A 461373-nucleotide genomic window follows, 5' to 3' on the forward strand; every position below is an offset into this window, starting at 1 on the left:
ATACCTCAGCGTCGCGGCGACGACGTGGTGGTCGACCGCGACGAGGGCATCCGCCCCGGCGTCACCGCGGAGTCGCTGGCCACCTTGGCCCCGGCGTTCGCCCCGGACGGCACCATCACGGCCGGCTCGTCGAGCCCCATCTCCGACGGCGCGGCGGCAGTGGTGGTGACCAGCCGACGGGTGGCCGACGAGCGCGGGCTGAGCGTGCTGGCCGAGATCGGCGCGTACGGGCAGGTCGCCGGTCCGGACTCGTCGCTGCAGCTGCAGCCGGCCCGCGCCATCGAGGTGGCCTGTCGCAAGCAGGGCCTGGCGCCGACGGAGCTGGACCTGATCGAGATCAACGAGGCCTTCGCCGCCGTCGGCGTCGCCAGCGCCCGGGCGCTGGGCCTGACCGCGGACCAGGCGGACGCGAAGGTGAACGTGAACGGCGGCGCGATCGCGCTCGGCCACCCGATCGGGGCCTCCGGCGCCCGGTTGGTGCTGCACCTGGCGCTGGAGCTTGGCCGGGCCGGTGGCGGGACCGGCGTGGCGGCGCTGTGCGGGGGCGGCGGTCAGGGCGACGCCTTGGTCCTGACGGTCCCGGTGCGGGGCTGAGCCGCCGGTGGCCTTCGACGACCTGGACACGCTGCTGGCCGCGGTCCGCCGTGGCGACCCGCGGGCGGTGGGCCGGCTGATCTCGCTGGTGGAGAACGCCGCCCCGGTGCTGCGGTCGGTGATGCGCGAGCTCGCCCCCGACACCGGTCGGGCGCGGGTGGTGGGGCTGACCGGGTCGCCCGGGGTTGGCAAGTCCACGACGACGTCGGCCCTGGTGCACGCGCTGCGCCACCGCGGTGACCGGGTGGGCGTGCTCGCCGTGGATCCCTCCTCGCCCTTCACCGGTGGTGCGCTGCTCGGCGACCGGGTGCGGATGCAGGAGCATGCCCTGGACCGCGAGGTGTTCATCCGATCGATGGCCACCCGCGGTCACCTCGGCGGGCTCGCCGTCGCCGCCCCCCAGGCCATCCGGGTGTTCGACGCGGCCGGCTGCGACACGGTGCTGGTCGAGACCGTCGGGGTCGGCCAGTCCGAGGTGGAGATCACCGCCACCGCCGATACCACCGTGGTGCTGCTGGCGCCCGGGATGGGCGACGGGGTCCAGGCGGCCAAGGCCGGCATCCTCGAGATCGGTGACGTGTTCGTGGTCAACAAGAGTGACCGGGACGGGGCGCCGGCGCTGGTGCGCGACCTGCGCACCATGATCGGGATGGCCGACCGGGCGCCGGGGGAGTGGAAGCCGCGGATCGTCACCACGGTGGCCTCGCGCAACGAGGGCATCGATGACCTGGTCGCCGCGGTGGCGGCCCATCAGGACGCGACCCGGGCCGACGGAAGCTGGCAGCGGCGGCGGTTGGCCCGGGCCCGCGACGAGGTGACAGCCCTGGCCCTGGCGATGATCAGGTCGCGCTTCACGCTGACCGGCCGGGCCGGGCTGGAGGCGCTCGCCGAGGCCGTCCGCGACGGGCGTACCGATCCCTTCACGGCCGCTGACCAGGTCGCCGGGCAGGTCTGAGGCGACTGCGGCGTGGCACCACCGCCGGCCGCCTCGGGTGCTGTATACAAGGGGCGTTCTGCATCCGCAGAAGAGTCAAGTCTGGTGAGGTCCGACATGAAACTGGTCAAGAAGATCCTGCTGGTGTTGGTGGTGACCTTCGCGGCCTTCTATCTCGTCACCCGCCCGGAGGCCGCAGCGACTGCCGTGCGTGGCGCCTTCGACGCCGTGGGCGGCGCCTTCGAGTCGATCGTCACCTTCTTCACCACCCTCGCGGGCTAGGTCGGTGTTCAGCGGTCTCAGCCGGGTGGTCGACCCTCACGTCGACAAGTACCTGCTGCTGGCCGACGGTGAGCAGATCGTCGACGAGGTACGCCGGCACTGGATGGCCATCGCCGGACCGGTGCTGCGGTTGGTGCTGGCCGTGGTCATTTTCGTCGCCGCGTTGTTCCTGGATGCCCGGCTCGCCTGGGTGCCGATCGTTCTCGCGCTCGGGATCGCTCTGCAGGCCTGCTGGCGGATCCTGGGCCAACACATGGACCGGTTCGTGATCACGAACATGCGGGTCTTTCGGGTCCACGGCATCCTGTCCCAGAACCGGGCCACCATGCCGATGTCGAGGATCCTCGACATCACTGTCGAGAAACCCCTGCTGGGAAGGCTCTTCGGCTACGGCCACCTCGTCTTCGAGTCCGCCGCCCAGGATCAGGGCCTGCGCGACATCCGCTACGTCGGGCGCCCGGACGCCCGCGACACGGTGATCCAGACGGTGATCCAACGGGCGGGCCTGCGCGCCAGCATGCACGGCACGGTGGAAAATGGACCACCGTGACTGATCGCGTGCCCGACAGAACGAGCGAACCACGGTCCGAACCGGGCGCTGCGGTGCGGATCCCGAAGGGCGACGTCGGTCGGGGACGACACCGGCTGCCGTTCGACCCGATCGAGGAAGCGTCGCGGCTGTGGTCCGAGCGCTGGGGTGAGACCCCGCGGATGCGCGCCGTCACGTCACTGATGCGGGTGCACCAGCTGGTCCTGACCGAGCTCGACGAGCGGCTTCGGCCGCTGAACCTGACGTTCGCCCGCTACGAGGTGCTGGTGCTGCTGGCGTTCTCCCGCCGCGGTGCGCTGCCGCTCGGCAAGATCGGGGAGCGACTCCAGGTGCACGCCACCTCGGTCACCCCGCTGGTCAAGCGGCTGGAGAGTGCCGAGCTGATCAAGCGATCGCCGCATCCCGAGGATGGGCGGGCGGTGCTCGCCTCGATCACGCCCAAGGGCCGGGCGGTGATGGAGCAGGCCACCGAGATCATCCTCGACGCCCAGTTCGCCCTCGGCTCGCTGACCGAAGAGCAGTGCGACGCACTGACGCAGGTCCTGGTCGCCCCGCGCGAGGCGGCCGGGGACTTCTGACGTGCGGGTCCTCGCCGTCGCCGACTCGGACTCCTATCTGAAGTGGAGCGCAGCGACGCTCGCCGCGCTGCCCGCGGACTGGCACCGTGAGCTCGTCGTGGTGGACAACCCGATCGCGCCGTCGCCGGCTCAGGTCCGGGCCGCCACCAGCCAGGAGGTGGTGAGGCTTCCCGCCAGCGCGCTGGCGGCACGGCTGCGCGCCAGCCGGCCCGAGGTCGTGCTGCTCGGCTGCACCGGGCCGGTGGTACGAGCCCTCAGCGGTCTGCCGGCACTGCGCCGCGGAAGCACCGCGGCCGGGCGGCGGCCGGTGCTGGTCACCGGTCTGCCGGGGATGAGCATCCCGGCCACGGCGCGGGCTGTGCAGCTGCGGGCCGGGTGCGACCTCGTCATTGTCCACAGCCATCGCGAGCAGCGGGACTTCGCCGCCCTGGCCCAGACTCTGGCGCCGTCGCTGTCGGTGGGGCTGGCCCGGCTGCCCTTCCTGGCCCGAGCGGGCGACGGTGTCCCCTTCGGGCTGGGCGACGGTGTCCCCTTCGAGCTGGGCGCCGGTGGCGACGACGTGGTCTTCGCGGCCCAGGCGAAGGTCCCGGCGACGGCGGCGGAGCGGGAGGCGGTGCTGCTGGCGTTGGCCCAGCTGCAGCGGCCGCTGACCGCGGTGGTCAAGGTCCGCGCCGGCCGGGGTGAGCAGCAGACCCACCGCGAGGAGCACCCGTACCCGGAGCTCTGGCAGCGTCTGGTCGGCGAAGGCCGGGTGGCGGCAGCGGACGTCCGGTTTGCCGACGGGCCCATGGCCACCGCCCTGGCCTCGGCCCGAGCGCTGGTCACGGTCTCCTCGACCGCGGCGCTGGAGGCGCTGGCCGCCGGGCTCGAGGTGTGCGTGCTGTCCGACTTCGGTGTCTCGCCGGAGCTGCTCAACGAGGTGTTCGCCGACTCGGGCTGCCTCGGCACCTTGGCCGAGGTGCGCGCCGGGGAGTTTCGGCGTCCGGACCCGGACTGGCTGCGGGAGAACTACTTCCACCCCGACTCCGAGGCCGACTGGCTGCGGCAGCTGGAGACCCTGCTCGAACGCCGTGCGGCCGGTGCGCTGCCGACCCCGCCACGGCCGGCGGTGGGTTCGCCGGGGTCGGCACTGCGGCGCCGACTCAGACTGGCGCTGCCCCGACCGGTGTGGGCTCGGCTGCAGCAGGGCCGGGACCTGACGCGGCGGCTGCGACCGGTGCCTCGCCGGCCCCCGTCCGGGCGCTGACCACCAGATCGCACAGCTCCCGTACGGCGCCACGACCGCCGGCTCGGCCCAGCACCAGCCGCGCGGCCGTGCGGACCTCGGGGTGGGCGTCGGCCACGGCCACCGGCCAGCCGACCACCGCCATCGGGGCGAGGTCGTTGACGTCGTTGCCGAGATAGGCCACCCGGTCGGCGTCCAACCCATGGTCGGTCAGCCACCGGCGCAGGGCAGCGGCCTTGTCGTCCACGCCCTGCAGCACCTCGACCCCCAGCTTGGCCGCCCGGACAGCCACGACCGGGTTGCGCTCCTTGGACACGATGAGCAGCGGTACGCCGGTGGCGCGCAGCCGAGCGACCCCGAGCCCGTCGCTGCGACTGACCCGAACCGATTCCCGGCCCGTCTCATCGACGTAGGCGGTGTCGGTGGTGTGGACGCCGTCGAAGTCGGTGACCACGGCATCCACGTCCCCCAGCGCGGCGGCCGGGCGGGGCGGGCCCACGATGGTGGCGAGCGCGTCGGCCAGCAGCAGCTCGGGCGTCGAGTCGATCTCCACCGCCGTCAGCTCGGCGACCGGAACCACGCCGGTACGCCCGAAGAAGCGGTGCCGGTGCTGACGGAACCCGGCCGCGTCCATCACATAGAACGCGCCCGTCTCGCGGAAGTCCGGTCGTCGATCCTGGCGACGCGGCCGGAAGGCGGCGTCGTGATTCTGGCCCCGGACGGCTCCGCTGCCCGGTTCGGTGTGGTGGTCGAGATCGCGCCAGAGGAACTCATAGGTCGCCAGCCCAGAGAAAGCGGTGTCGACGGTGCCGGCCCGGACCAGAGCGACACCGGCGTCGAGGTCGCAGGGGTCGATGAACGGGCTGGTGCACTGGACGAGGACCAGCACCGCGGGGCGCACCCCGGCCTCAGCCAGCACGTCGAGGCCGTGCAGCAGGGCGGACTCGGAGGTGGCCACGTCGCCGGCCAGAGCGGCCGGGCGGATGATCACCCGGGCCCCCGCCGCCCGGACCGAATCCGCGATCGCGTCGTCGTCGGTGGAGACGTAGACCGCATCGATCTGGTCCGCGGCCAGGCAGGCCGCCACCGCGCGCCCGACCAGAGTGACACCGCCGACCCGGCGCAGGTTCTTGCCCGGGATGCCCTTGGACCCGCCGCGCGCCGGGATGATCGCCACGGTCCGAATCGGGGGTGTCGCTGTCATGGCGGAAACGTACGGCGCGCACCTGTCGACGAGGTGAACTCCAGATGTACCCCGGCCGATGACGAGTGGGCGTCTGGGTGGGAGGACGACTCGCATCGCTGCTGAGGCAGAGGCTCAGGTGATGCGTCGCGCTCACGCCGCGGTCATCCGACTGGCCGGAAAGCCGCCTACTGCAGCGGCGGAAACGCGGGTTGGCTGGGGTTGCGGAACCCGGTCGCGGGCCCTAACGTTCCGAGCACCATCGGCGACCAGGGCAACGGGCGGTGGCGGCCAGTCCACTCGACGGAGAGACCATGAGCACTGTGACCACATCCGCTCCCGGGACGTTCCAGGGGTCCAGTCGGCAGAGCCCCGCGCGGCCCACCGTGAGCGCCGCCGCCCGGTGGCAGCCGCTGGGGCTGGACGCGGCGGCGATCACCGGCGGGTTCTGGGCCCCGCGGCTGCAGGCCAACGCCACCGGGGCGATCCGGTCCGGGCTCGAGCGGTTGGAGGCGGCCGGGAACCTGCAGAACTTCCGGATCGCCGCCGGGTCCGCGGACGGCGACGCGATCGGTCCGATCTTCGCCGACTCCGATGTCTACAAGTGGCTGGAGGCCGTCGCCTGGGAGTACGCCCGCAACCCCGACCCGGAGCTGGCGCGCATGCAGTCCGAGGTCACGGCCCTGGTGGCGGCAGCGCAGCAGGACGACGGTTATCTCGACTCCGTGGTGACCATCCGCTACGGCCGCGACGGACGCTACCGGGATCTGGACTGGAGCCACGAGCACTACTGTGCGGGGCACCTGATCCAGGCCGCGGTGGCGCAGTCGCGCTGCACCGGTGACCGGGCGCTGCTGGAGGTGGCGATCCGGGTCGCCGACCATCTGGTGGCCACCTTCGGCGAGGACAAGCACCACGACGTGGACGGCCACCCCGTGATCGAGATGGCCTTGGTGGAGCTCTTCCGAGAGACCGGGACGAAGGCCTACCTGGAGCTGGCCCGCTATTTCGTCGAGGCGCGTGGTCATGGCCTGATCGCCCGGCATGGCAAGGCACCGACCTACTTCTCCGACCGGGTTCCGGTGCGGGCGGCGACCACGGTCGAGGGCCACGCTGTCCGGGCCGTCTATCTCGGGGCGGGGGCCGCTGACCTCGCCACCGAGACCGGCGACACTGAGCTGCTGGCGGCGTTGGCCGGGCAGTTCCGGCAGATGTGGGCGACCAAGACCTACCTCACCGGCGGGCTGGGCTCGCGCTGGGAGGGCGAGGCGTTCGGCGACCCGTACGAGCTGGCCTCGGATCGGGCCTACGCCGAGACCTGCGCCGCCATCGGCGGCATCCAGTGGGCCTGGCGGATGCTGCTCGCGACCGGTGACTCCTGCTACGCCGACGCCGTCGAGCGGATGCTCTACAACGGCTTCCTCGCCGGGGTGTCCCTGGCCGGCACGGAGTACTTCTACGTCAACACGCTGCAGGTGCGCCACGGCGCGCACGCCGACGAGCACCGGACGCCGGTGGGCGGACGGCTCGGCTGGTTCGACTGCGCCTGCTGCCCGCCCAACATCATGCGGACCTTCGCCAGCCTGGCCGGCTATCTCGCCTCGTCCGACGAGAACGGTCTGCAGATCCACCAGTACGCCACCGGCACCTTGGACGGCGGGGGCTTTGAGGTGGAGGTCAGCACCGACTATCCGTGGGACGGCCGGGTGGCGATCACCATCGGGGCGGCGCCGTCGGTCTCGGCCACGCTGTCGCTACGGGTGCCGGCCTGGGCCGGCGGCGCCACCGTGGCGGTGAACGGGGACGTCCGGCCGGCCGCCCCGGGCTACCTGGTCCTGGACCGGTCGTGGACGGCCGGGGACCAGGTCGTGTTGGAGCTGCCGCTGGCGGTGCGGGTGGTGCAGGCTGACCCGCGGATCGATGACCTGCGCTCCTCGGTGGCGCTGGAACGTGGCCCGTTGGTCTACGCCTTCGAGCAGGTCGACCAGGCGGTGGATGTGGTCCTCGACGACGCCGAGCTGGTGCCGGCCGGGATCACTGCACGGCACCGCCCCGAGCTGCTCGGCGGGGTCACCGCGCTGGCCGCCACCGGTCGGCGCGGTGGAGGTCATCTCGACGACGGGTGGCCGTACCGGGAGTATCGAGGTGGCGACGTCGCGGCGGACCCGGGCGGCGCACTCGCCCTGACGGCGGTGCCGTACTACGCCTGGGCCAACCGTGAGCTGGGGGCGATGCGGGTGTGGCTCCCGGTGGCGAAGGACTGAGCTCGACCGAGGGCCCCGCTGCTCAGCCGGCCGGGTAGTTTGGGCAGTCCGAACGTAGCTCGCCCGGACGCGCAGCTCATAGTGGAGGTTCGCCATGACGTCCAGCCCCTCGACCGGTCGGCAGCGCTGGGCGGCCGCGTTCGCCGCGGCCCAGGCTCGCGGCCAGGTCCGCGACGCCGACTTCACCACCCTGTCCGGGGCGGAGGTCGACCCCGTCTACGGCCCCGAGGAGGCCGACGCCGACCCGCGGATGGAGCGGATCGGGTGGCCGGGTGAGTTCCCCTTCACCCGAGGGCTGCACGCCAGCGGCTATCGGGGGCGTGCCTGGACCATCCGTCAGTTCGCCGGCTTCGGCAACGCCGAGCAGACCAACGAGCGCTACCGGATGATCCTGGCCGCCGGGGGTGGCGGCCTCAGTGTCGCCTTCGACATGCCCACCCTGATGGGCCGCGACTCCGACGACCCGGTCAGCCTCGGCGAGGTCGGGCACTGCGGTGTGGCGATCGACTCGGCCGCCGACATGGAGCGGCTGTTCGCCGGCATCCCGCTGGACGGCGTCACCACCTCGATGACCATCTCCGGCCCCGCCGTGCCGGTGTTCTGCATGTATCTGGTCGCGGCCGAACGACAAGGCGTCGACATCGCCACCCTGAACGGCACCCTGCAGACCGACATCTTCAAGGAGTACATCGCCCAGAAGGAGTGGCTGTTCGCTCCGGAGCCGCATCTGCGGCTGATCGGCGACCTGATGGAGTACTGCAGTCGCACCATCGCGGCCTACAAGCCGCTCAGCGTCTCGGGCTATCACATCCGTGAGGCCGGCTCCACGGCCGCGCAGGAGCTGGCCTTCACCCTGGCCGACGGCTTCGGCTACGTCGAGCTGGGGCTCTCCCGCGGTCTCGACGTCGATGTCTTCGCGCCCGGACTGAGCTTCTTCTTCGACGCCCACCTCGACTTCTTCGAGGAGATCGCCAAGTTCCGCGCCGCGCGGCGGATCTGGGCCCGCTGGCTACGGGACCGGTACGGCGCCACCACCGCCAAGGCGCAGGGCCTGCGGTTCCACACCCAGACCGCCGGAGTCTCGCTCACCGCCCAGCAGCCGTACAACAACGTGGTCCGCACCGCCGTGGAGGCGTTGTCGGCGGTGCTGGGCGGGACCAGCTCGCTGCACACCAACGCCTTGGACGAGACGCTGGCCCTGCCCACCGCGGAGTCGGCCGAGGTCGCACTGCGGACCCAGCAGGTGATCGCCGAGGAGACCGGCGTGCTCAACGTCGCCGACCCGCTCGGCGGCTCCTGGTATGTCGAGGCACTGACCGACCGGTTGGAGGCCGAGGCGGAGGCGATCTTCGCCCGGATCCTGGCGATGGGAGGCGGCGAGGAACGCGACCACCCGATCGGTCCGATGACCTCAGGGCTGCTGCACGGCATCGAGACCGGTTGGTTCACCGGGGAGATCGCGGAGGCGGCGTTCCAATACCAGACGCAGCTGGAGAAGGGTGACAAGCGCGTCGTGGGGGTGAACTGCCACACCGCCACGGTGACCGGCGAGCTGCAGATCCTGCGGGTCGGGCACGAGGTGGAGACTGAGCAGGTCGCCGCCCTGACCGCCCGCCGTGCGGCGCGCGACGACGCGGAGGTACGCCGACGGCTGGCGGCGATGGTCGAGGTCGCGCGGGGCACCGGCAACCTGGTCGAACCGATGCTGGCTGCGGTCCGCGCCGAGGCGACGCTGGGCGAGATCTGCGACGCGCTCCGCGCCGAGTGGGGTGGCTACACCGAGCTCGCGCGCTTCTGAGCGCCGCCGGCACCCCGCGCGGCCTCTCCTCGACCGAGAGCGACGCGGTACGCCCCTACGATGTTCGCCATGACGTCGCCGCTCCAGCTCGCTCAGCACGTCGTGGTGATCGGGGCCGACACGACCGCAGTGCGGTTGGTCGAGGAGCTGGAGCGCGCCGGCGAGGAGCTGGTGGTGATCGCCGACGCCAGCACCGACGCCGATGTGGTGGCCGACCTGCGGCTGCTCGGGGCGGAGGTCATCCTCTCCGGCTCGGTCCGTGAGGCCGACCTGGTGCGGGCCGGGGTGGCCGAGGCGAAGGCCGCGGTGATCGTCGGGGACAACGATGTCCGTGCGGTCCGGGTGGCACTCGCGGTCGAGGAGCTCAACCCGCAGCTTCGGCTGGTGATCGAGATGGCCAACCCCCAGCTGGGCGAGAAGCTCGGCCCGTTGCTGGGGGAGTGCACCGTGTTGTCCTCGGCCGAGCTGGCCGCCCCCGCGTTCGTCGCCGCGGCGCTGGCCACCCCGGACACCGCCGCGTTCGAGATCGGCGGCCGGTTGGTCGCGGCCGGCCCACGGGACCGGATCGGCGGCCAGCGGCTGGCGGTGCTGGCCGACAGTGCCCTGTCAGGCATCGACGCCGTCCTGCCTTCCGGCGACGGTGACATCGTGCTCGGCACCGAGATCACCGGGTCATCGCGTACCACGGTGCGCCAGTCGGGCATGTTCGGCGCCGTGACCCACCTCTTCGACCGTCGGCTCCGGCTCGTGCTGACCGGACTGATCGCGTTGATCGTCCTCAGCACCTTGTATTTCCACCTCGACGGCTCTGACTGGCTGACAGCGCTCTACCGCGCGCTGACCGCCTCGACCGATACCGGCCTGGACGTCGAGAACCTGTCGATGCGGTTCCGGTTCGGCGCCGTCGTCATCCAGCTGTTCGGGCTGGTGCTCTCCTCGGGTATCACCGCGGTGATCGTCGACGCCTTGATCAGTGCCCGGCTCGCCGCCCTCACCGGCGGTGTCCGGGGCCGGCCACGCAACCATGTCGTGGTCTGTGGCCTGGGCCGGATCGGTACGTCGGTGGCCGCCCGGCTGAAGGCCCGCGGGCTGGCGGTGGTGGCGGTGGAACGTGATGAGCACGCGGTCGGGGTGCTGCGGGCGCGGCGGCTGAAGATCCCGGTGGTGATCGGTGAGGCGAGCGACGCGGCGGCCCAGGAGGCCGCCGGGATCGGCCGCGCCGCGGCCGTGCTCGCGGTCACCGACGACGAGGCCGTCAACCTCGAGATCGGTCTGGTGGCCAAGCACGCGAACCCGGATGTCCGGGTGGTCGCCCGGCTCTTCGACCATGACCTGGCCAGCCGCGTCGAGCGACGTCTCGGGTTGGGGGCCACCCGCAGCGTCTCGATGTTGGCCGCACCGGCGTTCGCCGCCGCCGCGCTGGGGCGCCGCAAGGAGATCATCTTCCCGATCGGGCGCCGGGTGGTGCTCTTCACCGAGATCACCATCCAGCCCGGTTCGGGGGCGCCCGGCAAGCGGATCCACGAGCTGGAGCAGGCGGGGACGAGCCGGATTCTGGCGGTCAGCCCGCAGGGCGGCGACCAGTGGGACTGGCAGTGGGGCGAGCGGCCGGTGGCAGTGGGGGACAGGTTGGCGCTGGTCGCGACCCGGTCCGGGCTGGCCCGGCTGCTGCTGGCCACCAAGCATCCACCGAGCCGCAGCTGAGCGGTTCCGCCGCGGACCGCGGGGACCGCGCGGGATGGTGCCGGGCTTCAGTGACGCGGGTCGGCCAGTGGCCAGCCGCCACTGGCCAGCCGCGTCCGCACCCGGTGAACATCCTCCTGGCGGGGGAGCTCATCGGTGGTCTGGGTGATCAGCACGCCGATGTCCACGTCGTCGATCGGGAACCGGGCGTCGGCGGCGAGCCGAACAGCGATCGCGGTCACCTCGGCCGCGGTCAGGCGCCGGCGCAGGACGACCCTCAGCGCTACGTCCTCGGGCTCGGGGGTGGTGGCGGGGTAGCCGGAGCGCAGCCAGCCGATGATCCTGGTCAGCAGGTGGGGTCTCGGCACGAACGCTCCTAGGAGTCCTTCGGGTCCTCGGCCTGGCCGAGCGGCCACCCCCCGGCGGCGAGCCGGGCGGAGACCCGCGCGATGTCGTCGGGGGATGGGGCGTCCGACAGTACGTGGGCGATCAGCGCCTCGATCTCGTCGGCGGTGATCGGGTCCACCGGCCGGGACGGGTCGGCGGCGGCGATGGCGAGCTGGTCGTCGGTGAGGCGGGAGGCCACCGACCGTACCTGCTCGTCGGTGAGGCGGCGCTTGAGCAGCGCGACCAGCGCGAACCGGTCCTGGCGCGGCACACCGAGTGGATAGCCGGCTTCCAACCAGCCCAGCACCCGCCCGATCACCCCGGGGCTCTCTGCGGTGGTGGCCATCAGCCGAACAGCTGCTTGCCGAAGACGATGACCACGATGCCGAACAGCACGGCGGCGGCGATCACCGTGAAGCACACGGCGGCACCGGCGATCCCGAGAGGGCTCGGCCGGCTGGTAGCTCCGCCGTTGTCGCCGCCGGCCAGTACCAGACGACCGGCGGAGAGCGACCGCAGGCCGAGGGCGAACAGGGCCGGCAGGCCGGCGCCGAGCAGCAGGCCCACGGCGACGACCTGCCAGAGGGATTCCAGCGATGTGAGGAGGGTGTCCATGTCAGTCCTCTCAGACGGGGCTGTGGGTGGCGGGGACGGTGGCGGACGGGGCGGCCGGCACCAGGGAGCCGTCCCACTCGGCGTTGACGTTGGTGGAGTTGACCGGCTGCTTGCGGGAGTGGCGCAACATCGCCAGCGAGACGGCCAGCAGAACGGCGAACACGACGGCGACGCCGATGCCACCGCCGATCAGGTCGACGGTGAACCAGCAGGCCGCGCCGACCAGGGCCGCAGCGGGCAGCGTGGTCAGCCACGCGACGGCCATCCGGCCGGCGACGCCCCAACGCACCGTGGCGCCCTTGCGGCCCACCCCGGAGCCGAGGATGGAGCCGGTGGCGACGTGGGTGGTGGACAACGCCATGCCGAGGTGGCTGGAGGACAAGATGATGGCGGCGGACGACGCCTCGGCGGCCATCCCCTGGGGTGAGCTGATCTCGACCAGGCCCTTGCCCAGGGTGCGGATCACCCGCCATCCGCCGAGATAGGTGCCGGCGGCGATCGCGATGGCGCAGGCGGCCTTGACCCAGAACGGGATGGCCGCCAGATCGGTCCAGCTGCCATAGGCGATCAGGGCCAGGGTGATGACGCCCATGGTCTTCTGGGCGTCGTTGGTGCCGTGCGCCAGCGACACCAGTGACGCCGAGCCGATCTGGCCCCAGCGGAAGCCCTTCTCGCGGCGTGCCTCGGGCACCCCGGCCGCGATCCGAAAGATCAGCCCGGTGCCGGTCGCGGCGACCAGTCCGGCGACCACCGGCGCGGCGACGGCCGGGACGATGATCGAGGAGACGACCCCGTCCCACTTCACCCCACTCGTCCCCAGGGCGGCGATGGCCGATCCGATCAGTCCGCCGAACAGGGCGTGTGAGGACGACGACGGCAACCCGAGCAACCAGGTCATCAGGTTCCACAAGATGCCGCCGACCAGACCGGCGAAGACGATGGTGAGGATCGGGGTGCCCATCAGGTCGGCGATCGGGGCGCCGTCGGAACCTTGGATGTTGACCACCTTGTTGCTGACGGTGAGCGCTACCTCGATGGAGAGGAAGGCGCCGACCAGGTTCAGCACGGCGGACAGGGCGACGGCGGCCTTCGGCTTCAGCGCTCCGGTGGCGATCGAGGTGGCCATGGCGTTCGCGGTGTCGTGGAAGCCGTTGGTGAAGTCGAACGCGAGCGCGGTGACGACGACGATCGCGAGGATGAAGAAGGCTTCGGTCACGCTCTCATCGTGACGGCGTGGCGCCGGCCGGTGGAACCAGAAAGCGGGTTCTCCGACGATGGTTCATCGAGTGTTCATCTGAGCACTCCCGACTGGTTACGTCGGCACCGTCGGCACTACATCCTCAGCCCAGATGCCCTACCCGCCGAGGGTCGCCGCGACCACCGAGCGTGCCTCGTCCTGCACCGACGCCAGGTGCTCGGGGCCCCGGAACGACTCGGCGTAGATCTTGTACACGTCCTCGGTCCCCGACGGGCGGGCGGCGAACCAGGCCGACTCGGTGCAGACCTTGAGACCTCCGATGGCGGCGTCGTTGCCCGGCGCCCGGGTGAGCACGGCGGTGATCTTCTCCCCGGCCAGTTCGGTGGCGGTCACCGCCGAGGCGTCGAGCTTGGCCAGCTTCGCTTTCTGCGCGCGGTCGGCTGGGGCATCGACGCGGGCGTACGCCGGCGCGCCGTGCTCCGCGGTCAGCGCGGCGTAGAGCTGGCTCGGCGACGAGCCGGTGACGGCCTGGATCTCACTGGCCAGCAGCGCCAGCAGGATGCCGTCCTTGTCGGTTGTCCAGGTGCTCCCGTCCAGGGCCAGGAACGACGCACCGGCGGACTCCTCGCCGCCGAAACCGAGGCTGCCCGAGCGGAGGCCGTCGACGAACCACTTGAAGCCCACCGGCACCTCGACGAGGCGGCGGCCCAGACCCTCGGCGACCCGGTCGATCATCGAGGAGGAGACCAGGGTCTTGCCGATCCCGGCGCTCGAGTTCCAGCCGTCGCGGTGGGCGTAGAGATACTGGATCGCGACCGCCAGATAGGCGTTCGGGTTGAGCAGGCCGGCGTCGGGGGTGACGATGCCGTGCCGGTCCGCGTCGGCGTCGTTGCCGGTGGAGATGTCGTACGCGTCGCGGTTGGCGATCAGGCTGGCCATGGCGTTCGGCGAGGAGCAGTCCATCCGGATCTTGCCGTCGGTGTCCAAGGTCATGAAGGCCCAGCGCGGGTCCACCGTGGCGTTCACCACCGTCAGGTCCAGCCCGAGGTGCTCGGCCAGATAGCCCCAGTACTGCACGCTGGCCCCGCCGAGCGGGTCGGCGCCGATCCGGACTCCTGCCTCCCGTACCGCGTCCAGGTTCAGGGCGAGGGCGAGATCGTCGCAGTAGCGGCCCCGGTAGTCGAACCGGTGCAGGTCGGCACTCACTGCCGCGAACTGCGAGCGACGGATCGCCGACGGGTCGGCCAGCAGCTCGTTGGCGCGGGCGGCGATGACGCGAGTGGCGTCACTGTCGGCCGGCCCGCCGTGCGGTGGGTTGTATTTGAAGCCGCCGTCGCGGGGCGGGTTGTGTGAGGGGGTGACCACGATGCCGTCCGCGAGCCGACCCGCGGCAGCCGTGGCGTTGTGCACCACGATCGCGCGCGACACCGCCGGGGTAGGCGTGTACTCGTCGTCGTTCTCGGCGCAGACCGTCACCCCGTTGGCCGCCAGCACCTCGATCGCGGTGGTCCAGGCCGGGCCGGAGAGGGCGTGGGTGTCCTTGCCGATGAACAGCGGACCGGTGATCCCCTGCGACGTCCGATACTCCACGATCGCCTGCGTGGTGGCGGCGATGTGGGCGTCGTTGAAGGCGGTGTCCAGGCTCGATCCCCGGTGCCCCGACGTGCCGAAGACGACCTGCTGGTCGGGGTTGGCGGGGTCCGGCCGGAGGTCGTAGTAGGCGCCGATCACGGCATCGACGTCGATGAGGTCTTCGGGGAGGGCCGGCTGGCCGGCGCGGGGGTGAGCCATGCAGCCATTCTGCCCATATCCGCGCCGCCGCAGATCGGCCGGGGCGGGAATGTCCCTGAGTTGGTTCGGCCAGCACCGCTTTGACAGGATGGGGGCATGAGCGCCTCCAGCTTCAACCGTCCCGGAGCCATCGACCTCTCCCAGCTCGCCGCGCGCGCGCAGCGGCCCGCCGCTCCGGCGTCGGGTGGCCACAGCCCGGCCGGCGGGGGGACCGGCGCCGGGGCGTACGTGGTCGAAGTCACCGAACAGACCTTCGACGCCGAGGTGATGCGGCCCTCGGTGCAGTACCCGATCGTGGTCGAGTTCTACTCCCCGCGGGTCTCCACCGGACAGCAGCTGTCCGACGCGCTGGCCGCGCTGGCGGACGAGGCCGCCGGCAAGTTCGTGGTGGCCCGCCTCGACGTGGACGCCTCCCCGCAGATCGCCTCGGCGCTGGGTCTCCAGGCCGTGCCCACGGTGGTCGGGGTCATCGGCGGCCAGCTCGCACCGCTGTTCCAGGGTGTGCTGCCGGTCGAGCAGGTCCGCGCCTATCTCGACGAGCTGGTCAAGGCAGCGGTTGCGAACGGCATCGTTGGTCGGGCGGAGCCGGTCGGCGGCGCGGTCGAGGCGCCGGCCGACGACGTGCCGGACCCCCGCTTCGCCGAGGCCGACGCGGCTCTGGAGCGGGGCGACTTCGCCGCCGCCCGGGACGAGTTCGACAAGCTGTTGCAGGCCAACCCGGCGGACGCCGAGGCGCTGGCCGGCAAGGCGCAGGCCGGGCTGCTGGCGCGGACGGCCAACCTGGACACCACCGTCGTGCTGGCCGCGGCGGCCCGTCCGGACGCCGAGCTGCAGACCCACCTCGACGCCGCCGACGTCGAGGTTGTCCTCGGCCAGCCGGAGGCCGCCTTCGCCCGTCTGGTCGGACTGATCCGCACCCACTACGGCGAGGAGCGCGACCTGCTGCGGGTACGCCTGCTGGAGCTGTTCGAGACGCTCGGCAACACCGACGAGCGGGTGCTCAAGGCGCGGCGTGACCTGATGACCGCCCTGTTCTGACGGTCATCAGGTTCTGACGGTCATCAGGCCCGCGGGTCAGGACCCCGACCGCGGCCGGGAGGCCTTCTTGGCCCCGGCCTTGCCCGCTGACGTGGGCTTCTTGCGGCGACCCGCTGTCGTCGTGGCGGCGTGCGGTCCGGTCGGCACCTCGACGTCGGCGGCGACGTCGCCCGCTGGGCCAGCCTCGGCGGCGGGTGCCTTCGTGGCGGCCGCCCGGGACCGCGGCGACGCTGACTTGGCAGCCGCCTTGACCCCGGCCGCCGCCTTCGCCGGCTCGGGCTGCTCCTCGGTGACCGTCGGCTCCAGCAGCAGCCAGACCGCGCCCATCGGCGGGATGGCCACGGTGGCCGACGCCGGATAACCATGGGAGGGGACCGCGGTGGCCTCGACCTGGCCGAGGTTGCCGACGGTGCCGGAGCCGTCGTAGCTGGCTGCGTCGGTGTTGAGGATCTCCGTCCAGACGCCCTCGGCGGGCAGCCCGATCCGGTAGTCCGGGCGAGGCACGGCGGAGAAGTTCGCCAGGCAGGCGATCATCTGTCCCTCACCGTCATAGCGCAGGAACGAGAAGACGTTGCCGCCCTGGTCGTCGGCGTCGATCCAGGAGAACCCGGCCGGGTCGGTGTCCAGCTTGTACAGCGCCGGATGTGCGGTGTAGATGGCGTTCAGGTCCTTGACCAGCCGCTGCACGCCCCGGTGGCCCCAGTCCGCGGACTGCTCCCAGTCGAGGCTGCGGGACTCGGAGAACTCGCGCTGCTGACCGAACTCGGTGCCCATGAAGAGCAGCTGCTTGCCGGGGTGGGACCACATGAACGCGTAGAACGCCCGCATGGTGGCGAACTTGCGCCACTCGTCCTGCGGCACCCGTTCGAACATCGATCCCTTGCCGTGCACCACCTCGTCATGGCTGATCGGCAAGATGTAGTTCTCCGAATACGCGTACGCCATCGCGAACGTCATCTCGTGGTGGTGGTGCTGGCGGTGCAGCGGCTCGCGGCCGTAGTAGCGCAGCGAGTCGTTCATCCAGCCCATGTTCCACTTGAAGCCGAAGCCCAGGCCGCCTTGGTCGACCGGCTTGGTGACCCCGGGCCACGACGTCGACTCCTCGGCGATCATCATCGTCCCGGGCGCCCGCTGGTAGTTGTGCTTGTTGACCTGCTGCAGCAGCGCGACGGCGTCGAGGTTCTCCCGCCCGCCGAACCGGTTCGGGATCCACTGGCCCTCCTCGCGGGAATAGTCCAGATAGAGCATCGAGGCGACGCCGTCGACCCGCAGACCGTCGATGTGATACTCGCTCAGCCAGTAGTACGCGTTGGAGGCGAGGAAGCTCTTCACCTCGTTGCGGCCGAAGTTGAAGATGTAGGAGCCCCAGTCGGGATGCCAGCCGAGCCGGGGGTCCTCGTGCTCGTACAGGGCGGTCCCGTCGAACCGCTGCAGCGCCCAGGGGTCGGTGGCGAAGTGGCCGGGGACCCAGTCGACGATGACGCCGATCCCTGCCTGGTGCAGCCGGTCGACCAGCGCGCGGAACTCGTCGGGGGAGCCGAACTTCGACATCGGGGCGTAGTAGCCGGTGACGTGGTAGCCCCACGACCCCTCGTACGGATGCTGGGCGACGGGCATGAACTCGACATGGGTGTAGCCCTGCCAGCTGACGTACTCGACCAGCTGGTCGGCCAGCTCGAGGTAGGTCAGGCCCTGGCGCCACGACCCGATGTGCACCTCGTAGATGCTCATCGGCTCGGCGTACTGCCGCTTCTCACCGCGGTACCACATCCACTGGTCGTCGCCCCAGGTGTAGGTGCTGTCGAAGACGATCGACGCCGTGTGCGGTGAGGCTTCGGTGAAGCGCGCCATCGGGTCGGCTTTGGTCCGCCACACCCCGTCCGCGCCACAGACCTCGAACTTGTAGAGCGCGCCGGTGCCGACCCCCTCGACGAACAGGGCCCACACCCCCGAGCCCGGGACCAGGTGCATCTGCGACTGCTCGCCGTTCCACCAGTTGAAGTCGCCGACCAGACGTACGGCTCGGGCGTTGGGGGCCCAGACGGTGAACCGGGTGCCGGCCACCGGGCCGCGCTCGTCGTCCTCCACCGTGATGGGCTGTGCGCCTAGTCGGCGCCAGCACTCGGTGTCGTGTCCCTGGTGGAATCCGGACAGCTCTGATCCGGTGATTCCGCCGGTGGGGTCGTAGGCCATGTTCTGCTCCTCAGGACCGGGCGTCGGTGGACGCGGGGATGGTGCGGGCGTCGGTGGACGCGGGGATGATGCGGGCGTCGGTGGACGCGGGGGGAGTGCGGGCGTCGGTGGACGCGGGGGGAGTGCGGGCGTCGGTGGACGCGGGGATGATGCGCGCGTCGGTGGACGCGGGGGGAGAGCCGGCCAAGGCAGCGACCGCGGCCAACGGGATGCCCACCCAGTCGGGCCGGTTGCGCACCTCGTAGACGACCTCGTAGACCGCCTTGTCGGCTTCATAGGCGTGCAGCACCGCGAGCTCGTCGTCGGTCAGCGCTCGGCCGCGGTAGCCGCTCAGGAACGCCTGCCGGCAGCGCGCGCTCCAGGCGGCGCTGGTTGGCCCGGGCACGCTGGCGGCGGCGTAGTCGAAGGACCGCAGCATGCCGGCCAGGTCGCGCCAGACGCTGTCAGGCTCGGCCCGTTCAGCCAGGGTCTTCACCGGCTCGCCTTCGAAGTCGATGATCTTCCAGCCGCTCGGGGTACGCAGCGTCTGGCCCAGATGGAAGTCGCCGTGCACCCGCTGGGTGGCGAGCTCGGTGGCGGCCAGCCGGTCGAAGTGGGCGCGCAGACCGGGCACGTACGGCTGCAGCGCCGGCGCGATCGCCACCGCCGCGTCGAGTCGCTTGGTCATCACCGCAGCGGTGGCGGCACCCGAGATCGTCGTCGTCGCGAAGCTGCGCCGCAGTGCTTCGTGGATCTCGGCCAGCGCGACGCCGAGCAGCCGGGCGTCGTCGGCGAACGACGCCGTCTCCGGCTGCCGCAGCGAGTCCAGGGCCAGCCCCCAGCCGTCCTCCGCGTCGGCCAGCTTGGCCACCACCATGGCTAGGTCGGCCGAGACCGGCTCGCCGTGGCCACCGGCCGAGCGCCAGGTGGCCTCCGCCCAGCCGAAGAGGCGGGCGACGTCGCCGACGCCGTTGCGGCTCAGGGCGTCGTGGACCTCGATGTCGAGGTTGTGGCCCAGCTCGAGCCGGCGGAAGGCCTTGAGCATGGCGACGTCGCCGAACATCACCGAGGTGTTGCTCTGCTGCCCGGTGAACACCGTGGGCGTCAGGTCAGGGGTGAGCCCGGTGGCGTCGGTGACCCGGAAGGACACCGTGGCGGTCGGGCTGGTGACGGTGCGGCCCTCGATCAGGCAGGTCAGGATGACCCGGCAGGCCTCGCCATCCTGCAGGGCGTCGTAGGCCACCACCGCGCCGAGCTCGGGGTCGTCGAACCGGCCGATCTCGGCGTGCGCCAGCTCCGGGCGCGGCGCCGGTCGGTAGGCCACTGCCAGCTGGTACAGCTCGGTGGCGGAGTCCGACTCGGCGTCGCCGCCGGAGTAGGCCACTTCGACCACCTCGAAGCGGACCGCGGGCCAGCTGGCGGGCTCGGTCAGCCACGGCAGCGGTGTGACCGAGCGCAGGCTCGGCAGCCGGCCCTTGCCCGCGAACCAGCGAGCAGAGCTGAGGTGGTCCAGCAGCTGGGCCGCCGGGGACGAGGTGTCAGTCATGGGGCTCCTTCGACCGGCGGCCGGACGTACCTGCCGGTCGGTGTGGTCGGGCGTGCCGGCGCCGAGACGCCGGATGGCCTGGTTGGTTCGGACGGCTCGAGCGCCGGTGCCCGCGCGCCGGTGACCCGGGGCGCACGGTTCGCCGTCACTACTGCCCGGTCTCGGCCACGCTGGGCCTCGGCGTCGACGTGTTCACCGCGCCCGGCCGGACCAGGGTCAAGATGTGGGCCGGGTCGTCCACCGTCAGCTGGACGAAGGGCCGCTGGCCCCACCGCCAGGTCTGTCCGGTGATCTCGTCGTGCACCAGGAAGACCTCGTCGGCCCGGAGACCGAGCGCCGCCATGTCCAGCATCAGCTCCGACTCGACGACCTGGTGCGGGTCGAGGCTGGTCACCACGATCACCACGTCGTCGCCCTCGCGCTTGGAGTAGGCGAGCACGTCGGGGTGCGGGGCGTGGTGGAAGTGCAGGTCCCGCAGCTGCTGCAGGGCGGGGTGGTCGCGCCGTACCCGGTTCAGCAGGCCGATCAGCAGGTTGAGGTTCTCCCCGCTCTCCTCGGCGGCCTTCCAGTCGCGGGGGCGGTACTGGAACTTCTCGGAGTCGAGATACTCCTCGGCGCCCGGGCGGATGGCGGCGTTCTCGAACAGCTCGAAGCCCGAGTAGACGCCCCAGACCGGGGACAAGGTGGCGGCCAGGACAGCGCGGATGGTGAAGGCCGTGCGGCCGCCCGTCTGCAGGAAGGTCGGCAGGATATCGGGGGTGTTGACGAAGAAGTTCGGCCGGATGAAGGCGTCGGTCTCGGTGGTGAGCTCCGTCATGTATTCGACGATCTCCCACTTCTCGTTACGCCAGGTGAAATAGCTGTACGACTGCTGGTAGCCCACCTTGCCGAGCATGTGCATCATCGCCGGCCGGGTGAACGCCTCGGCCAGGAAGATCACGTCCGGGTCGGTCTTGCGGACCTCGCCGAGGATCCAGGCCCAGAAGTCCACCGGCTTGGTGTGTGGGTTGTCGACCCGGAAGATCCGGACGCCGTGTGACATCCAGAACCGGAGCAGCCGCAGCGACTCGGCGTAGATGCCGTCGCGGTCCTCGTCGAAGTAGATGGGGTAGATGTCCTGATACTTCTTCGGCGGGTTCTCGGCGTAGGCGATGGACCCGTCGGCGCGCTTGGCGAACCATTCCGGGTGGTCGGTGACCCACGGGTGGTCGGGGGAGGCCTGCAGGGCGAAGTCCAGGGCCACCTCCATGCCGAGCTCGCGGGCGCGGGCGACGAAGGCATCGAAGGAGTCGAAGTCGCCGAGGTCGGGGTGGATGGCGTCGTGACCGCCCTCGGCCGCTCCGATCGCCCAGGGCGAGCCGGGGTCGGCCGGGCCCGGCTGGAGCGTGTTGTTGGGACCCTTGCGAAACGATCGGCCGATCGGGTGGATGGGCGGCAGATAGATCACGTCGAAGCCCATCGCGGCGGCCGCCTCGAGCCGCTCATGGGAGGAGTCGAAGGTGCCCGACGTCCAGGTGCCGGTGGCCTCGTCGAACTCGGCGCCCTGGGAGCGGGGGAAGAACTCGTACCAGGACGAGAACAGGGCCCGCTTCCGGTCGCAGAACAGCGGGTAGTCCGGGCTCGGCGAGACCAGCTCGCGCGGGCCGTACTGTTCCATCGCGGTGCGGACGTCGTCGCCGAGGACGACCTCGAGCCGGTCCTCCACCTGCTGCGCGGACGACAGCTCGCGGCCGGCAGCGCTGAGCAGGGCAGCGGTGGTGGTGTCACCGGCCTTGGTGGCGGCCGCGGCGGCCCGCTCGAACAGGGCCTTGCCCTCCCGACAGACCAGAGCGACGTCGATGCCGGCCGGGATCTTGATCTCCGCGGTGTGCACCCAGGTGGCCCACGGGTCGCTCCACCCCTGGACCCGGAAGGTCCAGGGGCCCTCGACGTCGAGGCGGACCATCGCCTGCCACCGGTCGAAGCCGGCCGGGGTGGTCGGCGCCATCGCCACCAGGTGCTCGGCCCCGCTGGGATCGGTCAGCACGACGGAGGCGTTGACCGCGTCGTGCCCCTCGCGGAACACCGTGGCGGTGATCGGGATGGACTCACCGACGGTGGCCTTGGCGGCGTACGCGCCGCCGTGGATCACCGGCGACACGTCGGTCACGGGGATGCGGAGGATCGGCGCGCCGGGGGAATTCGGCGCGGGAGTCCTGAGGCGGGGGGTTCCTGCGGAGGTGGCCGTCACACCGCACAACCTATCGGGCGTGACCGGCACCCGGCACCCGGCCGCCGCCGCGGTTGAGATGTCGACCCGCAGGGTAAGAACCCCCGGTTCGGGAGTGGCTGTGCCCCGGCTCCGGGCTCTCTGGGCGGGTCCGCCGCCTGCGGCGGTGCCGAGCCTGCAATCTGACCGCTAAGGTCAATGGGTGCGCGCCATCCGTCGATTCAATGTCCGTCCCGTCCTCCCTGCAGCCTTGAAGCCCTTGGGTGACCTGTCGCTCAACCTTCGCTGGTCGTGGCACCACGACACCCAGGAGCTCTTCGCGTCGGTGGACCCCGTGCTGTGGGCCGAGACCGGGCACGACCCGGTCAAGCTGCTGGCCGAGGTGTCGGTCGATCGGCTGGAGGCGCTGGCCAAGGACCGCAAGTTCGTCCGCGCCGTCACCCTGATCCACGCCGATCTGCAGGAATACCTCGCCGGCGACCACTGGTACCAGGGCTACGCCGCGGACACCCCCGACGCCCCGGCGGCGATCGGCTACTTCTCCCCGGAGTTCGGGATCACCGAGGTGCTGCCGCAGTATTCGGGCGGCCTGGGAATCCTTGCTGGTGACCACCTCAAGGCAGCCAGCGACCTCGGCGTGCCCATCATCGGCGTCGGCCTGCTCTATCGCCAGGGCTACTTCAAGCAGTCGCTGAACGCGGCCGGCTGGCAGCAGGAGCGCTATCCGCTGCTGGACCCCAACGAGCTGCCGCTGACCTTGCTGCAGGACGACAACGGCCCGGTCCGGATCGAGCTGCCGCTGGCCGGTCGTACGCTGCACGCCCAGGTCTGGGTGGCGTCTGTCGGCCGGGTGCCACTGCTGCTGATGGACTCCGACGTGGAGGCGAACGCCGGTGCGGAGCGCGAGACCACCGACCGGCTGTACGGCGGCGGCATCGACCATCGGCTGGCCCAGGAGGTGCTGCTGGGCATCGGTGGCGTCCGGGCGATCCGGGAGTACTGCCGGATCACCGGCGCGGCGGCGCCCGAGGTCTTCCACACCAACGAGGGTCACGCCGGCTTCCTCGGCCTGGAGCGGATCCGTGAGTTCATGGAGGGCGGCCTGGACTTCGACACCGCCCTGGAGCGGTGCCGCGCCGGCACCGTCTTCACCACCCACACCCCGGTTCCCGCCGGCATCGACCGCTTCCCGCGTGAGCTGATCATCGACCAGTTCGGCTCCTTCGGCGCGCTGCCGCTGGACCGGGTGCTGGCCCTGGGGGCGGAGGACTACGAGGGCGGCGACCACGGCAAGTTCAACATGGCCGTGATGGGGTTCCGCCTCGGCCAGCGGGCCAACGGAGTGTCGCTGCTGCACGGTGAGGTGTCGCGGGAGATGTTCCACGGGCTGTGGAGCTCGTTCGACACCTCCGAGGTGCCGATCACCTCGATCACCAACGGCGTCCACCACCAGACCTGGGTCCACCACGAGCTGTTGGCTCTGCTGGAGAGCTCGGCGAGCAAGGACTCCGTTCTCGATGGCTACGACTGGTCAGGTCTGGCCAAGGTCGACTCCAAGACCATCTGGTCGCTGAAGCGCAGCATGCGTACCGACCTGATCGCAATGACCCGGGAACGGCTCGCCGAGAGCTCGGCCCACCGCGGCCTGGCCGGGGAGTGGGTGTCCGGGGTGCTGGACCCCGACGTGATCACCTTCGGGTTCGCTCGTCGCGTGCCGTCGTACAAGCGGCTCACCCTGATGTTGCGCGACCCCGAGCGGCTCAAGGCCCTGCTGACCAACCCGGAGCGGCCGATCCAGATCGTCATCGCCGGCAAGTCGCATCCGGCCGACGAGGGCGGCAAGGCGCTGATCCAGCAGATGGTGCAGTTCGCCGACGCGGCGGATGTCCGCGAGCGGATCGTCTTCCTGCCCGACTACGACATCTCGATGGCCAAGCCGCTGTACCCGGGCTGCGATGTCTGGATGAACAACCCGCTGCGCCCGTACGAGGCCTGTGGCACCTCCGGCATGAAGGCCGCGCTGAACGGCGCGGCGAACCTGTCCATCCGCGACGGCTGGTGGGATGAGTGGTTCGACCCGGCCTTCGGCTGGGAGATCCCCTCGGCGGAGGGCGTGGACGACCCCGACCGACGCGACGAGCTCGAGGCGCGGGCGCTCTACGACATCATCGAGAACGAGATCGTCCCCCGCTTCTACGAGGTGGACAGCCACGGCCTGCCGGAGCGCTGGATCCAGATGATCCGCGACACCGTGGCCGGTCTCGGCCCCAAGGTGCTGGCGTCGCGGATGGTGCGCGACTACGTCACCACGCTCTACACCCCGGCGGCGGGCTCGTCCCACCAGATCGAGCGGGAGCCGCAGGCCGCGGTGGCGCTGGCCGCCTGGAAGCGCCGGGTGCGTGCCGGCTGGCCGGGTGTCGTCGTCGACCATGTCGAGAGCCTCGCTGGTGAGTCGATCGAGGTCGGCACCCAGATCCACGTCAGCGTTCTGGTGCGGCTGGGTGAGCTCTCGCCGGACGACGTGGAGGTCCAGCTGGTCACCGGTCGGGTCGATGCCAACGACGCGCTGCGGGACACGATCGTGACGCCGTTCGAGAACGGCACCGATGCGGGCAACGGTCTGCGGCGCTACGAAGGCATGGTGGAGGCTCGTCGCTCGGGCGCCATCGGCTATACCGTCCGGGTCGTCCCGCACCACCCGGAACTGGTCAGCGTGGCGGAGATGGGCCTGTCCACCGTCCCGGCGGAGATGGCGGTGCCGCCGTCGGCGGCGCAGCACTGATCCACGCAGCATTCAGTGCAATCTGCACTGATGGCCCGCTGCACTGATGGCCCGCTGCACTGATGGCCCGCAGCACTGATGGCCCGCTGCACTGAGTGCAGCGGGCGAGTCAGTCGGTGAGCTCTGTCACGACCGCGGCCACGGCTCGTGCGGCCTCCGGCGCCAGCCGGGGCATCGACACGAAGCCGTGCACCGCGTCGGGATAGCGCACCAACCGGGTAGGCACCCCCGCCGACTCCAGGGCTGCGGCGTAGCGGACGGCGTCGTCGCGCAGTGGATCCCGGCCGGCCGCGATCACCAGCGCCGGCGCGACTCCGGTCAGGTCGGGGTGGAACAGCGGACTGACCCGCGGGTCGTCGGCGCGTAGTCCGTCGGGGTGGTCGTGCGGCAGATACTGCCGCCCGTACCAGTCCAGGATCGGTCGGCTCAGCACGGGCGCGTCGGCCAGCTCGGTGACCGACGGCGAGGACAGGGTCAGGTCCGTGGCGGGGTAGAACAGCACCTGGTGCCGCAACGGGGGCACGCTCGGGTCCGCCCGGCACCGGTCGCGGTGCGCCAGCGCCACCAGTGCTGCCAGGTTGCCGCCGGCGCTGGCCCCCATCACGCTGACCTGCCGCGGATCGGCGCCGAGCTCGGCGGCGTGCTCGATCAGCCAGCGAGTCGACTCCTGGCAGTCGGTGGCGGCCGCCGGGGCCAGATGCGGTGGCGCCAGCCGGTAGGTGACCGAGGCGACCACGGAGCCGGTCCGGACCGCGACCTGGCTGCAGAGCCAGTCGGTCTGGACCAGGTTGCCGAAGACGAAGCCGCCGCCGTGGAAGTTCACCACCATCGGCCGTGGACCGCTCGCCGCCGTACGCGGGCGATAGAGCCGCAACCGGACCACGGTGTTCGACAGCGCCAGCGTGCGGTCCTCGATCGCCACGTCGCGGGTCGGGGGGCCCATCACCCAGCGCCCGAGCCGTACGGGTCGGGGCTCGGCCCGGGCCCGCTCCAGGTAGCGCTGCGGCGGCGGGTCCGGATGCGGCATCCGCCGCGCCAGGGCGATGAACAGTCGCAGCCGACGGTTCAGCCCGACCGTGGCGGACGACGAGACGGCGCGGCGGAAGCGGCGGGCCACGCTCAGCCGACCTGCAGGACGACCACGGTGCGGCCGGGCAGCTGCAGCCCGCTCCCCGCGAGCAGCGGTGAGTCGGGCAGCTCGCCCGGCTCGCCGGTGTGCGCCACCACCCGGTAGGACGTGGCCCACGGGCCGTCGGGCAGCTCCACCTGGATCGGCTCGGCACCGGCGTGGAACCAGACCAGGAACGCCTCCTCGTGGTCGCGCTCGGGCCGGTCGTCGGCGACGTACATGCCGAGCGTGCGACGGTTGGGGTCCTGCCACTCGGCGGGCTGCATCTCGCCGCGTCCGCCACCGAACCAGGCGAGGTTGCGCCGGCCGGTCGGTTCCTGGTCAGCGCCGAGGATCGGCTCGCCGTGCCGGAAGCTCCTCGGCCGCAGCACCGGATGGGCAGCCCGCAGGTGGAGCAGCTGCTTGGTCAGCGCAGTCAGCCCGCCCCAGGCCTGCTGGGTGTCCCAGTGCACCCAGGAGATGGGGGAGTCCTGGCAGTAGGCGTTGTTGTTGCCCTGCTGCGTACGCCCCAGCTCGTCGCCCGCGGTGATCATCGGCACGCCACTGGCCAACAGCAGGGTCGCCATCAGGTTCTTGGTCTGCCGACGCCGCAGAGCGTTAACGGCTTGGTCGTCGGACTCGCCCTCCCAGCCACAGTTCCAGGACCGGTTGTCGTCGGAGCCGTCGCGGTTGGATTCGCCGTTGGCGCCGTTGTGCTTGACGTCGTAGGTGACCAGGTCGCGCAGGGTGAACCCGTCGTGAGCCGTGACGAAGTTGATGCTCGTCGACACCGGACGGTCCGCCTGGCCGAACAGGTCAGGTGAGCCGGCCAGCCGGGGTGCGAGCTCTGAGACCGGGCCGTTGCCGCGCCAGAAGTCGCGGGCGAAGTTGCGGAACCTGTCGTTCCACTCACTCCAGCCGGGCCCGAACGAGCCGACCTGATAACCGTACGGGCCGAGGTCCCACGGCTCGGCGATGATCTTGACCCGGCTCAGCACCGGGTCCTCGCGAAGCGCGACCTTGAACGGATGATCATGGACGACGTGGTGCTGCGAGTCGCGCACCAGGGCGGTGACCAGGTCGAAGCGGAACCCGTCCACGCCCATCTCGGTGACCCAGTAGCGCAGCGAGTCCAACACCATCCGCAGTACGCCGGGCTGGGAGGTGTCGACCGAGTTGCCGCAGCCGGTGACGTCGAAGTCGGTTCGCTGGTCGGCGGTGAGCCGGTAGTAGCCGCGGTGGTCGATCCCGCGGAAGGCCAGGGTCGGGCCTTCGTGACCGCCTTCGCCGGTGTGGTTGTAGACCACGTCCAAGATCACCTCGATGCCGGCCGCATGCAGCGCGGACACCATCTGCTTGAACTCGCGGACCTGCTCGCCCATCGTCCCCTCCGAGCAGTACGCGGCGTGCGGGGCGAAGAAGCCGAGGGAGTTGTAGCCCCAGTAGTTGCTCAGCCCGCGGCTGATCAGGAACGGCTCGGAGACGAAGTGGTGGATCGGCAGCAGCTCCACCGCTGTCACGCCGAGCTCGACCAGGTGCGCGATGACGGCCGGGTAGGCGAGGCCGGCGTACGTCCCGCGCAGGTGCTCGGGCACCAACGGATGCAGCCGGGTGTAGCCCTTGACATGCATCTCATAGATGACCGACGACTCCATCGGAGTCGGCTCCGCGATCGGCTCCGGGGGTGGCGAGTCAGCGACCACCACGCTCAGCGGCACGGCGGCGAACGAGTCGGTGGTGTCGGGGATGTAGTCGGACTCGGCGACGTGGTCGAGAATCGGCCCGGAGTAGTCGACCCCGCCGGTGATGGCGCGCGCATACGGGTCCAGCAGCAGCTTGGCCGGATTGAACCGGGCGCCGGCGTCGGGGTCCCACTCGCCGTGGACCCGGAAGCCGTAGCGCTGCTCCGGCCCGACACCGGCGACGTGCACGGTCCAGACTCCGTCGGCACCGCGGTGCAGGTCGTGGTTGGTCTGGCTGCGGTCGGCGGCGACCAGGGCGAGCTCGACCCGGGTGGCCCGAGGAGCCCAGAGGCCGAACGAGGTCCCCCCGTCGTGGACGTGCGCGCCGAGGACGCGAGAGTCGGTCGGGGCGGGAGGCGGGGTGGTGATGGTCATCTCAGGCTTTCAGTCGGGCGGCGCGGCGGTCGGTGGTGCGGTCGAGCGGGTGGATCCTTCCTGCCGGCCCGGGGCGTGAGATCGTCCCCGTCGTTGTCGTGCGAACACGGCATATCGCCCCATTGTGCCCGCTGCGACCGGCCACACCGCGGTTCGACATGACCAGCGAGGCCCGGACCTGTTCCGCGGAGCCGGGATCGACCCCGGGCCGGCCCGCCGAGCGGGGCTAGAGTCGCGCCATGACGAAACCGAACGCGGACGAGGTCGTCCGGCTGGAGGTCGCGGCCGGGGTCGCCACCGTGCGGATCGACCGTCCCAAGATGAACGCGCTGAACGCCGAGATCCAGCGACGGATCGGTTCGCTGGCCCTGGAGTGCGGCGACCGGGACGACATCGCCGCGGTGGTGCTGACCGGGGGAGACCGGGTGTTCGCCGCCGGAGCCGACATCAAGGAGATGGCGGAGCTGAGCCATGCCGACATGGTGGCCCACAGCCGTACTCTGCAGGCCGCGTTCACCGCGGTGGCCCGGATCCCCAAGCCGGTGGTGGCCGCCATCAATGGCTATGCCCTCGGTGGCGGCTGCGAGCTGGCGCTGTGTGCCGACCTGCGGATCGCCGCCGACGACGCGACGCTGGGTCAACCCGAGATCAAGCTCGGCATCATCCCCGGCGCCGGTGGCACCCAGCGGCTGACCCGGTTGGTCGGGCCGAGCCGCGCCAAGGACCTGATCATGACCGGCCGGTTCGTCTCGGCGGCCGAGGCGCTGGCCATCGGGCTGGTCGACCGGGTGGTCCCCGCCGACGAGGTCCTCCCCACCGCGATGGCCTGGGCCCGGCAGTTCGTCGGCGGGCCGGCGCTGGCGCTGCGGGCGGCCAAGGAATGCGTCGACCGGGGCGGATCGGTCGATCTGGACACCGGTCTGGAGATCGAGCGACAGCAGTTCGCCGCGCTGTTCGCGACCGACGACCGGCGGATCGGGATGGCCTCGTTCGTGGAGCGCGGTCCCGGTCAGGCCGAGTTCACGGGACACTAGGGACGGCTGCGCCGGTGCTGACGGTGCGATAAGTTACCGACGAGTAATATCGAGGTCGGACCAACGAGGGTGACCTGTCCGGTCGCCCGCGAGAGGATGCGGGAGCCATGAAGATCGTCGTGCTCGTCAAGTACGTACCCGACGCCACCGGCGAGCGGGGGTTCGCCGCCGATCACACCGTGGACCGGGGCGCCGTCGACGGCCTGCTGTCCGAGCTGGACGAGTACGCCATCGAGCAGGCGCTGCGGATCGCCGACGACGGCGACGACGTCGAGGTGGTCGCGCTCACGCTCGGCCCGGACGACGCGGCCGACGCCATCAAGCGGACCCTGCAGATGGGCGCTCATGCGGGCATCCACGTCCTCGACGACGCGGTCCACGGCTCGGACGCGCTCGGCACCAGCACCATCCTGGCCGCGGCCATCACCCGGGCCGCACCGGATCTGGTGGTCTGCGGGATGGCGTCGACCGACGCCGCGATGGGCGTGCTGCCCGCCATGCTGGCCGAGCGGCTGGGCTGGCCGGCGCTCACCTTCGGGTCATCGGTCGAGCTCGACGGCGCCACCGTGCGGATCCGTCGCGACGGCGACCTGGCCAGCCAGGTGGTCGAAGCCCAGCTGCCCGCCGTCGTCAGCGTCACCGACCAGTCGGGCGAGGCGCGCTATCCGTCGATGAAGGGGATCCTGGCGGCGAAGAAGAAGCCGGTCGACCAGTGGAGCCTCGCCGACCTCGGCGTGGACCCGGCCGGTGTCGGCCTCGCCGCCGCCTGGACCACGGTGCTCGACACCACCCCCCGTCCACCCAAGCAGGCAGGTCGCGTGGTCCCCGATGAGGACGGCTCCGGTGCCGCCGCACTGGTCGACTTCCTGTCCGCCGGCAAGTACGTCTAGGAGAACCGTCATGACTGAAGTTGTCGTCCTGGTCGAACAGCTCGACGGCGTGGTCGCCAAGCCCACGCTCGAGCTCCTCACCCTGGCTCGCCGCATCGGCGACCCGGTCGCCGTGGTCCTCGGACCTGGGGCGGAGGCCGCCGCCGCCACGCTCGGGGACTACGGCGCCGTCCGGGTGCTGTCCGCGGTGGACCCCGCTTTCGACGAGTTCCTCGTCGCTCCCAAGGTGGACGCCCTGGCCCAGGTCGTGGCCTCGGTGTCCCCGGCGGCCGTGCTGGTCACCTCGACGCTGGAGAGCAAGGAGATCGCCGCCCGGCTCGCGGTCCGGCTCGGTTCGGGCCTCATCACCGACGCCACCGACGTGCACGCCGACGGCTCCACCGTCCAGACCGTCTTCGCCGGCAGCTACAGCGTGCACGCCGCGGTGGTCACCGGGGTCAGCGTCATCACCGTCAAGCCGAACGCCGTGGCCCCGGAGAAGGCGCCGGCCGCGGCCGCCGTCGAAGAGCTCGCCGTCACGGTCGCCGACAGCTCGCGGACCGCCCGGATCGTTCGCAGCGAGCCCAAGAGGGCCAGCGGCCGGCCGGCCCTGACCGAGGCGGCGATCGTGGTCTCCGGCGGGCGCGGTACCGGCGGCAGCTTCGAGCCGGTGGAGGCGTTGGCCGACGCCCTCGGCGCCGCCGTCGGTGCGTCCCGGGCCGCGGTGGACTCCGGCTGGTATCCGCACAGCTATCAGGTGGGCCAGACCGGCAAGACCGTGTCGCCCCAGCTCTACGTCGCCGCCGGCATCTCCGGTGCGATCCAGCACCGGGCGGGGATGCAGACGTCAAAGGCGATCGTGGCCGTCAACAAGGACCCGGAGGCGCCGATCTTCGCGCTCGCCGATCTCGGCGTCGTGGGTGACCTGCACACCGTGCTGCCCGCCGTGGCGGCCGAGATCGCGGCGCGCAAGGGCTGACGGGGCAGAGAATGGCGCTATGACCCGTACCTATCTCGACCACGCCGCGACCACCCCGATGGTGCCGGCGGCCATCGAAGCGGTGACTCGCGAGCTGACCCGGGTCGGCAACGCCTCGTCGCAGCACGGGTCGGGCCGGGCGGCGCGTCGGGTGGTGGAGGAGTCCCGGGAGGAGATCGCGGCCTGTCTGGGTGCCCGTCCGGGGGAGGTGGTGTTCACCGGCGGTGGCACCGAGGCCGACAACCAGGCGATCAAGGGCGCGTTCTGGACCTCTCGGGCCGCCGATCCACGACGGCGCGGGGTGGCCATCAGCACGGTCGAGCACCACGCCGTGCTGGACACCGTCAGTTGGCTGCAGCGCAGCGAGGACGCCGTCGTGCACCGATGGGAGGTGGACACCACGGGCCGGGTCCGGCTCGACCGGGCGCCCGAGCCCGAGCCGGGCACCCTCGCCCTCGCCTCGGTGATGTGGGCCAACAACGAGGTCGGGACCATCCAGCCGGTCGCCGAGATCGCTGCCTGGGCCCGGGCGCAGGGGGCGCTCAGCCACTCCGACGCCGTCCAGGCCGTCGGGCACGTGCCGGTGGACTTCGCCGCGAGCGGGCTGGATCTGCTGTCCTGCACCGCACACAAGCTCGGCGGACCGTACGGGATCGGCGCGCTGCTGGCCCGGCGGGAGGCACCCCTGACCCCCCTGCTGCACGGCGGTGGGCAGGAGCGCGACCTCCGCTCCGGCACCCTGGCCGTGGCCAACGTCGCTGGGTTCGCCGCCGCGGTGCGCACCGCCGTGGCCGAGCTGGACCGCGAGGCGACCCGGGTGCGTGGCCTGCGGCAGCGACTGGTGAGCGGCGTCCTCGCCGCGGTGCCGGACGTACGACTGCACGGCCCGGCGGATGAGGCGGCGACGCTGCCCGGGGTCGTCAACCTCGAGCTGAGCGGGGTCGAGGCTGACAACGTGTTGATGCTGCTCGACGCCGCCGGCATCGACTGCTCCACCGGCTCGGCCTGCTCGGCCGGGGTGTCCCAGGCCAGCCATGTGCTCGAGGCGATGGGCCTCTCGTTCGCCGCCGCCCGCAGCTGCCTGCGGTTCTCCCTCGGTCACACCAGCACCGACGAGGACGTCCAGCGGCTGCTGGCCGCACTGCCCGAGGCCGTGTCGCGGGCCCGGCTGGCCGGCGTCGGCGGCTGACGCTCCGCTCCGGCCGTGGTGCGGGCGTTCGTCGGCGAATACGGTCTCCAGCGCGCGGCGTGGGAAACTGGTCTGCGGTGCCGCGGATCGACCGAGCGCCGACCGCGCACGTCCAGCGCGTACGCAAGGAGGGTGACCATGAGGGTGCTAGCTGCCATGTCTGGCGGAGTCGACTCGGCGGTGGCCGCGGCGCGGGCCGTGGACGCCGGCCACGACGTGACCGGGGTGCACCTGGCCCTGTCCAAGAACCCGCAGTCCTTCCGTAGCGGCGCCCGTGGCTGTTGCTCCAAGGAGGACGCCCACGACGCCCGGCGGGCCGCCGACGTGCTGGGCATCCCGTTCTACGTCTGGGACCTGTCCGACCGGTTCGCCGCGGACGTGGTGGACGACTTCGTCGCCGAGTACGCGGCCGGACGTACGCCGAACCCCTGCCTGCGCTGCAACGAGAAGATCAAGTTCTCAGCGGTCCTCGACCGGGGCATCGCGCTCGGCTTCGACGCGGTCTGCACCGGCCACTACGCCCGCCTGGTCCGCACCGACTCCGGCGTCACCCTGCACCGGGCGGTCGACGCCGACAAGGACCAGTCCTACGTCCTCGGCGTGCTCGACGGCGACCAGCTGGCGCGGTCGTACTTCCCGCTTGGCGGCTCGCCCAAGTCCGAGGTCCGGGCCGAGGCCGAGCGTCGCGGTCTGGCGGTGGCCGATAAGCCGGACAGCCACGACATCTGCTTCATCCCCGACGGGGACACGGCCGGCTTTCTGGCTGGACGGCTCGGCGAGCGCCCCGGCGACATCGTCGACGCCGACGGCACCAAGGTCGGCGAGCACTCGGGCTCGCATCAGTTCACCATCGGCCAGCGCCGTGGACTGCGGCTCGGCGTTCCCGCCGGGGACGGGCGGCCGCGGTACGTGCTGGACATCTCCCCGGTGAACAACACCGTCACCGTGGGACCGTCCGAGGCGCTCGCCGTCCGCCGGATCGAGGCACTGCGGCCGACCTGGACGGTGTCGCCACCGCCCGGCCCGTGGCGCGGCCTGGTCCAGGTCCGGGCCCACGGCGAGCCGATGCCGGCCACGGTGCACGCCGGCTCCGACACGGTGGTGGTCGAGCTGGAGACCGCGGCCACCGGCATCGCCCCCGGGCAGGCGGTGGTGGTCTACGACGGCGACCGGGTCCTGGGCAGTGCGACGATCGCGTCGTCCGCCGCATGAGCGCCGAGCTGGCGCCGGTCCGCTCCAGCGGGATCGGCTCCTGGCCGGGCGACGACCTGGCCGATGCGCTGAAGATCGCCTTCGCCGAATGCCCCGAGCTGCCGTACCTGCCCGAGCTGCCGGCTCGCGGTGCCGCCGCCCAGATGATCGGCCGGACCACCGCGGTGCTGTCCGGCCTCGCCGTCGACCTCCAACCCGCCGGCTGGCGACTGACCGACGCCTCGGGACGTGACCACCGGGCCGCCCGGGCCCTGCTGCGTCAGGACCTCGACGTGCTGGAGGAGCTGGCCCAGGGCTACGCGGGACTGTTCAAGGTGTCGTTCACCGGTCCCTGGACGCTGGCGGCGAGCATGGAGCGCCCGCGCGGCGACCGGGTGCTGGCCGATCACGGCGCCCGCCGCGAGCTCGCTCAGAGCCTCTCTGAAGGCCTCGTCGACCTGGTGACCGAGCTCGGCCGTCGGCTCCCCGACCTCCGGCTGGTGGTGCAGCTGGACGAGCCGCTGCTGCCCTCGGTGCTGGTCGGCGGCATCCGTACGGCCAGTGGCTTCTCCCGCCACCGCTCGGTCTCCGGTCCTGCGATCGGCGACAGTGTCCAAGCGCTGGTCGACCAGCTCGGCGACGTACCGCTGGTGATCCACTGCTGTGCCGCCGGGTTCCCGATCCGGCTGCTGGCCCGCTCCGGCGTCCGCGGGCTGGCCGTCGACGTCGACGCGCTTTCCAGCGGGGACTGGGACGCGATCGGTGAGGCGATGGAGCAAGGACTCTGGCTGGGGGCCGGGGCGTTGCCCACCAGCGGCGACCCGCTATCGCCCGACGACGTGGCGCGGCGGGTGCTCGGCCCGGTCCGCGATCTCGGACTGGACCCCGAGATCGCCTCCCAGATGGTGCTGACACCGGCCTGCGGGCTGGCCGGGTCCGAGACCGCAGCAGCAGTGCGGGCGCTGCGAACGGTGCGTACCGCGGCCGGCATCGTCAGCGAACAGCTCGCGGACTGAGCCCGTCCGTGGTCCCCGCCCGGGTGGCCGGTCCGTGGTCCCCGCCCGGGTGGCCGGTCCGTGGTCCCCGCCCGGGTGGCCGGGCGGCGGCTCTGCGGCGACGAGATCTTGTCGGTGGTGCTCGATAGTGTGAGCAGGTGACCGAGCAGAACGAAGATCTGTCGAGTGCCGGGGATCTGTCGAGTGCCGGGGACCTGCCACTGGCCCCGCCCGGAGTGGAGCTGGCCGAGCCCGACGAGACAACCAAGGAGCGGCACGCAGCACTGGCCGACGAGCTCAACCAGCACCGCTGGCGCTATCACGTGCTGGATGCCCCGACCATCTCCGACGGCGAGTACGACGCCCTGATCCGGACCCTGACCGAGATCGAGGACCAATACCCCTCGCTGCGGACTCCCGACTCGCCGACCCAGCAGGTGGGCGGGGCACCGTCGACCACCTTCGCCGCGGTCGAGCATCTGCAGCGGCTGATGAGCCTGGACAACGCGTTCAGCCGAGACGAGCTGGAGAGGTGGGCCCAGCGGGCGGTCCGCGAGCTGGGTGCCGCCCAGATCGAGCGCTCCGGCTTTCTGTGTGAGCTCAAGGTCGACGGCCTGGCCATCGACCTGGTCTATGAGTCGGGCCGGTTGGTCCGCGCAGCCACCCGCGGCGACGGACGGGTGGGGGAGGACGTCACCGCCAACATCCGCACCATCGAAGCCATCCCCGACCGGCTGAGCGGCGACGATCTGCCCACCCTGCTCGAGGTCCGCGGCGAGGTCTACTTCGCGGTGGAGGAGTTCCGGGCGCTGAACGAGTCGCTGGTGGCCGACGGCAAGGCGCCGTTCGCCAACCCGCGCAACGCCGCCGCAGGGTCGCTGCGGCAGAAAGACCCGCGGGTCACTGCGTCGCGCCGGCTGGGCTTCGTCAGCCACGGTGTCGGCGTCGTGGAGGGATACGCCGCCGACCGGCTGTCCGAGCTCTACGTCGCGCTCGAGGCCTGGGGGATCCCGGTCAGCCCGCACCGCACGGTGGTCCCCGACCTGGACGGGGTCTGGACCTACATCGAGCACTTCCGCGAGCACCGGCACTCCGTCGTGCACGAGATCGACGGAGTCGTGGTCAAGCTCGATCAGCGGCAGGTGCAGGACCAGCTCGGCTCCACCTCCCGCGCGCCCCGCTGGGCGATCGCCTTCAAATACCCGCCGGAGGAGGTCACCACCAAGCTGCTGGACATCCAGGTCAACGTCGGCAGGACCGGACGGGTGACGCCGTTCGGGGTGATGGATCCGGTGCTGGTCGCCGGATCGACCGTCGGGATGGCCACGCTGCACAACGCCAGCGAGGTGGTCCGCAAGGGCGTCCTGATTGGCGACACGGTGGTGCTGCGCAAGGCGGGCGACGTGATCCCCGAGATCGTCGGCCCGGTCGTCGACCTGCGGACCGGCGATGAGCGGGCGTTCGTGATGCCGACCAGCTGCCCGGCCTGCGGCACCCCACTGCGGCCGGAGAAGGAGGGCGACGCAGACATCCGCTGCCCCAACCAGCGGTCCTGCCCCGCGCAGCTGCGGGAGCGGCTGTTCCACCTGGCCAGCCGGCAGGCGCTCGACATCGAGGTGCTCGGTGAGTCCGCGGCCCAGGCGATCATCGCGGCCGGGCTGATCGAGGACGAGGGCGACCTGTTCTCGCTGACCGAGGAGCAGCTGCGCAGCACAGCCTTCTTCACCACCAAGAGCGGGACGCTGTCGGCCAACGGCCGCAAGCTGCTGACCAACCTGGAGGAGGCCAAGACCCGCCCGCTGGCCAAGTTCTTGGTGGCGCTGTCCATCCGGCATGTCGGCAAGGGCGTCGCACCGGACCTCGCCGCCGCCTTCGGCGACATCGACAAGCTGGCCGGCGCCTCGGTCGAGGAGCTCGCTGAGGTGGAGGGGGTCGGACAGACCCTGGCCGAGGCGATCTCTGACCACTTCGCCGAACCGTGGCGGGCCGAGATCGTACGCAAGTGGCAGGCGGCCGGCTGCGTGATGCGCGACGAACCGACCGAGACCCGCGACCCCACACTGGCCGGGCTCGCCATCGTGGTGACCGGCTCACTGCCCGGCTTCACCCGCGACTCCGCGGCGGAGGCGATCACCAGCCGCGGCGGCAAGGTGGCCGGCTCGGTGTCGAAGAAGACCTCGTTCGTGGTGGTGGGGGAGTCCCCGGGCTCGAAGTACGACAAGGCCGTTGAGCTGAAGGTACCGATCCTCGACGCCGACGGCTTTGCCGCGCTGCTGGACGAGGGTCCCGACGCCGCCACTGCGTTGGCCACGGTCGGCGGCGGCACCGAGGCTGGCTGAGGTCCGCACGGTCGCCGGGGATTTCTCGAGGACGCGGGCGCCTCTCTCAGTCGTCTGACGACAGCGATTCGATGGGCGTGATGGTGGGGAGATAGACCAGCGCGTCGAAGCTGACGGGCATGGCCGGCAGCTCGACGTAGTGCTTGGCGTCCTCGGCGGGGTGATAGACACCCGAGATGAGCCTGGTGGACCAGGAGCGTTGCAACTGGTCCGTGATCGCTGCTGGCAGCGGCGTGCGCAGGTCGATGGTGAGCGCACTGCGCCGGTCAGCGAACTGTCCCTCGATGGAGTCGGCCCGTGCGGTCGGGATGGTGGCTCCCGGGATTCGGCCGTGACCGAAGGTGATGTGGACGGCCAGGTAACGACTCCCCAGGGCGCTTCTCAGGTGAGCCCCGAGCATGGGGCCGGGGTGCGCCGCAACGTGGGCACTGCCCTCCCACAACACGATGCGGTCCCCGGTGCGGCGGTGGTGGTTCAGCAGCCGGTCGGCCGCGGCGCGCTCTTCGTGGGCCGGGTCGTGGCCGACGCCGATCGCGTTGGCGTGGAAGTCGACGACGGTGTCGAGGAGGTCCACCGCGGTGTCCCGCTCGGCGCTGGGATGGAGGTCCGCCGCGATGGCGCGAGCGGACCGTGCCAGTTCGACGAACGGCGTGCCTGGGTGGGTGCCACGTGCACGCAGGACGTGCTCACCGCTGCGGTGGGCGACCCGGATGACATCGAGCTTTGCTTGGACCTGTGCGGTCGCGCGTGCATCGAGACCGGCGAGCAGGTCGATGATGCGGTCGTAGTCGGCCGACAGGACCCGCGAGCCGGCGGCGCCGATGATGCGGACCGCCGCTCCGGTTCGGCTGCGGTTGTGCTCGCGCAGCCGGACGAGCACGTCCCGCAGCTCTGCGACCTGCCACGGCCCCCACGCTTGGGCGAGCGCCTGGTCCACATCGATGTCCTCGCCGTTGACGAATCGGTCATAGCGGTCGGCGACGCGCGGATTGTCCAGCAGGGCGATCGTGGTGAACCCCTGTTGGAGGAGCAGCCAGGTGGTGTCGGCGACGACCCCGAACGTCTCATGTGCCGCGCGCGTGCCCACGCCCAAGCCGACGATCACCGCGTTCCGCGCGGCGGCGGCGATCACCTCGGGCCGTACGCCGCCAGGCTGGCTGGCGAACCAGGCGGCGAGGGGACGAGCAGAGGGCGGATCGGTGACTGGTTGACGGGTCATGCCACCAGGCTCAGCCTTCAACCTAAGGTGAAGTCAAGGCCAGCGGTCACGTTCCCGGGCGGCCCTCAGCGCCGAGTGCGGCGCCCAGCTCGCAGAGCTTGGTGCCCGTGCCGAGCGCGTCCAGGCGTGTCTTGAGGCCGGCGACCCGCTGCTCGGCCTCAGCCACGATCTGACGGGCTATCGGACCCCAGTCCTGTGGTCCCGGGTCCGCGGGCAGCGCCGAGAACAGCGCGGCGATCTCGCGTACGGTCAGCCCGACCCGCTGGGCGAGCTTGGCGACCTGGATCCGGCAGACCGCGGACTCGTCGAAACGGCGCTGGTTGCCCGAGGTGCGCACCGCGGTGATGACGCCGTGCTTCTCATAGAACCGGACAGCCGACGGTGCGACGCCGCTCTGGGCGGCGACCTGGCTGACGGTGGCTGCGGCCACGGCTGGGCCGGCGGAATGCGAGATGGTCGCTGTCATGTCTGCCTACGGTAGTGAAGGAATCTGCTTGACCTCAACATATGTTCAACCCGCAGCCTGCTGTGTATGAGCACATCGACATCCCATTCCACGCACCCAGCCACCACCGCCGAGGCTCCGACCAGACGGGTCGCGGTCGTCACCGCCAGCGTCCGGGAACCACGATTGGGACCGACGATCGCGAACTGGGTCATCGCAACCTTGAGCCAGGTCGATGTCGGCGCTACCGGTGGGATCGAGGTTGACCTCATCGACCTGGCGGAGGTCACGCTGCCCGACGACAGCCAGCTGTATCCCGGGGGCGGGCCGAAGAGCGAGGTCGCCGGCCGGATCGAGGCCGCCGAGGCGTTCGTCTTCGTCACCCCCGAGTACAACCACTCCTATCCGGCCTCGCTCAAGCGCCTCCTCGACTGGCACTACGCCGAGTGGATGTTCAAGCCGGCCACCATCGTGGCGTACGGCGGCCAGGGCGGACATGCGGCCATCGAGCATCTCCGCGGTGTGCTGGCCGAGCTCAACATGGTCACCACTCGGCGCACCGTCGGCCTAGCCGCGCCGTGGGAGAACCCAGGCCGCGCAACCGACGAACGGGTGACCGGCCGGCTGGTCGGCGCGCTGGCCGAGCTGGTCTGGTGGGCCGATGTCCTCACCGGGGCGCGCACCACCCGGCCGTTCCTGAACTGAGGGACCTGCCGGCACGCCGCCAGGGCATCCGGCCCGCTGCCCTGGCCGGTCAGCGATGTACCCGCTGGCATCGATCGCGCTGCCGTGTTGGCCTGCACAGCGCAGCTCTGCAGTGTCAGGGAGACCGCGGGAAGAGTGGATCCCGGCTCCGTCAGCGCAACGATGCTCAGGCCGGTGACGGCGTGGGAGTCTCCCTCACTGCCGCATCGTCGACGTTGTCAGGTGCCGTCGGAGCTTTGAGAAAGATGATAAAGGCGGTGACGAGGATGGAGGCGATCAACGCAAATCCCGGCTTGAACCATTCCAAGGTCGCAAACGGGCCGCCAAGAGCGGCAATGTAGACCAGAAATGCTGCACCGGACAGGCAGATCTGGCGCCACGACTCGACGGCCCAGAATCTCCGGAGAAAGACGACCAGGAACACTACGGCCAGCGCCAACGAGATCCACAGGGCGGCGGCGAGGCCGTCGCCGGCGAAGACAGTGGCGGCCGCAGGCTCCAGCGCCGCGTACAGGGCGAACGCTTCGGCGGGGAAATACTTCAGCAGCTTTTCCTGCGGTTTGGGCTGGGCGACGACAGTCCCGTCAGCTCCGCGCATCCGCTCCGCATACACATTGCGATCCATGCCGGTTTCCCCCTGTTTCGGCGATGCTCTCTCGCCTGACCATGACATCGCTGCCGTTGCTGGGTCGCCGGCCTCACAAAGCGACACCAAATTGCAATCTGGCGGGACGTCGTGCTGGTGCTACCCGCAACATGGCGAGTCCGCCGACCGTGGTCCTGGTCCGGCTAGAGTTGCCGGGTGCCGAAGATCTTCAGCAACCTCAACCTCAACGGGTCCACACCGCCGCGGGTGCAGCCCGTGCTCGGCGACTGGGGCCCGGAGCTGGTGCCGACCACCCGGTCGAAGAAGCGGATGCGGATCTGGGTCTCGCTGGCGCTGCTGGGCGCCATGCTGGCCGTGTTCGGCGTCGGCTGGTACATCTACTACCTGATGACCGGCAGCTGGGGCTTCGGCATCGGCGAGTGACCGCCCGCCGCGTAGCCACCCCTTGAGTGCTCACCCGCTGGGGTCAGGACAGCAGACCGATGCCGTCGGCCACCAGCAGGAACCGCAGCACCCGCCCTCCCAGCACAACCAGGGTGAACCACAGCACCCGCATCTGGGTCGCGCCGGCGAGCAACGCGACGGCATACAACGGGGGCAGCCCGATGACGGCGGCCAGGAAGACGATCGGCAGCCCCCAGCGCTTGGTCCCCACCAGCTGCAGCAGCGTACGGGCCAGGTTGCGGAACCACTGCCGGAACGGGCCGACCGTCCGGCTGCGGGCTGCCTGGCGGTGCCGTCGGACGAACTCGAACTCCTTGCCACCGCGGACGCTGTAGAACAGCAGCAGCTTGCCGACGGTCTGGCCGACCCCCACGCCCACGGCGACCGCCGTCGATCCAGCCACGGCCGAGACCTGGGACGCGATCACGTACGCCTCGGCGTTGGCGATGGGGATGACGGCGGAGAGAACGCCGAAACCGACCGAGGTAAGCAGGGCGACGACGTCCTGCCACGTCCATGCGGCGCTCACGCCGTCGAAGGTACCGGACCGCCTGAACCGTCAGGGGACCAGTGCCGCCAGGTGGTGCAACCGGGCGATCTCGGAGTCGAGGAACGGCGGGCCGCCGAGCCGGCCGATGACGATGCCCCGCTGACGGCTCAACGGGGTGACCACGACGGTGGACTCACCCCAGCCCGGGATCCATCCCGACTCCAGATCGACCCGGTGCACCACCTCATACGGCGCGAACCGCTTGATCAGGTCGACGTCGAGATCCGGGGCGTGCGAGGTGCCGGAGCTCATCCGGGCGGCGTCGACCACGGTGAGGTCCAACAGGGCCGCCCAGTGTGAGCGGAACACGACCGGGCAGAGCGACACCAGCGTCTCGGCGGCATGGTCGGGGTCGCTGGTCATCCGCTCCAGCGCCTCGAGGTCGGACTGCAGCCCACCGCCCTCCGGGTAGCGAGAGATCCACTCGACCCGGACCCCCTCGAGGTTGTGACAGGCGGTCACGATGGTCTCCGGCAGCTGACCTTGGGGGAGGTCGACGATGAAGTCGTCCACCACGATGTCGTCGCCCTTCTGGACGATCTCGACAGCGTTGATGTCGGCGCCGACCCGGCCCAGCGCGGTCGCCACCGCGCCCAGCGAGCCGGGCCGGTCTGGGAGAACCACGCGCATCAAGAACACGCGTCCATCCTGACCCATTCGCATTACCTTCGTGTTTCGACAGCCGGTATTGGGACAGGTGGTCCCGGTGCCGCAGCGGATAGGTTGCCGGTGTGCCTGCCTTCGAACCTTTCCGCGCCATCCGGTACGCCGCCACCGACCTGGACCCACTTGTCGCCCCGCCGTACGACGTCCTCTCCGACGCCGACGTGAGTGCGCTGCAGGCCCGCTCGCCGCACAACATCACCCACCTGGACGTCCCTGCAGGCGAGGAGGACCGGTACGCCCGGGCCGCCGCCCTGCTCACCCGGTGGATCGAGGACGGCGTCCTGGTCCGCGACCCGGAGCCGTCCTTCACCATCTATCGGATGCGGTTCCGCGACGACGCCGGCGTGCCGCGCGACATCGCCGGGGTGCTCGGGGGTCTGGAGGTGGTCGACGAGGGCGCGGGCGGTGTGCTGCCGCACGAGCGGACGACGCCGAAGGCCTCCACCGACCGCCTGGACCTCACCCGCGCCACGGCGGCCAACCTGTCACCGGTCTGGGGGCTGTCGCTGGCATCGGGGCTGACCGCCCTGCTGGCCGCCGAGGGCGAGCTGGTCGGGCGGGTCGTGGTGGACGGCGTCGAGCACCGGGTCGAGCGGGTCAGTGACCCGGACCGGATCGAGGCCATCCGCGCCCAGGTCGGCTCCGACGATGTGCTGATCGCGGACGGGCACCACCGCTACGGCATCAGCCGCACCTACCGCGACGAGGTGCGCCGGCTCAGCGGCCGCACCGACACCGCGGCGGAGCAGACCCTGACTTTCGTCAACGAGCTGGTCGCCGACCAGCTCAGCGTCGCCGCCATCCACCGCCTGGTCGCCGGGCTGGGCCTCGACGACCTGCGGCAGCTGCTGGCGACGAGGTTCGAGTTGGTGCAGACCGACCGGCCCACGGCGAACACGCTGGCCGCGATGGAGGCCGAGGGCTACCTGGTGCTGGTCGGCCCGGACGCCAGCTGGCGGCTGGTGCCCCGTGACGGTGCGTTCGACGGGGTCCGGTCGCTGGACGGCGCCTGGCTGGAGGCCACGCTGGCCGGCTCCGCCGCGACGGTGACCTATCAGCACGGCCTGGACGAGGTGCTCGCGGCCGTGGCTGCCGGACGGTGCACAGCAGCGGTGCTGATCCGACCGGTCAGCTTGGCCGAGATCGAGCGGACCGCCCGCGAGGGTCTGCTGATGCCACCCAAGTCGACGTTCTTCACCCCGAAGCTGCGGACCGGCTTCGTGGTCCGCCCGATCGACGGCTGAGGGGCGCCGACCGGCGCCACTAGGATGAGGCCGACAAGCGTTGCCGCAGAACAGAAAGTTGGAACATCGTGCCACTGAGTCCCCATGACGTCGCCGACCTGGCCAGACTGGCCCGGATCGAGCTCACGGCCGAGGAGCTGGAGCACCTGGCGCCGCAGCTGGACGTCATCTTGGAGTCCGTCGCCCACGTCGCCGACGTGGCCGCCGACGACATCCCGCCGACGTCGCACGCGCTGCCGCTGACCAATGTCTTCCGCCCCGACGTGGTGCAGCCGTCGCTGCCCCGCGAGGACGTCCTGGCCGGCGCCCCGGCCTCGGACCTCGACCGGTTCCGCGTCCCGCGGATCCTCGGTGACGGCTGATGAGCGCCGTGCTGCGGTCCACCGCCGTCGACCTGGCCGGTCGGATCGCCACCGGCGAGCTGACCTCGGTCGAGGTCACCCAGGCGCATCTGGACCAGATCGACGCGGTTGACGAGACGGTGCACGCCTTTCTGCATGTCGACGGGGACCGGGCGCTCGCCTCGGCGGCCGCCATCGACGCCCGGATCGCCGCGGGCGAGAAGCTCGGCCCGCTGGCCGGCGTCCCGCTGGCGCTGAAGGACGTCCTGACCTACACCGGCGCCCCCACCACCTGCGGATCGAAGATCCTGCAGGGGTGGTACCCGCCGTACAACGCCACGGTGACCCAGCGGCTGCTCGACGCCGACCTGGTGATCCTGGGCAAGACCAACCTGGACGAGTTCGCGATGGGATCGTCGACGGAGAACTCCGCCTACGGCCCGACCCGCAACCCGTGGGACACCAGCCGGATCCCCGGCGGCTCCGGCGGTGGCTCCGCCGCGGCACTGGCCGCCTTCGAGGCGCCGCTGGCCATCGGCACCGACACCGGCGGCTCGATCCGCCAGCCCGCCGCCGTCACCGGCACGGTCGGCGTCAAGCCGACCTACGGCGGCACCTCCCGCTACGGCCTGGTCGCCCTGGCCTCCAGCCTCGACCAGCCGGGCCCGTGCGCCCGCACGGTGCTCGACGCCGCCCTGCTGCATCAGGTCATCGCCGGCCACGACCCCCGCGACTCCACCTCGATCGACGCCCCGGTGCCCGACATCGTCGGCGCCGCGCGCTCCGGCGACGTGTCGGGGATGCGGATCGGGGTGGTCACCGAGCTCGGCGGCGAGGGGTACGCCCCCGGGGTGCAGCAGCGTTTCGACGAGTCCGTCGCCCTGCTGGCGTCGCTGGGGGCCGAGATCGTCGAGGTCTCGTGTCCGCACTTCGTCTATGCGCTGCCGGCCTACTACCTGATCCTGCCGAGCGAGGCCTCGTCCAACCTGGCCAAGTTCGACGCCATGCGGTTCGGCCTGCGGGTCGGTGACGACGGCACGCTCAGCGCCGAGCAGGTGATGGGGCTGACCCGCGAGGCCGGCTTCGGCGCCGAGGTGAAGCGCCGCATCATCATCGGCACCTACGCCTTGTCCAGTGGCTACTACGACGCCTACTACGGGCAGGCGCAGAAGGTTCGGACCCTGATCACCCGCGACTTCGACGCCGCCTTCGAGCAGGTCGACGTGCTCGTCTCCCCGTCCACGCCGATCACGGCGTTCCCGCTGGGGGAGCGGGTCGACGACCCGATGGCGATGTACATGAACGACCTGTGCACCATCCCGTCCAACCTGGCCGGCAACGCCAGCGCGTCGTTCCCGGTCGGACTGGCGCCCGAGGACGGACTGCCCGTCGGTCTGCAGGTGATGGCCCCGCCGCTGGCCGACGACCGGCTCTACCGGGTCGGTGCGGCGCTCGAGCGGGCGCTGGAGTCGAGCTGGGGCGGGTCGCTGCTGGACCAGATCCCCGAGCTCACCCGAGTTCCGACGCAACCGCAGGAGGTGGCCCGATGAGCGAGGCCGTGCTGACGTACGACCAGACGCTGGAGGCTTTCGACCCGGTTCTGGGTCTGGAGGTGCACGTCGAGCTGAACTCGGCGTCGAAGATGTTCTGTGGCTGCTCCACCGAGTTCGGCGCGGAGCCGAACACGCAGACCTGCCCGGTGTGCCTCGGGCTGCCCGGCGCGCTGCCGGTGGTGAACGCCAAGGCGATCGAGTCGGCCATCCGGATCGGGCTGGCGCTGAACTGCTCGATCGCACCGTGGTCACGGTTCGCGCGGAAGAACTACTTCTATCCCGACATGCCGAAGAACTACCAGATCTCCCAGTACGACGAGCCGATCGCCTTCGACGGCTGGACCGACGTGGAGGTCGACGGCGAGACGTACCGGGTCGAGATCGAGCGCGCCCACATGGAGGAGGACACCGGCAAGTCGCTGCACGTCGGCGGCGCCACCGGCCGGATCCACGGGGCGGACTACTCGCTGCTGGACTACAACCGTTCCGGCGTACCGCTGATCGAGATCGTCACCAAGCCGATCGAGGGCACCGGCGCCAAGGCGCCGCAGGTCGCCCGGGCCTACGTCCAGCTGCTGCGTGACCTGCTGCGGGCGCTGGGCGTCTCCGACGTACGGATGGAGCAGGGCTCGCTGCGCTGCGACGCCAACGTCTCGCTCCGGCCGCACGGTCAGGAGAAGTTCGGCACCCGGACCGAGACCAAGAACGTCAACTCGCTGCGCAGCGTGGAGCGGGCCATCCGCTACGAGATGACCCGGCACGCGGCAGTGCTCAGCTCCGGCGGCACCATCAAGCAGGAGACCCGGCACTGGCAGGAGGACTCCGGCACCACGACGTCGGGCCGGAGCAAGGAGGAGGCGGAGGACTACCGCTATTTCCCCGAGCCCGACCTGGTGCCGGTGGCGCCGAGCGCGGAGTGGATCGAGGAGCTGCGGGCCACCCTGCCGGAGCCGCCGGTGCAGCGGATGAAGCGGCTGGTGGCCGACTGGGGCTACTCCGAGCTGGAGATGCGCGACGTCATCAGCGCCGGCGCGGTGGACGTCATCGAGGCCACCGTGGCCGCCGGTGCCTCACCGCAGAGCGCTCGCAAGTGGTGGCTGACCGAGCTCGCCCGGCGGGCCAACGAGATCGGTGTCGACCTCGAGGACACCGGCGTCACCCCGGCCCAGGTGGCCGAGATCCAGGCGCTGGTCGAGACCGGCACGATCAACGACAAGCTCGCCCGCCAGGTGTTCGACGGCGTGATCGCCGGCGAGGGCACCCCGGCCGAGGTGATCGAGGCCCGCGGGCTGGCGGTGGTGTCCGACGACGGCGCCCTCGGGTCGGCCGTGGACGCCGCGATCGCCGCCAACCCGGACGTGGCGGCGAAGATCCGCGACGGCAAGGTGCAGGCCGCCGGTGCCTTGATCGGTGTGGTGATGAAGGAGCTCCGCGGCAAGGGCGATGCGGGTCGCATCCGCGAGCTCATCGTGGAGCGGTTGTCCTGACCCGTCGGGGTGGTCGGCTCGCGGTCCACCGCGAGCCGACCACCCCGGCTGGCTCAGTGCTGTCCGGGCGGACCGTTCGGGTCGTGGCTCGAGCCACGGATGCTGCGGACCAGCAGCAGCACGCCGACCAGGAACACGATCGCCCCGATGACGAACCAGGTCGGGTCGCCGGTCATGAACGAGCCCGGGAGCAGGTTCAGACCCTGACCGATCCAGGTGCCGCCGATGAGCAGGGCGACCAGGCCGAGGCCGGCCAGCAGGGGGTTGCGGAAGGGTCCGAGTCTCATCGGGTCACTCTCATCAGGCGGTCGTCGCCGGGGCGCGGGTCGCCACGGCTGTCGGTGTTGGAGGTGGTCAGCAGCAGGCTGTCGCCGTCGGCGGCGACTCCCACGGAGCGCAGCCTGCCGTATGCACCCGCGAACCAGCGGCGCGGCTCGCCGGCCGAGGTCCCCGTCACCGGAATCTCCCACAGACACTCGCCCCGTAGCGCGGCGAGGAACAGCGACCCGCGCCAGAAGGCCAGACCGGACGGCGATGCGTCCGAGGTCGCCCAGACCACAGCGGGGTTGGTCATGCCGGACTGCCGGCCGGCCCCCTCGACGTCGGGCCAGCCGTAGTTGGCGCCGGCCGTGATGAGGTTCAGCTCGTCGAATCGCTGGTCGCCGAACTCGCTGGCCCACAGCCGACCGGCCCGGTCGAAGGCCATCCCCTGCACGTTGCGGTGGCCATAGCTGTAGACCTCGTTGCCGAACGGGTTGTCGGGCACCGGCGCGCCGGCCAGCGTCAGGCGCAAGATCTTGCCGGCCAGCGAGTCGGTGTCCTGGGCCAGCGACTCGTCGCCGACCTCACCCGTGCCGACGTAGAGGTGTCCGTCCGGGCCGAGCACCATCCGGCCGCCGTTGTGGCGGCCGCCGCTGGGGATGCCGTCCAGCAGCACCTCCGGCTCACCGAGCGTGCTGCCGTCCCAGCTCAGCCGGGCGATCTGGTTGTCGTCGGCGGTGCTGAAGTACACCAGCACAGCCGACTCGTCGGGGGTGGCCAGGATTCCGAGCAGGCCACCCTCACCCCGCGGCTCGGCGTCGGCGATCCGGGTCAGCTCGGTGGTGCGGCCGCCGGCCACGTGCTTGACCAGCGCCGTGTCGCGCTCGCAGACCAGCACGGCACCGTTGCGGAGCGGGGCCAACCCCCACGGGCTGGTCAGCCCGGTCACCACGTCCGCGGCTCGCAGCTCGCCGCTGGGCGACGCGGTGGCCGGAGTCGACGTCCCTCCTGCGGTGATGGTGTCATCGGGGGGTACGGGCGGCTGCGAAGGTCCGGCGGCGGGGTCGCTGCTGCAGGCAGCGGCCGTACCGGCGAGAAGGGCTCCGACCCCCGCCTTCAGGAAACGGCGGCGAGGCAGGGTCATGGCCACAGTCTTCCTGGCGCCGCCAAGCGGCGGGGCGACTGCGCTACATCCGCAGGTCGGTGGTGCTGAGCAGGTCGACAGCCTCCGGCTCACCGACGATGGTGACCGAGGCCACCGAGGTACGCCCGTGGGCGAACAGCATCAGCTCGCTCGGACGACCCACCAGGGTGACGATCGACGGCCCGCCGACGACGCGGATCGACTCCGGGCCGGCCGGCTCCCCGTCCGGTCCGGGCGCGTCGCCCAGCGCCAGGTCGGAGCGCTCCAGCACCACACCCACCTGGGCGTGGCGGAAGAAGGCGCGGCCGAGCAGCTTGAGCCGGCGCCACATCCACTCCTCGGTGTCGGCACCGAGCTCGCGTGGCGAGAGCGGCGGGTCCTGTGCCCGGCGGACGTCCTCGTGGTGGACGAAGAACTCGGTGGTGTTCGCCGGCTCGTCGACGCCGGGGAAGGCGAACACCGAGAACCGCGCCGGCCCGGTGCGGATCTTCTCCACCAGGTCGGGGAACGGCCAGCGCTGTTTCACCTCGGCCATCCGCCGCTCGGTCAGGCCGGCCAGCGGCTTGGCCAGGATGCCCGGGGCACCCAGCGGGTCGGTCTCTCGGATCCACAGATGCGCGGCCAGGTCGTGCGCCGACCACGGCTGGCACAGGGTGGGCGCCTCGGGTCCGACCTGGTCGAGCAGCTCACACAGGTCGGCACGCTCCGACTTCGCGAAGGTCACAACCGCAGATACTAGGACACCCGAGCGATCAGGGACTGATCCGGTCGCCCGCGGGCAGTGGTGTCGGGGAGAATGGGCCCCGTGAGTGAGCACCTGCAACCCGACCCATCCCGCGACGACCAGCTCGACCCCGCCGTCGCGGCACTGCTGAAGCGTGACCCCGCCGGCCTGGTGCCGGCCGTGGTGCAGGAGGAGGACAGCGGCGAGGTGCTGATGCTCGGCTGGATGGACGATGTCGCGCTGCACCGCACCCTGACCACCGGTCGCTCCACCTTCTTCTCCCGCAGCCGCAACGAATACTGGGTGAAGGGCGAGACCAGCGGTCACCGCCAGTGGGTCCGCGAGGTCCGTCTCGACTGCGACGGCGACACGATCCTGGTCAAGGTGCGCCAGGAGGGTCCGGCCTGCCACACCGGCGACCGGACCTGTTTCGACGCCCGGCAGCTGGCGGCCGTGGTGAGCGACCCACTCGCCACCTCGTCGGGGGCGAACCGATGAGCGTCAGCCCGAGCCTCGAAGAGTTCCGCACCCAGGCCGTCGACCGGCGGGTCATCGCCGTCCACCGACGGGTGCTGGCCGATGCCGAGACCGCCGTCGGGCTGTATCGCAAGCTGACCGCCAACCGGCCCGGCACCTATCTGCTCGAGTCCGCAGAGCAGGGCGTCTGGTCCCGGTACTCCTTCATCGGGGTCCACGCCACCGCCGTGCTGACCGAGGTCGACGGGGAAGCGACCTGGACCGGTCGGGCGCCGGTCGGCCTGCCCACCGGGGGCGACCCACTGGCCGCCGTACGCGAGACGCTGCGGTTGCTGCACACGCCGCGCGCCGACGGGCTGCCGCCGTTCACCTCCGGCCTGGTGGGCTACCTCGGCTACGACGCGGTACGCCGACTGGAGCTGCTCCCGGACAGCAACCCCAAGGACCTGCCGATCCCCGAGCTGGCCTTCATGCTGGCCTCCGACCTCGCTGTCCTCGATCACCACACCGGTGAGGTGTGGCTGGTGGCGAACGCGATGAACTTCGACGCCACCGACGACCGGGTGGACGAGGCGTACGCCGACGCGGTGGCGCGGGTCGACGCGATGGTCAAGGCGATGGCCCAGCCGACGCCGTCCGCGGTGGTCGCGGTGGCGTCCGACCCGGAGCTGCCGATCCGCCGGCAGCGCACCCCGGAGGAGTTCCAGGGGGCGGTCCGGGCCGCGGTCGAGGAGATCAAGGCCGGTGAGGCGTTCCAGGTGGTGGTCAGCCAGCGGTTCGAGGTGGACACCACCGCCGACGCCCTCGACGTCTACCGGGTGCTCCGGCTGACCAACCCGAGCCCTTACATGTATCTGCTCCGGCTGGACGGTTTCGACATCGTCGGGTCCAGCCCGGAGGCGCTGGTGACCGTCAAGGGCGACACCGCCGTGACGCACCCGATCGCAGGCTCGAAGCCGCGCGGGGCCACCCCGGCCGAGGACGCGGCGCTGGAGAGCGAGCTGCTGGCCGACCCCAAGGAGCGGGCCGAGCACGTGATGCTGGTCGACCTCGGCCGCAACGACCTGGGTCGGGTGTGTCAGCCCGGCACGGTGGAGGTGGTCGAGTTCATGAACGTCCGCCGCTACAGCCACATCATGCACCTGGAGTCGACGGTGACCGGCACCGTGCGGCCGGACCGTACCGCCCTCGACGTCGTGTTGGCCGCGTTCCCCGCCGGCACCCTGTCGGGCGCGCCGAAGGTGCGGGCGATGGAGATCATCGACGGCCTCGAGGTGTCGCGTCGTGGCCTCTACGGCGGCGTGGTCGGCTATCTCGACTTCGCCGGCGACGCCGACGCAGCGATCGCGATCCGGACCGCGCTGCTGCACGACGGGACCGCCTACGTCCAGGCGGGCGGCGGCATCGTGGCCGACTCGGACCCGCCGACCGAGGACCAGGAGAGCCGCAACAAGGCGGCCGCCGTGGTGCGGGCCATCTCGGTGGCCCAGTCCTTCCGGCGGCTGGACGAGCCGGAGCCGGAGCCCGGCGCCCTGCTCGCCGCGGCGCTGCTGTCCGATGACGCCGCCGTGGACGTATGAGGTCTCGGCTGTTGGCCCTGGCGGGACTGTTCGCCGCCGGCCTGCTGGGCGTCGTCGCCTCGTCCCAGCCGTGGTGGCGGGCCAGTGGCGAGGGCACCGACGTGAGCTTCACCGGCACCGACACCAGCGGCGGTCTGAGCCAGGCGCTGGTGCTGGTGCTGCTGGCCGGCGCCGTGCTGGTGCTGGCGCTGCGGGCCCGCGGCAGGCAGATCATCGGGGTGCTGCTGGCTGCGGCGGGGGTCGGCATGGTCATCACCGCAGTGGTGCGGCCGCAGCCCAGCGCTGCCACCGTGCGCAGTCGGCTGCGCGAGGTGAGCCTGGTCGACCAGTTCGGGCTGACCTCGACCGGGTGGCCCTGGGCGTACGGGGCCGCGGGCCTGATCGCCGTGCTGGCCGCCGGCCTGCTGGTGGTCCGCGCACCGACCTGGCCGCAGCGCGCCGACCGGTTCGCCCGGTCGGGCACCGCCTCGGACACCGTGGACACCTCCGATCCGGCAGCGGTCTGGAAGGCGATGGACGCCGGCGTCGACCCGACTGTCGACAGTCCCGCTGCGGGGGCCGATGTGCACTCCCGGCCCGCACCGGACAGAATGGACACCGTCGACGAGCAGCAGGATCCGCCGAGAGAGTGAATGAGGGGCAATGACAGGCAGCACCGCAGGCAGCAACGTCAAGAACGTGCACCACGGTCGGACGCCGGCAGCGTGGGCCGGAACGATGATTGCGCTGGTCGCCTTCATCCTCGGCGGCATCGCCGTCGTCGCCCAGTTCTGGCTCCTGTTCTGGATCGCGTGCGGCTTGGTCGTGGTCGCCCTCATCGTCGCCCGAGTGCTGCAGGTGCTCGGCTATGGCGCTGACTGAGGACTGAACCCATGGGAGCACTGGAAGACATCCTCGCGGGAGTGCGAGAGGACCTGGCCCAGCGCCAGGGCACCGTCAGCCTGGACCGGCTCAAGGAGCGGGTCCAGCACATCGACGCCGCGCTCGACCCGATGCCCGTCTTCCGGGGCCCTGGTGTCGCTGTCATCGCCGAGGTGAAGCGGTCCAGCCCCAGCAGGGGAGCGCTGGCCGACATCGCCGATCCGGCCGCCCTGGCGCGCGACTACGAGGCCGGTGGCGCTGCCGCCATCTCGGTGCTGACCGAGGAGCGCCGGTTCGGTGGCTCGCTGGACGATCTGGTCCGGGTACGGCTGGCCGTCTCCGTTCCGGTGCTGCGCAAGGACTTCATCGTCTCGGCGTACCAGCTGTTCGAGGCCCGGGCCGCCGGTGCTGATCTGGTGCTGCTGATCGTCGCGGCGCTCACCGACCAGGAGCTGGCGCTGCTGATCGATCGGGCCGAGTCGATCGGACTCACCCCGTTGGTCGAGGTGCACACCGCCGACGAGATTAGCCGCGCCGTCGATGCCGGTGCCCGCATCATCGGGGTCAACGCCCGCAACCTGAAGACCCTCGAGGTCGACCCGACCACGTTCGCCCGGCTCGCGCCACTGATCCCCGACGGGATCGTCCGGATCGCGGAGTCAGGTGTGCGTGGCCCGCATGACGTGATCGAGCTGGCCCGCTGCGGTGCCGACGTAGTCTTGGTCGGCGAGGCTCTCGTCACGGGTCGGGACCCACGGGCCGGGGTCGCCGACCTCGTCGCAGCGGGGGCCCACCCGGCTGTGCACAAGTCCTGACCACCCGCGCCCGGGCCGTGCGGCCGGCGCGCCGACCAGCACCCATCACCGCAGTCCCGTCACCGCAGTTCAGTCACCGCAGTCCAGGCAAAGGAAGCTGACGTGTCGATCCACCCTCCGGCCCACCTGCCGGATGCCTCCGGTCACTTCGACCAGTTCGGAGGCAAGTTCGTCCCGGAGGCTCTCTACGCTGCCCTGAACCAGCTCGAGGAGGCGTTCCGCTCCGCGCTCGCCGACCCGCTGTTCGCCGCGGAGCTGTCGGACCTGCTGACGAACTACACGGGGCGGCCGACCCCGATCACCGAGGCGCGCCGGTTCGCCGAGCACGCCGGCGGCGCGCGGATCCTGCTCAAGCGCGAGGACCTCAACCACACCGGCTCGCACAAGATCAACAACGTGCTCGGCCAGGCGCTGCTGACCAAGAAGATGGGCAAGACGCGGGTCATCGCCGAGACCGGCGCCGGACAGCACGGCGTGGCCACGGCCACCGCCGCGGCACTGTTCGGGCTCGACTGCACCGTCTACATGGGCCGGGTCGACACGGAGCGGCAGGCGCTCAACGTGGCCCGGATGCGACTGCTCGGTGCCGAGGTGATCGCGGTGGAGTCCGGCACCCAGACGCTCAAGGACGCCATGAACGACGCCATGCGGGACTGGGTGGCCTCGGTCGACACCACTCACTACCTGATCGGCACCGTGGCCGGACCGCACCCGTTCCCGATGCTGGTCCGTGAGTTCCAGCGGGTCATCAGCACCGAGGCCCGGCAGCAGGTCCTGGACCGCTACGGTCGACTGCCGGACGCGGTCGCGGCCTGCGTCGGTGGCGGGTCCAACGCGCTGGGCATCTTCGCCGACTTCATCCCCGACACCGACGTGGCCCTGTATGGCTTCGAGGCCGGTGGCGACGGGGTCGAGACCGGCCGGCACGCGGCGACCATCTCCCAGGGTGAGGTCGGGGTGCTGCACGGAATGCGGACCTTCGTGCTGCAGGACGAGGACGGTCAGACCCGCGAGTCGCACTCCATCTCGGCCGGACTGGACTATCCCGGCGTCGGCCCCGAGCACTCCTGGCTCGCCGCAACCGGGCGGGCCAGCTATGAGCCGATCACCGACACCGAGGCGATGGACGCATTCGCGCTGCTGTCGCGATCCGAGGGCATCGTGCCGGCGATCGAGTCGGCGCACGCGCTGGCCGGCGCGCTGAAGCTGGGGCAGCGACTCGCGCCGGTGAACGGCGAGCCACCGCTGATCCTGGTCAGTCTGTCGGGCCGGGGGGACAAGGACGTCGATACCGCCATTCACTGGTTCGACATCGACACCTCCGGCGTACCGAGCGCGGCCGGGGTGCCGATCGCCACCGACCCCGACGACGTGGCGGCCCGCAGCGAGGGCACCGGATCGGCGGGTCAGGTATGAGCGCCCGTCCCACCGGCATGGACCGGGGCATCAGCGGCACCGTGCTCGCCGACATCACTGCCGGCGGCCGCGGGGCGCTGGTCGGCTACCTGCCCGTCGGATATCCCGACGTGCCGACGTCGATCGATGCCTTCCGGGCGCTGACCGGCGGCGACGACTCGCCCGGCGTGGACCTGGTCGAGGTGGGCATGCCCTACAGCGACCCGGTGATGGACGGCACCACCGTCCAACGCGCCGGCACCCGTGCGCTGCAGCGCGGCGTCCGGACTCGGGACGTCTTCACCGCCGTCGAGGCGGTGGCCGCGACCGGCACCACCGCGGTGGTGATGACCTACTGGAACCTGGTCGAGCGGTACGGGGTGGACGCTTTCGCCCGCGACCTCGCCGCGGCCGGGGGAGCAGGCATCATCACCCCCGACCTGACGCCGGACGAGGCGGGCGACTGGTTCGCGGCCTCCGACGCGCACGGGCTGGACCGGATCTTCCTGGTCTCCCCGTCGTCGTCCGATGACCGGTTGGTCAGCACCGTGGCCGCCTGCCGTGGCTGGGTCTACGCCACCGCCGTGATGGGCGTCACCGGCGCCCGCGCGGACAGCTCCTCGCTCGCCCCGACCCTGGTCCAACGGGTCCGCGAGGCCGACCCCGACGCCATGGTCGGTGTCGGACTCGGCGTCTCCAACGGCACCCAGGCAGGCGAGGTGGCCTCCTTCGCGGACGCCGTCATCGTCGGATCGGCCCTGGTCAACACCTTGATCGCGGCCGACGACGCCGGCACCCCGAACGACCTTCGCGGGCTGCGGACCTTGGTGGCCGATCTGGCCGCCGGCGTACGACGGATGCCCAGACCGGGAACTTCGGCCGAGCCCGCGGGGTTGATCGAGGCGTGATCTTGCCCCGACTGCTGATGCTGCGACTGGCGGCGGTCGGGTTGGCTTTGCTGCTGACGTCCGGCTGCACCGCCGGCGCTGACACCCGACGAAACGCAGTGGTCCGCCAGTCGGCGGACCCGAGCGGCTATCGCGGCGCTTTCCTGCCGGAACCGTACGCGCTGCCGGAAGCCACCCTGACCGACACCGCGGGTCGTTCCTTCAACCTGCGCACGTCGCCGTCGAAACCGGTGACGCTGCTCTTCTTCGGCTACACCCACTGCCCCGACGTCTGCATCGCGGTCCTCTCCGACGTGGCCCTGGCCCTCAACCGGATGGAACCGGCGCTGCGCGACCGGATCCAGGTGGTCTTCGTCACCACTGACCCTGCGCGCGATGACCCGGCCACCATCCGCGACTACCTCGACCGCTTCGACCCCACCTTTCTCGGCCTGACCGGCGAGCTCGCCACCATCAAGAAGGTGGCCGGCCAGGTCGGGGTGGAGATCGACGGTCGCAGGCAGCTGCCGAGCGGCGGCTACGAGGTGGGTCACGGCGCCCAGGTGATCGGGTTCGACCGCGACCGCGGCGTCGTCTTGTGGACCCAGTCCACGGCCATCGGTGACCTGATGCACGACTTCACCTTGTTGGTGGAGCGGTCGCGATGAGCACTCCGCAGAGCGATCGACCCGGTCGGGTGCCGGTGCCGCTGCGCTGGGTGTCGACCTTGGCGCGGTTCGTGCTGGCCGGGGTCTTCCTCGCCGCCGGCGGGCTCAAGGTCGTGGATCTGGAGTCGTCGGTCCAGTCGGTGCGCGCCTACGAGCTGGTCCCGCCCGGCCTGGCCCACGTGATCGGGACCGTGCTGCCCTTCCTCGAGCTGCTGCTCGGGGTGCTCCTGGTCTCGGGGCTGGCCACCCGGGCGGTGGCCACGGCGTCGGCGGGTCTGCTGTTGGTGTTCGCCGGTGCGGCGACGTCGGCGGCGGTCCGTGGTCTGAACGTCGACTGCGGCTGCTTCGGCGGCGGCGGGACGGTGGCGGCGGGTCATGGCGCCTACAGTGGCGAGATCACCCGAGACCTGGGTCTGCTGGCCATCGCGGTGTGGTTGGTCTGGCGCCCGCGGAGCCGACTGAGCCTGAGTCGGACCGATCTCGAGATCGAGCTTGAAGAGACACTGCCGCTGGTCGAGGAGAAGACCCCCGACCAGGTCGAGGCACCGAGCGAACAGCTGGTCGGAGAGAGTGAGAACAGCAGATGAGCAGCAGCAAGGGGTCTCCCCGCGCGGGGGCCAAGAAGAGCACCGGCGGCGCCTTGGGCAATGCCCGGCAGCGGGCCCAGGCCGAGGCCGAGCTGGCGGCCCGCCGCCGCAAGGAGCGCCGCATCCTGGTCGCGGCCGCGCTCGCACTGGTGCTGGTCGTGGTCGGCGGTGGTCTCGGCTACCGCTGGTATCGCGCCAGCCAGGATCCGGTCGCCGCGCCGGCGCGGAGCGACGTCTCCAGCCCGCAGCCGCTGACCGACGGCAAGCCGATCATCCTGGGCGCCGCCGGTGCGCCCGTGACGGTGACGCTGTACGAGGACTTCCACTGCTCGCACTGCGTCGAGTTCGAGGAGCAGTTCGGTCCCACCCTGTCCGCGGCGCAGGAGGCCGGTCAGGTCAAGATCGCGCTGTATCCGCTGTCCTTCATCGACGAAGGGTCGGTGGCGGCCGCGAACGCGATGGCCTGCGCGACCGAGGCCGGCTTCGGACAGGCCTACTACGCCGGTCTGTTCGCCAACTCAGACCTGCCGTGGAGTGACAGCCAGCTGACCTCACTGGCCGAGCGGGTCGCCGGCTCCGTCCCCGCATCCTTCGACAGCTGCGTCACCGAGCGGCAGAAGCTGAGCTGGGTGACCTCGATCAGCGCAGCGGCCGAGGCCAACGGCGTGACCGGCACCCCGACGATGTTGCTCGACGGCGAACCCGTCGACATCGCCACGCTGACCCCCGATTCCCTCGCGACGCTGATCAGCTCCGCCGCGACCAAGTAGGGTCGGGCCGGTGATCGAACCCCTGACCGGGATCGCGTTGTCGATTCCCAGCCCCAGCACCGGCGTCTGGACCGTCTTCGGCTTCCCCATCCGGGCGTACGCCTTGTGCATCATCGCCGGCATCGTGGTCGCGATGGTCCTCAGCACCCGGCGCTGGCGGGCCCGCGGCGGCACCCCCGACGGGCTGGAGAGCGTGCTGGTGGTCGCCATCCCCTGCGGCATCATCGGGGCCCGGATCTATCACGTGGTCACCGACTACGAGCTCTACTTCGGGCCCGGCCGGGACCCGCTGGATGCCCTCAAGATCTGGAACGGCGGACTGGGGATCTGGGGGGCGGTCGCCTTCGGGGCGCTCGGCGGCTATCTGGTGGCCCGCCGGCGCAACATCCGCTTCGCTGCGCTGCTGGACGCGGTGGCTCCCGGTCTGCTCATCGCCCAGGCGATCGGGCGGCTCGGGAACTGGTTCAACCAGGAGCTGTTCGGTCGCCCGACCACGGTGCCCTGGGCGCTGGAGATCGACCCGGCCCACCGGCCAGACGGTTTCGAGCAGTTCGCCACCTTCCATCCGACCTTCCTGTACGAGATGCTCTGGAACCTGGCCATGGCCGCTGTGCTGATCTGGGCCGACCGCCGCTTCCGGCTGGGCCACGGCAAGGTGTTCGCTCTCTATGTGGTGCTCTACACCGCCGGCCGGTTCTGGATCGAGGCCCTGCGGATCGACACGGTCAACGAGATCGGCGGGATCCGGCTCAACAACTACACGGCCGCGATCGTCTTCGTCGCTGCGCTGGCCTATTTGCTCTGGCTGATCCGCAACCGGCCCGGTCGCGAGACGGTGGTCGAGGGTGACGCCCCGGCCGCCGTCGAAGGGGCGGCGGCGACCGGATCGGCCGCCGCTGACCAGGACGCCACCCGGCCGGCGGTCGTCGGCGAACCGACGTCTGAGGTCGGCACCGCTGCAGGCCCGGCCGACGAGACCGACCCGCGAGAAAGTACCTGACCGGGGCCGGCGCCGACGGCGCCCGGATGGCGAGATTTCGTGTCCGGACTACAAGACGTGATGGGTTAGCATCAACCATCCACCATGGGCCAAAGTTGTCCCCCGGTGCGCCGATGCCGCTTTCTAACGCTTCACAACCTGTGGCCAGATACACCGAGTCTTGCCACCGGCTTCGACGACGGGAGTCCTATCCATGACAGTTGCGCATGCCCCAGGGCAGATCCCAGCAGCCCGGGCTTCACGTGAGCTCGCCGCGGCTGAAGGACTGTACGACCCGGCATCCGAGCACGACGCCTGCGGTGTGGCCTTTGTGGCGACCCTGACCGGCGAGCCGAGCCACACCATCGTCGAGCAGGGCCTCGAGGCACTCCGAAACCTCGACCACCGCGGCGCGACCGGCGCCGATACCGCCACCGGTGACGGCGCCGGCATCTTGCTGCAGGTGCCCGACACGTTCCTCCGGGCGCACTGCGACTTCGAGCTGCCGCGCGCCGGCACGTACGCCGTCGGCACCGCGTTCTTGCCGGTGGATCCCGCGCGAGCCGCTCAGGCCAAGGCCGACGTCGAGCGGATCGCTGGCGAGGAGAAGCTGAAGGTGCTCGGCTGGCGGGTCGTCCCCGCGGTCGGCACCAGCCTCAGCGACGTCTCCCGCGCCGCCATGCCGCGGTTCGAGCAGCTGGTCGTCTCCGCCGCCGGAGCGCCGGTGGCCGGGCTGGCCCTGGAGCGGCTGGCGTACGGCCTGCGCCGGCGTGCCGAGCGCGAGGCCGGGGTGTACTTCCCGTCGCTGTCGTGTCGCACCCTGGTCTACAAGGGCATGCTGACCACCCTCCAGCTGGAGGAGGTGTTCCCCGAGCTGCATGACGAGCGGATGGCCAGCGCCATGGTCGTGGTCCACTCCCGGTTCTCCACCAACACCTTCCCGGCCTGGGAGCTGGCGCACCCGTACCGGATGATCGCCCACAACGGCGAGATCAACACCGTCAAGGGCAACCGCAATTGGATGCGGGCCCGTGAGGCGCTGCTGGCCAGCGACGTCATCCCCGGCGACCTGGAGCGGCTGTTCCCGATCTGCACCCCGGACTCGTCGGACTCCGCCTCGTTCGACGAGGTGGTGGAGCTGCTGCATCTGGCCGGTCGTTCGCTGCCGCACGCGATGCTGATGATGATCCCCGAGGCGTGGGAGAACAACCCCACGATGGACCAGAAGCGGCGCGACTTCTACGCGTTCCACTCCTGCCTGATGGAGCCCTGGGACGGCCCCGCCTCCGTGGTGTTCACCGACGGCACCCAGATCGGCGCCGTCCTCGACCGCAACGGCCTGCGCCCCGGTCGCTACTGGGTCACCGACGACGGCCTGGTCGTGCTCGCCTCCGAGTCCGGCGTGCTGGACATCCCCGCGGCGAAGATCGTCAGCAAGGGCCGCCTGCAGCCGGGCAAGATGTTCCTGGTCGACCTGGCCGAGCACCGGATCATCTCCGACGAGGAGGTGAAGGACGGCCTGGCCAACGCGGCACCGTACGGCGAGTGGCTGCTCGGCGGCCGGCTGCTGCTGTCCGACCTGCCCGAGCGCGAGCACATCGTGCACAGCCACGCCTCGGTCACCCGCCGTCAGCAGGTCTTCGGCTACACCGAGGAGGACCTGCGCCTGATCGTGGCCCCGATGACCCGGTCCGGCACGGAGCCGATCGGCTCGATGGGAACCGACACCCCGATCGCGGCGCTGAGCACCAAGCCGCGGATGCTGTTCGACTACTTCAGCCAGCTGTTCGCCCAGGTCACCAACCCGCCGCTGGACGCCATCCGCGAGGAGCTCGTCACCTCGCTCTACAACACCATCGGCCCGGAGTGGAACCTGCTGGACCCCGGTCCGGCCTCCTGTCGCCGGGTGGTGCTGCCGTTCCCGGTGCTCGACAACGACGCGCTGACCAAGATCCGCCACATCAACCGCGACGGGGACCTGCCCGGATATGCCACCCACGTGGCCCGCGGGCTCTACGACGTGCACGGCGGCGCCGCGGCGCTGGCGAAGAAGCTCGACGACCTGTGTGCCGAGGTGTCGGCGGCGATCGAGGACGGCGCCCGGACGATCATCTTGTCCGACCGGCACTCCAACGCCGAGCTGGCCCCGATCCCGTCGCTGCTGCTCACGGCCGCCATCCACCACCACCTGGTCCGGCAGAAGACCCGGACCCAGGTCGGCCTGGTGGTCGAGGCCGGCGACGTCCGTGAGGTGCACCACGTGGCCCTGCTGATCGGCTTCGGTGCCGCGGCGGTGAACCCGTACCTGGTGATCGAGTCGGCCGAGGACCTGGCCCGGCACGAGGTCTACACCACCGTCGAGCCGGAGACGGCCGTCTACAACGTGGTCAAGGCGCTCGGCAAGGGCGTGCTCAAGGTGATGAGCAAGATGGGCGTCTCCACGGTCGCCTCCTACACCGGTGCGCAGATCTTCGAAGCGCTCGGTCTGTCGCGGGAGGTGGTGGACAAGTACTTCACCGGCACCACCTCCAAGCTCGGTGGCGTCGGCCTGGCCGAGATCGCCGAGGAGGTCCGGCTGCGCCACCTCACCGCGTACCCGGCCGACGGCATCCCGCTGGCGCACCGCCGACTCGAGGTGGGCGGGGAATACCAGTGGCGGCGTGAGGGTGAGCCGCACCTGTTCGACCCCGAGACGGTGTTCCGGCTGCAGCACTCCACCCGGGCCGGCCGCTACGACATCTTCAAGCAGTACACCGCGCACATCGACAACGCCTCCGAGCGGCTGATGACGCTGCGTGGCCTGCTGAAGTTCGCCTCCGACCGGCCCTCGATCCCGATCGAGGAGGTGGAGCCCGTCTCGGAGATCGTCAAGCGGTTCTCCACCGGGGCGATGAGCTACGGCTCGATCAGCCTGGAGGCCCACCAGACCCTGGCCATCGCGATGAACCGACTGGGCGGCAAGTCCAACACCGGTGAGGGCGGAGAGGACGCGGACCGGCTGTACGACCCGGAGCGGCGCAGCGCCATCAAGCAGGTGGCCTCTGGCCGGTTCGGTGTCACGTCGGACTACCTCACCAACGCCTCGGACATCCAGATCAAAATGGCCCAGGGCGCCAAGCCCGGCGAGGGCGGGCAGCTACCCGGCCAGAAGGTCTACCCGTGGGTGGCCAAGACCCGTCACTCCACCCCCGGCGTCGGGCTGATCTCGCCACCGCCGCACCACGACATCTATTCGATCGAGGACCTCAAGCAGCTCATCCATGACCTGAAGTGCGCCAACCCGTCAGCCCGGGTGCACGTCAAGCTGGTGGCCGAGGTCGGCGTCGGTACGGTGGCGGCCGGCGTCTCCAAGGCCAAGGCCGACGTGGTGCTCATCTCCGGTCACGACGGCGGCACCGGTGCGGCGCCGCTCACCTCGCTCAAGCACGCCGGTGGCCCGTGGGAGCTCGGCCTGGCCGAGACCCAGCAGACCCTGCTCATCAACGGCCTGCGGGACCGGATCGTGGTGCAGGTCGACGGCCAGCTCAAGACCGGCCGGGACGTCGTCATCGGTGCGCTGCTGGGCGCCGAGGAGTACGGCTTCGCCACCGCTCCGCTGGTGGTCAGCGGCTGCATCATGATGCGCGTCTGCCATCTCGACACCTGCCCGGTGGGCGTGGCGACCCAGAACGAGGAGCTGCGGGCGCAGTTCTCCGGCAAGCCCGAGTTCGTGGTGAACTTCTTCGAGTACATCGCCGAGGAGGTTCGGGAGTATCTGGCCGAGCTGGGCTTCCGGACGCTCGACGAGGCCATCGGCCGGGTCGACGTGCTGGACATCCGTCAGGCGACCGACCACTGGAAGGCCCACGGCCTCGACCTGCGGCCGATCCTGCACATGCCCGAGCTGCCCGAAGGTGCCGCCCGGCACCAGCGGACCGGTCAGGACCACGGCCTGGCGCAGGCGCTGGACCAGGAGCTGATCCGGATCTGCCAGCCCGCGCTGACCTCGGGCGAGGCCGTTCGGGCCTCGATCCCGATCCGCAACGTCAACCGGACGGTCGGCACCATCTTGGGTCACGAGGTGACCAAGGCGACCGCCGGCAAGGGTCTGCCCGACGGCACCATCGATCTCACCTTCACCGGCTCAGCCGGTCAGAGCTTCGGTGCGTTCCTGCCGGCCGGCATCACCTTGCGGCTGGAGGGCGACAGCAACGACTATGTCGCCAAGGGCCTGTCGGGCGGTCGGATCGTCGTCCGCCCGGACCGTGACGCCGCCTTCGCGGCCGAGGAGCACATCATCGCCGGCAACGTCATCGGCTACGGCGCGACGTCGGGTGAGATCTTCATCCGCGGCCAGGTCGGCGAACGGTTCTGCGTCCGCAACTCCGGCGCCACCGCGGTGGTCGAGGGACTGGGCGACCACGGGCTGGAGTACATGACCGGCGGGGTGGCCGTGGTGCTGGGCCAGACCGGGCGCAACGTCGCCGCCGGCATGTCCGGCGGGATTGGGTACTTCCTCGATCTCGACGAGACCAAGCTGAACGTCGAGCTGGTGGACGCGTTGGCCCTGACCGCCGACGATCTGGCCACCGTGCGTCAGCTCGTCGTCCGGCACGGCGAGGAGACCGACTCCGCGGTCGCGGCAGCTCTGCTGTCCGACTGGGACCGGGCCGCCTCGCGGTTCACCAAGGTGCTGCCGCGCGACTACGCCCGGGTGATGGCCGCCCGCGCCGAGGCGGCCGCCGAGGGTCTGGACGAGGCCACCACGACGTTCAAGATGATGGAGGCCGCGCGTGGCTGACGCCTGCCGCACCGTCCATCGCGCACTTTCGAGCAGAAATCAGGGATACCGACATGGCTGACCCCCGTGGCTTCATCACGACCCCGCGCAAGGTGGCCGAGCGTCGCCCCGTCCAGGAGCGCATCCATGACTGGAAAGAGGTGTACCCCGGCTCGCCCGGACGGGCACTGCTGCCGATCATCTCCGAGCAGGCCGGACGCTGCATGGACTGCGGCATCCCGTTCTGTCACACCGGCTGCCCGCTGGGCAACCTGATCCCGGAGTGGAACGACCTGGTCTGGCGCGACGACTGGGAGGACGCGCTGGAGCGGCTGCACGCGACCAACAACTTCCCCGAGTTCACCGGCCGGCTGTGCCCCGCCCCGTGCGAGACCGCCTGCGTGGTCGGCATCAACCGGGACCCGGTGACGATCAAGAACGTCGAGGTCTCGATCATCGACCGCGCCTGGGACGAGCGTCGGGTCAAGCCGCAGCCGCCCGAGTGGCACACCGGCAAGACGGTCGCCGTGGTCGGCTCCGGTCCCTCCGGGCTGGCCGTCGCCCAGCAGCTGACCCGGGCCGGCCACACCGTGGCCGTGTTCGAGCGGGCCGAGGAGCCGGGCGGTCTGCTGCGCTTCGGCATCCCCGAGTTCAAGATGGAGAAGGCGGTCCTGGACCGCCGGATCCGGCAGATGAAGGACGAGGGCACCAACTTCCGCACCGGCGTCAATGTCGGGGTGGACGTCACCGGTGATCAGCTCAAGGAGCGCTACGACGCAGTCGTGCTGGCGATCGGCTCGACCGTGGCCCGCGACCTGCCGGTGCCCGGACGTGAGCTGACCGGCATCTACCAGGCGATGGAGTTCCTGCCCCAGGCCAACCGGGCGGCACGGGGGATCGAGGTCCCCAACCAGGTGACAGCCGAGGGCAAGCACGTGGTCATCATCGGTGGCGGCGACACCGGGGCCGACTGCCTCGGCACCTCCATCCGCCAGCAGGCCGCCTCGATCACCCAGCTGGAGATCATGCCCACCCCGCCGGAGCAGCGTCCGGTCCACCAGCCGTGGCCGACGTATCCGATGACCTACAAGGTCTCCTCGGCGCACGAGGAGGGCGGTGACCGGGTGTACTCGGTGTCGACCTCGGAGTTCGCCGGCGACGAGAACGGCCACGTGACGGCGCTGAAGCTGTCGGAGGTCGTCTTCGAGCAGGGCAAGCTGAACCCGGTGTCGGGCACCGACCGCGAGATCCCCGCCGACCTGGTGCTGCTGGCGATGGGCTTCACCGGCCCGCAGCGCGACGGCGTGGTTGACCAGCTGGGTGTGGCATTGGACGAGCGCGGCAACATCGCCCGGGACAACGACTACGCCACCGACGTCCCCGGCGTGTTCGTCTGCGGTGACGCCGGCCGTGGCCAGTCGCTGATCGTCTGGGCCATCGCCGAGGGGCGGGCCTGCGCGGCCGGGGTGGACAAGTTCCTCTCCGGTTCGACCAAGCTGCCCAAGCCGATCCCCCCGACGGCCCGGCAGATGATGGTCTGATCCGGTCCTGACGCTCCGGCGGAGCGCGCGGGCGCCCGCCGTGGGCTAGCGCCCGCGGGGGATCGGTCGGTCGTGGCCTACCCTTGCCGAAGGGCCGGTGGCGAGGACCGGTCGGGGGAATGTCAGTGGCGCGTCGGACCATGGGATCGGCGGTCCGGGGAACTAATCTGGACGCTTGCTGACTTCCCCGCAGCACACGAGTCCTCGAGGTGTGGCAGCAGTGGTTCGACGGTTTCGGAGGTAGTGGGGCGCATGGCGGGAAGCACACCGGCAAAGGGTGGGAAGGACTCGTTCGTCCACCTGCACGTCCACTCGGAGTATTCGATGCTGGACGGCGCGGCGCGGGTCAGCGACCTGTTCAAGGGCGCCGAGCAGATGGAGATGCCGGCCCTGGCCGTCACCGACCACGGCAACCTCTTCGGCGCCTACGAGTTCTACAAGCAGTCCAAGGGCACCTCGGTCAAGCCCATCATCGGACTCGAGGCGTACGTCACGCCGAAGACCCACCGCTCCGAGCGCAAGCGCGTCCGGTGGGGCGACGGCGGCGGCGACGACGTGTCCGGCGGCGGAGCGTTCACCCACATGACCCTGCTCTCGGAGACCACCGAGGGCATGCACAACCTGTTCCGGCTCGGCTCGCGGGCTTCGCTGGAGGGATATTTCTACAAGCCGCGGATGGACCGGGAGCTGCTCGCCGAATATTCCAAGGGCCTGATCGCCACCACCGGCTGCCCCTCCGGTGAGGTGCAGACGTATCTGCGGCTGGGCAAGTACGACGAGGCGGTCAAGAGCGCCGCGGAGTTCAAGGACCTGTTCGGCGCCGACAACTACTACGTCGAGCTGATGGACCACGGGCTGTCGATCGAGACCCGGGTCCGCTCGGACCTGCTGCGGCTGGCCAAGGACCTGAACCTGCCGCTGGTCGCCACCAACGACCTGCACTACGCGCACAAGGAGGACGCCTCCAGCCACGAGGTGCTGCTGTGCGTCCAGTCCGGGTCCACCATGGCCGACGCCAACCGGTTCAAGTTCGACGGTGACACCTACTACCTGAAGTCGCCGGCCGAGATGCGGATGCTGTTCAGCGAGCTGCCGGAGGCCTGCGACAACACCTTGGCCATCGCCGAGCGCTGCGACATCGAGTTCACCGAAGGCATCGGCACCTACATGCCCCGCTATCCCTGCCCGCCGGGGGAGAACGAGGAGTCCTGGTTCGTCAAGGAGGTCGAGCGCGGTCTGCAGCAGCGCTATCCGCGCGGCATCCCGGACGCGGCCCGGCAGCGGGCGCAGTTCGAGACCGAGGTCATCATCTCAATGGGCTTCTCGGGCTACTTCCTGGTGGTCGCCGACTTCATCACCTGGGCCAAGGAGCACGGCATCCGGGTGGGTCCGGGCCGCGGGTCGGGCGCCGGCTCGATCGCCGCGTACGCCATGCGGATCACCGACCTGGACCCGCTGGAGCACGGTCTGCTGTTCGAGCGGTTCCTCAACCCCGACCGCGTCTCGATGCCCGACTTCGACATCGACTTCGACGAGCGTCGCCGCGGTGAGGTGATCCGCTACGTCTCCGACAAGTACGGCGACGACCGGGTGTCGATGATCGTCACCTACGGCACCATCAAGGCCAAGCAGGCGGTCAAGGACGCCTCCCGTGTCCTCGGCTACCCGTTCGCGGTCGGCGAGCGGCTGACCAAGGCCATGCCGCCGCCGGTGATGGGCAAGGACGTCCCGCTGACCAAGCTGTTCGACCCCAGCCACGACCGTTACAACGAGGGTGGCGAGTTCCGCACCCTCTACGACTCCGACACCGACATCAAGACCGTGGTCGACACGGCCATCGGCCTGGAAGGGCTGAAGCGGCAGTGGGGCGTCCACGCCGCCGGCGTGATCATGTCGTCCGCGCCGCTGATCGACATCATCCCGATCATGCGCCGCGAGCAGGACGGCGCCATCATCACCCAGTTCGACTATCCGACGTGTGAGTCGCTCGGGTTGATCAAGATGGACTTCCTCGGGCTGCGCAACCTGACGGTGCTGGATGACGCGGTGTCCAACATCGCCCTCAACCGCGGCACCACGATGGTGCTGGAGGACCTGACCCTGGACGACCCGCTGACCTATCAGCTGCTGGCTCGCGGTGACACCCTGGGTGTGTTCCAGCTCGACGGCGGACCGATGCGCTCCCTGCTGCGCAGCATGCGCCCGGACAGCTTCGCCGACATCTCCGCCGTCCTCGCGCTCTATCGCCCCGGCCCGATGGGTGCGGACTCGCACAACAAGTACGCACGTCGCAAGACCGGCCGCGAGGAGGTCGTGGCGATCCACCCCGAGCTGGCCGAGCCGCTGGACGAGATCCTCGGCGAGACGTACGGGCTGATCGTCTATCAGGAGCAGGTGATGGCGATCGCGCAGAAGGTCGCCGGCTACTCACTCGGCCAGGCCGACCTGCTGCGGCGCGCGATGGGCAAGAAGAAGAAGTCCGAGCTGGACAAGCAGTTCGCGAACTTCTCCAACGGCATGGCCGAGCGGGGATACTCCGCCGCGGCGATCCAGACCCTGTGGGACATCCTGCTGCCGTTCTCCGACTACGCGTTCAACAAGTCCCACACCGCCGCCTACGGGCTGGTGTCGTACTGGACGGCATACCTCAAGGCCAACTATCCGGCCGAGTTCATGGCGGCCCTGCTCACCTCGGTGCAGGACGACAAGGACAAGATCGCGATCTACCTGGCCGAGTGCCGCCGGATGGGCATCAAGGTGCTGCCGCCGGACGTCAACGAGTCGGAGGCGAACTTCACCCCGGTCGGCACCGACATCCGGTTCGGTCTGACCGCCATCCGCAACGTCGGCGCCAACGTGGTGGACGGGATCGTGGCCGCCCGCACCGAGCACGGCAAGGCGGCGAGCTTCCACGCCTTCCTCGACCAGGTGCCGCTGGTGGTCTGCAACAAGCGGGTGATCGAGTCGCTGATCAAGGCCGGCGCCTTCGAGTCGATGGGCCATACCCGCCGGGCGCTGATGACGGTCTATGAGAACGCCGTCGACGGGGTGCTGGACCTCAAGCGGAACGAGGCCCACGGCCAGTCCGACCTGTTCGGCGACAGTGCCGACAACGACCCGGTGCTGACCGGCTCCGTGCCTCAGATCGACGACTGGGACAAGCGCACCAAGCTCGCGTTCGAGCGCGAGATGCTGGGCCTCTACGTCAGCGACCACCCGCTGCAGGGCCTGGAGCACATCCTCAGCACCGAGCGCGACATCAGCATCGGCGAGCTGATCTCCGACGACGGCCCGCGGGACGGCATGGTGACCATTGCCGGCATGATCACCGCGGTCACCCGCAAGACGACCAAGCGGGGCGACATCTGGGCCGTCATCACGGTGGAGGACCTCGAGGCGTCGGTGGAGGTGCTGCTCTTCCCCAAGGCCTACGACCTGGTCTCGACCGTGCTGGCCGAGGACACCGTGGTGCGGGTCAAGGGTCGGATCAAGGCCGACGACGACTCGGTGGCTCTCATCGGGCAGGAGCTGACGGTGCCCGACATCACTGATGCCCCCAGCGGTCCGGTGGTGATCTCGCTGCCGACGGTGCGGTGCACCCCGCCGGTGGTGCAGCAGCTGCGGCAGGTGCTCAGCGCCTATCCCGGGATGACGGAGGTGCGGCTGCGGCTCCAGTCGTCGGGGAAGACCACGGTGATGAAGCTGGACCAAGGGCTGCGGGTCACCCCGTCGGGGCCGCTGATGGCCGATCTCAAGGCGCTGCTCGGGCCTTCGTGTCTGGCGTCCTGAGCGGCGAGGAGGACGCTCGGCGGCTCTCCACCCGAGACGCCGGGCTGCGGATCCTCGCCTTCGTCGGGCTCGCCCTGGGGGTGGGCGCGGTCGCCGGCGTCGCGTGGTGGCTGACGGTCGACCTGTCGACCTACACGGTGGCCGCCGACGGCGGGGCGTCGACCAGCGAGCGCGGTCTGGCCGGCTTCATCGCCGGTGACGCCTGGTTCGTGGTGATCGGGCTGGTCAGCGGTCTGCTGCTGGGCTGGCTGGCGTGGTGGCGGCTGCGCGACCTCGGCTGGCCGCTGGTGCTGATCGCCGTCGGCGCGGCCACCGCCGGCGGCCTGATCTGCTGGCTGGTCGGCTATCAGCTGGGACCCGGCCCGTTCGAGCCGCGACTGGCCAACGCCAAGGCCGGTGAGATCGTGCCGATCACGCTCACCCTGCGGGCGACCGCGTCGCTGATCTGCTGGCCGTTCGCTGCCACCATCCCGCTGCTGTTCGCCTCGTCCCTGACGCCGGACGACGAGGAGCCGCGTCCGCTGTTCGGTCGGCGCGGCGCCGCCGGCTGATCGGATCAGGACTGACGGCGAACGTCCTCGGGTGAGCGGTCCGGGCGCCACCCGCGCCAGGACGGATGCCAGAGCCGGTCGGTACCGCTCCAGCCCGACATCTCCACCTCGCCGACCAGCAGCGGCTCCACCCAGTGCACACCGCGGGCGTCCTCCCGCGGCACGTCGTAGGCCGGGCAGTCGGGCCGCTCCAGCTCGCTGAGCACGGTCCAGGCCTGGTCCAGCGCGGCATCGGAGAAGCCGGTGCCGACCCGGCCCACGTAGCGGATCCCGTCGTCGTCGGGGATGCCGACGGCCAGCGCACCGATCGCACCGTCGCGTCGACCGCGTCCCGGAGTCCAGCCCAGCACCACCACCTCTTGGTGCACGGTGTGCTTGAGCTTCAGCCAGGTGCCCGCCCGCCGCCCGGGCAGGTAGATCGACGAGCGGCGCTTGGCCACCACTCCCTCCAGCCCCATGGCCTCGCTGGTGTCCACCGCCGACGCCAGGTCGCCGTCGAAGGCCGGCGGCACCTGGATCCGCTGTCCGGCACCGTCCGGGAGGGTGGCCGCGAGCCGGGCCCGCCGCTGCGTGTAGGGCTCCTTGACCAGCGAGCGGCCGTCGAGCTGCAGCAGGTCGAAGGCCACCAGCTGGACCGGGGTGGCCCGCCGGGCCCGCGCGATGTCGGCCGGCTTGGTCAGGTTGATGCGGTTCTGCAGCAGGGCGAAGCTCGGTCGGCCCTCCGCGTCGAGGGCGACGATCTCGCCGTCCAGGATCGCCGACCCCACCGGCAGCGAGCCGCAGACCTCGGCGATCTCGGGATACATCGCCGTCACGTCGTGGCCCTTGCGGCTGAACAGCGTGGCGCGGCCCTCGCCGACGCAGGCGATCACCCGGACGCCGTCCCACTTCATCTCGAACACCCAGTCGTCGGCGTCGGCGAAGGCCGGGTCGTCGGGGGTGCTCAGGGTGGCCAGCATCGGGTCCACCGGCTCCGGCATCGGCAGTCGCTTCCCGGTGTCGGTCGCCCCGGTCTCGGTCGGGCCGGTGTCGAGCTCCATCAGGTGGATCAGCCACTGGTTGTCCGGGCGGCCACGGCCACCGGTGTGGATCAGCGCGTACTTGCGCGGACCGCCCAGGCCGCCGTCGGGCCGGCCGGTCAGGGTCGCGATCACCTCCTTGCCGTCGCGCCATTTCTCCAGCTCGAAGGTGCCGGCATCCCAGATCGTCACCTGGCCGCCGCCGTACTCACCGGCCGGGATGCTGCCCTCGAAGCTGCCGTACTCGAGCGGATGGTCCTCGGTCTGGACGGCGAGGTGGTTCTTCTTCGGGTCGGTCGGCACCCCCTTCGGCAGCGCCCAGCTGACCAGCACTCCGTCGTGCTCGAGCCGGAAATCCCAGTGCAGCCGGCGGGCGTGGTGTTCCTGGATGACGAACGACTGTCCCTGCCGGTCGACCGGTGTGGTGCTGGGCACCGGCTCAGGGGTGATCGCGGCGTCCCGCTTGCCGCGGTAGGTGGTCAGCCGGTCCGCCGCCGCAGGCCGGCTCGAGTCGAGCAGCACGGCCAGCGGGTCGCCGAGGGAGTCCAGCCGCTCCAGCACCTCCGGGTATTCCAGCTGCCGCAGATCCGGGTCGTCGATCTCCTCCCAGGTCCGCGGGGCGGCGACGGTCGGGCGGTGCCGGCCACGCAGCGAGTACGGCGCGACGGTGGTCTTGGCTGCGTTGTTCTGGCTCCAGTCCACGAACACCTTGCCGTCGCGGAGCGACTTCTTCATCGCGCTCACCACCAGGTCGGGGTTGGCCTGTTCCAGTGTCCTGGCGATCTCGCGGGCCAGGTCGCTGACCCCGGCGGAGTCCTGGCTGCCGTCCAGGGTGGCGTAGAGATGGATGCCCTTGCTGCCGCTGGTCACCGGCACCGCCTCGAGACCGAGTGCGGCCAGCAGCTCGCGTGACTGACGGGCCACCTCGGCGCACTCGACCAGCCCTACGCCGGGGCCAGGGTCGAGGTCGAGGACCAGCCGGTCGGGGTTCTGCGGGGTGCCGTCGGGTCCGAACGTCCACTGCGGCACGTGGATCTCGAGCGAGGCCAGCTGTGCCATCAGCGTCAGGGTGGCCAGATCGGCGATCACCGGATATTCGCTGACCCGGTCGCTGTGGGTGATGGGGTGCCGCTCGACCCAGTCCGGCGTACCGGAGTCGAGGTTCTTGGTGAAGAACACCATCGGATCGGTACTGCCGTCGCCGACACCGTTGGGCCAGCGCTTGCGGGTGGCCGGGCGGTGCGCGAGGTACGGCAGCATGGTGTCGGCCACCTGGGTGTAGTAGAGCAGCACCTCGCCCTTGGTGGTGCCCGTCTCCGGATACATCACCTTGTCCAGGTTGGTCAGCTTGAGCGGGCGGGAGTCGATCACCACGCTCTGCGTCTGCGATGCCCGTGCCATGACCACATCATGGCCGACCCGGCCGGGGACGCTGGCGTCAGTGTCCGATCGTCGCCACCACCGCGTCGGTGACCCCGACCAGGTCGACGGGCGCCAGCTCCATCTGCAGACCACGCTTGCCGGCCGAGACGAACACCGTCGGATGCTCCAGCGCCGTGGCGTCCACCACAGTGGCCAGCCGGGTCCGCTGGCCGACGGGGGAGATGCCTCCCACCACGTAGCCGCTGCTGCGCGCGGCCACGGCGGGGTCGGCCATCGCCGCCTTCTTGGCCCCGACCGCGGCAGCGAGCGCCTTGAGGTCGAGCTGGCACGCCACCGGCACCACGGCCACCACCAGCTGTCCCGCGGCGTCGGCGACCAAGGTCTTGAACAGCCGGGTCGGGTCCACGCCGAGTGCGGTGGCCGCCTCGTCGCCGTACGCCGTCGTCTCCGCGTGATGCTCGTACGGGTGCAGCGTGTAGCCGACGCCGGCCCGGTCCAGCGCGACGGTCGCAGGCGTACCGCCTGCCTTCTTCTGGGTCACCTGGGCACCTCCTCGGCGCGACGCTAGCCGATCTTGCCCTCCAGCGGGCAGCGAGATCGGCGACGATACCCGCGACGGCGCATTCCGCTCTAGCGTGGGTGCCGTGGACCGTCCGTCGAGCTCAGGAGCAACGAGCATGCAACCACCCGTCGAGAGCTCAACCGTCAGCCGGGCGGCCGCCTCGGCCCACTCCTGCCTCGTCATCGGTCTAGCCGCGCTGCTGGTCATCAACCCCGGAGGTCGCCGGCGGCACCACGCGGGCTACCGCGACTTCCTGGCCGGCTATCACGCCGTCGACGCGGTGATGTCCCGGGTGGCGCCGCCGCTATTCCTCTCCACCGTCGCCGCCGGCCTACTGGCCGCCGCGACATCGGTACGGCGTGACCGCCGCGGAGCTGCCTTGCGGCTGACGGCGGCCGGTCTCACCGCCGCCGCGGTGCGGGTCACCGTGACGGTCAACGAGCCGGTCAACCGACGGATGCGGAGCTGGAGTGCGGACGCGGAAGCGGGCGGCTGGCGGGATGACCGGACCCGCTGGGAGCAGGGCCACCGGGTTCGCACCGGGCTGTTGCTGGCTGCCGCGCTGGCCACCGTGGCCGCCCACCGATCGGTCGACCGCTGATGAGGAGAATCAGGTGAGCAGGCGTAGCAGGGCGGTCACCGCGATGGCGACCACGAACACGACGAGAAGACCGCGACGCAGCAGCAGGGCGACCACGCCGGCCGCGACGCCGGCCAGGGTCCGCCAGTCGAGCGCGTACCGACCGCCGCCGTCCGCCAGCTCGACCACCACCAACGCAGCGAGCATGGCCACCGGCAGATAGTGGGCGACCCGCTGCACCCGCGGCCGGGCCAGCACCGACTCGGGCAGTGAGAACCCCGCGAGCTTGAGGAGATAGCTGCCCACCGCACTGACCAGCAGTGCCATCCAGAGTGCGCTCATGACGACGCCGCCGACTTCTCGGCCGGCGCCAACCCGGCCACCACGGCCACGGCCGCGGCAGCGATCACCGGTACGCCCGCCGGCACCAGCGGGATCAGGACCAGGGCCACCACCGCACCGGCGAGCGCCACCCAGCGCGCCCGGGCGGCGCGCAGGGCCGGCCACAGCAACGCCAGGAACACCGCCGGGGCGGCCGCATCGAGACCGAGAGCGGCCGGGTCGACGGCCCGGCCGAGGAGAGCCCCGGACAGGCTGCCCAGCTGCCACAGGCCGAAGAGGATGCCGCCGGTGGCCCAGAACGCATAGCGACGGGCCTGCGCCGACTCCTGGCCGAGCGCCATGGCCGTCGTCTCGTCGATCACGAAGTGCGCGGTGACCAGCCGACGCCACCCGGTCGGGCGGATCGTCCCTGACAGCGCCACCCCGTAGAAGGCGTTGCGGACCCCGAGCAGCAGCGCCGCCGGCACCGCGGCCCAGGGCGAACCGCCCGCCACGGTGGCCACCCCGACGAAGGCGAACTGGGAGGCGCCGGAGAACAGCACCAGGCTGAGCACCATGGTCTGGGCCACGCTGAGGCCGGCGCCGACCGAGACCGCGCCGAAGGAGGCCCCGAAGGCGCCGGCGTAGAGGCCGATGCCGATCGCGGCGCGCAGCACCGGCCTGCGCCACGGGGTCAGGGTCATCGCAGCACCGCCACCAGCTGGACCAGCAGCGGGGCGACCAGCAGCGCCGGCAGCAGGTTGCCCACCGGCACGGCGCGGATCTGCAGCAGCCGCAGGCCGACCCCGATCAGCATCAGCCCACCCGTGGCGGTGATGGCGGCCAGGTGGGCGTCGGGCATCGAGCTCCCGATCAGCACCCCGACCAGCGTCAGACTGCCCTGGATCAGAGCCACCGCCAACACCGAGGCCATCACCCCGACCCCGAGGGAGGCGGCGAAGGCGATGGCGGCGAAACCGTCCAGGGTCGACTTCACGATCAGCTGCGAGGAGCCCAACCCGAGGCCGTCGGCGAGCGAGCCGAGAATGGTCAGCGGCCCGACGCAGAAGACCAGCGACGCGCTGACGAAGCCTTCGATGAACCGCTCGCGGGCCGGTTCGTCCGCCATCGGCCCGGCATCGATGTCAGTCACCGGCCGCCGCCCGCGACCCCGTAGCCGGTCGCGCAGCCGACCGCCGAACCGCTCCAGCCGAGCCTCGATGTCGAGCAGTGATCCGACGATGCCGCCGAGGAGCAGCGCCCCCAGGACGATCAGCACCCCGGCGTCCGCGCCGACCCGCTCGCCCAGCGCGGCAGCGGTGACCTCCATCGCCGACAGGGCGCCGATCAGCAGGGTCACCAGGCCGAGCGCGTCGGTCACCGTGTCCCGGGTCCGGGCCGGTAGCCGTGACCCCAGCAGCAGCCCGATCGCGGAGCCGACGAGCACCGTGGCGATGTTGACGACGGTGCCGAAACCGGGGAACACAGGCAGCTCGCTTTCGCTCGACCGTACGGTCGAGGGGGATTCTCCCACGGCCGTCGAGTCGGCGCCCGATGAGATATTCGTGCTGGTCGGTGACCGGCCTCCGTAGAATCGCTGCGTGCTCCCGACAATAGACATCCGTGGCCGCCGCGCCGCGGGCGAGCGGCTGGACTATGCAGCCATCGTCCCGCGGGCCGCCTTCGACGTGGACGCCGCGGTCGAGGTCGTTCGGCCGATCTGCGACGACGTCGCCGCCCGGGGCGAGGCCGCCCTGGCGCATTATTCACAGAAGTTCGACCACGTGGTCCCCGAGCACGTCCGGGTCCCGGCCGAGGCGCTCCAGCAGGCCCTCAGCGAGCTGGATCCCGAGATCCGGGCCGCGTTCGAGGAGTCCATCCGCCGGCGCCGGCTGGTCAGCGAGGCCGAGCTGGGGGAACGCGCGGTCGACGTCGAGGTCGCACCCGGCGCCGTGGTGAGCCAGCGGATGATCCCGGTCAACCGGGTCGGGCTCTACGTCCCCGGAGGGCTGGCCCCGCTGTCGTCCAGTGTGATCATGAATGTGCTGCCCGCCCAGGTGGCCGGTGTCGGTTCCATCGCGGTCGCCTCGCCGCCGCAGCGCGAGTTCGGCGGGCTGCCGCACCCGAGCATCCTGGCGGTCTGCGCGCTGCTCGGGGTGGAGGAGGTGTACGCCGTCGGCGGCGCTCAGGCCATCGCGATGTTCGCCTACGGGGTGCCCGGCCTGTGCCGCAAGGTCGACCTGGTGACCGGCCCCGGCAACATCTATGTCGTCGCTGCCAAGCGGCTGCTCAAGGGCAAGGTCAACATCGACGCCGAGGCCGGTACCACCGAGATCATGATCCTGGCCGACGGCACCGCCAACCCGCGCCACGTCGCCGCCGACCTCATCTCCCAGGCCGAGCACGATCCGGCGGCCGCGGCCGTGCTGGTCACCGCCGACCGGCCGCTGGTCGAGGCGGTGCAGACCGAGCTGGCCCGTCAGGTGGAGCTGACCAAGCACGGCGAGCGGATCCGGACCGCGCTGTCCGGCGAGCAGTCGGGTGTGGTGCTGGTCGACGACCTCGAGCAGGGCCTGGCCGTCGCGGACGCGTACGCCGCCGAGCACCTCGAGATCCACACCGCCGACGCCGCCGCGGTGGCTGCCCGGGTCACCAACGCCGGGGCCATCTTCGTCGGCACCTGGTCGCCGGTCTCGCTCGGCGACTACTGCGCCGGCAGCACCCACGTGCTGCCCACCGCCGGGTGCGCCTGCCACTCGTCCGGGCTCAACGTGAAGAGCTTCCTCAAGGCCGTGCACGTGATCGACTACTCCGAGGCCGGGTTGGCGGCGGTGGCGCGCCACGTCGAGGTGTTCGCCGACGCGGAGGACCTGCCGGCCCACGGGGCTGCCGTGACGGCGCGGTTCGACCGATGACCGCTTCGCCGACGCTGGCTGAGCTGCCGCTGCGCCCTGAGCTGGTCGGCGAGCAGCCGTACGGCGCGCCGCAGCTCGACGTGCCGTTCTGCCTCAACGTCAACGAGAACCCGTATCCACCCAGCGAGCAGGTGGTGGCCGAGATCGCCGCCGCGGTGAGCCACGCCGCGCGCAGCCTGAACCGCTACCCCGAGCGTGACGCCGTGGGGCTGCGGGCGGACCTCGCTGCCTACCTGGGCCACGGGCTCACCGCCGACCAGGTGTGGGCGGCCAACGGCAGCAACGAGGTGATGATGCACGTGCTGCAGGCCTTCGGTGGCCCGGGTCGTTCGGTGCTGTCCTTCACCCCGACCTACTCGATGTATCCCGAGTACGCCCGCGACACCCACACCAGCTGGCTGACCCATCCCCGCCGCCCCGACTTCACCATCGACGCCGAGTCCGCGGTGGCGGCCGTCGTCGAGAAGCGCCCCGACGTGGTGCTGATCACCAGCCCGAACAACCCGACAGGGACGGCCGTCGACCTGACGGTGCTGGCCCAGCTGTGCGACGCGGCCCCGGGCGTCGTCGTGGTGGACGAGGCCTACGGCGAGTTCGCGCGGTCCGGCACGCCGAGTGCCTTGGAGCTGCTGCCCCGGTATCCACGGCTGGCGGTCAGCCGGACGATGTCCAAGGCCTTCGCCTTCGCCGGTGGCCGGGTCGGCTATCTGGCTGCCGCGCCGGCGTTCGTCGACGCGCTGCGGATCGTCCGGCTGCCGTACCACCTGTCTGCGGTCACCCAAGCCGTCGCCCGGGTGGCGCTGGCCCACGCCGACGAGATGCTCGCCCATGTGGACGCCCTGCGACTGGCCCGCGACGACCTGGCCGGTTGGTTGGTGGCCGCCGGGCTGGAGGTGGCGGAGTCGGACGCCAACTTCATCCTCTTCGGGCGGTTCGACGACCGCCACGCGGTCTGGCAGGCTCTGCTGGACCGCGGCGTGCTGATCCGGGAGACCGGTCCGCACGGCTGGCTGCGGGTGTCGGTGGGAACACCGACCGAGATGGATGCGTTCAAGCAGGCGATGTCTGAGGTGCTGGCTCTGCCCGCAGCCGGACGTCCCACCGCCGTACCGAGATGAAGGACCATGCCGTGACCGAGTCCAGCCCCCAGCCTGCTCCGCGCACCGCCCGGATCGAGCGCACCACCTCGGAGTCGACGGTGACCGTCGCGCTCAACCTCGACGGGACCGGCCAGGCCAAGATCGTCACCGGCGTCGGCTTCTACGACCACATGCTGACCGCGCTGACCAAGCACGCCCTGTTCGACCTCGAGGTGAGCAGCGTCGGTGACATCCACATCGATGCACACCACACGGTCGAGGACACCGCCATCGTGATCGGCCAGGCTCTCCGCGCCGCGCTCGGGGACAAGCGCGGCATCCGCCGCTTCGGCGACGCGCTGGTGCCGCTGGACGAGGCACTCGCGCAGGCGGTCGTCGACGTCTCCGGCCGGCCGTACTGCGTCCATAGCGGTGAGCCCGCCGGGCAGGAGTACGCACTGATCGGCGGCGGCAACGTCGGCGTGCCCTACATCGGTTCCCTGACCCGGCACGTGATGGAGACGTTGGCCTTCCACGCCCACCTGTGTCTGCACCTGACGGTGATCGCCGGCCGCGACCCGCACCACGTGGTCGAGGCGCAGTTCAAGGCGCTCGCCCGCGCGCTTCGCGACGCGGTCGCCCTGGACCCCCGTGTCGACGGGATCCCCAGCACCAAAGGCGCCCTCTGATGGGCGGCGCCGCACGCGTTCCGACGGTGGTGGTGCTGGACTACGGCTCCGGCAACCTGCATTCGGCCGAGCGGGCGGTGGCCCGCACCGGGGTCGACGTCCAGGTGACCAGCGACCCGGCGGCGGCCCTGGCCGCGGACGGGCTGGTGGTGCCCGGGGTCGGTGCTTTCGCCGCCTGCATGGAGGGCTTCGCCGCGGTCGGCGGCCGGGCGGTGGTGGCCGAGCGGATCGCCGCCGGCCGGCCGGTGCTGGCGATCTGCGTCGGTCACCAGGTGATGTTCGAGACCGGGGTGGAGCACGGCATCGAGGCGCCCGGCGTCGGCGTCTGGCCCGGTCGGGTGGAGCAGCTGGAGTCCGACCGGCTGCCGCACATGGGCTGGAACACGGTGCAACCTCCGAGCGACTCCGCGCTGTTCGCCGGGATCGCCGACCAGCGGTTCTATTTCGTGCACTCCTACGGCGTCCGCGAGCTGACCGCGGCACCGGGGCGGCGCATCACCTGGGCCGAGCACGGCGGCGACCGGTTCGTCGCTGCGGTCGAGGAGGGACCGATCTGGTCCACCCAGTTCCACCCGGAGAAGTCCGGCGACGCGGGGGCCGCCCTGCTGCGGAACTGGGTCGCTATCTTGTGACCCATGCCTGAGCACCCCACCTTCTCCACTGTCGTCTTCGACCTGGGTGGGGTGGTGCTCAGCTGGGACCCGCGGCGGGCGTACGAATCGGTGATGCACGCCGACCAGATCGACGAGTTCATGGCCCGGATCGACTTCGGGACCTGGAACCGTGCCCACGACGCCGGCACCCCCTTCGACCAGGGCGAGGCCCAGCTGATCGCCCGGTTCCCGGACGAGACCGACGCCATCCGGGCGTACCGGCGCCACTTCGTGCACACCCTGACCGGGATGGTGCCCGGCACCGGTGCGGTCATCGCCGAGCTGCAGCAACGCGGGGTCGGTCTGCTGGCGCTGACCAACTGGTCGGCGGAGACCTTCCCGGTCGCCCAGGCCGAGTTCGGCCTGCTGGGCCGGTTCGCCGACATTCTCGTCTCCGGGGCCGAGCAGCTGGCCAAGCCGGACCCGGCCATCTTCGCGCTGCTGTGTGAGCGGCACGGGCTGCAGCCCGAGGAGTGCGTGTTCATCGACGATTCGCTCCCGAACGTGGCCGCGGCGTCACAGCTCGGCCTGACCGGCATCCATTTCACCGACGCGTCCTCGCTCCGGGTCCGGCTGGTCGAGCTGGGGCTGCTGGGGGAGCGCGGACCGCTGGGCCGCCCGGTCTTCCACCTCACCGAGGCCGCCACCTGGGCCGAGGCCAACGAGCAGGGGACGTACGTCTGGTCGACCCGGGGCGCCACCCAACGGGCCGAGGGGTACGTCCATCTGTCCTTCGCCGAGCAGCTGGCCGGGGTCGCCGACTTCGTGTACGCCGACCTCGACCCGTCACAGCTGGTCGTGCTCGAGCTGGACCCGGACGCGGATGGGCTGCCCGTGGTGGTGGAGGACCTCGGCGCCGGCCAGGCGTACCCGCACCTGTTCGCCGAGCTGGCCCTGACCGCCGTGCGGACCGTGCATCCCTGGCCGCTGCCTGAGCGAGCCGGCTGACGACCGGCTGTCGAGCAGCCGACCGGCGGCGTTCATCTGCCGGTCGGTGGCTGGTCACCTGCCGCGGCTACCGTTCCGGGCTCCGGCAGCAGAAGAGGTGGCATGAGGCAGGTCCTGTTCGTCGCGGCGTTCGACTCACAGCTGAAGTGGTGTGCGGGGATCCGGACCGAGCTCGAGGCCCGTGGATCGGTCGCTCGGGTGGTCGTACCCGACGTCCGCTCGGCGCTGTCAGCGGCCCAGATCTCGGCCGCCGGCTTCGACCAGGTGGACCACGCCAGCTGGTCGCAGACCCTGGACGCCGCCCTGGCCAGCGACGTGGTGGTCTGCGCGCTGTCCGGCCCTGGCACCCGCGCGCTGCTGTTCGACCTGGCTGCCCGGCGACGCGCGGCGGAGGCGGCCGGGCGCCGCACGGTCTCCCCGGTGGTGGTCACGGGCTGGGTCGGCATCATCATCGAGAAGGCCACCGCCGGCTATCTGGACCGCTGTGGCTCGGACCTGGTGGCGGTGAACTCGCGCAGCGACCTCGACCACTTCGCCACCGTGGCCGGCCGCCTGGTGCTGCCGGCCGACAACCTGGTGCTGACCGGGCTGCCGTTCCTGTCGCCCGAGCCCGCCGCCGTACGCACCGGCCCGATCCGGACCGTGCTCTTCGCCGACCAGCCCACGGTCCCGTCGTCGGCCCGGGAGCGGCGCTACCTCTACCTCCAGCTGATCGAGTACGCCCGCGCGCATCCCGACCGGACGGTGCTGCTGAAGCCACGCCACCGGGTCGGTGAGCACACCTTCCACCGGATGCGGCACCATCCGGCCGAGCTGCTGTCCGACGTTGAGCTGCCGGACAACCTGCGCGTCGACTACACCCCGATCAGTCAGATCCTGCCCACCGTCGACCTGCTGCTGACGATGTCGTCGACCGCCTGCCTGGAGGCGATCGATGCCGGCTGCCGGGTCGGGCTGATCCTTGACCTCGGGGTGCACGAGCGGTTCGGCAACCACGTGTTCCTCGACAGCGGCCTGCTGCGCACCTTCGGCCAGATCGGCGCCGACGAGCTGGGCGAACCGGCACCGGCCTGGCGGGACAGCTGGTTCCTACACCACACCCGGACCGCGCCGCAGGTCATCGCCGACCGGGTCGAGCAGCTGCTCGACACTGGCGAGCGGCCGTCGCGCGCCGTCGAAGACTCCGAGTACTACCGCGGCGCCGCGGAGTTCCACCGCGCCACCGCCGGCAGCCAGGGTCCGCGCCGCGCCGCCGCCCGCGGCTGGCGCGGCCGCGTCGACCGGCTCGGTCCCTGGAAGGGATCGATGGTCCACGTCTCGGCCGCCCTTCTCCCACCCGCGATCAACCGGCCGCTGCGGACTGCGGCTCGAAAGGCAGGCCTGCTGTGACTGCGAACGCCGCTGTGATCAACACCTACGGCGATATCCCCGGTTGGTTCTGGTGGATCGACCGGCGCATGTTCGAGACCGCGCTGGAGTCGCAGGCCGGTCGACCGCCCGGTGCACTGGTGGAGCTGGGGACCTACCTGGGCAAGAGCGCGGTGATCATCGGCAACCACCTGGCCGAGGGGGAGCGGTTCGTGGCCCTCGACCTGTTCGGTCGCGAGGACCTGTTGACCGACACCGCCGACGCGCGCGCCAACCGCTCGGAGAACCACAAGTCCTATCGGACGCTGTCGCGGCAGCAGTTCGAGGCCAACTACCTGGCGTTGCACCCGCAGCTGCCGCAGATCGTGGAGGCGCCCAGTGCCGACATCGTCAACCATGTCGCGCCGGGGGAGGCACGCTTCGTGCACATCGACGCCTCACACCTCTACAGCGCCGTACGGGTCGACGCCGCGAACGCCAAGCTGCTGCTGCGTCCCGGCGGGATGGTGGTCTTCGATGACTGGCGGGCCGAGCACACCCCCGGCGTCTCGGCCGCGGTGTGGGAGGCGGTCTTTCGCTCTGGTCTGATCCCGGTGGCACTGACGGCCCGCAAGTTCTACGGCGTCTACTCCGCTCCGGAGCCGTACCGGGACGCATTCGCCCGACTGGTGGACGGCGACTCCCGGATCTGGGCGCAGGAGCAGCAGATCGTCGGGGTCCCGGTGCTGCGCATCGGCCACCACGAGAAGAAGTCGGCCCCAGCCCCGGCACCGCCGGTTTCGGCACCGCAGCGCGTCATCGCGTCCCCGACGCGGCGGCTGGCCCGGACGCTGGCACGCGACGTCGCTCCGCCCGCACTGACCCGCCTGGTCGTCGCCCGTCGCCGCAGCTCCAGGCGTGCTCAGGACTGAGCGGACCGGGCTGCCGCGCTGCGGAGCACCTGCACCGCAACGGCCGGCAGCCGACGCACCACGGCCCGGCGCAGCCGGTGGCGCAGGATGGTGCGACGGCCGGCGACCGGCTTGGCCGGGAACCGACCGGGCAGGTCCAGCCGGGTCAGCCGCTTGCGCTTGAAGTAGCGGCGCAGCGGGTCGTAGTGGTCGATCAGCAGCCGCTCGGCGTCGTCGCGCAGCTCGGGGTAGCTGCCTGGCTGCATGCAGTAGGAGACGGCACGGACCAGCCGGTTCAGCTCGATCGCCGACATCTCCGCCTGGGCTCGGCCGTCGGGGACGACCGCGTCGATGACGGTGACCGGGATGCGGTTGCTGTTCTCGTACGGCGCGAGCCGTTCCAGCAGCAGCTCGGTGCCGACCCGCAGCGTCGGCAGGTCGTAGCAGGCCCGCGCCGTCACCAGGGCGGTGGAGAAGCAGCCGAGGACAACCTCGACGTCGAGCCGGTCGAACAGCGTCTCGGCCAGCACGGCGTCGGTGCTGATCACCAGCTCGACGCCGATGCGGGCGGCCTCGGTGATCATGGCCTCGGCCAGGTGGCGGCCGGCGGAGGGGTGCGGCTTGAACACCACCCGCCGACTGCCGTGGGCCACCGCCGCGCACAGCAGCTGCCGGTGCAGCTCCTCTTCCTCCACCTCGGTCAGGATCCCGAGGGCCGACAGATACTGCCCGAGCAGCAGCGCCACCGGTCGGTCGGTCGGCGTGGTCAGGTCGGCGTTCGCCGACAGCTGGTCCAGCACCGAGCGGAACGCGGCGGTGCCGATGATGACCTGCTCGGTCTGCCACTCGCTCAGCAGCACGGGTCGGAGCCCCGGCACCAGGTCGAGGTGCAGCAGCCGTTCCACCCGGGTCCCCACCAGGGTGGGCAGCGGGCTGCGGGTCGGTCCGTAGCTCATCAGCCCGTCGGCGTAGACGTCGACCGCCGCGTCGCCGAAGATCTGTGTCAGGGCGGCGGCCGGGCGCACGTGGATGCTCTCCACCACCAGCCGCACCGGCCCGTCCGGCAGCTGCCACAGAGAACGGAAGTGCCGTTCCCACAACGGGAGGTCGACCCCCCGGGGCATCCACTCCGACGGATGCTGCGGGGCGACGGCATCGTTGTAGGACAGCACCCGGTCGAACGACTTCACCAGCACCTCGAAGCCTCTCATCGCCGACATCGGCCTCGCGGTCTCGGGGTTGGCGCTGTTGTTGCTGATCACCAGGATCCGCAGGCCGGCGTCGGGGAACCGTCCGTCGTCGAGCGCCGCCACCACGGTGGCGAGACCGTACACGGTGGAGGCGACGAAGACCTGGGTCTCGGGGGCGGCCGTCGGTGCGGTGGTCCGCCCAGCGCTCATCGCTCCGCTCCGATCAGGTCACGGATCCGCGCCTGCCGGTCGGCGTCCATGCTCGACAGCACCGGCACCAGCGCGTCGGCAGGTAGCCGACGCAGGGCGTCGCGGCACAGCACCGTCAGCTGGGCGGCCAGGGTTGCGTCATAGCTGAAGCCGGTCAGCGTCCGCGCCGACTCCTCGGCTCGCTCCGTCCGGCTCAGGTGATGACAGATGATCGCGCAGTACGCCCGCAGCGCCTTCGGCATCAGCCGCTCCGCCTCCGGGTCGGCGGCGACGTCGGCGATGATCTGGTCGAAAGCGCGGAGAAAGTCGAACTGGCGGGCGGTCGACTGCTGGGTCAGCGAACCGGCCACCTCACGGCGGTAGAACAGCCCATGCAGGCCGACGACGGCGAAGCTGTCGGCTCGCAGGTGCAGCCGCCAGATCCACGGCCGGTCCTCGCAGGTGCGCAGCTGGGGATCGAAGTGCAGCAGTCCGCGGTCGGCCAGCCCTCGGGTGTAGATGCCGGCCCAGGCATGCGGGGCGTCCACCGAGGTGGGCCGGTGGATGGGCAGGATCGAGTCGCGCGGACTGCATACCCGGCCACGGGGTCCGTGCGGGATGCGGTGCACGGCGCGACGACGACCCCGGACCTGGACGTGGTCGGTGCGCACCATCTGACAGCCCAACCGCTCGATCTCGCCCAGCAGCCGGGGGTAGTAATCGGGAGCGACGAAGTCGTCGCCGTCGAGGAAGGTGAGATAGGCAGTGTCGGTCTGGTCGATCCCGACGTTGCGGGTCGCGGCGAGACCGGCGTTGACCGCGTTGTGGATGACCCGGCTCCGGGGGATGGACGCTGCCCCCTGTTCGAGCAGCTCGCCGGTGGCGTCGGTGGAGCAGTCGTCGATGAAGACGAACTCCACGTCCGGGTGCGCGGCAGCCCGCAGGCTGGCCAAGGTCTCGGGTACCAGTGGGGCAAGGTCGAAGAACGGCACGATCACCGACAGTTTCGTCACCCGCCGCAACCTAGGGCGCCGGTTGCCTGAGTCGGTGATCACCGAACGACCAGCAGGTGAACAGTCGACGACCCGCGCACCAACGCGGTCGACGCCGCTGCGACCAGCGCCACATCGGCACGACTTTGCGGGAATCTGTTCGCCTGGCGTTCAGGTGTCGCTGGGGCGCTGGCCATGTCGGCTGCCTAGTTTTCGATCATGACCCAACCATTGTTCTCCGGTCCGACGCGGGCCATCGGCAACACCATCGTCGGTGCAGGTCAGCCGGTGTACATCACCGGCGAGATCGGCATCAACCACAACGGCGAACTGGCCAACGCCTTCGCCCTGATCGACCAGGCGGCCGCGGCCGGCTGTGACGCAGTCAAGTTCCAAAAGCGCACCCCCGAGATCTGCACGCCGCGCGACCAGTGGGACATCGAGCGGGACACCCCGTGGGGTCGGATGACCTACATCGACTATCGGCACCGGGTCGAGTTCGACCACGACGACTACCGCCAGATCGACGAGTATGCCCGGTCGCGCAAGATCGACTGGTTCGCCTCCCCGTGGGACACCGAGGCGGTGGACTTCCTGGAGGAGTTCGAGGTGCCCGCCCACAAGGTCGCGTCGGCCTCGTTGACCGACGACGACCTGCTGCGTCGGCTTCGGGCCACCGGCAAGACGATCATCTTGTCCACCGGCATGTCGACGCCGAAGCAGATCCGGCACGCGGTCGAGGTGCTCGGCAGCGACAACATCGTCATCTGCCACGCGACCAGCACCTATCCGGCCGCGCCGCAGGAGCTCAACCTGCGGATGATCCACACCCTGCAGTCGGAGTTCCCGAACGTACCGATCGGCTACTCCGGCCACGAGACCGGGCTGCAGACCACGCTCGCCGCCGTCGCCCTCGGCGCTGCCTTCGTCGAGCGGCACATCACCTTGGACCGGGCCATGTGGGGCTCCGACCAGGCCGCCTCGGTCGAGCCGACAGGTCTGCAGCGGCTGGTACGCGACATCCGGATCATCTCGGAGTCACTCGGCGACGGGGTCAAGAGGGTCTACGACGGCGAGCTCGCCGCCATGAAGAAGCTGCGTCGGGTGCCCGGCGTCGTGGCTGCGGCGGAGGCGGCGGCCGCGGACCTGGTCAGCGCCTGAGATGAGCCGCGCCGTCGCGTTGGTGGAGAGCCCCGCCCAGCTGCTGAACGTGGCGGAGTGGGCCCACGCCACCGCGACGGCGCCCGACCAGGTGAGCATCGTGGTGCTCGCCCCCCGGCTGGAGATGACTCGGCTGCAGCTGCGCCGGATGGCCGAGCTCGCCCGCCGGTCGGGGTTCGTCGTGGACTGGCATGAACCCCGTCTCGGCGGTGCGGCGACGGCGCGGACCGTACGCTCGCTGGCCGGGGTGCTGGGTGACGCCGAGCGGCTGGTGATCGGCGACCCCTTCTCCGGGGTGATGCAGGTGGTGCTCAGCATTCGCCGGCCACGCGAGGTGGTGATCGTGGACGACGGCTCGGCCACCTTGGAGTTCGCCCGGCAGTGGGCGTCCGGGGAGCACCTCATCCGCTGGCACCATCGCCGCGCCCCTGCCCAGCGCCGCCAGATCGTCGACGTCGCCCGCGGCCGGTTGGCGTACTCGGTGCGCCGCCGGATGGCACCGGAGACCGGCTGCCGGCTCAGCCTGTTCACCTGCCTGCCGGTCGAGCTCGACCGGGTGCCGGTGATCCGCAACGAGTTCGCCTGGGTCCGGTCACAGCACCCAGCGCCGCTCGTCAAGACCGGCGGGGACCTGATCGGTACGTCCCTGGTGGAGACCGGGGTGGTCGACGCCGAGCGCTATCTGCGCGGAGTGGGCCGGCTGGCCCAGGCCCACGGGCTGGACCGCTATCTGGCCCACCGCAAGGAGGACCCGGCCAAGCTGGCCCGAATCGCGACGCTGGGCCTGACGGTGGTCCGCCCCGAGCTGCCGCTCGAGCTGCTGGCCCGCCGGGGACCGGTCGGAGCCACGGTGGTCAGCTTTCCCTCCACCGTGGTGCACACGCTGCCGCTGGTGCTGCGCGGCTGCGGCGTGCGGGTGCTGGTCTGCGACGTCGAACGGAGCTGGTTCACCCCGGCCGCGGCGGTCGCCAACAGCACCTTCCTCGCCAGCGTGACGCGGACCGCCCGCAGCCAGTACGGCCTGACCACGGTGGCCTGCTGACCCCATCGACGGTGTCCCGCAGCCTGGCTCCGCGTCGTTTCGGGCGTGCCGCCAACTCGGATAGGGTCATCGCGTGCATTCCTTGGTCTTGCTCCCCGCTGTGGACGTCGCCGACGGTCAGGCCGTCCAGCTCGTCCAGGGCAAGGCGGGCTCGGAGAAGAAGTTCGGTGACCCCGGCGCGGCCGCGCGTCGCTGGCAGCAGGCCGGGGCGGAATGGATCCACCTGGTCGACCTGGACGCAGCTTTCGGCCGAGGCAACAATGCCGCGGTGATCGCTGAGGTGACCGCCGCGATGGACCTCAAGGTGGAGCTGTCCGGCGGCATCCGCGATGACGCCAGCCTGGAGCGGGCGCTCGCCACCGGGTGCGCCCGGGTCAACATCGGCACCGCCGCACTGGAGAACCCGCAGTGGTGCGCCGAGGTGATCGCCACCTATGGCGATCGGATCGCCATCGGCCTGGATGTGAAGGGCGACAAGCTCGCGGCCCGCGGCTGGACCCGCGAGGGCGGCGACCTGTTCGAGACCCTCGACCGGTTGGACCGCGCCGGCTGCGCCCGCTTCGTCGTCACCGACGTCGCCTCGGACGGGATGCTGTCCGGACCCAATACCGAGCTGCTGCGCGCCGTCTGCGCGCGAACCGACAAGCCGGTCGTGGCCAGCGGCGGGATCTCCACCCTGGACGACATCGCCGCCCTGGCCCGAATGGTGCCCGAGGGGGTCGAGGGCGCGATCATCGGCACGGCCCTCTACGTCGGCAGCTTCACCATCGCCGACGCGCTGGCGACCGCCCGCGGGACTGGCGCAGGAGCCCGATGAGCGCGCCCCCGGCCGAGGCGTTTCGCCGCAGCGGACCAGCCGCAGCGAGCGGGGCGAGCGCGAGCACGCGGCCGCGACTGGACGGGCGGCTCCGCGACCTGCTGGCGGGCAAGAAGATCGTCCTGACCGGTGTCACCGGGTTCATCGGCGAGCAGCTGCTGTGGAAGATCCTGGTCGAGCTGCCCGACACCACGCCGGCGGTGCTGGTCCGGCGCAAGGGCTCGGCCGGCGCCCGTGACCGGGTCGTCGCGCTGGTGAAGAAGAAGATCTTCGCCGACCTCCGCGACGCCGCCGGTGGCGCGGAGGCGCTGGTCGACACGCGGATCCAGGTGATCGAGGGCGACCTCCCCAACGTGCCCGAACTGCCGCGGGACCTGGACGTGGTGGTGCACTGCGCCGGCGACGTGTCGTTCGACCCGCCGATCGACCAGGCGTTCACCACCAACGTGGTCGGCACCCAGGCGCTGATGACCCGGATGATCGAGGCCTGCTCCGACGCCGACGCCACCTTGGTCAAGATCCCGCACTACGTCCACATCTCGACGGCCTACACCGCCGGCCGCCGACGTGGCGCCATCCCGGAGGCCGCGCACGTCCACAGCATCGACTACGACGCGGAGACCGCGGCCGGTCTCGGCATGCGCGAGCTGATCGAAGCTGAGTCGCGGACCTCCGAGCAGCTGGCCGCGCTGCGCAAGGAGGCCGAGCGCGAGCACCGCGCCGCGGGCTTCTTGACCACCGCGGCCGACACCGAGCGACGCCGCAAGGAGTGGGTCCGGGCCAAGCTGGTCGAGGCGGGCACCGAGCGCGCCCGGTCGCTGGGCTGGACCGACGTCTACACCTTCACCAAGGCCCTCGGGGAGCGGGTGGTGGCCGATCTCGGTGCGCCGCTCCGGGTCTCCGTCGTGCGCCCCGCCATCGTCGAGTCCTCCTGGCTGCATCCGTACCCGGGGTGGATCGAGGGCTTCAAGATGGCCGAACCGCTGATCCTGGCGTACGGCCGTGGCGACCTGCCCGAGTTCCCCGCCTCGCCGGACGCGGTGGTCGACATCGTGCCGTGCGACCACGTGGTCAACGCCATCGTCGCGGTCTGTGCCACCGAGCCGGCCATCGGGGAGGCGGAGTACTACCACGTCTCCTCCGGCGCCCGGAACCCGCTGACCTTCCAGCAGATCTACGGCCACATCCGCAACTATTTCACCGCCCACCCGTTCGAAGGCGGTTCGCGTGGGGTGGCGTCGCTGCCGCAGTGGCAGTTCCCCGGCGCGACGTCGGTGGAGCGGCTGCTCTCGACCTCGGAGCGGGCCCACGGTCTGGCTGAGCGGGTCCTGACCAAGGCTCCCCGGAGCAACCGGACCCGAAAGCTCGCCCGCGACCTGGACCGCACCCGCGGGCGGCTGGACTTCCTGCGCCGCTATCTGTCGCTCTACAACGAGTACGCCCAGTCCGAGCTGCACTTCGTCGACGACAACACGCTGGCGCTGACGAAGTCGCTGCACCCCGACGACCAGCCGGTGTTCGCCTTCGACACCGCCGTGTTCGACTGGACCGAATACATCGAACAGGTGCACTGCCCGTCGATCACCGCACCGGTCCGCCGGCTCGACGCGATCCGGCGCAAGCGCGGTTCACGGCCCAGCACCATGAAGGACCTGTCCCGCGACACCGCCGGCAGCCAGGCGGTGGCTGTGTTCGACTTGGACGGGACCATCATGTCGACCAACGTCATCGAGCAGTACCTGTGGGCGCGGTTGCCTGAGCTGTCGCCGGCTCGGCAGGCGGAGGAGATGGGGCAGGTGCTGCGGCGGCTGCCCGCCTATATCCGGGCCGAGCGACGCGACCGGGGTACGTTCCTGCGCGCTGTCTACCGCCGCTACGCCGGCGCCGATCTGGCCGCGCTGGAGGAGTCGATCGACACCACGCTGGCTCCGCACGTGCTCAGCCGGCTGTCGCCGGAGGCGATCCGCCGGGTCCGGGAACACCGGGCGGCCGGCCACACCACCGTCTTGATCACCGGGGCGGTGCGGCCGCTGACCCGGCCACTGCGGCCGCTGTTCGACGTCATCGTGGCCGCCGATCTGGCCACCGATGCCGACGGCCGGTGCACCGGCTTCCTCACCGGACCGCCGCTGGTGGGGGAGTCCCGAGCCGCCTGGCTGCAGCACTACGCCACGGTGAACGGGCACGACCTGAGCCGCAGCTTCGCCTACGCCGACTCCCATTCCGACCTGCCGATGCTGTCCACCGTCGGCAACGCGGTGGCGGTCAGTCCCGACGTCCCTCTGATGCGGGCGGCCGGCAACAACCAGTGGTCGGTGGTCGAGTGGAAGATCCGCCCCAGCAACCCGCGCTGGGTGCTGCCCCGATGAGCGCCCCCCGTACCCCCGCGAGTTTTCCGGTCGCGCTGTCCGCGACCGCACCGACAGGAGATCGCTAGATGGCCCGCCCCGGTTTCGTGCTCGAGGTCGATGACCGCACCCCGCCGCTGGTGGTGCAGGAGGGCGCCGGCTTCCGGCTGGAGCGCTTCCCGCTCGGTACATCGGTGGTCTACCCGCCCGACCCGCTGCCTGCGGTGCCGGACCTGACCGAGTGCATCGAGAGTGCCCTGGACGCCCCCGCGGGCTCGGAGCCGCTGGCAGCCCGGCTGCACGCCGGGATGGCGCTCACCATCGCGTTCGACGATCTCGGCACCCCCAACCCCCGGATGCGTCGCCCGGACGTGCGCGGTCGGATCCTCGAGGCGGTGCTGGCCAGGGCGGCCGCAGCCGGGGTGGACGATGTGGCCCTGATCAACGCCAACGGACTCCAGCGACGCAGCACCGACGCCGAGCTGCAGCACGTCCTCGGCGAGCGGGTGTACCGCTCGTTCCACGCCGACGGCCTGTTGACCAACCATGACGCCGACGACGTCGACCAGCTGATCGAGGTCGGCTCCACCGACGCCGGCCCGGTCGCATTGAACGCCCGGGCTGCGACCAGCGACCTGCTGGTCTTCGTCCGGGTCGCCACCCGCGACTCCGGTAACGGTGCGGTCGCCGTGGCGGCCGGACTGGGCTCGGTCGGCACCGTGGGCCAGCTGCGCGGACTCGGCGCGAGCAGCGCCGCGGCCGACGCGGTGGCTGCGTTGGTCGCCGATGCCGTACCGATCTTCTGCGTCGAGGCCGTCCTCAACTCCGCGGTATTCGGCTCGGAGTCGGTCTTCGGCACCGGGCTGGAGTTCCTCGGCAAGCGGGAGTGGGAATGGAGCCTGCGGGACCGCGCGCTCGCCAGCGGCCTGCGCCGGGCGATCGACGCCACCCCCGCCAAGACCCGGCAGCGGATGGTTGACCGGATCGCGGGCAACTATTCCGTGACCCAGGTCAGCGCCGGCGAGCCCGCAGCCGTGGCTGAGGCCACCCGGGCGGGCATCCGCGCTCAGCAGCTGGTCGAGATCGAGGGCCAGGTCGACGTGGGGATCATCGGGGTCGGCCAGTCCGACCCGTACACCGTCGACTCGGTCACCAACCCGATCATCGCGGCCTGGTCGGGGCTGCACGCCGCCTTCGGCGCGCACACCGGCCGTCCGCTGGTCCGCGAGGGCGGCGCCCTGGTGCTCTATCACCCGATGGCGGCGGACTTCTCCCCGCTGCATCACCCCTCGTACGTTGACTTCTTCGCCGAGGCGCTGACCGCGGGCACCGACCCGGCGGTGCTGCAGGCCGAGTTCGAGGCCAAGTTCGCCGAGGACCCGTGGTACAGCCACCTTTACCGCACCAGCGTCGCGTTCCACGGGGTGCACCCGTTCCACCTGTGGTACGAGCTCTCCGCCGCCCGGCAGCACTGCAGCGACATCGTCTGGGTCGGTGCCGACCGCGCCACGGTGGCCCGGCTCGGCTTCCGTGCAGCCTCAACGCTGGCCGACGCCTTGGAGATCGTGTCCTCCACCGTTGGCCGGTCGCCACGGGTCAGCCTGCTGCACTCCCCGGCCCACACCATCGTGGACGTGCGGTGACAGCTCTGGTCCGGCCGGTGGGGACGGCCGTGCGGCCGCTCCCGGTCGGGATCGCCCTGCTGCCGCTGCTGCGCCGGCTGCTGACGGTGGAGGTGCACGGCGCCGAGGACCTTCTCGCCCACTCCGGTGCCGCCATCGTGGTGGCCAACCACAGTTCCACCCTGGACGCGGCACTCCTGCTCACCGGCCTGCCGGCGAGCCTGCGCCGCCGCGCCGTGCTGGCCGTCGGGGACGACGAGCTGGTGCAGAGCTGGTGGCCGGGTCGCGCGTCGGCCCTGGCCTACCGGACCGTGCCGCTGGCTGACGACGCGGCGATCGAGGCCCGGCTGTCCGACGGTGCCGTAGTGATCGCGTTCGGTGGGCCCCGGTCCCACGACGGCACCGCCGGCGTCTCGGCCGACCGAGCCGCCGCCCTGGCCGCGCGCTGCGGGGTGCCGCTGGTGCCGGTCGGCATCCGCGGCGGGTTCGCCGCGATGGCACCGGGACGTACCCGCCCACGGGCCGGCCGGCCGCGGGTGAGCGTCCGCTTCGGAGCGCCGCTGCAGCCGGGCACCGGTGGGGTGGCCGAGCTGACCGAGGCGTTGCAGTCGGCGGTGCGCCGGCTGCTGCTCGAGGATGCGACCACCTGGTGGGCCGCCCAACGCGCCGGGTCGCCCGACTCGGGCCCGACCGGAGCCAGCTGGCGCCGGATCTGGGCCGAGACCGAGACGCCGACGTCCGGCGGCCGGGCATCGACGACCCGCATCTGGCGAGGCTGAGCCGCCGTGCTCGCGCCCCCCGCCGATCCCGTTGGTCTGGTCTGGCGATCGGCCGGCACCGACGACCTGGCGACCCTGAGCGGGCTGCTCACGGTGCTGGAGGCTCACGACAGCCTGACCGAGCGGCACAGCCTCGATGAGCTGCAGGAGACGTTCGTCGACGTGGACGCCGACCCCAAGCGCAACCTGATCCTCGGCTTCACCCCCGACGGTGCCCGGCTGGTGGCGTACGCCTGGAACCACCCGACCAGCTCCGACGTCGACCCCCGCCGGGTGTTCGCCACCGGCGGCGTGCATCCCCAGTGGCGGCGGCGCGGCATCGGTCGAGCGCTGCTGACCTGGCAGCTCGACCACGCCCGCGCCTGGTACGCCGCCACCCGCCGGCCGCACTTCGGCGGGCTGCGGGTGGTGGTCTTCGTGGCCGACACGCTGAGCGGGCACCGTCGCCTCTACTCCCAGCTCGGGCTGGAGCCGATGCGCTGGTACGCCGACATGGCCTACCGGTTCACCGGTCCGCTGCCCCCGGTCGAGACCCCGCCCGGGATCCGGCTGGTGCCGTTCGAGCAGCAGTACTCCGAGGCGGTACGGGAGGCCCACAACGAGGCGTTCGCCGACCACTGGGGCTCCCAGCCGGTGAGCGCGCTGTCCTGGGCGGAGCAGCTGGCCCGGTCGGCCAGCCGGCCGCAGTGGTCCTGGCTGGCGCTCGACGCCGAGACCGCCGAGGTCGCCGGCTACGCCCTCAGCTCCGCCTACGAGCAGGACTGGGAGGCGCAGGGCTTCTCCGAGGGCTGGACCGACCGCCTGGGCGTACGCCGGGCCTGGCGCGGGCGCGGTGTCGCCCGCGCGCTGCTGACCGCGACGATGCACTCCTTCGCCGACGCCGGGCTGGCCGCGGCCGGCCTCGGCGTCGACTCCGACAACCCCAGTGGGGCCTTCCAGCTCTACGAGCGCCTGGGCTACGTCGCCACGGATACCGCCGTGATGTACGCCCGCACCGAGCAGTTCGAGACGAAAGGCTAAAATTCTCCTCATGTCGGGACATTCCAAGTGGGCGACGACCAAGCACAAGAAGGCCGTGGTCGATGCGCGGCGGGCCAAGTCGTTCGCCAAGCTGATCAAGAACATCGAGGTTGCGGCACGGATGGGTGGCGCTGACGTCAGCGGCAACCCGACCCTCTACGACGCGATCCAGAAGGCCAAGAAGACCTCGGTCCCCAACGACAACATCGACCGCGCGGTCAAGCGTGGCGCCGGCCTCGAGGCCGGCGGCGCCGACTACGAGACGCTGATGTACGAGGGCTACGGCCCGTCCGGGGTCGCGCTGATGGTCGAGTGCCTGACCGACAACCGCAACCGCTCGGCGTCTGATGTCCGGGTGGCGATGAGCCGCAACGGCGGCACCATGGCCGACGCCGGCAGCGTGTCCTATTTGTTCGGCCGCAAGGGCGTCGTCGTGGTGGAGAAGCAGCAGGAGGGTCGCTCGGTCACCGAGGACGACCTGCTCGAAGTGACCCTCGAGGCCGGCGCGGAGGACGTTCACGACCTCGGTGAGGCGTTCGAGGTCATCTCCGACCCCAACGACCTGGTCGGTGTCCGCAGTGCCATCCAGCAGGCCGGGATGGACTACGACTCCGCCGAGGTGTCGTTCGTGCCATCGGTGACCGTCGAGGTCGACGCGGAGACCGCCGGCAAGGTGATGCGGCTGATCGAGGCGCTGGAGGACAGCGACGACGTACAGAGTGTCTACGCCAACTTCGACGCCCCCGATGAGGCCCTGCAGGACGCCTGACCTCGCCCGGCGAGTCGCTCCATCCGTCACCGCCCGCACTGGGTAGGGTTCCGAACGTCTGTTCGATGTCGGAGGTGTGGCGATGCGTGTGCTGGGGATCGACCCCGGCCTGACCCGGTGCGGGTTGGGCGTGGTCGACGGTACGCCCGGACGCCCACCGACGCTGGTCGCCGTCGGCGTGGCACGGACACCGGCCGACCTCGACATCGCCCGCCGACTGGTCCAGATCGAGCAGGCGGTGGAGGAGTGGGTGAGCGAGCACCGTCCCGACGCGGTTGCCGTCGAGCGGGTCTTCGCCCAGCACAACGTGCAGACCGTGATGGGCACCGCGCAGGCCGCCGGGGTGGCGATGTTGGTCGCCGCGCGTCGTGGCATCCCGGTCGCCCTGCACACCCCGAGCGAGGTCAAGGCGGCCGTCACCGGCTCCGGCCGGGCGGACAAGACCCAGGTCGCGGTCATGATCACCCGGATTCTGCGGCTGGCCGAGGCGCCCCGACCCGCCGACGCCGCCGACGCGCTGGCCCTGGCGATCTGCCACGTCTGGCGCGGCGGCGCCACCGCCCGGATCGACACCGCGCTGCAGCTGGCGGCCGCCCAGTCCGCACGGCAGAAGGCGGCCTACGCCGACAAGGTCAGCCAGGCCCGTTCGATCGGCCAGCCGACCCGGCTGCCCCCCGTACCGAGAGGAACCAACCAGTGATCGCCTCGCTGTCCGGCACCGTCCGCCAGCTCGGCGCCACCTCGGCCGTGATCGAGCTCGGCGGGCTCGGCGTGCTCGCCCAGTGCGGACCCAACACCACGGCCACCCTGCGGGTGGGCCAGCCGGCCACCCTGCAGACCTCGCTCGTGGTCCGCGAGGACTCCCTCACGCTGTACGGCTTCGCCACCACCGACGAGCGGGAGTTCTTCGAGCTGCTGCTGACCGCGACCGGGGTGGGACCCAAGCTCGCCCAGGCAGCGCTGGCGGTGCTGACCCCCGACGAGCTCCGCTCGGCCATCGTGACCGAGAACCTCCTCCAGCTGTGCAAGGTCCCCGGGATCGGGCGCAAGGGTGCGCAGCGGATCGTCATCGAGCTCAAGGACAAGGTCAACACGATCGGTCTCAGCGCCGTGCCCACGCCGCAGGCGCCCAGCTCGCCGGTGTGGCGCGACCAGGTCAGCCAGGGGCTGCAGGGCCTCGGCTGGTCGGCCCGTGACGCCGACGCCGCCTGCACCGAGGTGGAGCCGCTGGTCGCCGCGGATCCTGACATCGCGCTGTCGCTGCTGATGCGCGCCGCGCTGCAGAGCCTGGCCCGCACGTGAGTGGCGCCTCGGACCTGGTGGACCCCGACAGCGACCCCGAGGAGCGGGCCGCCGAGTCGGCTCTGCGGCCGACCACGCTGGCCGAGTTCGAGGGCCAGCCCCGGGTCAGCGACCAGCTCGGGCTGGTGCTGGAGGCTGCCCGGCACCGCAGTGCCGTGGCCGACCACGTGCTGCTGTCGGGTCCTCCCGGGCTCGGCAAGACGACCCTGGCCATGATCATCGCCGCCGAGATGGCGGCGCCGCTGCGGATCAGCAGCGGACCTGCCATCCAGCACGCCGGGGATCTGGCCGCCATCTTGTCCGGGCTGGTGGAGGGCGAGGTGTTCTTCCTCGACGAGATCCACCGGATGTCGCGGCCGGCCGAGGAGATGCTCTATCTGGCGATGGAGGACTTCCGGGTCGACGTGGTGGTCGGCAAGGGCCCCGGCGCGACCGCCATCCCGCTGGAGATCCCGCGCTTCACCCTGGTCGGGGCCACCACCCGGGCCGGGCTGCTGCCGGGCCCGCTGCGGGACCGGTTCGGGTTCACCGCCCAGCTCGACTTCTATGGCACCGATGCGCTCGAGCACATCGTCGACCGGTCCGCGGCGCTGCTCGGGGTGCAGATCGACCAGGCCGCCACGATGGAGATCGCTCGCCGTGCCCGCGGCACACCCCGGATCGCCAACCGGCTGCTGCGCCGGGTCCGTGACTTCGCCCAGGTCCGCTCCGACGGGACGATCAACCGCGACATCGCCCGGGCCGCGCTGGAGCTCTACGAGGTCGACGAGCTCGGGCTGGACCGGCTGGACCGGGCGGTGCTGACCGCGATGTGCCGCCGGTTCGCCGGTGGGCCGGTGGGTCTGTCGACTCTCGCGATCTCTGTCGGTGAGGAGCGGGAGACGGTGGAGGAGGTGGCCGAGCCGTTCCTCGTCCGACAGGGCTTCCTGATGCGTACCCAGCGGGGCCGGGTGGCGACACCCGCGGCCTGGCAGCACCTCGGGCTGACCCCACCGAAGGGTGCCGCCGGACACGACACCTCACCCGACCTGTTCGGGTGAATCGGCGAATTCTCAGGCTGACTGGGTAGAGTACGCCGGTCGGGGTTTCTCGACGCCGTCCGACGTGCACCGCGTACGTCCACCACACTGGATGCTGGAGTCATGGGTTCTTCGCCGTTTTCGTCCTTGATCTTGATCGCGCTGATGATCGTCGCGTTCTACTTCCTCATCCTGCGTCCACAGAAGAAGCGTCAGCAGGCCCAGCTGGCCACCCTGCGGTCGTTGACCGCCGGCACCCGGGTCCTGCTCGGCAGCGGGATCATCGGCACCATCGTGGCCATCGGCGAGAAGCAGGCCGTCCTCGAGGTGTCGCCCGGGGTCGAGTTCACGGTGCTGAAGCAGGCCATCGTGCGCCCGGTGAGCGAAGCCGACGAGGAGACCGCCTGGTCGAGTGATGACGACGACGACCTGGTCGAGGACGAGTCGCTCACCACGGGACCTCTCACTACGGAACCCCTGAGCACCGATCCGACCAGCACCGATCCGACCAGCACCGATCCGACCAGCACCGAGCAGGGCGGCTCGAGCCCGTACCAGAAGCCCCGCGATATCGACGGGCCGGGCACCGGATCGTCGAGCACGTCGCCGTCGAACAAGGAATAACAGCTCGTGGCAGCACAGAGCGGCCGTCCCGGTCGCACGATCGTCATCTTCCTCCTCGCCGTGGTGGCGATGTTCGTCACCATGGCGGCCACCAGCACCTGGACTCCCAAGCTGGGCCTCGACCTCCGCGGCGGCACGACCATCACGTTGACCGCTGCCAACAGCACCGGCGCCGGCACCGTCGACCGCGCCAGCCTGGAGCAGGCCCGCATCATCATCCAGAGCCGGGTCGACAGCCTCGGCGTGGGGGAGTCGGAGGTCACCACCTCCGGTGACGACCAGATCGTCGTCAGCGTGCCCAACGTGCAGCAGGACGAGCTGGTCCGCCTCGTCGGTCAGACCGCTGTGCTGCGCTTCCGGGCCGTATACGCGGCCGAGCCGGTGATGCCGCCGGTGACGGCGCCGAGTGACCAGCCGACCGGCGACCCGAACGCGACACCGTCCAGCCAGCCGGGAGAGACGGCCCAGCCCGCAGAGACGGCCCAGCCGGCAGAGACTGCCCAGCCCGGCGCGACGCCGACCGGCGACGGCCGGCCGGCGCCGCAGCTGCCGACCGCACCGCCGGCGCCGAAGACCCCGCGCCCCACCACCGTGGGCGAGGGCACTCCTCCCTCCGAAGCCATCAACTGGCAGCCCAGCGAGAACGACACCGCCGAGTTCGCCGAGTTCACCTGTGACGCCACCGAGGCGATGGTCGATGTCGCTGATCAGCCGTTGTTCACCTGTAGCCAGGACCAGACCGAGAAGCTGCTGCTGGGCCCCACCCTGATCGAGGGCAGCCAGCTGACGACCGCGTCGGCCGGCGTGCCGCAGAACAACGTCGCGTGGGTGGTCAACCTGGAGTTCAACTCCGAGGGCGCCGCGGCGTTCGCCACCGCCACCGGAGCGCTGGCACAGCGGGCCGACCCGCAGAACCGGTTCGCCATCGTCCTCGACGGCGAGTCGATCTCCGCACCCTCGGTCAGCAGCGCCATCACCGGCGGCCAGGCTGAGATCTCCGGCAGCTTCAACCAGAAGAGCGCCACCGAGCTCGCCAACGTCTTGAAGTACGGCGCGCTGCCGCTGGCCTTCGAGGTCTCCGAGGTGGCCAACGTGTCGGCGACCCTCGGCGGCGAGCAGCTCGACGCCGGGATCGTGGCCGGCATCATCGGTCTCGCCCTCGTGGTCGCGTACTGCTTCTTCTACTACCGCGGTCTCGGCATCGTGGTCACCGCCTCGCTGGCCGTGGCCGGCGCCATCACCTACGCCGCCATGGTGCTGCTCGGCACCTCGGTCGGGTTCGCGCTCAACCTGCCAGGTATCGCCGGGGCGATCGTGGCCATCGGCGTGACCGCCGACAGCTTCATCATCTACTTCGAGCGGATCCGGGACGAGGTCCGCGAGGGTCGAAGCCTGCGGACCGCGGTGGAGACGGGCTGGCGGCGTGCCCGCCAGACGGTGCTGATCGCCGACGCGGTGTCGATGCTGTCGGCCATTATCTTGTTCATCTTGGCCATCGGCTCAGTTCGGGGCTTCGCGTTCACTTTGGGGCTGACCACGGTGATCGACGTGTTGGTGGTGTTCTGGTTCACCAAGCCGCTGATGTCACTCCTGGCCCGCACCAAGTTCTTCGGTCAGGGGCACAAGCTCTCCGGGCTGGACCCCGCCCACCTCGGTGTCGCCGCCCTGCCCGGCGCCCGGCGGCGCCGTACCCCCGTTCGCACCGACGTCTCCACGAAGGAGGCCTGATGTCGAAGCTCAGCAACATCGGTCACCGGCTCTACACCGGTGACGTCTCCTACGACTTCATCGGTCGCCGGCGGCTGTTCTATATCATCTCGGCCGCGCTGATCGCTCTCTCCGTGGCCGCCCTGCTGATCCGCGGGCTCACCTTCGGAATCGAGTTCAAGGGTGGGGCCGACTTCAAGGCCACGACGCCCGTCGCTGTCAGCTCGCAGACGGTGGACGACATGCGGGTCGCCCTGGAGCGCTCCGGCGTGCCGGACCTGGGTGAGTCGACGATCAACACCATCGGCTCCAACCAGGTGCGGGTCCAGACCCGGACCCTGGACCCGACGACCGAGGTGCCGCTGGTGCGGACCGCGATCGCCGAGGAGCTGGGGGTCAACAGCGACCAGGTCGCGTACAGCCTGATCGGCGCCTCGTGGGGTGGTCAGATCACCGAGAAGGCCCTGCTCGCACTGGCGGTGTTCCTGGTCTTGGTGACCTTGGTCATCTGGGCGTACTTCCGCAACGGGAAGATGTCCGCCGCGGCCCTGGTCGCGCTCGGGCACGACCTCATCCTCACCATCGGCATCTACGCCCTGGTGGGGTTCACGGTCACCCCCGCCACCCTGATCGGCGTGCTGACCATCCTCGGCTACTCGCTGTACGACACCGTGGTGGTGTTCGACAAGGTCCGCGAGAACGTCCGCGACATCAACTCGAGCACGACACGGACCTACGCCGAGGCCGCCAACCTGGCCGTGAACCAGGTGCTGGTCCGCTCCATCAACACCACCATCATCGGCGTGCTCCCGGTGGCGGCACTGCTGTTCGCCGGCGCCGTCATCCTCGGCGAGGGCCCGCTGAAGGACCTCGCCCTAGCGCTGTTCGTCGGCATGATCGCCGGGGCCTACTCCTCGGTCTTCATCGCCACGCCGCTGCTGGTCCAGCTCAAGGAGCGGGAGCCGGAGACGAGGAAGCACACCGCCCGGGTGCTCAGCCGGCGGGCCAAGCTCAATGCCAAGTCGGGTGGCGCCACCGCCCTCGACCTGGCCACCCCGGGTCGGTCCGCCCCCAAGGCGGCGGCCGTAGCCGGCGCGTCCACGACCGCAGTCGCGGTGCTGGACGACGCGGACAACGACGACGCGCAGACCCTGGAGCCGACCGACACCGCGGTCGGGGCCACCTCGCCGGCGACACCCAGGATCACGGTGTCCTCGGTCCCGGCCGGCTCAGCCGCCCCGCCGGTGGTGAGCACTGTCAAGCCGTTGGTGGACGGGGCGGCCAAGCGACCGCAGCCGCAGAACAAGCCACGCAGTCAGCGGAAGAGATAGCGCGGATGGACGAGCACGGGCTTGCGGCGTTCATCCGGGACATTCCGGACTTCCCCCAGCCGGGGATCGTGTTCAAAGACATCACCCCGCTGATCGGCTCGCCGGTCGGGCTGCGCGGTGCGGTCGACGCGATGGTCGCGCTGTCGCCGATCGACGTCGACGTGGTGGTGGGGCTGGAGGCACGGGGCTTCATCTTCGCCGCGCCGGTGGCGGTGGCCCTGGGCGCCGGGTTCGTGCCCGTCCGCAAGCCCGGCAAGCTGCCCGGGCCGACACTGGAGCAGACCTACGTCTTGGAGTACGGCACCGAGACGGTGGCCGTGCACACCGACGCCATCCGCCCCGGGGCCCGGGTGCTCATCGTCGACGACGTCCTGGCCACCGGTGGCACGGTCCGGGCGACGGCGATGCTGCTCGCCCGGATGGACGTCGAGCTGGTCGGGGTGACGGTGCTGATGGACATCGCCTCCCTCGGTGGCCGCCGGCTGCTGGCCGAGGACGGCATCGAGGTCAGCGCCGTCTTGACCGATGAGGCGGAATGAGCGAGGTTCGATCCGCTCGGAGCCGCCGGACCACCCCTGCCTGGACCAACCAGGCGCTGGTCTCCCTGCCGGCACGCTCCACCTCGCCGGCCCGTGAGCTCGGCCGCCGGGCGCTGATCGCGCTCGGCCTGCTGGTGGTCATCGTCTCCCTGGTCTACTTCGACCGGGACGCGTACACCGACAACTACGACGGCTCGGTCAACCTCATCGACGCGATCTACTACGCGACGGTGACCATCACCACCACCGGCTACGGTGACATCACCCCGATCATGCCGCACTCGAGAATCCTCAACGCGATCGTGGTGACGCCGCTGCGGATCATGTTCTTGGTGCTGTTGGTCGGAACCACGCTGGAGGTGCTGGCCAATGAAGGCCGGCGGATGCTCCGCGACGGACGTTGGAGGAAGCAGATGCGCAATCACGTCGTCATCGTCGGCTACGGCACCAAGGGCAAGAGCGCGGTCGAGACGCTCCGCCGCAACGGCTGTAACCCGGCCCAGATCGTCGTCATCGACTCCCGGCCGACCTCCGTGGGCGACGCCAACCTGCGAGGGCTGGCCGCCATCCAGGGTGACGCGACCAACCGCGACATCCTTCGCCGGGCCGAGATCATCAAGGCCCGGGAGGTGATCATTACCTTGGACCGGGACGACTCGGCCATCCTGGTCACCCTGACGGTCCGCCAGCTGAACCCGAGTGCCCACGTCGTCGTCTCCGTCCGGGAGGACGTGAACTCGTCGCTGATGCGCCAGTCCGGGGCCAACGCGGTCATCACCTCGTCCGAGGCGGTCGGCCGGCTGCTCGGCCTGTCGGCGGTCAGCCCCAACCTCGGCACCGTGATCGAGGATCTGCTGTCGTCGCGGGAGGGTCTGGAGATCGGGGAGCGGCAGATCACCCGCGATGAGGTCGGGCTCTCCCCGGACGAGGTACACGGCGAACGAGTGGTGGCTGTGGTCCGCAACAAGACCCTGCGCAGGTTCTATGACCCCACCGTCGCCCGGCTGGAGACCGGCGACCAGGTGGTCGTCGTGCGGCAGGCCGACGAAACCTGAGCCTGGGGCGTGGTCCTACACTGGATCTCTCAGCACAGTGAGGGAGTGGATTGAACGAGCCGGGCACCGCAGTCGACCCGAAGCCGAGCGCCTCCGACTCGGCCGGGGAGAGTGACACCAGTACGGCACCGTCGGTGCCGGAGTCTGGTGCGCCCGGGCGCGGAACCGCGGCCGCCAGTGCGCCTCCCAGCCAGAAGACCCCGACGACCCCGGCCCGGCGCAGTGCAACGACGTCGGACGCCCCGCCGGCGACGCCGCGGCGTACTCGCGGGATGCCGGTGACGGCACCGGAGGGCGACCCGGAACCGTCCAGCAGCGTCGTGCCGGTACGGCTGGCGACCGGACCGGAGCAGCCGCGGGTCCGGATGCGCCAGCGGCTGGCCCGGCTGGGCACCACCCGGCCGCAGAGCCCGGTGCTGGACCCGCTCTTCAAGGTGATCCGGGCCAGCCATCCGAAGGCCGACCTGGCGCTGATCGAGCGGGCGTACCGGACGGCGGAGCGCGCCCATGCCGGTCAGCTGCGCAAGAGCGGTGACGCCTACATCACCCACCCGCTGGCCGTCACCACCATCTTGGCCGAGCTGGGCATGACCGAGGCGACGCTGTGTGCGGCGCTGCTGCACGACACCGTCGAGGACACGTCGTACACGCTGGCCGAGCTGAGCCGTGACTTCGGTGAGGAGGTCGCGCTCCTGGTCGACGGCTGCACCAAGCTGGACAAGGTCAAGTACGGCGACTCGGCGAAGTCGGAGACCATCCGCAAGATGGTCGTCGCCATGTCCCGCGACATCCGGGTGCTGGTGATCAAGCTCGCCGACCGGCTGCACAACATGCGCACCCTGCACTATCTGCGCCCCGACAAGCAGTCCCGGATCGCGTCGGAGACGCTGGAGATCTTCGCCCCGCTGGCGCACCGGTTGGGCATGAATGCGATCAAGTGGGAGCTCGAGGACCTGGCCTTCGCCACCTTGCACCCCAAGGTCTATGACGAGATCGTCCGTCTCGTCGCCGAGGCGGCGCCACGCCGCGACGAGTTCCTGACCACGGTGATCGACCAGGTCCAGGCCGACCTGAAGGCGGCCAAGATCCGGGCCACCGTCACCGGGCGACCGAAGCACTATTACTCGATCTATCAGAAGATGGTCGTCCGCGGCCGTGACTTCCAAGACATCTACGACCTGGTGGGGCTGCGGATCCTGGTCGACAGCCCGCGCGACTGCTACGCCGCGCTCGGAGTGATGCACGTCCGCTGGAACCCGCTGCCGGGCCGGTTCAAGGACTACATCGCGATGCCGAAGTTCAACATGTATCAGTCGTTGCACACGACGGTGCTGGGGCCGCAGGGCAAGCCGGTGGAGTTGCAGCTGCGGACCGACGAGATGCACCGTCGAGCCGAGTACGGTGTGGCGGCGCACTGGAAATACAAGGAGGGCAAGGGTGGCCCGCCCGCGCCGTTGAAGGGCGGCGACGGCGGCGACCTGATCTGGGTCCGGCAGCTCCTCGACTGGCAGCGGGAGACCGCCGACCCCGGCGAGTTCCTCGACTCGCTGCGGTTCGAGATCAATTCGACCGAGGTGTACGCCTTCACCCCCAAGGGTGACGTGATGTCGCTGCCCCAGGGCGCGACGCCGATCGACTTCGCCTACGCCATCCACACCGAGGTCGGCAACAAGACCATCGGGGCCCGGGTCAACGGGCGGCTGGTGCCGTTGGAGTCGGTGCTCGTCAACGGCGACGTGGTGGAGATCTTCACCTCCAAGGCCGAGGGCGCGGGACCGAGCCGCGACTGGCTGTCGTTCGTGGCCAGCCCGCGGGCCCGGAACAAGATCCGCCACCACTTCACCCGGGAACGGCGCGAGGAGTCGATTGAGTCCGGCAAGGAGACGCTGGCCCGGCAGATGCGCAAGGCCGGTCTGCCGCTGCAGCGGCTGCTGACCTTGGAGCACCTGACCGCGGTGGCTGGCTTCTTCAAGCTGCCCGACGTGTCGTCGCTGTACGCCGCGGTCGGCGAGGGGACTGTCGGGGCCCAGGCGGTGGTCAGCCGGCTGATCAGCGTCGAGGGCGGTGACGACGCAGCGGCCGACGAGACCAACGAGGACCGGGTCGTCACCGGTCGCCGACGGCGCTCCAACAGCGGGGCCAGCGAGTCCGGGATCCAGGTGATCGGCGCCAGTGACCTGTGGGTCAAGCTGGCCAAGTGCTGCACCCCAGTGCCGGGTGACGACATCTTGGGCTTCGTCACCCGCGGCGCGGGCGTGTCGGTGCACCGTACCGACTGCATCAACGCGGCGAACCTGCGGGAGAGCCCGGAGCGGCTGGTCGACGTCGGCTGGGCCCCGACGGCCAAGAGCTCGTATCTGGTCGCGGTGCAGGTCGAGGCGCTGGACCGCAACCGGCTGCTGTCCGACATCACCCGGGCGCTGTCCGATCAGCATGTCAACATCTTGTCGGCGGCACTGACCACGACGAAGGACCGGATCTGCAAGGTGCGGTTCACCTTCGAGACGGCGGACCCGACCCATCTGGACCACGTGCTCAAGGCGGTCCGGCAGGTACCCGCCGTCTTCGACGTCTACCGCATCAGCCAGTAGGCGCGCCGCGGCGTCAGCCGCTGAAGTCGTCGCCGCGGCGTCAGCCGCTGAAGTCGTCGATGGCGCGGCGGGCCTGTTCCAGCCACTCCCGGTAGGTGTTCGCGGAGTCGGTGGCCTCCTTGGCACGACGGGCGTCGCCTCGGGCCTCCGCCTTGGTCGCCTTGTCCTCGAACTGGGCGATCTGTGCCTCGAGCTTGGCGGCGGTGTCCTCGGCCCGGGCGCGGGCTTCAGGGTTGGTGCGGCGCCAGCGGTCGTCCTCGGCTTCCTTGATCGCGGACTCGATCGCGTGCAGCCGGCCCTCCAGCGGGCGGACCGAGTCGCGGGGGACCTTGCCGATCGCGCTCCACCGCTCCAGCAGGTCGCGGTAGGCGGCCTTGGCCTGGTCGAGATCGGTGACCGGCAGGATCTTCTCGCCCTCGACCAGCAGTGCCTCCTTGGCCTCGGCGTTGACCCGCAGCTCGCTGTCCTGCTCCTCGAAGGCGGCCTGCTTGGCCGCGAAGAAGGTGTCCTGGGCTCCCCGGAACCGCTTCCACAGCGCGTCGTCGATGCCGCGGGGCGCCGGACCGGCCGCCTTCCACTGGGTCATCAGGTCGCGGTAGGTGCCAGTGGTCGGGCCCCATTCCGTCGAGTTCGCCAGCGCCTCGGCCTCGGTGGCCAGCCGTTCCTTGATCACCCGGGCGGACTCGCGCTGCTCGGACTGCTGGGCGAACTGCGCCTTGCGCCGCCGGGTGTAGGTGGTGCGGGCGCTGGAGAAGCGGTGCCAGAGCTCGTCGTCCGTGGCCCGGTCCAGCCGGGGCAGGGTCTTCCACTGCTCCAGCAGCGCGCGGAAGCGGTTGACGCCGCCGCGCCAGTCGTTACCGGCGGCGAGCCGCTCCGCCTCCACCACGAACTTCTCCTTGGCGGCGCGCGTCTCCTCGCTCTGCTTGGCCCGTTCGGCGCGGCGGACCGCCCGCTGCTCGGCCAGCACCGGCCCCAGCGCGTCGAGCCGGCCCAGCAGTGAGCCGAGATCGCCCACGGCGTTGGCGTCGGTGATCGCGGCGCGGACCGTCTTGATGGCGGACGCGGCGTCATCGGGGGAGAGGGCGCCCGAACGTACCCGGGTCTCGAGGAGTGACACCTCGAGCTCGAGCGCCTCGAACCGTCGGACGAAGAACCCCAGGGCTTCCTCGGGCGCGACATCGGGGACCTGGCCCACGCTCCTCTCGCCGTCGGCGGTGCGTACGTAGACGGTGCCGTCCTCGTCGACCCGCCCGAATCCGGCCGGACCTGCGTGTTCACTCATGGGTCAATCCTGCCCGATAGTGTCTAGCCCGTGTTGATCGCCTCGTTTCCAGCCGGTCCCTGGCAGACCAACTGCTACCTGGTGTCCACCGGGCCGGGTGCCGAGTGCGTGGTGATCGACCCCGGCATGGACGCGGTCGCCCCGATTCTGGAGGTGGTCCGCGAGCAGCGCCTCAAGCCGGTGGCGGTGCTGCTCAGCCATGGCCACCTGGACCACATGTTCTCCGTGCTGCCGGTGTGCGCCGACCACCAGGCCCCCTGCTGGATCCACCCGGACGACCGAGGGCTGCTGACCGACCCGCTTCGGGCGATGAGCCCCGACACGACAGCCATGCTCGCCTCACTGACCGGGGGAAGCCCGCAGTTCCGCGAGCCCGACGAGGTGCACGAGCTGGTCGACGGTGCGGCGGTGGAGGTAGCGGGGCTGTCGTTCGACGCGATCCACGCGCCGGGCCACACACCGGGCTCGGTGATGTTCCGCAGCGACTACCGGCCGGACGATGAGATCGACTCGGTGGTGTTCTCCGGTGATGTCTTGTTCGCCGGCGGGATCGGCAGAACTGATTTGCCAGGGGGTGACCACGCCGACATGCTGAGGAGTCTGCGGACCAAGGTGCTGCCGCTGCCCGACTCCGCGGTGGTGCTGCCCGGACACGGGCCGCAGACCACCATCGCCCGGGAACGGGCCACCAATCCGTACCTGACGAACTCGTACCTCTCCAGGAGCACCTCGTGAGCCGCCCGCTGCCCCGCCCGAAGGCCCTGTCGGGCTTCCCCGAGTACACCCCCGAGGGGAGGATCGTCGAGCAGTTCGTGCTGGACCGGCTGCGGGAGACGTTCGAGCTGCACGGATTCGCCTCGATCGAGACCCGCGCGGTGGAGCCGATGGAGCGGCTCGCCAAGCAGGGCGAGATCGACAAGGAGATCTACGTCGCCCGCCGACTGCACGCCGAGCCCGGTGCGCCGGACGATCTCGGGCTGCACTTCGACCTGACCGTCCCGTTCGCCCGGTATGTGCTGGAGAACGCGCACGCACTCCAGTTCCCCTTCCGGCGGTATCAGATCCAGAAGGTGTGGCGCGGTGAGCGGCCGCAGGAAGGGCGCTATCGGGAGTTCACCCAAGCCGATATCGACATTGTCGACGCCGGCTCGCTGGCGAGCCACCACGATGTCGAGCTGCCGCTGGTCACCCTGGGGGCGCTCGAGCGGCTGCACGTCGACCTCGGGCTGCCGCCGGTGCTGATGCGGGTCAGCAACCGCAAGCTGGCGCAGGGCTTCTACACCGGTCTGGGCATCACCGATACCGCCGCAGTGCTGCGGATCGTCGACAAGCTGGACAAGATCGGACCGGCCAAGGTGTCGGAGCTGTTGATCAGCGACGCCGGTCTGACGGGTGCCGAGGCCAATGCCTGTGTGGCTCTGGCCCAGATCTCGGCTGCCGACGAGTCGTTCGTCGACCAGGTGCGCCGACTGGGTGTGGCGAGTGCGGAGCTGGACGAAGGTCTCGAGCTGCTCGCCGACGTGGTCCGGACCGCGGCGCGACACGTCCCCGGTCGGCTCATCGCCGACCTGAAGATCGCCCGCGGGCTCGACTACTACACCGGCACGGTCTATGAGACCGAGCTGCGCGGGTTCGAGTCGTGGGGATCGATCTCGTCGGGCGGGCGATACGACTCGCTCGCCTCCGACGGCCGCACCACCTACCCCGGAGTGGGACTGTCGATCGGGGTGACCAGGCTGCTTGCACCGTTGCTCGGCCGCGGCTATCTCGGCGCTTCGCGCCCGGTGCCCACCACGGTGCTGGTCGCGGTGGACAACGAGGAGTCGCGGGCAGCCGCGATCGGCGTGGCCGAGCAGCTCCGGGCGCGCGGTATTGCCACCGAGGTGGCTCCCCGCGCCGACAAGTTCGGTCGCCAGATCCGCTATGCCGACCGGCGCAGCATCCCCTACGTCTGGTTCTCCAGCGGCGAGGTCAAGGACATCCGTACCGGCGACCAGGTGCCGGCGGACCCGACCACCTGGCAACCGCCGGCCGCCGACCTCCGCCCGACGGTGGTCGGGCACTGGGACGACCGAAGCTGATCCGGCCGATCAGCTGGTCGGCCGATCAGGCGGCGGTGGTCGCCGGCGCGGCCCGGGCTGGTCGGCGTTGCAGGGCGGTGGCGGTGTGCCAGATGCGGTCGGTGAAGGCGTTGTTGCCCAGGGCTTGGGTGCCTTGGTTGGTGACCAGGTACACCCAGCCGTGTGGTGATCGCCATAAGTACTCACCGGGGACGGGTTGTCGGAGTCGCCAGCGGCCGTGGGTCTTGAGGCGGTGGTGTCGTCGGTCGAGGGGTCCGAGGTTGGTCAGGCTGGTCTGTTGGGGTGGGCCTGGGTTGGCGTAGGGGATGGTGTGGTCGAGGTCCATGGTGCGGCTGAGGCTGGTGCTGTAGGGGAAGGCGTCGGCGGGGTTGCGGAGTCGGAGGGCTTCGCGGTGGCGGTGCGGGATCTCGTATGCGTCCACCGGTGCCGGGTTAGGGTCGATCACCGGGTGGACGGTGATCGTGTTCGGGGTGTCGCGGAGAAACCGGAGAATCTGGTCGACGGTGACCGGACCATCACCCTCGATCCGACCGACCAAGCCAGTGGGGTCGGACAGCGCTTCGTGGCTGAGGTGAATGTAGAGCGTGGTCTGCGGTCGAGCCTTCACCGGATCCACCACCGGTCCGTCGAACCGCACCGACTGATGCGTGTCTGCCTGGTCCGGGTCATCTGTCGACGGCTCAGTCTGATCGCACGGGTCGCCCTGGTGGGCTTGCAGCATTGCCAGCGCGGTCGCCGGCTGCCCGAGGATCCCGATCGCCCTCGACCGTCGGACTCCGACCGGGCCGGTATCGCCTTCTAGTTCAAGGATCTCCGCGATCCGATTCACCATCGCGACGAACCAAACCACATCACCAGCATTGGCCCGGGCCACCAGCACTTTCAACCCACCCACCTCGGTCCGGCCGACCCGGACGAACCGCTCCGCCTCCCACAACCGGGCCCGTGCCTCCGCACCCACCGGATCCGCGCTCATCACCGCCGCCTGCAGCAGATTCTCAAACCGTGCCCAGGAGATCGCCCCGATCGGACCAGCCACCATGGCGTCCACGATCGCGGCTGCGTCGGCTGTCAGGTGGAGGGTGAGTTGTGCGACTTTGCGGGCTTTCCACCCGCGGACCTCCCCGGCGAGGACTCGTGCCCAGAGCCGGGGGAAGCGGTGCCGCAGGTCCAGTGCATCGGCCATCTGCGCCGACGCCGCACCGGTGGTGGTCTCCTGCAATGTCCCCAGTTCGCCGGCGGCGTACTCCGACACCAGCGGTGTCCCATCGCCACCGAGCTGACGGAACCGTTCCTGCCACGGCGGCGGATCGACCACCACAGCAGCCGGGTCCGGGCCGTGCAGGTCAGCCCAGTGCGCGGCGACCACCAGCAGTCGCGTCTCGGCTAAGACCACCGTCCGGTGCAGCTCAGCCACGCACACTGCGGCAGCCGACGTGTCTGCCGGCAACTCCATCCGTAAATCGAACATACGTACAATTTATGACCCGCCACTGACAGTTTCACCGCACCGTCCACAGCCTCCGCATGGCTCAGCGGGAGCCCGCGAAACGACTGGTCAGCGCGGCGATATGGTGTGGGCGACCGTGTCGATGCAGGAGGATCTCGTGACGGAAGCACCGACCAGCACGCGCGGCGGCCATACCGTGCTGGCCTCGGCGGACAGCGAGGCGTACGCGACCCTGCGTCGTCACCCGTCGACGCGCAGCGAGCGGTACGCCATGGGCAAGGAGCTCCGCCACCGGGTTCCGCGCCGAAGCCTGGCGGACTGGACTCCGTCGCCGGATCGGCCCGATCCGGTCGAGATGGTGCGCGAGTCACACGAGGGGCGGCTGGAGTCGCTCATTCCCATCCGGGTGGCCCGGATGGTCTCCTCGCCCTACGGGTTCCTCCGCGGCACAGCCATCGTGATGGCCAACGACGTGGCCTCGCTGCCGTCGACCGGCATCACCCCGGTGATCTGCGGCGATGCCCACCTCGGCAACTTCGGCTTCTACGCCTCGCCCGAGGGCGAGCTGGTGATCGACCTCAACGACTTCGACGAGGCACACCCGGGCAGCTGGGAGTGGGATCTGCGCCGGCTGGTCGCCAGCATCTGGGTCGCCGGACGCCAGAACGGCTCCACCGAGCAGCAGTGTGAGGCCGCAGTCGCCTCCTGCGTCGCGGCGTATCGGGCCGAGGTGCAGTTCCTGGCCGAGCAGCCGCTGCTGATGCGTTCCTACAACCGGCTCGACGTCGGCAGGCTGCACGAGACCGCCACCGAGAAGTCACTCCGCGATGAGATCGAGCGGTCGGCGAAGCGGGCCAGGGCGCGAACGAGCGATCGCGCCCTGCCGCGGTTCACCCACGAGCACGAGGGCCGCCGACAGATCGTCGCTGAGCCGCCGCTGATCACCCGGGTGAGCCCACAGGAGGGCGAGGCCATCAGCGCCGCGCTCGACGACTATCTGACCACCCTGGCGCCACACTGGCGCCGCGCTCTCGGTGGCTACACCCTGGTCGACATCGCGAACAAGGTCGTCGGCGTCGGGAGCGTCGGGCTGCGCGCGCACGTAGCTCTGCTGGAGGGCAGCAGCCCTGACGATGTGGTCTTTCTGCAGCTCAAGCAGGCCCGCCGGTCGGTGCTCGCCCGCCACGTCCACGGCGAGTCGGCCTGGCACGCGCACCAGGGTCAGCGGGTGGTCGAATACCAGCAGGCTCTGCAGACGGTGAGCGACCCGCTGCTGGGGTGGACCAGTGTCGACGGCCGCGACTTCTACGTCCGCCAGTTCCGCAACATGAAGGGCACCATCCCGCTGGACTCCATCGACCCTCCGGCGCTGACCGACTACGCCGGCATCGTCGGGCACCTCCTGGCGAAGGGTCACGCCCGGACCAGCGGCGCCTCCATGATCGCGGGGTACGCCGGTTCGTCCGACAAGCTCGACCAGGCGATGTGCCGGTTCGCCAACGCGTACGCCGACCAGACGGAGGCCGATCACGCGGAGCTGGTCAGGGCGGTCCGCAACGGGCTGCTGCCGGTCGCCGATGGCGCGCTGGACAAGCTCGGCTCTGCTTTCCGGCCCTGAGCCTCAGCTGGACTCGGTTTCGTGCGATCGCCAGACCAGCAGAAGGCCGACGGCGACCACCGCGGCCAGGCCGAGAACGCCGAGCCCGCCGAACAGCAGCACCCGGCTCAGTGCCTCGTCGACCCGGGTCGCCCGGTCGACCTGGGCCGATGAGCCCGGGAGTGGGGGATGTCCTCGGCCCAGCAGCACCGGGGCCTGCGCGGGCGGCAGGTTGCCGCTGCAGATCGTGGTGGTGAGTACGGGGGCTGCTCCGCGTGCCGTTTCGCTGGACTCCCGGGCGAACACGACCATCCGGTCGCCCACGGCCGCAGAGATGCCGCAGGATCCCCCGTCGGACGGCGTGCGCACCTCCTGCTCGGCATACACCGTTCCCTTGAAGACCTGCTCCGTCGCGAAGGTGACGTCGCGGCCCCGGCCAGAGATATGGCGCCGGCCGCTGTCCTCGACCACGCCCAGGAAGATCGCATCGGCGGCCTCCAGCGACTCCTGCAACGAGGAGGATCCACAGCTACAGGCGTACGCGGGACGCTGACCGATCCCGCTCAGCAGGCCGATCAGCGCGAGAGCCAGCAGCCAGGCGCCGGTCGCATGCAGGCGGCGGGGATCGCGGCGGACGGCCGGCTGCGGGGATAGGTGGGCCATGAGTCAGTCTTACCGCCAGCACCGAGCACCACAAGAGCCATCGCCCGGCGGCCGGCAAACCGGATCGCTGTCGGTGGCCGGGCCCCGTAGGATCAGGAGTCGCTGTCGGCGCCGTGCCGAGAGCAGCTGTCGTTGGAGGAACTGCACGTGATTCGCACCCATGGTGCCGGCACACTTCGTGTCGAGCACGCTGGAACCACCGTCACCCTGGCCGGCTGGGTCGCCCGCCGCCGCGATCACGGGGGTGTGGCCTTCCTCGATCTCCGCGACGCCTCCGGCGTGGTGCAGGTGGTGGTGCGAGACGAGATGCTGGCCGCCTCGGGCGCCCACGACCTGCGAAACGAGTACTGCATCGCCATCACCGGCGAGGTCGCCGCCCGGCCCGAAGGCAACGCCAACCCCGACCTGCCCACCGGTGAGGTCGAGGTCGTCACCTCATCGCTGGAGGTGCTCAGCACCGCCGCCGCGCTGCCCTTCCAGATCGACGAGCGCGTCACCGTCGGCGAAGAGGCTCGGCTGCGCTACCGCTACCTCGACCTGCGTCGCCCTGCGCAGGGTGCCGCCATCCGGCTGCGCAGCAAGGTAAACCAGGCCGCCCGGGGCGTCCTGGCTGAGCGGGACTTCGTCGAGATCGAGACCCCGACGCTGACCCGGTCCACCCCCGAGGGTGCTCGTGACTTCCTGGTGCCGGCGCGGCTCCGCCCCGGCTCCTGGTATGCGCTGCCGCAGAGCCCACAGCTGTTCAAGCAGCTGCTGATGGTGGCCGGGATGGAGCGCTACTACCAGATCGCGCGCTGCTACCGCGACGAGGACTTCCGCGCCGACCGGCAGCCCGAGTTCACCCAGCTCGACGTCGAGATGAGCTTCGTCGACCAGGACGACGTGATCGAGCTCGGCGAGGCCATCCTGGTCGCCCTGTGGAAGCTGATCGGGCACGAGATCACCACCCCGATCCCGCGGATGACCTACGCCGAGGCGATGAACCGGTACGGCACCGACAAGCCCGACCTGCGTTTCGGCAACGAGATCGCCGAGGTCACCGACTACTTCGCCGAGACCCCGTTCCGGGTGTTCCAGGCCGAGTACGTCGGCGCCGTGATCATGCCCGGCGGAGCCTCCCAGCCGCGCAAGCAGCTCGACGCCTGGCAGGAGTTCGCCAAGCAGCGCGGTCACAAGGGACTGGCGTACGTCTTGGTGGGCGAGGACGGCGAGCTCGGCGGTCCGGTGGCCAAGAACCTGTCCGAGGCGGAGCGGGCGGGTCTCGCCGCCCGGGTCGGCGCTGCGCCCGGTGACTGCGTCTTCTTCGCCGCAGGCGCCCGGTCGAGTGCGCAGGCGCTGCTCGGTGCGGCCCGGTTGGAGATCGGCCGCAAGGTCGGGCTGATCGATGAGTCCGCCTGGGCCTTCGTCTGGGTGGTCGACGCCCCGCTGTTCGAGCCGGCCAGCCAGGCGGTGGCCAGTGGGGACGTGGCTGTCGGCGGCGGCGCCTGGACCGCGGTGCACCACGCCTTCACCTCGCCCAAGCCGGAGTCGCTGGACACCTTCGACACCGACCCGGGATCCGCCCTGGCCTACGCCTACGACATCGTCTGCAACGGCAACGAGATCGGCGGCGGCTCGATCCGGATCCACTCCCGCGACGTGCAGGAGCGCGTCTTCGCGATCATGGGTCTGAGCAAGGAGGAGGCGGCCGAGAAGTTCGGCTTCCTGCTGGACGCCTTCAACTACGGCCCGCCGCCGCACGGCGGGATCGCCTTCGGGTGGGACCGGATCTGCGCGCTGCTGTCGGGGATGGACTCCATCCGCGAGGTGATCGCGTTCCCGAAGTCCGGCGGTGGGGTGGACCCGCTGACCGACGCCCCGGCGCCGATCACGCCGCAGCAGCGCAAGGAAGCTGGGGTGGACGCTCGCCCCGCTGCCGATACCCCTTCGGAGGCGTAGGCCGGGGTTGTCGAGTCCGCGGTGAGGGAGGGCGGGCCAGGTCCCGCCCTCCTCAGTCGCTGCGCTCCTTCGGAATGCCCGACCGAGCCCTGACCTGGCCCGCCCACCCTCACCGCTCGTGCCCTCGTACGGCTCGGCTCGGCTTGCGCCGTCGCGCGGATGGCGGCGGGCGTCTGGGCGAGGGCTAGGGTGAACCGGGCGTACGGGCGATTGATCACGGGCAGGTGGGACGGGTATGAGCGAGGACCTCTTCGGCAACGCGGTGGGGGGCGGGGCCGGCTCGCCGACCGGCGGCGGGAGCCTCGGGGACGCGGACCGGGCCGGCCTGCCGTTGGCGGTACGGATGCGGCCGCGGACGCTGGACGAGATCGTCGGCCAGCAGCACCTGCTGGCGCCCGGATCCCCGCTGCGTCGACTGGCCACGGGTGAGGCGATGTCGGTCTTCCTCTGGGGGCCGCCCGGCGTCGGCAAGACGACCATCGCGTCGGTGGTCTCGCGCCAGACCGATCGCCGCTTCGTCGAGATCTCCGCGGTCACCGCCGGCGTCAAGGACGTCCGCGCGGTGCTCGACCAGGCCCGCAGCGAGCTGCGCCAGGGCAGACAGACCGTGCTGTTCGTCGACGAGGTGCACCGGTTCTCCAAGGCTCAGCAGGACGTGCTGTTGCCGGCGGTCGAGAACCGGCTGGTCACCTTGATCGCGGCCACCACCGAGAATCCCAGCTTCTCGGTCATCTCCCCGCTGCTGTCGCGTTCGTTGCTGCTCACCCTCAAGCCGCTGACCGACGAGGACATCTCCGGGCTGCTGACCCGGGCGCTGGCGGAGGACCGGGGCGTCCGCACCACCGGCAGCGCGACCCTGCCGGCGGGGGAGACGTTCACGCTCACCGACGAGGCTCGCTCCACCCTGCTCCGGATGGCCGGGGGCGACGCCCGACGGGCTCTGACTTATCTGGAGGAGTCCGCCGCCGGGGCCGAGGCGGTCGGCACCACGGTGATCGACACCGACACCGTCGAGCGGGCGGTGGACCGGGCCGCGGTGCGCTACGACCGCGACGGCGACCAGCACTACGACGTGATCAGCGCCTTCATCAAGTCCATCCGCGGCTCCGACGTCCAGGCCGCGCTGCACTACCTCGCGCGGATGCTGGAGGCCGGTGAGGACCCCCGCTTCATCGCCCGCCGGCTGGTGATCTTGGCGTCGGAGGACATCGGGCTGGCCGACCCGACCGCCCTCACCACCGCCGTCGCAGCAGCCGACGCCGTCGCCTTCATCGGGATGCCCGAGGGGCGGATCAACCTGGCCCAGGCGGTCATCGCCTTGGCCGTCGCGCCGAAGTCCAACGCCGTGGTGATGGCCGTGGACGCTGCCCTTGCCGACGTCCGCGCCGGCAAGATCGGCCTGGTCCCGCCGCCGCTGCGCGACGCCCACTACCCGGGCGCCAAGGCGTACGGGCACGGATCGGGCTACGTCTACGCCCACGACGCGCCCCACGGCATCGCCGCCCAGCAGTATCTGCCCGACGAGCTCACCGGCGCCGTGTACTACCGACCGGTGGCCCGGGGCGCCGAGGCTGCGATCGCGGACCGGTTGGCGCGGATCGAGGAGATCCTCGCGTCGGCTCCGTCCGGCGCATCGGCGAAGCCGAAGCGCGGACAGTCGCGGTAAGGTCATCTCTGCACCTGACGCTGCCCGCACGGCAGCGCTAGACAACGAACGTGAGGAACCCATATGTCCGTAGGGGAGATCGCCGGCCTGATCGCCGCCATCGCCTTCGTCGCCCTGGTGGCCCTGACCGCGGTCCCGCTGCTGAAGCTCGGCCGCGTGCTCGAAGAGGTCCGCCTGGCAGTCCGCGACATCGGACACGAGTCTGTCCCGATCCTGACCGAACTGCGCGGCACCGTGTCCGCGACCAACAACGAGCTCGAGAAGCTCAGCCTCGTCACCGAGGACGTGGCCACGGTGAGCAAGAACGCCACCGTGGTGAGCGAGAACGCCGCCCAGCTCACCACCTTGTTCAGCGCGACGCTGGGCGGTCCGCTGGTCAAGACGGCCGCCGTCAGCTACGGCATCCGCAAGGCGTTCAAGGGCGGCGACACCGACAAGACGCCGGCCCGCGCCCGCAGCAGCAAGCTCCCCGGCCGCCGGAAGAAGTGAAGATGAAGCGACTTTTCTGGTTCAGCGTCGGTGCCGGCGTCGCGGTGTATGCCGCGGTCAAGGTGCGTGGCTATCTGCAGCAGGCAACTCCCCAGGCCCTCGGCCACCGGGTGGCCGACGGCGCCGCCGGCGTGGGCGAGCGTGCCCGCGACTTCGTCGACCGCGCCCGAGCCGCCACGGCCGAGCGTGAAGCCGAACTTCGGGACACGCTCGGCCTGACGGACTGACTCGTCGCCTCTCACCTCCAAAGGACTCACTCTCATGAAAACCGCCGAGATCCGGCGCCGCTTCCTGGACTTCTTCGCCTCGCGCGGCCACCAGGTGGTGCCTTCTGCACCCTTGCTCTACAACGACCCCACCCTGCTGTTCGTCAATGCCGGCATGGTCCCGTTCAAGCCGTACTTCACCGGCGCCGAGACGGCTCCGTACGACCGGGCCACCAGCGTGCAGAAGTGTGTGCGCACCCTCGACATCGAGGAGGTCGGCAAGACCACCCGGCACGGCACCTTCTTCCAGATGAACGGCAACTTCTCCTTCGGTGACTACTTCAAGGCCGAGGCGATCACCTACGCCTGGGAGCTGATCACCACCTCGCAGCAGGCCGGCGGCCTCGGCTTCGACCCGGACAAGGTGTGGGTCACCGTGCTGCATTCCGACGACGAGGCGGCCGCGCTGTGGGCCGACATCGCCGGACTGCCCCAGGAGCGGATCCAGCGCCGCGGCCTGTTGGACAACTACTGGAACATGGGCGTCCCCGGACCGGGCGGACCCTGCAGCGAGATCTACATCGACCGCGGCCCCGAGTACGGCCCCGACGGCGGCCCAGTGGTGGACGAGGACCGCTTCTTGGAGATCTGGAACCTGGTCTTCATGTCCGAGGAGCTGTCGGTCGTCCGGGCGAAGGACGACTTCGACGTGATGCGGCCGCTGCCGCGCAAGAACATCGACACCGGGATGGGCCTGGAACGGGTGGCCTACCTGCTGCAAGGCGTCGACAACCTCTACGAGATCGACGAGGTCTATCCCGTCATCGACCGGGCAGCCGAGCTGGCCGGAAAGCGTTACGGCGCCGACCACGGCGACGACGTCCGGCTCCGGGTGGTGGCCGACCACGTCCGCTCCTCGCTGATGCTGATCGGTGACGGGGTCACCCCCGGCAACGAGGCGCGCGGTTACGTGCTGCGCCGGCTGCTGCGCCGCAGCATCCGGTCGATGCGGCTGCTCGGCGTCGACGAGCCGGTGCTCGGCGAGCTGCTGCCGATCAGCCGGGACCAGATGAAGCAGTCCTATCCCGAGGTCGAGCGCGACTGGGACCGGATCAGCGACATCGCCTACGGCGAGGAGGAGGCGTTTCGGCGTACCCTCACCGCCGGCACCCAGATCTTCGACCTGGCTGTCTCCGACGCCAAGTCCCACGCCCAGACCAGGCTGCCGGGCGATCGTGCCTTCCAGCTGCACGACACCTACGGCTTCCCGATCGACCTGACGCTGGAGATGGCGGCCGAGCAGGGTCTCGAGGTCGACGAGGCGGGATTCCGGGCGCTGATGAACGAGCAGCGGACCCGGGCCAAGGCGGACGCGAAGTCCAAGAAGGGCAGCGGGATCGCGACCGAGATCTACGCCCAGCTGCGGAGCAAGGGTGAGACCCCGTTCACGGGCTTCGAGACGCTGACCGGGGAGAGCGCTGTGCGTGGCATCGTCGTCGACGGCGAGCTGCGCGAGGTCGCCCGGCCCGGCACCGAGGTCGAGCTGGTGCTGGAGGAGACCCCGTTCTATCCCGAGTCGGGCGGCCAGGCCGGTGACCACGGGACGATCACCGTCGACGGCGTCGAGCTCACCGTCCATGACGTGCAGCGGCCGGTCAAAGGGCTGGTGGTGCACAAGGTCACCGTGGGCGAAGGCGAGCTGCGGGTCGGCCAGGGCGCGACCGCCGTGGTCGACCGGGAGTGGCGGCTGGGCGCCTGCCAGGCACACTCGGCCACCCACGTCATCCACGAGGCGCTGCACGAGATCCTCAGCCCGACGGCGTTGCAGGCCGGCTCGTTCAACCGGCCCGGCTATCTGCGGCTCGACTTCTCCTGGAACCACCCGGTGAGTGAGCAGCAGCGCAGCCAGATCGAGGAGCTGTCGAACACCGCGATCCGCGCCGACTACGGCGTCAGCGCCAGCCTGATGCCGCTCGCCGAGGCCCGGTCGATCGGCGCCATGGCGCTGTTCGGCGAGGTCTACGGCGACATCGTCCGGGTCGTCGACATGGGCGACGGCTGGTCGCGTGAGCTGTGTGCCGGCACCCACGTGGCGCAGTCCTCGCAGGTGGGTCTGATGGCGGTGACCAGCGAGTCGTCTGTCGGCTCCGGCCTGCGGCGGATCGAGGCCCACGTCGGGATGGAGGCGTTCCAGCACCTGGCCCGCGAGCGGTCGCTGGTGATGGGGCTGGCGGACACCCTGAAGGTGCAGCCCGACCAGCTCACCGACCGGGTGGCGAAGATGGTCAGCCAGCTCAAGGATGCCGAGCGCGAGATCGCAGCGCTGCGGAGCAAGAACCTGCTCACCACCATCGACCCGATCCTGGCCAAGTCGCACGACATGTGGGGCGTGGCCTACATCGCCCACCATGCCGACGGGGTCTCGGCCGGGGATCTGCGCACGCTCGCGATGGAGATCCGCAACCGGGTGGCCGACACCGCCGCCGTGATCTGCCTGATCGGCGGTACGGCGGAGAAGCCTGCCGTGGTGGTGGCCACGACCGAGGGCGCGCGGAACCGCGGCCTCAAGGCCGGCGAGCTGGTCACCGTGGCCAGTCAGACGCTGGGTGGTCGCGGCGGCGGCAAGGACGACCTGGCCCAGGGCGGCGGCTCGGATGCGAGCCAGATCCCGGCGGCGTTGACGGCCGTCGAGTACGCCATCGGGCATCGGGTCCTGTCCTGAGCGCACTGCGCCCGGGCGTACGGCTGGCGCTCGACTGGGGCGACGCCCGGATCGGCGTGGCCAAGTGCGACGCCTCCGGGACGCTCGCCTTCCCGTTGACCACGGTGCGGGCCGGCGACGCCGAGCTGGCGGATCTCGCCGCCGTGGTCGCGGCGGAGGAACCGCTCGAGGTCGTCGTCGGTCTGCCTCGCTCGCTCTCGGGCGGCGAAGGGCCGGCCGCGGTCAAGGTCCGGGCCCGCGCCGTGGCACTGGCCGGGCTGCTCGGGACGGGCGTACCGGTGCGGTTGGTGGACGAGCGGCTGACCACGGTCACGGCGTCGCGACGGCTGTCGGAGAGCGGAAAACGGGTCAAGCAGCAGCGCAGCGTCATCGACGCCGCGGCGGCGGTGGCCATCTTGGAGCACGCGCTGGACGTCGAACGATCCCGGGGCGCTGCACCCGGGGAGTTAGTATCGGCACCGACAGACGACCACTGAGCGGGAGAGACACGCTGTGACATCGATGCTCGACCCGGACGTTCAGCCGAGCCCGGCTCGCGAGATCGTCCACCGGGGCAAGGGCTGCCTGGCGGTGCTGGTGGCGTTCGCGGTGCTGGTCGTGGGCGGCTATCTGGTCTACGACCGTGGCTCCGCCCTGCTGGCCGGCTTCGGTGAGCCGGACGACTACGAGGGCGCCGGCAAGGGGCAGATCACCGTCACCATCCCCGACGGCGCCTCGCTCAGCGACATCGGCTCGGTGCTGGTGGACAACGACGTCATCAAGTCGACCGACGCCTGGGACGAGGCGCTGCGCCAGGAGGAGCGGGCCACGTCGATCCAGTCAGGTCGTTATCTGATGAAGACGCAGCTGCCGGCCATCGAGGCGCTGCGGGTGCTGATCAACCCCGGCGACTCCCGCGTGCGGGCTCAGTTCACGGTGCTCGAAGGGCTTCGGCTCAGCGCCCAGGTCGACGCCCTGGTCAAGGGGACGAAGATCAAGAAGGCCGACTTCGACAAGGCGCTGGACAACCCGAAGGCGCTCGGGCTGCCGGCGTATGCGAAGAACAAGCCCGAGGGCTTCCTCTTTCCCGACACCTACGAGCTGACAGCGGACGCCAACGCCGCGTCGGTGCTGAAGGCGATGGTCAGCGGCTACAAGAAGGTGGCCGACGACATCGAGCTGGAGGACCGGGCCAAGGCGCTGGGCTACAGCCCCTACGAGGTGCTGATCGTGGCCAGCATCATCGAGCGCGAGGTGAACGACCCGAAGTATCGGGCCAAGGTCGCGCGGGTGCTCTACAACCGGCTGGACAAGGGCCAGAAGCTTGAGCTCGACTCCACCGTCATCTACGCCAAGAACCTGAAGACGACGACCACCACGCCACAGGACCGCAAGAGCAACTCGAAATACAACACCTACAAGTTCGAGGGTCTGCCGCCCGGTCCGATCTCTGCCCCCGGCAAGGCGGCGCTGGAGGCGGCGGCCAACCCGGACCCAGGCAAGTGGCGCTACTTCGTGACCGTCAACTTCGACACCGGCGAGACGAAGTTCGCCGAGAGCTTCAGTGACCATGAGAAGAACGTCGCCGAGTTCCAGAAGTGGTGTCAGGCCAACAAGGGTCGCTGCACATGAGCGCCACCGCGGACACCCGGCAGGTGAGCGCCGCACCTCTGCCGCGGCCACCGCTTCGGGGTCCGTCCGCGGCCCAGCGCCGATGCGCCGTCCTCGGCTCGCCGATCGAGCACTCGCTGTCGCCGGCGCTGCACCGGGCGGCGTACGCCCAGCTCGGTCTGCAGCTGTGGACCTACGACCGCTACGAGGTCGGCGAAGACGAGCTGGCCGGGTTCGTCGCCGGCCTGGATGCCAGCTGGCGCGGGCTCAGTCTCACCATGCCGCTGAAGGTGGCGGCACTCGGGCTCGGTGAGGTGGATGAGCTCGCCGCGCTGGTCGGTGCCGCCAACACGGTCATCCTCGACCACGACGGACGCCGCGTCTACAACACCGACGTCGGCGGGCTGGTGGACGCAGTCACCGGCACGGGGGCCGACGAGGTACGCACGGTGACGGTCCTCGGGGCCGGGGCCACGGCGCGCTCCAGCTTGGTGTCTGCGGCACGGCTGGGTGCCGAGACGGTCACCGTGGTGGCCCGTACGCCGGCCAAGGCCGAGCGGCTGACTCCGCTGGCCGATGCCCTCGGGGTGCGGCTGCACGTCCTCGGCTGGGACGCCGAGCTGCCCGCCGCTGACCTGGTCGTGTCGACGGTGACCGCCGGTGCCGCCGATGACCGCGCCGCCGAGATCGCCGCCAGCGCCGCTGTCGTGTTCGACGCGATCTACGACCCGTGGCCGACGCCGCTGGCCGTCGCCGCGCAGGCTGCCGGGCGCACCGTGCTGAGTGGGCTCGACCTGCTGGTCGCCCAGGCGGTGCTGCAGGTTGAGCTGATGACGGGGGAGCGGGTGGAGCCGGACGTGCTGATGCGTGCGGGCCGCCAGGCCCTGGAGTCCTAGCAGCCGGCTGGCCCTGGAGTCCTAGCAGCCGGAAGGCGAGCAGTCGGCCCGAGGCGGCGTGACAGACTGACGCCCATGCTCAGATGGCTCACGGCCGGTGAATCCCACGGTCCCGCGTTGGTCGCGACACTCGAAGGTCTCCCGGCGCACGTCCACGTCACCAGCGATGACATCGCCGACGCGCTCGCCCGTCGACGCCTCGGCTTCGGCCGGGGCGCACGGATGAAGTTCGAGGCCGATGCGGTCACCATCCTCGGCGGCGTCCGTCACGGCGAGACCCAGGGCGGTCCGGTGGCGATCCAGATCGGTAACACCGAGTGGCCCAAGTGGGAGACGGTGATGTCGGCCGACCCGGTGGACCCTGCGCTGCTCGAGGGTCGGGCCCGTAACGCCCCGCTGACCCGTCCGCGGCCCGGCCACGCCGACCTGGCCGGCATGCAGAAGTATGACTTCGACGAGGCGCGGCCGATCTTGGAACGCGCCAGCGCCCGCGAGACCGCCGCCCGGGTGGCACTAGGGCGGGTGGCGAGCGCCTTCCTCGAGCAGGCGTTCGGGGTCACCCTGCTGAGCCACGTGGTCGAGCTGGGCACCGCCCGTGCTCCGTACGGGTCGATGCCGCGGATCGCGGACCTGCCGCAGATCGACGACGACCCGGTCCGCTGCTTCGACCCGACCGCCAGCGCCGCCATGGTGGCCGAGGTGGAGTCCGCCCAGGCCGACGGCGACACCCTCGGCGGTGTGGTCGAGGTCGTGGTCTGGGGACTGCCGCCGGGGCTGGGCTCGCACGCCCACTGGGACCGACGACTCGACGCGCAGCTGGCCGGCGCGCTGATGGGCATCCAGGCGATCAAGGGCGTCGAGGTCGGCGACGGCTTCGAGCTCGCCCGGACCCGCGGCAGCGCGGCCCACGACGAGATCCTGCCGGGGCCCGACGGCATCGCCCGGGCCAGCCACCGCGCCGGTGGTACCGAGGGTGGCATGAGTACCGGTGAGGTGCTGCGGGTCCGTGCCGCGATGAAGCCGATCGCGACTGTGCCCCGCGCCCTGCGCACCGTCGACACGGCGACCGGCGAGGCGGCGGTGGCCCATCACCAGCGCTCCGACGTCTGCGCCGTCCCGGCCGCCGGCGTGGTCGCGGAGGCGATGGTCGCCCTGGTGTTGGCCAACGCCGCCCTGGAGAAGTTCGGTGGCGACTCGGTGGCCGAGTCGCGGCGCAACTATCAGTCCTATCTGGCCTCGGTCGCCGAACGCGGCCTCCAGGTCCACCCCGCATGAGCGCCGACCTGGTCCTGGTCGGCGCCCCCGGTTCGGGCAAGTCCACCGTCGGTCAGCGGTTGGCCGAACGTCTGGGATTGGCCTACCACGACGTGGACGCGCAGATCGAGCAGCAGGCGGGCAAGCCGGTGGGGGAGATCTTCGCCGACGACGGCGAACCCGCCTTCCGCGCGCTGGAGGTGGCGACCACGGTAGAGCTGCTGGAGGCGCCCGGGGTGCTGTCATTGGGCGGCGGTGCGGTGATGTCGCCGGCGATCCGCGACGCCCTGGCCGGGCACCGGGTGGTCTGGCTGCAGGTCTCGGTCGGCCAGGCGGTCAAGCGGGTCGGCATGAACGAGGCCCGGCCGCTGCTGCTGGGCAACGTCCGTGGTCAGCTCATCCGGCTGCTGGCCGAGCGGACGCCGCTCTACGCCGCCGTGGCCACCCAGACCGTCGCCACCGACGAGCTGACCCCAGACCAGGTGGTCGACGCGATCCTCGCCGGGTCGAACGGATGACCGCCGAGATCACCCGGATCCAGGTGAGCGCCGAGCAGGCCTACCCGGTGGTGGTCGGCCACGGAGTGCTGGACCAGCTGCCCGACCTCTGCGGCCCTGACGTACAACGGGTCGCGGTGATCCATCCGCCGACCCTGGTCGGGTTGGCTGAGCGGGTGGTGCTGCTGCTGCGAACCGCCGGTCTGGAGCCGGTACGGATCGACGTACCCGACGCGGAGGCCGCCAAGACCGTCGAGGTGGCCGCCCGCTGCTGGGCCGTACTGGGCGCCGCCGGGTTCACCCGCTCCGACCTGGTCATCGGTCTGGGCGGCGGTTCGACCACCGACCTGGCCGGGTTCGTGGCGGCCACCTGGCTCCGCGGCGTCGCGCTGATCACCGTACCGACCAGCGTGCTGGCCATGGTCGACGCCGCCGTCGGCGGCAAGACCGGCATCAACACCGCCGACGGCAAGAACCTGGTCGGCTGCTTCTATGAGCCGCGTGCCGTCTTGTGCGACCTGGACGTGCTGGCCTCACTGCCGGCGGCGGACCTGACCGCCGGCCTGGCCGAGGTGATCAAGTGCGGCTTCATCGCCGACCCGCAGATCCTGACCCTGGTCGAGGCCGACCCAGCCGGGGTGCACAACCCGGCCGGGTCGGTGCTCCGGGAGCTGATCGAGCGGTCCATCCAGGTCAAGGCGAGCGTCGTCTCGGCCGACCTGCGCGAGTCCACCTCAGTGGGCCGGTCGGTGGGCCGAGAGCTGCTCAACTACGGGCACACCCTCGGTCACGCCATCGAGCGACGTGAGCAGTACCGCTGGCGGCACGGGGAGGCGATCAGCGTCGGCATGGTGTTCGTGGCCGAGCTGGCCCGGCGGACCGGTCACCTGGACGCCGAGCTGGCCGCCCGACACGCCACGGTGCTGTCCTCGGTCGGGCTGCCGACCAGCTATCGCGGCGACGTCTTCGACGAGCTGCTGGCGACCATGGCGCTGGACAAGAAGACCCGTGGCTCCCGGCTGCGCTTCGTCGTCCTCGACGGTCTGGCCCAGGCATCGATCCTCGAGGGCCCGGACGTCGCGGACCTGCAGGCGGCGTACGCCCAGATCAGCCGCTAAACTGGACCGCTGCCTGACTTTGGGCGACGACGAGTGAAGTGCAGAGAGGGTTTGCCGCGTGGCATCGACGAATGATCTGAAGAACGGGATGGTCCTAGACCTCGACGGGCAGCTGTGGTCGGTGGTCTGGTTCCAGCACCACAAGCCCGGCAAGGGCAACGCGGTGGTTCGCACCAAGCTCAAGAACGTGCTGTCGGGCAAGGTGGTCGACAAGACCTTCAACTCCGACACCAAGGTCGACACGGCCAACGTGGACCGGCGCGATATGCAGTACCTCTATCACGACGGCTCCGGGTTCGTCTTCATGGACACCTCGACCTACGACCAGGTGACCATCAGCGACGAGACCGTGGGGGAGGCGAAGAACTACCTGCTCGAGGAGCAGATCGCCACCGTCGCGATCCACGAGGGCAACCCGCTCTACATCGACCTGCCCGCATCGGTGGAGCTGGTGATCACCTACACCGAACCCGGCCTGCAGGGTGACCGGAGCACCGGCGGCACCAAGCCCGCCACCTTGGAGACCGGGCTGCAGATCCAGGTCCCGTTGTTCATCGTCAACGGCGAGAAGGTCAAGGTTGACACCCGTACCGGCGACTACCTCGGCCGCATCGGGAGCTGAGTCGACGCGTGTCTGCCCGCAGCAAGGCCCGCAAGCGTGCCCTCGACATCTTGTTCGAGGCAGACCTGCGGGGGACCGACCCGGTGGCGACCCTCGAGGTCCGCTCGGCCGACGCCGATCCACCGGTCCGTGACTACACCACCACCCTGGTCGAGGGCGTCAGTGCCCACCGCGACGAGATCGACACCCGGATCGCCGCGGCCGCGGCTCTGGGCTGGAGCCTGGAGCGGATGCCACGGGTGGACCGTAATGCGGTCCGGATCGCGGTGTTCGAGATCGACCACCTCGACCTGCCCGACGCGATCGCCGCGTCCGAGGCGGTCGCGCTGGTCTCCGACCTGTCCACCGACGACTCGCCAGGCTTCGTCAACGGGTTGCTGGGCGCGATCATCCAGACCAAGGACCGCAGCCGGCAGCCCGACGCTGAGGCATCCCGCCACGCCACCTAATAATCCGGACCGAGGACGGCCCCGGCCGACGCAGCAACTGCGTCGGACCGGGGCCGTCGTCGTTTGGCGCCGTCGTCAAGTCGGGGATGGCGGCGCGAGGAGGACCTCAGCGCCCACTGCGAGCAGTCTCGTCCCGCAGCTGTTGCTCGGTCGCGCGCAGCACATGGATGCGCTGCTCGAGCTCGGCGACCTGTTCATCGGCGTCGGTGAGCAGCCGCTCCGCCTCGGCCTTGGCCAGCCGGATCACCTTGTCCGCGGTCTGCTGACTGTTGAGCAGCAGCCCGTACTCGTCGGACCGCAGAGCGTCGTCGCCACTGACGTCAGCTGGACCCAACGAGGCGCCGGACTCCTCAGCCAGCTGGTGCTTGATCTGGTCCAGTCGGGCGTGGAACTCTGCCGTCGCCTGGTCCACCTCGCGTCCGACGTCGTCCAGGAGCGTGGTCACCGATCGCCGGGAGTCCGCGGCCTGCAGCCACGCCGAGTCGAAGCCGTCGGGCTCGGGCGAACCCTCGTTCATGCCTGCGTCAACGGGTGCGGCGTCGACGGGTGTAGCAGCAATGGGTGCGGCGGCCGTCAGACCGACGGTGGTCCGCAGCGGAACCTCCTTGATGAACAGCACCGCGAGCAGCGCCACAGCGGCGCAGATGGCGCTGACGAGGAAGATCTGTCCGGTCGCGTCACCGTAGGACGCGCGGACGATGTGCAGCACCGGGGCCGGCAGGACGTTGATGTCGAGGCTGCTGGTGTCGGTCTGTCCGCCGCCGCCCGCTCCCAGCTGGGACAGCCCGGCGGCGATCTTGTCCTGGACCGAGTTGGCCAGCACCGCGCCGAGGACCGAGACGCCGACGGCGCCGCCCAGACTGCGGAAGAAGGCCACCGTCGCGGAGGTGGAGCCGATGTCTCGGACGTCGACGGTGTTCTGCACCGCCAGCACCAGGTTCTGCATCATCGCGCCGAGGCCCAGGCCCATCAGCGCCATCGCGATGCCCATCTGCCACAGCGGGGTGTCATGGTCCACGGTGGCGAGACCGGCGAGGCCGATGACCAGCAGGACGGCTCCGGCGACCAGGAAGTTCTTCCACCGACCGGTCTTGCTGATGATCTGGCCCACCCCGGTCGAGGAGATCAGCATGGCGATCATCAGCGGGATGGTCATCAGACCGGCACGGGTGGGGCTGTAGCCACGGGCGAGCTGGTAGTACTGCCCGAGAAAGGTGGTGCCGGCGAACATGGCCACGCCCACCGCGACGCTGGCCAGGATGACCAGGACCGCCGTGCGGTTGTTGAGCACCCGCAGCGGGACCAGCGGCTCGCGGACCTTGAGCTCGACCACGACGGCCAGGATGATCAGCACCGCGGAGCTGCCCAGGTAGGCGGCCGTCTGCCAGGAGATCCAGGCGAAGTCGTCGCCGGCGAAGGTCACCCAGAGCAGCGGCAGGCTGGCACCGGCAGAGATCAGCAGGGCGCCGAGGTAGTCGATCTTGGGTGTCCGTCGCTCGGTGGCGATCTTCAGCGTGGCCTGCAGGATGAACATCGAGATGACGGCCAGCGGGATGCAGACGAAGAAGGTCCAGCGCCAGCCCAGCGGGCTGTCGACGATGACCCCTCCGAGCAGCGGTCCGGAGACGGTGCTGACGGCCATCACCGCGCCCATGTAGCCGGAGTAGCGACCCCGCTCGCGGGGAGCGATGATGGTGCCCATGATGGACTGCACCAGAGCGGTCAGCCCACCCATTCCGAGGCCCTGGACGACACGGCAGCCGATCAGGAACGGCACGCTGTGGGAGAACCCGGCGCCGATCGAGCCGACCACGAACACCACGATGGCCAGCTGGACGAGCAGCTTCTTGCTGAACAGGTCCGACAGCTTGCCCCAGATCGGCGTCGTGACCGTGGTGGCCAGCAGCGACGCGGTGATCACCCAGGTGTACTGACGCTGGGTGCCCTGCAGCTGGCCGATGATCGTGGGCAGCGCGGTGGCGACGATGGTGGACGAAAGCATGGCGGTGAACAGAGCGGCCAGCAGACCGGTCATCACCTCGAGGATCTGGCGGTGACTCATGTCACCGGGTGTAGCGATGGCCGCGCCTGCCGGGCGGGTCAAGGTGGACGTGCTCATGAGAGTGCCTTTGCTGAGAAGAACGGAGGTCTGATCGGGCGACGGGGCGTGGTGCGGCTCAGCCCGACCGCAGCTCGTCGTCGAGCAGTCGAGCGGGGGGAGCGGACCCATCGAGGCGGTTCCCGATGGCCTGCTCGAGCTTGCGCATCAGACGGGCCAGCTCGGATACCTCGGCGGGGTCCCAGCCGAGGAGGACGTCGGCGAACCGGTCCTGGATGCGGCGCTGTCGCTCGGCCAGCTCCTGGCGACCGAGGTCGGTCAGGCCAAGACGCCAGGCGCGGGCGTCGTCGGGGTCGTGGCGTCGTTCGAGCAGGCCGGCCTGCTCCAGGGCCACGACGGCCCGGGAGACGACGGACGGTGCGATCTGCAGCGTGTAGGCCAGGTCGCTGCCGCGGGCGTCGCCGACGGCCAACCGGCGCAGGATGCCCAGCGGAGTGCCGGTGATCCCGAGCTTGTCGCTCTCCCGGTGCCCGACGGCTCGGGCCGTGCGGATGAGATCCACCATGGAGTTCAGCACCTCGGACGCGGCTGTCGTCTCCGCGTCCGCGTTCGCTGCCGGGTCCGGCGTCGTGCCTGGCTCGGCGGTCTGGGTGGCCATGCCTGCTCCTTTGATTGTGTTACGCAACTATAGAGAGAACCGCTTACATAGGGCAACTATTCCAGCCGGCGGCGGATCGGCGGACAGGGCGCTCGGGCTGGTAATCTCCTACAGATTTCCCAACCTTTAAGACCTGTCCTGTGAGGCAGGAAAGGACGGTCATGCCCGGAACCACGAACACCATCACCACCACCACCACACCTGCGGTCGACGACGGGGGAGCTCCCCCCACGGTGCCCGCCCTGCTCGTCCTCGAGGACGGGCGTACGTTCACCGGCCGCTCGTTCGGCGCCCACGGCGAGACCTTCGGCGAGGCGGTCTTCGCGACCGCGATGTCGGGGTACCAGGAGACGCTGACCGATCCCAGCTATCACCGCCAGATCGTGGTGGCCACGGCACCGCACATCGGCAACACCGGCTGGAACGACGAGGACGACGAGTCGTCGCGGATCTGGGTGGCCGGCTACGTCGTCCGCGACGCGGCCCGGACCCCGTCCAACTGGCGCTCGCGCCGCACCCTCGACGCCGAGCTGCGGGCGCAGGGCATCGTCGGCATGAGCGACGTCGACACCCGCGCCCTGACCCGGCACCTGCGCGACCGCGGTGCCATGCGGGTCGGCATCTCCACCGTCGAGACCGACCCCCAGGCGCTGCTGCGCAAAGTGCTGGACACCCCGTCGATGACCGGGGCGCACCTGGCCGACGAGGTCAGCACCGCCACCACCTACGTCGTCCCGGCGGTGGGCGAGCGGAAGTTCACCGTCGCCGCCGTCGACCTCGGCATCAAGACCCGGACCCCGTACCGGCTGGCTGAGCGGGGGATCGAGGTGCACGTGGTCCCCTCGACGGCGACCTTCGCCGACCTCGAGGCGATCCAGCCCGACGGGGTGTTCTTCTCCAACGGCCCCGGCGACCCTGAGGCCGCGGCCGGGCCGGTTGCGCTGCTGCGCGAGGTTCTCGCCGCAGGCATCCCGTACTTCGGCATCTGCTTCGGCAACCAGCTGTTCGGCCGGGCGCTGGGCTTCGGGACCTACAAGCTCGGCTACGGTCACCGCGGCATCAACCAGCCGGTGATGGATCTGGGCACCCGCAAGGTGGAGATCACCGCCCACAACCACGGGTTCGCCGTCGACGCTCCGCTCGACCGACCGACCGAGACCCCGTACGGGATCGCCGAGGTCAGCCATCTCTGCCTCAACGACTCCGTCGTCGAGGGGCTCAAGCTCAGCGACGCCGACGGACGGCTGCTGTCCTTCTCGGTCCAGTACCACCCGGAGGCGGCGGCAGGCCCGCACGACGCCAGCTATCTGTTCGACCGCTTCGTTCAGGTGCTGACCGACAGAGCCCAGACCCCGACCAGCCCAGCACCGACCAGCCCAGCCCCGACCAGCCCAGAGGGAACCGTCTGATGCCCCGCCGCGACGACATCAAGTCCATCCTGGTGATCGGTTCCGGTCCGATCGTGATCGGCCAGGCCAGCGAGTTCGACTATTCCGGCACCCAGGCCTGCCGGGTGCTGAAGGAGGAGGGCTACCGGGTCATCCTGGTGAACTCCAACCCGGCGACGATCATGACCGACCCGGAGTTCGCGCACGCCACCTACATCGAGCCGATCACCCCCGAGTTCGTCGAACAGGTCATCGCGCTGGAGCGCCCCGACGCCCTGCTCGCCACCTTGGGCGGACAGACAGCGCTGAACGCCGCGGTGGCGCTGGACGAGGCCGGCGTGCTGGCGAAGTACGACGTCGAGCTGATCGGCGCCTCGATCGAGGCGATTCAGCGGGGCGAGAACCGCGAGCAGTTCAAGGCCATCGTGGAAGGACTCGAGGGCATCGAGGGCGGCCGGGCCGAAGTGGCCCGCAGCGTCACCTGCCACACGATGGACGAGGTGCTGGCCGCCGCCGACGAGCTCGGCTACCCGCTGGTCGTTCGCCCCAGCTTCACCATGGGCGGCGTCGGTTCCGGGTTCGCCCACACCGAGTCCGACCTGCGCCGGATCGCCGGCGCGGGCCTGTCGGCCAGCCCGACCACCGAGGTGCTGATCGAGGAGTCGATCCTGGGGTGGAAGGAATACGAGCTGGAGGTGATGCGGGACCGCGCCGACAACGTGGTCATCATCTGCTCGATCGAGAACCTCGACCCGATGGGGGTGCACACCGGCGACTCGATCACGGTGGCGCCGGCTCTGACGCTGACCGACCGCGAGTACCAGCGGATGCGCGACGTGGCGATCGGGGTGATCCGGGCCGTCGGCGTGGACACCGGCGGCTGCAACATCCAGTTCGCCGTCGAGCCGTCGACCGGCCGGATGATCGTGATCGAGATGAACCCGCGGGTCTCGCGGTCCAGCGCGCTGGCCTCCAAGGCGACCGGCTTCCCGATCGCGAAGATCGCCGCCAAGGTGGCCATCGGCTACACCCTGGACGAGATCCCCAACGACATCACCGAGCAGACGCCGGCCAGCTTCGAGCCGACGCTGGACTACATCGTGGTGAAGGTGCCGCGGTTCGCCTTCGAGAAGTTCCCCTCCGCCGACTCCACGCTGACCACCCACATGAAGAGCGTCGGCGAGGCGATGGCCATCGGCCGCAACTTCACCGAGGCACTCGGCAAGGCTCTGCGCAGCCTGGAGGACCCGCGGGCGCCGTTCGACTACACCTCCCCGATCACCCAGTCCGTCGAGGAGCTGCTCGAGCTGGCCAGCCGGCCGCACGACGGTCGGCTCGGCGTCGCCTTCACCGCCATGCGGGCCGGCGCGACCCCGGAGCAGGTGCATGCGGCGACCAAGATCGACCCATGGTTTCTCGACCAGCTGAGCCTGCTGCTGGAGATCGCCGACGAGGTCGCCAAAGCGGCCGACCTGACGCCGGAGGTGCTGCGGAAGGCGAAGCGGCACGGCTTCTCCGACGCCCAGATCGCTGCGCTGCGGGACATGCCGGAGGCAGTGGTCCGCGGGGTCCGCTGGGCGCTCGGCATCCGCCCGGTCTACAAGACGGTGGACACCTGCGCGGCGGAGTTCGCGGCGCGGACGCCGTACCACTACAGCTCCTACGACCTCGAGACCGAGGTGCAGCCACGGGAGCGGCCTGCGGTGCTGATCCTGGGCAGCGGCCCGAACCGGATCGGCCAGGGGATCGAGTTCGACTATTCGTGCGTACACGCCTCGATGGCGCTGTCGGCCGCGCCGGACAACGACGGCGCCGGCTACGAGACCATCATGGTCAACTGCAACCCCGAGACCGTCTCCACCGACTACGACACCTCCGACCGGCTCTACTTCGAGCCGCTCACCTTGGAGGACGTGCTCGAGGTGGTGCACACCGAGACACTGGCCGGTCCGATCGCCGGGGTGATCGTGCAGCTCGGCGGGCAGACGCCACTGCGACTGGCCCAAGGGCTCAAGGACGCCGGGGTGCCGATCGTGGGCACCAGCCCGGAGGCCATCCACCTGGCCGAGGAACGCGGCGCCTTCGGCGACGTGCTGGCCGCGGCCGGTCTGCCGGCACCCAAGCACGGGATGGCCCGCTCGTTCGACGAGGCGAAGCGGATCGCCGACGAGATCGGCTACCCGGTGCTGGTTCGGCCGTCCTACGTGCTCGGCGGGCGGGGGATGGAGATCGTCTACGACGAGCCCAGCCTGAGCTCCTACATCGAGCGGGCGACCGAGGTCTCGCCGGAGCACCCGGTGCTGGTCGACCGGTTCCTCGACGACGCGATCGAGATCGACGTCGACGCGCTCTACGACGGCACCGACCTCTATCTCGGTGGCGTGATGGAGCACATCGAGGAGGCCGGCGTGCACTCCGGCGACTCGGCCTGCGCCCTGCCGCCGATCACCTTGGGGGCGGAGGTGATCGACCGGATCCGCGTCTCGACCGAGGCGATCGCCAACGGTGTGGGCGTCCGCGGGCTGCTCAACATCCAGTTCGCGCTGGCCGGAGACACCTTGTACGTCTTGGAGGCCAACCCGCGGGCCTCGCGGACCGTGCCGTTCGTCTCCAAGGCGACAGCGACCCCGCTGGCCAAGGCGGCGGCACGGATCAGTCTCGGCACGTCGATCGCACAGCTGCGGACCGAGGGTCTGCTGCACGCCGAGGGCGACGGCACCTCGGAGGTCTCGGGGGCACCGATCGCTGTCAAGGAGGCGGTGATGCCCTTCAACCGGTTCCGCACCGTCGAGGGCATCTCCGTCGACATCATCCTCGGGCCGGAGATGAAGTCCACCGGTGAGGTGATGGGGCTGGACCGGGACTTCGGCACCGCCTTCGCCAAGAGTCAGGTCGCCGGCTTCGGCCCGCTGCCGACCACCGGCACCGTCTTCGTCTCGGTGGCGAACCGGGACAAGCGCAGCGTCATCTTCCCGGTCAAGCGGCTCGCCGACCTCGGCTTCCAGCTGGTGGCGACCGCCGGCACGGCGTCAATGCTGCGCCGGCACGGGGTCGAGGTGACCACGGTCCGCAAGTTCAGCCAGGGCACCGGCCCGGACGGGGAGAAGACGGTCGTGCAGGCCATCCTGGACGGGGAGGTCGACTTGATCTTCAACACCCCGCACGGGCTCAGTGCCGACGGCCGGCCGCGCTACGACGGCTACGAGATCCGCACGGCTGCGGTGCTGCGCAACGTCCCGTGCATCACGACCGTGCAGGGTCTAGCCGCGGCGGTCCAGGGCATCGAGGCGATCCGCGCCGGCAGCATCGGGGTCCGCTCGCTGCAGTCGTGGCACGGCAACTCGTGGCACTGAGCGGTCCAGCTCCGGTCTCGCCGCCAGCACCGCGACGTACCCGACGCGAGGTCGTCCTCGACACCGGGTACGCCGCAGTGCTGCGGCCGGTGCTGTTCCGTGCCTTCGGCGGCGACGCCGAGCGGGTGCATGAGCAGACACTGCGGGCGGTGGCGGCCCTGGGCAGCTCCCGGGCGGCGCTCCGGCTGGCCGCGGCGATCTGCGGCCGGGCGCAGCGACCGACCCGGCTGGCCGGGATCGACTTTCCCGGACTGGTCGGGCTGGCCGCCGGACTGGACAAGAACGGCGTCGGCGTCCGCGCCTGGTCCGCGCTCGGCTTCGGCCACGCCGAGCTCGGCACGGTCACCGCGTCGGCCCAGCCCGGCAACGACCGGCCGCGGCTGTTCCGGCTGCCCGCCAGCCGGGCGGTGATCAACCGGATGGGGTTCAACAACGCCGGCGCCGCCGCGCTGGCCGACCGGCTGGCCGCCGCCGGCGTGGCGCGCGGCAACAACCGGGTCGGGATGCCGGTCGGGGTCTCGCTCGGCAAGACCAAGACCACCCCGCTGGCCGAGGCCACCGCCGACTACCTGACCTCGCTCGAGCTGCTCGCCCCGTACGCCGACTACCTGGCCGTCAACGTCTCCAGCCCCAACACCCCCGGGCTGAGGTCGCTGCAGGATCAGGACACCCTGCGCGACCTGGTCGGCGCCCTGGTCGCCCGTAGCCAGGACCTGGCCCCGGGCGGCACCGGTGTCCCTGTGTTCGTCAAGATCGCGCCGGACCTGACCGAGGGGGCGCTCGAAGAGGTCCTCGACGTGTGCACCGGGGCCGGCGCGGCCGGGTTGATCGCCACCAACACCACCCTGGCCCGCGACGGGCTGGCCGCACCGGACCGGCCACTCGCCGCCGAAGCCGGCGGGCTGTCCGGCGCGCCGCTGACCCGCCGCGCCCGAGAGGTGGTGGCCTTCCTGCGGGCGCGGACCGCGCTCCCGCTGATCGGCGTCGGCGGCATCTTGAGCGCCGACGACGCGCAAGCCATGCTCGACGCCGGTGCCGATCTGCTGCAGGTGTACACCGGCTATGTGTTCGGCGGACCGGCACTCGTGTCCGCCATCAACCAGCTGCCGCTCACGGCGGCGGGAGGAGAACGATGACCACCACCTACGGCCGCCGGCTGGCCGCCGCCGTCGCCGCCCGCGGACCGCTGTGCGTCGGGATCGACCCGCACCCGCCGCTGCTCACCGCCTGGGGCCTGAGCCCGGACGCCGCCGGGGCGGAGCGCTTCGCCCGCACCGTGGTCGAGGCGCTGGGGGAGTCGGTCGCGGTGTTCAAGCCGCAGTCGGCCTTCTTCGAGGCGCACGGGTCGGCCGGGGTCGCGGTGCTGGAACGCGTCCTGGCCGACATCGCCGCCACGGGCGCGCTGAGCCTGCTGGACATCAAGCGCGGCGACATCGGCTCCACCATGGATGCCTACGCGGCCGCGTACCTGAGCGACGGCTCGCCGCTGGCCGCCGATGCGGTGACGCTCAGCCCGTACCTCGGGTTCGGCTCGCTGACCGGTGCGATCGAGCTCGCCGGCTCCTCGGGCCGCGGCGTCTACGTGCTGGCCCTGACCAGCAACCCGGAGGCGGCGCGGCTGCAGCAGGCCCGTACCGGGTCCGGGGCGACCGTCGGCCAAGACATCGTCGACCAGGCGGCCGCGGTCAACGCCACGGTAGACGGTCCGGGACACGTGGGCGTTGTGGTGGGCGCCACCATCGGGCGTACCGGCACCGACTTCTCCGCCCTGGACGGGTCCATCCTGGCGCCCGGGATCGGCGCCCAGGGCGGTCGGGCCGAGGATCTGGTCACGGTCTTCGGCGCCGCGGTGCCCGCCGTCCTGGCGTCGGTCAGCCGCGAGGTGCTGTCCGCCGGTCCCGACCCCGCAGCGCTGTGGGCGGCGGCCCAGCGGCTGTCCGGCGAGATGGAAGCCGTCCTCCGGTTGGGGTAAGTTCTCTCCATCCCGACCCCACGACCACCGAGGACGAGCTTTCGTGACCATTCCGCCGCTGAGCGACGAGCAGCGTTCCCAGGCTCGCTCCGCGGCCACCGAAGCCCGCCGCCGCCGTGCCGAGGTCAAGCAGGCCCTGCGGGTCGGTGACCGGAGCCTGGCGGAGGTGCTGGAACTGGCCGAGACCGACGACGTGATCGCCCACGCCAAGGTGGCCGACGTGCTCAAGTCCCTGCCCCGGGTGGGCTCGGTCCGTGCCGCCAAGGTGATGGAGCGTCTCGACATCGCCGCCAACCGGCGGCTGCGCGGTCTGGGCCGGCACCAGAGCGCCGCCCTGGTGGCCGAGTTCGGCGCCAAGACCTCCCGCCGCGGTGAGTCGTGACCGCCGACCAGCCGGCGGAGGAGCGGGTCGATCCCGTACCCCGTACGCCACGGCTGACGGTGCTGTCCGGACCCACCGCGGTCGGCAAGGGCACCGTGGTCAACCGGCTGCGGGCCGAGCACCCCGAGGTGTACGTCTCTGTCTCCGCCACCACCCGGCCCGCCCGACCCGGCGAGATCGACGGGGTGCACTACCTGTTCGTCTCCGACGCCGAGTTCGACGAGCTGATCGAACGCGGTGACCTGCTCGAGTGGGCGGTGGTGCACGGCGCCGCCCGGTACGGGACCCCCAAGGCCAGCGTGTACGCCGCCCTGGCCGCCGGACGGGAGGCCCTGTTGGAGATCGACCTGAACGGCGCCCGTCAGGTGCGGCGCAGCTGTCCCGACGCCCGGTTCGTCTTCCTCGCCCCGCCGTCCTGGGACGAGCTGGTGCGCCGGCTCACCGGCCGGGGGACCGAGACACCTGAGCAGCGGGAGCGCCGGTTGCAGACCGCCCGGGACGAGATCGACGCCATGGCCGAGTTCGACCACGTCATCGTGAACGGCGAAATAGGTCAAGCCGTCGAAGACTTGGTAGTGTTGCTGGGTCTGTAGTCCTGCAGGCCGTTCGCGGCCTGCCCCCGCAATCCCAAAGGTTGACCTTGTCCGGAAATCCTGTTGTTGCCGAGGGGATCACCAATCCCCCGATCGACGAGCTGCTCACCAAGTCCGACTCCAAATACAAGCTGGTCCTCTTCGCGGCCAAGCGTGCCCGCCAGATCAATGCCTACTACTCGCAGCTGGGCGAGGGCCTCCTCGACAACGTGGGCCCGCTGGTGGAGACCTCCGTTCAGGAGAAGCCGCTGTCCATCGCGCTGCGCGAGGTGAACGCCGGAGTCCTGACCTGCACCGACATCGACCCCGACGCCCCCGAGGGCGACACCGCGGGCGAGGCCGAGACCTCGTTCGACGACCCGGCCTGACCCAGGCCACGATGAGCCGCATCGTCGTCGGTGTGGCCGGCGGGATCGCTGCCTACAAGGCGTGCGAGCTGGTCCGCCGGCTCACCGGTGCAGGCCACGACGTCACGGTCGTGCCGACCGAGGCCGCTCTGCAGTTCGTCGGTGCCACCACCTGGGCCGCCCTGTCGGGCCGTCCCGTCGCCACCCAGGTGTTCTCCGACGTCCATGAGGTGCCGCACGTGCGGCTCGGCCAGGAGGCCGACCTGGTGATCGTCGCGCCGGCCACCGCGGACCTGCTGGCCCGTGCCGCCGGGGGACGGGCCGACGACCTGCTCACCAACGTGCTGCTGACCGCCCACGGACCCGTGGTGTTGGCCCCGGCCATGCACACCGAGATGTGGGCCCATCCAGCCACCCGGGCCAACGTGGCGCTGCTCCGGTCCCGCGGCACGATGGTGCTCGACCCGGCGTCCGGTCGGCTCACCGGGCCCGACTCCGGCCCCGGTCGGTTGCCCGAAGCCGTCGAGCTCGCCGCCGTGGCCGAGGCGGTGCTGGCCGACCCGTCGATCGTCGACCGGGCCGCCGGGCAGGATCTGGCCGGCCTTCGGGTCGCGATCTCCGCCGGCGGCACCCGTGAGCACCTGGACCCGGTGCGGTTCCTCGGCAACGCCTCGTCCGGCCGGATGGGCTGGGCGCTGGCCCGCTCCGCCGCCCAGCGCGGGGCCGAGGTGCATCTGGTCGCCGCCTCCGTCGACCTTCTCCCACCGGCCGGAGTTGCTGTCGAATCCGTCGTCTCCACCGCCGAGCTGGGGCTGGCCATGGCCCGGGCCGCGAAGGACGCCGACGTCGTCGTGATGGCTGCCGCGCCCGCAGACTTCACCCCACGGCGGGCCAGCCACACCAAGCTCAAGAAGACCGGCGACGACGGCCTGTCGTTGGAGCTGCAGCAGACCCCCGACGTGCTCGCCGGGCTGGTCGCCGCCCGGACCGACCCCGCCCAGGTGCTGGTCGGCTTCGCGGCCGAGACCGCCGGCGACCAGGACGCCCTGGTGCGGCTGGGCCGGGCCAAGCTCGACCGCAAGGGTTGCGACCTGCTGGTGCTCAACGACGTCAGCGACGGGGCGGTGTTCGGCAGCCCGGACAATGAGATCACCGTGTTGAGCGCCGACCAGGCGGTCGGCCCGCTGGCCGGCAGCAAGGACACGCTGGCCCATCTCATCTGGGATCGCGCCCTCTCGCTGCGTCTCGGCCGGTAACCTACCTCCCTGTCCGGCTCTTCGGCGCCGCCCACCGAATCTCAGGAGACTATTCATGCCAGGACGACTGTTCACGTCGGAGTCGGTGACCGAAGGTCACCCCGACAAGATCGCCGACCAGATCAGCGACTCAGTGCTGGATGCGCTGCTGACCGAGGACCCCCAGAGCCGGGTGGCCGTCGAGACGCTGGTGACCACCGGCCTGGTCGTCGTGGCGGGCGAGGTGACGACCGAGGCATACGCGGAGATCCCCAAGATCGTTCGGCAGCGGATCCTCGACATCGGCTACGACTCGTCCACCAAGGGCTTCGACGGCGCCTCCTGCGGCGTGCAGGTCGCCATCGGTCAGCAGTCGCCCGATATCGCCCAGGGCGTCGACACCGCCTTCGAACAGCGCACCGGTGAGTCGCACGACGCCCTTGACCTGCAGGGCGCCGGCGACCAGGGCTTGATGTTCGGCTACGCCTGCAGCGAGACCGACTCGTTGATGCCGCTGCCGATCGACCTGGCGCACCGGCTGGCCGAGCAGCTGTCGGCCTCCCGCAAGAACGGGGAGATGGCCTACCTGCGTCCGGACGGCAAGACCCAGGTCACCATCGAGTACGACGGCGACCGGCCGGTGCGCCTCGACACCGTCGTCATCTCCAGCCAGCACGCCGCCGACATCGACCTGGACGCGCTGCTCACCCCGGACGTCCGCAAGCACGTCGTCGAGCCGGTCCTCGAGCGCTATGACATCGACAGCTCCGACTTCCGGCTGCTGGTCAACCCGACAGGTCGCTTCGAGATCGGCGGCCCGATGGGCGACGCCGGCCTGACCGGTCGCAAGATCATCGTCGACACGTACGGCGGCATGGCCCGCCACGGCGGCGGCGCCTTCTCCGGCAAGGACCCGTCCAAGGTCGACCGCTCCGCCGCGTACGCGATGCGCTGGGTGGCCAAGAACGTGGTGGCGGCCGGCCTGGCCACCCGGTGCGAGGTGCAGGTCGCGTACGCCATCGGCAAGGCGCACCCGGTCGGCTTCTACGTCGAGACCTTCGGCACCGAGACCGTGCCGGTCGACCAGATCCAGGCGGCCGTGCTGGCCACCTTCGACCTGCGGCCGGCGGCGATCATCGCCGACCTCGACCTGAAGCGGCCGATCTACGCCCAGACCGCGGCATACGGCCACTTCGGGCGTGAGCTGCCCGGACTCACCTGGGAGTCGACCAACCGTGCCGACGCCCTGGCCGCGGCCGTCCGCGGCTGATCTCCGCCGAACCTCCGCCGAACCCCGGTCCGCTCAGCGGGCCGGGGTTCGGCGCGTCCTGAGCATCAGCCGCGCGCGGCGGGCCCGGCGGATGACACCGCGCACCGAGCGGGCCACTGCGGTGCCCACCAGCAGGCCGAGGGCGATGGCGCAGATCACGGCGAAGACGTCGAAGACCACGACGACGGCCTGGCTCGGCTCGAGAGCGAGCTGGGTCACCCCGAGGAGCCCGAGGCTGCCGGGCACCAACAGCCAGAACGCGGGCAGGAAGATCACCAGCCGGGGGATGGCCGGCCGGAAAGCCTCGACCGTGGTGGAGCCGAGGCTGGCGGCGATGGCGCCCAGGAAGCTGCCCAGTGCCGCTCCGCCGAGCTGCTGGCCGAGGAACTGGGCTGCGAACGCGACCACCAGCACCAGACTGATCCACGGCAGCAACCGAGTCGGGGCACTCTCCATCACGCACACCCCCAGGCTGATCAGGGCCAGGCCGAGCGGCGCCGCCCACCAGCCGAGGTCGGAGACCCGCAGGTTGGCCAGCGTCGCCGCCGGGGTGCCCAGCAACTCCGCCGCCGCCACCAGCCCGAGGGAGAAGAGCAGCAGCTGCACGGCGCCGAAGATGAGCCGGGACGAGCCGGCCACCATCGCCCCCGCGGCCAGCTCCGACATCCCGGTCACCATCAGCGCTCCGGGCAGCAGCACCGCCAACGGCGGCAGCACCGTCCGCAGCGGGCCTTCGAGCAGCCCCGCATCGGCGGCAGCGAAGACCAGACAGGCGACCGCGAACGCCGCCAACGTCGGCAGCAGGGTAGCCAGCAGCTGGTGGCGCTGGGCGACCCGGCCGAGGACGGCCACGATCACCGCGCAACCGGCGGCCGCGACGACGTTCGCGGCACCCGGCTGCAGGATCAGCGCGATCCCGACCGCCACCGCGACCCCGCCGAGCTGGATCAGCCAGCTCGGATAGCGCGGCGGACGGGCCCGCAGGCCGAGGAGCTGCTCGCGAGCCTCGTCGGCGGTGACCGCGTCCATCAGCAGCGCCCAGCGGATCCGACGTACCTCCGCTGCCTGGTCCAGCCGTAGTGATCCGTTGACCGACTCGAAGGTGGCCGGGGTGCCGCTGGCGAGGCTGAGCATCACGCCGGTCGGGGCGGCGGCGATCTGCACGTCCGGATAGCCGAGGTGCGCGCTGACCCTGGTGAGCTCCTCCTCGACCTCGTGCACCGGCTGGCCGGTGGCCACCATGGCAGTCCCGAGGAAGGCCAGCAGCGTCCGGGTTCCGGCGGCGGACGGCGGTTCGACCGGGTCGCCGAGAGCTGACATGGCGCACACTCTGCCAGCCGCGGCGGCTGCCGCGCATCTCGCCGGGGCTGCGGCCAGGGCTGTCCACAGCACGGTGGGGAGTGTCAGTGTCGGCGTCCTATCATCTGGTGTGCCCGAGACCCCGCCGGTGGAGCTGCCGATCGCCCGGGTGGCTGTCGACGTGTCCCTCAGCCATCTGGACCGGCCGTTCGACTACGCCGTCCCGGCTGCCCTCGACGCCGAGGCGGTTCCCGGTGCGCGGGTCCGGGTCCGCTTCGCCGGCAAGCTCCGCGACGGCTTCGTGCTCGAGCGGCTGGCGGCCAGCAAGCACAGTGGCCGGCTGGCGGAGCTGGCCAAGGTGATCTCGGCCGAGCCGGTGCTGACGCCGGCGGTGGCCAGGTTGGTGCGGTCGGTGGCCGACCACTACGCGGGCACCTTCGCCGACGTGATGCGGCTGGCCGTTCCGCCCCGGCACGCCGCCACCGAGAAGTCGGCGGCCGCCAAGCTCGCGCTGCGACAGGCCGCGGAGGCCGAGGCGGGGTCGCCGACCGCGCCCGCCGCGCTGCTGCCCGAGCTCGGACCGGCGGAGCCGGACGGGCCCTGGGCGGCGTACCCGACCGGGCCGGCGCTGCTGACCGCCCTTCGTGCGGGGCGCAGCCCACGGGCCGCCTGGCAGCTGGTGCCCGGCGCCGGCGCGAGTGGCGACTGGGCCCTGGGCTTCGCGCTGGCCGCCCGGGCCACCGTCGAGTCCGGTCGCGGCGCGGTGGCGGTCGTGCCCGACATGCGTGACCTGGACCGGCTGAAGACCGCCTGTGCCGCGGTCCTCGGACCGCGCTCGTTCGGCGTCCTGAGCGCCGACCTCGGACCGGCGGCCCGCTACCGGGCCTTCCTCTCGGTGCTGCACGCCGACGTCCGGGTCGTCATCGGGACCCGGGCCGCCGCGTTCGCGCCGGTGAGCGATCTCGGTTTGGTGGCGCTGTGGGACGACGGCGACGACCTGTTGTCGGAGCCGCGGGCGCCGTACCCGCACGCGCGCGACGTGCTCGCCCTGCGGGTGGCCCAGGCAGGTGCCGGCGCGGTCTACGCCGGCTACGGGCGGACCGCCGAGCTGCAGCAGTGGGTCGACCGGGGCTGGCTGACCGAGCTGGCCGCTGACCGACCCCGGCTGCGGCACGCCGCTCCCCGGGTCAAGGTGACCGCCGACTCCGACCGGGCGCTGGAGCGCGACCCGATCGCCCGGGCGGCGCGGGTGCCGCGCGAGGTGTTCGAGGTGATCCGCGCGGCGCTGCCGCAGGGGCCGGTGCTGATCCAGGTGCCACGCGCCGGCTATCTGGTGTCGCTGGTCTGCCAGACCTGCCGCGAGCCAGCCCGCTGTCGGCACTGCGGCGGCCCGACTCGATCCGAGCGCGCAGCGCAGGGCCAAGCGTCGACGGTCAGCTGCAGCTGGTGCGGACGCCTCCAGGTCGACTGGGCCTGCGCCGTGTGCGGTGGCCGGTCGCTGCGCGCGCCCGTCGTCGGCGCGTCCCGGACGGCAGAGGAGTTCGGCCGGTCCTTCCCGAACACGCCGGTGCGGCGGTCGATGGCGGGCGCGGTGCTCACCGGGGTCCCCGCGGATCCGGCCCTGGTCGTCGCCACTCCGGGAGCCGAGCCGCCAGCCGAGGGCGGGTACGCCGCAGCGGTGCTGCTCGACACGGCGCTGCTGCTGCTGCGCCCCGACCTGCGCGCCGCGGAGGAGGCACTGCGGCGCTGGCTGAACGTGGTGGCCCTGGTCCGCGGCGGCGCCGACGGCGGATCGGTGATCGCCGTGGGGGACAGCACCGGACGATCACTGCAGGCGCTGGTGCGCCTGGACCCGGCCGGCTACGCGGCCAGGGAACTGGCGGAGCGGGCCGAGGCCCACTTCCCGCCGGCGGTCAAGATGGTGCTGGTGGAGGGCCGCAGCGAGGCGCTGGCGGAGTTCACCGCGCTGGCCGAGCTGCCCGACCCGACAGACGTCCTCGGACCTGTGGAGATCGGGCTGCAACCCGGCGGTGAGGTGATGCTGCACCGCCTGACCCTGCGTACGCCACTGGCGTCCGGTGGCCGGCTGGTCAAGGCGGTCAAGGACGTGACAGCGATCCGCAGCGCGAAGAAGAGCGAGGGCGCTCTCCGGGTCCGGGTCGACCCGGTCGCCGTCGGCTGACCGCTGCGTACCCGATCGGGCCGGGTCGGTGGGGCCGTAGACTCCTGCGGTGCGACTTGTCTTTGCCGGTACGCCCGAAGTGGCGCTGCCCTCCCTGAACGCCCTGCTGGACTCCGACCACGAGGTGGTCGCCGTGGTCACCCGCCCGGATGCCCCGAGCGGTCGTGGCCGCAGCCTGCGACCGAGTCCGGTCGGTGCCCGCGCCGCCGAGCTCGGGCTGGAGGTGCTCAAGCCCGCTCGCCCGCGCGAGGAGGACTTCATCGCCCGGCTGCGCGAGCTGGCACCTGACTGCTGTCCGGTGGTGGCCTACGGCGCCCTGCTGCCGCAGCAGGTACTCGACATCCCCACCCACGGCTGGGTCAATCTGCACTTCTCGCTGCTGCCCGCCTGGCGCGGCGCCGCACCGGTCCAGCACGCGGTGCTGGCCGGCGACCGGGTCACCGGGGCCAGCACCTTCCAGCTGGTCGCTGCGATGGACGCCGGTCCGGTCTTCGCCACCGTCACCGACACCATCGGTCCCACCGACACCTCCGGTGACCTCCTCGGCCGGCTCGCGCAGTCGGGCGCCACCCTGCTGCGCGACACCATGGACGGCATCGCCCGCGGCGATCTGCACCCGGTGCCGCAGCCGGAGACGGGGATCACCTTCGCCCCCAAGATCACCGTAGAGGACGCCCGGATCGACTGGTCCGCGCCGGCGGAGGTGGTCGACCGGCGGATCCGCGGCTGCGCACCGGCGCCGGGAGCCTGGACGATGTTCCGCGGTGAACGGTTCAAGATCAACAGCGCGACCGCCGTCGACCAGCAGCTGGCGCCTGGCGTCTTTGAGGTGACCAAGCGCTCGGTCCGGGTCGGCACCGGCAGCACCGCGCTGGAGCTCGGCCAGGTCCAGGCCCAGGGCAAGAAGCCGATGGCGGCCGCCGACTGGGCCCGTGGCATCTCCTTCGCGCCCGGCGACTCCTTCGATCCCGCATGAGCGGGCCACGCCCGGGTGCCGCCGCCGGCCCGGCGAAGGTGCCGGCCGACCGAGCCCGCCGGGTCGCCTTCGACGCGCTGCGGGCGGTCCACGCCGACCAGGCGTACGCGAACCTGGTGCTGTCCGATCTCCTCAGCGCCCGCCGGATCACCGGCCGGGACGCGGCGTTCGCCACCGAGCTGCTGGCCGGCACCTGTCGGATGCAGGGGACGTACGACCAGATCCTGGCCACGGCGGCCGGACGCAAGCTGTCCAGTCTCCAGCCGGCCGTGGTGGACGTGCTGCGGCTCGGCGTCCACCAGCTGCTGGGCATGCGGGTACCGACCCACGCCGCGGTGGGCGCCACCGTGGACCTGGCCACCGCCGCGATCGGGCGCCGGGTCAGCGGTCTGACCAACGCCGTGCTGCGCAAGGTGGCCGCCGACGACTACGACGGCTGGGTGGAGCGTCTCAGTGCGGGCCTCGACCGGCTCGACCAGCTGGCCCTGCGCCACGCCCATCCTCGCTGGATCGTGGCGGCGTACGCCGACCTGCTGCCCGACGACGAGCTGGACGCGGCCCTGGCCGCCAACAACGTCAGTCCGGTCACCACGCTGGTGGTCCGCCCGGGCCTGGCCGAGGTCGGCGAGCTCCGCGACCTGGGCGCCGGACCGGGGCGGTGGTCACCGTTCGCGGCGACCTGGGAGGGCAACCCCGGCGACCTGGCGGCGATCCGCACCGGTACGGCCGGCGTGCAGGACGAGGGGTCACAGCTGGCCGCCTGGGGTCTGACCAGAGCCGAGGCCGCGCCCGGACGCTGGCTCGACCTGTGCGCCGGACCCGGTGGCAAGTCGGCCCTGCTGGCCGGTCTGGCCGGCGACGAGGGAAGCCGGGTGGTGGCGTCGGAGATCAGTCCGCACCGCGCCCGGCTGGTCGCCGAGGCGGTCCGGCGCTACCCCGACGACCAGGTGGCGGTGGTGATCGCGGACGGCACCCGGCCCGCCTGGCCGGCTGGCAGCTTCGTCCGTGCCCTGGTCGACGTCCCCTGCACCGGGCTGGGCGCGCTGCGTCGCCGGCCGGAGTCGCGCTGGCGGCGCGAGACCGACGCGGTCGAGCAGCTGCACGCCCTTCAGCTGGCCCTGTTGCGCGCTGCCGTCGACGCGGTGGCGCCGGGTGGGGTGGTGGCCTACGTGACGTGCTCCCCGCACCGACACGAGACCGTCGACGTGGTGGAGACCGTGCTCGCCGAACGCGGTGACCTCGAGGTGCTCGACGCCGCGACGGTGATCACCGACGCCGCCGGACTGACCGACGCCACGGTGGGGCCGTACCTGCAGCTGTGGCCGCACCGGCACGGCACCGACGCCATGTTCGCCGCCTATCTGCGGCGCCGTGGCAGCGGTCCGACCGGCTAGAGTCGGTCCGTGGGAATCCAGATCATGCCGAGCCTGCTCTCGGCCGACTTCGCCAACCTGCAGGCCGCGATCGAGTCAGTGCCGAGCGCCGACGCGCTGCACGTGGACGTGATGGACAACCACTTCGTGCCCAACCTGACGCTCGGTCTGCCGGTGGTGGAGTCGCTCCGCGCCGCCACGCCGGCCATGCTGGACATCCACCTGATGATCACCGAGCCGGACCGCTGGGCGCCGGCCTACGCCGAGGCGGGGGCGGAGTCGGTCACCTTCCACGTCGAGGCCGCCGCGGCGCCGGTCCGGCTGGCCCGTGAGCTGCGAGGCCGTGGCGCCCGCGCCGGGATGGCGCTGAAGCCGGCCACCCCGATCGAGCCGTACGCTGACCTGCTGCCCGAGCTCGACATGGTCTTGGTGATGACCGTCGAACCGGGCTTCGGTGGCCAGAGCTTCTTGGATCTCACCCTGGCCAAGATCACCCGAACCCGCGCCCTGCTGGCCCGCCACGGCGGCGACATCTGGCTCCAGGTCGACGGTGGCGTGTCGGAGCAGACCATCGAACGGTGCGTCGAGGCCGGCGCGGACGCCTTCGTGGCAGGGTCGGCCGTGTTCGGGGCGGACGACCCGGACGCCATGGTTCGGCGGCTGCGCGAGCTGGCCGAGTCGTCCTCGACCGCCTCGGGCTAGCCCTCGTTGCGTCGGCGCAGATAGCGCTCGAACTCGGCCGCGATGGCGTCGCCGCTGGCCTCTGGCAGGTCGGTGGCGTCCTGCTGCTGTTCCAGCGCGGCGACATACTCGGCCACCTCGGCGTCCTCGGCCGCAAGCTCGTCGACGCCGCGTTCCCAGGCCCGCGCCAGCTCCGGCAGGTCGCCCAGCTCGAGTGGTGCGTCGACCAGGTCCTCGATCCGCGACAGCAGGGCCAGGGTCGCCTTGGGGCACGGCGGGTGTGACACATAGTGGGGGACCGCCGCCCACACCGAGATGGCCTTCATCCCCGCCCGGGTCAGCGACTCCGCCAGCACCCCGACGATGCCGGTCGGGCCCTCGTACGTCGACGGCTCCAGCCCGAACTCGGCCGCGATCCCCTCATCCCGGCTGCTGACCGAGATCGGGACCGGCCGGGTGTGCGGGGTATCGGCCAGCAGCGCGCCGAGGACCACCACCCGCTCGGCCTTGGCCGACACCAGGGCGGAGGTGAGCAGAGCGCAGAACGGGCGCCAGCGCATGTTCGGCTCCACGCCCTGGACCAGCACCAGGTCGCGGCCGTTGGGCAGCTTCGCGGTCCGGACGTCGGTGCTCGGCCAGGTCAGCGACCCGGTGCCGTCCTCGTCCAGGCTGACCACAGGGCGGTTCACCTGGAAGTCGTAGAAGTCGTCGGGGTCGAGCGAGAACGCCAGCTCGGCGTCGTACTGCTCACTCAGGTGCTCGACCGCGGCCGAGGCCGCCGACCCGGCGTCGTTCCAGCCGGAGAAAGCGACCACGACCACCGGGTCCTGCAGCCCGCGAAGGCCGGGGTTCGCCCGCGATCCAGACTCGTCCGCACTGCTCATGCGATCAACATTAGTCACCGTTGCGCGTAACGACGACGGATGACCAGCAGCGCGACCGACGAGATGATGGCGACCCCCACCAGATAGAAGCTGGGCGACAGCAGCGTGCCGCTGCGGCTGATCAGCCAGGTCAAGATGATCGGCGCGAAGCCACCGAAGATGGTGACCCCCAGGTTGTAGGAGATCGACAGCCCGGTGGTGCGGATCGCTGTCGGGTACATGCCGCTCAGCAGACCCGGCAGCGGCCCGAAGTACAGCGCCATCAAGATGCCGAGGACGATCTGGACCAGGGTCAGCATCAGCACGGTCGGAGTGGCCAGCAGCACCAAGAACAGCGGGACCGCGGCGACCAGGGTGACCAGGGCCGCCGTCCGCATGATCTTCAGCGGACCGATGTGGTCCGCCAGCCGGCCGACGAAGGGCACCCCGATCAGGCTCACCAGGCCGCTGATGATGCCGCCGAGGAAGCCGGCATAGCGGGGCAGCTCGAGGTTGGTGACCGCGAAGGTCGGCATGTAGAGGATCAGATAGACCAGCAGCGAGGCCAGTCCGACCGCACCGGCCGCGGAGAGCACCCGACCCCCGTGGTTCACCACCGTCTCCCGCAGCGGCGACTCGGAGTGCTCGGCGGCCTCGAACTCCGGCGTCTCGGACATCCGCAGCCGGATGTAGAGCCCGACCGGCCCGATCAGCAGACCGAAGAAGAACGGCACCCGCCAGCCCCACGAGCTCAGCTGCTCAGCAGTCAGGGTGACGTTCAGCACGAAGCCGAACGACGACGCCAAGAACATGGCAGCACCTTGGGTGGCGACCTGCCAGGAGGCGTAGAACGCCTTCCGGTTCGGGGCGTTCTCGACCAGGAAGGTCGTCGCGGTGCCGAACTCGCCGCCGGCGGAGAAGCCCTGCACCAGCCGGGAGGCCAAGATCACCAGACCGGCGGCCGGGCCGATCATGGCAGCGGTCGGTGCCAGGGCCATGATCGCGGTGCCCACCGTCATCAAGGCGATGGTCAAGGTGAGCGCCTTCTTGCGACCTGCCCGGTCGGCGTACGTCCCCAGCACGACCGCCCCGAGCGGGCGGATGAGATAGGACGTGGCGAAGGTGCCGAAGGTGAACAGCAGGCCGGTCACGCCCTCGGCGTCAGGGAAGAACAGCTTGCTGATCACCACCGCGAAGGAGGCGTAGACGATCACGTCGAACCATTCCAAGGCGTTGCCCAGGGAGGACGCGATCACCGCCTTGCGGGCGGTGCGCTGCTGTTCGGGGGTGAAGACCAGGGTCTGGCTCACGTCGTGCTCTCCTCGGCTGGGTGCGGTCGGGCTCAGGTGGTGCGAAGGCGGTCGATCAACTGGTCGACGAAGGCCTCGCAGGCTTCGATCTGGTCGAGCGCGATGTACTCGTCGGCCGCGTGCGCCTGGGCGATGTCGCCGGGTCCGCAGACGACGGCGTCGATGCCCGCCGCCGAGAACTGACCCGCCTCGGTGCCATAGGTGACCTTGTCGGTCGAGGCAATACCCCCTAGCGCCGTTGCCAATCCATACGCCGGTCCGTCGGGGCTGCTGTCCAGGCTCGGCACCTGGGCCAAGACGTTCACCGCGACCCGCGCCTCGGCGTGCTCGGCCTGCATCTGCGCCTCCAGCTCGCGTGCGTGAGCGGTGATCTCGTCGATCACCGCCGCCGGGTCGTCGGCACCGACGGTACGGAACTCCGCCAGGATCCGGCACCGCTCGGGCACGGTGTTGCTGGCGATGCCGCCGTCTGCGATGTTCACCCCGGCGGTCGTCCACGGCACGACATAGGCGTTGTCGAACGGTCCGTCGGCACGGCGGGCGTCGGCCAGCTTCCGGATGGCGGTGATGGCCTTGGCCGCGTACTCGACGGCGTTGACGCCGTCGGGAGTCAGCGACGAGTGCGCCGCTTTGCCGGTGAAGACCAGCTCCACCAGGTTGCTCGACTTGTGGCCGACGATGACCCGCATGCTGGTCGGCTCGCCGACCACGCAGGTGGTCGGCGGCTCGGCCCGGTCGCCGAGGGCCGCGGCGATCCTGGCCCCACCGAAGCAGCCGATCTCCTCGTCGTAGGAGAACGCGAGATGGACCGGCTCGGACAGCGACGCTGCCGCCAGCTCGGGCAGTCGGTGCATGATCACTCCGATGAACGACTTCATGTCCGCGGTGCCACGACCGTAGAGGCGGCCGTCGCGGACCACCGGGGTGAAGGGGTCGCTGGTCCAGGTCTGACCGTCCACCGGCACCACGTCGGTGTGGCCGGAGAGCACCACGCCGCCGCCGGTCGACCCGTCCGCCGCCGGCAGGGTGAGCAGCAGGTTCGCCTTGGTGTGGTCGTCGTTGGGGATCCGCTCGGGCGACAGGCCGAGGCGGTCCATCTCCGCCTCCAGCACCGCGATCAGCTCGAGGTTGGAGTTGCGGCTGGTGGTGTCGATCGACACCAGTCTGGTGATCCAGGGCAGGGAGGCCGGGGTGGAGGGTGTCTCGGTCGTCATCGCGCCAGTCTTTCGCATCGGTGCTGGGGCGCAGCGGTGGGTGGTGCGAACGATTCTTCGATCGCCGTACGGCTCTGGAAGAATGGGCGGGTCATGAGCGAATCAACCCTGCCGTCCACGTCCACCCTCGCCGCCGTCCTGTGGGACTTCGACGGCACACTCGCCGATACCGAGCCGCTCTGGGTCGCCGCGGAGTATGAGCTGGTGCACAGTCTGGGCGGGCAGTGGGACGACGAGCACGCCGAGCAGCTGGTCGGCAACGCGCTGATCGACTCCGGCGCCTACATCTTGAAGGTGATCGGCCGCGAGGACCTCTCCCCGGAGTGGGTCGTGGAGCAGCTGGTGAGCCGGGTGGTGACCTCGCTCAAGGCGAACCCGATCCCGTGGCGGCCCGGAGCGCTGGAGCTGCTGGCGGCGCTGAATGAGGCCGGCGTCCCGTGCGGCCTGGTGTCGGCCTCGTATCGGGTGCTGCTGGACGCCGTCTTGTCCCAGCTGCCCGCGGGCAGCTTCACCGTGACGGTGGCGGGCGACGAGGTCAGCCGCGGCAAGCCGCACCCCGAGCCCTACCAGAAGGCCTGCGAGCTGCTCGGCGTCCAGGCCAGCAGCTGCGTGGTGTTCGAGGACTCCGACACCGGCGCTGCCTCGGGCAACGCCGCCGGGGCACTGGTGGTGGCGATCCCGAACCTGGTGCACGTCCCGCCGGCCCCGCGCCGGGTGCATGTCGCGTCCATGACCGAGCTGGATCCGGCGGCACTGCGCCGGCTGCTCGATGAGTCCGATGCGCACTAGCCGGGTCGCGGCGCTGCTGCTGGCACTGCTCACCGCGACCGGCTGCAGCCTGTCTCAGAACAACCCGACACCGACCCCGGGCAGCACCGGCTCGCCACGGCCGTTCACGGTGATGTCCACCGACGCCATCCGGGTGACCGACCCGGCCGCCATGGTCGATGCCGGCTCCGCGGTGCTGGCCGAGAGCGCCTTCCAGCGGCTGATGACCGCCGAGCCCGGTGCCGACGTACTGAAGCCCGACGCTGCGCGGGACTGCCTGTTCACCGCCGCCGCCGTCTACACCTGCACGCTGAACGAGAACCTGGCTTTCCACAACGGTCACCCGCTCACGGCCAGCGACGTCAAGTTCAGCATCGAGCGAGCCGCCCGTCTCGATGTCGCCGGGTCGTCGGCCTCGCTGCTGTCGTCGCTCCGCCGGATCGAGACCCCGGACCCGCTCACGATCCGGTTCGTGCTCAGTCGGGTGGACACCCAGTTCGGCTGGGCGCTGGCCTCACCAGCCGCCTCGCTGGTCGACGAGGAGGCCTACAGCACCGACGACGTGCAGGATCCGGCTGCTCCGATCGTCGGCTCCGGCCCGTTCTCGGTCACCTCCTACGACGAGAAGACCCTGGTGCTCGCCCGCTATACGGCGTACCGCGGGCGCACCCCGGCGCAGCTGGACACCCTCCGTTACCGCACCGCGCCGGACTCCGCCACGATCGAGACGGCGATGGCCAAGGGCGAGGTCGACGTTGTCTGGCGCGGCCTCAGTGCGGCTGCCGTGACCCGTTATCGCCAGCAGGCCGCGACCAACCCCGAGGCCCGGACCGGCGACGGCTTCGTCCTGCGCCAGCTGCCCGGCCTGCGGGTCCACCAGCTGATCTGGAACCCCGGCTCGCGCCGGCGCGCGGACACCGCCCTGCGCAAGGCGATCGCCACGGCGCTGCAGTCCGACCGGACCTCCGACTCGGTGGTGCCCAGTGGCGTCCCGGGCCATCTGACAACGTTCCCCGCCGGCGGACAGGCGAAGCCGAAGATCTCCTGGCCGAACCGGATCCCTTTGACCCTGAGCTATGACTCCACCATGCCGGACGGACGTGATCTGGCCAGCCAGCTCCGCAGCCGACTCGAGGACACCGGCGGGATGAGTGTCCGGCTGCGTCCCGACGACCCCGGGGCCGACCTGCAGCTGGTCGACCGCAAGGCCTGGACCTCGACGGCGCTGGCCTGGTTGCAGCCCTATCTGGACGCGCCGCTGGGCGCCTCGGCCCGCACCGTGGCGGCCACGTCGACGCAGTATCGGGCGACCACCACCGACGCCGAGGCACTACAGTTGCTCGGCACGCTGCAGACGCAGGCCGCCGCGGACGCGACGGTGCTGCCGGTCAGTCAGGGCGACGAGTATCTGTTCGCCCGGACCGGCGTCGACGTCGCGGACACCTCCTGGGCACCAGGCTGGCAACTCGGACTGTATGGGATCACGAATGGCTGACACGACCGCGTCTTCCGACGGAGGCGCCGCGACCACCGAGCGCACCGACCCGGACGGAGCCGAGTTCTCCGGGGTCCGGCTCGGTCCGCTACGCGCCGGCGAGCGGGTGACGCTCAGCGACCCGAAGGGCCGCAAGCACTCCATCCTGCTGGCCGAGGGTGCCCAGTTCCACACCTCCAAGGGCGGGATCCGCCACGACGACCTGATCGGCGGGCCCGAGGGCGTGGTGGTCCGCTCGGTCGGCGGCGTCGACTACCTGGCCCTGCGCCCGCTGATGGCCGACTTCACTGTCGCGATGCCCCGCGGCGCCCAGGTGATCTATCCCAAGGACGCCGCCCAGATCGTGATGGGCGCCGACATCTTCCCCGGAGCCCGGGTGGTCGAGGCCGGTGTCGGGTCCGGCGCGTTGAGCTGTGCGCTGCTGCGGGCGATCGGTCCGACCGGCCGGCTGCGGTCGTACGAGCGTCGCCCCGACTTCGCCGAGATCGCCGCGCGCAACGTGGAGAACTTCCTCGGCCGGCCCCACCCGGGGTGGCAGGTCCGCGTCGGCGACCTGGTCGAGGAGCTCGACGACGAGCCGGTGGACCGCGTCGTGCTCGACATGCTCGCGCCGTGGGAGTGCGTGGACGCGGTCGGCGCGGTCCTGGTGCCCGGGGGAGTGCTGTGTGCCTACGTGGCCACCACCACCCAGCTGAGCAAGACGATGGAGACGATCCGGGCGCACACCGGCTTCACCGAACCGGAGGCCAGCGAGACCATGTTGCGTGGCTGGCACGCCGAGGGTCTGGCCGTCCGTCCCAAGCACGCCATGGTCGGCCACACCGGTTTCCTCATCACCACCCGGCGGCTGGCCCCAGGCGTGAGCGCACCGCTGCCCAAGCGCCGACCGGCCCCCGGCGCGTATGGCGAGGATTACACCGGCCCCCGTCGCTGACCCGGGTAGGGTTTCGTCAGGAGGTGCGACATGACGACACCGTACCCAGATCGACGCCCCGACGAAGAGCGCGAACGCCTGATAGCGCAGATCGGCACGCTCAGCGACGAGATCACCCGCCTGCGGGACCGGCTCGCCTCCCATCCACATGACCTGAGCCTGCTGGAGCGGCGGCTGACCGACGCCCGGACCGAGGCCCGTGCGCTGGGCTCCAACAACGAACGCCTCGCTGCCACGTTGCGCGAGGCACGCGACCAGATCATCACCCTCAAGGCCGAGGTGGACCGGCTGGCCCAGCCGCCGGCGAGCTTCGGGGTGTTCCTGGGTCCAGGGGAGGAGCACACGGCCGACATCTTCACCGCCGGCCGCAAGATGCGGGTCAGTGTCAGCCCGGACGTGGACCTCGACGAGCTGACCCCGGGCCGCGAGGTGATGGTCAACGAGGCCCTCAACGTGGTCAAGGCGATGGAGATCGACGACGTCGGCGAGGTCGTGCTCCTCAAAGAGGTGATGGAGGACCGGACCCGCGCGCTGGTCGTCGGCCACGGCGACGAGGAGAGCGTGGTCCGGTTGGCTGAAGGTCTGCGGGCCGAGCACCTGCGCTCGGGGGACTCGCTGCTGATCGACCGGCGAGTGCACTTCGCCTATGAGCGGGTGCCCAAGCTGGACGTCGAGGAGCTGGTGCTGGAGGAGGTGCCCGACATCGACTATTCGGTGATCGGTGGCCTCGGGTCCCAGATCGAGGCCATCCGCGACGCCGTCGAGCTGCCGTTCCTGCACCGTGACCTGTTCGCCGAGCACGAGCTGAAGGCGCCCAAGGGCATCCTGCTGTACGGGCCGCCGGGTTGTGGCAAGACCCTGATCGCGAAGGCGGTGGCCAACTCACTGGCCAAGAAGGTCACCGAGCGCACCGGGCAGGAAGGCCGCAGCTTCTTCCTCAACATCAAAGGCCCTGAGCTGCTCAACAAGTATGTCGGCGAGACCGAGCGGCACATTCGGCTGGTCTTCCAGCGCGCCCGGGACAAGGCGTCCGACGGAATGCCGGTGATCGTCTTCTTCGACGAGATGGACTCACTGTTCCGCACCCGCGGGTCGGGGGTGTCCTCCGACGTCGAGAACACCATCGTGCCGCAGCTGCTGAGTGAGATCGACGGCGTCGAAGGCCTCGACAACGTGATCATCATCGGCGCGTCCAACCGTGAGGACATGATCGACCCCGCGATCCTGCGACCGGGTCGTCTCGATGTCAAGATCAAGATCGAGCGGCCCGACGCTGAGGCGGCACGGGAGATCTTCAGCAAATACCTGCGTCCCACGCTTCCCTTGCATGCTGAGGATCTGGCGGAGTTCGGCAATGACCGAGCGGCCACCGTTCAGGCCATGATCGACCGGACGGTTGAGCGGATGTACGAAGACTCCGAGGAGAACCAGTTCCTCGAGGTGACGTACGCCGGCGGCGACAAGGAAGTCTTGTATTTCAAGGACTTCAACTCTGGCGCGATGATCCAGAACATCGTCGACCGGGCCAAGAAGATGGCGATCAAGGACCTGCTGGACACCGGTGCCAAGGGACTGCGGATCGGTCACCTGCTGCAGGCGTGCCTGGACGAGTTCGCCGAGAACGAGGATCTGCCCAACACCACCAACCCCGACGACTGGGCCAAGATCTCGGGCAAGAAGGGGGAGCGGATCGTCTTCATCCGGACCCTCATCTCCTCCAACAAGGGGACCCAGCCCGGCCGCTCGATCGACACCGTGACCAATACGGGCCAGTACCTCTAGGTCCGCCGCGCCCGGACCAGGGCGTACGCCCCGCGCCAGCCCAGCAGCAACACCGCCAGGGTCACGGTGGCGACGATCACGAACGCGGTCTGGGCGGTGTCCCCGCTGGCCAGCCGCAGGGCCACGCCGCCGATCACCGCAGCCGGCCACACGACCAGCCCGGTCCGCAACGACGTAGGGCGCCGCCAGCCCCGGGCGGCCACGAGTCCCGCCAGATAGCCGGCCAGGAACGGCCACGCGGTGTCCGCCACGCCCAGGGGGTCCAGCGACTCGTCGTGACTGGAGCGACCGATGGCGGCGAAGGCCAGCACGCACACGAGGTCGATCCCGATCACTGCTGAGCGTTTCATCGGGTCAGCCTACGTCGAGGCGGCCACTACGCTGGACGCATGGTGGACGTTGCGGTGATGGGCATCGAGACCGAGTACGGCATCAGCGCGCTCGGCGGCCCGGCCGACCCTCAGCTGCACCCGATGCAGCTGTCCAACCACGTGGTCAAGGCGTACGGCTTCTCCGCGGCCGGACAGCCGGCGGGCTGGGACTACGAGACCGAGACCCCGCTGCGTGACATCCGCGGCTACGAGCTGAGCCGCGCGCAGGCGCACCCGGACCAGCTGACCGACTCCGACCTGGGGATGGCCAACGTCATCCTCACCAACGGCGCCCGGCTCTACGTCGACCACGCGCATCCGGAGTATTCGGGGCCGGAGGTGACCTCGGCGATGGACGCGGTGCGCTATGACAAGGCCGGCGACGTCGTGATGGCCATCGCCGCGCAGCGCGCCAGCGCCTCACTCGGCCGATCGGTGCGGCTGTACAAGAACAACACCGACGGCAAGGGTTCCTCCTACGGCACCCACGAGAACTACCTGCTCAACCGCGCGACCCCGTTCGACCGGGTCGTCACCCAGTTCACCGGCTTCCTGGTCTCCCGTCAGGTGCTCACCGGCGCCGGCCGGGTCGGTCTGGGACAGTCCAGCCAGGACGCCGGCTTCCAGATCAGCCAGCGGGCGGACTTCTTCGAGGCTGAGGTCGGCCTGGAGACCACGCTGAACCGGCCGATCATCAACACCCGCGACGAGCCGCACGCCGACGCCACCCGGCACCGGCGGCTGCACGTGATCACCGGCGATGCGAACCTGTCGGAGATCTCGACCTACTTGAAAGTGGGTACGGCGGCCTGGGTGCTGCGGGTGATCGAGGCCGGCACGCTCGGCACCGACCTGCGGCTGGCGCTGCCGGTGACCACGTTGCGAGCGATCAGCCACGACCCCACCTGTCGCGCCACCGTGCGGCTGGTCGACGGGCGGGAGATGACCGCAGTGGACCTGCAGGAGATCTATCTCGACGCCTGCCGGTCCTATTTCGACACCGTCGCCGCAGACCTGTCCGAGACCGCCCGGTTCGAGGCCAAGGATCTGTTCACCCGCTGGCAGGACTGCCTGGACGCGCTGCGACGTGACCCGTTGGAGCTCGCTGACCAGCTGGACTGGGTGGCCAAGCTGAAGCTGATGCAGTCCTACCGCGACCGCGACGCACTGAGCTGGGACGACCCGAAGCTCGCCCTGATCGATCTCCAGTACGCCGACGTCGACCCGCGCCGGAGTCTGTACGCCGCGCTGGTGGCCAAGCAGAAGATGCAGACCCTGATCGCCCCGGACGAGGTGGAGCGGGCGCGGGTCCAGCCGCCGGAGGACACCCGGGCGTACTTCCGCGGCCGGATGATGGACAAGTTCGGCGCCTCGGTCGTCGCCGCGTCGTGGGACTCGGTCATCTTCGACGTACCCGGCCGGTCGGCGCTGCAACGGATCCCGCTGCTAGACCCACTGCGTGGTACCCGCGAGCAGGTGGGAGCCATGGTGGACTCCTGCCGCGACGTGACCGAGCTGTTCGCGGCCCTCGGGCGCTGAACCGTCGCCGGCTCCTACTAGGCTTGGCGCACGAGAACTGAGGAGCATCATGGCTGAGTCAGAACAGAGTTCACGCAAGACGCGGCGCACCGAGTCCGAGTCGGAGGTCGAGGAGCTGCCTGCCACCGACACCGCGCATAAGGCCGAGCTCGACTCCGACGTCGACTCGTTGCTCGACGAGATCGACGACGTGCTCGAGGTCAATGCCGAGGAGTTCGTCCGGTCCTTCGTCCAAAAGGGTGGCCAGTGACCGACCGCAGCTTTGTCCCAGGCCTGCCCGCTGAGTTCCTGCGGACCGGCTCATCCTCCTTCACCGAGTTCGCTCAGTCGGTGGCGCCCAACGTGCTGCCCACGGCGCGCAGCGGCGGCGCGGGCGCGGGTGACCTCGCCCCGCACGGCACCACCATCGTGGCCGCGGCCTTCCCGGGCGGGGTGGTGATGGCAGGGGACCGACGCGCCACCATGGGCAACCTGATCGCCCAGCGCGACATCGAGAAGGTCTTCCCGGCCGACGAGTTCTCCATGGTCGGCATCGCCGGGTCGGCCGGCATCGCCGTCGAGATGGTCGGCCTCTTCCAGGTCGAGCTCGAGCACTACGAGAAGCTCGAGGGGGCGCCGCTGTCGTTGGTCGGCAAGGCCAACCGGCTGGCGACCATGATCAGGCAGAACCTGCCGCTGGCCATGCAGGGGCTGGTGGTGGTGCCGCTGTTCGCGGGTTGGGACCAGGCCAGTGAGGCTGGCCGGATCTTCTCCTACGACGCCACCGGCGGCCGCTACGAGGAGCACGCCTTCTTCTCCGTCGGCTCCGGGTCGATCTTCGCCCGCGGCTCGCTGAAGAAGCTCTACCGGCCGGATCTGGACGCGGCCGGCGCCACGATGGCCGTCCTGCAGTCGCTCTACGACGCCGCCGACGACGACTCCGCCACCGGTGGACCGGATCTGGCCCGGCGGATCTTCCCGGTGGTGATGATCGCGGGCCCGCACGGGGTGGAGCGGGTCACCGACGAGGAGGTGGCCGCGATGGTCACCCGCCTGGTCGAAGCCCGAATGGAGCGTCCCGACGGACCAGGAGCACCCCTGACATGAGCATGCCGTTCTACGTCGCGCCCGAGCAGCAGATGAAGGACCGCGCCGACTTCGCCCGCAAGGGCATCGCGCGCGGCCGCTCGGTCGTCGTCCTGCACTACGCCGATGGGATCCTGTTCGTCGCCGAGAACCGGTCCCAGGCCCTGCACAAGGTGAGCGAGATCTACGACCGGATCGGCTTCGCCGCCGTCGGGCGCTACAACGAGTTCGAGAACCTGCGGACGGCCGGCATCCGCTACGCCGACCTGCGCGGCTACAGCTATGACCGGACCGACGTCACCGCCCGCGGATTGGCGAACGCGTACGCCCAGCTGTTGGGCACCATCTTCTCCTCCGGCTCGGACAAGCCGTATGAGGTGGAGGTCGTGGTTGCCGAACTCGGCACCGAACCGGCCCTGGACCAGATCTACCGGCTGACCTATGACGGCTCGGTGGGCGATGAGGAGGACTTCGCCGTGATGGGCGGGTCGGCCGAGGTCGTGGCCGACACGGTACGCGCCGGCTTCCGCCGCGACCTCGGCCTGGCCGAGGCCATTCGGCTGGCGGTGGACGCGCTCAGTGCGGACGGCGGACCGAATGCCGAACGCCGGGTGATCGAGGTGACCTCGCTCGAGGTAGCCATCCTCGACCGCTCCCGCGCCCTGCCGCGCAAGTTCCGCCGGATCAGCGGGGAACGGCTCGCCGACCTGCTGGCGCCGTCGCAGGCGCCGGCGGAGCCGGCCGCGAAGACCGCCACCGCGGACGGCTCCCTGGGCACCACCCCGGTCGACGGCCCGGCGGGCGAAGCGCCGCAGTGACCGGCTCGCCCGCTGCCGGGCTGAGCCGGGGCACATCGCCGCGCCAGGTCGTGGTCATTGGCGCCGGCCTGGTCGGGGCGTCCGTGGGCTGCGCCCTGAGCCGCCACGGCGATTTGGTGCACCTGAAGGACCTCCGCCGCAGCCATGCCCGGGTGGCGGCCGAGCTCGGGGCGGGCACCCTGGACGAGCCCGATCCCGCCGCGATCGACCTGGTGGTTGCCGCGGTCCCCCCGCGTGCACTGCCGGACGTCATCCGCGGCGCCCTGGCGGACTACCCCCAGGCCACGGTGACCGACGTCGGGTCGGTCAAGGCCGGGGTGCTCGCGGCGTTGTGGGACACCACCCCCGGGCTCGATCGCTATGTCGGATCGCACCCGATGGCGGGCTCCCAGCACTCCGGGCCGCTGACCGCGCGCGCTGACCTCTTCGACGAACGGACCTGGGTGATCACCCCGCACCGCCGTTCGGCGGCCGCGTCGGTGCTGCGGGTGCACGAGCTGGCGTCGGCCTGCGGCGCCCGTGCGGTGCAGATGGACGTCGACGACCACGACGCCGCGGTGGCGCGGGTCTCGCACCTGCCACACCTGATGTCGGTGCTGATGGCCGGCCACCTGACAGCAGTGCCGGAGGAGGACCTGGCACTGGCCGGCCAGGGCCTGCGGGACGTCACCCGGATCGCCGCCGGAGACCCCGGCTTGTGGGAACAGATCCTCGGCGCCAACTCCGCCGCGGTGCTGACCGAGCTCAGGCAGGTCCGTGACGACCTCGACCACCTGGTCGAGGCCATCGAGCAGCCAGGTGCTCCAGCGCTGCGGCAGCAGCTGACGCGCGGGGTCGACGGGACGAGTCGGATCCCTGGCAAACACGGCGCCCGCGCGGTGCGCTACGAGCAGGTGGTGGTGGCCATCCCGGACGCGCCGGGGGCGCTCGGTCGGCTCTTCGCCCAGGTGGGCGAGGCCGGGGTCAACGTGGAAGACATCGCCATCGAGCACGATCAGGTGCGCCAGGTCGGCTATCTGTCGCTGTCGGTGGCACCCGATCAGGCGGCCGGACTGGTCGCCACGATGACCGAGCACGGGTGGCAGGTCCAGCCCTGAGCTGCACGCCCGGCGGTGACCCGCTGATCTCCCGGTACCCTTGCCAGCGTGTCAACGCCAGTGCAGCAACATTCCGACCGGGTCGTCATCGCCATCGACGGACCGAGTGGTTCGGGCAAGTCGAGCACCTCGCGGGGGGTGGCGAGCCGACTGGGAGTCGCGTTCTTGGACACCGGCGCGATGTATCGAGCCGCCACCTGGCTGGCGATGACCTCCGGCGTCGACCTTGACGACGCCACCGCCGTGGCCGAGCTGATCCGTGCCGCGACGTTCGACATCAGCCTGGACCCGACGGCCCCGACGATCGCCATCAACGGCACCGACGTCAGCCAGGCCATCCGCGCGCCGGAGGTGTCCGCCGCGGTAAGCATGGTGGCCACCAATCTCGACGTACGAGCAGAGCTCGTCGCTCGTCAGCGCGCCTACATCGCCGAGTCCGAGCACGGCATCGTGGCCGAAGGACGCGACATCACCACCGTGGTCGCCCCCGACGCACACATCCGGGTGCTGCTGGTGGCAGACCCGGCCGCCCGGGTCGCACGCCGTCAGGCCGAGCTCGGCGGCACGGTCGACGAGGCAGCGGTCACCGACCAGGTCATTCGCCGCGACCGCGACGATGCCACCGTCGCCCAGTTCGAGGCCGCCGCGCCGGGCGTGACGGTCGTCGACTCCACCCATCTGAGCCTGGAACAGGTCATCGACGCGATCTGCGAGCTGGTCACCGTGGGCGCACGGCAGTGACGGGCCGGGCCGCTGGTCGTCGCGCCGACGACCGACGGACTACCCTGGCCCGAGCCCCCAAGTACCACACCGAGCCCGTCCAACGATCGGCTCGACCGCGAAACATCAAGATCGTCGAGGAACTTCATGACTGAGTCTGCTAGCGCGGAGACGCCGATCCGGCCCGTCCTCGCCGTCGTGGGGCGACCCAACGTGGGCAAGTCCACGTTGGTCAACCGCATCATCGGCCGCCGAGAGGCAGTCGTCCAGGACGTGCCCGGGGTGACCCGCGACCGCGTGTCCTATGACGCTCACTGGAACGGCCGCGAGTTCGTTGTGGTCGACACCGGAGGTTGGGCCCCGGACGCCAAGGGGATGGCCGCCCAGATCGCGGAACAGGCCGAGCTGGCCATCGCCGCCGCCGACGCGGTGCTCTTCGTGGTCGACGCCACCGTCGGCACGTTGGACGTGGACGAGGCTGTGGTGCAGGTGCTGCGACGCAGCAAGAAGCCTGTCGTCCTGGCCGCCAACAAGGTGGATGACCAGCGGACCGAGGCCGAGGCTGCCACCATGTGGAACCTCGGGCTGGGCGAGCCGTACGCCGTCTCTGCGCTGCACGGGCGCGGCAGCGGTGACTTGCTTGACGCGATCATGGCCAAGCTGCCGGAGGCTCCACGGGAGCGCTTCGTCGAGGAGCGCGGGCCGCGTCGGGTCGCCATCGTCGGAAAGCCCAACGTCGGCAAGTCGAGCCTGCTGAACAAGCTTGCGCACCAGCAGCGCGTGGTGGTGGACAACGTCGCCGGCACGACGGTGGACCCGGTGGACGAGATCGTCGAGGTGGACGGCAAGCTCTACACCTTCATCGATACCGCCGGGATCCGTCGCCGGATCAAGGAGGCGTCGGGACATGAGTACTACGCCAGCCTGCGTACCCACGGCGCGATCGAACGGGCCGAGGTGTGCGTAGTGGTGATCGACGCCAGCGAGCCGGTGACCGAGCAGGACCTGCGGATCATGACCTCGGTGGAGGAGGCAGGTCGTGCGTTGCTGATCGCCTTCAACAAGTGGGACCTGACCGACGAGGAGCGGCGCCGCTATCTGGACCGCGAGATCGAGCGCGACCTGGTCCAGTTCGAGTGGGCCGGCAAGGTCAACATCTCCGCCGCCACCGGTCGGCACGTCGACCGTCTCGGGCCGGCCATCGAAGAGGCGCTCGCGGGCTGGGAGACGCGCATCTCCACGGGCAAGCTGAACGCCTTCCTCGGCCGGATCGTGGCCGCGCACCCGCACCCGGTGCGCGGTGGCAAGCAGCCGCGGATCCTGTTCGGCACCCAGGCCCAGACCGCGCCGCCGACCTTCGTGCTCTTCACCTCCGGCCAGATCGAGGCGGGCTACATCCGCTTCGTCGAGCGCCGGCTGCGGGAGGAGTTCGGCTTCATCGGTACGCCGGTGCACGTCGAGGTGCGGGCCCGGGAGAAGCGCAAGAACCGCTGACGACCCGAGCCCGGGCGACACACCGGCGTGGCCGAAGGTGAGGTTCGGGCTCGCTTCTAGTACAGTTTCCCCTCGTGGCCGAACCCGTAAGGGCTGAGGTTAACGGGCTGTAGCGCAGCTTGGTAGCGCACCTGACTGGGGGTCAGGGGGTCGCAGGTTCAAATCCTGTCAGCCCGACCGAAACGCCCTGGTGAGAGGCAACTTTCACCAGGGCTTAGTCGTTCTTGGATGTGGTCACTGGCTGGTCCACCTGCTGAATCTGCTCGAGCCTTCTGCTGACGATGGAGCAGTCGTGTCCAGACAAAGAGGTGCGACGTGTTCACCTTGCCCCGAAGGGGGCGGCCATCTTCACGTACAGCGAGCGAGCGGCATGTCCTCGACTTTGGACCAGACGTAACAGGGCAGCCTCAGTGATCAGAAGATCCCAGCCCTCTCGCGCGGTGAGGCGTTGATCGGTCGAGACCAGCGCCGTTCTGGATGGAAGAACATCCATCCGAGGGATGGGGTGTCGGCGGCGACAAGGCAGAATCCGACGCTGCCGCGCTGCCGCCGCCGACATCACTATCGAGCGCTCCGCCAATAGACGATCTTCTTCGGGCATCTGAGCCGCCCGGTCCGATGGCGGACCGCCGGGAAAGGCGGCCTCAGGCGGGAACGCGATCCAGGAAACCGAGGACTGTAGCGATGCGGCCTGTCTCGTCCGTCACGAGGACATCGAATCCGATGATGGCGGGTGGCTCGCCCGCGGGACCGAGACCCCACTGGAATCGTGTCTGCGAATGGTGGCTGTCGGCTGTCCCGACGTGGGTGAAAACGAATCCAGGGAACTGGGCGTGCACAGCGTCGATGACGGAGCTAATGCCGTCGTGGCCCCGAACCGATGCCATCGGGTCGACGTAGGTGGCGTCACTGGCCCAGTGCTGAGCGAGCGAGGCCTTCCGCACGTTGGCGTCGGACGTGTTCCAGGTGTCGAGGTAGGCGTCGACGAGATCGGTCATGAAGATTCTCCTTCGTAGAGGGGTGGAACTGACGGCTACAGTCGACCCGAGCGAGGTCATGTTGTCGATGACGTCGGAGGTAATGTCCTCATGCACCTGCTAGCTACGCTCAGACCATGATCTTCGCGAATGAGCCGCCGCCCGCAGTGGGAGCCCTGATTCGCACCTGGCGTCAGCGCCGGCGGCTCACCCAGATGCAACTCGCCACAACCACGGAGATCTCGACGAGACATCTGAGCTTCGTCGAGACCGGAAGATCGACGCCCACACCCCAGATGATCGACCGAATTGCCAACTCGCTCGAGGTCCCGCTACGCGAAACGGAATGCACTGTTCATCTCGGCCGGGTACGCGCCGCAGTACGCTCAGCACGACCTGAGATCGCCGGAGCTACACGCCATCGCGGATGCCTTCCGAACCCTGCTCGATGCCCATCTGCCCCACCCCGCCCTGGTGCTCGACCGGTGGTGGGATGTCGTGGATCGGAACACCGCCACCGACCTCCTGCTCGCGGGTTGCGCCGCCGAACTGCTTGAGCCGCCGGTTAATGTGATCCGGCTGTCTCTGCACCCCGACGGCCTGGCTCGACGCATCCAAAACCTGAGCCAGTGGCGCTCCTTCCTCCTCGGACAGGTGCGGCATCGCTACGAACGGACCGCCGACTCACGCCTGGGTGAGCTGCTCACAGAGGCCAGGGCGTACCCCGGCGGTCAGGGGCCCGCGGCAGTGTCCAACGAGGTTGTGGTTCCGCTGCGACTGCTGGTGGGCGATACGGAGCTCCCGTTCTTCAGCATCGCGGCGTCGGTGATCTCTGCGGTCGACGTCACGGTTGACGAGCTGCACATCGAGGCCTTATACCCCGCGGACGCCGCCACTATGACCGCCCTCCAGCGGCTGTCAGTCCAGCACAGGCGCGGTCAGGTCACTGCGTGACAGCGGAGCGCTGACCAGTCCTGGCATTCGGTCCGCCAGTCGTCGCCGAACGGCCCACACAGACTCCGCGAGACATGCCGCGCCTGTCCAAGCCAGTCCGGGCAGGCAAGGAGACCAGTTAGCGTCTCAATTCGGCTGACCTGACCGCAGCTTTCGATGCGGAGCGGGTGTGTCTCTCCGCAGAGGCCCCCGACGAGAGTCGATCCGCGAGAACAGCCCTTGCCTCCGTAGGCCGAGTGGCCTACTCTCAGTCTATGCGACCTGACACTAGACCGATCGGTCGACGAAGGAACCCGATCATCGAGGCGGCTCGCCGCGACCAGATCATCGAAGCCGCGATCCAGGTCGTGGGAAGGATGGGCTACGCGCAGACATCACTGGCCCGGATCGCCGAGCAGGCCGTCATCTCCAAGAGCGTGATCTCGTACCACTTCACGAGCAAGGAAGAGCTCCTGGAACAGGTCGTGACGCAGATCTACGGCAACATCTGGGAATTCGTCGAACCACGGCTTGTCGCCGAGAACACGGCCGAGGGCAAGGTGAAAGCCTTCATCTCCTCACAGCTTGAGTATCTGCGGGACCACCGGGCGCAGCTGCTGGCCGTTGGCAGCATCGTGACCAACCATCGCAACGACGATGGCAGTCTGCACTTCGAGGCCGAGTCGAACGACACGGTGGTCGCGATGCTCGCCGACATCCTGCGCCAGGGGCAACGTAACGGGGAGTTCCGGGAGTTCGATGCCAAGGTGATGGCGATCAGCATCAACCAGAGTCTGGACGGAGCCCTCGCGCAGTTCGCCAAAGATCCCGCAGAGGACCTCGACGTCTATGCGGGCGAACTCGTCACCTTGTTCGCACTCGCCACCTCACGCGGTGTTGAGCGGCCATGAGTCTCAGTCGCCGCGGCGTCAACTACGACGTGGGCACCAACTACCTGTCCGGTGGACGCCTGTCACGGCAGGTCTGGCGCGACGACTTGGTGATCACGGAGATTCAGGCGATCCGTCGTGAGCTGCATGCCAACGCCATCGGCATCTTCGGCACTCCCGTCGATCGCCTCGTGCAGGCCGCCGAGGTGGCATTGGACGAGGATCTCGAAGTTTGGTTGCAACCGCGGCTCGTCGATGGCAGCCGCGAGCAGACCTTGGATCAGCTGGCCACGATGGCGGAAGCCGCCGAGGTCTTGCGCCGGCGGCATCCAGGAGTGGTGCTCAATCTTGGGTGCGAGTTCACCATCTTCATGGCGGGCCTCGTTCCAGGAACCACCCATGCCGAACGAGCCGCCCACCTGGCATCGCCGCTGTCGTGGCCGATGGTTCCGCGTTACAACCGTCGGCTGAACGCCTTCCTGGAGGACGCAGTGGGCACGGCCCGCGCCCGCTTCGCCGGCCAGATCACCTACAGCGCCGGGCTGTGGGAGCGGGTGCGCTGGCAGCGATTCGACGTCGTGGGCCTGGACTACTACCGGTTGCGATACAACCGAGCCCGCTATGTGCAGAATCTGCGCCGATTCCAGCGATGGGGCAAGCCGGTGATGATCACCGAGTTCGGGTCCGGCAGCTATCGAGGCGCGGCGGAGAAGGGGCCGACGAGCCACGATGTCATCGATATGAGCAGCGGGGTGCCCCGTTTGAACGGAGACTATGTCCGCGACGAGCAGGTGCAAGCCGATCAGCTGTCTGAGCTGCTTGACATCTACCAAGCCGAGGGTGTGTACGGGGCGTTCGTGTTCGAGTTCATCGAGCCCTACAACCCGCACTCGTCCGATCCGCGCAGCGACGTCGACATGGCCGGGTACGGCATCGTCACCGTCCTGCCCGGAGATGACGAACGCCCGTACCGATGGAAGCCCAAGGCTGCGTTCCACCTGATCGCGAACCGCTACTCCCAGAATTCCATCGACTGATGTCCGAGCCGGCACCGCCGTCGAGCGGTGCCGGCGCAAGAAGCAGCGCCGATCTGCGGCGGGCCGTGGCATCGGATGTTCCCCCACTGCCTGCTGCTCGGTCGGCTAGGCCGACGCGAGCAGCAGGAGGGGCACCGTTTGCGTTACGCGACGGCGGTTCCTTCGAGTTCGACCATCTGGCTGGGGATCGCAAGACGGGTCACCCCGAGCATCGTGGTCGTGGGCGCGACCCCGGCCGCTCCCAGCCGTCCGGCGAGGACTCCGTAGTGCGGGAACAGCGTGTCCACATCGGTGGTGTAGACGTTGAGGCGGACGAGGTTCGCCAGCGACATGCCGGCCTCAGCGAGCACGGCTTCGAGATTGTCCAGGGCCAGCGCGAACTGGGCCGCGATGTCCCCGTTGTGCTCGGGCCGGCCGTCGGGGCTCATGGCGGTCTGCCCCGAGATGTAGAGGGTCCGGGTCTGCCCGGAGACGACCTCGCCCTGGTTGAAGCCCAGTTCCTGCGACCACATCACCGGGTTGACTGCTGTTCGTTCCATTTGCGACTCCAATCGTTGCGACTGCGAACACCCGGCGGCTGGGTAGCCGTCGTCTCTGACGCCCGCGCACCCAGCCTTCCAATGAATCACGACACCTTGTGTCATGTTTTCAGTAAAGTTGAACTATGCGCGCCGATCGGTTGGTCTCGCTGGTGCTGCTGCTGCGCCAGCGAGGTCGGATGAGCGCAGACGAGCTGGCCGGTGAGCTGGAGGTGTCCGCGCGCACGGTGCTGCGCGACATCGAGGCCCTGTCCACGGCTGGCGTCCCGGTGTATGCGAACCGCGGCCGACACGGTGGGTTCACCCTGCTTCCCGGTTTCCGCACCGAGCTGACCGGCCTGAACCATGACGAAGCGCTCGCACTGCTGACGGCCGGGTCAGGACGCGGTGAGAAGGCCTTCGGGCTCAGCGCACCGCTCGCGTCCGCGATGCGCAAGGTGGTCGATGCGCTGCCCGAAGGCCACCGAGCGAACTTGGACGATGCCGCCCGGCGGTTCCTGGTCGAGCCGGAGACCGATCTGCTCTCACGGCGACTGGTCACCGAGGACCTAGCGGAAGGTGTGATGAACGAGGTCCGCCATGCAGTGCTCACCGGACACAAGCTGCGCTTCGACTACGCAACCGCCGACAAGAAGCCTCGCTCCTACACCGTCGATCCGATCGGTCTGGTTACTGTCCGCGACCGGACCTACCTGCTAGCCGTCTCGTCCGGAGAAGACCGCACCTACAGGCTGTCGCGGATGCTGACAGCCGAAATGCTTCCAGAGCCGGCGCAGCGTCCCGCTCAGGTCGACCTCGACCGCATCTGGGCCGAGCGCAGCGCTCAATTCCTCTCCGAGAACCACATTTCGGTGCTCGTCAGGGTCGCACCGTCAAGACGAGAAGAATTGTTGAACATCGCGCGCGCCGTCCGCACCGAGGAAACAGAAGCAGACGGGTGGGTCCGACTCGACGTGACATTCGAGGACCTGCGACACGCGGTCTGGGCGATCTGGCAACTCGATACCGCCGCCGAAGTCCTAGCTCCGATCTCGTTGCGCGCCGCTCTTCGCGAGCGCGCGAAGAGACTCGCCGCCCGGTATGAGGTTCCCGAGGTTGATCACGTGGATCGTCCACCTGATCCCGGTCGGTGGTAGGCGCCGTGTCTGAGTCCGACTCGAACTCTCGGTTGTACCTATCTGTGTGGGGGTGATGGCGAAGCGTCTTGCGGCGCCGTCACCTCCTGCGACGGCCGAGGTGATGACAGGGTTTCGCCCCGCCTGCGGCGAGGTTCGCTATCGTGACTTGCAATGTGATCGCCACGTCAGGTGTGATCGTCAATCCTCCGCGCCGATGTGATTCCGCCGAGTGAGTAGGGAGACCGCGATGGTCGAGCCGACACTGGCCGATGTGATGAGCGAACTGGCCGCGCTGGAGGAGCCGAGGGTGCGTGAGGTCAACCAGGCGCACGGTGATGATCATGGTGTGAACCTGACCAAGCTCCGCGCCGTCGCGAAAAGGCTGAAGACCCAGCACAACCTCGCGCATCAGCTGTGGGAAACAGATGACTCGGCCGCACGACTCCTGGCGATCTTGGTCTGCCGTCCCAAGGAGTTCGAGGCCGAGCAGCTGGACACGATGCTGAGGCAGGCGCGTACCCCCAAGGTGCACGGCTGGCTGGTCAACTATGTCGTTCAGAAAAGTCCGCACTGCGAAGAGCTGCGGTTGGCCTGGTTCGTCGATCCCGATCCCGTGGTGGCGAGCGCCGGGTGGGCGTTGACGACCGAGCGGGTGGTGAAGAAATCCGCGGGTCTCGATCTGTCTGGTCTGCTCGATCTCGTTGAAGCGGAGATGAAGGATGCCCCGGATCGCCTGCAGTGGGCCATGAACGAATGCCTTAGCCAGATCGGGATCGAGCACGCCGAACATCGCGGCCGGGCGATCGACATCGGCGAGCGACTGGAGGTCCTCAAGGATTACCCGACGCCCGCCAACTGCACGTCGCCTTTCGCCCCCATCTGGATCAGCGAAATCGTGCGTCGACGTGAGGCGGAGGACCGGGTCAGTCCGCGGTGATGGCGGCTAGCTCGGCCGCCAGAGATTCGGTCAGGGCCCCGAGGGAAAGCTTCCCCGCTCCGTACAGACCCCAGCTGGGAAGGAAAGCAGGCCGAGGATGGAGGAGACATTGAGGATGTGTCCGCTCCGGTCCTTTCCGAGCTCCGGCCGCGCGCTGCGCATGAAACAGTGAGCTGGCCGACTTCCCTGGGGACGCCCCGCTGGGTTCGCTCAGGAATGCTTCGAACAGGTCCAGGGCGTCACAGCGCAGGCGCCGAACAGTTGGCCGGTGAGCGCGACGACGAGGGTCGCGACCGTATGGCCCCTAGATACCACGACGACAGGGCTACCAATGGCAGAATCGAGCCCTGCCCGATCGATACCAGCACGCTGGGGTCGTAGCCAGGGATGGCGAAGACCGCCAGCGGACCCGTCTCCGGCGCGGCATGCACGGGCAAGACCCTACGGCTCATCCTCCCTACGAGGAGCAGCACCCGTGTCCGGCTCCGCAGCGGACAGCTGGGGGTTGCGCGTCAGGAACGCCCTGACTGCGCGGGAGACCCAGTTGTTGCGGCCGGTGCGCAGGTGCACCAGAGCGAAGACGGCTGCAAGGGCAGCGCCGAGCGTGTCGACGAGGAGGTCCTGCATGGTGTCGATGTAGGAGCGGCCCGCCTCCAGGTCGAATGAGGCGATGAGTGAGTCGGCCGCCCACTCGGCGAACTCCCAGAAGACGCCGCACGTCACACTGACGGTGAACCCGAACAGGGCGACGAACCAGGGGTGGTCGCGCGCCTCCTGCACGTCGGCGCGGCTCAGGGCGAACAGCAGGACGAACCCCACAATGGCCAAGCACACGCCGCTGGCAGTGTGGAGCACCAGGTCCCACCACCAGAACCGGCCGTACCAGCCGGCGGTCGAGCCTAGGAGCAGGGCGCCGGTGGCGAAGGCGGTGAGGACCAGCTGCCAACCGGGCGGGACGGCCACGCCCAGACGGCGCAGCGCCCAGGGCAGCAGCGTGATGGCGGCAGCCCCAGCGATCGACACTCCGGCGTCCCACTCGCGGCGCATCAAGGCCACGCCCAGGGCGCCGCCGAGGACGACCTGCAGCACCACCGTTACCCGCCCCGCGGCGGTCCTACGGTCGGCCGCGAACTGCGCGCGGCGTTGCTCGTCAGGCATAGCTCGCCCTCCTCGCGATCTGCGACCCACCCATCATGCGGCATGGGCCGAGCGGCTGGAGGACGGGTCGCCGCCCGCGCCCCGCTGCTCGCGGTCGGCCATGACCGTGTTGAGCGCTGGCGGGGCGACGAGTCGAAGAGCGCGCGGTGACCGGTGCCGCGGTTACCAGCTCGGCGGCCGGACTGGTCAGCGTCACGAACGCCGGCGCACCGGGACCGACGTGGAGATGAGCACCAGGATGGCTGTGGATGAGCGGGGAAAGTGTCAGTGGTAGGTCCTAAATTGTACGTATGTTCGATTCGGGGATCGAGTTACCAGCCGACACGGCCGCTGTCGCGGCCTGTGTGGCTGAGCTGCACCGGCTGGTCGTGATGGCGGAGACGCGCTTGTTGGTGGTGGCCGCCCATTGGGCTGACCTGCACGGACCCGATCCGGATGGTGAGGTTGATGGCGGGCCGTTGGGTGAGCGGTTTCGGCAGCTGGGTGGGGATGGGACACCGTTGGTGTCGGAGTACGCCGCCGGTGAGCTGGGGGCGTTGCAGGAGACGACCACCGGTGCCGCGTCGGCGCAGATGGCGGATGCGTTGGACCTGCGGCACCGGTTCCCGCGGCTGTGGGCGCGGGTCCTCGCCGGTGAGGTGCGCGGGTGGAAGGCGCGTAAGGTCGCCCAACACACCCGCCACCTCTCTGCCGAAGCAGCGGCGATCGTGGACGCGATGGTGTGCGGTCCAATCGGGGCGATCTCGTGGGCGCGGTTTGAGAATCTGCTGCAGGCGGCGGTGATGAGCGCCGACCCAGTCGGTGCGGAAGCACGGGCCCGATTGTGGGAAGCGGAACGGTTCGTCCGGGCCGGTCGGACCGAAGTCGGCGGACTTAAAGTGCTGGTCGCCCGGGCCAACGCTGGTGATGTGGTCTGGTTCGTGGCGATGGTCAACCGGATCGCGGAGATTCTGAAGCTGGAAGGCGATACCGGTCCGATCGGAGTCCGCAGATCGAAAGCGATCGGGATCCTGGGGCAGCCGGCGACGGCGTTGGCGATGTTGCAGGCCCACCAAGGCGACCCGTGTGAACAGGTCGAGCCCGCCTGTGACGACCCGGCTCAGACGGACACGCATCAGTCGGTGCGGTTCGACGGACCGACCGGGTTGGATCCGGGGAAGGCGCGGCCGCAGACCACCCTGTATGTGCATCTCAGTCAGGAAGCGTTGACTGCCGATGGCCCTACTGATCTGGTCGGTCGGATCGAGGGCGATGGGCCGGTCACCGTGGACCAGCTCCGCCGGTTCCTCCGTGACACCCCGAACACCATCACCGTGCGGCCGGTGGTTGATCCGGATCCGGCGCCGGTGGATGCGTACGAGATTCCCCACCGCCACCGCGAAGCACTCCGCTTGCGCAACCCCGCCGACGTCTTCCCATACAGCACCAGCCTGAGCCGAAGCATGGATGTGGACCACACGATTCCCTACGCCAACAACGGCCCGGCCGGGCAGACGAGCCTCGAGAACCTCGGCCCATTGGACCGGCGGCATCACCGGTTGAAGACCCACGGCCGGTGGAGGCTGCGACAACCCGTGCCCGGTCACTACCTGTGGCGCTCACCCCACGGCTGGCTCTATCTGGTCACCAGCCAAGGCACCCACGCCCTCGGCAACAATGCCTTCACCGAACGCATCTGGCACACCGCCACCGCCATGCACCGCCAGTCCGCGCGAGCACCGGCGGCGAGCGCAGCATGACCGGGCGGCGGCCAAGATCAACCCATCGTTTTCGACCCGTCGAGGGACTCCCGGATGATATCCGCGTGGCCGGCGTGCTGCGACGTCTCCGCGATGAGATGAAGGAGCGTCCGGCGGACCGACCAACGGGCACCAGGCTCGAACCACGGCGCGGACGGCAGCGCATGGGATACGTCGAGGTCGACGGTGGCAACGAGCGCATCAGTGTCGGCTGCGGTCGCGGCATAACGGTCAAGGAGCAGGTCGAGCGTCTCTCCGGGGAGCATCTGGAACTGCAGGGCGTACGCGGCGTAGTCAGGTTCGCCGTTGTCCGATGCGGCGCCGTCGACGATGAACGCTGCCCACTCCCGCTCGGTGGCCGTGACGTGCTTGATCAATCCACCGAGGCACAGCTCGCTGGCCGTGGTGCGGAGCGCTGCTTGCTCGTCAGTGAGGCCCTGCACGGTCTGGCGCAGGAACTGGCGATGCTGAGTCAGTGTCTCGGCGAGGTCGGCGCGCTCGCCGGTGAGCTGTTGGGTCGGGCTGGTCTCGGTGGTCATGGCGATCCTCTCGGTCTGCGGATCGGGTCCGCGTCGGTGGTGATCACCAACCTAGAAACTGATGCGGACACTTTCTGTCCGCAATGTGCAGCAATATTGAGACATGGCCAACACCAGCTCACGAACTCTGAGTTTGCTGTCGCTGCTACAGACCCATCGACACTGGTCCGGGCAGGACTTGGCGGCGCGGATGGAGGTGTCTGTTCGCACCGTCCGGCGCGACATCGACCGGCTCCGCGAGCTCGGCTACCCGGTCGAGGCGGCACCAGGGGTGGACGGTGGATATCAGCTGGCTCCCGGCGCTGTACTGCCGCCGCTGGTGGTCGACGACGACGAGGCGATCGCTTTGGCTGTTGGCATGTACGCCGCCACGTCGGGTGACGTCGCAGGTGTGGAGGAGGCCGCGGTGCGCGCCCTCACCAAGGTGGTCCAGGTCATGCCACCCCGGCTTCGCCGCCGAGTGGAGGCACTCCGAGCGGCAACGACTCCGCTCACCTTGACCCCCGGGCCGACGGTGGATTCGGACGTGCTGATCACGCTGGCCCAGGCATGTCGTGACGCCGAGCGGTTGGAGTTTGCGTATCCCGCCCGCGGCGACGAATCATCCGAGCAGCGGGTGATCGAACAGCGACTGGTCGAACCCCATCGGCTGGTCTCGACCGGCCGCCGGTGGTATCTGGTCGCTTACGACCTCCGCCGCCACGACTGGCGCAGCTTCCGAGTGGACCGGGCAACCGAGCCCCGCCACACCGGAGACCGCTTCGCGCCTCGGCCGCTGCCGGCCAGCGACGCCGCGGAGTTCGTCCAGGCCGGCATCCGCGCGGCTCGTGCCGGCTATGAGATCGAGGTCGTGATGGAGGCGCCGGCGACCGTGGTGGAACAGCAGATCGGGCGGTGGTGCGTCGCCGAGCCGATGGGGGAGGAGCGCTGCCTGATACGGATGACCACAGACGCGTTCGAGTGGCCCCTGATGGCCATCGGGGCGGTCGGGGCCGACTTCGAGGTGTTGTCGCCACCGGAGTTGGTTGACCAGGTGCGGGCCTGGGGTGACCGATTCACCCGGGCAGTCAGCCGACCGGCAGGTGCCGATGCTGCGACCGTATTCCGGGGCGAAGTGTCACGACCGTCGTGATGCATCACAACAAAGCATGGTCTGTGTCTAAAGACCCACAGGATGCACTGTTGGTGTTAGCGTGACGATCCGAGACCCGGCTCCGGAGGTCGTCCCCTCTCGGTCGTGACCGCTCAGGCCGCGCTCACCGCACGGAAGGGACGCACCCACATGCACCCCATCAAGTACAGGTTGACTTGACGACCGGACGCAGCGCGCTCGCTCACGCCCGTCTCGGAGCCAAGGTGCACCGACATCGACCAAGCCAGATGAGTGACCGGGCAGATGGGTGACCGGGCAGATGAGTGAGCAGGCCACGGTGACCACCCGCGGGAACATTGCGGGCTGGATGGTCGGATTCGGTTCATCGCTGCTGGCCGACCAGATGTTCTTCCTGGCCCTGACATGGGCAGCGATCCAGGTCGGATCCGCAACCGAGGTGGGTCTGGTGATCGCCGCGGCATCCATCCCGCGGCTGGCGATCTTGGTTGTGGGTGGGGCGGTAGCCGACCGGGCCAACCCGAAACGCGTCGTCGTCGGTACGGATGCCGGCCGCGCGGCGGTCGTGCTCGCGGCCGCAGCGATCGTGTTGGCCACCACGATGCCGACCTGGCAGCTGATCTGCGTGGCGCTGGTCGTCGGGGCACTCGACGGGCTCTTCCTGCCCGCCATCGGTGCGCTCCCGGTGCGGCTCGCGGCTCCGCACCTGATGGGTCGCTTGGCCGCGCTTCGCACGGTGACCCAACGCATCGTGCTGCTGGCCGGCGGCCCGCTCGCCGGAGTCCTGATTGCCTGGGCAGGACCCGGCGCGGCCTTCGCTGCTTCCGCAGCGCTGTTCGCTGTGTCCTCGGCCTGCCTCGCCCGGGTGCGGCTGACGACTCCATCCGCACCACCGACGAGAACGGATCCGGGAGGCGAGCAGCCGGCGCGACGGTTCGCTGCTGAGGTGGTGCACGGCCTGGCCGTGGTCGTGAAGAACCCGGCGCTGCTCTGGCTGCTCGTTCTCACCGGTGCGCTCAACCTGGGGTTCTCGGGCCCCGTCACCATCGGGATCCCGCTGTTGGCATCCGCCCAAGGCTGGGGAGCCGCCGGGGCCGGGGCTCTGCTGGGCGCGTTCGGCGGTGGCGCCGCGATCACCGGCTTTGGCCTGGTGTTCGTCAAGTGGATACCGCGCGCAGGCTGGGTCAGCCTCGGAGCCGTGCTGGCGATGGGGACCGCCCTGGTCGGCATGGCCTTCGTCCACACCTTCGAGGTTGTAGCCGGTTGCGCGGTGGTTCTCGGGCTCGGCTCGGGCGTTTTCGGCACCACCGTGCACGCACTGCTGCTGACCACAACTCGACCACACGAGCTCGGACGCGTCATGGGGCTCTTGTCGATCACCCTGGAAGGCGTTGTGCCCATCAGCCTGGCACTGACCGGGGTGATGGCGGAGACCCTGACCCCTCGCAGCGGCTTCCTCGCCGGCGGTGCGGTGATCGTGGTGGCCGTCGCTCTGGTGGCGACACGGGCCAGTGTTCGGTCACTGGAGCTGGCCCGCCCGGGGGCCGATCCAGTCAGGCTCAGCGAGGAAGCGGAGCGCGAACCAGAAGCCGTCGCACCCGAGGCGGCCATCGCAGGATCAGCGTCACGTTGTGGTGCTTCGTCGCATACAGCGAGAGTCCGCCGACACGGCGACGAGCCTTCAGCGCGTCGAGTTGCTCGCTCCCTGGCGTCACCGGCAGTCGCGCGCTCGCCAAGGTGGCGCCGTCGGCGCGGGCCTCGATCAGGAGGTCCCACCGCACCGGACCGCTGAGGTCAGCGTCCGCGTGGTCGGACCGGCCAGCCGGCCGCAGTGCGCGACAGAGCCGGATGGCTCCGACGTCGAACACGGCCGTCGCGCTGCTCCCGCCCGACTGCTCGACCCGCAGCTCACCGCGGTGCGGCGCCCGCGCGCGAGCCAGCAGCTGAAGCCCGGGGGCCGGGGTGTCCGCACCGGTGGCCACCTCGATGCGTACCCGCTCGACGCCCAGCCGCACCGACGCCAGCGACACCCTCAGGCCGGGGTCGTCGCGTACTGTCCGCCGCGCGGCACCGAGCTTTCGGTTCAGCCGGTCCCCGAGGTCCCACAGGAGCACGCCGCTCGAGCGCTCATACGGGTCCGCACGTCGAAGTCGGCGCCGTGCCTCGACGATGTCGGCCGCGGTGCCATCGCGGGCGAGGAGCAGCATCATCCGGGCCCGGTCTTCCGCCTCGGACAGGTGCCACTCGGTCAGGTGCGGCAGCACCTGTTCCCGCAGCGTGGCCAGGAACGCCTCCTGGGTGGCGGGGTCAGCCTCGACGAACGCGTGGCCGAAGGCGGTGGACAGGGTCCAGAGCAGCACGCGTTTGAGCAGGAACTCGCGCCGTGGTCCCGGCTCGGTGTTGGCGACCACGAGCGCGGTCATCCTGGTCACCGTCTGCTCCTTGTTCAGCAGGCTCTGTGGCCGCCGGGACAGGTTCTGACCGTCGTCGCGGGTACGCCGGAAGTAGTACTCGTAGTCGCCGAGCTGGGACACCTTTCCCGCCGCGAACAGGCAGGTGCCGATGAAGACCTGGTCCTCGCCCTGGACCATGTCCTCGGGGAACTGCACGCCGAGCCGGTTCACCAGGCTACGACGGATCAGCTTCTGCGGGCTCAGCGACGACCACACCCGGTCCTTGACCAGGTCGGCGTCCAGCGCCGTCCGTCGATTCGGACGGTGATGGGTCGGCCGACCCACCCGGGCGGTACGGCCGACCACCACATCCGACTGCTCGGTGTCGGCCACCTGGACCAGGCGGCGCAGTGCATCCTCAGCCAGGTAGTCGTCCGCGTCGTGGAAGAACAGATAGCGACCGGTGGCGAGCGCGATCCCGCGGTTGCGCCCAACACTGGGCTTGCCGGAGTTGTCCTGGCGCAGGATCCTCAGTTGCGGCCACGACCGGGCCCGTTCGGCGAGCGTGGCCTGCGTCTCGTCGGTGGACCCGTCGTCGACGACGATGACCTCGATCTCATCGGCCGGCAGGGTCTGGGCCTGCAGATGATCGAGCGCGATGGCCAGCAAACCGGCGCTGTTGTAGGTCGGGATGATCACCGACACCGCCGGCGCCTGCGGGTCCATCCGTCGCCCTCAGCCGTTGGCGAGCGCCGCTGGCCCGTCCTCGCGTCGGATGTCGATGATGTGCCCGGTCTGTCCCGACAACAGGACGTCCAGCGACTGGCGGGCGACCTCGGTCGACTCCAGCAGCGTTCCCGCGGGCTCGTCCCCGAAGGCCTTGGTCCGCATCGGCGTCCCGGTCCGCTCGGGGTTCACGCAGTTCACCCGGACACCGTCGGCCGCCCACTCGTCAGCCAGCGCCTGGGTGAGATTCACCACTGCGGCCTTCGCCGAGGAGTAGAGCGAATACCCGGACCGGCCCCGGGTGTAGCTGCTCGAGGTGAACAGCAGCAGCGAGCCCTCGGTGGCGCTGAGGTGCTCGTAGAACTCCTGGGCGATGAACACCGGAGCCAGATAGTTCACCTCGGTGGCCATGAAGATGGTCTCCTCGCTGGTCTCGGCCAGCCCTCCGCGCGGCAGCACACCGGCGGTGTTGACCACGAAGTCGACCCGGCCCGACTCGGCCAGCACGGTTCTGGCCGCGGCGGCCACATCCTCCCGCCGCTCCACGTGAGTGTTCGTGGCGGAGCGCGAGAAGATCCAGACGCGCGCGCCGTACGAGCGGGCGAGCTCGGCGATGTCGCCACCGATCCCGTACGAGCCTCCGAAGACGACCATCGTCTTGCCGTCGAGCAGCGCCCGGTAGTCGTCGTCGGACAGCGGCGCCGGCCGGTCCGCCGAGGTCAGCTGGAACAGCTTGTCGGCGATGTAGACGTCGATCGGCTCGGTGACCTTCATATTGCGCTCGTGACCGGGCACCACGGCGATCGGGACCTCGGGCAGATAGCGCAGCACCACGGTGCAGTCGTCAGTGGCGGTGAAGTCGGGGTCGAGGGCGGCATTGGCGTACGCCTGGCGGATGGTCGAGAGCCGGAACGACTGCGGGGTCTGGCCGCGCCGCAGCAGGTGCCGGGGGAGTACATCGGCCATCGTCTCGGACTCGCCGTCGACCTGGATGACCGTGTCCGCCGACGCGATGGCGGTGTCCACCGCCCGGTGGGTGCGCAACGCCTCGACGTTCGCCGAGATGATCGTCTGCGACACCAGCGGCCGAACGGCGTCGTGCAGCAGTACGTTGCAGTCCTCGTCGCCGAGCGCCGCGAGCGCCGCAGCGGTGGTGTCGTTGCGGGTACCGGCCCCCTCGAGGATCTGGGTGACCTTGTCGTAGCCGCCGGTACGGACGATGGACCGTACCTCGTCGAGATAGCCCGGTGTCATCATCACGATGATCTCGTCGATGACCGGTGACTGCTGCATCACTGCGATGGTGTGCTCGATGATGGGTTTGCCGGCGATCTTGATCAGCTGCTTGGGGATGCTCAGCCCCACGCGGGTGCCGGTGCCACCGGCGAGGATGACTGCAATGTTGCGCTGGTGTTTCACTGGAAGCACTCTAGCGGCACCAGATGTGCCAACCGCGAAGCGGCGCGACGCGGCGCGTTGGCGTTAGCGATAGCCTCACGTCCAGCCCTTACCGTGCCCGCCGAAAGGATGTCCGTGACCCCGACCTCAGACCGACCTGGAGCCGATACCGCGTCGGAAGAGTATGCACGGCGGCTGCAGGCGAAGCAGCAGGTCCTGTGGAAGCGCGTCCTGAACGTGCAGGCGCCGTACCAGTGGAACCTGCGTCGCCAGCACCTCGGGCGAACCCTCGACGTCGGCTGCGGCATCGGGCGTAATCTCCAGACGCTGGGACACGGCTCGGTCGGAGTCGACCACAACGCCGCGGCAGTACAGGTTGCGCGAGAGCGTGGCGTTACCGCGCTGACAGTGGCGGAGTGGGAGACGAGCGAGCTGCGGGTCGCGGAGGCCTTCGACTCGATCCTGCTCGCCCATGTCATCGAGCATATGAATGCCGACGAGGCGCGGGCGCTGCTGCGGATGTATCTGCCGTACCTGAAGCCGGGCGGCGTTGTCTTCTTCGTCTGTCCTCAAGAGCGCGGCTACGCCAGCGACCCCACCCACGTCCGGTTCACCACAGGTGAGGACCTGGCCGTCCTCTCCCGCGAAGTCGGCCTGACGCCGGCCACGTGGTTCAGCTTCCCGTTCCCGCGCCGGTTCGGCCGGGCCTTCATCTACAACGAGTTCTGCCTACGTGCGGTCAAGCCTCACTGAGTCGGCGCGCTGCTGCGGTTTGATCCGGTCCCCGAGATAGAGGTAGACCAGCCTGCGCTGAGCGGCACGCAGGGTGGCCATCGCATCACCGCGACGGACATCAGTCCTGGAGAGCAGCCCGGGCACCATGGCGGCCAGCTCGGAGTGCAGCGCAGCGGCAGAGGCGGCCTGTTCTCGAACCAGCTGGAGGCTCCACTGGCTGGAACTGAGCCGGAAGGCGGCCAGCGGCCCGTCGGTGGCCACCAGGTCACCGTGCAACAGCGCCCGGCAGTACGTGGCCTGGTCGATCATGTAGCCGGGGTTGCCGTGCCAGCCGCCAATATCGGTCAGCACCGAGCGGCGGAACAAGACGCAGCACGGCTCACCGAAAATGTTGGCTCCCGCCAGCACCGAGCGCCGCAGCACCGCGGTGCCCGAGACCCTCCCGCGGATGCCGCGAAGGCCGAGATTGGGAATCACCGTTGCGCCGTCGGCGTCGACGATGTCGCGCGGCGATGCCACCATCACCGCACCCGGACCTGCCGTGTCGAGTGCCCTGACCTGTCGCTCGAGCGCCTGTGGCCGAAGCAGGTCGTCACCGCAGACGAGCTTCACGAGGTCCCCTACCGCCTCGTCGGTGACGCGGTTCCAGTTCGCCTCGGCGCCGCCGCCCGGGGGCGTACGCAACAGTCGAACGCGCGGATCTCGTCGATAGGGCTGTAGCAGCTCCCAGGTGCCGTCGGTCGAGGAGTGGTCCGACACCACCAGCTCGAAGTCGACGAAACTCTGGGCGAGAATTGAGTCGAGGGCTTGCTCGATGTAGGCCGCGTTATTGAACGAGGGCACAACAACCGATACCCGGGGACCGCTCACGAGCGAGCTCCGGCCGCGCGACGCCGGAAGGAGAACGCGCGATGACCGATGTAGGTGGTGACGATCGAGATGCAGGTGGCCAGCACCTGGGACACGATCACGCCGAGGCCGATCACCTCGACGAAGAAGGGCAGTAGCACCGCATTGGCAGCCAGGGCCGCAAGGTTCACCAGTTCGAAGCGCCCCAAGTCGAGGAAGAAGTGTCCCCGCACCCGGAAGACGAGGTAGCGGTGCAGGAGGAAGGCGGACAGCACCGAAGTCACATGGGCGCAGACCAAGGTGACCATGTAGCCCGCGATCGGACCCACCAGGGCATGGAACAACAGAAACCATCCCAGCCCGACGAGGGTGTTGACCGCTCCAACCAGCACGAAAGCCACCCGCTGGTCGCGGATGACGCGCAACAGTGGTCCGGCCGGTTGCGCCGGGGCCGCGAGGGGCTCACTGATGACCACAAAATTCTCTTCCGACGATCGGGACCTGCTTCGAACAGAGGACGACCTGCTCGCCTACGCGGCAGCTACTTTGCCGTGACTATAGTTGGCGCCCTGCCGAACGACGGGACGCTCGCTGGCGACGCCGTCTCCAGAGGTCTCGTGGCCAGTTCTCACCATCAGCGTCGCCGGGCTAGGCGATCACTCACCACACGGCGCCCATGGCTGAGCACGCGGCGTCCGGCAGACCGGGCCGACGACAGCGCCCAGCGCGCCCGGACGCGCCCGTCGACGTGCACCGTCTGCTGCAGTACGACGGGCATCGGTCGGCTGGGCTTCCCGCCGGTGCGGGTCGGGCCCGGAACGGTCAACTCGACCCGATAGTCGCCAGACGGTGCTCGCAACCGGCCCCGGTCGAGAGAGGCGGTCCACACCGTACTGGCGTCGGACTGCGGCTTGAGGGAGCCGTGAAGAGGGCGACCGCCGTCGGTCGGGGCCAGCGTCAGCCGGCCATGGCGCGGCCCGTTGCTCCAGCAGACGTCCAGATCGACGGCGACACCGTGCCGGGAGAACTCCACGCTCGAAGCCTCCAGCCTCTCCTGCAGCCAATGCCGGCGGGCCGCCACGTTGAGGCTCAGGTTGCCGAGCGAGGTGTCGTAGAGCCGGTCGATGCGCCCGCTTGCATCCAAGATCAGAGGTGCGTCGGTGATCTCCTCGGCACGGACGCTGCCCAACCGTCGGTTCCGGGTCAGACCCAGCGCCTCCAGTCGGACGAAGAAGTCATGGAGGCCGTCCCGCAACGGTTGGCCACCGGCAGCGCGCATCGGGTCCACCGTCGCCGTCCCGGAGAAGTGGATCTCGCCGTGGCCACCGACCTCCACGACGCTGCCCTGGAGACGGCCAGGCAGGAACCACTCATCGAGCAGCTCACGGTGCCTGATAACGATGTCGCCGGACATGTCGGCAGCCGCCTCGACGGTGCGGTCAGCGTCGGACACCCCGTCGCCGGTCACCGAGCGTGGAAGCATCCAGCTGCCATCGGCGCCCGGCGCCAAGGCCAGTGGCTGGTCCCCGTCCATGATCACGGCCTCGACGGTGATCTCAGCAGCCGTTGCGCGCACCACCCGCAGCCCTGTCAGTCGTACATTCGGCCGCAGCTGGTCGATCCGTGCCGCCTGCGCGGCGATCTGCTCGATCGTCCCGCTGCGGACGAGCGCCGCCCGGATCCGCGAAGCAACCTTGATCCCCGCGTCGACGTCTGGGCTGAAGCGCTCCGTCATCAACGTTCGGACCTCGTGCAGCAGCGAGTCAAGATAGTCGCGCGGGGCGTCCATCAGGTGTGAGCCGCCCAGCCGGCCCAGCATCTCGGTGCGGAGGAAACGGCGGTAGAACTCGTTCCTGACCTCGCCCGGGGCGGTGTACGCATCGACCACGTCGAGCACCTCGCGGAGGTTGGCGTAGTAGCCCGCGGGTTCGATCCTCTTGGAGCCGGCGTTGCCGCCGTCGGGACGGCGGAGATAGCGGTAACAGACATAGTCGGCGACGATGGAGGCCGACTGCGCCGCGAAATAGGCCTTGGTCATGAAGAGTTGGTCCTCGAGCCGCCGCGGACCCTCGGGATAGCGGATGCCTTGCTCACGCAAGAACTCCGTCCGCAGCATCTTGTGCGGTGTGAGGCTGTTCATCAGCTGAGCGGAGAAGACATCACACTTGGGACGCTGCTCGCGGTAGAGATTGTGGTGCACGCCTCGGAAGTCGCTGATCACCTTGCCGAGCACCACGTCCGCCCCGTTGGCCGACCCGAGGTCGTACATCCGCTGCAAGGCCTCGGGCTCGAGCTGATCATCTTGGTCGACGAACATCACGTACTCGCCCTGCGCCGCGTCGGTGCCGACGTTGCGGGGCTTGCCGGGCCAGCCCGAGTTCGGAATGGAGATCACTGTGACCTGTGGGTGCTCCGCCTCCAACCGGCGGAGCCGGGCCAGCGAGTCATCAGTGGAACCGTCGTCGACGAAGATCAGTTCCAGCTCGCTGGCCGGCATCGTCTGCCCCACCAGGGAGTTCAGGCAGGGCTCGATGTACTGGCCCGGGTTGTAGACCGGGACGATGACGCTTACTTTGGCGGCCAAGAAACTACCTCTCCGACGACGTGTGGGGTACGAGGCTAGCCTGGATCTGCCTCACCGCTGGCTATAGTGCATCCTGACCACCGTCGTGTTCGCCCCGGCGGCGCGCCGCAACAGCACAGAGAAAGACTCACCACCTGATGCCTCGCCACCCCGCCGTCGTCCGACTCAGACGCCTGGCAGGGCGAGGGTTCAGAAGGATCGCGCGCGTGGCGAGCGGCGGCCGTACGCCGTCGGTGCCGCAGAAGTCACCAGCGCCGCAGGTCAGCGTGGTCGTGGTCGCCCAATCGACGAATCGATTCCTCCCTGAGTGCCTGGATTCGGTTCTGGCACAGCAGGTCCGTCGGCTCGAGGTGATCGTGGTCGACACGACCACGACCGCGGAGCAGACTGCCGCGGTCCGCGAGGCGGCCGCTCGCGACCCACGGGTACGGGTGGTGCCTGCTGCCGGGCATGGCCTCGGATCGGCGCGGCGTATCGGCGGCCGGGATGCCCGAGGTCGGTTCGTGACTTTCGTGGACGCCGACGACACGCTGCCGCTGGCGGCCTACGCGACGATGACGCGCATGCTGCAGCGCAGCGGTTCCGATTTCGTGGTCGGCGCCGTCCAACGGGTGCGCAATGGTCGGGGCACCAGGCCGGCCTGGGTGAACGCAGTGCACGACTTCGACCGCACCGCGATCACCCTGGACGAGTTTCCCGCGGCCATGCAGGATCTGATGTTGGTCAACCGTATGTTCCGGCGAACGTTCTGGGTCGACACCGTGTTGGCCGATATCGCGCCGGAGGATTTCGACGACCAGCTGGCCGCCATCACGGCCTACACCCGGGCGCGGGCCTTCGACGTGCTGAAGAGCGCCACCTATCACCAGCAGCAACGCACCGATGCGGGCACGTTGATCCGCAGACGCTACGACTACGCGGCGCTGGACCAGCGGGTCCGGGTGCTGGAGTCGGTCTGGGAGGTGTTGCGCGAGGATGCCAACCCGGAGGTGTCGGGTGCTTGGGTCGGTGGCGTGCTGGAAACAGAGCTGGCGGAGTATCTCGAACATGCGGCCCACGGAGACGCCGCCTATCGGGAGCGGCTTCAGCATGCGTGTGAGTTCTTCTTCGCCGTGGCGCCGCCGAGTGCGTGGCCGCACGTGCGCGTCGACCGGCGACTGCGGGTGTTCTTGGGTTCTGAGGCCCGATGGTCAGAACTCGAGCGGCTGATCGAGTTCTTCCGTCTCAACGGCGCCATCCCGACCACGACAGTCGTGAACGGACGCGTCAGAGCGGCCCTGCCTGAGGCGTCGGGGGTCACCGGGACCGTGCCCGACCTCTGCCTGGAGCTGGCTGACAGCCAGACCGCCTTGTCCGGCGCGGTACGGACCGCCTACTGGTCCAGCGATGACCGCCCCGGCGAGCTGGTGGTGGAGGGATGGGTCTTCATCCGTGGCGTGGACCTCGCCGACGAGACCCCGGCGGTCGAGCTGGCGCTGGTGGACGCGGAGTCAGGGGAGCGGATCGCGGCACCGATCGAGCTCCGTATCGACCCTGGTGCGAACCGCTGGGCGAACCAACTGAACCAGGATTTCGACAGGTCCGGCTTCGTCACCCGGATCGACGTCGATGCTCTCCCAGGGCCGGCGGCGTCGGCGGGATCGCGCCGCTGGGTGCTGGAGTTCCGGGTGACCAGCCAGGGAGTCGAGCGGATCGGCCCGCTGCGATCGCCGGTGCGCGACGGCGTCGCGCTGCGGATGCGGGCTCGCGACCTGCGGTCGGGCGACGACCTCATCCGCGTGGTGCCAGTCCTGGACCCGGCTCGAGGGTTCCTGGTGCACCTGCGCCGCGACCAATTGCGGGCGGAGGAACTGACCGCCGATGGCCGTGGCGGCCTGGCCGGCAGGATCCGGGTGCTGCACCCGCTACCGGCTCCGGTGGTGGCCATCCGCGCCACCAGCGACGATGACCGGATCGACGCCGCCCTGCAGGAGCTGTCGGACGGGACGTACTCGTTCGCGCTTGATCTGCCCCTCGGCCCGATCGCCCGGGAATGGAGCATCCGGGTGCTGGACGATTCCGGTGCGAAGCATCGCTTGTCCTGGCCGGACGAGCTATCGGCCGGAGTCCAGGTCGGCGGCGGGCCGGACAGTGCGGCGTGGGTACGCTCACCCCGCGGCTTCTGCAACGCCACCACCAGCCACAGCTTCGTCCACACCACCGCCGTCCACGTCGACGACGGCGGAATCGCGGTGGAGGTGGAAGCGGTGGGGCTGAGCGCAGCCGATCTGCAGCGCGCCGTGCTGGTCGGGCCAACGGTACGGGTGCCGGTCGACGAGGTCACCATGCTCACCCGACCAGACATGTCGATCCCGGTCGCCGAATACTGGCGCCTCGAGTTCCCCGCCTCAGCGTCTCGGTGGGGCGGGCCGTCGCTGCCGTTGCCGGCGGGATCTTACGTCGTCGAGCTCCCCGCCGCCGACGCGGCAGAGGACCGGTTGGTGTGTGGGGTCACCGAGGCATTCCTGGAACAGGGCCCCATCGAGGGACTGACCGGCTGGCATGGCTGGACGGCAGCCCGGGTTCCGGCCACCAACCGGTTCAGCCTGAGCCTCCGGGCGCCACTGGCCGACGACGAACGCAGCCGTTACGCCCGGGGCCAACTTGCCACCTGGTATCAGACCTCCGACTTCACTCCGCGCGACATGGTGCTTTTCCAGTGCTATCGCGGCGAGTTCGCGACCGACAGCCAACTGGCCATCCATCAGGAGCTTCGCCGACGGGAGGCCCCGCTGGAGCTGGTCTGGGCGGTTTCAGACCGATCCGTCGTGCTGCCCGAGGGGGCGGATCCGGTCCTGATCGGCTCACGAGAGTGGTACCAGGCGGTCGGGTCGGCCCGATACCTCTGTCAGAACATCGACTTCGACAGGTTCTTCCGGAAGCGGCCGTACCAGCGCTATCTGCAGACGTTCCATGGGTACCCGTTCAAGTCGATGGGCATCTCCTTGTGGCGGGCACAGGGCAAGTCGGATCTGATCATCGATGCCGAGTGCGAGCGCCGCACCACGGCCTGGGACTCGATCCTGGTGCCGGCCCAGTTCTGTGAGCCGATGTATCGGCAGGAGTACCGCTACGACGGTGAGGTGCTCGTTACCGGCTATCCCCGTGACGACGATCTTGTGGTTGACGACCCTGAGGTCTCCCGGAACGCCATCCTTGCGCGGCTGGGGGTGCCGGCCGATAAGCGGGTCGTGCTCTACGCACCCACCTGGCGCGATACCGGCGCAACCGGGGCCTTCAAGGCGAAGCTGTTCGACGCGCTGGACCTCGATGATCTGACCACCCGACTCGGCGAGGACTTCGTGATCCTGGTCCGTGGGCACAACTACAACCTCCGCGCGGGGGAGAAGGTGTCGTCGGCAACCGTCGTGGACGTCACCTCGTACCCCGAGATCAACGACCTCATCCTCGCCTCGGACGTCGCCGTGCTCGATTACTCCTCGCTGCGATTCGACTGGTTGATCACCGGGAAACCCGTGCTGTTCTTCGTGCCTGACCTGGCCGACTATCTCAGCGCCCGCACCGCCTTGTTCGAGTACGCACCGACGGCGCCCGGTCCGATGCTCGACACGACCAGCGAGGTGGCGGCGGCGCTGCTCGATCTCGACCGGGTGTCCGCATCGTTCGCGCCAGCACGAGCGCAGTTCAACCAGACGTTCCACGGGCTGCACGACGGCCACGCATCGGCGCGGGTGGTGGATGCGTTCTTCGGTCCCGACCAAGGCCCTAGGCTGACGTCGCACAACTAGACCACGACCAGCGGATATGACGAGAGGGCACGATGGCCAGGGCGGACGCGGCTGCGTCGGAAGGGACCGGGGCGGCACAGGACCAGGTCGAGACAGCGGCACGCCGCACGGCGCTGGTCGGCTCGGAGGCGCTGTTGGACGCCGGCCTGGCCGTGCTCGGCTTCACCGCCATCTGGGCGGCGCTCACCTCCGAGCTGCTCCTTGCGCTGGTGACGGTGCTCCTCACAGCTCTCGGCGTCGGGCTGGTGGCCCACACCAGACTGCGGGACAGCACCGGGTTGCTTCCGTGGCTGAACCAGCTGCCCGCCGTCCGCGTGCTGCTGGGAGTCGCCACCGCCGTCGCCTTCGCCGGCGTCGCCAGCGATGCGGACCTGGTCCCCGTGGCGCTCGCCCTGCTGCTGTCCGTGGCTGCGGTGGCGTTCGAACCACACCTGGCGCGGATGGTGCGGGCGCGGACGTCGTACGTGGCGAACCTGCCCGGTGTCACCGCCGCCCCCGGACTTCCCAATCTCCGACCGGTCATCTTCTTCGGCGGTCTGGCCGTCAGCGCAGCCGGGTCGACGATGGCGCTGCTGGGGCTGTCGGCGTGGTGGTGGCTGCTCCTGGTCGCCGCGGGTGCGATACCCGTCGGGCTGCTGACGCTGGCGGCCCGCCGGCGCGTGGTGGCGGGAATCCAGCTGGAGGCCGGGATCGCTTCGGCGGTCGCCGACTACGCCCCACAGTTCATCATCTATACCGCTCGCCCTGACGACGCGTCCTACCAGGTCAGCATGTGGCTGCCGTACCTTGAGCGAGCCGGTCGCCGGTTCATCGTGGTGACCCGCGACGGGCTGCCGGCCGAGGCGCTGGCCGCGATCACCGACGCCCCGGTGATCGAACGCCGGCGGGTGGCCGACCTGGACAGTGTGGTCCCGCCGTCGGCCCGAGCCGCGTTCTACGTCAACGCCTCCTCCGGCAACGGCGCCTTCGTCCGCTTCCCGCAGCTGACCCACGTCTACCTGGGACACGGCGACTCCGACAAGCCGCCGTCGTACAACCCGACGCACGCCATGTTCGACCGAATCTGGGCAGCCGGTCCCGCCGCGACCCGACGTTACGCGGCGCACGGCGTGTCGATCGACCCGGAGAAGTTCGATGTGGTCGGCCGCCCCCAGGTCGAGGACGTACGCCCGGCCGCGCGCCGGCTGGCCGACACCCCCGAGCCGGTCGTGCTCTACGCCCCGACCTGGCGCGGGCACGTCGAGGAGACTCTGCTCCACTCGTTGCCGGTGGGGGAGCAGATCGTCGCCGCGCTGTTGCGCCGCAACGCCACGGTCATCTTCCGCCCGCACCCCTTCAGCTATGAGTTCGACGCCGACCGCGAGTCCATCCGGCGGATCCAGCGGCTGCTGGCCGACGACGCCCGGGCCACCGGTCGAGCGCACTGGTGGGGCGACGCGGCCGAGAAGGACAACGGCATCCTCGAGTGCATCAACGCCTCGGACGCGATGGTCTCCGACGTCTCCAGCGTCGTCTCGGACTACCTCTTCTCGGCCAAGCCGTTCGCCATGGTGGCCGTCTCCACCGGCGTGGAGGACTTCGCCGAGGCGTATCCGATCGCCCGGGCCGCGTATGTGTTGGCCGGCGACCTGACCAACCTCGACCCGATGCTCGACGACCTGCTCGGGCAAGACTCCCTGGCCGAGCAGCGCAGGTCGGTCAAGGCGGACTACCTCGGCGACTTCCCGGCCGACGGGTACGCCGACGTCTTCGTCGGCGCGGTGCAGGCACTCGTCGACCGGCCGCACCCGCTGGGGGCCCAGACCACCGAGGAGACCGAGGAGTCGACCGGCCCCAGCACCCTGGCCTCCATGCGCCGCCGGCTGGCGGCGCTGGGCCGCGATGTCGCCGTGAACGGCACCGCTGCGCTGACCGCAGTTCTGGCCGTTGTCGGCGCCCCGCCCCTGTACCCGACCATCGGCGCGCTGCTCTGTCTGGCTGTGATCATCTACGCCCGCCGCCGCACGCTGGCGCTGAGCCGCCGCTGGTCGGCGCTGCTCGGCGGCAACGACGTGGCGCGGGTGCTGCTGGTGGCGGCGCTCGGTGTGGTGGCGGCCCGAGGCGAGCCGTCGGCGGCTTCGGTGGTCGCGGCGTCCGTCGCTCTGCTGCTCATCGCCGTCGTGATGGAGCGCACCGTGCGAGCGACGCTCGGTCGTCAGGGCCTGGAAGCGTTCGGGCTGCCGGGAGTTCGGACGACCGTCACCACCCCGATGCCGTGGGGAACGACCTCGATCATCAGCTGGGGCGTCATCGCTGCCGCCTGGCTGGTCACTGTCACCGGCGCCGATCTGAGGTTGCTGCTGGTTGCGGCGGCGCTGCAGCTGGCGGCCGTCGCAGTAACGCTGGCTTTCGGGCTGGTGCGGGTGCACCGCTCCGTCACCGCGGAACGAGAGCTGCGCCACACCCTCACCGCGTACGCGCCGAAGTTTGCGGTCTACTTCGCCTCCGACATCGGAGCCGCGTACCAGATCGGGATGTGGCTGCCCTATCTGAAGCGGATCGGCGAACCCTTCATCATCGTCACCCGGACGGTGCCGATGCTGCGCCAGCTGGAGAAGGTGGTCGATGTGCCGGTCGTCCACCGGCCCACCCTGCGCAGCCTGGAGGACGTGGTGGTCGACTCACTCACCACCGCGTTCTACGTCAACAACGCGGTCCGCAACACCCACTTCGTCGAACGCCGCCAGCTGACCCACGTCTGGCTGAACCACGGCGACTCGGAGAAGCCCGCCTGCTACAACCCGGTGCACGCCATCTATGACCTCATCTTCGCCGCCGGCCAGGCCGGGGTCGACCGCTATGCCCGGCACGGGGTGCGGATTCCGCCTGATAAGTTCCGGATCGTCGGCCGGCCGCAGGTGGACCAGATCCTGCCCGCCACCGCCCCGATCTCGACCGTCGACGCCCCGACGGTGCTGTACGCCCCCACCTGGCGTGGCCCGTTCGCCGATTCCCGGGTGTACTCCCTGCCGGTCGGTGCGCAGATCGTCGAAGCCCTGCTGGGCCGGGGCGCGCGAGTCATCTTCCGGGCGCACCCGTTCAACTACCGCTTCCCCGATGCCACGGCCCTGATCGAGGAGATCGGCGCGCTGTTGGCCGCTGACCGGGCCGCGACCGGGCGCGAGCACCTGTGGGGCGAGGCAGCGGAGAAGGACCTCACGGTGGAGGAGTGCTTCAACGCCTCCGACGCCATGGTGTCCGACGTGTCGGCCGTCGTCTCGGACTATCTGCAGGCCGACAAGCCGTTCTCGATCGTGGCGGTGGGGCGCACGCCCGAGCAACTGGTCGAGGAGGCCCCGGCCGCCCGGGCGGCGTACGTGCTGCGCGACGACGTGGCCAACCTGGACGCGGTGCTGGACGAGCTGCTCCGAGCCGACTCCTTGGCCACCGTCCGGCGGCAGACGCGCGCGTACTACCTCGGGGACTTTCCCGCCGAGCATTACGCCGACGGGTTCGTGCAGGCGGCCCGGACCGTGATCAGCACCCCGCCGGTGCTGGCCGCGGAAGAGGTCACCAGTGACTGACGGGCTGCGCCGCGTTCTCGCACCGTTGCTTCCCCAGCTGCCCCTGGCAGTCGCCGTCGCCCTGCTTCTCGCGCTCGGCAGCCGTTTCGACGCCACCGCCACCGCGGTGGTCGCTGTGGTCGCGGGCGGCGTGGTGCTGGCGCTGCCGCTGGTCGAGCGGGTCGCCGGGAACGCGCCGCTGCGTGCTGTGCAGCTGCCCGATTATCGCGAGCCGGTCAGGCCGCCGCGGCCGGGCGTAGCGCGGGCCGGCACCGGCATCTTCCTGATCGCGCTCGCGGTGGCGGTCTGGGGCGAGCAGGGCTGGATCACCGCCGTGCTGTTGGCGCTCGGCTCCGCGGGGCTGCTAGCGGTGCTCGCTCTCAGCGTGGTGATGATCCGGGGGCGCGCCGCCGACCGACGGCGGATCCGCTCGGCCCTTGAGGCGTACGCGCCGAGGTTCGTCCTCTACACGGGTCGCCGCAACGATGCGACCTACCAGCTGACCATGTGGCTGCCGCTGCTGGAACGGCTGGGGCTGCCGTACCTGATCGTGGTGCGGGACCGCGACGCGATCCCGATGGTGGCCAAGGTGACTCCCGCTCCGGTGGTCTGCTGCCCGACGGCCGCCGATCTCGACTGCGTCGTGGTGAAGTCCCTCGGTGCGGCCTTCTACGTCAACATGGTGGCGGAGAACGCCAACTTCGTGCTCTATCGCAGCATGACCCACATCTACCTCGGTCACGGCGACTCCGACAAAGAGCTGTCCGGCCACCCGGCGCACGCCATGTTCGACAAGATCTTCATCGCGGGCCCTGCCGCTGCCGAGCGCTACGCCCGCAACGGGGTGGAGATTCCCGACGACAAGCTGGTGGTCGTCGGTCGGCCACAGCTGAGCGGGGCCCGAACGGCTCAGCAGCCGGTCGCGGACCGCCGGCCGCCCCGGGTCCTGCTCGCCCCGACCTGGCGCGGCTACAACGCCAGAACCTCGCTGAGCTCGCTGTCGGACCTGCACGTCGTCGTCACTGCGCTGATCGCCCGGGGTGCTGAGGTGGTGCTCCGTCCACATCCGTTCAGCTGGCTCGGCCGCGGTGAGCGGGCCGCCATCGCGGCGATCGACGCGCAGTTGCGGGCTGACCGGTCCGCGACCGGTCGCCGACATGTGCTTGCCGCCGAGCAGCGACAGCTCGGGGTTGCCGAGGTGTTCAACCTCAGCGACGCGATGATCACCGACATCGGCAGCGTGCTGGTCGACTACTTCGTCACCGGCAAGCCGTATGCGGTGGTGCTCCCGCGGGGCGCGCAGCGCTCGACCGCGGTGGACAGCTATCCGACCGTCGCCGCCGCGTACCTGCTGGAGGTCGCTGAGCTGCGCGGCACGGTGGACACAGCGGCGGTGGACGGGCTGCTGACCGACCTGCTGGTCACCGATCCGATGGCGGCGGTGCGCCCCGAGGTGACACGGCGTTACCTCGGGCCGGCTCCCAGCGACGACCAGGCGTTCTTGGACACGGTCCGTGGCCTGATCACGGGGCGAAACCCAACCGTTCATTGAGGATCGCCACGATCGGGTCGCTGCCCAGCGCCCGGCCGTCCACACTGCTGACGGCCACCGCTCCACTGAGGGCGGAGGTCCAGAAGACGGCCCGGGCGGTGTGCAGCCGGGACGCCTCCAGCGGCTCGATCCGATAGCGGACCTGGTGGCGGTCGAAGTGGTCGAGCACCGCCCGCCGGGTGACTCCCGGCAGCACGTCGTCGGTCAGCGGCGGGGTGCACCAGACCTGATCGGGATCGAGGCAGAACAGGTTGCCGCGGGAGGTCTCCGCCACCGCCCCACTCTCCTCGAGGAAGTACGGCAGGCCGCCCACCGCATCCCGTTCGGCCGCGGTCAGGGTCGTGCGGTCGCGCCACTTGTGTCGCCAGCTCTGCGCCGGCCGGTGGCCCCGGACCAGCGCGGAGCTGCTCATCCTCGCGGGGAGGTCACGCGCAGCCACCTCCACGGCGACGCTGTGGCCGGCTCGGCGACCGGTGATCCGCAGCGCGCGACGCCCGCTCGCCGGTGGCGGCGACTCGGCGAGCACCTGCCGGACGCGGGCGGTGACGTCCGTCGGCAGCCCCGCGCCGTAGAGCTCACGACACGACAGATCCAACCGGGCCAGGTGTTCGGCCAGCCGGAGCGGCACGTCGCCGCGGACCAACACCGATTCGAACACCCCGCCGGCGACAGGGGCGGCGATCGCCGGGCTGAGCGGCCAGAGGCCATCGGCGAACGCCGACTTGGCCGCGGCGACCAGCGGGGCAGCCTTATGCAGGCATTCGCGCCACTCCAGCATCGGGACACTGTCAGCGGTGATCCCGCCGCCGACCCCGAGCTCGATGGTGTCCCCGTCCACCTCGAAGCTACGGATGACGACATTGAACTGGGCCCGCCCGGTGGGGGTGACGAAGCCGGCCGCCCCGGTGTACGTTCGCCGCGGTGACCGCTCCAGGGCGGCGATGGCCCCGACCGCCGACGACTTCGGCGCGCCGGTGACTGACCCTGGCGGGAAGGTGGCGCGCAGCAGCTCGGCGGTGGAGGTGCCCGCTCGCAGGCGACCCGACACGTTGGACACCAGGTGCCACACACCCGGGTGCGGCTCGAGTCCGAGCAGCTCGTCGACGACCACGGTGCCGGGGACGCTCACCCGCGACAGGTCGTTGCGCATCAGGTCGACGATCATGATGTTCTCGGCGGCGTCCTTGGCCGAGGCCCGCAGGGCGGGGGAGTCCAGCTCGTCTCGGGCCCGAGCTGCCGTGCCCTTGATCGGAGCCGTGTCGACCCGGTCGCCGTCGCGACGCAGGAACAGCTCAGGGCTGAAGCTGACCAGCACCTCGCGGTCGGTGGTCACCAGCGCCCCTCGCATCGGCTGCAGCTGTTCGGCCATGTCGGCAAACATCGCCGCCGCGCTCCCGGTCATGGACGCGACCAGTCGGGTGCAGAGGTTGACCTGATAGAACCGGCCGGCATGGATCGCACCCACCGCCCGTTCGATCGCGGCGAGGTGCTCGACCCGCGCCCGGGCGGGCGCCACCTCGGTGCGAAACACGCCGACCCGCCACCGGCTGCACTCCGGCTCATCATTCTGATCGGCGGCATCAATGATCAACTTCCGGGCCTGAGCCAGGGCGATCCGCATCGCGTCTTCGCGGCCGGCCAGGCCGAGGGATTCGAAGAACCACTCTCCGTCGCCGTCGACGCGCAGCAGATGATCATAGAAGGCCAGCCAGCACCGGTCGTCGTCGTAGCCCAGCGTGGTCAGCCAACCGCCACCGAGCACCGACTCGTCTGTCGACACCCGTGGCATCTCATCCAAGATCGACATCGCCTGGCCGTGATCGGCTGCGCGCACGGCCCGCAACGGGCTGTGGACCATGATCATTCGCTGGTCGAACCAGTCGCCGCTGAGTGCGCCGGGGTTCGGATGCTGGTCGAGCCTGGTCAACACCGTCCGGGCGCTTGCCCCGCGCCCGAGCGGGACCACATACGGTCGCCCCGACAGCTCCGACAGCTCCGACAGCTCCGACAGCCGGTCGGGCGCGGTCGGCTCCTGCTCAGGAACCACCGGCCAGGCTCGCCAGGACGCGGTCGGCACTGGTCCCCAGACCGAGAGTCCGGGTCAGGTCAGCGAACCGCTCCGGGTCCGCCGGAGCGGACGGTAGCTGTAGGTCGTCCAGGCTGACGCCGAGGTCCAGGTCGCGCGCGACGGCCACCACGGTGGGCGCCACCGCCAGATAGTCGATGGCCGCCCCGAGCTTGGAGCGGATGGCGTTACTGATTTTCCCGGTGGGGTCGCTGGCCGCGGCCAGGATGCCGTGCAGATCACCGTGGGACTCAAGCAGTGAGGCCGCGATCTTCTCACCGATGCCGGCCACCCCTGGCAGCCCGTCGGAGGTGTCACCTCGCAAGGTGGCGAAGTCGACGTAGGCCGAGGCCGCCACACCGTACTTGGCGCGGATCCAGGCCTCGTCCACCTGCTCATGCTTGCCCACACCTCGTGCGATGTAGAGCACCCGGATATCCCGCGCGTCGTCAACGAGCTGGAACAGGTCGCGGTCGCCGGTGACCACATCAACCGGGATCCCGGCGGTGTCGGCCAGGGTGCCGATCACGTCGTCGGCCTCATAATGATCTTTGCCGACGATCGGCAGGCCGAGCGCGGTCAGCACCTCGATGATCAAGGGAACCTGGACGGCCAGCGCGTCCGGAGCGGTTTCGCCCGCGGTGGCGTCGGCGGTGGACATCTCGGCCACAACGGAATCGCCGGCGCCGGCCACCCGGTGTGCCTTGTAGCTGGGGATCAGCTCCACCCGCCACTGCGGACGCCAGTCGTTGTCCCAGCAGCAGACCAGATGAGTCGGCTCATAGGTGTCCACCAACCGGCTGATGAAGTCGAGCAGCCCGCGTACCGCGTTGACCGGCGTGCCGTCGGGCGCGCGGATGGTGTCTGGCACTCCGAAGAAGGCCCGAAAATACAAAGAAGCCGTATCCAAAAGGAGAAGTCTGGGTGAGGGCACAGTTGAATACTGGCACGATGGCCCCCATGGAAAAGCTCGACCGTCGTATTCTCTCCCTTCTCGCAAGCGACGGCCGGATGTCCTATACAGACATCGGCAAAGAGACGGGCCTCTCCACCTCTGCGGCGCAGCAGCGGGTCCGTCGCCTGGAGCAGCGCGGCGTGATCAAGGGATACCGCGCCTCGCTCGACGCCGCCGAGCTCGGTCTGCTGGTCACCGCCTTCGTGGCGATCAAGCCGTTCGACCCCGGTCAGCCGGACGACGCACCCGACAAGCTGCAGCACCTCCCCGAGATCATCTCCTGTTACTCGGTCGCCGGAGACGCGAGCTATCTGCTGAAGGTGCAGGTGCCGACGATGGTCGATCTGGAGTCGTTGCTGACCCGGATCCGTGCCGACGCCATGGTGTCCACGCACACGACCACCGTGCTGTCGACACCGTACGAGGACCGGCCGCAGATCTGACCCACCTGCCGAGCGCGCGGAGCCCCGGAGGGACTTCACACCGGTGGGTAGGCTGCCTGGCGTGCGACTCCTGCGTGGTCATCTGTTCGGCGGCCGATCCCGGCTGTTGCTCAGCGTGCTGGCCGGGATCAGCGTGGGGTTGTCCTTCCAGCCCTACGGTGCCTGGCCGCTGCTGCTGCTGGGGCTGCCGGGCTTGACCGTCGCCGTGCGTGGCGCCCGGCCTCGCCGCGCCTTCGGACTCGGCTACGCCTTCGGGCTGGCGATGCTGGTTGTCGCCATCAGCTGGCTGCACGTGCTCGGCTGGTGGGTGGCGCTGGCCCTGATCCTGTTCGAGTCGTTGTTCTTCGGTCTGCTCGGTCTGGTCATCGCCGTCACCGCGCGGCTGCGACTCTGGCCGCTGGCGGCGGCGTGCGGCTGGGTGCTGGTGGAGTACGCGTACTCCCGGATCCCGTTCGGCGGCTTCGGCTGGACCCGGTTGGCATATGCCGCCGTGGACACCCCGCTGGCCGGCTTCTTCCCGCTGGTCGGGGTGGCCGGCGTCTCGTTCGCCGTCGCCCTGGTCGGCCAGCTGCTGGCCTGGATCGCGCTGCGGCTGCTTCGGCGCCGCAACCTTGACCCGGCGGCGCCGGCGGGACAATCGCGCCGTCACGGCGTCGAGCGTGCCGTTCTGCTCACCGCCGGACTGACCGTGGCGCTGGTCCTGGCTGGTGTGGCGCTGCGTGGCTATCAGGTGGAACCCGCCGCCGGCCGCGAGGGGTCGGTCCAGGTCGGCATCGTCCAGGGCAACGTGCCCGGTCGCGGCATTGAGGCCATGGGGCGGGCACGTTCAGTCACCAACAACCATCTGGGTGAGACCGTCGATCTGATGACCCGTGCCCGGCTGGGTTTGGTGTCCGAGCCGGACTTCCTGCTGTGGCCGGAGAACTCCACCGACATCGACCCGCTGCTCGACGCCCAGACCCGCGCAGTGGTGCAGTCGGCCGCCGAGGTGGCGGGCCGACCCATCCTGGTCGGTGCCGTGATGGAAGGGCCGGGAGAGGACGAGCGGCAGACGACGGCCCTGTGGTGGGACCCCGACCGGGGCGTCCTGGCCCGCTACGACAAGCGAAACCTGGTGCCGTTCGGGGAGTGGATTCCGTTCCGTGCCCAGCTGCTGCCGCTGCTACCCATCCTCGAGCAGACCGGCGCCCAGTCCGTGCCGGGCACGACGCCCGGCGTCCTGAGCGTCCCGCTGGGGGACCGCACCATCGCGGTCGGCGACGTCATCTGCTTCGAGCTGGCCTATGACAAGACGGTGTACGAGACGATGACCGGCGGCGCGCAGCTGCTGGTGGTGCAGAGCAACAACGCCACCTACGGCGGCACCGGGCAGATCGAACAGCAGTTCGCCATCACCCGCGCCCGGGCCATGGAGACCCGCCGCGAGATCGCTGTCGCCACCACCAACAGTGTGTCCGGCTACATCGACCGGGACGGAACGGTGGTCGCGCGGACCGAGCAGTTCACCGCCGACTCGATGGTGGTCCCGATGCCGCTGCGCACCACGATCACTCCGGCGGTGCACGTGGCTCCGTGGCTGGACCGGGGCCTGGCCGCGATAGCGGTGCTGTGCGTCGTCGCTGCCGCGATCGGCCGGCGGCGTTCGCCCCGAGCCGTACCGATGGGCGAAGATGAACCGACCGCGCCGTCGTCGCGGGAGCACCGTCGCCCGGAAGAGAGGATCACCACGTGAGCGACTTCGAGGCTGGTACGGCCCTGGAGCCCGTCCTCGTCATCATCCCGACCTACAACGAGGCCGAGAACATCGAGTGGATCGTCGGCCGAGTGCGTGCCGCGGTGCCCACAGCGCACGTGCTGGTGGCCGACGACAACTCACCGGACGGAACCGGGAAGCTGGCCGACGCCGTCGCCGCCAGTGACGACCATGTGCATGTGATGCACCGGCTGGGCAAGGAAGGGCTGGGCGCGGCCTATCTTGCCGGTTTCACCTGGGGGCTGGACAACGGCTACCAGGTGCTGGTGGAGATGGACGCCGACGGGTCCCACCAGCCCGAACAGCTGCCCGAGCTGCTGCGTGCGCTCGAGCACGCCGACCTGGTCCTGGGCTCGCGGTGGGTCCGCGGGGGCAAGGTCGTCAACTGGCCCAAGTCGCGGGAGGTCCTGTCCCGGGGCGGGAACCTGTGGACCCGGCTGGCGCTCGGCATCCAGCTCAAGGACGCGACCGGGGGCTATCGCGTGTTCCGACGCGGGACACTGGAGGGCCTCGGTCTGGACGCCGTCGCGTCAGCCGGCTACTGCTTCCAGGTGGATCTGGCGTGGCGTGCGGTCAAGGCCGGCTTCACCGTCGTGGAGGTCCCGATCACCTTCGTCGAGCGAGAACGCGGAGACTCCAAGATGAGCCAGCGGATCGTGGTGGAGGCCCTGGTGCGGACCACCGCCTGGGGCATCCGGCACCGGGCCCGACAGCTGCGCCAGCTGAGCGCCGCCAAGCAGCGGACGGCGCTGAAATGAGGACCCGCGCTCCTTGGCTGATGCCAGTGCTGGTGGTGCTGCTGGTGGCCGTACCCATCTTCGAGGTGTGGCTGTTGATCCAGGTCGGCAGCGAGATCGGCGTGCTGCCCACGGTGGCCATCCTGGTGGTCGAAGCGTTGCTGGGCGCCTGGCTGATGAAGCGAGAGGGCGCCCGGGCCTGGGCAGCCCTGAACAAGGCCATCGGCACCGGGAAGCTGCCGAGCGGTGAGCTCGCCGACGCCGCGCTGGTGCTCGTCGGCGGCATGCTGCTGATGCTGCCGGGTTTCGCCACTGACGTCGTCGGGTTCGTCTGCCTGCTGCCGTTCACGCGACCGCTGGCGCGGCATGTGCTGGCGTTCATGGTGGCCCGCAGCGTCAGCCGGATGGCCCCGGCCGGGGGGCTGCGTCCGAGCAGCCGCCGGTTCGGCGAGGGCGAGGTGATCGAGGGAGAGACCGTCGACGTCCCCGACACCAAGCGCAGCGACCCGCAGATCATCCGGGGCGAGATCGACGACGGTCCTCGCTGACCGCGGCTGCATCGAAGCGGGAGCGCGGCGGCACTGCTGCCCGGAGAAGACGACGAGGTCGCCACCCGGCCTCACAAGCTGCCGACCAGTGCAGCTGCGGGCCGAGGTGACGACCTCGACAACTTGGGTGATGCGGTGCCGCTACGCGCTCTTCCTGGAGCGCGGTGCGCGGGCCAGCTCGGGCGGGCCGGATTGCCCGGACCTCAGCAGGTCCAGACGCTCCGCCAACAGGTCCTCGAGCTCGGCGATGGAACGCCGCTCGCGCAGCATGTCCCAGTGCGTCCGCACCGGCTTCTCCTGCTTCGCCTCGGGACGCTCGACGTCGGAGCGCAACGACTCGGCACCACAACGCGGGCACTCCCACAGCGCTGGGATCTCGGCTTCTTCGGCGAACACCAGGGTGAAATGGTGCTGGCGTGCGCAGTCATATCCGATCTCCTGGCGCGGTGCGAACTCGACGCCCGCCTCGTCCTCGAAGCTCTTGGTTCCTAGACCCGATCCACGCAGTGAACGATCCGCCATTGCAACCTCCCGACTCGATGTCTGACGACGATGAATTCGATGTCTCACTGTTCTCAACGTCCACGGCATCGCCGGTGTTCCGCCGTGAAGGTCCGGATTGGCTCAGCCGAGAATCGCTGCCGGCGGCTGCTCCTTCGGTGGTGCCTTTACCCGCAACAGCCCCAGTGCACCCGCCAGCAGCACGACGGCGATGCCGATGATTCCCATCCGGTCGGAGTCGAACGCTCCCGCCATCAGTGCGAACAGGCCGGGAGCCAGGAACGACACCGCCCGACCGGTGGTCGCGTAGAGGCCGAACATCTGCCCCTCGCGCCCTTTCGGCGCGAGCCGGGCGAGATAGGCGCGCGAGCTCGCCTGCGCCGGACCCACCCACAGGCACAGGAGCAGACCGAAGATCCAGAACATGGTGGGGCCCTCGGCGAACAGCAGGACGGTGGCGGTGAGGACCAGGCCGAACAGCGACACCACGATGATGGGCTTCGGGCCCACACGGTCCTCGAGGAACCCGGCGCTGAACGCCCCGACGGCGGCGACCACGTTGGCGGCCACCCCGAAGATGACGACGTCGGAGGCGGAGAGACCGTAGACGCTGACCGCGAGGACGGCCCCGAAGCTGAACACCGCCGCCAGACCGTCGCGATAGACCGCACTGGCGAGCAGGAACCAGACCGCGTGTCGGTCGGCGCGGAACAGGCTGCGGACATCGGCGACCAGCACCCGGTACGAGGCCCAGAACCCGACCCGGGCGATCGCCCGGGTGGGCGGGATCTCGGGTACGGCCAGCAGCACCGGAATGGTGAAGACCGCGAACCAGATCGCTACCACGATGGCCAGCACCCGATACTTGAGTCCGCCCTCGGCGGTGACACCGAACAGGCCCACGTCGGGGGAGATGAACAGCACGAATGACAGCAGCAGGACGAAGATGCCACCGACATAACCACTGGCCCAGCCGATGCCGGAGATCTTGCCGATCGTGGTCGGGGTGGAGATCTGTTGCAGCATCGCGTTGTTGGAGACCTGGGCGAACTCCATGAAGATCGAGCCGGCGGCCAGCAGCACTAGACCGAGCCAGAGGTAGGAATATTCGTCGCGGACGAAGAAAAGGCCAAGGGTGGAGGCGATGACGAGCCCGCTCCAGACGGCCAGACTGCGTTTACGGCTGCCGCCGGCGTCGGACCGCAGCCCGGTGATCGGGGCAATCGCCGCCACGGCGATGCCGGCCACGAACATGGCGATCCCGAGCCAGGTGGTCCCGCTCAACGATCCCTCCGGCCGGCCGGCGGCGACCGACTCGGTCAGATACGGGGCGAAGACGAAGCTGGTGACGATGGTGCTGTAGGCGGACGCCCCCCAGTCCCACGTGGCCCAGGCTGCGACGGTGCGTTTTGGGGTCGGGCCGCCGGCGGTCGGGCCCGACCGGTCAACCAGCCCACTGTGCGGTGTTGCCATGCTTGCGCCTCGCTCGTTCAGGTCCACAGGTCCCGGCCCTGCAGCACCGACTTCAAGGTATCGATCCGGTCGGTGAAGATGCCATCGACACCAGCGTCGATCAGGCGCGACATCGTGTCGGCGTCGTCGACCGTCCAGATGTGGACCTGCTTGCCGGCACGATGGGCTGCCGCCAGCAGCGACGGCGTCAGCACCTGCAGCCGCCGCCCGGCGACCACGGCATCGATGGGCATCTGCAGCACCGGGGCAGGGGTGTTGAGCAGCCGGGTGAGCGCCGGCGCGAAGCGGTTGAGCACCACCCCGCGGCTGGTGGCCGACGACGCCACCTTCGGCCCGAGCCGTCGGCGCAGCCGGTGCAGTCGCGCCGGGCTGAAGGAGGAGACACAGACACGGTCCTCGGCTTCATGCTCCCGGATCGTGTTCACGAGCAGGTCGACAGCGGCGTCGGACTTGGCGTCGATGTTGAACCGAGCGTCGGTGAACCGCTCCAACAGGTCAGACAGCCGTGGGATCGGGTCACGACCGCCGATCTGGGCCTCACGCACCTCAGACCAGGCAAGGTCACCGATCCGGCCGGCCCGGTCGGTGACCCGGTCCAGCCGGTCGTCGTGGAAGGCGAGGAGCACCCCGTCGGCCGTGGCGTGTACGTCCGTCTCGAGGTAGCGATAACCGAAGGCGACCGCCTCGTCGAAGGCGTGCTGGGTGTTCTCCCGCCCCAGGTTCGGCGCGTACGTGGCGCCGCCACGGTGCGCGAAGGCGGCGAAAGGCACGTCGAAATAGGCGTAGTCGGCGGCGCGCATGGGCTCAGTATGGTGGCGGTCGTCGAGCGGTCACAGACCAGGCAGCCGCTCCAGCTGCCTTTCCGCGAACGCCGGCAGCCAGTCGGGCACCCCGAACAGCAGCATCGAACTGTAGCCGGCCAACCCGCAGCAGCCGAAGAACAACATCCAGGCCAACGTCTGGCGCGGCCGCGACCAGCTCCGGAAGCGCTGCAGCTGGGCCTTGAACCACTGCATCAGCCGGTGGGCCCACTCGAACTCGCTGGCCAAGATCGCCAGCCCCAACAGGACCAGAGGGATGCCGCCCGGTCCAGGCAGCGGGCCGGTCACGAAGCCCAGCATGATGAAGAACAGGCCGGCGAGCCCGACGCCGATCCGGTAGACCACCAGCTTGCGGGGGTCCTGGCGGATCCTGCGTCGCCACCGCCAGCGGTCCTCGTGGGCGTCGATCGTGCGGTTGTCGTCGCTGTAGGTCAGATCCAGCTCGTCATCGGAGATCTCCGCCGGCGTCGGTCGGCGACCATGCGCTCCCCGAGCGGTCGGCATCGCTGGGCGGTCGGTCACGCCCCGGCGGGCGGGCAGTCCTGCTGCGTCGAAAGGCTCGGTCACGACACCGGTATCCCGTACGCCGACGTCGTGGCAAGGTCGTCGGGGACCCCTGAACAGGGCAGGGCGACCGTGACGTCGTGGCGGGCCAGCATGCTGACCACTCTAGAGTTTCCGGCCAAACGGTGCCTGAGGCCCGGCTAAGTGTCTGCCGTCGACCCCTCGGCGGGCCCAGACCAGTGCGGCCAGGTCCGCCAGCAGGCGGTGCGCCCGCTCGTTCTCCCATGGGGCCGTGGTGCAGACGACGAGCACGAACGGGTTGGCGTCGACTGGGCGTACCAACGCCGCGTCGTGCACGATGCCGTCGACCCAGCCGTTCTTGTGGGCCACCCAGGTGCCCCGGGGGAGCCCGGCACGCAGGTCGGTGCCGATCTCATTGTCGGAGAGCACCTCCAACACGGCTTCGCAGGTCGCTGCTGTGCCCAGGCGGTGCTGGTGCAGCGCCAGCAGCAGCTGGGCCAGCCCGGCGGGGGTGACCAGATTGCTGTATCCGGCCGCCTGCGCCTCGAAGTCCCCGATGCCGCGGGTCACCTCCAGCCCGTCGGCCCCGGCCAGCCCGACCAGAGCGCGGACGGGCTCCAGTCCGACCTGCTCGAGGACCAGGTTGGTGGCGAGGTTGGAGGACCGGACGATGGCCCGGCGGCACAGCCACCGCAGCGGAACGGTTGTGCCGAGCAGTGACCAGGGCTGGTCATCGGAGTCCTCGGCCGAGTCCACCTCGAAGGTGGCACCGGTCCGGGACCGGAAGGTGTTGTGCACCAGCACGTCCTCGTCGAGGTCCAGTTGTGCGAGTGCGTGCAGCCGGTACGCGGCAGCGACCAGCGGCAGCTTCATGGTCGAGGCCGCGTAGTGCGTGCTCACCGGCTCAATCTCCACCACAGGTTCACCATCGGCGCCCAGCAGCACCACCCCCACCTGTGAACTCTCGAGCGAGGGTTCAGTCGATAGCCGGTCCGTGATGGCGGCCAACAGTGACGACTCGTTCTCAGACCACTCGTTCTCAGACCACGACGACATGGCTGCCATCCAACTCCGCATCCGCCAACCGAGCCAAATGGCAGCGCCCCGGGCCTGTCACACTGTGGGCCGTGACTTCCATCTTGTCGATCCAGTCCTCAGTCGCCTACGGGCATGTCGGGAACAGCGCAGCAACGTTTCCCTTGATGCGCCTCGGCGTCGAGGTGTGGCCGGTGCTCACCGTGCACTTCTCCAACCACACCGGCTACGGCGAGTGGCGCGGACCATTGCTCGCCGCGTCGGACATCGCCGACGTCATCACCGGCATCGACGAACGGGGTGCGCTGACCCGCTGCGACGCCGTGCTCTCGGGCTATCAGGGCGGCTCCGATGTGGGCGAGGTCATCCTGGACGCCGTGGCGCTGGTGAAGGAGCGCAACCCCGCTGCCATCTACTGCTGTGACCCGGTGATCGGCGATGTGGGCCGTGGCATCTACGTCCGTCCGGGCATCCCGGAGCTGATGCGAGACCGGGTGGTGCCCGCAGCCCAGATCATCACCCCGAACCAGTTCGAGCTCGACTTCCTCACCGGCCGCACCACCAGCACCCTCAGCGAGGTGCTGGCGGCGGCCGACGCGGCCCGCGAGCTCGGACCGGAGATCGTGCTGGTGACCAGCGTGGTGCACGCGGACGCCGCGCCCGACACCTTGGACATGGTCGCCGTCAACGGGGACGGGGCCTGGTCGGTGACCCTGCCGTTGCTGCCTCGGACCTTCACCGGAGCCGGCGACCTGACGACTGCGATGTTCCTGGCGCACATGTTGTCCAGTGGCGACCCGGCGTACGCGATCGGTCAGACCGCCGCCATCGTTCAGGCGGTCCTTCAGGCGACCCTGGACTCCGGCGAGCCGGAACTGCAGCTCGTCGCGGCCCAGGAGCAGATCGCCCGGCCGACTACGACGGTGCCGGTCACCAGGCTGCGCTAGCTGCCGGTCCCGGATCAGTCCCGGAACACCTCGATGTTGGCGCCGAGGGCGTTCAGCCGGTTGGCGAGGTCCTCGTAGCCGCGGTTGATGACGTACACGTCGCGCAGCACCGACTCGCCGCGGGCGGCGAGCATCGTCAGCAGGATGCAGACCGCCGGACGCAACGCGGGCGGGCAGACCACCTGCTGGCCACGCCAGCGGGTCGGGCCCTCGACGATGACCCGGTGCGGGTCGAGCAGCTGCACCCGGGCACCGAGCTTGTTGAGCTCGGTGAGATAGATCGCCCGGTTCTCATACACCCAGTCGTGGATCACCGTCTTGCCGTCGGCGGCCGCGGCGATGACGGCGAAGAACGGCAGGTTGTCGATGTTCAGCCCGGGGAACGGCATCGGATGGATCTTGTCGATCGGCGATGTCAGGGTCGACGGGCTGACCGTCAGATCCACCAGGCGGGTGTGGCCGTTCTCAGCGACGTACTCGTCGGTGAGGGAGAAGTTGAGGCCCATCTCCTCCAGGATCGCGAGCTCGATCTCGAGGAACTCGATCGGGGCGCGCTGGATGGTCAGCTCCGACTCGGTCACGATGGCCGCCGTGAGCAGGCTCATCGCCTCGATCGGGTCCTCCGACGGGGCGAACACCACGTCGACGTCGATCTCGGACACACCGTGCACGTGCAGCGTGGTGGTGCCGATGCCGTCGATGTCGACTCCGAGCTGGGTGAGGAAGACACACAGGTCCTGGACCATGTAGTTGGGGCTCGCATTGCGCAGCACCGTCACGCCGGGGGAGAGAGCGGCAGCCAGCAGCGCGTTCTCGGTCACCGTGTCACCACGCTCGGTCAACGTGATCGGGCGGGTGGGCTCGACCGACTCGTCCACCTCGCAGTTGTAGAAGCCGTCGGTGGGAACCACATCGAGGCCGAAGCGGCGCAGCACCTGCAGGTGCGGCTCGATGGTCCGGGCGCCGAGGTCGCAGCCACCCGCGTACGGCAGCTTGAAGCCCGTGTAGGAGTGCAGCAGCGGGCCCAGGAACATGATGACGCTGCGGGTACGTCGCGCAGCCTCCACGTCCATCGCGTCGAGATCGAGCTCAGCCGGGCGGACGAGCGTCAGGTCGGCCTTGTCGGCTGACCAGGTCGCCTCCACACCGATGCTGGTCAGCACCTCGAGAATGCGGTTGACCTCCTCGATCTTGGCGATCCCGCGGATGGTGGTCCGGCCGCGGTTGAGCAGGCTGGCGCACAACAACGCGACGGCGGCGTTCTTGGATGAGCGCACGTCGATACTGCCGCTGAGCTTGGTGCCACCGGTGACGCGCAGGTGGGTGGGAGCGCTGGAGCCGACCGAGATCAGCGGGCTGTCCAGCGCCTCCGCGATCCGGGTCACCATGTCCAGACTCAGGTTCTGGTTGCCGGCCTCGATCCGGTGCACGGCGCTCTGACTGGTGCCCAGCAGGTCAGCCAGCTGGTTCTGGGTGAGCCCCCGGTGCTTGCGAGCGTCGCGGATCAGCCCGCCGATTCGGTCGAGATAGGTATCAGTCACCCGAAGACAATAACTCATATGTGAGATTATCTGCAGATCGTCAGCGTGTCGGGCTTCGGCCGGGGGACACACCCGGAGTCACGCCGTGCGGTCGTTGCTCGTAGAATCCGACTATGACTGCACACTATGACGTCGTTGTCCTCGGGGCGGGCCCTGGGGGTTACGTCGCCGCGATCCGCGCGGCACAGCTCGGCAAATCGGTGGCCATCATCGAGGAGAAGTACTGGGGCGGTGTCTGCCTCAATGTGGGCTGTATCCCGACCAAGGCGCTGCTCCGCAACGCCGAGCTGGCCCACATCTTCACGGCTGACGCCAAGACCTTCGGCATCAGCGGCGACGTGAGCTTCGACTTCGGCGCGGCCCACAAGCGCAGCCGCGGTGTCGCCGACCGGATGGTCAAAGGCGTGCACTTTTTGATGAAGAAGAACAAGATCACCGAGATCAATGGCTGGGCCGAGTTCACCGACGCCAACACGCTGCAGGTGAAGGGGGACAAGTCGGAGACGACCGTCACCTTCGACAACGTGATCATCGCCGTCGGTGCCACCACCCGCATCCTTCCGGGCACGTCGCTGAGCGACCGCGTCGTGACCTACGAGGAGCAGATCGTCACCGCGGAGCTGCCGAAGAGCATCATCATCGCCGGCGCGGGTGCGATCGGCGTCGAGTTCGCGTACGTGATGAAGAACTACGGCGTCGACGTCACCATCGTGGAGTACGCCGAGCGGATGGTGCCGCTGGAGGATCCGGAGATCGCCGCCGAGCTGCTCAAGGCTTACAAGAAGCTCGGCGTGAAGGTGCTGCTGTCCACCAAGGTGGAGACGATCGAGGACACCGGTGACAACGTCAAGGTGACGGTCAGCCCGTCCAACGGCGGCGACAGCCAGGTGCTGGAGGCCGACAAGGTGCTGCAGGCGATCGGCTTCGCGCCGCGGACGAAGGGCTATGGGCTGGAGAACACCGGCGTGGAGCTGACCGAGCGCGGAGCCATTGCGATCGACGGGCTGATGCGGACCAACGTGCCACACATCTATTCGATCGGCGACGTGACCGGCAAGCTGATGCTCGCCCACACCGCCGAGGCGATGGGGATCGTCGCAGCCGAGGTGATCGCCGGCGCCGAGACCCAGGAGATCAACTACGAGATGATCCCGCGGGCGACGTATTGTCAGCCGCAGATCGGCTCGTTCGGCTACACCGAGCAGCAGGCCAAGGACAAGGGCTACGACGTCAAGGTGTCGAAGTTCCCGTTCGCCGCCAACGGCAAGGCCCATGGCCTGGGCGACGCCACCGGCTTCGTCAAGCTCGTCGCCGACGCCAAGTATGGCGAGATCCTGGGCGCCCACATGATCGGCCCGGACGTCACCGAGCTGCTGCCGGAGCTCACCCTGGCCCAGCTGTGGGACCTCACCGCCGAAGAGGTGTCGCGCAACATCCACGCGCACCCGACGCTGTCAGAGTCGCTCAAGGAAGCCGCTCACGGCATCAGCGGTCACATGATCAACTTCTGATTTGCGTGGTCCCGGGGTCGGCGGCGAGGGCGCGGGCCGCGATGATCCGGGCATACTCCGATCCGGAGGCTTTGAAGGTTCGTTGCTGGGTGTCGTAGTCCACCCGGACGATGCCGAACCGCTTGTGATAGCCCCAGGCCCACTCGAAGTTGTCCAGCAGTGACCAGTAGAAGTAGCCCTTCACCGGCACGCCCTCGTCCCGGGCGTCCAGGACCGCGCCGAGGTGGGCGCGCAGGAAGTCGACCCGGGGCTGGTCGTTGACCTGTCCGCCGGGCCCGACCTGGTCGTCGAAGGCTGCGCCGTTCTCGGTCACGTAGAGGTCGACGCCGGCCGGCTCCGCGTACTCCCGGTGGATCCGCACCAGCAGCTCCCGCAGGCCGTCGGGCTGGATCTCCCAGCCCATGTCGGTCGTCGGCAGTCCTTGGGGATGGACATGCACCCCGTCGGCGGCGGGGAAGGGGGAGCGGGTCGGCCGGGAGGTCGGCGCCTCGCCCCCCATCGCCTCGCGCGCCGGCTGGTCGCTGACGGCCTCGCCGTGGTAGTAGTTCACGCCGAGCGCGTCGATCGGTGCGGCGATGGTGGCGAGGTCATCGTCATGGATGTGTTTCTCGAGCCCGAGGCCGGCCAGGTCGGCCAGCACATCGCCGGGGTACGCGCCACGGAAGATGGGGTCGAGGAAGACCCGGTTCATTTGGCCGTCGATGCGGCGGGCTGCGTCCAGGTCGCCGTCGCTGGTCGGGTCGACGGGCTTGGCCACCGTCATATTGAGCGTGATCCCGAGCGTCAGGTCCGGGTCGGCTTCGCGCAGCGCCTCGACGGCCAGCCCGTGGCCCAACAGCAGATGGTGCATCGCGGCCAGCCCGGCGGCGGGGTCTTGCATCCCCGGAGCATGCGCGCCGCCGATGTGGCTCAGGAACGAGGCACACCACGGCTCGTTCAGCGTGGTCCACACCTTGACCCGGTCACCCAGCCGATCGTGCACGGTCATCGCGTAGTCGCGGAACCGGTACGCAGTGTCGCGGGAGCGCCAGCCACCCTGGTCCTCCAGCGCCTGCGGCAGGTCCCAGTGGTACAGCGTGAGCCAGGGCAGGATGTCGCGTTCCAGCAGCGAGTCGACCAGCCGGGAATAGAAGTCGAGGCCGGCGGGGTTGACCGGACCGCCGTCTGGTCGGACCCGGGCCCAGGAGGTGGAGAAACGGTACGTCTGGAGGCCGAGCTCGGCCATCAACGCCACGTCCTCGGCGTAGCGGTGGTAGTGGTCACAGGCGACCGAACCATCGTGCCCGTCGATGACGGCGCCGGGCATACGGCAGAAGGTGTCCCAGATGGAGTCGGTGCGTCCGTCGGTGTGGTTGGCACCCTCGATCTGGAACGCCGCCGTGGCTGCGCCGAACAGGAAGTCGGGATCGAATCTACGCTCAGCCTGGGCCATGACGTCGTTCTCCTGGGTCGCGCCCACCCCGACCGGGGGAGCGTGCTCAACGTAGGAGCGGGTCCGGGGCGTGTCAAGGATCGCGGGCCGGCGGATCGTGCTGGTTCGCCGGGCTCTGGTCACTCAGCCGGAGACATACCCGGTCAGCTGGTCGCATTCGAACTGCAGCTGGTCGATCCGCGATTTCACCACATCGCCGATGCTGATGATCCCGCGTAGCGCCTGCTCGCCGTCGACCACGGGCACGTGCCGGATCCGCCGCTCAGTCATGGTGCTCATCACCGAGTCGACCGAGTCCTCGGGCGTGCAGGTGTGCACCTCGGTGCTCATGATTGAGCTGACCGGCGCGTCGAGGACCTCCGGGCCGTCGGCGAGGTGTCTGATCACATCGCGCTCGGACACGATCCCCGTCAGCGTCCGGCCGCTGTCGGTTGACACCACAACGGCACCGAGGTTGTGCTCACGCAGCACCGCCACCAACTCGGCCACGGGGGCAGTCGGCTCCAAGATGATGACACCGAAGCCTTTGCTGGAAAGAATATCGTGGATACGCATGAGTGCCTCCTGGCTAAACAGTAGTCCTGCGGACCGTCAGTGAAAAGGGCTTGGTGTGATCTGGGTCACTGAGCGGGGTGGGGGTGGCGGCCAGGGCGGGTGCGATTTCGTTGAGATCCGGAGGAAGGCGTCATGTCGCCGCCGCACACGACAACGTCGGAGTTGCTCCAGGGCCGGAGGATTTCTACAAGGATTTGCACCGACGTCCAAGCCTTGGCTTCCAGGAGCACCGGACGGCGGGGATCGGCGCCGAGCGGCTGGAGGAAAGGCTGGGTTTGACGTCACCGGCGTGGGCCGAATCGGCGCGGTCGGAATGCTGCACGGTGGCGGAGGCACATTATTAGTGCGCGCGGGCTGGATCAGTAGCGCCGCCCCTTTGCAGCAAGCGGACCGTCATCATGGAAGATGTGGCCCGTGTACCAATCGACCTCAGAGCTGATCAGCATCCCGCCTGTCAACGCTTGGTTGATGATCGGTGACGACGCGTCGTATCCGACGCCGGACGAACTGCGGCAGATGCGGCGCAGAAAGTACCCGCGTCCGCCGTACATCTGGACCTCCCCGCCGCAGGCGCAGCCGGGGGACTTGCTGCTGTTCTATTTCATCGCGCCACGCAAAGAGGTCCGATACGTCGCCCGTGCGGGATGTCACCCCTGGTTCGACTCGAGCATCGGTGTGAATGCGAAGTCTGACGTGGATATGAACCAGTGGTGGATTACCCACACTCCACTGGTTGAGATTCCCCCCATAGGATTCTCTGAACTTCAGGACGCTTTCGGCGGCCACTTGATGTTGCGTGGAAAACCGAGGCATTACGTACCTCCCCGAGTGATACGCCGGCTGCGAACGGTAGCAGGGCTGACACGAACGCCACGGCCACCGAATGATCAGTTGGCCGAGGTATTCGTTGTGCCTTCAGGAGACCCCAGTCTCCCAACTCCATCGCGTACAAGCCTCCCAAGATGGTCGCGCATGGCGGACGGACCGCTAAAGCTGGAGCGTCAGGTTGAGGAGCACGTCGTCGAACCGCTCCTTCGGATGGCGCTCCGTGGACCAACGGAAGCTTCCTGGCTGCCCCAATACAGGATTCCTGGCGTCGGTATCGCCGACTACGTCATCACTGCACATAACGAGCCGACGGCGGTCGTCGAAGTCAAGGTCGCGATCCGGTTGGCCCGCACTGGCCATTGGCCGACTTCGCCCGACTTCAACCAAGTATCTAGGTATTGTGCGGCGTTGGGCGTCCCAGGTCTGCTGATCGACTCGAAGCGGGCATTCCTCATCGACCATAAATCCTCGGCGCCGAAGCGTGAGGTTCAGCGTAGATCAGCTACGCCGGAGGAGTTGGTCCTGATTGGACGCCATCTCACCCAGCGGTCCTTGAGATAAGAAGATCCTGGCCGCCGAACCGAGTCGCCGATTTAGGAATGGGAACTGGGCTGACAACTCGTTCCGCTGACGGAGCAGCACGCTCATGCGCGTCGGTGGAGCACGGAGGGGCAAGGGTAGGACGCGTCCACAGTTGGCCAGGGTGACCGCGGCGAGGGCCTGAATCCCTGCCCCCGTTGACACCGGATCGTATGGACCCCGCGCCTGCTCGCGGCAGGGCACAATGACGACATGACTGCAGACCAGGAACTCCACCTGACGGGGGACGATGTCGCTGACAGCCTGCTGTCGACAGACCCGAACGCGCTACTGATCGGGATGGTGCTGGATCAGCAGGTGCCGATGGAGAAGGCGTTTCGCGGCCCGGCCGTGCTGGTCGATCGACTCGGCCCCACCTCGACCGGGGGTCTCGATGTGGCCGCCATCGCTGCGATGGATGAGGAGGAGTTCATTGCCGTGTGCTCGGAGCGCCCGGCGGTCCACCGCTTCCCCGGAGCCATGGCCAAGCGGGTGCAACAGGTGTGCCGGGTGCTGGTCGAGGACTACGACGGCGATGCGTCACGGCTCTGGTCGGCGGCGGCCAGCGGCGCCGAGCTCAAGGCGTCGCTCGCCGCACTGCCAGGGCTCGGTGAGCAGAAGGCATCGATCTTCACCGCATTGCTCGGCAAGCGATGCGGCGTCACTCCATCCGGTTGGCGCGAGGCCGCAGGCGACTACGGACAAGACGGCGTGTTCCGCTCGGTCGCCGACGTCGTGGACGAGGACTCACTGGCCAAGGTTCGAGCGACCAAGAAGGCCGTCAAGGCCGAAGCCCGGAAGGCATCGGTCAAGGACTGAGCATGGTGCTGACCGGACCTCGGCCGACCGGTGATCGATCTGGGGGGCGGATACGCCGCTGAAGCAGCGGCCGCCAGACTAGGAGCGTGACCGAAAGCACGCCGTCGACAACGGCTCCAGTGACGACGAGCCCGCTGTCATTTCGCGGGCCGGCGGCTCAGCTGCGAGCCGGTCGCCTCGGCCGTCGGTTCCCTCAGCTGTTCGTCGGACTGGTGCTGTTCGGCCTATCGATGGCCATGCTGATCCGGGCCGACCTCGGACTTGACCCGTGGGACGTGCTGCACCAGGGACTCAGCCGGTGGGTGCCGCTCAGCTTCGGCACGATCACCATCGCCGTCGGTGCCGTGGTGTTGATGTTGTGGATCCCGCTTCGGATGCGGCCCGGGGTCGGGACCATCGCCAACGTCATCGTCGTCGGCTTGGCCGCCGACCTCGGCCTCTGGCTGCTCGCGGCCACCCCGGACTCGTTGGGCTTACGGATCCTCCTGCTCGTCGCCGGTGTGGTGCTGAACGGGCTGGCTAGTGCGATCTATCTGGGCAGCCAGTTCGGCGCCGGCCCGCGCGACGGGCTGATGACCGGCCTGTCCCGGCTCACCGGTCGCAGCCTGCGACTGATGCGTACCTCGGTCGAGGTGACGGTCTTGGTGCTCGGCTTCGCACTCGGCGGGACCGTCGGCGTGGGCACCGTCCTGTACGCCTTGGGCATCGGACCGCTGGTGCAGCTGTTCCTCCCGTGGGTGGCCGTACAGCTGCCATCAGCCGTGGACGAGACGGATTCCGCCCGGACTGGACAAACGCGTCCATAGCATGCACATTGTCTTGCGCAGGTGAGACGCGCCGGGGGAGGCAACCACTTGCTCCCGCGTCTGTCTTTCAGGAGCCCTTCCGTGCGTCGTCTCTCCTCGCGCGTCACCTCGCCGAGCCTGCGCTCCCTGCAGGCCCTGCTCGCCACGGTGATCGCCGTCCTCCTCCTCAATGCGGCCACGGCCGTCGCGCTGCCGTCCTCAGCCCCGGTGATCACTCTTGCCGCCCCGGCCACCGCCGACGCCGGCGGGACCGTGATGATCACCGGCACGCTCACCACAGTCGCCGGTGCGCGGCTCGCGTCGACCCCGGTCACGCTGCGTTGGCGCACCGCGGGATCTTCGGCCTGGCAGAGGAGTGCGGTGACCAGGTCCTCAAGCAAGGGGGCGTGGATGTTCAAGGTGCGAGTCGATCTCAACACCGAGTTCCGGGCCGAAACGTCGACAACGTCAGGGCAGGCGACGACGTCGCTGATCAAGGTGCTCGCGAAGCAGAGCATCACCGTCACCACGATGACGCCCGGTCGACCGGCGATCGGCCAGAAGATCACGGTGGCCGGCACCGCCTCAGCGGCACTGCGAGGGACCAAGGTGTCGCTGCAGCGCAGCCTCAACGGTTCGTGGACCACGCTGACCACGGCCATGATCACCACTGCCGGCACCTTCAGCACATCCGTCCGCATCAGCGACCCGGCTGCGCACACCTTCCGGGTCCGCAGCGTCTCCACCAAGGCGATCAGCCGGGCCACGAGCCGCAGCCGCACCGCGTCCGTGGCGGTGACCGCGACCCTGGGCAGCGGCAAGAAGCTCACCGCCCGTCGAGCTCTCACGTCACCCGATGGCCGCTACCAGGCGACCATGCGCACTGATGGGACGATCGCGGTCACCGACCCGGCCGGGGCGGTGTTGTGGACATCCGCGGCTGGCGGCAAGGGCGCGATGGCCACCATGCAGACCAACGGCAACCTGGTCGTGTCGAGCGCGACGAAGACCTCCTGGTCCACCAAGACCTCCGGCAAGGACGCCGTCTTGGTGATGCAGAACGACGGCACGCTGGTCGTGTTCAGCCGGGGACGGTCGCTGTGGTCGTCCACCCGCGGCACGAGCGGCAGCGTCTCGCCCGCAACCTGCCGCTCGGTGAGCTTCGACTGCCTCACCTTCAGCGGCTACCGCCCCTCCACCAGCTACTGGCGGATGTATGCCGGCCACAACTGCACCAACTACGTCGCTTACCGGATGGTGATGGCCGGCGTCGCCACCCCGCCCTGGGGACTGCCCGGCGGGTCAGCCTGGGAGTGGCGGGCCAAGGCCACCAAGGCCAAGATCAACGTCGACCAGACTCCCACCGTCGGCTCCGTGATGCAGTGGAACCGCAACAGCAACGGCGGTGGCTCGAGCGGTCACGTGGCGTACGTGGAGCGGGTCACCGCCAGCGCTGTGGTGATCAGCGAGGACAGCTGGAGCGGCTATGGCGCCGTCCGTACCATCCAGCGCGACAGCGCCACGTTCGCTGCCGCGCGGTTCATCCATGTCAAGGACGCCGGCAGCAAGCGCTAGCCGCGACTGCGCGGGTCCACGGCGGCCGGTCGGACGGGCCCTGGCCCGACGGTGCTTTCGCGGACGACCAAGGTGAAGTTGGCGCCGATCTCGCGTGGCGCGTACGGAGCACCAGCGCGCCCCGCCTGGTGCTGAGCCAGCAGTGACTCGATCGCGAGCCGGGCGATCTGGCTGCGGTCGGGGGAGATGGTGGTCAGCGTGGGCGCGGCGGTCCGACCGTACGGGATGTCGTCGAACCCGACCACCGCCACATCTTCTGGCACCCGGAGCCCTCGAACCTGCAGGGCCCGGATCACCCCGAGCGCCACCCAGTCGGTGATGCAGAAGACGGCATCTGGCATCGTGGTGGGCCCGGCGTCGAGGAAGGCGGACATGGCAGCTTCCCCGTCGTCGCCGCGGTTGCCGGGGACCGGCAGCACCAGCTCGTCCTGCACGGCGACGCCGTACTCGGCGAGCGCGGCACGGTAGCCGACCAGCCGCGGGTTGGACCGTCCCCGCGGCGAAGCGCCGACCATGGCGATTCGGCGCCGCCCGAGGCCCAGCAGATGGGTGACGGCGGCTCTGGCGGCGGCCACATTGTCGATCGCGACGCGCTCGGCCACGTCGCGGTAGCTGTGCTCGCCGAGCAGGACCAGCGGACCGGGATCGGGGCGGGACCGGAGATCGGTGGGTCGCACCCGGGTCGGGCTCAGAATGAGTCCGTCGATCCGCTGACCGAACTGTCCCCGCAGCGCAGCCTTCTCCGCTGCCAGGTCACCTTTGGTCTGCTGGATCAGCACCACCCAACCGTGGGCGGCGGCCGCTTCGAGCACCTGCATGGCCAAGGCGGCGAAGTACGGCATGTCCAGCTGAGGCACGACCAGCGCGATCATTCCGGCGCGGCCACGGGCCAGGTTCCGGGCTGAGAGGTTGGGCTGGTATCCCATCTCGTCGATGGCGGCCAGCACCTTGGTGCGGGTCTCCTCGGACACGTACGGGAAGTCGTTGATGACGTTCGAGACTGTCTTCATCGAGACGCCCGCCCGGAGGGCGACGTCGGTCAGGCGTGGTTTCACCGGACTGCGCCCAGGCATCTCACCGACATCGCGCCAGCATAGGCCACCGAGCCCGCGGCAGCCGCCTCACGCGAGGGACGCCGTCAACCGCCCAGGACCCGCTGCGACTCCGCGGCGAAGCTGGTGGCAGCCTTCGCCGGGTCCGACTTGGCGAAGGCAACGTCCTCGTTCATCCGGGAGAAGGTGGACTGCAGCTCACCGTAGCCCTCCGGCCAGGCGGCCGGCGACGGCCCGACCTGGTCAGCGATCGCGTCGATATAGGCGATCGCACGTCCCGGAGCGGAGTCCGGGTCGGCCGCCAGCAGCCGCCGAGCGGTGGCGGACGGTGGCACGCCCAGCGTCACGCCGATGGCCTTGACCGCCCGCTCGCCGTTGAGCAGGAAGTTGATCAGCTGCTGGGCACCTTCGGCGTTCTTCGTCGACCCGGCGATGGTCCAGAAGTCCAGCGCCTTGAGGAACTGGCCCTCCAGCGAGCCAGCCTGCTTGCCTGGCACCGGAACCACCTCGACCGGTGTGTCCAGCAACGGCTGATAGAAGGTGACCTGCTGCACCCAGCCGAACTCCACCACGGCCATCTTCTTCGACAACGGCGAGTTCTCGAAGGACCCGCCTTCGGCGGTGACGTCGGCCGGGGGAGCGGCCTTGGTACGCCGGAGCTGGTCCCAGAAGGCGAACCACTCCTCGATCACTGATGCTTCCACGGCCAGTCCGGCCTCGCCGAACAGGTCAGAACCGTGCTGGCGCGCGAACACGTCGAAGATCTGGAAGTTCCCCCCGATGTCAGTGGTGCCGTACTTGCCGTCGCCCGCCTCGGCGCTGAACGCTGTGCAGAATTCCGCGAAGCTGTCCCAGGTCCACTGCTTCGGGATGGAGCCGCCGACCGACTCGGCCAGACTCGGGTTGACGAAGGATGCCTGCGAGATCGACGACTGTCCGATGCCCATCATCTTGCCGCCGATGTCGCCGCTGGTAGCGACGTCGGGGTCGAGGCCGTCCACCTTGATCGTCGACCCGATCGCTGACGTGAGATCCAGCAATGCGCCACGCTCGGCGTACTCAGAGAAATAGCTCATCGACATCCGGAACACGTCCGGGCCCTTGCCGCCGGCCGTCTGGGTGGCCAGCTTGTCCCAGTAGTCGCCGAACGGTGCGCGCTCGGTGCCGACCTTCACCTCGGTGTGGTCTGCGGTATAGGCGTTGACGGCGGCGTCCATCGCCTTGTGCACCGGCTCGCCGCCGTACCAGGACAGCCGCAGCTCGCTGTCGGACCCCGCTGCATCGGGACCGCAGCCGGTCGCGGCAGCGATTGCGGCCGCGCTCAGTCCAAGAAAACCCCTGCGACTCAACGACATGGTCATGTGGCACCTCCGGTGCTTGGAGTGGCGGCAGTTGTGGACGTCGAGACATCCCAGCGCCAGTTGTGGTCTGCGGTCTTGGCCTGGTACGCCCCGACCGGGAGGTCGTCGGCGACCCGGATCATCCAACGCACCAGCGCCCGGAACAGGTGGTCGCGGATGCTGGCAAGGTTCGGGTCGTCGTAGCGGTTGTCGAGCTCGGCGGGATCGCTGGCGAGGTCGAAGAGCTGTCCGTCGCCGGCATCATCCATGATCAGCTTGTGGTCGCCGAGCCTGACCATCCGCTCACCGCCGCTGTGGGTCACGCTGTTGAGCTCGTCGAACGTCGGTCCCTCGTAGGGAAAGTGCAGCGGTGGCCGCTCGTCCTCGCCATAGGACTGCCCGCCGTAGCCCATCTCGGCGTAGATGCTCTCAAACTCCGCCGCCGGGGCGTCCTGGCCACGCAGCAGCGGCAGCAGACTGCGGCCCTGGACACCGGGCGGGATGTCGGCGCCGACCAGCTCGCACACCGTGGGAAAGAGGTCCACCATGGAGACGAGCTCGTTGCGTCGCTGGCCGGGTGTGACCCCGCCGCCGGAGAAGACCAGGGGAATGCGCATCAGGAAGTCAGACATGCCGGCGCCTTTGCGCTGCAGACCGTACTCGCCGACGTAGTCGCCGTGATCGGAGACGAAGATGATCAGCGTGTCGTCGGCGCGATCGCCCAAGGCGGTCAGCAACCGCTCGATCTGGTCGTCGATCAGCCGCAACATGCCCAGATAGTTGGCACGGTAGCGGCGCCAGCCGTCGTCGTACCCGGGCCGCTTGGTCTCGACCAGGGCGTGGAGCCACCGGTACCGCTTGGTCAGGGCTGGCAGCGCCTCCGGTCCGGCGATCCGCTCGGGCACGTCGTCCTCGGCGAAGAGGCTGAAGTATGGCTCGGGCACCTGGTACGGGTTGTGCGGCTCGGGGAACGACACCCACAGGAAGAGTGGATCGGCCGCGTCTGCGTGATCAAGGACCTCGATCGCGTCCGAGACGATTCGATAGGGGAGCTGGCGCTCGAGGGGGAACGGGGTCGGTTCCTGGGCCACCCCGTGGTCCAGTTGGTCCAGCCAGGCGTCAAACTCCGCGTCAGCGTCGTCGCGTTCGGGACCGCGACTGTGCCAGTAGGGACCGGCATAGCTGTCGAAGTCTGACGGTTCCCGGTACATATGCGGTTTGCCGGCGAAGTGCAGGCGATAGCCGGAGTCGCGCAAGACGTCGAGCAGGTCCTGGCTGTAGTAGGCGTGCCCAGCGGTGCTGTTCTGGCGGACTCGGTGCGCGGTCGGGAACCGGCCTGTCAGCAGGCTGGTGCGTGCCGGGACGCACGCCGGATAGCTGGTGTAGGCGTGGCTGAAGCTGGCCCCGTCCCGCGCGATGCGATCGAGCGCCGGCATCGTGTCACACGACAATCCGGAGGCGGCCGTGAAGTTGGCCCGCTGCTGATCGGTCATGATCATTACGATGTTTGGACGGTGTCGCGGGCTCGGTTCGGTCGGCGCTGACGTTGACAGCGAAGTTCCCTTCGTCACGGCACCGGATTTCACCATCGGTCGGTCTTCCGCGGCGGCGATGCCTACGGACGAGTATGGCCGTGTTTTACAGCGCTGTACAGAGTGGAAGGGGAGTTGTCCGCGATGTGCCCATGCAAACATTGCGGCGACATCGCAACTCCATAGACCGAGGCTGGAGGCTCGCTGGTCAGCTCTTGTGGTTCGACCGCCACAAGACGGGCCTCGGCACCAGCGCTCCGATCTAGAGGAGAGTCAGGCGGTGCAACGTCTGGGACCCGAAATCAGCTGTTTGCCGACACGCACGTTCGGACTCAGTCGGTGCTGGATCTCACTAGAGTCATGGCCGATACGCGACATGAGAACACCAAAGTGCCTGTTCTACAGACCTGGCGACGCGACTAGAGGACTGGGATCATCCATGTTGGCCTCGGGAGTGGGCGTGGATTCTCTCCTCAGCGCCCGTGCCCGGGTTTGTCCGATAAGCCACATTATGTCAGATCGTCCTTCGTTGGGACGCGCAATATCGGTGATACACCCCTCTCTTCGCCCCAGCCGCCTTCAGCCCAGCCGGCCACGATCTCGTCAACCCGTCCCTGTAACGCCAGGTGGTACCGAGGAGCTGAGATGAGGCCGGAGCTTGAAGAGCAAGATGCCGAGGTACTTGTTCATCCACGCCTGCTTGTGCGGATAACGGCGACGGGCATCCTCAGACAATTGAGGCTCCATCGCGGTCTCGATCCATAGGCCTGCCGCACTGAACACGTTGATCAGGTCGGAGATCGTGTAGGGACGTTTGGTCAGGGCGATCTGGTCGTTCCAGCCGCTGCGGTAGGAGTACGGCGCCGTGGAGAAGTACTCCTCCCCCAAGGACGTCTGGTTCTGCTCGACCCGTTCAACGGCATATCGGATCGGGTGCGTTCTGGTGAGCAGGATGAATCCGTCGTCGGCCAGCAGCGCCCGCGCCGCCCGCAGCGTGCGGACTGGATCCTTCGCGTAGCCGAAGGACTGCAGGAACAAGATCCGGTCGAACGTCCGACCAGCGAGCCCGGGCACCGTAGCCAGCTCAGAAAGGTCGCCGCGGATGAGTTCCACGTCAGGCGGCGGGGCCTGCAGGAAGTTGCCACTGATATCGACACCGACAGAGGCCGTTGCACCGTCTCGAGCTAGTTCAGCGAGCTTGCTTCCGCTGCCGCAACCGACATCGAGCACCGACCGCCCCGTGACGTCACCGAGAAGCTCCCGCTGCGCCGGCCACTCTATTAGCCGATCTAGCGAATCCTCCTTGGCCCGGGCCTGCTCATAGTGCGGAGCAAGTTCCAGCCACGGCAGGCTCGGATCCCCATCACCGGCCGTCTGAGAACTCGTCATCTCCCGAGCGTCGCCCGACTCCGCCACACCAGCGAGCATAGAGGTCACCCGTGATCGCTGCCAGGTCCGACCTGGTGCAACGCGGGCCGGTAGCCGCCATGAGTCGAAAGGCCTGCACGAGCGCGGTTGTCTCGCGCCGAAGTGGCGGCCGCCCTTGGCGCACGAGGGTCGCCCACGCTTCGGCGTCAGCTATTCAACGTATTCGAGAGCACCCTGATAGATCCGAAGCGAGCGATGGAGCGCCAACAGGCGGTCGCACGTCGTGGACACCTCGCGTTGACCGAGTTCGGACGAGGCGCGATGGGTGGCGTTGTAAGACAGCCAACCCGCCAACGCCGATACCCAACCGCCGAAGACCCACGGACCTGTGGGAAGGTCCATGCCCGAAGACTGCACGTACGTGCTGATCACATGCTGGAACCCGCTCACGTCATGGGACCAGTCAAGGGCGAGGCTGACGGCTTCACGCGCGACTGGAACGCTGCTGGCGGCATCCCAGTCAACAGCGAGAAGTTGATCATCGACCAGGATGGTGTTCTTCAGATCAAGGTCGCCGTGAGACGGGGCGCAGACGGCGAGCAGACCAGGCGCAGCTGCGGTCGCGGATTCCAGCTCCGCCAGCTCTGGGGCTGCGCTGCGGAGGCGTGCCGCAAGCTCGGGTGGAAGTCCGGTCCGTTCGGCGAGGCTCTCCCACTCCCCGATGTCTGTGGGTTCGTCGGCAAGCGCAACCAGCTGCCGGGGTCCCACCTCATGGATGCGCGCCAGGAGTCGTGCGGCCTCGCCAAGATGCTCAGCGACCTGAGGCGTGCGACCTTCGCACCAACGGTGTACCCGCACCCAGTGTCCCCCGAGTCGCAGCAGCGCTCCCCCGTCCTGACTGGGCACGGGTTCAGGACACGGAACACCCGCTCGGAAGGCCGCCATCTCGATGGCGAAGGCCGCCTCGATGTTGTCGCGGAATCCGGCGCGCTCGGCGTTGACCTGCATGACTTTGACGGCGAAGCTCCCGCCGCTCGTGTCGAGCCGCCACATGTCGTTCGACAGTCCACCAGCCACCCGTACCGCCTGACGGACCTCGCCGAGCCCGAAGGCTTCGGCGGCCTGCATGACTACCGAACGCACTGCACTACCTTCCTCGTCGGGGTGCAGCAGCGCAACTCGGCACGGCGGTCGATCAGGCGGCGCGATCGACCACAGCTGCCAATGCTGCGCCGTAGGGCGCGGGATCCACATCCCCACGGACCGCCAACTGCTGGCTGTAGCCGACGCAGATGGCCACGAATGCTTCGGCAACCTGATCGGCGTGCTTCTTCGGCGTCGTTGGCAGCAGCTCCACCACCTTGGCGCGGAGTTCCGCGAGCTGTCGCTGGACGACTTCAGCCAGGGCCGGGGACAGTGCGGCCTCGGCGTAGATCTGGGCTGTCAGTCGAGAGTGCCCCCTGTCGCGGGCCAGCGATCCTGAAGCCCGGAGCGCACAATGCTTCCTACACCACCCCTAACCGGTGGACGCGGCGTTGCGGCAGTTCGTCGAGTCTCAGCTGTAGGAGATCGACATCGACTGACGAGTCGTCGCCGACCGACTGAGCACCGCGATACCGACCTGGCGCAACTCCACCGTCAGCGCATATCGCGGGTCTTCGACAATGGCCCGCCAGGCGCGCTTCATCCCTGGCGACCAGTGGATGTCGTCGAACACCAGCACGGCCTCGTCAGCGGCCGCGGCGATGATCGCCTCGGCGTAGGCCAGCGTCGCCTCTTCGACGTGGTGACCGTCGATGAAGGCCATCTGCACAGCCCGCATCTCGGCGAGGACGTCGTCGATGGTGTCGGTGAAGCGGCCGAGCTGGACGCGGCCCGGTGCTGCAGTCCGAGCTCCTCGATGGACCGGGCCGAGCGGGCGGCCAGGGCGTCGGCACCTTCGAGCGTCACAAGGCGACCGTGCCCGTTCAGTTCGAGAGCAGCAGCCTGGTAGCACGACGAGATCCCGACGCATGCGCCGAGCTCGACGACGCTGGACGGATTCAGCTCGCGGACCAGACGGAAGAGGAGATAGGCCCAGGCCGGCGGCTTGCTCGACGTCGTCATATAGCCCACTGTCCGGACGACTCGATTGGCGGTTTCGACCTGACCGTTGTCGTACCTGTGGTGTGGTCGGCCCCGAAGTCGCTCATCTCGAGCACTTGCGGCGACGTCGAAAGTAGGCTCCGGAGGCATTCGATTCTTCGGATCCACGCGGTTTCCCCCGTCGTCGGGCGCGCCGTGGCTTTGTTCAGTGCAGCGAGCACCTGACCGGGGCGCCGTGCCGGTGGCACGGGCTGAGGAGAGCTGGAAACGTCCGCGGACGCGCCGGGTGGTGTGGACGGTCGTGCGGAGAACCCCGAGAAAATCACGCATAATGCCTCTTTTACACTGTAAACGACGGCTATGCCTCGGTTATGGAACATCATCTCCATGAGTGCAGATGTGGCCATGATGTGACTCAGGTCCAGTGACGACGCGACCGCGGATCAATGCTGCCTACAGAAGGAGGTCGCCGACTCGCGAAGCCCAGGCTGCGGTAGAACTCTCCCGCGAAGAATCCGAGATCCGCCCGGACGAGACCCAGCACCAGCGGCAATCCCTGCCGATGCGCTGAGGCCGTTTAGGGGCGGCCCGATCGGGTTAAGGATGGTGGCAGATCCCCCGAGTGGAGCGGATGGTGCCCGGGGGATGCTGTTCACTATGAGGCCTGGCCCGGATCCGGGAGCAGACCGACGGAAAGCGACGCCCCAGGAGAGCGAGTATGACGGTGGATGTAGTGCGACTTGGCAACAGCGGCTTGAAGGTCTCCCAGATCACGTTGGGATGCATGAGCTTCGGCGGTGGTTCCGGCCGCCACTCCTGGGCCCTCGGCGAGGACGAGAGTCGAGTGATCATCAAGCAGGCGCTGGACGCCGGCATCACCACGTTCGACACCGCCAACGTGTACTCGACAGGACGCTCGGAGGAGATCACCGGGAAGATTCTCGGCGAACTCGTCGATCGCGACGACGTCGTTGTCGCCACCAAGGTGCACGGCGAGATGCGTCCCGGCGCCTATGGCCACGGCCAGTCCCGCAAGGCCATTCTGGCCGAGATCGACAACAGCCTCCGCCGGCTCAACATGGACTATGTCGACCTCTACCAGATTCATCGCTACGACCCCGAGGTACCGATGGAGGAGACGATGGAGGCGCTGCACGACGTCGTCAAGGCCGGCAAGGCCCGCTACATCGGCGCCTCCTCGATGTGGACCTGGCAGTTCCAGGCCTTGCAGAACGTTGCCGAGGCCAACGGATGGACGCAGTTCATCTCGATGCAGAACCACTACAACCTGCTGTACCGCGAAGAGGAGCGGGAGATGATGCCGTACTGCGCCTCGACCGGCGTCGGTGTCATCCCCTGGAGCCCGTTGGCCGGCGGCAGACTGGTGCGTGACTGGGGGGTCCGCGGCACCGCCCGCTCCGAGAGCAGCGACCGTGAGCCGTCACCGAACGACGCCGACGACAAGGCGATCGTCGAGGCGGTCGCCAAGATTGCTGACCAGCGCGGCGTGCCGCGCGCGGGCGTCGCCCTCGCCTGGATGCTGAGCAAGCCGTACGTGCACTCGCCGATCGTCGGCGCGACCAAGTCCGAGCAGTTGACCGAGGCGCTCACCAGCGTGGACATCACCCTGGATGGACATGAGATCGAGGAGCTGGAAGCCGCGTACACCCCACACACAATCCAGGGCCACGAGTAGGTCGACCGCCCAGCTTCCAAGTCCGCACGTCTGGTCGGCCCTGCGGAGGGGGTACGCCCGGGCGCCAACGTCGGCCCGCACCCAGCAGATCACAACCACGGCTTCGGGACCTGGGTCACGTGTTTCGGCAGCGGCCGGGATCAGCCGCACCACCTTCCGTTCGGGCTCCCCGCCGAGAGCGCGGTACTGTGGAGGGCTCCACCCATCCCGTCCGGCGGCCACTCCACTGGTCCGCCACTGAAAGGCCACTATGCGCAGCTCAAGTCTCAAGGCCTCCGGGCTCAACTCCAAGAGCTTCGAGAACACCGACGGAGTCACCCTCTCTCCGCGGCAGACGCTCGAGTTCGACTGCCCTGCCGGGCACCACTTCGCCATCGTGTTCTCCGACGAAGCCACGTTGCCCGACGTCTGGGACTGCACCCGGTGCGGCCAGGCGTCGCTCCGCTCCGACGGGCACCGCCGCGAAGAGGTGGAGACCAAGCCGGTCCGGACCCACTGGGACATGCTGCGCGAACGTCGTTCGCTGCCTGAGCTCGAGGAGCTCCTGGCCGAGCGTCTGCAGCTGATCAAATCAGGCGTGATCGGTCCCAACGTCTACGAGCGGATCGCGATGGACGGGCCCAAGAAGGCACGCGCGCGCAAGTCCTGACTCCCGTACGAGGTAGCTTGTTGAGGCCGGCTGCACTCCCCCAGGCCTCAACCGACCCTTGGCGCCAGCCGTCCCGCGAATCGGAGCCAGTCGACTGTCCGGTCAGGGCCGCGCACGAAGTCGAACCACACGTGACCGCCCAGGGCGGCCAGTGATCCGTGATCCCCAGCGGTCAGCGCCAGTGGACCGCTGAGGTCAGGCACGGCCTCGCCGCCCACGGTCGTGGTGAGCAGCACACCGCCGGGCGCCGTTCGAACGTCGAAGGACATGCCGTCCCAGAGGGCGAACCTGCCCGAGAGCACCTCGAGTTCGGCCGGGTCCGGGGTGAGCGGTGGCGGGGTCGGCAGAGTCGCGCCGAGGAACTGCGACGCTGCCTGCCACAGCGTGTCGTTGACCAGCATCAGGGCCGCATCGCTGTTGGTCAGCACCACGACCGCGAAGTCATCCGCCGGGGCGAACGCCATGCCGGCACAGTAGCCAGCGTCGCTGCCCTGCGACATGGCTATCGGATGGTCGGCGACATCTCGCAGCATCCAGCCCATGCCGACGCCATCGACAATGGTTGGCCCGACCGAACCCCCATGGCCCAGGGTGTCAAGCATGCCGGAGAACGGCGAGGACTGGTCACCGCCATCCTCGAGCTGCGCCCCCAGGAAGGTGAGCAGGTCCTCGATGGACGAGACCAGGCCGAAAGCCGGGTTCGCCGCGCGCGGCGGGCTTCCCTGCTCGACCACCACCGGGCCGTCGTCCCCCACAGTGTGACCGAGCGCGGCGGGCGCCAGCGCTGAGGCCTCGGACGCGAAACCTGTCGTGGCGAGCCCGAGCCGCTCGGTCACGTCGGAGGTGATCACCTGCTCGTACGCCCGTCCGGCGACGGTGGCGAGCAGGTGGCCCACCAGCACATAACCGGAGTTGCTGTAGTTCAGATACTCCCCCACCGGCGCCACCTGTGGCAGGACTCGCATCTGCTCGACGTAGGAGCCGAGATGATCGGAGTCTGGCTCGAGTGCATCGGCCCAGCCGGCGCTGTGTGACAACAGGTGCGCGGTCGTGACCGCTGCGCTCGTCTCGGCGTCGGCCACGCCGAAGTTGGCGAGCACAGTCCTGACCGGTCGATGGAGGTCGATCCGGCCGGCGCGTGCCGCTCGAGCAGCGGCGGCGGCGGTGAAGACCTTTGTCAGCGAGGCGACCCGAAACGTCGTCGTTGGGGAGACCGCTTTCGTCGAACCCGCCTGCTCGACTCCGTAGGCATGGGTGAACACGTCGTTGCCGACGATCACGCCGAGCGCCGCACCCGGCACCCCGTTGTCCGCCAGCCGCCCATCCAGCCAGGCGGTCAGATCCGCGAACGCGCGACTGCCGGCGCGCAGATCCGGCGGACTGCTCATTAGCGCTGCGACTGCCCGCCGACGACAGGGTCGGTCGCGAACCAGAGCGCCATCGGCAGTTGGAACGCCGTGAAGCAGTAGTTTCCCATGGGCAACCAGTAATGGAACTCGCTCACGGATGCACCTTGATAGACGACCGTGTATTGCCAGTGGTCGGCGTAGAGACTCCACATCCGCCTCTTGCGGGGCGCGCCGCCCTCAGTGAACGTCAGCGTCCGTTCAAGCTTGATGATGTCGTTGTACGTGTCGTCGCGTACGTCTTCCACCGCGAGGTCCGGCAGAGCTGCCAGGCCGTCGTCGAAGCCGTTGCGAAGGACGTCCAGGTCCGCTGCGACGACTCCGACCTCGAGGTCGGTGAGGGCAACGGCGAAGTGGGTTGCCTCGTCTTCCCGGTCGGGCCCAACCATGACACCGTCGAGGCCGGCGTCGAGCTCAGCCCGGAACCAGTTCGACGGATGGCGGAACTCGTATCGTCCGTGAGGGTCTGTGTAGGTGGTAACGCCGGTGAACTGTGGTCGACCGGTTCGCTCGGGCCGCTCGCTCATGTTTGGTCCTCACTCGTCAGCTCGTCGATCGTCCCAGGCTCGACAGCCCGGAACGCAGCCGGGGAGGCGACGAGCGCGCCCGAGAGCTCGAGCTCCTCAGCGAAGTGGCAGGCTACCTCACGGGGACGCACGGCGCCGTCGGCGGACCCGCCGCTGGTGGCTGCGATGGTCCGCAGCGCCGGAGTCTCGTCGGTGCACTTCTGCTGGGCGTAGCGGCAGCGGTTGTGGAAATAGCAGCCCGATGGCGGGTTCGCCGGGCTCGGGACCTCCCCCTTGAGCGGCTCCACCTCCATCCGATTCCGTGGGTCCGGCTGCGGCACGGCGGCCAACAGCGCCTCGGTGTACGGATGCAGCGGGCGGGCGAACAGGTCCTTGGTGTCCCCGATCTCCACGACCCGACCCACGTACATCACCGCCACCCGGTCGGAGATGTGCTCCACCACCGACAGGTCGTGGCTGATGAAGAGGTAGGTGAGTCCCAGTCGGTCCTGGAGGTCCTCGAGCAGGTTGATCACCTGTGCCTGCACCGACACGTCAAGAGCGGACACTGCTTCGTCGCAGATGATCAGGTCCGGATCCAGCGCCAGGGCCCGGGCGATGCCGATGCGCTGGCGTTGCCCGCCGGAGAACGCGTGCGGATAGCGGCTGGCATGCTCGGGTCGCAAGCCGACCAGCGTCAGCAGCTCGGCCACCCGGTCCCGCAGCGCCTGCCCTTGCAGCACCTTGTTGATCACCAACGGCTCAGCGATCACCCGCCCGACAGTCATTCTGGAGTCGAGAGAGGCGAACGGGTCCTGGAAGATGAACTGCATCCGCGGTCGGATCTTCTCCAGCGTCTTCCGGTCGGCACTGTCGACCCGTACCGCGCCGAGTTCGGGATGACGGAACACGATCTCACCGCCGGTGGGCTCTTCCAACCGGATGATGGTCCGCCCGGTCGTAGACTTGCCGCAGCCGGACTCCCCCACGATGGCAAGCGTCTCGCCGCGGTTGACGCTCAGCGAGACCCCATCCACCGCTTTCACCTGGCCGATGGTGCGGCGCAACGCCCCACCCTTGATGGGGAAATACTTCTGCAGTCCGCGGACCTCCAGCAATGGACCCTCGAACGCCTCGCCGTCGCCCGTCCGATCACCGTGCTCGGTCGCCGCGGGCTGGCTCTCACGCTTGATCTCGGTCGTCATCACGCCTCCGTCGTCGTGCCGGCCAGGGCGCGCTGGTCGTCGTAGTGGTGGCAACGTACGCCGTGGCCGCCGGCGAGCAGCGTCTCCGGCGGGATCACGGTCTGGCAGACGTCGCCGATGAAATCCGGGCAGCGCGGATGGAAGGTGCACCCCGGCACGGTTGCATACGGATCGGGCACCGAGCCCTGAATGACCTCAAGCGGAGTGTGCTCGGCGGCGCCGATCCGCGGGATCGAGCGGAGCAGTGACCGCGTGTACGGGTGCTTGGGACGATAGAAGATGTCGTCCACCGAGGCGCGTTCCACCACTCGGCCCTGATACATGACGATGACCTCGTCGCAGAGCTGCGCGACCACGCCCATGGAGTGGGTGATGAACATGATCGACATTCCGATCTCGTCCTTCAGCCGACGCATCAGGGCCAGGATCTGCGCCTCGGTGGTGACGTCCAGCGCCGTCGTGGGCTCGTCGGCGATCAGCAGCGCAGGATGGCAGGACAGCGCCATCGCGATCATGGCGCGCTGTCGCATGCCGCCGGACAGCTGGTGGGGATAGGACTCCGCGATGCGCTCCGGATTCGGCATCCCGACTTGGCGGAGCATGTCCACCGCCTGATCCCAGGACTGCTTCTTGTCCGGGGTCTGATGCAGCAGAATCGCCTCTTGAATCTGGGAGCCCACGGTGTAGACCGGGTTCAGCGACGACATCGGCTCCTGAAAGATCATCGCGATCTCGGCGCCACGGATCGCTCGCATGGCGTCGCTCGTCGGGCCCAGCTTGGTGAGGTCGATGCCACCGGACTCCGTGGTGGCCGCCGACTGGTCCGCCCGGGCCTCTTGAAGTCGTTCACCCTTGGCGTCAGTGCCTGGCTGGAAGACGATTGATCCCTCGGTCAGGTGGCCTTGACGCTCGAGGATCTGCAGGATCGCGCGGGCCGTGACGCTCTTGCCACTGCCGCTCTCCCCCACGACCCCGAGCACCCGGCCGCGGCGCACATCGAAGGTCACCCCGTTGAGGGCACGCACCTTCCCGAGCGCCGTGCGGTACTCGACGGCCAGGTCCCGGACGGACAGGATCGCGTCATCGGGCTGCGAGCCGTTGCGAACGCGGACGTCCGGGCTGCTCGGTGCGGATGGGGTATTGCGTGTTCTTCTCATATCCTCACTTCTTCTCTGCCAGCCGAGCTCGTCACCGTGGGCCCGCGATCAGCTGTACGGGTCAACCGCATCGCGGACACCATCTCCGAGCAGCTGGAATGCAGTGATCGCGACGACCACGAAGGCAGCCGGGATGAGGACCCAGGGGAACTGCTGCAGCACATCGATACGGGAGGCATCCTTGAGCAGCACGCCCCAGCTGATCGCCGGATCGAGCATCCCGATGCCGAGGAAGGACAACGTCGTCTCAGCGATGATCGTCGCGGGGATGGCCAGCATGGAGACCACCACGATGTGACTGGCCGAGTTGGGCAGCAGGTGGGTCATGATGATCCGCGGGCCTTTGGCCCCGGCGGACCGAGCGGCCGCCACGTAGTCGGACGAGGCGTATCCCATCACCTTGCCCCGCAACTGGCGGGCAAGTCCGGTCCAGGTGACCAGGGACAGGATGACCGTCATCAGCAGATATCGCTTGGTGACGGATAGATCCTGAGACATCACTCCCGCCATGGTGGCCCACAACGGCAGGGTCGGAATGGACATGATGACTTCGATGACCCGCTGGATCAGGTTGTCGGTCTTTCCTCCGGCATAGCCGGACCAGGTGCCGATGACCGATCCCAGCAAGGTAGCGATGGCAACACCCAGCACACCGATGGTCAGGGAGACGCGCCCGCCGTAGAACGTACGGGCGAAGATGTCCCGGCCGTCGCCGTCTGCGCCGAAGAGCAGCAGCTTTGCGGCCCCCTCTGGTGCGACGAGGAGGTGCCGGTCTGCAGGAATGACCCCGAGCAGCTTGTACTCGAAGCCCTTCCCGAAGACCTGGAGCTGGACCGGGTTGCTGCAGTCCTTCACATACGAGGTCGAGATGTTGATGGGGTCGATCTCCTGGGTGACCGTGCACATCGCCGGCCCGGAGGACCAGGTCAGTGAGCTCGGGGCAGCGTACTTGTATGCCTGGTCCACCGCCGTCGGATCGTTCGGCGCCAGTACGGGTGCGAAGATCGCGGAGAGGTAGAGCAGCGCGAGAATCCCCAGCGAAATGGTGGCGAGCTTGCTCTGCTTGAACCGGCGATACATCAGCCGGCTCTGTGAGACCTCGCCCACCTTGCTGTCGGCTACGGTCGCCATCGGATCGGCAGTCGAGCCCTCCACGAGCCCGGCGCGGGCAACTTGTGCTGTTGACATCTGCGCTCCTAGTCCAGGACCCGGGTCCGCGGGTCGATCCACGCAAGCAACAGGTCGGAGATCAGGTTGCCGATGATCAAGAGTGCAGCCAGCATGACCAGCAGCGTGGCCGACACATACGTGTCCTTGACGATCAGGGTCTGGATCAACGCCTGGCCGGTGGTAGGCAGGTTGAAGATGATCGAAACCACCGCCTCCCCCGAGATCAGTACCGACAACGTCGTGCCCAGCGTCATCACCAGCGGATGCAACGCGTTGCGAACCGCGTGCTTCCAGACGACCTTCCGCTCCGACACCCCTTTCGCCCGAGCAGTCTGCACGTACTGCTGACCCAGCACGTCGAACAGGTTGCCCCGCATGACGCGGGTCAGCCACGCCGTACTGGCGACCGCGATCACCAGCACCGGCATCCACAAGTGCGCGAGCATGTCACTGAATTTGGCCAAGCTCCATGGCGCGTTGCGGAACTCGTTGGAGAACAGTCCTCCGACGTCGAGGCCACCGAATTGGACGGCGGCGACCATCACCGCCAGCGCCAACAAGAACTCCGGTATCGCCACCCCGACGAACTGGATCACGGTGATGACGTTGTCCGGCAGGGTGTAGCGGTGCGTGGCGGAGTAGACGCCGATAGGTATGGCTATCGCCCAGGTGATCAGGATCGCGCCGACGGCCATGGCGACCGACAGTGCGAGGCGACTCCAGATGACGTCTGCGACGGGCTCGCGGTAGGCGAACGACATGCCGAAGTCCCCACGGACCAGGCCTCCCGCCCACTTGCCGTACTTCACGACCCAGGGGTCGTTGACGCCGTACTGCTGTTCAAGCGCCTCGACCTGTTGGGTCGAGACGACGTTGCCTTGGGCACGGAGCCGGGAGATCTCCGAGGTCACCGCCGACCCTGGCGCCAGCTCGATGATGAAGAACGTGAGCAGGGAGACCAGGAACAAGGTGATGACCGCGTACCCGAGGCGACGAGCGATAAAGAGGAGCATGAGCGATCCCTTCGATCAGGTCCGTGGACCGGTCAGAGCGCCGAGATCAGGCGTGCTCGTCGGGATTGTCCCAGTAGTAGCACTCCGGGTCGTATACCGCCGGCGTGGGATGGATCCAGGGATTCACCATGCCGCCGAGGGCGAGGTTCTCCTTGCGCGGCACATTCTTCAGGTCGGTCTTGGTCACGATGACCTGGGGATAGTTCGCCACCGAGCCCATGTAGAAGGGTCCGTCCGAGATATGAATCTTGATCATGTCCCAGACGAGCTGGTTGCGCTTCATCTCGTCCGGCTCGATCTTGCTGGCGTCGTAGAGGTCCCACAGCTTCTGGATCGGACCGTCTTCCTCCGGCTTCATCCGCGGCGGGTTGCGCTTCCAGGGACTGACGTCGAGCTGCTTCTTGTTCGTCTCGGAGCCCAGCTGCTGATACCACTGGCCCTGCAGTGGGGCCCAGCGGGTGTACTCGAGCGGCACCAGCCACTGCGGGTAGACCAGGTGGTTGGGGCCGTCGCCAACCTCCCATGCACTGTGACCCATCAGGGTGCCGGTCTTCCACTCATCGTCGTAGGTCTGCGGCGCAATGGGGTTGAGCCGCATCTCGATGCCGACCGCCTTGAGGTCGGAGACGAGCTGGTTGTCCTTGGTCTTGTGCTCCACCGACTCGTCGGCGGGGATGTCGAGCCGGAGCGAGAGCTTCTTGCCGCTGGGCAGCTCGCGCATGCCGTCACCGTCGGAGTCCTTGACCCCCAGCTCCTCGAGCAGCGACTTGGCCTTCTCCTTGTCGTAGGCGACGTACGCGTCGCGCCAGGCGGCGTAGGCCTGCTTGCCGGTGTCATTGACCTGATACTCGATGGCCTTGGGGCTCATGGTGCCGGTGGTCGGTTCGCCGGTGTTGAAGTACACGGACTTGCGCACTGCCTCGCGGTTGAACGCGTGCGAGATCGCCTGCCGGAACTTGGGTTCACGGATGAGCTTGCGCAGCTCCTCTTCCGGGTAGTCGTAGTTCAGGAAGAAGATCGACCCGGTGCCGGAACCGCTGTCCCACAAGATCACCTCGGTCTTGGCGCGCTCGGCGCTGTCGCGGATGCCCTGGACATCGTTCAGGGTGATCTGGTTGAACGGCCCGTGGCAGTAGTCGACGGCACCTTGCTGCACCTGGAGCTTGCCGGCCTCGGCGTCGGAGACGACGCTGATCTGGATCTCGTCGATGTAGGGCAGCTGGTCACCGTTCGGCATCACGACCCAGTAGTACGGGTTCCGCTCCAGCACCAAGCCCTTGGTGTTGTCGAACGACTTGCACTTGTAGCCAGTCATGGTCGGGCACTCCGGGTTGCGGTGCCAGTCCGCCTTCTGCTCCATCAGCCCGCCGACCGAGTCCCAGTTGTCGGGCACGTTCTTGCCGTACTTGGGGTGGAACTGCTTGACGTAGTGGCTCGGCATCATCCAGATGGGGCCGTTCTTGCCGACGTTGCCGTTCACCCACATGGCCATCCGGTCGGCGGTCAGCGGTGCCGGGGCGTCAAACGTCATGGTCAGCGTCAACTCGTCGACCGCGGTGAACTTGGCCAGCGTGCCCTTGCCCGAACGAGCCTCATCCGGCGCCGTCTGTGCCATCTTCTGTTCCGCGATGATGTCGTTCCACCAGAACATGATGTCGTCGGTCTTCCACGGCTCGCCGTCGGACCACTTCAGCCCTTTGCGGAAGCGGAAGGTCCACTCCGACGAATCGTCGTTGGCCTCCCACGACTCCACCAGGCCGGGAACGATGTCCTTGCCGTCGTTGATGTAGCGCAGCGGCGAGTGACCGTAGAAGAAGTTGCGGTCGGAGTCCGCCTTGGCGGCCCCGGTGGTGGAGAAGGTGTTCATGTTCAGCTTGCCGCCGTACTTGCCGTCAGTGACCCACGCGTGCGGGATGACGTAAGGCGACTCCGGCAGGCGCTCCTGCACCGGAGGCAGACCCTTGCCCTCCAGCGACGGCGCCTGCTGGAACTTCTCCGGCACCGGGAGCGGCTCGCTGGACGAGCCGACGGCCTTGGATCCGGTATCCCCACCACCCTTGTCGGCGCCGCCTCCCTCATCGGAACAGGCGGCGAGTGCGAGCGATCCTGCGACTACGGCCGAGCCGTAGAGAAACTGACGACGAGAGATATTGCCGAGCTCCATGGTGTCCTCCGTTGCGACCGACTTCGGTGTCAGCGCGGGGCGCGATTCCGGAGTAAACCCCCACGTGCAAGGGAAGCAGCTGCTCCCCGAAACGGTGGTTGGTTCGCTTCATCTCCGTGCCCAGCTTGGTGGAGACTATACATACGGGTGAGCGTCATGCGCGCGATTCGACAAAGAAGTACATCGGTCGGAGAAAAAACCTCCGCTGAGTCCTAATTCGGCGGAAGCTGCACTCTCTTGCTTGATGTGCAATAATGCACTATGTGACTGATAGTGCAACTGGGCTCCGCGAGCGCCGCGCGGCGAAGACATCGCGCGAGCTCAGCCTGATTGCGCGCCGGTGGACTGCCGAGCGCGGCCTCGGGAACTTCACGGTCGAGGAGCTGTGCGAGGTGGTCGGGGTGTCGCGGCGGACGTTCTTCAACTACTACGGCTCGAAAGACGATGCCGTGCTCGGGGTCTCAGTACGCGACGACCACACCGCCGCGGAGGAACAGTTCCTGCTCGGCGGTCGCGGTATCGGACCGGGCCTGTCCCCCACGCTGGTCGCCGATCTGTCCGAGCTGCTGATCAGTCGTTGGGAGATGATGGATCTGACGCGGGAGCGGGCCGAGGATCTCGCCGCCGCGTTTGCGCGTGAACCGCGGCTGTTGTCTCGCGTCCTCGAGATCACCCAGCGACAAGAGCGCGGCGACACCGCTCTGGTGGAGCGCCGGGAAGGGCTCGACCCGGGCGATTTGCGGGCTGCTGCGGCCGTACACCTCCTGGGTGCCGTGCTGCGCGCCAGCGTCGCGGCGTTCCTGAGACCCGGGTCTGACACCACCTTCCGCCACGAGTTCGCCCGTCGACTCGACGCCGCGCGTGCCGTGTTCTCCGACTCATCACCCTCTCAACCCGAACGGATTCAATGACCACCGTCCAACCCGCTCCGCTGCTGCTCACACAGCGTCGCATCTGGATCATCTTCGGCGCTTTGATCGCCGGAATGCTGCTCTCGAGTCTCGACCAGACCATCGTTTCCACCGCCATGCCGACCATCGTCGGCAATCTGGGCGGTGTCGAACACCAGGTGTGGATCACCACCGCCTACCTGCTCGCCACCACGATCGTGATGCCGGTGTACGGCAAGTTCGGTGACGTGCTCGGTCGTCGCGGGCTGTTCCTGGCCGCCATCGCGATCTTCACCTTGGCGTCAGTCGGCTGCGCTTTCGCCACCGACTTCTGGGCCTTCGTCGTGTTCCGTGCTTGCCAGGGCCTCGGCGGCGGCGGCTTGATGATCTTGTCCCAGGCGATCATCGCCGACATCGTGCCGGCCTCCGAGCGCGGCAAGTATCTGGGTCCGCTGGGCGGCATCTTCGGCCTGGCCGCGGTGGGAGGTCCGCTCCTGGGCGGATTCTTCGTCGACCACCTGACCTGGCGGTGGGCGTTCTACATCAACATCCCGATCGGGATCGCGGCGTTCATCATCGCGCTGCTCACGCTCACCCTGCCGAGCAAGAAGGCGACCAAGCCGATCGACATCCTGGGTGTCGTCACGCTTTCCATCGCCACCACCTGCCTGATCTTCTTCGCGGACTTCGGGGGCGACGCAGCCCACGGCTGGGGCGCGCTGGAGACCTGGCTGTTCGGGGCGGGGCTGATCGTCGCCGTCATCGCGTTCGTGCTGGTCGAGTCGCGGGCGGCCGACCCGGTGATCCCGCTGTCGCTGTTCCGCAACCCCACGTTCGTCAACGCCACGGCCATCGGGCTCGCTCTCGGACTCGGCATGTTCGCCGCGATCGGGTTCGTCCCGACCTTCTTGCAGATGAGCTCCGGCACGTCCGCCGCCGTGTCGGGTCTGCTGTTGCTGCCGATGATGGCCGGCCTGATCGGTACCTCCATCTTGTCCGGGCAGGCGATCACCCGGACGGGTCGCTACAAGATCTACCCGATCATCGGCACCGTGCTGACTGCCGCGGCCATGGTGGCCATGACGACCCTGGCCGCCACGACCCCGATCTGGGTCATCTGCTGCTATCTCTTCGTCTTCGGTGCCGGCCTCGGACTGATCATGCAGGTGGTCGTGCTGGTCGTCCAGAACGCCGTCAGCCCTGCCGACATCGGTACGGCGACGAGTACGAACAACTACTTCCGCGAGGTCGGCGCCGCGCTGGGCACCGCCGTCTTCGGCACCATCTTCACCACCCGGCTGACCGAGAACCTGACCGGCGTGTTCACCGCGGCGGGGGCCTCGGCCGCAGACGCTTCCCAGGCCACGTCGACGCTGGATCCTGAGGTGCTCCGGCAGCTGCCGGCGGCGATCCGTGACGGCATCGTCACCGCGTACGCTGACGCGCTGGCACCTGTCTTCTGGTATCTGCTGCCGTTCATCGGTATCGCCTTCCTGCTCGCCCTGTTCCTCAAGCAGATCCCGCTCTCCGACGTAGCAGGACTCGTTGCCCGCGGCGAAGCTATCGGCGGCGCCGAAGCGGAGGAGCTCGAGGCAGCCCAGCAGAGTCAACCACGCCGTGCCGCCCCGGAACCGGGGGTTGGCGAACAGGACGACCGGGCCGGGGCGACCCAGTCCCCGCTACGCTGAGTCGCCCACCTTCGGCCCGTCAGTGGGGGTGCACCTCGCACAACACCGCATCGTCCACGGCCAGCTCCAGGGTGGTCGTGGACTGCTCAGTGGCCAGGTTCACATAACGGGCGTCCGTCGGCAACGGAATCGTCGCCTCGCCGTCCCCGAAGTTGGCGACGAGGAGGTAGGTCCGATCGCGGGTGCTGACCTGCATGGCACGTACTCCCGGATGGTCGTATTCGCGTCGGGCGTCCGCATTGGTCAGGGCGAACCCAGCCGTCTCGTCGTCGTCGCTCCGGGCCAGAACAGCCCAGCCACAGTCAACGAGCAGCGAGTGGGGCTCCGCGTAGAAAGGCACGTCACGCAGCGGATAGCAGAACTCCTCAGTGAACATCGACTGCTGAGGTCCACCCCGGCGCTCGGTCGAGCGACTCAACCGAAGCTGGTCGGCACCGTACAGGCCCACGACCCCGACCTCGCCGTCCACACTCGCCCAGGATCCGACAACGCCGACCTCATCGCGACGACCGGCGGTGAGCAGGGTCGGGCCCGCTTCAGTAGTGACAGTGCGCTCCGAGGCGTTGATCAGGTCGTTGGGAATACTCAGGTGCAGTCCCTTCACCGACAAGACGCCGGGGCGCCAGTCGGCGGTGCGGACGTAGTGCATGCCGACGACAGCGGAGCTGCCCGGCAGGGCAGCAACCGCGAGATGGGAGATGGCAGCCGGTCCGCCAGACCAGCCCTCCGGGATCACCATCGACACCCCCTCCGCCACCGCGCCCGCGGTCACGAACCCCCCGGGCAGTTCGTAGACCACGGACGACTCCAGGCGCCGCGAACTCGGAACGCTTGTCTTGACCGGGTCGGTCGGAACACCTTCGAACACGACCTCGGGCGCCAGGTTCAGCTCCCACTCGGCGAGGTCACCACGATCGGGCGGCAGGCACAGACCCTGACTCAGCCCGTTGGCCCGCCACGCGAACGACGCGAACCGGTCCTGGCTACGGTGCAGGACCGCAGAGTGTTCCCGGTCCGACCAGCCGCCGGCCACCGTCGACTCGAACGAATCAAGGCTGGCAGGCGGGACGTCGGTCTGCTGCGCATAGGTGTAGGCCATCGCGATGGCACAGGCCCGGTCGGACTCCAACCGCGTGTAGTAATAGGGGCTGGTAGCCACGAGATGGTCGAGCCGGCGGCCGTAGAAGGATCCATCGGTGTTAGACCGCTGCTCGCGCCGGGCCTGGTCCAGTGCGCCTCGCAGCAACTCGTACGCGTGCGGATCCCGGAGGTGGTCGGCGGCGTAGAGCAATGACGGCAACAGGTACTCCTGGCAGTACGCATAGCGTACCCGGCTGTCCCCCCCGATCCGCAGCAGCCGGCCGTCACTGCTCACCAGCTGGCGGACCAGCCGCCACAGTTCGGCCTGGTGATGGTGCAGCGCGGCCGGCGCTTCCTCGCCGCGGCGCCGCAGGTCGAAGTGCAGCATGGCGGCGTTGCTGATGCAGATGACCATGTAGCCCACATTGAGATAGCCGTGGTGATCAAGCGCGTACGACTCGAAGAAGTTGCTCCCGACATGGCGCTCCGCCACAGTCATGCCATCGACCACCGTCTGGTCGTACATGTCGGAGGGGACGCTAACCCCGTTGACCAAGAATTCACAGGCTCGTTCGCGCCAGGCGGGCGCGTCTGGGTGGTTTGGACATCGCTTTGCTGTGCGCCACAGCAGCGCTCCTGTCCACAGGTTGGATTCCGGAGCGTTACGTCCACTGCTGTTCCACCGGTCGGCGACCACACCTGCGGCAGCTCCGCGGTGGAAGCTACTGCAGATCCAGGTGCTTTCGCTGATCAACATGTCGTCGACCCGGGTCCGATCGTCGTCGCTCAGCCAGGGCTCCATGAGGTCGACGGCGAACATCATCCGCTCGATCCCCAGCGGGCTGATCCAGGTGTGTCCCCAGGCGGTGCCGTCGGTGCAGGTGCCTCCACCACTGTGGTGGCTCCACAAGCTGAATCGCAGCGCCGCAAGGGCCCGACTGACAGCCCACTCGCGGGTGGCCGGATCGTCGGCGTGGCGGGCAACGGTCGCGATCGCGGCGAAGTATTTCTGGTTGGTCTGTACCCCCCAAGCGTTGAAGCCTGACCCGTACCAGCCGCGTGACGGCTCAGCCGGATCACTGTGCCAATACTGCTCCGCGTGGTGTTGTCCCCACTCAGCCAACCAGCCAAGAACCTCGCCGAGTGGCGCCGTGGTCTGCGAGTCGCCACCGAACGGCGCGGTCGACGTCATCGGCCCACCATTGTCGCGTAGGCGGCGGTGTATTCCTCGGCGATCTGGGATCCGCCGTTCTTCAGATAGGCTGCGACGCCGTCGGTCCAGGCCGAGACCGGGCGGCGCCCGCTGATGATGTCATTCTCCAGGCTGAGCAACGCTGACTCGAGCGTGGCCGACTTCTTCCCGGCGGTCTCGGAGTAGAGCCCTAGGGTCGGGTCGGAAACAGCCTTTTGGGTGACGCTCTTTTGATAGTCATAGGCAAGCTCGACGGCGTCACGATGACCCGGTGAGTAGAGAGCTCGGGCGGAGTCAGCCATGTAGAGCGTCCCGATCTGGACCTGGGCTGAGGTATCGGAGTTCACCACCGGGTCGCTCCCTTCAAGGGTGTAATGAGTGCCGGGAATGCCGTACTTGTTGAACAGGTACTCCTCGGTCCCGAATGGCGAGGCGAGCCAGTTCGCCACCTTCAGCAGGGTCTCGATCCGTTCAACGCTCTTGGCGTTGATGGCGGTGATGCCCACGTTGGGGATCGGAACAAACTGGGTGCCTTGTCCCCCGCTGAAGCCGGGAATCTTCATGGCGTGCGCCTGGAAGCCCTCGACCCCGGTGTTTTGGACATAGAGGCTGAACCACGCGATGAACGAGTCGGGCAACAGGAAGGCGCTTCCGGCGCCGAACCACTGCTTCTTGACCGGCGTGCCGATGGCCGCGCTGTCGGGGTTGATGACACCGGCCGCCTGGAGCTTGCGGGCAGCCTCGAGCGCCTCCAGCTGCCTAGCATCTGAGCGCGTCGAAACAAACGTGCCGTCCTGCACGGCCCAGGGGGACGGTACGTCGAGCATGGATCGAAGATGCCCGATCGGGGCACCCGCTAGTGCCCACTTCCGCGCCTTGGCGCTGGTCAGCTGCTGACACAGCTGAGCAAAGGACTCAAAATCGGCGGGGTCCTCGGTAATCCCCTGTGCAGCCAACAGGTCACTACGAGCCATCAGCACGGGCAGGTTGGTCAGCCCTCGGCTGATCGGGATGGCCCGGATCTTTCCGTCGAAGACGCAGGCCTTCCAGGAGTCGGTGGGCAGGTTGGCCAGAGCGGGATAGGCCTCGATGGCGCTAGCGCTGAGGTGCGGGGTCAGGTCAGCTGCAGACTTGGCCATGAAGCTCGGCAGCGACTGGATCTGGCCGACGTGGAAGAAGTCCCCGAGTTGACCGCCGGCCACCGACGTGGCGAACTTGGCCTGATAGTCGGCGGACGACACCATGCTCACGTCGAGTTCGGAGCCGACACGCTTATTCATCTCCTGCCAGAAGGGGTTGCGATCCATCGTTGGCGGCACCGCGAACGAGGTGGGAACCAGCGCGGATATGGGCTTCCCATCGCCGGGAATACCGTCTGCCGCGCGAGCGGGATTCGCCGGATAGGTGAAGAACGCATCGCTGCATCGCCCCACCTCTGCAGAAAGATCAGGTGTTACCCCTTTGTACGGGACATAGTTCGGCAACAAGGCAGAGTCGACGACCCCGGACTCGTTCGGCCCGTCGGGCGTGGAGCATGCGCCGAGTGCACCGCCACCAATCGCCAAGGCCGCTGCGGATGCGCCGCGGGCAAGGAATTGACGACGATTGATGCTCGGAATGTTTCTTGCCGGGTCGCTCATGGTGTCTCCTATGACATACCGGAATACGCTTACCTCTGACCACGCAAGATCTTGTCGATACATCTGATGAATGTCAACACGATGAGATTTGCTTGGCGCAGGAGATTGACCTCAGATAGCTGCCGACCGCCGTGCTGCCCATGGATCTCGATCAGTCGACGGGCTTCACCATCGACCGCGCCCACTGCTCATGATCATCTGCGCGGGCGCCGCCGAGTGAGTACGGCCATCGAAAGGACGCCCAAGGCGAGGCGAATCACCACGATCCCGGGCTAGATCAGGGGTTGGACGGTGGGGCAGATCGGCCTACGACGCAGTACAGGATCTGATGAACTGGAACGAAGACTCGCTCGTAGACTTTCGTGACCCGCAACCGGGGGCGTACGAGCTAAAGCTGACAATTGACGGACGGCCGACCGAGCTCGAACCAGGTCCGACCGGCGGCCGGACCCACTTACAACGCCACCGAGAGCTCTGACTGCGCCGCGTGCCCTGATGCACACCTAACCGCTGCATGCCGTGCCGCGCTCATCACTGGGTTGGTCTAGGCCGGCGAGGCGACAAGCCTCAGCGAGCAGGGCAAACAGCGGGCCAGCCCGCTCCATGTCCCGGTTCCCGCCCACCTATTGACTATGGCTTATCCATAGCGAATTATCGAAGAGTGCCCCCACCTGAGCTCGCGACCCGTTCCTACCGCAGCGCACGACGTGAAGCACAAGCCCGCGACACACGATCTCGCGTCCTGGCGGCGGCGCGTGTCGTGTTTCTCGACGCCGGGTTCGTTGGGGCGACCCTGAGAGCCATCGCCGCCGAGGCGGACGTGTCCGTGCCGACCGTGGAAGCCCTCTTCGGGACCAAGTCACGGGTGCTGAAGGCGGCCATCGACGTCGCAATTGCCGGAGATCACGAACCGGTGCCGGTCCTCGAGCGAGAGTGGACGACCGCGGCACTGCGTGCCGAGAGCGTGGACACCCTGCTGGGGGTCATCGCCGGCGTGGTCACCCAGATCCAGGCGCGCTCGGCGGGTCTCGTGCTCGCTGTGCTCGAAGGCTCTCCGACGAACCCGGACCTCGCTGAGCTCGCCGAACGACTGATCACCCAGCGGAGCACGACCGCAGCATGGCTCGTCGACGCCATTGCACTGAAGAGCCCTCTGGCCGATGGGCTCAGCAGGCCAGAGGCGATCGACACCCTGTGGATCCTCATGGACCCGGCCGTGTTCGACCGTCTCACCCGGCACCGTCACTGGACGGAGCAGCAGTACCACCAGTGGTGGGTCCGTTCGGCCGCTCGGCTGCTGACCGATCACACCCTCTGACAGGCCCAGGCACACCACCACCAGGAGAACACCATGAGCCGGAAGAACCAGAACGAATTGCACAGCCAACACGGCCAAGTCGGCTATCTGCAGCTTCCGGCGCTGGACGTCGCTCGATCTGCGGCGTTCTATGAGGCGGTGTTCGACTGGCAGGTCGAGCTCAGCTCGGGAGGCTTCGAAGCTCCGGGGATGATCGGGCAGTGGACCACTGAGCGAGCGCCCACCACGGACGAAGGGCCGTTGCTCTGGCTGTGCGCCGACAACCTCTGGCCGACACTCCAACGAGTCGTCAGCAGCGGCGGCACGGTGCGCACCAGCCCTCAGCTCGACAACGGCGAGCGCTGGCTCACGACGGTCGACGACCCCGCGGGCAACCGGATCGGCATCGTCGTCGCCGCCGGAACCGCAGCGCCGCAGACCATGATCGCTGTTCGCGATGTCGAAGCGTCGAGCCGCTGGTATCAACAGCTCCTCGGATTCCAAAGCGACCACGGAGGCCCCGACTACGAACGCCTGCTGTCCGCAGGAGTCCTGGTGCTCCAACTTCACCAGCGACAGGTGGAGCACGACCACGGAACCATCGGGCATCTCGACCACCCGGTCGGGAACGGGGTCCTGCTCTGGTTCGGTGAGGTGGCGGACTTCGACGACGTCTGCCGCCGCGCAGAACAGCTCGGCGCCAATGTGGTCCAACCCGTCCACCGCAACCCGCCATCGGGTCAGGGCAACGGACCAGGGCACCGGGAGATCTGGATCAAAGACCTCGACGACTACACGGTCGTCGTCGCCAGTCAGGACGGTGAGGCCTTCGAGATGACCTGAGGCCCGACCTCCCGGCGGTGGTCAAGGTCGGCCGGGCGCCGGCCTCCCCCACCACGTACGGCTACACCCGGCGGGCTCGCCGACCTGCGCGTGACCGCGCACGACGTTCATCCTCCGGTCCTCGGCGGGCCGGGACGGGTCCTCGCTGCCCATGCTGGCGACACTGACGTATCACAGGTCGTCCCCTTTGAGCGTTGATCATGTGACGGACGGTTCGTGCAGCTTCGTCCCGGATCAGCGAGTGCAGCGCTCTCTGTCCGGCTGGGACCGTGGCCCACCGCCGGGGTCATGCTTCGGCCCCACCGTCTCATAATCGCTGCAGACCAAGGCGACATAGTCTATCCCGGATTACGTGGTGGTGGTCGATAGTTATAGTCCGTGCTAGTTTTCGAAGAAAGACCAGCGCGACAGTTTGAGTGGCGGCGCACCGGTCCTGACAGTCGCTCGGCCTCGCGAATCCTCGCGCTCGCAACGTTCGGTTTCCTGATCTGGCCCTCGGCCTGGCGCTGATCAGCCCCCTATCACCGCCTGGGTTGGTGCACGCCAGTCGCCGTTGGGCGACAGCAGTCCGCTGTGGCCCGAAGGCCATGGCAGTTGACGACTCAGAGGAGGACGCAATGAAGTGGCAGCGGATCGTGGTCGGAGTGGACGGCTCCGACGGGAGCCGGCGTGCGCTGGCTTGGGCAGCACAAGAAGCACGTGAACACGGGGCGGCGCTGCAGGTCGTCACCACCTGGTCGACGGCTGAGGCCCTCTCCTACGCACCGTTGGGCTGGCCCGCCGACATCGAGATCGACTTCAGCACCAACGCTGAGCTGCAACTGTCCGAGGCCATCACTGCCGTCCTCGGCGAAGGGCTGGACGTGGTGCTTGAACGTCGGGTGCTCGAGGGTCAGCCGGCGCCATCGCTGGTCCTCGCGTCCGAGGACGCCGATCTCGTCGTCGTCGGCAGCCGGGGGCACGGCGGTTTCGTCGGCATGATGCTCGGCTCCGTCAGTCAGCATGTCACCGTCCACGCGGCGTGCCCGGTGACCGTCGTGCGCTAGCGAGACGGTCACTCCTCGGTCGGTGGATCCGCTGCCGAGGGACTGGCAACTCCCTCAGCCGGTGCGCTGGATGATCTGTCGCATCAGCGTGCCCGCTCCCTCGCCGTCGGCGGCGGCGATCGCTTCGACGACCTGGTGGTGCAACACGACGTCGTGGCGGTCCGGATGACCAACGCCTTGATCGCCGAGGGCTCGGTCCCGAAGTGCCTCATCGACGATTGCCTGCAACCGGACAAACATCTGGTTGCCGGAGCACTGCAGCACCAGTCCGTGCAGGCGACGATCGGCGTCCAGGAACGCCTCGCGGTCACCCTGGGTGGTGGCGACGACGAGAGCCTCGGCAGCGGCGGACAGGGTTTGCAGCTGCTCGTCGGTGCGCAGCTCGGCGGCCCGGCTGGCCGCTGCCGGTTCGATGGCGAGGCGCAGCCCACGTAGCTCCGCCAGCTGGACCGAGCGGTCGCCCGACCGCAGCCGCCACCGGATGACCTGCGGGTGTAGCAGGTCCCACTCCGGTTCCGGGAGCACGCGCAACCCCACCCGCCGACCGGCGGACAGCATCCCCAGTGACACCAGCACCCGAACTGCCTCGCGGACGATGCTGCGGGAGGCCCCGGTGCGCTGGACGAGGCCGTCGACCGTGTGGACGCTGCCCGCCGAGAACGTGCCGGCGACGATGTCAGTGCCGATGGTCTCCAGAACGCGGCCGTAGGTGCCGGTCCCGGCGTCCCCGTCGCTCACCACGTCCGCGGGATGCTCAAGTCTGGGACACCGGGGAGATCACCAGCTCGTCGATGCGTACGTGCGCCGGCGAGTCGAGGACGAACATGACTGAGCGCGCAACGTCCTCCGGGCTCAACATCATGGTCCGCGCCGTCGGGCCGGGCACCTGCGGTCGAAGCTCCAAGAAGTCGGTGTCGACATCGCCCGGACACAGGTGGCAGGCCCGAACGCCGGCACCGGCCTCCTGCTGGTTGAGAGTCTGGGTCAGCGATGCCAGTGCCGTCTTGCTGGCGCTGTAGGCGACACCGGCCATCGGCGAGAACCGCCATCCCGAGAACGACGAGATGACGACCGCCAGCCCGGACCGCCGGCGCAGCTCGGGCAGCACCAGCTGGATGGTGTGCGCCACCGAGGTCAGATTCGTGGCGATGACCGCGTCGAACTCCTCCAGATCCTGATCGGCCCAGCCGCGACGAGGCATGTTCAACCCGGCGGCGAGGACCACCGCGTCGATCGCCCCGAAGCGCTCGAGGACCTGGTCATGGGCTGACGACAGCTCGTCGGTGCGGGTGGCGTCCAGTGGCAGGGCAAGCCCCGCGCCGCCGAACTCGTCGACTGCGCTGACGACCTCCATCAGTGGCTCCGGACGCCGACCGCTGACGGCCACGTTCCAGCCGTCGGCGGCCGCCGCCAGGGCGGTCGCCCTGCCCATGCCGGTGCCCCCGCCGGTGATCCAGAGCGTCTTCGTGCCGGTTGGTCCTGCCCCGGTTCCGCTGTCGGTCATGAAGCACCTCTTTGTCGATCGCCGAATAGTATGCTCATTAAACCTCACAATTCTCAGGAGCAGCAGATGCAGATCGACTTCACCGGCCGCGTCGTCGTGATCACGGGCGGAGGTCGTGGCATCGGCCGCACGCTCGTTCAGCGCTTCGCCGCGGAGGGCGCCGACGTGGTCGCTCTCGACATCGGTTTCCCCGAACCACCGGTCGCCGGGTCCATGGCCCAGGTCTGCGACGTCACCGATGAGCAGTCCGTGAGCGACAGTGTGGCAGCCGTCGTCGAGCGCTACGGTCGCATCGACGTCCTGATCAACAACGCCGGCATCAACGTCGAGGGCACGGTGGCGGAACTGGATCTGGCCAGCTGGCGCCGGTGCTTCGACGTGAACGTCGCCGGGGTGTTCCTGGTCAGCCAGGCGGTCGCTGCGGTGATGCGGCAGGCGGGCTACGGCCGGATCCTCAACGCGGCATCCTTTGCGGCGATCGTCCCGAGTGTCGGCAGCGCCGCCTACGCGGCCTCGAAGGCTGCCGTGGTCCAGTTCAGCCGCGTCCTGGCCGGCGAGCTCGGACCGTGGGGCATCACCGTCAATGCGTACGCCCCCGGCATGGTTCCCACCGCGATGAACGGCTTCGCCGAGATGGAGCCGGCCGCGCAGGCCCGCTTGCTGGACACCTTGTCGCTGCGTCGCTGGGGCAGCGCGGATGATATCGCCGACCTCCTGTGCTTCGTCGCCAGTGACCGGGCGGGCTACATCACGGGAACCCTGCTCGACGTCAGCGGCGGCAAGCTCGCCACCCAGATCCCCGGTAAGGCCTATGAGCTCGCTGATGCCGTCGATCGCCCTGCCATTGGCTAGTCGGCAGGTTGGTGCGTGCTCGTCGGCCTGCCCGTGCCCAGGCAGGCCGACGGCAAGCGGCTAACCGCAGAAGCCCAGCACGGAACGGGCGTAGATCTTGGCGGCCTGATGGAGGCTCGCGACCGACACCCGCTCGTTGGGTCCGTGGCAGCAGGTCAGGATCCCGGGCCCGAAGGACGGGATGGTCGGGACCCCTGCCTGGTCGAACCACGGCGCGTCGGTGCCGCCGGGAAAGATGCCGAGATCCGGCGCCCGGCCCAGGACCTGCTCGGCGCTGTGCTGCACCGTCGCCACCAGAGGGTGGTCGACGGCGATCTCACTTGGTGCGATCCAGGGCAGCTCCGGCTCCACCCGGATGGTCGCCTCCAGCGACGGGTCCGCTGCCATTCGCGCGTCCAGCCAGCCCTGCAGGTCGGCGAGGATTGACTCCTGGGTCATCCCCGGCAGGGCACGGAGGTCACAGGCAAAACGCGCACTCCCCGGCACCACGCCGTAGTAGACCCCGGCCTCGACCCGGACGCCGACGTTGAGGGTCGGACGGATGTCTCCCAGCGGATGTGGCTGATAGCTCAACCCGTCGAAGGCGGACAGCTCGGTGATCAGCTCAGCCATCTTGAGGCTGGCGTTCACCGAAGGCATCCGGTCCGACAGGCTGCTGTGCATCTGGGTGCCAACCACGTCGATGGTGAAGCACAGCAGACCGCGCGACACCAGATGGAGGGCCTGATAGTCCCGCTCCCAACCGCTCGGCTCGCCGATCAAGCAGGCGTCCGCGCGATCGGCGATCAACGGCGCCAGATACCGGGAGCCGAACCGCGCCCCGGCCTCCTCGTCCGCGACCAGAGCCAGCGTGACGTCTCCGGCCAACGGTCGGTCGAGTTCCTTTACGGCGCGGAGAGCGAAGATCATCGCGGCGCAGGCAGCCTTCATGTCACTCGTGCCCAGACCGTGGATATGCCCGTCGATGATCTCCGGCCGCAACGGATCGGTCAGCCACAGGTGACGGGCGTCGCCGACTGGCTTGGTATCGATGTGGCCGTTGAGCAGGAGGTTCTTCCCACCTCCGGTGCCGGGCACAGTGGCGACGAGATTAGGTCGCTCCGGATCGCTGGCGAAGATCTCGCCGCGCGGCAGTCCGAAGTCGGACAGGGTGTCCTGCAGGTAGCGCACGATGGCGACCTCGGTGGACGCCGGTGGGATCTGGCTATCGATGGCGATCAACTGGCAGGTGAGGTTGAGCAGCTCGTCAGCGTGCTCGTCGAGGTAGGTGTCGAGCCGAGCAGACAGCTCCGAGACCTCGACGTCGGTGATCTTCGCGGCGCTCATCGGAGAGCCCCGAGCGCATTCTGAAGTCCGCTGACCAGTGTATTGATGTCCTGCTCGCTGTTCATGACGTGGAAGGAGGCGCGAAGTCGGCCATCGCCCGCCCACACCAAGATGCCCTCGGCGGCCAGGCTGTCCGCAAGCTGCAAGGCACGGGGGTGATGGATGGCTACGCTGCCCGCCCGGCTCTCCGCCGCGGCGGGAGTCACGACCTCGAAACCATGATCAGACAGTGCGGTCGCGGCCAGACCGGCGAGCCGCAGGGCGTTCTGCGCCACCGTGTCGGCGCCCAGCGCATGCAGATGGTCCAGTCCTGCGGTGATACCGGCGATCCCGGAGTACGACGCGGCGCCCATCCGGAACCTGGCCGCAGTGTCCTCGAGGTGGATGTTCTCGAACCGGTCGTCGGAGAAGAAGTCAGGCGTTGACCGCCAGCCCACCAGCCCTGGGACGAACCCCGGCGATCGGTCGCGGTTCCACATCACCACGCCGACGCCGTAGGGACCCAATGACCACTTGTAGGAGGCGGACACCCCGATCGCACAAAGGCTGTTGTCGATCGGCAGCACGCCCAGGCTGTGGGTCCAGTCCACGAACAGCGGGACCCCTGCCCGGTCTGCGAGCTTGCTGATGGCGCGAATGTCGTTGCGCGCCCCGTTCACGTACGACACATGGCTCACCGCGATGCCGCGGGTGCGGTCGTCGACGCAGGCAGCGATGTCGTCCGGGTCGATCAGCCACTCCGACGAGCGGCGGACCACCCGGACCTCGAGGCCCTCCTTGGCCAGCCGGATGAACGGGAAGGACACGCTCGGATGCTCAAGATCATTGATCACCACGTTGTCTCCGGGCTCCCACTCCAGGCCGCCGGCCACCATGCTCCAGGCCGTGGACGCATCGCCCACGAACGCGACGTCGTCCTCGGTGCAGCCGGCCACGCGCGCGATCGCAGCCTGTCCCGCCAGCTCCAGATCCAGCAGCCGCTGCCGGCCCTGTGGACCTTCGCTCTGCAGGGCGAAGGCGTTGGCGATCGCAGATCTGACGGCGGTCAGGGCGGGCGCCTGCGCACCGGTGTACAGATAGGTCGCGGGCAGGTCGTGCCACGCCGAGCGCGGAGTCAGCGGCGTACTGCTGGAGAGCAGTTGGTCAGTCATCGGCGAAGTCCTTCGTGGTCGGGGTCGCACCCGGCAGGGTGGGTCGTCAGGGGGCCTAGGTCGCGGGTCAGGTTGGTACGGGCACCGAGATCCCGTTAAGGGCCAGCGAGGCCCGGGCAGCATCGGCCAGCCGGACCACCGTGACGGCCTCGGCGACCGTGGGGGAAGCGATCAGCTCGCCGGTGACGAGCATGGAGACGAAGGCGGCAACCTCGGCGGCCAGCCCTGGGGCGCCATCCGGTGGCCAGCTCTGGCCGGTTTCTGGGTCATCTCCCTGCCAGACCCGGGTACCGGAGGCGTCACTCCTCAGGTGTACGACGCCGTCGGTGCCGTAGACGTCGAGGCGGTCCTGTGGGTGGCTGTCCGGCTCGAGCAGATAGCTCGCCCGGAGGGACCAGCTGACGCCAGCCGGCGACAGCGCCTGGCTGAAGACCACGTGCCGCACTCCGTCGCGGACGGCGCCGACGCTGGTGATCGCGGTGGGAGCGCTGCCGTCGAACCAGAGGGCCAGATCGAGATCATGGATCTGGGTCAGATACACCGGGTCCGAGACGCCGTAGCGGCCGACGTGGCCGCGCTCACGATCCCGGCTGGCCGAAATGGCTTCGACCCGACCGATCCGGCCCGCATCCACCAGCTGCTTGACCGCACGGTGTGCAGGGTCGAACCGCAGGACGTGACCGGGGACGATCAGCGAGGCTGCGGGCGACGCGGTCAGCCTCGACGCCTCAGCCGAGGAGGTGGCCACCGGCTTCTCGAGCAGGACTGCGACGCCGCGCTCAGCGGCGCTCAGGGCAAGTTCGACGTGGCTGGACGCCGGCGTGGCGATCGAAACTCCGTCCAACGCCATCTTCTCGAGCATCAGCTCCGGATCGGTGAAGGTCGACACCTCGCCGAGGTGCGCCATCGCCGTCGCGAGCCGGTGATCATCGACGTCGGCCACCGCCACCGGCGTCACGCCGGCCTTCAGGTAGGCCTCCAGATGCGCCAGCCCGAAGGCCCCGAGACCGATGATCCCGACACGTGGTCCGGAGGTCACGAAGCACCATGGGCGGCCCGGGCCCGATAAGCGGCGGCGTGCACCCGGTTTCCACATCCCTGACTGTCGCAGTACAGCCGCGATCGGTTCTTCGATCCGTCGACGAAGACCCGATCACAGTCAGCGGCAGCGCATGCCTTGAGTCGATCGTCGTCGCCCTCCTCGAACATCAACGCCAGCACCATGGCGCAGTCGGCGGCGAGGTGGTCGGACAGGGAGGCGTACGGGAGGAAGTAGTGCATGTGCAGCGACAGTCCGTCGTGCTCGACCAGGCGGGGATAGATGTCAGCCCCGCTGAGCAGCTCGTTCACGATAGTGATCTTGATGGCACGGTCGGGCGCGATGAATACGGCGCGTAGCCGAGCGCGAAGAGCGTGCAGCCGGATGACGTCCGCCTCCGACGGTGCGGCGGTCTCCGTCACAATCCACTGCCGGCTGAGCTCGGTCAGGTCGTCCACGCCAGCCATCAGCTCCGACTGCGTTCCGCTCGGGGCGGAGTTCACGAGGTCGACCAGGACCTGCAGGACCCGGGCACGATCGGACATGCTGCGCATAAGTCAGGAGCCTAAGTGCTGTTGCACCTGATTGCAACAGTCACGATGTCGCGCTCGCTGGGCGGCTCTCTTCGCGTCATCTGCTCGTAACGCGGGTTTTGCTGGGATCTCTTGACAGCGCGTATGAGCGGTACTAGCGTCCCGCGTCATTAGTCAAAGCACTCTCGCTCCTTATCTCGCCAACTCGAGGAGCGGTGCGCCGGGAGGCACCATTCCCCGGTTGGCGATCAGCAACGGCCCCAGCCCAAGACCGAAGAGGTGGATAGTGCCTGAGAGCAGCCAGTCCCTGCACGAACACGGGAGTCCCCCGCCAGCAGCCCAGGAGGCGTACAGCTTCCGGCGGTATCTGACGACCGTGCATCGTGACGACAGGCGCGACCCGGATGCGACGGCCACCGCCGATGAGGCGACAATCGACGACACCTGGACCCTCGTCATTTCGACGGCGGCGGATGATCTTGTTCGACGGACGGCTGCTGACCTGCTCGACTACCTCTGCGTCAGCATGGGCGTCACCGCGCGACTGGCCGTCCACGATGACCTCGACCCGCTCCTGGCGCACACGATCGTGCTGGGCACCGTTGCCGACCTCCCGGCCGTCTCGGTGGAGTCGCAGCAGCCGCGGGCGTACACCTTGATCGCCGAGAAGGACCGGATCGTTCTGTGTGGGATCGACGCTCGCGGAGCTGCGCAGGCCGCCTACTACCTCGAGGACCTGCTGAACCTCCGCCGCGGCCCGTACCTCTCCCCCCGCCTCGAGTCCCGCGCGCCCGCCTTCGCCCCCCGGATGACCCATTCGGGATGGGGCCTGGACGAGTTCCCCGACGATTACCTCAACCAGATCGCGCACGCCGGGATGGACTCCATCGTGCTCTTCACCTCGGCGCCGAACCGCACCCCCGACGAGTTCATCAACCGTCAGCCGGAACGGCACAGCCGCGGGCGCTACCAGCACTTCAACTCGGTCATCGAGCGCTGCGAGCAGTACGGCCTTGATGTGTATCTCTACGCCTACTTCCACTCCGACCGACCCGTCCACCCCGACGACCCGGGTGCCGACCGGTTCTATGACGAGACCTACGGTCGCGTGTTCCAGGAGTGCCCGCGTGCGAAGGGGATCGTCCTCGTGGGCGAGTCGGTCGAGTTTCCCAGCCGGGACTCCCGCACCACCGGCCGGATGCGGTACGACCGGGAGCCTGGTCGGCTGCCGGTGAGCAAGCCCAGCCCCGGCTGGTGGCCGTGCGAGGATTACCCGTCCTGGGTCGCGCGGGTACGCGATGCGTGCCGTGCCTACAACGAGGATGCGGAGATCATCTTCTGGACCTACAACTGGGGCTGGGCACCCGAGGAGGAACGGCTGCGGCTCCTCCGCGACCTCCCACGCGACATCACCTTGCAGGTCACCTTCGAGATGTTCGAGACGATCGAGCACGACGGAGTGACCAACGTCTGTGTTGACTACACCGCGTCCTCGATCGGGCCAGGAGCGTACTTCGCCAGCGAGGCGGCGGTGGCGCGCGAGCGCGGCATCACCCTGCATGCGATGGCGAACACCGGCGGTCTGACCTGGGACTTCGGCGTCGTGCCCTACCAGCCGATCCCGCAGCAGTGGGCCCGCCGGCATCAGGCTCTGCGGCAGGCGCAGCGGGACTGGGGCCTGTCCGGGCTGATGGAGAACCACCACTACGGTTGGTGGCCGTCATTCGTCAGCGAGCTGGCCAAGTCCAGCTACTGGGTGCCGTCGCCCGACAGCGACGACGCCATCGAGAGCCTCGCCCGGCGTGACTTCGGCGACGGCTGGTCGCAGGCGGTCGCAGCCTGGCAGCTCTGGAGCGAGGCAGCCCAGGACTACGTCCCGACCAACGGCGACCAGTACGGTCCGTTCCGCATCGGCCCGAGCTATCCGCTCACCCTGCTGGCGGTGCCCAAACTGGTGGTCGCTGACCATGCCATGTTCGGCGACCTCATCGTCAACATCCCGTACGCGCCAGACCACTCCGGGACGAAGCCCGTCACCGCGAACGCGATCCGGATCAAGGCTGAGATCATCAGCCTCGAGCGGATGCTGACGACCTGGCGAAGCGGGTCGACACTGCTGGCCGAGGCGATCCGTTTGGCGCCGCCGTACCGGCAGGCCGAAGGAGAGCGCATGTTGAACCTGGGGCGGTTCATCGAGCACTCCATCGCCACCACTATCGCCGTCAAGCGGTGGTGGCAGCTGCGGAGCCGGCTGCTGGTCGAGGCCGACCCGGACGCCGCCGAGGACCTGTTGGACCAGCTGGCGGAGCTGGGCGAGGGCGAGATGGCCAATGCCGAGGCGGCGATCCCAGTGGTCGAGGCAGACTCCCGACTCGGCTGGGAGCCGTCGATGGACTATCTGGGGGATGCTGACCACATCCGCTGGAAGCTGGCCCACCTGCGCCACGCCCTTGACCGCGAGATCCCGGCCTTCCGGGCCAGTCTGCGGATTTAGGGATTGCGGTGTCCGAGCCGCGTCGCGCCGACGCACACATCCATCTCTTCGAGAACGGCTACCACCCGACCCCGACCGGTACTGACGAGACGACCCAGTACGAGGTCTTCCGACGCGACAGCAACATCACCGCGGCGCTCGTCGTCGGCTATGAAGGGGAGCCCCGCTTCGCCGGCAACAACGACTACATCGCTGGATTGGCCGCGCGGCACAGCTGGGTCCATCCGGTGGCATTCATCGATGTCGCCGACCCTCCGAGTCCCGAGGCGCTGCAGAGCTTGCGAAGTCGTGGCTTCCTGGGTTTCTCGGTCTATCTGTCGGAGGACCGCCCGTCGCTCGACAGCTGGCCGAAGGAGACGCTGGCCGAGCTCGCACACGGACGGTGCGTTCTCAGCATCAACGCGTCCACCGCCACCCTGCGTCGGGTCAGACCGGCAGTGGAGGCCCTCGGCGGTGGCCAGGTGTTGCTCAGCCACGTCGGCGGGTTCTCCCGCGCCGAAGCGAAAGGATCTGCCGCTGAGGTGCGGGCGCGACTCGAACCGGTTCTCGCCCTGGGTGAGCTCGACCACGTCGTCGTGAAGCTGTCCGGCCTGTATGCCGTGGATCCTCACTACCCGCACACGGGAGCCGCGCCGGTGGTTCGGATCCTGGCCGAGCGGCTCGGCGCGACGAAGCTGGTCTGGGGGTCAGACTTCTCCCCCGCGCTCGGCGCGGTGACCCCCCAGGATCTGATGCGGCCGCCGCCCTGGTTGAACAGCCTCTTCAGCGACTCCGAGCGCGCCCGCGTGCTCGGCGCCACACTGCACGACATCATCGCCGCCGCCTCCGGGCAGGCCTCCTAGTCGGTTCGCCGGCAACCCATCAGTTCGCAACTCGCCGGCGGTCGTATCGCGCCGCGCCGGCACGAGAGGAAAGGAACACATGTCTGTTCACGACACAAGCGGAGGGGGCTTGCCCCGTCGGGCTTTCATGAAGTCCGCCGCAGTGGGGCTCGGCGCGCTGGCGGCAGCCCCGCTCCTGTCCGCCTGCTCCAGCGGCGCCGAGGAGGCGCCTCAGCCGAAGGGCATCAAAGACGTCCCGCAGCGGACGATCGGCCCAGAGGTGAAGGGCCCGATCTATCCCGAGGGCTACGTCGGACCCCGCGCCACCGAGAAGAAGCCGTTCCACGACGGCTCGAAGACCTTCCGGATCGTCGTGCCACAGGACTCGCAGGTGGTGGGCGACTGGAACAAGAACCAGTTCAGCCAGTGGTTCGAGAAGCGCACCGGCGTCAAGGTGGAATACCAGGCGGTCTTGCTGACCGGCTCCGACGGCTCGACCGACCTGACCAAGATCAACGCCATGCTCGCATCCGGCGACCTGCCCGACGCTTTCCTCGGCATTCCCTTCACCGACGCCCAGGTGTCCCTCTACGGTCAGCAGGGTCTCTTCGCCAGCCTTGGCGACTACATCGAGACCTACGCACCCGAGCTACGCAAGGCTTTCACCGAGTATCCAGACCTCCGGTCGAACCTGTTGTCCTTGGACGGGAACATCTATCAGTTCAAGGCCGTATCAGATTGCTATCACTGCCACGTCAGCCCGGCCCGCGCCTGGATCAACCAAAAGTATCTGGACAAGGTGGGCGCGTCGGTGCCTGAGACCACCGACGAGCTGAGGGAGGTACTCAAGCGATTCAAGGCGGAGGATCCGTCGGGTACCGGCAAGATGATCCCGTTCGCAGCGAGTGTCGGAGACCCAGTCGACCCCTTCATCATGAATTCGTTCCTCTACAACCCCGGAGGCAGCCATGAGGGCGGTTGGCTGCGGCTGGACAACGGCAAGGTGGACTTCGTCGCCAACCAGCCGGCCTGGCGCGAGGCGCTGCGTTATCTGCGCAGCCTCTACGACGACCAGACCCTCACGTCCCAGGCGTTCACCATGACCGGCGACGAGCTGCTTCGAGCCGGTAACCAGGGCCGCCTCGGGTTCGTCCGCAGCTACTATCAGGGACATTTCATCGACGTCGATGACGAGATGGACTCGCCGTGGCGTGACTACGTCGCCGTGCCCCCTCTCAAGGGACCAGACGGCGTGCAGTACGCGGGTTGGGACCACAGGCTCCTTGTCGGTCCGCCGCTGGTGGTCACCAAGAACTGCTCCAACCCCGAGCTGCTGGTGGAGTGGGCGGACTACCAGATGGAGCTGACTGCCCAGCTCAACTCCTACATGGGCGTCCAAGATGACAACTGGTTCTGGGCGGAGGACGGCGAGACCGGACTCAACGATAAGCAGGCGGTGTGGAAGAGCAAGAAGTTCCCCGCCCCGCTCGGACAGAGCTGGAACTTGTTCCAGATCTACTACTTCTCCCAAGACTTCCGGCTGGGTCAGTACTCCGATCCCAAGAGCCCGGACCTGGAGAAGGTGCTGTACGACGCCAGTACGCCTTACGAGCAGTACGCCCCGCCCAAGGAGATGCAGCTACCCAACCTCATCTTCGACGAGGCCGGTGCGGCGCAGCAGGCGGACACGGCAGCGACCATCGACAGCCACGTCAAGCGAAGCATGGCCAAGTTCGCCACCGGGGAGCTGGACATCAATGACGACGGTGCGTGGGACGAGTACGTCGCGGCATTCGAGAAGATGGGCTTGCCCGCGTACAAGGACCTGCACCAGCGGGCCTACGACACGCGGCCGCAGTGAGCTCCAGGCTCGCCACGGCACCCGCGGCTCGGCGCATCGCCGAGCCGCGTGGTGACCGGCTGTTCTACGTGCTGAACTATTGCCTGCTGGCCATGTTCACCCTGTCGGTTCTCTACCCCTTGGTCTACGTGTTGAGCTCGTCGTTCAGCAGCGCCCAGGCGATTAACAACGGGTCGGTCAAGCTGTGGCCAGTGGGGTTCAACGCTGACGCGTACGCAACGATCCTGGACTCACCCAACCTGGTCAAAGGCTTCCTCAACTCCGTCCTCTACACGGTCGTCGGCGCGCTGCTGGGCACGGCTCTGACCATGTTGGCCGGGTACGCGCTGTCTCGCCAGGACCTCCCCTACCGCCGGTTCCTGACCTTCTTCTTCCTCATCCCCACGCTGTTATCGGCGGGGATCATTCCCACCTACATGGTGGTCCGACAGCTCGGTCTGCTGGACACCCGGTGGGCGGTAATCCTGCCGGGGGCGATGAGTGTGTTCAACATGATCATCACCCGGACCTTCTATCAGCTCACCGTGCCGCGGGAGCTCCTCGAGGCGGGACGGATCGACGGCGCGGACGACTTCCAGTTCTTCCTGAGGGTCGCGCTGCCACTCAGCAAGCCGATCATTGCGGTCAACCTCCTGTTCTACGGCATCGCCCAGTGGAACGGATGGTTCAACGCCTTCCTCTACCTGAGCAATGCGGACCTATTCCCCCTCCAGCTGGTGCTCCGGGAGATCCTCACCCAGAGCCAGGTGGACCCGTCGCAGATCGGGGGCGGCGGGATGGCGGAGCTGCTGAAGCGCAAGGAGCTGTTCGACAAGCTCAAGTACGCCCTGATCGTGGTCGCCATGGTGCCGCCCCTGATTGCCTATCCCTTCGTTCAGAAGCACTTCGTCAAGGGTGCCCTGATCGGATCGTTGAAGTAGGAGACGATGGCTGTTCGAGAAGTAGTTCCTTCACCGGCCACCGGGCATCCGCCCAAGCCGGCGGGCCGCGACCGGATGCGTCGGCACTCTCGGTGGCGCGAGCTCCGACGCAGCTGGCAGCTCTACGTCCTGCTGCTGCCGCCGTTCGTCTACGCGATCTTGTTCCTCTACGGACCGCTGTACGGACTCCAGATGGCCTTCAAGCACTTCAGTGTGGCCAAGGGCATCACCGGCAGCCCGTGGGCCGGCTTCACCTATGTGGAGCAGTTCCTCAACTCCTTCCAGTTCTGGTCGGTGCTGAAGAACACGTTGATCCTCAACGTGTACGAGCTCATCGCGCTGTTCCCGCTCCCGATCATCTTGGCGCTGCTGCTGAACTCGGTGCGTAATGCAGGGTTTCGGCGCGGAGTCCAGCTGATCACCTACGCCCCTCACTTCATCTCCACAGTGGTCGTGGTCGGATTGATCATCATGCTGTTCTCCCCGAGCGGTGGAGTGGTGAACCAGGCGATCGAGGCCTTCGGCGGCAAGCCGGTCGACTTCCTCAGTGAGAGTCTGTTCCGGCACACGTACGTCTGGTCCGGCGCCTGGCAGACACTGGGCTATTCGGCCATCATCTATCTGGCGGCGCTGGCCGGCATCGACCCCCAGCTGCACGAGGCCGCGAAGGTCGATGGCGCGGGCATCATCCGGCGCATCTGGCACATCGACATGCCTGGCATCCTGCCGGTCACCATCACCCTGCTCATCCTCAACATGGGCTCGATGCTGTCGGTCGGATTCGAGAAGGTCCTGCTGATGCAGAACCCGCTGAACATGAGCGTGTCGGAGGTGATCGACACCTACTCCTACCGTGTGGCGTTCGTCTCCGCCCTGCCGCAGTACTCCTACGCGACCGCCATCGGACTGTTCAAATCGGTCATCGCCTTGGGCATGCTGCTGCTGGCCAACTGGCTCGCCCGCCGGGTGGTGAAGGAGAGCCTCTTCTAGGCTCGCACCAGCTGATCCCCTCGCCCGACCTCGACCGGTAACGGAGGTGAGTGGTCAGCGGGGCTGGTCGAACGCCTCCTGCGGAGCGCGGCCGATCAGCATGATGGCATCAACCGATCGGTTGATGCCACCGTCCACCGAATCGTCAGCTCATCAGCACCGCTCAGGCGATCCGCCGGGCCCTCCATCCGCGACACCCTGGGGTGAAGCGGCCCGGGCTGGGCCGCCGTTGCTGAAGCGGCCCGCGAAGGGCCGCCCGAATGAGGATGGGGCTCCCAGATGTCGGTGATCGAGGTCCACAACCTGTGTAAGCGCTACGGCGATGTCGTCGCGGTCGAGGACGTCTCGTTCGCCGTCGAGCGGGGCGAGATCTTCGGCATCCTCGGCCCCAACGGCGCGGGCAAGACGACCACTGTCGAGTGCGTGGAAGGTCTGCGGGCGCCCGATGGCGGCACCATTCGCGTGCTCGGCCTGGACCCGCAGCGCGACCGCGCCGCCCTGCGGCAGCGGCTGGGAGTCCAGCTGCAGGCCAGTGAGCTGCCGGAGCGCATCAAGGTCGGCGAAGCCCTGCGGCTGTACGCGTCGTTCTATCGCCAACCGGCGGACGTCGATGAGCTGCTGGAGCGGCTGGGTCTGGCCGATAAACAGAACAGTCGTTTCGGCCGACTGTCGGGCGGCCAGCGGCAGCGCCTCTCCGTCGCGCTCGCGCTGGTCGGCAACCCGGAAGTCGCCGTCCTGGACGAGCTCACTACCGGGCTGGACCCCCAGGCCCGCCGCGAGACCTGGCAGCTGGTCGAGCAGGTCCGCGACCAGGGGGTGACCGTCGTGCTGGTCACCCACTTCATGGCTGAGGCCGAGCGGTTGTGCGACCGGTTGGCGGTGATCGACGGCGGACGCGTCGTGGCCCTCGACACCCCCAACGGCCTCGTCGCCCAGACGGGGGCCGGGCAGCGGATCTCGTTTCGGCCCTCAGTCCCCTTCGACGAGACGCTGCTCACCTCGCTGCCTGAGGTGGCACGGGTGCGCAGCGACGGCGCCGTTCTGGTCGTGGAGGGCACCACGGACGCGCTCGCCGCGGTCACGACCGTGCTCGCCCGGTCACAGATCCTGGCCCTCGACCTGCGCGTTGACCAGGCGAGCCTGGACGACGCCTTCCTGCACCTCGTCGGCCGCCGGCTCGGCGACTGACCCACTCGACCACCCGACCAGAACGGAAGAACGACAATGCGATCCCTGCTGATGCTGATCGGACTGGAAGCCAAGCTTGTTCTGCGAGAACCGGCGACCCTGGTATTCACGGTGCTGCTGCCGGTGGGACTGATGCTGATCTTCGGACTCGGATTCCGCGACCAACCGGAGCCGACCGGCGGTGGACAGCACGACCAGCCGACGTACCTGCCGGCGCTGTCGTTGATGATCGCGGTGGGGATGCTCGGCTTCTTCGCGCTGCCGACCGTGCTCGCCACCTATCGGGAGAAGGGCATCCTGCGCCGGCTGTCCGTCACGCCCGTGCACCCCGCGAAGCTGCTCGCCGCGCAGCTGGTCGTGCAGCTGGCCACGGCTCTGGTCACGGTGGCGGTGCTGGTCGTCGTCGGTCACTATGCCGTGGGCCTGCCCATACCGCAGAACATGCCCGGTTTCGTGGTTGCGGTGATTCTGGGGCTGACGGCCCTGTTCGCTCTGGGCCTCGTCGTCGCGGCGCTGTCGCCGTCGGGTCGCGTCGCCGGTTCGGTCGGCCCGCTGGCGTTCTTCCCGATGCTGTTCCTGGCCGGCACCTGGCTGCCGCGCGACCGGATGCCCGACTGGCTCGCCACCCTCGGCGGCTATTCGCCGCTGGGTGCCCTGTTGGACACCGTGGCCGACACGTGGAGCGGCGCCGCCGCGTCGATGGCTCAACTCGGCGTATTGGCCGCGCTGTCGGTCGTCCTCGGTATCGTGGCCGCACGCCTATTCCGCTGGGAGTGACCACCCCGATGCCTGAGCCGACCGAAGGCCGCGTGCCGTGACCGCTGAGCACCGGCTCGACGCCTGGGAACGACGGTTGGACCGTGCGTCGGCCGCGGTGCCGTACCTGGTGCTTGTCCTCTCCCTCGCGCTCACCTTCGTGGTGGACGACGCACCGGTCCGCGGTTCCACCGCAGGGCTGCTCGTGCTGTCAGCGCTGACGGCGGTGTGGATGTTCGCCGGCGTGGCGCTCCTGGGGCGCCTGCCAGATCGCACCAGCGCCAGAATCGGCTACTTCGCCGGACTGATGATCCTGTACGCCCTGCTGCAATATCGCAGCCCGATGTTCGGATTCTTCGCCTTCGCCGGCTACGTGCACGCCCAGGCGGTGCTTCGCGGACGATGGCGACTGGCCGGGGTCGCGGCCACGGGAGCCATCTCCGCCACCGCGTTGTATGGCGGCTCGCTGCCGACCAGCTGGGGCGGCGCCGCGTCATACCTGCTGTTGGTGGTGGTGATCGTGGCCCTGGCGACGACGTTCTCCTCGGTCGGGCAGGTCACGGCCGAGCAGAGCCGGCAGCGCCAGGCCACCGTCGCGTCGCTGGCTGAGCTGAACGCCCGGTTGCAGGAGACGATGGCCGAGAATGCCGGGCTGCACGTCCAGCTGCTCACCCAGGCGCGCGAGGCCGGCATCCTCGACGAACGACAGCGGATGGCCCGCGAGATCCACGACACCCTGGCGCAGGGTCTGACCGGCATCCTGACCCAGGTCCAGGCAGCTGAGCAGGCCCGGGACCGTCCGGAGGACTGGCAACGGCACCTGGATCACGCGGCTCAGCTGGCGCGCGAGAGCCTGTCGGAGGCCCGGCGGTCCGTCCACGCGGTCCGACCCGAACCACTCGAGGCGGCACGGCTGCCGGACGCGCTGACCGAGGTGGCGCAGCGCTGGTCGGCACAGAACGGTGTGCCGGCCGAGGTGATCACCACCGGCATCGCGCGGCCGCTGCACCCGGAGGTCGAGGTCACCCTGCTTCGCACCGGACAGGAAGCACTCGCGAATGTGGCCAAGCACGCCGGCGCCTCCCGGGTCGGGCTGACGCTGTCGTACATGGAGGATGTGGCCATGCTGGACGTGCGTGACGACGGGGTGGGCTTCGACCCTGCCGCACTGCCGGAGCGTAAGGACTCCAGTTCAGGCGGGTTCGGCCTCACGGCCATGCGGCAGCGCATCGCCCAGGTGCACGGGATCTTGGCGATCGAGTCGGAGCCCGGCGGCGGGACAGCGCTCTCGGCCAGCGTGCCGGCACTCGGCCCCGGTGGTGCTGGATGAGCGAGCACGGTGCGCGACCGGTCACGCTGCTGATCGTCGACGACCATCCGGTGGTCCGCGATGGGCTGCGCGGCATGTTCACCGGTCAGGGCGGGTTCGAGGTGCTCGGCGAAGCCGAGGACGGAGCCCAGGCGGTCACGTTGGCCCGGCAGCTCTCCCCCGACGTGATCTTGATGGACCTACGGATGCCGAAGCTCGACGGCGTCAGCGCGATCCAGCAGCTGGTGGCCGAGGGCATACCGTCGCGGGTGCTGGTGCTGACGACCTACGACTCCGACAGCGAGGTGCTGCCCGCCATCGAGGCCGGCGCCACCGGCTATCTGCTCAAGGACGCCGATCGGGAGGAGATGTTCCGTGCCGCCCGCGCCGCGGCCCGCGGCGAGACGGTGCTGTCCCCGTCGGTCGCGAGACGCGTCCTGGGACAGCTGCGTGCACCGGTGCGCGAGCCGCTGAGCGGACGCGAGCTGGAGATCTTGATCTTGGTATCCCGCGGTTCCACCAACCGGCAGACCGCACGCCAGCTGTTCATCTCCGAAGCGACCGTCAAGACGCACCTGCTGCACATCTACGCCAAGCTCGGCGTCAACGACCGGGCCGCGGCAGTGGCCGTCGCCTTCGAGCGCGGCCTGCTGACGGCCCAACGCCACTGAGCACCGGTGACCGACGAGGCCCGATGACCCGACCGGACGACGTGGCCCCGGACGACCTAGCCCTGGACGGCGTGGCCCCGGACGACGACGGTGCTGCCCACCTGGTCACCGAGCTAGGAGTGGTCCTATCCGAACCGCTGACCGGCTCGCGATCGGGCTCGAATGTCTGGCGCGTCAGCCGTGCGGACGGATGCCCGGCCGTCCTCAAGATCACCCGTGCTCGGGTCGGCGACCACCTGCGAGCGGGCGCCGAGCGTGAGCTGGCCTTCTATCGCGACCTCGGGGTGGCCGTCGGGATCCGGACGCCGGATCTGCTCGGGTTCGTGGTCACCGACGAGGCGATCGCCATCGTCCTCACCGCGCACCCACCGCCGCGCCCGGCGGCGGACTGGTCGGAGGATCATTGGCGCCAACTGGCTGAGGACCTCGCTGTCCTGCACGAGACTCCGGTGCCGCCCGACCCGCGGTGGCAGCAGGCGGCGTCGTGGCTGCGGGCCGAGCCCGAGGTGGCTCGCCGGTTCTTCTCGCTCCCGGGCGAGATGGCCCTGGTGGAGTCCGTCCTCGACGACGCGACGGAGCTGCTGGACGCGACCCGGCAGCCGGGGAAGTCCTTCCTCCACGGGGACTGTCACACGGACAACATCATGATCGACTCCGCCGGCCTGGTCTGGACCGATTGGCAGGCTGCAGGGGCCGGCTCCGGGGCGGTGGATCTCGCCTTCGTGTCCGTGCGAGCCGCCCCGTACGGCGCGTCGCTGCCGCTGGCAAAGATGACGCAAACCTATGCCGCCTGCCGTGGGCTGGTGGCAGCCGAGGTTGCGCGTGCGACACTCGCGGCCGAGCTTGCCCTCCTGCTGTTCGCCTGGCCCCCGTACGCCCGCTTCAACGACGAGCGCGCTGTCCATCGGGTCCATGCCCGCGTCGACCACCTGTGCAGAGCGTGGCTGGGCGGCAGTGACTCGCGCTTTCAACATTTTGTTGACAATGCCGCGTTGAAGCGGCACTGTGCTGTGATGACACCAACGGATGAGATCCGGGCCAACGAGATCAGGTCCAACGACGACCAGCTGAGTCCGCTCAGCAACGACGACCCGCTGAGTCCCCTCAGCAGCGGCGACCGGCGGCGCCGCCGAGTGCCTGCAGCGCTGTTCCGCCTCGCCGAAAGACACGGCTCGACGACCGCGGGTCGGCAGCGACAATCCGGCGCCGCAGGTCTCTTGCCACACGAGGCCGTTCGGCTGGTCGAGCTGCTGGCCGGCGGGACCGCCCAGTACGCACCCGACGAGGAACGCGTCGACGCCGACGATCTGCTCGCTGCACTCACCCTCGTGCCACAGGTGCGCGCGGAACTCGACGAGACGGAACTGGCGCTGATGATCATGGCCCGCGGTCGAGGGCTCACCTGGGCGCAGATCGCCGTCGGTTTGGGTCTGGGCAGCGCCCAGGCGGCACAGCAGCGCCACGACCGGTTGGCTGCGCGAGCCGAACAGGAGGCGTGACTGCGCCGAGCAGCAGCAGCTCGGACCAGTCAGCGCAGGCGTCGCGCGCGGAGCACCAGGTCATGCGTATGGTGGGCCCCGCCACCCCCCGAGACGGTGCGTGGTCGCCTTTCATCGACTTCCACCCGCCAGGCCTGGTCGAGCAGGGCAGCCACGCTGGCCGGGCTGACGTAGGCATCCGGATCGAAACCGCCCGCGCTGCGGTGGTGCGCGTCAAGGTCAGCATGGTGGACGACCAGCAAGGTGCCGCCCGGCGCCACCGCCGAGATCAACGCCAGCTCAGCAGCGTTGTCGGCCGTACGCGGCAGCGCCGGGTACATCGCCGAGACCAGGTCGAAGGCCCCCGGCGCGAGGTCGGCGTCGACCAGACCGGCCGCCACCAGCTCGACAGTGACCCCCGCCTCGTCGGCGTGTGTCGCAGCACGGTGCAGCGCCACCCGCGAGGGGTCCAGGCCCGTCACGGTCCACCCCTGCTGCGCCAGCCAGACCACGTCCGCCCCCTCCCCGCAGCCCACCTCGAGCGCCCGGCCCGGGGTCAGACCCGCCACCTCGACCACCAGAGCCTGGTTCGGTTCGCCGCTCCAGATCCGGTCCTCGGTGGAGTAGCGCTCGTCCCACTCGTGGGCGTCTCCGGGCTGCTGACCTCCCGCCGACGCGGCAGTCGGGTTGGGGTCATGGTCGGGCCCGGAGGCGGAGGAGCTCATCTGCCCAGCCTGGACCCGCCGAGACCCGCGCAGCAACTCCGTGTGCTGAACTGGCAAAAGACCCGGTTGGATACCGTCCGCCACATCCTGACCGCGGACGGACGCTCCCTGGCGCAGGCTGCACTCGCGTGGATCTGGGCCCATGACCCGCTGGCCATCCCGCTGCCGGGATTCCGCAACCGGAGTCAGGTCGAGGCCAACGCTGCCGCGATGAGCGTCGGTCCGCTGACCAGCGAGCAGCATCTCGCCGTGGAGGCTGCACTCGGTCGAGGATGACCGTGCCCGGTGACCAGAACCGCCGGCCTCGACCCGCCCCGTCACCTGCCTGATCAGCGCGCAGCGTCGCCCATTCGATAATCACGGGTCAGCTCGTCCAGCCGTTGCAGCAGATCGGCATCCAGGGTCACGTCCGCAGCGGCGAGGCTGGCGGCGAGCTGGTCGGGACGGCTTGCGCCGATGATCGGCGCGGTGATCGCCTGCTGCGCCAGCACCCAGGCCACCGACAACGTGACCAGCGACAGCCCAGCCTCGTCAGCGACCGCCTTGAGCTGGTCGACGGTGTCGAACTCGCGGTCGTGCCAGTACCGGTCCTGATAGCTCTGCGAGGCTGTTCCCAAGGTGAACCGGGTGCCGTCCGCCGGCGCGGCGGAGCGGGAGTGCTTGCCCGACAGCAGGCCGCCGGCGATCGGGTTGTAGGGAATGACTCCGATGCCTTCCTCCGCGCAGAACGGCAGCATCTCCCGCTCGATCTGTCGGAACAGCAGGTTGTACCTCGGCTGCACCGAGTCGAACCTGGCCAGCCCCAACGTCTCGCTGCGCCCGACGGCCCGGACCAGCCGATAGGTGAGGAAGTTCGAGCAGCCGACGTAGCGGACCTTCCCGGCCCTGACCAGGTCGTCGAGAGCGCTCAGTGACTCGTCGATCGGCGTCAGCGGATCGAAGCTGTGCAGCTGATAGAGATCGATGTAGTCGGTCTGGAGCCGGCGCAGGGAGGCGTCGACCGCGGACATGATGTGTTTACGTGAGTTGCCGCCGTCGAACGGCGCCGGCCCGGTCTGGCCGAAGCACTTGGTCGCGACGATGAACCGGTCCCGCTTCCCGTGCAGCCAACGGCCGATGATCTCCTCGGTACGCCCTTGTGTCTCCAAGCCGCCACCGAGTGGGTACGAGTCGGAGGTGTCGAGGAAGTCGATGCCACCTGCTGCCGCTGCGTCCAGGATCGAGAAAGCGGTGGACTCGTCAGACTGCAGCCCGAAGGTCATGGTGCCCAGGCACAGCTTCGAGACCTGCAGGCCGGTCCGACCGAGTCGCACGTGTTCCATGCCGACATCGTAGGGGTCGGTCGTGGACATCACCGTGGCAAGGTGAGGTCGAGGTCAGGATCCGGGATCACGGGTGCGGCGGCCGGCCAGCAGATAGCTCTTGCGGTCCAGCGGGTTGTTCCCCCACCGTCTCCGGGTCGGGACCGGACCACGGACGAGACGATGGTGGTCGAAGGCGGTCTCCAAGACGGCTTCGCCCCGCGTCGCGCCAGGCAGGAGTCGGGCGAGGTGGTGCAGCTGGGCCGCGGGAATGTCGCCTTCCAGCAGATAGCAGTCGCCCTCCGCGGTCTGCGCCCGCGGCACGGCGTCCAGGGCAGCGAGAGCCGGCAACAGCGATCCCATCATGTCCGGTGGGGTCGCGAACCGGAAGCGATGCACCGGCTCAAGAACGTCGGTCCCGGCTCGGAGCAGCGCTTCCATCAGCACGAGCGGAGTCAACGCGCGGAAGTCGCCAGCCGTGCTGGACATGGACTTGTCGAACGTGGCGTGGGCATGGCTCTGTCGGGCGTAGTAGCCGGCGTGGGTCAGCGTGACGCGGCCATCCACCACCTGCCAGCCACTCAGACCCTGTCGCCAGGTGTCGACGACTGCCTCCTCCACCGCGGTGAAGAAGGCCGCCGGCATGCAGCCGGGCTCGACCTCCAGTGCGAACTCGACGCCGGTGCCGGGTGTCACCGGATCCACCCGCAACCCGACCGTGGCCAGGAATGGGTGCGCATCACGATCGTCGATCCATTCCACCGCCGCGCCCGTTCCCCGCACCCGCTCGACGCAGATGGTTGTGGTCTCACGGAAGCTGACGGCCAGCCCGAAGTCGGCTGCCAGGGTCGCCCCGATCACCTCCTTCTGGACCTCACCGAACAGCGAGAGGACCTGCTCACCCCGGTCCCCGCCGGTCCGCAGGTTGATCAGCGGGTCCTGTTCGGACAGCTGCGCCAGACAAGCGTGCAGGCGCCCCCGGTCGCCCGGTCGTACCGGTTCGATAATGGTCTCCAGAGTCGGCGGCGGGAACGCGCTCCGGGCCGTCTGTGGTTCGGCCGTTCCCACCCGGTCACCGATTCGCACCCCGTGCAGCCCGGTTACCACGGCGATCTCCCCGGCCGCCGCGGATCGGACAGCTACGGTCCGGCCCCGGTCCAGCACATCGATGGCGGTGACTTTGCACTGCCGACCGGCACCGACCATCACGGTGTCGCGTACGCCCAGGGTGCCGCGAAAGAGTCGGAGGTGGGCACGACGCTCTCCCCGGGACCCGCGCTCGATCCGGAACACGACTCCCTCGAGGGCTCCAGCTGGATCCGCGGCGGCGGGGGTCAGCAGCTCCACCACGCCGTCCGTGAGCTGCTCGGTCCCCACCCCGGTGATCGCCGAACCGACATACACCGGGTGGACGACGGCTGCGCGTACGTGGTCGCCGACCGAGCGCCGAAGCAGGTCGTCGGTGAGCGTGCCCGCCAGGAACTGGTCGACCAGGTCGTCGTCGGTGTCGGCAAGCAGCTCAAGCAGCTCAGCCGCGACCACCTTCTGGTCGCGGCGGTCGACCGCGGCAGTTGGAGTACCGGCCCGCCGGGCCATGGTCAGCCAGATCGATCTGGGGCTCACTCGGTCGGACAGCTGTGAGCGGACCAGGTCGAGGCGGGCGCCGGGGCGGTCGATCTTGTTGACGAAGAACACGGTCGGGATCTGCATCGACTGCAGCGTCCTCGCCAAGATTCGTGTCTGGGCCTGGACCCCCTCGATCGCGGAAACCACCAGCACCGCGCCGTCGAGTACGCCGAGCACCCGCTCGACCTCGGCGATGAAGTCCGGATGCCCCGGGGTGTCTATCAGATTGATCTTGACATCGGAACGCACGAAGGAGACAACACCGGCCTTGATGGTGATGCCTCGTTGGCGCTCCAGCGTGAGCGAGTCGGTGTGGGTGCTACCGCGGTCGACGCTACCGAGCTGGTCGACCACGCCGGCGGCGAAGAGCAGCCGCTCGGTCAGGCTGGTCTTACCGGCGTCGACGTGGGCCAGGATGCCCAGATTGAGTGTCCGCATGCAGTCTCGTGTCCTCGGGGGTGGTGGTGACCATCAAGGTGTTCACGAGAGTTGTTCGCATCGGTTCTCCAGTGTGCGCGGGTGAGATTCCATTGCGCCACGACCGCGCATCACCGTCAACCGAATTGCGCTGAAACGACGACGTGCCGCCACCGGGATCCGGTGACGGCACGTCGGTGCCACGCAGTCGTGGCTGTTGGTGACTCAGTTGCCCTTGACGGCATTCTTGACGTCGCCGAGAGCGTCCTTGGCGTGCTCGCCGGCCTGCTTCGCGTTGGCGCCGGTCTGGTCAGCCTTGCCTTCGGCCTGCAGGTCGCGGTTGTCGGTCGCGTCCCCAGCGCCCTCTTTGGCCTTACCGGCGAGTTCTTCAGCCTTGTTCTTGGCCTTGTCAGCGATTCCCATGACGTACTCCTTCCGGTGTGACGACGAGACGTCATCGCACCTTGGTAGACGATGTACTGCCCGTCCACCCTCTCACGGTTCGTTTACGGTGTAAATGCCGGTCCGGCCGCCGCCCTGGGTGAAGCCGCGCCGCCCCCTCAGAGTTCCGCTTTGTCCACCTTGCGGTGGTAGCGCATTCCGGCGAGGCCACCGAGGATGGCTCCGAGCAGACTGACCAGCGCCACAGCAACCGCGGTGATGATGCCCGCCGTGGTGAGACTGCCCTCGTTGATCGGGATCCGCGGGAACCCGTTGAGATTGGCCAGAATGTCGAACTGTGCGCCGGCGATCAGGCTGAGGATCGCGACCACGATGGCGATGATGACGGCCCAGAGCCACACCCCCACCCCCTGCTTGACGCCGCTGAAGCGGGCCATCCGACCCGCTACGTAGCCGCCGCAGAAGTACGCGACCAAGATGACGACCAGGAGCGAGATCGCGCCGATGAGACCGACCGTACGGACGTTCTCAGTGGCCTCGGCCGAGTCGACCTGGTTCGCCAGTCCGAAGATCGCCCCCGCTGCGGTCAGCAGCGCGGTCAGCAGTACGGCGGTGCCGGTGGCGGTGAGCCAGCCGAAGAAGCAGGCACCGAACTTCATCCCCCCGAACTGATCCTTCTGGGCCCGCACAACGTCTTCACGGGTCCGGGTGCGGTCCTCGGGGGCCGCCATCGACGCCTGCTCGGCTGCCCGATCGTCGGATCCGTCACGACGCGTCCGGTCGCCACCAGTCTCATCGTCTCGCGGGTTCCCCCCACCGGGATTGATGGAAGTACTCATGTCAGCTCCTAGGAGGTTGGCCGCACGGGTGTCCCGCGTGTCGGCTGGATGTGGCTGGACTCGGAGCTGCCGCCGCTTCTCGACGCCCGCTGCACAGGTCGGTTACCCGCGCCACCGGGGCAGCAAACCACAACAGCTCAGCAGCCGCGCCACGACAACTCGGTCCGGGGTTGACGGGCGAGTCGGTGGGTAAGTCCCCGGCACCGAACCCGACCACGGAGGATGCGATGAGGAAGAACACCACCGGCCGGCCGGCCGACGTCTACGTCGATCGGGGTTCCGAGCCGACCTCCCAGGCGCCTCCCGGACCGGTCGAGGAAGCTCGCTTCGACACCGAACCGGAGTGAGCACCGCTCCGCGACCCGGTCGCAACACCGGATCCGGCGTGCTGTTCGGAGTCGGGATCGCAGCCTTCGTCGACGAGACAGTGTTCCACCAGCTGCTGCACTGGCATCACTTCTATGACCGCGGCACCTCCGACGCCGGGTTGGTGTCCGACGGCCTCTTCCATGCCTTCGGATGGTTCGCCGCCGTCTGGGGGCTGTTCCTGTTCGCCGATCTCCGGCGGCGCCGCGCCGTGGACCGGTCGCGCTGGGTCGGCGGCATCCTGCTGGGCGCCGGAGCTTTCCAGCTGTACGACGGGACTGTGCAGCACAAGCTCTTCGGGCTGCATCAGATCCGCTACGACGTCGACCTCCTCCCCTACGACCTGACCTGGAACATTCTGGCGGTGGTGATGGTCGCCATCGGAGCAGTTCTGACCCGGCGCAGCGGGGCCCGTCGTCGGCCCTCTCCACCAGTCGCCGAGGCCGCCTAGTGCACGAGCACGGATCCGGCGGCGCAGCGCCGCAGGTGGTCGCCTTCCTCCTGATCGCGGTCGCGCTCGCGCTCACGGCGACCCGCTACGTGCGCGCGACACGGTCCCCGCGGGCTGCCGGCTGGCCACAGCGCCGCACGTTCGCCTGGCTGGCGGGCTGCGCCGCAGTCGCGGTCGGCTTGGGCCTCACCCTGCTGCCGGCTGTGCAGACCAGCTTCCGGGCCCATATGGTCGGCCATGTCCTGGTCGGCATGGTGGGCCCCCTGCTCCTCGTCCTCGCTGCCCCGGTCACGCTCGTGTTGCGGACCGTCGAGGTTGGCCAGGCTCGCCGTCTCACCCGCCTGCTCCGCACTGCGCCGGTCCGGGTGCTGACCGAGCCGGTGGTTGCGGCGCTGCTGAACGTGGGCGGTCTGTGGCTGATCTACGGCACTGACCTCTTCGCCGTGCTGCACGACAACCAGATCGCTGCCGGCCTGGTCCAGCTCCATGTCCTGACCGCCGGCTGTCTCTTCACCGTCGCCATGATCAGCCCCGACCCGCTGCCGCACCGCCGATCGGTGCTGCACCGCGGCATCGTGTTGGTGCTGGCTCTGGCTGCGCACGACATCCTGGCGAAGCAGCTCTACCGGAAGCCACCCGACGGCGTGTCCGAACCTGAGGCCGAGGCCGGCGCCATGATCATGTACTACCTCGGTGACGCCGTCGATCTGGTGATCATCGTCTGGCTGGCGTCCTCGTGGTATCGAGCCACCGCTCCCCGGAGGACAGCGATCCCGGTGGTCCACCGACGCTAGCGGTCAGGGCATCCGCGCCAGGTGGTCGAGGAACGACCGTGCCCAGCCGAAGACATCGTTAATGAAGACCTCGCTGCGCAAGGCCTGCATCCGTGCCGCCTTCTCCGCGGGCGGGTCGGTGATGGCGTCCAGCAGGATGCGTTGCAGTGCCTCGGCGTCATAGGGATTGACCATGTACGCACCGCGCAGCTGGTCCGAGGCGCCGGAGAGGTTGCTCAGCACCACGGCGCCGTCGTCAGCGGGACGGCAGGCGATGTATTCCTTGGCGGCCAGGTTCATCCCGTCCCGCAGCGGGGTGGCCACGAGGACGTCAGCCATCGAATACAACGCCGCCATCTGGGCGCTCGGATCGACGGTGTACTGGTAGACGATCGGAGGATGGCCCACCGTGGCGGCATCGCCGTTGATTCTGCCGACCAGTCGGTCGATGTCGGCGCGCAGCGGGTCGTACAGGGCCGGGTCCTCATGAGACGTCGTCGCCACCTGCACCAGCCGGGTCTGCACCGGGTCGATCTCTCCCCGCGCCATCAGGTCGCCGAACGCCACCAGGCGCTCCGCGATGCCGGCGGTGTTGTCGAGCTGGTCCACTCCCAGCAGCACGGTCCGGGGGTTCCCCAGATCGCGCCGGATCGCCGCGGCCTGCTCCGTGATCCTCGGTGACCTCGCGAGCTCCTGGAGGGCAGTGGCATCGACGGAGATGGGATGGGTTCCGACCGCGACGTTCCGGCCGGTGCGCAACCGGATCCCCCGGGAGCCGGCCGGTGCTGACCTGTCCGGTGCTGGGTTGTCCAGTGTGGCGCTGTCCGGTGTCGGGCTGTCCGGTGTTGGGCCGTACTCGAAGGGCCGACCCCCCAACACCAGCCGAACGGCGTCGCTGAAGTTCTCGGCGCTCCGATTGACCTGGAAGGCCACCAGATCGGCACCGCAGAGGCCGAGCAGGAACTGGCGATGCCATGGCGCCTGTTGCAAGAGCTCCACCGGAGGGAAGGGCGTGTGCAGGAAGAAGCCGATCCGCACGTCCGGCCTGATTCGTCGCAGCTCGGCCGGGACCAGCTGCAGGTGGTAGTCCTGGATCCAGACGGTGCCTCCGTGCGGCGTCACCTCCGCCACCCGGGCGGCGAACGCGGCGTTGACGCGGGCGTGCGCCTCCCACCAGTCCCGGCGAAACGCGGGACGCGTGGGTACGCCGTGGTAGAGCGGCCAAATGGTCCGGCTGCAGAACCCCTCCTGGTGGCTGACCCGGTCGGCCTCGCTGACGTGCACCGGCACCAGGGTTCCTGTTGCCTCAACGACCGCCGGGAGTGAACCGGCCTCCGGCGGACCGTCCAGAGTCTGCAAGCCCACCCAGCGGAGCGCGCGGCGTTCCAGCAGCGTGCTAACGGCCCTCGGCATGCTGCCGGGCACCCGTCCCCAGTGGAACAGATCAGACCCGTCAAGGGCCGGCGCGAGCTGCGATGGCAGCCGCTCGGTGACCAGGACATGCATGCTGGACTGCTCTGCTGCTGGGCCGCCGCTCACACCGAACACCAAGAGAACCTCCTGCGATGTCGAGAGCCATAACCCGTACCCAGGTTCGCTGATCCGAAACCGCACCCATCGGCCGGTGTGAATCTGACTAGCGGCGCGGGACACGGGTACGGGGCGACTGCGACGCGGCACCCGACGGAAGGCAGCACCTGATGACACGCTTCGGCTACACCCTGTTGACCGAACAGAGCGGCCCGCGCGACCTTGTCGACTATGCGGTGGCGGCAGAGTCGGCGGGCTTCGACTTCGAGGTCTCCAGTGACCACTACTCCCCCTGGCTCACCACCCAGGGCCACGCGTCATACGCCTGGAGCGTGCTGGGCGCGGTGGCGCAGGCCACGGCGCGGGTCGAGCTGATGACCTACGTCACCTGTCCGACCATGCGCTACCACCCGGCCGTGGTGGCACAGAAAGCCGCCACCATGCAGCTTCTCAGTGAGGGCCGCTTCCTCCTCGGCCTCGGGTCGGGCGAGAACCTCAACGAGCACGTCATCGGCGAAGGCTGGCCGCCGATCGACCAGCGCCAGGACATGCTCGAGGAGGCGATGAGGATCATCCGCGAACTGCATACCGGTGAGCTCGTGACCTGGGAGGGGAACTACTTCCGGGTCGACTCCTCCCGCGTCTGGGACGTCCCGCCGCAGCCCGTACCGATCGGGGTCGCCGTGTCCGGTCCCAAGTCGATCGAGCGGTTCGCCGGGCTCGCGGACCATCTGATCACGACCGAGCCCGATGCCGACGCGGTTCAGCAGTGGGACGCGCTCAAGGGCGGGTCGGGCTCACGCAAGATCGGCCAGATCCCCATCTGTTGGTCCGAGGACAGCGACGCAGCCGTGGAGCGCGCGCACGAGCAGTTCAGATGGTTCGCCGGTGGCTGGAAGGTGAACGCAGATCTTCCGACCCCGGCCGGTTTCGCCGGAGCCACCCAGTTCGTCCGCCCGGAGGACGTCGCCGAGGCGATCCCCTGCGGCCCGGACCTGGACGCGGTCGTGGAGGCTGTACGCCCGTTCTGGGAGGCCGGATTCACTGACATCGCGCTGATCCAGGTCGGGGACGACTCCCAGCGCGCCTTCCTCGACCAGGTCGCCGGACCGCTGCTCGAAAAGCTCCGCAGCGCCTCCTCCTGACAAGGCCGCTGCGGAGCACGCCGCACCTTCACCGAACTGGTCCGCGTCGACCGCAGACTTGTTGCACCGTGGGCATTCGGACCGCCCGCCACCTTCGGGCGGCGGCAGTCGAGAGCGTTATCGCCTAGCCCTTTCGGGTGGTCGCTGTCAACTCCTCGACGCGCCCGGACAGGCCTTGTCAGCGAGGCAGAAGCGTGCTTGAGTATGTCCGTGGTCGAGCAGTCTGCCACTTCGTTCAGTGACGAGGTGAGGCAGCCATGCTCAGACAAGGTAGTGGCCGGGGTCGAGACTCCGCCATCGACGAACAAACCATCGAACTCATCACTCAGGCCCGGGCCGAGCCCGCAGGTCCGCACCGCGATGAACTCGAGCGCCAAGCCGTGCTGCTCAATCTCGGCTTGGCGGATGCCATGGCCAGCCGCTACCGGCGCCGTGGCGAGGAGGACCAGGACCTGATCCAGGTCGCCCGGGTCGGCCTGATCGAAGCGGTACGCCGCTTCGACCCCGAGCGTGGCGACTTCGGCGCCTTCGCGATCCCGACGGTCCTGGGGCATCTCCGACGTCATTTCCGTGACCACGGGTGGACTGTGCGTCCGCCCCGACGCCTCCAAGAGCTGCACGCCAGGGCCAGCTCGACGTGGGCGTCGTTGGCCCAAGAGCTCCAGCACATCCCCGGTCTGGACGAGATCGCCGGCGAGCTCGCCGCCGACTCCACGGACGTGGCCGAGGCCCAGAGCCTCGGACACTGCTATCAGCCGGATTCGCTCGAGGCGCCTCTGGGTGGACGGCAAGATGGCCTCGCAGGGATGTTGGTGCAACCCGGTGACCCGTACGACCTGGTGGACGCACTCGTGAGCCTCGGACCGTTGTGCCGCGACCTGCCGGCGGAGCATCGCCAGCTGTTACAGCTGCGCTTCGTGGAGAGCTGCACCCAGCAGGAGATCGCCGACCGCCTGGGCATCAGCCAGATGCAGGTGTCCCGGCTGCTGGCACGGATCCTGCGCAAGCTGCGCTCGGAGCTCCTGGGGAGTGACACGCCGGGGGTGAGCTCGGCGGCGGTGTCGGCCCCGGCCACGATGCGGCGCACGTCATCGACCTTGGGCGCGGACGCGGCGCAGTCGGCTGCCTGACAACGAAGCCGGCAAGGACGGACCGGGCTGATGCTGCGCCCGTGTGCGGTCCCCCCGATCGGGATGCCGGAATTTGATCATGGTCGGGTCCAGATTGTCGTTTGTGCCGTGAACCCGTGGGTACTGACATGGCGGACGTCGCGTTGACCGGTGGCTTCACGCACTGTGAGCGAGGTCGTTTTGTCGAAGAGGACGAGATGCGTTGACAACGATTCGCGTAGATCACGGCGAGACGCGGGGTGCCCATCAGCGGCTGGCTCGGGTTCAGCAGCGTAGCCCGGGCCGGCTTCGGCGGCACCCCGGCGCCTTTCCTCGCACCTCACCTCGTCAGCCCGCCCACCTCTGGGCCCCTTCTCTCCCCAGCCCGGCCCGATCGACTCGCCGTCGCCAGCCTGTATTCGCATCTGAAGAGCTCGGACGACCTCCGGACCCACATCGCCTTCCTCGCGCTGCGAGAGCTAGCCGACCGCGGCGCCGCCGCACTGGCCGGACGGGCCGGCAAGGATGCGTTGGTGGCGCTGGGCAATGCCTACCGCGACTACGCGCACCAGCATCCCGGGTTACGCCGCAGCACAGTATCGCCTCGACCCCGCGACGGCCGCGGCCAGCGCCGGGGTCCAACACGCGGAGATGGCCCGGGCGATCCTGCGCGGATACGATCTCACCGAGCCGGACGAGACCCATGCTGTCCGGCTGCTGGGCAGCGTCTTCAACGGCTTCGTCAGCCTCGAGTCCGGCGGCGGATTTGATCACAGCAGTCCCGGCGCGCACCAGAGTTGGCCACGGATCCTGGACGCTCTTGATGCCCTGCTGCGCAACTGGCCCACGCCCTGAGTCGGAGAGCGCCGCTCTCTGGGCGACCCAAGACAACCGCTACCCTGATCGCCGAGGAATCCTGATGCCCACGAGCAACCTCCCCATCACCGCCGCCCTGGTGCGCGGCGCCGCGGAGCTGGAACGAACCGAACACGGCCTGCTGCCGCACCGTCTGCCGGCCTGGGCCCGGGCCCAGTGCGCCGACCCGCAACTGGCGATGGCCGAAGCCCAGCCCTCGGGCGTACGGCTGTCGTTTCGGACCCGAGCCACCGTCATCGAGCTGGACACCTTGGCGACGAGACGCGGCTATCTCGGGATGCCGCCGCGCCCGCACGGGGTCTACGACCTGTTGATCGACCAGCACCTGAGCGACCAGCAGGTCGTGCCGGGTGGGAACCTGCTGAGCATAGACATGAGCACCGGAGGGGTTGAGCTCTCCTCGGGGCCACCCGGCACCGTGCGCTTCGCCGACTTGCCGGGCGCGAACAAGGACGTCGAGATCTGGTTGCCGCACAACGAGATGACCGAGCTGGTCGCGCTACGCGCCGACGCACCCCTGCAGCCTGCCCCCGACGATGACCGCCCGATCTGGCTGCACCACGGCAGTTCCATCAGCCACGGTTCTGACGCGGCCAGCCCCAGCACCACCTGGCCGGCGATCGCGGCCTCGATCGGTGGGGTGGCCCTGACGAACCTGGGTCTGGGCGGCAGCGCGCTGCTGGACCCGTTCACCGCGCGGACGATACGAGACAGTCCGGCTGACCTGATCAGCATCAAGATCGGCATCAACCTGGTGAACAACGACGCGATGCGGCTGCGGGCCTTCGTCCCTGCGGTCCACGGCTTCCTCGACACCATCCGCGACCAGCACCCGACGACTCCGCTGCTGATCGTGTCGCCGATCCTGTGCCCCATCCACGAAGACACGCCGGGTCCCAGCGCCCCGGACCTCAGCCGAGTCGACGGCACGCTCCAGTTCCGGGCCGCCGGCGACCCCGCCGAGCGCGCCGCGGGGAAGCTCTCCCTCCAGGTCATCCGGACCGAACTGGCCAGCATCGTGGCGGCGCGGGCGGCGGAGGATCCTTGCCTGCATTACCTCGACGGTCGTGATCTCTACGGTGAGTCCGACTTCACCGAGCTGCCGCTGCCCGACCAGCTCCATCCGGATGCCGCCGCGCACCGCAGGATCGGTGAGCGGTTCGGTGCCCTGGTGTTCGGGCCCGGTGGGCCGTTCGAGGAGCGCGTGATCAGCCGTACCGCCGGCGCGAATCAGGGACGATCGAGGACGCTCTCGACTAGCTGAGGGGTCAGGCGGCCCTCGGTCAGGCTCGGAGCCCACTGGGCCCGGTAGTCGGCATGCCCGGCATAGGTGTGCGCGAGGAGAACCCGGATTCTGTCCCCCGCTCCGGGCACGGCGGCACAGTCCAGGTCGTCGGCGAGCTGCAGCAGCTCTCTCTTCGACCGACAGTCGGCGATCACCTGGATCGGGTCGACCAGGCAGTACGGCAGGCCGGGCGCGATGTCGATGCCGCCGAGTACGCCCTCAGCGATCCCGGCCCACCGCGCGGTGGCCTCGTCCTCTTCGATCCTGGCCATCAAGAACTCCACCAGTGACACCATGACTGCCCTCGCGACCTCTCAGGCGGCGGACGCCGCGCAGGAGGGATTTCCCCGTCCGGGCGTCCCTCAAACGACACCCGGTCCGCGTGCTCGGGCGGATCCGACCAGGTGTCAGCCGGCCTTGCGCTCGCTCGACTTGGTGGCCGGGCTCCTCTTCGCCGCAGTGGCCGAGCTCGACTTCTTGGCCGCCGTCTTGGTGGCACCACTGCTGCCGGCGGACCTCTTCGTCGCGGGAGACTTCTTCGTCGCGGCGGACCTCTTCGTCGCCGGAGACTTCTTCGTCGCGGGAGACTTCTTCGTCGCCGGAGACTTCTTCGGGTCCGACGATTTCTTCGAGTTCGACGACTTCGACGACTTCTCTGACTTCGAGGACTTCTTCGCCGGGGTCTTCGTCGTCGCGTCGTTCGCGGGTGCTGCGTCCTGCGCGCCCGCACCGGACTTCCGCTGGCGGCTTCGCTCCACGCTCTGTCGCAACGCGGTGACCAAGTCGATCACCTCGGCCTCGCCGGTGTCCTCGCTCTCCTCACCGAACGTGGCCGCGGTGTCCAGCGAGTCGCCCTCGGCCAGCTTGGCGTCGATCAGCTGGCGCAGCTGCTTCTGGTAGTCGTCGCTGAACTGGTCGGGGCGGAAGTCGCCGACCATCTGCTCAACCAGCGACCCCGCCATGGCCAGCTCCTGCTTCGACAGCTTCACGTCCGCGTCCAGCGAAGAGAAGTCGGCCTCGCGGACCTCGTCGTCCCACAGCAGCGACTGCAGCATCAGCACGTTGCCGCGCGAGCGGAGCGCCCCCAGGCGCGTCTTCTGCCGCAGCGAGAACTGCACGATGGCGGTCCGGTCGGAGTCAGCCAGGGTCCGCCGCAGCAGCTCGTACGGCTTGGCCGCGTGCGCGTCCGGTTCGAGGAAATAGCTGCGGTCGAACATGATCGGGTCGAGCTGCTCCGACGGCACGAACTCCACCACCTCGATCTCGCGGCTGCGCTCTTCCGGCAAGGCCTTCAGGTCGTCCCCGGTGAGCACCACGGTCGTGTCGCCGTCCGCATACGCCTTGTCGATGTGGTCATAGTCGATCACTTCGCCGCAGACCTCGCACCGACGCTGGTAGCGGATCCGGCCGCCGTCGGCGTCATGCACCTGGTGCAACGAGATGTCGTGGTCCTCGGTCGCGCTGTAGACCTTGATCGGCACCGTGACGAGACCGAAGGTGATGGCACCTTTCCAGATGGAACGCATGGCACTCAGTAGACACCACGGCAGTGATCATCGGCCAGCGCCGCCGGCCAGCTGTGACCTCAGCGGCGCATGATCATCACTCGAACGGCGTCGGGTCGCCCGCTCCGAGTCGCGCGATCACCGGCCCACCCTGGGAGAAGTCCACCACCGTGGTGGGGGTCGCCCCACAGTCCCCGGAGTCGACCACCGCGTCGAGGGCGTGGTCGAGACGCTCCTTGATCTCCCAGCCCTGCGTCATCGGATCCTCCTCGCCGGGGAGCAGCAAGGTGGACGACAGCAACGGCTCCCCCAGCTCGGCGAGAATGGCCTGGGTGACGACGTGGGCGGGGATCCGGACCCCCACCGTTTTCTTCTTGGGGTGCAGCAACCGGCGCGGCACCTCCTTGGTGGCAGGCAGGATGAAGGTGTAGCTGCCCGGCGTGGCCTTCTTGATGCTGCGGAACACGTCATTGTCCACGTGCACGAACTGGCCGAGCTGGGCGAAGTCGGCGCACACGACGGTGAAGTGGTGGGAGTCGTCGAGCTTGCGGATCTCCTTGATCCGGTCCAGCCCTTCCTTGTTGCCCAGCTGCGCGCCGAGGGCGTAACAGGAGTCGGTCGGATAGGCGATCAGACCGTCCGCACGCAGCAACGCCACCACCTGGCTGATCGCCCGTGGCTGGGGGTTGTCCGGGTGAACGTCGAAATACTTGGCCATGGGCTTGAGCCTAGTTTGGTTCTTCCAGCCCTCCGGCGATGACCAGCAGCTAGGCGCTGCGCAAGGTATCCCGGCGAACGGCAGCGCCGTCGATGAGGTTGCGCGGGTTGGCGGCCGAGCCGACGAATGTGCCGTGTCGACGCACCCGGGGACCTTGCTCAACCTCGCCCAGGACACAGGTGATGTTGTCACGACCGCCGGCGGCCAGCGCCTGAGAGACGATCTCGGCGACCGCCTGCTCCAGATCGTCGGCAGCCAGCACGTCGGCCAATGCCGGGTCCGCGACCAGGTCGGTGACGCCGTCGCTGACCAGCAGGACCCGGTCTCCAGCGCACAGGTCCAGCATGGTCACATCGGGGTGTGGTGGGTCGTGATCGTCCACCGCCCGCAGGACGACGTTGCGCAGCGGTGAGCGTTCAGCTTCCTGCCGGGTCAGGACGTGATCGTCCACCAGCTGCTGGATCAGGGTGTGGTCGCGGGTCAGCTGATGCAGGGTCCCGTCGCGCCACAGATAGCCGCGGGAGTCGCCGATATGACACAGCGCGAACCGGTGGCCGTCCGACATCACCGCCGTCAAGGTGGTGGCCATCCCTCGACGGGCCAACGACGCTGAGCTGCCCTCGCGCAGATGGGCGTGGGCGAAGTCGACACTGCCGCGCAGCACCCGGACCAGATCCGGGTCGGTCGTCATCATCGAGATGGCGCTGGTGACGTAGGTCGTACTCGCCGAAGCGACCTCGCCGGCGGCCGCACCACCGACCCCGTCGGCGACGACGAGCAGATACGGCCCGGCGAAGCCTGCGTCCTCATTGTGCTCACGGACCAGCCCGACGTGGGTGCCCGCGGCGTAGCGAAAGCGCAGCAGCGGCTCGTTCGGGACGACCATGAACGTGATCCTAGGGATGAGCCGACCTGGCCGCTAGCCCATCGGGTCAGCACTAGCGACACAGGCCACGGCTCAGCCCTTGCGCCGCCGGCTGATAAGGCTCTTCAGCTTCCGCTGGTTCTCCGGCTTCGACAGCTCCTGGCGACCCCGGCCGACGACCTTCTGGCCACGAGGACTTGAGAAGAATGACTTGATCTTGCTGGTGAGGGCCATTGCTTTCCTTTCGCGGTTGTTCCTGCTCCTGTGCCCGTTGCGACCCTTACCCAAACTCGTCCGCCACAACTTCCTGGCGGATGGGGGCAGGCTTGAACCTCAACCTCACTTCAATCCTATGGTGTCTTGCATGGCACATCCCAGTGACCTGCTCACCATCGGCGAGTTGTCCCGCCGATCCGGCGTGGCTCCGTCCGCACTGCGGTTCTATGAGAGTCGGGGCCTGATCACCGCGACGCGGACCACCGGCAACCAGCGACGCTATGAGCGCAGCTGTCTGCGACGGGTCGCCTTCCTGCGCTCGGCCCAGCGGGTTGGCCTGAGTCTGGAGGAGATCATCGCGGCGCTGAGCTCGCTTCCGGGCGGCCGCGCACCGTCCCGCGCCGACTGGACCCGGCTGTCCCAGGACTGGCGGCCGCGCATCGACGCGCAGATCGAGCGGCTGCAGCGGCTGCGTGACAACCTCGACGGCTGCATCGGCTGCGGCTGCCTGAGCCTGACCCGCTGCACCCTGCAGAATCCCGACGACGTGGTGGCGACCCGCGGCTCCGGTGCTGTCTATCTCGAGCCAGACCTGGACTGAGCGGTCGACGGACCCCTCCGAGGCCGATCGGGGCAGCGGACCGCGCCCGCCGACTCCCCTAGGATGCTGGCATGGTCAACAAAGTCGCACTTCTCACGGCCGGTGGATTCGCACCGTGCCTCTCCTCCGCCGTCGGCGGGCTGATCCAGCGTTACACCGAGGTCGCCCCGGACGTCGAGATCATCGCGTACCGCTACGGCTACCAGGGGCTGCTGTCGGGGGACTCGCTCGAAGTCACCCCCGACGTACGCGCCCGCGCCGGTCTGCTGCACCAGTACGGCGGCTCCCCCATCGGCAACTCGCGGGTCAAGCTGACCAACGCCGCCGACCTGGTCAAGCGCGGCCTGGTCGCCGAAGGCGTCGACCCGCTGCAGGCGGCTGCAGACCGGCTCACCGCCGACGGGGTGGATGTGCTGCACACCATCGGCGGGGACGACACCAACACCACCGCCGCCGACCTGGCTGCCTTCCTCGCCCGCAACGACTACCAGCTGACCGTCGTGGGTCTGCCCAAGACGATCGACAACGACGTCATCCCGATCAAGCAGTCGCTCGGGGCGTGGACGGCGGCCGAGCAAGGCGCGCGGTTCGCCCAGAACGTGCTGGGTGAGCACAACTCCGGGTCCCGGATGCTGATCGTGCACGAAGTGATGGGTCGGCACTGCGGCTGGCTCACCGCCGCGACCACGAAGGCGTACCGCGACTGGCTGGACACCCGTGAGTGGCTGCCGGAGATCGGTCTCAGCCGCGAGGCATGGGACGTGCACGGCGTCTATCTGCCCGAGGCGGTCTTCGATCTGGAAGCGGAAGCAGCCCGGCTCAAGAAGGTGATGGACGAGGTGGGCTCGGTCAACCTGTTCATCTCCGAGGGCGCCGGCCTCGACACGATCGTGGCCGAGCTGGAGCGCTCCGGCGAGGAGGTCGCTCGTGACCCGTTCGGCCACGTCAAGATCGACAAGATCAACCCTGGTGCCTGGTTCGCCAGCAAGTTCGCCGATCTGCTGGGCGCCGAGAAGGTGATGGTGCAGAAGTCGGGCTACTACTCCCGCGCTGCGGCGGCCAACCAGGCCGACCTGGACCTGATCAAGTCGATGACCGACCTCGCGGTGGACTGCGCGCTGCGCGGTGAGGCCGGCGTCATCGGCCACGACGAGGAGCGTGGTGACGAGCTCCGCGCCATCGAGTTCGATCGGATCAAGGGTGGCAAGCCGTTCGACATCAGCCTGCCCTGGTACACCGATCTGCTGCAGGGCATCGGTCAGCCGGTGACCGCGGCCGCAGCCGCGCACTGACCCTTCGCCGCCGGGAGGGCTGCAGCGCGTCTCTCCCGGCGGTGACCTGCCCGACCCTTCAGACCTCGGTCCGCCAGGTCCACCGACCACCGAGCATCGTTGCTGTCGCCGACGCCCGACGGATCGCCTCCGGGTCCACGGTCCGCAGGTCGATGTCGGTCACCACCAGGTCCGCGTCGTCGCCCACGCCCGGAACGAACCGCCCGTCGGCGGTGCTGGCCGCCAGCGCCACGTCGAGCGGCAGCTCCTGCTCCGGATGCCACGGTGTTTGTCCATCCCGCGACCTCGACACCGCGGCGGCCAGGGTGACCCAGGGGTCGAGCGGCGCGACCGGGGCGTCCGAGCCGAGCGCCAACCTCGCTCCCGCCCGATGGAGGTCCGCGTAGACGTACGCCCGGTCGGTCCGCCCGGCCCAGAAGTGGTCGGCGACGTCCCGGTCGTCCAGGGCGTGCTCAGGCTGGACGCTGGCCACCACGCCCAAGCCGGCGAAGCGGGCCAGATCGGCTCGGTCGAGCAGCTGGGCGTGCTCAATGCTCCCGGCACACCCCACCGCGGCGAAGGCGTCGAGCGCCAGTGCGTTGGCGTGGTCCCCGATCGCGTGGATGGCGCTGTGCACTCCGTGCCGCCAGGCCCGCCGCATCAGCGGCACCAGCTCCTCGGGCGGCACTGTGAGCACTCCGTACGGGTGGGGCGAGCCCTCCATCCCGGGGTAGACATCGTGGCAGTACGCCGTACGGGTGTTCAGCGATCCGTCGCTGATCACCTTCAGCGGTCCCATGGTGACCAGGCCGTCGGTGCCGGGCACCTCGTCCCCCGTACGCAAGCCCGCCTCGATCGCGCCGTCGAGGTAGTCGGGCCAGACCGCCGCCCGGACCCGCAGCCGCAACGGTCCAGCCGCGGCCCGGCGTACCCATGAGGTCAGGTTGTCGGCGTTCTCGAAGTCGACCACCCCGACCACACCGCGCGCCGCGGCCCGCGCCGCTGCGGCGTCGACCCAGCGGTCGATCACCGCCTCGGGGACTGCCCGGACATCATTGATGACGGCGAAGCATGCCTCCTCCCGGAGGATGCCATCGCCGTCCTGGTCCAGTCCATACCGGCGCAGCGCCGCGGTGTTCAGCCAGGCCGCATGCAAGTCGCCGCAGACCACCACCACAGCGGTCTCCCCGGCCACCGCGTCCAGGTCGCTGCGATGCGGACTGCGGTGCCACAGTGCATCGCGATATCCGAACCCGACCAACGGCAGTCCGGGATGGTCGAGCGGGGCCGCGGCGAGCCTGTCGCGGACGGCGGCAACCACGTCGTTGGGGGAAGCGGCCGAACTGACGTCCACCCACTGCTGCATCAAGGTCCACTGGTCGACGTGCACATGGTGGTCCCACAGGCCGGACACCATCGTCCGACCATCCAGCTGCACCACCTCAGCCGCCGAGTGCTCCGCCAGCACCGGTCGGGCCCCCGCCGGCGCGACCTGGGTGATCCGGCCCGACCGCACCGTCAGGTCGACCAGCTCATCACCCAGTCCCAGCCGGGCGTTGACGAATCGCGTGCTCGAGCCGGCGGCGACGCCCCCCGCGCACTTGTCCACTGCGGCACCGTCCATTCGCGGCGGCCTCACCGGTTCCGCCGTCGACCGACGGCCGCCGCCAGCCAGGCGATCGCGGCGCCCAGACCCACCCCGGTCGCGGCGCCGGTGACGTAGCCGGCGCCGAGTCCCACCCGCATCGAGTGCGCCGCCACTGCCCGTGGCACCATCTCCGGCTCCTCCTCGCCCGCGGGATGCAGCGCGAACCTGACATGCTCCGAATCGGCCGACTCGGGGACCGCCGGTTGGTCGCTGGTCGCGATCCAGGCGGCGACGAACAGGATGAGCCGGGCGAACAGGTTGAAGAACAGCATGACCACAATGATCGGGCCGAAGATCGCGACCGCCGCGTCGTGGGTGAACCGGCTCACCAAGAAGCTGGCGAGATATTGGAGCAGTCCCAAACCGACAGCCCCGATCAGCGCACCACGGCGTACGGCCGGCCACGGCTCCCGGCGGGTCGGCAGCACCCAGAACAGATACATGAACAGCGCCCAGCCGGCCCCGATGGAGAACAGCACCGGCAGGATGGTCAGCACCGGAGCCAACCAGCGGACGTCGTTCAACCCGAGCAGGTCAACGATCTCGGTGCTGAGGGAAGTGGAGGCGCTGGCCAGCGCGAACGTGATGACCATGGCGACCAGCAACCCGAGCAGGACGCCGAGGTTGGACAGGAGCCAGGAGAGATAGCTCTGCCTCTTCTCGTCCAGATCGTAGTGCCGGCGCCACTGCGCCCGGACTGCGTTCTTCAGGTTGCCGGCCCACTTGGAGCCCGAGTACATCGCCGAGAGCAGGCCGGCGACGCCGATAGCCGCATAGTTCGACAGCGCTCGCTGGACCACGTCGAAGAGGCGCGTGCTCGACTCCGCGGCGCCCAACGCCCGCGACAGGTACGCCACCACGTCGGGGATCAGGTCGGGGCGGACGTTCACCAGCACGAAGCCCAGGACGGAGAACGCCAGCATCAGCATCGGGACGATGGCCAGCACCGAGAAATAGGTGATGGCCGCGGCGAACTGGTTGCCGAGCCGGTTGCCGTACCGTTCGACGGCGCGCACCACATGCGCCACGCTGGGGCGCTGCTGCAGTCGGATGAGCCATTCCTTCACGGTGCGGGCGTCCTCTTCGATCGGAGCTCGGTGGAGCAGGAGCACGAACCTGCCAGAGCAGGTTATCGGGCGGTGTCGGGCCGCGAATGCACCGGCGGGTCCACCCCGACACAGTGTGCAGGTCTCACGCCAGGTCGGGGTGGTCCTGGGTGGGCGGCGCCGCAGCCGAGCGCAGACCGAGGATCACCACCGCTGCGACCACCGACGCCGTGCCGACCCACTGGGGCGGACCGAACGGGTCGGCGAACAGCGACGCTCCGAGCACCACCGCGGTGATCGGTTCGAGGCACGACACGACCGACGCGTTGGCAGCCCCGGCGACAGCGATCCCGGTCATCAGCAGGCTGATGGCCAACACCGTGCAGACCAGAGCCATGGCGACGACCCAGCCCAGACCACGCCCGTCAGGCGCGACGTCGAAGCTGCCCCGGGCCAGACCGATGCCCACGTGCGAGGCGGCCGCCCCGGAGCAGACCAGCGCACTGGCTACCAGCCGATCGGTCCCGGTCGGCAAGGTGTCCATGCCGAAGTAGTAGAGGGTGTAGACGACCGCCGAACCGAACCCCAGCAGCACCCCGGTCGTCGACACTGATGTCCCGTCCGGGCTCAACAGCGCCAGGGCCACCCCGCCCACCGACAGCACCAGCGCCACGAAGGTGGCGCGACGCGGCGGCTCGCGGCGGGCCGCGATCGCTGCCACCACCACCAGGACCGGCATGGTGTAGAGCAGCAGCGACGTCAGACCGACCGGGAGGCGCTGCAACGCCGCGAAGTAGAGCCAGCTCTGGGTGGCGTAGATCACAGCGCCCATGATCAGCGGCTGCCACCAGGACCGGCCGGTGCCCACCCGCCGACGGGTCAGGGCGACGACGAGCCACAGCGCCACCGCAGCCAGCAGGAACCGCCAGCCGATCACCGTGTTGGTGCTCAGCCCGCGGTCGAAGGCGCGGACGGCGAACGGACCGAGGAGGCCGAAACACAGCGCCGAGAGACAGCAGAGCAGAACCCCGGTGCTGCGGGCGCTCATCGGTGCACCACCGTCAGGGCCAGGGTCGACGTCGCCACCACGAGAGGCGCGACGACCACGCCGAGCCCCACGAATCGGCCCCAGCCGATCCGTACCCCCGCGGCGCGGCAGCGGGCAGCCCACAGCAAGGTGGCCAGGCTCGCCCACGGGGTCACCAGTGGTCCCGCGCCCACGCCCACGAGCAGAGCGGCGATCCGGATCGGCGACCCGACCGCGGTCGGCTCCATCGCGAGATAGGCGGGGAGGTTGTCGACCAGGTTGGCCCCGAGTGCGGACACCCCGGCCAGCCGGAGCAGGTCGGTGGCGCCGGTCCCCTGCCCGGCCGCGGCGCCGAGCAGCGCGCCCAGCCCGTGTGCATGGGCCAGCTCGACCAGAACGAACAGCAGCGAGACACCCAGCACCAATGGCCACGGCAGCAGTGACCAGCGCAGCAGTCGCCGGGACCGCAGCGCGCAGGCCACCACCAGAACGGCCGCGGCCGCGGCCGAGGCGACGAGGACGTCAACGCCCGCCAGGAAGGCCGGTCCGAGCAGCCCGCAGACGACCAGGCCGGTGACCAGCAGTGGCCGATCCGCCACCGGCTCCGGGGTCGCGAGCTGATAGCGGCCGCGCAGCGACCGGCCGAACACCACCGCCAAGGCGAGCACAGTGACGGTGACAGCGGTCACCGCCGCCGGCCACATCAACGCGGCGAAACCCAGGCTCGTGGTCTGCAGCCCGGAGTACGCGAGCAGGTTGGTGAGGTTGGAGACGGGCAGGAACAGCGACGCGGTGTTGGCCAGCCAGACGGCGGTGAAGGCAAAGACTGCCGGGTTCAGCCCCAGCTGGCGGGCCAGGGCGAGCACGACCGGCGTGACCAGGACGGCGGTGGTGTCCAGGCTGAGGACCGCTGTCGAGACGATCGCCACCAGCACGACCAGGGCCCAGAGCCGCCACACCGAACCACGCGCCAGCCGAGCGGCCCGGTGGGCGACGACGCGGAACACGCCGATGCCGTCGGCCAGCTCGGCCACGACGGTGATGCAGACCAGGAAGCCCAGGATCGGGGCGACGCGTGCCACCAGGTCGCCGAGATCCACCCGGACACCTTAGTGTCCCGTCGACCGGCGACGCACGGTTGGCCGGCCACCGCGGGTGCCGCTCAGTTCTGATCCGGCCGGCGTTGACTTAACCGGGCGGTCATCGTTGGCTTGGGGGCATGACCCGACTCCTGAGCGACGACGAAGTCCGTACCCAACTGGCCGACCTGCCTCGGTGGGGAGCGGTCACGGTCGGCGGCCACACGGCGATCGCCGCCCAGTTCGAGCTGAGAGACTTCGTGGCCGCGCTGGCATTCGTGAACCGGGTCGGCGCGCTGGCCGAGGACATGCAGCACCACCCCGACATCGACATCCGCTGGAACAAGGTCTCCTTCCTGCTGAGCACCCATTCCCACGGTGGCCTCACCCAGCTCGACATCGAGCTGGCGCACCAGATCAACGCCGCCTACGCCGGCTGAGGCCGCCCGTCGGCCGGCGGCGGGCGACCGAGAGAGGGCCGATAGAGTCCCCGGCCATGGCCACTTCCCCGGCGGGCCCGGTGTCCCGCGACCTCTATGCCACCTTCGTCTGCTTCATGCTCAGCGGAGTTCTGGCCGGCACCTGGTTCGCCCGTATCCCCGCCTTCCGCGACCACCTCGGTGCCGATCTGCGCACCATGGGCCTCGTGCTGCTCTGCTTCGGCCTGGGGTCGTTCTGCGGCATGCCCTTCGGCAGCCGACTGAGCCGGCGGTTCTCCGCCCGCAGCGTGGCTGCCGCCACGTCGATCATCACCTGCATCCTGATGCCGTTGCTCACCGTGGTGGACAACGTCTGGGTGTTCTCGGCGGTCCTCCTGGTGGCCGGGGCCACCTTCGGGCTCTGGGAGGTGATGCTCAACATCCACGGTGCGGAGGTGGAGCGCGCCAGCGGACGTACGGTGATGTCGGCCCTGCACGGGCTGTGGAGCGGTGGTCTCATCCTTGGCTCCGGTCTCGGGGCGGTGCTCGCCTCCACCGACGTTGCGCTGTCGGTCCATCTGCTGGCGGTGGTTCCGCTGCTGGCGGTGCTGACTGTGGTGTTCACCCGTCCCTGGCGCGGCTATCCGGTGGTGGTCGCGGACTCCGCACCAGCGTCCGCCGCCGAGGGGGGCGTCCGGTCCCTGCGCGTCCCGATCCTGCTGCTGGCGGCCATGACGCTGTGTTCCAACGTCGGTGAGGGATCAGCCGGCGACTGGCTGGCGCTGTACGCCCACGATGAGCGCGGCGTGGCCGAGGGTCCGGCCGTCGCGGTCTATACCGTCTACTCGGTGGCACTGACGGTCGGCCGACTGTTCGGGCATGTCGTGATGAACCGACTCGGCCGGGTCACCACCCTGCGACTGTCGGGTCTGGTCACCGCGGCGGGGATCGCCTGCACCCTGTTCGTCCCCACCGCCGGCGGCCTCTACGTCGGTGCCGTGATCTGGGGGCTGGGACTGGCTGTCGTCTTCCCGGCCGCGATCAGCGCCGCCGGCGACCACGGTGGCGCCAACGCCGCCGGGGCCATCTCCGCGGTGTCGACGATGGCGTTCGGCGCGTTCCTGCTCGGCCCGCCGCTGATCGGTCTGCTGGCTGAGCGGACCAGCATCGGCAGCGCCCTTCAGGTCGTGCTGGTACTGGCCTTCGGCATCTCCGCCCTGGCGTTCGCCGCCCGCGGCCCGAGGCAGCCGCAGGCGGCGCTGGCCACTCAGTCCTCGAACTCCTCCGGCGGCGGGCAGGAGCACACCAGGTTGCGGTCGCCGTAGACCCCGTCGATCCGGGCCACCGCAGGCCAGTACTTGTCGCTGCCGCGGGCGGCGATCGGTCCGCGGTGCCGGCCGGCGGGGAACGCCGCCTCGGTCCGGGTGTACGGATGACTCCACTCGTCGGCCGTCACCCGCGCCTGGGTGTGCGGCGCGTGCACCAGCGGGTTGTCGTCGAGGGGCCACTGTCCGGCCTCGACCGCGGCGATCTCCTCCCGGATGCTGATCATGGCGTCGCAGAACCGGTCCAGCTCGTAGAGGTTCTCCGACTCGGTCGGCTCGACCATCAGCGTGCCGGTGACCGGGAAGCTCATGGTGGGCGCGTGGAAGCCGTAGTCGATCAGCCGCTTGGCGACGTCGTCGACGGTGATCTTGCTCGACTTGGTCAGCGGTCGCAGATCCAAGATGCACTCGTGCGCGACCCGTCCGTTACGCCCGGAATACAGCACCGGGTAGTGCTCGCCCAGCCGGGTGGCCACATAGTTCGCCGCCAGCAGGGCATGCTCGGTGGCGGAGGTGAGGCCGTCGGCGCCCATCATGGCGATGTAGGCGTAGCTGATCGGCAGGATCCCGGCTGAGCCGTACGGGGCCGCGGAGATGGGGCCCACCCCGGTGTCCGGACCGGCTGCGTCGAGGAGCGGGTGGTTGGGCAGGAACGGCACCAGATGCGCTCCGACCGCGACCGGTCCGACGCCGGGGCCGCCACCGCCGTGCGGGATACAGAAGGTCTTGTGCAGGTTCAGGTGGCTGACGTCGGCGCCGAACCTGCCCGGCTGGGCGAGTCCGAGCAGCGCGTTCAGGTTCGCACCGTCGACGTAGACCTGGCCGCCGGCGTCGTGCACCATGGCGCAGAGGTCGGTGATGCCCTCCTCGAACACGCCGTGGGTCGAGGGGTAGGTGACCATGATCCCGGCCAACTGGTCGTGATGGGCTTCGATCTTGACCTTCAAATCGTCCAGGTCGACCGACCCGTCACCGGTGGCCTTGACCACCACCACCTTCATCCCGGCCATCACCGCCGACGCCGCGTTGGTGCCGTGCGCCGACGACGGGATCAGGCAGATCCGCCGGTCGGTGTCGCCGCGGGCGTCATGGTAGGCACGGATGGCCAACAGCCCGGCCAGCTCGCCCTGGCTGCCGGCGTTGGGCTGGATCGACACCCGGGCGTAGCCGGTGACCTCGGCCAGCCACGCCTCGAGGGTCTCGATCAGCACCGCGTAGCCCGTGGCGTCCTCGACCGGCACGAACGGGTGCAGGTTGGCGAATCCGTCGTAGGAGATGGGCTCCATCTCGGTGGTGGCGTTGAGCTTCATGGTGCAGGAGCCGAGCGGGATCATCCCCCGGTCCAGCGCGAAGTCGCGGTCCGACAGGGCCCGGAGGTAGCGCAGCATCGAGGTCTCGCTGTGATGGCTGTTGAACACCGGGTGACTCAGGTACGCGCTGCCGCGCTCGCTGCCGGCCAGGTCGCCGACGGGCTGCGCACCGGCGGACAGGCCGAAGGCGGAGCGGACGGCGTCCAGGGCCGCCTTGCCGACGTCCTCACCGACCGAGAGACCCAGGTGGTCGGCGTCGACCCGACGCAGATGCACGCCGGCCGCACGGGCGGCCTGCAGATAGCGGTCGGCCTCGCCGGGCACCCGCACCAGCACGGTGTCGAAGAACGAGTGGTGGACCACCTCGAAGCCGCCCGCGACCAGCTCGCCGGCGAGACCGGTGGCGGTCTGGTGCACGGAGGTGGCGATCCGGCGCAGGCCGGCGGGGCCGTGGTAGACCGCGTACATGCTGGCGGTGACGGCCAGCAGCACCTGGGCGGTGCAGATGTTGGAGGTCGCCTTCTCCCGGCGGATGTGCTGCTCGCGGGTCTGCAGGGCGAGCCGGTAGGCGCTGGTGCCGTCGGCATCCACCGAGACGCCGACCAGACGACCGGGCAGCGTACGTTCCAGACCGGCCCGGACCGCGATGAAGCCGGCGTGAGGGCCGCCGTAGAACAGCGGTACGCCGAAGCGCTGGCTGGAGCCGACCGCCACGTCGGCGCCCCACTCGCCGGGCGGGGTGGTCAGCGTCAGCGCCAGCAGGTCGCAGGCGGCGATCACCATCGCGCCCTTGGCGTGGGCCTGCTCTGCCACGGCCCGGAGCTCGTCGGTGCCGGCCAGCCGTCCGCTGGCTCCCGGGGTCTGGACGACCACGGCGAACGGCTCGACCGCGTCCAGCGCCTCGGACAGGTCACCCTCGGCGACCACCACCTCCAGGCCCAGCGCCGCGGCGCGGGTCCGGACCACGGCGATCGTCTGCGGCAGGGTGTCGGCGTCGAGGACGATCACCTTCCCGCCCTTCACGGCGCGGCGGGCCAGCGTCATGGCCTCAGCCACGGCCGTACCCTCGTCCAGCAGGCTGGCCCCGGCCGTGGGCAGACCGGTGAGGTCGGAGATCACCGTCTGGAAGTTGAGCAGCGCCTCGAGCCGGCCCTGGCTGATCTCCGGCTGGTACGGCGTATAGGCCGTGTACCAGGCGGGGTCCTCCAGCACGTTGCGACGGATGACGGCCGGCGTCACGGTGCCGTAGTAGCCCAGACCGATCATCGGGGTGAGCGGGTTGTTGCGGGCCGCCAGCGCCCGCAACACCGTCAAGGTGTCGGACTCGCTGAGTGCCGGCGGCAGCTGAAGCGGTTCGCGCATCCGGATCGCCCGCGGCATCGCGGAGTCCACGAGCTCGTCCAAGGTGGCGAGCCCCAGGGCGGCGAGCATCACGTCGCGCTCGTCCTGCTCGGGTCCGATGTGGCGGGGAACGAACGAGTCGGTGCCGACCATGGGAGACAACTCTCTGTTGCACGGAAGGTGCGCGCCGAACCGGCGTGATGCACTCCCCCTCTGTCGCCCTCGGCTTCAGAGTTGCCCACAGGTCGCGGTTCTGGGTGCCTGAGAGGTTCCGGGGATGTTGCCCCTTCGGCGCCACCCGAGCTCATCGACGAGCCGGGCGGTCTCTCCCGCGTTGCGTTGCAGCGCGAGTCAGCCTACCCGAGGCGGGCGGCCGCTGCGTACCGGTCCGGCGCTCAGCTGGCGGAACGGGTCCGTCGGCGCCGTGACAGCTCGTCATTGGTCTCGGCCGGCGAAGAGTCGCCGTCCTCGCTCCGCTCGGCGGCGACCCGCTCGGCCGGCAGCGCCGACAAGGTGCCCTCGATGTCGCGCCAGACGCCGCCCAGGGCGATGCCGAACACACCCTGGCCGCCGCGCAGCAGGTCGATCACCTCGTCGTCGGAGGTGCACTCGAAGACGGAGACGCCGTCGCTCATCAAGGTGACCTGGGTCAGGTCGTCGACGCCCCGGGCCCGCAGGTGGTCGATCGCGGTGCGGATCTGCTGCAGCGAGATGCCGGCGTCGATCAGTCGCTTGATCACCTTGAGGATGAGGATGTCGCGAAAGCTGTAGAGCCGCTGCGAGCCGGAGCCCGAAGCGCCGCGGACCGTGGGCCGCACCAGGTCGGTACGCGCCCAGTAGTCCAGCTGACGGTAGGTGATGCCGGCTGCGCTGCAGGCCACCGGACCGCGGAAGCCCAGGTCATGCGGCATCGGGGAGAAGTCGCCCTCGAACAGCAGACCCTGTGCGTCGACCATGGCGTCGTCGTCGACGGCGGAACCTGCGGGCTGGCCCGCTGCCGGTCGGTCTGTGCTGCTCACGTGCGCCTCCGAGATTCACCACGGTGAGAGAAAATCCCTCACCCGTAATTCCACAGTCGGTATTACCCAGAAGACGCTACGACCGAACGCGCCGCACGGTCAACGACACGCCGACGACGGCCCCGACCAATCGTCAGGTCTAGACCTCGACCTGAGGTTTGCTCCAACAGGCCCAGACTCGGGTCACCAGGTCACGACTTGGGCTCTTCGCCGGTGACGAAGTCGTCCGGATTGACCTGGTCCAAGAACTCCCGGAACTTCTCCACCTCGTCCTCCTCGGCCTCCTCCGGCTCCTCCGACTCGGGGATCTCGATCCCGGCCTCGTCCAAGACGTCCTCGGCGCAGAAGATCTCCGAACCCACCCGCAGTGCCAGGGCGATGGCGTCACTGGGGCGGGCGCTGACCTCGATGCCGTCCACCAGCAGCACGGCATAGAACGTTCCGCCGTCAAGCTCGGTGATATGCACCTCCGTCAGCCGGTGACCCAAGGTGGCGAGCGTGTCGACCAGGAGGTCGTGGGTCAGCGGTCGTGGCGGCACCACACCCTCCTGGGCGTTGGCGATCGCTGAGGCCTCACCGGCTCCGATCCAGATCGGCAGGTAACGGGTGCCGCCCACCTCGCGCAGCAGCACCATCGGCGCGTTGGAGGGCATCTCGACCCTCACTCCGACCACATCCAGTTCGCGCATGATGCAACCCTACTTCGCACCGCTGCCGCGGCAAGAGGACGGGCCCACAAAGAGCGCTCGGGGAGACAAGCCCAGCAGACAAGCCCGGCCGGCGAGCCGGTCCGGTGGGCTGCAGTCAGCGGTCCATGGCCGTACGGACCAGCGCTGCGTGGAAGCTGATCACCAGCTGGGTGACCTCGCCGGAGACATCGCGGTTGCCCCCTGCTCGACGTACGTGCGGCGCGATGGCCTGCTCGACCAGCCCGACCTCGCGGTCGGCCGACATCTTGAAGGCGCGCAGGTGGCGGCCGTCGATGCCGTACTCGGCCATCTTCTTGGCGGCGATGGCCAGCGTCAGCGCCTCGCGGCCGTAGTGGTTGGTGCCGCGTTTGGTCTGGACGATCTGGGTCCGCTCCAGCTCCGACAGCGCGGCCTCGCTGATCCCGCTCGCCTCGAGCAGGTCGCGGCGGGTCAGCCGCAGCGGCTTCTTGGCAGTGGAAGCGGGCGCGGCCGCGGGGGCCGGTCGACCCGGCGGCGGCGAGGCCGGCGCCGGCGGCGGAACGGGTCGCAGCGGGTCCAGGGCCGGCGGCTGCATGCCCCGGTCCATCAGATCCAGGTGCTCGCGGATGACCTTCAGCGGCAGGTAGTGGTCGCGCTGCACCGACAAGATGTAGCGCAGCCGGTCGATGTCCTCCAGCGAATAGCGTCGATAGCCCGAGGGCGCGCGCTGAGGTGAGACGAGCCCTTCGCTCTCCAGGAACCGGATCTTGGAGATCGAGATGTCGGGGAAGTCACCCTTGAGCGAGGCGAGCACCTGTCCGATGCTGCGCAGGCTCGGCTGGGCCGCTGGCATGTGGTCGCGAAGCCTTACTCGACGCCCTGGGCGCTCGCGAAGTAGACCAGCCGGAACTTGCCGATCTGCACCTCGTCGCCGTGGCGCAGCAGGCACTCCTCGACCAGGTCACGGTTGACGTAGGTGCCGTTGAGGCTGCCCAGGTCCTTCAGCATCGTGCCCTCGGGAGTCCTGGTGAAGACCGCGTGCTTGCGAGAGACGGAGATGTCGTCGAGGAAGATATCCGCGCTCTGGTGCCGACCCACGGTGACGGAGTCGGTGTTCAGCAGGAACCGGCTGCCCGCGTTGGAACCGCGTTGGACGATCAGCAGTGCGGACCCCGACGGCAACGCCTTGACGGCCGCTTCCTCCTCGACGCTCAGAGCGCCGTCCTCGCGATCCTCGACCATGGCCGGGATGGTCTTGGTCGTGTCTCCGCTCGCCGCCCGCTCAGAGCTCTCCGGCGCCGACTGTTCAGACAGTGGCGCACCGCACTGCCCGCAGAAGTTGCTTCTGTCGGGATTGTCGTGCCCGCAGTTCGTGCAGTACGGCATGAGACTCGACTTTCGGTTCAGACCTCGGCGATGTCGAGGTGTGGTGGAGAGTGTAGGGCTTGCACCACAGCCGCGCTGCCACCCGGCCGTGGCTGGCGCCGCCGGGATGCGGTCATCTTAGGCGCTGACCTCCTCGGCGTACGCGTCGGCGTCGAGCAGGTCTTCCAGATCCGCGTCCGCGTCCATCTCGACCTCGAACAGCCAACCGTCACCGTAAGGGTCAGAGTTGATGGTCTCCGGAGTGCTGTTCAGCTGTTCGTTGATCGCGGCCACCGTGCCGGACACCGGGCAGAACAGATCGGAGACGCTCTTGGTCGACTCGAGCTCACCGCAGGCGTCCCCGGCCGCCACGGCCTCGCCCAGCGCGGGCAATGAGACGAAGACGATGTCACCCAGCTGCTCGGCGGCGTAGTCGGTGACGCCCACCCGCACGGTGCTGCCGTTGCCACTACGGACCCACTCGTGCTCCGAGGTGTATTTCAGGTCTTCGGGAAAGTTGGACACGTACTGCTCCTCGAGGTGGTGCTCAGCGGGGGGTTGGTGGCGGCGTTGCCGGCTGAGCGTACTGATTGGCCGTGGGAGTGTGCAAGGACTCGACGACGACCCGCTTCAGCTGCTCGATCTGCACCGACCCGCCGATCCCCGGTCCGGTGATCTCGCTGACGATACCGCCCCGGAACCGGGCCGCTTCCTCCAGGCTGTGGGGGTCGCCGATGACCTCGATGGTGATCGGCGCCGACACCGGCTTGCCGTCCACGACGAGTCCGGACGAGCCGGTGCCGAACCACGTCGAGGCAACCACCCGCACCGTGTTGTTGATCTCGATCACCTCCGCGCCGGCGTCTCGCATCTCCTCCACCGCGTCGAGGACCACATCGGCGTTGACCTTGCCGCCGGGGTCGGTGATCCGCATCCGGATGCCGGGGCCTTCAGCCGGTACGGTGCCGGCCAGGATGGAGAGCACCTCGATCCGCTTCTCCGCCTCCTGTCGGGCCACCCGCTGCGTGTCGGCCCCGGACTGGAGGTTGGTCTTGGTCCGCTCCAGGTCCGCGATCTCGCCCTCCAGCCGGCGCGACTCCTGACCGAGGCCGTCGAGCAGCTGGATCAGGTCTTCCCGCCTGGCGGTGGTGTAGGCGTCGTCGGCGGTGTTGATGCGGACCTGCATCACCCCACCCATCCCGACCACGAACAAGATGACCGCGGCGATGATCTGACCACGCCCCGGATGCACCAGCGACCGCAGCAGCCGCCGACGCCGAGATCCGGGGTCCGCCGACCCGGTCTGGCCAGCCGTCGCAGCCTGTTCCGTCGCCGCCTGTTCTGTCGCAGCCTGGCCCGCTGTCGCCGTCTCACCCGGCGCGGTCTGGTCCTCCGACGATGCGGCGGCGGCCGTGGTCGTCTCGTCGACGGCGGGCTCGGCGCCTTCGGCCTGCTCCGGCCGCGACCTGCCGGGTCGTCGGTTCAGCCCTCTGCGGGGGTTGACCGCCGCGTGCCGGGGCCGGGCGGGCGGGCGGCGTCGGGGCTCAGGCATGGAACAGCGCCCGGCGGATCGCCGCCGCGTTGGTGAAGATCCGGATGCCCAGCACGACGACCACGCCGGTGGACAGCTGCGAGCCGACCCCGATCTGGTCGCCGACGTAGACGATGGCTGCGGCGATCAGCACATTGGAGATGAACGACACGACGAACACCCGGTCGGTAAAGTTGCCGTCCAGGTAGGCCCGGAAGGCACCGAACAACGCGTCCATGGCGGCAACGATGGCGATCGGCAGATAGGGCTGCAGCGCCTGCGGGATGGTCGGCTCGAGCAGCAGTCCGAGAATGATGCCGGCGAGCAGTCCGAGCAGCGGGATCATGACTTGGCCTTCTTCGCGTAACGCAGCACCATGCCCGGGTCGGCGGCCAGGGTCATCTCATCCACACTGCTGATCTCGTATCTCATCCGACGGTTCTGGGCCAGTTCGTTCCAGGCTATCCCGCCGGCCGACTCCACGTAACGGGCCTCCATGGTCCGTGGGTCACCGATCGCCTCGATCCGGTACGGCCGGGTGAGCGAGCGGTAGTCCACGGTGATGGCGTCGCCGGCGCCGCGGATGGCGGTCAGCGCGGACAGCCGGTGCCCGTTGATGGCGATCGCTTCAGCCCCGGCCTGCCACAGGCCGTTGACGAGTGCCTGGAGGTCGATGTCCAAGACGCGGTCGCGGTGTTCCTCGGTCCCGGTCGGCGCGTCGTCGACCACCACCAACAGGCCGGGTCCCTTGACGGCCACGTTGCCGACCACCGGATCGAGGGCGTTGATCTGGCTCTGCAGCCGCCGTGCGGTGCTGTCGGCGCCGAGGGCCGCCGCCCGCAGACCCGCGATCTCGTCGGACAACGTGGTGACCCGGGCCTGGAGCTGGTCCTGCTCGGCTTCGGCGGTCTGGATCCGACGGATCAGCTCGGTCCGCTCCCCCGCCAGCACCGGTGCCGTCCGGTTCGTCTGCAGCGCCGCGACCGCGAACAGGGCGCCGATCAGCACCGCCACCACGACTAGCTGCAGCCGACCGGCCGACCGTGGGGCGCCGCGCGCGGCGACGATGGCATAGTCCGGGTCGACCGGCTGGCGGATGATCGAGTTGAGCAGGTCCATGCTCGCGTCGACCGGCCGCGAACCGCTGTCGGGTCCGCTGGACTCGGCCGACCGCGAACGCCGCGGCTTCGGCGAGTCGGGTGGGCTGGTCATCCGGTCACGGGCCGACGGCGGACCGGCGGCAAGTCGCGGACCAGCTTGACGGTCTGCGCGATGTAGAGGCAGCCGGCCCACCAATACAGCCCGGTCCCCCACAGGGCGAACGCCCAGCCGAGCACCCGGGCGACCAGCGCGAAGGTGCCGTCGCCTGCCCCGAGCAGCACGAGCGGGAAGGCATAGAGGAGATTGAAGGTGGCAGCCTTGCCGAGGAAGTGGACGGGCAGCGACGAGAACCCGCGGGTCTTCAGCACCGGCACGAGCAGCGTGATCACCACGTCGCGGGCGACCAGAACCGCGACCAGCCACCAGGGGATGATGTCGCGGATGGCTAGGCCGATCAGCGTGGCCAGGATGTAGAAGCGGTCGGCGATCGGGTCGAGCATCTGCCCCAACCGCGAACGCTGGTTCCAGCGGCGGGCCAGGAACCCATCCAGCCAGTCGGTGAATCCGGCGACCATCAGGACCAGCACGGCGATCACATCCGCCCGTGGCCCGAGAATCAGCCACAGCAGCAGCGGCACCCCGGCCAGCCGCAACAGGCTCAGGACGTTGGGCAGCGTCCAGACCCGGTCCGTGTCGAACCCGGACGGGTTGGGCCTGGTCACTGCGTCGGTGGGCACGGTTCCTCCTTGCGTCGCTTCTTCAGACTAATTGGCCCGGCGTCCGACCGGGTGCAGGTGTCCACCCACCGCGTGCCGATCGGCTGCGTTGTCGTGACCGGCCGCGGCCCCGGCGGTCGGCGCGCTGTGCACCCAGACCGCCGCCAGCGGATCGTCGGCCATCTCGAAGGACTGCGGCTCGGCGGCGCGGCCGGCGAGCCGGAAGAGGCGTACCAGCGGGGAGCCGCGAAGCGTACGCGCCGTCGAGACCGCGTCGTTGTGCAGCCGCCGAGCCAGCGCGGCCTGCCGCTGCTCCTCCTCCAGCCCGGTCAGGCCGACGAGAGCGACCACCTGACCCAGCGTGCTCTCGGCCCGCTCCCGATCACCGTGACCAGATCCGGGTTCCAGCGCCCGGTCGGCGGCGTCGCGGACCAGCAGCACGCTGACCGGGTCCAACACCTCGACCGTGGCCAGCTCCAGCACCCGCTCGGCCCGGCGGTCCAGTGCGGACCGCAGCATCGACCAGGTGCGCTCCGCCCGCCGATGGGCCCGGTCCAACCGGGTGGCGAGCCGGCTCAGCCGCCAACCGAGCAGCAGGCCGGCGACCAGAAACAGCGCCAGCCACCACCATCCGCCGGTCATCGGGTCCCCGTCCGCCGGGGCAGCTCCGCGACCGGCGAACCGCCGGCGACCGCTCGGTAGACCTCGGTGATCTGCGCGGCGATCCGGTCCCAGTCGTAGCGCCGGGCGAAGTCGCGCGCCGCCGCGGTCCGCACCGGGTCGGCAGCCGTGGCCACCCGGGCGACGGCCGCGGCCAGGGCCGCCGGGTCGCCGGTGGTGAACGTCTGCCCGAGCGGTCCCGGGTGCTCGGCATTCCCGGCGAGGATGTCGAGGAACGCGGGCAGGTCGGACGCGACCACCGCCGCGCCGGCAGCCATCGCCTCCAACAGCACCAGGCCGAAGCTCTCCCGCGCGAGGTGCGGGGCGACGAACACGTCGGAGGAGGCCAGCAGCCGGGCCCGCTCGGCGTCGTCGGGGCGAACGAGCGGCCCGACTCCCGGCGGGAGCGTACGGGTCCCCTGTCCGGCGACCACCAGCTCGACATCGCCGATCGCCGCCCGGAGCAGCGGCAGCGCAGCCAGCAGCACGTCGAGGCCTTTGCGGGGCTCGTCCACCCGGCCCAGGAAGGTGACCCGGGGGGCTCGGTCGCCTCTGCCGGCCGTCCGACGGTCGATGGAGCTGAACTCGGCATGGTCGAAGCCGTTGCCGATCACCACGGCGTCGCGCCCGAGATGGCGCACCACGACCTCACGGGCGGACTCCGAGACCGCGATCCCCGCGTCGATCTTCTCGATCGCGCCGCGGAGGGCGCCACCGGCCAAGGCCATGGTGCGAGACCGCGGGGTGGCGGTGTGGAACGTGGCGACCACCGGCACCTCAGCCGCCCACAGGGCCAGCATCGCGATGCTGGGGGTGATCGGCTCGTGCAGGTGCAGCACATCGAGCGCCTGCGTACGCAGCCAATGGCGCACGCGGGCGGCACTCAGCGGACCGAAGTTCACCCGGGCGATCGACCCGTTGTACGGCACCGGCACCGCGGTTCCTGCGGAGGTGAACCGGTCAGCCAGCCAGGGATCGCGGCCCACAGTCGCGTCAGGCAGCTCACCGGGCGCGAGGATCGCCGGGTCGTACCCACGGGTATGCAGGTGGCGGGCCAGTCCGAGCACGTGGTTCTGCACCCCGCCGGGGATGTCGAAGGAGTACGGGCACACCATCCCGATCCTCATCCGGCGTCCCCTCCCGAGGCGGGGACGGCGAGCTGGTCGAAGAATGGCTGGAACATGTGCCAGTCCTGCGGCTGCGCAGCGATCTGGTCCGCGAAGAAGTCGGCCACCTGCTGGGTCATCGCCACCAGACCGGCGCGTCCGGGCGCGGCCGGCACCGGCGGGGCGAAGCTGATCTGCATCCCGCTGGCCGTGAACCGGCACACGGCAGGAACCAGAGCGGCGCCGGTCCGGCGAGCGACCATGGCCGGTCCCGCGGGCATCCGCACGACGGCCCCGGTGGCGCCCCATGTCACTGGCAGACCGGTGCCCTCGAGGTCGCGGTCCGCGACCAGGCACACCAGCCGGCCGGAGCGAACCGCCGAGGCCAGCTCAGACATGGCGCCCGGGTCGTCGTGGGCGAGCACCCGCATGCCGAGGCCCTCACGAAACGCGAGAAACTCGGCGAACTCGTCGGGGGCCAGCCGTTCGGCCACCGTGGTCACCGGCATCCCGGTGCTACAGGCCCAGGCCCCGGCCAGGTCCCAGTTGCCGCTGTGCGGCAGGGCCACCACCGCCCCCGTGCTCGCGTACGCCGAACGCAGGTGCTCCTCGCCGGTGGTCGTCACCCGCTGTCGCACCGCGGCGGGGCCCCAGCCGGGCAGCGAGAACCCCTCGAAGAAGTTCCGCAGATAGCTCTCCACCGCGCGCTGCACCAAGGAGTCGTCCACCGCAGCACCGGTGACGACCTCGAGGTTGCGCCGCAGCACCGCCACTGCTGCGGGTGGTCGTTGGGTGGCAACCCAGCCGCCGGCGCGCGCGAGACTCCGTTGCAGGCCCCAGGGCAGCCGTGGGCCCAGCCGCCAACCGAGGTGGATCAGCGAGCGGACCAGGCGGTCAGACCGGCTGGACATCGCCGAGCTTGGCCTGCCGCCGGACCTGACCGAACCGCTGACCGACCGTGATCACGCCCGCCACGGCGAGCGCGGCGACGGCGACCTCGAGGACGTACGGCACACCGAGCCCGGCCAGCAGGGTCCCGGCGAGGATGATCAGCAGCCGGTCGGCTCGGGCGGCGAGACCGCCGCGGCAGGTGAACCCGAGGCTCTCGGCCCGGGCCTTGACGTAGGAGGTGAGCTGGCCCATCACCAGGGCCGCCAGCGTGACGGCGGTCCACAGCAGCGAGTCACGCGGACCGGCGAACCACAGCAGCAGACCACCGAAGACCGCGCCGTCGCCGAACCTGTCGAGGCTGGAGTCCAAGAAGGCACCCCACTTGCTCGTCTTGCCACTGACCTTCGCCATCTGGCCGTCGAGCATGTCGGAGAAGACGAAGAAGGTGACCACCACCACGCCCTGCCACAGCCAGCCGCGGGGGAAGCAGATCAGAGCCGCGGCCACCACGCCGGCGGTGCCGATCACCGTGACGAGGTCAGGTGAGACGCCCCGGGCCAGCAGGAAGCGGGCGACCGGGCCGAGGATCTTGGCCCAACGATTGCGGAAACGCTCGAGCATCAGGCCTGCAGCCCTGTCCAGGCCCGCGCGACCCGGTCCCGGGTGTCGCCCAGCAGCTCGGGCAACGCCTTGGTCTGTCCGATCACCGGCAAGAAGTTGGCGTCGCCGGCCCAGCGCGGAACGACGTGCTGGTGCAGGTGCGCAGCGATGCCGGCGCCCGCCACTGCGCCCTGGTTCAGCCCGAGGTTGAAGCCGGCCGGCGCGCTGGCGGCTCGGAGCACCCGCATCGACTGCTGGGTGAGCTCGGCCACCTCGAGCGTCTCCGCCGGAGTCAGGTCCACGTAGTCGGCGACGTGTCGGTAGGGACAGACGAGCAGGTGCCCCGGCGAGTACGGGTAGAGGTTCAACACCACGAAGGCCTGCTCGCCACGGTGCACGATCAGCGCGTCCTCGTCGTCGCGGGCCGGAACCAGGCAGAACGGGCACTCCCCCGCGTCCGCCGACGGTGGCTTGTTCTCGCCCTGGATGTAGGCCATCCGGTGTGGGGTCCACAGCCGGTCGAAAGCGTCCGGCGTGCCGGCCAGCGGGCGCTCGTCGACGAACTCGGGATCAGCCATCTGCACAGTCTCCCTTGTCAGGCGTCGGAACGAGGAACTGCCCCGGAGCCGGACTCCTGGAGATCCCCCGCGGAGTACGCCTGGAGGTCGCTCGCACCGACCACCTGGGCGCGGTCGGCGATCGCCGCGACGATCCGGTCGATCGCGTCCTGGACCGGTACGCCGTTGTCGGTGGAGCCATCGCGGAAGCGGAAGGAGACGGCGTCGGCCGCGACGTCGTCGCCGCCGGCGATCAGCATGAACGGCACCTTGGCCTTCTGCGCCGTCCGGATCTTCTTCTGCATCCGGTCGTCGGAGGCGTCGACGTCGACCCGTACGCCGGCCTTCTTGAGGCGAGCGGCCACGTCGAACAGATAGTCCGTGTAGTCACCGGCCACCGGGATGCCGACGACCTGGACCGGGGCCAGCCAGGGCGGGAAGGCGCCGGCGTAGTGCTCGGTGAGCACGCCGATGAACCGCTCGATGGAACCGAACTTGGCCGAGTGGATCATCACCGGCTGCTGCCGGGTGCCGTCAGCAGCCTGGTATTCCAGTCCGAACCGGGCCGGCTGGTTGAAGTCGTACTGGATCGTCGACATCTGCCAGCTGCGACCGATGGCGTCGCGGGTCTGGACCGAGATCTTCGGGCCGTAATACGCCGCGCCACCCGGGTCGGGCACCAGCTCGAGCCCGGACTCCTTGCCGACGGCCTCCAGCACCGCAGTCGCCGTCTCCCACTCCTCGTCGGAGCCGATGAACTTGTCCGAGTCGGGGTCGCGGGTGGACAGCTCGAGGTAGTAGTCGTCCAGGCCGAAGTCCTTCAGCAGGCTGAGGACGAAGTTGAGCAGGTGCTTGATCTCACCCGGCGCCTGCTCGGCCGTGACGTAGGAGTGTGAGTCGTCTTGGGTCATGCCGCGGACCCGGGTCAGCCCGTGGACCACGCCCGACTTCTCGTAGCGATAGACGGAGCCGAACTCGAACAGCCGCATCGGCAGCTCGCGGTAGGACCGGCCCCGGGAGCGGAAGATCAGGTTGTGCATCGGGCAGTTCATCGCCTTGAGGCGATACTCGGCGTTCTCCAGCTCCATCGGCGGGAACATGCCGTCGGCGTAGTACGGAAGGTGACCCGAGGTGTGGAACAGGCCTTCCTTCGAGATGTGCGGGGTGCCGACGTAGTCGAAGCCCTCCTCGATGTGCCGGCGACGGACGTAGTCCTCCATCTCCCTCTTGATCACCCCGCCCTTGGGGTGGAAGACGGGCAGGCCGGAGCCCAGCTCGTCGGGGAACGAGAACAGGTCAAGCTCCAGGCCGAGCTTGCGGTGGTCGCGCTTGGCGGCCTCCTCCAGCCGAGTCTGGTACGCCTTCAGCTCGTCGCGGCTCGGCCAGGCCGTGCCGTAGACGCGCTGCAGCTGGGCGTTCTCCTGGTTGCCACGCCAGTAGGCAGCCGAGCTGCGGGTGACGGCGAAGGCCGGGATGTAGCCCGTGTGCGGCACGTGCGGGCCGCGGCAGAGGTCCTTCCAGGCCACGGAGTCGTCACGACGCAGGTTGTCGTAGATCGTCAGCTCGCCGGCGCCGACCTCGACGTTGGAGCCGTCGTCGCTGCTCGAGCCGCCCTTGAGCCCGATCAGTTCCAGCTTGTACGGCTCCTCCGCCAGCTCGGCGCGCGCCTCGTCGTCGGTGACGACCCGGCGCCGGAAGCGCTGCCGTTCCTTGATGATGCGCTGCATCGACTTCTCGAGCGCCTTGAGGTCGTCGGGCGTGAACGGCTCGGCGAGGTCGAAGTCGTAGTAGAACCCGTCGACGATCGGCGGACCGATGCCGAGCTTGGCGTCATAGCCGGCCTGGACCGCCTGGGCCAGCACGTGCGCGGCGGAGTGGCGCAGGATGGCGAGGCCCTCGTCGGAGCCGATCTCGACCGGCTGGACCTCGGTGGCGTCGCCGAGCGGCAGGTGCAGGTCGCGGACCTCGCCGTCCACCCGGATCGCGACGACGGTGCGGTCGTCACCGAAGAGGTCGAGGCCGGTGGTGGTCTCCGTGATCTCCTGCGAGTGCGACTGACCTGCGCGGACCACGGTGATCGAACCGGACACGACGACTTCCTTCCTGTGCGGCGGCGCCTGGACCGGTGTCCGGGCGGCGGGATGAGCCTGATGAAACAACTGAACCCCCGTTGCGCGGTGGCAACGAGGGCTCAGGCGGGTGGGCGATACTGGGTTCGAACCAGTGACCTCTTCGGTGTGAACGAAGCGCGCTACCACTGCGCCAATCGCCCGCTGTCGTGTGCCTCTCGCGAGGCGCGTCGCCAACCATATCCCATCTCCCGCGGTGGTTCGAACTCGTATCCGCCCATGGCGCGTTCGCCGCGCCGCGGGAGATGGGAGCGGCGGTTCAGACCTCCAGCGCGGACTCCGACCGGGCGATGAAGTCCTCGGCGATGGCCCGGGTCCGCGGGCCGGGCGCCTCCCAGGTGACGGCGTCCCAGCGGTGCACGGCCTGGATGTCGCGCAGCGAGGAGGTGATGAAGACCTCGTCGGCGGCGTGGGCCTGGGTCAGGGTGAGGTCCTCCTCGACCACGTCGTACCACTCCAGGACGAGGTCGCGGGTGATGCCGGCCAGCGGGCCTGAGGTCAGCGGCGGGGTGACGATCCGGTTGCCGAAGACGCAGAACACGTTGGAGCCGGTGCCCTCGCAGACCATCCCTGCGGTGTTGAGGAACATCGCTTCGGAGGCGCCCTGCTCGTCGGCGTAGGCGAGCCCGCGGACGTTCTCCCCGTACGAGGTGGACTTCACCCCGGTCAGGGCGCCGAACTCGTTGCGGCGCCACGGTGTGGTCACGATGGCGGCGGACGGGTCGGAGCGGACGCGGGAGTCGGCGGCCACGACGAGGGTGGGCGGGCCGAAGGCGGCCTGCGAGCCGAGTGGCCCACGACCACCGGTGTAGGTGATCCGGATCTTGCCATCGGTGAACGTCCGCCCCTCCAGCACCGCGTCGATCGCCGAGCGGATCAGTTCGTGGTCCGGGTCGGGCAGGCCGAGGGCTCGGGCCGAGCGGGTCATCCGGTCCAGGTGGCGACCCACCGTGAACGGTCCCAGCGCGGTGACCTTCAGCGCCTCGAAGACGCCGTCGCCCACCACCAGCCCGTGGTCGGTGGCCGCGATCCGAGCCTCGTGCGGGTTGTCCAGCACTGTGCCGTCGATCCACAGCCGTAGCGAGTCGGTCAGCGGTGCCGGCGAGGTCGTTGTGGTCATGTCCCCCAGCCTAGAACGCGACGGCCAGCGGCGCTGGGACTGGCTTACACGGGGGTGATTTGGACAGGCGCGCTCGGCTCGGCTATGGTTTTCCAGCGCGCTGATCCAGGCGGCGGAACGCCTCCCGGATCGTGAGCATGCGGACGTAGCTCAGTTGGTAGAGCACCACCTTGCCAAGGTGGATGTCGCGAGTTCGAGTCTCGTCGTCCGCTCGGAGTTCACTCCACAATTGGGGAGAATCCCAAGACTGTGGTGGAGTGGCCGAGAGGCGAGGCAACGGACTGCAAATCCGTGTACACGGGTTCAAATCCCGTCTCCACCTCGGGCGATTGGCGCAGCGGTAGCGCGCTTCCCTGACACGGAAGAGGTCACTGGTTCGATCCCAGTATCGCCCACCAGCAACACCCCTGGTCAGAGGGCTGTTCGAGGTCAGGGTTCGTAGCGTTCCGACCCTCCGCAAGGCCCTGCTTACCTAAGTGCTTACCTACCTCCCGTCTCGTTGCTCGGGAACAGTGCATCCATTGCGCTCGCGCCTCGCGTCAGCACGGGGCGCAGTTCTTTGCGGTAGACGAGCTCGGTCACCCGGCTGCTGGCGTGCCCCACGAGGTGCGAGATGTCCTCGATGCTCATACCTGTGCTGGACAGCAACGAGACGAAGCTGTGGCGCAGCTCACGTGGCGTCCACGCTTGAGCGTCCAGTCCTGCCCTCGCCACGACCCGCCGAAAGGCACGACGGACGTTGGCGGCGTCCAGGGTGTCCCCACGCTCGTGCTGAACACCAGATCGAGATCCTGCCAGCGCTCTCCCGCGGCTAAACGAGCCTCCACTTGCCCTTGGCGATGCGTGCGGAGCGCCTCGATGGCTCGCGCGGGCAGCTCGATCGTGCGGCGTGAGTGTCGGGTCTTGGTATCACCAGTCGCCCGCACCGATCGCCACAACGCAACGGTGTTGGGCTCACTACCGAGTTCGACGTGTGCCCACGTGAGGGCGCGAAGTTCCTCGGTCCGAGCGCCCGTGAGTAACGACATGATGATGTAGCACCGCATCCCCTCGTCGGCATCGGCCGCTGCCATCAAACGGTGGGCCTCCTCAACGGTGAGCGCCTTCGATGGACGCCCCGCACGCCCCCTAGGAGGGTCGACTAGGACCGCAACGTTTCGTTTAACCAAGTCCCGCGCCTGGGCCCCCAGCGTCCCGGTGCCGGGCACGAGATCGCCCAGGGCTTCAAGCACCCGCATCGGCGACAGGGCGTTCGTCACCATCACCTCGATGAACGTCTCGGTTGACACCCGTGGCAGCTCGTCGTCGTCGTTGGCAATCGCCCCGTTGACGAACAACAGGTCCAAGTGACGACCGCTCAGCCGTTGCCGCAGGTAACCCAGCTGGCCCTGGTCGCTCATGTCCAGGACCTCCACCTCGAGATCCCCGTCGTATGAGTCCGCGACCTCGTGCAGCGCTGTCCTCCCGCTGCCGCGCACGGTGCCGATGACGTGCCAACCGCGGCGGACGAGCTCTCGGCACAAACCAAGCCCGATGGTGCGCGAGGCGCCTACAACCAACGCCGTCCTGTTCTCGTTTCGGTCCACGAGGACTCCCCTACTCTCCTGGTCAGCACCTCGAACGCTAGGCGAAGACAGTTCCACAGGCGAAGCGAAGGGGCACCCTGCTGTTAGGCCTGTTGATCAACCACGACCATCAGTCGCACACCGCGGATCGGCTCGCAAGAGTCGATCAACCCGTGAGGTGCCGAGTAGCCGTGGCTAGGTGAGGCGCTGTGCGGCTGGGGCGCGCCTGAGGAGCAGCTCCACTGCTTACACAGTGCCTCGTCCAGCACCACGACGCGCCCACTGTTGGTGTCGGCCCGGGCTTAGTACTCCCAGCTTTCGGGGAGAAGCCGGATCGCTCTTCGGCTTCGCGGGTGCTGGCGGTGCTGTTGCGGTGGGGCATCAGGGCGGATCGGGCCCCCTGCGGCAGTGCAAGAAGAGCAAGCACACGATGAGAGGTACAGACTCGCCGGCTACTGCGTGCTCCGCACCAGGGTCGGCTACCGCCTGCTCCCCCCATGGAGATCGGCTCCTCTTCAGGTAATGCACAGACTCTGAGACTCTAGGCAAGCGCCTTCGCTGTTCCTCTCGAGGCTGCCATTGACGCAAGCGCCCATAGGGGCGGGGCCTGCAGACTGGGCTGAGACCACGGTTTGGCAGAAGATCCGCTCTCGCGCTGATGCCGGCCCCACGTCCTCGTCCAGGGAAAACCGCCGGGGGCGTCCTCGACGGCACCCATCACATCGGCCCCTGGTCAGCGTTGTCGTGAACGCTGACTTCTTGCCGGTTCTGGTCGTTCCTCACGGCGTTCCTCTTGGGTGGAGTCAGCGCGGGCCCGGTCCGTCGCGAGCGATGCCAGATGACTCCGGTGATCGTCGCCAGGAGGACCACGGGGATCACGAAGGCTATCGAGCCGGCGCCGGCCGAGCGGTCCGTCGTCGCGTTGAGGTCGGCGTGCAGCACCAACGCGAGCATCATCCCAATCGCATTGTTCGCCGCGTGCAGCACGACTGTCGTCTCGAGACCGCCCGTGCGCCACGTGATGAGCGCGAAGGTGATACCCACGGCCAGGAACTGGAGGTTGAGCCACGGGTCGGTGGACAGGTGGATCGTGGCGAACAGCAGCGCCGAGACGATCACGCCAATAATCAGCGCGGAACGGGCACCCCTCCCCCAGCTGGCCGCAACGCGAAAGATTAGCCCTCGGTAGCCGTACTCCTCTCCCGCGCTCTGCAACGGGATCACGACGATCGTCACCACGAACATGAGGAGAAGATCGCCGACCGACCAGTCGACCACGGCAGCAGGCTGGAGAACAGTCAGCACCACCATGTAGACAGCCCAGACGGGCACCAGCACAAGGGCTGCCCGACCCAGCACGGCGGCACGGAACACCCCGGCCACGGAGTGCAGGGAAGGCCCCTCGACCCCGTACAACCAGCGCTGGATGAGCATGCTCCACGGGATCAGCAACGCGCTGGAGGCGAATGTGCTGGCCAACGTCACGGTGGTGAACTCCGTACCCCCGGTCACGATGCTGTCCCGCCCAAGCAGGAGGTCGATCTGGCCGCCGATCTGTGCGGCTACGGCGCCGAATCCCAGCAGGCCCGCGTGCAGCAGCACGATGGCGAGGATGCCGCGCCATATTCCACGTCCCTTCACGCTCTGGCTGAGCACCAGGTGATAAGGGATACCACCCGGCACTCCGCCGCCGGGACGACCATCTCCTCGCTTCATCCCGCGAGATTGGCGATAAAGCTGTTCCGCTGTCATGACTGCCTTTCGATGTGATGTGATGTGCTGTGAAATGAAGAGCCGGCGAGGTCGGGCGACCAGCCGGCTTGGCTCACCGTGGGCCACTCGCACGCGGCGCCGTACTCGGTCAAGCCCGGCCACACCCCGGTGGCGGTGTCGTGGTCGACGGCCCAGAGCTCCTCGACCTGGACCCCGTGCTCCCCATGAGGCGGCAGCTGAGAGGGGCCAGCCACCCTGTCGCCGGGTCGGCGGTCATCTGCCGGTCACCTCGCAAGGAGACGCAGCAGCGCCTCATTGACCTCGTCGGCGTGCGTCCACAGCAGCCCGTGGGGGGCGCCGGCGATCTCGACGTAGTCGGCGTGCGGGACCAGGTCCCGGAACCGCCGACCCGTGACGTCGACGGGCAGGATCCTGTCGGCGGTGCCGTGGAGGATCAACGTGGGAAGCCCGGCCGCGCGGACCGCCTCGGTGTCGGCGCGGAAGTCCTCGAGCCAGCTCGGGACGACCGCGTACGCCGCGACGGGGGCGCTGGTGGTGGCGGTGTTCCAGCTCGCGCGGACCACGTCCTCGCTGATCCGCGACCCGAGGGTCTCCTCCAGGTTGTAGAAGTCTCGGTAGAACTGCGTGAACCAGGCGTAACGGTCGGCCCTTGCTGCCGTCACGATGTCGTCGAAGGCCTGCTGCGGCAGGCCTTCGGGGTTGTCGTCGCGCTGCACGAGGAAGGGCTCGAGGCAAGCGAGGAACGCGAGCTTGGCGACGCGCTCAGTGCCGTACCTGGCGACGTAACGGCCGAGCTCACCGGTGCCCATCGAGAACCCGACCAGGACGACGTCGCGCAGGTCGAGGACCGTCAGCACGGCGTCCAGGTCCGCGGCGAACGTGTCGTAGTCGTAGCCGACGCCCACCTTGGCCGACTGGCCGAAACCGCGTCGGTCGTAGGTGATGACGCGGTGACCGGAGGCCAGGAGCTCACGGGTCTGACGCTCCCAGCTGTGCCCGTCCAGCGGGTAGCCGTGGATGAGCACGACCGGCTGTCCCGCGCCCTGGTCCTCGTAGTAGACGTCGATGGGGGTGCTGTTCTCCTCGCCGACGGTGATGAATCCCATGATGTGGTTCCTCTCTTCGTAGGTGTGCGGTCGGGGTGGTGCCGCAGTCGTTGCTCAGGCGAGGGCCGTGGACTCGTGCCGGGACCTGGCGGCGCGAGCGAGGGAGTCGTTCCCCCACCCCCGGCGGCGGACTGCCGTGCCTCGCGGAGGCCGTGCGCGATTCGGACGCACTGGTCGCGGTCTTCGGTGAGCCTTGGCGACCACGGAGTCGAGCGAGGGGCGCCCATGTCGGTCCGCGGAGACACTCCTCGGGGTGACCATCACGTCCGCGGCTCGACGTCGCGGTGAATAGTCCCTGCTCAGTGGCTGGCCCCCGGGCCGAGAGGACCCTGAACTGGCAGGATCGCCGGCGGCGAGGGGACCGCAGTAGTTCTGCCTCTCGCCCGAGGACGAACCGGAAGAGCGGCTCGTCCGCGATGGCGGTGCGGAGTTCTTCGATCGAGACCGAGGTGCCAGTGCGGGCGTCGCGTTCGATGCGCACGGCGGCCGTGGCGCGGCGTCCGCTGACCTCACCGACGAGATGCCGAACCGCGAGCAGTCGACCGGCGTCACCGGGTGGTGGCGCGGCGCTTCATGAGGGTGCTGGCCTCGGTCACCCTCTGCTCGTTCTCCGTTGTGTCGACTGCTCGACCGGGCAGTGGCCACGCTTCCGGCGACCGGTCGGTGCTGCTCGGGCACGCCTCAGGACCCGACGACGAAGGTGAGCGCGGCCCACGCGGCGACGGCGGCGATCGTCGTCCAGATCACGATCGAGACGGCCTGCCAGAGCAGGACCCACCGGCGTGGGGTCCCGCCGCCGACGAGGATCGCCGTCGTGAACTGGGTCGGGATGGCGAGTGGGCCGAGGAGGCTCGCGCCAGGGACCCCGTAGCGGACCAGGTACCGGTTGAAGCGCTGACGCCCCTTCGACTCTGGCTTGGTGACCGACGTCGGCCGGAACGCCTTGTCGTCGAAGTCCGGTCGCGCACCGCCTCCGCCCACCGTGACCGGGCTGCGTCGCCGGTCGACGACCGCCGTCCTGGCGCGTGAGGTGACCACGACCACGAGCAGCACACACAGGAAGTTGCCCGCGGCCGCTGCAACCGCTGCGACGACGGGATTCAGACCGCCGAGGATGCCGATGACGGCTCCGCCCTCACCCTCGACGAACGGGATCGCGGCTGCGGCCATCACGATGACGGGCTGGAGGATCTCGGGCACCTGGGTGACGAGCTCCTGGAAGCTGTCGACTGTACGCTCGATGGGATTCAAGTCCGACCTTCTCTCGGGTGACACGAAGGCGTCACGTGGCTCGCGGGCGCCGGTTCGTTGGTGTGTGATCAGGCTCGCACCGGCCGGGGCGTCATCGCGTCGGTGAGATGTCCCGATGGCTGCGCCGGTCACCGCCCCGTCACCGTGCTCCGGCGATGGCCATCGGTGGTTCGCGTCGGTGGTCATCACCTAGTGCCGTGTTTCGGGGGCGGCGAGCGACCCTGGGCGGCCTGCTGGGCAGGAGCGCGGAGCGCTCGAGCAGGCCCAGGGCGGGCGCAACGGGGTGCTGGTGGTGCGCGCCGAGGCGGGCATCGGCACGACGGCGCTGCTCGAGCAGGCCCGCGAGGCCGCGGCGTGGTCGGGGTTCCGGGTGGAGTCCTCGGTGGGCGTGCAGGCGTGCGATCAGGCGTGGCGGACCGTGCACGTTGACAGGGTCGATGGCGCGCGACGGCCATGGGACTGCTGAGAACTCAGCCTGTTGGGACTCGCCCTGGCCGCGGCGTCTGCGGTCCTCGCTTCCCCTCGCCTACCATGCCGCGAGTCGGGTGAGCCGCCGCTACGTCTAACGAGCCCTGCGCCGGGTGCTCGGTGGCGGTGGTCGGCGCTGTTGGACGCTCCGCCACCGGCGCAGGACCTGTGGCAGTGAGGTTCGGTCAGGGCACCGCCGGCTGACGCAGTCCCTCGAACGCGATCTTGAGGACCTCGTCAACCTGTCGGGTCTCGAGCGGTGTCACGTGCAGCAACAGTCGGTAGTAGAGCGCTCCCCAGAGCATGTCGATCATCGCCTGCGTGTCGATATCCGAACGCAGCTCGCCCCGCTCCTGCACGACGGCAAAGCGCCGACGGCCAGCGACGACGGCTGGCTCGATGATCTGATCGATGTGCGCGCGGGACAGAGCCGGGTCAGATTGGGCGGCGGCGATGACCCCCTGGTAAACCGTTCCGAGCTCGGTCCTGAACAGCTCGCTCACCCCGGTCATCTGAACCCGCAGGTCCTCGACGATGTCGCCGGAGTCGGGAAAATCGACGACGGCCGCCAGGCTTTCGTTCAACGCCTCGAGGACGACCGCGCCCTTCGAGGGCCACCACCGGTAGATGGTCTGCTTGCCGACTCCGGCTCGGCGGGCGATGCCCTCGATCGAAGTCTTCGCGTATCCGAGCTCGGCGACCAGGTCGATCGCTGCTGCCAGGATCGCCTGCCGCGAACGCTCGTTGCGTCGGGAGGCATCAGGTTGGGGCGATGTCACCGTTACAACGTACTCCAAGACGCGAGACGGCTCGTCTTGACACGAGACGAGACGGCTCGTATTTTGTGTCGAACCACGCTCCACCCGGTATCGATCCCACACACCGACCCAAGCGCTGGCCTCACCGGAGCACTCCACGTCGAGGCCCAAGCCCACCTCCGACCACCTGCCGCCGTGGCAGCGGCGCTACCCGCCGCGGCTGACGCCTGAGAGGCCACCCCACCCCCATGTCGCACGTCCCGCCCGCCATCACGTATACCGCGCCGCCGACGCCAGCCGATCAGTCTCGGCGACCCGTGACCGTCTGGCTGAGGAGCTCGCCGGCCCATTCGCCAGAGCCATGACCGACTACCCGTGGCTGAAGGCACCCGGGGCGCGCCTGTTGAAGGACGAGGAGACCACCGCCAGGACAGGGATGGAGTCGGTGACGGCGCTGTACAACCAGGCTCAGATCAACGTGATGAAGCGAGCCAGCAGGCTGGCAGAGGAGCAGGTCCGCGGCTCGAGCCCAGGATGAGTCGGACGGCCCGGGCCGCGTGGGATTGCGGGCGACGGTCAGGCACTCCCGGAGCCCGTCGCGGTTGCGGTCCTCGGAAGCAGACGACCCGGTCGGTCATGGGACGTTCGCCCGCACCGCCCGAGCGATCGGGGTCGAGCCCTGAGTGAGCTCGAGGATCCGCCTGCGGATCCGAGGCTCGTGGACCAGCTCCGCCAGCGTGTCGGCCACGTCCTGTCGTGAGATCTCGTCGTGGGGCTGCGCCGGGCCGAGCGAAACCCTCCCGATCCCGGTGCGGTCGACCAGCAGGGACGGCCGAAGGATCAGCCAGTCCAGGTCGCTCATACTGACCGTGACGTCGATCAGCTTCTTCACCGCGAAGTAGAACTCCACCTCCTCGCCGAGGTCGAGCTCGCGCCCGGCCTCCGGAAGCACGGACAGCAGCGCGAAGCGAGTCACACCAGCCAGGCGTGCTGCCTCCAGAGCAGTCACCACACCCTCGCCGTCGATGGCGGCCGTGATCTCCCTCCTGCCGCCGTTCGACCCTGCGGTGTAGACGACGACGTCAGCCCCGGTGAGCATCGGGGCGAGCGAGTCGGCCGTCAGGTCCGTGAGCTCAGCCACGTGAGCCTCGACACCCTGCGCAGCCAGATCTATTCGCTGCTCCTCACGACGCACCAGCCCAGCGACGTCGTCGCCCCGACCGATCAGGTTCCCCGCCAGCAACCCACCGACGGCCCCACTGACTCCGATGATGAAGACCTTCATCTTCCGTTCACAGCCGTACGCCGAGGCGGTCCGCCGCAACGGCGGGGTCGGCCGGCCGTCGGGGTCGTCGACGGCGGACCTGCCCACAAGGGGTGGGGGAAGGGATACGCGTACACCCTGCCAGGCTGGCCGACGACGCCCGGCCTTCGCGTCGGTAGAAGCCACCGATCTCGGGAGCCGCCCGTTTCGCGACGGTGAAGATCTGGAGCTCGCGAGGTGAGCGGATGCCGAGCTTGCGCAAGCGGTCGCTTCGGCGCCCAGGTCTCTGAGGAGCTCTGCTGGGCGGTGGCCAGCGCGGTCCGGCTGGTCAAGGACAGCCGGCAGCGCCTCACTGCGGACCGACGTGGGGCACCGTCAGAGCCCATGGCTAGGTAGAGGGCACTGACGCGGGGCCATCGCGCCCGGTCATCCCCCGCCACCCCCGAAATTCTCGGAGGCGCAAGGGCGTGAAGACCTAGGTGGTTGTCACCGACGCGAGGGCACGACCGCCGGTGTGAGGCTGAGGACGTCGCCAGCACCGGGCCTCCGGACCCTGGCGGATCCGAGCTCCGCGGCCCTGCGCGGCGCATCCAGACCGGACGAACCATCTGACGTCGACGCACCACGGGCACGCGCTGACCATCAGAAAGGCAAAGAAACCTCATGAGCACAGATCGCGTGCTGGGCGGCCGCTATGAGCTCCGCGACGTCCTGGGCCGTGGCGGCATGGCCGTTGTTCACCGGGGTCGTGACCTCTGTCTGGGGCGTTGGGTCGCCGTCAAGGTGCTCCACGGAGACCTCGCCCGTGACCCGCTGGTTCGATCCAGGTTCCGGCGCGAAGCGCAGGCAGTCGCCGGCCTCAACCACCCCAGCATCGTCACCGTTCATGACGTCGGACATGAGTACGTCGACGGCAGCCGGGCGGACGAGCCGAAGGTTCCGTTCATCGTCATGGAGTACGTCGCTGGCCAGTCACTGCGGGCCCGCCTCCGCGAGAGGGCGCTCACGCTGGAGGAGTCGATCGAACATCTGGTGGGGGTCCTGTCGGCGCTCGGGTTCAGCCATCGTGCAGGGATTGTCCATCGCGACATCAAGCCCGCCAACGTGATGGTGACGACCGACGGCCGGATCAAGGTCGTGGACTTCGGGATCGCGCGTGTCGGAGATGAGCTTGGCGACATGGCGACCCAGACCCACGCGCTGCTCGGGACCGCCCAGTACCTCTCCCCCGAGCAGGTGTGCGGCGAGATCGCCGACGCCCGGAGCGACCTGTACTCCGCGGGCTGCCTGCTCTACGAGCTGCTGACCGGACGGCCGCCCTTCGTCGCCGACGACCCGGTGGCCGTCGCCTACCAGCACGTGCACCAGGACCCCCGGCGCGCCAGCGCCTACCGCCCCGAAATTCCTCCGGCCCTCGACACGGTGCTCCTCACAGCACTCGCCAAGAACCCGAACCACCGGTTCCCGAGCGCTCGATCGTTCCTGGAAGCGCTCCAGTCCGTGGCGAGCGGCCTGAACCGTGCGGACGACGGCGCCGACACGGACACGGCGGACAACGTGGTCCCGTTCCACCTGCCCTCCTTGACCACGACGACGTCGACGTGCTCCACCCCATCGCGCTCGGCCCCATCACCTCGTCGACCGGCCCGTGAGGCGGACACGGCCGCCACACGATCGGCCTAGGAGAGCAACGGATCGCACCGGCTCACCGCAGGGAGGAATTCATGCGCTGGATCGGCGTCGAGACAGAGAACAGCACCGCCCTCAGGCTGTACGACGACGATCAGCGTGCAGGTCAGCCCGTCGTCCGGGGGTCGAGGACGACGAGGACCTCGGCTCTGGCCCTGATCCTGCACCGCACCCCCCGCCGACGGAACCTGCCCGTCGAGGGAGCAGGGCCTGCCGCTTCTCGCGGGCATTCCCGGCGCCCACCAAGTGGAGGTCGAGGCGCTCCCCACAGCACCGGGGCGTCACGTCTGGGCGCTCCCTGTCGATACGTCGGGTGAGTAACCGGGTGATCCCGGGCTTCCGCAGACGGGCTGATGCCTAGCGGCCATCGTCCCACCGTTTCCCGGAGCCCTCCATGGCCGTCAACACCACCGACATCTCGGACCTGATCCAGACCACCATTCAGCGGCTGCTAGTCATCCCTCTCGAAGAGGCCGACGATGTGAATCTCTCCTCGCTGCATCGGGTGCTCTCGCCCACCGAGCTAATCAGTTTGAGGAAGGTTGAACAGGAGACCAGCTCCCGCCAGTACGTGCTGACCGAGGACGTGACGACCGATCCGGCCGGGCTGCAACCATGGCCACCCCGACCTCTGACAGCAGGTGACCGCCGGGCAGTACAGCAGCAGCCCTGGCCAGCCGGACTTCACGCGTCAGGAGCGCCTCATCCTCGACGGCTTCCGCAGGCGCACCGCCTAGAATGGCCACCGAGGAACTTCACTACGCTGCAAGAAGCGAGCTCACGCCAACCGGCTGAGCCACAAACTTCAGCCTCCGGAATCTGCGGGGCGGTTCAGAAGTCCCTGTCCTAGTTGCCTAGGCCATCGTCGGCCTAGGTAACCCCCTACGTAGTGCCGAGGTCCTCACGGGGCCGCACCGGCGCCACGGGTCAGCTCAGCTTCACCTTGGCGAGCTGGCGGCGCGACGTGATGCCGAGCTTGCGGAAGATGTTGCGCAGGTGCGCCTCGATCGTGCGCGGGCTGAGGAACAGCGCCGCACCGACCTCCTTCGAGGTCGCACCCGTGGCCACGAGTCGGGCGATCTGAAGCTCCTGCTCGGTGAGCGCATCCGCCGCCTGGGCGTCGCGCCGGCGCGGGTGCTCGCCCGTGGCCCGCAACTCGCGCGCGGCCCGCTCGGCAAACCCCGCGGCACCCATCTCCGCGAGCATCCCGTGAGCCGTGCGCAGCTGCTCGCGCGCGTCCCGACGGCGACCCTCCCGACGCAGCCACTCCCCGTAGAGCAGATGGGCGCGAGCGAGGTGGCCGGCCGTCCGCGGCTTGGCCAGGTGCTCGATCGCCTCTCGATAGAGCGCCTCGGCCTCCGATCCGCTGCTGACGAGCGCCCGCGAGCGAGCCGCCAACCCCAGGCCCCACGAGGTGCCGCTGGCCTGAGCGCGCGCGGTGAGCTCAGCCAGCGCCTCGGCGGCGAGCTCTGGCCGGCCCTGGCGGCACGCGGCCTCGACGAGCTCGGTGTGGGGCAGACTGCCGTGGGACAGCTCGGAGGCCTGGAAGGACTGCAATGCCACCTCGAGTGCCGCCGCATAGTCTCCGTGGCCGTTGTGCAGTACCGACATGGCGTACGTGGTCATGAGGCGCTCGGTGCGCTGAGCGGGGCCTTGAGACCCTCGCTCCAAGCTCGCTCGGAGCTCGGACGCCTCCTCGGTGGCCCCGCGCCACGCGGCGAGGATCAGATGGGCGTGCAGCTGCGGCAGGGCTCGCGACGGCGCCAGGATCGAGGTCTGGCCGGCCACCAGTTCGGCGCGGGCCAGATCACCGGAGAGCACCGCCATGAGCGACTGGATGAGCAGGGCAGTCGGCAACGTCGCCAGCGCGCCCGCCTCGCGGGCGAGCGCCACGTGCCGATCGGCCAGCGCGTTGACGAGGTCGTCGTCGAACAACGCTATGGCCGTCCGGCTGGCCAACCCCAGCCAGCGGCGGCTGCCGTCCAGATCGGCACTCGGCTCGAGCGCGACCATCGCATCCAGTGCCCTGCGGAGCTCGGGGACGCTGGCTTCGTAGCCTTTCGTGTACATGGTCGTCAGCCCGTCGAGCAGCAGGTCCGCCAGCTGCGGTGGCGTCGGCGCAGGTGGAGCATTCAACGCCGCCTCGGCCGCGACCCGCGGACCCCATCCCGGTTCCACACCACCGGTGACGATCGCTCCGTCCAACGCGTCGAGGTACGTCTCACGGGAGAGCACCGGGTCGAGAGGAGCCAGCCCCGCGGCGACCGCCAACAACGCCTTGGGCGGGCTGCTGTGCCGGGCCTCCTGGTAGTCCATCCGGGTGCGCAGAAGAACAGCGCGAGCGCGGTCGAGAGGTTCGAGGTTGACGTCGACGGCAACCTCGATCAGTCGCCGGGCCTCGTCGAACGATCCGGCCTCGTACTTGGCGAGTGCCGCGGCGAGCGAACGCTTCGCGCGCAGCACAGGATCCGGCGTCAGCTCGGCCGCGCCCTGCAAGAACGCCGCGGCCGCCGCCAAGCCACCCCGGGATCGAGCGCGAACGGCCGACGCCTCGAGCTCGGCCGCGACCTGCTCGTCGACCCCCTGCACCGCCTGCGCACGGTGCCAGGCGCGGCGATCGGGATCGGACGCTACGGTGGCCTCGGCCAACGCGCGATGCACCCGTCGATGGTCCTGGGGGTTCGCCGCCTGGTACACAGCCGATCGAACGAGCGGATGGGCGAATCGCACCCGGGCCGGGCCGATCTCCAACAGTCCGGCCGATTCGGCTGCCACCGCTGCCTGGACGTCGAGATCCAACCGGGCCGCGGCGCGCTCCAGCAGCGCCGGATCGCCGGTGGGCTCGGCCGCCGCGATCAGCAGCAGCTCCTGCGTGTCGGGAGGAAGGTCCCGGGAGCGTCTCCGGAAGCTGTCCTCGATGCGCCGCGGGACACCCGCGACGTACGGCAAGGCATAGCCTCCGGCCAGCCGCTCGGGTCGCGCGCTGCGGGGCAGCTCCAGCAGGGCCAGCGGATTGCCGCGCGCCTCCGCGATGATCTGATCGCGCACGCTCTTGTCCATCGTCACGTTGGTGACCGTCTCCAGGAGCTGGCGCGACTCCGCATCGGAGAGCCGTCCCACGTGGATCTCCGCCAGACCCCGGAAGGGATCGTGATGGTCTTCTTCGGTCTCGCGGCGGCCGAACAGCAACGCCACTCGCTCGGCGGACAACCGACGCGCTACGAAGGCCAGGACCTGGGCCGAGGCCTGGTCGAACCACTGCACGTCGTCGACGACGCACAGCAGCGGCTGCTTGTCCGCGGCATCGGACCAGAGGTTGAGGACGGCGAGACCGACCAGAAACAGGTCGGGAGCGGGGCCGGTCTGCCGCCCGAGGGCCACGAGGAGCGCCTCGCGCTGCGGATCGGAGAGGATGTCCGCGTGGCGCAGCAGTGGAGCACACAACTGGTGCAACCCCGCGAACGCGAACTCGGTCTCGGCCTCCACCCCGCTCGCGGACACCACCTGGACCTGCTCAGCACCGAGATCGCGGGCCAGCTCGAGGATCGCCGTCTTGCCGATGCCGGCCTCCCCGCGCACCACGAGAACACCGCTCTGGCCGGCGTGAGCGCACTCGAGGAGCAGCCTCACCGCCTCGTACTCTCGACGTCTACCCAGCAACTGTTTCAGGATCATCGTCTCCGTCCGTGGGCGGCCGTCCACCGGCTCGCGCTGCAGATCTTTCTGGTGGGCAGACTAATGGTCGCGCGGGAGAACGTGCTCCCAAATGGGGTTCCGTCTCGTTCGTGAGCTTGCCGCCGACGGGTTCGCCGTCGCGGTGACGGTGCCGGGTTCGGGCGTGTCGACGTCGGGCGGGATCCATCCACGGTCAGCCGCGATCTCAAGCGCGGCACCGGCACCAAGGGCCAAGGCCTCGGTTGCCCAATCCTCGGCGGACCGGGGTCGACGCGCGCGACGGAGCTCGAAGCTGGCCACCAACCTGGCGCTACGGCGCGAGGTCGCGACTCGACTGCAGCGACGCGAGAGTCCCGAACAGATCGCTGGCAGACTCAAACTCGACTTCCCCGACCCACCGGAGATGCGCGTGTCGGCCGAGACGATCTACCAGTCGCTTTACATCCAAGCCCGCGGCGGGCTCAAGCGCGAGCTCACCGCGCACCTGCGCACGGGGCCGATACATGCGCAAGCCGCGCACTATTCCCTAGTTGTTCCCCGCGGAGAAGCGGATCTGCAAAACAGGCCTCTGACCTGCGGAAACGGGGTGGGCGATACTGGGTTCGAACCAGTGACCTCTTCGGTGTGAAGCACCTTTGGTGGACGCCCAAAATGCGCCTCACAAGGGGGAACAGTGCGTACGCGTCCGCCCGTGAGCACTCAGATCCGCCCCCTTTGTCACTCACTTTGCACTCAGTCGCTGCCGCTTCTGGCCTTCAACATTGGTCGCAGCCCCTCGGCAAGCCTGAGCGACCAGGGCGCCACGGCTCGTTCACTGCATCGCTGGCCGGGTGGGTGGCACACGAGTAGGCGGGACCAGCTCTAGGGGGCCGGCGGACGCAGTCCCTCGAAGGCGATCTTCAGGACCTCGTCGACCTGTCGGGTCTCGAGTGGGGCCACATGCAGCAGCAGCCGATAGTAGAGCGAGCCCCAGAGCATGTCGATCATCGCTTGGGTGTCGATGTCGGCACGGACTTCACCGCGCTCCTGTGCAACGGCCAGACGCTGACGGAACGCAACGACGGCCGGCTCGATGACCTCATCGATGTGCGCACGGGATAGCGCCGGATCGGACTGGGCGGCAGCGACCAAGCCTTGATAGAGCGCTCCGAGCTTGGTGCCGAACATCTGGCTGACCCCGGTCATCTGAACCCGCAGGTCCTCGACGATGTCCCCGGAATCCGGGAAATCCACGACAGCGGACAGGCTGTCGTCCAGTGCCTCGAGGACGACAGCACCCTTCGAGGGCCACCACCGATAGATCGTTTGCTTGCCGACCCCAGCGCGGCGGGCGATGCCCTCAATCGAGGTTTTCGCATACCCGAGTTCGGCGACCAGGTCGATCGCCGCGGTCAGGATCGCCTGACGGGAACGCTCATTGCGACGGGAGGCATCGGGCTGTAAGGAAGGCACAGTCATAACGTACCTCAATGCGACGAGACGTTTCGTCTTGACACGAGACGAGACGGGTCGTATGTTCAGCGTCAACCGATCATCTCCGGCCTCAGATTGATCCCGCTACCGCCACTGGCGGCTTGCGGGAACGGCTCGACGCGGGACGCCCTGGTCTCCAACCGCGACTGGATTCCTGGGTCCGCCAGACGCCTGCGGGTCGCCTCGCAGGTCGTTCGGTGCCACTCGGCCGTACGCGCGTAACGGGTATCCCTCGGATGCCGGCACAGGTCCGCACGGACTCAACTGACCTCAACTCAACGGAGCAGACATGGCGAGCATCTTGGGCCGGCGCGCAGAACGCGACGCTGTGAAACGGCTGCTTGCCGAAGCGGAGGCCGGCCGCAGCGGGGCGCTGGTGATTCGTGGGGAATCCGGCATCGGCAAGACCGCTCTGCTGGAGTTCGCCCGCGACACCGCGGCCAAATCACCGTTCCGCGTCGAGAGCTCAGGCGGCGCGGAGTCCGAGACGCAGTTCGCCTTCGCGGGTTTGCACCAGCTGTGCGCGCCGATGCTGGACCGGGCAGAGTCGCTGCCCGAGCCACAGCAGGCGGCTCTCAACGTGGCGTTCGGACAGCAGGCTGGTCCCCCGCCGGACCGGTTCCTGGTCGGGCTGGCTGCCCTCAACCTGTTGGCTGAGGTCGCCGAGGAGCGTCCGCTGCTGTGTCTGATCGACGATGCGCAATGGCTGGATCAGGCCTCGGCGCAGGTCCTCGCGTTCGTGGCCCGGCGGGTGGGGGCAGAGCGGCTGGCCCTGGTGTTCGGGTCGCGAGACTCCGACCAGGGTGATGGCCTTCCGTTCGCCGGCTTACCTGAGCTGCGCCTGGGGCCGCTAGGCGAGTTCGATGCCCGCCTGCTGCTCAGCGCTGCGGTGCACACTCGGCTCGACGAGAGGGTCCGCGAACGCATCCTCGCCGAAGCGGACGGCAATCCGTTGGCGTTGCTGGAGCTGCCTCGGAGCATCCGACCAGCCCACGCGGCCGGCGGGTTCGAGCGGCCTGACGAACTGAGCGTCCCCCGCCGTATTGAGGACAGCTTCCGACGCCGCTCAAGCTCCCTGCCGGCTGAAACGCAGCTGCTGTTGCTAGTCGCGGCGTCCGAGCCGACCGGCGACGTGGCGTTGCTGTGGCGCGCCGCCACGCACCTGGGAATCCCGCCCGCCGCGGCCGCGGCCGCGGAAGCGGTCGGGTTGGTGAAGATCGATTCCCGGGTACGGTTTCGTCATCCACTGGTGCGCTCGGCGGTCTGCCAGGCCGCCACCCCACCGGACCACCGCCGTGCGCACGACGCGCTGGCCGAAGCGACAGACCCACAGGCCGACCCGGATCACCGCGCCTGGCACCGGGCGCAGGCCACGCTGGGCACGGACGAGGACGCCGCCGCCGGGCTGGAGCGCTCGGCGGGGCGGGCGCGCGGCCGCGGCGGGTTGGCCGCCGCGGGCGCATTCCTTCAACAAGCGGCCGAGTTGTCCCCTGAGCCTGCCGATCGCGCCAGACGGGCGCTGGAAGCCGCGCACGCCAAGCACGATGTCGGCGCATCCGGGGCCGCCCTCGAACTGCTGGTTGTCGCCGCGTCCGGGCCACTGGACGCCCTGCAACACGCCCGGCTCAAGCTCCTGCGTGCCCAGATCGCGTTCCATCTGACGCGAGGCAGCGGGGCGCCCGGGATGCTGCTCGACGCCGCCGGGACCCTCTCCCCACTGGACCCAACCCTGGCCCGGGAGACGTACCTGCACGCTCTGGATGCTGCGATCCACGCCGGCGGGCTCGCCCACGGGTGCGGGTCGCTCGAGGCGGCCCAAGCCGCGCGGGATGCGCCTGCGCCATCGACGCCACCGCAGCCGGTCGATCTGCTGCTGGACGGACTATCCACGAGGTTCACGCATGGGTATGAGGCGAGTGTGCCCACCCTGCAGTGGGCGCTGGCGGAGCTGAGCAGTCAGGACTCGCTCAGTCAGGACGGGGACCGGCGCTGGCTGCGGTTGGCCTGCCACGTCGCGGCGATGCTCTGGGATGACGAGGCCCTTTATGTACTGGCCAGCCGCGCGGTCCGGCTCGCCCGCGAGGCAGGCGCGTTGTCCATGCTCCCCGCCGCGCTCAACGCCGTGGCGTCAGTGCTGGTCCTCACCGGCGAACTGACCTGCGCCGCCGAGCTGACCGCCGAGGAGACCGCCATCACGCAGGCGATCGGCGCCCCACCGCTGCCCAACGCCCGGCTGCTGCTGGCTGCGTGGCGTGGCCAGCAACCCGAAACCTTGGAACTGTACGCAGCCATGGTCAAGGAGGCGACCGAGCGAGGTGAGGGTGCGACGGTCGGCCTGGCCCAGGCCACGCTGGCAGCGCTGCACAACGGCCTGGGCAACTACGAGGACGCCCTCGCCGCCGCACGTCCCCCGTGCGAGTACGACGACATGGCATACAGCAGCCTGGCCCTCCCCGAGCTCGTCGAAGCGGCATCGCGTGCCGGTGACCCGGAGCGTGCAGCGGCAGCGCTGGAGCAACTCAGCTCCCGGGCCCGCGCTAGTGGGACGCAGTTCGCGCTAGGGCTGCTCGCGCGCTCATGTGCATTGACCACCACTGGGCCCGCCGCCGAGCAGCATTACCTCCAGGCGATCGACCATCTGAGCAAGTCCCGGATGGCGGTGTACCTGGCCCGCACCCACCTCGTCTACGGCGAGTGGCTACGCCGTGAACGCCGCCGCCAGGACGCCCGCGACCAGCTCCGCATCGCCCACGACCTGCTTGTGGGGATGGGCGCTGAGGGGTTCGCGGCGCGCGCCGCCCGGGAGCTGCGTGCCACCGGCGAACACCCCCGCAAACGCAACGCCCAACCCGTCGACGAGCTGACCGCCCACGAGCTGCAGATCGCCCGACTCACGGCGACGGGGGCGACCTCCCGCGAGGTCGGCGCACAGCTCTTCCTGAGCCCGCGCACCATCGAAGCGCACCTGCGCAACATCTTCCGGAAGCTCGGAATCACCTCCCGCCGGCAGCTCCGGGAGCTTCAGCTCCCCTGACCGGTCCGGCAGCGGCTGATGCGCCGTTGACCGGACCGGTACGCAGGTACGCAGTGATCAGGCCGCCGATGCGTGGACGACCGAGTCAGTGGCCGCCGGTGTCCGCGCAGGCCCGGTACGCCGGGTCAACCTCCAGACCACCGCGGCCGCGAGGGCAACAACGACAGCGGGCCCGAGAATGGTCGCCACCTCCGCAACGCCGGCAGAGCGATCCGCCCCGACCCCGAAGTCCTGGCGGAGCGCAGCTTCGATCACAAAGGTCAGCGTGTTGAGCCCGGCATGGAGTACCACAGCGATCTCGATGCCGCCGGTGCGCCAGGTGATCAAGGCGGTTCCGGCGGCGAAGATGAGGTACCAGAGGTTCAACCACACGTCGGTCGAGAAGTGGATGGCGGCGAAGACCACACTCGAGACCAGGATGCCGAGGACGAGCCCGGCCCGCGGCCCACGGGCCCATCCGCCCGCCACCCGGAACACCAGACCGCGGTACCCGTACTCCTCGCCCGCGGCCTGCAGCGGCGTCAGCAACAGCGTCACGAGGATGAACCAGACAACGTCCGTGTTCCGCCAGGCGATTCCCTCGGGCAGCGGCCCCATGTACTGGATGCCCAGCAGAACGATCCACGCCGGAATGATGATCATGAGCGCCCGGCCGAAGAGGTCGAACCGGAACCGGGAGATCACCGAATGCAACGATGCCCCCTTCACCCCGTAGAGCCACCGTTGGATGATCATGCTCCACGGGATCATGACTGCGACAGAAGCGAGGCCGGCCGCGTGGATCAGCGGCGCGTGGGCGGGCGGCCATCGGTGCCAGCGGCGGCATCCACTGCCGTCGCAGCAGTTACGAGAGCGATGCTGACGAGCAGCAATCCACCGACGAGCAGAGCGATCGCCAAGATGCCTCGCCCGATGCGGCGTTTCGGTCCGGCGAGCACCCGGTGGTATTCGATATCGGGCGCGATGTGGGACTGCGTGCGGTGATTCATGAGTTCCTTCCGAGAACGAAATGTGGGTGATGAGGCGGAAAGTGTGAGCTGCGTTGCAGTCAGGTGCCGAGGCCGTCGAGCAACGGGTTGAACTTCAGGCGGAGAGCGCGTTCTGCGGCGCCGAGTCCGGCGCCAAAACCGAGTGCGATGTTGAGCGCGAGCGGCAGATCCAGCGGCGATTCAAAGCGCCCGACATACGCCCCGAGCAGCGGAATCTGGGTGAGGTTCTCCAACAGTTGCGCCCCGTTCACGCCCACGCCGATGACCAGCATGACCACGGAGAGCACGCCCACCCAACGGCTGAGCACGGGATGATCTCGATCGAATCGGAGTCTGCGGCCGATCGCCGTCTTGGGGTGGGGCGCCAGCTGACGGGCGTTGCCGCCGTCCGGCACGTAGTGGGCACGTCGAAGTCCGGCCGACCCCATGGACACCTCGATCACGCCCCCGTCAACGGGCATGACAGCAGGCAGGCGTGACTCGGCATAGTGCCGGCCATCGAGGTACAGATGCACCTTCCCCGCCAAGCCGCCGGCTGCGGCTTGTTTGCCGGCGACCCGGACGTCGATGGCGTAGTCGGCTCGACTACCGTCCGCGCCGGTGAGAGTCAGCGAGAAGACCCTCCGGCCCGAGAACAGGTGCCACCACCGGAACGCCTCGATCGGTCGCCCGTCACCGGGTCGCATGCGCTTCGCTCCGATTCGGCGCTGTCGCTCGTTCAACATTGCGCCCGCCCATTGGGCCGGCATAGGCATGAGCCGCTGGCGCCGTTTAGCCTGGAGCTTGGTCATGGCTCAGGACCCCCCGACGACCAAGGTGATCGCAGCCCACACCGCGACGGTCGCCACCGTCGTCCAGATCATGATCGCCACCGCCTGCCACAGCAGGATCCACCGACGTGGGGTTCCGCCGCTGCTGAGGATGGCCGCCGTGATCTGGGTCGGGATGGCGAGAGGACCGAGGATGCTCGCGCCCGGGACGCCGTAGCGGAGGAGCCACCGATTGAAACGCTGACGCCCCTTCGACTCCGGCCTCGGGGTCGAGGTCTCCTGGAACTCCTGCCTCGTGGCGCCCGGTCGGGCGCCCCCGCCGTCCACCAGAACCGCGCTGGGTCGTCGATCGACGACAGCCGTCCTGGCGCGCGAGGTGACCGCGACGACGACCAGTACGGACAGAAAGTTGCCCGCGGCGGCGGCGACCGCCGCGACCAGCGGAGGGAGACCACCGACGATGCCGATCACTGCTCCGCCCTCGCCCTCGACGAACGGAATCGCGCCCGCCAGCATGACGATCAACGGCTGGAGGAGCTCGGGGACTTCAGCGATCAGCTCCTGGAAGTTGGAGACGAGTTGCTCAATGGGATTCATGTCTGACATTTCCTTTACTGGGACGGGATTGGGAGTGGGCTAGGTGGTGACGCTGCCGTCCGCGCCGGACAGCGAGACGCGGACTCGTCCGCGTCGTGCGCGACCGCGGGTGAACGGGACGACGTGGTGCCACCCGTTCATATCGGTGACGTTGCTCGCGCGGATCAGCCCGCTAGCAGCGAACTGGAGCGCCTCCCGGAACGATCGCGCGCTCTGGAACCGGTCGTTTCGGTCCTTGGCGAGAGCCGTACGGAGCACCGCGTCGAGCGCCGACGTGACCTCGCTGCGGTAGCTACTCGCCGGCCGCGGGTCCTGGTGGACGTGCTGATAGGCGACGGCGACCGGGTCACCGCCGACGAAGGGTGGCCGTCCGGTCACCAGCTCATACAGCAGGCAGCCCACGGAGTACAGGTCGCTCCGGGCATCGGCGATCTCGCCGTGCACCTGCTCGGGAGAGAGGTATGCAGCGGTACCGAGGAGCGCGTAGGTCTGGGTCGCCATCGAGTCGGACTCATCCCCGACCCGCGCGATCCCGAAGTCCACGACCTTGATCCGTCCGTCGGGCGTGACCATGACGTTGGCCGGCTTGATGTCGCGATGGACAACGCCTGCCCGGTGGCTGGACTCGAGCGCCGAGAGCACCCCGACCACATGCTTGATCGACTCATGCAGCGGGAGCGTGCCTTCGCGGATACGGTCTCGCAGAGACTGGCCGGCCACGTACTCCATGACGATGAACGGAACGCTCGTCCGATCCCGCCGGCCAACTTCGACGTATTCCTGTCCGACGTCATGAACGGACACGATGCCGGGATGGTTGAGCCCGGCGACTGCCTGCGCCTCACGCCGAAACCTGGATTGGAAGTGCGGATCATCGGCCAGCTCTCCGCGGAGCAGCTTGACCGCGACCCAGCGCTCGAGACGGATGTCACGGCCCAGGTGAACAACGGCCATACCACCCCGACCGAGGACGTCGCGGAGCTCGTAGCGTCCGCCAAGCACCCGATCCGCACTCATGGGTCCCTTACCTTTCTGAGGATCGGTGACCACGGCGTGGGAACCGACATCGGATGGCTCATCCGGTCTGGAGGTGCCCGCATCCGGGCCACAGGGCTGCTGACTTCGCCCGGCGAATGCGCCAGGTCCGGATGGCCGGTGGCGATGTGCTCAGCCTCGCACCGGCGGTCGATCCGTCGCGTCGGTGACAACCACGTAGGTCTCCACCGCCTGGCGGGACCAAAGTGCTGGCGAGCGCCGGTCATGCTCAGCAGCGACCGCGACCCGTGTCAGGGACTACTACCTACCCGACGCTGCTCTACGGCGCCACGGCCAGCTGAATCGCCGAGGGACGGCCATCCCCTCATCCGTTCACCCTGGGCCATCCGTACCAGCCCAGCTGGGTACGGGATGCGGCGCGTCAGCCGCCCGGCGTATCCGTCTAGGTGATTGTCACCGATTCGAACGCCGTCGGCCAGAACCAGTCTCGTACGCCGGTCCAGCGACGATCCCCAGGCACAGCGTGCCAGGTCACGCGCCGGTCCAGGGCTGATCCGGCTTGCTCCTGACATGATCATCCGGACGCCGGCACGGGGTTACTGCCGATCAAGCCCTGCGGGATTTCTACCGAAGCGAGCGCCCCACCACCACTGCGAGCCTGGATGTATGACAACAGCCGCAGTTCTGAAGTGAGGAGCGCGACACATGGCAACGATCGCTATCGTCGGATTCGGCGACATGGGCGAGCAGATGGTGCCTCATCTGCTCGCTGTGGGACATCAGGTACGAGTGTTCGATATCGCGGACTCGCGGATCGAAGCAGCTCAAGGTGCGGGGGCCACCATCGCCACGTACGCCACAGAGGCGGCCCGGGCGCTGACGTGACCTTCGGCCTGGTGATGTCGAACGACATCCCGGCGGCCTACCTGGGTACGAAGGGAATACTCGCTGGCGCTCAGCCTGGGGCAGCGGTGCTGATCTGCTCCACCACGACACGGGCGATCATCGAACGAGTCCGCGCCGCGGCACCTGACGGGGTGATTCTGCTCGATGATCTTGGCAGCTCTCGCTACGTGGGTGAGTTCGGAGCAGGCGTGGACTACAAGCTGATCACCAACGTAGCCATTCTGGCTGCAGAGGCGGGGATCCGTGAGGCGCCGGACCTCGCAGACATTCTGGGGCGACGGTACGAGATCTCGTTGGAGCTGATGGCGGCGGGGCCGATGAAGGAAGTCGTTGAACGCGCCCTCGACGTGAGCAATCCCCGTCGCGCTCCGCCGTCAACCGCTCCTAGGCCTTCGTCCGCGCACGACCACCACGTCCAAACCATTAGAGGAGATCACGCATGACCACCGTCCCGTCCGGCAAGAAGCTCGATCCAGAACCGATCCGCGATCCCGAGTCCGACCATCTCTTGACACCACAGAACTGCGCCATCGCGCTCATCGACTACCAAGAGGGCCAGTACGCCACCGTGGGCTCCACCAGCCGCGAGGAGATCGACCTCGGAGTCATCACGCTGGCGCAGCTGGCGCGTGCCTATCAGATTCCGACGGTCGTCACCACCGTAGCGGTGGGAATGGGTGTCCACTCACCGACCGTCGATGAGATCACTCGGGAACTGCCCGGCATCATCCAGATCGACCGCACCGGTGTGAATTCCTGGGAGGATGCGGACTTCCGTGCTGCGATCGAGGCCACCGGGCGCAAGAAGATCGTGATCGCCGGGCTGTGGACAGAGGTCTGCCTGACCTTCCCCACCCTCGACATGCTCGTGGAAGGCTACGAGGTCTATCCCGTGCTCGATGCCGTTGGCGGCACCTCAGCGGTCGCCCATCAGGTAGCCATCGACCGCATGCTCTCGGCCGGCGCCCAGCCGATCACCTCGCTGGCGTTCGGTTGCGAGCTGATGCGCAACTGGGCCCGCACGGATGCTGATCTGTACCGGACCATCATCAACGACTATTTCCGCCGCAGGCGTGAAGCAGGACGCCCCTCCGGCGATCTCTTCAGCTGAAGCCACCTCAACCCGAAAGGACTTTGATCATGACGCAGCAGCTCACTGACAACACCGGCGCCGCCGTAACGATCACACTCGACCTGGACCGTCCGATTCGGTCCTATCTCGTCATCGCCGCCGACGGAGCGATCCTCGGACGGGCGGATTTCATCGACTCCCCCGGCGTGGACGGTGAGCGCATCTTCTTCCACACCGAAGTGGACCCGGCGGTCCGCGGACGCGGCCTGGCCAAGCTGCTGGTCCGCGAGGTGCTCGCGGACAGCATTCGCACCGGGGTCACCATCATTGGTTTGTGCCCGCTGTTCGCGGACCACCTGAGAAAGCACGGCTATGCGTACACCGCCGACGGCGGCACGTACCGTCAACCAACGCGTGCCGACATCGCGTATGTCACACGGGCAACACAGGGTGCTGCATGACCGGCAGCAAGGAGGCAGTCCGTGCGGTCGCCGATTCCTGACTACCTGTCCGAGGCTCTCGGAGGCGTCGCTGCTGATACGTCCGGTGCGCCTGCGGGGTACATTCCCCAACTCGCAGCAGCGGATCCCGAGCGCCTCGGTGCGGTCTTCGCGACAGTCGACGGCGAGCTCTACGGCGCCGGCGACATCGATGTCGAGTTCACGATTCAGTCCATCTCCAAGCCGTTCACCTATGCGCTGGCGCTTGCTGACCGTGGCTTCGACGCGGTTCTGGCCAAAGTGGGTGTCGAGCCATCCGGGGAGGCGTTCAACGAGATCTCGCTTGAAGGTGGCTCCGGGCGACCGTTCAATCCGATGATCAACGCGGGTGCGATCACGACACACTCGCTGGCGGGCGCCGCGGGACTGAGTTCGGCGGAGCGGCTCGATCGGGTGGTGAGCGGCCTCTCGGCGTTCGCCGGTCGTCGGCTGGCCATAGACGAAGCGGTGTGCGCTTCGGAGATGCAGTTCGCGCACCGCAACCTGGCTATCGGACACATGCTCCGCAGCCACGACATCTTGACGGAGGACCCGGCAACCGTCGTCGAGGGCTATCTGCGTCAGTGCTCTGTGCTGGTCACGGTCCGCGACCTCGCGCTGATGGCCGCCACCTTGGCCAACCGCGGAGTCAGTCCACTCTCAGGCGAGCAGGTGGTTCCCGAGCCGGTGGTACGCCAGGTGCTGAGCGTCATGTTCACCTGCGGGATGTATGACGCCGCCGGAGACTGGGCCACCCAGGTCGGCATTCCCGCGAAGAGCGGCGTGGCGGGAGGTCTGATCGGCGCTCTGCCGAGCCAGATCGGCATCGCAACGTTCTCACCGCGGCTGGACCCGCACGGGACCAGCGTCCGCGGGGTGTCGCTATTCGAACGATTCTCCGCCGACATGGGTCTGCACGTCATGGAGGTTCCGGCCGCGGCGAGCTCGGTCGTGAGGTCCAACCACGCCGTCGGCACCGGACCTGACATGATCCGGGTGCTTGAGCTGCAAGGGGGGATCCGCTTCGCCGGAGCCGAGAGAATCGTCCGAGACGCCGTGGACATGGCAGCGGAAGAGGTCAAGGTCGCCTTCGACCTCACGATGGTGTATTCGATCGACGATGTATCTCGACGCATGCTGCTGGAAGCCGTGCGTCGGCTCACGCTCGATGGCCATGCTGTCTACGTTGTCGACCCGGAGTCGATCCTCCCCGACCCCGATCCAGGCGATGGCGGCCGAGTCACAGTCGTCCGTGACCTCGCCGCTGTTGACGATCGCACCGACCAGTTCCCAACAACATAGGACCGTTGAAACCTCAGTCGACCGTGCGTCCTGTCGGCGACACGTTTCCCAGGTGTGCCGCGCTGTAGCGCCAAGTCCACACGGTGGCGCGGTGCACCATCCCTCGGCTGCTGCCCGCAGCCGGTAGTGTCTGGTGTCGTGCCCGCCAACGAGCTCGTGCTGCATACGACGATGGGGCCACGACGGCGTTCCGAGTTGGGGCTCATCCTCCCGCACGAGCACGTCTTCGTGGACCTCCGCACCCCAGACCACGTGGGTCACGGTGAAGCGGTCGAGGCCGAGGTGGTCGAGTTGATGGCGCCTCAGATCCGGGCGGCGATGGATGCAGGGGTCACCGCGCTCGTCGAGTGCTCAACTGGAGGCGTCGGGCGACGCGCGGACTTTGACTTGGCGGTCTCGCAAGCGACTGGTCTGCCGATCGCCGTCCCGACGGGTATCTATCGGGAGCCGTGGGTGCCGGACTGGGCACGCGCAGCAACGCCCCTCGAGCTCCAGAACTGGATGTACACCGAGCTGGTCGATCAGGTCGAGACAACGGGTTTCCAGGCGGCCTGGATCAAGCTCAGCGCCGGTGACGACGGCATCACCGCACTCGAGGAGCGCATCCTCCAGGCCGCAGCAGCAGTCTCCGTGCGCACCAGCGCAACGATCGGCAGCCACTCGATCCGCGGCCGGGTCGCCCGCGAGCAGCTCGACATTCTTGACCGCGCAGGGGTGCCGGCCGAACGCTTCATCTGGATCCACACCCAGGCCGAGCCCGATTACGCCATTCATCTGGAACTGGCACGTCGCGGTGCCTGGCTGTCCTACGACGATGTCGGCTCGCGCGACGATGCCCTGGTGGTCGAGATGGTGCTGCGGGTCCTGGATGCGGGTTTCGGCGCACAGCTGATGCTGAGTCACGATGCTGGGTGGTTCGATCCGGCCCAACCCGGCGGCGGGAACCCTCGTGGCTACACGCACCTCGTGACCTCACTCATCCCAGCCCTGAAGGCAGCGGGCGTCGACGACGCCACAGTGGAAATGTTGACGTGCGACAACCCCTTCACGGCCTACGCACGCTGAACGCATCGGCTTGAAAGGACTTCAGGCCCACGATCTCGATGCGGGTGATGATGTCGCCCGCGAAGTCGAACAGGATGGCCGCTAAGGGGTGCCCGCCGGGGGCGATGAGCGCGGCGGGGGTGCCGTTGACGAGCATCGGGGTGCTGGCGTGGACTCTGTCGGTGAAACGCCTGGTCTCCTCTGCCACGGCCCGATTGCCGACGACTTCCGCCGCCGTTGTGTCGGACCGGATGCTCCGATCGACGGTCCGAACCACGTCGGGTGCCATCAGCATGACGAGCGTGTCAATGTCTCCGCCACGAGCGGCTGAGAGGAACGCCTCCACGACTCGCCAGTGGCTGGAAGGCTGCGGAGACGCCGCGGCAAATGCAAGATCGGATCCTGAAAGCCGTTGCCTCGCCCGGCTGGCCAGCTTCTTCGCACTGGTTGCTGAGCTGTCCAACACGGCTGCCACGTCACTGAAAGGCATGCCGAAGAGGTCGTGCAGCACGTAGGCCACTCGCTGGGCGGGGGTCAGCTGGTTGAGCAGCACCAGGAGTGCGCACGAGACGTCCTCACGCCGTAGGAACTCCTCGTCCGCCGCGAGCTGAGCATCGGGGATCGTGTCACCGAAGAGCGGCAGCTCACCGTGGCGCCGGCGTGATCGCAGCTGGTCAAGGCAGAGGCGTGCGGTCACGGTCGTGAACCATCCCGCGGGGTTGTCGATCGGGGTCTGGTTGGCGGAGTCCACCCGGAGCCAGGCGGTCTGGACGGCGTCCTCGGCGTCCTCGATAGAGCCCAGGATCCGGTGGGCAAGAGAGAGAAGCCGGGGCCGTGCTACTTCGAATTCGTTGATCAGTTCCACGGGAGCGGTCACCTTTCGGATGGGCCTGGCGTCATAACGGGCGACCAACCAGTTGACCCAGAACTTGCACGAAGGAGACCCTGATGAGCGTACAGATCGTTCAGTTCCGCGCCAACCCTGAGCGGGTGGGCGAGGTCGAAGAGGCGATCAAGAAGCTGTTCGCTGCCGTGGAGGAGAAGGCACCGACAGGTGTCGAATACACAGCCGCGCGAATCGGCGACAGCTCAGACTTCCTACTGACCCTCGCCCTCTCCGATGACACCACCAACCCACTCCTCCAGCTGCCGGAAGCCGGGCTGTTCCGCAGCAAGATCGCCGAGTGGTCAGGGGCGCCGGTGCCGCCGTTGGCGCTTCACATCCTCGGACGGTACGCCGGATGACCGGTGTGGTCTTGTCAGGACTCGCGGTTGCCACCGTGACCTGCATCGTCGCCAATGCCGTCATCGTTGCGGCTGACCTGGCACGAGCCAAGTTCGTCCTCGCGAACTCGGCCGAGGTCGGGCTGCGCCCCGACGTGCTGCCCCTCCTCGCGGCGCTGAAGGGAGCCGGCGCGACGGGCCTGGCGATCGGGCTAGCCGGCATTGCTCCCCTGGGCCTCGCCGCAGCGGTGGGTCTGACGCTGTTCTATCTGGGCGCGGTCGGAGCACATGTACGGGCGTCGGTCTTTTCCACCATTGCGTTCCCGCTGCTCTTCTTAGCGCTGTCCGGCAGTGCGTTGACCTACTTCGCACTGGTCGCCAGGTAACGGGCGGCAGCAACGACAGCATGCAACGAGAAACGACTGCGCAATTCGATCATCGGCACTCTTCGAGACCTCAGCAAGCTGGCTCGGTCTCATCGAACGCTCGCGGGAGCAGAGTCGCTGCCGAATCACGGCAGGAGCTCCGACAATCGCTCTACTGTTGCAGGATGACAGCGACGTCTCGGTACCCGGTCGATCACGAGCCAGTGATCGACGTACGTCCCGCCCAGGGGCAGTTCGAGGACTTCTCCGCGGTGGTCGGAACCCAGAAGCTTGGTGCGGGCGCCTGCTGGTGCATGTCATATCGCGACAGTCGGGTGCCGAACCAGGAGCGACCCAACTACATGCGAGCCGAGTGCGCCACAGAGCCGGGACCCGGAGTCCTCGTCTACGTCGATGACATCGTGGCGGGCTGGTGTTCGGTGGCGCCGCGGGCCCGTTATCGGCGGCTCCTCAGGTCACGCACCATCCCCATCCTCGATGACAGCGACGCGTGGGTGGCCGTCTGCTTCGTGGTCCGCGCCGGCTATCGAAAGCACGGCCTGATGCATCACCTGCTGGCGGGCGCCGAAGCTCACGCCGTGCGGCATGGCGCCGAGGTCTTGGAGGGATACCCCGTCGAGGCCGGCGACGCTCGGATGGACGTCATCTCCGGCTATGTCGGCACCGTGGCCCTGTTCGAGCGCGCCGGGTTCGAGCGCGCAGCGCCCACCTCCGGGCACAGTGGCGGCTGGCCGCGTTGGGTGATGCGCAAGTGGCTGAAATCTGCAGGATCGTAGGACCGAGCTGCCTCCTCCGCGTTCACCAGACGCGGACCCGCGACGAGCCTGAGCGTAGATCGCTGACGGGTCCGGCCGCGTAGCGGCCTGAAGGGCTCTTGGCCGCCCCGACAAGGTCGGCGGTCAAGACGGCCGGTGTGCCGTCTGGCTCCTCGAAGTCCGCGTCGACGAAGCGGACCCGGACGAGGTCGGCTCCGCCGATGTTGGGGATGCGGACCTGATCGAACGAAGGGGGCAGCGTGCATGCCAGGAAGATCTGGCCGTCTTCTTCGACCACCGTGGCGCTGGCCTCGCCGTCGGTCAGAACGCGCGCGCCAAGCTCGTTCTCATACGCCGTGGCTCCACCGGCGTAGACGTTGTCGCGGATGTAGACCGGCTGCTTCACGTGCGCGAAACGCTCGTGGTCACCCTTGGTGGGGTCGGACACGAGAGCCAGGTACGCCTCCATCGACGCCGGGTGGCCGTCGTAGCCGGCGGTGCCGTAACCCACCTCGCGGCGCCCTGGCCGGGTCGACTCTGGTGCGTACGCCAAGGCCGGATCCCCACTCAAAAAGAGATTGCCGACATAGCGGTCGTCGCCGCCGACGATGGCCGCGTAGCCGGCGACCTGGGTGCTGTGCGGGACGTGGTAGGGCGTCGGTCGCTCGATGATCGGATCCAGCGACACCGTCCCGCAGAACAGGTTGTTGACGAACGCGCCGCCCTGGCTGAACAGCTCCAGCGACACCGACGAGGCGAGGATGTTGTGCTCGACCAGGTGCGGGCCGTGGCTGACCTCGATGAACAGGTCGCGGCTGTTGTGGTGGAACAGGTTTCGTGAGACCCGGGTTCCCTGGGTCTGCCAGTCCAGCCAGGTGCCCAAAGAGCAGTCGTGGATGTGGTTGTGGCGGATGACCACGTCGAGCGCCGCATGGAGCTTGATCCCTGCGATCTCGTAGCCGTAGAACTCCCGCTTGATGGCGATGTTGTAGATGTGGTTGTCCTCGATGGTGGAGAACGCGCAGCCGAGGTGACCGACCACCCCGGTCTGGCCGCAGTCATAGATGGTGTTGCGACGCACGATGTGGGAGCCGATGTGCTCGCGGTCCCAGCCGATCTGGATCGCCGCGAAGACCGACTCGAGCTGGTACTGGTAGCCCGGCTTGTCCCGACGCAGCGTGGCGAAATTGTGGCCTGTCGACTTTTCCTTGCCGAGCGAGACCGCCGAGCATTTCGCGTCATGGATGACGTTGTCCTCGATGATCCAGCCCTTGGCCCAGTTGGGTCCGACCAGACCCGGCTGGTCAGCGGTCGGGGGCGCCCAGGGAGTCGCCGCCTGGGCGAGCTCGAAACCGCGGACGGTGATGTAGTCAAGGTGGTGCTCCATTGGATAGAACACCGAACGGCGGACGTTGATCTCGACGAGTTCGGAGCTTGGGTTCGCGCCACCGAAGTTGGCCCAAATCGTTGTCACGTCAGCGTCGACCTCGGCATGCCAGACCCGTTGCGTCTGCGCGGGACTGCGTACTGTGTCGATCGTCCCGGTCCAGTGGTCGACTATCTCGGTCCGCAGCGGCGGTTCCGAGACCTGCTCGATCGTTGCGACCTCATAGCAGCTCGTCCCGTTGAGATACACCTCGCCCAGGTGCTTCTTCGGGGTGGACTGGTCGGCGTAGACGATCCAGTCCCCATCGACCTCCTCGACGTACGGGTTGAAGTCGCCGAACAGGGCATTTGGTATCTCCACCGTCCAGACGTCAGCCGCCACCCAGGTCCAGCCGGTGATCGGTTCGGACCCCTTGATCACCACCCGCTCCCCGGGAGCTGCTGTGTAGGTGATGCGTCGCAGGTCGCTGAGCCCGCCGCGCTGGGGCTGGACCCACTCCCGATACTCCCCGCCGTGGACGATGACGGTGTCCCCCGGTGTCGCGAGGGCGGCCGCCCGGTTGATTGTCCGCAAGGGACTGTCCACCGTCCCGTCAGCATGGTCGGAGCCCGTGGTGGCGACATGCAGCTCAGATGACATCTCGGCGTCCTCTCGGTGGGGATGTGCTAGACACGTGCTGGTTTCCCTCGTCTGCCGCGCTGTGTGGCCAGACTCGACGGTGGAGCCGTCGAAGCCCGCACGATTAGCTCGGTAGCCAGCTCGACTTGTCCTCCCCGCGGGTCTCGTCCCTCAACCATCGTCAACAGCATGTCCGCAGCGATGCGACCCATCTCGGCCAGCGGCTGGCGGACGGTGGTGAGTGGAGGTGAGAACCACGGCGAGATCGGCAGATCGTCGAAGCCGACGACACTCAGGTCCTCGGGTATCCGTCGACCGGTGATCCGCGCCGCTTCAGCCACACCGAAAGCCTGCTCGTCGCTGCAGGCGAAGATCGCCGTCGGCGGCTCGGGCAGGTCGAACAGCTCACGCGCGGCCGAATAGCCGCCGATGTGGTGAAAGCTGCCGTGACGGATGAGTGCTGGGTCGACTTCGACGCCGGCAGAAGCCATGGCCTCGAGGTATCCGGAGATGCGGGCCCGGCTGCACAGCATCGCGACCGGTCCGCCGATCACCGCAATCCGCCGGTGACCCAGGCCCAGCAGGTGTCGGACTGCTGCGAGCCCGCCCGCCCAGTTGGTGGCGCCGACCGTCGCCACCTTGGGATCAGGCAGCGCACCGGCCGGGTCGATCAGGACGTACGGGACCTGGCCGCGATTGAGGTTTCGCTGGTCGAATCCGGTGAGCTCGGACGTGACGATGATCGCACCGGATCGCCCAGCCGTAATGAGTGCATCGGACCACGCCCGCGAACGCGCCTGCTGCGGCATCGATGACACGACCACATCCATCGGGCTGGACGTGACCCCTCTCAGGATCTCGACCGAGTACGGGCTGTCCAGCGCCGTGAACACCAGCTCGATCGAGCGCCGCCCCTCGACCGACCGGCTGAGGACTGCTCGGCCGGGCGGCACGTACTCGTACTGGTCCAGCAACCGTTGCACCCGCACCCGCGTCGCGGCCGCGACATCACCACGGTTGTTGAGCACCTTTGACACCGTGGCCTGCGACACCCCGGCGGCCACCGCAACCATCTCCAGTGTCGGCCGACCGTCCTTCGTCACAGTTCCGCTCCTTTGCGGGTCGTTGCCGGTGACCCTGGGCCGGTCCGAGGCGACCAAAGGTGGAGGTTCTCGAAAACTATTCGAAGACAGGAAGTCGTCGGACACAAGCGGACTGAACCAAGGCAAGCGGTTTAGACACAACCTGTCAAGCAATATCGCCGAACTCGTTGACGGGAGCATGGCAGAGACTTACTGTGCTTCTCAGAAGAGATTTTCGGACGAACCGAAACATTCTCGAAGCGCCCGATCGGGCACCACGTGCTGACTGACGTCGGACGTCGTGCGCCGATCGTCGATGCAGCCAAGGTGGCTGCGTGGATCTAAGTCGTGATGATGCAGCTCGAACGAGCGGAGTGCACGACCCACCACCAGGTATGACCGTCTGAGCAAAGGGGCCCAGCGATGGGAAGCAAATCAGGTCTGACACGTCGTTCGTTCTTGCAGCTGGGTGCGGCGGGGGTCGCGGCGCCCGCGCTGCTGGCCGGCTGCTCCAACAGCACGGACGCCGGAGGCGGAGGCGGCAGCAGCGAACCGCTGACGTTCTGGAACATGCCGTGGGGGCAGACCACGTTCAATCCCATGGACGAGCAGATCACCAAGGCGTACAAGCCGGCAGAAGGGATGCCCCCGGTGACCTACCAGGTCATCCAGTGGGCCAACTTCAACCAGACGTTCGCCTCTGCGGTGGCCTCCAAGACCAACCCTTCGGTCAGCTCCGGAGGAGGCACCCAGGTCTTCCAGTTCGAGGATCAAGGCGGTATCCACTATGCCGACGATCTGTACGCCACCTGGAAGGAGAACGGTCTCTACGACGACTTCCTCCCCGGGCTGGTCGACACCCTGAAGGTCGAGAAGGGCTACGCAGCAGTCCCGTACAACCTCGACATGCGGGTGATCTGGTACAACGAGGCCCTTCTCAAAGAGGCCGGAGCAGACGTCCCCACCGACTGGCAGTCCTACCTGGACGCCGCCGCGGCCCTGAAGAAGAACGACATCTACGGCTACGGCACCGGAGCCGGCGCCGGCGCCTACACAGGACAGCACGCCATCGTCTGTTGGATGATCAACAACGGCGGCGGGCTCTTCGACGAGCAGCAGCAACCGAACTGTGTCACGCCGGAGAACATCGAGGCCGTCGATTTCGTTCTCGAGATGGTGTCCAAGGGCTACGTCGACCCGGCGAGCGCCACCTACACCTCCGACAACGTGCAGAGCCAGTGGAAGGCCAAGAAGTTCGCCATCGGCTATGACACCGGTGGGCTTGCGGCCAATATCGGCGGCACCCTGTCGAAGGATCTCGTGGTCATGAGCCCGCTGACGTCACCGTCGGGGAAGAAGGGCGCGCTCTACTTCCCGAACAACATCATGATGTACGAGAACAACACGAGCAAGAAGGGTACGGAGGCGTTCCTCACGTACTACTACCAGAACATGGCACCGCTGTGGACCGAGAACACTGGCATCGGCCTGCCGCCGCTGAAGTCGATCAGCCAGACGGCAGAGTTCCAGGCCAACAAGAACAACGTGCGCATCATCGAGGAGTGGCAGCCGATCGCCAAGACCTGGGCCGCGCCTGGTACCGAGGCCAACTTCCTCAACGTCACAACGGTCGACGCGACCCCGGCGATGAACGTCTTCACCCAGTCGATCCTCGGTGGGAAGACTGACTCGAGGGCTGCACTGCAGAAGCTTCAGGACGAAGTCAAAGCCAACCTGAAATCCTGATGTGCTCAACTCGCTGATCATGCAGGTCCCAGGACCTCAACAGCGCCGAATGAGGACCGCGACGTCGTCGCGCCGGGAGCCAGGAGGTGAGGCAACGTGTCAACTCGTACCGCAGGAGTGGGCCTGACGCGGGCGCGACGAGGCGTCGGCGTCTCCGGCTCCGGAGCACCGCGACAGCGGTCGGATCGGCGTCCGGGAGCTAGTCCGTGGACGTTGATCGCCTTCGCCGCGCCAGCGGTGTTCTTGTTGCTGCTCCTCAACCTCTATCCCGTCCTCTACGCGGGATATCAGAGTCTTCGCGACGGCAGCCTGATCGCCGCCGGGGACTTCGTCGGCCTGGAGAACTATGGCCAGGTCCTGACCAACCCCGAATTCTGGGCCTCGGCGCGGTTCACCTTGATCTTCACCCTGGTCGGCGTCTTCGGCAGCTGGCTCGTGGGCCTTGCCCTTGCCCTGTTGCTGAAGACCCGGATCCCCGGCAAGACTCTGTTCAAGGTGCTGCTGCTCCTGCCGTGGGTCGTCCCGGTTGTCGTGTCTGCAACCGCGTGGAACTGGCTGGTGGCCACCCCGCAAAGCCCGCTGCCCATCCTGGCCCAGGCGCTGGGCCTGGGGAACGTCCTCTTCCTGGCCGACCCCCTGCTGGCGCAGGTGACGGTCTGCGTGTTCAAGGTCTGGATCAGCTTCCCGTTCATGCTGATGATGATGTCGGCGGCGCTCGAGTCGGTGGACAACAACGTCTACGAGGCGTCCAGAGTCGATGGCGCAAGCAGGTGGAAGACACTGACGAACATCACGTTGCCCATGATCTCGCGGTCGACGTACATCAGTTGGATCCTGATGACCATCTTCTGCGTGAACGACTTCCCGACAATCTTCTTGTTGACCGGTGGCGGACCGGTGAACGCCACGCAGTCGCTGGTGGTTCTGGCCTACAACACGGTGTTCCAGAACTTCGACACCGGGACAGGGGTGGCGGTCGCCTTCTTGATGACGATCGTCCTGATCGTGGTCTCGGTCGCCTTGTTCCGTCAGATCAGGAAGGTCCAGATCCTATGAGTACAGCGGCCATCTCGAGCGGCGCCGAGGCTGTCCAAGCACCACTCGCCTCATCAGCTCGCCGGCCCGAACCAGGTTCGCGCGGAAGCGCGTGGCGATTCATCCTGCTTCTCGTCATCACTGCCGTCGTGCTAGTGCCGATCCTCGCCGTAGTCGGGCTCTCGCTGCAGCCCGCGTTGGGCAGCACGACGACGGCAAGCATCACGCTCGAGAACTTCGTCAACATCTTCAGCCAGACCGAGGTGCTGACCTGGTTCCGCAACAGCATGACGGTCACTCTGGTCACCGTCCTGGTCTCCGTCGCCGTCGCCGCGCCGGCCGGCTATGTGCTGTCGCGAGGGCGCGGCCGACTCATCTCCGGATTTTCGCTGGTGCTGTTCGTGGTCCAGTCACTGCCGGTGGTGACAGCGGTCATTCCCCTGTTCATCCTGTTCGCCGCGATCGGGCTCGTCGACACCCTGACCGGACTTGTGATCATCTATGTCGGTTCGACGATGTCGGTGGCGATCTGGATGATGGCGGCCTACTACGATTCCATCCCCATCAACCTCGAAGAGGCGGCGTGGATGGACGGTTGCTCCGTCTTCGGCGGCTTCGTCCGGGTGGTGCTGCGCAACTCGCTACCGGGAGTCCTGTCGACCGCCATCTTCTCCTTCCTGCTGGCCTGGAACGACTATCTGGTCGCGCTCGTCTTCCTGCGGTCGAGCCTCAACTTCACCTTCCCGGTGGGACTGCAGAGCTTCTTCCAACAGAACTCGACCAACTGGGGTCTGGTGATGGCCGTGGCAGTGATGATGATGTTGCCACCGGTGATCTTGTTCGCAGCGCTCAACCGCTACTTCAGCGTGGGCGGCATCGGGGGGTCGCTGGCCGGGCAGTAGGCGATGGGCAAGGTCGATGGCTGGGTGTCGCCCGTCCACTCGCCTGCTTCGCACTCTGGTGCGTTGTACCGGATCAGGTGGCTACCGGACCGGCGCGTCGAGGGGAGTGAGACACCAGGCGGGCGCGTCCGCGCGGACCAGCTGCGCTGCGGGGCGCCGAGAGCGGTCAGCACCGCCGCGAGGGCCAGCACCACGCAGGTCCCATAGCCGGTGCCGGGTGGGACGTCCCAGTTCGCGCTGCTCAGCGCGACCATAATGGAGTCGACCAACTGGTGCAGCATCCCGAATGCGGTGACGCCCCAGCTCAGGACCAGCAGTCGCACCAGGGTGTCTCCCCCGACATCGGATTCAGCAGAGTCGCCAGCACGGGCAGGCAGAAGGCGGCACGGGTCCGCGCCCGCCAGCCGAGGCCGATCGCGGGCGGCATAAAGGCCAGCCCTGTGAGGACGACGCTGATACCGGCGAGCTGGGAGGACCACCACGACTGCAGGCCAGGTTCGGTGAGGAAGGGGAACGGGGTGCCGCTGTCCATCTGGACAAGGCATGAGTCGGAGAACTCTGACCCCATCTTGAACGGGAGGAGAAAGCCGCCCTGCAGCATCGACCCGCAGCACGGGAGCAGAACAGGTAGGTGGCCGCTGCCCCGGTGAGCGCAGCCACTGCCAGCAGGAGGGACGACAGCAACCACGGCCAACGACGCGAGGTTGGGTCAGCTGAAGGCACAGGAACCTCCTCGTGCAGGATGCGGCTGGCTGTACTCCCGAGCGGCGACGACATCTCCGTATTCACCTTTCCGTAATCGACTGCCGCGTGAGGTTCTCCTTCAGCAGCAGCCCGGTGCCAGTCGCTCCAGCCACCGCTCGCAGGCTCAGCCGCGCGAGTCCGGGCTGGGCGTGCAGCCGACCCCGAATTCCCACCGCTGTTCCGATCCGCTTGGTGTCGCCACGGCTCTTGGCGGGCGACGCGTCATCGGGATGCAGCAGCCCGAACGCATGGCCCGACTCATGGCATACCAGCGCCCTCATCTGAGCGGGCGTCTCGGTGATGTAGCGCAGATTGGTATAGCCCTGGTCGCACTTGTTGGTCGATGAAATCCCGGCCACGTCATCACAGAAGTAGTAGCCGGCGGTCCGAGAATCGGTGAAGTCCTGCGTCTTGTGGCGAAAGACGACGTCGGTCTCGCCAGACCCGGAGAAGACCGGGTTGGTGTCGTAGAAGGCGGTGAGATCGGTGTTCCGGTTGTCGTCGGCCATCGTGACGTTGATCTGTTCCTCGGCGCGGGAATCGACTCCCGTGGCCTTGTCGATCGGCGGTTCCATCCAGTACCCCACACTGGCGTTGTCAGTCTGGCAAGGCCCACCGCCCGGACCGCCTTCCACCGCACTCCCCTTCCAGCATCCGCTGTAGCGTCCGTTCGGGATCAGGTTGTCTGTGTACGCCGCATAAGCGACGGCTACCGGTAAGACAAGTACGGCGACGAACAGCCCGGCCGGAGCTGCTCGGCTGGGCAACGACATCTTGCGCTGTCGGGCTGACATGAGCGCACCCCAATGCGCCGCGGAATAGGCCACCACTGTGCTGCGGATCACATGGTGGGCCAAAGTAGCCACCCGGGCGTCGCGTCCGGCAACCCCAATGAGCTGGCTGATTACACGGACGTGTCAACATCATCCTGCGAACAGGCAGAGTGGATGAGGGTGAGCGAGCAGCAGCCGTGGCGTCAGGACGTTGAGTACCTGAGCCTCGGTGTCTACTGGTCGAGCGGGTCAGCGGCGTTGGACCTCATCGAGGTCGCCACCGCCAGCCCGGCCCGCGTCGCCTTGACCGGCCATACCCTGTCGTTCCGGGCCGGCACTCCGGGCCGCTTCTGCATCGGGCGGCACACCTCACGAACTCCCGGACGTCTCCCCTGTCCCGACACCGCACTGGCCAGCGTCGGCAGCCAGTGCGATGACTGCGCCCTGCGGGACGAGTTCCGACTCTCTCATCAGGTGCACCGCGGCGGATTCGTCCCCGACGCCCTCGCCGCCTACCTGGCCCAACCGCACTGGCTGTATGTGGCCACCTTCGCGGATGGGGTCAGCAAGGTCGGCACCGCCGCCGACCGCCGTAAGCAGACCCGCATCGACGAGCAGGGGGCCGTCGCCGCGAGCTACGTAGCCCGGGCCGCCAACGGTCAGATTGTCCGCACGGCCGAAGACACCATCACCGCTGAGCTCGGCCTGTCGCAGCTGCGGCGACGCAGCGCAAAGGTGGGCGCGCTGACCCGCCCCGCGTCACGCCGCCAGGTCGAGGACGCTCACCGCAGTGTCGTCGCCCAGGTGGCTGACCTGCTCGCCCATCGACCATGGGGGCGCGCCGTCGCCCCAGTCAGCGAAGAGTGGCACCCGCCTGCTGAAGCGGCGGCGCTGATCTCTCCGCCCAACGGGTCCTGGCTGGAGTACCCCCACTCGCTGCTCGACGGTCAGCACCGGCTCCACATCGACGCGTGCTGCGGCCCCGCCGCACTGGCCCGAACCGACAACGAGACCGACGCCCCCCGCTTCGTGGTCGACCTCGGCCAGCTCAAGGGCGCCCGGATCGTCCCCGGCGACTACCACTCCGCAGCTGTCGCCGTTCAGGAGCAGCTGTTCTGACCTCACCGTCGCAGTAGGGCTATCCCCACCCGACTTCGGGCTGTCGTCTGCATGTACGCTCGCCCGCCCGATGGCCAAGGTGGAGACATGACTTCAGAGGCACCGATGTCAGACGCCGCCGGCCGTCCGCATGGATACGCAGATCCGACCCGGGAGAAATGGGACACCATCGCCACCCGGGTCACCGTCGCGCGGACCGTCGTTGCCCTCATCGCCGCAGCCGGGGCCTTCTACGTCGAGTCACTGCTCCGGTCGTCGTCGGCTACGCGATCTACTGGGTGGGCGACATCACCGATGGTTGGTGCGCACGCCGGTTCGATCAAGAGACCCGCCGAGGAGCGGTCGCCGACATCGTCTGTGACCGGCTGTGCTCGGTGGCAGTCGCAGTCGCCCTCGTGGTCGTAGCCCCCTGGACCGCGCTGCCGGTGATGATCTTCCTCGTCCAGTTCGTGGTCGTCGACCTGCTGCTGTCCCTCGGTTTTCTCCGCTGGCCGCTGCTGTCTCCGAACTATTTCACCCTGGTGGACCGGCAGCTGTACCTGCTCAACTGGTCACCGCCGGCGAAGGCGCTGAACACCTCCTCGGTGGTCCTGGCAACCGCGCTCACTGGATCAGCGGCCGTAGGAGCCTGCGTCGCTGGCGCGTTCCTGCTGTTGAAGGTCTACAGCCTGATCCGCCTACGCCGCCTGCCGGTCGACCCGGCACTGCTGTCCCCGGCGCCGGTCGGCGAACTGGTGCCGTGACCGCCGACTTCTGGTGGTTCTGCCTCACCTCGATCGGCTACGGCCTGCTGTCGGCGGTGGTGCCGATTGCGAATGCGGAGGTTTACGTGGCCGCCGCGCAAGCGGCACACCTTGCCGGGCCGGCAGCTATCGGTGTCGCCGTCGGTCAGACGGCCGGAAAGGTGGCGCTGTTTCTGGCCGCCCGCCGCGGTACCCACCTCCGCAGACTGCAGTTGCGTCGCCGCCCGCCCCGCCCCGCCCGGACGAAGCCGCCGTCTCGGCTGACCCGGCTGTCCGCGCGGCTGCTGAGCCTGCTCGGAACCCGGCGCTGGGGTGTCCCCGTGGTGCTGCTCGCCGCAACGATCGGGCTGCCGCCGCTGTACCCCGTCGCGCTGCTCGCCGGTGCCACCACCATGCGAGTCGGCTGGTTCGCCGCCGCGGTCGCCCTCGGACGCGCCGCCCGGTTCGCCCTGATCGCTCTCGGGGTCGGCACCGTCGCCTTCCACTGGCCGACCTGACCGCTGTCGCCCCTTCACCAGGCAACCACCCAAGGGGCCTGCACAGCCGAGCGCCCCGGTGATTATCGGCGGCGGTCCCAATCCGAAGCGGCGAGCCCGACGTGGGGGCCCACTGGCTTCGCTATATTGCTTCCCGACTTAAGGAGAGCGTGAAATGAAGATCGGTGTCATCGGGACCGGCCAGTTCGCCCGCAGTTTCATCAGCTTGTGGCAGTTGCACCCAGACGTCGAGGAGGTCTGGGTCACAGACATCGTCGGTGAGCGGGCCGCCGAACACGTCGAGCGGTACGGCCTCGCGGGTGCCTTCGCCAACGCTGAGGAGCTGATCGCGTCCGACGTCGACGCCGTCGCGGTGTTCACCCAGCGTTGGAACCATGCCGAACTGGTGCTCGCAGCGCTCAGGGCGGGCAAGCACGCGTACTCCGCCGTACCGATGGCGCTCACCGTGGACGAGATCGCTGCCATCGTCGCCGAGGTCGAGCGCACCGGGCTGATCTACATGATGGGCGAGACCAGCTACTACAACCCCGCCGTCGTCTACGCCCGCGAACAGATCGCCGCCGGCGACTTCGGCCGGGTCTTCTATTCCGAGGGCGATTACATCCACGACATGGACAACGGGTTCTACGCCGCGTACCAGTTCAGTGGCGGCGACGACTGGAAGCGGACGGCCTCGTTTCCGCCGATGCTCTACCCGACCCACGCCATTGGCGGCGTCCTCGGCGCTCTGCCGACCTACGCGACGTCGGTGTCCTGCGTTGGCATCCCCGACTCGCGCGGTGACGGCGTGTTCGACAAGGACGTCTCGTTGTGGGGCAACGACTTCTCCAACATGAGCGCCCTGTTCGCCCTCGCCGACGGCGGCGCGATGCGGACCAACGAGTTCCGCCGGGTCGGCTACTGGAAGGGACACGAGTCGCGATTCCGGTTCTATGGCACCGAGCAGGTCTTCGAGCAGTCCGGTCATGGGGCCACGCTGAGCGTGAAGACCGAAGGTGCCGACTACGCCAAGGGCGAGACCCGCGACATCAGCCACCTGTTCTACACCGGCAAGGGTGAGCTGCCCGAAGGTTTCGGCGACGTCGACCCGGCCCTGATGCAGAGCTTCGCCTCGGGCACTGCGCCGGTGCAGGACCGCTCGCGGCTGCCCCGAGAGTTCGAGGGCGCGCACAACGGGCATGAGGGCAGCCACCACTTCCTGGCGGATGACTTCGTTCGGGCCGTGACCACGAAGACCCAGCCGCCGGTGAACGCCTGGCGTGCCGCCCGGTTCACCCTGCCCGGGATCGTCGCCCTGGACTCCGCCCGCCAGGACGGCGCCCGCCTTCCGATCCCCGACTTCGGCGATGGTCCGGCCGTCCCCGACTGGAGCTAGCCCGTGCCGGGATACTCACTGGCCGTCGAGTTGGGCGAAGGACCGCAGGACCCGCTCAGCTCCCGCGCCCGCTCTGGGCTCTACACCGGCTCCCCCTGGCAGTACGCCCTGCACCGTGACGCGAGCGGCGCCAGCACGCCGCTGCGGGGCAGGTTGACCGACCTGGATGTGCCCCTCGGGCCCGGCAGCACGCTGCGGTACGCCCTCTACGCGGAGTTCGGCGGCAACGCCGCCGACCCGGGCGGTGGCTGGGGAGCCACCGCCGCCACTGTCGACCTGGTGCTCGACGACGGCAGCCGCCTCTCTGACCACGCGGTGGTCGATCACCACGGCGTGCGGTGCGAGATCGCCGCTCAGACCGCATCCAAGACGGTCGTCGCCGACCAGTGGACCGCCAAGCAGGTCGACCTGAGCAGCCTGGCCGGACGCCGCGTCGTTGCCGCCGAGATCGTCGTCGACCCGGCCCTCTCCACCAGTGACGACCGACCAGCGACCGGATGGGTGGACGGACTGGAGATCGTCACCGGTGCCCCGACCGCGCCGAAGAGTCCCGCGGAGTGGGTGCAGACCACCCGTGGCACTCATGCCAGCCACCGGTTCTCCCGCGGCAACAACGCGCCGCTGACCACCGTCCCGCACGGCGCCGCATTCGCGATTCCGGTCACCGACGCCGGCACCAACCGCTGGCCGTACGCCTGGAGCGCCCACGACGTGGCCCCTGGTGTGTCCGCCCTCCAGGCGTTCGCGGTCAGCCATATCGCCAGCCCGTGGATGGCCGACCGCAGCGTCGTCCAGCTGATGGCCGGCGCCGCCGAGCCGAAACTCGACCGGCAGGCCCGCGCCCGGCGCTTCACCCACGCCGACGAGGTCGCCCACCCGCACCTCTATCGGGTGGACTTCGAGGACGGCTCCACCGCCGAGCTCACCACCACCAGCCACACCATGCTGCTCCGGCTGACCCTGCCCGAGGGCGGCACGATCATCGCCGACGGAGTCGGAGACCACGGGCAGCTGAGGTGGAGCGTCGACGAGCAGCAGCGCGGCGTCCTCACGGGCTTCACCGACGGTCCCTCTTCTCGGGGCGAGGACCAGCTGCGGATGTTCGTCTGGGCCCGAACCGACACCGCTATCACCGACCACGGTCGGTTCGACGACGGCGATCGACCCCGGATGGCCTGCTGGGCCCGTCCTGACCTGGACGCAGGACCGGAACAGGGCCGCGTGACGATCACCGTGGGCACCTCGTTCATCTCGCTGGAGCAGGCACGCCGCAACGTCGAGCTGGAGATCGGCGACGCCGACTTCGACACGATCGTGCAACGGTCCAAACAGACCTGGGACACTCTGCTCGGCCGGGTTCGGGTCGAAGGCGCCACCGACGACCAGCTGGTCACGCTGTATTCCAACCTGTACCGGCTGTTCAGCTATCCCAACGACGCCGCCGAGAACACCGGAACGCGAGAGCAGCCGCGGCTGCAGTACGCGAGCTTCCTGTCCCCGTTGATCTCTGCGCACACCGACGAGCGCACCGGCGCAGCGGTCGTGGATGGCGAGATCTCGGTGAACAACGGGTTCTGGGACACCTACCGGACGGCCTGGCCGCTGCTCGGTCTGCTCACGCCGACGCGGACCGCTGCGCTGGCCGACGGGTTCGTCCAGCACTACCGTGACTCCGGGTGGACGCCACGGTGGTCATCGCCCGGCTACAGCGACTGCATGGTCGGCACCAGCTCCGACATCATCTTCGCCGACCTGCTGGCCGCCGGCGTCGACGGGTTCGACCTATGGTCGGCCTTCGACTCGGCGGTCCGCAACGCCACGGTCCCGGCCTCGAACCCGAACGTCGGCCGCAAGGGTCTGGACGTTGGCGTGTTCACCGGGGTGACCGACACCGACACCGACGAAGGCCTCTCCTGGGCCATCGACAACGCCCTCAACGACTACGGGATCGCCCGACTGGCCGGGCTGCTGCTGGAGCGCGAACCTGATCATGAACGGGCCGGCGAGCTCGCCGCCGCCAGCGCCTACTTCACCGGCCGGGCGCAGCAGTACGCGAACCACTTCGACCCGACCACCCAGTTCTTCGCCGGGGTCCGACCGGACGGGAAGTTCCGATTCGACGCCGACCGGTTCGACCCGCGGGTGTGGGGTGGTGACTACACCGAGACCAACGCCTGGGGGATGCGGTTCAGCGTCACCCACGACGGCCAGGGACTCGCCGCGTTGTACGGCGGTCAGGCCGACCTCGAGGCAGCCCTCGACGCGTTCTTCGCCGAGCCGGAGACCGGTCGAGCGGAGTTCAAGGGCACCTACAGCCACGCCATCCACGAGATGACCGAGGCCCGCAACGTGCGCCTCGGCATGCTCGGGCTGTCCAATCAGCCGGCGCACCACATCCCGTACATGTACTACCACGCAGGGGTTCCCGCCAAGGCCCAGCGGGTGCTGCGCGAGTGCGTCGATCGACTGTTCCTCGGGTCTGAGATCGGGCAAGGTTATCCGGGCGATGAGGACAACGGCGAGATGTCGGCCTGGTGGGTCTTCGCTGCGCTGGGGCTCTACCCGCTGACCCCGGGCTCCGGGCACTATGTGATCACGGCGCCCCGGTTCGACGCGATGACCATCGCCTTCGAGGACGGTGCCGAGCTCAGGGTGAATGCCCACCGGAGCACCCCGGACGCGTGCTACATCCATCGCGTTCGGGTCAATGGCGAGTCGTGGACGGCCACCTGGATCCCGATCGAGGTGCTGCGACGCGGAGTCGTCCTCGACGTCGAGCTTGGCACCGAACCCGGCAGCTGGGGCGCCGGGGCCGACGACCTGCCGCCTTCGCTGTGCACATCGGGTGAGCCTCCCCGGCCGTGGCGCGACCTCACCACCGGCACCGAGATCGACAGGGCCGGCGCTGTGCTGGTCGCCGATCGCAGCGACCAGTCGGTGACCGTCACACCCGGATGGACGACGGAGCTGTCCGGCGACGCTGCACGCACGGTCGAGCTCTACACCATCACTGCCTCGGCCGAGGACGCCATCAGTGGTTGGCAGCTGGAGGCGTTCGACGGCGTCAGCTGGCGACTCGTCGATCAGCGAGCGGACGAGTCCTTCCGTTGGCACCGGCAGACCCGTCCCTTCCAGCCAGCAACGCCGATCGCCGCCGAACGGTTCCGGTTCACTGCGTTGACCGGTGGCTGCCTGGCTCAGATCGAACTGCTCACCAGCCAGCCTGACGCCTGACCTGGGACGTAGGAAGGCCGGAGTCTCAGCCGAGCTCACTCAGATATCGGGGCGGTACGGACGCGGTCAGCCAGACCCCGTTCGCCGAGAGGAAGAACCGGTGTCCGTCCGCTGCCATCCGCTGCGCCGCGACGACCAAGACACGTGGCGACCCACGGCGCGCCCCCACGGACCGGCCGTCTCCACGTCCGGCGAGAGGTGTACGTGGTGGCGGGACTGGCGGGTCAGGCCGCTGATCTGAATGTCAGGCAGGAATCGCGCCACGGTGCCGTGGAACAGCTTTATCGGCGGCACGGCCTCGTCGAGCTCAAGGTCGATCGGGACCGAGTGACCCTGACTTGCGCGGATCCTCCGCCGAGACGGGTCGAAGGCGAATCGCTGCTTGTCGGAGGAGACGACGAGCTGATCGAGCTCGGCTCGGGTCAGCGGGACCTCCGCGGCGGCCAGGCCCTGGATCAGGTCCTCCACCGCCACCCAGCCGGCCGCGTCCAGGGTGATACCGATGCTGGCCGGGTCGTGTCGGAGCACGTAGGACAGCCGGCGGCTCCGGGCCCTGAGCTCGGCCGGCGTCGCGCCCGCGTTGTGATCTGCCACGGTTGCCAGTGTGCCCGACCTCGTGGGGCGCCACGGCGGCCGAGCTGCGGGCTGCCGTTGCCGCCTGCGCCGACGGTCGCCGCGCCTAGTACCTTCTAGCCATGCCGATCGACATGCGCCAAGCCATCGTGGACAGCCGTACCTCTTTGGGGATCGAGCTTGGCTCGACCCGGATCAAGGCGGTGCTCACCGGTCCCGACCACACACCGATCGCGGCCGGCAACCACGACTGGGAGAACCAGTTCGTCGACCGGCGGTGGACGTACTCCCTCGACGCCGTCTGGACCGGGCTCCAGGAGTGTTACGCCGCCCTCGTGGCCGATGTACGGCAGCGTTACGACGTGGAGCTGACCTCGGTCGGCGCGCTGGGGGTGTCGGCCATGATGCATGGTTATCTGGCCTTCGACGCCGACGGGGAGCTGCTCACCCCGTTCCGCACCTGGCGCAACACCAACACCGGCCCGGCCTCGGAGATCCTGAGCGAGCGCTTCGGCTACAACATCCCCCATCGCTGGAGTGTGGCGCATCTCTACCAGGCGATCCTCGACGGTGAGGACCATGTCGGTAACATCGCCCAGCTGACGACCCTCGCCGGCTACGTCCACTGGCAGCTGACGGGACAGCAGGTGCTCGGGGTCGGCGACGCCAGCGGCATGTTCCCGATCGACGTCACCGCCGGTGACTACGACTCCCGCATGCTCGCCCAGTTCGACGAGCTCGCCGCCGAGCGCGGCGCCACAGTCACCCTGGTTGACCTGCTGCCGGGGATCCGTACGGCCGGTGAGGCGGCGGGCGAGCTCACGGCTCGCGGCGCGGCCCTGTTGGACCCGACCGGGGGTCTGCAGCCGGGGGTGCCGATGTGCCCGCCGGAGGGCGATGCCGGCACCGGCATGGTCGCCACCAACTCCGTTGCTCCACGGACCGGCAACGTGAGCGCCGGCACCAGCATCTTCGCCATGGTCGTGCTCGAGGAGCCGCTCAGCCGGGCCCACAAAGAGCTCGACCTGGTCACCACCCCGGCCGGCGACCTGGTCGCGATGGTCCACTGCAACAACGGGGCCAGTGAGCTGAACGCGTGGGTCAGTCTGTTCGGGGAGTTCGCCGCCGCGCTCGGTGCCGCCACCGACACCTCGGTGATCTTCGAGACGCTGTTCCGGTCCGCCTTGACCGGAGCTCCGGACTGTGGCGGTCTGATTGCCTACAACTATCTCTCCGGCGAGCCGATCACGGAGATGGAGGAAGGTCGGCCCCTGTTCCTGCGCTCCCCCGACAGCACGCTGAACCTGGGCACCTTCATGCGTGCGCAGCTGTTCTCGTCGCTGGCCACGCTGCGGATCGGCATGGACGTCCTGCAGAAGGCCGAGGACGTACGGCTGGACACCATGTTCGCCCACGGTGGCCTTTTCAAGACCAAGGGTGTCGGACAGCAGTTCCTGGCCGCTGCCATCGACACCCCGGTGTCTGTGGGCGACATCGCCGCCGAAGGTGGCGCATGGGGCATCGCTGTCCTCGCCGCGTACCTCCCTGCACATGCGGCTGGCCAGAGCCTCGCCGACTTTCTCAACGACGAGGTGTTCGCCAACACTCAGCTCGAGACGGTCCAGCCGGATCCGGCCGACGTGGCGGGATTCGACGCGTTCCTGGAAAGGTTCGTCACGGCGTTGCCGGTGGAGGCTGCAGCGGTCGAACACTCCTGAGGCACTGCAGGCGGGTCCTCAGATGTCGAAGACGACGACGCGCTCGGCGTTGTCTTTGATCATGTCCGCCACCACACGGTGGGTCGGGTCCACCAGGTAGGCATCTCGGGCATCCGGCGTCTCGAAGGTGATCACGAACCCGTAGTCCAGCCCGTCTTCCAAACCTTCCGGACTCGTCGACCTGCCCTCGACGATCGTGACGATGCCCGGGATGGACTCAGCGAAGGCGCGGATGGCGGGGGCCACGGACTGCTCTGCCGTCACAGCCTGTCCGGGCTTCCACGACACGAGAACGACATGGGTTACTTGGCTCACGCGGATCACCCTACGGGGCGGGAGCCCATTCTCGTTGGAGTCCGCCAGGACTGGATCCCCACCGTGGTCTTGATCACCGACACTGCCGCGGACTGGTACCCCCTCGAGAGGGCAACCGCTCACCGGCTGGCGAGTACGACCATGGCATAGGTCGGGATCGAGAGCAGAACAGAACCGGCCCCGACGACGGCGCTCGGTTTCAGTTCCTGACGGCGGTCGGCCAACCGTGCCGCAGTCATCGCCACACGAGCAGCATGATCAGCAGCAGATACGAGGCTTTGTCCCTTCACGCCATGGCGGTGCTGGGCAGATTGATCCGGTTTCGGGGCTGCAAGATCACCTCCTCCGTCTGGTTGACCCTCTCACTGCTAGCGTGCGCTGACTTCTCCCGTACGAAAGGACAGCGATGTTTCGAACCGCAGCACGACTCCTCCTGGCAGTCCCGGTTGCCCTGCTGATGATGATCGGTCTGGCCACGCCCGCGTCCGCAGCCACCTCGTGGGATGCGCCCTTCGATAGTGACAACCTTGACCGGAGCACGGCTTCAAATCGGGCGTATCTCAAAGGCACGTTCAGCTGGCAGTGGCAGGACACCAGTCGAGCGAACCGCGACCAGCGCGCCAGCTTCTCGACCCGCCTCTATCTGCGGGGACCGAAGAAGTCGTGTGCCCATCTCCGAGTCACCACCTACGTCGGCGACAAGTGGCAGAATAAGGGTTCCCAGGTGGAGAAGCGTTTCCCCTCCTCGGGTTACTACACCTACTGCCAGCCTGACGGACGGGGCTCCATCGCCTTGTCCGGCGCTGATGTCCAGGACCGTGGGATCTGGGACATCGGCAAATTCAAGAGTGCACGCATCAATGTCTGTTGGACCCGCAACCGGGCGACCCCGCCCAGCGGCGACTGCTACAACTTCACGGTCCATCCGGGCGACTAATCCCCTTCGCACCAACGCCGGCTAGTTGATCGTTGCGCCGAAGCAGGGTTCCCGAGCGGCGGCCGCTGCAGTTCAGTACGTGGCACGGCCGCCGCTGATGTCGTGAACCGCGCCGGTGGAGAAGCTGATCTTGTCGGAAGCAAGCCAGGCGACCAGCTCTGCCACCTCCGCCGGCCGGCCGACGCGCTTCATCGGGATCAGGCTCGTGATGTGGGCGAGTACCTCTGGCGAGGTGCTGTCGTTCATCGGTGTGGCGATCACTGCGGGGGCAATGGCGTTGACGATCACGCCGCTAGTGGCCGGCCATGCTGGCGAAGTTCACAATCCGACCCCAGCCTCGGTCGACCATCCCGGGGCGAATGCACGGATCATGGCCACGGTCCCGAGGACATTGACCTCGAAGGTCTGCCGCCAGTCTGCTGATGTCGTCTCCAGCAGCGGCCGGTTCGGGCCGACGACACCCGCCGAGTTGATCAGGATGTCGATCGGTCCGAACCGGTCCGCCGCCGCTTGGACGGCGACCTCGTCGCAGACGTCCAGGTGCAGGTCAACCTGTCCGGCGAGGTCGACCGTGATCACCCGGACCCCATCGGCACGGAGCCGCGTGGCGGATGCGGCACCCAGACCGCTCCCGCCGCCGGTCACCACGGCGGTCAGCACTGCCGCTTCCCTCTCAAAATCTCAGCTCCACACTGACGTGCCCGTCCCGCGGTTGGACGACGATGGTCTCGGTGTCGGGCATGTACTCGCCGGTGGACCAGCTGACGGCCCTGCGGCCCGAGGGATGGGGCAGCCGTAGCGCGACACTCGCCGGCGCTCGGTCCGGCGCGCACACCGCTTCCGCGCTGATCCGGTTGCCGTCGGCTGACACAGTCACGTCCAGATCCACAGCGCCGAAGTACGTTCGTACGCCCGCCAGATGAATGCGCTCGCCGGAGTCCAACCAGACCCGGGGAATCCCGGGCAACAGCCGTAATTGGTCGCCGTCCTCGAGATAGAGCATCCATCGTGTCTGCATCAAGAACCACGCCTCCTCGTGGGTCTTGTGCGGGCTGGCGTGGAAGTAGTGCTCCCAGAACGAGTACGTCTCCGGGTCCGCCAGCGAGGCGAGCATCGTGTAGTAGGGCGCCAGGAACCGCTTCACCTCACCGCGACGCAGATGAGCCAGGAGATGCGGGCTGTAGTACGGCTGACTGAACGCGGTGTTGTCCTGGTGGAAGATCTCGGCGTGGTAGTCCAGCAAGTCGTCGCTGAGCGCTTCCTGGGGATCAAGCACTTCCTGGACGATCAGCCAGAGCGGGCCGATCAGCGAATCGCGGACCATCGCCGCCCCATGGGTGAACCAGCGCTCGTCGCTGTCGTCGAGCGCCAACGGGCCGGGTTGTCCGGGCCACGGCGGGGCGGTGCGCACCCACTGACCGTCGCCCAAGGGGACGACCGGAGACTCCCCGACCGACTGCTGGAAAGCAGCCCGAATATCGGCACGCAGCGTCTCTGCCTCCACCGTCCACGCCTTCGATCGCTCCGGGTCGACCTCTCGCACCATCTCAGCCGCGCGGGACAGTCCCAGATAGGCGTAGCCGTTGAGCATGAAGGCGGCGAAGGGGTCCTCGGGATCGGCCGTCTTCCCGATGATCAGCCCGTACGGATCGTCGCCGGCCTCGAGCTGGCGTCGCCGGTTGGCCACGATGTAACCGACCGCCTTGTCGATGCCCGGCAGAATCGAGCGCACCCAGTCGTCGTCGCGGGTGTAGCGGTAATGCTCGCCGAACGACCAGAGCGCGGCCTCGGTCTCCAGCATGTAGCCGCCGAAATTCTGCATGAAGCCGTCGTCGTGCTGCTTGTCCAAGAAGTACTGCAGCGATCGCCGGGCCAGGTCGTGGCAGCCGCTGGAGTCGTAGAACTGGATGATCGGCGCGCTCTCGGACCCGATCGGGGCATACACACCGATCGTCGGGGCCAACGTCCCGCCGGGCTCGTCTCCATAGGTGACCAGGTCCAGGTGAAGCTGTCCCGCAGCCACCATCTCGGAGATTCGGCGTTCGGGCACAGAGATCGTCGCGGCGGCATCCAGTTTGCGCTGCCAGAAATCGCGACACTGTTCAAGGGCCTCCGACGTCGAGCGGTCTCGCAGGGCCACCGCGCGCGCCGTCGCGATCGGCCGGTGGGGTACGCGCACGTCGAAGACGACGGTCTGGCCCGGCTGGACGAGGTGAGACGTCTCAGCGTGTGGCATCGGAGCACCGTCCATCGTGGCGGTGCAGAACACCCTGTCGTCGCCGAGCTCAGCGGTCCCTTCAGCGGGATCGTATCGGGACGCAACGGCGGCGTGATGGTCGCCAGCGAAGGGCTCGGGCACCTTGACGAAGGCGAAGCGTGGGACCACGTCGGTGTTGGTCGCCTTGACTCGCAGGAACAGGACTGTCTCCTCGGCCGGTGCCCGCTCCGCGTCCAGCCGTTCGAACTCGGCCTGCTGGTCCGGCGTGAACATGTGCCCGGCGCTGTGTCCGTCGGCGACGAGATAGCTGCTGCCCGTGTTGCTCTCAGCCTCGAGCGGGCTGCGCTCCAACGTGACGAATGCTGTCTGCTCGTAAAGGATGCCGCCGTCTCTGACTGTGATGCCCAGGATCGGCAGCGTCCCCGACTCGAGCCGACGGCTGACGTTGTCATGAGGGCCGATCCCACGGCCGACCATGAACTGGTAGCGGACCGGGACATCGCCCGACTCGGCCAGCGCTACCCCCTCACCGTGCCATTGCGGCGCGATCCAGTCCCACATCCGTTCCGGCCCACTACCGGCGCCGACGCCATGAGGGCTGATCCCGAACGTGCGCAGGTCGCGTCCGAGGCCCAGCCAGGTTGGGCTCTTCAGCTGCCGACTGCGAGCCGCCGCCTCGGCGTAGCTGAACTCCGGCTCCCGGTCGATCACCTCGAGTGCGCGCTGCCCGCTGCGGCGCCCGGTCTCAGCCACAACATCGGCGTAGTCGCGCAGGTCGTCGCTGGTGGTGACCGCCACCTCGAGGGCAGAAACGATGATCGGGTAGGCACGCGTCACTTCGTCGGCGCGGAAGGAGAACGACTCCTTCCCGACTTGGACGCGGACCGGGGTCATCGGCCGCTCGGCCCAGCGAATCCGGAGTCGCTGGGTGCCGCGCTCGGTGGTCTCCTGTCCACCGACCTCGTGGTCGGCAGAGTGAACCACCACGGTGGCGCCGGGATGACAGGTGATGACGCTCAGTTCGAACATGACAGGGAATGCCTCTCTCATTTGAGTCCGCTCATGAGCATGCCTTGGCGGAGGTGACGGTTGAAGATCAAGAAGATGATGGTGGTGGGCACGAGGATCACGAGCGCACCGGCCAAGACCACCGGGAAGTTGGTGGTGTACTGGCCCTGGAAGTAGGTGAGGCCGACGGTGGGGGTCATCTTTTCTGGGGAGTTGAGGTACACCAGCGGTCCCAGCAGATCGTTCCAGGACGCTAGGAAGTTCAAGATCGCCAAGATGCTCAGCGGTCCGCGCAGAGACGGCAGGAAGATCCGGAAGATCGTGCCCGGGATGGAGCAACCGTCGAGAACGGCAGCCTCGTACATCTCGTGCGGGATTCCCAGCATGTGCTGCCGCAGAAAGAAGACCGAGAACGCACTGCCTGTCCAGAACGGCACAATCAGGGCCCACGGGCTGTCGACCAGCCCGACGGCGCGAATGATGGTGTAGAGCGGGATGAGCGTGACTGCACCCGGGATCAGCATGGTGAACAACGTGATCCCGAAGAGCTGGCTCCGGCCGGGGAAGCGAAGCTTGGCCAGGCAGAAGGCGGCGACCAGGCTTGCCGCCAGGTTGCCGATGGTGGCGAGCACGGCGATGAACAGACCGTTGTAGATCATCCGGCCCATGGGTATCTCGGTGAAGACGCTGACGTAGTTCGCCAACGTCCACTCCGAGGGCCACAGCGACGCCGAGGTGATGTATTCCTCGTTGGGCCGCAAGGAGGCCAGCAGAGTCAGCACGAACGGTCCCAGGATGATCACAGTGGCGATGATCACGATTGCGTAGGCGAGCGGCCTGCCCGCACTGGCGCGCCCGCGGGGTGACGGGCGGCTCGGCGCCGACCCTGGCTGCACCGGCGGAAGCACTACAGTCCGCCCGACCGTCTCAGATGTCATAGTTGACCCAGCGCTTCTGCAGCCTCAACTGCACGACAGTGACCGCGAGGATGATAACGATGAGGAATCCCGACAGTGCCGCGGAGTAGCCCATCTCGAAGCTGGTGAACGCGCGCTCGTAGATATAGCCCATGATCGTCAATGTCGAGTCCATCGGACCGGACAGGACATACACCTCGCCGAAGGTCTGGAAAGCGGTGATCATGGCGGTCACCACGACGAAGAAGGTGGTGGGTGTCAGCAACGGCAGCGTGATGTGTCGGAACTGCTGCCATCCTGAGGCCCCGTCTACGACGCTGGCGTCGTAGTACTCCTGGGGGATCGACTGCAGCCCGGCCAGGAACAGCAGGGTGACGTACCCGACGCTGCCCCAGACGATCATCGTCGAGATCGACAACAGGGCTCGATCCGGAGACATCCACTCCACCGGCTCCATCCCCACACTGATGAGTACCTTGTTGAACAGTCCGTCTGCGTCGTAGAGGTACGTCCACAGGAAGGCCACGGCAACCACGGAGCAGCTGGTCGGAAAGAACAAGGCGAGCCGGAAGAAGCTGCTGCCGCGGGTGACTTGCTGCAGCACGATCGCCAGCCCGAGACCGAAGACAAGCTTGGCCGGGATGGTCAGCGCGACGATGACGAACGTGTTGCGAATCGACTGCCAGAATCGTGGGTCGTGCACGATGGTGACGAAGTTGTCGACACCGACCCACCGCGCCGGGGAGATCAAGTTCCAGTCGGTGAAGCCGAGCGCGAGCCCTTGGACGGCTGAGTAGTAGACAAGACCCAGACCAATGGAGATCGGCAGCAACAACGCCGGCAACCAGAGCTTGGCACCCGGGGTCACCCGCTGGTGACGGAGCTCTCCGCCGACCTGGGCTGTCGTGGTCATCAGCGGGTACTGTCCAGCGCTGCTTGGACCTTGGCGTTGAGCTGGGCGAGAATTCCCTCGATGTCAGAGTCCGGCTTGGACATGATCTCGTAGTCGGCATCACCTTCGAGCTTGCCGATGTCAGCGAACTTGGGCACAAACCCCCAGCCCTGCCCGCGTTCGGAAGCCTCCTTGACGAAGTAGCTGTACTGCGACGGCTTCAACGCCGCTTCGGCCTTGATCCGGGCCTCGTCGTTCAGGTAGTCGGTGAGGACCGGGGCGCCGGTCTTGCCGATCAGCTCCTGGGCGGCGCGGTCGAACACGGCGTACTGCACAAACTTCATCGCGGCGACCGGATTCTTGCTCTTGGCGTAGACCGAGATCATGTCCGGCCCGGCGTAGTTCATCGCCGGCTGTTGGCCGGATGGGTTCGGCAGAATGTCCCAGTCGAAGTTCTTGATATTGCGATAGACCGGCGTCATCCAGCTGCCCTGGAACGTCATCCGCACCAGTCCGGTGGCGAACGGGTCCTTCTGTGAGGACACCTTCGTCGGCTGAGGGGCCACTTTGTGGACGTGGATCAGATCTCGGAAGAACGACTTGGTGGCCAACATCTCGGGAGTGTTGAAGGTTGCCGTCTTGCCGTCCTCGGAGACCGGTGCGGCGCCGAAGCCTGAGGCGATGGCCACCTGGGCGCCACCGCCGGGAATCATGGTTCCGAACGATGTTCCCTGAGTCAGCTCTTTGGCGGCCGCGACGAAGTCGTCCACCGTCCAACCGCCGTCGGGGATCGAGATCCCGGCCTTCTCGAGCTCAGTGAGGTTGCCGTAGAGGGAGCTGCCGACGAACCGCCACGGCAGCGCGTACTGCACGGTGGAGCCGTCCTTGCTGGCCTGTCCGATCTTTACCAGCGTCTCGGGCATCTTCGGCAGATCGGCGCTCATCGCCTCGTCCAAAGGGGCCAGCTGACCGGCAGGTCCGAGGCTGCCTTGCTGGAACTGCATGCCGATGACATCGGGTGCGGAGTTGCCGGCGAACTGGGTGTTCAGCTTCGTCCAGAAGCTCGCATACTCCTGCGGCTCGAACTTCACGGTGACGCCGGGGTTGGCCTTCTGGAAGCCGGCGATGACCGCCTTCCATACGTCGATGTCGCCTTCGCCGAACCAGATGGAGAATCGGATCGATCCGGAGGCCTCGCCACCGGTCTGAGTGGCAGTCGGTTCGTCACCGCTGCAGGCGCTGAGGGCAGCTGTGGCCGCCATTCCGAGGGTGCCGCCGATCAGGGTCCTTCGAGTGATGGTCATGTCTGCTCCTCAAACATTGGTGGACGTAGGTGGGACGAGCTGCGTGCGGACTTCAGACGTTGACGACGCCGAGTGGCGGCAAGTCGGGGCGAGACGGGGGGTAGGTGGGGACTTCGCGGAATGCCTCGGCGAACTCCACGCCGAGCTCACGCCCGCGCTGTGCCGCCTGGGACCGCATGAACTCGACGTAGCTCATGTCGAAGATGTGTGACAGCCAGTCCTTCTGGCTGCGGTGTGACGTCAACATGGCCGTCTTGGTGTCGATCACCGAAGTGATGTCGACGAACACGTCGGGTTCGGAACTGATCTGACCAATCGTGTCCATCGTGTACAGCTTGGGAATCTGCTCGAGCGCTGGCCTGGTCGTCGTGACCAGCCGGACCGCGGCGGGAATCTGCGCGTCCGCCGCGACCTGCCCAGCGATGCGATGGTCAGGGTGATAGTCGGCCGTGCTGTGGGCGAGCACGATATCGGGTCTGGCCTCGCGATAGGCCTCGATGAACCGCGTTCGAGTGGGTCGGTCGTCGAAGAGCCATTCGTCGTCGAAGTCCATCCAGATCAGCTGGGCCCCGATCACTGCACAGGAGTTGAGGGCCTCTTGGTGGCGCACGGCCGCGATCTCGTCCGACGTCAACGTTGTCGACCCCACGTTTCCGTTGGTGGCGATGGCTACGGTGACCTCGTGCCCTGCCTTGGCGTACAGCGCGAGGGTTCCCCCGCACAGAATGTCGACGTCGTCGGGATGCGCACCAATAGCCAGCAGTCTCATCGGGCTCCTCCGTGGTCCGCCGCGAAGTCGATCACCGGTGTGCGGTACAGGGTCCGACCGCCGACGGTGATGTCGACGTCCACGAGATAGTCGCGGATGGTGTCGTGCCGGATGGTCATGCCCAGCCCTGGCGCCTCCGGCAATCGGATTAGTCCGTCGGGACCCCGCTCCAGGTGATTCTCCGTCAGGTCGAATGAGACTGCCTTCGGCTCGACGGGATATTCGCACATGGCCGACTTTGCGTAGCCGGCGAACGGTTGAATGGAGGCATTGAGTGCGAGATGCGACGTGAAGGTGTGGTTGAGATAGGTGCAGCCATTCCGCGCGGCGGCGTCGGCAATTTCTTTCGCCGGGGAGATTCCACCGATACGCCCGGTATCGATCTGGACGAAGTCGATCAGGGCGTGTTCCATCATGTTCAGCGCCATCTCGACGGTATGGCACCCTTCCCCGCCGGCGAGTGAGACGCTGCCCGAGGAGGCCCGCAGCTGCCGATAGGCGGCGTCGGCGCCGGGGACGAACGGCTCCTCGAGAAACAAGACGCGAAACTCCTGGAGAAACTGCACACGCCGGATGGCCTGCTCGGCGTCTGAGCCCCAGGCCATCGCTGCGTCGACCAGCAGGTCTGCCTCGGCGCCGATGCCCTCGCGTGCAGCCGCCAGTTGGGCGGCGTCCGAGGCGACGTCGCCCAGACCGAAGCCCTGCCAGCCGAACTTGACGGCTCGGTAGCCGGCGCCCGCGGCTGACGCAGCCCGCGCATAGGTCTCGTCTGGGGTGTCGCCGAAGAGAACCGAGGCGTACGGAGTCTTGGGGTGTGCCACATCGAATCCGAGCAGCTCGTACACCGGCGCCTCGAACCGCTTGCCCAACAGGTCCCACATGGCGATGTCAATGCCGGACAGCGTGTGTGCGGCCTGCAGCTGATCGTAGGAGTTGGCGCGGACCAGTGCCCCGATCCGGATGATGTCCGCGACGGAGTCCAGCCGTTGACCGAGCACGGAGTCAATCACCGGTTTGCAGGCGCTGTGGGACATCGGGGCGATCAGACTGGCGATGGAGACCAGCGGTGACGCCTCACATTCCCCCCAGCCCTCCCACTCGCCTCCGCGGAGTCTGACCAGGAGGACGTCCTGGCTGCCGTCCCCCACGTCAAGCACCCGGGGCATCGACAAGTAGTAGAAGTCAACGGTCTCAATGATCACAGAGATGGGCCTCTCCAGGGCGTGGGTGTGCAGCAGCGATCTGTTCTGTAATGGGGATCTGCGTGCTTCTTGTGAGGCGAAAGCGCTGTCGGTTCAGGTCCGCGGACCTCGTCGACGTCGTTGAAAGGAGTCAACACCTGCCCCGACTTGTATGTCAAGCAAAATTCGAAATCCCGACACTTTCCGGTGAAGCTGGTCTATGGCTCCCATTCTTGGTCGCAACTTGTAGTACTAGAGTGCTGAATATGACCGAGAACACCGCCAAAGGCCGCGGAGCCCGCGTCCCGCTGACCGACGTCGTCTCCCGCCAGCTCCAAGAGCTGCTTCGGGAGGAGGGCCTGACCGAGGGCGATTCGATCCCGCCGACCGCCGAGCTGGCTTCGCGCTTCAACGTCTCGCGGACGGTGGTGCGTGAGGCGCTCGCCGAGTTGACCGGTCGTGGCCTCCTGCGCCGACAGCAAGGACGGGAGGGAACAGTTGCGGTGCCCGGTGGTGACCACCTCCTGCAGCTCTTTCAGTCGCGGATGGTTGTCGAGGACATCTCGTTCGACCAGCTCCAGGACTTCCGCGAGGTGCTCGAGGTCGGCTCAGCGCGGATGGCGGCACGACATGCGACGTTGAGCGACATTGCCCGACTCTCTGATCTCCTGCACGGGATGCGGACCGCTGGCGACGACGCCGCCATGCTCGCTGTCGACGTCGACTTCCACCGAGCCATCGCCTACGCGGCGAACCCGCTCTTCGGACTGGTGCTGGACGGACTCAGTCCCCTGCTGATGGAGTCGCGGCTCGCTGTCTGGGCTGCGTACGTCGACGACGGTGGTGATGTTGACCGGGCGATCGAGCGCCATGCCGAACTACGCAACCGCATTGCCGAGCGGGACGAGGAAGGGGCCGTGGCAGCGATGCACGCCGATCTCGACGACACCCGCCAAGGGCTCACCCGGATGCATCCGTGATTCCGATCGCGCCGACCGGCGCTCGATCATGAACCAATGACTCTCACTCCTGCCACCGATCTGTCGCCGGCACACTGGATCTCCACTAGCGGGTGTCCCTGGCGCCAGCTCGTGACCATCGGCCCATCGGGCTTTCCCGCGTATGCGCGACTGAGGTTCCTGCCCGACCCGGCCTACCCAGGACAGTCGGAGAACGATGTCCGCAAAGCGCCGGATGCACCGTCGGACATCGACCGGCTCCAGACGGCCGCCGCCGTGCTCGCACGACACACCAGCACGCCCAATGACGCATATCTCCTCATCTGGGACGGCTGGGGTCATGACGCCTTTCCGGGTCCAGCGCTGCAGAGTACGCAGTTCGCCCTCCCGCACCGGTCCTACTACCTGTTCCGACTCGCGCTGCCGGACTTCATCACCGGAGCCGCCGACAGAACCTGGCGAGAGGACTCCGGGCAGGCCATGCCAGAGCCTGCCTTCCTCTGGCCTGCCGATCGCGCCTGGTGCATCACCAAGGACGTCGATCCGCACTGGGCCGGCGTCGGCGCCGACGCCAACACCCCGGACAAACCGCTGGCGGGACCACACCTGGACACAGTCCGTGCCGATCCCCAGGTGCCGCCCCCGTACTACCGATAATCCTTTGACTGAGCACCACGCCGTTCGGATCCGCCGGAACCAGCCACCAGCGCAGAGACCGACGGCGGCGTACCATCGCGACAAGCCCTCCGACGGATCGAAGGAGCACCTACGTGGACGTGCGCGGTGTGCGACTGGCCGTCTCAGGCTTCGTGCGCTGTGGTGATTCCGTGGTGGTGGTTGAGAACTCATCACCGAGCGGTCCTCAGTGGACCCCACCAGGCGGGAAGGTCGAGCCCGGTGAGACGCCCGTCGCGGCGGCTATCCGCGAGATTCGCGAGGAGTGTGGTCTGACTGTCGGCCAACCACGGCGCCTAGTCCACGCGTCCCACCTGACGTTGTCGACCGCGGCCGGCGTCGAAACGTGGATAGCCTTCGGATACGAGTTCTTGGTGGACCACACCGTTCGGCTCAGCGAAGTCGCGGACCTGGACGAGGTCGTCTCGGCTGCCGAGTGGCTGGGGATTAGAGCCGCGTCCGATCGTGTCGAAACGTCGGCAGTTGAGCCAGTTGCACGGGCTTTCGTCGACTACTGCTCCGACGTCGAGGACCTGGTTACTCGGTACTACGAGTTCGAGGTTGATCTCTCACGCCCGACGCCATCGAGATTGACGGCCTACTTCGACAGTCTCACCTACGCGTGTTGAGACGTCGTGCCTCGCTCGCTTCTCCCCTTCTGCGGCGCTACCTCCCGATCATGTAGAGAACGAGTCGCGCAGCGGCGAGTCGTACCACAGCTGGGAGCGCTGACCGAAGACCACACCGATGGTGCCAGCGTTGGCGATGCGCTCCCGCCAGGGCGCTGACCCCCGCACGCCCAGGACGTACGTCATCTGTCCAGGCATCGAGTGGGCATTGGGTGCCGGATGTACGCGGTTTTCGCACCCTCGTACGCTCGATGGTGTGACTGTCGACTCTCGCCCGACCCTGCATCTGGATGCTCGCTTCGCCTCCGAGCTGTCTGAGCTGACCGTGCCCTGGCAGGCCGCAGAGGTGGCCGACCCACAGCTGCTGGTGCTCAACGAGCCGCTCGCTCTCGAGCTGGGCATCGATCCCGACTGGCTGCGCGGCCCCGAGGGTCGACGTCTGCTGGTCGGCAACCAGGTTCCCGATGGCGCTCTGCCGGTGGCACAGGCGTACGCCGGCCACCAGTTCGGCGGGTTCTCGCCGCGGCTGGGCGACGGTCGGGCGCTGCTGCTGGGCGAGCTGGTCGACGCGCAGGGCATCGTGCACGACCTCCATCTCAAAGGCTCCGGTCGGACGCCGTTCGCGCGCGGTGGTGATGGACTGGCCGCTGTCGGGCCGATGCTGCGCGAGTACGTCATCAGCGAGGCGATGCACGCGCTGCGAATCCCGACCACCCGCTCGCTGGCCGTGACGGCGACCCAGAATCCGGTGCGTCGCGAGACACTGCTGCCCGGCGCGGTGCTGACCCGGGTGGCGAGCAGCCACCTGCGGGTGGGCACCTTCCAGTACGCGCACCTGACCGGTGACGTGGACCTCCTCCGCCGACTTGCCGACCACGCCATCGCCCGCCACCACCCCGACGCCGCCTCCGCCGACAACCCCTACGTCGCGCTGTTCGAGGCCGTCATCGCCGTCCAGGCCTCGCTGGTGGCGCAGTGGATGCAGGTCGGGTTCGTCCACGGCGTGATGAACACCGACAACATGACCATCTCCGGCGAGACCATCGACTACGGACCCTGTGCGTTCCTGGACGCGTTCGACCCGGCCACGGTCTTCAGCTCGATCGATGAGGGCGGCCGCTACGCATACGGCAACCAGCCGGTCGTCGCACAGTGGAACCTGGCCCGGCTCGCCGAGGCACTACTGCCCCTTCTCCACGACGAGCAGGAGCAGGCGATCGAGATCGCCGTCACGTCGCTCGGCGGATTCGCCGAGCAGTACGCCGCGGCGTGGTCGACCGGGATGCGCACCAAGATCGGGCTGGCCGATGCCCCCGCCGAGGTGGCGGCCCCGCTCGTCGACGAGCTGCTCGAGCTGCTGGCCCAGGACCGGGTGGACTACACCTCGTTCTTCCGCGGCCTGAGTGCTGCTGCTCGCGGCGACGCCGGTCCGACGCGTGGGGTGTTCACCGATCCCGCGGCGTTCGACGCCTGGACCGAGCGGTGGCGCGCACTCAACCCGGACGCCGACAGCATGGACGCGGTCAATCCGGTCTACATCCCCCGCAACCACCTGGTTGAGGAGGCCCTGACCGCGGCCACCTTCGACGATCTCGGCCCGCTGCAGCAGCTGCTGGAGGTGATCGGCCGCCCGTACGAGCGCCGCGCCGGCCTGGAGCGCTATGCCGCACCCGCTCCCGAGGACTTCGGGGCCTATCGGACGTTCTGCGGCACCTGAGCCCGGGAACTAGGCCCGCGCGAGGCGACGGCCGGCCACGTCGAGCACCAGTTCGCAGAACATCGCGTTCGCCCAGGAGAACCACTCCCGGGTGAACCGCGACGGATCATCGCAGTCGAAGCCTTCGTGCATCTGCCCCGTACCGCCGGTGGTGTCGCAGAGCAGTGCCACGATGCGCCGCTTCTCCGCCATATCCAGACTGGTCAGGCCTTGGACAGCCAGCGCGATCGGCCAGACGTACCGCTCGGGCGTATGCGGGCTGCCGATGCCGGCGGCAGCAGAACCGACGTAGTAGTACGGGTTTCGGCTGCTCAACAGCGCGGCTCGGGTGGCGAGATAGCGCGGGTCATCGGCCGACAGATACCCACTCAGCGGCGCCGACAACAAGCTGGGCATATTGGCGTCGTCCATCACCAGCTGGTGGCCCAGCCCATCCACCTCATAGGCATAGATCTCGCCGGCCTCCGGGTGAACGATCCGACCGAACGTCTCGATGCCTTCGCCGATGGCGGTGCGCAGGTCGCGCGCCCGACGCCCGATTGCGTCGGGCAGCAGCCCTGCCACGGTCAGCTCCTCCAGCCGGCCCAGCGCCGCGTGCGCGAACATGTTCCCCGGGACGTTGTAGTTGTAGCGGCAGGCGTCGTCGCTCGGCCGGAAGCCGCTCCAGCTCATCCCGGTCGGCCCCACCGGCTCGCCGCGGCCGTCGTTGGTCAAGGTGTCGGTCGGCGGGCAGTCGAACCGCTCGAACCGGTAGGTCGAACGATCATGGTCTTGCTCCAGCTCCCACAGATCGAGGATCGCCTCCGCGGCGGCGGTGAACCGTTTGTCGATGACATCGCTGCGGCCGGTGATCTGCCACAGCCGATAGCCGAGGTCGATCGGGAAGCACAGCGAGTCGATCTCATACTTGCGCTCCCAGATCTCCGGCCGCAGCTCGGTCCGGTCGTCCGCGTGCCAGCTCGGTTCCGGCCCGCGCTTGAAGGCGTTCGCATACGGGTCGAGGACGAGAAACTCCAGCTGCCGCCGCAGAATGCCGACCAGCAGCTCGGCCAGTGCCGGGTCCTCGCCCGCCATGATCAGGTACGGCCGTACCTGGGCCGCGGAGTCGCGCAGCCACATCGCCGGAATGTCACCGGTCAAGACGAAGGTGGTGCCGTCGTCCAGCCGCTCAGCCACCGACGCCAGATTCTCCCGCATGATGCGGGCGAAGGTGTCCGCCACCCGGTCGTCGTCGAAAGCGCTGCGGACCTCGGCCGTCACCGCCGTCAGCAGCTCTGGGGTCATGCCGATCACTGCTTCTGTCATATCAGACCTCATCTGTTCGTACCCATCAACATCACGGCTGGATTGGTGCAGAAGGTGTGGTCGAGAACCAGACTGGCTGCCCCCACGGCGCAGACATCGGCCCCGAGCTCGCTGCCGGTGATCTCCAGCGGGTGGATCTTGCGCACCTGAAACCGCTGCATCAACTCGGGCTGCCAGTGCCTGAGGAGAAACGGCTCAACCAGGGGCCAGCGCGGACCGCCGAAGACGACCCGGTCCAGGTCGAGCAGGTTCGCGACCTGCTCGGCGACCCGTGCGATTCGACCGGCCATCGTCACCATGATCGACACCGCCGCCGGTTGACCCGCCAGTGCAGCATCGCTCAGAGCCAGCAGGCCCTCCTCCAGCTGCTGGCGGTCGTCCAGGTCGACCGTATCGGGCAGCACCCCGGCCGCGATTCCACACTCGATGAGATAACGGGGTTGGGTGCTCTCGCCGAGGCAGCCGCGGCGGCCACACCGCGGACAGAGCGGCCCGTCCGGGTCGGCCAGCGCGTGGCCGAGCTCCCCGACGTTATGGGAGGAGCCCCGCACCACCTCGTCGTTCAGCACCACACCGGCGCCGATGCCGAACCCGAGGTAGAACAGCACGAAGCTGCCGTCCCCGTGCGGCCCCCCGATCCGCCGCTGCGCGGCAGCCGCCGCGGTGACGTCCTTGTCCAGCAGCACCGGCAGGCCGGTCGCTGCGGCGAGGTCGTCGCGTAACGGCACCAGCTGCCAGCCGTCGAGATTGGGCGGGTCGACGACGATGCCACGGTCGATGTCGATCGGCCCCGGAGCGACGACGCCGACTCCACCCAACCGCTCGCGGCGCACGCCCGCGCTCTCGATCAGTTGCTCGATCTGAGCGGCCATCTCGGCGACGATCGACTGCGGGTCGACGTCGGTCGGTGTCCGCTGCCGGGCGTGGGCGACCGTGCGGCCGGTGAGGTCCAAGATCAGATAGGTGATCAGCCCTGGGTCGAGGTGCACGCCGACGGCGTACTGGCCGGTCGGGTCGAGCTTCAACGGCGTCCGCGGCTTGCCCCGGGCGATCGGCTCGGGCGCCCCCTCGAGCACCAGACCTGCTTTCAGCAGGTTCCGGGCGATCGTGGTGATCGCCTGCGCCGAGAGACCGGTCAGCCGCGCCAGCTCCGACCTGCACACCCCCGCCTCGCTGCGTCGGATCGCGTCAAGGACAACAGTCTCGTTGAAGTCGCCGAGTCTCAGCTGGTTCGCGCCGCGCCGCACGAGGTGTCCTGGACTCACGTCCGACATCATGGCAGTCATGCCGCTCGCGAGAGCGCCGTTCCCGTCGATGCCGTCAGACCGTCCCCGGAACGGCCCCCCACGGCTCGCTCCAGGAGATCCGCTGGTCACGGTCACCGATCCGCCAGGACACCGGCGTCGGGTCGTGAAGCCAGTCCCGGGGTTCGATCCCGGCCGGGTTCCCGCCGTCGAGAGCGGTCCTCAGCGCCCGCCGGATGTCGGCATCGACCGTGTCATTGCGGGTGGCCGGATCGATCGACAGGAAGAGGGCGGTGCCGGACTCGGCGATCAGGTCGAGGAACCTGCGGTTGAGCTCCCACGGAGTTTCGGGCGTGCTCGGCACACAGTCGGCGTCCACGGCGAAGAACCGACCGTGCTGGGGTGCCCGGAAGGCCAAGGTGTTGACCCCCATCCGCCGGGTCCGCTCCCACTGCCGCCCCGAGGTGTCATCACCGGTGCGCTGCACGTCGACCAGCCCGGCAGCCAGATGTCCGACGGTGTTGCAGCCGATCAGGACCAGCTCGGGCACCGCCGCCCGGATGTCGCCGTAGAGGTCGCGGATGATCTCCGCGGTGGTGCGCGAGCGGTCGGCGAAGCTCCAACCGTCGCCAGTCAGCTGCTCGTTCATCGCCGGACCGAAGCGGCCGAAGATGTCGTAGCTGCTGAAGTCGTGCTTGACCAGCTCGAAACCCCAGTCGGCGAACCGGCGCAGGTCCGAGGCGACCAGCTCGCGCACCTGCGGCGTGGACGGATCGAGCACGTAGTTGCCGCGTGGGTTGGTCCGGGCGACCGGGGCCAGCTGGGCATCACGGGTCAGCAGCGGCCGGAACCACAGGCCTGGCCTGGCGCCCAGCTCACGGATCCGGCCCGCGATCGCGGCCATGTCGTCGAAGACGCCGGGAGTGCCCTCGTCCCAGGGACCGCCACCGGCCGCTCCCCCGGTGTTCCAGCCGTCGTCGATGACGCTGAACGGCCGGACCGGATGGCCATCGGCCAGCTCGACGATCGTGCGCGCGTCACCGAGCACGGCGGCCTCGTCGAAGCCCTCGCCGTAGGCGTAGTACCAGTTGTTCGCCCCCACCACGGGGCCGATGTCGCGGATCGCCCCCAGCGGGGTGGCCATCGCCGCCACCGCAGCCGTCAGGGTCTGCCAGGGGGTCGGTTCGGAGACGAACCGGCGCACCGTGGCGGCACTGAGGCGGCGCCCACCCAGCTGCGTCGGCGACCCGCCGTTGCGCAGGTCGAGCCAGAGGCTGATGCCGTCGGCGTCGATGGTCCAGCCGCAGAGCGCCCCCGGGCCGACGTCGACACCCATGCCGACGGTCGTCTGGGCGACCGGGTCGTGGCCCAGCCAATACCACGGCAGCAGTCGCTCAGGTTGGCGGTGTCGCCACTGGAGATCACCGTAGGAGCGTTCCCAGGCGTCGCCGAGGAACAGCGTCTGGTCCGCCAAGGCAGCGTCCCAGCGCAGCACCACGTACGCCACGTCGGCGATGGCCGACACGGTGACGTCGACGCCGCCGTCGGTACGCGGGTTCAAGGCCACCTCAATGCCGTCACCGGACCAGCCGGAGGGACCCGGAACGGCGGTCGTGAGAGCGGAGGTGGCCGCGGAGACGAAGACTGCGGACGGCTCCGCAGCGGACGGCAGAGTTCGGGGCGAGGTCATGAGGAGATCCGTTCGGTGAGCCATCGAAGATCGATGGTGAGGCTGTCATCTTGGCATTCCAGGGACCACAGCGCTGGGGCCACTTCGCCGCCGTACGCGCACGTCAGCCGGGGGTAGCCGGTGAGGGCGACCTCCGTCCCCTGCACCATCAACGGCAGGTCCCAGCCGAAGGAGATCCGGCCCTGGGTCGGGGAGTCGACGGTGATCGACTGGTCCGGCTGGTAGGTGATCGGCGCCGCCTGGTGGGCGGCGCAGAATGCGTCGAAGGAGCCGGTCGACTCCTCGGCGACCACGCACACCCAGGCCGAGGTGCCGTCGTCGGCTCGCAGCTGAGAGCCGTCGCGGACGAGCGGCGTGGAGCACCACAAGCCGACGAAACCGCCGCCCTTGCGGCCGAAGTGCCACCGGCCCTCCGCCCGGACCTCGTCGAACTCGGCCGGTGGGAAATGCGCGTGCGCGTACGGGTACGCCGCGGCCCGGTCCGGCTGGTGCAGGCAGATCAGGACGTCGTGGTGTTGGGCGACCCGCGGCAGCACGGCGTTGCCCGCCAGGAAGTTCGGCCGGGAGATCAGGTCGACACTGCCGGGATTGTTGGTGAACACCTGGGCACGACGGCCGAGCGTCGCCTGCCAGATGTGCTGCTGGTGACCGGGGCTGCCGGGCCGATAGCTCTGGGCAGCGCTCAACATCACCTGTCGCCCGCGGTACGTCATGATGTTGACCTCGCTCACCGGATGGCGGTCGAGCGACGCCTCAGCAACCGCACCGAAGCTCATCCGCTGCCAGGTCGTCTCCGGTGCGCCCGGGGCCCGGGCGAGCAGCTCCACGATGGCCGGCGGCCGGTAGGAGCTGGTGGCCAGCGCCACCGCTCCGATGGAAGGTTCCGTCGGCTCCCCCAGCCCGTGCACCAACCAACCCAGCGTCGCGGTCGCGCTGAGATGACCGTCGGCCAGCACATCCGGGTACGTCCGGCCGTGGGTGGAGCCGAAGACTCCATCGATCGAGTGCAGGGTCAGCTCGACCAGCAGCATGTCGAGCAGTCCCGACGCCGCTCGGACCATGTCGGTGTCGCGGCTGAAGTCGTGCAGGGTCACCAGCGCGAGCACGTTGTGCTCCAGATAGGTGTTGGACAGCCACTCGCTCCACCCGACCTCCGCCCGCAGCCGCAGCCACCGGCTGAGAGGCGACCTGGCGTGGTCGACCATCTCGGCCCCGGTGACCCCGGTGCCGGCGAACACCTGGTCCGGGGCCAGCCGACCGGCCACGACCTGGCAGGTGTGGAGCAGGATCTGGTGGTTCTCGGTGTGGAAACACCTGGTGTCCTCACCGGGGTAGTCCCATAAGTAGCGGAACCCGTCGACCGCGTCGAGCAGGGCCCGTCGTTGGCGACCGGGGAGTCCCGGCCTGTCCCGCTCCAGCTCGAGCAGGCGCAGCACACCGCACAAGGTGACGTCGGCGTTGTCGATCCGCGAGGTGATCACCTCGGCGGCTTCCTCCAGTGCCTCGTCGAACAGGTCGAGTCCGTGCACCAACCGCGCCACCTGCCCGAAGATCGAGGTCCGCGGCGGCAGCGCCGCCACGGATGCGTCTTGGAGGATCCGCCGGCTCCGCTGCCCGAAGCTCGCGACCGGCGAGCTCAGCATGGTCAACGGGCATCCCGGGCATCGTCGACGGGCTTGGTCAGCTGGGCGCCCCTGTGGGGGGCATCCGAACCTACGGCCATACATGCACCTCATCGGGAAGGGTCTACGTCGGGCGTAGCCATCGAAGCGGTGAGCATAGTTAACCGGTTTACACGAGGCAAACGCTTCCCAACGGTCGGTCGGGATGGGCCCGCCCGACGCATTGCGTCAGCTCAGGGTCGATGGGTCACGTCAGCTCATGGCCGACGGGCTGCGTCAGCTCACGGACGGGATCCGGGCGGCGACGACCGGCAAGCCGGCATCAGCGGGCTCGAGCGGCATCCGCCCGCTGTGGTCGAGCCGGCGGGCGACCACGGTCGCACCGAGGCCGAGTGCGGTGAGCGCGGCGGCGGCCAGGATCGGCGCCCGGAATCCGAAGCCGGCGGCGATCACTGCCCCGCCGAGGAAAGCGCCGAAGGCGTTGCCGAGATTGAACGCGGCCTGCTGGGCCGCGGCCACCATGCTCGCGCCGCCACCGGCGGCCACGATGGCGCGGGTCTGAATCGAGGCACTCATCGCGAAGGCGCCGAAGCCGACCACGAAAACGCCCGCGGCGGCGGCGACAGGTTGCGCGGCGGTGAGGAAGAACAACACCAGCAGCACCGCCTGGCTCGAGAATCCGAGCATCAACGTTCGTGACACCGACCAGTCGGCCAGTCGCCCACCGAGGAGGTTCCCACTGGTCGCGCCCAGGCCGAAGAGCACCAACACCCACGGCACCGCGGAGGCAGAGAATCCGGCGACCTCGGTGATGATGGGGGCGACGTAGCTGACCACGGTGAACAGGCCGCTGAAGCCGAGCACAGTCATGATCATCGTCAGCCAGACCTGCGGCCGAGCGAAGGAGGCCAGTTCCGAGCGCAGGCTGGCTGAGGACGTACGAACCGCCGGCACGAGGGCGACCAACCCGGCCACGGCGACCAGACCGATCACCCCGATGACGGCGAAGGTGGCCCGCCAGCCCAGGTTCTGCCCGATCGCGGTGCCGAGCGGCACGCCGATCACATTCGCCACCGTCAGCCCGGTGATGGCCAGGGACATCGCCTGTCCCTCCTTGCCGGCCGGGGCCAGCTTGCGCGCCACCACGGCGCTCGCCCCGAAGAAGGCCCCGTGCGGCAAGGCGCTCAGCACCCGTGCGGCGAGGAGCAGCTCAAAGCTGGGCGCCAACGCCGACGCCACGTGTCCCACCACGAACAGCACCATCAGCGCGATCAGGACCTTCTTGCGCGGCAGCCGGTGGGTGAGAGCGATCAGCGTCGGCGCACCGATCATCACCCCGATCGCGTACGCGGTGATGAGCCACCCCGCGGTGGGGATGGAGACGTCGAACGCGGCCGCCATCTCGGGCAGCAGACCCATGGCGACGAACTCCGTCGTGCCGATGGCGAACGCGCCGAGGGCAAGGGCGAGAATGGCGACTGGCACGAAGGCTCTTCCTGATCAGCGGTGGAACAGAGCGACCACGGCCTCGTCGTCGTGTCATACACCACGCTACCCCGGCCTACCGCGCGCGCCGCGACACGGTGGCTGCCGCTCCAGCCATCTCCTTCGGCCGTACGACGGCTCCCGCGAGCGTCCCGAGCGCGAGCCTGCTCCCGGCCTACCCTTGGGCCCATGACCGTGCGGCACCAGTCCCCCAGCGAGGCGCGGACTGCCGCCTGGGGTCGTTGCCGCGCGGGGCTGCGCGCCAGCTGGAAGGTGATCACCCACGTGGTGGGCGCGTGCCTGCGCTACCGGGTGAGCGGGCTGGCCGCCGAGGCCGCGTTCTTCGCGATCTTGTCGCTGCCACCGCTGATCTTCGGCCTGGCCGGCGCCATCGGCTTCGTCGCGCAGCGCTTCGACGTCTCGACCATCGCCGGTTTCCGGGAGCAGCTGCTGGAGCTCGCCGCCCGCGCACTCAGCCAGGACGCGGTGACCTCGGTGATCGAGCCGACGATCGACGAGGTGCTGTCGGGTGGTCGTTTCGAGGTGATCTCCATCGGCTTCGTGATCGCGCTGTGGTCGGGTTCACGAGCACTGAACGTGTTCGTCGACACGGTCACCATCATGTACGGCCTGGCGGGGCGGCGCAGCATCGTCCGTACGCGGGCGTTGTCGTTCACCCTCTATCTGGTCTTCCTTCTGGTCGGGGTGGTGCTGCTGCCTCTCGTGCTGGCCGGGCCCGGGTTCGTCGACCAGCTGCTGCCGAACCGGCTCGAGGTGGTCGGCACGCTCTACTGGCCGGTCGTGCTGCTCGGCTCGGTCTGCATCCTGGCCACGCTCTATCACCTGTCGGTCCCGGTTCGGACCCGGTGGCGAGCCGACCTGCCGGGGGCGGCGATCACGCTGGTGTTCTGGATCGGAGGCAGCGCGCTGCTGCGGGTGGCCCTCGATCTGTCGGCCGGGTCCACCTCGATCTACGGGCCCCTCGCCGCGCCGATCGCGCTGCTGGTCTGGCTCTATCTGATCTCCATCGCGGTCCTCATCGGCGCGGCCTTCAACGCCGCGGTGGACAAGGTGTGGCCGGCCCTATCCGGCATCGACCACGCGAGTTCCGCGGCGTTGCTGGCGGACCCGCCGCCGGGCGGACGTCCCGACGGACGCTGACGGACGCAGGGCTGTCCACATTTTGGAACGGCGTCTCGTCCCTTGGAATCGGATTTGATCTGCCAGAGCGTACGGATCACTGTTGATCACATGCGCATCCTCTCTCACACGATCCGTGCCTGGTCCATGCCGGCACGGATGGCTAAGTGGGAGCCTGCTGGGTTGACCGCGCGCCGCTTCGTCGACCTCAGTCGGACGGAGTCGATGATGTGTTGTCTGCACGCGTACTGACCCCCAGCTACGCCCCGGACGCCGGCTCATAGCCGTCGAACCCGGAGTGCCCTCCCACGCCTGAGGACGAGAATGACCACGCAGAGCCCGGCCGAGAATTCCACCGCAGCACCGAGCCAGACCAGTGTCGATCGGCCCGCGCCCACCGCACGGACCGGCGCCGCTCGTCCAGCCGCCCGCAGCCGCAAGCCGCGCGGCGAGGGACAGTGGGCGCTCGGCTACCGCGAGCCGCTGAACCCCAACGAGCAGTTCAAGAAGGACGACGACGCGCTCAATGTGCGCGCCCGGGTGGAGAACATCTACGCGCATCGCGGGTTCGACTCTATCGACCCGAGCGACCTGCGGGGCCGGCTCCGCTGGTGGGGGCTCTACACCCAGCGCCGCCCAGGGATCGACGGCGGCAAGACCGCCACCCTTGACCCGCACGAGCTCGACGACCGCTATTTCATGCTGCGGGTGCGGATCGACGGCGGCGCCCTCACCACCGAGCAGCTGCGGGTGATCGGACAGATCTCTGTCGACTTCGCGCGCAGCACCGCCGATGTGACCGACCGGCAGAACGTCCAGCTGCACTGGATCCGGATCGAGGACGTACCCGAGATCTGGCGCCGCCTCGAGGCGGTCGGCCTGTCCACCGCGGAGGCCTGCGGTGACTGCCCCCGGGTCATCCTCGGCTCCCCCGTGGCCGGGATCGCCGCCGACGAGATCATCGACCCGACGCCGGCCATCCGCGAGATCGCCGCCCGCTACGTCGGCAACCCGGAGTTCTCCAACCTCCCGCGCAAGTTCAAGACCGCGATCACCGGGCACCCCCTGCATGACGTGGTGCCGGAGATCAACGACGTCGCCTTCGTCGGAGTCGAGCACCCCGAGCACGGGCCCGGGTTCGACCTGTGGGTCGGCGGCGGTCTCTCCACCAACCCCATGCTCGCCGTCCGGCTCGGTGCCTGGATCCCGCTGGACGAGGTGGCCGACGCGTGGGCCGGCGTCTGCGCCGTGTTCCGCGACTACGGCTACCGCCGGCTGCGGACGCGTGCCCGGATCAAGTTCCTGGTCGCCGACTGGGGGCCGGAGAAGTTCCGCCAGGTGCTGGAGGACGAATACCTGCACCGCAAGCTCGTCGACGGACCGGCTCCGGCAGTGCCGGAGCGTCTCGGCGACCATGTCGGCGTGTCCCCCCAGAAGGACGGCAACTTCTTCGTCGGGTTCTCCGCCGTCGCCGGCCGGGTCAGTGGCGAGGACCTGATCCGGTTCGCCGACCTGGCCGAGGCCCACGGCTCGACCCGCATCCGCACCACGCCGATGCAGAAGCTGCTGGTGCTCGACGTCGCTCCCAGCGAGGTCGACGGTCTCGTCGCCGACGTGGAAGCTCTCGGTCTCTCCGCCAACCCGCGGGCCTGGCGGCGCTCGGTGATGGCCTGCACCGGGATCGAGTTCTGCAAGCTCGCCATCGTCGAGACCAAGGCCCGCGCCGCGACTGTGGTTAGCGAGCTCGAGTCCCGGCTGGGTCAGCTGGACAGCCCCATCACCGTCAACATCAACGGCTGCCCGAACTCCTGCGCCCGGATCCAGGTGGCCGATATCGGCCTCAAGGGCCAGCTGGTCCCCGGACCCGACGGCACCCCGGTCGAGGGATTCCAGGTCCACCTCGGCGGTGGGCTCGGGATGGACGCCGGGTTCGGGCGCAAGCTCCGCGGGCACAAGGTCACCGCGGAGGAGGTTCCGGCCTACGTCGAGCGGCTGGCCAAGGCGTACCTGGCCGGGCGCGACGAGGATGAGCGATTCGCCCAGTGGGTCACCCGGGCCGACGACGCGGTGCTGGCATGAGCGAGATCTCCCAGACCCGTCAGGCGGTCATGCACTGCCCGTACTGCGCCGAGGAGGACCTGTTCCCGATCGAAGGCGGCGGCTGGGAATGCCGGGCCTGCTCCCGGGCGTTCCAGGTGAAGTTCCTCGGTCTGCTGAACCGTGGATCAGACCGGGAGGCACAGCCATGAGCACCACCCTCGATCTCAGCCAGGTGGCGTCGGACGCCAACCGCGACCTGGAGAACGCCTCGGCCATCGAGATTCTGCAGTGGGCGCACGAGGAGTTCGGGGCCGGGCTGGTCATGACCTCGTCCCTCGCCGACACGGTGATGATCCATCTCGCCGAGCAGGTCGCGCCCGGCGTGGACGTGGTGTTCCTCGACACCGGCTATCACTTCGTCGAGACCCTCGGCACCCGCGACGCGGTGCAGGCAGTCCACAAGATCAACCTGATCTCGGTACGACCGGAGCAGACGGTGGCCGAGCAGGACGTCACCTGGGGCAAGGACCTGTTCGCCCGCAACCCCGACCAGTGCTGCGCGTTGCGCAAGGTGGCGCCGCTGAACCGCGCCCTCGAGCCCTACACGGCCTGGGCGACCGGCGTCCGCCGGGATGACTCCCCGGCACGGGCCAACACCCCGGTCGTCTCCTGGGACCCCCGCCGCAAGCTGATCAAGCTCGCACCGATCGCGCGGTGGAGCGACGCCGACGTGGCCGACTACATCGAGTCGAACTCGCTGATGGTCAACCCGCTGCTGGAGGACGGCTATCCGTCGATCGGTTGCGAACCCTGCACCATGCGTGCCGACTCCAATGACCCACGGGCCGGCCGCTGGTCAGGCCTGGCTAAGACCGAGTGCGGGATCCACCTATGACGACGGAAGCGCTAGCGATGACGCAACCCGACCAGCGGCACCGCCATCCGGCTGCCGACAGCGGAGCCACGCTGTGGTTCACCGGCCTGCCGTCCGCGGGCAAGTCGACCATCGCGCACGCGCTGGCCGACGAGCTGCGGACCAGTGGAGTGAAGGTGCAGGTCCTCGACGGCGATCAGGTCCGGCCACACTTGTCCGCCGGACTCGGCTACAGCCGCGAGGATCGCGATACCAATGTGACCCGGATCGGCTGGGTGGCCCAGCTGCTCGCGTCCCATGGCGTGGTCGTTCTCGTCCCGGTCATCGCGCCCTACTCCGCAGCACGCAAGGTGGTCCGCGCCGCGCACGCCGAGGCAGACGTACCGTTCGCCGAGGTGTATGTCTCCACCTCGCTCGCGGTGGCCGAAAGCCGCGACGTGAAGGGCCTGTATGCCAAGGCGCGCCGCGGCGAGCTGACCGGGCTCACCGGCGTCGACGACCCGTACGAGCAGCCGCACACCGCCGAGCTGGTGCTGGACACCGCCCAGGTGGACCTGGATACGTCGGTGCACATGGCCAAGGCTTTGTTGTCCGCCGTCTTGGAGAGGGAGCTGCCATGACCGAAGCTGTGACGACGGCCCTGGGGGCCGCCGGCCAGGGCCTGACCACCGGCACGATCTCGCCGGTACGCCCGCTGACCGAGCTGCAGGCGCTGGAGTCGGAGTCGATCCACATCCTGCGTGAGGTCGCCGCGACCTTCGCTGCGCCGGTGATGCTGTTCTCCGGCGGCAAGGACTCGGTCGTGATGCTGCACCTGGCGGCGAAGGCCTTCTGGCCGGCGCCGATCCCGTTCTCGTTGCTGCACGTCGACACCGGGCACAACTTCCCCGAGGTGCTGACCTTCCGCGACGAGGCAGTCGTGCACTACGGCGCACGGCTGGCGGTGGCGTCCGTGCAGGACTACATCGATGTCGGCCGGCTGCGCGAGCGCCCGGACGGCACTCGTAACCCGCTGCAGACGGTGCCGCTGCTGGAAGCCATCCAGAACGGCAAGCATGATGCCGTGTTCGGCGGTGGTCGACGCGACGAGGAGCGCGCCCGGGCCAAGGAACGGGTGTTCAGCATGCGCGACGAGTTCGGCCAGTGGGACCCCCGCAACCAGCGGCCTGAGCTGTGGTCGATCTACAACGGTCGGCATCTGCCCGGCGAGCACGTCCGCGTGTTCCCGCTCTCCAACTGGACCGAGCTGGACGTCTGGGACTACATCGAGGCCGAGAAGATCGCCTTGCCCTCGATCTACTACGCCCACGAGCGTCCGGTGGTCGAGCGGGACGGCATGTGGATTGCGATCACCGAGGTCACCCCGGTCCTCGACGGTGAGACCGTGCAGACCAAGGCGGTCCGCTACCGCACCGTCGGTGACATGTCCTGCACCGCCGCCGTGCTGTCGCACGCCAGCACCGTCGCCGATGTGATCACCGAGGTCGGGCTGAGCCAGCTGACTGAGCGTGGCGCTACGCGGGCCGATGACCGGATGTCCGAGGCGGCGATGGAAGACCGCAAACGTGAGGGGTACTTCTGATGGCGCGCACTCCCGTCACCGGCGGCCGGACGCTGCTCCGGCTGGCCACCGCCGGATCGGTGGACGACGGCAAGTCGACCCTGGTCGGCCGTCTGCTGTTCGACACCAACTCGGTGCTCAGCGACACCCTCGACCATGTGGAGAAGGTCAGCAAGCGCAAGGGTCTGGCGACGGCCGACCTGGCGCTGCTCACCGACGGCCTGCGGGCCGAGCGCGAGCAGGGGATCACCATCGATGTGGCCTACCGCTACTTCGCCACCCCGGCGCGCAAGTTCATCCTGGCCGACTGCCCAGGTCACGTGCAGTACACCCGTAACACGGTGACCGGCTCCTCCACCGCCGACGTCATCGTGTTGCTGGTCGACGCCCGCAACGGTGTGGTCGAGCAGACCCGTCGGCACCTGGCGGTGGCTGCCCTGCTGCGGGTGCCGCACGTGGTCCTGGTCGTGAACAAGATCGACCTCGTCGACTTCTCCGAGCAGGTGTTCAACCGGATCGCCACCGACTTCGCCCTGTTGGCACGCAGTCTCGGCGTGGGCGACAGCCACTGCATCCCGGTGTCGGCCACCGAGGGCGACAATGTGGTCACCCGCTCATCGCGGACGCCCTGGTACGAGGGCCCCACCGTGCTGGGCTACCTGGAGGAGGTCGACGACACCCCGCTGGCCGTGGGTGCCGACTTCCGGTTCCCGGTGCAACAGGTCGTGCGCCCGCAGAGCGCCCCGCTCGCCCCGTGGGCCGCCCAGACGCCCCCGGTCGACGGCGACTACCGCGGCTACGCCGGACGGGTCGAGACCGGGCGGGTCAAGGTCGGTGACGAGGTGGTGGTGCTGCCCCGCAGCAGCCGCGTCCGGATCGAGGCGATCGACACCCCCGACGGCCCGCTGCAGCAGGCCGTCGCCGGGCAGTCGGTGGTGCTGCGGCTCGACACCGACATCGACGTCTCCCGCGGCGACATCTTCGCCGCCCCGGACTCGCCGCCGTCGCCACGCCGTGACCTCACGGCGACCGTCTGCTGGCTGGCAGAGCGGGAGCTGACGGTCGGTGCCCGGGTGCTGGTGCAGCACGGCACAGCGATCGCCAAGGCGATCGTGAAGTCGGTCGACGCCACCCTCGACCTCGACCTCGAGCCGGGAACGATGCCGTCCTGGGTGCCGGCGGACCGGTTGAGCCTGAACCACATCGGCCGGGTGAAGCTCACGCTCGCCACCGCCCTGCCGATCGACAACTACCGCGAGAACCGGACCACCGGCGCGTTCATCATCGTGGACGAGGCGGATGGCTGGACCCTGGGCGCCGGCATGGCCGGAAGCAGCCCGCTCCGCGTGCCCACCTCGCCCATCGCTGGAACTCCTGAAAGGGGACAGTCATGACAGCTCCCTCCCTCGTCCTGCTGGGCTACGGCAGCACGGATCCCCGGGTCGCGCAGGTCAGCCACGAGATTCGCTCCAGTGTCCTCGCGCTCCGGCCGGAGCTCGACGTCCACGTCGCCTTCCTCGACTACTGCTCGCCGTCCGCCCTCCAGGTGGTCAACAAGCTGGTCCGCCGCGGCGTGAGCGAGATCGTCTTCGTCCCGCTGCTCCTCTCGGACGCGTTCCACGCCCAGGTCGAGGTCCCCGCCGTCCTCGCCCAGGTCACCGCCGCTCACCCGCAGCTGCGGGTGCTGGCGTCGCGGCCGATCGGCCCGGAGACCTCCCTGCTGTCGGTCGTCGACCGGCAGTTGCGCGACGCACTACGCCTCCGCCGCGTCAGTGAGCTCGACGGCCTCGTCTTCGCCGCCGCCGGCAGCACCGACGTCCGCAGCAATGCCATCGTCAACCGCCGCGCCCGGCAGTGGGCCAACCACCACAAGCTTCCCTGCGTCACCGCGTTCTCGTCGGTGTCGGGTCCGTCGACCGCCGAGGCGATCCGTACCCTGCGCAACCAGGGTCGCCGCTACATCGCCGTCGGCAGCTGGTTCCTCGCCCCGGGCGTGCAGTACGCCCGGCAGGCGGAACTCGCCTACGAGGCTGGGGCTGTCGCCGTCTCCGCCCCGCTGGGCGCCCAGCCGGAGATCGCCGAGACGGCGCTGACCCGCTATGTCGTGGCAGCGATGGACCTGGTCGATCTGGACGGGTCGCCGGCGACTGAGGCCGAGCCGGCTCCGGTGCGGCATCTGAGCGTCGTCGGAGCCTGACGATCTGGCTGCGCCTCAGCTGAACCCACTGGATGCGCGGATTAGCAGAGGTCTACGTCCGAGCCAACCGTGCCTTCTCCTGCTCCACGTCGAAGTCAGCGACCGGCCAAGTCAGGTTCATCTGACACAGGTGCTCCACGAGCAGCTGAGCCACCACCCAGTTGCGATACCACTTGCGATCCGACGGCACCACGAACCACGGGGCGGCGGAGGTGTTGCAGCGCTCCAGGACGGCTTCGTACGCCTCGGTGTAGGCGGACCAGTTGGCACGGGCGTCGACGTCGCCGGGGCTGTACTTCCAGTGCTTGGCCGGGTTGTCCAGCCGGGCGGCCAACCGTGACTTCTGCTCCTCCGACGAGATGTGCAGGAAGCACTTGATGATCACGGTGCCGGTCGATGCCAGGGCGGACTCGAAAGCGTTGATCTCGTCATAACGGGCATACCAGACCGACTGCTCCACCAGCGAGTCCACCCGCGCCACGAGAACATCCTCGTAGTGCGAGCGATCGAAGATGCCGACGATGCCGGGCGGCGGCAGCTCGCGTTCGATTCGCCACAGGTAATGGTGCTCGCGCTCCTCGGCGGTCGGCGGCTTGAACGCCTTGATCTTGATCCCCTGCGGGTCGACCATGCCGATGGCGTGGCGGATGACTCCACCTTTGCCGGAGGTGTCCATCCCCTGCAGGATGATCAACACCCTCGGGGTGTTCGGTGCCTCGACCCGACCCTCGGCGAACAGCCTTTCCTGCAGGTCCGACAGTTCGGGCATCAGCACCTGCTGCAGCGCAAGGGCGTCCGCCTTCGTGCCCGGAACGCCGGGAGTGGCCCGGGGATCGAAATCGGCCAGCGTGACGGGCCCGGTCGGCAGTCGGAGCAGCTCGCTGAGGCCGGACACCGGACCAGTCGGCGGTGCGCCGGTCGACTTCTGCTTCTTCTTGTCACTGGAGGCCATAAGGCGATTGTGCCCTAACCGCTTGCGGCGACGACATGGGGCGACAGCATGCGCCCTGATCAAGACGCCACGACCCGTGTCAGGATGGCCCGGTGCAGCTCATCTTCTCGCGCAGTGATCCTGCGGCCTGTGGGCAGCTGAACGACGACCAGTTGATCGCGCTCTATCGCAGTCCGCTGCCGGCCGACGGTCGCCCGTGGCTTCGCAGCAACTTCGTCACCTCACTCGACGGCTCGATCCAGGGGCCCGACGGCCGGTCCGGGAGCATCAACACCATCAGCGACCACCAGGTGTTCGCGCTGCACCGGGCGTTGGCCGACGCCATCGTGGTCGGGGCCGGTACGGCGCGGGCGGAAGGCTACCGGGCTGTCGATCTGGCGCCGTGGCAGCGAGAGCTGCGCGCGGCCGAGGGCTTGTCGCCCTTTCCGCTGCTGGTGATCGTCAGCGGTTCCCTGCAGATCGACCCCTCGGTGGCGGTGCCCGATGGCGACCATGGCGACGTGCTGGTCGTGACCTCGAGGGCCGGCGCCGGTGGGGACGTGTCCCGGTTGACCGACGCCGGCATCGACGTACTCGGCTTCGGTGACGACGAGGTGTCCGTGGTCGACATGGTGGACGCCCTGGCCGGGCGCGGACTGCAACGGCTGCTCTGCGAAGGCGGCCCGCGTCTGCATCGCGACCTGCTCGCGGCCGGGTTGGTGGACGGGGTGTCCTTGTCGGTCGCTCCCCGGTTGGTCGGCGGGGACGGGTCGCGCACCACCAGCGGCGCCATGCTGCCGGAGCCGATGGACTGCCAGCTCGACTTCGCCCTGTACGCCGACGACCACACCCTCTTCGTGGAGTACGTCAGACGCTGACCCGGGTCCTCGCCGGCTACTGCGCCACTCGGTTGCCTTCCTCATCCCAATGTCCCTCGACCTTCTTCGACGGCTGCACCCGTGGCGGCTCACCGGGCATCTTGGGGTAGTCGGGCGGGAAGTTGAGCTCACCGCCGGGCAACGTCTGCCAGAGGTCGAGCAACGGGTCGAGTGAGTACGCCTGATCGTCCATGTCCGCCCAGGGATCACCGTCGGCAAGGAGCTCGGGAACGCTGTACAGGTGCAGTGTCCGCGGATCCTTCAGCTCCGCGAGCTGCTCCCACGTCAGCGGCGTCGACACCGGAGCACCGGGACGAGCGCGCAAGCTCCAGGCGCTGGCGATGGTGCGGTCCCGGTTGTTCTGGTTGTAGTCGATGAACAGTCTCGAACCGCGCTCTTCCTTCCACCAGTTCGTCGTCACTCCCCCGTCCCGCCGCTCCAGCTCTCGTCCGAGACCGATGGCAGCGTGACGCACCTCCTCGAAGGTCCACTCCGGTCTGATCCGCACGTAGATGTGCACCCCCCGGTTGCCGCTGGTCTTGGGATACGCCCGCAGACCCAGCTCGAGCAGCAGTTCGTTGGTGACCAGCGCTACCCGCTGGGCGTCGGCGAAGGTGGTGCCCGGTTGCGGATCGAGGTCGATCCGGAGCTCGTCGGGGTGGTCCACGTCCGCCTGCCGCACGGGCCACGGGTGCAGGGTCAACGTACCCATCTGTGCGGCCCATACGATCGCAGCCGGCTCGGTCGGGCACAGCTCGTCCGCGGTCCGTCCACTGGGGAAGGTGATGCTCACTGTCTCGATGTAGTCGGGCGCACCCTTCGGCAGGCGCTTTTGGTAGAAGCCGTCGCCGTCCTTGTCCATCGGGCCGGTGGCCAGCCTCATTCCTTCGCGATAACCGTTGGGCCAGCGCTCCATCGCGGTGGGTCGCCCGCCCACCGCACGCATGAGCGGGTCGCCCACCGCCGCGAAATACTCGCACACGGCCAGCTTGGTGACGGCCGGCGTGAGCGCCGTGGCCTCATAGATCACGCGGTCGGGGCTAGACACCCGCACGTCGCGTTCGCCCACCCTGATCATCGCTGCCGCGCTCTTCGCCATGGGGCCACGCTAACGTCCGCCGGCGGCGAGGGGGCGAGCAAGGGTCGAATTGGTGGTTCCCTTACGGCAACCGCGGCAGAGTCGCCCGAATCCGCGGATACCGCACCCCGCGCTACCTGGAGCAGCCGGCGCCGCCGCGACCCGTGCCGGCAGCGTGCCCGTCGTCGGCGATTCGACGACGACCATAATTGGAGTCAGTCCACACATTCCCCACCTCGACACCGCGAGTGCGGTTAGCATGGCTAGGTGCTCACTGGGCTGCTGGCTGCTGCAGGAGCGGCACTCTGCTACGGCGTGAGCTCAATCCTCGAAGCCGTCGCGGCGCGCCGCGCCGAGGCCGTGGAGGGTCTGGACCCTCGACTGATGGTTCGCCTGCTCCGCTCCTGGACCTACCTGGCCGGCATCTGCATCGACGGTCTGGGGTTCTTGCTCAGCCTCGTCGCGGTCCGCAGCCTGCCGCTGTTCGTGGTCCAGTCGGTGGTGGCGAGCTTCCTCGCGATCACGGCCATCCTGGGGGCGCTGTTCCTGCGGATGCCGCTGAGCCGTGCGGACCGCATCGGGATCACCGTCGTGGTCGGTGGGCTGGTGCTGGTCGGCCTTTCCGCCACGCAGGATCGCAGCGTGGACGTCAGCAACGCCGAACAGTGGGGTCTGCTGGTGGCGGTCCTGCTGCTCGCCGGGGCCGCGATCCCGTTGGGCCGACTGCCGGGGTCCGCCGGCGCGCGGGCCCTGGGCGCCGTCGCGGGTCTGGCTTTCGGGGCCACCGCTATCGCTTCGCGGATGCTTCCTGGCAACTTGTCGCCACGCCACATCCTCGAGGAGGTGGGCCCGCTGCTGGAGAGCCCGGCGACCTACGCACTCGCCGCCGCAGGAGTTGTCGCGATGCTCACCTACTCCATCGCGCTGCAACGCGGCAGCGTCACCGAGGCCACGGCGCCGCTCGTCGTCGGGGAGACGGTGGCCCCGGCCCTGGTGGGCCTGCTGCTGTTGGGCGACCAGCCCCGCCCGGGGTGGGGTGTCGTCGCCGCGGTCGGCTTCCTCTTGGCAGTGGCCGGCGCGGTCAGCCTTGCCCGCCACGGCGAGGCGAGCCCGGCCGACACCCAGAGCCAGCGCGCGGACACGGCGTGAGACCGCCCAGTCGCCCGACTCCGTACGGGCGGCGAACCGCGTCGAGTTCTCTAGAGGTCCGGCCGACCGACGGGTCTGCCTGCCAAGCCGATGTACGGTCGAAAGACTCCTTGTCAGCAAGAAATCCCGACCCCGGGACGACGGGCACCAGATCATCCGGCATAGTGGAGACACCGGGGGTGATGGCTGCGTTAGGCACATGCACGAATAGCTGTCTCTAAGGGGTAAGGCCGATGAACCACCCGATGACTCGCCCGAATCAGTCGACTCGCGTCGACGCCAGTGTCCGCTCACGCTGGCGGCCGTGACCGCCGCCCGCGGACCCGGTCCGCCGGAGCTCGGGCTGGACGATGTCCTGCTCGGCGCCAAGCTCTCCGTTCCCCAGCCTCGTCCCGGTCTGGTGAGTCGGGCGGTGCTGACGGACGCGGCGCGCAACAGTGGCGCGGTCGCGGTCGGTGTCACCGCCCCCGCCGGCTACGGGAAATCGACGCTGCTGGCCGAGTGGGCGCGCCAGGAGCGTCGACGCGTCGGCTGGTTGTCCTTCGACCGACTCGATGACGACCCGAACACCCTCCTCTTCCTCCTCGCCTCGGCCTATGAGCGGGCAGTGCCAGAACATGCCGGGCTGGCCGCCGCGATGAGCGGTCTGAGCGCCGCTGCACTGGGCCGCGGAGCACCACGCATCGCGTCGGCGTTCTCGCGGGCCCCGGAACCGTTCATCCTCTTGCTCGACAACGTCCACGAGCTGCGCTCACCCGGTTGCCAGGACGTGCTCAGCGTTGTTCTGGCCGCGATCCCACCGGGATCCCAGGTCGTGACCGCAAGCCGCTACGCACAGCCACACCTGCCGCGACTTCGTGCCCTGGGCGACGCCGTCGAGCTGACCGCGCCAGACCTCACCCTCGACGCGAGGGCTGCGGCGCAGATCTTCGCGACCGCCCACGTCACCATCACGCCCGAACAGACGGCCGAGGTGACCGCGCGGACCGAAGGCTGGCCGGCAGGTCTGCAGCTCGCCGCCTTGATCGCCCGCGACGTACCAAGCGGAGCATGGGCGGTCTCGGGTGACGACAGGTACATCGCCGACTACCTTCACCGCGAGGTTTTTCGTACGTTCGACCCGGCGATCCAACGGTTCCTGCGGCGTACCGCGATCCTCGACCAGCTCCACGCGCCGCTGTGCGACGCCGTTCTGGAGGAGTCGAACGCCCAGGACCGGCTTCGGACCCTTGAAGCGTCCAACTCGTTCCTCGTCCCGCTCGATCGGCGGCGGGAGTGGTATCGCTACCACGCCTTGTTTCGCGACTTCCTGCTCGGCGAGCTTCGGCGGACCGATCCGGATCTGATTGAGAGGTTGCACCTGCGCGCAGCCGACTGGTTCCAGGCCCACGGTGCCCCGGCCATGGCTGTCGACTATCTGTTGGGCACCACCCAGAGGGATCGGTGCGCTCAGCTCGTCGCCGAGTTGGTGCGCACCACCTACGGCGAAGGACGGGTTTCGACGATCCAGCGCTGGATGACAGCACTCGGCGACTCAACGATCACGGACTATCCGCCACTGGCGGTCCTCGCCGGTTGGGTCGCTGCGTCCGTCGGACAGACGATCGAAGCCCAACGGTGGGCCGCTGTCGTAGCTGACGCCTCTTTCGACCAGACGCCGACGAGCGGCTCCGCGTCGTTCGCCTCCTCTCGATCGATGTTGCGCGCCATGATGTGTCCGGCCGGTCCCGAACAGATGATGGGCGATGCCGAGTTCTGTGTCGGCGAGGAGACCGAGTGGAGCCCGTGGCGGGCCATGGCGCTCTCCGTGCTGGCGGAAGCGCACCTGCTCTCGGGCGCACCCGCGCGCGCGGCGACGGCGTTCGAGGAAGGGACTGCCATCGGCCTCGCTGCGGGCAACACCGACGCCGTCGTGCTGAGCGAGTCCGGCCTGGCCCTTCTCGACATGGACGACGACCGCTGGGACGAGGCCGCCGAACACGTCGAGTTCGCGCTGAGCATGGTCGAGGAGCATTTGATGGACGACTACGCCATCAGCCTGCTGCCCTTTGCGGCTGCGGGGCGTCTCGCGGTCCATCGGGCCGACCTGGCCGAGGCCGACCGCCACGTCACCCGGGCCATGCGGGCGCGGGCGGCCTCCACCTTCGTGCTCCCCTGCCTGGCGACCAGGGGCAGACTCCAACTGGCCAAGGTCTTCTGGACCCGGGGCGACCAAGGCAGTGCCCGGCACCTGTTGCGCGAGATCGACGATATTCTCGCCCGCCGACCACGTCTGGGCACCCTGGTCGATGAGGTGGCCGAGTTCCGCAAGATGACGACGCCCGCGATGAGCAGCGCGTTACCCTCCAGCGTGCCGCTCACGCCGGCAGAGCTTCGAGTTCTGCCATATCTCCAAACCCACCTCCGAATCGTCGACATAGCCCAACGACTGCAGGTCTCGCGCAACACCGTCGCGTCCGAGGTCTCCGCCATCTACCGCAAGCTGGGCGTCTCGTCGCGCCGTGAGGCAGTGCGCCAAGCGACAGTCCTCGGGTTGGTCGGGGGCTGACCGGGCAGTCGGGCTGAGCAGCCCGACTGCCACGGTTCACCCGTCGGAGAGATCCTCGGTGTCATAACCCAGGGCCAGTGCCAGTTGGGAAGCCGCGGTCACGACGTGCACCGGGCCGACGATCGGGAGGACCGCCACGAGGGCGTCCACGATCTCGTCGACACTTGCTCCGGCGCTCACCGCACTGTCGGTGAGCGCACCGTAGGAAGGAACACTGCCACAGCCCATCGCCGCGAGAGCGCCCAGCTGGACCAGCATCATGGTCTTCGCGTCGAGCGATGGCTCGGCCCAGCTGAGCGAGTTGGCTGTCGTCTGATCCTCCACCGGCATCTGGTTGAACGCTAGCCGGCGCAGCCGTTCTCTCGGGTCCATGGTGACCGATCTGAGTCAAAGTCTTGCCCTAGCGGCCACAACGCCGGCGCGCACGCTGCCCCGGGCCCGGCGTCAGTGATGGAAGCCACCGGCCTCTTCCTCTGTCATCGACTCCTTCGGCGCGTGGTTCTCCAGAATCTTCATCGCGCGCCGATAGTCGTCGAGCAGCAGCGAGGCCATATCCAAGCTGAAGTCGTGTCGAACCAGGATCCGTTGGATCGCCAGGTCCTCCCGGTGTGGCGGCAGCGTGTAGGCCGGTACCTGCCAACCGCGGCTCCGCAGTCGATCAGCCAGGTCGAAGAGGGTGAATCCGTGCTCAACGCCCTCCTTCAGCTTCCAGGTGAGACCCGGGATGCCGCCCCGACCGTCATAGATCATCTCGAACGGACCCATCCCGGCAATCTCATCGGCGAGATAGTGCGCGGTCTGGTAACCCGCCTCATGGATCTTGCGGTAGCCCTCCCTCCCGAGCCGAAGGAAGTTGTAGTACTGCGCGACGATCTGTCCGCCGGGCCGAGAGAAGTTCAGCGCGAAGACGGCCATGTCGCCGCCGAGGTAGTTGACGTGGAAGACAAGGTCCTCCGGCAGATCGGACGCGTCGCGCCAGACCGCCCAGCCGACGCCCAACGGAGCAAGGCCGAACTTATGACCCGAGGCATTGATCGACTTCACCCGCGGCAACCGGAAGTCCCAGACGAGGTCCGGGTCGACGAATGGTGCGATGAAACCCCCACTGGCCCCGTCGACGTGGATGGGGACATCGAGTCCGGTATCGGCCTGCAGCTTGTCCAGCGCTGCAGCCACGTCCGCCACGGGCTCGTACTGACAGGTGAATGTGACGCCCAACGTGGGCACGACGCCGATGGTGTTCTCGTCAACCCGCTTGACCGCCTCCTCGGGCGACATGATCAGCCTGTCGGCCTCCATCGGGATCTCGCGGAGCTCGACGTCCCAGTAGCGGGCAAACTTGTGCCAGCAGATCTGGACCGGGCCGCAGACGAGGTTGGGTCGATCGGTCGGCTTGCCGTCAGCGCGCCGACGTTCACGCCACTTCCACAGCAGCGCCATCCCGCCGAGCATGGCTGCCTCGCTCGACCCAGTGGTCGAGGTGCCCATCGTGTTGGCTGCATCCGGACTGTTCCAGAGGTCGGCAAGCATGTGGACACAACGCGCCTCGAGCTCGGCGGTCTGCGGGTATTCGTCTTTGTCGATCATGTTCTTGTCGACCGACAACGCCATCAGGTCCCGGATCTCAGGGTCGACCCAGGTCTGGCAGAACGTCGCCAGGTTCTGGCGTGAGTTCCCATCCAGCATCAGCTCGTCGTGGACGACCTGGTACGCGTGCCGCGGCACCTGTTCGTTTTGTGGGAACTTGTACTTCGGCATGGCGACCGACAGGTCGCTCGACGCGAAGACGTCGTCCTCGAGGTCGGCGCGGACTGAGTTCTTGTTGTGCAACATGATAAAGAGGGCTCCTCGTGTCTCGCGGGCAGGGCTCGCGCTCGGTTCATCTGGTGGTCTACGCCTCGCGGTCGTCGCTCAGCGGGTCGAAATGGTCACTTCGGTCTCCAGCACACCGATCTCGTCTTGGAGCTTCTGTGCCAGGTCCGGGCAGTAGGTCTCGATGACGGCGATGTCGTAGGCGAGGACTGTCGGGTCCATCACCACGCGCCGCAAATGGATGGAGTTGTTGCCGAACTGCGCCAACGCCAGTTCTTGCTGCAGCTCTCCGACGTTCTCGCAGCTCACCCCGCCGTCGGTCCCGTACAGCACGGCCGCGGTGGAGGGGTCGACCGGCGGTAAGCCCGCCGCCTCCAGCCTGTCGTTGAGCTGCTGCGCCAACGCCTGTGCCTGCTCGCTGTCGGGACCGGACGAGGTCCCGGCGGCGGTGCACCCGGAGAGCGCGACGCACACCCCGAAGGCGAGACCCGCCATCCGTAATCCGGTCTTGCGCGGTCCCGCCTGCACTCTGGTGGGACCGACTGCTCGTGGCTGCTTGGTTCTCATCGGGCTCACGTCTCCTGAACTGGTGTGTCGGTGTGGGTGCTGTCCGCGGACGGCTCGATCTTCCAGCCCGGCTTACGCAGCTTGTACAAGATCAACGGCCAGACGCCGAGAACGACGATGCCCGCCACGAGAATCAGGATGTAGATGCTCTGAGGGGTTGAGTCGGCGTTTCCCGATGGCTCGACGAACCCGAGCAGGAAGGCTGCCGCGCTGGCCACCAGACCGACCGATCCGACGAGCGTCATCGCGGGGGTCCGGAACCCGCGCTTTACGTCGGGGTGCGTGCGACGCAGTCGCATCGCGGCCAGGAACATGAGCATGTACATGATCAGATAGAGCTGTACGGCCATCGCCGTCAGAATCCAGAAGACGGACTGCACCGACGGGAGGATCGCGAACAGGATGGCCATTGCGGTCACGATGATGCCTTGGACCATCATGATCGGAACCTGCATTCCCCGGTTGTTCGTCTTCTGCAAGCGAGGCGGGAGATAGCCTTCCTTGCCGACCAGGAGAAGGCCACGGCTCGGTCCGGGAATCCAGGTCACGACCGAAGCCAGGATCCCTACCACGATCAGCAGGGCCATCACTGTGGTACCCCAGGGAATCCCGATGTGCCCGAAGAAGACGTCGAAGGCCTGGAGCACGCCCTGGGTCAGGTTGACGGTGGACCCCGGCACCCCGACGGAGATGGCGAGGGTCGGCAGGATGAAGACGAACAGGATGAGCACGACCGACAAGATGATGGCCTTGGGGAACTCCTTGCCGGGCTTGCGCATGTCAACAACGTGGACCGCGTTCATCTCCATCCCGGCGTAGGAAAGGAAGTTGCTCACGATGAGCACAATGCTGGCCAGTCCGGTGAAGGTCGGGAACCATTGCGCGTCACTGACGGGCGCGAGGTTCGAGACGCCGCCGTCCTGGATGAACACGAAAGCGAAGATGATCAATGCCGCGGACGGCACGATCGTGCCGAGCAGGAAGCCCCAGGTCCCCACCTTGGCGAACGCATCGATACCACGGGTGGCGATGAGCGTTGAGAGCCAATACACGATGAGGATCACCAGACCGGTGAAGATGCCGGAGTTGGCGAGCGCTGGATTGAACACGTACGCGAGCGCAGACGCGAAGAAGGCCAGCTGGGCCGGATACCACGCGACGTTCTGCATCCACTGCTGCCAGATGGCGATGAAGCCGATTCGGTCGCCATAGGCTTCCTTGACCCAGACGAAGACTCCACCCTTCCACCCGCTGGCCAACTCTGCGGCCACCAACGCCACCGGCACCATGAACAAGATCGCGGGCAGGACGTAGAGGAAGATCGACGCCCACCCGTAGGCGGCCATGGCCGGCAGACCACGGACGCTGGCCACGGCCGTGGCGATGAGGATCGCCATCGACGTCCAGCTGATGAATGTTCGAGCAGGTGCCTGTGCTCGCGCAGGTGAGGGCTGATGATCTTGCTGTCGAGCCATGACTCACGTCCTTCCGCTGACTGTCCCGGATCACGACGCTACGGCCCGGTCACCGGATCAGGCATCATTCAGAATGAATGATGCGGCTCCGAACACGCGTCCATTGCGCTATATCGGCTCCAACTTTTGACTGAATAGTCTCAGCGAATGGACTCGTCGCTCATCGGACGTTCGGCCTCGCGCCTCGGGCTCGGGTGTCGGGGCACCGCGGGATGCGCAGGTTGACCGTCGACCGCCGGCGCACAGGGCCGTGTCAGGCGAGTGATGGGCCCGGGCAGAAGACGGACTGTCCGCACGCCCGCCGGCACCGGACCCACCGAAGAGGTCCGTCGCGACCGGTGGCGCCGGCTCGCCCCGTAGCCGGGCCGACGATGGGCCATCCGGTGTCCGCTACGGAGCGGAATAGGCTGGTCGCAGCCCGGGTTGACCAGAAGCGCGGCACGCCCGCCCGGCCGGGGCGGAAGCGGCGGCGTCCCGATCGGAGGAGGAGAGATCATGACCGACGTATCCAGCACCGGACCTGCGGCCCAGGTGGGCAAGGTGGTCAAGTCCGAGCAGGAATGGCGGGCGCAGCTGAGTCCTGCCGAATATCACGTGCTGCGCGAGGCGGGCACCGAACGGCCGTTCACCGGCGAATACACCGACACCACGACCCGGGGCATCTATCGATGTCGCGCCTGCGGCACCGAACTGTTCCGCAGCACCACCAAGTTCGAGTCGCACTGCGGCTGGCCGTCGTTCTTCGCACCACTCGCTGAGGACCGGGTGGTGTATATCGAGGACAAGACCATGTTCATGAAGCGGGTCGAGGTCCGCTGTGCTGCGTGCAACTCGCATCTGGGGCACGTCTTCGAGGGCGAGGGCTATGACAACCCGACCGACCTGCGGTACTGCATCAACTCGATCAGCCTGACGCTGGAGCCCGAGGAAGCCTGAGCTCGCAACGCCGACGTCGCGGCACCGCATCCCGCCGGGATGTGGTCCCGCTGCTGTCTCACCAGGTGCCGAGAATCGTGGCCAGCTCCCGGCGGCGGCCGGTGTAGAACGGAGTCTCCTCGCGGGTATGACGACGGGCCTCGGCGGAACGCAGCTCGCGCATCAGATCGACGATGCGGTGCAGCTCGTCGGCCTCGAATGCCAGCATCCACTCGTAGTCGCCGAGGGCGAAGGACGACACCGTGTTGGCGCGGACGTCGGGGAACGGCCGGGCCATCATCCCGTGCTCGCTGAGCATGGCCCGGCGCTCCTCGTCCGGCAGCAGGTACCACTCGTAGGAGCGTACGAACGGATAGACACACAGGTGCGCCTTGGGCTCCTCGCCCTGCATGAACGCCGGTACGTGACCCTTGTTGAACTCCGCCGGTCGATGCAGAGCCAGCTGGGACCACACCGGCTCCAGGTGGTCGCCGAGTGGTGACCGGCGCAAGGCGTGGTAGGCGTCCTGCAGCGCTTCGGAGGTCGGGGCGTGCCACCACACCATCAGGTCGGCGTCGGCGCGGAGGCCGGCCACGTCGTACCAGCCGCGGATGACCACGTCCCCACCCTCGGTCGCGGCTGCCACCGCAGTCAGTCCCGCCTCGGCCAGCTTCTCCGCCGGAGCGCTGAGTGGTTGAGCCCGGCGGTAGACGGACCACATGGTGTAGCGAATGGTGTCGTTGATATCGCGCGCTTTCATCTGTGCCTCTCTGTTGCGTTGGTTCTATTGTCGGTCGCCCTCGCAGCGCGGTGCTCCCCCGGGGGCAGCCCACCCGGGCTCCGCCCCAGTCCGGTCAGCCCAGTCCGGTCAGGCCAGTCTGGTCAGCCCGGTCCGGTCAGCCCAGTCCGGTGAGGGCGTCCTGAGCCGCGCGGGTGCCGGTCCCGATGCAGGCAGCGATCCCGACCCCGTCCAGCGCGGCCCCGGCCACGGCCAGGCCAGGGATCTCGGCCACCGCCCGGCGTAGTCCGGCCACCATCGGGCCATGACCGACCAGATACTGCGGCAGCGCACCGCCCCAGCGACGCACGGCTGCGGTGAGCAGCTCCGCGCCCGCCCAGCCCTGGACGGTGCGAGCCTCGGCGAAGGTCCGCTCCAGCAGCCGGTCATCGTCGAGCTGCAGCAGGTGCTCCTCGCCGAGGCGGCCGACACTCGCCCGGACGACCGCCACGCCGTCACCCCAGGTCGCACGCGCCCGCTCTGCCACCCAGTCCCACTTGGCGCTGGAGAAGGTGAACGCCTTGATCGTGGGCAGCTGCCCCGGTGGCACCAGCAGACCGGACCCCGTCAGCTCCGCGCCGCGCACGACCAGAGTGACCACGGCCATCGAGGCGTACGGGATCGCGGCCAGCGCGGCGGCCTGAGCCGGCAGCAGCACGTCCAGCAGCCTCGCCGTCGGCGTGGCTGGAGCGGCCAGCACCACCGCGTCGGCGCCGATGGTCTCCGCCGCCGGCACCGGCCCACAGGTGAGCGTGAACCTGCCGTCGGATCGTCGGTCCAGCCCGCGGACAGCGGTGCCGGTCCGCAGCTCGACCCCCAACCGAGTGAGGTCGGCGACCAGCGCGTCCACCAGACCCGAGACGCCACCGGGCAACCCGGCGAACACGGGACCACTCGCCGTGGTCGGACTGAGGGAACGAGCGTGCTCAAGCAGCGAACCGCCCGCGCGTGCCGACTCGTAGAGCCGCGGCGATACCGCGGCGAAAGAGAGGTCTCGCGCGTGGCCGGCATAGACACCGCCCAGCAGCGGCTCCAGCAGTCGATCGGTCACCTCCGGGCCGAACCGTTCGTCCACGTAGCGCCCGATCCCGACGTCGCCCTCCAGCGCCGGGGCGGGCAGCGCCGGTTCCTGTCGCGCCCGGGCCAACCCGTCGTCGCTCAGATAGCCCGCCAGCCGCTCCAGGTCCACCGGTACGCCCATCGCCTGCGGCGGCAGCGCGCGGATCTGATGTTCGATCAGCACCTGCGCCTTCGCGGTTCTCGGGTGCACCAGCTGCTCGGTCAGCCCAAGGGCCGCCGCCAGGTCCACGGCCTCGGGTCGCCGGGCCAGCACCGACTCCGCCCCGGTATCCACCCGGACACCGTCCAGGTTGACGGAATCGAGCTTGCCGCCCAGCCGGTCCGATGCCTCGAGCACCCGAACCGAGGCACCGGCGAGGGCCAGGGTCCGGGCCGCGCTCAGGCCTGCCACCCCACCGCCGACCACCACCGCGTCGACCATGACTCAGGCGCCTGTCGCGCGGGCCTCGGCCCGCAGCTGCGGACCCTCCGTGTGCACCAGCTCCACGATCCGACCGAGCACGGCCGGGTCGGTGGTCGGCGGCACGCCGTGGCCGAGGTTGAAGACATGCCCCGGTGCGGCGGCACCCGACCTGACGACCTCGCGCACCCGTTCGGCCAGAATCGGCCACGGTGCGGTGAGCAGTGCCGGGTCGAGATTGCCTTGAACGGCATAGTCGGGCCCGATCCGCCGGCTGGCCTCGGCCAGCGGCGTACGCCAGTCCACCCCGACGACGTCGGCGCCGGCGCCACCCATCAGAGCGAGCAGCTCCGATGTGCCCACCCCGAAGTGGATTCGGGGGACGCCCAGCTCGCCGATCCGCGCCAGGACCCGGGCCGAGTACGGCTGGACGTAGCGGGCGTAGTCGGCCGCCGACAAGCTGCCGGCCCAGGAGTCGAACAGCTGCACAGCACTGGCCCCGGCCGCCACCTGGACCGCGAGGAAGGCCGCAGAGATGTCGGCGAGCCGCGAGCACAACTCGTCCCAGATCTCCGGCTCGCTGACCATCAGGGACTTGGTCCGGGCGTAGTCCTTGCTTGGGCCGCCCTCGACCAGATAGCTGGCGAGGGTGAACGGCGCGCCGGCGAAGCCGATCAGCGGGCGCTCGCCCAGCTCGGCCACCAGGAACGAGACGGCCTCGGTGACGTACTCCACGTCGGTGGGCTCCAGGCCTCGCAGCACGGCCAGGTCGGCCCGGCTGCGGATCGGCGCGGCGATGACCGGACCGGTGCCCGGGACGATATCGAGATCGACGCCGACCGCCTTGAGCGGCACCATGATGTCGGAGTAGAAGATGGCGGCGTCGACGCCATAGCGCCGGACGGGCTGCAGCGTGATCTCGGTCACCAGGTCCGGTCGGGTGCAGCTGTCGAGCATCGGCACCCCTTGGCGGACAGCCTTGTATTCCGGCAGCGACCGCCCGGCCTGACGCATGAACCAGACCGGCACGCGGTCGTCGAGCTGGGTCCGGCGGCAGGCGGCAAGGAAGACCGAAGAAGAGGTGAGCACCCGTGAACTCTTTCACGAGCAGCGCCGTTTCGGCGCGTCGAGTGCCTCTACCACACCCCCCGCCCATAGGCTCGCCTGGTGGGAGCAACGATGGACGCGTCACCGACACCGGATCTCTTTCGGCGCGCCGCACAAGAGCTGATGACCGCGGCCTGGCGCCCCGAGCTGCTGGTCGAGGAGATCCCGGCCCCGCAGCGGATCGCGCCCTTCTCCGCGGCCATCACCGCTGATGTCGTGGTGGGCGGCGAAGACGTCGGCAGCGGGCGACTGATCCTGCTGCACGATCCGGCCGGCAACGCTGCCTGGCAGGGCACCTTCCGCTGCGTCACCTTCGCCCGGGCCGACATCGATCCCGAGATGGTCACCGACCCGTTGCTGGCGACCGTCGGCTGGTCCTGGCTGATCGATGCCCTGGACGCCCACCAGGCCGACTACGTGGCGCCCAGCGGCACCGTGACCTCGGTGTCGAGTGAGTCCTTCGGTGGAATGGTCGAGGACCCGCCGCGGGCCGAGGTCGAGATCCGCGCGTCGTGGACGCCGCAGCTGAGCGACCAGGCCGGATTGACCCATCATCTTCAGGCGTGGGGTGAACTACTCTGTACGACGGCGGGGCTCCCCCCGCTGCCCGCCGGCGTGGTTGCGATGCCCTCTCGGCGGACCCCACCGACCCGAAAACCGCGGAGACGTTGACAGACACACTTCGTACGCCCGAGCCCGGCTCGTCCGACCCCACGCGCGATGACGACCTGAGCGTGGGGTCCACCGGATCCCAGGCGGGCGGACACTCCGCCGTCGAGGTGGATGACGCACCAGTCCCGCTGCTGACCGAGCCGGCCGACGGCGTGCCCGCGGTGATCACCACCGACGAGGCCCTGGACGCCGCCATCGAGGCACTACGGGCGGGCACCGGGCCCGTCGCCGTGGACGCCGAACGCGCTCACGGGTTCCGCTACAGCCAGCGGGCGTACCTGATCCAGCTGCGCCGGGCCGGCTCCGGCACCCACCTGGTCGACCCGATCGCCTTCGGGCAGCCGGCCGATCTGAGCCGGCTGGGCGAGGCCATCGCCGACTGCGAGTGGGTCATCCACGCAGCCAGCCAGGACCTGCCCTGCCTGTTCGAGGTCGGCATGGTGCCGCGGACGCTGTTCGACACCGAGCTCGCCGGACGACTGCTCGGCTATCCGCGGGTGGCGCTGGGGACGCTGATCGAGGAGCACTTCGGCGTACGTCTGCTGAAGGAGCATTCCGCGTCGGACTGGTCGACCCGGCCCCTGCCCGCCGACTGGCTCACCTACGCCGCGTTGGACGTGGAGCTGCTGGTCGAGCTGCGCAACGTCCTCGCCGCCGAGCTGGAGGAGGCGGGCAAGGCCGAGTTCGCGCGCCAGGAGTTCGCCGCACTCGCCGCCGGCGCCGGCACCGCCAACGAACCTCGGACCGACCCGTGGCGCCGCACCTCGGGCATTCACAAGGTACGCACCCGGCGAGGGCTGGCCTACGTCGCCGAGCTGTGGGCAGCCCGGGACGAGATCGCCCAGCGGCTCGACCGGGCGCCGGGCAAGATCCTGGGTGACGCTGCCATCTCCGAGCTGGCAGCCGCGCCGACGCCCGACCGGGCGGCGATGCGACAGATCGCGCTGTTCTCCCGCCGTCAGGCGAAGCGGTTCGAGTCGACCTGGCTGAGCGCGGTGACCCGGGTGCAGGCGCTGACCGACTCTCAGCTGCCGGCGATGCACCTGCCCAATGACGGCCCCCCTCAGGCCCGCCTCTGGGCGGCCAAGGACCCGGCGGCTGCGCTCCGGTTGACCAAGGTCCGCGACGCGCTCACCGCACGGGCGGCGGAGCTGAGGCTCCCGATCGAGAACCTGCTCACTCCCGACTTCGTCCGTCGGGTGGCCTGGCGACCCCCCACCCCGCTGACGACCGAGACCGTCGATGCCGCGCTGGCGGCGCTCGGTGCCCGCCCGTGGCAGCGGGAGCAGACCGTCGAGCTGATCACCGAGGCGATGCTGGCCGCTGATCAGGCTGGAACTAGCAGCGCCCAGCCAGTCCCGGCGGTGGCCGCCTCGGACGTCGAGAAGAGCGAGACCGACCCCGTCAGCTGATCGCCGGCAAATTCTCACGACCCCGTCGCAGGTTGTTACTCGTGAGTAATATGACAGCCATGCCCCGTGAATCCCGTGAGGTCGTCTTCGTCGACGGCGTCCGTACCCCGTTCGGCAAGGCCGGCTCTCTCTACGCCGAGACCCGGGCCGATGACCTGGTGGTGAACTGCATCCGCGAGCTGATGCGTCGGCACCCCGAGCTGCCACCGGAGCGGGTCGATGAGGTCGCCATCGCAGCCACTACCCAGACCGGCGACCAGGGCCTCACCATCGGCCGGACCGCTGCCCTGCTCGCCGGGCTCCCCCGGTCAGTTCCGGGCTATGCCATCGACCGGATGTGCGCCGGCGCCATGACCGCCGTGACCAGCGTGGCGTCCGGGATCGCCTTCGGTGCCTACGACGTCGCCATCGCCGGCGGGGTGGAGCACATGGGCCATCACCCGATGGGTGAGGGCGTCGATCCGAACCCACGGATCGTCGCCGAGAAGCTGGTCGACCCGTCGGCGCTGGTGATGGGCTCCACGGCCGAGAACCTGCACGACCGGTTCCCCGCCATCACCAAGGACCGCGCCGACGCGTTCGCCGTGCTCAGCCAATCACGGGTGGCCACGGCCTACCGTGCCGGCGTCATCCAGGAGTCGCTGGTGCCGATCGCCACCCGCAGCACCGAGTACGGCTGGGGTCTGGCAACCATGGACGAGCCACCACGACCGGGCACCACCCGCGAGGCGCTGGCCACCCTGAAGACCCCGTTCCGCTCCCACGGCCGGGTCACCCCGGGCAACGCGGCCGGGCTCAACGACGGAGCGACGGCCGCGCTGGTGGCCGCCGAGACCACCGCGGCCGAGCTCGGACTGCCGGTGGCGATGCGGCTCGTGTCGTATGCCTTCGCCGGTGTCGATCCGGAGGTGATGGGGGTCGGTCCGATCCCCTCCACCGAGCGAGCCCTGCGGCTGGCCGGATTGAGCATCGACGACATCGGCGCCTTCGAGATCAACGAGGCCTTCGCGGTGCAGGTGCTCGCCTTCTTGGACCACTTCGGCGTCGACGCCGACGACGACCGGGTCAACCCCTACGGCGGCGCCATCGCCCTGGGCCATCCGCTGGCCAGCTCCGGCGTCCGGCTGATGATCCATCTCGCCCGGAGCTTCCGCGAGCACCCTGAGGTTCGCTACGGGATCACCACCATGTGCATCGGCCTCGGCATGGGTGGCACCGTCATCTGGGAGAACCCCCACCACCGCGACGCAGGAGTGACCCGATGAGCACCGATCTCGAGGCGCTGCTGGCCCGCGCGTCCGCCCTCACCGAGGGTGAGGTGGTCACCCGGGCCCTCAGCCGCGACGTGATCCTGCCGCACGCCGGCACGACGGCCGTACTCATCACCCTCGACAACGGCCATGACCATCGCCGACCCAACACCCTCGGCCCGCGCAGCCTTGCCTCGCTGAACGCCGCCATCGACGCCGCGCTGGCCCGCGAGGACGTGACGGCGGTCGCGATCACCGGCAAGCCGTTCATCTTCGCCGCCGGAGCCGACCTGACGGGCGTACCGCAGATCACCGAGCGGGAACAGGCGGAGACCATCGCCAAGATCGGACACGCGGTCTTCGCCAAGCTGACCGACGCCACCGTGCCGACCTTCACCTTCTACAACGGGCTGGCGCTCGGTGGCGGCTTGGAGATCGGGCTGCACTGCCACTACCGGACCGTGTCGGCCGCGGCGGCCGGGTTGGCGTTGCCGGAGTGCTTCCTCGGCATGGTGCCCGGCTGGGGCGGCGCCTTTCTGCTGCCCAACCTGATCGGCGCCGAAGGTGCGGTGCGGGTGATCATCGAGAACGCACTCAGCCAGAACCGGATGCTGAAGGCTCGTGACGCATACGCCCTCGGGGTCGTCGACGCGATCTTCGACGGCGCCGACTTCCTCGAACGATCCCTCGATTGGGCCGGGTCGATCGTGGCCGGCTCGACCGTGGTCGACCGGGTCGAACCCGACCGGAGCGCCGCCTGGGACGAGGCGGTGGCCGAGGGCCGCGCCTTCGTCGACCTCAAGGTGTCCGGCGCGGCGCCGGCTCCGTATCGGGCGCTCGAGTTGATCGCCGCGGCCCGCACCGCGGACCGGCTCGAGGCGTTCGCGGCCGAGGATGCCGCTCTGGCCGATCTGCTGCTCAGTCCGGAGCTGCGGGCCGGGCTGTACGCCTTCGAGCTGGTGCAGAAGCGCGCCAAGCATCCGGCCGGGGCGCCCGACACGGCGCTGGCCCGACCGGTCACCGCCGTCGGTGTGGTCGGCGCCGGTCTGATGGCCAGCCAGCTGGCCTGGCTCTTCGTCCGCCAGCTGCAGGTCCCGGTCACCATCTCCGACCTCGACGCCGACCGGGTGGCCGCCGGGGTGGCGTACGTCCACGGGGAGATCGACACCCAGCTGGGCAAGCGCCGGATCTCCAGCGACCACGCCAATCGGCTCAAGGCCCTTGTCACCGGCACCACCGACCAGGCCGACTTCGCCGGCTGCGACTTCGTCATCGAAGCCGTCTTCGAGGAGCTCGGCGTCAAGCAGCAGGTGTTCGCCGAGCTGGAGCGCCACGTCGACCCCACCTGCGTCCTGGCCACCAACACCTCCTCACTGTCGGTGACCGCGATGGCCGACGGTCTGCAGCATCCGGAACGGGTGGTCGGGTTCCACTTCTTCAACCCGGTCGCCGTGCTGCCGCTGCTGGAGGTCGTCCGCGCCGAGCGGACCGACGACCCGACACTGGCCACCGCGCTCGCGGTGGCCCGGACCCTGAAGAAGAACGCCGTGCTGGTGTCCGACGCACCGGCGTTCGTGGTGAACCGGGTGCTGACCCGGCTGATGAGCGAGGTCACCCAGGCGGTCGACGAAGGCACCCCGATCGAGGTCGCCGACGCCGCCCTGCGTCCCCTCGGCCTGCCCATGTCACCCTTCGTGCTGCTGCAGCTGGTCGGGCCGGCCATCGGCCTGCACGTCAACGAGACGCTGCACGAGGCCTTCGGCGACCGGTTCAACGTCTCGGCCAACCTCAAGGCGCTGGTCGAGGCGGGACGGCGCGGGATCTACGACTGGAACGGGGACGGCACGACCTACGTGTCGGACGAGACGCGGGAGCTGTTCACGATCGGGAACCGGCCCAGCACCGCGGAGGAGGTACGCATCCGCGCGCTCAGTGCGATCGCGGAGGAGATCGGGCTGATGCTGGCCGAGAAGGTCGTGGCGGCGCCGATGGACGTCGACCTGTGCCTGATCCTGGGAGCCGGCTGGCCGTTCCATCTCGGCGGCATCACGCCCTACCTCGACCGGGAGGGCATCTCGGAGAAGGTGATCGGTCGCACCTTCCTGCCAGCGGGTGTGGCCAGCGTCCGGACGGTGCCTGCCGAGGGCTGACCGCCGCGGTCGCGTCGGCTGGCGGGAGCCGCCTCAGCGCACCGAGCTGTTCATGTCGGTCAGCGTCTCCCCAGTGCCCACGCGCGCCTTGCGGTGGCCGTAGAGGAAGTAGATGGCGAAGCCGATCGCCATCCAGATGACGAACCGCAGCCAGGTCTCGACCGACAGGTTCAGCGTCAGATAGAAGCAGATCGCGGCCGACAGGATCGGCAGCACCGGCGAGAACGGGACTCGGAACGCCCGCGGCAGGTCGGGGCGGGTACGCCGCAGGATCACGATGCCGACCGAGACCAGGATGAACGCGGTCAGCGTGCCGATGTTCACCATCTCCTCGAGCTTGCCGATCGGGGTCAGGCCCGCGACCAGCATAGTGATCACACCGATGATCACCGTGATCACGTACGGCGTCTGGAACCGGGGATGCACCTTGCTCATCACCGGCGGCAGCAGATGGTCACGCGACATGGCGAACACCACCCGGGTGGCGCCGATCATCAGCGTCAGCACCACGGTCGTCAGGCCGGCGACCGCCCCGGCGGCGATCAGCGTCGCGTAACCCGTCTTGCCCAGCGAGGTGAACGCGGCGGCCAGCGCCGCCTTGGGGTCGATCTGGTCATACTTCACCATCCCGGTGATGACCAGCGAGACCGCGCCATAGAGCACCGTGCAGATCAGCAACGAGGCGAAGATCCCGATCGGCAGGTCGCGCTGCGGGTTCTTCGCCTCCTCGGCGGTGGTGGCGACCACGTCGAAGCCGATGTAGGCGAAGAACACCAACGCCGCACCGGTGAAGATGCCGGCCACGCCGAAGGCGGTCGGCTCCAACCCGAAGATGGTCTGGATCAGTGGCTGCTGATACCAGTGCTCCACCGCGGAGCCGGCCGACGCGGGCGGGATGAACGGGGAGTAGTTGGCAGTGTTGATGTAGCCGATGCCGGCGACGATGACGAACAGCACGACGAACAGCTTCACTCCGACCAGGACCAGGTTCACCCGCATCGACTCTTTGATCCCGACCGTGATCAAGGTGGCCAGCACCGCCACCAGCAGCATCGAGAGCACGTCCACCGTGCCGCCCGGGCCGATCGAGGCCGGCCAGGTGACGCCGAAGCTGTCCAGCAGCAGCACGGCGTACTGGCTCCAGCCCTGGGCCACCACGCTGGCGCCGAGCATCAGCTCCAGCAGCAGGTCCCAGCCGATGATCCAGGCAACGATCTCGCCCAAGCTGGCGTAGGAGAACGTGTAGGCCGACCCGGACACCGGCACGGAGGAGGCGAACTCGGCGTAACACAGTGCGGCAAGGCCGCAACAGACGGCGGAGATGATGAAGCTGATCACGATCGCGGGACCGGAGATGGTGGCCGCGGCCCGGCCCGTGAGGGTGAAGATGCCCGCGCCGATAATGACGCCGACGCCGAAGACTGTGAGGTCGACGGCGCTCAGGTTCTTCTTGAGCTGCCCGCCGGGCTCGTCGGTGTCGGCGATCGACTCCTCAATGCCCTTGGTCCGGAATACGCTCACTCGTCCACCTCCGGGTCGCGCCGGTCCCACGATGAGGCCGTCGGCTCACCCTAGCCAACGCCGCAGCCGGGGCGATAGGTCGCGGCCGCGATCGGCCGGGCGGTCGCTGGCGCCGTCACAGGGCGTAGTCGAACTCGATCCGGTGGGTCCCGTCGGCGTCGATCGTCAGCTGACCGGAGCCGCTGAGCCCCGCCAGCTGATCGGTGCCGCTGCCCGGGACGATCACCAGCAGGTCGTGCAGCCGGTCATGCCCGCCCACCGTGGTGGCCGAATGGGCGTAGTTGAAGGACCCGGACAGACCGGCGAACGTGCCGGCGAACGACTCCATCGCCACATAGGTGCCGACACCGGTGCTCGGGTCGAAGGCGGAGCTGAACTGCGTCACAGACCGGCCGACGAGTCCGCCCTCGTAGGTCTTGATCATGTGCGCGTGACCGGTCTGGGCACCGGTGATGATCTCGGGAGTCCAGTCGACGGAATCGAAGGACTCCACCCGGAAGGTGCAGGCGACATTCATAGTTCTCGGTCTCCTCGAGGCGGGGTACGGCAGAGGACCGGAATGCTAGTGGCGGCCACTGACACCCGGACAGCGCCTTTCGGACCGCAACGGAGCCGGCCGCGGCCCTGATCGGGCTACTCGTCCCCGGTGAAGCTGTAGCTGCGAAGCTTCGAGCCGGCCAGCCAGGTGGCCGCCAGGACCACGACGGCGGTTGCGCAGGCCGCATACACCGGGCTCAGCTGGCCGGCGACGTCGGCGCCGGAGGTGGCGATCTCGTCGGTCAACGCACCCGACCACCGGCCGACGCTGAGCCAGCGGACCCCGTCCAGCAAGCCGCCCAGCAGGCCTTCCCAGATCAGGACGTAGATCAGGCCGACGACGACGGCATGCCTGGTCAGCACCGAGATGAGGGCGAACAGGGCACAGTACGCCACCCCGCCGACCAACCCGCCGACCGCATAGCCAACGGCGAGCGAGGCGTTGTCGGGCTGCAGGATGAGTCCCGCGATCAGCAACGGCACGGCGGCGAAGACCACGACACTGCCGATCGCCACCACCAGCTTGCTGGCCACGATGCTGTGTCGCGACAGCGGCTTCGCCAGCAGGTAGACCACCGACCCGTCGTCAATCTCCGCGGTGATCACGCCCGTGGTCGCCACCAGGGCGACGAGCGGCACCACGATGACCAGCCCGAGCTGGGAGAGCACGAGGTTGGCGACGTCGACGTCGACGCCGGCGAGGGCCCGGACCCCCACCGCCAGGGCGATCAGCACCAGCGGCAGGATGAACAGCAGGGCGCCGCGTCGACGACCGAACAGGCTCCGCAGCCCGAGCCACGCGACCGTGGTGTTCACCGGCGCGCTCATGACGACACCAGGTAGGAGAAGACGCTCTCCAGTGACTCGTCAGTCGGTGACACGTCGAACAGTCGCACTCCGCCGTCGCGGGCCAGCCGCGGCAGCATGCCGCTGAACCGGCCGAAGTCACTGGCTTCCACCTCGACACCACCTTCTGGTCGTAGCGACACACCGCGTACTGAGTCATCACCCAGCAGGACCGACGCCAACCGGCGGTCGTCGGCGGACCGGATCACGTACCGGTTGGGCCGGTCGGTCATCAGCCGGCGGATGGCTCCGAAGTCTCCCGAGGCGGCGTGGCGACCGGCGACCACGACCTCGATCTGGCGGGCCACCTGTTCCACCTCCTCGAGGATGTGGGAGCTGAACAAGACGGTCCGGCCCTCGGCGCCCATCCGGCGCAGCAGGTCCATCAGGTGCATCCGCTGGCGCGGGTCCATCCCGTTGAACGGTTCGTCCAGCAGCAGCACCGACGGGTCATGGACGAGGGCGGAAGCCATCTTGATCCGCTGTCGCATGCCCTTGGAATAGGTGCTGATCGCGCGCGTGGACGCGTCAGCCATCTCGACCACGGCGAGGCATCGTTGCGTCGCCGCACCGGGGTCGGCCAGACCGTGCAGGCGGGCGTTGGCCAGGACGAACTGCTGACCGGTCAGATAGTCGAAGAGGGCCTCGCGCTCGGGCACCAGGCCGATCGCCCGGTACGCCTGCTCGTTGCGCCACAGCTGCCGACCGTCGAGGGTCACCGTGCCCGCCGACGGCGCGAGGAAGCCGGCCATCAAGGCGATCAGGGTGGACTTGCCTGCTCCGTTGGGGCCCAGCAACCCGGTGACCCCGGGTCCGATGCTCATCGAGACGTCGTTGACGGCCACCACGTTGCTGTACCACCGCGAGACGTGGTCGAGCTCGATCGTCGTCATATCGCCGTTGCCTTCCGGTAGCGCGCCAGCATGCCGGCGACCGAGCCGAGGATCACCAGTGCTGTCACGGCGAGATAGAGGATTCCGGTGCCCCCGGTCGGCGGCGCGGGTGAGGACGGGCTGGTGTCGAGCAGCCACACCAGCAGGCCGTTGACCAGGGTGTACGGCGAGAACAACCCGGCCACCTCGGCCAGCTCGGCCTCCCCCTGCTCGGCCGCGATGCCCTGCACCGCCGCGACGACCGTATAGCTGACCACCAGCACCGTGATGATGGCCGCGACCGCAAGTCCGCGCCGCGTCGTGACGGCGGCGAGGACGGCTGCCAACCCCGCCAGCAGAGCTGCCAGCAGGAACGCGCCCAACAGCCCGATCAGGAAGTCCTTGGTCTCCTTCCCCGCCGGCAGGTCGGCCAGCAGGCCGCCCGCGTACAGGATCACCATCGGTGCCGCGATCAGCGTGAAGACGGCCGCGGTCAGCGACGCCATCCGCACCAGCACGTAGGTGCTGCGGCGCAGCGGCCGGGCCAGATACAAGGTGATGGTGCCGAATCGCAGGTCCCGTGAGATCAGTGCCGGCGCCTGCGCGGCCACGAAGACGGAGATGAGCACCTGGGTGAAGGACGGGTATTGGCTGTAGGGCACGATCTGACCGGTCAGCCCGAGCGCCTCCTTGCCCTGCGCCAGGATCGCGACCAGGATCACGGCCGGCAGCACCATCAAGGCGAACAGGACCAGCGGCAGCACCTTGGACTTGCCGGAGCGGCCCAGACCGAAGGAGTTGCGCAGGCCGGTCCGAAACAGCGACCAGCTGACCGCGGCCTCGCCCAGCCGTGGACCCGAGTACGGCCGGTAGCCGATGTCGTGGATGATGCCCGAAGGCTGGAGATCAGACGGGCTGGACACTGCCGGCCTCCTCGTTGCGGAAGACATCCTCGATGCGGTGGTGGCGCTCCTGCATCCGGACCAGGCCGAGGCCCAGGTCGGCAGCGCTGTCGCGGACGACGTCGTAGGCGGTCAGGTCGCCGGCCTCGACTTCGATCATCCCGCCGGTCGGACGTGCTGTCAGACCGCCGGCCCGCAGCGCCGCCATCATCTGGTCGCGCTCGGCGCTGCCGCCCAGCACCTCCACCAACAAGGTCCCGGTGGTGTCCAGGTAGTCGGTGGTGGCCGAGGACCGCAGCAGCCGGCCGGCGTCCAGCACGATGACGTGGTCACTGACCCGCTCCAGCTCGCCGAGCAGGTGGGAGGTGACCAGCACCGCGATACCGAACTCGGCGCCGATCTTGCGCACTAGGGCGAGCATGTCGTCGCGCGACTGCGGGTCCAGGCCGTTGGTCGGTTCGTCCAACAGGACCAACCGCGGATCGTGCACGAGGGCTTGGGCGAGCTTGGCCCGCTGCTTCATCCCGGTCGAGTAGCCACCCATCGGCCGGTAGCGCTCCTCCGCCAGACCGACATGTCGGAGCACGTCGGCTGCCCGTTCCCGGGCGGCGGCATGCGGCAGACCTGACATCTCGCCCATGTGGACGACGAAGTCGCTGGCGGAGACATCGGCCGGCAGGCAGTCGTGCTCGGGCATGTAACCGACCAGGGCACGGATCGCGGCACCCTCGGTCACCACGTCGAGACCGAAGACCTCGGCTCGCCCGCTGGTGGCTGGCACCAGACCGAGCAGAATCTTGATCAGCGTCGACTTCCCGGCACCGTTGGCTCCGACCAGACCGGTGACGCCCTCAGACACGGTGAGGGTCAGGTCGTCGAGCGCGGTGACGCGCGGATATCGCTTGGTGAGCTGAGCTGTCTGGAGTACGACCACGCAGACACGCTAACCACCCCACTCCGCCTGCGGTGGGAGCCGCGGGCTGGATCGGGGGCCAGTCGGGGTCGACCCCGACTGGGGACCGATCGTGGCCGAGGGCTGCTGCGACCGGGGTCGCAGCTCTCGGCCGGGCGGTTGCTACTGCTCCAGCGCGGTGGCCGGCAGCGGAGACTCGCCGGCCACGATCGCCTCGACCGCGTACCGGGCGATCCGCTGCGGCGTCAGACCCAGCTCGTCGAGGAGCTCGGCGCGGCTCGCGTGGTCGAGGAAGCGTTGCTCGATGCCGAACTCCCGGATCGGGGTGGTCACGTCGGCGAAGCGCATCTCCTGTGCCAGCCGGGACCCGCAACCGCCGACCACTCCGTTGTCCTCGATGCTGATCACCAGCTCGTGCTCGGCGGCGAGCCTGACCAGAGCGGGGTTGACCGGCATTGCCCAGACGGGGTCGACGACGGTGACACCGATGCCCTGGTCCGACAGCCGGCGGCCGACGGCCAGGCCGGTGCCGACCAGCTGGCCGAAGGCCACGACCAGCACCCGGGCGCCCTCGGTGCGCAGCAGCACGTCGATCCCGTCGACGGTGTCGATGGCGTCGATGTCGTCGGGGACGGCCTCCTTGGAGTAGCGGACCACACTCGGGGCGTCGTCGATGCCCACCGCGGTGGCCAGGGCCTCCCGCAGCCGGGTGGCGTCCCGCGGTGCGCTGAGGTGCAGACCGGGGACGATCTGGAGGAAGGACATGTCCCACATGCCGTTGTGACTGGCTCCGTCGGAGCCGGTGACGCCGGCACGGTCGAGGACGAAGGTGACACCCAGCCGGTGCAGGGCGACATCCATCAGCACCTGGTCGAAGGCGCGGTTCAAGAAGGTGGCGTAGAGCGCGACGACCGGGTGGAGACCGCCCATGGCCAGGCCGGCCGCCGAGGTCACCGCGTGCTGTTCGGCGATGCCGACGTCGAAGAACCTGTCCGGAAACGCCGCCGCGAACCGGTGCAGGCCGGTGGGATACATCATGGCGGCGGTGATGGCCACGATCCGCTCGTCAGCCCGCCCGAGGCGGACCAGCTCCTCGGAGAACACGTCGGTCCAGGTCTCGGCGGTGATGGCACTGAGCGCCTCGCCGGTCAGCGAGTTGATCTTGCCGACGGCGTGGAACCGGTCCTCCTCGTGGTCCTCGGCCGCCTTGAAGCCGTTGCCCTTGTGGGTCAGGCAGTGCACCAGCACGGGACCGCCGAACTGTCGTGCCTGCTGCAAGCCGCGCTCGACGGCGGCGATGTTGTGGCCATCGATCGGCCCCACATACTTCAGCCCCAGGTCGGAGAACATGCCCTGCGGGGCCAGGACGTCCTTCAGTCCGATCTTGATCCCGTGCAGGATGTCGTACGCCGCGTTGCCGACCAGCGGGGCCCGGCTGACATTGCGCTTGACCACGTCGAGGATCTGCTCGTATCGCGGGTTCGTCCGCAGCGCGGTCAGCTGGCGGGCCAGCCCGCCGACGGTCGGGGTGTAGGAGCGGCCGTTGTCGTTGACCACGATCACCAGCGGGAGGTCGTCATCGGCGGCGATGTTGTTCAGTGCCTCCCAGGCCATCCCGCCGGTCAGGGCGCCGTCGCCGACGAAGGCGACCACCGTGCCCGGTTTGCCCTGTTGTCGCAGCGAGCGAGCCAGCCCGGCGGCGTAGGACAGTGAGGTGGAGGCATGCGAGTTCTCGACCCAGTCGTGTTCGGACTCGGCCCGGCTGGGATAGCCGGACAGACCGCCCTTCTGCCGCAGGGTCGGGAACCGGTCCTGCCGACCGGTCAGCATCTTGTGCACGTAGCTCTGGTGCCCGGTGTCGAAGATGAACGGGTCTCGCGGCGAGTCGAAGACGCGGTGCAGCGCGACAGTGAGCTCCACCACCCCCAGGTTCGGGCCGAGGTGGCCACCGGTACGGCTGACCTCGTGGACCAAGAAGGACCGGATCTCGGCGCTCAGCTGCTCCAGCTGCTCCGGGGTGAGATCGCGCAGGTCCTGAGGACCTCGGATCGATTCAAGCAGTCGGTGTGGTGCGGGCGCCATGGGCCCGAGTTTACGTCTGATTACCGCCCGGGGACGCCGAGTGTGGCCGAGAGCACCTCTCCCGCCGCGTTGCGGCCGGCGACGCCGGACCGCCCCCGTGGCCCGGTGGCCACTCCTGCGGTGCCCGTTGATCAGGCGTCGGCGGCGTCGTGCTCGCCGGCCCGCACGCGGCGTACCCGCTTGATCACGAACCAGGCCACGGCGATTACGACCGCGGCGATCACGATCTTCTGGAACACCCCGGCGTATTCCTCAGCGACGTGCCACTGCTCGCCGAGGTAGTAGCCGGCCAGCACGAAGATCGTGTTCCACACGCCGCTGCCGGCCAGGGTGAGCAGGGCGAACTTTCCCAGCGACATCCGCTCGATGCCGGCCGGAAGCGAGATCAGGCTGCGAAAGATCGGGATCATCCGGCCGAAGAAGATCGCCTTGGTGCCGTGCCGCTCGAACCATGCCTCGGTCCGGTCGAGGTCCGCCACGTCGACCAGAGGCATCGCCCGGACGATGGCCCGCATCCGGTCGCGGCCGAGCCACGCGCCCAGGCCGTACAGCACCAGCGCCCCGATCACCGAGCCGAGCGTGGTCCAGATCAGCGCCTCGGCCAGAGTGAAGCTGCCGCGGCTGGCCGCGAATCCGGCGAGCGGCAGGATCACCTCGCTCGGCAGCGGAGGGAAGAGGTTCTCCAGCGCGATGGCGAGGCCGGCGCCGGGTCCGCCCAGCCGGTCCATCAAGGCCACCGCCCAGTCCCCGACTGCGCCCATCGACTCGCCGGTGTCGAGCAGGACTGTCAATGGCACAGCGGCGAGGGAAGACATGGGACCAGCCTAGAGGCTGAGGGCCCGAAGACCCGCGACCCGAGGGGGGCAGCCGGTCGTCATGCAACGTGGGCGTCACAGCTTCGCGACGAACACCGTCCCGCGTAGCGCCTGCTCCACCAGATCGACAGATCGTCGGGTCCGCGCCAACCGAGCGGTCTGCTCCAGCCAGGCCTCGGCGGCCTCCTGCACCACACCGGGTGGCACCAGTCGCCCTAGCGTGACGCGGACCTCCGCCAGACCGGCGGTGGCCGCCCGATGCTGCGCGTCCACTGATTGTGCGGCGAACCGGGCCAGCACCACGGGATGGCGGCGAAGCACCGGATAGGCCCGGAAGTCGGGTGGGCAGCAGTCCAGCAGGTAGGCCACTGCGGTGCGTTCCCACTCGTGGGCTCCCGGCGGGCGGACAGCGTCGGGCCAGCCGGCCGGGACGTACGGGGATGCCGTCATGAGGTGATCATATCGAACGTACGTTCGAATATCCAGAGTCTGGAGCCGCTCAATACTCAGCCTGCGAACTATCGCCTGCGTGGCGTGGTCAGCATGGGTATTGTTCCCTGACATGACGACCAATGGCGCGAGTGGGCCGAGCCAGTGACCGTATTGGACGAGCAGGTGGTGCTGGTGACCAGCGCGGGCGAACCTATCGGCGCATCGGCCAAGTCCACGGTGCACACCGAACAGACGCCGCTGCACTTGGCCTTCTCCCTCTATCTCAGCAACGAGGCCGGTCAGCTGCTGCTCACCCGTCGCGCGCTGGGCAAGCGAACCTGGCCGGGCGTCTGGACGAACAGCTGCTGCGGGCACCCGTTGCCCGGTGAGGCGATGGAGGACGCAGTCCGCCGCCGGCTGCGCGACGAGCTGGGACTGGAGGTGACCGCGCTCACGTGCGTGCTCCCGGACTTCGCCTACCGCGCCCGCGACGTCAGCGGCATCTGGGAGAACGAGGTATGCCCGGTCTTCACCGGTCAGGTGCATCCGAATGTCACCCTCACGCCGAATCCTTCCGAGGTCATGGACTGGGCCTGGGTCGACTGGCAGGGAGCGGCATCCGCGATGACCTCCACACCGTTCGCCTTCAGCCCGTGGGCGATCGAGCAGATGAAGCAGCTGAACGGCGCGCTCAGGATGTGACCTCACACCCTGTCGCCGCTACCCCGAGCCCGGCAGCCTTCGCCGAACGGAGACCACCGATCGTGACCCCCGCCCCCTCATCGCAACCCGCCAGCTCCCGTCAGCCCTCCGGCTGGGTGGTCGCGCTGCCCACGCGGACGGGTGATCAGGCGACCATCGAGCACCTGAGCCTGGTGGACAACCTGCTGGTCGAGACGCTGTCGGACCTGAGCCACGTGTGGACGAAGAAGCTGGACGAAGGGCCGGTCGACATTCTCGGGGAGTCTGACTTCCCCGTGCTCCTCGAGCAGCTGATCAGCACCGGCGGCAAGCGGATCCGCCCGGTCATGTCCTATCTGGGCTGGCTGAGCGCGAGCGGTCGGTCGCGAGAGATCGGGCACGCCGACGTGGTACGGGTCGGCGCTGCGCTTGAGCTGCTGCACCTGTTCGCCCTGATCCATGACGACGTGATGGATGAGTCGGCATCGCGACGCGGCCAGCCGACGGTGCACGCCCGTACCGCCGGTCTGCATGCCGAGCACGACGCGATCGGTTCGGCCCAGCGGTTCGGTGAGAGCATCGCCATCCTGGTCGGCGACCTGGCCCATGCCGAGGCCGACCATCTGGTGGCGGACCTCCCGCCCGACATGCGCCGAATCTGGCGGCTGCTGCTGATCGAACTGGTCTGCGGTCAGCGCCGCGATCTCACCGGCAGCGCCGCCGGCCGTCGTGACCTCGCCCATGCCCGGCAGGTGGCCCGGATGAAGTCCGGCGGCTACACCGTCGAACGACCGCTGCAGCTCGGAGCGGCCGCAGCCAAGGCGCCCGACGTGGTCTACGCCAGCCTCAGCCGCTATGGCCGGGAGGTGGGCGAGGCGTTCGCGCTGCGCGATGACCTGCTCGGCGTCTGGGGTGACCCCGCACGGACCGGCAAGCCCGCGGGCGACGACCTCATCTCCGGCAAGCCCACCGTGATCTTGTCGCTGGCCGAGGAGCGGCTCACCGACCCGTCGGCCCGCGCAGCGCTGGGTCGGGTCGGCACCGCCGCGCTGACCGCGACCGACGTGCTGCAGCTCCAGCACGAGCTCCATGCCTGCGGCGTGGTCGCCGCCGTCGAGCAGCTGATCACCAACCACGTCACTGCCGCCGTCTCGGCGCTCGACGAACGCTCGTTGGACCCCGAAGGAGTCACCCAGTTGACAGCGATGGCCCACCAGATCGCCTGGCGCGACCGATGACCGGCCAGGTTCTGGTCGTCGGCGCCGGTCTGGCCGGCCTCGCCGCCGCCTGCCACCTCGTCGGACGCGGCTATGACGTCACCGTGGTGGAGCGCGACGACATTCCGGGTGGCCGTAACGGCCTGCTCGAACGCGACGGCTTCACCTTCGACACCGGGCCGTCGGTGCTGACTATGCGTGACCTGATCGCCGGCGCCCTCGCCGCGACCGGGACGCGGATGGCCGACGTCTTGCCGATGCGGCGGCTGGACCCCGCCTACCGGGCGAGCTTCGCCGACGGCAGCACGATCTTCGTCCGCTACGGCCACGAGGCGATGCGGGAGGAGATCCGCGACACCTGCGGCAGCGTCGACGCCGCCGCGTTCGACGAGTTCGTCGACTGGCTGCGCAAGCTCTACGTCATAGAGATGCCCAACTTCATCGACAAGAACTACGACTCCCCGCTCGGATTGCTGTCCAACCCTCGCGCGGCGGCGACCCTGCTGCGGCTGGGTGCCTTCGGCAAACTTGGCGCTCAGATCCGTCGCCGGTTCCGCGACCCGCGGCTGCACCGGCTGTTCAGCTTTCAGGCTCTGTACGCCGGGTTGGCCCCGGACGCTGCCCTGGCCCTGTATGCGGTGATCACCTACATGGACAGCATCGAGGGAGTCTGGTTCCCCGACGGGGGGATGCACGCCGTGCCGTCGGCGCTGGCCACCGCCGCGGAGAAGGCCGGGGCGCAGTTCCGCTATGGCGAGGAGGTCACCGCTGTGCTGCGTCGCAGCGACAACGGCGGTGTGGCCGGCCTCCAGCTCGCCAGCGGCGAGCGGCTGCAGGCGGACGCCGTGGTCTGCACCCTCGACCTGCCGGTGGCGTACGAGCGGCTGTTGCCGGATCTGGCGAGTCCGCGCGGGACCCGGCGGGCGACCTACTCCCCCTCGGCCGTGGTCTGGCACGTCGGTGTCCGAGGTCTGCCGCAGCCTGAGGCCGCGCACCACAACATCCACTTCGGCGAACAGTGGGGCGAGGCCTTCACCCACCTGATCGACCGCGGCGAGCTGATGCCCGACCCCTCCCGGCTGGTCACCATCCCCTCGATCGACCAGCCGTCGGCCGCCCCGCCCGGGTGTTCCAGCCTGTTCGTGCTGGAGCCCGTCCCGAACCTCACCGGGCGGGTCGACTGGCGCGCCGAGACGCCGCGGATGCGGGATCGGCTGCATACCTTCCTGGGCGAGCAGGGCTATCCCGACGACGTTGTCACCGAGGAACTCATCACCCCGCTGGAGTGGGAACAGCAAGGCATGCAGGCGGGCACCCCGTTTGCGCTGGCGCACACCTTCGCGCAGACCGGGCCGTTCCGGCCTCCGAACGTGGAGAAGAAGGTGCCCGGGCTGTTCTTCGCCGGGTCGGGCACGGTGCCCGGGGTGGGGGTGCCGATGGTGCTGATCTCCGGCAAGCTCGCCGCCGACCGGGTCGGCGACTATCTGCCGGGACGCCGGGCATGACCGCCGATCTGCGGGCGGGCCAGGGTCCTGCGACGTCGACCACCGCCGCCGCCCTGCTCGAGGAGGGTTATCGCCGGTGCGCCAAGCTGACCTGGGAGTACGGCACCACCTATTACTGGGGGGCGGCTCTGCTGCCGCGGGCACGCCGTCGGCACGTCTACGCCATCTACGCGCTGTGCCGGCTGGCCGACGACATCGTCGACGACCTCCCCACCTTGTCCATCACCTCGGCCGAGGAGCTGCGTAGCCGACTGACCGCGTTCGCCGAGCAGTTCCGAACCACCCTCGCCTCCGGTGGCGAAGGCCCGCCCGGCGCGGACAGCGCACCTGACCCGGTGATGGCCGCGGTGGCGAACACCGTGCGGCACACGGCGATCGAGCTGGAGTGCTTCGACAGGTTCTTCACTGCGATGGCGATGGACCTGACCACGACCAGCTATGAGACGTTCGACGACCTGTGTGGCTACATGGAGGGCTCGGCGGCGGTCATCGGCGAGATGATGCTGCCGGTGCTGGAACCGCGGGACCCGGCCGCACGCGAGCCCGCCCGGGCGCTCGGGCTGGCATTCCAGCTGACCAACTTCCTCCGCGACATCGCCGAGGACCTCGATCGGGGCCGGGTCTACGTCCCCCAGGCGGATCTTCGGCGCTTCGGGGTGGACATCCACATCCGTCGCGTCACCCCCGCCTGGCGGGCCTTTCTGGCCTACCAGATCCAACGCAACCGCGAGCTGTACCGCTACGCCGACTCGGGCATCGCGCTGCTGCCGCCGCGGTCCGCCCGCTGCGTGGGCACGGCCCGGCTGCTCTACTCCCAGATCCTGGACCGGATCGAGGCGGCCGACTACGACGTCTTCTCCACCCGCGTCCGGGTGCCCACCTGGCGCAAGGCCCTCACTGCAGGGCGCATCATGGTGGTGGGTCCACCCGCCACCCGTCCGTCGAAAGGGATCGACTCCGATGTCGTTGCGCACGCGCATTAGTCCGCCCGCCGTCCCGGCGCAGATCCGGTCGAAGATCCCCATCTCCCGGGTCCCCCAGCCGACCGCTGACCGGATGGCACCCACCTGGCGGCAGGCGAAGCCGGCCCGGATCGCGGCCGCGCTGGCGGTCTCGCAGGCGCAGAACTCCGGCGGCTGGTTCGTGGCCGGCGCCAGCGAGGACGTGGGATCGACATCGTCGATCACGCGCACCATCGCCGGTCGTGAGCTGGTGCTGTGGCGCAACGCCGAGGGCGCCCTGGTGGCCGGCCCCGGCGCGTGCCCGCACCTGGGTGCTCTGCTGGACCGCTGCGCGGTGATGGAGGGCACCCTCTACTGCCGCTGGCACGGGCTGGCGCTGACCGAGCAGGGTGACCGCAGCTGGAGCCCGTACCGGGCCTGGGACGACGGCGTCCTGCTGTGGGTCGGCCTGCCGACCGACGGGGAAGCCGCCACCGAGCGACCGACGCTGCCGCCCCGGCCGCCGCTGGCCGGTTCGGTCTCCGCGGTGATGGCCACCCCCGGGGTGTGCCAGCCGGAGGACGTCATCGCCAACCGGCTCGACCCCTGGCACGGTGCCTGGTTCCACCCGTACTCGTTCAGCCACCTGGTGGTCGACGACGCGGCCAGCGACGACGAGCGGCTGGTGGTGGACGTCACCTTCCGGCTCAGCCGGACGTGGGGCGTGCCGGTCCGGGCCGAGTTCAGCTGCCCGGACACGCGCACCATCGTGATGCGGATCATCGAGGGCGAGGGCGAGGGCAGCGTGGTCGAGACCCATGCCACGCCGCTCGGGCTCGACGACGCCGGTCGGCCGCTGACCATGATCACCGAGGCGACCATCGCCTACTCCGACCGACCGGGTTTCTCGGTCGCCCGCTGGATGGCCCCGCTGCTACGGCCCGGCATCCGCAAGACCGCCCGTCGGCTCTGGGTGGACGACCTGATCTATGCCGAACGGCGGTATGCCCTGCGCGAGCGCGGGGAGTACCCGGGCTGACCGGGCTGGTCGGCTCCGGCTCCCTGTCCCTAGTCGTCGCGGCTTGCGCGCAACCGACCCCGAGGCGCCTTGGCCAGCAGTCGCCGCGCCGGCTTGACCACGCGATGGCGACCCTCCATCGGTACGGTCCACAGATCGTGTCCGGCGACACCCCAGCCGGCCAGCAGCTGGTTGGCCGCCTGCCACCCCGTGGTGGCGGCCCGCTCCATCAGGGCCACCGGGAAGTCGCACCGGATCCCGTCGCCGGCCAGTAGCAGCCGCGGGTCAGGGGTGGTGACCTCCGGCCGGTCGAGCCAGCGGCTGCTGTCGACCAGCGGGCAGTCGTCGTTGACCAACCACTCGTCGGCGAGGATGTTCGCCCCGACCGTCTCGGGATAGACCCGGCCCAGCTCGGTTCGCAGCCGCGCCCGTACCGCTGCGGCATCGTGGTCGGCCGGCAACGCGTAGGCGTGCAGCTCAACGACGGAGCCGCCCACCCGCTCCGTCCACCGCCGTGCCCCGTCCTCGAAGCGCTCCAGGACGGTGACGTTGTCCAGCGGCCCGTAGCCGCTGGTGCCGAGGAACGGTGCGCGGTCGGGCTGCACCGGACGGTCGAGCCACAGTCGCCAGACGGCGAACGGCGGGGCGTTGCGGGTGGCGAGCAACCGCTGCCGCCAGTCGCCGTCCGCCAGGCCGACACCTTCGGCCACCAACCGCCTGGTGGTACGCGGGTCGGTGGCGAGCACCAGCCCATCGGCCTCCACCAGCTCACCGCCGTCCAGTCCCACCCGGACCCGACCGGGCTCGGACAGATCGAGATGGTCGACGGTCCGACCGGTCAGCACCCGGGCGCCACTGCGAGCCAGCTGCGCGCCCAGCGGTGCCCACAAGACGGTGTCGTAGTCATCGGCGGGCACGTCGAAGAGCAGACCCTCGGACGAACCGACGAAGTAGGTGTGGAACATGGCGACCAGCTCGCCGGCGGAGAACACCTCGGGATCGGCGAAGAAGCTGCGGGCGAACACCTCCAGGGCGAGGTGGCGGGCACCGTCGGGAAATCGCAGCCGGTCCAGGAACTGGGCCGCGGACTCCCCGTCGTAGGCGGAGAAGGTGGCGGGGAACTCGACGTCGAGCAGCTCCAGTGCGGCGTCCACATCGACGCGGGTGAGGTCGGCGGCGGTGAAGCTCGGGCTGCGGGCGACGAAGGTGGCGAGGTTCAGCGGCGGCGTCCGTGGAATCTTCGCGAACGAGTCGGCATGACCGCCGGCGAGCACCAGCGGGTAGTCGTCCAGCCCGACCAGGTGGTGCAGGTCCGGATCGGTGCGGCGCAGCAGCGACCGAAGGTTGTAGTACTGCCGGAAGAACGCGTGGAAGCCCCGGCTCATGGTCACCGTCTCGCCGCCGCGCTCGACCGGCCAGGACCGGACCCGGCCGCCGAGCTGCTCGTGCTTCTCGACCAGCACCACCTCGACCCCTCGCTCGACCAGCCCGGTGGCCGCCGCCAGTCCGGCGATACCGCCGCCGGCCACCACCACCCGCCGCCCGTCAGCCGAGGCCTCGCCGGGCGCGCCCGGATGCAGCACCGCTCGAGCATCGCGACCGGGACGCCAGGGCCCCGACCGTCGCCCGGTCATGCGGCACCGCCGGCAGTGAGGTCGGCATCGCCGTCGACAGCGGCCTTGCGTGCCCGGACTGTGTGCAGGATGCCCCGCTGCCACCCCGGCGCCGACCGCACCTCCACCTCGACGAAGCCTGCGGCATATATCCGGTCGGTGAAGGTCTGGATCGCGTCGAAGTCGCAGACGCTGCGCCACAGATATCGGTAGAGCTTGGTCCGGCCGGAGGTCACGAAGCTCAGCGGGATGACCACGGTCCAGCAGACCAGTGTCCAGATGAGTCTGGCGCCGCGGTCGCCCCGGACCGAGTATTCCTGGGCGACCAGCACACCACCGGGGCGGAGCAGCTCGTGGACTGCAGCCAGCACCTTGTCCCGCTCGCTCACGTTGCGGAAGAGGTAGGCCGCGAGCACACCGTCGACCGGCTCGTCGAGCCCCCACACGGTCCGCGACGGGGTGAGATCCTCGGCCTGTCCGTGCACGAACCGGACACCGCGTGGCCACCGCTTCGACCGCGCCTGCGCCAGCATCCCGATCGACGCATCCACCCCGACCAGCTCGGTCGGCACCCCCGCGAGCGCGGCGCGATCTGCCAGCGCCCGGGTGGACGCCCCCGACCCACACCCGAGGTCGACCAGCCGCAAGTGCGTTCGATGCCCGAGCCAGCCGACCAGCGCGTCGGCCGCTGACCGTAGGTGGCGGTGATAGCCGGGGTTCAGGGCGACCATCAGGTCGTAACGGGGAGCGGCGTCGTCGAACGCGCGCGGCACGTCTTCGGCGGCCAAGGTCGTGTCGGTTGCCATCAGCTCTCCTGTGCGGCGGTGCGGGTCTGCGTGGACGGGCGGGACGGCGTACGTCGGAGCCGAGGCGTCCGGCACCTCACGCCACCGCACCCGCGATGAGCGTCCCGGTCGGTCCGCCAGGTCGTCGATGCGCGTGCTCCCCCGGAGCTGGTCGCTGCCCGAGGTGGTCGCGAGGCCGGATCTGATCGGTCACCGCCAGCATCACCCTACCGGCGCCCCTCCACTGTCGTGGCGGGCTCGCACGGCCTCCACCAGCCGCACCAGCTCGGCGCGAAACGTGGCGGGGTCGTCGACGTGCCGGGCGACGAGGTCGTCGGCCACCCCGACCGCCTCGATCAGCTCGGCGGTCGCCGCTCCCTTGGGCGTCCGCCGGATGACGAGTCGCCGCCGGTCGAGGGGGTCCCGCTCCCGGGTGATGTGACCGCTGCGCTCCAGTCGGGCGAGCACCCGACTCATCGTCTGCTCCTCGACCCGGCTCGCCCCGGCGATCTCGCGCTGGGTGAGCGGCCCCTGCTGGAGCGTGTGCAGAGCCAGCACCCCGGCGTGGGTCAGGTCGTGGTCGGCGAGCCACAGGTTCCAGTCCCGTTCCACCATCCGCGCGGCGGTCGACAGCAGCCGTCCCAGGGGCCAGCCGTCGGGGTCGTCGCTCACAACGGCCAGCCTAGTGGCGCGCTTCGACACCCCGCCGCTGTCGCGGCGCTTCGACACCCCGCCGCTGTCGCGGCCAAGCGACACCCCGCCGCTGTCGCGGCCAAGCGACACCCCGCCGCTGTCGCGGCCAAGCGACACCCCGCCGCTGTCGCGGCCAAGCGACACCCCGACCAGCTGCCGCTGCCGCCACCTGCTGCGCCAGCTGGCACCGTGGCCGGCCTTCCGTCGACTCGCGTCGTGGGAAACCACGCGGACAGCTCCGCCGCCCGGCGGAGGGCGCCGTCGCCGGTCTCCGTGCTCTGCAGCCCTGGTGAGGCGTGCGTCGCCGCGGTCACACTGACGGCGTAGCGGGCCGGCCTCGCTGATACATAGTTCAACAACTTAACGACTACCCGCCCGGGCAACAGGAGCGCTGACGGCTAGTCTCGCCGAGGTGAGCAATGACATCGTCTGCCAGATCGTGCGTGGCGACCTCGACGTCGCCGTCGTGGCGCGCACCGACGAGCTGGTCGCGTTCCTCGACCACCGGCCGGTGTTCAAGGGCCACGTCCTGATCTCTCCCGTCCGGCATGTCGACACGCTGCTCGACCTCCCGCCCGAGCTGATGCAGCCGCTGCTGACCCTGGCCCAGCGTGTGGCCCGCGCCCTGACGACGTCCTTGGGAGCGCAGGGCAGCTTCGTCGCCATGAACAACGTGGTCAGCCAGTCGGTGCCCCACCTGCACCTGCACGTGGTGCCCCGCACGAAGGGCGACGGGCTGCGCGGGTTCTTCTGGCCGCGGACGGCCTACGCCGACGACGAGATGCAGACCTACGCCGCGTTGCTCCGAACCGCCATCGACGCACAACCCTGACCGATGCCGACCGGGTCCCGAGTCGCCCCACCAAGTCCCGATTGCCATCATGGTCCAAAGATGATCTCCAGCGTGGCGCGCGTCACCTTGACCGTGATCACCATTGGTGGGAGTGTTCAAGGGAATTAACTAACCCTGTTTCATTACTGGTGGGGTTATTGTCATCCCCCACCGTCAGGAGTCCGACCTCGTGTCCAGCGCGGAAGCCGCAGGCGCCGCAGTGCGGCGGGCGAATTCCGTTGCCTGCCTGTCGGTGCTGCGCGCGGCCGGTGAGCCTCTGACGGTCACCCGGCTGGTCGAGCTGACCGGTCTGTCGCGGCCCACGGTCGACGCGGTGGTTGATGATCTTGGTCGCAGCGCCACCGTCCGGCTGGTCGAGAGCAGTCCGGGTCCGGGCGCCGGGCGTCCCGCCCGCCGGGTCAGGTTCGACCCGGCAGCGGGCCACGTCGTCGGGATCGACGCCGGACCGCACAGCGCCCGCGTGCTGGTGTCCGACCTGGCCGGCACCGTGGTGGCGAAGACGATCACCGCGCTCCCCCGCCGCCTCGGAGGCGAACAGCGGATCGACGCACTGTCGGACTGCATCACCACGGCGCTGGACCGCGCCGGCACCGACCAGAGCAGCCTGCGCGCCGTCGGCATCGGGTTACCGGGCATCCTCGACCACCGCGACGAGATCACCTCGAGCCTGGCCATCCCCGAATGGGTCGGGATGCCACTGGTCGAGCGGCTGCGTCACCGCTGGGGTTGCCCGGTGTCGGTCGAGAACGACATCAAGCTCGCCGCCCTCGCCGAGCACCGGCTGGGCCCGACGCCCACCGCGGCGAGCATGACGTTCCTGCAGATCGGCCACCGGGTCTCGCTGGCCATGATCATGAACGGACAGATCGTCCAAGGCAGCCATCGGGTGGCCGGTGAGCTCGGCAGCCTGCGTGGGATGAAGTGGACCCAGTCCTCGAGCCGTGGACAGCTGCGCTGGCGGAGCGCACCGACGGCCAAGGAGGTGTTCGCCCGCGCCGGCGACGGTGACCGCACCGCAGCCGCGGAGATCACTGCCTTCTGTGCCGAGATCGCGCCCAAGATCGCCACCATCGTGCTGACCGTCGACCCCGACGTCATCGTCGTGGGCGGCGGACTCTCCCGCGCCGGTGACGCCTTCCTCACGCCGCTGACCGCCGCCGTGCACCACCTGCTGATGATCCCGCAGAAGCCGGTGCTGGCCGCCTCACACCTGACCTCGGACGGCGCCGTCTGCGGCGCCCTGGGCTCTGCCTTCGACCAGTGGTCGACTGAGGTCCTCGGGCTGCCGGACGTACCACCGCCGTGGTCAGCCTGGTCCCCCGGAACCCTTCCACCCGACGAGACCATCCCGGTCTCGCGGACGACAGCCGCACGTACCCGAGAGAAGGCACTATGAAGTTCGGTTTCAGCTCCTACAGCTTCCACAGCAAGCTCAGCACCGGTGAGATGTCCCTGGCGCAGGTGATCGACTGGGTCGCCGAGAGCCAGGGCGAGCACCTCGAGCTGGCGGTGCTCAGCAACGCCGGTGACAGCCCCATCCCCACCATCGCCTCAGATCCCGACTACGTCGCCGGCATCCGCAAGCACGCCGCCGAGCGCGGCGTCACCCTGTCCAACCTCGCGATCCCGGCGAACTTCTTCCGTGAGGACCCGGCCGAGATCGCGGCCGAGGTGGAGCGGGTCAAGGCCTACGTCGACCTGGCCGTGTCACTCGGTATCGAGCTGATGCGCCACGACGTCGCGCACCGTAACGAGCCCGGCGACGACACCCCGGCGTTCGAGCAGGCACTCCCGCTGATCGTCGACGCCGCCAAGGAGATCGCCCAGTACGCAGCCGAGCGCGGTGTCACCACCAGCCTGGAGAACCACGGGTTCTTCGTCCAGAGCAGCGACCGGGTCCGCCGGGTCGTCCACGCGGTCGACGAGCCCAACTTCAAGACCACCCTCGACATCGGCAACTTCCTCTGCGTCGACGAGGACCCGACCGTCGCCGTGCCGCAGAACCTGCCGTACGCCATGATCGTGCACTTCAAGGACTTCTACGTCCGTCCGGCCAACCAGGACCCGGGCGAGGGTTGGTTCCGCAGCCGTGGCGGCAAGTACCTGCGCGGCGCCATCGTCGGCAACGGCGACATCGACACCCGCTCCGTCGTCCGCGCCATCAAGGCTTCGGGCTACGACGGCTTCGCCTCGATCGAGTTCGAGGGCCACGAAGACTGCCTGATCGGCTGCACCCGCGGCATCGCCAACGCGATCCGCCTCTTCAACGAGGCCTGACCTTTCCCGCATTTTCGAACCACCAAGGAGAACACTGCATGACCACCCTCAAGATCGGCGTCATCGGCACCGGCAGTATCGCCGGGCTGCACCTCAAGGCGTACGCCAACAACCCGCGGGCCGAGATCGTCGCCGTCTGCGACATGAACCTGGCCCGCGCCCAGGCGGTCGCTGACGAGTGGGGCGCTGCCAAGGCGTACGCGAACCCCGCCGACCTGCTGGCCGACCCGACGGTCGACGCCGTCAGCATCTGCACCTGGAACAACACCCACGCGGAGTTCGCCATCGCCGCCATCAAGGCCGGCAAGCACGTGCTGGTCGAGAAGCCGATGAGCCGCACCTACGCCGAGTCCGCCGAGCTGGAACGCGTCGCCAACGCCTCCGACCGGGTGCTGCAGGTCGGTTTCGTGCGCCGGCACTCGGCCAACTGCCGGGTGCTGAAGTCCTTCATCGACGCCGGTGAGCTGGGCGACATCTATTACGCCAAGGCCAGCGTCATCCGCCGGATGGGCAACCCCGGTGGCTGGTTCGCCGACCAGACGATCTCCGGTGGCGGCCCGCTGATCGATATCGGCGTGCACGTGATCGATCTCGCCTGGTATCTGATGGGCTCGCCGCGGGCGACCACCGTCAGTGCCAACGCGTACTACAAGCTCGGCAACCGCTCCAACATCACGACCATGCCGCGCTACAAGGTCTCCGACTACGACCCGACCAAGAACGACGTCGAGGACATGGTCAACGGGTTGGTCCGCTTCGACAACGGTGCCTCGCTGCTGGTCGAGGCGTCCTACTCGCTGCACGCGGTCGAGGACAGCCTGGCAGTGTCGGTGTACGGCGACCGCGGTGGCGCCGATGTGGAACCGGCCCTGCGGATCGCCACCGAGAAGCACGAGACCGTGCTCAACGTGACGCCGCAGATCAAGTCGTCCACCTTCGACCTGGACGACGGCTTCGGCTCCGAGATCGAGAACTTCGTCGCCACCTGCCTGGGCGAGGCCGAGAGCATCGCCCCGGTCTGGCACGGCGCGGAGATCCAGAAGATCCTCGACGCTGTCTACGCCTCAGCCCGTGAGGGCCGCGAGATCACGCTGTCCTGACGTGACAGCTCCGAGTCGGCCCCAGGTGGCGGTCATGAGCGCGGTCTTCGCCGTGCTCCTGGCCCTCACCTGGGTCTTCTCCGGGATGGCCGTGGAACGGGCCGGGCCCGATGTGGTCGCCGCCGGTAGGTCGTTCTTCAGCTGTCTCGGGTTGTGCCTGCTGGTGCTGCGCGGCCGCGGTGCCGCCCGGCGGTCACTACGGATGATTTCCGCCCGGCCCTGGGCGCTCGCCGTCTCGGGCCTGCTGGGGGTGTCGGTCTACGCCCTGTTCTCGCTGCAGGCGATCGACCTGGTGGGCGTCTCGCTGCCCAACCTGCTGCTGGCCACGACACCGTGTGTGTCGATGGCGATCGCTGTCCTGTTCTTCGGCAAACGAGGCAGCTGGCCGGCGGTCGCCGGCATCGTCCTCGCCACCGCCGGTGCGGCCAGCTACGTCCTGGCCGGCTTCCGGCTCGACACCGCACTGCCGGGACGGACGGTGGCCCTCGGCGCGCTGGCCGGTCTGGTGGCGGTGCTGGCCATCGCCGTCTACGGCCAGCACTACGCCAAGATCTCGGCCGGGCACGACCCGCTCGACCTGTTGCCGGGCATCTTCGGCATCGGCACCGCCGTGTTGCTGGTGCTGCTGGCCGTCTCCGGCCGGCTGGCCGCCCTGGCCCGGGTCGACGCTCTCACCTGGCTCCTGCTCGTCGTTCTCGGGGTCGTGATCTACGTCCCTGTCTACGTCCTGCAGCACCAGCTGATCCATCTGCGCGGCGCGGTCTATATGGCGTCGATCTCTTTGCTGGTGCCGTTCCTGGTGCGTGGCGCCGACGTTGCACTGCTCGGCGGTGCGCTGCCGCGACCCGTCGAAGGGCTCGCCATGGCCGTCTGCCTGGCCGGTGTGCTGCTCGTGGTCAGACATCCCCTGCGGGACCGCGCAGCGGCCGTGCCGGGTACCGAGCCATCGGGCGCCGACCTCGCCGCCCGGGACCAACCGGCTCGGTCGTCGATCAAGCCGGACGGATGACGTAGGCGGTGCCGTTGCTGCCGCCGATCCAGGCGCGCTCGAACTGAGCCCGGTCATAGACCCGGCGGACCGTCGTGTTGGTCGGCGCCGCCGGGTCGTGGACGATCACCTTGCCGGTGCGGGTGAATCCGACGATCACCACCAGGTGACCGCTGGTGGACCGCAGTGGAGAGCCGTCCAGCCCGCCCCGGGCGAACTTGATCGACGCGACGACCGGCGTCTTGGCCCGAATCAGCTTCTCCGCCGCCCGCAGGTCACGCATCCGGGTGACGTAGGAGTCCATTCCGAAGGTGCCGGCGTAGGCGGTGTTGAAGGCCCAGTTGCCGGTGCCGGCGTAGCGGTAGTCGTAGGTCGCGCGGGCGGCATGGGGCACGAACCGGTCGGGCAGCGACCGGCGGACCCAGCCGTAGTCCGCCGGCTTCGGGCCGGAGCCGAAATAGCGCAGCACCATGGTGGTCGAGGTCGGTGAGCACCAAGCCTCGCCGCCGCCGTTGAACTGCCGGTACTGTCCGGCGTGGATCATCTGGGAGTAGCGCGGCACGGCCAGCTCCACCGACTTCGTCATGGTCGTACGACTGGTCGATGGCACCGAGCGGCTGGCGGAAGCCACCGCGCCGATGGAGCGCAGGACCGGGCTGACCTTGCTCCCTGCCTTGCGCATCAGCACCGCACGGACCTGCCAAGCGGAGAACGTGGCCCCGCGCTGAGCGAACACGGTGTCGGTGTCGACCCGGGCCAGGTCATCGGTCTGGCTCGACGCCGACGTGCGCTTCACCGTCACGTCACCGCCGGCCCACCAGGCGACGGTGTCCCAGGACCCGGTCCGCCCGGCCGAGCGCACCCGGAGCTGGATCTTCACCAGCGTGCCGGTCGGGGTGGTCGCGTTCCAGGACGGGATGATCTGGTCCGCCTTGATCTTGGTGCTGGCCCACGGTGAGGTCCAGGTCGCGTAGTCGAACCGCTTCTTCGCGTACGTCGTGGTGCCCTGCGGCTTGACCAGGGTGACGGCGCCGGCTTTGATCTTCGTGCCGGCGGTGGACCCGCGCTTGAGCTCGGCGGTGCTGCTCCAGCGCTGCAGCGTCGGCGTGCTGGCGGCGGCCGCCGCTGACCCGGCCAGCGCCACGGCCGCGAGGATCCCTCCCGCTGTGGCGAGGACGACCGGGACGACGACGCGGCGGGGAAGAAGCACCGGCACAGCCTAGGGCTCTCCCGTCGTCCTGACCAGAGTGATCAACAGGCCCGGAGAACGCGGCGAGCCGACCCGTCCGACCCCGGGGGCGGACGAGCCGGCTCGTGCGTTCGGTGCTGTGATCAGTCCCCAGTGCCCGCGGCTACTTCTTCAGCAGCGAGCGGAGGACGTACTGCATGATGCCGCCGTTGCGGTAGTAGTCGGCCTCACCCGGGGTGTCGATGCGCACCACGGCGTCGAAGCTGACGTCCCCGGCGCTCACCCGGACGGTCCGCGGCGTGCGGCCCTCGTTGAGCTCGGTGACCCCGGTGATCTCGAAGGTCTCCTCCCCGGTCAGCCCCAGCGACTCGGCGTTCTGGCCGTCGGGGTACTGCAGCGGGAGGACACCCATGCCGATCAGGTTGGAGCGGTGGATGCGCTCGTAGGACTCCGCGATCACTGCCTTGACGCCGAGCAGCGCCGTGCCCTTGGCCGCCCAGTCGCGCGAGCTGCCGGAGCCGTACTCCTTGCCGGACAGGATCACCAGCGGCGTCCCCGCGGCGATGTAGTTCTCACTCGCCTCGTAGATCGTCGACACCGGCGCGTCGGGCGCGGTGAAGTCGCGGGTGAAGCCACCCTCGGTGCCCGGCGCCAGCTGGTTGCGCAGCCGGATGTTGGCGAACGTGCCGCGGATCATCACCTCGTGGTTGCCACGGCGGGAACCGTAGGAGTTGAAGTCGCGACGCTCGACCCCGTGCTCGGTCAGGTATGCCCCTGCCGGGCTGTCGGCCTTGATCGCACCGGCCGGGCTGATGTGGTCGGTGGTGATCGAGTCGCCGAGCTTGAGCAGCACCCGGGCGCCGCTGATGTCGGTGACCGGTGTCGGCTCGGCCGGCATGCCGTCGAAGTACGGGGGCTTGCGGACGTAGGTCGACTCGCTGTCCCACTCGAACGTCTGACCCTCCGGGGTCGGCAGCGACTGCCACTGCGAGTCGCCGGCGAACACGTCGGCGTAGGAGTCGGAGAACATCTCCGCACCGATCGCCGACGCCACGATCTCGTCGATCTCCGCCTCGGTCGGCCAGATGTCGGCCAGGTAGACGTCGTTGCCGGCCTCGTCCTTGCCCAGCGAGTCGGTCTGCAGGTCGATGTCCATCGTGCCGGCGATCGCGTAGGCCACCACCAACGGCGGGCTGGCCAGGTAGTTCATCTTGATGTCGGGGTTGATCCGGCCCTCGAAGTTGCGGTTGCCCGACAGCACCGAGACGACGGCCAGGTCGCTGGCGTTGACCGCTTCGCTGACCTCGGGGATGAGCGGACCGGAGTTGCCGATGCAGGTGGTGCAGCCGTAGCCGACGAGGTTGAAGCCCATCTTGTCCAGGTACGGCGTCAGGCCGGAGCGGTCGTAGTAGTCGCTGACCACCTTCGACCCCGGAGCCAGCGTGGTCTTGACCCACGGCTTGCGGGTGAGGCCACGCTCGACGGCCTTCTTGGCCACCAGCGCCGCCCCGATCATCACGCTCGGGTTCGAGGTGTTGGTGCAGGAGGTGATCGCGGCGATGGTGACGGCACCGTGGTCGATCTCGAACTCCTGGCCGTCCGCGAGCTTCACCCGGGTCTTCTTGCTCGGCCGGCCGATGTCTGCGGGTACGTCCTCGCCGAACTCGTGCGGCGACTCGGACCGGCCGCCACCGTTGTGGCTGGGGGCGTCGGAGGCCGGGAAGGACTCCGCCACCGACTCGTCGTAGCCGTTGAGCTTGGGGGCGTCGTCGATCCGGCGGTCCGGGTCGGCCTGACCGCCACCACTCACCTGTGCAGAGCTTTCGGCGGCGGCATCGTCACTGACGTAGGCCCGCAGCGCCTCGCGGAAGCCCTGCTTCGCGTGAGCCAGCACCACCCGGTCCTGCGGCCGCTTCGGGCCGGCGATGCTCGGCACCACCGTGGCCAGATCGAGCTCGAGGTATTCGGAGTACTTCGCCTCCCGCTCGTCGTCGTGCCACAGTCCCTGCTCGCGTGCGTACGCCTCGACCAGGGCGATCTGCTGCTCGCTGCGGCCGGTGAGCCGGAGGTAGTCGGTGGTCTTGGAGTCGATCGGGAAGACGGCGATGGTGGAGCCGTACTCCGGGCTCATGTTGCCGATGGTCGCCCGGTTGGCCAGCGGCACAGCAGACACGCCGGGTCCGTAGAACTCGACGAACTTGCCGACCACGCCGTGCTTGCGCAGCATCTCGGTGATGGTGAGCACCAGGTCGGTGGCGGTCGCACCCTCGGGCAGCGCGCCGGAGAGCTTGAAGCCGACGACCCGCGGGATCAACATGGAGACCGGCTGGCCCAGCATGGCCGCCTCCGCCTCGATGCCGCCCACACCCCAGCCGACGACACCGAGGCCGTTGACCATGGTGGTGTGCGAGTCGGTGCCGACGCAGGTGTCGGGGTAGGCCTGGAGGACGCCGTCCACGGTCCGCGGGAAGATCACCCGGGCGAGGTGCTCGATGTTGACCTGGTGGACGATGCCGGTGCCCGGGGGGACGACCTTGAAGTCGTCGAAGGCAGTCTGACCCCAGCGCAGGAACTGGTAGCGCTCGCGGTTGCGGCCGTACTCGATCTCCACGTTGCGGGTGAACGCGTCAGCGGTGCCGAAGACGTCGGCGATCACCGAGTGGTCGATCACCATCTCGGCGGGCGCCAGTGGGTTGATCTTGGTCGGGTCGCCGCCCATGTCGGCCATCGCCTCGCGCATGGTGGCGAGGTCGACGACGCACGGCACGCCGGTGAAGTCCTGCATGATCACCCGGGCGGGGGTGAACTGGATCTCCCGGCTCGGCTCGGCCTGCGGGTCCCACTGCGCCAGCCCGCGGATGTCGTCGGCGGTGATGTTGGCGCCGTCCTCGGTGCGCAGCAGGTTCTCCAACAGCACCTTCAGGCTGTACGGGAGAGCGTCGGCACCCTCCACAGCGTCGAGGCGGAAGATCTCGTAGGACTCGTCGTTGACCTGCAAGGTGGCCTTGGCATCGAAGCTGTTGACACTGGCACTGCTCACGCTCATCTGATTATCTCCGGGGGTCGTCGGATGCAAACTCTCTCGACATCAAGATATCACCGTTACCCGGCGGTGTGCACGAGGATCGCGACACACTCGACGTGCTGGGTCATCGGAAACAGGTCGAAGGAACGGATCGACACCGGGGCATAGCCCAGACCGGCGGCGGTCTTCAGGTCGCGCGCCAGCGCCGCCGGGTCGCAGGCGACGTAGGCCACGGCGCGGGGCGCCCGGGCGGCCACCGCCTGCAGCACCGCCTTGCCGGCCCCGCTGCGCGGCGGGTCCAGCACCACCAGATCGGTGCGCTTGGGCATCCGGGCGAGCTCACGGTCCACCCGGCCGGCGGTGAACCGGACCCGGTCGGCCACGTCGGCGAGGTTGCGCCGGGCGGTGGTGATCGCCTGGCGGCCCTGCTCCACTCCCCAGACGCGGCAGTCTCGGTCGGCCAGCGCGCCAGTGAACAGGCCCACCCCGCAGTAGAGGTCGAAGGCGGACTCACCGGGTTGCGGGTCGAGCCCGTCCAGCACGGCGGCGACCAGGGTGTCAGCGGCGGCGGGGTGAACCTGCCAGAACCCGTCGGCCGCCACCTGCCACTCCCGGCCGGCGGCGTGCTCCACCACCACCGACTCCCCCACCGTGCGCCGGCCGTCGACGAGCAGGCTGCCGGGTGCGGCCACAAGCTCGGCATCGGGCGGGTAGCGATCGGTGTGCACCGGGGGCAGCAGCGGTGAGGCGATCGGGCAGCCCTGCTCCGGCAGTCTGACCACGTGGTGGGAACGGTGGGCCAGCAGACCGGCGTGGCCGTCGGCGTCCACTCGGTAACGCATCCGGGTCCGCCAGTTCAGGCCGTCGCGGGTCTGTGGGGTGCTGACCTGTTCGACCTCGCCGGTCCAGTCCAGACCGGCCAGCCGGGAGAGCTGCTCGGCCACCACCTGCTGCTTGAGCCGGCGTTGTCCGGCCAGGCTGACGTGCTGGAAGTCGCAGCCGCCGCACAGTCCGGGACCGGCCACCGGGCATCGCGGCGGGACCCGGTCGACGCTCGGCTCGAGGATCTCCACGGCGTCGGCGCGCCAGAAGCTGGCGTGGCTGGTGTCCGTCACCTCCAGCATCACCGACTCCCCCGGCAGCGCATGCCGGACGAAGATCACTCGGCCCTCGTGGCGGGCCACACAGTGCCCGCCATGGGCCACCGGCCCGACCTGCACCGGACCGAGGCGGGTCCTTGACCCCGGGCTGGTCATACCCGGTTCCGGCGGACGCGGGAGGCGTCCTCGCGCCGCATCCGGCGCACGGCGTTGTGGGAGGACTGCAGCAGGTACGGCACCGACGTGACCATCACGCCGGGGGTGAACAGCAGCCGGCCCTTGAGCCGCAGCGCCGACTGGTTGTGCAGGATCTGCTCCCACCAGCGGCCGACCACGTACTCAGGGATGTAGACCGTCACCACATCGCGCGGGCTCTCGCTGCGGATGTTCTTCACGTAGGCCAGGATCGGGTTGGTCACCTCCCGGTACGGCGACGCCACCACCTTCAGCGGCACCTCGATCCCGGCTTCGCGCCAGTCGGTGACCAGCCGCTCGGTCTCCTCCGTGTCGACATCCACCGTGACGGCCTCCAGGGCGCTCGGCCGCGACGCCTTGGCGAAGGCGAGCGCTCGAAGTGTCGGCTTGTGCAGCTTGCTGACCAAGACGATGGCGTGCACCCGGCTGGGCAACATCCGCGGTTCGCTCGGGTCCCACTCGGTCTCGCGCGCCACCGAGTCGTAATGCCGTCGGATCAGCTTCATGAGGGCGAACAGCGCCACCATGGCGATGATGGCGATGTAGGCGCCCTGGACGAACTTCGACAGCAGCACGATGACCAGCACCGCACCGGTCATGGTCAGCCCGACGCCGTTGATGATCCGTGACCGAATCATCTGCCGGCGGTTGGCGGGTTTGCTCTCCGTCTTCAGCAGCCGGGTCCAGTGCCGCAGCATGCCCAGCTGGCTGACCGTGAAGGAGACGAAGACGCCGACCACGTAGAGCTGGATCAGCGCGGTCACGTCAGCGTCGAAGGCGAGGATCAGCACGATCGCGAAGAAGGCGAGCACCAAGATGCCGTTGCTGAACGCGAGCCGGTCGCCGCGGGTGTGCAGCTGGCGCGGCAGATAGCCGTCGCGGGCCAGGATCGAGCCGAGCACCGGGAAGCCGTTGAAGGCGGTGTTGGCGGCCAGGAACAAGATGATCATGGTGGCCGCGACCACGAAGTAGAAGCCGGGCGGGAAGTTGGAGAACACGGCCCGGGCCAGCTGCCCGATGGCCGTCTCCTCGACCACCTCGACCCGCTCGCCGTTGAGGGTGTACCAGGACCGGCCGCTGTCGATCAGCTTGAGACCTGTCTGGTTGGCCAGCGTGACGACGCCCATCAACATGGTCACCGCGATGGTGCCCAACAGCAGCAACGTGGTGGCGGCATTGCGGCTCTTCGGCTTGCGGAAGGCGGGCACGCCGTTGGAGATCGCCTCCACCCCAGTCAGCGCCGCACAGCCTGAGGAGAACGCCCTGGCCAGCAGCGCCACCATCAGGAGGCCGCTGAAGTCTGCGTAGCGCGGGTCGCCCTCGATCCCGAACTGGGCGCTGTGGGCGCGGACCTCGTCGCCGAGGACGAAGATCCTGAACAGCCCATAGCCCACCATCCCGAGGATGCCCACCATGAAGCAGTACGTCGGGATGGCGAAGAAGGTGCCGGACTCGCGGACCCCGCGCAGGTTGAGTGACATCAGCAGCAGTGCGGCCAGCGCGGCGATCCAACCCTCGTGGCCGTCGATGCTCGGGAACACCGACTTCGCGTTCTGCACCCCGGACGAGATCGACACCGCCACCGTGAGCACATAATCCACCAGCAGAGCGGCGGCGACGGTCAGTCCCGCGTTGGGGCCCAGGTTGACGGTGGCGACCTCGTAGTCGCCACCGCCGGACGGGTAGGCGTGCACGTTCTGCCGGTACGACGCGACCACGACCAGCATGACCACGGCGACCAGGATGGCGATCTTCCAGGAGAACGCATAACCGGCGAGCCCGGCCAGCGACAACGTCAGCAAGATCTCGTCGGGAGCGTAGGCCACCGACGACAACGCGTCGGAGGCGAACACCGGCAGCGCGATCCGCTTGGGGAGCAGCGTCTCGCCCAGCTGGGCACTACGCAGCTTCCGGCCGATCAGCAGCCGCTTGCCGACATCGGACAGGCTCACGTCTTGACACTCTAGGTCATCGGTTCACCACGACTCCGCTGGCCGCCCGGGCCCGTACCGCCGCGCCGGGGCCCTACCGGCCCCGACACTGCTAGGTTTTTGCCCGTGCACATCGTGATCATGGGCTGCGGCCGCGTCGGATCAAGTCTGGCGCGTGGCCTCGAGCGCCGTGGTCACACGGTGGCGGTGATCGACGTCAACACCGACGCCTTCCGCCGACTGGGGCCGGACTTCAACGGGCGCACCGTCAAGGGCATGGGCTTCGACCGCGAGGTGCTGCTGGAGGCGGGCATCGAGGAGGCTGAGGCGTTCGCCGCCGTCTCCAGCGGCGACAACTCCAACATCTTGTCGGCCCGGGTGGTGCGGGAGACCTTCGACGTGCACAACGTCGTGGCCAGGATCTATGACCCGGGCCGGGCCGAGGTCTACGAGCGGCTGGGTATCCCGACCGTGGCGACGGTTCGCTGGACTGCGGACCAGGTGATGCGCCGGCTGCTGCCGGCCGGATCCGAGCCACAGTGGCGTGACCCCTCCGGGTCGGTCCGGCTGATGGAGGTGCACGTGCATCGGGCCTGGGTCGGGCGGACCATCGACTCGATGGAGGAAGCCACCGGCGCCCGGGTGCCGTTCCTGTTCCGGCTCGGCACCGGCATGGTGCCCGCACGCAGGACGCTGTTCCAAGACGGCGACCTGGTGTACGCCGCCGTCACCGACGCTCGGCTCGCCGACGTCGAGTCCATTCTCGGCGAACCACCTCAGGGAGACTGACGATGCGCGTTGCCATTGCCGGAGCCGGCAACGTCGGCCGTTCGATCGCGGCCGAGCTGTTGGAGAACGGGCACGAGATCCTGCTGATCGACCGTGACCCCCGGGCCATCAAGTCGAGCACGCTGCCGGAGGCGGAGTGGCTGCTGGCCGACGCCTGTGAGCTGTCCTCGCTCGAGGAGGCGGGGATCGACAGCTGCGATGTGGCCATCGCCGCCACCGGCGACGACAAGGCCAACCTGGTCATCTCGCTGCTGACCAAGACGGAGTTCGGCGTGCCGCGGACGGTGGCCCGGGTGAACCACCCCAAGAACGAGTGGCTGTTCAACGAGGTGTGGGGTGTCGACGTCGCCGTGTCCACGCCGCGGCTGATGAGCGCGCTGGTCGAGGAGGCGGTGACGGTCGGCGACCTGGTCCGGCTGCTGACCTTCCACGAGGGTGAGGCCAACCTGGTGGAGATGACACTGCCGGTGGACAGCCCTTGTGTGGGCGGGCGGATCGGCGACATGAACTGGCCAGGAGACGTGGTTCTGGTGGCGATCATCCGCGACGGCCACGCTCACGCTCCGGACCCTGACGGTTCGCTCGAGGGGCGTGACGAGCTGCTCTTCATCACCGCGCAGGACTTCGAGGACGAGCTGGCCAACCTGCTCGCGCCGCGGACGCCGATCACGATGTCAACCACTCCGACCCAGCGGGTGCAGTCGCCCGGTCTGGGCTAGTCAGGCCCCGCGGGTCTGGCTCCGGTCGGCCACGTCGTCGACCGCGCCGGTCGCGCCCAGCGAACGGGCGTACGCGGAGTCCTCCATCGGCGTCTTGCCCTTGGACAGCAGCAGACCGATCACGAACAGTGCGGCGAGCAGCAGCGGCCAGCCGAGGACGACCTTGGCGACGGCCAGCGCGACCACCGAACCCGACAGGAACAGCGGCAGCTGGATGACGAAGCGCAGCAGGTACGGCACCGCGATCACGGCGGTCAGCTTGCTGGTCATCCGGACCAGGCCACGGTCCGCGGTCCAGCCGGTGGGATCGCCGATGGCGGAGCCGATGAGAAAACCGACCAGTGGCTTGCGGATGACGATGGTGAAGGCGGACACCACGGCCAGGGCGCCGTTGTAGAGGATGCCGGGGAGGAAGATGTCCTCGGCCCGACCCGTCCGGGAGGCGATCACGGCCGCGATGGCGGTCGGGATGATCGCTTGGACCACGTACTTCACCGACTGCTTCTGGACCACCCGGACGACGCCGAGCAGCAGGGCCACCCCGAGCGCGGCCCCCAGAGCCGGGTAGAGCTGGCGACCGACGACCCAGGCAATGGTGAACCCGATGAACGGCAGTGCCGACTCGAGCATCCCGCGCGCGCCACCGAGGGTGGTCGAGAGCTGATAGCGGACGAAGTCCTCGACATAGCGGAACTGCTGCGGATCGGCGCCCGGCTGGTCAGTGCCGGGGGCCGGCACGGGACCGACCGGGGAACTCAAGACGACGACGCCTGGAACAGCTCGTAGCGCGGGTTGTACATCAGCCGTCGGCCCTCCTGACAGCTGATCCGGCCGGTGACCATGATCGACCGCCCGCACTCGATGCCGTCGATCTCGCGCCGGCCCAGCCAGACCAAGGTGACGGCGCCGGAGCCATCGCGCAGCTCGACCTCCAGCGCGGGATGACCCGCGCGGGGGCTGATCGTGACGGTGGCGATGGTGCCCGTCAGGCTCACCTGCTGCCGGTCCTCACAGGTACGGATCGGTACGGCGCCGGACTCACGCACCGTACGTTGCAGGTCCTCGGACTCGAGTTCCGCGTTGGACGACGCCATCCGGCGCAGCGCCTGCTGCAGTCGTCCCATCGGCTTGGACACAATCATCAACTCCTGGTCTCAAGCATGGCACCGCAGTCAAGGTGTGACCGCGAGATCGAACAGCCGTCGGCGGACATCACTCGTCAGCCGCGGGCTCGGCCGGCGTCAGGTTCTGCGGCATGACGAGCGGCAGCAGGTCGCCGGGCGCCATCGCCTCGTCGCCGCGGCGCACCACGACGTTGCGGAAGGCGGTCAGCATCTCGGCCACCGGTGACTCCAACCCGTCCTCGAGTGCCGCCTGGCCATAGACGATGCCACGCAACAGCCATCGGGGTCCCTCCGCCACCCACATCCTCGACGGCTGATAACCCTGTTCCCCGTCGGGGGTCTGGACCGGCAGCAGCCGGCGCAGCTCCACCCCGAACGGACCCTCCACGATCGATGCGGAGCCACCGGCCTCGGTCGCGTTCTCGATCATCTCGTCGCGCAGCTCCGACCACAGGCCACCGCTGCGGGGGGCGGCGTACGCCCCGAGCTCGATCGCGGAGTCCCCGCTGATCAGCATGGCGGAGATGATCTGCTGCGACTCCTCGGCGACCTGCAGCCGCAGCTCCGCTCCCGCGAAACCGGTGAGCACCATGGCGCCGAGGTCGATCCGCGGTGCGGTCTCGTCGGCCTCGACGTCGAGGTCGACCTCGGACACGTCCCAGGGTCCGTCCATCCGCCACTCCCGGGCGTCCAGGTCTTCGACGTCCAGCTCCGGCTCGACGCCGGCACCCGACTCATCGGTGCTCAACTCGTCGGTGCTCGACTCGTCGGGGATCAGGGCCGCGTCCTCGTCCGCCGCCGCGGCCACAGCACCGCGATCGGACTCGACCTCGTCGGCCTCGACCTCGTCGAGCTCGGTGGGCTCCTCGACGTTCTTCTTGCCCCGTCGAAAGATCATGACGTCCCCTGCCCGACGGGCCGGTGATCGCGTCGCACCTGCATAGTCATCCTGCCTCGAGATCTGGGGTGGCTGCGGCTGAGTGGCCCAGTATTCCCCCGGTGGACCCGTGCCCGCCAATCCCGCGGGCGGAGTCGGGCAATTGTGGCACGGCGACGAACTGCACAGACACGACCGGCTGCACCACCAGCTGCGCGATCCGGTCGCCCCGGCTGAAGGTGACCGGCTGGCTCCGATCGGTGTTGAGCAGGCACACCTTGATCTCGCCGCGGTAGCCGGCGTCCACGGTGCCGGGGGCGTTGACCACGGTGATGCCGTGCCGGGCAGCCAGCCCGGAGCGGGGGTGCACCAGACCGACGTATCCGTCGGGGAGGGCGATGGCCACCCCGGTGCCGACGAGGCGTCGTTCGCCAGGCTCCAGGACGAAGTCCTCGGTGCAGCGCAGGTCGGCGCCGGCATCGCCGGGATGGGCGTACGCCGGCTCGGCCAGGTCGGGATCGAGCCGCTGAAGCGGCACGGACAGGGGGTCGGGACGGCTCATCGCGGGCTGACTGGGGTGTGTGGGGCCTGGGTGTGTGGGGCCGGGGGGTGCGGGGCCGGGTGCTCCGGCTCGGCGGCAACCGGCGGGCGGCGCGTCATCCGCGCGTTCAGGGCGGCGGCCAGCTCGACCGGACGACGGCTGCTCACCAGCCAGTACGGCACCGGATCGACCGGGTCGTCGAGGGTGACCTCCACCGCCCGGTCCAGGTAGGGCCGCAGCACCAGGTAGGCACGGACGTCCGCCCGAGGGCCGCCGCGCTCTCGGGCGGCCTCCGGGTCGAGGGCCGTCGCGCCCGCCAGATAGCGCAGCTCGATGTGGGCCCGGCCGACGTGCAGCTCGGAGTCGGTCACCCGGATCACCACGGCGAAGTTGGCGAACGCGGCGGTGGTCAGAGCGAAGGTGGCCAGCCCGACCACGGCCCCGGCTTCGAAGCCGAGGTAGAAGCCGAAGGCGAGGAACAACGATGCGGCGAAGAGCACGTTGAGCACCCACCACATCACCGGCACCGACAGCCGTTCGCGATAATGCATGCGACCCACTCTAGAGGCGTGGCTGCCGGCGGCCGACGCCCAGGACGCCCGGCCCGCGGTCCACGTCACCGCCCTGGAACGCACGACCGTCCCGTGCCGGCTGGCACGGGACGGAAGAGGTTCGCGTCGGAGTGGGGTGGCGCGGGGTGTCCCCGCGCACTGCGCAGCGGTCAGCCGGCGCAGTCGTAGCAGAAGGCGTCGCCGTTCTTGCGCTCCTCGGCGATCTGGCTGCGGTGACGGACGAGGAAGCAGCCGGCACAGGTGAACTCGTCGGACTGGCGCGGCAGCACCCGTACGGTGAGCTCTTCGTGCGAGAGGTCCGCCCCGGGCAGCTCGAAGGCCTCTGCGGCCTCCGCCTCGTCCTCATCGACCTTGCCGGAGTTCTTGTCGTTCCGGCGGGTCTTCAGCTCCTCGATGCTGTCTTCGTTCAGCTCTTCTTCGGTCTTGCGTGGGGCGTCGTAATCGGTCGCCATCTTTCCCTTCCCGGGTAGTAATCCCAGATGTCACTGTCTGAGGCAGTGGGCATACATATCACATCTCGTGTCGGTAGTACCCTCGGCGCTGCCTATAACGCCTCCGGCCGAACAAAATTCCCCCCGCGCAGGTGCACGTCGAGGAAGGCCAGAACCGTCTCGTACCAGACGATCGAGTGCTGGGGCGTGAGCACCCAGTGGTTCTCGTCGGGGTAGTACAAGAACTTGTGCGGCAGCTCCTCGGGGGCGCCGTCGAAGCCGGAGACCAGGGCCCACCACAGGGCCAGCCCTTCCGAGATGGGGACCCGATAGTCCTTGTCGCCATGGATGACCAGCATCGGGGTGGTGATCTGGTCGGCGTAGCGGTGCGGCGAGTGCTCGACCTGCATCTGCGGCGACAGCTCTCGTGACCAATACCAGGACGCGTCGGTGGTCGGACCGAACGACTCGAGGTTCCACAGGCTGGCGTGCGTGACGATGGCGGAGAACCGATCGGTGTGCCCGGCCACCCAGTTCGCCATGTAGCCGCCGAACGAGCCGCCCATCGCCGCGGTGGTCGTCTCGTCGATGTCGTCGCGCTGCTCCACCGCGTCGGTGATCGCCATCAGATCGGTGTACGGCGCCGCGCCCCAGGCGCCCCAGCCCCGTTGGATGAAGTCCAGCCCGTAGCCGGTGGACAGGGCGGGGTCAGGCAGCAGCACGGCATAGCCGCGCGCCACCATCAGCCACGGGCACCACCGCCACGACCAGGAGTTCCACGAGCTCAACGGCCCGCCGTGGATCCACAGCAGCAGGGGTGCCGGTGCATCGGCGGACGCGCCCTCGGGCAGCAGCAGGAAACCCCGCACCCGGACGCCGTCGTCGGTGGTCGTCTCCACGTCGGTCAGGGTGCCAGGCAGCTCGGGGTAGTCCACCGGCGCGCGGAGCGTCCGGCTGCTCGCCTCGGCGACGTCGATCGCTACGACGGAGCCGGGGTCGAGATAGGAGCTGCGAACCGCGAAGAGGGTCGAGCCGTCGGCGGACAACCTGACCGAGCTGTGCGCCCCCTCCTGCGTCAGTCGTCGTCGCTCACCGGTGGCCAGGTCGACCGCGAACACCGGGCGATGTCCGTTCTCGTCGGCGGTGACATAGAGGGTCGCGTTGTCCCGGGAGAAGGCCACCGGCTCGGGCCAGGCGTCCCAGTCGTTCGCCAGCGGTCGCCCGGCCCCGGACCGGCGCTCGACCAGCCAGAGCTTCGAGTCGCCGGCGGTGTCGGCCGTCGAGCGGCGCTCGCGGACGCAGACCACCAGGCGACCGTCGTCGGAGATCACGGCGCCGCTGAACTCATGCTCCTCGCTGGCGACCGCGAGCAGGTCGCGGGCGCCGGAGGTGACGTCGATCACCGCCACCGATGACACCGTCTCGCCGCCACTGCGCGGGTCCAGCCAGTCAAGGACCGCGAACCGGCCGTCGGCGGACAGTGACGGCGGTCCACCGAGATGGCGGGCGGCGTCCGGCACCAGGTTGGTCAGGTCCGCGGCGGCGACCGAGCGCTCGCCGTCGACCTCGGTCAGGTCGCCGACCAGCAGTCGGGTCTCCTCCGGCCCGAGGTCGTGGTCCCAGAACCTGACCGGATATCCCTCATGCAGGATCGCCGCGACCTTCTTCTTCTTGCGCAGTGCGCGCTGGGCCGCGTCCTGGGCCTCGTCCTTGGTCTGGGCGTGCATCCCGACGGTGAAGACTGCCGTGTCGCTCAGACGGGCGGTGCTGATCCCCTGCCAGCCGCCGGAGCGCCGTGCCACCACGTACGCCTCCCCGCCGCCCGCGGGCAAGCACCACACGGCGCTGGTGCTCTCGTCGCTGTCCGGCTCCATCCCGGCCGGCGGGACAGCGCGCTTGGAGGTGAACAACAGGCTCCCGTCGGGCAGGAAGGCCGCTGCCGCCTCGCCCTCGACCGAGCGGGTCTGCCGTCGTGCCGGCTGCTCGCCGGACGGGTCGACGCTCCACCACGACGACTTGTACGTGGTCTGGGTGTGATCGATGGCGGAGACCGAGACCAGCAGCCGGTCGTCGGGCCCGAGCACCAGACCACCCAGGCGCGGCGCGGCCGCGTACGCCTCGAGGTCATGCCAGAGGGAACCGCTCGGCTCTGCCGAGGCAGCCGAATCGCTCGGCTGCGCCGAGGCAGCCGAATCGCTCGGCTCTGCCGAGGCAGCCGGATCGCTCGGCTGCGCAGCTGTGTGAGAATCGGGCTCGCCGAAGGGGCTGCTGCTGGTCGAAGGTCGGTTCACGGTTGCTCCTTGGGAGAGGGTCCACGATCGGGCTCGCGGCCGCAGTGTTTCACGTCGGACCGTCTGCCGTCGCCCCGGGTCACCCTCGCTGTCTAGAGTGACTCTAACTAAAAGGAGACCGCTTTGTCAGAGTTGTCGGTGATCATCTCACCCGACTCGTTCAAGGGAACGCTCGGTGCGGCCGCGGTGGCGGCTGCATTGGCCGAGGGCTGGCACCAGATCCGACCCGGCGATGCCCTGCGGCTGCTGCCCCAGGCGGACGGCGGCGAGGGCACCGTCGAGGCGGTGGAGAGCGCCCGGGCCGGCTCGGTCCGCCACTGGGTGGCCGACGTGGCTGGTCCGGACCTGACACCGGTGACCGGCTGCTGGCTGGAGCTGACCGACGGCACCGCGGTGATCGAGCTGGCCCAGATGTCGGGACTGCCGTTGATGACCTCGCTCGACCCTCGCGGCGCGACCACCCTCGGGCTCGGACAGGTGATCGCTGACGCGCTGGACCACGGGGTCACGTCGGTGGTCGTTGGCCTCGGTGGCTCCGCCTCCACCGACGGCGGCGCGGGTCTGCTGACCGCGCTGGGACTGCAGCTGCTGGACGCCGACGGCGCTCCCCTGCCCCCTGGCGGTGCCGCGCTCGCGGACCTGGCCTCAGTGTCCGGAACGGCGCGCCGAGCCGAATCGCTGACCGTGCTGACCGACGTACGCTCGCCGCTGCTCGGCCCCAGCGGTGCCGCTGCGGTGTTCGGGCCGCAGAAGGGCGCCTCTGCTGCAGACGTGGCGGTGCTGGACGCGGCCCTGGCCCGCTGGGCACAGGTGCTCGGCGGCCCGACCGACCTGCCCGGGATGGGCGCCGCGGGTGGCTGTGGGTACGGGCTGGTGGTCGGCCTCGGCGGGCAGCTGGTGCCGGGTGCCGGCTACGTCTCCGCCCTCACCGGCCTGGATGCGGCGGCTGCGACGGCGGACGTGCTGCTCAGTGGTGAGGGCCGGTTCGACGAGACGTCGCTGGTGGGCAAGGTCGTCGGACATGTACTCGGCCTGCCCGGTGCCCCCGGCGCCCGGCGTGGGGTGGTGGCGGGCCAGGTGGCCGGTTCGGTGCCGGGCGTCTGGACCCGGTCGCTGGTCGACCTGGCCGGGTCCGTCGCCGCGGCGATGGAGTCGCCGCAGCGCTGGCTGGTCGAGGCCGGGCGGCAGGCCGCGGCCGCGCTGGGCACGCCTCGCCCCACCGCCGGACCCGCCCGCTGACTCTCAGCGTCAGGCCGGACGGAGCTGACGCTCAGCGTCAGGCCGGACGGACCTGGCACAGAGCGGGCCGGTCCGGCTGGCGCAGGTTGAGGCAGCAGTCAGGCAGGCACTCGTAGCGCCCCACGGTGCCACCGTTGATCACCGCGGGAACGACCGACTCGTCTCTGGCCACCGCGGCACGTTCGGCCATCAGATCGACCAGGCCGGCCACAAAGGCCGGGTGCACCCCGGCGGTGTCCGCCCGGGCGAACGCGAGCCCGAGGCTGCTGGCGGTCGCCGCGGCCTCGGTGTCCAGGTCGTAGATGACCTCCATGTGGTCGGAGATGAACCCGATCGGCACCGCGACCACCGCGCGCACCCCCTCGTCGGCCAGTTCCGACATCCGGTCGTTGACGTCGGGCTCCAGCCACGGCTGGTTCGGCGGACCGGACCGTGAGCAGTAGACGAGCTCGGCCTCGAGGGCGGCTCCGCGCCGCTCGCTGACCTGGCGCGTGACCTCCGCCAGCACAGCCCGGTGCCAGTCGACATAGCCACCCTCGGGGCTCTTCGGCGGCGGTCCAGCCGCCTCGGCCATCGCGGTCGGGATGGAGTGGGTGACGAAGAGCAGCCGCGCGTTCACGGCGTCATCGCCGAGCGACTCCACGGCGGCCAGGGTCGCGTCGACCGATGCGGTGACGAAGCCCGGGTGGTGGGCGTAGTGCCGGAGCCGGTCCACCTGCAGCGCGGTGCCGTCGGCGGCGTCGTAGAGGTTCTCCCGATACTGCCGACACGAGGAGTACGACGGGTAGGCACTGGTCATCACCGCGAGCACCCGGCGGTGCCCGTCGGCCTCCATCTGGGCGAAGGTGTCGCCCAGGTACGGCTCCCAGTTGCGGTTGCCCCAGTAGAGCGGGACGTCGATGCCGTGCTCGTCGAACTCGGCCCGGAGGGCGCCGAGGAGCATGCGACACTGGTCGTTGATCGGGCTCCGGCCGCCGAACAGGAAATAGTGCTCCCCCACCTGGGCCAGCCGCTCCCGCGGAATGCCCCGACCACGGGTGACGTTCTCCAAGAACGGGACGACGTCCTCGGGTCGCTCCGGGCCACCGAACGAGACCAGCACCACCGCGTCGTACGGGGCCAGGTCGGCCCGCGGGTGGATCGGAGGCTGCTCGGCGGAGTTCGTCGTCTTGTTCATCCCTCGATCTAAGCAAACAGGAGGAAATCCGTGGCTGGCGGCCTTGGCGCCTATCGGCAGGTGCTGGTGGACCGGCAGGCGCGAGCCTTCAGCCTCGCCGGGCTGGTGGCTCGGATGCCGATGTCGATGACCGGCCTCGGGATCGTGCTGCTGGTCTCGATGACCACGGGCTCCTTCGGCCGGGCGGGCATCATCTCCGGCGCCGCCACCATCGCCGGCGCGGTCGCCGCGCCGTTCTGGGGCCGGATGATGGACCGGGTCGGGCAGGCCCGGGTGCTGGTCACGGCCGCGGTTCTGTGCAATCTCAGCCTGGGGCTGCTGGTGGTCGCCGTGGTGGCCGGAATGCCGCTGTGGGTCACGCTGGTTCCCGCGGTGGGAGTCGGGCTCGGGTTCTCCTCGGCCGGGTCCTCGGTCCGCGCTCGCTGGAGCCACCGACTGCGTGGTCGCCCGCAGCTGCAGACCGCGTACGCCCTGGAGGCGGTGTTCGACGAGGTGGTCTTCATCGTCGGACCGGTGCTGGCGACCTTCCTGGCCACCAGCCTCCATCCCGCATTCGGGCTGCTGACCTGCATCGTGCTCGGGCTGGCCGGCGCGTTCGCGTTGGCGTCCCAGCGTTCGACCCAACCGCCGGTCCGTCGACCCGGCGACGACCATCAGCCCAGCACACCGCTGTCGGGGTGGCTGCTGGTGCCGATCGTGGTGGCCTGCGGCTGCCTCGGGGCACTCTTCGGTGGCATGGAGGTGGTCGTGGTGGCCTTCGCCACGGAGGCCGGCATCTTGCCGTACGCCGGCTTCATCGTGATGGCCTGGGCCGCTGGGTCGCTGGTCGCGGGCCTGGTCACCGGGACCATTGCCTGGCGGTCATCCCCGGAGCGCCGCTTCCGGATCGGAGCCGTGCTGCTGGCCCTGTCGATGCTGCCGCTGCCGTTCGCGTCGAGCCCGATGGTGGTGGCCGGCTTGTTGGTCCTCAGCGGGCTGACCATTGCGCCGACCTTGATCGCCTCCGTCGCGGTGACCCAGGAGGCCGTCCCTGCTGACCGGCTGACCGAGGCCCTCGGCTGGACGTCGACCGGCATGTCGGCCGGGGTCGCCGCGGGCGCGGCGGGGCTCGGCCAGCTGATCGACCGTTGGGACGCCACCGCCGGCTTCTCGGGCATCCTCGTCGTCGGGGTGCTGCTGATCGTGGCCGCCCTGTGCGTACGGACCCGGCCCGGTCTCGCCGAGCCCGCGCCAGCCACAACCCGCTCTCTGACCCCCTGACCCGCACTGCCTGGCTCCCCTGACACACCTTTCCCAATTCGGCCTCGCTCCGCCGATCGGCTATTAGGGTGGAGAACCGATCTCCCGGAACGGTTGTCCAGTCTCATGACCAGACCCCCCGTGAAGCTCCGCCCGATGTCGCGCGGTGTCGCGATCTGGTCTGCCCCGGCGCGTCGGGTCCGCGGCGGGATGCGGGAGCTCGCGCTGCGGGTGATGAGCCGTGGTACTCGCCCGCCGGCGCCGCTCGGGCGAACAGACCCAGCCGGCTCGCGCAACCGCAGGAACGGTGGCCATCTCCGGTTCGACCAGCATCGTGACCGCTGGCTGCGCAGCGTCCATCGCGCGTTGACCAGCGCCGGCGTCGACGTCGGCATGCAGCCGCTCCCCTGGGCCGCCCGTCCGGTGCTGCAGGTGGCGCCAGCTCAGCGGGGACCGAGCTGGCAGGCCCTCCGGGCCCTGCGGGCCTTCCATCCCGCCCTGCAGGTCCAGCAGGTCGGGGACGCCACCCTCGGCGCCATCGTGGTCCGGCGAGCGGCAGCAGTCGTGTTCGGCGACGAGTTCGTCGAGGCCGCGTTCGCGCCTGCCGCGTTGTCCGTACCGCTCAACCTCCGCTCGTACCCGGCCCCGGGCGGCGAGCGATGGCTGGTCACGGACCGGGCCCGCAGCAATGACGGAACGCGGGCGCTCGGCATCGACGCCGGCGTGGAGGTCGCCTTCGGGCCGGTGCCACCACCCGCCCCGCTGGTGGAGTTCGACGTCGATGCGGTCTACACCTGGGTCGACGCGGCCGATCCCGCGTGGCGGCGTCGATACGCCCGAACGCCCCACGGCGCCAACCTCACCACCGCCGCCACCGCGGGTGCCCGGTTCCAGCAGTCCGACGAGCTCCGCTACAGCCTGCGCTCGGTCGCCGAGTTCGCACCGTGGGTCCGCCATATCTGGCTGGTCACCGCAGGGCAGCGGCCACCCTGGCTGGCCGAGCATCCGCAGGTCACCGTCGTCGACCACACCGACATCTGGCCCGACCCGAACCAGCTGCCCACCTTCAACTCTCAGGCGATCGAGGCCAACCTGCACCGCATCGCCGGTCTCAGCGAGCACTACCTGTATTTCAACGACGACTTCTTCCTCGGCCGCCCGGTCTCGGCCGAGTCCTTCTTCCTCCCCGACGGGACACCGAAGGCCTTCTTGTCGAACGCCGCCATCGCGCCCGGTGAGCCGGCCCCCGGCGACCTTGCGCCAGACGCCTCCGGGAAGAACAACCGCCGCCTGGTGGCGCGAGTCACCGGACGGGAGCTGTCCTACAAATACCAGCACACTCCACAGGCCCTGCGCCGGTCACTGGTGGCCGAGCTGGAGAGGCACTTCGGCGACGAGTTCGCCCAGACCTCCGGCGCGCGGTTCCGCTCGAGGGCCGACATCACCGTGTCCGGCGGCCTGCATCACACGTACGGCCTCGCCACCGGTCAGGTGGTGCCGGGGACGATCCGCTACCGCTATGTCGACCTCGACTCGCCACACTTCGCCCGGGCACTCGACTCGCTCCTGCGGCTGCGCTATCACGACGTGTTCTGCCTCAACTCCGTCGCCGCGCCCTACGACCTGACAGCGGTCTCCCGGTTCCTGCAGGCCTACTTCCCGGTCCGTGCTCCCTGGGAGCTCGGGCCCGACAACACCGACCAGTAGGGCCCCCGGCGCGGCGACCGGCTCAGGCGTGGCGCAGGGAGGCGACGTAGTCGGTCAGCGCGACGGTTCCATCTGATGGCGTGAAACCCGTGGCCACGATCTTGTCCAGGGCGAGCACGCTGTGCTGCGGCCGCGGCGCCAGCGATTTGCCGGCGCCGTACGCGTCCGTGGTCACGTCGGTGATCGTGGCCGAGGTGTCGAGCTGGCTGAACACGGCCCGTGCGATGCTCGCCCAGGTCTGGGTCTCGCCCGAGCAGGTCACGTTGTAGGTGCCGGGAGCACAGCGGTGCTGGAGCAGATGGACGATGGCGCGCGCCAGGTCATCGGCGAAGGTCAGCCGGCCGAATTGGTCGGCGATCACCTGCGGCGAGACGCCGCGCTCGGCCAGCGAGGCCATCGTGCGGACGAAGTTGCGACCCTGCCCCACCACCCAGCTGGTCCGCAGCGTGTAATGCCGGGGCAGCGTCGCCACCAGCGCGTCCCCCGCCGCCTTCGTCTGGCCGTAGACGCCGAGCGGGGAGAACGGCTCGTCCTCGTCATGCACCTGCTGGCTGCCGTCGAAGACGTAGTCCGACGAGACGTTCACCAGTGTCAGCCGGTGTTCCCGCGCCACCTCCACCAGCCGACCGACGGCACTCACGTTGGTCTGCCAGGCCGCGCGACGGCCTTCCTCGGTCTCGGCGGCGTCGACGGCGGTGTAGGCCGCGGCGTTGATGACGGTGTCGTACTGGCGCCAGGCGATCCGGTCCACGGCGGTGGGATCAGTCAGGTCGAGGGTCTCCCGGGTGGCGGCGACCGCGTCGGGCAGCAGCGCGGTCAGCGCCCGGCCGAGCTGACCGCCCGCACCCAGGATCAGCGTCCTGCGGCGCGGGGTGGGACGTACCTCGGCCAGCCGGGGATGGGTCCGATCGGCGTCCGACATCTCGGCCTGCGCCAGCGGGATCGGCCAGTCGATGGCCAGGGTTTCATCGGCCAGGTTGACGAAGGCGTAGGAGCTCTTCGCCGCCGCACTCCAGTGGTCGTTCACCAGATAGGAGTACGCCGTAGCGTCCTCGACGGTCTGGAACGCGTTGCCGACCCCGTCCGGCACGAACACCGCGCGGTCGGGCCCGATCTCGGTGCTGAAGACCGCGCCGAAGGTGTCGCCGGCGCGCAGGTCGACCCAGGCACCGAAGACCCGGCCGGTGGCCACGGACACCAGCTTGTCCCACGGCTCGGCGTGGAAGCCCCGGGTCACGCCGGCTTTTGCGTTGAAGGAGACGTTGTTCTGGACCGGTTCGAAGTCGGGCAGGCCGAGCGCGACCATCTTCGAGCGCTGCCAGTTCTCCTTGAACCAGCCACGGTTGTCACCGTGCACCGGCAGGTCCAGCACGACAAGACCGGGGATCGGCGTACGACTGAGCGCGAGCGAACTCACCGTCGCGGTTCCCGTCACTGGCCGACCGCGGAATACTTCGCCTCGGTCGCCGCCTTCTGTGGCCGCCACCACGCCTCGTTGGCCGCATACCAGGCGATGGTCTGTTCCAGGCCTGCGGTGAAGTCGCGGTACCGCGGCAGCCAGCCCAGCTCGGTCCGCAGCTTGGTGGAGTCGATCGCGTAGCGCAGGTCGTGACCGGCGCGGTCGTTGACGTGGTCGTAGCCGTCGCTCGGGCGGCCCATGATCGTCAGGATGGTCTCGATCACCTCGCGGTTGTTCTTCTCCCCGTCGGCGCCGATCAGGTAGGTGTCCCCGATGGTGCCGGCCTCGACGATGCGCAGCACAGCCGCGCTGTGGTCGTCGGCATGGATCCAGTCGCGGACATTCGCACCGGCCCCGTAGAGCTTGGGCCGCTCGCCGTCGATCACGTTGGTGATCTGGCGCGGGATGAACTTCTCCACGTGCTGGAAGGGACCGTAGTTGTTGGAGCAGTTGCTGATCGTGGCCTGCACACCGAAGGAGCGGACCCAGGCACGGACGAGCAGATCCGAGCCGGCCTTGGTCGAGGAGTACGGGCTGGACGGGTTGTACGGGGTGTTCTCGGTGAACCGCTCCGGGTCGTCGAGCTCCAGGTCGCCGTACACCTCGTCGGTGGAGATGTGGTGGTAGCGGGTGCCGTGGCGACGGACCGCTTCGAGCAGGGTGTAGGTACCGATGACGTTGGTCTGGAGGAACGGCGAGGGGTCGTTCAGCGAGTTGTCGTTATGGGACTCCGCGGCGAAGTGGACGACCACCCGATGCCCGGCCACCAACTCGTCCATCAACGGTGCGTCACAGATATCACCCTGCACGAACGACACCCGGGCGGGGTCCAGACCCTCCAGCGACTCGCGGCTGCCCGCGTACGTCAGCTTGTCGACCACGGTGATGGTGGCGTCGGTGTGGTGCAACAGGTGGCGGACGAAGTTGGAGCCGATGAAGCCGGCGCCGCCGGTGACCAGGAACTCAGGCATGGCGGTCATCCTAGACCGATGGCGGACGCACGACGCCCGAGCCGCCGTGGCCCGGAAGCGGTTCGAAGGCCACGGTGCGCTGCTGGCGACCGGTAAGATCACGCCGACCGCACCGGCATCGCCGGCACGCGACACGACGACGATGGAGAACACAGTGCGCGGGATCATCCTCGCCGGCGGCTCGGGCACCCGGCTGCACCCGGTGACCATGGGCATCAGCAAGCAGCTGGTGCCGGTCTATGACAAGCCGATGATCTACTACCCGCTGTCCACGTTGATCTTCGCCGGCATCCGCGACGTGTTGATCATCACCACCCCGCACGACGCCGACGGCTTCCAGCGGCTGCTCGGCGACGGGTCGCAGTTCGGGATCGCGATCACCTACGCGACTCAGCCCTCCCCTGACGGACTGGCCCAGGCCTTCGTCATCGGCGCCGACTTCATCGGCGAGGAGAAGGTCGCCCTGGTGCTGGGCGACAACATCTTCTACGGGCCCGGTCTGGGCAACCAGCTCCAACGGTTCCAAGACGTCGACGGCGGCGCCGTCTTCGCCTACTGGGTGGCCGAGCCGAGTGCCTACGGCGTGGTCGAGTTCGACGGCTCGGGTGCGGCCATCTCGCTGGAGGAGAAGCCACTCGCCCCGCGCTCGAACTATGCCGTTCCCGGTCTGTACTTCTATGACAACGACGTGGTCGAGATCGCCCGCGGACTGAAGCCGTCGCCGCGCGGGGAGTACGAGATCACCGACGTCAACCGGGTCTACCTGGACCAGGGCCGGCTGCAGGTCGGCGTGCTGCCCCGTGGCACCGCCTGGCTGGATACCGGCACCTTCGACTCGCTCAACGACGCCAGCAACTTCGTCCGCACCCTGGAGGCACGCCAGGGCCTCAAGGTCGGATCACCGGAGGAGGCGTCGTGGCGGCAGGGCTTCCTCAGCGACGACGAGCTGGCCGCGCGGGCCAAGACCCTGCAGAAGTCCGGCTATGGGGCCTATCTGCTGAGCATTCTGGAGCGCCAGCAACAAACTCCACCCGCGGTCTGACCCACCGCCGCCCCAGCGGGCGGGTGTGATGGCAGAATGCCGCCATGTCCGTCACCGTGAGCGTCCTGGTCCCCACGCGCAACCCCAGCTCGGCGATCTTCGCACTGATCGGTTCACTGGACCGCCAGACGCTGCCGGTCGGCGACTTCGAGACGGTGTACGCCGACTGGGGGTCCACCGACGGCACGCTGCAGCGGCTGCGCCAGCTCGCCGGCCGCCGCCCCAACGTGCAGCTGGTGGGCGGTCCGGGCCACGCGACCGATGCCGACCTGATCCGGCTGGCGCTGCAGCAGGCCGCCGGCGAGTACGTGCTGGTGGCGGACCCGCAACTGACGCTGCTGCCCCAGGCGCTGGCCAGGTTGTGCGCCGCGGCCGCTCGGACCGCAGCGGATGTGGTGGTCGGCCGGACGCTGTCGCCGGCTGGATCAGACCTGGTCCTGGTGCCGACCAACCAGGACCGGATCCCCGCCGACCAGCGGGAGCGAGCCCTCCAGGCCGGCTGTGTCCTGTATCGGCGCAGCGTCCTGCTGGAGCTGGACCAGGTGCCCGGTGAGCGCGGGTTCGGCGCTGCCCTGATGGCACAGACCGACGCCATCGCGGGCCTGGCCGACTATCCCGCGGTGAAGGTCGGTGCCCCGTCGAGTCAGGTCTCCGCTGATGCGGATCTGAGCGCGGAGCGACCCACGCTGAGCTGGCAGGGCGGGCTCCTCCACCTTCGCCAGCCGATCAGCGGCACCGCTCTGGATCTGTCGTCGCTGGTGGTCGTCGTGCGCAACACCGCGACCGATGAGGAGTTCCACCTCGCCCACCGGGTGGAGCCCGCGCCCGGTCACGGTGACAACCCGGGCAGCTCGTCGGTCGTCGAGGCGACGGTCGACCTCGGTTTCGCGGCGTTGGGCGAGCCGATGGCGGACGGGGTCTGGCAGCTGGCGCTGCGCGTGATCGACAAAGACCGGGAGCTGTTGATCGACGTGCCGCGGGCGCCGCTCGCGTCCGCCGTCGTGGACGGCCGCCCGGTCGTCATCGGCGAGGCCGGAGAGCCGCTGATGATCGACGTGGGGGCGACCCGCTACGGGCTCGTTCGCCAAGCCGCTGCAGCCGACGCGCAGGTCGTGGAGTCCGTCCGCGGTGACCTGCTGACCTGGCGGCTCCCCCACCTGCACGCCCACGGTGACGCCGTGATCAACGGGAGGATCGCGCTCGACAGCTTCGCGGTGCCGGCCAAGCTCATCAGTCAGGACAACGCGATCCGACTCGAGGCCTACGTCAGCGGCATCGCGGGCGTCGCCGCCTTGTCGGCCCACTTCGGTGGGCCACGGCCAGTCGGACTGGGCATGAGCTTGGAGATCTCCGGCCTGGGAGCCATGACCGTCATCCCCACCCCGCCCCCGGCGGCCGAGCCGAAGAAGGCTCCGGCGACGGCGGCGAAGAAGGCCCCCGCCAAGAAGGCCCCCGCCAAGAAGGCCCCAGCGAAGAAGGCCCCAGCGGCCGCCAGTGCGGGACCGCAGCCCGCACTGCGCCGGCTGCGCCGCAAGGTGCCGAGCGCTCTCGAGCCGGCAGCCAAGAAGCTGGCCCGGTTCGGCCCCGCCCGGTGGGCGTACCAGACGCTCACCCAGCGGTAGCGAGAACTCTCAGCTGGCCGGCTGCCGCTCGAGCGCGGTGAAGCCGGTACCGAAGGCGGCGGCGACGTGGCTGTGCAACCTCGGCCGCAGTTCTTCGGCGGTGATCGAGTGGTCGAGGGCGCCCAGCAGCTCGAACAGATCATCGTCGAGCATCCGCGCCGCCGGGATGACGCTCAGCCTGTCCATCAGCTCCGCCGGCACCGGCTGCGGGTCGGGACGACGGAACTCCGCCAGGATGCGGTCGTAGTTGTCGGCCAACGTGGTGTTCTCCGGGTCCAGCCCGACGACCAGCAGCAGCCCGGTCGGCTGGGTCCCCACGGGCAGCGCGATCAGGTCCGGCCGGTATCGGGCGAGCACCTCGAGGATGGGATATACGTCTCCGGTCCACGCTCCGGTGTGCCGCTCACGCGCCGCCTCGTCCACCGAGCGCGGCAGGACGTCGTCGAAGACGATCACCCCGCGGGCCGAGCTGTGGCGCTCAGCGTTGATGAAGTCCCGCAGCGAGAACTCGAAGATGTGCAGCCCGTCGATGAACGCCAGCTCGAACGGCCGGCCGTCGACCGGCTCGAGCGGGGTCGGTCGTTGAAAGTACTCGTCGCTCGATGTCCGGAACAGGTTCACCTGCGCATGGAGCTCATGGCGGATGGCGAAGGCCGGGTCGATGGCGACGCTCGGACAACGTGCCAGGGACAGGCTGCGGCCGTCGCGCACACCGATCTCCAGATACGTCTGGGGGGCGACTCGACGGTGCAGCTCAGCGAGGAACGGGATGTAGTACATGGTGCGAACCCTAGCCTCCTGCCACCCGTTCGGCGAGGGGATGCGGGTCGGCGTCACATCGGGCGGGACTCGCGTCCAGATATCGCTGCGTGCCGCTGCGCGGGCCTCTAGGGTTCGGGCGTGACCTCGTCCCCGCCGCCGAACGCGTCCGCGTCCGCATCCGGTGGGACCTCGTCGGCCGTCCTCGCGGGCCTCGTCACCGCGTTGGTCGGGTTCTCCAGCTCGTTCGCCATCGTGCTGGCCGGTCTGACCGGCCAGGGCGCGACTCGCCTGCAGGCGGCGTCCGGACTGCTGGTGTTGTGCCTGGCGATGGCGCTGGGCATCGTCATCCTCACGCTGCGCTATCGGATCCCGATCACCTTGGCCTGGTCCACACCGGGTGCGGCGCTGCTGGCGGGTACCTCGCTCGGCACCCAGAACTGGTCAGCCGCCGTGGGCGTCTTCGTGGTCGTGGCTGCGCTGACGGCGTTGACGGCACTGTGGCCGTGGCTGGCCCGGGCCATCGGCGCCATCCCGGTGTCGATCGCCAACGCCATGCTGGCCGGAGTGCTGATCCCCATCTGTGCCACCGCGTTCACCACCTTGGCGGTGTCTCCCCGTTACGTCGCCCCGGTCCTCGTCGTCTGGCTCGCGGCGTACCTGCTGCTGCGCCGTTGGGCCGTGCCGCTCGCCCTGCTGACTGCGCTGGCGGTGGTCGCGCTGACGGTGACCGACCTGCCCCCGACGCGGGAGCTGCTGCCGGTTCTGATCTGGACCACGCCGACCTTCGACTGGCGGTTCATGGTGGGGCTGGCGCTGCCGCTGTTCTGCGTCAACATGGCCTCGCAGTACGCCCCCGGCGTCGCGGTGATGAAGACCTTCGGCTACGCCGTCCCATGGCGTCCGACGCTGTTGGTGACGGCGGGCGTGTCGGCGGCCGCGGCCCCGTTCGGCGGACATGCGGTGAACCTGGCGGCTATCTCGTCGGCTCTGGCCGCGTCGGAGGAGGCACACCCGGACCCGTCACGGCGCTGGGTGGCAGCGTTCACTGCGGCCTGGTGCCACCTCGCGTTGGGACTGCTGTCAGGAGTTGCCGCGTTCGTGCTCAGCAGTGCCCCACCCGGGCTGATCATCACCGTCGCCGCCCTCGCTCTGCTCGGCACCTTGGGCTCAGCCCTGCACCAGGCGATGGACCTCGCCGACGACCGTGAAGCCGCGGTGATCACCGTCGTCACCACCGCCTCCGGGATCACGCTGCTGGGGATCGGGTCGGCGTTCTGGGGCCTCGCCTTCGGTCTGCTGGTCCGGTGGCTGATGGGCGCGGCCCGCCGGCGCAGCGCCGCGCGGTGACGGAACGGGTTCAGCGACGACCGCGCCGCGCCCGCAGGTAGTCCGAGACGACGTACTCGCCCAGGCGGGAGATGTCGGGAGTGAAGACGCGACCGCCGGCCCGCTTGGCCAGGGCCTCGACGAACCGAGCCAGTCCGGGGTCCTCGCCCAGCATGAAGGTGTTCAGCGTGGCGCCATAGCGGGCCAGCTCATCCACCTCGTCGATCGTGGCCCGCAACGTGGCGCTGGTGGTGGGCCACTGGAACCACGCCTGCCCGTCCCCGCTCAGATGGGCGGTGGGCTCCCCGTCGGTCACCACCAGCACCACCGGCTCGGCGTCGGGATGGCGCCGCAGGTGGCGCTGGGCCAACATCAACGCATGCTGCAGGTTGGTCCCTTGGACCCACTCCGGCTCAGCCTCGGCCAGTTGCACCGGGGACAGCACCCGCGCGGTCTTGTTGAAACCGATCACCTGCAAGGCGTCCTGGCGGAACCGGGTCTCGATCAGGTGGGACAGTGCGAGCGCGGTCTGCTTCATCGGGCCCCAGCGCCCGTCCTGCACCATTGAGAAGGAGAGGTCGACACACAGCGCCACGGCGGCGCTGGTGCGTCGTTCCGTCTCGGTCACCTCGAAGTCCTCCACGTCGAGGGCGACCCCACTCCGCGGCAGCCCGGTTCGCCGTAGCGCATTGGCCACCGTCCGGGGCGCGTCGATCGGCAGCTCGTCACCGAACACCCACGCCCGGGTCAGTCCGGTGGGTTCGTCGGCCGCGCCGGTCCGGTGATCTGAATGCTCACCCGTGCCCGTCGCCGCCAGCTGGTCGAAGACCCGCTTCAGCGCCGTCTGCCCGAGCCGGCGCACCGCCCGCGGCGTGAGCCGCAGGCCGTCGTCGCCCCGGATGAGGTAGCCCTGCTGCTCAAGCTCGCGTTCCAGCTGCCGAATGGCCTCGAGGTCGCGGACCGCCCCGGCGCCCAACCGGCGCTCCAGCATCTCCACATCCACGTCGTCCAGGGTCGCGCCCGGGTGCCCCTGGGACAGCTGGGCCTCCAGCGCCGCCAGGTCGGCCAGCTCGGCCACCGCCTCGACGGCGTCGCTATAGCCCAGTGATTCCCCGCCGGGGCGCATCCCGACACCGGACTCGCGGTCCAAGCCTGGCCGCAGGGTTCGCAGGTTGTCGGCCAGCTGCGCCATCTCGGAGGCGAGGTCGACGTCGGACATGGCCGAGCTCATCAGCTGGGCCATCTGCTCACGCTGTTCGGGGCTGAGCGAGTTCATCATCCGCTGCGCGGCGGCCTGCCGGCGGGCCAGCGCCTCGATCAGCTCCTCGACGTCGCCCGGCCGTTCGGGGAAGAGCTCCCCGTGCTTGTCCATGAAGTCGGCGAACTGGTCGGCGGTGTCCTCGGAGCGGGCGTGGGCGGCCAGCAGAGCGTTGAGGTCGGACAGCATGTCCTTGACTCGCCGCATCGCCTCAGGGTCGGGCGACTCGAGCGCCGACTTCAGGCCGGCGAACTGGGCGTCGAGCACTTCCCGCCGCAGCATGTCCTGGATCGAGTCGTAGGTGGCCCGCGCCTCGTCACTGGCCCAGTCATAGTCGGCCAGCGCCCGCACCGCCCCGGCCACGTCGTCGGGCAGCGTGTCCAGGTCCATCTCGGCCAGTCGTGCATCGATGCCGTCGGAGTGGGACAGCGTGTCGCGCTCCTGGGCGAGGGCTTGGTCGAGCGCTGACCGGACCTGGTCCAGGGTCCCACCGAGGTCGCCGCGGCGTCGCGCCTGAGCGCGCAGCTTGCGGATCCGCTCAGCCAGCTTGTCCAGCCCGCCGCGTCCGTCCATCCCCTGCTGCATCAGCTCCCGCAGAGCGTCCCGGACGCTGCCGGCGGCCAGCACGTCGCGACCGATCTGATCCACTGCCGCGCGGACGTCGTACGGCGGGGCGAGTGGGTCGGGACCGCCTCGGTACGGGCCGTATCGGAACCGGCCGTGGGTGCTGTCCTGGCCACCGGCCGGCATCAGACCGCCCCGTAGAGGGTGCGTCCGTCGACGGTCTCCTTCTCGATCCGGCGGGTCAGGTGCAGGCCCTCGAGGGTGAACTCCACGGCCGCAGCGACCTCACCGGTCGAGGCGGAATCGCCGTAGCCGAGCCGGTCCAGCACCTTGGACAGGCCCGGAACTGTGCCCAGCTGGCGGAGCAGCTCCTCGGCGGCCACCAGCTCACCGGTCTCCACCACGGCGCCGGTGGCGAAGACCTCGGTGAACCCCGACAGGTCCAGCCCGCCGAGCCGGTCCCGAAACGTCGCCGCGACCGCGACCTTGAGCAGGTGGTCGAGCAGCTGGGTCTCGCGACCCTCCTCGCCCATCTCGAACTCGATCTTGCCGACCAGCGTGGGCAGCACCACCGGCAGGTCACAGATCCGGGCCGTCGGCTCCTGCTCACCCGCGCGGGCCCACCGCCGCAGCGCCGACGCCGACACCGCCTCGGTGGCCGCGATCGTGAACCGGGCGGAGACGCCGGAGCGCTGGTCGACCGAAGGAGAGTCGCGCAGTCCGCGGGTGAAGCGCGCCAGCACCTCGAGCAGGTGGTCACCGACCGGGGCCACGACGGCGGCCTCCTGCCGCAGCAGCGACACCTCGTCGGACAGCTCACTGAGGTAGTGGGTGCGGATCTCGGCACCGAACCGGTCCTTCAGCGGGGTGATGATGCGGCCGCGGTTGGTGTAGTCCTCCGGGTTGGCGGTCGCCACCACGAACACGTCGAGCGGCAGCCGCAGGGAATAGCCGCGGACCTGGATATCGCGTTCCTCGAGAACGTTGAACAGCCCGACCTGGATCCGCTCGGCCAGGTCCGGCAGCTCGTTGAGCCCGAACACACCGCGGTTGGAGCGCGGCACCAGCCCGTAGTGGACCGTCTCGGGATCCCCGAGGGTGCGTCCCTGCGCCACCTTGACCGGGTCCACGTCGCCGATCAGGTCGCCGACCGAGGTGTCGGGGGTGGCCAGCTTCTCGGTGTAGCGGTCGTCGCGGTGCCGCCAGACCACCGCCAGGTCGTCGCCCTGTTCGGCGGCCAGCGCGCGGCAGCGTACGCACACCGGGGCGAGTGGGTCGTCGTGGATCTCACAACCCGCCACCTCCGGACTCCACGGGTCCAGCAGCTGCACCAGCGTCCGCATCAGCCGGGTCTTGCCCTGGCCGCGCTCGCCCAGCAGCACCAGGTCGTGGCCGGCCAGCAACGCGGACTCCAGCTCCGGCAGCACCGAGCCACCGAATCCCACGATGCCGGGAAACGCCTCCACGCCGGTCCGGAGCCGGTCGACCAGATTGGCGCGGAGCTCTTCCTTCACGGTCCGGCTCCGATAGCCATCGGCCTTCAGCTGACCGACCGAGGCCGCCTGGGGGTGTTCCATCGCGCTCATGGATTCGACACTACGACCGAATCCGGACCGACATGCAACGATCGTGTTACGCGTCGCCAGGGTGGACGGCCGCGCCCGACGACCCGCCGCGGCGGGCGGCTCCGGCGCCGATCGCCTCCCAAGCCCGATACTGGGTGACGAGCGGCCGCGACGTCGGCGCGCTGCGCCGTGGCCGCCAGGGCCAGCCAGTGAGGACGAGGAGGTCCCGTGCCCGTGAACGCCCACCCGCCGTCGGGTCTGCCGACGATCACCATCGTGACGGCCGTGCACAACGTCAGTCGCTACCTGTCCGACTTCATCGCGTCGATCGAGCGACAGTCGTTCGACCCGGCCAGGCTGTCCGTGATCGCCGTCGACGACGGCAGCACCGACGACTCCCTCGCGGTCCTGCGTGACTGGCAGGCTCGACGGCCGGAGCTGGTGACGGTGCTGACCAAACCCAACGGCGGCCAGGGGTCGGCCCGCAACCTCGGTCTGAGTCAGGTCCAGGGCGACTGGGTGACCTTCCCCGACCCGGACGACACGCTGGCCCAGGACTATCTGCAACGCGTGGCCGAGGCCATCCGCGACACCCCGGAGCTGGCGATGGTCGCGACGAACCGGGTGATCCTCGACGACCTGACCGGTGAGCTGTCCGAACGGCACCCGTTGCGGAAGATGTTCGCGCATCGCGACCAGACCAAGGATCTCAACGAGTTCCCCGACTACTTCCACGGCAGTGCACCGGCCGCGTTCTTCCGCACCGCTCTCATCGAGGAGCACCAGCTGCGCTTCGACGAGCGGATCCGGCCCAACTTCGAGGACGGTCACTTCTGTCAGCGATACCTGCTCCGAGCTGAGCGGCCACTCGTCGCGTTCCTCCGCTCGGCCCAATACCACTACCGCAAGCGTTCTGACCAGTCATCCACCCTGCAGACCGGGTCGGGTGAACCGAGCCGGTTCATCGAGGTCCCACGCCACGGATATCTCGAGCTGCTCCAGGAAGCGGCCACCCTCACCGGCGGCCGGCCGCCGGAGTGGCTGCAGAACATGATCATCTACGAGCTGTCGTACTACATCAGCCCCGAGGACGCCGGCTGGTCTGCCGCGACCGCCTGCCATGGCGACGTCGCAGAGGCCTTCGTCGGTCTGCTGCGCTCGATCCGGCTGCTGCTGGACGACCACGTCATCGCGGCTTTCGACACCCGGCCGCTGCGGTCGGAATGGCGCCAGCTGCTCTTGCACGGGCTGGTCGAGGAGGACTGGCACAGCCCGTACGTCGTGATCCACCGCTACGACGACCGGCGGAAGCAGGCGCTGGTGTCCTTCCGCTTCACCGGCACCGAACCCTCGTGGCAGGTCCTGTTCCGGGGCCAGCCGATCGAGCCGGTCGCGACCAAGACCCGCGCCTTCGTGTACTTCGAGCACACGCTGCTGCGCGAACGACTGATCTGGGTCAGGGCCGACGGCACCATCCGGGTCCGGCTGGGCCAGGTGATGGCCGAGCTCCGAACCGACTGGACGACCTATGCGCCGACCTCCATCCGCCCGACCGCACTCCGGCGGCGCTTCGGCGCGGTGCCGGCGCCAGCGCGTTCGCGGCGACCAGCCAGATCCCAGCGGCGCCGCGCCCGCTCGATCCGCTTCCTGGCCCGCTCAGCGCCGGTGCGGGCGCTGTTCCGCGACGCCTGGGTGATCATGGATCGGGTCGGCGACTCCGGGGACAGCGGCGAGCGGCTGTTCGAATATCTGCGCAAGCACCGCCGCCGGGTCAACGCGTGGTTCGTGGTCGAGAAGGACTCCGCCGACTGGAAGCGGCTGCGCGCCGCCGGCCACCGCCGACTTGTCGGCTACGAGACGCTGGCCTGGAAGCTGTTGATGCTGAACTGCGCGCATGTCATCTCCTCCCACATCGACGTCGCCATCCACCGGCCACCGGCGATCCTGGCCCTGCTTCCGAAGCCTGGGTGGCGTTTCACCTTCCTGCAGCACGGGGTGATCAAGGATGACATCTCCGGCTGGCTGAACAGCAAGAGGATCGACCTGTTCGTCACCAGCAGCCAGGCCGAGCACGACTCCATCGTCGGCGACGACACCCGCTATGTCTTCACCACCAAGGAGGTCCAGCTCACCGGTCTGCCCCGCTTCGACCGGCTGCGCGCGATCGCCGCGTCGACCCCCGAGCGCGACCAGAACCTGATTCTGGTGGCCCCCACCTGGCGGAACTGGCTGAACGAACCGCTGCGACCGGGCGCCTACCGACGCGAGGTGGTCACGGACTTCCTGCTGACCGAGTACGCGCAGAGCTGGCTCGGGCTGATGGATTCCGCCGCGCTGCGGCAGGTGTGTGCGGAGCAGGGCCTGCGGATCGGCTTCCTCCCGCACCCGAACCTGCAGCCCGTTCTGCCCACCCTCGAGCTGCCGGCGCACGTCGACGCGCTCTCGTATGAGGACCAGGACGTGCAGCAGCTCTTCGCCCGGGCCGCCGCACTGGTCACCGACTATTCCTCGGTGGCCTTCAACGCCGCCTATATCGATCGGCCGGTGGTCTACTTCCAGTTCGACCACGCCCGGGTGGAGAACGGTGGCCATCTCGGCCGCAAGGGTTACTTCGACTACACCCGAGACGGGTTCGGTCCGGTCGCGATGACCGTGGCCGAGGCGGCGACGGCCATCAGCCAGGTGCTGGTCAGCCGCCGGACGCAGTCCCCCTACGCCGAACGGATCGCGGACACCTTCCCGGAGCGGGACGGGCGTTGTTGCGAGCGGGTGGTGGCGGCGATCACCCAGCTCTAGCCGCGCTCGAACTCAGAGGGCACCGGCAGATATCCGGCGAGAAACTCTCGGATCCGCCGGTCCATCGCCTCGCGCTGCTGAGGGGTCTGCTCGGCGCCGCCGTCGTTGATGCAGAAGGCGTCGAAGTTGCGGCTACGCCTGACGGCTGCCATCCGCCGCAGCCCGGGGACGGTGGCGGCGTCGATGTACTCGTAGCGGACCTGCCCTGGCACCGCTCGCCCGGTCAGGTAGGCGTAGTTGAAATACAGCGAGCCGGCCGCTGCGATGTCGTCGGTGGTGCGGAACGCCGCCTGCCGGGTCCGAACGAAGTCGTCGGAGAACTCCCGCTCGAGCTCGGCCAGGACCGACCGCCGCAGCGGATAGCCGACGTGGAAGAACTTGCGCGAGAACGTACGCCCGAACCGCTCGGCGATCAGCCGGCGGGCGTTCTTGGCCGCGGAGGTGGATGCGATCTCGCCGGAGTAGGTCGGCAGGTAGTCGACCAGGGCCCGCGACCAGAAGAAGCGACTGACGCCGCTGCCCTCGAAGAAGCTCTCCGGGTTGACCGGTCGGCCGAAGAACATGTCGTCGTTGAGATACAGGAAGTGCTCGCTCAACCCGGGGATCCGGTGCAGACAGGTCTCGATGGCGTGGGAGTTGAAGGTCGGCAGCTCGGTCGGATCGGGCCAGATGTCGCGGTGGTCCACCACACTCAGCCGGGGATGGTCGACCAGCCAGGCGGGACGTTGGCCGGCGGTGACGAGCCAGATGTGGTTCACCCAGGGCGCGAACTGCTCGACCGAGCGCAGGCTGTACCGCAGCTCGTCATGGTCGGCGAACCGCGAGTCGTCATAGGCCCGTTCGGTGTGCACCCGGTCCGAGGGCTGTCCGGCTGCGGCCAGCTTGGTGGCCAGCCAGGCCTCGTCGGACCCGTCCACCCAGGTGTAGACCAGGTCGACCGGGAACCGCACCTGTGTCATGTCGTCACGGCGCAGCATGGCCGGCACCTGGCCCCGCAGCTGCACCACGTCGTGCTCTCGGACACGCTCCAGGGTGGCGTTCGTCACCTGCGACTCGAGCAGCCCATTCCCCGCGGGACTCTCGACCCTCGCCGACCCTGTCGTCGGCGATGCGTCCCAGAAGTGAAGCTCGACGCCTTGATCCTCCCCCGCCACGAACCCCGAGGTCGCGTCAGCGGCGACGTACTCCCACAATCGCACGCCGGCCGTTCCGGCCGGGATCGGGTCACCGGGGCGCTCCAGCCTCGACGTGGGGGCGCCCCGCGGAGTCAGCCGGTCGCGGTACCAGCCGGCCAGCTCCGGCGAGCGCAGTGCGGCGGCCACGGCTGGGCGGTCGCGGCCGAGCAGCCCGAGCGTGGTCCGTCCCGCCACCCGCGGAATCTGCCAGAAAGCGACGTCGGCGCCCGTCAGCGCTGCCCGTACGCGCTGCTCCGCGAGAGCTGCCTGCTCAGCCAGCCGCAGGTCAGGCTGGAGCCGGGCGATGACAGGCGTCTTCGCCACGGTGATCCGGACCCGTGCGACGTCGCCCCCGGCGCCAGGCCCGGTGAGCAGCCGCCGACCGGTGAGCTGGCGCGCCGCCTGCTGCTGGGCGCGGCGCAGCAGGCCGGCAAGCATCGGAGGCAGCATGGTCGACGATCTTAACGGCAGGCCCGGCGCGATCACAGCGACTGACCGGCGGCCTGTGGGGCCTGCCAGTTGCGCCGGATCGCCAGCAGGCGGAGCACGATGCAGAGCACCGCCGCGGCGATGGCGACCCAGGAGCGATACCAGCCCAGCTGCCAGGTGACGGCGACCACCGCCGCCCCGGCGAGCGCCGGCAACGCGTACACCTCCTGTTTGAGGACGGTCGGGGTCCGCCCGGCCAGGACATCGCGCAGCACTCCGCCGCCGATCCCGGTCAGCATTCCCATCAGGGCACTGGGCACCGGCCCGAGACCGTACAGCAGCGCCTTGGCACAGCCCGTGACACAGAACAGACCCAACCCGAGGGCGTCGAAGTAGTTGATGAAGCGCTCGATCCGACCCAGCCCCGGATGGAACCGAAAAGCGATCAGTCCGGCCAGCGCCGGCACCAGGAGGTAGCGCCAGTCGGTCAGCGTCGCGGGTGGGGTCGCACCGATCAGGATGTCGCGGATCATCCCGCCGCCGAGTCCGGTGACGATCGCGAGCATCAGCACGCCGACCACATCGAGGCCCTTGCGGATCGCGACCAGCGCCCCGGACAAGGCGAAGACGAAGATGCCGGCCAGGTCGAGCCCGACCTGCAGCCCGGACGGGGTCTGCAGCACCACGCCGGTCAGCCCTGCGGTCAGCACTTGGATCGTGTCCTCACGCGTGAAACCCTAGTGCGGGCCGGGCACGTCCCCATCGCATCGGTGCCCGGCAGAGTAGGTTTACCCGACAAGACATCTGAAGGAGTGGCCACACACGATGCGCACCGCGCGAGTTCTCGGACTGAGCCAGGACGGACAGTTCGTGATCGTGGCCACCGACACGGATGAGGAACTGGCTATACCGGCCGACGACCGGTTGCGCGCTGCCCTGCGTGGCGACCGGCCCCGACTCGGACAACTGGAGATCGAGATGGATACCGCACTGACCCCCCGCGACATTCAGGCGCGGATCCGCGCCGGCGCGTCACTGGACGAGGTGGCACAGCTGGCTGGGCTGCCGCTGGACCGGGTGGAGCGCTTCGCTGCACCCGTCCTCGCCGAGCGCGAGCACGTGGCCAGTCTTGCCATGTCCTCCTCGGTCCGTCGCCGCGGCGAGACCTCCGGTCACCGCAACCTTCGAGTCGCTCTCACCGAGCGGCTGCTGTCGCGCGGGGTCGACATCGACACCGTCGTCTGGGACTCGTTCCGGATGGAGGACGGCCGGTGGACGGTGACCGCCGACTATCGGGCCGCGGACGCTGAGCACCGCGCGCTCTTCTACTTCGATGTCCGTGGCCGGTTCTCCGTCGCCGGCAACGACGACGCTCGGTGGGCGCTCGGCGAGTCTGCCGGCCGGAGCCCGCAGTCCGGCCGGCGTCGCCCGGCCTCCGGGGAGGACGACACACCCGACACCGAGCCGACCGTCGATCTGAGCGACGAGCTGGCCCTGGTCCGCGCGGTCCAGGAGCCGCGCGAACCGGCCGACCCGCCGGTGCAGGACGCGGCGCCTGCCTTGGGTCTGCATGCCGTCGCCGATCTGAACGACTTCGACGACGAGTCGCTCGACCTGGGCGAGGCCGAGCTACGCGCTCTGCAGGAGCGGCGCGCCGCCGAGGCCGCCGACCAGCCCGGCGACCTCCCCGAAGAGGATGAGCCAGCGCCCAGCGCCGATGACAGCGCGGCGGACGACGGCGCGGCGGACGACGGCGCGGCGGACGACACCGCCGACGACAGCGCTGAGAACAACGCGTCAGTCGACACCGCCGCCGAGGACACGGCCGCCGAGTTCGAGGACCTCGAGCACACCCCGGAGTCCGCCGAGGCGCAGCAGGCGGAGCTGTCGACGCAGTCACCGCGGGAGGAACACGAGGAGGCGCTGGAGGACGAGGCTGAGGCGGAGCAGTCGCCGTTGGAGACCCTCTACGGGATGCTGGGCGCCGAGGGCGTCCCCGAGGAGTCCGCGCCGGTCTACAGCGGGTTGAGCGACGCCAGCGCCGTACCGGAGACGGACAACGCGGGCTGGGAGCCGGCCATCGTCGTCGACTACCCGGTCGAGCCCAGCCTGATGGACGAGCTCGATGACGACTCCGACTCCGCCGCCGCGCAGGACCGGGCGCTGCCGCACACTGTTGCCGACCCGGTCGGCAGCACCAAGGCCGAGCCCGAGGAACACGCCGCCCCGCCGACCGCCGACGCGATCCCGCAGGACCTGACCATCGGCGACGAGCAGGTGCCCGAGACCGCACTGTCGCCGGAGCCGGAGACGGACGCGGGTCAGCCGGGCGACGAGCAGGTGCCCGAGACCGCACTGTCGCCGGAGCCGGAGACGGACGCGGGTCAGCCGGGCGACGAAGCCGGCGCCGGCACCACCAGCGACACCGACAGCGGCGCGGGGAACGAGGCGGCCTCGGTCGCCGAGCCGTCCCACGCCGGCCCGAACACCGACACCGGCCCGATCACCAAGGCCGGCCCGAACACACAGGCGGGCCCGAACCCGCGCCAGGATGAGGCGGACCCGGAGCCGACGCTCGACCTCGACACGCCCGAGGCCGCACCGAAGAAGCCCGCGGCCAAGCGGAAGCGTGCCGCCGTTCCGAGCTGGGACGAGATCATGTTCGGCGGTCCGAAGCGCACCTGATCGCCGCGGTGGGGTCGTCGAGAGGCGCCCAGTGAGGGAGTACGTCCGGTCAGGGAGTACGTCCGGTCGCCACCGGACGGTCCGGGTCGCTGACCCAGTCGCTCCACGAGCCGACGTAGACGGCTGCCTGCCCCAGCCCGGCCGCCTCCATCGCCAGGGCCGAGTGGGAGGCGGTGATCCCGGAGCCGCAGTAGAGCACCGCGTCCGCATCGACCCCGACGGAGGCGAACCGCTGCCGGAGGGCGTCGGCGTCGAGGAACCTGCCGTTCGCGCCGAGGTTGGCCATCGACGGCAGGTTCACCGCCCCGGGGATATGCCCGGCCACCGGGTCCATCGGCTCGGTCTCGCCCGCGTACCGCTCCGGCGCGCGGACGTCGACCAGCAGCCCGGAACCCGACTCGACCAGCGCCGTCACCGCCGCGGCGTCCACCGACCGGCGGTGGCCCGGCCGGGCCATGAAGTCGCCGGGCTCCTCCACCTGGCGGCCTGTCCCGGTCTCGATCGGATGACCGGCGGCGCGCCACGCGGCGACGCCGCCGTCGAGCACGCGCACGTCCGGGTGACCGGCGTCGGTCAGCATCCACCACAGCCGTGCTGCGGCCAGGGCCGAGCCACCGTCACAGATCACCACCGTCGTGTCGGCCCGCACTCCGATCCGGCGCATCGCCGCCTCGAACACCGCCACGGGTGGCAGCGGGTGCCTCCCGCCCGGCCCCGACGGCGGCGCGGCCAGCTCCGTCTCCAGATCCACCCAGCTCGAGCCGGGCAGGTGGCCGGCCTCATATTCGCCGCGTCCTGGTGGACCGGTGAGGTTCCAGCGGACGTCGGCCACCACCAGCGGCCGGTCACCGGCCAGCAGGCGGGCCAGCTCATCGGGATCGATCAGCACGGTCATGGCAGCAGCTCCTCGTCGTCGCGGTCGAACGGTAGCGGGTCGGACAGGGTAGCCCGGGCCACGGCTCGGGTCACCCGCCGACGGTGATGTCGACGGCAGAGCACCTCATACGCCACCACCTGCGGCTCGTGACCGGGGGCGGCGGTGTCACCGACGACCAGCTGGTCACCCTCGGTCACCATCACGCCGTCGACGGTACGGGCGTTGTGAGTGGCCCGCTCACCGCACCAGCACAGTGGCCGCACCTGCGGCGTCTCGATCCTGTCGCACAGCTCCACCAGCCGCTGCGAGCCGGGAAACATCTTGGTCTGGAAGTCGGTCAGGATGCCCACCGCGAACACGTCGATCTGCAGCTCGTCCACGATCCGCGCCAGCTGGTCGACCTGCTCCGGTTGATAGAACTGCGTCTCATCACAGATCAGATAGTCGATCCGCTCCCCGCTGGTCAGCTGGCCGACCACGTACGCCCAGAAGTCGAACCCCTCGACCACCTCGATCGCGGGCCGGACCAGCCCGAGCCGCGACGAGATGGTCGCCTCCCCGGCCCGGTCGTGGCTGGTGAACAACCTGCCCAGCCGGCCGCTGACGGAATGGGTGTAGTCGAGCTGCAACGCCAACGTCGACTTGCCACAATCCATCGGCCCAGTGAAATACAAGAACTCCGCCACGAGGAGGAATTCTCGCACCCACTCGAGCACGGCTGGACCGCCGGCGACCGCCCGGAAGCCCGCCCGACGCCCCTGCAGGGCGAACCCGTTGAGATATCGGGCCAAGCTCGGCGTATCCCGCCGTAGCATGCACAGGACACGACCGACTTGGAGGAGTCCCGGTGACCACGATCACCTCCCCACCCGCCCTGGCCCGGCGCTTCGCCGGGGTCCAATCCTCGGTCGTCCGCGACCTGCTCGCCCTCACCGCCCGCCCCGGCGTCATCTCGTTCGCCGGTGGACTGCCGGCCCCTGACCTGTTCGACGTGGAAGGGGCGCGGGCCTCCTTCGACGCCGTGCTCAGTTCCGCGCCCGCCGCGGCCCTGCAGTACTCCCCGACCGAGGGCAACCTGGCGCTGCGGGACGCGGTGGCCCAGCGCTACACCGCCCGCGGGCTACCGACCTCGGCCGAGGACATCCTGATCACCACCGGATCCCAGCAAGGGCTCAGCCTGATCGCCACCGCACTGGTGGATCCCGGCGACGTGGTGCTGGTGGAGAGCCCGAGCTATCTCGCCGCCTTGCAGTGCTTCGCCTTGGCCGGTGCCCGACTGGTGGAGGTGCCATCGGCCGGAGACGGCCTCGACCTGGCGGCGTTGGACCGGCTGGCGGTCGAGCACCGCCCCAAGGCCCTGTATGTGGTGCCCACCTTCCACAACCCCACCGGCCGCACACTGACCGCGGCCCACCGTGCCGCCCTGGTCACGTCGGCAGAGCGGCACGGCTTCCGGCTGATCGAGGACGACCCCTACCGGGAGCTGCGCTACTCCGGTGAGCCTGTGGCGTCGATGGCCAGCTTCGCCGCCGCCGGCCACGTGCTGTGCACCGGCAGCTTCTCCAAGATCCTTGCGCCGGGTCTGCGGCTGGGCTGGATCCGGACCGACCCGACCACCAAGCCGGCACTCGTGGTCGCCAAGCAGGCCGCGGACCTGCACACCTCGACACTGGACCAGGCAGCCGCGGCGCACTACCTCCAGTCCGGCCGGCTGGAGGCCAATGTCGAGCGCTGCCGGCAGGCGTACGGGCTGCGCCGCGACACGATGCTGGCGCAGCTGCCGGCCGCACTGCCAGCAGGCAGCAGCTGGAACCATCCGGACGGCGGAATGTTCTGCTGGGTGCACCTGCCGGCCGGCACGGACAGCACCGCGCTGCTGCCCCGGGCCCTCAAGCATGACGTCGCCTTCGTCCCTGGACCGCCGTTCTTCGCCGAGTCCCCGCAACCGGAGACCCTGCGGCTGTCGTTCATCACCTATCCGCCCGCGACGATCGAAGAAGGCATGCGCCGGCTGTCAGCGGCCCTCTCCTGAGGTGGCCCTGCACCGTCGGATCCTGCGCCGTCAGGCACCGCCTCGGCGCAGCCGTCAGTCCCAGAACAGCGGAACTGTCATCTCCGCGGCGGTCAGCGAGCCGTGCATCCCGACCAGGCTCATCTCCCGGGGGAACTGCTTGGTCATCACGGCCCAGTCCTGGCGCATCGCCACCAGCACGTGGCCATAGCGCTCCCGCAGCCGGTCGTCGACCGGCCCGAACCAGCCGTCCTCGATCGCCTCGTCCCGGGTGGCCACCCAGGCCAGGTCGCCGAGCCGATCACGCCAGCGCCGGGCCACGGCGACTGGGTTGTCGTGGTCGACGTAGAGCTGGCGGAACCGGCCCTCCCCGGCCATGGCGCTGACGCCCGCCAACAACCCGGGCTCGTCCTCGGCCACGATCCGGTTCTCCGACGGGATGTCGATCATGCCGTGGTCGCCGGTGATGACCAGTCGGACGTCGTCGGGCAACGCCTCGCGCAGCCGCTCGCACATCGCGTCGATCCGGCGCAGATGGGTCAGCCAGGCCGGGGAGCCGCAGCCCGCCACGTGGCCGCAGTGGTCCAGCTGACGCTCGTAGGCGTACACCAGGCTCCGGTCGCCGCGCAGTGCGGCGGCCACGGTGAGCTCGATCCGGGCCTGCTCGTCGCTCTCGGAGGCGAAGCCGACGAAGGAGGGGCCACGCAGCGCCGCCTGGGTCAGCGCGCTGTCCTCGAACCGCTCCAGGGCCACCGAGCTGACCGCCACCCCCGCGGCCGCCGCGCGCTCGAAGAACGTGTCCCTGGACTGGAACTGGCGGGCCGATACCGAGGACTCCCAGGTCAAGGCGTTGAGGATCTCTCCGGTCTCCGGCACCCGCGAGGTGTAGCCGACCATGCCGTGCTGGCCAGGCGGCAGCCCCGTTCCCAGCGACGTCAGGCTGGTGACAGTGGTGCTTGGTACGCAGGCGGTGATCGGCACGGCGTCACCGAGCAGCTCGGCCAGGTAGGGCACGTCACGGATGGCCTGGCGGACCAGGTGCCAGCCCAGTCCGTCGATCAGCACCACCACGTAGCGCTGCGCGGCGGGCAGCGACAACCGGCTCTCGCAGCCGGGCACGCCGAGGGAGACGCCGAGGCTCGGCATCAGGTCAGCCAGGGTCGACTCGCCGTACGCCGGCAGCATCATGGCAGGTGCAGCGGGTGCGGAAGTGGACGGGCGCGAGCCCGAGGCGGCGTGCGCCCCAGCGGACTGCTTCGCCGGGGCGGGCGTCATGGTGCAGTCACCCGCTGCAGCTGGCTGCCGAAGGCCACCAGGTGCGCCACCCGCTCGGAGCCGTCTGCGGCGGCGCTCATCCGTACTGTCAGGTCGTCTCCGACCATGGTGCCGGTGTAGCCGTGGTCAGCGTCGCACTGTGGGTCGTTGCAGCCGGCCTGCTCCAGGTCGACGCGGCGGATAGCGCCCCAGCCCACCGACAGCCACGTCTCGTGCACCGCGTTGGTGCCGGGGTGGTAGTGCTCGGGTGAGCTGACCACCCGGGTGACCGCCACGTTGTTGACCTTGCCCAGCGGCACGGACTCGGTCGAGGAGGCGGCGTAGGTGCCGGTCGCCGGCGGCTCCGCCGGGTGGTCGTCGGTGTGGCCCACCACCAGCCGGGTCGGCGTCAGCGCGAGGATGGTGACGTGGCGGTGGATCTCGTCGTGGTTGAACGTGGGCTCGTGGTGGACCACGAAGTCGACCAGCTCCTCCTCCCCCACGGCCAGCAGGATGGTGTCCTCGACCAGATCGGGGAAGTAGCCGCAGGCCTCGATCTCGGCGCGCAGGCCCTTGCGGATGGTGGAGTCGACCTTCATGCGGCTCATCCTGCCATGGCGGACGCCCTCGGCCGAGTTCGGGCACGGAAGCGGTGGACGACCCCGGCGGTGCTCACAACGTGCGGGCCATCGGGTCGCGCTGGTCGTCGGTGGGCGCGATGAACACCCGGGCGCCCAGCACCGACACGCCGCTGATCGAGGCGATGCACGGGCTCAGCGTCACGTGCGCCAGCTGGGGGACGTCATCGGCGAGCTGCGCCAGCCGATGCAGCAGCTCCTCCACCGCGGCCACGTCGACGCCGGGGCTGCCGTGCCGGCCGAACAGGGTCGGAGCGGCGCGCAGGTCACGCACCATCGCCGCCGCGTCCACGGTGGTCAGCGGTGGCACCCGATAGACGACGTCGCCGAGCAGCTCACTGGCGATGCCGTCCAGACCGAGCGAGATCATCGGCCCGAAGGCGGCGTCCTCCCGGCTGGTCAAGACCAGCGGCACCCCGGGCGGGGCCATCTTCTGCACCACCGGACAGGCCACGGCCAGGTCGCTCTCCCCGCCCAGGCCGAGCTCGCGCAGCAGCTCACCGAGGTCGGACCAGGCAGCGGCCATCGCGGCCGGACCGTCGAGGTTGCGGTGCACGCTGGCCAGGTCGGGCCGGCCGCGTACGGTCTGGGCGGTCGCCTTGAGGACCACGTCCCAGCCCAGGGACTCCGCCACCGTGATGGCCTCCGACAGACTGGTGACCGGATATTTCGGCACCGGCGCCAGCCCGTACCCGCCGAGCAGCTCGGCGATCTCGGCATCGGTCAGCTCGCGTCCCTTCGGGGCGCGCTGCAGGACCCGGTTCACCACCCGCTTGCTGGCGGGTGGGTCGACCTCCAGCAGCGGCACGGCCCCCGGGTCCCGCTCGCGCCAGTGGGCGTACGCGGTGAGGGCTGACAAGGCGTGGATGGCGTCGGCGGGCGCGTCGAAGACCGGCAGGCTGCCCATCAGGTCCGGGGTGTGGTCGGTCTCGGGCTGGCCGTCCCCGAAGTGCAGGAACACCCCGACCAGGGGTTTGGTCGAGTCGACGGCGATCTGGTCCAGTGCATGCTGGACCGCGTCCGTGCCGTCGTCGAACACCCCGACGGCCGCGCACACCACCGAGTCCGTCCGCGGGTCGGCCATCGCCTCCCGGGCCGGGCGGGCGAAGTCCTCGGCGGAGCACTCGGGTCCCAGGATCTCGGGGTCGTCGCTGAGCATGCCGACGGCCCTGACGGTGTGTGTCAGCTGGGCGGCCAAGGTGGCGGAGTTGGTGATCAGCTTGACCCGCAGGCCGGCGGGCAGCGGCTGCCGGGAGGCGATCTTGGCGATGTCGAACATGGCACCGCGCCGGTGCACCACGATCACTCCGGCCTGGCGGAACAGCGCATCCACGGCGGCGTCCGGGGCGTGCCCGAGCCCGCCCCGCACCCCGACGTGGGCCCCCCGGCTGGCCCGGCCCGGAGCGAAGACCACCACCGGCTTGCGCCGGGTCAACCGCCGCGCGATCCGGGAGAACTTGCGCGGGTTGCCGATCGAGTCCAGTGACAACAGACAGACCCGGGTGGCCGAGTCGTCCTCCCAGAACTGCATCACGTCGTTGCCGGTCACATCGGCGTAGTCGCCGGTGCTGATGAAGGAGGAGAGCCCGAGGTTCTGCCGGACGGCGTGGTTGAGCAGCGCCACCCCGACTGCGGCGGACTGGCAGAACAGCCCGACCCCGCCCACCCGCGGCATCGGACCGGGACTGGCGTTGAGGCCGACCGACTGGTCGGTGTTGATCAGGCCGAGCGCGTCGGGCCCGAGCGCCCGGACGCCGTACGCGCGAGCCAGGTTGACGATGGTGCGGTTGTCGTTGGCCTGGTAGTCGGTGCCGGTGAGCACCACCATGGCGTGAGCACCCTTGTGGGCTGCGTCGATCACCACCGAACCCATCTGCGAGGTCGGGATCGAGACGACGGCGAGGTCGAACCGGCCGTCGACGGTCGCGATCGAGTCGGAGGTGGGTACGCCCGAGACCGCGACGTCGTCGGTGCTCACCGCGATCACCTCACCGCGGAAACCGCCGCTGAGCATCGAGTTGACCAGGCCCTGCACGCGACGCCCCCGGCCCAGGACGACGACCCGTCCCGGCGTCAGCATCCGACCGATCGAGGCACCCTCGGCGCGGTGCTCGCGTCGCTCCATCACCCCGACCGAGGTGTCGGTGGGCAGGATCGGGAACTCCACCGACAGCACGCCGTCCTCGATGCCCTTGGACACCCGATAGCCGGCGTCGGCGAAGACCTGGGCCATTCGCCGGTTCTCGGGCAGGACTTCGGCCACGAAGGCGGTGATGCCGCGTTCTCGGGCGGCCTCGGCCAGATGCTCCAGCAGCAGCTGGGCGATGCCACGGCCCTGGTGCGCGTCCTCGACCAGGAACGCCACCTCGGCGCGGTCGTTCTCGATCCGGTCGTAGCGTCCGATGCCGATCATGTCGGTGCCCACCGTGAGGATGAAGGCCACCCGGTCGACATAGTCCACCTGGGTGAAGCGCGCGATGTCGCGCCGGGTCAGCCGCGGGTAGGGCGCGAAGAACCGCAGATACTTCGACTCGGGCGAGACCCGGTCGTAGAACGCGACGAGGAGCTCGGCGTCGCTCGGCTTGATCGGTCGAAGGCGCGCCACGCCGCCGTCGGTGAGGACGACATCGGCCTCCCAATAGCTCGGGTAGCCCGGAGGAAGAATCGACTCCTCGCTGACTCGCACGTACGCAAGAGTATCCACCGACACCGACGAAAGCCGGTGATTTCCACTGGGCGGCGGTGGCGTCGGCTCAGCCGTCGAGCGCCTGTGCGATCACTGTCATCTCGGTGAGGTACGGCGAGCCGTAGGTGGTGACCATGGCCACGTCCGCGGCGTCGCGGCCCCGGCCGATCAGCACCCTGCCCTTGCGCGGGGTGTTGTTGCGCGGGTCGAAGGTCCACCAGCGGCCGTCGAGCCAGACCTCCATCCAGGCGGCGAAGTCCATCACCGAGATCTCCTGGTCGACCTCCAGCTGCGGCAGGTAGCCGAAGACGTAGCGGGCCGGGATGTTCAGGGCCCGGCAGAGCGAGATGGCGAGGTGGGTGAAGTCGCGGCAGACGCCGTAGCCGGAGGCGTGCACATCCGCGGCGGTGGTCCAGGCGGTGCTGCTGCCGTACTGGAAGCGCAGGTGGTGGTGAACGTAGTCGCAGACCGCCTGGACCCGGCGATAGCCGGGTGCGATCGACCCGAAGCGGGTCCACGCCTCGTTGCCGAGGACGTCGGGCAGGCAGTAGCGACTCGGCAGGGTATAGAGCAAGACGTCATCAGGCAGCTCCTGCGGCGCCAGCTCACGGGCGTCAAGATCGCTGTCCTCGACCGCATCCGGGACCTCCACCTCGGCGCGATAGCGGAGTACGGAACGACCGGCCGGCACCATCAGGCGCCGGCACGGGTTGGCGTACAGGTCGGCGTACACCCGGGAGTCGCGGACCGGCTCCAGCTCCCACGACGAGGAGACGACCGACACCGCCTGGTCGGCCAGCGGTTCGACCTGGAACACCGCGGGGGTGTCGATCGCGGCGTCGTAGACGAAGTCACACCCCACGGCCAGTCGTCGGGTGCCGACCGGGCCGGTGGTGGTGGACACGGGGGCGGGCTCGGTGACCATGGGCACCCTTTCGGGGAAGTGGGTTAGGCGGGGAAGTGGCTGGTCCTGCCCCGGCAGGACCAGCCGGTCGATCTCAGCTGCGAGCTACTTGGAGTTGCTGGCGCGCTTGGTCGCCGTCTTCTTGGCCTTGGCGGCCGCGGCGGCCTCCGTGTCGGCTCCGGCCGAGGCACGCTGACCGTCACTGTTCTCCAGATGGGCCCGGATGAACCACTGGAACAGCTCCATCTGCTTGGTGTGGTCGATCAGCATGTCCTCCGTCACCGGGTCCACCTCACCGACCTCCTCGATGGCGGCGCGCTCGTCGGCGATGACGCCGTCGTAGACCAGGTCGAGCGCGGCCAGGTGCTCGACGGTGAGGGCACGGCCCAACGAATACTCGTTCCAGGTCCGGTCCTTGGCGATGGCGCCGGGGGTGCCGACCGGCGGCACACCAAGGGTGGCCATCCGCTCGGCGGTCTCGTCAGCCATCGCGCGGACGGCCTCGATCTGCGGGTCGAGCATCTGGTGTACACCGATGAAGTCGGGACCGACGACGTTCCAGTGGGCATGCTTCAAGGTGAGCTGCAGATCGTTCAGCGCGTGCAGCCGCATCTGGAGCACGTCGCCGACCTCGTGGCCGTCGCTCAGGCTCAGGCCCGGGACGGTGTAGTCGGCGTCGCCGCCTGCTGTGGTCTTGTCTTTCGCCATGGTTCAGCCTCTCTGGGAATGGGGCGCCGGCGAGCCGGCGTCCACGCGGGACGACGAGGCGCCGTCCGTTCGGGGGATCGAGAAGGTTTACGCCGTAAAGGTTATCGTGAACGGCCGGGCTGTGAGCAGCCGCCCTCCAGACCGCTCTAGGCTCAGCCCATGGCTGATTTCGTTGCTGCGATCGACCAAGGCACCACCAGCACCCGGTGCATGCTGTTCGACCATGCCGGCAAGGAGGTGGCCAAGCACCAGCTGGAGCACTCGCAGATCATGCCGCAACCCGGCTGGGTGGAGCACAACCCGCTGGAGATCTGGGGAAGCGCGCAGACCGTCGTCCAGACCGCGATGAACGCCGCCGGACTGCAGAGCGGCGACCTCGCGGCGCTGGGGATCACCAACCAGCGCGAGACGACGGTGGTGTGGAACCGGCGCACCGGTCGGCCGTACTACAACGCGATCGTCTGGCAGGACACCCGTACTGACCGGATCGCCGCTGCCTTGGACCGCGACGGCCGGGGCGATGTCATCCGGCAGCGCGCCGGGATCCCGCCGGCGACCTACTTCGCCGCGGCAAAGGTGCAGTGGATCCTTGAGAACGTGCCCGGCGTGCGCCGCGACGCCGAGGCCGGCGAGGCGATCTTCGGCACCACCGACACCTGGCTGTTGTGGAACCTCACTGGCGGGGTGCACGGTGGCGTGCACCTGACAGATGTCACCAACGCCAGCCGCACGATGCTGATGGACCTCGAGAAGCTGGCCTGGGACCCCGAGCTGCTGTCCTTCTTCGACATCCCGGCACAGATGCTGCCCGAGATCCGGCCGTCGTCGGATCCCGCGCTCTACGGGACCACCTTGGAGTCCGGTCCGTTCGACGGCGAGGTGGCCATCAGCGGTGACCTCGGTGACCAGCACGCGGCCATGGTCGGCCAGGTCTGCCTGTCGGCCGGCGAGGCCAAGAACACCTACGGCACCGGCAACTTCTTGTTGCTGAACACCGGGGAGCAGCTGGTCCGCTCCTCCCACGGCCTGCTCAGCACTGTCTGCTACCAGTTCGGCGACGCCGCCCCGGTGTACGCCCTGGAGGGCTCCATCGCGGTCACCGGGTCGGCGGTGCAGTGGCTGCGTGACCAGCTCAAGATCATCGGCGGGGTGGCCGAGACCGAAGCACTGGCGCGGACCGTGCGCGACAGCGGTGGGGTCTACTTCGTGCCGGCGTTCTCCGGGCTGTTCGCACCGTACTGGCGCTCCGATGCCCGCGGCATGATCATCGGCCTGTCCCGCTACAACACCAGCGCCCACATCACCCGGGCGACCCTGGACGCCATCTGCTATCAGAGCCGGGACGTGGTGGAGGCGATGGAGGCCGACTCCGGGGTGCACCTGGAGGTGCTCAAGGTGGATGGCGGAGTCACCGC

General features: G+C 69.1%; 409 protein-coding genes, 5 tRNA genes, 5 pseudogenes and 1 riboswitch (2 of these 420 cut by a window edge). Of the genes and pseudogenes, 225 read left to right on the forward strand and 194 right to left on the reverse strand.

The window, feature by feature from the left end; genetic code table 11:
• The 6 genes from AC1XX3_RS12670 to AC1XX3_RS12695 all read left to right on the forward strand — a co-directional run.
• On the forward strand, positions 1–594 hold the final stretch of the coding sequence (locus AC1XX3_RS12670; protein WP_483321502.1) for an acetyl-CoA C-acetyltransferase. It extends 609 nt beyond the left edge of the window; only the last 594 of its 1203 coding nucleotides appear in the window; its start codon lies beyond the left edge, outside the window; the stop codon is at positions 592–594.
• A gap of 7 nt (positions 595–601) precedes the next feature.
• Positions 602–1549 (forward strand): methylmalonyl Co-A mutase-associated GTPase MeaB, encoded by a 948-nt coding sequence (meaB, locus tag AC1XX3_RS12675; RefSeq protein WP_483321503.1) that lies wholly within the window; start codon positions 602–604, stop codon positions 1547–1549.
• 96 nt (positions 1550–1645) lie between these two features.
• Positions 1646–1810 carry a hypothetical protein gene (locus AC1XX3_RS12680; RefSeq protein WP_483321504.1) on the forward strand — a complete coding sequence of 55 codons (165 nt, stop codon included), beginning with the start codon at positions 1646–1648 and terminating at the stop codon, positions 1808–1810.
• Positions 1811–1814: 4 nt separating this feature from the next.
• On the forward strand, positions 1815–2360 hold the full coding sequence (locus AC1XX3_RS12685; RefSeq protein WP_483321505.1) for a PH domain-containing protein: 546 nt from the start codon (positions 1815–1817) through the stop codon (positions 2358–2360).
• A gap of 8 nt (positions 2361–2368) precedes the next feature.
• Positions 2369–2938 (forward strand): MarR family winged helix-turn-helix transcriptional regulator, encoded by a 570-nt coding sequence (locus AC1XX3_RS12690; protein ID WP_483321506.1) that lies wholly within the window; start codon positions 2369–2371, stop codon positions 2936–2938.
• Between the two features lies 1 nt (position 2939).
• Entirely contained in the window at positions 2940–4184 is a 1245-nt protein-coding gene (locus AC1XX3_RS12695) for a DUF6716 putative glycosyltransferase (RefSeq protein ID WP_483321507.1), read from the forward strand.
• Here AC1XX3_RS12695 and AC1XX3_RS12700 read toward each other — a convergent pair.
• Entirely contained in the window at positions 4081–5367 is a 1287-nt protein-coding gene (locus AC1XX3_RS12700) for a cytidylyltransferase domain-containing protein (protein WP_483321508.1), read from the reverse strand. The two genes, AC1XX3_RS12695 and AC1XX3_RS12700, sit on opposite strands and share 104 nt — an antisense overlap.
• A 293-nt stretch (positions 5368–5660) precedes the next feature.
• Between AC1XX3_RS12700 and AC1XX3_RS12705 the strand changes: the two genes are divergently transcribed.
• The 3 genes from AC1XX3_RS12705 to AC1XX3_RS12715 all read left to right on the forward strand — a co-directional run bounded on the left by AC1XX3_RS12705 (position 5661) and on the right by AC1XX3_RS12715 (position 11112).
• Positions 5661–7610 carry a glycoside hydrolase family 127 protein gene (locus AC1XX3_RS12705; protein ID WP_483321509.1) on the forward strand — a complete coding sequence of 650 codons (1950 nt, stop codon included), beginning with the start codon at positions 5661–5663 and terminating at the stop codon, positions 7608–7610.
• A 94-nt stretch (positions 7611–7704) separates the two neighbouring features.
• On the forward strand, positions 7705–9408 hold the full coding sequence (icmA, locus tag AC1XX3_RS12710) for a coenzyme B12-dependent isobutyryl-CoA mutase large subunit (RefSeq protein WP_483321510.1): 1704 nt from the start codon (positions 7705–7707) through the stop codon (positions 9406–9408).
• Positions 9409–9477: 69 nt separating this feature from the next.
• Positions 9478–11112 (forward strand): NAD-binding protein, encoded by a 1635-nt coding sequence (locus AC1XX3_RS12715; protein WP_483321511.1) that lies wholly within the window; start codon positions 9478–9480, stop codon positions 11110–11112.
• A gap of 47 nt (positions 11113–11159) precedes the next feature.
• On the opposite strand, the gene AC1XX3_RS12720 is transcribed toward AC1XX3_RS12715, so the two are convergent.
• The 5 genes from AC1XX3_RS12720 to pgm all read right to left on the reverse strand — a co-directional run bounded on the left by AC1XX3_RS12720 (position 11160) and on the right by pgm (position 15082).
• The gene (locus AC1XX3_RS12720; RefSeq protein ID WP_483321512.1) at positions 11160–11459 is read right to left on the reverse strand and encodes a DUF3349 domain-containing protein; all 300 of its coding nucleotides are present in this window, start codon (positions 11457–11459) and stop codon (positions 11160–11162) included.
• A gap of 8 nt (positions 11460–11467) precedes the next feature.
• On the reverse strand, positions 11468–11824 hold the full coding sequence (locus AC1XX3_RS12725) for a DUF3349 domain-containing protein (protein ID WP_483321513.1): 357 nt from the start codon (positions 11822–11824) through the stop codon (positions 11468–11470).
• A complete protein-coding gene (locus tag AC1XX3_RS12730) occupies positions 11824–12093 on the reverse strand; it encodes a hypothetical protein (RefSeq protein ID WP_483321514.1) in 270 nt (89 codons plus the stop codon). The genes AC1XX3_RS12725 and AC1XX3_RS12730 overlap by 1 nt, the downstream gene beginning before the upstream one ends.
• A 10-nt stretch (positions 12094–12103) precedes the next feature.
• Positions 12104–13309 carry an inorganic phosphate transporter gene (locus AC1XX3_RS12735; protein ID WP_483321515.1) on the reverse strand — a complete coding sequence of 402 codons (1206 nt, stop codon included), beginning with the start codon at positions 13307–13309 and terminating at the stop codon, positions 12104–12106.
• A gap of 138 nt (positions 13310–13447) precedes the next feature.
• Positions 13448–15082 (reverse strand): phosphoglucomutase (alpha-D-glucose-1,6-bisphosphate-dependent), encoded by a 1635-nt coding sequence (gene pgm / locus AC1XX3_RS12740; protein ID WP_483321516.1) that lies wholly within the window; start codon positions 15080–15082, stop codon positions 13448–13450.
• A 96-nt stretch (positions 15083–15178) separates the two neighbouring features.
• Here pgm and AC1XX3_RS12745 point away from each other — a divergent pair, with 96 nt between their 5' ends.
• The gene (locus tag AC1XX3_RS12745; RefSeq protein WP_483321517.1) at positions 15179–16120 is read left to right on the forward strand and encodes a tetratricopeptide repeat protein; all 942 of its coding nucleotides are present in this window, start codon (positions 15179–15181) and stop codon (positions 16118–16120) included.
• Between the two features lie 36 nt (positions 16121–16156).
• Here the strand turns inward: AC1XX3_RS12745 and glgB are convergent, their stop codons facing one another.
• From glgB to AC1XX3_RS12760, 3 genes are all read right to left on the reverse strand, one after another.
• A complete protein-coding gene (glgB, locus tag AC1XX3_RS12750; RefSeq protein WP_483321518.1) occupies positions 16157–18313 on the reverse strand; it encodes a 1,4-alpha-glucan branching protein GlgB in 2157 nt (718 codons plus the stop codon).
• 10 nt (positions 18314–18323) lie between these two features.
• Positions 18324–19838: a maltokinase N-terminal cap-like domain-containing protein gene (locus AC1XX3_RS12755; RefSeq protein ID WP_483321519.1), complete on the reverse strand. Its 1515-nt coding sequence runs from the start codon at positions 19836–19838 to the stop codon at positions 18324–18326.
• A gap of 148 nt (positions 19839–19986) precedes the next feature.
• Positions 19987–22002 (reverse strand): alpha-1,4-glucan--maltose-1-phosphate maltosyltransferase, encoded by a 2016-nt coding sequence (locus AC1XX3_RS12760; protein WP_483322098.1) that lies wholly within the window; start codon positions 22000–22002, stop codon positions 19987–19989.
• A gap of 247 nt (positions 22003–22249) precedes the next feature.
• Between AC1XX3_RS12760 and glgP the strand changes: the two genes are divergently transcribed.
• Entirely contained in the window at positions 22250–24829 is a 2580-nt protein-coding gene (gene glgP / locus AC1XX3_RS12765) for an alpha-glucan family phosphorylase (protein WP_483321520.1), read from the forward strand.
• Positions 24830–24938: 109 nt separating this feature from the next.
• Here the strand turns inward: glgP and AC1XX3_RS12770 are convergent, their stop codons facing one another.
• Positions 24939–25946, reverse strand: a complete 1008-nt coding sequence (locus AC1XX3_RS12770; RefSeq protein WP_483321521.1) for an alpha/beta hydrolase — start codon at positions 25944–25946, stop codon at positions 24939–24941.
• 2 nt (positions 25947–25948) lie between these two features.
• Positions 25949–28048 (reverse strand): glycogen debranching protein GlgX, encoded by a 2100-nt coding sequence (gene glgX, locus AC1XX3_RS12775; protein ID WP_483322099.1) that lies wholly within the window; start codon positions 28046–28048, stop codon positions 25949–25951.
• Between the two features lie 245 nt (positions 28049–28293).
• On the opposite strand from glgX, the gene AC1XX3_RS12780 reads away from it, so the two are divergent.
• From AC1XX3_RS12780 to ligA, 7 genes are all read left to right on the forward strand, one after another.
• Entirely contained in the window at positions 28294–29088 is a 795-nt protein-coding gene (locus tag AC1XX3_RS12780) for an enoyl-CoA hydratase/isomerase family protein (protein WP_483321522.1), read from the forward strand.
• A 107-nt stretch (positions 29089–29195) separates the two neighbouring features.
• The gene (locus tag AC1XX3_RS12785) at positions 29196–29978 is read left to right on the forward strand and encodes an electron transfer flavoprotein subunit beta/FixA family protein (RefSeq protein ID WP_483321523.1); all 783 of its coding nucleotides are present in this window, start codon (positions 29196–29198) and stop codon (positions 29976–29978) included.
• 10 nt (positions 29979–29988) lie between these two features.
• Positions 29989–30936 carry an electron transfer flavoprotein subunit alpha/FixB family protein gene (locus AC1XX3_RS12790; protein ID WP_483321524.1) on the forward strand — a complete coding sequence of 316 codons (948 nt, stop codon included), beginning with the start codon at positions 29989–29991 and terminating at the stop codon, positions 30934–30936.
• 19 nt (positions 30937–30955) lie between these two features.
• A complete protein-coding gene (locus tag AC1XX3_RS12795; protein ID WP_483321525.1) occupies positions 30956–32125 on the forward strand; it encodes a cysteine desulfurase family protein in 1170 nt (389 codons plus the stop codon).
• 138 nt (positions 32126–32263) lie between these two features.
• Positions 32264–33337 carry a tRNA 2-thiouridine(34) synthase MnmA gene (gene mnmA, locus AC1XX3_RS12800; RefSeq protein WP_483321526.1) on the forward strand — a complete coding sequence of 358 codons (1074 nt, stop codon included), beginning with the start codon at positions 32264–32266 and terminating at the stop codon, positions 33335–33337.
• Positions 33334–34332 (forward strand): uroporphyrinogen decarboxylase/cobalamine-independent methonine synthase family protein, encoded by a 999-nt coding sequence (locus tag AC1XX3_RS12805; protein ID WP_483321527.1) that lies wholly within the window; start codon positions 33334–33336, stop codon positions 34330–34332. The genes mnmA and AC1XX3_RS12805 overlap by 4 nt, the downstream gene beginning before the upstream one ends.
• 137 nt (positions 34333–34469) lie before the next feature.
• A complete protein-coding gene (ligA, locus tag AC1XX3_RS12810) occupies positions 34470–36650 on the forward strand; it encodes an NAD-dependent DNA ligase LigA (protein ID WP_483321528.1) in 2181 nt (726 codons plus the stop codon).
• Between the two features lie 46 nt (positions 36651–36696).
• On the opposite strand, the gene AC1XX3_RS12815 is transcribed toward ligA, so the two are convergent.
• Positions 36697–37869, reverse strand: a complete 1173-nt coding sequence (locus tag AC1XX3_RS12815) for an erythromycin esterase family protein (RefSeq protein ID WP_483321529.1) — start codon at positions 37867–37869, stop codon at positions 36697–36699.
• A 46-nt stretch (positions 37870–37915) separates the two neighbouring features.
• On the reverse strand, positions 37916–38335 hold the full coding sequence (locus AC1XX3_RS12820; RefSeq protein WP_483321530.1) for a MerR family transcriptional regulator: 420 nt from the start codon (positions 38333–38335) through the stop codon (positions 37916–37918).
• Positions 38336–38401: 66 nt separating this feature from the next.
• On the opposite strand from AC1XX3_RS12820, the gene AC1XX3_RS12825 reads away from it, so the two are divergent.
• Positions 38402–39019 (forward strand): NADPH-dependent FMN reductase, encoded by a 618-nt coding sequence (locus AC1XX3_RS12825; RefSeq protein WP_483321531.1) that lies wholly within the window; start codon positions 38402–38404, stop codon positions 39017–39019.
• A gap of 166 nt (positions 39020–39185) precedes the next feature.
• Here AC1XX3_RS12825 and AC1XX3_RS12830 read toward each other — a convergent pair whose 3' ends face one another.
• On the reverse strand, positions 39186–39644 hold the full coding sequence (locus AC1XX3_RS12830) for a hypothetical protein (RefSeq protein WP_483321532.1): 459 nt from the start codon (positions 39642–39644) through the stop codon (positions 39186–39188).
• Positions 39645–39821: 177 nt separating this feature from the next.
• Between AC1XX3_RS12830 and AC1XX3_RS12835 the strand changes: the two genes are divergently transcribed.
• On the forward strand, positions 39822–40049 hold the full coding sequence (locus AC1XX3_RS12835; protein WP_483321533.1) for a hypothetical protein: 228 nt from the start codon (positions 39822–39824) through the stop codon (positions 40047–40049).
• A 43-nt stretch (positions 40050–40092) separates the two neighbouring features.
• Here AC1XX3_RS12835 and AC1XX3_RS12840 read toward each other — a convergent pair whose 3' ends face one another.
• A complete protein-coding gene (locus tag AC1XX3_RS12840) occupies positions 40093–40599 on the reverse strand; it encodes a hypothetical protein (protein ID WP_483321534.1) in 507 nt (168 codons plus the stop codon).
• Positions 40600–40629: 30 nt separating this feature from the next.
• Entirely contained in the window at positions 40630–41253 is a 624-nt protein-coding gene (locus AC1XX3_RS12845; RefSeq protein WP_483322100.1) for an ACT domain-containing protein, read from the reverse strand.
• 98 nt (positions 41254–41351) lie between these two features.
• On the opposite strand from AC1XX3_RS12845, the gene AC1XX3_RS12850 reads away from it, so the two are divergent.
• The 4 genes from AC1XX3_RS12850 (at position 41352) to gatB (ending at position 45911) form a co-directional block, all read left to right on the forward strand.
• The gene (locus AC1XX3_RS12850) at positions 41352–42530 is read left to right on the forward strand and encodes a DUF1015 family protein (RefSeq protein WP_483321535.1); all 1179 of its coding nucleotides are present in this window, start codon (positions 41352–41354) and stop codon (positions 42528–42530) included.
• A 65-nt stretch (positions 42531–42595) separates the two neighbouring features.
• Positions 42596–42892: an Asp-tRNA(Asn)/Glu-tRNA(Gln) amidotransferase subunit GatC gene (gatC, locus tag AC1XX3_RS12855; protein ID WP_483322101.1), complete on the forward strand. Its 297-nt coding sequence runs from the start codon at positions 42596–42598 to the stop codon at positions 42890–42892.
• Positions 42892–44421, forward strand: a complete 1530-nt coding sequence (gene gatA / locus AC1XX3_RS12860; protein WP_483321536.1) for an Asp-tRNA(Asn)/Glu-tRNA(Gln) amidotransferase subunit GatA — start codon at positions 42892–42894, stop codon at positions 44419–44421. The genes gatC and gatA overlap by 1 nt, the downstream gene beginning before the upstream one ends.
• Positions 44418–45911 (forward strand): Asp-tRNA(Asn)/Glu-tRNA(Gln) amidotransferase subunit GatB, encoded by a 1494-nt coding sequence (gatB, locus tag AC1XX3_RS12865; RefSeq protein ID WP_483321537.1) that lies wholly within the window; start codon positions 44418–44420, stop codon positions 45909–45911. The genes gatA and gatB overlap by 4 nt, the downstream gene beginning before the upstream one ends.
• Before the next feature lie 53 nt (positions 45912–45964).
• Here gatB and AC1XX3_RS12870 read toward each other — a convergent pair whose 3' ends face one another.
• Genes AC1XX3_RS12870 through AC1XX3_RS12880 form a run of 3 tightly spaced genes read right to left on the reverse strand, consistent with a single transcriptional unit; the run spans position 45965 to position 48040 of the window.
• Entirely contained in the window at positions 45965–46198 is a 234-nt protein-coding gene (locus AC1XX3_RS12870) for a hypothetical protein (RefSeq protein ID WP_483321538.1), read from the reverse strand.
• Positions 46195–47316: a PQQ-dependent sugar dehydrogenase gene (locus AC1XX3_RS12875; protein WP_483321539.1), complete on the reverse strand. Its 1122-nt coding sequence runs from the start codon at positions 47314–47316 to the stop codon at positions 46195–46197. Before AC1XX3_RS12875 ends, AC1XX3_RS12870 begins: the two co-directional genes overlap by 4 nt.
• A 43-nt stretch (positions 47317–47359) precedes the next feature.
• Entirely contained in the window at positions 47360–48040 is a 681-nt protein-coding gene (locus AC1XX3_RS12880) for a TIGR03085 family metal-binding protein (protein ID WP_483321540.1), read from the reverse strand.
• A gap of 81 nt (positions 48041–48121) precedes the next feature.
• Here AC1XX3_RS12880 and hisI point away from each other — a divergent pair, with 81 nt between their 5' ends.
• From hisI to AC1XX3_RS12955, 15 genes are all read left to right on the forward strand, one after another.
• Positions 48122–48538, forward strand: a complete 417-nt coding sequence (hisI, locus tag AC1XX3_RS12885) for a phosphoribosyl-AMP cyclohydrolase (RefSeq protein WP_483321541.1) — start codon at positions 48122–48124, stop codon at positions 48536–48538.
• Positions 48535–50097, forward strand: coding sequence for an anthranilate synthase component I (locus AC1XX3_RS12890; RefSeq protein WP_483321542.1), 1563 nt, complete (start codon positions 48535–48537; stop codon positions 50095–50097). Before hisI ends, AC1XX3_RS12890 begins: the two co-directional genes overlap by 4 nt.
• Entirely contained in the window at positions 50094–50729 is a 636-nt protein-coding gene (locus AC1XX3_RS12895; protein ID WP_483321543.1) for a Trp biosynthesis-associated membrane protein, read from the forward strand. Before AC1XX3_RS12890 ends, AC1XX3_RS12895 begins: the two co-directional genes overlap by 4 nt.
• 10 nt (positions 50730–50739) lie before the next feature.
• Positions 50740–50958: an HGxxPAAW family protein gene (locus AC1XX3_RS12900; RefSeq protein WP_483321544.1), complete on the forward strand. Its 219-nt coding sequence runs from the start codon at positions 50740–50742 to the stop codon at positions 50956–50958.
• A gap of 11 nt (positions 50959–50969) precedes the next feature.
• A complete protein-coding gene (gene trpC, locus AC1XX3_RS12905) occupies positions 50970–51773 on the forward strand; it encodes an indole-3-glycerol phosphate synthase TrpC (RefSeq protein ID WP_483321545.1) in 804 nt (267 codons plus the stop codon).
• Between the two features lie 102 nt (positions 51774–51875).
• Positions 51876–53189: a tryptophan synthase subunit beta gene (gene trpB / locus AC1XX3_RS12910; protein ID WP_483321546.1), complete on the forward strand. Its 1314-nt coding sequence runs from the start codon at positions 51876–51878 to the stop codon at positions 53187–53189.
• Between the two features lie 17 nt (positions 53190–53206).
• A complete protein-coding gene (trpA, locus tag AC1XX3_RS12915) occupies positions 53207–54076 on the forward strand; it encodes a tryptophan synthase subunit alpha (protein ID WP_483322102.1) in 870 nt (289 codons plus the stop codon).
• Positions 54073–54723 (forward strand): SCO family protein, encoded by a 651-nt coding sequence (locus tag AC1XX3_RS12920; RefSeq protein WP_483321547.1) that lies wholly within the window; start codon positions 54073–54075, stop codon positions 54721–54723. The genes trpA and AC1XX3_RS12920 overlap by 4 nt, the downstream gene beginning before the upstream one ends.
• Positions 54720–55310, forward strand: a complete 591-nt coding sequence (locus AC1XX3_RS12925; RefSeq protein ID WP_483321548.1) for a MauE/DoxX family redox-associated membrane protein — start codon at positions 54720–54722, stop codon at positions 55308–55310. Before AC1XX3_RS12920 ends, AC1XX3_RS12925 begins: the two co-directional genes overlap by 4 nt.
• Complete coding sequence (locus AC1XX3_RS12930) at positions 55307–56080, forward strand: DsbA family protein (protein ID WP_483321549.1); 774 nt, start codon at positions 55307–55309, stop codon at positions 56078–56080. The genes AC1XX3_RS12925 and AC1XX3_RS12930 overlap by 4 nt, the downstream gene beginning before the upstream one ends.
• A 10-nt stretch (positions 56081–56090) precedes the next feature.
• Positions 56091–57080, forward strand: a complete 990-nt coding sequence (gene lgt / locus AC1XX3_RS12935) for a prolipoprotein diacylglyceryl transferase (protein ID WP_483321550.1) — start codon at positions 56091–56093, stop codon at positions 57078–57080.
• A 193-nt stretch (positions 57081–57273) separates the two neighbouring features.
• Complete coding sequence (gltB, locus tag AC1XX3_RS12940) at positions 57274–61839, forward strand: glutamate synthase large subunit (protein WP_483321551.1); 4566 nt, start codon at positions 57274–57276, stop codon at positions 61837–61839.
• A 53-nt stretch (positions 61840–61892) separates the two neighbouring features.
• Positions 61893–63359 carry a glutamate synthase subunit beta gene (locus AC1XX3_RS12945; RefSeq protein ID WP_483321552.1) on the forward strand — a complete coding sequence of 489 codons (1467 nt, stop codon included), beginning with the start codon at positions 61893–61895 and terminating at the stop codon, positions 63357–63359.
• A 252-nt stretch (positions 63360–63611) separates the two neighbouring features.
• Positions 63612–67148 carry a DNA polymerase III subunit alpha gene (gene dnaE, locus AC1XX3_RS12950; RefSeq protein ID WP_483321553.1) on the forward strand — a complete coding sequence of 1179 codons (3537 nt, stop codon included), beginning with the start codon at positions 63612–63614 and terminating at the stop codon, positions 67146–67148.
• Positions 67133–67699 carry a hypothetical protein gene (locus tag AC1XX3_RS12955; protein WP_483321554.1) on the forward strand — a complete coding sequence of 189 codons (567 nt, stop codon included), beginning with the start codon at positions 67133–67135 and terminating at the stop codon, positions 67697–67699. The genes dnaE and AC1XX3_RS12955 overlap by 16 nt, the downstream gene beginning before the upstream one ends.
• 5 nt (positions 67700–67704) lie before the next feature.
• Here the strand turns inward: AC1XX3_RS12955 and AC1XX3_RS12960 are convergent, their stop codons facing one another.
• Positions 67705–70119: an ATP-dependent DNA ligase gene (locus tag AC1XX3_RS12960; RefSeq protein WP_483321555.1), complete on the reverse strand. Its 2415-nt coding sequence runs from the start codon at positions 70117–70119 to the stop codon at positions 67705–67707.
• Positions 70120–70156: 37 nt separating this feature from the next.
• Positions 70157–70642, reverse strand: a complete 486-nt coding sequence (gene ybaK / locus AC1XX3_RS12965; protein WP_483321556.1) for a Cys-tRNA(Pro) deacylase — start codon at positions 70640–70642, stop codon at positions 70157–70159.
• 136 nt (positions 70643–70778) lie between these two features.
• On the opposite strand from ybaK, the gene AC1XX3_RS12970 reads away from it, so the two are divergent.
• Positions 70779–71264, forward strand: coding sequence for an anthrone oxygenase family protein (locus AC1XX3_RS12970; RefSeq protein WP_483321557.1), 486 nt, complete (start codon positions 70779–70781; stop codon positions 71262–71264).
• Between the two features lie 9 nt (positions 71265–71273).
• Here the strand turns inward: AC1XX3_RS12970 and AC1XX3_RS12975 are convergent, their stop codons facing one another.
• Genes AC1XX3_RS12975 through AC1XX3_RS12985 form a run of 3 tightly spaced genes read right to left on the reverse strand, consistent with a single transcriptional unit; the run spans position 71274 to position 73098 of the window.
• Complete coding sequence (locus AC1XX3_RS12975; protein WP_483321558.1) at positions 71274–71585, reverse strand: AzlD domain-containing protein; 312 nt, start codon at positions 71583–71585, stop codon at positions 71274–71276.
• Positions 71582–72268, reverse strand: a complete 687-nt coding sequence (locus AC1XX3_RS12980) for an AzlC family ABC transporter permease (protein WP_483321559.1) — start codon at positions 72266–72268, stop codon at positions 71582–71584. Before AC1XX3_RS12980 ends, AC1XX3_RS12975 begins: the two co-directional genes overlap by 4 nt.
• Positions 72265–73098, reverse strand: a complete 834-nt coding sequence (locus AC1XX3_RS12985; protein WP_483321560.1) for a DUF554 domain-containing protein — start codon at positions 73096–73098, stop codon at positions 72265–72267. The genes AC1XX3_RS12980 and AC1XX3_RS12985 overlap by 4 nt, the downstream gene beginning before the upstream one ends.
• 67 nt (positions 73099–73165) lie before the next feature.
• Between AC1XX3_RS12985 and hisD the strand changes: the two genes are divergently transcribed.
• The 7 genes from hisD to AC1XX3_RS13020 all read left to right on the forward strand — a co-directional run bounded on the left by hisD (position 73166) and on the right by AC1XX3_RS13020 (position 80127).
• Positions 73166–74479, forward strand: a complete 1314-nt coding sequence (hisD, locus tag AC1XX3_RS12990) for a histidinol dehydrogenase (protein ID WP_483321561.1) — start codon at positions 73166–73168, stop codon at positions 74477–74479.
• The gene (locus tag AC1XX3_RS12995) at positions 74476–75597 is read left to right on the forward strand and encodes a histidinol-phosphate transaminase (RefSeq protein WP_483321562.1); all 1122 of its coding nucleotides are present in this window, start codon (positions 74476–74478) and stop codon (positions 75595–75597) included. Before hisD ends, AC1XX3_RS12995 begins: the two co-directional genes overlap by 4 nt.
• A gap of 11 nt (positions 75598–75608) precedes the next feature.
• Positions 75609–76247, forward strand: a complete 639-nt coding sequence (gene hisB / locus AC1XX3_RS13000; protein ID WP_483321563.1) for an imidazoleglycerol-phosphate dehydratase HisB — start codon at positions 75609–75611, stop codon at positions 76245–76247.
• Entirely contained in the window at positions 76247–76879 is a 633-nt protein-coding gene (gene hisH / locus AC1XX3_RS13005) for an imidazole glycerol phosphate synthase subunit HisH (protein ID WP_483321564.1), read from the forward strand. The genes hisB and hisH overlap by 1 nt, the downstream gene beginning before the upstream one ends.
• Before the next feature lie 3 nt (positions 76880–76882).
• Positions 76883–77848: an HAD-IA family hydrolase gene (locus tag AC1XX3_RS13010; protein ID WP_483321565.1), complete on the forward strand. Its 966-nt coding sequence runs from the start codon at positions 76883–76885 to the stop codon at positions 77846–77848.
• A 102-nt stretch (positions 77849–77950) separates the two neighbouring features.
• Positions 77951–79237 (forward strand): DUF6716 putative glycosyltransferase, encoded by a 1287-nt coding sequence (locus tag AC1XX3_RS13015; RefSeq protein ID WP_483321566.1) that lies wholly within the window; start codon positions 77951–77953, stop codon positions 79235–79237.
• Positions 79234–80127 carry a class I SAM-dependent methyltransferase gene (locus AC1XX3_RS13020; protein WP_483321567.1) on the forward strand — a complete coding sequence of 298 codons (894 nt, stop codon included), beginning with the start codon at positions 79234–79236 and terminating at the stop codon, positions 80125–80127. Before AC1XX3_RS13015 ends, AC1XX3_RS13020 begins: the two co-directional genes overlap by 4 nt.
• On the opposite strand, the gene AC1XX3_RS13025 is transcribed toward AC1XX3_RS13020, so the two are convergent.
• Both AC1XX3_RS13025 and AC1XX3_RS13030 read right to left on the reverse strand, forming a co-directional pair.
• Positions 80118–81506 carry a polysialyltransferase family glycosyltransferase gene (locus AC1XX3_RS13025; protein ID WP_483321568.1) on the reverse strand — a complete coding sequence of 463 codons (1389 nt, stop codon included), beginning with the start codon at positions 81504–81506 and terminating at the stop codon, positions 80118–80120. The genes AC1XX3_RS13020 and AC1XX3_RS13025 overlap by 10 nt on opposite strands.
• On the reverse strand, positions 81503–82498 hold the full coding sequence (locus AC1XX3_RS13030) for a glycosyltransferase family 2 protein (RefSeq protein ID WP_483321569.1): 996 nt from the start codon (positions 82496–82498) through the stop codon (positions 81503–81505). The genes AC1XX3_RS13025 and AC1XX3_RS13030 overlap by 4 nt, the downstream gene beginning before the upstream one ends.
• A gap of 198 nt (positions 82499–82696) precedes the next feature.
• Here AC1XX3_RS13030 and AC1XX3_RS13035 point away from each other — a divergent pair, with 198 nt between their 5' ends.
• The 17 genes from AC1XX3_RS13035 to AC1XX3_RS13115 all read left to right on the forward strand — a co-directional run bounded on the left by AC1XX3_RS13035 (position 82697) and on the right by AC1XX3_RS13115 (position 102203).
• Positions 82697–83638, forward strand: a complete 942-nt coding sequence (locus tag AC1XX3_RS13035; protein ID WP_483321570.1) for an N-acetylneuraminate synthase family protein — start codon at positions 82697–82699, stop codon at positions 83636–83638.
• Between the two features lies 1 nt (position 83639).
• A complete protein-coding gene (locus tag AC1XX3_RS13040; RefSeq protein WP_483321571.1) occupies positions 83640–84680 on the forward strand; it encodes a hypothetical protein in 1041 nt (346 codons plus the stop codon).
• Positions 84681–84753: 73 nt separating this feature from the next.
• A complete protein-coding gene (gene priA, locus AC1XX3_RS13045) occupies positions 84754–85497 on the forward strand; it encodes a bifunctional 1-(5-phosphoribosyl)-5-((5-phosphoribosylamino)methylideneamino)imidazole-4-carboxamide isomerase/phosphoribosylanthranilate isomerase PriA (protein WP_483321572.1) in 744 nt (247 codons plus the stop codon).
• Entirely contained in the window at positions 85494–87866 is a 2373-nt protein-coding gene (locus AC1XX3_RS13050; RefSeq protein ID WP_483321573.1) for an HAD-IB family hydrolase, read from the forward strand. Before priA ends, AC1XX3_RS13050 begins: the two co-directional genes overlap by 4 nt.
• Positions 87867–87934: 68 nt before the next feature.
• Positions 87935–89488, forward strand: a complete 1554-nt coding sequence (locus AC1XX3_RS13055) for a lactate racemase domain-containing protein (RefSeq protein ID WP_483321574.1) — start codon at positions 87935–87937, stop codon at positions 89486–89488.
• Positions 89485–90246 (forward strand): lysophospholipid acyltransferase family protein, encoded by a 762-nt coding sequence (locus AC1XX3_RS13060; protein ID WP_483321575.1) that lies wholly within the window; start codon positions 89485–89487, stop codon positions 90244–90246. Before AC1XX3_RS13055 ends, AC1XX3_RS13060 begins: the two co-directional genes overlap by 4 nt.
• 6 nt (positions 90247–90252) lie before the next feature.
• Positions 90253–91266 (forward strand): GNAT family N-acetyltransferase, encoded by a 1014-nt coding sequence (locus tag AC1XX3_RS13065; RefSeq protein ID WP_483321576.1) that lies wholly within the window; start codon positions 90253–90255, stop codon positions 91264–91266.
• 10 nt (positions 91267–91276) lie between these two features.
• On the forward strand, positions 91277–92035 hold the full coding sequence (locus tag AC1XX3_RS13070) for a YebC/PmpR family DNA-binding transcriptional regulator (protein ID WP_483321577.1): 759 nt from the start codon (positions 91277–91279) through the stop codon (positions 92033–92035).
• A gap of 91 nt (positions 92036–92126) precedes the next feature.
• Positions 92127–92735, forward strand: a complete 609-nt coding sequence (ruvC, locus tag AC1XX3_RS13075; protein WP_483322103.1) for a crossover junction endodeoxyribonuclease RuvC — start codon at positions 92127–92129, stop codon at positions 92733–92735.
• Complete coding sequence (ruvA, locus tag AC1XX3_RS13080) at positions 92732–93337, forward strand: Holliday junction branch migration protein RuvA (RefSeq protein WP_483321578.1); 606 nt, start codon at positions 92732–92734, stop codon at positions 93335–93337. Before ruvC ends, ruvA begins: the two co-directional genes overlap by 4 nt.
• The gene (gene ruvB / locus AC1XX3_RS13085) at positions 93334–94377 is read left to right on the forward strand and encodes a Holliday junction branch migration DNA helicase RuvB (protein WP_483321579.1); all 1044 of its coding nucleotides are present in this window, start codon (positions 93334–93336) and stop codon (positions 94375–94377) included. The genes ruvA and ruvB overlap by 4 nt, the downstream gene beginning before the upstream one ends.
• Positions 94378–94479: 102 nt before the next feature.
• Complete coding sequence (gene yajC, locus AC1XX3_RS13090; protein WP_483321580.1) at positions 94480–94980, forward strand: preprotein translocase subunit YajC; 501 nt, start codon at positions 94480–94482, stop codon at positions 94978–94980.
• 69 nt (positions 94981–95049) lie between these two features.
• Positions 95050–96708: a protein translocase subunit SecD gene (gene secD, locus AC1XX3_RS13095; protein WP_483322104.1), complete on the forward strand. Its 1659-nt coding sequence runs from the start codon at positions 95050–95052 to the stop codon at positions 96706–96708.
• Positions 96708–98018, forward strand: coding sequence for a protein translocase subunit SecF (secF, locus tag AC1XX3_RS13100; protein WP_483321581.1), 1311 nt, complete (start codon positions 96708–96710; stop codon positions 98016–98018). Before secD ends, secF begins: the two co-directional genes overlap by 1 nt.
• 5 nt (positions 98019–98023) lie before the next feature.
• Complete coding sequence (locus tag AC1XX3_RS13105) at positions 98024–98557, forward strand: adenine phosphoribosyltransferase (protein WP_483321582.1); 534 nt, start codon at positions 98024–98026, stop codon at positions 98555–98557.
• The gene (locus AC1XX3_RS13110; protein WP_483321583.1) at positions 98554–99612 is read left to right on the forward strand and encodes a potassium channel family protein; all 1059 of its coding nucleotides are present in this window, start codon (positions 98554–98556) and stop codon (positions 99610–99612) included. Before AC1XX3_RS13105 ends, AC1XX3_RS13110 begins: the two co-directional genes overlap by 4 nt.
• Positions 99613–99977: 365 nt before the next feature.
• The gene (locus AC1XX3_RS13115; RefSeq protein ID WP_483322105.1) at positions 99978–102203 is read left to right on the forward strand and encodes a RelA/SpoT family protein; all 2226 of its coding nucleotides are present in this window, start codon (positions 99978–99980) and stop codon (positions 102201–102203) included.
• Between the two features lie 40 nt (positions 102204–102243).
• Here the strand turns inward: AC1XX3_RS13115 and AC1XX3_RS13120 are convergent, their stop codons facing one another.
• On the reverse strand, positions 102244–103485 hold the full coding sequence (locus tag AC1XX3_RS13120; RefSeq protein ID WP_483321584.1) for a DUF349 domain-containing protein: 1242 nt from the start codon (positions 103483–103485) through the stop codon (positions 102244–102246).
• Between the two features lie 30 nt (positions 103486–103515).
• On the opposite strand from AC1XX3_RS13120, the gene AC1XX3_RS13125 reads away from it, so the two are divergent.
• The gene (locus AC1XX3_RS13125) at positions 103516–104220 is read left to right on the forward strand and encodes an MBL fold metallo-hydrolase (RefSeq protein WP_483321585.1); all 705 of its coding nucleotides are present in this window, start codon (positions 103516–103518) and stop codon (positions 104218–104220) included.
• A gap of 8 nt (positions 104221–104228) precedes the next feature.
• Positions 104229–105566, forward strand: a complete 1338-nt coding sequence (gene hisS, locus AC1XX3_RS13130; protein ID WP_483322106.1) for a histidine--tRNA ligase — start codon at positions 104229–104231, stop codon at positions 105564–105566.
• Between the two features lie 25 nt (positions 105567–105591).
• On the opposite strand, the gene AC1XX3_RS13135 is transcribed toward hisS, so the two are convergent.
• Positions 105592–107037: an HNH endonuclease signature motif containing protein gene (locus tag AC1XX3_RS13135; protein ID WP_483321586.1), complete on the reverse strand. Its 1446-nt coding sequence runs from the start codon at positions 107035–107037 to the stop codon at positions 105592–105594.
• Positions 107038–107173: 136 nt separating this feature from the next.
• Between AC1XX3_RS13135 and AC1XX3_RS13140 the strand changes: the two genes are divergently transcribed.
• Entirely contained in the window at positions 107174–108634 is a 1461-nt protein-coding gene (locus AC1XX3_RS13140) for a DUF2252 domain-containing protein (protein ID WP_483321587.1), read from the forward strand.
• A 3-nt stretch (positions 108635–108637) separates the two neighbouring features.
• Here AC1XX3_RS13140 and AC1XX3_RS13145 read toward each other — a convergent pair whose 3' ends face one another.
• On the reverse strand, positions 108638–109276 hold the full coding sequence (locus tag AC1XX3_RS13145; protein WP_483321588.1) for a hypothetical protein: 639 nt from the start codon (positions 109274–109276) through the stop codon (positions 108638–108640).
• A gap of 147 nt (positions 109277–109423) precedes the next feature.
• On the opposite strand from AC1XX3_RS13145, the gene aspS reads away from it, so the two are divergent.
• From aspS to nusB, 13 genes are all read left to right on the forward strand, one after another.
• Complete coding sequence (aspS, locus tag AC1XX3_RS13150) at positions 109424–111214, forward strand: aspartate--tRNA ligase (protein ID WP_483321589.1); 1791 nt, start codon at positions 109424–109426, stop codon at positions 111212–111214.
• A 235-nt stretch (positions 111215–111449) separates the two neighbouring features.
• Entirely contained in the window at positions 111450–112880 is a 1431-nt protein-coding gene (locus AC1XX3_RS13155) for a replication-associated recombination protein A (RefSeq protein WP_483321590.1), read from the forward strand.
• Between the two features lie 63 nt (positions 112881–112943).
• The gene (locus AC1XX3_RS13160) at positions 112944–113369 is read left to right on the forward strand and encodes a DUF948 domain-containing protein (protein WP_483321591.1); all 426 of its coding nucleotides are present in this window, start codon (positions 112944–112946) and stop codon (positions 113367–113369) included.
• Between the two features lie 2 nt (positions 113370–113371).
• Positions 113372–113596 carry a DUF6167 family protein gene (locus AC1XX3_RS13165; RefSeq protein WP_483321592.1) on the forward strand — a complete coding sequence of 75 codons (225 nt, stop codon included), beginning with the start codon at positions 113372–113374 and terminating at the stop codon, positions 113594–113596.
• Between the two features lie 34 nt (positions 113597–113630).
• Positions 113631–116297: an alanine--tRNA ligase gene (alaS, locus tag AC1XX3_RS13170; protein WP_483321593.1), complete on the forward strand. Its 2667-nt coding sequence runs from the start codon at positions 113631–113633 to the stop codon at positions 116295–116297.
• A gap of 23 nt (positions 116298–116320) precedes the next feature.
• Positions 116321–116773, forward strand: a complete 453-nt coding sequence (gene ruvX, locus AC1XX3_RS13175) for a Holliday junction resolvase RuvX (RefSeq protein WP_483322107.1) — start codon at positions 116321–116323, stop codon at positions 116771–116773.
• Positions 116774–116798: 25 nt separating this feature from the next.
• Complete coding sequence (gene mltG, locus AC1XX3_RS13180) at positions 116799–117908, forward strand: endolytic transglycosylase MltG (protein ID WP_483321594.1); 1110 nt, start codon at positions 116799–116801, stop codon at positions 117906–117908.
• A complete protein-coding gene (locus AC1XX3_RS13185; RefSeq protein WP_483321595.1) occupies positions 117905–118783 on the forward strand; it encodes a shikimate dehydrogenase in 879 nt (292 codons plus the stop codon). The genes mltG and AC1XX3_RS13185 overlap by 4 nt, the downstream gene beginning before the upstream one ends.
• Positions 118784–118858: 75 nt before the next feature.
• Positions 118859–120058, forward strand: a complete 1200-nt coding sequence (gene aroC / locus AC1XX3_RS13190; RefSeq protein WP_483321596.1) for a chorismate synthase — start codon at positions 118859–118861, stop codon at positions 120056–120058.
• Positions 120055–120555 (forward strand): shikimate kinase, encoded by a 501-nt coding sequence (locus tag AC1XX3_RS13195; RefSeq protein ID WP_483321597.1) that lies wholly within the window; start codon positions 120055–120057, stop codon positions 120553–120555. The genes aroC and AC1XX3_RS13195 overlap by 4 nt, the downstream gene beginning before the upstream one ends.
• On the forward strand, positions 120552–121652 hold the full coding sequence (gene aroB, locus AC1XX3_RS13200) for a 3-dehydroquinate synthase (RefSeq protein ID WP_483321598.1): 1101 nt from the start codon (positions 120552–120554) through the stop codon (positions 121650–121652). Before AC1XX3_RS13195 ends, aroB begins: the two co-directional genes overlap by 4 nt.
• A 58-nt stretch (positions 121653–121710) precedes the next feature.
• Positions 121711–122274, forward strand: coding sequence for an elongation factor P (efp, locus tag AC1XX3_RS13205; RefSeq protein WP_483321599.1), 564 nt, complete (start codon positions 121711–121713; stop codon positions 122272–122274).
• 8 nt (positions 122275–122282) lie between these two features.
• Positions 122283–122723, forward strand: a complete 441-nt coding sequence (nusB, locus tag AC1XX3_RS13210) for a transcription antitermination factor NusB (protein ID WP_483321600.1) — start codon at positions 122283–122285, stop codon at positions 122721–122723.
• 106 nt (positions 122724–122829) lie between these two features.
• Here the strand turns inward: nusB and AC1XX3_RS13215 are convergent, their stop codons facing one another.
• Both AC1XX3_RS13215 and AC1XX3_RS13220 read right to left on the reverse strand, forming a co-directional pair.
• Positions 122830–124842, reverse strand: coding sequence for an MFS transporter (locus AC1XX3_RS13215; RefSeq protein ID WP_483321601.1), 2013 nt, complete (start codon positions 124840–124842; stop codon positions 122830–122832).
• A 58-nt stretch (positions 124843–124900) separates the two neighbouring features.
• Positions 124901–125440 carry a MarR family winged helix-turn-helix transcriptional regulator gene (locus AC1XX3_RS13220; RefSeq protein WP_483321602.1) on the reverse strand — a complete coding sequence of 180 codons (540 nt, stop codon included), beginning with the start codon at positions 125438–125440 and terminating at the stop codon, positions 124901–124903.
• Positions 125441–125601: 161 nt separating this feature from the next.
• On the opposite strand from AC1XX3_RS13220, the gene carA reads away from it, so the two are divergent.
• From carA to metK, 9 genes are read left to right on the forward strand one after another with little or no spacing between them, the layout of a single operon-like run.
• Positions 125602–126849 (forward strand): glutamine-hydrolyzing carbamoyl-phosphate synthase small subunit, encoded by a 1248-nt coding sequence (gene carA, locus AC1XX3_RS13225; RefSeq protein ID WP_483321603.1) that lies wholly within the window; start codon positions 125602–125604, stop codon positions 126847–126849.
• Positions 126849–130181, forward strand: coding sequence for a carbamoyl-phosphate synthase large subunit (carB, locus tag AC1XX3_RS13230; protein ID WP_483321604.1), 3333 nt, complete (start codon positions 126849–126851; stop codon positions 130179–130181). Before carA ends, carB begins: the two co-directional genes overlap by 1 nt.
• A complete protein-coding gene (locus AC1XX3_RS13235; protein WP_483321605.1) occupies positions 130157–131317 on the forward strand; it encodes a quinone-dependent dihydroorotate dehydrogenase in 1161 nt (386 codons plus the stop codon). The genes carB and AC1XX3_RS13235 overlap by 25 nt, the downstream gene beginning before the upstream one ends.
• Entirely contained in the window at positions 131314–132153 is an 840-nt protein-coding gene (gene pyrF, locus AC1XX3_RS13240) for an orotidine-5'-phosphate decarboxylase (protein WP_483321606.1), read from the forward strand. Before AC1XX3_RS13235 ends, pyrF begins: the two co-directional genes overlap by 4 nt.
• Positions 132154–132196: 43 nt before the next feature.
• The gene (gene mihF / locus AC1XX3_RS13245) at positions 132197–132535 is read left to right on the forward strand and encodes an integration host factor, actinobacterial type (protein WP_483321607.1); all 339 of its coding nucleotides are present in this window, start codon (positions 132197–132199) and stop codon (positions 132533–132535) included.
• The gene (gene gmk, locus AC1XX3_RS13250) at positions 132532–133128 is read left to right on the forward strand and encodes a guanylate kinase (protein WP_483321608.1); all 597 of its coding nucleotides are present in this window, start codon (positions 132532–132534) and stop codon (positions 133126–133128) included. Before mihF ends, gmk begins: the two co-directional genes overlap by 4 nt.
• A gap of 47 nt (positions 133129–133175) precedes the next feature.
• Complete coding sequence (rpoZ, locus tag AC1XX3_RS13255; RefSeq protein WP_483321609.1) at positions 133176–133496, forward strand: DNA-directed RNA polymerase subunit omega; 321 nt, start codon at positions 133176–133178, stop codon at positions 133494–133496.
• Positions 133497–133507: 11 nt separating this feature from the next.
• Positions 133508–134731, forward strand: coding sequence for a bifunctional phosphopantothenoylcysteine decarboxylase/phosphopantothenate--cysteine ligase CoaBC (gene coaBC / locus AC1XX3_RS13260; RefSeq protein WP_483321610.1), 1224 nt, complete (start codon positions 133508–133510; stop codon positions 134729–134731).
• Positions 134732–134786: 55 nt separating this feature from the next.
• Positions 134787–135980 carry a methionine adenosyltransferase gene (metK, locus tag AC1XX3_RS13265; protein WP_483321611.1) on the forward strand — a complete coding sequence of 398 codons (1194 nt, stop codon included), beginning with the start codon at positions 134787–134789 and terminating at the stop codon, positions 135978–135980.
• A gap of 33 nt (positions 135981–136013) precedes the next feature.
• On the opposite strand, the gene AC1XX3_RS13270 is transcribed toward metK, so the two are convergent.
• Positions 136014–137300, reverse strand: a complete 1287-nt coding sequence (locus AC1XX3_RS13270) for a threonine/serine exporter family protein (protein ID WP_483321612.1) — start codon at positions 137298–137300, stop codon at positions 136014–136016.
• A 109-nt stretch (positions 137301–137409) separates the two neighbouring features.
• Between AC1XX3_RS13270 and AC1XX3_RS13275 the strand changes: the two genes are divergently transcribed.
• The 4 genes from AC1XX3_RS13275 to rpe are packed head-to-tail and all read left to right on the forward strand — an operon-like array spanning position 137410 to position 142512.
• The gene (locus AC1XX3_RS13275) at positions 137410–139461 is read left to right on the forward strand and encodes a primosomal protein N' (protein WP_483321613.1); all 2052 of its coding nucleotides are present in this window, start codon (positions 137410–137412) and stop codon (positions 139459–139461) included.
• A 49-nt stretch (positions 139462–139510) separates the two neighbouring features.
• Positions 139511–140437 (forward strand): methionyl-tRNA formyltransferase, encoded by a 927-nt coding sequence (gene fmt / locus AC1XX3_RS13280; protein WP_483321614.1) that lies wholly within the window; start codon positions 139511–139513, stop codon positions 140435–140437.
• Positions 140434–141831, forward strand: a complete 1398-nt coding sequence (locus tag AC1XX3_RS13285) for an RsmB/NOP family class I SAM-dependent RNA methyltransferase (RefSeq protein WP_483321615.1) — start codon at positions 140434–140436, stop codon at positions 141829–141831. The genes fmt and AC1XX3_RS13285 overlap by 4 nt, the downstream gene beginning before the upstream one ends.
• A gap of 9 nt (positions 141832–141840) precedes the next feature.
• Positions 141841–142512, forward strand: coding sequence for a ribulose-phosphate 3-epimerase (gene rpe / locus AC1XX3_RS13290; RefSeq protein ID WP_483321616.1), 672 nt, complete (start codon positions 141841–141843; stop codon positions 142510–142512).
• Here rpe and AC1XX3_RS13295 read toward each other — a convergent pair.
• From AC1XX3_RS13295 to argE, 3 genes are read right to left on the reverse strand one after another with little or no spacing between them, the layout of a single operon-like run.
• Entirely contained in the window at positions 142509–143375 is an 867-nt protein-coding gene (locus tag AC1XX3_RS13295; RefSeq protein WP_483321617.1) for a PAC2 family protein, read from the reverse strand. The genes rpe and AC1XX3_RS13295 overlap by 4 nt on opposite strands.
• Positions 143376–143389: 14 nt before the next feature.
• Entirely contained in the window at positions 143390–144664 is a 1275-nt protein-coding gene (locus tag AC1XX3_RS13300) for an MFS transporter (protein WP_483321618.1), read from the reverse strand.
• A 32-nt stretch (positions 144665–144696) separates the two neighbouring features.
• Positions 144697–145878, reverse strand: coding sequence for an acetylornithine deacetylase (argE, locus tag AC1XX3_RS13305; protein WP_483321619.1), 1182 nt, complete (start codon positions 145876–145878; stop codon positions 144697–144699).
• A 93-nt stretch (positions 145879–145971) separates the two neighbouring features.
• On the opposite strand from argE, the gene AC1XX3_RS13310 reads away from it, so the two are divergent.
• The 4 genes and pseudogenes from AC1XX3_RS13310 (at position 145972) to arc (ending at position 150857) form a co-directional block, all read left to right on the forward strand.
• Positions 145972–146667 carry an HAD family hydrolase gene (locus AC1XX3_RS13310; protein ID WP_483321620.1) on the forward strand — a complete coding sequence of 232 codons (696 nt, stop codon included), beginning with the start codon at positions 145972–145974 and terminating at the stop codon, positions 146665–146667.
• Complete coding sequence (locus AC1XX3_RS13315; protein ID WP_483321621.1) at positions 146657–148141, forward strand: ABC transporter substrate-binding protein; 1485 nt, start codon at positions 146657–146659, stop codon at positions 148139–148141. Before AC1XX3_RS13310 ends, AC1XX3_RS13315 begins: the two co-directional genes overlap by 11 nt.
• Positions 148142–148223: 82 nt before the next feature.
• Positions 148224–149075: pseudogene (locus AC1XX3_RS13320) on the forward strand (tRNA (adenine-N1)-methyltransferase); the annotation flags it as partial.
• Positions 149076–149105: 30 nt separating this feature from the next.
• Positions 149106–150857, forward strand: a complete 1752-nt coding sequence (arc, locus tag AC1XX3_RS13325) for a proteasome ATPase (RefSeq protein ID WP_483321622.1) — start codon at positions 149106–149108, stop codon at positions 150855–150857.
• Here arc and AC1XX3_RS13330 read toward each other — a convergent pair.
• Positions 150854–151207 carry a DUF3054 domain-containing protein gene (locus AC1XX3_RS13330; RefSeq protein WP_483321623.1) on the reverse strand — a complete coding sequence of 118 codons (354 nt, stop codon included), beginning with the start codon at positions 151205–151207 and terminating at the stop codon, positions 150854–150856. The two genes, arc and AC1XX3_RS13330, sit on opposite strands and share 4 nt — an antisense overlap.
• Before the next feature lie 39 nt (positions 151208–151246).
• Here AC1XX3_RS13330 and dop point away from each other — a divergent pair, with 39 nt between their 5' ends.
• The 8 genes from dop (at position 151247) to AC1XX3_RS13370 (ending at position 158138) form a co-directional block, all read left to right on the forward strand.
• Positions 151247–152767 (forward strand): depupylase/deamidase Dop, encoded by a 1521-nt coding sequence (gene dop, locus AC1XX3_RS13335; RefSeq protein ID WP_483321624.1) that lies wholly within the window; start codon positions 151247–151249, stop codon positions 152765–152767.
• Positions 152768–152816: 49 nt separating this feature from the next.
• Entirely contained in the window at positions 152817–153017 is a 201-nt protein-coding gene (locus AC1XX3_RS13340) for a ubiquitin-like protein Pup (protein ID WP_483321625.1), read from the forward strand.
• A complete protein-coding gene (prcB, locus tag AC1XX3_RS13345; RefSeq protein WP_483321626.1) occupies positions 153014–153853 on the forward strand; it encodes a proteasome subunit beta in 840 nt (279 codons plus the stop codon). Before AC1XX3_RS13340 ends, prcB begins: the two co-directional genes overlap by 4 nt.
• Complete coding sequence (prcA, locus tag AC1XX3_RS13350; RefSeq protein ID WP_483321627.1) at positions 153850–154650, forward strand: proteasome subunit alpha; 801 nt, start codon at positions 153850–153852, stop codon at positions 154648–154650. The genes prcB and prcA overlap by 4 nt, the downstream gene beginning before the upstream one ends.
• Positions 154647–155747 (forward strand): prephenate dehydrogenase, encoded by a 1101-nt coding sequence (locus tag AC1XX3_RS13355; RefSeq protein ID WP_483321628.1) that lies wholly within the window; start codon positions 154647–154649, stop codon positions 155745–155747. Before prcA ends, AC1XX3_RS13355 begins: the two co-directional genes overlap by 4 nt.
• A 48-nt stretch (positions 155748–155795) precedes the next feature.
• A complete protein-coding gene (cmk, locus tag AC1XX3_RS13360) occupies positions 155796–156488 on the forward strand; it encodes a (d)CMP kinase (RefSeq protein ID WP_483321629.1) in 693 nt (230 codons plus the stop codon).
• Between the two features lie 12 nt (positions 156489–156500).
• A complete protein-coding gene (gene der / locus AC1XX3_RS13365) occupies positions 156501–157961 on the forward strand; it encodes a ribosome biogenesis GTPase Der (RefSeq protein WP_483322108.1) in 1461 nt (486 codons plus the stop codon).
• A gap of 103 nt (positions 157962–158064) precedes the next feature.
• Positions 158065–158138 (forward strand) — tRNA-Pro (locus tag AC1XX3_RS13370).
• 467 nt (positions 158139–158605) lie between these two features.
• On the opposite strand, the gene AC1XX3_RS13375 is transcribed toward AC1XX3_RS13370, so the two are convergent.
• Positions 158606–158959 (reverse strand): nuclear transport factor 2 family protein, encoded by a 354-nt coding sequence (locus tag AC1XX3_RS13375; protein ID WP_483321630.1) that lies wholly within the window; start codon positions 158957–158959, stop codon positions 158606–158608.
• 116 nt (positions 158960–159075) lie between these two features.
• On the opposite strand from AC1XX3_RS13375, the gene AC1XX3_RS13380 reads away from it, so the two are divergent.
• The 4 genes from AC1XX3_RS13380 to AC1XX3_RS13395 all read left to right on the forward strand — a co-directional run bounded on the left by AC1XX3_RS13380 (position 159076) and on the right by AC1XX3_RS13395 (position 161798).
• Positions 159076–159495 carry a helix-turn-helix domain-containing protein gene (locus AC1XX3_RS13380; protein WP_483321631.1) on the forward strand — a complete coding sequence of 140 codons (420 nt, stop codon included), beginning with the start codon at positions 159076–159078 and terminating at the stop codon, positions 159493–159495.
• Entirely contained in the window at positions 159413–159892 is a 480-nt protein-coding gene (locus AC1XX3_RS13385; RefSeq protein ID WP_483321632.1) for an MmyB family transcriptional regulator, read from the forward strand. Before AC1XX3_RS13380 ends, AC1XX3_RS13385 begins: the two co-directional genes overlap by 83 nt.
• A 254-nt stretch (positions 159893–160146) precedes the next feature.
• Positions 160147–160782, forward strand: coding sequence for a TetR/AcrR family transcriptional regulator (locus tag AC1XX3_RS13390; RefSeq protein WP_483321633.1), 636 nt, complete (start codon positions 160147–160149; stop codon positions 160780–160782).
• A complete protein-coding gene (locus tag AC1XX3_RS13395; RefSeq protein ID WP_483321634.1) occupies positions 160779–161798 on the forward strand; it encodes a hypothetical protein in 1020 nt (339 codons plus the stop codon). Before AC1XX3_RS13390 ends, AC1XX3_RS13395 begins: the two co-directional genes overlap by 4 nt.
• Positions 161799–161941: 143 nt before the next feature.
• On the opposite strand, the gene AC1XX3_RS13400 is transcribed toward AC1XX3_RS13395, so the two are convergent.
• Positions 161942–162337 (reverse strand): RidA family protein, encoded by a 396-nt coding sequence (locus tag AC1XX3_RS13400; RefSeq protein WP_483321635.1) that lies wholly within the window; start codon positions 162335–162337, stop codon positions 161942–161944.
• A 125-nt stretch (positions 162338–162462) separates the two neighbouring features.
• Here AC1XX3_RS13400 and AC1XX3_RS13405 point away from each other — a divergent pair, with 125 nt between their 5' ends.
• Positions 162463–163473: a helix-turn-helix transcriptional regulator gene (locus AC1XX3_RS13405; protein ID WP_483321636.1), complete on the forward strand. Its 1011-nt coding sequence runs from the start codon at positions 162463–162465 to the stop codon at positions 163471–163473.
• Between the two features lie 229 nt (positions 163474–163702).
• Positions 163703–164392 carry a DNA alkylation repair protein gene (locus tag AC1XX3_RS13410; RefSeq protein ID WP_483321637.1) on the forward strand — a complete coding sequence of 230 codons (690 nt, stop codon included), beginning with the start codon at positions 163703–163705 and terminating at the stop codon, positions 164390–164392.
• A 441-nt stretch (positions 164393–164833) separates the two neighbouring features.
• Here the strand turns inward: AC1XX3_RS13410 and AC1XX3_RS13415 are convergent, their stop codons facing one another.
• Positions 164834–165550 carry a DUF2238 domain-containing protein gene (locus AC1XX3_RS13415; protein ID WP_483321638.1) on the reverse strand — a complete coding sequence of 239 codons (717 nt, stop codon included), beginning with the start codon at positions 165548–165550 and terminating at the stop codon, positions 164834–164836.
• 290 nt (positions 165551–165840) lie between these two features.
• Here AC1XX3_RS13415 and AC1XX3_RS13420 point away from each other — a divergent pair, with 290 nt between their 5' ends.
• Positions 165841–167289, forward strand: a complete 1449-nt coding sequence (locus AC1XX3_RS13420) for an HNH endonuclease signature motif containing protein (protein ID WP_483321639.1) — start codon at positions 165841–165843, stop codon at positions 167287–167289.
• A gap of 17 nt (positions 167290–167306) precedes the next feature.
• Here AC1XX3_RS13420 and AC1XX3_RS13425 read toward each other — a convergent pair whose 3' ends face one another.
• Positions 167307–167828 (reverse strand): DinB family protein, encoded by a 522-nt coding sequence (locus AC1XX3_RS13425; protein WP_483321640.1) that lies wholly within the window; start codon positions 167826–167828, stop codon positions 167307–167309.
• Positions 167829–167931: 103 nt separating this feature from the next.
• Between AC1XX3_RS13425 and AC1XX3_RS13430 the strand changes: the two genes are divergently transcribed.
• Both AC1XX3_RS13430 and AC1XX3_RS13435 read left to right on the forward strand, forming a co-directional pair.
• Complete coding sequence (locus AC1XX3_RS13430; RefSeq protein ID WP_483321641.1) at positions 167932–168960, forward strand: helix-turn-helix transcriptional regulator; 1029 nt, start codon at positions 167932–167934, stop codon at positions 168958–168960.
• Positions 168961–169240: 280 nt separating this feature from the next.
• Positions 169241–170731, forward strand: a complete 1491-nt coding sequence (locus AC1XX3_RS13435) for an MFS transporter (RefSeq protein WP_483321642.1) — start codon at positions 169241–169243, stop codon at positions 170729–170731.
• Between the two features lie 382 nt (positions 170732–171113).
• Here AC1XX3_RS13435 and AC1XX3_RS13440 read toward each other — a convergent pair.
• Together AC1XX3_RS13440 and AC1XX3_RS13445 are read right to left on the reverse strand one after the other, a co-directional pair.
• A pseudogene (locus AC1XX3_RS13440) lies at positions 171114–172058 on the reverse strand (glycosyltransferase family 2 protein); the annotation flags it as partial.
• A 9-nt stretch (positions 172059–172067) separates the two neighbouring features.
• Entirely contained in the window at positions 172068–173477 is a 1410-nt protein-coding gene (locus AC1XX3_RS13445; protein ID WP_483321643.1) for an SDR family NAD(P)-dependent oxidoreductase, read from the reverse strand.
• Between the two features lie 114 nt (positions 173478–173591).
• On the opposite strand from AC1XX3_RS13445, the gene AC1XX3_RS13450 reads away from it, so the two are divergent.
• Entirely contained in the window at positions 173592–174209 is a 618-nt protein-coding gene (locus AC1XX3_RS13450) for a class I SAM-dependent methyltransferase (protein ID WP_483321644.1), read from the forward strand.
• Here AC1XX3_RS13450 and AC1XX3_RS13455 read toward each other — a convergent pair.
• The 3 genes from AC1XX3_RS13455 to AC1XX3_RS13465 all read right to left on the reverse strand — a co-directional run bounded on the left by AC1XX3_RS13455 (position 174186) and on the right by AC1XX3_RS13465 (position 177624).
• A complete protein-coding gene (locus AC1XX3_RS13455) occupies positions 174186–175061 on the reverse strand; it encodes a glycosyltransferase family 2 protein (protein ID WP_483321645.1) in 876 nt (291 codons plus the stop codon). The genes AC1XX3_RS13450 and AC1XX3_RS13455 overlap by 24 nt on opposite strands.
• On the reverse strand, positions 175058–175516 hold the full coding sequence (locus tag AC1XX3_RS13460; RefSeq protein WP_483321646.1) for a GtrA family protein: 459 nt from the start codon (positions 175514–175516) through the stop codon (positions 175058–175060). Before AC1XX3_RS13460 ends, AC1XX3_RS13455 begins: the two co-directional genes overlap by 4 nt.
• A 158-nt stretch (positions 175517–175674) precedes the next feature.
• Positions 175675–177624: a glycosyltransferase family 2 protein gene (locus tag AC1XX3_RS13465; protein WP_483321647.1), complete on the reverse strand. Its 1950-nt coding sequence runs from the start codon at positions 177622–177624 to the stop codon at positions 175675–175677.
• 206 nt (positions 177625–177830) lie between these two features.
• On the opposite strand from AC1XX3_RS13465, the gene AC1XX3_RS13470 reads away from it, so the two are divergent.
• The 3 genes from AC1XX3_RS13470 to AC1XX3_RS13480 are packed head-to-tail and all read left to right on the forward strand — an operon-like array spanning position 177831 to position 186506.
• The gene (locus tag AC1XX3_RS13470; RefSeq protein WP_483321648.1) at positions 177831–181412 is read left to right on the forward strand and encodes a bifunctional glycosyltransferase/CDP-glycerol:glycerophosphate glycerophosphotransferase; all 3582 of its coding nucleotides are present in this window, start codon (positions 177831–177833) and stop codon (positions 181410–181412) included.
• Positions 181413–181444: 32 nt separating this feature from the next.
• Positions 181445–184975, forward strand: coding sequence for a CDP-glycerol glycerophosphotransferase family protein (locus AC1XX3_RS13475; protein WP_483321649.1), 3531 nt, complete (start codon positions 181445–181447; stop codon positions 184973–184975).
• Positions 184968–186506, forward strand: coding sequence for a CDP-glycerol glycerophosphotransferase family protein (locus tag AC1XX3_RS13480; protein ID WP_483321650.1), 1539 nt, complete (start codon positions 184968–184970; stop codon positions 186504–186506). Before AC1XX3_RS13475 ends, AC1XX3_RS13480 begins: the two co-directional genes overlap by 8 nt.
• On the opposite strand, the gene AC1XX3_RS13485 is transcribed toward AC1XX3_RS13480, so the two are convergent.
• Positions 186478–188553, reverse strand: a complete 2076-nt coding sequence (locus tag AC1XX3_RS13485; RefSeq protein WP_483321651.1) for a bifunctional chorismate-binding protein/class IV aminotransferase — start codon at positions 188551–188553, stop codon at positions 186478–186480. The two genes, AC1XX3_RS13480 and AC1XX3_RS13485, sit on opposite strands and share 29 nt — an antisense overlap.
• Positions 188543–189481: a 5'-3' exonuclease gene (locus AC1XX3_RS13490; protein WP_483321652.1), complete on the reverse strand. Its 939-nt coding sequence runs from the start codon at positions 189479–189481 to the stop codon at positions 188543–188545. Before AC1XX3_RS13490 ends, AC1XX3_RS13485 begins: the two co-directional genes overlap by 11 nt.
• A 41-nt stretch (positions 189482–189522) precedes the next feature.
• On the opposite strand from AC1XX3_RS13490, the gene AC1XX3_RS13495 reads away from it, so the two are divergent.
• The 4 genes from AC1XX3_RS13495 (at position 189523) to AC1XX3_RS13510 (ending at position 193007) form a co-directional block, all read left to right on the forward strand.
• The gene (locus AC1XX3_RS13495; protein ID WP_483321653.1) at positions 189523–189969 is read left to right on the forward strand and encodes an Lrp/AsnC family transcriptional regulator; all 447 of its coding nucleotides are present in this window, start codon (positions 189523–189525) and stop codon (positions 189967–189969) included.
• A 61-nt stretch (positions 189970–190030) separates the two neighbouring features.
• A complete protein-coding gene (gene lnt / locus AC1XX3_RS13500) occupies positions 190031–191701 on the forward strand; it encodes an apolipoprotein N-acyltransferase (protein ID WP_483321654.1) in 1671 nt (556 codons plus the stop codon).
• Positions 191698–192480 (forward strand): polyprenol monophosphomannose synthase, encoded by a 783-nt coding sequence (locus AC1XX3_RS13505; protein ID WP_483321655.1) that lies wholly within the window; start codon positions 191698–191700, stop codon positions 192478–192480. The genes lnt and AC1XX3_RS13505 overlap by 4 nt, the downstream gene beginning before the upstream one ends.
• Before the next feature lie 20 nt (positions 192481–192500).
• On the forward strand, positions 192501–193007 hold the full coding sequence (locus AC1XX3_RS13510; RefSeq protein ID WP_483321656.1) for an FxsA family protein: 507 nt from the start codon (positions 192501–192503) through the stop codon (positions 193005–193007).
• A 141-nt stretch (positions 193008–193148) separates the two neighbouring features.
• Here the strand turns inward: AC1XX3_RS13510 and AC1XX3_RS13515 are convergent, their stop codons facing one another.
• From AC1XX3_RS13515 to AC1XX3_RS13535, 5 genes are all read right to left on the reverse strand, one after another.
• Positions 193149–193529: an RNA polymerase-binding protein RbpA gene (locus tag AC1XX3_RS13515; RefSeq protein WP_483321657.1), complete on the reverse strand. Its 381-nt coding sequence runs from the start codon at positions 193527–193529 to the stop codon at positions 193149–193151.
• A 102-nt stretch (positions 193530–193631) separates the two neighbouring features.
• Positions 193632–194981: an MFS transporter gene (locus AC1XX3_RS13520; protein WP_483321658.1), complete on the reverse strand. Its 1350-nt coding sequence runs from the start codon at positions 194979–194981 to the stop codon at positions 193632–193634.
• 17 nt (positions 194982–194998) lie between these two features.
• On the reverse strand, positions 194999–195781 hold the full coding sequence (locus AC1XX3_RS13525) for a glycerophosphodiester phosphodiesterase family protein (protein WP_483321659.1): 783 nt from the start codon (positions 195779–195781) through the stop codon (positions 194999–195001).
• A 30-nt stretch (positions 195782–195811) separates the two neighbouring features.
• A complete protein-coding gene (locus tag AC1XX3_RS13530) occupies positions 195812–196369 on the reverse strand; it encodes a PGPGW domain-containing protein (RefSeq protein WP_483321660.1) in 558 nt (185 codons plus the stop codon).
• A 102-nt stretch (positions 196370–196471) separates the two neighbouring features.
• Positions 196472–197227 (reverse strand): serine hydrolase, encoded by a 756-nt coding sequence (locus AC1XX3_RS13535; RefSeq protein WP_483321661.1) that lies wholly within the window; start codon positions 197225–197227, stop codon positions 196472–196474.
• A 227-nt stretch (positions 197228–197454) separates the two neighbouring features.
• Between AC1XX3_RS13535 and pdxY the strand changes: the two genes are divergently transcribed.
• A complete protein-coding gene (pdxY, locus tag AC1XX3_RS13540) occupies positions 197455–198309 on the forward strand; it encodes a pyridoxal kinase PdxY (RefSeq protein WP_483321662.1) in 855 nt (284 codons plus the stop codon).
• 14 nt (positions 198310–198323) lie between these two features.
• Here pdxY and AC1XX3_RS13545 read toward each other — a convergent pair whose 3' ends face one another.
• Complete coding sequence (locus AC1XX3_RS13545) at positions 198324–199868, reverse strand: helix-turn-helix domain-containing protein (protein WP_483321663.1); 1545 nt, start codon at positions 199866–199868, stop codon at positions 198324–198326.
• A gap of 95 nt (positions 199869–199963) precedes the next feature.
• On the opposite strand from AC1XX3_RS13545, the gene lpdA reads away from it, so the two are divergent.
• Positions 199964–201361: a dihydrolipoyl dehydrogenase gene (gene lpdA / locus AC1XX3_RS13550; protein WP_483321664.1), complete on the forward strand. Its 1398-nt coding sequence runs from the start codon at positions 199964–199966 to the stop codon at positions 201359–201361.
• Here lpdA and AC1XX3_RS13555 read toward each other — a convergent pair.
• From AC1XX3_RS13555 to AC1XX3_RS13565, 3 genes are all read right to left on the reverse strand, one after another.
• The gene (locus AC1XX3_RS13555) at positions 201351–202793 is read right to left on the reverse strand and encodes a GH1 family beta-glucosidase (RefSeq protein ID WP_483321665.1); all 1443 of its coding nucleotides are present in this window, start codon (positions 202791–202793) and stop codon (positions 201351–201353) included. The genes lpdA and AC1XX3_RS13555 overlap by 11 nt on opposite strands.
• Before the next feature lie 123 nt (positions 202794–202916).
• Complete coding sequence (locus AC1XX3_RS13560) at positions 202917–203348, reverse strand: CBS domain-containing protein (RefSeq protein ID WP_483321666.1); 432 nt, start codon at positions 203346–203348, stop codon at positions 202917–202919.
• Between the two features lie 359 nt (positions 203349–203707).
• Positions 203708–203899 (reverse strand): hypothetical protein, encoded by a 192-nt coding sequence (locus AC1XX3_RS13565; RefSeq protein ID WP_483321667.1) that lies wholly within the window; start codon positions 203897–203899, stop codon positions 203708–203710.
• Positions 203900–204968: 1069 nt separating this feature from the next.
• Here AC1XX3_RS13565 and AC1XX3_RS13570 point away from each other — a divergent pair.
• The 3 genes from AC1XX3_RS13570 to AC1XX3_RS13580 all read left to right on the forward strand — a co-directional run bounded on the left by AC1XX3_RS13570 (position 204969) and on the right by AC1XX3_RS13580 (position 207934).
• Positions 204969–205574, forward strand: a complete 606-nt coding sequence (locus AC1XX3_RS13570; RefSeq protein WP_483321668.1) for an HhH-GPD-type base excision DNA repair protein — start codon at positions 204969–204971, stop codon at positions 205572–205574.
• A gap of 86 nt (positions 205575–205660) precedes the next feature.
• Complete coding sequence (gene yczE, locus AC1XX3_RS13575) at positions 205661–206380, forward strand: membrane protein YczE (protein WP_483321669.1); 720 nt, start codon at positions 205661–205663, stop codon at positions 206378–206380.
• An 81-nt stretch (positions 206381–206461) separates the two neighbouring features.
• Entirely contained in the window at positions 206462–207934 is a 1473-nt protein-coding gene (locus AC1XX3_RS13580; RefSeq protein WP_483321670.1) for a CHAP domain-containing protein, read from the forward strand.
• On the opposite strand, the gene AC1XX3_RS13585 is transcribed toward AC1XX3_RS13580, so the two are convergent.
• The 7 genes from AC1XX3_RS13585 to AC1XX3_RS13615 form a co-directional block, all read right to left on the reverse strand.
• Positions 207931–209007, reverse strand: coding sequence for a LacI family DNA-binding transcriptional regulator (locus AC1XX3_RS13585; RefSeq protein ID WP_483321671.1), 1077 nt, complete (start codon positions 209005–209007; stop codon positions 207931–207933). The two genes, AC1XX3_RS13580 and AC1XX3_RS13585, sit on opposite strands and share 4 nt — an antisense overlap.
• A gap of 65 nt (positions 209008–209072) precedes the next feature.
• Positions 209073–210347 (reverse strand): ABC transporter substrate-binding protein, encoded by a 1275-nt coding sequence (locus AC1XX3_RS13590; protein ID WP_483321672.1) that lies wholly within the window; start codon positions 210345–210347, stop codon positions 209073–209075.
• Entirely contained in the window at positions 210344–211825 is a 1482-nt protein-coding gene (locus tag AC1XX3_RS13595) for a sulfatase-like hydrolase/transferase (protein ID WP_483321673.1), read from the reverse strand. The genes AC1XX3_RS13590 and AC1XX3_RS13595 overlap by 4 nt, the downstream gene beginning before the upstream one ends.
• 636 nt (positions 211826–212461) lie before the next feature.
• Entirely contained in the window at positions 212462–213247 is a 786-nt protein-coding gene (locus tag AC1XX3_RS13600; protein WP_483321674.1) for a class I SAM-dependent methyltransferase, read from the reverse strand.
• A gap of 189 nt (positions 213248–213436) precedes the next feature.
• Entirely contained in the window at positions 213437–214354 is a 918-nt protein-coding gene (locus AC1XX3_RS13605) for a phosphotransferase enzyme family protein (RefSeq protein WP_483321675.1), read from the reverse strand.
• Positions 214355–214421: 67 nt separating this feature from the next.
• On the reverse strand, positions 214422–214700 hold the full coding sequence (locus tag AC1XX3_RS13610) for a TetR family transcriptional regulator C-terminal domain-containing protein (RefSeq protein ID WP_483322109.1): 279 nt from the start codon (positions 214698–214700) through the stop codon (positions 214422–214424).
• 81 nt (positions 214701–214781) lie between these two features.
• Positions 214782–215240 (reverse strand): class I SAM-dependent methyltransferase, encoded by a 459-nt coding sequence (locus AC1XX3_RS13615; protein WP_483321676.1) that lies wholly within the window; start codon positions 215238–215240, stop codon positions 214782–214784.
• A 789-nt stretch (positions 215241–216029) separates the two neighbouring features.
• Here AC1XX3_RS13615 and AC1XX3_RS13620 point away from each other — a divergent pair.
• Both AC1XX3_RS13620 and AC1XX3_RS13625 read left to right on the forward strand, forming a co-directional pair.
• Positions 216030–217007 carry an aldo/keto reductase gene (locus tag AC1XX3_RS13620; RefSeq protein ID WP_483321677.1) on the forward strand — a complete coding sequence of 326 codons (978 nt, stop codon included), beginning with the start codon at positions 216030–216032 and terminating at the stop codon, positions 217005–217007.
• Positions 217008–217257: 250 nt separating this feature from the next.
• Positions 217258–217656 (forward strand): RNA polymerase-binding protein RbpA, encoded by a 399-nt coding sequence (locus AC1XX3_RS13625; protein WP_483321678.1) that lies wholly within the window; start codon positions 217258–217260, stop codon positions 217654–217656.
• Positions 217657–217703: 47 nt separating this feature from the next.
• On the opposite strand, the gene AC1XX3_RS13630 is transcribed toward AC1XX3_RS13625, so the two are convergent.
• The 7 genes from AC1XX3_RS13630 to AC1XX3_RS13660 are packed head-to-tail and all read right to left on the reverse strand — an operon-like array spanning position 217704 to position 226277.
• Positions 217704–219044 carry a serine hydrolase domain-containing protein gene (locus tag AC1XX3_RS13630; RefSeq protein WP_483321679.1) on the reverse strand — a complete coding sequence of 447 codons (1341 nt, stop codon included), beginning with the start codon at positions 219042–219044 and terminating at the stop codon, positions 217704–217706.
• Positions 219044–219589 carry a hypothetical protein gene (locus tag AC1XX3_RS13635; RefSeq protein WP_483321680.1) on the reverse strand — a complete coding sequence of 182 codons (546 nt, stop codon included), beginning with the start codon at positions 219587–219589 and terminating at the stop codon, positions 219044–219046. Before AC1XX3_RS13635 ends, AC1XX3_RS13630 begins: the two co-directional genes overlap by 1 nt.
• On the reverse strand, positions 219586–220773 hold the full coding sequence (locus AC1XX3_RS13640; protein ID WP_483321681.1) for an ABC transporter ATP-binding protein: 1188 nt from the start codon (positions 220771–220773) through the stop codon (positions 219586–219588). Before AC1XX3_RS13640 ends, AC1XX3_RS13635 begins: the two co-directional genes overlap by 4 nt.
• Complete coding sequence (locus AC1XX3_RS13645; RefSeq protein ID WP_483321682.1) at positions 220773–221930, reverse strand: ABC transporter ATP-binding protein; 1158 nt, start codon at positions 221928–221930, stop codon at positions 220773–220775. The genes AC1XX3_RS13640 and AC1XX3_RS13645 overlap by 1 nt, the downstream gene beginning before the upstream one ends.
• Positions 221931–221978: 48 nt before the next feature.
• Positions 221979–223118, reverse strand: a complete 1140-nt coding sequence (locus AC1XX3_RS13650) for an ABC transporter permease (protein WP_483321683.1) — start codon at positions 223116–223118, stop codon at positions 221979–221981.
• 8 nt (positions 223119–223126) lie between these two features.
• On the reverse strand, positions 223127–224113 hold the full coding sequence (locus tag AC1XX3_RS13655; RefSeq protein ID WP_483321684.1) for an ABC transporter permease: 987 nt from the start codon (positions 224111–224113) through the stop codon (positions 223127–223129).
• Between the two features lie 46 nt (positions 224114–224159).
• Positions 224160–226277, reverse strand: a complete 2118-nt coding sequence (locus AC1XX3_RS13660; RefSeq protein WP_483321685.1) for an ABC transporter substrate-binding protein — start codon at positions 226275–226277, stop codon at positions 224160–224162.
• Between the two features lie 263 nt (positions 226278–226540).
• Between AC1XX3_RS13660 and AC1XX3_RS13665 the strand changes: the two genes are divergently transcribed.
• Positions 226541–227188, forward strand: coding sequence for a TetR/AcrR family transcriptional regulator (locus tag AC1XX3_RS13665; protein ID WP_483321686.1), 648 nt, complete (start codon positions 226541–226543; stop codon positions 227186–227188).
• Entirely contained in the window at positions 227185–228855 is a 1671-nt protein-coding gene (locus tag AC1XX3_RS13670) for an MDR family MFS transporter (RefSeq protein ID WP_483321687.1), read from the forward strand. The genes AC1XX3_RS13665 and AC1XX3_RS13670 overlap by 4 nt, the downstream gene beginning before the upstream one ends.
• Before the next feature lie 19 nt (positions 228856–228874).
• Here AC1XX3_RS13670 and AC1XX3_RS13675 read toward each other — a convergent pair whose 3' ends face one another.
• Both AC1XX3_RS13675 and AC1XX3_RS13680 read right to left on the reverse strand, forming a co-directional pair.
• Positions 228875–231127, reverse strand: a complete 2253-nt coding sequence (locus AC1XX3_RS13675; protein ID WP_483321688.1) for a hypothetical protein — start codon at positions 231125–231127, stop codon at positions 228875–228877.
• Positions 231124–232767, reverse strand: a complete 1644-nt coding sequence (locus AC1XX3_RS13680) for an extracellular solute-binding protein (protein WP_483321689.1) — start codon at positions 232765–232767, stop codon at positions 231124–231126. The genes AC1XX3_RS13675 and AC1XX3_RS13680 overlap by 4 nt, the downstream gene beginning before the upstream one ends.
• 514 nt (positions 232768–233281) lie before the next feature.
• Between AC1XX3_RS13680 and AC1XX3_RS13685 the strand changes: the two genes are divergently transcribed.
• From AC1XX3_RS13685 to AC1XX3_RS13695, 3 genes are all read left to right on the forward strand, one after another.
• Positions 233282–234085 carry a TetR/AcrR family transcriptional regulator gene (locus AC1XX3_RS13685; protein ID WP_483321690.1) on the forward strand — a complete coding sequence of 268 codons (804 nt, stop codon included), beginning with the start codon at positions 233282–233284 and terminating at the stop codon, positions 234083–234085.
• A gap of 33 nt (positions 234086–234118) precedes the next feature.
• Complete coding sequence (locus AC1XX3_RS13690; protein ID WP_483321691.1) at positions 234119–234907, forward strand: VOC family protein; 789 nt, start codon at positions 234119–234121, stop codon at positions 234905–234907.
• A gap of 617 nt (positions 234908–235524) precedes the next feature.
• The gene (locus AC1XX3_RS13695; RefSeq protein ID WP_483321692.1) at positions 235525–235953 is read left to right on the forward strand and encodes a universal stress protein; all 429 of its coding nucleotides are present in this window, start codon (positions 235525–235527) and stop codon (positions 235951–235953) included.
• Positions 235954–236007: 54 nt separating this feature from the next.
• On the opposite strand, the gene AC1XX3_RS13700 is transcribed toward AC1XX3_RS13695, so the two are convergent.
• Positions 236008–236694: a FadR/GntR family transcriptional regulator gene (locus AC1XX3_RS13700; protein ID WP_483321693.1), complete on the reverse strand. Its 687-nt coding sequence runs from the start codon at positions 236692–236694 to the stop codon at positions 236008–236010.
• A gap of 13 nt (positions 236695–236707) precedes the next feature.
• Positions 236708–237457, reverse strand: coding sequence for an SDR family oxidoreductase (locus AC1XX3_RS13705; protein ID WP_483321694.1), 750 nt, complete (start codon positions 237455–237457; stop codon positions 236708–236710).
• A gap of 66 nt (positions 237458–237523) precedes the next feature.
• Here AC1XX3_RS13705 and AC1XX3_RS13710 point away from each other — a divergent pair, with 66 nt between their 5' ends.
• Positions 237524–238309, forward strand: coding sequence for an SDR family NAD(P)-dependent oxidoreductase (locus AC1XX3_RS13710; protein ID WP_483321695.1), 786 nt, complete (start codon positions 237524–237526; stop codon positions 238307–238309).
• A 60-nt stretch (positions 238310–238369) separates the two neighbouring features.
• Here the strand turns inward: AC1XX3_RS13710 and AC1XX3_RS13715 are convergent, their stop codons facing one another.
• The 4 genes from AC1XX3_RS13715 to AC1XX3_RS13730 form a co-directional block, all read right to left on the reverse strand.
• The gene (locus tag AC1XX3_RS13715; protein WP_483321696.1) at positions 238370–239635 is read right to left on the reverse strand and encodes a M20 family metallopeptidase; all 1266 of its coding nucleotides are present in this window, start codon (positions 239633–239635) and stop codon (positions 238370–238372) included.
• Positions 239632–240786 carry an aminotransferase class V-fold PLP-dependent enzyme gene (locus AC1XX3_RS13720; RefSeq protein ID WP_483321697.1) on the reverse strand — a complete coding sequence of 385 codons (1155 nt, stop codon included), beginning with the start codon at positions 240784–240786 and terminating at the stop codon, positions 239632–239634. Before AC1XX3_RS13720 ends, AC1XX3_RS13715 begins: the two co-directional genes overlap by 4 nt.
• A gap of 67 nt (positions 240787–240853) precedes the next feature.
• The gene (locus AC1XX3_RS13725) at positions 240854–241825 is read right to left on the reverse strand and encodes a Gfo/Idh/MocA family protein (RefSeq protein ID WP_483321698.1); all 972 of its coding nucleotides are present in this window, start codon (positions 241823–241825) and stop codon (positions 240854–240856) included.
• Entirely contained in the window at positions 241822–242379 is a 558-nt protein-coding gene (locus AC1XX3_RS13730; protein ID WP_483321699.1) for a CGNR zinc finger domain-containing protein, read from the reverse strand. Before AC1XX3_RS13730 ends, AC1XX3_RS13725 begins: the two co-directional genes overlap by 4 nt.
• A gap of 265 nt (positions 242380–242644) precedes the next feature.
• Between AC1XX3_RS13730 and AC1XX3_RS13735 the strand changes: the two genes are divergently transcribed.
• From AC1XX3_RS13735 to AC1XX3_RS13780, 10 genes are all read left to right on the forward strand, one after another.
• Positions 242645–244852: a hypothetical protein gene (locus tag AC1XX3_RS13735; RefSeq protein WP_483321700.1), complete on the forward strand. Its 2208-nt coding sequence runs from the start codon at positions 242645–242647 to the stop codon at positions 244850–244852.
• Between the two features lie 8 nt (positions 244853–244860).
• A complete protein-coding gene (locus AC1XX3_RS13740) occupies positions 244861–245694 on the forward strand; it encodes an amidohydrolase family protein (RefSeq protein ID WP_483321701.1) in 834 nt (277 codons plus the stop codon).
• 127 nt (positions 245695–245821) lie between these two features.
• A complete protein-coding gene (locus AC1XX3_RS13745) occupies positions 245822–247534 on the forward strand; it encodes a type 2 periplasmic-binding domain-containing protein (protein WP_483321702.1) in 1713 nt (570 codons plus the stop codon).
• The gene (locus tag AC1XX3_RS13750; RefSeq protein WP_483321703.1) at positions 247531–248454 is read left to right on the forward strand and encodes a carbohydrate ABC transporter permease; all 924 of its coding nucleotides are present in this window, start codon (positions 247531–247533) and stop codon (positions 248452–248454) included. The genes AC1XX3_RS13745 and AC1XX3_RS13750 overlap by 4 nt, the downstream gene beginning before the upstream one ends.
• A 6-nt stretch (positions 248455–248460) precedes the next feature.
• Positions 248461–249444 (forward strand): ABC transporter permease, encoded by a 984-nt coding sequence (locus AC1XX3_RS13755; RefSeq protein WP_483321704.1) that lies wholly within the window; start codon positions 248461–248463, stop codon positions 249442–249444.
• Between the two features lie 279 nt (positions 249445–249723).
• Complete coding sequence (locus AC1XX3_RS13760) at positions 249724–250632, forward strand: ABC transporter ATP-binding protein (RefSeq protein WP_483321705.1); 909 nt, start codon at positions 249724–249726, stop codon at positions 250630–250632.
• Between the two features lie 36 nt (positions 250633–250668).
• Positions 250669–251409: an ABC transporter permease gene (locus AC1XX3_RS13765; RefSeq protein WP_483321706.1), complete on the forward strand. Its 741-nt coding sequence runs from the start codon at positions 250669–250671 to the stop codon at positions 251407–251409.
• A 37-nt stretch (positions 251410–251446) separates the two neighbouring features.
• Positions 251447–252718 (forward strand): sensor histidine kinase, encoded by a 1272-nt coding sequence (locus tag AC1XX3_RS13770; RefSeq protein ID WP_483321707.1) that lies wholly within the window; start codon positions 251447–251449, stop codon positions 252716–252718.
• Positions 252715–253368: a response regulator gene (locus AC1XX3_RS13775; protein ID WP_483321708.1), complete on the forward strand. Its 654-nt coding sequence runs from the start codon at positions 252715–252717 to the stop codon at positions 253366–253368. Before AC1XX3_RS13770 ends, AC1XX3_RS13775 begins: the two co-directional genes overlap by 4 nt.
• Before the next feature lie 23 nt (positions 253369–253391).
• The gene (locus AC1XX3_RS13780) at positions 253392–254867 is read left to right on the forward strand and encodes an aminoglycoside phosphotransferase family protein (RefSeq protein WP_483321709.1); all 1476 of its coding nucleotides are present in this window, start codon (positions 253392–253394) and stop codon (positions 254865–254867) included.
• A 29-nt stretch (positions 254868–254896) separates the two neighbouring features.
• On the opposite strand, the gene AC1XX3_RS13785 is transcribed toward AC1XX3_RS13780, so the two are convergent.
• Positions 254897–255571, reverse strand: a complete 675-nt coding sequence (locus tag AC1XX3_RS13785) for a class I SAM-dependent methyltransferase (RefSeq protein WP_483321710.1) — start codon at positions 255569–255571, stop codon at positions 254897–254899.
• On the opposite strand from AC1XX3_RS13785, the gene AC1XX3_RS13790 reads away from it, so the two are divergent.
• A complete protein-coding gene (locus tag AC1XX3_RS13790; RefSeq protein WP_483321711.1) occupies positions 255542–255847 on the forward strand; it encodes an aldo/keto reductase in 306 nt (101 codons plus the stop codon). The genes AC1XX3_RS13785 and AC1XX3_RS13790 overlap by 30 nt on opposite strands.
• Positions 255848–255900: 53 nt before the next feature.
• Here the strand turns inward: AC1XX3_RS13790 and AC1XX3_RS13795 are convergent, their stop codons facing one another.
• From AC1XX3_RS13795 to AC1XX3_RS13810, 4 genes are all read right to left on the reverse strand, one after another.
• A complete protein-coding gene (locus AC1XX3_RS13795) occupies positions 255901–256893 on the reverse strand; it encodes an aldo/keto reductase (RefSeq protein ID WP_483321712.1) in 993 nt (330 codons plus the stop codon).
• Positions 256894–256947: 54 nt separating this feature from the next.
• The gene (locus tag AC1XX3_RS13800; protein ID WP_483321713.1) at positions 256948–258936 is read right to left on the reverse strand and encodes a GTP-binding protein; all 1989 of its coding nucleotides are present in this window, start codon (positions 258934–258936) and stop codon (positions 256948–256950) included.
• 204 nt (positions 258937–259140) lie between these two features.
• Positions 259141–259338 (reverse strand): CsbD family protein, encoded by a 198-nt coding sequence (locus AC1XX3_RS13805; protein ID WP_483321714.1) that lies wholly within the window; start codon positions 259336–259338, stop codon positions 259141–259143.
• A 137-nt stretch (positions 259339–259475) separates the two neighbouring features.
• Positions 259476–260156 carry a hypothetical protein gene (locus AC1XX3_RS13810; RefSeq protein WP_483321715.1) on the reverse strand — a complete coding sequence of 227 codons (681 nt, stop codon included), beginning with the start codon at positions 260154–260156 and terminating at the stop codon, positions 259476–259478.
• Positions 260157–260499: 343 nt separating this feature from the next.
• Between AC1XX3_RS13810 and AC1XX3_RS13815 the strand changes: the two genes are divergently transcribed.
• Positions 260500–260973, forward strand: coding sequence for a DUF2243 domain-containing protein (locus AC1XX3_RS13815; protein ID WP_483321716.1), 474 nt, complete (start codon positions 260500–260502; stop codon positions 260971–260973).
• The gene (locus AC1XX3_RS13820) at positions 260973–261767 is read left to right on the forward strand and encodes a cytochrome c oxidase assembly protein (protein ID WP_483321717.1); all 795 of its coding nucleotides are present in this window, start codon (positions 260973–260975) and stop codon (positions 261765–261767) included. Before AC1XX3_RS13815 ends, AC1XX3_RS13820 begins: the two co-directional genes overlap by 1 nt.
• Before the next feature lie 3 nt (positions 261768–261770).
• On the opposite strand, the gene AC1XX3_RS13825 is transcribed toward AC1XX3_RS13820, so the two are convergent.
• Positions 261771–263252, reverse strand: a complete 1482-nt coding sequence (locus AC1XX3_RS13825) for an alpha,alpha-trehalose-phosphate synthase (UDP-forming) (RefSeq protein WP_483321718.1) — start codon at positions 263250–263252, stop codon at positions 261771–261773.
• Positions 263253–263446: 194 nt separating this feature from the next.
• Between AC1XX3_RS13825 and AC1XX3_RS13830 the strand changes: the two genes are divergently transcribed.
• The 4 genes from AC1XX3_RS13830 to AC1XX3_RS13845 all read left to right on the forward strand — a co-directional run bounded on the left by AC1XX3_RS13830 (position 263447) and on the right by AC1XX3_RS13845 (position 267670).
• Positions 263447–264421 carry an LLM class F420-dependent oxidoreductase gene (locus AC1XX3_RS13830; protein ID WP_483321719.1) on the forward strand — a complete coding sequence of 325 codons (975 nt, stop codon included), beginning with the start codon at positions 263447–263449 and terminating at the stop codon, positions 264419–264421.
• 257 nt (positions 264422–264678) lie between these two features.
• On the forward strand, positions 264679–265551 hold the full coding sequence (locus tag AC1XX3_RS13835; protein ID WP_483321720.1) for a sigma-70 family RNA polymerase sigma factor: 873 nt from the start codon (positions 264679–264681) through the stop codon (positions 265549–265551).
• Positions 265552–266076: 525 nt separating this feature from the next.
• Positions 266077–266385 carry a TetR-like C-terminal domain-containing protein gene (locus tag AC1XX3_RS13840; RefSeq protein WP_483321721.1) on the forward strand — a complete coding sequence of 103 codons (309 nt, stop codon included), beginning with the start codon at positions 266077–266079 and terminating at the stop codon, positions 266383–266385.
• A gap of 64 nt (positions 266386–266449) precedes the next feature.
• Positions 266450–267670, forward strand: a complete 1221-nt coding sequence (locus AC1XX3_RS13845) for a GDSL-type esterase/lipase family protein (protein WP_483321722.1) — start codon at positions 266450–266452, stop codon at positions 267668–267670.
• Here AC1XX3_RS13845 and AC1XX3_RS13850 read toward each other — a convergent pair.
• The 5 genes from AC1XX3_RS13850 to AC1XX3_RS13870 all read right to left on the reverse strand — a co-directional run bounded on the left by AC1XX3_RS13850 (position 267637) and on the right by AC1XX3_RS13870 (position 271013).
• Complete coding sequence (locus AC1XX3_RS13850) at positions 267637–267987, reverse strand: DUF6221 family protein (RefSeq protein WP_483321723.1); 351 nt, start codon at positions 267985–267987, stop codon at positions 267637–267639. The two genes, AC1XX3_RS13845 and AC1XX3_RS13850, sit on opposite strands and share 34 nt — an antisense overlap.
• Positions 267988–268098: 111 nt before the next feature.
• The gene (gene ku, locus AC1XX3_RS13855; RefSeq protein WP_483321724.1) at positions 268099–269217 is read right to left on the reverse strand and encodes a non-homologous end joining protein Ku; all 1119 of its coding nucleotides are present in this window, start codon (positions 269215–269217) and stop codon (positions 268099–268101) included.
• Positions 269218–269293: 76 nt separating this feature from the next.
• Complete coding sequence (locus AC1XX3_RS13860) at positions 269294–269914, reverse strand: L-threonylcarbamoyladenylate synthase (RefSeq protein WP_483321725.1); 621 nt, start codon at positions 269912–269914, stop codon at positions 269294–269296.
• A gap of 49 nt (positions 269915–269963) precedes the next feature.
• The gene (locus AC1XX3_RS13865) at positions 269964–270800 is read right to left on the reverse strand and encodes a PP2C family protein-serine/threonine phosphatase (protein WP_483321726.1); all 837 of its coding nucleotides are present in this window, start codon (positions 270798–270800) and stop codon (positions 269964–269966) included.
• 72 nt (positions 270801–270872) lie between these two features.
• On the reverse strand, positions 270873–271013 hold the full coding sequence (locus tag AC1XX3_RS13870; protein ID WP_483321727.1) for a hypothetical protein: 141 nt from the start codon (positions 271011–271013) through the stop codon (positions 270873–270875).
• Between the two features lie 130 nt (positions 271014–271143).
• On the opposite strand from AC1XX3_RS13870, the gene soxR reads away from it, so the two are divergent.
• Both soxR and AC1XX3_RS13880 read left to right on the forward strand, forming a co-directional pair.
• The gene (soxR, locus tag AC1XX3_RS13875; protein ID WP_483321728.1) at positions 271144–271596 is read left to right on the forward strand and encodes a redox-sensitive transcriptional activator SoxR; all 453 of its coding nucleotides are present in this window, start codon (positions 271144–271146) and stop codon (positions 271594–271596) included.
• A gap of 71 nt (positions 271597–271667) precedes the next feature.
• Positions 271668–272888 (forward strand): pyrophosphate--fructose-6-phosphate 1-phosphotransferase, encoded by a 1221-nt coding sequence (locus AC1XX3_RS13880; RefSeq protein ID WP_483321729.1) that lies wholly within the window; start codon positions 271668–271670, stop codon positions 272886–272888.
• A gap of 58 nt (positions 272889–272946) precedes the next feature.
• Here the strand turns inward: AC1XX3_RS13880 and AC1XX3_RS13885 are convergent, their stop codons facing one another.
• The 4 genes from AC1XX3_RS13885 to AC1XX3_RS13900 all read right to left on the reverse strand — a co-directional run bounded on the left by AC1XX3_RS13885 (position 272947) and on the right by AC1XX3_RS13900 (position 277688).
• Entirely contained in the window at positions 272947–274491 is a 1545-nt protein-coding gene (locus AC1XX3_RS13885; protein ID WP_483321730.1) for an amidohydrolase, read from the reverse strand.
• Between the two features lie 11 nt (positions 274492–274502).
• Complete coding sequence (locus AC1XX3_RS13890) at positions 274503–275582, reverse strand: YhjD/YihY/BrkB family envelope integrity protein (protein ID WP_483321731.1); 1080 nt, start codon at positions 275580–275582, stop codon at positions 274503–274505.
• Positions 275583–275706: 124 nt separating this feature from the next.
• Positions 275707–276609 carry a DMT family transporter gene (locus tag AC1XX3_RS13895; protein ID WP_483321732.1) on the reverse strand — a complete coding sequence of 301 codons (903 nt, stop codon included), beginning with the start codon at positions 276607–276609 and terminating at the stop codon, positions 275707–275709.
• A complete protein-coding gene (locus AC1XX3_RS13900) occupies positions 276606–277688 on the reverse strand; it encodes an ArsB/NhaD family transporter (RefSeq protein WP_483321733.1) in 1083 nt (360 codons plus the stop codon). Before AC1XX3_RS13900 ends, AC1XX3_RS13895 begins: the two co-directional genes overlap by 4 nt.
• A 119-nt stretch (positions 277689–277807) precedes the next feature.
• On the opposite strand from AC1XX3_RS13900, the gene AC1XX3_RS13905 reads away from it, so the two are divergent.
• Together AC1XX3_RS13905 and AC1XX3_RS13910 are read left to right on the forward strand one after the other, a co-directional pair.
• Positions 277808–278107, forward strand: a complete 300-nt coding sequence (locus tag AC1XX3_RS13905; RefSeq protein WP_483321734.1) for a 4a-hydroxytetrahydrobiopterin dehydratase — start codon at positions 277808–277810, stop codon at positions 278105–278107.
• Positions 278108–278163: 56 nt separating this feature from the next.
• Positions 278164–279411 carry an MFS transporter gene (locus AC1XX3_RS13910; RefSeq protein WP_483321735.1) on the forward strand — a complete coding sequence of 416 codons (1248 nt, stop codon included), beginning with the start codon at positions 278164–278166 and terminating at the stop codon, positions 279409–279411.
• On the opposite strand, the gene gcvP is transcribed toward AC1XX3_RS13910, so the two are convergent.
• The 19 genes and pseudogenes from gcvP to AC1XX3_RS14005 form a co-directional block, all read right to left on the reverse strand.
• Positions 279354–282215, reverse strand: coding sequence for an aminomethyl-transferring glycine dehydrogenase (gcvP, locus tag AC1XX3_RS13915; RefSeq protein WP_483321736.1), 2862 nt, complete (start codon positions 282213–282215; stop codon positions 279354–279356). The genes AC1XX3_RS13910 and gcvP overlap by 58 nt on opposite strands.
• A gap of 85 nt (positions 282216–282300) precedes the next feature.
• Positions 282301–282404: riboswitch (glycine riboswitch) on the reverse strand.
• Positions 282405–282457: 53 nt separating this feature from the next.
• The gene (locus AC1XX3_RS13920; RefSeq protein ID WP_483322110.1) at positions 282458–283018 is read right to left on the reverse strand and encodes a MerR family transcriptional regulator; all 561 of its coding nucleotides are present in this window, start codon (positions 283016–283018) and stop codon (positions 282458–282460) included.
• Between the two features lie 254 nt (positions 283019–283272).
• Entirely contained in the window at positions 283273–283770 is a 498-nt protein-coding gene (locus AC1XX3_RS13925) for a bifunctional nuclease family protein (RefSeq protein ID WP_483321737.1), read from the reverse strand.
• 115 nt (positions 283771–283885) lie between these two features.
• The gene (gene ftsR, locus AC1XX3_RS13930) at positions 283886–284602 is read right to left on the reverse strand and encodes a transcriptional regulator FtsR (RefSeq protein ID WP_483321738.1); all 717 of its coding nucleotides are present in this window, start codon (positions 284600–284602) and stop codon (positions 283886–283888) included.
• Between the two features lie 14 nt (positions 284603–284616).
• Positions 284617–284991: an FHA domain-containing protein gene (locus AC1XX3_RS13935; protein ID WP_483322111.1), complete on the reverse strand. Its 375-nt coding sequence runs from the start codon at positions 284989–284991 to the stop codon at positions 284617–284619.
• A 72-nt stretch (positions 284992–285063) separates the two neighbouring features.
• A pseudogene (locus tag AC1XX3_RS13940) lies at positions 285064–285135 on the reverse strand (zinc-ribbon domain-containing protein); the annotation flags it as partial.
• A gap of 117 nt (positions 285136–285252) precedes the next feature.
• On the reverse strand, positions 285253–285639 hold the full coding sequence (gene gcvH, locus AC1XX3_RS13945) for a glycine cleavage system protein GcvH (protein ID WP_483321739.1): 387 nt from the start codon (positions 285637–285639) through the stop codon (positions 285253–285255).
• 22 nt (positions 285640–285661) lie between these two features.
• Positions 285662–286666 (reverse strand): DUF881 domain-containing protein, encoded by a 1005-nt coding sequence (locus AC1XX3_RS13950; RefSeq protein WP_483321740.1) that lies wholly within the window; start codon positions 286664–286666, stop codon positions 285662–285664.
• Positions 286659–286991: a small basic family protein gene (locus AC1XX3_RS13955; RefSeq protein ID WP_483321741.1), complete on the reverse strand. Its 333-nt coding sequence runs from the start codon at positions 286989–286991 to the stop codon at positions 286659–286661. Before AC1XX3_RS13955 ends, AC1XX3_RS13950 begins: the two co-directional genes overlap by 8 nt.
• Positions 286988–287857, reverse strand: a complete 870-nt coding sequence (locus AC1XX3_RS13960) for a DUF881 domain-containing protein (RefSeq protein ID WP_483321742.1) — start codon at positions 287855–287857, stop codon at positions 286988–286990. Before AC1XX3_RS13960 ends, AC1XX3_RS13955 begins: the two co-directional genes overlap by 4 nt.
• Positions 287854–288483: a cardiolipin synthase ClsA gene (gene clsA, locus AC1XX3_RS13965; protein ID WP_483321743.1), complete on the reverse strand. Its 630-nt coding sequence runs from the start codon at positions 288481–288483 to the stop codon at positions 287854–287856. The genes AC1XX3_RS13960 and clsA overlap by 4 nt, the downstream gene beginning before the upstream one ends.
• Positions 288484–288510: 27 nt before the next feature.
• The gene (locus AC1XX3_RS13970; RefSeq protein ID WP_483321744.1) at positions 288511–289104 is read right to left on the reverse strand and encodes a hypothetical protein; all 594 of its coding nucleotides are present in this window, start codon (positions 289102–289104) and stop codon (positions 288511–288513) included.
• Positions 289101–290249: a glycosyltransferase family 4 protein gene (locus AC1XX3_RS13975; protein ID WP_483321745.1), complete on the reverse strand. Its 1149-nt coding sequence runs from the start codon at positions 290247–290249 to the stop codon at positions 289101–289103. Before AC1XX3_RS13975 ends, AC1XX3_RS13970 begins: the two co-directional genes overlap by 4 nt.
• Positions 290246–291139 carry a phosphatidylinositol mannoside acyltransferase gene (locus AC1XX3_RS13980; RefSeq protein WP_483321746.1) on the reverse strand — a complete coding sequence of 298 codons (894 nt, stop codon included), beginning with the start codon at positions 291137–291139 and terminating at the stop codon, positions 290246–290248. The genes AC1XX3_RS13975 and AC1XX3_RS13980 overlap by 4 nt, the downstream gene beginning before the upstream one ends.
• On the reverse strand, positions 291123–291740 hold the full coding sequence (gene pgsA / locus AC1XX3_RS13985) for a phosphatidylinositol phosphate synthase (protein WP_483321747.1): 618 nt from the start codon (positions 291738–291740) through the stop codon (positions 291123–291125). The genes AC1XX3_RS13980 and pgsA overlap by 17 nt, the downstream gene beginning before the upstream one ends.
• Positions 291740–292297: an HIT family protein gene (locus tag AC1XX3_RS13990; protein ID WP_483321748.1), complete on the reverse strand. Its 558-nt coding sequence runs from the start codon at positions 292295–292297 to the stop codon at positions 291740–291742. Before AC1XX3_RS13990 ends, pgsA begins: the two co-directional genes overlap by 1 nt.
• Positions 292298–292314: 17 nt before the next feature.
• Positions 292315–294366 (reverse strand): threonine--tRNA ligase, encoded by a 2052-nt coding sequence (gene thrS, locus AC1XX3_RS13995; RefSeq protein WP_483321749.1) that lies wholly within the window; start codon positions 294364–294366, stop codon positions 292315–292317.
• A gap of 110 nt (positions 294367–294476) precedes the next feature.
• Positions 294477–294548, reverse strand: a tRNA-Val gene (locus tag AC1XX3_RS14000).
• Between the two features lie 116 nt (positions 294549–294664).
• Complete coding sequence (locus AC1XX3_RS14005; protein WP_483321750.1) at positions 294665–295525, reverse strand: aminotransferase class IV; 861 nt, start codon at positions 295523–295525, stop codon at positions 294665–294667.
• Between the two features lie 139 nt (positions 295526–295664).
• On the opposite strand from AC1XX3_RS14005, the gene AC1XX3_RS14010 reads away from it, so the two are divergent.
• The 3 genes from AC1XX3_RS14010 to AC1XX3_RS14020 all read left to right on the forward strand — a co-directional run bounded on the left by AC1XX3_RS14010 (position 295665) and on the right by AC1XX3_RS14020 (position 295923).
• A tRNA-Gly gene (locus AC1XX3_RS14010) sits at positions 295665–295737 on the forward strand.
• A gap of 39 nt (positions 295738–295776) precedes the next feature.
• Positions 295777–295847 (forward strand) — tRNA-Cys (locus AC1XX3_RS14015).
• Position 295848: 1 nt separating this feature from the next.
• Positions 295849–295923, forward strand: a tRNA-Val gene (locus AC1XX3_RS14020).
• An 82-nt stretch (positions 295924–296005) separates the two neighbouring features.
• On the opposite strand, the gene AC1XX3_RS14025 is transcribed toward AC1XX3_RS14020, so the two are convergent.
• The 5 genes from AC1XX3_RS14025 to AC1XX3_RS14045 all read right to left on the reverse strand — a co-directional run bounded on the left by AC1XX3_RS14025 (position 296006) and on the right by AC1XX3_RS14045 (position 301181).
• Positions 296006–296239, reverse strand: coding sequence for a tyrosine-type recombinase/integrase (locus tag AC1XX3_RS14025; RefSeq protein WP_483321751.1), 234 nt, complete (start codon positions 296237–296239; stop codon positions 296006–296008).
• Complete coding sequence (locus AC1XX3_RS14030; protein WP_483321752.1) at positions 296152–297111, reverse strand: SDR family NAD(P)-dependent oxidoreductase; 960 nt, start codon at positions 297109–297111, stop codon at positions 296152–296154. Before AC1XX3_RS14030 ends, AC1XX3_RS14025 begins: the two co-directional genes overlap by 88 nt.
• 696 nt (positions 297112–297807) lie before the next feature.
• Positions 297808–298842, reverse strand: a complete 1035-nt coding sequence (locus AC1XX3_RS14035) for a CPBP family intramembrane glutamic endopeptidase (RefSeq protein ID WP_483321753.1) — start codon at positions 298840–298842, stop codon at positions 297808–297810.
• Between the two features lie 245 nt (positions 298843–299087).
• Positions 299088–299930, reverse strand: coding sequence for an alpha/beta fold hydrolase (locus tag AC1XX3_RS14040; RefSeq protein ID WP_483321754.1), 843 nt, complete (start codon positions 299928–299930; stop codon positions 299088–299090).
• Between the two features lie 681 nt (positions 299931–300611).
• Entirely contained in the window at positions 300612–301181 is a 570-nt protein-coding gene (locus AC1XX3_RS14045; RefSeq protein WP_483321755.1) for a hypothetical protein, read from the reverse strand.
• 289 nt (positions 301182–301470) lie between these two features.
• Between AC1XX3_RS14045 and AC1XX3_RS14050 the strand changes: the two genes are divergently transcribed.
• Positions 301471–301647 (forward strand): hypothetical protein, encoded by a 177-nt coding sequence (locus tag AC1XX3_RS14050; protein WP_483321756.1) that lies wholly within the window; start codon positions 301471–301473, stop codon positions 301645–301647.
• A 187-nt stretch (positions 301648–301834) separates the two neighbouring features.
• Here the strand turns inward: AC1XX3_RS14050 and AC1XX3_RS14055 are convergent, their stop codons facing one another.
• Positions 301835–302428, reverse strand: coding sequence for a TetR/AcrR family transcriptional regulator (locus AC1XX3_RS14055; RefSeq protein WP_483321757.1), 594 nt, complete (start codon positions 302426–302428; stop codon positions 301835–301837).
• 340 nt (positions 302429–302768) lie between these two features.
• On the opposite strand from AC1XX3_RS14055, the gene AC1XX3_RS14060 reads away from it, so the two are divergent.
• Complete coding sequence (locus AC1XX3_RS14060) at positions 302769–302945, forward strand: hypothetical protein (RefSeq protein WP_483321758.1); 177 nt, start codon at positions 302769–302771, stop codon at positions 302943–302945.
• Between the two features lie 96 nt (positions 302946–303041).
• On the opposite strand, the gene AC1XX3_RS14065 is transcribed toward AC1XX3_RS14060, so the two are convergent.
• Positions 303042–303779, reverse strand: coding sequence for an NAD(P)H-binding protein (locus AC1XX3_RS14065; protein ID WP_483321759.1), 738 nt, complete (start codon positions 303777–303779; stop codon positions 303042–303044).
• A gap of 555 nt (positions 303780–304334) precedes the next feature.
• Here AC1XX3_RS14065 and AC1XX3_RS14070 point away from each other — a divergent pair.
• Complete coding sequence (locus tag AC1XX3_RS14070; protein ID WP_483321760.1) at positions 304335–305354, forward strand: protein kinase domain-containing protein; 1020 nt, start codon at positions 304335–304337, stop codon at positions 305352–305354.
• Positions 305355–306287: 933 nt separating this feature from the next.
• On the opposite strand, the gene AC1XX3_RS14075 is transcribed toward AC1XX3_RS14070, so the two are convergent.
• Positions 306288–309035, reverse strand: a complete 2748-nt coding sequence (locus AC1XX3_RS14075; RefSeq protein WP_483321761.1) for an ATP-binding protein — start codon at positions 309033–309035, stop codon at positions 306288–306290.
• Positions 309036–309126: 91 nt separating this feature from the next.
• On the opposite strand from AC1XX3_RS14075, the gene AC1XX3_RS14080 reads away from it, so the two are divergent.
• Positions 309127–309663 (forward strand): transposase, encoded by a 537-nt coding sequence (locus tag AC1XX3_RS14080; protein ID WP_483321762.1) that lies wholly within the window; start codon positions 309127–309129, stop codon positions 309661–309663.
• 233 nt (positions 309664–309896) lie between these two features.
• Here the strand turns inward: AC1XX3_RS14080 and AC1XX3_RS14085 are convergent, their stop codons facing one another.
• Complete coding sequence (locus AC1XX3_RS14085; RefSeq protein ID WP_483321763.1) at positions 309897–310562, reverse strand: TetR/AcrR family transcriptional regulator; 666 nt, start codon at positions 310560–310562, stop codon at positions 309897–309899.
• A gap of 235 nt (positions 310563–310797) precedes the next feature.
• On the opposite strand from AC1XX3_RS14085, the gene AC1XX3_RS14090 reads away from it, so the two are divergent.
• Positions 310798–313542 (forward strand): ATP-binding protein, encoded by a 2745-nt coding sequence (locus tag AC1XX3_RS14090; RefSeq protein ID WP_483321764.1) that lies wholly within the window; start codon positions 310798–310800, stop codon positions 313540–313542.
• Between the two features lie 57 nt (positions 313543–313599).
• Here AC1XX3_RS14090 and AC1XX3_RS14095 read toward each other — a convergent pair whose 3' ends face one another.
• Genes AC1XX3_RS14095 through AC1XX3_RS14115 form a run of 5 tightly spaced genes read right to left on the reverse strand, consistent with a single transcriptional unit; the run spans position 313600 to position 316915 of the window.
• Positions 313600–314277, reverse strand: a complete 678-nt coding sequence (locus tag AC1XX3_RS14095; RefSeq protein ID WP_483321765.1) for a CPBP family intramembrane glutamic endopeptidase — start codon at positions 314275–314277, stop codon at positions 313600–313602.
• A gap of 47 nt (positions 314278–314324) precedes the next feature.
• A complete protein-coding gene (locus AC1XX3_RS14100; RefSeq protein ID WP_483321766.1) occupies positions 314325–314531 on the reverse strand; it encodes a hypothetical protein in 207 nt (68 codons plus the stop codon).
• A 59-nt stretch (positions 314532–314590) separates the two neighbouring features.
• Positions 314591–315322, reverse strand: a complete 732-nt coding sequence (locus tag AC1XX3_RS14105) for a hypothetical protein (protein ID WP_483321767.1) — start codon at positions 315320–315322, stop codon at positions 314591–314593.
• Positions 315323–315325: 3 nt separating this feature from the next.
• Complete coding sequence (locus AC1XX3_RS14110) at positions 315326–315898, reverse strand: hypothetical protein (RefSeq protein WP_483321768.1); 573 nt, start codon at positions 315896–315898, stop codon at positions 315326–315328.
• A gap of 39 nt (positions 315899–315937) precedes the next feature.
• On the reverse strand, positions 315938–316915 hold the full coding sequence (locus AC1XX3_RS14115; protein WP_483321769.1) for a protein kinase domain-containing protein: 978 nt from the start codon (positions 316913–316915) through the stop codon (positions 315938–315940).
• 684 nt (positions 316916–317599) lie between these two features.
• Here AC1XX3_RS14115 and AC1XX3_RS14120 point away from each other — a divergent pair.
• The 6 genes from AC1XX3_RS14120 (at position 317600) to AC1XX3_RS14145 (ending at position 321718) form a co-directional block, all read left to right on the forward strand.
• Positions 317600–317779, forward strand: a complete 180-nt coding sequence (locus AC1XX3_RS14120; protein WP_483321770.1) for an NAD(P)-binding domain-containing protein — start codon at positions 317600–317602, stop codon at positions 317777–317779.
• Complete coding sequence (locus AC1XX3_RS14125) at positions 317776–318243, forward strand: hypothetical protein (protein WP_483321771.1); 468 nt, start codon at positions 317776–317778, stop codon at positions 318241–318243. The genes AC1XX3_RS14120 and AC1XX3_RS14125 overlap by 4 nt, the downstream gene beginning before the upstream one ends.
• On the forward strand, positions 318240–318911 hold the full coding sequence (locus AC1XX3_RS14130; protein WP_483321772.1) for a hydrolase: 672 nt from the start codon (positions 318240–318242) through the stop codon (positions 318909–318911). The genes AC1XX3_RS14125 and AC1XX3_RS14130 overlap by 4 nt, the downstream gene beginning before the upstream one ends.
• A gap of 29 nt (positions 318912–318940) precedes the next feature.
• A complete protein-coding gene (locus tag AC1XX3_RS14135) occupies positions 318941–319333 on the forward strand; it encodes a GNAT family N-acetyltransferase (RefSeq protein ID WP_483321773.1) in 393 nt (130 codons plus the stop codon).
• A 21-nt stretch (positions 319334–319354) separates the two neighbouring features.
• Positions 319355–320653, forward strand: coding sequence for a glutaminase (locus AC1XX3_RS14140; RefSeq protein ID WP_483321774.1), 1299 nt, complete (start codon positions 319355–319357; stop codon positions 320651–320653).
• Positions 320654–320791: 138 nt separating this feature from the next.
• Positions 320792–321718 (forward strand): phosphotriesterase family protein, encoded by a 927-nt coding sequence (locus tag AC1XX3_RS14145; protein WP_483321775.1) that lies wholly within the window; start codon positions 320792–320794, stop codon positions 321716–321718.
• Here AC1XX3_RS14145 and AC1XX3_RS14150 read toward each other — a convergent pair.
• The gene (locus AC1XX3_RS14150) at positions 321699–322562 is read right to left on the reverse strand and encodes a sigma-70 family RNA polymerase sigma factor (RefSeq protein ID WP_483321776.1); all 864 of its coding nucleotides are present in this window, start codon (positions 322560–322562) and stop codon (positions 321699–321701) included. The genes AC1XX3_RS14145 and AC1XX3_RS14150 overlap by 20 nt on opposite strands.
• An 83-nt stretch (positions 322563–322645) precedes the next feature.
• Between AC1XX3_RS14150 and AC1XX3_RS14155 the strand changes: the two genes are divergently transcribed.
• The 3 genes from AC1XX3_RS14155 (at position 322646) to AC1XX3_RS14165 (ending at position 324083) form a co-directional block, all read left to right on the forward strand.
• A complete protein-coding gene (locus tag AC1XX3_RS14155) occupies positions 322646–322942 on the forward strand; it encodes a hypothetical protein (RefSeq protein WP_483321777.1) in 297 nt (98 codons plus the stop codon).
• Positions 322939–323307 carry a DoxX family protein gene (locus AC1XX3_RS14160; RefSeq protein ID WP_483321778.1) on the forward strand — a complete coding sequence of 123 codons (369 nt, stop codon included), beginning with the start codon at positions 322939–322941 and terminating at the stop codon, positions 323305–323307. The genes AC1XX3_RS14155 and AC1XX3_RS14160 overlap by 4 nt, the downstream gene beginning before the upstream one ends.
• Positions 323308–323471: 164 nt before the next feature.
• Complete coding sequence (locus AC1XX3_RS14165) at positions 323472–324083, forward strand: GNAT family N-acetyltransferase (RefSeq protein WP_483321779.1); 612 nt, start codon at positions 323472–323474, stop codon at positions 324081–324083.
• A gap of 22 nt (positions 324084–324105) precedes the next feature.
• Here AC1XX3_RS14165 and AC1XX3_RS14170 read toward each other — a convergent pair whose 3' ends face one another.
• Both AC1XX3_RS14170 and AC1XX3_RS14175 read right to left on the reverse strand, forming a co-directional pair.
• Positions 324106–326088 (reverse strand): right-handed parallel beta-helix repeat-containing protein, encoded by a 1983-nt coding sequence (locus tag AC1XX3_RS14170; RefSeq protein WP_483321780.1) that lies wholly within the window; start codon positions 326086–326088, stop codon positions 324106–324108.
• Positions 326089–326114: 26 nt separating this feature from the next.
• Positions 326115–327170, reverse strand: coding sequence for a LacI family DNA-binding transcriptional regulator (locus AC1XX3_RS14175; protein ID WP_483321781.1), 1056 nt, complete (start codon positions 327168–327170; stop codon positions 326115–326117).
• 402 nt (positions 327171–327572) lie between these two features.
• Between AC1XX3_RS14175 and AC1XX3_RS14180 the strand changes: the two genes are divergently transcribed.
• The 3 genes from AC1XX3_RS14180 to AC1XX3_RS14190 all read left to right on the forward strand — a co-directional run bounded on the left by AC1XX3_RS14180 (position 327573) and on the right by AC1XX3_RS14190 (position 330832).
• Positions 327573–328895 (forward strand): ABC transporter substrate-binding protein, encoded by a 1323-nt coding sequence (locus AC1XX3_RS14180; protein WP_483321782.1) that lies wholly within the window; start codon positions 327573–327575, stop codon positions 328893–328895.
• A 96-nt stretch (positions 328896–328991) separates the two neighbouring features.
• Positions 328992–329951 (forward strand): carbohydrate ABC transporter permease, encoded by a 960-nt coding sequence (locus AC1XX3_RS14185; RefSeq protein ID WP_483321783.1) that lies wholly within the window; start codon positions 328992–328994, stop codon positions 329949–329951.
• Between the two features lie 128 nt (positions 329952–330079).
• On the forward strand, positions 330080–330832 hold the full coding sequence (locus AC1XX3_RS14190) for a carbohydrate ABC transporter permease (RefSeq protein ID WP_483321784.1): 753 nt from the start codon (positions 330080–330082) through the stop codon (positions 330830–330832).
• Here AC1XX3_RS14190 and AC1XX3_RS14195 read toward each other — a convergent pair.
• The 3 genes from AC1XX3_RS14195 to AC1XX3_RS14205 all read right to left on the reverse strand — a co-directional run bounded on the left by AC1XX3_RS14195 (position 330787) and on the right by AC1XX3_RS14205 (position 332421).
• Positions 330787–331155 carry a hypothetical protein gene (locus AC1XX3_RS14195; protein WP_483321785.1) on the reverse strand — a complete coding sequence of 123 codons (369 nt, stop codon included), beginning with the start codon at positions 331153–331155 and terminating at the stop codon, positions 330787–330789. The two genes, AC1XX3_RS14190 and AC1XX3_RS14195, sit on opposite strands and share 46 nt — an antisense overlap.
• Positions 331137–331364, reverse strand: a complete 228-nt coding sequence (locus AC1XX3_RS14200; RefSeq protein WP_483321786.1) for a hypothetical protein — start codon at positions 331362–331364, stop codon at positions 331137–331139. Before AC1XX3_RS14200 ends, AC1XX3_RS14195 begins: the two co-directional genes overlap by 19 nt.
• 253 nt (positions 331365–331617) lie before the next feature.
• Positions 331618–332421 (reverse strand): hypothetical protein, encoded by an 804-nt coding sequence (locus AC1XX3_RS14205; RefSeq protein WP_483321787.1) that lies wholly within the window; start codon positions 332419–332421, stop codon positions 331618–331620.
• 108 nt (positions 332422–332529) lie between these two features.
• On the opposite strand from AC1XX3_RS14205, the gene AC1XX3_RS14210 reads away from it, so the two are divergent.
• The 5 genes from AC1XX3_RS14210 (at position 332530) to AC1XX3_RS14230 (ending at position 339317) form a co-directional block, all read left to right on the forward strand.
• Positions 332530–333468 carry a DUF2797 domain-containing protein gene (locus AC1XX3_RS14210; protein WP_483321788.1) on the forward strand — a complete coding sequence of 313 codons (939 nt, stop codon included), beginning with the start codon at positions 332530–332532 and terminating at the stop codon, positions 333466–333468.
• 158 nt (positions 333469–333626) lie between these two features.
• Complete coding sequence (locus tag AC1XX3_RS14215) at positions 333627–334211, forward strand: CDP-alcohol phosphatidyltransferase family protein (protein ID WP_483321789.1); 585 nt, start codon at positions 333627–333629, stop codon at positions 334209–334211.
• Complete coding sequence (locus AC1XX3_RS14220; protein WP_483321790.1) at positions 334208–334708, forward strand: hypothetical protein; 501 nt, start codon at positions 334208–334210, stop codon at positions 334706–334708. Before AC1XX3_RS14215 ends, AC1XX3_RS14220 begins: the two co-directional genes overlap by 4 nt.
• 154 nt (positions 334709–334862) lie before the next feature.
• Entirely contained in the window at positions 334863–336083 is a 1221-nt protein-coding gene (locus AC1XX3_RS14225) for a Gfo/Idh/MocA family protein (protein ID WP_483321791.1), read from the forward strand.
• A 3-nt stretch (positions 336084–336086) separates the two neighbouring features.
• Complete coding sequence (locus tag AC1XX3_RS14230; protein ID WP_483321792.1) at positions 336087–339317, forward strand: GH92 family glycosyl hydrolase; 3231 nt, start codon at positions 336087–336089, stop codon at positions 339315–339317.
• 25 nt (positions 339318–339342) lie between these two features.
• Here the strand turns inward: AC1XX3_RS14230 and AC1XX3_RS14235 are convergent.
• A pseudogene (locus AC1XX3_RS14235) lies at positions 339343–339911 on the reverse strand (RNA 2'-phosphotransferase).
• Between the two features lie 101 nt (positions 339912–340012).
• Between AC1XX3_RS14235 and AC1XX3_RS14240 the strand changes: the two are divergent.
• Positions 340013–341608 carry a xylulokinase gene (locus AC1XX3_RS14240; RefSeq protein ID WP_483321793.1) on the forward strand — a complete coding sequence of 532 codons (1596 nt, stop codon included), beginning with the start codon at positions 340013–340015 and terminating at the stop codon, positions 341606–341608.
• A gap of 18 nt (positions 341609–341626) precedes the next feature.
• Here the strand turns inward: AC1XX3_RS14240 and AC1XX3_RS14245 are convergent, their stop codons facing one another.
• Positions 341627–341923: a Dabb family protein gene (locus AC1XX3_RS14245; protein ID WP_483321794.1), complete on the reverse strand. Its 297-nt coding sequence runs from the start codon at positions 341921–341923 to the stop codon at positions 341627–341629.
• A 406-nt stretch (positions 341924–342329) separates the two neighbouring features.
• Here AC1XX3_RS14245 and AC1XX3_RS14250 point away from each other — a divergent pair, with 406 nt between their 5' ends.
• Complete coding sequence (locus AC1XX3_RS14250) at positions 342330–342860, forward strand: hypothetical protein (RefSeq protein ID WP_483321795.1); 531 nt, start codon at positions 342330–342332, stop codon at positions 342858–342860.
• 72 nt (positions 342861–342932) lie between these two features.
• Here the strand turns inward: AC1XX3_RS14250 and AC1XX3_RS14255 are convergent.
• The 7 genes and pseudogenes from AC1XX3_RS14255 to AC1XX3_RS14285 all read right to left on the reverse strand — a co-directional run bounded on the left by AC1XX3_RS14255 (position 342933) and on the right by AC1XX3_RS14285 (position 351170).
• Positions 342933–343520, reverse strand: a pseudogene (locus tag AC1XX3_RS14255) (SDR family NAD(P)-dependent oxidoreductase).
• Between the two features lie 13 nt (positions 343521–343533).
• Positions 343534–346107, reverse strand: coding sequence for a glucosidase family protein (locus tag AC1XX3_RS14260; RefSeq protein ID WP_483321796.1), 2574 nt, complete (start codon positions 346105–346107; stop codon positions 343534–343536).
• A gap of 17 nt (positions 346108–346124) precedes the next feature.
• On the reverse strand, positions 346125–346904 hold the full coding sequence (locus tag AC1XX3_RS14265; RefSeq protein ID WP_483321797.1) for a carbohydrate ABC transporter permease: 780 nt from the start codon (positions 346902–346904) through the stop codon (positions 346125–346127).
• Between the two features lie 109 nt (positions 346905–347013).
• Complete coding sequence (locus AC1XX3_RS14270; RefSeq protein WP_483321798.1) at positions 347014–347916, reverse strand: carbohydrate ABC transporter permease; 903 nt, start codon at positions 347914–347916, stop codon at positions 347014–347016.
• On the reverse strand, positions 347916–349199 hold the full coding sequence (locus AC1XX3_RS14275) for an ABC transporter substrate-binding protein (RefSeq protein WP_483321799.1): 1284 nt from the start codon (positions 349197–349199) through the stop codon (positions 347916–347918). The genes AC1XX3_RS14270 and AC1XX3_RS14275 overlap by 1 nt, the downstream gene beginning before the upstream one ends.
• Before the next feature lie 52 nt (positions 349200–349251).
• Positions 349252–349968, reverse strand: a complete 717-nt coding sequence (locus AC1XX3_RS14280; protein ID WP_483321800.1) for a PIG-L deacetylase family protein — start codon at positions 349966–349968, stop codon at positions 349252–349254.
• On the reverse strand, positions 349965–351170 hold the full coding sequence (locus tag AC1XX3_RS14285) for a mandelate racemase/muconate lactonizing enzyme family protein (RefSeq protein WP_483321801.1): 1206 nt from the start codon (positions 351168–351170) through the stop codon (positions 349965–349967). The genes AC1XX3_RS14280 and AC1XX3_RS14285 overlap by 4 nt, the downstream gene beginning before the upstream one ends.
• A gap of 245 nt (positions 351171–351415) precedes the next feature.
• On the opposite strand from AC1XX3_RS14285, the gene AC1XX3_RS14290 reads away from it, so the two are divergent.
• From AC1XX3_RS14290 to AC1XX3_RS14300, 3 genes are all read left to right on the forward strand, one after another.
• On the forward strand, positions 351416–352129 hold the full coding sequence (locus AC1XX3_RS14290) for a FadR/GntR family transcriptional regulator (protein WP_483321802.1): 714 nt from the start codon (positions 351416–351418) through the stop codon (positions 352127–352129).
• A gap of 36 nt (positions 352130–352165) precedes the next feature.
• On the forward strand, positions 352166–352765 hold the full coding sequence (locus AC1XX3_RS14295; RefSeq protein WP_483321803.1) for a hypothetical protein: 600 nt from the start codon (positions 352166–352168) through the stop codon (positions 352763–352765).
• A 113-nt stretch (positions 352766–352878) separates the two neighbouring features.
• Positions 352879–353412, forward strand: coding sequence for an NUDIX hydrolase (locus tag AC1XX3_RS14300; protein WP_483321804.1), 534 nt, complete (start codon positions 352879–352881; stop codon positions 353410–353412).
• A 48-nt stretch (positions 353413–353460) separates the two neighbouring features.
• Here AC1XX3_RS14300 and AC1XX3_RS14305 read toward each other — a convergent pair whose 3' ends face one another.
• Positions 353461–353598, reverse strand: coding sequence for a hypothetical protein (locus tag AC1XX3_RS14305; RefSeq protein ID WP_483321805.1), 138 nt, complete (start codon positions 353596–353598; stop codon positions 353461–353463).
• Between the two features lie 70 nt (positions 353599–353668).
• On the opposite strand from AC1XX3_RS14305, the gene AC1XX3_RS14310 reads away from it, so the two are divergent.
• Positions 353669–355129, forward strand: coding sequence for a protein adenylyltransferase SelO (locus AC1XX3_RS14310; RefSeq protein ID WP_483321806.1), 1461 nt, complete (start codon positions 353669–353671; stop codon positions 355127–355129).
• Between the two features lie 9 nt (positions 355130–355138).
• Here AC1XX3_RS14310 and AC1XX3_RS14315 read toward each other — a convergent pair whose 3' ends face one another.
• The 5 genes from AC1XX3_RS14315 to AC1XX3_RS14335 form a co-directional block, all read right to left on the reverse strand.
• On the reverse strand, positions 355139–356434 hold the full coding sequence (locus AC1XX3_RS14315; RefSeq protein ID WP_483321807.1) for a glycoside hydrolase family 125 protein: 1296 nt from the start codon (positions 356432–356434) through the stop codon (positions 355139–355141).
• A gap of 8 nt (positions 356435–356442) precedes the next feature.
• On the reverse strand, positions 356443–357708 hold the full coding sequence (locus AC1XX3_RS14320) for an ROK family transcriptional regulator (RefSeq protein ID WP_483322112.1): 1266 nt from the start codon (positions 357706–357708) through the stop codon (positions 356443–356445).
• A 46-nt stretch (positions 357709–357754) separates the two neighbouring features.
• The gene (locus AC1XX3_RS14325; RefSeq protein ID WP_483321808.1) at positions 357755–359368 is read right to left on the reverse strand and encodes an alpha-amylase family protein; all 1614 of its coding nucleotides are present in this window, start codon (positions 359366–359368) and stop codon (positions 357755–357757) included.
• On the reverse strand, positions 359365–361017 hold the full coding sequence (locus AC1XX3_RS14330) for a hypothetical protein (protein ID WP_483321809.1): 1653 nt from the start codon (positions 361015–361017) through the stop codon (positions 359365–359367). The genes AC1XX3_RS14325 and AC1XX3_RS14330 overlap by 4 nt, the downstream gene beginning before the upstream one ends.
• A 249-nt stretch (positions 361018–361266) precedes the next feature.
• Positions 361267–362475 (reverse strand): MFS transporter, encoded by a 1209-nt coding sequence (locus AC1XX3_RS14335; protein WP_483321810.1) that lies wholly within the window; start codon positions 362473–362475, stop codon positions 361267–361269.
• A 189-nt stretch (positions 362476–362664) separates the two neighbouring features.
• Here AC1XX3_RS14335 and AC1XX3_RS14340 point away from each other — a divergent pair, with 189 nt between their 5' ends.
• The 8 genes from AC1XX3_RS14340 (at position 362665) to AC1XX3_RS14375 (ending at position 370287) form a co-directional block, all read left to right on the forward strand.
• On the forward strand, positions 362665–363636 hold the full coding sequence (locus AC1XX3_RS14340) for a YihY/virulence factor BrkB family protein (RefSeq protein WP_483321811.1): 972 nt from the start codon (positions 362665–362667) through the stop codon (positions 363634–363636).
• Between the two features lie 303 nt (positions 363637–363939).
• Positions 363940–365694 carry a nitrite/sulfite reductase gene (locus AC1XX3_RS14345; protein WP_483321812.1) on the forward strand — a complete coding sequence of 585 codons (1755 nt, stop codon included), beginning with the start codon at positions 363940–363942 and terminating at the stop codon, positions 365692–365694.
• On the forward strand, positions 365691–365864 hold the full coding sequence (locus AC1XX3_RS14350; RefSeq protein WP_483321813.1) for a hypothetical protein: 174 nt from the start codon (positions 365691–365693) through the stop codon (positions 365862–365864). The genes AC1XX3_RS14345 and AC1XX3_RS14350 overlap by 4 nt, the downstream gene beginning before the upstream one ends.
• The gene (locus AC1XX3_RS14355; RefSeq protein ID WP_483321814.1) at positions 365861–366550 is read left to right on the forward strand and encodes a phosphoadenylyl-sulfate reductase; all 690 of its coding nucleotides are present in this window, start codon (positions 365861–365863) and stop codon (positions 366548–366550) included. The genes AC1XX3_RS14350 and AC1XX3_RS14355 overlap by 4 nt, the downstream gene beginning before the upstream one ends.
• Before the next feature lie 17 nt (positions 366551–366567).
• Positions 366568–367149: an adenylyl-sulfate kinase gene (gene cysC / locus AC1XX3_RS14360; protein WP_483321815.1), complete on the forward strand. Its 582-nt coding sequence runs from the start codon at positions 366568–366570 to the stop codon at positions 367147–367149.
• Positions 367146–368111, forward strand: a complete 966-nt coding sequence (gene cysD / locus AC1XX3_RS14365; RefSeq protein WP_483321816.1) for a sulfate adenylyltransferase subunit CysD — start codon at positions 367146–367148, stop codon at positions 368109–368111. Before cysC ends, cysD begins: the two co-directional genes overlap by 4 nt.
• Positions 368111–369484: a sulfate adenylyltransferase subunit 1 gene (locus AC1XX3_RS14370; protein WP_483321817.1), complete on the forward strand. Its 1374-nt coding sequence runs from the start codon at positions 368111–368113 to the stop codon at positions 369482–369484. Before cysD ends, AC1XX3_RS14370 begins: the two co-directional genes overlap by 1 nt.
• Complete coding sequence (locus AC1XX3_RS14375) at positions 369481–370287, forward strand: sirohydrochlorin chelatase (protein WP_483321818.1); 807 nt, start codon at positions 369481–369483, stop codon at positions 370285–370287. The genes AC1XX3_RS14370 and AC1XX3_RS14375 overlap by 4 nt, the downstream gene beginning before the upstream one ends.
• Positions 370288–370339: 52 nt before the next feature.
• Here the strand turns inward: AC1XX3_RS14375 and AC1XX3_RS14380 are convergent, their stop codons facing one another.
• Positions 370340–371239 carry a PPK2 family polyphosphate kinase gene (locus AC1XX3_RS14380; protein WP_483321819.1) on the reverse strand — a complete coding sequence of 300 codons (900 nt, stop codon included), beginning with the start codon at positions 371237–371239 and terminating at the stop codon, positions 370340–370342.
• Between the two features lie 92 nt (positions 371240–371331).
• Between AC1XX3_RS14380 and AC1XX3_RS14385 the strand changes: the two genes are divergently transcribed.
• The gene (locus AC1XX3_RS14385) at positions 371332–372096 is read left to right on the forward strand and encodes a dihydrofolate reductase family protein (protein ID WP_483321820.1); all 765 of its coding nucleotides are present in this window, start codon (positions 371332–371334) and stop codon (positions 372094–372096) included.
• A gap of 16 nt (positions 372097–372112) precedes the next feature.
• On the opposite strand, the gene AC1XX3_RS14390 is transcribed toward AC1XX3_RS14385, so the two are convergent.
• Entirely contained in the window at positions 372113–373195 is a 1083-nt protein-coding gene (locus AC1XX3_RS14390; RefSeq protein WP_483321821.1) for a DNA polymerase domain-containing protein, read from the reverse strand.
• Positions 373196–373441: 246 nt separating this feature from the next.
• Here AC1XX3_RS14390 and AC1XX3_RS14395 point away from each other — a divergent pair, with 246 nt between their 5' ends.
• Complete coding sequence (locus tag AC1XX3_RS14395; protein ID WP_483321822.1) at positions 373442–374323, forward strand: hypothetical protein; 882 nt, start codon at positions 373442–373444, stop codon at positions 374321–374323.
• Positions 374324–374627: 304 nt separating this feature from the next.
• Positions 374628–376871, forward strand: a complete 2244-nt coding sequence (locus tag AC1XX3_RS14400) for a winged helix-turn-helix domain-containing protein (protein WP_483321823.1) — start codon at positions 374628–374630, stop codon at positions 376869–376871.
• Between the two features lie 36 nt (positions 376872–376907).
• On the opposite strand, the gene AC1XX3_RS14405 is transcribed toward AC1XX3_RS14400, so the two are convergent.
• The 4 genes from AC1XX3_RS14405 to gadC form a co-directional block, all read right to left on the reverse strand.
• Positions 376908–377201, reverse strand: coding sequence for a carboxymuconolactone decarboxylase family protein (locus tag AC1XX3_RS14405; RefSeq protein WP_483321824.1), 294 nt, complete (start codon positions 377199–377201; stop codon positions 376908–376910).
• A 114-nt stretch (positions 377202–377315) separates the two neighbouring features.
• A complete protein-coding gene (gene gad, locus AC1XX3_RS14410) occupies positions 377316–378704 on the reverse strand; it encodes a glutamate decarboxylase (protein WP_483321825.1) in 1389 nt (462 codons plus the stop codon).
• Positions 378705–378782: 78 nt separating this feature from the next.
• The gene (locus tag AC1XX3_RS14415; protein WP_483321826.1) at positions 378783–379250 is read right to left on the reverse strand and encodes a hypothetical protein; all 468 of its coding nucleotides are present in this window, start codon (positions 379248–379250) and stop codon (positions 378783–378785) included.
• Between the two features lie 5 nt (positions 379251–379255).
• On the reverse strand, positions 379256–380725 hold the full coding sequence (gene gadC, locus AC1XX3_RS14420; protein ID WP_483321827.1) for a glutamate/gamma-aminobutyrate antiporter GadC: 1470 nt from the start codon (positions 380723–380725) through the stop codon (positions 379256–379258).
• 495 nt (positions 380726–381220) lie between these two features.
• Here gadC and msrB point away from each other — a divergent pair, with 495 nt between their 5' ends.
• On the forward strand, positions 381221–381661 hold the full coding sequence (msrB, locus tag AC1XX3_RS14425) for a peptide-methionine (R)-S-oxide reductase MsrB (RefSeq protein WP_483321828.1): 441 nt from the start codon (positions 381221–381223) through the stop codon (positions 381659–381661).
• Between the two features lie 58 nt (positions 381662–381719).
• Here msrB and hemQ read toward each other — a convergent pair whose 3' ends face one another.
• The 3 genes from hemQ to hemE all read right to left on the reverse strand — a co-directional run bounded on the left by hemQ (position 381720) and on the right by hemE (position 384987).
• Positions 381720–382400 (reverse strand): hydrogen peroxide-dependent heme synthase, encoded by a 681-nt coding sequence (gene hemQ / locus AC1XX3_RS14430; RefSeq protein WP_483321829.1) that lies wholly within the window; start codon positions 382398–382400, stop codon positions 381720–381722.
• A gap of 136 nt (positions 382401–382536) precedes the next feature.
• On the reverse strand, positions 382537–383919 hold the full coding sequence (hemG, locus tag AC1XX3_RS14435) for a protoporphyrinogen oxidase (RefSeq protein ID WP_483321830.1): 1383 nt from the start codon (positions 383917–383919) through the stop codon (positions 382537–382539).
• A 3-nt stretch (positions 383920–383922) separates the two neighbouring features.
• Positions 383923–384987, reverse strand: coding sequence for a uroporphyrinogen decarboxylase (gene hemE, locus AC1XX3_RS14440; RefSeq protein ID WP_483321831.1), 1065 nt, complete (start codon positions 384985–384987; stop codon positions 383923–383925).
• A 78-nt stretch (positions 384988–385065) separates the two neighbouring features.
• Between hemE and AC1XX3_RS14445 the strand changes: the two genes are divergently transcribed.
• From AC1XX3_RS14445 to AC1XX3_RS14460, 4 genes are all read left to right on the forward strand, one after another.
• Positions 385066–385677, forward strand: coding sequence for a DUF3000 domain-containing protein (locus AC1XX3_RS14445; RefSeq protein WP_483321832.1), 612 nt, complete (start codon positions 385066–385068; stop codon positions 385675–385677).
• Positions 385678–385739: 62 nt separating this feature from the next.
• Positions 385740–387089, forward strand: coding sequence for an HRDC domain-containing protein (locus AC1XX3_RS14450; protein ID WP_483321833.1), 1350 nt, complete (start codon positions 385740–385742; stop codon positions 387087–387089).
• A gap of 59 nt (positions 387090–387148) precedes the next feature.
• Positions 387149–388354 carry a thiolase family protein gene (locus tag AC1XX3_RS14455; RefSeq protein WP_483321834.1) on the forward strand — a complete coding sequence of 402 codons (1206 nt, stop codon included), beginning with the start codon at positions 387149–387151 and terminating at the stop codon, positions 388352–388354.
• The gene (locus tag AC1XX3_RS14460) at positions 388351–390489 is read left to right on the forward strand and encodes a 3-hydroxyacyl-CoA dehydrogenase NAD-binding domain-containing protein (protein WP_483321835.1); all 2139 of its coding nucleotides are present in this window, start codon (positions 388351–388353) and stop codon (positions 390487–390489) included. Before AC1XX3_RS14455 ends, AC1XX3_RS14460 begins: the two co-directional genes overlap by 4 nt.
• A gap of 33 nt (positions 390490–390522) precedes the next feature.
• On the opposite strand, the gene AC1XX3_RS14465 is transcribed toward AC1XX3_RS14460, so the two are convergent.
• The 9 genes from AC1XX3_RS14465 to AC1XX3_RS14505 all read right to left on the reverse strand — a co-directional run bounded on the left by AC1XX3_RS14465 (position 390523) and on the right by AC1XX3_RS14505 (position 399427).
• On the reverse strand, positions 390523–392010 hold the full coding sequence (locus AC1XX3_RS14465; RefSeq protein ID WP_483321836.1) for an amino acid permease: 1488 nt from the start codon (positions 392008–392010) through the stop codon (positions 390523–390525).
• Between the two features lie 115 nt (positions 392011–392125).
• Positions 392126–392527, reverse strand: coding sequence for a DUF3224 domain-containing protein (locus AC1XX3_RS14470; RefSeq protein ID WP_483321837.1), 402 nt, complete (start codon positions 392525–392527; stop codon positions 392126–392128).
• Between the two features lie 116 nt (positions 392528–392643).
• The gene (locus AC1XX3_RS14475) at positions 392644–393375 is read right to left on the reverse strand and encodes an ABC transporter permease (protein ID WP_483321838.1); all 732 of its coding nucleotides are present in this window, start codon (positions 393373–393375) and stop codon (positions 392644–392646) included.
• On the reverse strand, positions 393372–394286 hold the full coding sequence (locus AC1XX3_RS14480; protein ID WP_483321839.1) for an ABC transporter ATP-binding protein: 915 nt from the start codon (positions 394284–394286) through the stop codon (positions 393372–393374). The genes AC1XX3_RS14475 and AC1XX3_RS14480 overlap by 4 nt, the downstream gene beginning before the upstream one ends.
• Complete coding sequence (locus AC1XX3_RS14485; RefSeq protein WP_483321840.1) at positions 394283–395188, reverse strand: ABC transporter permease; 906 nt, start codon at positions 395186–395188, stop codon at positions 394283–394285. Before AC1XX3_RS14485 ends, AC1XX3_RS14480 begins: the two co-directional genes overlap by 4 nt.
• Complete coding sequence (locus AC1XX3_RS14490) at positions 395172–396101, reverse strand: ABC transporter ATP-binding protein (RefSeq protein WP_483321841.1); 930 nt, start codon at positions 396099–396101, stop codon at positions 395172–395174. Before AC1XX3_RS14490 ends, AC1XX3_RS14485 begins: the two co-directional genes overlap by 17 nt.
• Before the next feature lie 141 nt (positions 396102–396242).
• Entirely contained in the window at positions 396243–398162 is a 1920-nt protein-coding gene (gene dxs / locus AC1XX3_RS14495; RefSeq protein ID WP_483321842.1) for a 1-deoxy-D-xylulose-5-phosphate synthase, read from the reverse strand.
• 131 nt (positions 398163–398293) lie between these two features.
• A complete protein-coding gene (locus tag AC1XX3_RS14500; protein ID WP_483321843.1) occupies positions 398294–398977 on the reverse strand; it encodes a DedA family protein in 684 nt (227 codons plus the stop codon).
• 75 nt (positions 398978–399052) lie between these two features.
• On the reverse strand, positions 399053–399427 hold the full coding sequence (locus AC1XX3_RS14505; RefSeq protein ID WP_483321844.1) for a hypothetical protein: 375 nt from the start codon (positions 399425–399427) through the stop codon (positions 399053–399055).
• 144 nt (positions 399428–399571) lie between these two features.
• On the opposite strand from AC1XX3_RS14505, the gene idi reads away from it, so the two are divergent.
• The 5 genes from idi to AC1XX3_RS14530 all read left to right on the forward strand — a co-directional run bounded on the left by idi (position 399572) and on the right by AC1XX3_RS14530 (position 404792).
• Entirely contained in the window at positions 399572–400111 is a 540-nt protein-coding gene (gene idi, locus AC1XX3_RS14510; RefSeq protein WP_483321845.1) for an isopentenyl-diphosphate Delta-isomerase, read from the forward strand.
• 62 nt (positions 400112–400173) lie between these two features.
• Positions 400174–401328, forward strand: coding sequence for a polyprenyl synthetase family protein (locus AC1XX3_RS14515; RefSeq protein ID WP_483321846.1), 1155 nt, complete (start codon positions 400174–400176; stop codon positions 401326–401328).
• Complete coding sequence (gene crtI, locus AC1XX3_RS14520) at positions 401325–402812, forward strand: phytoene desaturase family protein (RefSeq protein ID WP_483321847.1); 1488 nt, start codon at positions 401325–401327, stop codon at positions 402810–402812. Before AC1XX3_RS14515 ends, crtI begins: the two co-directional genes overlap by 4 nt.
• Complete coding sequence (locus AC1XX3_RS14525; RefSeq protein WP_483321848.1) at positions 402809–403795, forward strand: phytoene/squalene synthase family protein; 987 nt, start codon at positions 402809–402811, stop codon at positions 403793–403795. Before crtI ends, AC1XX3_RS14525 begins: the two co-directional genes overlap by 4 nt.
• Positions 403773–404792, forward strand: a complete 1020-nt coding sequence (locus tag AC1XX3_RS14530; protein ID WP_483321849.1) for a Rieske (2Fe-2S) protein — start codon at positions 403773–403775, stop codon at positions 404790–404792. Before AC1XX3_RS14525 ends, AC1XX3_RS14530 begins: the two co-directional genes overlap by 23 nt.
• Positions 404793–404821: 29 nt before the next feature.
• On the opposite strand, the gene AC1XX3_RS14535 is transcribed toward AC1XX3_RS14530, so the two are convergent.
• The 3 genes from AC1XX3_RS14535 to AC1XX3_RS14545 all read right to left on the reverse strand — a co-directional run bounded on the left by AC1XX3_RS14535 (position 404822) and on the right by AC1XX3_RS14545 (position 408090).
• Complete coding sequence (locus tag AC1XX3_RS14535) at positions 404822–406354, reverse strand: FAD-dependent oxidoreductase (protein WP_483321850.1); 1533 nt, start codon at positions 406352–406354, stop codon at positions 404822–404824.
• A 47-nt stretch (positions 406355–406401) separates the two neighbouring features.
• Positions 406402–407190, reverse strand: a complete 789-nt coding sequence (locus tag AC1XX3_RS14540) for a class I SAM-dependent methyltransferase (protein WP_483321851.1) — start codon at positions 407188–407190, stop codon at positions 406402–406404.
• Positions 407191–407391: 201 nt separating this feature from the next.
• Positions 407392–408090 carry a MarR family winged helix-turn-helix transcriptional regulator gene (locus AC1XX3_RS14545; protein ID WP_483321852.1) on the reverse strand — a complete coding sequence of 233 codons (699 nt, stop codon included), beginning with the start codon at positions 408088–408090 and terminating at the stop codon, positions 407392–407394.
• A gap of 184 nt (positions 408091–408274) precedes the next feature.
• On the opposite strand from AC1XX3_RS14545, the gene AC1XX3_RS14550 reads away from it, so the two are divergent.
• The 5 genes from AC1XX3_RS14550 (at position 408275) to AC1XX3_RS14570 (ending at position 413101) form a co-directional block, all read left to right on the forward strand.
• A complete protein-coding gene (locus AC1XX3_RS14550; protein ID WP_483321853.1) occupies positions 408275–408694 on the forward strand; it encodes an HIT family protein in 420 nt (139 codons plus the stop codon).
• A gap of 190 nt (positions 408695–408884) precedes the next feature.
• The gene (locus tag AC1XX3_RS14555; protein ID WP_483321854.1) at positions 408885–410111 is read left to right on the forward strand and encodes an ROK family protein; all 1227 of its coding nucleotides are present in this window, start codon (positions 408885–408887) and stop codon (positions 410109–410111) included.
• A complete protein-coding gene (locus tag AC1XX3_RS14560; RefSeq protein ID WP_483321855.1) occupies positions 410108–410992 on the forward strand; it encodes a sugar phosphate isomerase/epimerase family protein in 885 nt (294 codons plus the stop codon). Before AC1XX3_RS14555 ends, AC1XX3_RS14560 begins: the two co-directional genes overlap by 4 nt.
• A 38-nt stretch (positions 410993–411030) precedes the next feature.
• Entirely contained in the window at positions 411031–412092 is a 1062-nt protein-coding gene (locus AC1XX3_RS14565) for a Gfo/Idh/MocA family protein (protein WP_483321856.1), read from the forward strand.
• 34 nt (positions 412093–412126) lie between these two features.
• Positions 412127–413101, forward strand: a complete 975-nt coding sequence (locus AC1XX3_RS14570; RefSeq protein ID WP_483321857.1) for a DMT family transporter — start codon at positions 412127–412129, stop codon at positions 413099–413101.
• Here AC1XX3_RS14570 and AC1XX3_RS14575 read toward each other — a convergent pair.
• The 4 genes from AC1XX3_RS14575 to AC1XX3_RS14590 form a co-directional block, all read right to left on the reverse strand.
• Positions 413085–414290: a C39 family peptidase gene (locus AC1XX3_RS14575; RefSeq protein ID WP_483321858.1), complete on the reverse strand. Its 1206-nt coding sequence runs from the start codon at positions 414288–414290 to the stop codon at positions 413085–413087. The two genes, AC1XX3_RS14570 and AC1XX3_RS14575, sit on opposite strands and share 17 nt — an antisense overlap.
• A gap of 142 nt (positions 414291–414432) precedes the next feature.
• On the reverse strand, positions 414433–417309 hold the full coding sequence (locus AC1XX3_RS14580) for an aconitate hydratase (RefSeq protein WP_483321859.1): 2877 nt from the start codon (positions 417307–417309) through the stop codon (positions 414433–414435).
• 62 nt (positions 417310–417371) lie between these two features.
• Complete coding sequence (locus AC1XX3_RS14585) at positions 417372–418550, reverse strand: class I SAM-dependent RNA methyltransferase (protein WP_483321860.1); 1179 nt, start codon at positions 418548–418550, stop codon at positions 417372–417374.
• A complete protein-coding gene (locus AC1XX3_RS14590; RefSeq protein ID WP_483321861.1) occupies positions 418547–420541 on the reverse strand; it encodes an APC family permease in 1995 nt (664 codons plus the stop codon). Before AC1XX3_RS14590 ends, AC1XX3_RS14585 begins: the two co-directional genes overlap by 4 nt.
• A gap of 120 nt (positions 420542–420661) precedes the next feature.
• Between AC1XX3_RS14590 and AC1XX3_RS14595 the strand changes: the two genes are divergently transcribed.
• Positions 420662–421309: a potassium channel family protein gene (locus AC1XX3_RS14595; RefSeq protein WP_483322113.1), complete on the forward strand. Its 648-nt coding sequence runs from the start codon at positions 420662–420664 to the stop codon at positions 421307–421309.
• Between the two features lie 2 nt (positions 421310–421311).
• Positions 421312–422028, forward strand: a complete 717-nt coding sequence (locus AC1XX3_RS14600; protein ID WP_483321862.1) for a potassium channel family protein — start codon at positions 421312–421314, stop codon at positions 422026–422028.
• Here AC1XX3_RS14600 and AC1XX3_RS14605 read toward each other — a convergent pair whose 3' ends face one another.
• The 7 genes from AC1XX3_RS14605 to AC1XX3_RS14635 all read right to left on the reverse strand — a co-directional run bounded on the left by AC1XX3_RS14605 (position 422029) and on the right by AC1XX3_RS14635 (position 427864).
• Complete coding sequence (locus AC1XX3_RS14605) at positions 422029–422787, reverse strand: DUF3159 domain-containing protein (protein WP_483321863.1); 759 nt, start codon at positions 422785–422787, stop codon at positions 422029–422031.
• Positions 422784–423164, reverse strand: coding sequence for an OB-fold nucleic acid binding domain-containing protein (locus AC1XX3_RS14610; RefSeq protein WP_483321864.1), 381 nt, complete (start codon positions 423162–423164; stop codon positions 422784–422786). Before AC1XX3_RS14610 ends, AC1XX3_RS14605 begins: the two co-directional genes overlap by 4 nt.
• Before the next feature lie 76 nt (positions 423165–423240).
• Positions 423241–424050: a DUF3710 domain-containing protein gene (locus tag AC1XX3_RS14615; protein WP_483321865.1), complete on the reverse strand. Its 810-nt coding sequence runs from the start codon at positions 424048–424050 to the stop codon at positions 423241–423243.
• A 46-nt stretch (positions 424051–424096) separates the two neighbouring features.
• Complete coding sequence (gene dut, locus AC1XX3_RS14620) at positions 424097–424591, reverse strand: dUTP diphosphatase (protein ID WP_483321866.1); 495 nt, start codon at positions 424589–424591, stop codon at positions 424097–424099.
• Positions 424588–425121: a DUF3093 domain-containing protein gene (locus AC1XX3_RS14625; protein WP_483321867.1), complete on the reverse strand. Its 534-nt coding sequence runs from the start codon at positions 425119–425121 to the stop codon at positions 424588–424590. Before AC1XX3_RS14625 ends, dut begins: the two co-directional genes overlap by 4 nt.
• A gap of 170 nt (positions 425122–425291) precedes the next feature.
• Positions 425292–425594, reverse strand: coding sequence for a DUF4193 domain-containing protein (locus AC1XX3_RS14630; RefSeq protein WP_483321868.1), 303 nt, complete (start codon positions 425592–425594; stop codon positions 425292–425294).
• A gap of 92 nt (positions 425595–425686) precedes the next feature.
• Positions 425687–427864 carry a S9 family peptidase gene (locus AC1XX3_RS14635; protein WP_483321869.1) on the reverse strand — a complete coding sequence of 726 codons (2178 nt, stop codon included), beginning with the start codon at positions 427862–427864 and terminating at the stop codon, positions 425687–425689.
• 123 nt (positions 427865–427987) lie between these two features.
• Here AC1XX3_RS14635 and AC1XX3_RS14640 point away from each other — a divergent pair, with 123 nt between their 5' ends.
• Positions 427988–429103, forward strand: a complete 1116-nt coding sequence (locus AC1XX3_RS14640; protein ID WP_483321870.1) for a glycerate kinase — start codon at positions 427988–427990, stop codon at positions 429101–429103.
• Between the two features lie 37 nt (positions 429104–429140).
• Here AC1XX3_RS14640 and AC1XX3_RS14645 read toward each other — a convergent pair whose 3' ends face one another.
• Positions 429141–430280 carry a ferrochelatase gene (locus AC1XX3_RS14645; protein ID WP_483321871.1) on the reverse strand — a complete coding sequence of 380 codons (1140 nt, stop codon included), beginning with the start codon at positions 430278–430280 and terminating at the stop codon, positions 429141–429143.
• Positions 430281–430310: 30 nt separating this feature from the next.
• On the opposite strand from AC1XX3_RS14645, the gene AC1XX3_RS14650 reads away from it, so the two are divergent.
• Both AC1XX3_RS14650 and AC1XX3_RS14655 read left to right on the forward strand, forming a co-directional pair.
• Complete coding sequence (locus AC1XX3_RS14650) at positions 430311–431540, forward strand: MFS transporter (protein WP_483321872.1); 1230 nt, start codon at positions 430311–430313, stop codon at positions 431538–431540.
• Between the two features lie 105 nt (positions 431541–431645).
• Positions 431646–433226, forward strand: coding sequence for a stealth family protein (locus AC1XX3_RS14655; RefSeq protein WP_483321873.1), 1581 nt, complete (start codon positions 431646–431648; stop codon positions 433224–433226).
• Between the two features lie 22 nt (positions 433227–433248).
• Here AC1XX3_RS14655 and AC1XX3_RS14660 read toward each other — a convergent pair whose 3' ends face one another.
• Positions 433249–434643 carry a sugar nucleotide-binding protein gene (locus tag AC1XX3_RS14660; RefSeq protein WP_483321874.1) on the reverse strand — a complete coding sequence of 465 codons (1395 nt, stop codon included), beginning with the start codon at positions 434641–434643 and terminating at the stop codon, positions 433249–433251.
• A gap of 14 nt (positions 434644–434657) precedes the next feature.
• Positions 434658–435656: a dTDP-glucose 4,6-dehydratase gene (gene rfbB / locus AC1XX3_RS14665; RefSeq protein ID WP_483321875.1), complete on the reverse strand. Its 999-nt coding sequence runs from the start codon at positions 435654–435656 to the stop codon at positions 434658–434660.
• 154 nt (positions 435657–435810) lie between these two features.
• Between rfbB and rfbA the strand changes: the two genes are divergently transcribed.
• Positions 435811–436698, forward strand: a complete 888-nt coding sequence (gene rfbA / locus AC1XX3_RS14670; protein ID WP_483322114.1) for a glucose-1-phosphate thymidylyltransferase RfbA — start codon at positions 435811–435813, stop codon at positions 436696–436698.
• Between the two features lie 44 nt (positions 436699–436742).
• A complete protein-coding gene (locus AC1XX3_RS14675) occupies positions 436743–438320 on the forward strand; it encodes a glycosyltransferase family 2 protein (protein ID WP_483321876.1) in 1578 nt (525 codons plus the stop codon).
• A 9-nt stretch (positions 438321–438329) separates the two neighbouring features.
• On the opposite strand, the gene AC1XX3_RS14680 is transcribed toward AC1XX3_RS14675, so the two are convergent.
• Positions 438330–439100 carry a class I SAM-dependent methyltransferase gene (locus AC1XX3_RS14680; RefSeq protein WP_483321877.1) on the reverse strand — a complete coding sequence of 257 codons (771 nt, stop codon included), beginning with the start codon at positions 439098–439100 and terminating at the stop codon, positions 438330–438332.
• 120 nt (positions 439101–439220) lie between these two features.
• On the opposite strand from AC1XX3_RS14680, the gene AC1XX3_RS14685 reads away from it, so the two are divergent.
• Positions 439221–440429 (forward strand): benzoate/H(+) symporter BenE family transporter, encoded by a 1209-nt coding sequence (locus tag AC1XX3_RS14685; protein ID WP_483321878.1) that lies wholly within the window; start codon positions 439221–439223, stop codon positions 440427–440429.
• Between the two features lie 10 nt (positions 440430–440439).
• Here the strand turns inward: AC1XX3_RS14685 and AC1XX3_RS14690 are convergent, their stop codons facing one another.
• Positions 440440–442416 (reverse strand): vWA domain-containing protein, encoded by a 1977-nt coding sequence (locus AC1XX3_RS14690; protein ID WP_483321879.1) that lies wholly within the window; start codon positions 442414–442416, stop codon positions 440440–440442.
• The gene (locus tag AC1XX3_RS14695) at positions 442416–443816 is read right to left on the reverse strand and encodes a sigma 54-interacting transcriptional regulator (RefSeq protein ID WP_483321880.1); all 1401 of its coding nucleotides are present in this window, start codon (positions 443814–443816) and stop codon (positions 442416–442418) included. Before AC1XX3_RS14695 ends, AC1XX3_RS14690 begins: the two co-directional genes overlap by 1 nt.
• Before the next feature lie 207 nt (positions 443817–444023).
• On the opposite strand from AC1XX3_RS14695, the gene AC1XX3_RS14700 reads away from it, so the two are divergent.
• Entirely contained in the window at positions 444024–446591 is a 2568-nt protein-coding gene (locus AC1XX3_RS14700; protein WP_483321881.1) for a bifunctional glycosyltransferase/CDP-glycerol:glycerophosphate glycerophosphotransferase, read from the forward strand.
• Here the strand turns inward: AC1XX3_RS14700 and AC1XX3_RS14705 are convergent.
• Positions 446588–448216 carry a stealth family protein gene (locus tag AC1XX3_RS14705; protein ID WP_483321882.1) on the reverse strand — a complete coding sequence of 543 codons (1629 nt, stop codon included), beginning with the start codon at positions 448214–448216 and terminating at the stop codon, positions 446588–446590. The genes AC1XX3_RS14700 and AC1XX3_RS14705 overlap by 4 nt on opposite strands.
• Positions 448217–448248: 32 nt before the next feature.
• Positions 448249–448905 (reverse strand): trimeric intracellular cation channel family protein, encoded by a 657-nt coding sequence (locus tag AC1XX3_RS14710; protein ID WP_483321883.1) that lies wholly within the window; start codon positions 448903–448905, stop codon positions 448249–448251.
• A gap of 115 nt (positions 448906–449020) precedes the next feature.
• Here AC1XX3_RS14710 and sepH point away from each other — a divergent pair, with 115 nt between their 5' ends.
• Positions 449021–450880, forward strand: coding sequence for a septation protein SepH (gene sepH, locus AC1XX3_RS14715; protein ID WP_483321884.1), 1860 nt, complete (start codon positions 449021–449023; stop codon positions 450878–450880).
• A 49-nt stretch (positions 450881–450929) separates the two neighbouring features.
• Here the strand turns inward: sepH and AC1XX3_RS14720 are convergent, their stop codons facing one another.
• Positions 450930–451775: a sulfurtransferase gene (locus AC1XX3_RS14720; RefSeq protein WP_483321885.1), complete on the reverse strand. Its 846-nt coding sequence runs from the start codon at positions 451773–451775 to the stop codon at positions 450930–450932.
• Positions 451772–452443 (reverse strand): thymidine kinase, encoded by a 672-nt coding sequence (locus AC1XX3_RS14725; protein WP_483322115.1) that lies wholly within the window; start codon positions 452441–452443, stop codon positions 451772–451774. The genes AC1XX3_RS14720 and AC1XX3_RS14725 overlap by 4 nt, the downstream gene beginning before the upstream one ends.
• A 161-nt stretch (positions 452444–452604) precedes the next feature.
• Between AC1XX3_RS14725 and AC1XX3_RS14730 the strand changes: the two genes are divergently transcribed.
• Positions 452605–453789: an aminotransferase-like domain-containing protein gene (locus AC1XX3_RS14730; protein ID WP_483321886.1), complete on the forward strand. Its 1185-nt coding sequence runs from the start codon at positions 452605–452607 to the stop codon at positions 453787–453789.
• 54 nt (positions 453790–453843) lie between these two features.
• Here AC1XX3_RS14730 and AC1XX3_RS14735 read toward each other — a convergent pair whose 3' ends face one another.
• From AC1XX3_RS14735 to AC1XX3_RS14755, 5 genes are all read right to left on the reverse strand, one after another.
• Complete coding sequence (locus AC1XX3_RS14735) at positions 453844–455043, reverse strand: alkaline phosphatase family protein (protein ID WP_483321887.1); 1200 nt, start codon at positions 455041–455043, stop codon at positions 453844–453846.
• Positions 455040–455621 carry a DUF5998 family protein gene (locus AC1XX3_RS14740; protein ID WP_483321888.1) on the reverse strand — a complete coding sequence of 194 codons (582 nt, stop codon included), beginning with the start codon at positions 455619–455621 and terminating at the stop codon, positions 455040–455042. Before AC1XX3_RS14740 ends, AC1XX3_RS14735 begins: the two co-directional genes overlap by 4 nt.
• A gap of 73 nt (positions 455622–455694) precedes the next feature.
• Positions 455695–458346 (reverse strand): GNAT family N-acetyltransferase, encoded by a 2652-nt coding sequence (locus tag AC1XX3_RS14745; protein ID WP_483321889.1) that lies wholly within the window; start codon positions 458344–458346, stop codon positions 455695–455697.
• A 67-nt stretch (positions 458347–458413) separates the two neighbouring features.
• Positions 458414–459271, reverse strand: coding sequence for a transglutaminase-like domain-containing protein (locus AC1XX3_RS14750; protein ID WP_483321890.1), 858 nt, complete (start codon positions 459269–459271; stop codon positions 458414–458416).
• An 84-nt stretch (positions 459272–459355) separates the two neighbouring features.
• A complete protein-coding gene (locus AC1XX3_RS14755; protein WP_483321891.1) occupies positions 459356–459958 on the reverse strand; it encodes a Dps family protein in 603 nt (200 codons plus the stop codon).
• Positions 459959–460117: 159 nt separating this feature from the next.
• Between AC1XX3_RS14755 and glpK the strand changes: the two genes are divergently transcribed.
• Positions 460118–461373 carry the 5' portion of a glycerol kinase GlpK gene (glpK, locus tag AC1XX3_RS14760; protein ID WP_483321892.1) on the forward strand. 262 nt of this gene lie beyond the right edge of the window, so only the first 1256 of its 1518 coding nucleotides appear in the window; it begins with the start codon at positions 460118–460120; its stop codon lies off the right edge, out of view.

It is taken from the genome of Microlunatus sp. M237, from assembly GCF_056896895.1.

Bases quoted from the DNA above. Each gene is read 5' to 3' on its own strand.
- AC1XX3_RS13885 (WP_483321730.1), bottom strand. From the start codon at position 274,491: ATGGACGGTGCCGCAGTGGACAAGTGCGCGGGGGGCGTCGCCGCCGGC.
- AC1XX3_RS13805 (WP_483321714.1), bottom strand. From the start codon at position 259,338: ATGGGAATCGCTGACAAGGCCAAGAACAAGGCTGAAGAACTCGCCGGT.
- coaBC (WP_483321610.1), top strand. From the start codon at position 133,508: ATGAGCCGCATCGTCGTCGGTGTGGCCGGCGGGATCGCTGCCTACAAG.
- AC1XX3_RS13680 (WP_483321689.1), bottom strand. From the start codon at position 232,767: ATGAGCGACCCGGCAAGAAACATTCCGAGCATCAATCGTCGTCAATTC.
- hemQ (WP_483321829.1), bottom strand. From the start codon at position 382,400: ATGAAAGCGCGCGATATCAACGACACCATTCGCTACACCATGTGGTCC.
- AC1XX3_RS14475 (WP_483321838.1), bottom strand. From the start codon at position 393,375: ATGAGCGCGCCGGTGAACACCACGGTCGCGTGGCTCGGGCTGCGGAGC.
- AC1XX3_RS14720 (WP_483321885.1), bottom strand. From the start codon at position 451,775: ATGACCGTGCTGATCGATCCCGATGAGCTGGCCCGCCTGCTGGCCGGT.
- AC1XX3_RS13845 (WP_483321722.1), top strand. From the start codon at position 266,450: ATGCCCACGAGCAACCTCCCCATCACCGCCGCCCTGGTGCGCGGCGCC.
- AC1XX3_RS12890 (WP_483321542.1), top strand. From the start codon at position 48,535: ATGAGCGTCAGCCCGAGCCTCGAAGAGTTCCGCACCCAGGCCGTCGAC.
- dut (WP_483321866.1), bottom strand. From the start codon at position 424,591: ATGAGCCGTCCCGACCCCCTGTCCGTGCCGCTTCAGCGGCTCGATCCC.
- AC1XX3_RS12980 (WP_483321559.1), bottom strand. From the start codon at position 72,268: ATGACCCTGACCCCGTGGCGCAGGCCGGTGCTGCGCGCCGCGATCGGC.
- AC1XX3_RS14100 (WP_483321766.1), bottom strand. From the start codon at position 314,531: ATGAATCACCGCACGCAGTCCCACATCGCGCCCGATATCGAATACCAC.
- AC1XX3_RS14275 (WP_483321799.1), bottom strand. From the start codon at position 349,199: ATGACCATCACTCGAAGGACCCTGATCGGCGGCACCCTCGGAATGGCG.
- AC1XX3_RS13745 (WP_483321702.1), top strand. From the start codon at position 245,822: ATGAAGTCCGCCGCAGTGGGGCTCGGCGCGCTGGCGGCAGCCCCGCTC.
- AC1XX3_RS14595 (WP_483322113.1), top strand. From the start codon at position 420,662: ATGGGCTGCGGCCGCGTCGGATCAAGTCTGGCGCGTGGCCTCGAGCGC.
- AC1XX3_RS14040 (WP_483321754.1), bottom strand. From the start codon at position 299,930: ATGGGATTCATCACCGTCGGCGAGGAGAACAGCACCCCCATCGACGTC.
- AC1XX3_RS14355 (WP_483321814.1), top strand. From the start codon at position 365,861: ATGAGCACCACCCTCGATCTCAGCCAGGTGGCGTCGGACGCCAACCGC.
- AC1XX3_RS14630 (WP_483321868.1), bottom strand. From the start codon at position 425,594: ATGGCGACCGATTACGACGCCCCACGCAAGACCGAAGAAGAGCTGAAC.
- yajC (WP_483321580.1), top strand. From the start codon at position 94,480: ATGGGTTCTTCGCCGTTTTCGTCCTTGATCTTGATCGCGCTGATGATC.
- sepH (WP_483321884.1), top strand. From the start codon at position 449,021: ATGCGCACCGCGCGAGTTCTCGGACTGAGCCAGGACGGACAGTTCGTG.
- AC1XX3_RS12745 (WP_483321517.1), top strand. From the start codon at position 15,179: ATGAGCGCCTCCAGCTTCAACCGTCCCGGAGCCATCGACCTCTCCCAG.
- gltB (WP_483321551.1), top strand. From the start codon at position 57,274: ATGACAGTTGCGCATGCCCCAGGGCAGATCCCAGCAGCCCGGGCTTCA.
- AC1XX3_RS13620 (WP_483321677.1), top strand. From the start codon at position 216,030: ATGACGGTGGATGTAGTGCGACTTGGCAACAGCGGCTTGAAGGTCTCC.
- AC1XX3_RS14110 (WP_483321768.1), bottom strand. From the start codon at position 315,898: ATGAATCCCATTGAGCAACTCGTCTCCAACTTCCAGGAGCTGATCGCT.
- AC1XX3_RS13115 (WP_483322105.1), top strand. From the start codon at position 99,978: ATGCGCCAGCGGCTGGCCCGGCTGGGCACCACCCGGCCGCAGAGCCCG.
- AC1XX3_RS13545 (WP_483321663.1), bottom strand. From the start codon at position 199,868: ATGAGTTATTGTCTTCGGGTGACTGATACCTATCTCGACCGAATCGGC.
- carB (WP_483321604.1), top strand. From the start codon at position 126,849: ATGCCCCGCCGCGACGACATCAAGTCCATCCTGGTGATCGGTTCCGGT.
- AC1XX3_RS14075 (WP_483321761.1), bottom strand. From the start codon at position 309,035: ATGATCCTGAAACAGTTGCTGGGTAGACGTCGAGAGTACGAGGCGGTG.
- AC1XX3_RS14115 (WP_483321769.1), bottom strand. From the start codon at position 316,915: ATGAGTGCGGATCGGGTGCTTGGCGGACGCTACGAGCTCCGCGACGTC.
- AC1XX3_RS13595 (WP_483321673.1), bottom strand. From the start codon at position 211,825: ATGATCATGACCGATCAGCAGCGGGCCAACTTCACGGCCGCCTCCGGA.
- gcvP (WP_483321736.1), bottom strand. From the start codon at position 282,215: ATGGTCGGCACCGACTCGTTCGTTCCCCGCCACATCGGACCCGAGCAG.
- AC1XX3_RS14095 (WP_483321765.1), bottom strand. From the start codon at position 314,277: ATGATCATCCAACGGTGGCTCTACGGGGTGAAGGGGGCATCGTTGCAT.
- AC1XX3_RS12995 (WP_483321562.1), top strand. From the start codon at position 74,476: ATGACCGCTTCGCCGACGCTGGCTGAGCTGCCGCTGCGCCCTGAGCTG.
- AC1XX3_RS12925 (WP_483321548.1), top strand. From the start codon at position 54,720: ATGAGCACTCCGCAGAGCGATCGACCCGGTCGGGTGCCGGTGCCGCTG.
- AC1XX3_RS13185 (WP_483321595.1), top strand. From the start codon at position 117,905: ATGAGCGCCACCGCGGACACCCGGCAGGTGAGCGCCGCACCTCTGCCG.
- AC1XX3_RS14750 (WP_483321890.1), bottom strand. From the start codon at position 459,271: ATGGTCACCGAGCCCGCCCCCGTGTCCACCACCACCGGCCCGGTCGGC.
- AC1XX3_RS12820 (WP_483321530.1), bottom strand. From the start codon at position 38,335: ATGACAGCGACCATCTCGCATTCCGCCGGCCCAGCCGTGGCCGCAGCC.
- AC1XX3_RS13510 (WP_483321656.1), top strand. From the start codon at position 192,501: ATGCCAGTGCTGGTGGTGCTGCTGGTGGCCGTACCCATCTTCGAGGTG.
- AC1XX3_RS13625 (WP_483321678.1), top strand. From the start codon at position 217,258: ATGCGCAGCTCAAGTCTCAAGGCCTCCGGGCTCAACTCCAAGAGCTTC.
- mnmA (WP_483321526.1), top strand. From the start codon at position 32,264: ATGAGGGTGCTAGCTGCCATGTCTGGCGGAGTCGACTCGGCGGTGGCC.
- AC1XX3_RS14315 (WP_483321807.1), bottom strand. From the start codon at position 356,434: ATGACAGAAGCAGTGATCGGCATGACCCCAGAGCTGCTGACGGCGGTG.
- AC1XX3_RS13690 (WP_483321691.1), top strand. From the start codon at position 234,119: ATGAGCCGGAAGAACCAGAACGAATTGCACAGCCAACACGGCCAAGTC.
- AC1XX3_RS14090 (WP_483321764.1), top strand. From the start codon at position 310,798: ATGGCGAGCATCTTGGGCCGGCGCGCAGAACGCGACGCTGTGAAACGG.
- AC1XX3_RS13895 (WP_483321732.1), bottom strand. From the start codon at position 276,609: ATGAGCGCCCGCAGCACCGGGGTTCTGCTCTGCTGTCTCTCGGCGCTG.
- AC1XX3_RS12725 (WP_483321513.1), bottom strand. From the start codon at position 11,824: ATGGCCACCACCGCAGAGAGCCCCGGGGTGATCGGGCGGGTGCTGGGC.
- AC1XX3_RS14735 (WP_483321887.1), bottom strand. From the start codon at position 455,043: ATGACGCCCGCCCCGGCGAAGCAGTCCGCTGGGGCGCACGCCGCCTCG.
- AC1XX3_RS13220 (WP_483321602.1), bottom strand. From the start codon at position 125,440: ATGGCCACCCAGACCGCCGAGCCAGGCACGACGCCGGACCCGGCAGCG.
- AC1XX3_RS14035 (WP_483321753.1), bottom strand. From the start codon at position 298,842: ATGACAGCGGAACAGCTTTATCGCCAATCTCGCGGGATGAAGCGAGGA.
- AC1XX3_RS13630 (WP_483321679.1), bottom strand. From the start codon at position 219,044: ATGAGCAGTCCGCCGGATCTGCGCGCCGGCAGTCGCGCGTTCGCGGAT.
- AC1XX3_RS12785 (WP_483321523.1), top strand. From the start codon at position 29,196: ATGAAGATCGTCGTGCTCGTCAAGTACGTACCCGACGCCACCGGCGAG.
- glgB (WP_483321518.1), bottom strand. From the start codon at position 18,313: ATGGCCTACGACCCCACCGGCGGAATCACCGGATCAGAGCTGTCCGGA.
- AC1XX3_RS13635 (WP_483321680.1), bottom strand. From the start codon at position 219,589: ATGAGCGAGCGGCCCGAGCGAACCGGTCGACCACAGTTCACCGGCGTT.
- AC1XX3_RS13730 (WP_483321699.1), bottom strand. From the start codon at position 242,379: ATGCGCAGCATGTCCGATCGTGCCCGGGTCCTGCAGGTCCTGGTCGAC.
- alaS (WP_483321593.1), top strand. From the start codon at position 113,631: ATGAAAACCGCCGAGATCCGGCGCCGCTTCCTGGACTTCTTCGCCTCG.
- AC1XX3_RS13870 (WP_483321727.1), bottom strand. From the start codon at position 271,013: ATGGCCCTCACCAGCAAGATCAAGTCATTCTTCTCAAGTCCTCGTGGC.
- AC1XX3_RS12960 (WP_483321555.1), bottom strand. From the start codon at position 70,119: ATGGCACGGGCATCGCAGACGCAGAGCGTGGTGATCGACTCCCGCCCG.
- AC1XX3_RS13145 (WP_483321588.1), bottom strand. From the start codon at position 109,276: ATGGCCCACCTATCCCCGCAGCCGGCCGTCCGCCGCGATCCCCGCCGC.
- AC1XX3_RS12790 (WP_483321524.1), top strand. From the start codon at position 29,989: ATGACTGAAGTTGTCGTCCTGGTCGAACAGCTCGACGGCGTGGTCGCC.
- rfbB (WP_483321875.1), bottom strand. From the start codon at position 435,656: ATGCCTGAGTTCCTGGTCACCGGCGGCGCCGGCTTCATCGGCTCCAAC.
- AC1XX3_RS14345 (WP_483321812.1), top strand. From the start codon at position 363,940: ATGACCACGCAGAGCCCGGCCGAGAATTCCACCGCAGCACCGAGCCAG.
- AC1XX3_RS14375 (WP_483321818.1), top strand. From the start codon at position 369,481: ATGACAGCTCCCTCCCTCGTCCTGCTGGGCTACGGCAGCACGGATCCC.
- AC1XX3_RS13430 (WP_483321641.1), top strand. From the start codon at position 167,932: ATGGCCAACACCAGCTCACGAACTCTGAGTTTGCTGTCGCTGCTACAG.
- AC1XX3_RS13415 (WP_483321638.1), bottom strand. From the start codon at position 165,550: ATGCCTGACGAGCAACGCCGCGCGCAGTTCGCGGCCGACCGTAGGACC.
- AC1XX3_RS12895 (WP_483321543.1), top strand. From the start codon at position 50,094: ATGAGGTCTCGGCTGTTGGCCCTGGCGGGACTGTTCGCCGCCGGCCTG.
- AC1XX3_RS14160 (WP_483321778.1), top strand. From the start codon at position 322,939: ATGACCGGTGTGGTCTTGTCAGGACTCGCGGTTGCCACCGTGACCTGC.
- AC1XX3_RS14320 (WP_483322112.1), bottom strand. From the start codon at position 357,708: ATGTCGGACGTGAGTCCAGGACACCTCGTGCGGCGCGGCGCGAACCAG.
- msrB (WP_483321828.1), top strand. From the start codon at position 381,221: ATGACCGACGTATCCAGCACCGGACCTGCGGCCCAGGTGGGCAAGGTG.
- AC1XX3_RS13425 (WP_483321640.1), bottom strand. From the start codon at position 167,828: ATGACCACCGAGACCAGCCCGACCCAACAGCTCACCGGCGAGCGCGCC.
- gatA (WP_483321536.1), top strand. From the start codon at position 42,892: ATGAGCGCCGTGCTGCGGTCCACCGCCGTCGACCTGGCCGGTCGGATC.
- AC1XX3_RS14675 (WP_483321876.1), top strand. From the start codon at position 436,743: ATGTCCGTCACCGTGAGCGTCCTGGTCCCCACGCGCAACCCCAGCTCG.
- AC1XX3_RS13850 (WP_483321723.1), bottom strand. From the start codon at position 267,987: ATGGTGTCACTGGTGGAGTTCTTGATGGCCAGGATCGAAGAGGACGAG.
- AC1XX3_RS14165 (WP_483321779.1), top strand. From the start codon at position 323,472: ATGACAGCGACGTCTCGGTACCCGGTCGATCACGAGCCAGTGATCGAC.
- AC1XX3_RS14170 (WP_483321780.1), bottom strand. From the start codon at position 326,088: ATGTCATCTGAGCTGCATGTCGCCACCACGGGCTCCGACCATGCTGAC.
- dnaE (WP_483321553.1), top strand. From the start codon at position 63,612: ATGGCGGGAAGCACACCGGCAAAGGGTGGGAAGGACTCGTTCGTCCAC.
- AC1XX3_RS13315 (WP_483321621.1), top strand. From the start codon at position 146,657: ATGCGCACTAGCCGGGTCGCGGCGCTGCTGCTGGCACTGCTCACCGCG.
- AC1XX3_RS13905 (WP_483321734.1), top strand. From the start codon at position 277,808: ATGACCCGACTCCTGAGCGACGACGAAGTCCGTACCCAACTGGCCGAC.
- AC1XX3_RS14560 (WP_483321855.1), top strand. From the start codon at position 410,108: ATGAAGTTCGGTTTCAGCTCCTACAGCTTCCACAGCAAGCTCAGCACC.
- AC1XX3_RS14740 (WP_483321888.1), bottom strand. From the start codon at position 455,621: ATGAAGGTCGACTCCACCATCCGCAAGGGCCTGCGCGCCGAGATCGAG.
- AC1XX3_RS13495 (WP_483321653.1), top strand. From the start codon at position 189,523: ATGGCCCCCATGGAAAAGCTCGACCGTCGTATTCTCTCCCTTCTCGCA.
- AC1XX3_RS14070 (WP_483321760.1), top strand. From the start codon at position 304,335: ATGAGCACAGATCGCGTGCTGGGCGGCCGCTATGAGCTCCGCGACGTC.
- AC1XX3_RS13640 (WP_483321681.1), bottom strand. From the start codon at position 220,773: ATGACGACCGAGATCAAGCGTGAGAGCCAGCCCGCGGCGACCGAGCAC.
- mltG (WP_483321594.1), top strand. From the start codon at position 116,799: ATGCTCGACCCGGACGTTCAGCCGAGCCCGGCTCGCGAGATCGTCCAC.
- AC1XX3_RS14120 (WP_483321770.1), top strand. From the start codon at position 317,600: ATGGCAACGATCGCTATCGTCGGATTCGGCGACATGGGCGAGCAGATG.
- AC1XX3_RS13395 (WP_483321634.1), top strand. From the start codon at position 160,779: ATGAGTCTCAGTCGCCGCGGCGTCAACTACGACGTGGGCACCAACTAC.
- AC1XX3_RS13120 (WP_483321584.1), bottom strand. From the start codon at position 103,485: ATGAGTGAACACGCAGGTCCGGCCGGATTCGGGCGGGTCGACGAGGAC.
- AC1XX3_RS12975 (WP_483321558.1), bottom strand. From the start codon at position 71,585: ATGAGCGCACTCTGGATGGCACTGCTGGTCAGTGCGGTGGGCAGCTAT.
- AC1XX3_RS13960 (WP_483321742.1), bottom strand. From the start codon at position 287,857: ATGACCAGCCCACCCGACTCGCCGAAGCCGCGGCGTTCGCGGTCGGCC.
- AC1XX3_RS13520 (WP_483321658.1), bottom strand. From the start codon at position 194,981: ATGGCAACACCGCACAGTGGGCTGGTTGACCGGTCGGGCCCGACCGCC.
- AC1XX3_RS14530 (WP_483321849.1), top strand. From the start codon at position 403,773: ATGTCGTTGCGCACGCGCATTAGTCCGCCCGCCGTCCCGGCGCAGATC.
- AC1XX3_RS13055 (WP_483321574.1), top strand. From the start codon at position 87,935: ATGGCCCGCCCCGGTTTCGTGCTCGAGGTCGATGACCGCACCCCGCCG.
- trpA (WP_483322102.1), top strand. From the start codon at position 53,207: ATGGACCGGGGCATCAGCGGCACCGTGCTCGCCGACATCACTGCCGGC.
- cysC (WP_483321815.1), top strand. From the start codon at position 366,568: ATGACGCAACCCGACCAGCGGCACCGCCATCCGGCTGCCGACAGCGGA.
- AC1XX3_RS14390 (WP_483321821.1), bottom strand. From the start codon at position 373,195: ATGGCGAAGAGCGCGGCAGCGATGATCAGGGTGGGCGAACGCGACGTG.
- cysD (WP_483321816.1), top strand. From the start codon at position 367,146: ATGACCGAAGCTGTGACGACGGCCCTGGGGGCCGCCGGCCAGGGCCTG.
- AC1XX3_RS12715 (WP_483321511.1), top strand. From the start codon at position 9,478: ATGACGTCGCCGCTCCAGCTCGCTCAGCACGTCGTGGTGATCGGGGCC.
- AC1XX3_RS13910 (WP_483321735.1), top strand. From the start codon at position 278,164: ATGGCCACTTCCCCGGCGGGCCCGGTGTCCCGCGACCTCTATGCCACC.
- AC1XX3_RS13800 (WP_483321713.1), bottom strand. From the start codon at position 258,936: ATGCGGACACTCAATCTGGGCATCCTGGCCCACGTCGACGCCGGTAAG.
- AC1XX3_RS13825 (WP_483321718.1), bottom strand. From the start codon at position 263,252: ATGCATGTCCTGGTCACCGAGCGGCTGCCATCGCAGCTCGCGCCGGCC.
- AC1XX3_RS13475 (WP_483321649.1), top strand. From the start codon at position 181,445: ATGGCCAGGGCGGACGCGGCTGCGTCGGAAGGGACCGGGGCGGCACAG.
- AC1XX3_RS14180 (WP_483321782.1), top strand. From the start codon at position 327,573: ATGGGAAGCAAATCAGGTCTGACACGTCGTTCGTTCTTGCAGCTGGGT.
- AC1XX3_RS14645 (WP_483321871.1), bottom strand. From the start codon at position 430,280: ATGAACAAGACGACGAACTCCGCCGAGCAGCCTCCGATCCACCCGCGG.
- AC1XX3_RS12870 (WP_483321538.1), bottom strand. From the start codon at position 46,198: ATGAGACTCGGACCCTTCCGCAACCCCCTGCTGGCCGGCCTCGGCCTG.
- AC1XX3_RS12825 (WP_483321531.1), top strand. From the start codon at position 38,402: ATGAGCACATCGACATCCCATTCCACGCACCCAGCCACCACCGCCGAG.
- AC1XX3_RS14270 (WP_483321798.1), bottom strand. From the start codon at position 347,916: ATGACCACGACAGCCCAGGTCGGCGGAGAGCTCCGTCACCAGCGGGTG.
- lpdA (WP_483321664.1), top strand. From the start codon at position 199,964: ATGACTGCACACTATGACGTCGTTGTCCTCGGGGCGGGCCCTGGGGGT.
- soxR (WP_483321728.1), top strand. From the start codon at position 271,144: ATGGCACATCCCAGTGACCTGCTCACCATCGGCGAGTTGTCCCGCCGA.
- AC1XX3_RS13865 (WP_483321726.1), bottom strand. From the start codon at position 270,800: ATGGTCGTCCCGAACGAGCCGCTGCTGCGCTTTCGCTACGCCGCGGGC.
- AC1XX3_RS14005 (WP_483321750.1), bottom strand. From the start codon at position 295,525: ATGACCACAACGACCTCGCCGGCACCGCTGACCGACTCGCTACGGCTG.
- AC1XX3_RS13070 (WP_483321577.1), top strand. From the start codon at position 91,277: ATGTCGGGACATTCCAAGTGGGCGACGACCAAGCACAAGAAGGCCGTG.
- AC1XX3_RS14470 (WP_483321837.1), bottom strand. From the start codon at position 392,527: ATGAATGTCGCCTGCACCTTCCGGGTGGAGTCCTTCGATTCCGTCGAC.
- AC1XX3_RS13160 (WP_483321591.1), top strand. From the start codon at position 112,944: ATGTCCGTAGGGGAGATCGCCGGCCTGATCGCCGCCATCGCCTTCGTC.
- AC1XX3_RS13035 (WP_483321570.1), top strand. From the start codon at position 82,697: ATGACCCAACCATTGTTCTCCGGTCCGACGCGGGCCATCGGCAACACC.
- AC1XX3_RS13215 (WP_483321601.1), bottom strand. From the start codon at position 124,842: ATGAGCACGTCCACCTTGACCCGCCCGGCAGGCGCGGCCATCGCTACA.
- AC1XX3_RS13710 (WP_483321695.1), top strand. From the start codon at position 237,524: ATGCAGATCGACTTCACCGGCCGCGTCGTCGTGATCACGGGCGGAGGT.
- AC1XX3_RS13970 (WP_483321744.1), bottom strand. From the start codon at position 289,104: ATGACCGGCGGATGGTGGTGGCTGGCGCTGTTTCTGGTCGCCGGCCTG.
- AC1XX3_RS14680 (WP_483321877.1), bottom strand. From the start codon at position 439,100: ATGTACTACATCCCGTTCCTCGCTGAGCTGCACCGTCGAGTCGCCCCC.
- AC1XX3_RS13990 (WP_483321748.1), bottom strand. From the start codon at position 292,297: ATGGCTGATCCCGAGTTCGTCGACGAGCGCCCGCTGGCCGGCACGCCG.
- AC1XX3_RS14480 (WP_483321839.1), bottom strand. From the start codon at position 394,286: ATGACGACGATCGAGCTCGACCACGTCTCGCGGTGGTACAGCAACGTG.
- AC1XX3_RS13515 (WP_483321657.1), bottom strand. From the start codon at position 193,529: ATGGCGGATCGTTCACTGCGTGGATCGGGTCTAGGAACCAAGAGCTTC.
- AC1XX3_RS13155 (WP_483321590.1), top strand. From the start codon at position 111,450: ATGAGCGAGGACCTCTTCGGCAACGCGGTGGGGGGCGGGGCCGGCTCG.
- AC1XX3_RS14215 (WP_483321789.1), top strand. From the start codon at position 333,627: ATGGGACACCATCGCCACCCGGGTCACCGTCGCGCGGACCGTCGTTGC.
- AC1XX3_RS14250 (WP_483321795.1), top strand. From the start codon at position 342,330: ATGTTTCGAACCGCAGCACGACTCCTCCTGGCAGTCCCGGTTGCCCTG.
- AC1XX3_RS13025 (WP_483321568.1), bottom strand. From the start codon at position 81,506: ATGAGCGCTGGGCGGACCACCGCACCGACGGCCGCCCCCGAGACCCAG.
- AC1XX3_RS13310 (WP_483321620.1), top strand. From the start codon at position 145,972: ATGAGCGAATCAACCCTGCCGTCCACGTCCACCCTCGCCGCCGTCCTG.
- AC1XX3_RS14280 (WP_483321800.1), bottom strand. From the start codon at position 349,968: ATGAGACTGCTGGCTATTGGTGCGCATCCCGACGACGTCGACATTCTG.
- ftsR (WP_483321738.1), bottom strand. From the start codon at position 284,602: ATGCCAGCGGCCCAGCCGAGCCTGCGCAGCATCGGACAGGTGCTCGCC.
- AC1XX3_RS14260 (WP_483321796.1), bottom strand. From the start codon at position 346,107: ATGTTCGAACTGAGCGTCATCACCTGTCATCCCGGCGCCACCGTGGTG.
- AC1XX3_RS13830 (WP_483321719.1), top strand. From the start codon at position 263,447: ATGACACGCTTCGGCTACACCCTGTTGACCGAACAGAGCGGCCCGCGC.
- AC1XX3_RS13705 (WP_483321694.1), bottom strand. From the start codon at position 237,457: ATGACCGACAGCGGAACCGGGGCAGGACCAACCGGCACGAAGACGCTC.
- AC1XX3_RS14340 (WP_483321811.1), top strand. From the start codon at position 362,665: ATGACCGTGCGGCACCAGTCCCCCAGCGAGGCGCGGACTGCCGCCTGG.
- AC1XX3_RS12780 (WP_483321522.1), top strand. From the start codon at position 28,294: ATGACGAAACCGAACGCGGACGAGGTCGTCCGGCTGGAGGTCGCGGCC.
- AC1XX3_RS14525 (WP_483321848.1), top strand. From the start codon at position 402,809: ATGACCGCCGATCTGCGGGCGGGCCAGGGTCCTGCGACGTCGACCACC.
- AC1XX3_RS14505 (WP_483321844.1), bottom strand. From the start codon at position 399,427: ATGACGGCATCCCCGTACGTCCCGGCCGGCTGGCCCGACGCTGTCCGC.
- AC1XX3_RS14290 (WP_483321802.1), top strand. From the start codon at position 351,416: ATGACCGAGAACACCGCCAAAGGCCGCGGAGCCCGCGTCCCGCTGACC.
- AC1XX3_RS13050 (WP_483321573.1), top strand. From the start codon at position 85,494: ATGAGCGCGCCCCCGGCCGAGGCGTTTCGCCGCAGCGGACCAGCCGCA.
- AC1XX3_RS14655 (WP_483321873.1), top strand. From the start codon at position 431,646: ATGACCAGACCCCCCGTGAAGCTCCGCCCGATGTCGCGCGGTGTCGCG.
- aroC (WP_483321596.1), top strand. From the start codon at position 118,859: ATGCTCAGATGGCTCACGGCCGGTGAATCCCACGGTCCCGCGTTGGTC.
- AC1XX3_RS14460 (WP_483321835.1), top strand. From the start codon at position 388,351: ATGAGCACCGATCTCGAGGCGCTGCTGGCCCGCGCGTCCGCCCTCACC.
- AC1XX3_RS13565 (WP_483321667.1), bottom strand. From the start codon at position 203,899: ATGTACGGCGGACGCGGGTACTTTCTGCGCCGCATCTGCCGCAGTTCG.
- AC1XX3_RS14135 (WP_483321773.1), top strand. From the start codon at position 318,941: ATGACGCAGCAGCTCACTGACAACACCGGCGCCGCCGTAACGATCACA.
- AC1XX3_RS13670 (WP_483321687.1), top strand. From the start codon at position 227,185: ATGACCACCGTCCAACCCGCTCCGCTGCTGCTCACACAGCGTCGCATC.
- AC1XX3_RS13695 (WP_483321692.1), top strand. From the start codon at position 235,525: ATGAAGTGGCAGCGGATCGTGGTCGGAGTGGACGGCTCCGACGGGAGC.
- AC1XX3_RS12700 (WP_483321508.1), bottom strand. From the start codon at position 5,367: ATGACAGCGACACCCCCGATTCGGACCGTGGCGATCATCCCGGCGCGC.
- AC1XX3_RS13795 (WP_483321712.1), bottom strand. From the start codon at position 256,893: ATGGAACACGTGCGACTCGGTCGGACCGGCCTGCAGGTCTCGAAGCTG.
- AC1XX3_RS13555 (WP_483321665.1), bottom strand. From the start codon at position 202,793: ATGGCCCAGGCTGAGCGTAGATTCGATCCCGACTTCCTGTTCGGCGCA.
- crtI (WP_483321847.1), top strand. From the start codon at position 401,325: ATGACCGGCCAGGTTCTGGTCGTCGGCGCCGGTCTGGCCGGCCTCGCC.
- AC1XX3_RS13755 (WP_483321704.1), top strand. From the start codon at position 248,461: ATGGCTGTTCGAGAAGTAGTTCCTTCACCGGCCACCGGGCATCCGCCC.
- AC1XX3_RS14455 (WP_483321834.1), top strand. From the start codon at position 387,149: ATGCCCCGTGAATCCCGTGAGGTCGTCTTCGTCGACGGCGTCCGTACC.
- AC1XX3_RS13105 (WP_483321582.1), top strand. From the start codon at position 98,024: ATGGACGAGCACGGGCTTGCGGCGTTCATCCGGGACATTCCGGACTTC.
- AC1XX3_RS13605 (WP_483321675.1), bottom strand. From the start codon at position 214,354: ATGCAGGCCGCCGAAGCCTTCGGGCTCGGCGAGGTCCGTCAGGCGGTA.
- AC1XX3_RS13560 (WP_483321666.1), bottom strand. From the start codon at position 203,348: ATGCGTATCCACGATATTCTTTCCAGCAAAGGCTTCGGTGTCATCATC.
- AC1XX3_RS13685 (WP_483321690.1), top strand. From the start codon at position 233,282: ATGCCGTGCCGCGCTCATCACTGGGTTGGTCTAGGCCGGCGAGGCGAC.
- hemG (WP_483321830.1), bottom strand. From the start codon at position 383,919: ATGGTCGACGCGGTGGTGGTCGGCGGTGGGGTGGCAGGCCTGAGCGCG.
- AC1XX3_RS14500 (WP_483321843.1), bottom strand. From the start codon at position 398,977: ATGTCTTCCCTCGCCGCTGTGCCATTGACAGTCCTGCTCGACACCGGC.
- AC1XX3_RS14690 (WP_483321879.1), bottom strand. From the start codon at position 442,416: ATGCCGGCCGGTGGCCAGGACAGCACCCACGGCCGGTTCCGATACGGC.
- AC1XX3_RS13585 (WP_483321671.1), bottom strand. From the start codon at position 209,007: ATGCCTGGGCGCAGTCCGGTGAAACCACGCCTGACCGACGTCGCCCTC.
- AC1XX3_RS13935 (WP_483322111.1), bottom strand. From the start codon at position 284,991: ATGGTCGAGGATCGCGAGGACGGCGCTCTGAGCGTCGAGGAGGAAGCG.
- AC1XX3_RS13790 (WP_483321711.1), top strand. From the start codon at position 255,542: ATGGTCGGGCCCGGAGGCGGAGGAGCTCATCTGCCCAGCCTGGACCCG.
- dop (WP_483321624.1), top strand. From the start codon at position 151,247: ATGGTGGACGTTGCGGTGATGGGCATCGAGACCGAGTACGGCATCAGC.
- aroB (WP_483321598.1), top strand. From the start codon at position 120,552: ATGACCGCCGAGATCACCCGGATCCAGGTGAGCGCCGAGCAGGCCTAC.
- AC1XX3_RS13600 (WP_483321674.1), bottom strand. From the start codon at position 213,247: ATGACGAGTTCTCAGACGGCCGGTGATGGGGATCCGAGCCTGCCGTGG.
- AC1XX3_RS13660 (WP_483321685.1), bottom strand. From the start codon at position 226,277: ATGGAGCTCGGCAATATCTCTCGTCGTCAGTTTCTCTACGGCTCGGCC.
- AC1XX3_RS12945 (WP_483321552.1), top strand. From the start codon at position 61,893: ATGGCTGACCCCCGTGGCTTCATCACGACCCCGCGCAAGGTGGCCGAG.
- pgsA (WP_483321747.1), bottom strand. From the start codon at position 291,740: ATGCTCGAGCGTTTCCGCAATCGTTGGGCCAAGATCCTCGGCCCGGTC.
- AC1XX3_RS13400 (WP_483321635.1), bottom strand. From the start codon at position 162,337: ATGGAACGAACAGCAGTCAACCCGGTGATGTGGTCGCAGGAACTGGGC.
- pyrF (WP_483321606.1), top strand. From the start codon at position 131,314: ATGACCACCACCTACGGCCGCCGGCTGGCCGCCGCCGTCGCCGCCCGC.
- AC1XX3_RS14130 (WP_483321772.1), top strand. From the start codon at position 318,240: ATGACCACCGTCCCGTCCGGCAAGAAGCTCGATCCAGAACCGATCCGC.
- AC1XX3_RS14380 (WP_483321819.1), bottom strand. From the start codon at position 371,239: ATGGCCTCCAGTGACAAGAAGAAGCAGAAGTCGACCGGCGCACCGCCG.
- AC1XX3_RS13775 (WP_483321708.1), top strand. From the start codon at position 252,715: ATGAGCGAGCACGGTGCGCGACCGGTCACGCTGCTGATCGTCGACGAC.
- AC1XX3_RS13975 (WP_483321745.1), bottom strand. From the start codon at position 290,249: ATGAGGATCGGGATGGTGTGCCCGTACTCCTTCGACATCCCCGGCGGG.
- AC1XX3_RS14155 (WP_483321777.1), top strand. From the start codon at position 322,646: ATGAGCGTACAGATCGTTCAGTTCCGCGCCAACCCTGAGCGGGTGGGC.
- AC1XX3_RS14080 (WP_483321762.1), top strand. From the start codon at position 309,127: ATGGGGTTCCGTCTCGTTCGTGAGCTTGCCGCCGACGGGTTCGCCGTC.
- AC1XX3_RS13195 (WP_483321597.1), top strand. From the start codon at position 120,055: ATGAGCGCCGACCTGGTCCTGGTCGGCGCCCCCGGTTCGGGCAAGTCC.
- AC1XX3_RS14305 (WP_483321805.1), bottom strand. From the start codon at position 353,598: ATGACGTACGTCCTGGGCGTGCGGGGGTCAGCGCCCTGGCGGGAGCGC.
- AC1XX3_RS13760 (WP_483321705.1), top strand. From the start codon at position 249,724: ATGTCGGTGATCGAGGTCCACAACCTGTGTAAGCGCTACGGCGATGTC.
- AC1XX3_RS13715 (WP_483321696.1), bottom strand. From the start codon at position 239,635: ATGAGCGCCGCGAAGATCACCGACGTCGAGGTCTCGGAGCTGTCTGCT.
- AC1XX3_RS13765 (WP_483321706.1), top strand. From the start codon at position 250,669: ATGCGATCCCTGCTGATGCTGATCGGACTGGAAGCCAAGCTTGTTCTG.
- AC1XX3_RS13270 (WP_483321612.1), bottom strand. From the start codon at position 137,300: ATGTCAGCTCTCGGCGACCCGGTCGAACCGCCGTCCGCCGCCGGAACC.
- AC1XX3_RS13015 (WP_483321566.1), top strand. From the start codon at position 77,951: ATGAGGCAGGTCCTGTTCGTCGCGGCGTTCGACTCACAGCTGAAGTGG.
- prcA (WP_483321627.1), top strand. From the start codon at position 153,850: ATGAGCATGCCGTTCTACGTCGCGCCCGAGCAGCAGATGAAGGACCGC.
- AC1XX3_RS13720 (WP_483321697.1), bottom strand. From the start codon at position 240,786: ATGACTGACCAACTGCTCTCCAGCAGTACGCCGCTGACTCCGCGCTCG.
- AC1XX3_RS12875 (WP_483321539.1), bottom strand. From the start codon at position 47,316: ATGACCCTGCCTCGCCGCCGTTTCCTGAAGGCGGGGGTCGGAGCCCTT.
- AC1XX3_RS13165 (WP_483321592.1), top strand. From the start codon at position 113,372: ATGAAGCGACTTTTCTGGTTCAGCGTCGGTGCCGGCGTCGCGGTGTAT.
- AC1XX3_RS13835 (WP_483321720.1), top strand. From the start codon at position 264,679: ATGCTCAGACAAGGTAGTGGCCGGGGTCGAGACTCCGCCATCGACGAA.
- gadC (WP_483321827.1), bottom strand. From the start codon at position 380,725: ATGGCTCGACAGCAAGATCATCAGCCCTCACCTGCGCGAGCACAGGCA.
- AC1XX3_RS13950 (WP_483321740.1), bottom strand. From the start codon at position 286,666: ATGCCTGAGCCCCGACGCCGCCCGCCCGCCCGGCCCCGGCACGCGGCG.
- arc (WP_483321622.1), top strand. From the start codon at position 149,106: ATGACGACACCGTACCCAGATCGACGCCCCGACGAAGAGCGCGAACGC.
- AC1XX3_RS13330 (WP_483321623.1), bottom strand. From the start codon at position 151,207: ATGAAACGCTCAGCAGTGATCGGGATCGACCTCGTGTGCGTGCTGGCC.
- AC1XX3_RS12930 (WP_483321549.1), top strand. From the start codon at position 55,307: ATGAGCAGCAGCAAGGGGTCTCCCCGCGCGGGGGCCAAGAAGAGCACC.
- AC1XX3_RS13925 (WP_483321737.1), bottom strand. From the start codon at position 283,770: ATGCGCGAACTGGATGTGGTCGGAGTGAGGGTCGAGATGCCCTCCAAC.
- AC1XX3_RS14240 (WP_483321793.1), top strand. From the start codon at position 340,013: ATGCCGATCGACATGCGCCAAGCCATCGTGGACAGCCGTACCTCTTTG.
- AC1XX3_RS13375 (WP_483321630.1), bottom strand. From the start codon at position 158,959: ATGACCGATCTCGTCGACGCCTACCTCGACACCTGGAACACGTCCGAC.
- ku (WP_483321724.1), bottom strand. From the start codon at position 269,217: ATGCGTTCCATCTGGAAAGGTGCCATCACCTTCGGTCTCGTCACGGTG.
- secD (WP_483322104.1), top strand. From the start codon at position 95,050: ATGTTCGTCACCATGGCGGCCACCAGCACCTGGACTCCCAAGCTGGGC.
- AC1XX3_RS14295 (WP_483321803.1), top strand. From the start codon at position 352,166: ATGACTCTCACTCCTGCCACCGATCTGTCGCCGGCACACTGGATCTCC.
- secF (WP_483321581.1), top strand. From the start codon at position 96,708: ATGTCGAAGCTCAGCAACATCGGTCACCGGCTCTACACCGGTGACGTC.
- AC1XX3_RS14225 (WP_483321791.1), top strand. From the start codon at position 334,863: ATGAAGATCGGTGTCATCGGGACCGGCCAGTTCGCCCGCAGTTTCATC.
- AC1XX3_RS14570 (WP_483321857.1), top strand. From the start codon at position 412,127: ATGAGCGCGGTCTTCGCCGTGCTCCTGGCCCTCACCTGGGTCTTCTCC.
- AC1XX3_RS14105 (WP_483321767.1), bottom strand. From the start codon at position 315,322: ATGACCAAGCTCCAGGCTAAACGGCGCCAGCGGCTCATGCCTATGCCG.
- AC1XX3_RS14625 (WP_483321867.1), bottom strand. From the start codon at position 425,121: ATGCATTATCGCGAACGGCTGTCGGTGCCGGTGATGTGGTGGGTGCTC.
- AC1XX3_RS14350 (WP_483321813.1), top strand. From the start codon at position 365,691: ATGAGCGAGATCTCCCAGACCCGTCAGGCGGTCATGCACTGCCCGTAC.
- AC1XX3_RS14615 (WP_483321865.1), bottom strand. From the start codon at position 424,050: ATGATCTTTCGACGGGGCAAGAAGAACGTCGAGGAGCCCACCGAGCTC.
- AC1XX3_RS14370 (WP_483321817.1), top strand. From the start codon at position 368,111: ATGGCGCGCACTCCCGTCACCGGCGGCCGGACGCTGCTCCGGCTGGCC.
- AC1XX3_RS14600 (WP_483321862.1), top strand. From the start codon at position 421,312: ATGCGCGTTGCCATTGCCGGAGCCGGCAACGTCGGCCGTTCGATCGCG.
- metK (WP_483321611.1), top strand. From the start codon at position 134,787: ATGCCAGGACGACTGTTCACGTCGGAGTCGGTGACCGAAGGTCACCCC.
- AC1XX3_RS14705 (WP_483321882.1), bottom strand. From the start codon at position 448,216: ATGCTGCCTCCGATGCTTGCCGGCCTGCTGCGCCGCGCCCAGCAGCAG.
- AC1XX3_RS12815 (WP_483321529.1), bottom strand. From the start codon at position 37,869: ATGACCCGTCAACCAGTCACCGATCCGCCCTCTGCTCGTCCCCTCGCC.
- AC1XX3_RS13435 (WP_483321642.1), top strand. From the start codon at position 169,241: ATGAGTGAGCAGGCCACGGTGACCACCCGCGGGAACATTGCGGGCTGG.
- AC1XX3_RS13390 (WP_483321633.1), top strand. From the start codon at position 160,147: ATGCGACCTGACACTAGACCGATCGGTCGACGAAGGAACCCGATCATC.
- AC1XX3_RS13525 (WP_483321659.1), bottom strand. From the start codon at position 195,781: ATGCGCGCCGCCGACTACGCCTATTTCGACGTGCCTTTCGCCGCCTTC.
- AC1XX3_RS14405 (WP_483321824.1), bottom strand. From the start codon at position 377,201: ATGCCGGTGGAGGATCAGACGACAGCCAACTCGCTCAGCTGGGCCGAG.
- AC1XX3_RS13860 (WP_483321725.1), bottom strand. From the start codon at position 269,914: ATGGCCAAGTATTTCGACGTTCACCCGGACAACCCCCAGCCACGGGCG.
- AC1XX3_RS14415 (WP_483321826.1), bottom strand. From the start codon at position 379,250: ATGAGAACCAAGCAGCCACGAGCAGTCGGTCCCACCAGAGTGCAGGCG.
- AC1XX3_RS12755 (WP_483321519.1), bottom strand. From the start codon at position 19,838: ATGACTGACACCTCGTCCCCGGCGGCCCAGCTGCTGGACCACCTCAGC.
- AC1XX3_RS13410 (WP_483321637.1), top strand. From the start codon at position 163,703: ATGGTCGAGCCGACACTGGCCGATGTGATGAGCGAACTGGCCGCGCTG.
- AC1XX3_RS13380 (WP_483321631.1), top strand. From the start codon at position 159,076: ATGATCTTCGCGAATGAGCCGCCGCCCGCAGTGGGAGCCCTGATTCGC.
- carA (WP_483321603.1), top strand. From the start codon at position 125,602: ATGCCCGGAACCACGAACACCATCACCACCACCACCACACCTGCGGTC.
- AC1XX3_RS14325 (WP_483321808.1), bottom strand. From the start codon at position 359,368: ATGACCTCGCCCCGAACTCTGCCGTCCGCTGCGGAGCCGTCCGCAGTC.
- AC1XX3_RS14565 (WP_483321856.1), top strand. From the start codon at position 411,031: ATGACCACCCTCAAGATCGGCGTCATCGGCACCGGCAGTATCGCCGGG.
- AC1XX3_RS13405 (WP_483321636.1), top strand. From the start codon at position 162,463: ATGCGCGCCGATCGGTTGGTCTCGCTGGTGCTGCTGCTGCGCCAGCGA.
- AC1XX3_RS14540 (WP_483321851.1), bottom strand. From the start codon at position 407,190: ATGGCAACCGACACGACCTTGGCCGCCGAAGACGTGCCGCGCGCGTTC.
- AC1XX3_RS13785 (WP_483321710.1), bottom strand. From the start codon at position 255,571: ATGAGCTCCTCCGCCTCCGGGCCCGACCATGACCCCAACCCGACTGCC.
- trpC (WP_483321545.1), top strand. From the start codon at position 50,970: ATGGGAGCACTGGAAGACATCCTCGCGGGAGTGCGAGAGGACCTGGCC.
- AC1XX3_RS12680 (WP_483321504.1), top strand. From the start codon at position 1,646: ATGAAACTGGTCAAGAAGATCCTGCTGGTGTTGGTGGTGACCTTCGCG.
- AC1XX3_RS12900 (WP_483321544.1), top strand. From the start codon at position 50,740: ATGACAGGCAGCACCGCAGGCAGCAACGTCAAGAACGTGCACCACGGT.
- AC1XX3_RS14060 (WP_483321758.1), top strand. From the start codon at position 302,769: ATGACCGACTACCCGTGGCTGAAGGCACCCGGGGCGCGCCTGTTGAAG.
- AC1XX3_RS14200 (WP_483321786.1), bottom strand. From the start codon at position 331,364: ATGGACAGCGGCACCCCGTTCCCCTTCCTCACCGAACCTGGCCTGCAG.
- AC1XX3_RS13675 (WP_483321688.1), bottom strand. From the start codon at position 231,127: ATGACGTCGACCGCGCCGTTCGGTGGCGACTCGCAGACCACGGCGCCA.
- argE (WP_483321619.1), bottom strand. From the start codon at position 145,878: ATGACGACCGAGACACCCTCCACCCCGGCCTCCCTGCCCTGGATCACC.
- AC1XX3_RS13110 (WP_483321583.1), top strand. From the start codon at position 98,554: ATGAGCGAGGTTCGATCCGCTCGGAGCCGCCGGACCACCCCTGCCTGG.
- AC1XX3_RS12970 (WP_483321557.1), top strand. From the start codon at position 70,779: ATGCAACCACCCGTCGAGAGCTCAACCGTCAGCCGGGCGGCCGCCTCG.
- AC1XX3_RS13655 (WP_483321684.1), bottom strand. From the start codon at position 224,113: ATGCTCCTCTTTATCGCTCGTCGCCTCGGGTACGCGGTCATCACCTTG.
- AC1XX3_RS13780 (WP_483321709.1), top strand. From the start codon at position 253,392: ATGACCCGACCGGACGACGTGGCCCCGGACGACCTAGCCCTGGACGGC.
- AC1XX3_RS14755 (WP_483321891.1), bottom strand. From the start codon at position 459,958: ATGGCGAAAGACAAGACCACAGCAGGCGGCGACGCCGACTACACCGTC.
- AC1XX3_RS12705 (WP_483321509.1), top strand. From the start codon at position 5,661: ATGAGCACTGTGACCACATCCGCTCCCGGGACGTTCCAGGGGTCCAGT.
- AC1XX3_RS13590 (WP_483321672.1), bottom strand. From the start codon at position 210,347: ATGACCATGTCGTTGAGTCGCAGGGGTTTTCTTGGACTGAGCGCGGCC.
- AC1XX3_RS13880 (WP_483321729.1), top strand. From the start codon at position 271,668: ATGGTCAACAAAGTCGCACTTCTCACGGCCGGTGGATTCGCACCGTGC.
- AC1XX3_RS13010 (WP_483321565.1), top strand. From the start codon at position 76,883: ATGCCTGAGCACCCCACCTTCTCCACTGTCGTCTTCGACCTGGGTGGG.
- AC1XX3_RS14585 (WP_483321860.1), bottom strand. From the start codon at position 418,550: ATGACCAGCCCGGGGTCAAGGACCCGCCTCGGTCCGGTGCAGGTCGGG.
- dxs (WP_483321842.1), bottom strand. From the start codon at position 398,162: ATGGCGCCCGCACCACACCGACTGCTTGAATCGATCCGAGGTCCTCAG.
- AC1XX3_RS13650 (WP_483321683.1), bottom strand. From the start codon at position 223,118: ATGTCAACAGCACAAGTTGCCCGCGCCGGGCTCGTGGAGGGCTCGACT.
- AC1XX3_RS13040 (WP_483321571.1), top strand. From the start codon at position 83,640: ATGAGCCGCGCCGTCGCGTTGGTGGAGAGCCCCGCCCAGCTGCTGAAC.
- gad (WP_483321825.1), bottom strand. From the start codon at position 378,704: ATGTTGCACAACAAGAACTCAGTCCGCGCCGACCTCGAGGACGACGTC.
- AC1XX3_RS13920 (WP_483322110.1), bottom strand. From the start codon at position 283,018: ATGGTCGACGCACAGGGTCTGCTGTTCGAGGGCGACTTCTCCCCGATG.
- AC1XX3_RS13570 (WP_483321668.1), top strand. From the start codon at position 204,969: ATGACTGCAGACCAGGAACTCCACCTGACGGGGGACGATGTCGCTGAC.
- AC1XX3_RS14695 (WP_483321880.1), bottom strand. From the start codon at position 443,816: ATGAGCGCGATGGAACACCCCCAGGCGGCCTCGGTCGGTCAGCTGAAG.
- hisH (WP_483321564.1), top strand. From the start codon at position 76,247: ATGGGCGGCGCCGCACGCGTTCCGACGGTGGTGGTGCTGGACTACGGC.
- AC1XX3_RS13615 (WP_483321676.1), bottom strand. From the start codon at position 215,240: ATGCGTCGGGATCTCGTCGTGCTACCAGGCTGCTGCTCTCGAACTGAA.
- AC1XX3_RS13955 (WP_483321741.1), bottom strand. From the start codon at position 286,991: ATGATCCCGCTGCTCGGACTGCTCGCCGGCATCATTCTCGGACTGCTG.
- AC1XX3_RS13420 (WP_483321639.1), top strand. From the start codon at position 165,841: ATGTTCGATTCGGGGATCGAGTTACCAGCCGACACGGCCGCTGTCGCG.
- AC1XX3_RS13135 (WP_483321586.1), bottom strand. From the start codon at position 107,037: ATGTTCGATTTACGGATGGAGTTGCCGGCAGACACGTCGGCTGCCGCA.
- icmA (WP_483321510.1), top strand. From the start codon at position 7,705: ATGACGTCCAGCCCCTCGACCGGTCGGCAGCGCTGGGCGGCCGCGTTC.
- AC1XX3_RS12830 (WP_483321532.1), bottom strand. From the start codon at position 39,644: ATGGATCGCAATGTGTATGCGGAGCGGATGCGCGGAGCTGACGGGACT.
- AC1XX3_RS13810 (WP_483321715.1), bottom strand. From the start codon at position 260,156: ATGAGTACTTCCATCAATCCCGGTGGGGGGAACCCGCGAGACGATGAG.
- gatB (WP_483321537.1), top strand. From the start codon at position 44,418: ATGAGCGAGGCCGTGCTGACGTACGACCAGACGCTGGAGGCTTTCGAC.
- AC1XX3_RS12805 (WP_483321527.1), top strand. From the start codon at position 33,334: ATGAGCGCCGAGCTGGCGCCGGTCCGCTCCAGCGGGATCGGCTCCTGG.
- AC1XX3_RS13840 (WP_483321721.1), top strand. From the start codon at position 266,077: ATGCCTACCGCGACTACGCGCACCAGCATCCCGGGTTACGCCGCAGCA.
- AC1XX3_RS13340 (WP_483321625.1), top strand. From the start codon at position 152,817: ATGGCTGAGTCAGAACAGAGTTCACGCAAGACGCGGCGCACCGAGTCC.
- AC1XX3_RS13645 (WP_483321682.1), bottom strand. From the start codon at position 221,930: ATGAGAAGAACACGCAATACCCCATCCGCACCGAGCAGCCCGGACGTC.
- AC1XX3_RS12730 (WP_483321514.1), bottom strand. From the start codon at position 12,093: ATGGACACCCTCCTCACATCGCTGGAATCCCTCTGGCAGGTCGTCGCC.
- AC1XX3_RS13285 (WP_483321615.1), top strand. From the start codon at position 140,434: ATGAGCGGGCCACGCCCGGGTGCCGCCGCCGGCCCGGCGAAGGTGCCG.
- AC1XX3_RS12795 (WP_483321525.1), top strand. From the start codon at position 30,956: ATGACCCGTACCTATCTCGACCACGCCGCGACCACCCCGATGGTGCCG.
- AC1XX3_RS13295 (WP_483321617.1), bottom strand. From the start codon at position 143,375: ATGAGCAGTGCGGACGAGTCTGGATCGCGGGCGAACCCCGGCCTTCGC.
- pgm (WP_483321516.1), bottom strand. From the start codon at position 15,082: ATGGCTCACCCCCGCGCCGGCCAGCCGGCCCTCCCCGAAGACCTCATC.
- AC1XX3_RS13980 (WP_483321746.1), bottom strand. From the start codon at position 291,139: ATGTCCAGCCGGTCTGACCGCCTGGTCCGCTCGCTGATCCACCTCGGT.